The following is a 461,373-nucleotide window of genomic DNA, read 5'->3' on the forward strand; positions in this document are numbered from 1 at the left end:
GCAGCCTGAGCAGGTGGCCCGCCTGTCTGATGTCCGCCGGGAGATCGCGTCGTAACCGCTCTTGATAGAGTCCTGGATATGTGAAGGAGCTGAAGGAGCGGTAGTGGGTGATCAATGATTGCTGCATGAGATAGCCTTTCTTTTCATGACTTCTGGTAGTGGTATCGCACGACTGATCTGCTTTCAACAATAGCATGCGCCTCCTGACATCTCCTGTCAGGATTTACGCTATTGCGGGCGTTTTGCCTGCTGCTAGTGAGCAGCAATACCTTATATACACAGTATTTTCTTGTCGTTTTATGCTCTTTGTATTAGAATGATTATGTTATGTATGATAGTGGTCGGGCGTATTTTTTGAGATTGAGGGTGGGAATGAGCACATGTTGACTTTATTTTATTCTCCTCATGCCAGGAGTGTGGATAATGAGCTCAAGCGCGGATCGGGTTTCGCCGACGTGCCGCTGTCGGTGGCGGGCCGCACGCTGGCGGCCGAGCTGGGGCGCCATTACGCCTCAGAAAAGCTGGACGCGGTATTCTGTTCGGATCTGCAGCGCGCGGCGGTGACCTCGGCCATCGCCTTTGGGCGGCGCGGGCTGCCGATCGTGCTGGATGCGCGACTGCGCGAGTGTGACTATGGCGAGATGACGCAGTATCCGGTTGATCAGATTGACGAGGGGTTCAATCGCTATATCGTCGAGCCTTTTCCGGGCGGCGAGAGCGTGATGATGGTGGTGCAGCGTGTGGGTGCCTTCTTGCGTGAGGTGATGCGCGAGTACGATGGAAAAACGGTGGTGGTGATCGGGCACCGCGCCACCAGATATGGGTTGGCCTACTGGTGTGGCGACATCCCGCTGGAGACGCTGGTGCTGTCTCCCTGGGAGTGGCGCGACGTGCCCATCTGGCGCTACGAGGTGCACGCCCCGCATCTGGAACGCGACGTGGTCGTGCACGCGGTATGACCGGCTGCGGAGGGATGAGCCTCCGTCGAAGACCGAGGGGGAAGCGCCCGCAAGGGGCGCACCTCCGTCGAAGATCGAGGGGGAAGCGCCCGCAAGGGGCGCACCTCCGTCGAAGACCGAGGGGGAAGCGCCCGCAAGGGGCGCACCTACGGTGATGGTGTGGGTTCGTGTGGGGCGAACATCTTTTGTTTGAGGAATGGGAGCGCGTTGCAGCGCCTTTCAAACCCTGGGCCAGGCAGAGACCACCGATCCCGCCACCGATCCCAATGATATGCAACGACGAGGACGACATGACTATGCTCCTCCCCCCTATGTCTGTTAGTAGGTCTAAAAGACATGATATAGCCAGTTATGCCGCCTTTGTCAATGCATGAAAAGTTTTCAGGAGGGGCTGGCACAAAAAGCGCGCGTTCGACGCGCGCTTTTTGTGCCAGCCCCTCCTGAAAATTATCTATCTTGTCAGGAAGCGGGAAACGGTCTAGAATAGGCTCAAAAATAATAGCATAGAGGTAGGTAGTGGTATGACCAAAGTGAGCGGCTTCGTCGAGTGGTTGCCCGAGCAACGTATCGCCGAGCTACAGTGGCTAGACGAGATTCGACGAACCTTTGAGAGTTATGGATTCTGCTCGATCGAGACCCCTTCGGTAGAGGAGCTCGACGCGCTGTTAGCCAAGGGCGAAACAGATAAAGAGATCTATGTCATCAAGCGGCTGCAGGGTGAAGGTGATAAGAGCGAGGCGCGGCTGGGACTGCATTACGACCTGACGGTCCCTCTGGCACGGTACGTGGCTGAGCACTATAACGACCTGGTGTTCCCATTCAAGCGCTACCAGATCCAGCGCGTCTGGCGCGGCGAGCGGCCACAGGAGGGACGCTACCGCGAGTTCTATCAGTGCGATATCGACGTCATCAACAACAATAGCGTCCCGCAGCACTTCGATGCCGAGATGCCGGTGATCGTATACGAGATCTTCAGGCGTCTAGGCGTGCAGAACTTTCAGATGCACATTAATAACCGCAAGGTGCTGCAGGGATACTTCGAGGGCCTGGGCATCGAGGATACCATTCCGGTCCTGCGCATCGTTGATAAGCTGGACAAGATCGGCCACGATGGCGTATTAAAGCAGCTGCAGGAGCAGCTCGACATGCAGCCAGAGCTGGCGGAGCGCTGCCTGGCCATCGGCAAGATCTGCACATCCGATCTCTCCTTCGTCGAGCGCGTGCGGGACCTGGGCGTCAGGTCCGAGTTGTTGGACCAGGGACTGGAAGAGCTGCGCTTCGTGATGAGCGAGCTGAGCCACCTGCCCGAGGGTGTCATGCTGGCCGATCTTTCGATTGCCCGTGGCCTCGACTACTATACCGGCACCGTCTACGAAGGCAAGCTGGTGGACTTCCCTGCCTTCGGAACCGTCTGTTCGGGTGGGCGCTACGACGACCTGACCGGCTCCTTTATCAATCGCAAGCTGCCCGGCGTTGGCATCTCGATTGGCCTGACCCGTCTCTTCGCCAAGCTGCTGGCCGAAAAGAAGATCCAGACCGGGCCCAAGAGTCCCACGCAGGTGCTGGTCATCTTCCCATCCGACGAGCGGCGCGCCGAAGCGGTGCAGGCCGCCAGCGCGCTGCGCGAACGCGGCCTCAACGTCGAGATGTATCCTACGGCGATCAAGCAGGGGCAGCAGTTACGCTACGCCTCGCGCAAGGGTATTCCCTATGTCTGGTTCCTGCCGTATGAAGACAAGGGGCACGAAGTCAAAAACCTGTTGACCGGCGAGCAAGGGGCGGCCGACCTGGCCACATGGCTGCCTTCCGAGCGGGCCAGCGGCAGCGATGCCGAGGTGCGTTAATGTTATAATCTCATCTTATCCTCGTTTTTCTCAAGCATACTGTTTTTCATCAGCTTTGCCGATGCTCTTTTCTATTGCCGTATCAAGTGGTATGCTATAGGGAATAATGGAAACGATCAAGGTGTTTATATAAGTGTATGACATCACAAGAATTGGAGCGCTTCTGTGGGAAATGGTTTCTCAGAGCAACAATGAGTCGAGGATGTCCGCACAGGAGTAAATAAGCATGAGATTATACGTTGGGGGACTCCCCTACCAGACAACCGAGCAGGAACTTGTAGACATTTTTTCGCAGGCCGGACACGTTGTTAGTGCCGCGGTGATCACCGATCGCGAGACCGGACGCAGCAAAGGCTTTGGCTTTGTTGAGATGGCATCCAATGAAGATGGACAGTATGCCATTGAGCGCCTGAACGGAACCATGATGGGAAATCGCACCATCACCGTTAACGAGGCGCGCGAACGACAGTCGTCGGGGAACCGGGGTGGCTATCAGCGCCGAGAGCGCTACTCGGATAACAACTATCGCGGGGGACGCTACTAGGTTTCGTCATGTGAAAGCATGACCATGGCAAATAGTTAGAATCTACATGAAGAGGGTCAGCATCGTGCTGACCCTCTTTTTTTGAGTTGGCTGGTGAGGTGCCACAGGTTAAATGCTTGCGTCTATTTGTACGACCTCGCTCCACTGCCGCAGAGGCTCGATATCGGTAAAATTTGGGATGTCCGAGTAAATTTCGTTGCCATATTGCGCGAGAGCCGCCCCAAATGCTTCGCCCGATCTGACCCAGAAATATGCCACGGCAAGAAAACTCGGGGCTGGCGCGCCGGGGGTAGCCAGGCTTTTATGCACCTCGAATTTCACGCAGTTCTCACCGAGAAAACGCGCGAATAGAGGAACATGTTGCTGTGCGAAGTACTCGAAATCAAACCTTCCTCCTTGCTGGATTGGATAAGCGACTGATGCGCAAAACATAAAAAATCCTTTTATATCATATGTAGTTGCAGATACGGTATTTTTGATTTAGTATACCATGATAAGAGCAAAAAAGCTTCTTCTATCTTGCTCTTTTGAGAAGCAAGTCTTACCCTGGCGAGTTGAGGCGGCAGGGTAAATGCGCCCACCAGCGACAATCCAGCTCCCCAGCCGTAGCGAGCGAACGGTGCTATATTTATGTGGTTATCTTTTGTATAGGAAGCTTGACTAAAAATGTGACCCCTTCCCCTGGTAGAGATTCGACCCTGATGCTGCCTCCATATTGTTCAATATACGCCTTGCTTATCGTCAGGCCCAGTCCCCACCCATCCTGATAGCTTCTTTCGGCGGCAGGGGTTCGGTAGAAGGGTTCAAAGATGCGCTCTTGCTGCTCAACTGGTAGTTCAGCACCCTCATTATGTACATGAATGGAGGCAGTATTATTGTCCTCTGCGTGAACACGAACACAGATTGGTGTAGATAAGAAGGCATACCTATCGGCATTATCAATGATATTAGCGAGAGCGGAATAGAAGCGTTCTTTATTCGCCTGTACTATAACGGGCTCATCTGGAAGCTCCAGCTTGAAGTCCCGGCCTGAGATCTGGTGTCGCTGCATAATAAGTTCTGTACAAATGTTGTTCACATTACAGGGGCTCAATGTGGGTGGATTTATGTCTTCTTGCACGCGATAGAGCTCGATAAGATCTTCAACGAGTGCATGTAGTCCCTGTGCGCGCTGCTCAATATGCTCAAAATGAGCAAGGTATTTAGCGCTCTCGGGAGAAAGTGGCCTGGCTCGCTCCAGGCGGCGTAGCGCCAGTTGTGTTTCGCCCAGGATGGTAGTAAGAGGTGTACGCAACTCATGTGCCGCGCGCGTAAAAAACATGTATTCCTGATGTTGTGTGCGCGTTAGCTCCCTGTTCAAGGTTGATAGATCGCGCAGTGCCGTGCGAAGCTCCTTTGTGAGCGCCACCGTGCGCCGATACTGTCTCGTATTAAAGGCAGCAAGCAACGTAATCACCATTTGGGCGAAGAAGAAGGGGCCCAGTAAGTGGATATCCTTCCAGATATTGTGCGCGAATAGACGCTGGTCTGGGATGATTATGTAATAGAGCGCAAAGAGGGCCAGCGTCATTGTGAGCAGAGCCGGGCCAATTCCCCACAAAAAGCACGACAAGAGGGTCAGGATACAGAACGGAATCCAGATCAGCAATGGTTCGTCTATAAACAACGCGGCCAGGGTCATCAAGCCGACCCACACAGGGCTGAGCAGGTAGCCTACCAGATGAGAACGCCACCAGGGAAGGGAAAGACTTATTGTTTCTGGAGATGATAGATATTCGCTCCGGTCTATCGTACTTATTGAATAACGTTGCACTGCTCGATAGAATTGTCTCATAATCACACTCTTTTCACCGATGAAGCAAGGTGTACTGTATTTTACCTGGGAGGCTGAAATTTCCTGATAACTGGCGAGCCGCCCTCAAGCCATTCAAGCAAGTTTGCTCTGATCGTACTATACCAGCCTCAGCCAAATGAAATACGGCGGCTAAGATATCCTGGTCAGCACTGACTTTACAGGCGAGCCGCAGGCGTACATCGGTGAACTGGTAGTGAGCGAGGCTGGAGAGGGGCGAGGCGCGGGAAAAGCTCTGGTCGAGACCTGCGACCGGTGGGAGATACAAGTTTCGAATGTAGCATGTCGAGTGCCGGGTGCCGATAAGAATAGTATGCAGCAACATGCCAGATTCGAGCATATGTGGGCCGCATTTCTGCTGGCCTGGGTGGCCGCCTTCAGTGACGCGATTGGTTTCCTGGTTCTGCAACAGTTGGGAGCCTCATTTATGAGCGGCAATAGTATGGCGACCGGGGTGGCTCTGGGTCGTCTGAACTGGCATGCCGCGTTGCACAGTGGCCTTCCCATTATTATCTTCTTCATTGGCAATATGCTGGGCTTTCTGGTACGGACGCTGGCTCGACGCTGGCATCTACGCTCCCCCTTCGCCATCATCTTTGCCCTGGAACTGGTCTTGCTGCTGGCTTTCCTCCTGTGGGGTAGCCGCTCTTTTTCCCGTGGCAGCATACGCCCCTTTGAATCAGGGGTCTTTTACGTCTGTACGGTCCTGTTGACGCTGGCAATGGGGTTACAGACGGCAACCGTGCGGCGCGTCCAGGGTGAGTATATCAACACCACATTTATAACAGGAGTATTAAGTAACTGGGCCAGGGTTCTGGCCCAGTATCTGCCCTGGCTGCGCGAGCAGCTGGTGCAGCGGTCGATGTTGCAGGTGGTGCGCACACCCGTGCACCACGCCTCGGTGCGCCATTTCGTCGTGTTGAGCGGACTATGGGTATCGTACCTGCTCGGAGCTATCTGCGGCGGTGTGCTTGAACTGCGCTTCGCCTTGACCGCCCTGGTTTTTCCTATGGTTATACTGGTAGGACTGATCGTAGTTGATCTTGTGTGGCCACTGGAATTGGAACGCTTCTGACGGTGTGAGATCCGCGAAAGGGATGGGACACAAATCCCATCCCTTTCGCGTAACGCATTGGCGCACCTGTGATTGGGAAGACGGCAGCGTTGAGGGTTCATACATTATGTATGTCATTGATACCTATGAGGAGCCAGGCGAGGCCGCTGCCGAGAAGGTAGAGGCCGCCGTTGGATAGTATGAGCCACGTTGCGCTGATATGGGCGAGGGCGATGCTGGCTACGGCCATCCCTGTCACCTGGGCGAGGGACTGCATGGCACTGGAGGTTGCCAGAACGCGGCCGAGGACGCGATTGGGAATACGCTGCTGGAGCAGGGTCAGGACCCGGATTGTGACTCCGGCCGTCATGGCACCAAAGAGCAGGTTCGATAGCAGGACGGGCAGCAGCGCGTGGATGGTGGCGATAAGCATGAGCGCGCATCCCCCACCGGCAAGGCAGACCGAGATAGATCTGGTCACCGCCACGCGTCCGCGCCTGCCGGGCGCTCGTCCCAGCAGGACGCTCATGATCCCTTCACCGATCGCCTGCGCGGTCAGCAGCCAGCCAAAGGCCAGGGGACCCGCTGAGAGTGTCGCGCGTACAAAGACCGGGATGATGATATTGAGCGTACCAGCTGTGTAGGCAATGATTGATCCCAGGATGAACAGGCCGTGCGCAGGGCGCGTAGCAGTGAGGATCGCCTGCATCCTCTGACCCCTCTTCACGACTGCCTCAGTGATCTGAGGTGCGGCTGGCGACTCTTCTGACCTGGGATGATGCGCGGTGGACAGAAGGCAGATGCAACCAACCGAGAGGACGAAGGTGACGGCATTGATCAGCACGATGCCGGCGGGCCCCCAGGTCAGCAGGAAGAGCGTGCTCAGGGAGGGCGCAATGATACGGACCGCGCAATCGCTCACCATGTAGAGCGCGTTCCCGGCCAGCAGCGTGGGCGGCTCGATAATCTGCGGCAGCAGCGCGCCGCGCGCCGACCAGAAAAAGGTGGCGATGGCCGACTGGACAAAGCCAACAACGTAGATCGACCAGAGCGCGTGCGGCTGCGCGATGATGACGCCAAACAGCGCCAGAAAGAGCACGGCGCGAGCACCCTCGGCCACAAGCATGATGGCGCGGCGCGACCAGCGATCCACACAGATGCCCGCCAGGGGAGCGAACAGGATGCCAGGGACCGCCGAGGCGATCAGCACTGCGCCCGTCGCGGCGGCCGAGCCGGTCTGTTCATAGACCCAGAACGTGATGGCGATGAAGAAGACATAGTCACCCAGGATAGAGAAGGTGTGAGCGATCCACAGAAGACCAAAGTTGCGTTGGATAAGCAGGGTAAGCACAGGCTACTCCTTTAGCGAGCCCACCACAATATCAAGAAAACATGGCTTCAGCGCTCAAGGGAGAAAAACGGCGCGTGAATTACCAGGAGGGGGATATGCAAGAGAACTGGTGGGCTATGTAGGAGTAATCTGACTACCTCGTATATTATAGCAGGGCTGGTCAAGGGGAAGATTTCAGGCGCACGAAAATGGATGGGAAGTCTTGACAGAAACCGGTTTCTATGGTACGTTTTTTGTGCAGAAATGGTTTTATGGATGTTTGAACCATTTTTGGCGAGCTGCGTTCGTGATGGGCGCGGATGCCGCGCAGTCATCGATGGGCAGAGAAGCGGCCGCGAGGGCCGCACGTACGGAAATCAAAATTATGTAAAGGTGACCTCGATGGAACGAGGCGAGGAGTGTTTGTGCTATGCCAGGAGCGACGCCGGGAAGGTTGACGATCCAGGATATCGCGCGGCTGGCGGGTGTATCCAAGGCCACCGTATCGCGTGTCCTGAACCGCAATCCGTCCGTTGATCCAGCGCTGGCCGAGCGGGTGACAAAGGTGGTGCAGGAGCACAACTTTGTGCCCAACATTACCGCCACGGTACTGGCCGGTGGTCGTACGCAGCTGATTGGCGTGCTGGCCCCTCCCTTGAACTGGCCGGCGATGCCCGAGATCATGCGCGGCGTAGCCGAATACCTCGAAGGCTCACCCTACGAAATCGTCCTCTACTGCATCGGCAGTCAGCGCAACCATGCCGATGTGCTCAACCGCATCCTGGCCATGCGCATGATCTCTGGCCTGCTGGCGATCTTCCCCGGTGGACTGGCGTCCCAACTGGCCACCCACTTCCAGCAGGGTCTGCCCCTGGTGATGATCGATGACCAGGAGGAGCCCGATGGCATGCCCTGGGTCGGCATCGACAACGTGGGCAGCGCGTACGAGGCGACACGCCACCTGCTGGCGTGCGGGCATACGCGCATCGCGCATATCCAGGGGCCCACTAATTACCACTGCACACTTGAGCGCTACCAGGGCTATTGTCGGGCGCTGCGCGAGGCCGGGATCGAGCCCGATCCCGAACTGCTTTTGCAGGGCAATTTCGAGCAGAGCGGTGGCCGCCACTGCGCCAGCATACTATTCGCGCGCGAGCGCGAGCGCTGGCCGAGCGCCATCTTTATCGGCAACGATGAGATGGCCTATGGCTTCCTGGAAGTCGCGCAGGAACTGGGCGTGAAGATTCCGGAGGACATCGCCGTCGTTGGCTTTGACGATTACGTTATCTCCGCTCACACCACTCCTCCGCTCACCACAGTGCGCCAGCCTTTCTCCGACATCGGTCGCACGGCGATCGAATTGCTCCTGACCATGATTGATCGTATGAACGAGAAGCAGCCGCCAACGGATGGGCGGCAGACCGCAGGAGGTGTTCCGACACAGGATTTTGTCGTTGATCCACCTTGTATTCAGCTTGCGACCACTCTGGTGCAGAGGGCATCGAGCCGTCTCGTGCTTCCTGCTGCGCGCAAGCAGCCTGGCGGCAACCTATAGTATTTTTTTGTGTAGGTCTTGCTCTTCTCGCTTGGGGGGGACGTGGGCGTCCCCGCACGCGCGTCCGCTACGCGGCCGCGTTGAATTTATATGTTGGTGGTGCGGGGGCGCATCCGCGCCCCCGCACCACCAACATATAAATGACATTGAGCGTCGCAGGTTTAGCGTATGGGTGTGGTAGAGACACAAATGCGCACGCGCACCACCAACATATAAATGACATTGAGCGTCGCAGGTTTAGCGTATGGGTGTGGTAGAGACACAAATGCGCACGCGCACCACCAACGTATAAATGACATTGAGCGTCGCAGGTTTAGCGTATGGGTGTGGTAGAGACACAAATGCGCACGCGCACCACCAACATATAAATGACATTGAGCGTCGCAGGTGCAAATGTAGGTTTTTTCCAGGCAAGCGAGCATGTCGGGGGCATGATCAAGTGGCGAGCTCCAGGCCAGGGGCGAGCACAGCACCTATGGGATGAGGTATGCGGGTGTATTTGATATACCAACAGGCTCTCTTGTTGTCCTGAAGTGTTGATAAGAATGGGCGCTACCGAGAAGATGGTAGTTGCCTGAAAGGAGTGATCGATGGGGATCTTTTCACGGCGGGGGCCGTTTAGCGGTTCTCCGCAGCAGCGGCGCAGGGGGCGCATTGCCTTGCTGGCTACCGTATTTGTGGTTGCTATGCTGGGGATGGCGGCCGTGAGCCTGACGCCGTCGAGCGGCATGCCACAGGCCAGGGCCGCCTCCTGGAATCTCACCTGGAGCGATGACTTCAATGGTGCTGCCGGCACCGGCGTCAATACCGCCAACTGGAAATACGATACCGGCACCGGTTGGGGGACGGGCGAGATCGAGACCATGAGCAGCAGTACCAACAATGTGTATCAGGATGGCAATGGACACCTGGTGATCAAGCCGCTGCGCGATGGCAGCGGAAACTGGACCTCCGGGCGCATCGAGACGCAACTCTCCAACTTTGCTGCCCCCGTTGGAGGCGAGGTCGCCTTTGAGTCCTCGATCCAACTGCCCAACGTCACGGGCGCGGCGGCTCAGGGCTACTGGCCGGCCTTCTGGTCGCTGGGGGCGCCCTTCCGCACTGGCGGCACCTGGCCGAGCGTTGGTGAGGTTGACTTCATGGAGAGCATCAATGGCACCAACATGGAGTACGGCACGCTGCACTGCGGCGTCGATCCCGGCGGTCCCTGTAACGAGACTACTGGACGCGGTGGCAGCACACCGTGTACGCCCACGACCTGCCAGGCCGCCTTCCACACGTATCGCACCGAGATCGATCGCCGCAGCTCGCCCGAGCAGGTACGCTGGTACCTGGACGGAGTAGAGTTCTGGCACGTCAACTCCAATGATCCGGGCATGGACCCCACCACCTGGGCCAACGCCATCGATCACGGCTTCTTCATCATCTACGACGTCGCCATGGGTGGCGGCTGGCCTGGCAATCCCACGGCCTCCACGCAGTCCGGCGTCCCCATGGTAGTTGACTACACGCGTGTCTACACGCTCAGCGGCGGCACGCCGACGCCAACGCCGACGGCGACCGCCACACCTACCTCGGGCTGCACCTCCGGCGTCTTCGCACAGGGGGTCGTCAACAGCGGGTCTAGCTCGGCGCGGCCCTGGTTCCAGCCCTGCGGCTGGACGGCTGGCTATGTCATCCTGCACTACATCGTCCCCGGCCAGGTGCAGCAGAACGTCCAGATGTCGTATAACAGCAGCGCCGGACGCTGGGAGTATACCGTCAACGGTCTGAACTCGGGCCAGACGCTGCAATACTCGTTCACCTACCAGAAGGCGGGTCTGCAATACGACACCAGCTGGTATACGTGGACGCACCCATAGCGTAGCGATTCCAGCGGCGGACAAGAAATCGGACGTGAGGTCCGAACATATGGAAGCGGCGGGGGACCACATGCTCCCTCGCCGTTGTGTTATCTATGCGTAGGGGGATGTTGCTGTGGAGCGATATGTTGCCCGGCACAGACCGAGCGTAAGACAGCGCAAGGGGAGGGAAGCTATTGCTTCATTCACGTAATCTCTGATATTATCCTCGAGGATCTAATTCAAACATTGATTGCTGACCTGGTGATCGTGGATGAGTGCTATCAAAAGAAGAGGTGTCGTTAATGGAGACGCCAACGCAAACCGCTCTGGCGCTGGCCGCTCAGGCGGGCGATCAGAAGGCATTCGAGACTCTGGTGGGCGCGTATCAGCGTGAGCTGCTCGTGCATTGTTATCGCATGCTTGGCTCCTTCCATGACGCCGAAGACCTCGTACAAGAAACCCTGCTGCGCGCCTGGGAGAAACACACGACTCTCTCCAATCCGCAAGCATACCGAAGCTGGCTGTATCGTATCGCTACCAATCTCTGCCTGGATAGACTCAGGAGCGCCTCTCGACGATCCTTGCCACCAGACACCCATCCAATGAGCAACCCTGGTGATCCTGTACCGCCACGGCTGCGAGAGCCCATCTGGCTGGAGCCATTCCCCGATGATGTGCTCGCGGATCAGCGTAGCGATCCGCAAGACTGTGCGGAGCGCCACGAACAGACCACCCTGGCTTTCCTGATTGCGCTGCAGCACTTAACGCCGACGCAGAGGGCTGTGCTGCTCTTGCGCGAGGTGCTCTCCTGGGAAGCCCGCGAAGTAGCCGAATGGCTCGACATCTCGGTTCCTGCCGTCAATTCAGCCTTGCAAAGGGCCCGACGCGCCATGCGGCAAGGCGACGTAGCAAGCCAGGCCCCGATGGCTCCGCCGAGTCTTCGCGTGCAGGAACTCCTTGAGCGCTATGTCGCGCTGTGGGAGCAAGCGGATATCCCTGGCTTCGTGGCACTGCTGCGAGAGGACGCCTGGTTCACTATGCCGCCGCGTCCCGCCTGGTTCCAGGGACGAACTGCCATCGCCAGCGTGCTCGCCACCTCCATTTTCACACCTGGCAGGCAACGACGCCTGCTACCTACGCACGCCAATGGGTGTCCAGCTTTCGCGTACTACCAGCGGGAGGCCGGGGAGCAGACCTTTAAACTGATTGGGCTCGTGGTTCTGGAGGTGGATGGCGAACAGATTGTCAGCCTCGTCGCGTTTCTGGATGTTTCTAGCCTCGCGCCATTTGCGCTTCCGCCCTTCCTCACTGAATGAGGACATAGAACGGAGGAGCACTCCCTACGTTGTCAGTGTAGGGAGTGCTCCTGCTGGAGAAAAGGTTGCCAGGCGCGAACCGGCATCCCATCAGGACCGAGGTTCATAAGTGATCTTCACAATGCCATTTGAGAAGCTCTTTGCCGCAACGAACCTCAGTGCGGTGTTTTCGCCCTCGCGGAAGAACGGCCTCCCCTGCCCCGCCACGAACGGATAGATTGAAAGATCGAGTACGTCGACTAAGTGATGCTTGAGCAACGTCTCTGCGAGAAGACCATGACCATAGAGGAGAAGATCCCGCCCTTCCTGCTGCTTGAGCCTGGTCACTTCAGCCACCACATCGCCTCGCACGATGGTTGTATTGTTCCATGCGGCTTGTTCCAGCGTTGACGAGAACACATACTTGGGCATAGCATTGATCCTCTCGGCCCACGGGTCGGTACGCCTTGTCCAAATTTTAGCGAAGTCCTCGTAGGTGGTTCGGCCCATTAACAGTATGTCGCACGCCAGGGCCTGGCTCAATCCATCCTGCATATACGCATCATCGCGATATTCAGCGAAGCCCGCCGTGGCTGCTCCCGCGAAAACGCCGTCTACTGAGACCAGGGTATATTCAATAATTTTTCGCATGATATGGTATCCTTTCCCATTCACCTTGATATGCAAGAGAAACGATTTCCTTTGCGCTCATAAGACGGCAAATTGCGCCCAAACTCATCGCAAACGAACAAGATCAGAATGAAAAAAGCATCATGAGTCCCTTTCGAGGAGCGGTGGGCCACCCCGGCTGTAGGTTGTGGCATCGAGGACGGCCAGCCAGTCAAACTCGGCGAGGCTGTCAGAAGTGAGTGTGAAGTAGCCGGGGTGCTTCGTGCTGCCGGAGCGGGTGGGGAGCGCGGCTATCTCCGAGGCTGGCAGTCCCTGACCACGATGCGTTGGGATCAGGCGCGCCGGTCCCGGTGCGGCTGTCAGTAGGCTTTCAAGCGTGCCGGTTTCGGGCTGGCCGATGCCGGTGGCTTCAGAGACACCCACTGCTGAACCAATAACGACATAGCGCGGGCCGAACATCGCGTTGAGCTGCGCCCCTGCCGGCCACCACTCATAGAGGTCCGCGCCGAATTGCATCCGGGCCTTGCCACGTCCCAGGTGCGCGTTCTGTGCGAAGGCCAGCACTTTTCCCCGCTCACGCTCCTGGGCCACGATGTAGGCAAGGTTATCCGCCATCATCGCGTCACGGATGCCGAGCAGCCTGGCGATCCGTTCGTCTGACGTGCGCGCCAGTTCAGCATGGTAGTTCAGCAATTGCCGCGCCTCCGAGGTAAACTGCAAGGCTTCTCGGTAGCGGTCAGGACCACTCCGCGCCCCCAGTTCCGGACGGCGGATGAGCAGTTCTGAAATGAGGTCCTCCGTCTCGATGCGCAGCGCCGCTGCCTCTGGCGACAGACCAATCGACTGAGCAGGGTCTATCAGGGCGTAGGGATTCTGCCAGGCGGCGTCCTGGCCGAGCAGCGGCTCGATGCGGCTTCGATACCGCTGCCCGCTGGCCTTGTCGATCGAGGAGAGGTAGTCGAGTGCGACGCGCAGCACCTGTCGCGGACTATCGGCACCGTCTATGTTATCGGTTGGACTATCGAAGCCGTAGAAGCGGAGTTTGACAGCGTGTGCTGGATCGGCATTGTACTGGCGCATCCACTCTACCAGCTCCTGGTTCTCCTCAAGTTTGCCAAAGTTGTGGCTAAAACCGCGCTGCTGTACCTCCTCATAGGAAGCGGGGCCGCGACCGGAGATGTATTCGTTGACGAGGCATCCCTGGGGAAAGCTGCTCTCAAGAGCGATGGAGCTGTAGCCATGGGCCTGCACCAGGTACTGGAAGAGCCGGTTGCGTAAGGTGAGAAAACCAGCGCCGCCGTGAAATGCTTCTCCCAGGCCAAGCAGCTCTACCTGCTCACCAGGTGAAGCCATCATCTGATCAATGGCGGTGGCAAAAGATTGCGGATCATCGAGAGAGAACGCACAGGTCTCGCGGGCAATCCAGTCGTCGAGTGTTGCATAGGTTGGGATGGCATGAGTCATGGTTCGACCTCCATTCTATTCGTGTGCGCATGGATAGGCATCCACTTCTGCGCTCTCCAGCTTCTTGCTGGAGCATACCTCTACTCTAGAACACAGATGCAAGAGTGGAGCGTTGAGATGGGTTCTCGCTCAATACTGGTGTGCCATCTGTAGATGGGATGAGCCAGTTTATGCATGATAGAGGATGCGAGGGGAAAGCTTCGAGGTCTTCACTCTCGTGTAGAGGGTTTTACATGACTCTTTGTCTTTTATATCTGTTTTTTTAAGATGGGTCTTTTTAGGGTGGGTCTTATTTTTGTTACTGTGGGGGAAGGTGGGCGCCCCCACACGCGCGTCCGCTGCGCGGCCGCGTTGTTTTTTTTAATTGGTACATCGGGGGCGCATCCGCGCCCCCGATGTACCAATTAAATGGAGTGGTGAGTCAGCGATGTACCAATTAAATGGGGTGGTGAGCCAGCGATGTACCAATTTACTGGAGTGGTGAGTCAGCGATGTCCCAGTTTACTGGAGTGGTGAGCCAGCGATGTCCCAGTTTACTGGGGTGGTGAGCTAGCGATGTCCCAGTTTAAAGCGGAGCTGGGTTACCAGATGTAGGGGATGAGGCGATAGCGGACGTGGGTCTTGTAGTCGGCGTAGCCCTGGAGTTCTTGCTGCAAGGTGCGCTCCTCGAAGATGGCGCGGATGGCGATGGCGACGATGAGGAGCAGGGCGGCCAGCAGGCCGAACCAGGAGCCGAGCAGCAGGGCGCTGCCGAGCAACATGCAGAGGGCAGCCGCGTACATAGGATGGCGCACGTAGTGGTAGGGTCCGGTCGAGATTACGGTCTGGCCGCGCTCGCTCTGGATGCGCACCATGGGCGAGAGGAAGGAGTTCTCACGGAAGGTGGCGAAGAAGAGCCAGAAGGACCAGAGCATGAGGAGGGCACCCACGATCTGCAGCCAGAGTGACATGTGCGACCAGTGGAAGCGCACCGCGTCCAGCGGCATCAGTACCAGCCAGGCCAGGAAGAGAACGAACATACCACTCATGCCAATACGGTCCCAGGACTTCTGGCCGGGATTTTTTGTTGCCATGCGCTCGCGCAGCAGATCGGGATTGTGGCGGTAGAGCCAGGCGGTGAGCGCGAAGGTGAAGGCAAAGAAGAGCACGAGAAAGGTCCAGCCAGCCGGCCAGGCCAGGGTACCCGCCGCCAGGAATAGCGGCACGCTAAAGAGCAGGACGAGAAAGACCAGTTGGGCGGACAGCAATTTGAGATTGACCATGATTGATACCACCTTTCCCTCTTTGCGACAGACTACTAGCTGGAATGCTGGCCGGCATTGGTTGGTGCTGAGACAAACCATGCTTTCAGTGTTTCTGTGTCAGTCAACGTGAACGAATTAGGCGACATGCCCAGGACGCGCTCCAGGGCGTTGGTATAGGCTGCGATGGTGGCCTCGACGCGCGCCATATCGCCGCGCTCAGCATCGAAGGCCAGCAGCAATTCCCCTAGCGTATCACTCAGGCTAGCCGCCAGCGAGAGCACTACCTCGCTCATCTGCTCGGAATACGGCGTGGACATAATGCCCTCTTCGATGCCCTGGCGAATGAGTGCTGAGAAGAGCGGCGCCATGCGCCGGATACCGATCGCGCGCGACTTGTGGCGCACGATAATGTTGTCGTCGGCGTACCAGACGCGCACGATTTCGAGTAGCAGAGTTTTCTGATCGGTCTTATAGCGGTTGATGGCATCGAAGAAGCGCTGGAACTTGACCAGAATCGGCAACGCGGGGTCCTGCACAATCGGTATCAGCAGACGTTCCGCTTCATCTATCATGCGCTCAAGCAGCGCCTCCAGCACATCCTGCTTTGACGCGAAGTAGTGGTAGAAGGCTCCCTTAGAGATCTTGAGCTCATCTACCACATCCTGGATCGTCATCTGCTCATAGCCCTGGCGATAGATCAACTGCTGAACCATATCCAGGATGGCGCTGCGCCTCTGTGTGTATTCCTGTTCTTTGACCGTACGAACCATCAAGGCTCCATTCTATTTAAAAACCGACCGAAGGTTTATCTTTGTTGTTATCAATGATAGCTCAGGAAACGATGATTGTCAATCCCGTGCTGAGTTTTTTCCGTTTTGGCTGAGGTCGAGAAGAATAGATATGTATGTAGGTAATATAGAGCAACATTGAGAGAGGAATCTTTGCATGACAACCAGTTCGCAGCAGCCGGAGGGCAAGTATGCGGCCGTTAACGGGATCAACCTGTATTACGAGGTGCATGGCACGGGGGAGCCGCTGGTCATGCTGCACGGTGGTTTTGGGACCTTCGCCACCATGTACTCGGCGCTCGCGCCCGCGCTGATGGAGACGCGCCAGGTAATCGGGGTAGATCTGTATGGGCATGGAGGCACGGTCCTGACCGAGCGTCCCATGAGCTTTGAAAGCATGGCCGACGACATCGCCGGCTTGATCGAATACCTTGGATTCGAGCAGGCCGACGTCTTTGGCTTCTCGCTGGGAGGAGCCGTAGCGCTGCAGACCGCCATCCGGCACCCCGAGCGCGTCAGCCGGCTGATACTGATCTCCACGCCATGCAAGCGCGCCGGCTGGCATCCCGAGATGCAGGAGGGCATGACGTCCAACTCCGCCACGTTCTTCCGCAATACACCCATCTATGGTGCCTATGTCAGCGTAGCGCCGAAGCCGGACGACTTTGATCGCCTCGTATCCGAGATGAACCACACGCTGGGCGACGACTACGACTGGAGCGCGCAGGTAGCCGCCTTGAAGATGCCCGTGCTAATCATCTCGGGTGACTCCGATGGGCTGCCGCCTATGCATGCCGTCGAGTTCTTCAATCTGCTGGGCGGTGGTCTCAGGGACGCGGGCTGGGACGGCGCCAACATGGTTCCCTCGCAGTTAGCTATCCTGCCGGGGGGGACCCATTATAATATCAATTTCCGCGTTGATTTGTTGCTGCCGGTGCTCACGCCGTTTCTGGCGGGTGGCAAGGCGTAAATCCTTTCAAGGGGAAGGTTGATATTTGGGTATGTGTGTGCGACGTTGGCGTGGGGGTACCACGTGGGGCGAGGTGTTACCAACGGGAAGCCGAACCGGCCGGGGACGTGGGCTGCCGTCGCTGGCGCTGGCAGCCCGGTCGACCGTTGAAGGTCGACCCTACGATGACGTTTCTTTTTTAAGGGGACGTTTCGGGTATGGGGGCGTTTCTCTTTGCAAAAATGTGAACGGCATCCCGTATCATCTGTGTATTACCTAAGGATCGGCTTTATGTGTTATACTTGCCGATGTATCGCTGCTTTAGGTAATATACAGTTTTTTTGGGCGCAAGGAGTTTCCATGCCGCGACGTGCTTCCTATCTCTTGCTCTGGTCGGTTCAGGAACGGCGCTATATGCTCACCACCACTGGCGCCGGGCGGGATCTGCGCGAGGATGTTGTGCCGGGTGAGACGAGCTGGTTTGCCTGGCTGGAAGGTATCACGTCGTTTGCTTTTCATGGTCAATCCGCTGCCCATTGTACTGTGCGCAAGGAAGCTGTGCAGGGCAATGGCTTCTACTGGTATGCCTATCGCTCTCTGCAGCGACGGACCGTGAAGCGTTACCTGGGCCGGACGCGTGAGCTATCGCTGGCGCACCTGGAACAGGTGGCGGAGAGCTTTAACGCCCCCGCGCAGCAAGCTACCGTCGCGCCAGCCCCGATAGATCAAGGGTTGCAGACGCTCCCAACTTCGAGCACTCCTGTGTCACCACTGCTGCAATCCAAATTACAGCCGCCACGTCTTTCCCAGCTGCTGATTGAGCGTCCCCGATTGCAAGAACGGCTGGATGGCTGGCGGGACTATAAACTTACCCAGATCGTAGCACCGGCCGGAACTGGCAAGACAACGCTGGTGAAGTCCTGGCTCGATCAGCGCACCCTCTCACCACAGATCTCCTGGGTTTCGCTGGACGCTGGCGACAATGATCCAATCCGCTTCTGGCGTTACATCCTTACCGCCTGCCTGCCCTGGTCTGATGCCTCAAGCGGTCAGCAGGCCCTCCCGCTGCTGATGACCACCATTCAGCCCTCTTTACAGCCGGTCGCCTTAGAAAAGGTGCTGACGCTTTTTCTTAATCACATTGATCAACAGGAACAGCACTATCTGTTGATTTTAGAGGATTACCATGTGCTGAATACGCCACACATCCATGAGAGCCTGGCCTTTTTGCTGGCCCACCTGCCGCAGAGGCTACATGTGCTGCTGATATCGCGCCAGGAGCCGCCCATTGGGCTGTCCCGGTTGCGCGCCAATGGTGAGCTCAATGAACTGCAGGCCGGCGAGCTGCGTTTTACCGATGATGAGATGGAGGCTTTTTTGCACCGCGCGCTGCCGGTTCCGCTTGCGCCAGCGGTTCTGGAGCGGCTGGCGGCTCAACTGGACGGCTGGGCGGCGGGACTACGCCTGCTTTCACTATCCTTACAGGGCAAGAAAACCATTGAGCAGATCGAGCCGGTGCTGGCGAACTTCCGTGGCAGCCAGCCGTCGATCCACCAGTATTTTGTGGGTGAGGTATGGCAGGACCAGTCGGACGTGGTGCAGGATTTTCTGCTGCGTACCAGCGTGCTGACCCGGCTCAGTCCCTCGCTGTGTGAGGCGGTGACTGGCCGTAGCGATAGCGCGGCCTTGCTGACGACCATCGAGCAGGCCAATCTCTTCCTGGAAGCGCTCGATGGCGAGTGGTATCGCTACCATGGACTCTTCGCCGAGGCTATGCAGCATGAGGCACGGCGCCGCCTGGATGCCGCCACCATGCAAGAACTTTACCTGGCGGCCGCTCACTGGTTTATGGAACATGGCCTGCTGGACGAGGCTGTTGAGGCGATGCTTCAGACCGCTGATAGCGAGCAGGTCGCACTGCTGCTTGAGCGCCACCTGGAAACTCTGCGCTTCATAGAGCCGCCCGAACTGCATACCTGGCGCAGCTGGTTTGAACGTTTGCCACAGCCGGTGCTCAAACGCCATCCCTTTCTCTGCTTTAGCTACGCGGTCGCTTTGATTTTTGATCAGGATCGTCAACAACAGCCCTCGCCACCATCCGCACAGGTTGAGCTGTTCCTGCAGCTAGCCGAGCAGGAGTGGCAACGACAGCAGAATCAGGCGGGTCTAGGAAGGGTGCTGGCTATCCGCGCCCTGTGGTCGGGCAAGCGTTCGATTGCTCGTGCACAGGCCCTGCAGGCTTTGGAATGGCTGACGGACGAAGACGCACTCTGGCGCAACCTCTGCTTCACGGTCCTAGGCATGGACGCAATCCAGATGGGTCAGGTCAAAGAGGCGGTGCATGCCATTGTGCAGGCACGCGCCTATTGGGATAGAAGCAACAATACTGATGCCCGCGATGGTATGGCGATGATGTTGGGACTGCTCTACAATGAGATGGGTGACTTAAAGCAAGCCGCTTTTTACTATCGTCAACTGATCGCTGATGCATCCCACTCAGATCAGCATCCAGTTGCGATTTTTGCCCATCTCGGGCTGGCTTTTCTCTATTATGAATGGAATATGCCGGATGAAGCTGGACGACAGATACGAGCCGGCTCAAGTCAGCCTGAGCCAGCGGATGATATGCTGCAAGATATTCACGCGAGTGTGCTTGAACTGCTTCAGGCTTTGCTGCAATACGGACGAGGAGAGACGCGGGCGGCCCTGCAGCGTTTGACAGACCACCTGCTTGAGCATAGATCGACCATGGCCACCAGTTCTAATCCATTCTACACCCATGTTTATCAGGAGCTCATCGGCTGGATTGTGCGCCTCTCGCTTCTGCTGGGCGACTATGCTACGGCGCAGACGTGGTTGGATGACCTGACGCAGCATTATCAGCATACCCTGGCCGGTAGCGACATGCTTCTGCTCGAAGCGCCGTCAGAAGCGGCCATCGTGGATTCCGCCGCAAGCCGCATCGACGAGCAGCCATGGCATCAAGACAGGCAGCCCCTCCTGATCTTGCAGGAGAACAAAGCCATGCTGGAAGCGCGCCTCTATCTGGCCCAGGGTCAGACTGAGGTGGCACTCCACATACTCAGCTCACTGCTCCCCACGGCCCATGAAGCGGGACGTGGACGGCATACGCTCCAGATCAGATTACTGATGGCACAGATCTATATGGCGCGTAAGCAGAGCGTTGAAGCGCGAGAGATGCTGTTGAACGCGCTCAAGCAGGGCTATGCCGGCGGCTATCAACGCCTGATCCTCGACGAAGGAGATCAGCTCTTCCTGCTCGTGCGCGACCTCTTACCCCAGGTACCCGGAGAGCCATTGCGCAGCTATGCGCAATCCTTGCTGCGCGCCTTTGCCCGCAGCCGCCAGCAGGTCACCGTTACACTCTCCACTATCTTTGAACCCCTTTCCAAACAGGAACAAAAGGTCCTGCGGCTCCTCATCTCCGGTCGCTCGAATCCTGAAATCGCGCGTGAATTGATCGTCTCAGTCAATACTGTACGCACCCAGATCCAGAGTATTTATCGCAAGCTCCAGGTCAACAATCGCCAGGCCGCCAGCGCAGTCGCCCGCGAACTCAATCTGCTCTAGTACCTGCCTTCCATCTTTATCATCCAGGGACCACGTCCAAAATTCACCCATTGTCTCACGCATATGGATGATGTTGCTAAACCCGTTCGGAGGCTACACTATCGCTATCAACAACGGCAGAGCTGTATACATGTATATGCATATTGGAAGGGTTTAAATTTATATGGTAAAAAATAATGTGGTTGTGCCAGAGATAAAAAATGAAGGAACGGCTACAACCATGCCGATTATTACAGTGGACCAGCTGGTGAAGCGCTATAAAAAAGCGGAACAGAACGCGGTTGATGGCATCTCCTTCGATGTGCCGTCTGGAAGCCTCTTTGCCTTGCTGGGTCCCAATGGAGCGGGTAAGACAACGGCGATCTCGATCTTGACCACCACGCTGGCCGCTACGTCTGGAACGGTACGCATCGCGGGCTATGATCTGGCCACGCAGCCCCACCTGGTACGGCGTCAGATCGGCATCATCTTCCAGCGTCCCAGCCTGGATCTCAATCTGACGGCCGAGGAGAATATCCGCCTGCATGCAACCCTGTACGGGCTTTATCCCTATCGACCATTTTTCCGCTGGATGTCCCCTGCTTATCGCACCCGGGTGCAGGAACTGGCCCAACTGCTTGAGATCCAGGACAGCCTGTTTAAGCCGGTCAAGACCTTTTCGGGCGGCATGAAGCGCAAGCTAGAGATTGTGCGCAGCCTGCTGCATCGACCGGCTGTGCTATTCCTGGATGAACCAACCACCGGACTTGATCCCATCAGCCGCCGTGGTCTATGGGATTACCTGCGCCAGGTGCGCGCTGAGAGTGGTACCACGGTCTTCCTGACCACGCATTACCTGGAGGAGGCCGAAGGCGCGGACCAGGTCTGCATCATGAATCATGGTCGCATCATCAGCAACGGCACTCCAGAGCAGCTCAAAGCCGAGCTGGCTCCCTCCACCCTGACCATCGACGCCGAGAACCGCGACCAGCTACGCAGCGAGCTGCAACATCTGGGACAGCTCTGCAAAGAAAAAGAAGATGCACCGTTTACCCTGACTAGCGCCGATGAGCAGGTCCACCAGGTACTACGCCAGATCCAGACGCCGCTCACGCTGGTCAAAACGCAATCTCTCACCCTTGAGGACGCCTACCTGCGCATCATTCAACAAGAAATGTAAGCCGCGCAACGGTTACTCGACCGTTGCGGGACAGATAAGAAAACGGGAGTTATGTTTAGCATGCAAAATATAGTGCAACAGACAGCGCGCGAGCGTGGGGGACGCATCAACATTACCTGGAACGCCATCTTAACTATTGCTGGACGCGACGTAACGCGCTTTGTGCGCGAGCCTATGCGTCTGATCTTTACCTTTCTGCTGCCCCTGATCCTGGTTGGAGGTCTGTCGGGACCGCTGCAGAGCAATTTTGGCAAGGCAGCCGGTTATAATCTGATGACCTTTAGCATGACCGGCCTGCTGGCGATGTCGCTCTTTCAGACCGTCATGAGCGGACTCACCTCCCTGATCGAAGACCGCACCAGTGACTTCAGCCAGGAGATGTTTATCGCCCCCATCTCGCGCTACGCCATCGTCTTTGGCAAGATTATGGGCGAATCGCTGGTCGCCCTGATCCAGGCTGTGGCCCTGGTCGCGCTGGGAGCCCTGGTCTTCGGCGTTCCCATCTCCCTCTTCACCCTGCTCATGATCCTGCCAGTCTCACTGATCATCTGCTTATTAGGAGGATCCTTTGGTGTTCTGCTTACCTCGCTCTTCAGCAAGCAGAGCACCGCCAACATGGTCATCCCATTCTTCATGTTCCCTCAATTCTTCCTGGCTGGAGTCTTCCTCCCCGTACGCAACCTGCCCTGGTACCTGGATATCCTCTCCAGGATCCTGCCTTTACGCTACGCCGTTGATCTTGCCCGTAGCATCTTCTACGCCGGCCGCCCCGAATACAACCAGATCGTCCTGATCAACCCAATCATCAACCTGATCGTCATCGCCATCCTCTTTACCATCTTTCTGGTGATCGGCACCATCCTCTTCGTTCGTAGTGAACACAACCGCTAACGCAAGTGATGGTGCAGACGTAGCGATCGTCGGTGGTCGTGGTATGACCACCACGACCGCCGACGAAGCGAGTCAGGGCGAGCGCGACACCTACGCGATGAGGGAGACCGAGAAGTTGAGGGTGGTGCCGGTGACGCGATAGGAGGCGACGCCGCCGCTGCCGCGTGAATAGTGCACGTAGCGGTCACCGGAGTTCGAGGTGCCGAGAATGGCGTTGACGTGAGGACGCACCAGTGATCCATCGGGAATGCCGAGGGTATCGAGATCAATGGTGCGCTCCTGACCAACAGGATAGTTGTCGGTGCCACCGGCGCTGCCGGTCTCACCGGTATCGGGATTCAAATACTCGACGGAGAAGTTCATCACAAAGGCTGCACTATTGTACGTGGAGATCTTCTGGACCGTCTGGGCATGGGCCGCCAGCTCACGCAGGGTCTGCAGGCGCTGGCTTGACATGCGTCCATGAGCACCCACCGTCCCGCTTAAGAGAACCATGCAGGCAAAGCCACATAGCAGAGCGCACAGCAACTTATAAGCTCCGTGAAAACGCATCTTTTTCTCCTTTTTCTGTTTATAAATGTAGAGATGGTAGATCATCTCTACATTTATTATAAAAAGAGATGCTAATTGTTTTATTTATGTATACGCACAAAACAGTTTAAAGTATGCTATTGCGGCAGATTATGCTTCCGATGGTCGGGATGGCTGATCGCCACGGCGTATCAGCCAGGCTTGCAGTGAGGGCATGTGATCCTCATAATGCTTGTAGGAGCAGCCGGCGAAGATCTGCCAGGGGACCCAGTCGGCGGGCATATGCTGGAAGCGCCGGGGATCGTGGAAATCCTCCTCGTCGAGGTCCTGGACTGCCTGGAGGAACTGCGCGTAGATTTTTTGCTCATCCGCCAGCACCTCCTGCAGCGAGCGCGCCTCGTTCTGCTGGTAGACGACCTCGTTGCGCTCGTCCTCCGACACCTGCCATAATTGGGAGCCCGAAAAGATATGTGAGCGCATGACGGGCACCATCTCGTGCTCGCTCCAGGCCACGTGCGCCACCACATCCTTGATCGACCACGTGCCGGCCGCGCCCGACAGCAGCATCTCCTCCACATCGAAGCGTGCCAGCAGCGCCTCCCACTCCGCGCGCTGCTCCAGCAATGTCGCCACAAATGTCGCTTTATCCATGTCGTGGTTTGTCCTTTCATGTGTGCCAACTAACAAATGACGCCTTCGATATATCTATGCTTACGTTATCACCAAAAGCGGAAATTTTGCGCCCCAATTATTCGGTTGGGCTGGCGGGGATAACAGGAGGAGCCGAACAGACCGGGAACGGGGCCGCTTCGCGGCTGGCGACCGCGAGGGTCGCCGCTACGATTACGTTCCTTTTTTAAGGAGGCGCTGCATTGGGGGGCGTTACGTTGTGGATTGGGCGTTGCGTCTGGGGAAAGGGCGCGAAAAGCGCGAAAAGCTGGTTGATTTGCGTTTTTTGTGGTGTATAAGCTTTGCAATAAATGGGATGGAAAGGATTTCTGATCATTATGCGCCACTTGAAGGTTTTATTTTCCAGCTCTGGCCGCGTTCGGGTTATTTTTTTGCTGGTGCTGGTGGTCTGTGTGGCTTCGGTGTTGCTGGGGGCGAGCAGCACGTCTGAGGCCGCGCCGGCGCGTTCGTCGACGGCCAGCCGGGGGAGGCCGCACGCCAGTACCGTGGGTCCGCGGCATGCTCAGGCGAAGGAGAAGCAACAGACTCTGGCGCCGCGTGCCACGTATCGCGGTACCAGCGTGGTATTTGTGCATGGTTTGAATGGGGGTGAGGGCCTGCTGGGGTCAGCGCCCAACGGCAGCGGGACGATGCCGGAGTGTGATATTTATTGGAGCGATGCCGCCAGCTTTCTGGCCAGCCGCTGGCAAGGTGATCTTCGGCAGATCAGCTATTATAACAGGGAGGTAAAGCCGGACGGCTCCCAGTGCGCCAGCAACGGCAACGAGGAGGGGTCCGCCGGCCACTACACGGCTGACCTGCACAATCCGCTGTACCGCGTTCACTGTGTCGGCATGGGCAACACCAATGACGGCACCAACAACGAGAGCCTCGACCACATCAGTTGTCTGTTTGGCTGGTACCTCTACTACAATTTCGGGCAGCGCAACTGGTCGGAGGTCCTGGTCGGCCATAGCATGGGGGGGCTGATCATCCGGCACACGATGGAACTGGCCGAGCGGCACATATCCTGGATGCCTCCTACCATCGGGACCGTCACCGATGCCATTACCTTTGATACGCCTCACAACGGTATCCTGGGGGCGTCGCTGGCCTGCGGCAACTGCACGCAGGGGCAGGAGATGAACTGGAACAGCGCATTTATGCGTGACCTGGGCGCCAATGCCCGGCATCCCAACAGCGGCGGCACTACCGACTGGACCATTGTTGGCAGCCACTGCGATACCCTGGTCGGCAACAGCGCGCTCATGATGAACGCCAACCACAAAGTGTGGTATGAAAGTTCTTCCACCGGCTCCTGCTACAACCATGGAGGCGCCCTGCATGATCCCTCGACCGTGCTGAACGCCCTGGTCAGCTACTGCGATACCAGCGATGTTTCCGGCAACGCCTGCGCCTTCGACGATGGGCACGGCCAGGGACCGGGCTGGTTCTACGAGGGTGCTTATCCGCACGGGCTGTTGGAGATGTACAACGCTATCGCCAGTTATTCCTGGTAGCCGCGCAGCATATGAGGGTGGAGCGTCCCGCGGGATGCCCCAGCCTCATATATGAGTTCCAGGGAATCCCTCAGCAGCCTCCTTTTTTCTCAGCTATACGATAAATGACCGAACGTTCGGTCATTTATCGAGGTGAAGATGGGAGCGAAAGGGAAAAACTCAATCAACATACCACGCTGGCGTCCCTTTGAGAGGGGGGATGGTCATGTTGGTGGAATGTGCACGTCGGGGCACGGGCGCTGCGCGGCAATCGGCCGCAAGGGCCGAACCTACGAACGCGTGTCCGCTTTTCTTGTTACCTTTCTCCTTGCAAAAAATGAATGACCCCCGGAAACATTTTCGTGGTTGATTTGTAGAGGTGATTCTGTTATACTCGGCGTGTTGGATGTTGTTTTTTGTAGTTGAAAGGAGGATATATATGGATAAGGGATTTGATGAAAAGAGGGTGGGCATCCTTTCAGCAATAGATTGGTGGGTGGTGGCTCGCGCATCACTCCGTAACTTCGTATAGTCTTAACTCTTTGATTGCGCGCTTCTTCAAATAGCGATTGCTATCCGCCTGTATCGTTCTGCTGATGGATAGACGGCGTGTGTGCTGTTATCCGCTTCTGTGTATGCCTTCCCCTCGCATGATAAAACCACAAAATAAGATTGTGAAGATGGATGTTTTTTTGCGCGCTTAAAAAAGCAGAAATGAGAAGGATTAATGCAAGAACAGACACGTACATTGGCCCCTTTCTATGATGGGTGGGATAACTATCAGCGGCTGCTGATACAGGCGCTGGCGCCGTTGACGGTGGAGCAGCTTGATTTGAAGGCGGCCCCGCATCTGCGTTCGGCTGGTGTGATTGCCAGGCATATTATTGGTGCGCGTGCCCGCTGGCTCTATCTTGTGATGAAAGAGGAGAGCGCGGACCTGCTGGAACTGGGCAAGTGGGATGACAAGGATCAGCCTGCCAGGTCGGGTGAGGAACTGGCGCGTGGCCTCCAGGGCACGTGGCAGGTGCTGCATGATGGCCTGCGGCGCTGGACGATCGCCGACATGGATGAGATCCTGCACGACTTTGATGAGGAGACAGGGATTGACGAGACGCATACGCGTCAGTGGGTCATCTGGCATCTCATCGAGCACGACCTGCATCATGGTGGCGAGATCTCGTTCGCCCTCGGCATGCATGGTTTGCCGGCCATCGATTTATAGGTAGCCAGCAACGAGCGGTTTCCGCAGCCAATTCAGCCGGGATATCTATCCCGGCTGAATTGATTCTGCGGTACTAGTCGTAGTAGGCGGGGGCGGTCTTGAGGGTTTTCCACTGCGCACCGTCATGGCCGAAGATGACGAGGGAAGCGTGTTCCTGTTCGGCTACGTGCAGAAGCTTGCGCGTACTGGCGCGCACCTGCTCCTCGTTCTCATCCATGGGCCAGGCCGGACGATCGGGCGTGAAGGCAGACTGCATCAGGACCGCATCGATGGTCAGCAGGACGGGACCTGTGTGGGGCAGGCGCAGCAGGACCGATTGGTGGCCGGTGGTATGGCCGCTCGTCTCCAGTAGCGTCAGGCCAGGGGCCAGCTCGGTATCACCATCGACCAGGCGGTAGCGCAGGTCCGGGTGATCCCAGTGGGCGCGCGCGGGCGCGAAGCGAGGATAGCCTCCCCGCGCCAGCTCATAGTGGGAGCGCTGCACGATCAGTTCCGCCCGCGTAAAAGCATCGTGGTAGCCAGCGTGATCGACATCGAAGTGGGTACAGATCAGCACATTGATGTCATTGGGAGAGAGGCCCAGATCGGCCAGGTGGGCCAGCACATTCTTCTCCTGCTGCGGCACGGGCGCGCCCGAGGGTCGGGTAAAGTCGGCCGGCAAGCCACTATCGATCAGGACGTAGGTTCCATCGCTCATCTCGATGAGGTAGCAGCCCATCACCATCTCCAACGTGCGCCCGGCGGCCGGGACGCTGGAATATGAGAGGGGGAAGAGATAGAGCCTGCGTGGCGTGGCGGTAGATATTGTCATACGGCGAGTGAACCTTTCTGTGATTGGCATCGACGGATGCCGAGATGGCTTTAAATAGGTATCCATAGTGTCCATAAGAGAGTATAGGCGGATGTGGGTGTGGAAACTGTAAAGATGATTACAGACAAAAAACGCGATTTGTGCTATGGTTGTGGTACGGTTATGTTTGTGGGAACATGTGCGAAGGGGTACGGGGTCGCGTGCCGACGACAAAAGCCGGGGCAAGCCCGGCACCTACGGCCACGGGGCAAGGTGATCATCTTTCATGAAGGGGACGGTGTTGTAGCGGTTGAGCTGGGAGGCCGCGTGAACATCGTCGGCGAAGCCTTTGGCGCGTAGCTCGCGGCCGCTGCCGCAGTTCCAGATCAGGCTGGCGATGCGGTTCTGCGTATGGATGAAGGCGCCCGCGCATACCTCGGCCTCCGGTGATTTTTCGTGGGCGAGATACGACAGGATGGCGCCAGCGCCCAGGTAGTCCTCAATGGCGACGCGCAGCTCTCCATCCTCCGATGGCGTCTGCCAGCGCTCACCGCAGGCGATGACGGTCACGTTGAGATCGTGCTGCTCAAGGAGTGAGGAGATGGCGTTGGCGCTGGCCTGCGCATTGACGAGACAGCCCACGAAGAGATAGGGAACCTGGCGCGCATAGCGGCTGCAGGTCGCTCCGTTGGGCGAGGGCAGCACCACCCGCGTGCCCGGCTCGATCTGTTGCAAGGTCGAAGGGGAGAGGGAGAAGCGACCCCTGCTTGGAACCTCGTGACGGTTGACGGCGACCTCGGCACCGATGCTGCGCGCGAATAGGGCCGGATCATCCTCATGGATGGGATAGGGGTAGATGATCCCGCCATGCTGGACGGCGGTCACCGCAGCCGTCGCAAAGCTCAACGTATCCACAATTACCAGGATATCGCCGCGCGCGGCGGCCATATGGGTGCCGCGGCGTCCCCAATCAAAACGGCAACGATAGGGCTGTTGGGTATACATGATTAAGGGTCCTTTCATCAGCATGCAGTGGAACATGTATATATAGAAGCGCCCGCCAGTATAACATATGGCTGTGTTTTTGAATAGTTGCTTCAGATGCTGCTCGTGCTGAATATATACTTGACAAAGGCAACTAAATCGTTGATACTGGCAAGTAGATAGTTGCTTTTGTCAAGTAAAGAGGTGAAGGATGGTACCTGAGGATATTGACGAACGAATCGGTATTGTGCGGCATTTTAATCGATCGTTTACGCGGCAGATAGGGGTATTGCGCGAGGGATTATTGCATAGTCCCTATACTTTGACGGAGGCGCGTATTTTGTTTGAGCTGGCGCATCGTGAGCGGACCACGGCCTCGCAGTTGGGACGCGAGCTGGGGCTTGATCCCGGCTATCTCAGCCGCACGCTGGCGCAGCTGGAGCAGCGTGGTCTGACCGAGAAGAGGCGATCTGATAGCGATGGGCGGCAGTTCTTGCTAGCGCTGACGGAGAATGGGCGTGAGGCCGCGCTGTTGCTAGATCAGCGGTCGCGTGACGAGGTTGCGGAGATGCTGCATGGTTTGAGCGAGGGAGAGCAGCAGCGCTTGCTGAGAGCCATGCAGGAGATCGAAGGCATCCTCACGAAGGGCTTCAAGTTTTCCGAGCCGTTTGTGCTGCGCTCGCATCAGCCGGGTGATATGGGCTGGGTCACGCACCGGCATGGCGTGCTCTATGCACAGGAGTATGGCTGGGATGAGCGTTTTGAGGCGCTGGTGGCCCGGATCGTCGCCGACTTCGTCAACAACTATGATCCCAACTATGAGCACTGCTGGATCGCCGAGATGCAGAGGGAGATCGTCGGCTCCGTCTTTCTGGTCCGGGGTGGTGAGGGTGAGGGCAAGCTCAGATTGCTGCTGGTCGAGCCGAGCGCGCGCGGGCTGGGCCTGGGCAGCCACCTGGTCGAGGCCTGTATCCGCTTCGCGCGCCAGCACGGCTACCACAAGATCCAACTGTGGACCAACAGCGTCTTGCTGGCGGCGCGGCACATCTACCAGAAGGCCGGCTTTAAGCTGATCGCCGAGGAGCCCCACCACAGCTTCGGTCAGGACCTGGTCGGCGAGACATGGGAATTGATCTTATAACGGTGAGGTAGGCGGTGGCTACAGGGCGCGCTGGCGGGCGACGCCTTCGAGGAGCTTGAGCTCTTTGCGCAGCATGGGCGTCATCACCAGGGAGTTGATGACGCGTTCGAGTGCACCTTTGAGGCCGGGGCTGGCGTTTTCGGTGTGGCGGATCTCTACATGCGATTGGTGGGATTGTTCAATAGGGATGACGGTAAAGGTGGTGGTGGCGTTGTGGGTGGGATCGATGTCCTGCTCGATTAATACGCGGCCAGGGATTGGCTCACTTACACGCTGATAGAAGACGCGCTCAACACCGAGGGCGCGTGCCTTGAAGCGGATAATGGTCCCATCACCATAGCCTCCTTGTTCGACCTGCAGGTCATACAGGCTGCCCGCTGGCAGGATGCGTGGGTGTGCATGGCGATAGTCGGCGATAGTTGCATAGATATCTTCAGCTGGTGCGTCGAGTACGGCGGCGGCTTTGATATTGATCTGTTCCATAGCTATGTTCTCCTTTGACGTTCTGCTGCCTGAGTGGAGGCAATAGTCAGTGCAATATATTATTAGAAATCATATGACTTCAAGTAATATATCTGTATGTAATATAACTCGAAGAAGCCTGTAAAGGCAAGGATATATTGTGAGAGGGGATATCGAGCCAGCCTTGCCAGGGCTAGCTCGATAGGTGGTGGTCTCTTGCCAGGACCGGAGGATTAAGGGATGGAAAAAAAGCCGGCGTTTGCCCGGCACCTATGATGATGTGGTAGTTTGGGTCGCGGGAGGAGAGGAACGCAATTTTTGTATGAACGCGCGCTCGCGGGCGAGGCGGCGGCGGTAGTGCCAGCGGAGCAAGGCTACCAGGATGATGATGAGGGCGATGAACGCAATGATGCCCAGGATGATATAGTTCGCGTTATCGTAGAGGGTACCGAAGAAGGAGGCCTGGCTGGAGAGCATCCGTGAGGGATGGCTTCGCTGGAAGTGGATGATGATATCGAAGGCCTGCCGGGGCGTGTAGATCTCATCTTTGCCTGTACCAGGATACATCCCGACGGTGCGGAAGGCCTGTCCCGCATCAAGCCAGTCGGCGACCGCTCCCTGCCTGGGAGCCTGACGCAGGTCGAGCATGTAGCGTGGTAGGTTGACGCTGGCAAGGGTGCCATTGAGGCTGTACGGATTGGGAGTGTCGATGGTATAGGACGTGGGAGAGAAAGAGAAGTTGGCATTGAAGCTGCCGCTGGAGAAGGTCATGCCCAGCGGGAGGTAGCGTGCTCCCAGCCAGCGCTGCAGGTAGAATCCCATGTTGCCCTCGATGGTGACCCCATTGATGTGATAGAGAGCAGCGTTGCGGGCGATATGGTCATCATGGGCCCAGAGCACCATGCGTCCCACATTGTGTTGCTGCAGCCAGTTGACATTTTCGGCCATATAGACATCGCGCTGCAAAAACCAGTAATACGACGAGGGATCGGTGGCTTGCGGCAGGTGATCAGCGCTAAACAGAGCATAGTCCTGCTGGATCCGATCAGGCACAACCGTGGCGTACTGCACCACGACGCGCGCATCCTGCAGCGCTTCGGCGAAGGCTTGAGGCGATGAATGCTGGATATACGCTGCCTGATGGGTGTGTAACACATCGTAGATCTGCTTCGCGGCGCTGACATAGCGCTGCTTGCCGGCCTGGTCCAGATTCTTGTACTGACTCCAGCCGCCGACATTTTGATTATCACCGATGAACTTCTGATAGATGGTGTGGGCTGTCTCTACCTGTGAAGGATCGACCTTGCGCAGGTAGTTGAGCACGCCATCGACGGTGGGTCGTTCCAGCGACTGTATATCGATGCCATAGAAATGGACCTTGTGAGGATGGGCGGGGTCGGCATTATAGGTGCGCAGCCACTCCAGCAGGCTCTTCACCTCCTGGGTACGCCAGGTAATAAAGAGATCATTGAGCATCACGCTCCAGATATCCTGGGAGCCGCCATTGATATAGTTATCGACCCCCTGGCTCATGCCCCAGTCATCCTCCATTGCGAAGGCTGTCACGCCCATGTGCTGCACCATATATTCGATGATACGCGCCTTCATGGCGAAGAACTCGTGGGTACCGTGCGTCTCCTCGCCCAGTCCTAGCACCTGAGCCGAGCCGATCATCTGCGCAAGGGGACGCAGATCGGCATCCGAACTACCGGGTTCAGCGGTCGTGAAAGGGACCGCGTGCTGGCGCAGCCACGACGTTACCTCATCACCCGTATCATGAGACGAAGAGGGCGCGGCCTGCGCGGGCGTGAGCATAGTCATACATAAAAGACAGAGTAATAGAACTGCCAGACCTCCATGCATCAACCGGCCAGTAGAGCAATTCACGTTCATCATGCACTCCTTGCGATGGATTTATAGCCATTAGTTATAATCAATAAAGCTATTTGTTATAATATTGAGTAATATATAACATGCGTGAAGATAGATTGTCAAGTGAGAGATGATGGATCTAATTCTTTATTAGCGCTATGGAACTTTCAAGGAGAATGGGTTTTACTCATGTCATCGTGGGGGCAGGTGAGCGCCCCCACACGCGCGGCCGCGCTGTTTTTTTTGTGTTGGTGCATCAAATGCTCGAATGCGCATTTGATGCACCAACACAAAACGGATAGAAAGAGGCGCTCCGGAGATTTCCGGAGCGCCTCTCGTGTTTTTTTACGCTGAACGTTGGTTGGGGCGGTATTAGCAGCCTTTGGCGACGCCAGCGAAGTTGTTCAGGTAGGTATAGTAGCCCTGCGCGGCGCGCGATGGTGACTCGCGGGCGAACCAGGAATAATGTACCTCGTCCTCTGGATGGTAGTCCAGACCGTTGGACATATGGACTGTGAAGCCGAAGCCAACGACGGGGTCGCCGGTCTCAAGGTCGGAGGTGCAGCCATACTGTGGTGCGGTCGGGGTCAGCCAGGGGTTGATCGTGTTGTTGACGAACGGATCGTCATACCACTCCTGAACCTCGTGGCTCAGACCGTGAATGTCCTGGATGTAGGACGTGGTATCGCCAGGGTTGGTGCGGAAGATGCCAGGTGAGCTGTAGGAAGCAAACATGTAAGTCTGCACCTGCTGCTGACCATTGCCATTCAGTGACGAGAAGGCGCCGTGGTAGCCGAGTATACAGCAGTTGGCGGTATTGTTGCCCTCATACAGGAAGGTGTTGTCCACCAGCAAGATAGGCAGCTCGTTAGGGGTGATATGCAGGTTATTGATCGTCTCATGCAGGCGGCTGGAGAACCAGTTATAGTCCATCAGGCCAATGCGAGCATGCGAGCGCGAGCCAAGGACGATCTGGCCCTGGTTAGCAGGAACGCTGTAGGAAACGGTTGGCATAATGGTTGGCTGTCCCAGCACCACGTGGTAGCTCGAACCGCTCTTGCCCCACTGCGCGCGATAGATGGCATCGCCCACCTGGGTTACATCGCTGGGCTCCTGAACCGGACGCGCATTGGCCGGGGCGACTCCAGGCTGGCTGGGGGGAGCGCTGGCTGTCGCATCAGCGGCGGCACCGATATCAGCTTTCTGGAAGACAGGTGAAGCTACGGTCGCTGCTACTCTATCTGTACCATCGAGTACATTATTGGGATCGGCAGATTGAACAAAAGTGAAGCGGACCGGGATGATCACTGTAGGAATAGTTGTGGTACTATTCGTGTTAGGGTTGGCGCCAACCATGGTATAGGGATAGGTTGTGCTATTGGTTGGATCGGTGAAGGACGACTGCCAGTAAGGGATGGTATTGGCGCGTGAAGAGAAGTTGGACACGCCACCATCGGTGGTGTACTTTGGCGTTCCAAGGCCGTCGTCCGCCTGGGCGGCATGGGCGTCATTGCCATGAAAATAGAAAGTACCGAAGCCGGCGCCTACCGCCGCCAGAAGTGCGATAGCGATAGCCACAAAGCGTAGAGAATGCAGATGTTTCCTCATGAAAAGAGCTCCTCATACGTGAACCACAAATACAGTTCAATTCATTTGAATGTAGTAAAACTCGTACGACGCAGGCACCCGCGTGTACATCCTGTATACGGTAATTTTCTTGTTCTTTTTGAAGCCTTCTTTCTACCTCAGGTCTTTGAAGTGTATAACTGATATCGACATATAGATATTTGCAAATTTTACACGACCGTTCCTAATAATGCAATAGTTAATTAAAAAAATAGGACTAAAGAAAACCATTTTCGGTATAAAACGAAATGCAGCATCTTTGAATCGAGCTATACTTAAAGAATCATGTTGAAATCTCTTCTATTCATGATGCAAAGAGTTAGGGGGTGTCAGACACACTTTTTACAGGGGAGCGTGAGCGCCTCCGCACGGGCGGCCGCGTGCGCGGCCGCAGTACTTTATGGGGGGAATGGTGATCGATGATAGGGATGCGTATTTGCGCCTCCGATGCTCCCATAGAGAATGGGAGGGAATGGTGATCTATGATACGGGTTCGAGAATGACCTGGAGGCCATTTTTGGGACGCAGAGTGATTAAGGGGTCGGTCTGCATTTTGAAGCCAGGGGCGATGCGGAACTTAAAGCGTTGCAGCATGGTCGCCAGGAGGATGCGCATCTCTAATTGCGCGAAGGGCATGCCGATGCACATGCGCGGTCCAGCCCCAAAGGGGATATAGGACCAGGGAACGATGTTTTTGGCGTTTTCGGGTCGCCAGCGCTCGGGTCGGAACTCATTGGCAGCCTCCCATAGGTCAGGTCGGCGATGGAGCACCCATTTACTGATCAGTACAAACGTTCCGGCGGACAAGGTATATTCGCCGAGTGTGAACTCCTCGCGCGCTCGGCGGCCGATCAAGTAGGCAGGTGGATAGAGGCGCAGGGTTTCATTGATGGTCCACTCCGTATAAGGGATTTTGGAAAGATCGCCCAGTGAAGGGGCCTGCCCACGCAACTGTGATGTGAGCTCCTGGTAGAGTGTGGCATATTTACTCTCATTTTGGGCCAGTCCCAGCAGGTAGAAAGTCCAGGCCAGCGTATTGCTGGATGTCTCGTGCCCGGCGGCCACAAAGGTCATAATATGGTCGCGTATCTGGGTATCCGACAGGCCGTGGCCATCTTCGGTAGTAGCTAACAGCATTGAGAGGAAGTCGCCCTCGTCACCCCCCTCCTGGCGGCGCTGGGCAATCAATTGATAGATCACTTTATCAATAATGCGCTTGCCGCGCTGGCGCTTGCCATAATCAGTGAAGGGCAGATCGATGCGCAGTTTCAAGATGGTTTCCAATAGTCGCGGCTGATTTTCCAGGATATCTGTGAAGGCTTGACCCAGGTTGCTGTTGCGCAGGCCGAGATCAACATTGAACAGGCACTTGGCCACGATGCGCATCGTCAACTGCTGAAGTTCCTGGTCCAGGGCAAGTTGATCGCCAACTTTCCAGCTATCGAGCATCTCCAGCGTATACTGGCGCATAGTATCGGCGTAGCTATCGACCCGCTTACGATGGAAGGCCGGCTGTACCAGACGGCGCTGCTGGCGATGTGTATCGCCATCCAGGTTGAAAAGGCCATGACCGGTAAACTCCTGTAGCCCCTGAGCGAACTCCGCGCTCGTAAAATTGCGAGGATTCTCGGCCAGCACATAATGGATATGTTCAGGCTCGAACAGGACCACTGAAGGGGTATCGGTCATATAAATAGTGGCCATGGGTCCATAGGTTTGGTGGAGGGTTTGCAAGAAATTGAGCGGATCTTTGACGAAACTATGGTTATTTCCCAGTACGGGTAACGGTTTGGGGCCGGGCGGTAGCGTCGGTTTAGGTCTGGTTGCGTCCATACGCATTTTCCTTTGTTAAGAAGATACAGTATACATAAAAAAAGGAAACGTGTCGAAATTATCTTAAATATTCCTCTATAGATAATAGCTGATCTGGAGCCTATTTTCAACACTCCTTTATGTGATAATGGAGAAAACGCGTGTAAGTGATCTGCTCGTGAGACTATTTGTATGATATTATAGTATCTGTGGTTTGTAGCGCGGGAAAGAAGGAAGGAAGCGGACGCGAGGTCCGAACGTCTGGGGGGAGATGATCGTGCGGGGAGAGGAAATCGGACGCGAGGTCCGAACTTATGAGAGAGGGTCATAGCTTTATGTATCAGCCAGGGGTAGGCGATGCGCTGGATGCGCTGGACACGCCGGCAATGATTGTGGATCTGACATTGATGGATGATAATATCGGTCGTTTGATGGAGCGATTCCGAGTACGCAATGTACGGGTGCGGCCGCATCTCAAGACGGTGAAGAGTCCTGAACTGGCGCTGCGGTTGCTGGCGGCGGGGGCCGTTGGCGGCTGCGTGGCCAAGGTGAGCGAGGCCGAGGTAATGGCTGAGGGCGGGATCGAGGATCTGCTGATCACGACGGAGATCGTGGGCAGACCCAAGCTGGCGCGGCTGGTGGATCTGTTGCGGAAGCACTCGCTGATCAAGGTGGTGGTGGATAGCGTGGAGGGAGCGCGGGCGCTCGACGCGGCGGTGGGGGCGGCGAATCTGGAGGCGAAGGTGCTGCTGGATCTGAATGTGGGGCAGGACCGCTGCGGGGTCACGCCGGGTGAAGAGGCGCTGGAACTGGCGCGGCAGATCGGCGAGATGGAGCACCTGCAGCTGATCGGCGTGCAGGGATACGAAGGGCATCTGCAGCATATCCACGATCCACAGGAGAGGCAGCGGCGCTGCCAGCAGGCCATGCAGACGCTGACCGGGACCGCCGAACAACTGCGTACAGCCGGTTTCCCGATCCAGATCGTAACCACCGGCGGAACGGGGACCGCCGAGTTCTGCGCCGACTTCGATGGCATCACCGAGGTGCAGCCCGGCTCATTTGTATTTATGGACACCGATTATCGCAACGCCCTGGGAGGGGTCTACTCCAACGCCCTGACGGTGTTAGCGACCGTCATCAGTCGTCCCACTCCCAATCGAGCGATTATCGATGCAGGCCTCAAATCACTCTCGATCGATAGCGGCATGGCCGAGCCAAAGGGATGGGAGCAACTGGCCTATCAGCCGAAAGGAGACGAACATGGAGCGCTGGTCTGGCGCGACGAGGCTGACGCGGACCAGGAGCTGCCGCTGCGGATCGGCGACCGCGTCGAGATGATCCCCAGCCATATCGACACCACCATCAACCTGCACGATACCTATTATGCCTATCGCGACGGACGCATCGAAGCCATCTGGCCGATCTCAGCACGGGGAAAGGTTCAATAGGACAGTGCCGGGTCCAGGTTGGCGCGCCACATCTCCGTAAGCGTCTTCAGGTCGTCCAGAAAGGACTCCGAGCTCTGCTTGGCCTGTCGCTTGAGCTCTTCGAGCACAGTGAAGGTAAAGGCCTGGGGGCCCAGCGCCTGCCAGTCCCGCTGCAGCCGGGGATGCACCGTAGAGCCGGTACTGACGGCGAACTGGAAGTGGTTGCGCGCCCCCTGCAGGTTAGCGGTATGGTCGAGCAGATACCGGCCGGTCCGGCTATTCTTTATGATGTAGATGCCGCCGATGATTTCGCGTTCTTTATATGCCTGCGCAAGCTCTTTTCTGCGATTCATAACTGATCCTTCTTCTCTTCTCTCCGTATTTATCCTATATCCGGCAGGCTACGCTGATCGCGTAGCCGTTCGACCTGTGGTCGCAGCACACGCTTATTCTGCTGAGGATTGGCCACCGAGGGGTCCGGGAACGATTCCAGGAAGCCGTTATCGATCGCGCGCACGACGCGCATGCGATTGGCCTGTGTATTAGAGCCGAAGGCCAGCGCGGCCGCGTTGCTGATCGTAATTAGCTCATCCGATGAGATCCACCAGCGCACGCGTGAAAGCAGGACACCGATATCGCTGCGCCAGAAGTGGTCCGGGAGCAGCGTCCGGCTGTGGAGGGCATTGCCTAGCAGCAGATTCTGCACGCGTGCCAGAGCCTGCTCCGCCTGCTGTACCGTCTGCTCGTCGGAGCGCCTGAACTCGCCGTTGGCGATGCCGATCAACAGCCACAGATCGCGCCGCAGCGGACTCGCCTCGTCGCCCAGCCGGGGACGGCTTGAGATCCCCAGCGCGTCTTCCAGCGTACGGTGGCGCTGTGTGATGAGCGTGGTAATCTCCTCTATTAATGTGTCGTCAAAGAGTGCCATGGTGGGATTCCTTTTGCTTTTGTCTGTACATTATAACGCAAGTAACGTTAGTTAGCAAGAGAAGGATCGGGCACGCAGTCCGGACATGTGGGGATGTGATTGCCAGGAGAGAAAGAAGTCGGACGCGAGATTCGAACTTATACTTGCATTTTGGGTGGGGGTAGTGTATAATCGTACCGTAAGGTACGATACGGAGGTTGGTAAAGATGAATAAGAAAGTGAGTAGTCGGGGGGTGAGGACGCGGGAGCAGATTCGGGCGGCGGCGCAGCGGTTGTTTCTGGTGTCGGGTTTCGCGGGGACGAGTACGGATGCGATTATGGCGGAGGCCGGGGTGGCCTCCAAGGAGACGCTCTATCGTCACTATGCGAGCAAGGAGGAGCTGTTTGTGGATGTGCTGGAGCATATGACGCTAGAGCAGAAGCGTCCGGCGGCGGCCCTGGCGGATCTGCCTGTGCCGCGCGATATGGAGGCATTGCGGAGGGCGCTGACGATCGTGGCGCGCGCGATCCTGTCGGTGATGGCGCAGCCCGATTACCTGGCGCTACTGCGCATAATTATGGCGGAGAGCGGACGCTTTCCGCACCTGGGACAGCTGTTTAAGCAGGCGGTGCCCGAGCGAGGGCGCATGGTTATCATGGGTGTGCTGCAGCAGGCGCGGGAGTACAACGTGGTGGACGAGGTGGATATGGACGCGATCGCCCATGCCATGGTGGGTGGTCTATTGACGTATGTCTTGCTTGATGTGTTTTTCACAGAAGGTGGATCGGTAGCGCTGGAGCGGGCCGATGCGGTGGTGGAGGTGATGATGCGGGCGTTGAGGGTTTGAGGGGCGTGATCGTGCGTAGAGAGATAATCGGACGCGAGGTCCGAACATATGGAGAAAGGAGAAGAAGACCATGGATACGGATGTGTTGATTGTGGGGGCGGGTCCGTGCGGGCTGACGCTGGCTCATGAGCTGTTGCGGCGCGGACTGCGGCCACGATTGATCGATAAGAATGTGATGGCGGCCGAGAATACGAAGGCGCTGGGGATAATGTCGCGTACGTTGGAGCTGTTGACACCGTCGGGGATGGCGGAGGAGATGGTGGGACAGGGGGTGAGGGTGCCGGCCTTTAGCATCTATAGCGAGGGGCGGCAGCTGGCGCGCTTTGACTTTGCCCGCCACGTTGAGAGCGCCTATCCCTATGTGCTGATGCTTCCACAACCCGCGACTGAGGCTGTGCTGACCAAGCATGTGGAGGCGCTGGGTGGTCAGATCGAGCGCGGCAGCGAGCTGGTCGGGTTGGAGCAGAATGCGGAGGGTGTTGAGGCGCTGCTGCGGCACGTGGATGGCAGCGAGGAGCATGTACGGGCCCGCTGGCTGATCGGGTGCGATGGGGCCCATAGCAAGGTACGGCACCTGATCGGAGCCACCTTTGTGGGCAAGACGTTTGAGCAGAGCTTCGCTACCGGCAATGTACACATGCAGTGGGATGTGCCGAACAACCAGTCCTTCGCGCGTCTCAATCGCGGCAACTTCATCGCCTACTTTCCGATGCCGAATGGGCAGCACCGCTTCATCATCGCCTACAAGCCGGAGGAGGCACCCACGGGCGAGATCACCCTGGACGAGATCCAGCGCGCCATCGACGCCTGTGGTCCCGAGGGGGCGCGCGCGAGCAATCCCACCTGGCTAGCGCGCTACCAGATCAACCAGCGCAAGGTTGACCGTTACCTGTGGCGGCACGTGGTTCTGGTTGGTGATGCCGCGCACATTCATTCGCCCATCGCGGCGCAGGGCATGAACACGGGTATCCAGGATGCGTTTAATCTGGGCTGGAAGCTGGCGCTGGTCGCACAGGGGAAGGCTCATGAGCGGCTGCTGGAGAGCTATGCCAGCGAACGGGCGGAGGTTGGCCGTCAGTTGTTGCTCAACACCGGCCGTCTGACGGACCTCGCTCTGATGCACCAGCCGGTGGCGACAACCACGCGTGATGTGCTCGCGCCTCACCTGACGCGATTGGAGAAGGTGCAGCAGCTTTTCACGACCAACGCCTCTGAGTTAAGCATCGCTTATGCGCGCAGTCCATTGACGATCGAAGATGGTAGTGAGAAGGTCCGGTCTGATCACGGCTCGATCAAGGCGGGCGGTCGTGCTCCCGATGGGCAGATATGCAAAGGGCACGAGGACATGCCCGGCAGGCTGTATGACCTTTTGAACGGAGAGCGCCATGTCCTGCTGATCTTTGGACGACGCAATGGGGAGGTTGATGGCGAGCTGCGGAGCGCGCTCGGCGGCTGGCGGGACTGGCTGGACGTCTATCATATCCTGCGTGGTCAGCCAGATGGCACAGGGGAGGAGGGGGTATATTATAACCCGGATGATACCCTGTTTGAGCGCTACGGTATTGAAGACGAAGGTGTGGTCCTGATACGGCCCGATGGCTATATCGCGGTGCGCGGTCGGCCTGTTGAGAGCGATCCGTTGCGGCGTTATGTGGCGTGGGCTGGCGTGGAATGACAGGGGGAGCGGTATCGTGGGGGCGAGGATGTTGGGGACATCCTCAACCGGAGGCAGCAAGTCGGGGCAAGCCCCAATACCTTCAATTTAAGATCATGTAAAACGAGAAATGACCACAGTACGTGCGGGCGAGCATGCTCGCCCGCACGTACTGTGGTCATTTCTCGTTTTACATGATCTTCTTGTGGGATGGGGCGTTTCGGGGTTTGGGTACGTTCGGGGTTTTGGGAAGCATTCCCCCTTGTTGGAATGCTTCTTTTTTTGATGTTGAGGTTGGTGAGATGTGTTGATAGAAGGAGGGCGTTGGTGGGATGCGTTGGCGCGAGGATAAAAAAGGTGATAGACTACTTAACATAATGTCCAGCATTTATAGGGATTTTTTGGTGCCGGGCACGGTATTATTGTTGTTTATGTGCAGGTCTACACTGCCATTCGTACGAGTAGAAGACGAATAGATGTGGAGTTTTCTCTATGCGAGATTGGCGAGATGTTATTCAGCGTTGGGTGGCTCGGGAGAGCCGCATTGCATCCCTGACCAGGCAAAAAGTGGAGTTTTGTGCCTGGACTATCTCTCCTCCTTCCTCTGATCAATGGCCTTCTTATCTACCCGGTTGCGAGGCGCTACAGGACTTCTATCGGTTCTGTGATGGGGGATATTTTAACTGGTTCAACTGGCCCTCGCTGTCTCAGCTTGTCGAGATGAATCGCAAGTGGTTTGAGCTGCTGCGCGATTGGGATAAGCGCGGCGACGTGTTACTGGCAGGGCAACACGTGGTAATCGCCGAGGATGGTGGCGGCTGTCCCGTGGTCTGGCATGTAACGACCGACCGGGTGCGGGCGTTCCAGTTTGATGGTGGTGATTGGGAGGCCCCGCTGGGCTTCTCGGTGGATGAATTTTTGACGACCATATTTAATCCCGAGGAAAGGCCAGAGCCCGACTGGTGGTCTCTCTTTTTGCAGTGGCTCGATGGTCAGCTAGCAGAGTAAAGCAGAGATGGGTTGCCTGCCGTCATGACGGCAGGCAACCCATCTCTGCTTTACTCTGCTGAGCGTGTCAGACTCCCGTCACTCTGGGGGCACATGAGTGCCCCCGCACGCGCGGCCGCTGCGCAGCCGCGCTGGTTTTATATGTTAGTGTGTGGGGTGCGCTGATGCGCACCCCACACACTAACATATAAAGGAATTCTGAGCACCTCTAGTGCTCACAAGTCTATAGGGTATTGGTGCAGCAGGGGTGCGCTGATGCGCACCCCATACACTAACATATAAAGGAATTCTGAGCACCTCTGGTGCTCACAAGTCTATAGGGTATTGGTGCAGCAGGGGTGCGCTGATGCGCACCCCATACACTAACATATAAAGGAATTCTGAGTACCTCTGGTGCTCACAAGTCTATAGAGTGTTGGTGCAGCAGGGGTGCGCTGATGCGCACCCCACACACTAACATATAAAGGAATCCTGAGCATCTCTGGTGCTCACAAGTCTATAGGGTATTGGTGCAGCAGGGGTGCGCTGATGCGTACCCCATACACTAACATATAAAGGAATTCTGAGTACCTCTGGTGCTCACAAGTCTATAGAGTGTTGGTGCAGCAGGGGCGCTCTCGCGCCCCTGCTGCACCAACACCCAAAACCGGTGCGGCCGCGCAGCGGCCGCGCGTGCGGGGGCGCGCAAGTGCCCCCAACATGACGGAAGTCAAATACCCTCTTAGGAGGGGCATATCCATTCATGCTATAGGAGAGAAAATAAGCTTGCGGTAACTCTTCCTCTTTATGTATACTTTTGTTGGACATCAAGGTAAATTATGTCAATATATTCCATTTTATGGATTAAGAGGATATTGTGCTCTGAGGAGATGGAGATGCCGTCTTTTTTGTCTGTTTGTAGCGCTTGTGGTTTTGAGAATCCCAGGGGGCAGACGCGGTGTTTGAAGTGCGGTCGCTCGCTTTTGGATGAGCAAAGCAGTATTGTGCCCTTTTCACCTCCTCAGGCGGTGCTCGCGTCTAAAGGAATGCTCAAACAGCGCTACCGTGTGCTGTTCACGATCGGGCAGGGGGGGATGGGAACGGTATATCTTGGCCGGGACATGCAGCTGGGGAGCCGGCTGGTGGCGATCAAGGAGATGAGCCAGTCGTTTCTATCGTCCGAGGAAAGGGTGCAGGCGGCGCAGAATTTCAAGCGCGAGGCGCATATTCTGGCCGGGCTGCAGCATCCGCATCTGCCAAGCATCTATGATCACTTTGAGGAGAATCAGCGCTGGTACCTGGTGATGAGCTATATCAAGGGGCAGACGCTGGAGGAGTACCTGAGCAGTCAGGGAGGAAAATTGCCGCTGGGAGAGGTGATCGAGATCGGGATTGCGCTGTGCAATGTATTGCATTATTTGCATACCCATCATCCGCCGATCATTTTTCGGGATCTCAAGCCCTCCAATATTATGCGCGCCAGCGATGGGCATATCTACCTGATCGACTTTGGGATCGCGCGCTTCTTTAAGCGCGGCCAATCAAAGGATACCACCGATCAAGGTTCGCCTGGTTACGCGGCCCCCGAGCAATATGGTGAGAGGCAGACCAGGCCCAGCGCCGATATTTACAGTCTGGGCGTCATCCTATACCAGTTGATCTCGGGCTTTGATATCACGCTGCCAACGTTTCACTTTCCGGCCCTGGATACCCTGGTGCCAGGGGTACCGCTGGCGCTCAAGGCGCTGATTATGCAGATGATGGATCTAGACGAAAAGAAACGCCCCCAGAGCATGGAAGAGGTGAAGTTCAGGCTGCAGAGTATCCTGGGCAAGCTGAACACGCCTATCTCGCTCTCCTCATCTCCAGGGCAGCAAGGGATCATGCCAATGGTGGTGCCGGCGGTCCACAAAAAAACGAAGCGAGGACTGCTGGCAACCGCTGTAGCGATCGGGATCGCTCTGATGCTCCTGCTGGTCTACGTTTTGCTTCTTAATGTGAATGCGTTCAATTCTAGCACACGCGTCGCGAGTCCGCGAATTAACGCCAGCACTGCGACCACGATTGTCGTGAACGCGAACACGCCATTGGGGGTGGTCACGCTTTTTTGTCGGGCCATGAACTCAACGGCGCCCGATTTTCAAACCGCGTACGACCAGCTCTCCCGCGGGTATCAGAGCAAGCATCCGTTCACAGATTTTCAAAAATATTTTCAAGGGACGAGCCGCTGCGCCGTTGCCAGTGTTCCCGATGCCAGGCACCAGGCGGGATTAAACCTGACCCTGACCTGTCCCCATTTTGATGGACCACCGCCGGATGGAGATCATAATCAGCCGCCCCCGTTTCCACCTCCTGGAGGGCATCCGCCGGATGAGCCGCAGAATAAGCCGGCCAACGTGACCCTGATTAGTGAGGGAGGGAATGGTTGGAAGATCGACACTATTTATGTTGTCGATTATAATTGTCTGCCGCCTCCGCCGTGGACGCCACCTGCCCGCTGATCACGACCGCATTTTTGAGATATGATGTGGTCACTGTTCACAATGTGAGGGCGGCGTTACGGTAGAGAGGAGAGACGTTACTGTGGGAGAGCAATTGGGAATAGGGGAGGAGATGTTGCGGGCCTGTTTGGATGAATATTATGGGCTGGCGGTCATGGAAATGGCCTGTGTGCCGGGGGGACTTGATTATGACGCGGCCGTGTATCGCGTCGTCAGCGAGCGAGGCGAGGTATATTTGCTCAAGGTCTCGGGCAGAGAGCTGTACGAGGCCAGCTATCTTGTGCCAGCTTTTCTCAGGGAGCGGGGGGTAGAGGCCGTGGTGGCGCCCATTCCGACCCTGGAAGGCGAATTGTGGACCCGGCTCGGAGAGCGAACCGTGGCCTTGTATCCCTTTATCGAGGGGGACGTAAGCTGGAATGGCATGACGGAACAGAACTGGAGGGATGTCGGGTCTATCTTCAGGCGCATCCACCAGGTCGTGCCGCCGAGGGAGGTCCGAGGAGTGTTGCGCCGTGAGACCTTTGACGTGGGCGGCTATCTCAGCCGGATGCGCGCTTTTGAGGATAGGTATATATGTCAGAATGATGGAGGCCACAACGTCCCCGAACAGGTCCTGCTCGCCAGCTGGCAGGAGCAGCGAGCCACGATTCACCGCGTCATAGAAAGGTTGGAGGTATTGGGTGGGATGCTCCAGCGGCAGGCGGGTCCCCTGGTCATTTGCCACGCTGACCTGCATCCCGCCAACCTGATCCGAGCTCGCTCCGGACACGTATGGATCATCGACTGGGACGAAGTGATGCTGGCCCCCAAAGAGCGCGACTTCCTCTTCGTCGGAGAGCCGGGAACCAGTCCAGACAGCTCTAACCGATCTCCCTTTTTTCAAGGGTATGGTGAAGCGAGGATCGACTGGACCGCGCTCACCTACTACCGCTACGAGCGCGTCGCGCAGGACCTGATCGCGTGCGCGCAGAACGTCTTCTTCAAAGATCATCTCTCAGAGGAGAGCAAGGAGGCGGAAGCCAGTCTGTTCCAGAGCGTGCTGGCTCCTGGCGGAGAGATCGAGGCCGCCTATGCCGCCGAGGCCCATCTGTAACGTGCGCGGAGCAGGAAAAATCGGACGCGAGATCCGAATGTATGGGTGCGCGCGACGCTCAGGATGATGTACCTATGAATGAGCATGCTCGCGAAAACTACGACGCGAACCGCGACTTTGATAATAACCGCTAGCACCGCGTTTCCAGCATAACAACCTGTACGGTTAAGACAAGAAAAGGGCTCCGCTTATTAATGCGGAGCCCTTTTCTTGTCGTTTTTGGACCTTTTTCTCGCGCACGCTCATGTGTTGGGTGAAACGTGGATGTCCGGGGAGGGAAAAAAGCCGGGGCAAGCCCGGCACCTACGATGACGTGGATGACGATAACGGGGGAATTGGTGGGCGTGTATCGCATGATGGGGTGGTTGCCGTGTGCGGTACATGCAATCTGGTCTGTCTCTCATTATTGGGGGAGTACGTGTAAAAGCTATGTGGTCGCGAAAGACTTTCTGTGGAGAGATACATACAGGTAGTGGATACAACTATCTCTTTTGCATTGAAAGGCGACCGTAGCGCTAAAAAATGGTTTCTTCCATAGAGAAAGAAAGAGAGACAGAGCATGGCTATCAATTCTGGTCCAGTCGTGGTAGGAGTTTTTCGGGAACATTCGTTGGCGGAACAGGCGTACAATGAGCTTTCGTCGGCCGGTTGGCAGCGGGAGCAGGTGACCGTGCTGCGTCGACATCACGAAGGGCTCCTTGCCCCGCTCAAGCAGGCATTTGGCGAGAATCATGAGAACATCGATGAACTGCACAAGCTGGATATTCCAGATGATCAGCAGCAGGTGTACCAGCGCGAGTTCGATGCGGGAGCCACCCTGATGGCGGTGCAGTCCCAGGGTCATCCTCTGGAGTGCCGCGATATTCTCCACCGCTACGGAGCATATAGCGTTTTTATGTCGGTTGAACCGGGGCAGGAGCACGTGATCCCGCTGCGTAAAGAGGAGGTGCATGTTCGCAAGCAATGGGTGACCACGGGCGAGATTCGCGTCCACAAGCGGGTGATTACCGAGCAGAGGACGTTTACCATCCCGGTGACACGTGAAGAGGTGTTCATTGAACGCCTGTCAGGGAACGCGGACCCGGCGACATCACCCCGTTCAACTGAACAGGAGGAGGGTGATAGGGTTGTGCGTGAAGATGGGGAAACGCAGGAGCGGGCCGCCATTCACAGTGAAGAGGAGACCGAGGATGCATTGCCGGAAGGCGGAACGATCAGAATTCTGGTGCATGAAGATGAAGTTGTCTTTGACAGGCGACCCGTCGTCGTAGAAGAGATCGTCATTCGCAAAAAGGTGCAGAGCAACACCGTCCAGATGGTCGAGCCTGTGAAGCACGAAGAGTTCTCGATCTCGCAGAGCGGAAACGCACGCATCGTGCAGCAGGATGCCGAGGATACTCAGCGGCTCGAACAGCGCTAGCCGATGAGCCAGGACGGCGCTATCAATGCTGGCAATCCGCGAAAGATTAGCGTTTTTTGTACGGTCAAGCTCATAATAGATAAGAAAGTCGATCCGTCGATTAAAATCAGTTAAGGAAAGGTTACATTTTTTTCAGTAAATGCGATATGAGCCACTTCTGACTGTATTGTCTCGATGCGCTTGAGTCAGCACAATCTCATGCGACTGGTTGCGAAAAAAAGCGCCGTTTTTTTACCCTGTAAGCTCTGCTGATTCTTAGAATTGTCATGCATCGCTGCGCGTGAAAGGATCGTATAAATTTATGTAAATGTGATCTACTATAGAACGTCTCACGGATCACGAAATATGAGAAAGATGGGAAGCGGATAGAACTGGAATATTGATGTAGGTAGTATTGTGTGAGTGATGAATGTAAAAGGAGTCTTCAAAATGGCAATGACAAGACCAAATCTGATGTGCGTATTCGATGAGCCGGCTCAGGCTGATGACGCGATCAATGCGCTGGAGAACGCTGGTTTTGGAGCAGACCAGATTTATTATTCGAGTCGACCCAATACCGATAATGGTTTTTTTGCCAGTCTTAGAAACCTGTTTACCGATAACGGAGACACCAATGTTTCCCGCGATTTAAAGGATCTTGGTCTGACGAATGACGAGGCTGATTATTATCAGCAGCAGCATCGCGCGGGCCATGGTATTGTGGCCGTACAGGCCAATGGACGCGAGCAGGAAGTATTAAGCATTCTGCGCAGCTATGGTGGCCAGATTTATGGCACCCAGAATGCCTCAGGTCAGGCCGGGACATCCAATACAACCACGACGCGCACCGATAGTGACTATGACACTACCGGTGGCACGAGGGCTGGCACCTACCAGAGCGATCGGGCGTACAGCAACGCCGACGCTGGCACGAGCACCTACCAGGATCAGCAGGCGTATAACAACGCTGGCACCGGGGCAGGTACCTATCAGAATAATTCGGATTATAACAATACCAATACCTATCAGAATGATCAGAACTACGCTACTACTGATAGAGGAGCTAATATGTATCAGAATGATCGAGATGCCAACACATACGGAAATGATCGAGTTGAGAACGATGTGAATGATGAGGAGCAGCGCCGCCTGCGTCTGCGCGAGGAGCGCTTGAATGTAGGCAAGGAGCGAGTCCAGTCTGGTGAAGTCGGGCTGCACAAGGATGTTGTCTCCGAAGAGAAGAACATCGATGTTCCGGTCTCGCATGAAGAGGTCTATGTAGAGCGCCGTCCTGTGGCCGATGGCGAGGTTGATAACGACACGCCGCTTGGCACCGATGAAAATATCCGCGTGCCGGTAAGCGAAGAGCAGGTCAACACCTCGAAGGATACCGTCACCACCGGTGAGGTTGGCATTGGCAAGCGTAACGTTCAGGAGAATCGGCGCGTCCATGACACCGTACGCCGTGAAGAGGCGCGCGTGGACACCGATGGCGATGTGCCCGTAGAAGATCGCACCCGCGACCAGAATCTGTAGTAGATGCGCCCCTTGCGGGCGCTTACCCCTTGCGGGCGCTTACCGCAATGCGGTGGCGTCACAAAGGCAACAAAAAGCAGGGTTTCCGTGGCTGCCCAGCCACGGAAACCCTGCTTTAGTTTTTGGCGATCCTACCGGACGGGGATGTAGGGGCGCATCATCTCGTTGTCTTCGTGGTCGAGGATGTGGCAGTGCCAGACATAGCCGGGTCCGGCGGTAGGGTCGAAGACATAGTGATTTTCGCCGGGGTAGACGGCCGACACCGCCAGGGCGGTCGGTGCCCAGCGCAGGGCGAGGCGTCCCACCTGCCCTGGATAGATCTTGATCGTATCCTTCCAGCCGGCCTCATTGGCGTCTGGAGGGATGACTGATCCCTGCAGGTAGGGTTTGACATCCGGGTTGCCCCCCAGGGCGCCGCCGCTGTTGGGGGTGGTGTAGGTCTGCGGAGGTCCGTAGCCGGGGATATAGACGCCGGGTGGGTAGGTGACAGGTCCCAGGGAGCCGTCCGGCAGAACGCCCGTGTAGGTGCCGCCGGGGAAGAGCGAGCTATAGGTGGCGAAGTACGCATCTTTATCGAACTGCTGGCGGTTGATCAGTTGAAATTGAACCAGGTGGATGTGGATGGGGTGGGCATCCTCGGTGAGATTGATGATCTCCCACACCTCCGTTGACCCGGTACGCGGGAGCTCGGTCAGATATTCCGGGTTGCGCAGCGCGATAGGTTGCGAGCCCGGAATGGGAGTCTGGGTCCCTTCGCGCAGGCCGGTCCATTTCGTGTTGTTAACGAGGACCTCCAGCGGGCCGCCGGGACCCTCATTCTCGATCAAGATGAGTTGACGGGTCAGCGAAGGGGTAACTCCACTGGCCAGGCTGCCCTGCTGGGCATTGGCCAGGCGTACAAGCGCCGGTGGCTGGTAGCGGTTAGATCCGCGTAAGCGGGCGCCACTGGCCGGATTGTAGCTATTGTCGGGCGAGGAGAGCGAGCTACCGACGCGGAACTGCATGATGCGGCCGGTCGTCGCCGGATCGGGATTATCCCCATCGGGGAATGGCGCTGGAGCGTCGTTGGTGAGCGTAAAGTTGTGACCATTGAGGCCCGAGAAATCGATGATGAGATCCGCGCGCTCAGCCGGGGCGAGCAGCAATGCGTTAGAAGACAGGGGATCGCTGCTCAGCTGTACCGGGGCATCGAGCAGACTGCCATCGGTGCCGATCTGCCAGAGTGATGGGCCGGGGGTCCCCTGCGTGCTATCGACCAGGTGCAGGCGATAGAAGCGAGCGTTGGAACCATTGAGCAGGCGGAAGCGATAGCGACGCGGCTCCACATTCAGATAAGGCCAGGTCTTCCCATTGACCACGATAGCATCGCCAAAGAACTCGGGGATCCAGTATGGATGCGCCTGAGGATTAGGAGGCGGGCCATTGAGTCCGCTGGGATTGCCGGTTGGGGTCCCATCGGGAAAGAGCAACTGGCCTTGCGTATCAAACTGCCGATCCTGGATCATCAGCTCGATCTCCTGAGCGCCAGCTGGGAGGCCCAGCGGATTGTTAGGCTGGCCGCTATCGTACTGATCGCGCAACAGATAGAAGGCGGCCAGCCCACTGACCACATTGAGGCGGGTCATTCCCATCGTGTGATCGTGCATCCAGAGCGTCGTCGCCTCCTGGGTGTTAGGGTACCAGTAGACGGCGGAATTGGGCGCGGTCGAAGCATACGTCGCGTACGCCTGTCCACGCAGACCGTTGCGCGTAAACCACTGCTCGGGCCCACCATCGAAGGCCGAAGGGACCTCCGCGCCGTGGAGATGGGTTACCGTTGGATAGTAGCCCTGGTAGGGAGTGGTCATCATCATACTCATCTGGTTCAATGGATCAGCCCAGTGGATGGTCTGATCGACCGTCAGCCGTGCCGCCACCTGAGAATTGGCGAACGAGGGAAGATTATTGATGTAGAGAATGGTCGTAGGATAGCCACGGCCCGCCTCGATCGTGCATCCCGGATATGATGGGGGACAATTCCCGATCGCGTAGCCCCACAGAAACGTTCCTCCGTTGAAGGGAGCCGGCAACGAAGCATACAACTGGGCAGGGAGCACCTTCTGCTGAAACTCCTGTATTGACGCTGTAAGAGACTGGCTACTCTGACGCAGGCCGACAAAGGTTGGCAAAGGATCTACAAACTGAGGAATACCCGACGAGGAGAGTGGGGTCTGGGCGCTCTGAACGCTGGCTTCCGCGTCGGGTACGTTCAAAAGTGTTTCCCCACCACGTGTCATAATAAGCCCTGCACCGATAGCTGCTCCTAGCTTGATAAACTGTCTGCGGCTTGTCATCTTGACAATCCCTCCTTCAATGAAAGAAGCCAGTGAGCTTCTTCCTTCCTTCCGCTACCACATCGAAAACATGATCCTGGATAGTCACAGGTTTTTTGCATCCATGATCATCGATGTAATAATAGACTCGGCAATCCCTCTTTTCTTTAAGCTTTTTCGGGCCAAAAGGGCCGATTTCGCAGTAGGAATCGATTTCTCTACTTGCGGTGAAGAAATTAAAACCGAGATATTCAATTCAGGATACGTTTGAGGTGGGAAGTGGTGTCGTGGGGAGAGATGGGAAGCTCCATGGTGTGTTGGTGGAACCGTATGGGAGCGGTCCCCCCACGTGATCATGTCCCCCGTAGGCGGCATAGGATTGCGGCCTCTTTGATACTGTATTTCTTCCGAAAAGCAGCAATCCGGCCTTGTGCATGCCGCTCTGTTGACGTACGACATGGTGGCTTATGCATGGTTACGCGACCGCTTTTCTCGCTTTTTAGGAGCGATATCGTACGTGAACGGGTGCGGCATGCACAAGGCCGGATTGCTGCCTGGTCGGCAAGCCAGCGTATCGAGAAAGCCGCAATCCTATGCCGCCTACGGGGGCATGATCGCGTGGATCGAATAATGGGGGCAAATCTATTCTTTTTTGGCGAAGGATTTGCGGAAAGAATTTGATGGATGAAAAGGAAAAATAATTAGAAATATTGATTTTTATGGGTTTAGATGCGTTTATGTTGACAATTACGGGATTTAGATGTATAGTCTGTAGCGTAGTAGCTGGCCTGTACTACTGGTGGCGTGAGGCCGCCCGGGCTTCTGGCGCCGATGTCCTCTCTCGTTTTTTTCTTCGCAAGGCGACAGGCACTTGCTTATTCGACCTCGAAGATTGGTACGGTATATGACAGATCTGCGTATCAATCTTCTTGTCCCCTGATGAAGGAGCATTGAAATATGCAGAATAGTAGTTCTCAGCGCCGGGCGCGCGCGTGTGATTTTTGTGGTGAGGGTGTGGCCCCTTTGTATCCAGTCGTGACGGCTGAGGTGGCGACTGGAGAGGAGCAGAAGCGGCTGGTGTGCCATACCTGCCGCAGTCTGGGCCACGGGCGACCAATCGTGGCGAGCGCACGGCAGCAAGAGCAGCGGACGCCGAATGCTGTAGATGATACTGAGGATGGGAAGCAGTCGCAGGCATTGACGGCGGCGAAGGCTCATGGGAAGCAGTCGAAGGCGCGCTAAGGCGTGGATCGGTGGAGAGGTGGTGATGGCGTTATGGGGAGACGCAACAAGAGCCGGCGGCAGCGAGTCGCCGAGCAGATCGATCCAGCAGGGATCGCGACAGGGCTGACACAGGAGGACCTGACCTGGGGTCGCAACGTTGTAGGTGGGGAGGAAGACTACTACTGGCGGCGATTGAGCGATGACTTCGCGCTCAAGGATATCGTGCCCGCCACATACCTGGAACTGCACAACCAGTGCTACGAGGCCTGGAACGCCAATCCACTGGCCTCGGCAATCATCGAGATGACCACCAGTTTCGTGCTGGGCAAAGGGGTCAGCATCGAGGCCAACCACAAGAAGGTGCAGCGCCTGCTGCAGCGCTTCTGGCACGATCCCGCCAATCGTATGGACGAGCGCATCTACGATCTATGCCAGGAACTGGCGCTCTATGGAGAGATCTTCATACGCTTCTTCGTCAATCCCTACGATGGCAGCGTGCGGCTGCGCCTGATCGACCCCTCGCTGATCGACCTGATCGAGACCGATCCAGAGGATGTCGAGACACCACTGCGCTTCCACCGGCGTCCCCTGGGGCAGAACGTCTCCCAGGTGGGGATCGCGGGGCAGCCAATGCTGAGGGACGAGGCCATTAATGAGGAGGGAGAGTGGTTTGAGGCGGGCCGCGAGGTGGTGCAGTTCGCCATCAACAAGGTCTCCAACGCCAAGCGCGGGCGCTCGGACCTGGCGACGCTGCTGCCGTGGCTGAGACGCTACAAGGACTGGCTGACCGACAGAGTCAGGATCAACAAATATAAAGGCGCCTTTCTATGGGACGTGCAGCTCAGCGGGGCCGACAAAAAGACGATCGATAGAAAGCGCATGGAGTACAGCTATCCACCCGAGCCGGGCAGCGTACTGCTGCACAACGAGGCCGAGAAGTGGACGGCGGTGCAGCCAGCCATCAATGCCAGCGACGCCAAAGAGGACGGGCGCGCGCTCAAACTGATGATCGCGGTCGGTGCCGGCCTGCCGGAGCACTATCTGAGCGACGCCTCGCAGGGCAACCGGGCCACCGCCGCCGAGATGGGGCTGCCCGCCCTGCTCAGATTCCAGCGGCGGCAGAAGATCCTCAAATACATCGTGCGCACCATTCTGGATCGCGTCATCGAGGAGGCGCAGCGCGTCGGCGCCCTTGGACGGTCCGTGGACACCAGCTACGACGTGATCTTCCCCGAGATCGACTGCGCCGACCACCTGACGCTGGCCAGCGCCATGCAGAGCCTGGTCAACGCGCTCACTGTGGCCCGTGAGCAGGGCTGGGTCAGCGACGAGACCGCCATGCGCATGCTCTTCCAACTGGTCGGGGTCGAGGTGGATGTACACGAAGAGCAGGCGAAGATAGAGGCGGCCCATGCCGCTCGATAAGCGCAAGCAGGCGCACATCCAGGCCCTGCAGGCGCGGGCCCAGAGCGGACGACAGAAGACGGTCGTCTTCGTCTACCAGAGCGGCGGCAGCTACAGCTATCAGCTAGTCAACGTGATCTTTCGGCCACAGGCCAGCATCGAGCGCCAGATACCGGCCAGAGATGGACAGGTGCCGCGTCTCGTCTACGACACCCTGCTGCTGGCTCCGCTCAACACCTCATTCGTTGGACTCGTCATGGTCGCCGACACCACCGTCTCCAGCGCCGCCGGCGTGCAGGTCGCCCGCAAATATCAGGTGGTTGAAGCGATCCCCATGGGAATTGTGCCCGGCGGCACCCGCGTGTACGCCTACCTGCGCCGCATCATGTGATGGGTGACGTCGCGCGCCCCCGTACGTCCCCGCCCGCCGTATGGAAACATCCCCATATGTTCGGGCCTCGCGCCCGATTTCCCCTCCCCGCACGAAAATGCCGGTTGTATGGGGGAGTGTCGTACGTGAAGAGGTAATCGGACGCGAGGTCCGAACATATGGGACGCGAGGTCCGAACATATGGGGGCGTGGTCGAAAGGGAAAGGAGAAATCGGACGCGAGGTCCGAACATATGGGGGCGTGGTCGAAAGGGAAAGGAGAAATCGGACGCGAGGTCCGAACATATGGAGAGAAGTGTAGTAGTGTCTCCGAGGGAGGAGCAGATTCGGATTGATGGGCAGATTGTGGAGCAGGTCTCCACGGTCGGCTCAGGGGAGGGTCACGCGGTACGGGTGACCATTATTCAAGGGGGGCGGTCGAAGAATGGCTATGTGTATGATGAGACGGCGCTGCGCCAGATCGCGCAATTGATCGAGGGGGCGCAGGCCTACGCCGATCATGCGCGCTCCGGAGAGGAGCAGGTGAATCGCTCGGTGCGCGACGTGGTGGGTTTCTATCAGGATGCCGCCTATGTGGCGCAGGGCGATGGCGGGCGCGTCGACGCCACGCTGCACATCTTCGAGGCTGCCGACTGGCTGTGGTCGATGATCAAAGAGGCCTGCGACCTGGGCCGGCCCGAGCTGATCGGGCTCTCCATCGACATCTTCGGCCAGTGGCAGCTCAACGAGGCCAGCAAGGCCAAAGAGATCACCAGCGTCGTGCAGCTGAACTCGTGCGACGTCGTCACGCGGCCCAGCGCCGGAGGCAGCTTTCGCCGCATCCTCCATCACGATGATACCGATAATCACGATAATGAAATTTGTTACATGACATTACAAGGAGAGTATGAGCATATGACCATCACACCAGAGAAGATTGAAGAAGCCACGCAGAGCGAGGCAAGCGGAGAGGCAATCCAGACTCAGGCACAGGCCCAGCAGCAGATCGAGCAGCAGCGCCGCGAGGTCGAGCGCCTGCTCAATGAGGTGCATCTGCAGAAGGCCAACCTGCTATTGGAGCGGCGCCTGCAGGAGAGCATTCTGCCCGAGGCCGCGCGCTCACAGGTGCGCCAGCGTCTGCAGGGACGCCTGTTTGAGGAGCAGGAGCTGGAGAGCGAGATCAGCTCGGCGCAGACCCTGCTGGCGCAGCTGAGCCGCGACGGGCTGATCCGGGGGCACGGCCACGAAAAGGCGACGATCAGCGGCATGGTCACCGAGGCTGAGAAGGTGCAGGCCGCCTTTGACGCCATGTTTGGCCTGGACATCGACACCGGCAAGCTGGGCAATGTGCGCGGCTTCATCAGCATCCACGAGGCGTACAGCCGCGTCACCGGTGACTCCTCGCTGCGTGCCGGCATCAGCAGCGGCAGCCACCTGGGACCGATCCAGGTCGCCGAGAGCGCGCCCATCGGACGCGTCAGTGAGGCCGACACCACCACCGCCAGCTTCTCCTACTTGCTCGGCACCAGCATGAACAAGCGCCTGCTCAAGGACTACGAAGCCTGGCCCGCCGAGTGGCAGAAATTCGCCAGCGTCATCCCCATTAAGGACTTCAAGCAGCAGACGCGCGTGCGCCTGGGCGCCTTCGGCAGCCTGCCGATTGTGGCCGAAGACACGCCGTACAGCGCCGTCACCCTGAGCGACTCGGCGGCAACCTATGTCCCGCAGAAGCGCGGCAATCTGGTGACCATCTCGCGCGAGACCATCCTCAATGACGACCTGCAGGCCATCCGGCAGATCCCGAGCAAGCTGGCGGTGGCCGCCGCCTATACACTGGCCGAGTTCGTCTACTCGTTTCTGTCCACCAACCCGGTCATCTACGACACGGCCAACCTGTTCACCACCGGTGCCCCGCACAACAACCTGGGGGCGGCCGCGCTCTCGACCACGGCCATGCAGAACGGCATCACCGCCATGCGCGAGCAGAGCAACTACGCCGGCAAGCGTCTCGGGCTACGCCCCCGCTACCTGGTTGTGCCGCCCGAGCTGGAATGGACCAGCATGGTCGTCACCAAATCCGCCGGTGTCCCCGGATCACCCAACAACGATATCAACCCGATGCTTGGCTATGTCACACCGATTGTCGCGCCGCAGCTCAGCAGCAGCACGCAATGGTTCCTGCTCGGCGATCCACGCGAGGTCGACACCATCGAGATCGGATTTGTTGGCGGGCAGGTGAACCCCTCGCTCTTCATCCAGGATCAGCCGATGGTGGGCCTCAACTTCACGCAGGACGCCATCAACTATAAGATCCGCCACGAGTATGGCGGCGCCGTCGTCGATTATCGCGGCATATATCGCGGGATTTAAGCAATCCCTTATGTATTCCCGCCTACGGCGGGAAGGGGAGAAGAGGAAGGAAGTTTGGGGACACCCCAAACCCCGGTAGGAGGGGCTGGCCGCCCCTCCTGCACCTCCCCACTTAAAAGGAGCACAAAATTGACGAATTTTATGAATGCGGATGGGTCGGGATTGGTGGGTGGATTGAATCCGGCGGGCAATGGGCAGGCGCTGCAGGTGGACGGCGGCGGCAATCTGAAGACGGTGCCGGCGGGGAGCGCGCTGCTGGATGGTGGTGTGGGGCAGGCCTTCGCGCCGGGGGTGGCGTACCTGTTCAACAATGGCGCGCCCGGCAACAACAACTTTGATCGCAAGCGCGAGCTGCAGGGCAAGGGCATCATCTTCAACAATGTCAGTGCGGGGGCGGGCGTAGGCTCGACCAGCCTCACGCTCTCGTCGGTGGCCGGGCTGATCGCCGGGGCGCCCATCCTGCTGGTGGGTGGGGGATATACCGAGGTGGTGTATGTGGCCAGCAGCTATGTGCCCGGCAGCAATCCGGTCAGTCTGCAGTCGGGGATCGTTTACGCCAACCACACCGGGGCGTTCTGGGATGGCTACGCGCCGCAGGGTCCGCAGCTCAACGGCCTGCTGGCCACCGGCATCGATCCTGTGGCCAGCGTGATTATCGATCCCAACGCCGGCAACTACTACCTGACGCGCGCCGCCTCGCAGGATGGCTGTTCCGGTTCCAACATCCCGCTGAGCAGCCCCGCCATATTCAACGGCACGAGCCTCGATCGTGCCGTCGGCATCAACGGCGTCCCCAGCGTACAGAACTGGGTGCGGCAGCTGACCCTGCAGGGTCATGCTTACTGCGCGCATACGGGTCTGCAGAGCGCGGGGTCCGGCACCAATGACTATCCGCTCAGCCTGTTCAACCCGGCCGCCAGCGGTAAGAACATCCTGGTCTACTCGCTGCGCGTGGCCGCCAGCGCTGGTGGCATCAACGCCCGCGTCAAGATGACCGGCAGCGATCCCGCCTATGGCAGCGCGGCCACCGTCAGCAATCAGAAGGCAGGAGGCAGCGCCAGCGCGATCGCCGCCAGCTGTACCTATAGCACCAGCTCGACCGCCCCCACGGGACCCTTCGCGCTGGCCGACATCGGTAGCGGTGCCCTGGAACTGCTGCAGAACGAGCAGTGTCTTCTCCTGCCTGCCGGCAGCTCCAATGGTCTGACGCTGACCCTGGAGACCAGCGCCGCCGGCAGCTATGTCAGCAGCATCAAGTACGTCGAATATTAATCCCGAGCAAGAAAGGATATGCCCATTATGTTAGATCAGCTTGAATTCGCCTTTGGCCGCTACAACGGCGGCCAGACCGCACCCATCGGCAGCTACCTCAATCCGCGCACGCTGGCCATCCAGCAGTTGAGCAGTGACGGCGTGCTGCCGCTGGACGGCACCTGGGTGCGCGTCGATCCCTCGGCCAGCCAGACGCTGGCCAACATTGCCAGCAGCGTCAACGCCGTCCTCGGCACAGGCTACAGCGCCGCCAGCTTCCACACGCAGGCGGCCGGCGACCTGAGCGGCAATCCCGGCCAGGCCAGCAACGACGCCTGAGTCTGAGAGAGAAGAGAGAGGAGGTGCCCGATGGCCCAGGTCATCAAGCGCGCCCTGCTGACCGCCTTTAATCCCGCCAGTTATACCGCCTCGGTCCTGTTGTTGGAGGCCACCTCGACCGAGCTCACCGATGTCCCGATCGCCTTTCAGGCCGATGGGAGCAGCACGCCGCTCAACGGCTCGCTGTGTGCCGTCCTCTTCTTCGATGAGCATAACGCCAGCGACGCCGTTGTGCTGGCGGTCTACAGCACTGGCTCGGTGGTCCCCACGCCCGCACCGGGGCGCGTCACCTTTGTTCCGGGCTATCGACAGATCAACGGAGACGTCCTGAGCGCCGGCAGCGTGTCCACCTACACGCTGAGCGGCGGCAGCTCGGGGATTCCCAGCCGCGCGTTGGGAGTGCTCTACAAGGCCTACTACAGCAGCAGCACCCTCAACAGCTATGTGCAGCTCGCCCCGCACGGTGCCAGTGATCTCAGCGCTTACGCCACGCTCGGCAATACCGTCAGCGCCGGCGCCGCCATCAACGGTGCTGGACTGCTGGCCCTGGATGCCCAGGGGCGCATCGATGTGAAGGCGCAGGTCGGCAGTTGTACCCTCACCCTCTACACCTATGGATATGTGATATGAAGCAACAGCAAGATACTTATCCCCAGACCAACGGGGCAGAGCAGCGCATCGAGCACTGGATCGGACAGCTCGAAGAGCAGACACGCGACCTGCTGGCCGGGCTCGCCCTCGACGAACTGAGCCAGAAGGAGCGGCTCGGCTTCGCGCTCAAGATGCTCAGCCAGATCCAGCACTTTTTGACTATCAGGCAGAAGCTGGAGACGCCACCCGCCGGCTCCGGCAACGTACAGATCTGGCTGCAGAACCTGACGCGGCAGATGCGCGGCGAGGGTCCAGACGGCGTCCGCATCGTGGACGAGACGGAAAGCGGGTCGCGCTAAGATGGTCAGAGCGATCAGTGATACCCTCGCCGCCGCCATGCGTGCCAGCACGCGCGTCCCCGCCATCGGCGTCAGCATCGAGGACCATATCCAGCACTATCAGGCCTATCAGAGTCCCGGTACCCCCGATGGCTGGCACGATGCCTGCGTGGCCGGTGACGGCAGCATCGTACGCGTCCGCCTCACGCGAGGCAGTGGCGCTTACTCGCAATCCCTGCAGTGGCAGCGCATCACCAATCCCGACAGCGCCAGCCAGTGGAGCAGCTGGAGCACGCTGGGCGGGGCCAGCGCCACCTGCTTTGAGGATAGCGGCTGCGCCATCTCCAACAACGGCGGCATCCTGCGCACCTTCGCGCAGCAGGGGAGCGGCGGCGCGCTGTGGACCTGGAGCAGCAGCGATAACGGCCAGAGCTGGAGCGCCAGTCCGACCAGCGTGCTCACGCCGCCCGGCGGCACCTCCATCCTGGGCATCGGCAGCGCCGGCAACAACGACGTCTTCTTTCTCTATCAGATCAGCGGGGGCGTCGTGATCGGCTGCTCTCTCTACAGCGGTGGTAGCTGGAGCAGTCTGCGCAGCAGTACCCTCTCGGCCATCCCCTATGGCGCTGGCCTGACCGCCTGCTGGGATGGCAGTCTCTACTGGCTCATCTTCAGTGATGGCAACACCTTGTACGAGAGCACGTATGATCCCGGCGGCAACAGCTGGCAGGGATTGCCGGCCGTCGCGCCCGCCACCGGCAACGCCATCACGCGCCGCGCGCCCCGCCTGCAGTACGATCCCAGCAGTGAACTCTACACGCTGGCCTGCATTGAGGCCGACAGCGGCCAGCTGACCGGGGCCGTCTACAGCTACCCGCGCCTGCGCCAGAGCGCCGACCTGCAGCACTGGTCCCAGGGCAGCATTGTGCACAGCATGTCGGCCCAGTACGGAGCCTGCCCGCTCGGCGCCTCCAACGCCAACCTGCTCATCAGCATGTCCAGCGTCCTGAAAGCTAACGCATACAGGCAGGACAGCCAGCACTACCTCGACTGCGGTAGCCGCGTAATTTCCTATAGCCTTAAGGAACACCTGAACAAGCCGGCAGAAGTGGAGATGGTGCTGGACGGCGGTCAGGGGGTGGTGCTCAGTCAGCCGGGGGCGACGGGGCCGATTGGCCCCAACTGTTCGCTGGTGTTGCGGGCCGGCTATCGCAGCGGGACGGCGCCGGGCGTGTCTGAGCTGGTAAAGGTAGGGACGTACCGCATCCAGTCGATGCAGCTGGAACGGTCGGCGGGCGTGGAGCGCCTGCGCCTATTGTGTGGTGACCTGACACAGCAGCTGGATCAGGTTAACCGCTTCCAAATGACCTATACGGCGCAGCCGCTGAGCTGGCTGCTGCGTGAGGTCTGCGCCCGCGCCGGACTATTCGCGCTGGCGCTGCCCGCCAGCAGTCAGCTGAGTCAGAGCGTACCGCAGTTCGTGCTGCCAGCCGGCGGCAGCTATCGCCACGCCCTCGACGAGCTCTGCCACATCTACGACCTGCAGTACTTCCTGGACCAGGACGAGGTGCTGCAGTTTCAGGATCTCAACGCCGGCGTCAGTGCCAGCTGGTCCTACCAGGCCGAGATTGAGCGACTCAGCTGGGGACAGCGCGTGCAGGGTGGCAACCATATCATCGTCACCGGCAAGCCGCCCGCCGGAGGGAGCAGCATGGCGCTCACCACCGCCGAGGTCTACGACGACCAGCAGATGCAGTGGAGCGGCCGGGAGGGTCTGATCCAGCACGTCGACCAGAAACTGCTGACCGTGGCCCAGTGCGCCAGCAAGGCCTCTTTCCTGCTCGCGCAGCAGCAGCGCGCCCGGCAGCAGCACCAGGTCCAGGTTCCGTTCAACCCGGTCCACCAGTTGCTGGATGTGATCAGCATCAGCGATGCCAGCGGAACTATCGGCGGCAACGCGCGCATCGTGAGCAGCAGCTCGAACTATGAGCCACAGCAGGCCATTTACAGTACCACACTAGAACTTGAAGGAGTATAGAAGCTATGGAATTAAGCAACTTTCCCATGAAATCGCAGCGCAGCGAAGATCCCACGCAGGCCAATCGCGAATACGACTGCGTCGCCACCAGTATCGCCGCCTGCATCCAGTTTTTAACCGGGCAGCCCACCACGGGTAGCCAGCTGAAGAACAGCATCTATGGCGCCAGCTACATTGGCGCTACCTATGTCAGCGATTACGTGGCCGAGGTCGCCCGGCACGGCGTTGATCTCCACACCGTCGACGGCGAGATGTCCACCCTGCTCTCACGCATCCGCTCCGAGCTGGCCCAGGGGCATCCCGTGGTGGCCGCCGAGCTCGATCCCTATGTCAGCGCCTCCCTGGACTGGACGCACATGATCGCATTTTATGGCTGTAGCGCCACTACCCTGACGGCGATGGACCCCTATATCGCCCAGCCTGTGACGAAGAGCGACGCCGACTGGCTCAAGGTGCTCAAATATAACGAGATCTGGCCCCTCAGCAAGCAGCCGTCCGCGCTGGTCAAGCACGTCCCGGCCGGCTGGAAGGACGACGGCACCACGCTGACCGCGCCCAACGGCAAGGTGGTCGTCAAAGGTTTTCGCGACTACATCCTCACCCACGGCTGGGACAGCGACGATCTGCCGCTGGAGAACGAGCAGGGAGTCGCGCAGCTCGAAGTTGGCAATCCTGGCCTGGGAGGCGGCAGTCGCCAGCGCTTCCGCCGCACCACTCTGGAATGGAGCCCGACTCATCCAGTGTTTGAGGCGTGGACCGGCCAGGAGTTGATGGCCCTCGAACAGATGGGTCGTCAGCTCACGAAGGAGCGCGACACCCTCAAAGCCCAGCTCACCTCCACCCACGCATAGGTTCGGACCTCGCGTCCGATTGGTCGTCACCCATCCATAGGTTCGGACCGTGCGTCCGATTTAATGTTACGCGAATGCAAAAAGGAGAAAATGTTTATGCCCCAAAGCGAATTGTTGACCGGTGTTGTGTTGAATGCGTTTCCGTTTTTGTGCGTGGTGGCGGTGTGGTGCTTGAAGTTTTTTGAGCATCGGTTGCCGAGCAAGCAGCAGGAGATGCTGGAGAAGTGCGTGCGGATGGCTGTCTCGATGGCCGAGCAGGCTTACGACGATTATGGTCCATTGGAGAAGAAGCAGGTAGCGCTGCGGGCGGCTATCGAGCTGTTTAATGCCTTCCATCTGCCGGTGCCGCAGCCGGGCGCGCTCAATACGGCGCTGGAGGCCGCCGTCTTCGCGGTGCGGCAGAGTCAGGGGCCGCGCAGTCCCTATCAGGATGCGCCCACGCGCGTCACCCCGGCGGTCGTGCCAGCTGCCGCCGCTGCTCCTACGGTTGCGACTGCGGCCCTATCGGCTCCGGCGCAGGGTTAGGGTAGGATGGCAGGAGAAGTATACCAATGTTGTTAGCGGACCTCGAAAACATGGTGCGGCTGGATCTGTTTGATCCAGCTGGTCCCAATCAGCGCTGGAGCCAGGCCGATATCGATCGCGCGCTCGACCGGGCCGTCGAGCGCTACTCCGCCTACTATCCCAACATCGCGTATGCCGACATGCCCACGCAGGCCGGGCAGCGCAGCTATCCCTATCCAACCAGCTGGAATCCCGCCTATCCCGTGCTGTGGATCGAGCGCATCCTCTATCCGCTGTTCAATAGCGCGGGGATTATGTGCTGGCCGCCGATTGAGCGTGCCTTCAGTGAGTTCTCCGCCATGTTTGACGCGGCGGGCGCTATCGGCGATCAGCAGCCGGGCTTTACGCTGCACCTGGGCAGCGGAGAGCTGCCGCAGGATAGCAGCCAGCTGATGCGTGTCTTCTACGCCACAAAGCACCAGCTGGATAGCAGCGGCTCGACCATTCCCGAGCCGCACCGCGACCTGGTCGTTGCCGGGGCCTGCGCCTACGCCATGCAGGCCTACCAGGTCCCGACCAACGATAACTTCGACTTCCAGGATGGCGCCCTGCACGACCGTCTCGACGACACAAAAATTCCGGGCGCGTGGCTGGCCGCCGCCGGGCAGCGTCTGGAGCAGTTCGAGGGCCGCCTGCAGGAGATCAAACGACAGCGGGATTTCGCCAGCGCGGCCCGCCTCCATTGGGGCGACGTCCCGCGCTATTGGAACCGGTTGTGATGGGGAAATAAAAATGTTGGTGTAACACGAAAATGTACCCAAATGTGAACGTATCCGTAACACGAAAATGTACCCAAATGTGAACGTATCCGTAACACGAAAATGTTCCCGTAGGCGGCATAGGATTGCGGCCTTCTAAACACGTTAAATGTATGTAATGCAGCAATCCGTCCTTGTGCATGCCGCCTGCTCGCCCTCCACGATGTTCCCGAAGCACGATAATGTGGGCGATGGTAAGCGTGCATTGCGTACGTGAACGGGGCGATGATAAGCGTGCATTGTGTACGTGAACGGGGCGATGATAAGCGTGCATTGCGTACGTGAACGGGGCGATGGTAAGCGTGCATTGCGTACGTGAACGGGGCGATGGTAAGCGTGCATTGCGTACGTGAACGGGGCGGCATGCACAAGGCCGGATTGCTGCGGATCGTGAGGGGGAGGTGTTGAAAGGCCCGCAATCCTATGCCGCCTACGGGTACATTTTCGTGTTATGGGGAGATTCGTGAAAATGGGATGCATTTTTGTGTTATGGGAAATTCGCGAGGGCGAACATAGAAATCGGATGCGGGGTCCGAACTTATGGGGGCGTGGTCGTAAGGGAAAGGAGAAATCGGACGCGGGGTCCGAACATATGATGGATGTTTTGAATGTGGTGAATCTGGTGTTGACGGTCGGGGGGATCGTCGGGGGGCTGCTGGCGTATCGCGGGGGGATGGCGCGGACGGCCAATGAGATTCAGGAGCGGGTGATCGCGGCCCTGGAGAGTGAGCTGACGGGGATGCGGGCGCGGCTGGAGGATATGAAGGCCGAGAATACGCGGCTGAGCCTGATCATCGATACGATCTGCGTGGCGCTGCGGCGGCGCGGCATCGCGGTCTCGATCGATGGCGATATGGTGTCGATCAGCGATGATCATGGGGCGAGCACGACGACGCGTATCCAGGAAGAGCAGGTGCTGTGATGGCGACGATCGGGGTGGATTGCGAGGTGATCCTGGATGGTACGGGCTACTTTGTGCGGCCGGGGAGCTATGAGGTGCGGCAGCCACGCGTGCGCAAGACGAGCGTGCGCGCTGACGGCTCGCTGTCCTATGTCGATCTGGGGCCGGGCAAGCGCAGCTGGCAGATGGTCGTGCTCTGCCTGAATGATCTGCTGCGCTACGATGGTCAGCCGACCGGCGTCAGCGGACAGGCCTACCGCGACGCTCTGCGCGCCAGCTATGGTGGCAGTCTCGGCGCGACCCTGACCTTTGTCGATCCCATCAACGGCAGCGTGAGCGTGCACTTCGACGGCTACAGCGAGCGTATCATCGACCTGCACAGCCAGGTCAGCGCGCTGGCCGCCGGCGGGAGTCTGGCCGCCTCCTACGAGGTCACGATCGAGCTGCTGGAGGCGTAGGGGATGGAGATGGACGCAGTAGCAGAGAAGGGATTTCAGCCCGGCATCGGCTGGTTCGCGCGCCACATCCTGGGCAAGCCGCTCTACCCCTATCAGGAGCAGGTCGGCGACGCCATCCTGGCCGCCATCCGCGCCGGTCGCGGGGATACTTTTAGCGTGATGTTCGCGCGCCAGATGGGCAAGAACCAGCTTAGCGCCGTGCTGGAAGCCTATCTGCTCTTCGCCTATCCGCATGGCTCAATCGTCAAGGCCGCCCCGACCTACAAGCCGCAAATCGTCAACTCGCGCATGCGCCTGCTCAACATGCTGGAGGCCCCCATGCTGCGCGGGCGCGTCTGGAAATCCTTCGGCTACATCATCGGGCTCGCCCCCGAGCCGGAGCTGGTCGACGAGCAGGGTGGTCCACGCATCCTCTTCTTCTCGGCCGGACCCGAATCCTCGATCGTCGGGGCTACCGCCAGCCTGCTGCTGGAGATCGACGAGGCCCAGGACGTGCAGATCGAGAAGTACGATGTCGAGCTCAAACCGATGGCCGCCACCAACAACGCCGTCACCGTGATGTATGGGACCGCATGGAGTGACGACACGCTGCTGGCGCGCATGAGGGCACACAACCTGGAGCGGCAGCAGCAGGACGGCATTCAGCGCCACTTCGAGTTCGACTGGCGCACGCTGGGGGCGATCAACGCGCGCTACCGCAGCTTCGTCGAGGGCGAGATGCTGCGCCTCGGCGAAGAGCACGTCTCGATCCGCACCCAGTACCGCCTGCTGCCCATCAGCGGTGCCGGCTTCCTATTCAACGAGCTGCAGCGCCACCTGCTGCGCGGCGCTCATCCCTGGCTGGCCGAGCCCGATGAGGATTATTATGTCGCCGGGCTCGATGTTGGCGGCGAGGAGCGTCCCCGACCGGGCCAGGAGCAGCAGACGAACAACAAGCGCGACAGCACCATCCTGACCATCGGCCGCGTCAGCTACAACGAGCTGGAGCTGCCCCGCATCGAGATCGTGCATCAGCAGTGGTGGACCGGCCTGCGCCACGGCGACCAGTACGCCCGCGTTAGCGCCCTGCTGCAGCAGTGGAACATTCGTCGCCTGCTGGTGGATAGCAGCGGACTCGGCGAGGCCCTGGCCAGCCTGCTGTGCGACCGCTTTGGTGCCGAGCGCGTCGTCGGCTACAAGTTCAGCTGTGCCAGCAAGAGCCGCCTGGCCTACCAGCTACTCAGCCTCGTCAACTCGGCCCGCCTCAAGCTCTATCGATCTGAGGAAGCGCCGGTGGACGTCTACGAAGAATGCTGGAAGCAGCTGCGTCTGGCCCGCTACCGCGTCCCGGCTGAAAATTGCCTCGACATGTACGTCGATCCCGCCGAAGGCCACGACGACTTCCTGATGAGCCTGGCCCTGTGCGCCGAGGCTATCCGAGAGCTACAGCCCCCGCCCATTGAGGGCGCCATCGTGCGCCCCAGGCAGATGTATATGGGAGATGGGAGATTTTGAAATCGGACGCGAGGTCCGAACTTATGGGACGCGAGGTCCAACTAGGAAAGGGCTTTCTGGACGATACGTTCAATTACCCTCATGGAAAGTATCCAGGCAAGAGTCAGAAGCAGGGATGCCACGCAGGTACCCATCATGGTGTTCATATCCGTATAGTTGGCGTTGAGATTTGTGTTAATGGCAATGAATGTGAATGCCAGGATGATGGATGCGACTATCATAATGAACATACTCAACGACCTATTTACACCCTTCCTTAATTCATAGCTTCGGCCAGCCAGGAAGGTAGCGAGCATGACCGGGATAAGGAATAGGAAGTTAACCAGACTTATATCGCTCCAGAAGTGCGGATTCAGTAGATGGGTGAGCTGAATGCTGGCGTAGATCGAGAGGCATGAGATGAGTGTGCCGCGCCATTTGCCAAAGAACAGCGCACAGAGGAGGGTGGAGGCTGGTGCCAGCACAATGGTCAAAAACATCGTCTGAAACACCTGCGCGAGTTCCAATATGACATTCGGAGGGAACGGGAGCGGTGTACTCACGGTGAACAGGCAACTGGTGAGAGCGATGATCAGCAGGACACTGTAGAACAGCATGACCGGGATGTGTATTTGTGCTGGCAGCCTGGGAAGCACGGGAAAGGCAAGGGCTTGACCTGCTGGTTGGCTGGAGTTGGCTGGCTGGCTTCCCCGAGCAGACCGTGCCGGGGTGATCTGAGCCTGGCTGGCACTGGCCTGATAGAAATACTTCTTACCCGGAGTCGTGGGGGGACGATTGGTTTGCTCTGGCATACAATTGTTCCTTCAACAGATACAATGATTTATATAGTAAAAAATGATATAGATATATATTTATATTTTTATTTCCTATATCTATTGTAAGGTCATAAGACAAGGTTACATTGCGAAGTGAGGTAAAAACCTTGCTATACATTGGGCGTTTCTTTGGGAACGGTCACGTGTTTAAGGAAACGTGGGTGTCCGGGCACGAGGCCGCTGCGCGGCAAGCTGGGGCAAGCGCAGCACCTACGACGATGAATCGGGAATGGCGGTCGGGATGGGTGGACTGCCGTTTTCAATGCCCGGCTGGTGGGCTGATGACTGTGGTCGCCGTTTGATCAGCAGGACCAGCAGGGCAGCCAGGGCGGCCAGCAATCCACATAGTGGCCAGAACAGAGCGGCATTCCAGGAATAGATGATGGTGCCCAGTAGCGGTGCCAGGATCAGGCCGATGCTCCAGGTCATGCCCCAGGCCCCCTGATAGCGCCCCCGCAGGTGAGCGGGCGACAGATCGGCCACATAGGCGGACGATATGGGTCCCTGAACCATCTCGCCGAACGTCCAGAGGACGACGGTGAGCGCAAGCAGAGGGACGGTGGAGGCGAGGCCGGTCAGGCCAAAGCCGAGCGCGATCAGCAGGAAGCCGAGCGCGACCATGCGTTGTTTAGAGAAGCGCTGCGTGAAGGCACTGATCGGCAACTCCAGAAACACCACAATCAGCCCGTTGAGGGAGCCCAGCAACCCATAGATCGCGCTTGAGAATCCCAGAGCCTTGACCTGCAGGGCCAGCGTCGAAAGTTGCTGCATATAGACGAAGGCGATGGCGGTTCCGGCCAGCAGGAAGAGCAGGAAGCTGTAGTCCGACCACAGCGATCCGCGATGAATGTGTTCCTGTTGCTGCTGACTGGCGTGTCGTGAGACGTGCGCGGGCAGCGCGAACAGGACGAGCAGGCCAAAGATGGCCGATGTCGCGGCATCGCCGACGAAGAGCAGCAGGAACGAGCGGCTGGCGATAAAGCCGGCCACGGCCGAGCCTGCGGTTACCCCCAGGTTGATGGCCAGTCGGTAGGCCGCGAAGGCGCTGACGCGCTGCTGTGGTTCAACCAGATCGGCGATCAGCGCTCCGGAGGCTGGTCGATACAGTTCCGTGGTCAGGCCGGCCAGGGTGACCAGCGCCACGATCAGCGGCAGCGTCGTCGCCTGCGAAAGCAACAGCATCGTCGCCGCCGACGAAAACGTCGAGAGCATAAGCGTATAGCGTCGTCCCAGCCGATCGGCCAGGTAGCCACCCAGTGCAGCGGCCCCGATACTCCCGATGCCATAGGCACTGGCCGCTATCCCTGCCTGGACCGCCGTGTAGCCTTTGGAGAGCATGTAGAACACCAGAAATACGCTTACGACGCTGCCAAAACGATTGATGAACGTACCCGCGAAGATAATCCACAGCGCACGTGGAAAATTGAATGCCTTCTGCATCTTGAATTGGAATCCCTATCTTTATCTCTGTGTAGCAGCGAGCAAAAGAATAAGGTTGCTATCTGCAGATACCATCATACATGCAAATCCAGCATAATGCCAGGGCTTTTCAGATGTGACCATTGTGGATATTTTGTGAGAATGTGTCTTATTCCCACCACTTTGGGGGCACGTGAGCGCCCCCGCACTCGCGTCCGTTACGCGGCCGCATTGTTTTTGTGTGTTGGTGCAGTAGGGGCGCGAAAGCGCCCCTACTGCACCAACACACCATGGACTTGTGAGCACCAGAGGTGCGAAAGCTCAGGCAGCCTGCAGGCCATCATCGTGAGAATCAGACACTGTCTGAGAATGTGTCTGAATTCCGTCATGTTGGGGGTGCATGCGTGCCCCCTGCACGAACACACAACGGAATTCTGAGCACCAGAAGTGCGAAAACCCATGCAGGCTGCAAGCCATCATCATGGGAGTCAGGCACTCTCTGAGGGCGATGCGTGGTGGTCGCGCGCAGGTTGGTATTGCTACTAGTTGGTGTGCAGGTCACTACGGATATACAGGTAAATGTGATAAGAGCTCGTATACGGAATTATAATTATGTATAATGTATTCACATATCTGATTTATTGATCATGCACAGAGCATTTCTGCTTTTAGTGTTCTATTGATCGATTCATGCTCGTACTATGGGTGATTTGTGTGTAACGTGTTTTGGTGATCGCATCTCGTCAATGCTTTTTGAAAGGGTCAGCATTATGAGTGATACGCTCGCGTTCACGTCCGGTTCGCGACTGGCTGAATGGACTCACGGCGTGCAACCAAGTGTTTTACATCAGGCCGGACTGGCGGCCCAACGATCTGATAGCATCTCTTTTGCACTGGGGATGCCTGCCCCTGAATTATTTCCGGCCGAGGCCTATACGCAGGCGCTAACGCGTGTTCTGGGCGTGCGCCAGGTCACGGAATATGGCCTTCCCAGTAGTGCTTTGACGGCGCAGATTGCGCGTATGATGCAGGCGCGTGGCTGTCCCTGTGGGGAAGAGCGTATCTTTGTGACGGCCGGTGCTCAGCAGGGACTGAGCCTGATCGCCTCGCTATTTCTGGAGCGCGGGCGGCAGATTATGGTAGAGGAATACAGCTATGGGGGCATCCTCCAGGTTGCCGCTCCCTGGCAGCCCGACGTCCTCACGGTCCCGATTGACGCGGAGAGCGGTCTTGATGTAGAGGCGCTGGAGCAGCAACTGCAGGCGGGGGCGCGACCAGCGTTTATCTACACGATCCCGCTGGGGCATAATCCTGTCGGGGTGAGCTTGAGTCTGGAGAAGCGCCACCGGCTGGTTGAGCTGGCGCGTACCTATCAGGTGCCCATCATCGAGGACGACGCGTATGGCTTCTTATCCTATACAGATGAGCATCTGCCGCCCTTGCATAGCCTGGATGATGAATGGGTATTTTACGTGGGCTCCTTTTCCAAAATTCTGGCTCCCGGACTGCGCGTCGGCTGGGTCGTGATGCCGGCCCGCTTTCAGCATCTGCTGGGCGCGGCCAAAAACGCCCAGGATCTGCAGACGTCAAACATCACCCAGTATGCCCTCGCCTCTTATCTTGAGCACACCTCCTTTGATGACTACCTCACGCGGTTGCGCACGACCTATCGTGAGCGCCGTGATAGCATGCTTGCGTCCCTGCGTGACCACTTTCCGGCCGGGGCACGCTGGCATCCACCCACGACTGGTATCTTTGTCTGGATCGAGCTTCCTGCCGAGTACAACATTACAGAGCTGGCGCGGCGCGCGCCGCTGGAAGAGGGTGTGGCATTGATACCGGGACAGGCATTTATCGTGACACAGCCCCAGGTGTACCAGGAGCGGCATATCCGGCTCAATTTCTCGCATCCCAATAGCGCGAAAATCCGCGAGGGTATTCAACGTCTTGGGAACTTGATCCAGCGGATGTAATGTCAGCCAAAAGCGCTCTTGTATTTCTTATATTCTTTGACGAGAAAGGATATCCATGGGGATCCATCCTGAATTTATCCGGAAAATGCGCTCCGCGTTGCCGGCGGAGGTGCTTTCTGTCACTGGCGAAGAGCTGCAGGCGAGCGCGCGCGACTTCTGGTCGCAGCAGAGTCTGCCGGGCGCGCTGGTGCGGCCCACGCGGATCGAGCATGTGATCCAGACCATGCGCTGCGCATCGGCCTATGGCGTGCCGGTTATCCCACGGGCGGCGGGCACCAATATCTGTGAGGGCTTCCACTCCTCTCCCGACGCGCTCATCCTGGACATGCGGCAATTCAAACGCATCAAGCAGATCGATGCTGAGGGCTTGTGGGCCGTGGTTGAGCCTGGAGTGATCAACGGCGCTTTGCAGGCGCAGGTCAGGCCACATGGTCTCTTTTTTCCGCCTGATCCGGCCTCGGCGCAGATCTCGACCATCGGGGGCAACATCGCCACCAACGCTGGCGGCCCTCAGTGCTTAAAATACGGCGTGACGACGCATCATGTGCAGGAGCTCACCGCTGTTCTGGCCGATGGATCGGTGGCGCACCTGAAGGCCAGCGCGACCGGGCCTGATCTGCGTGGCCTGCTGATAGGCTCGGAGGGCACCCTGGCCGTGATTACCGAGGCTGTCGTCGACCTGGCACCTTTACCCGAGATCACGCATACTGTGCTGGCAATTTTCGACCGGGCCGAAACGGCCACGCACGCCGTCTCGGCCATCATTCGCGCCGGCATCACCCCGACGGCGCTGGAGTTCTTTGATCATCGGGCCGCCCGGCTGTTTGAAAGCGTTCGCCCTTCAGGGTATCCGCTGGACGCCGAGGCTCTCCTGCTGATTGACGTCGCGGGCAATGGCGCTGAGGTCGAGGCTGAGCGAGCGCAGATCGAGAAGTTGCTGCGTGGCGAGGCGCGCGAACTGCGCCTCGCCAGGAGTCCTCAGGAGCGCTCCCTGCTCTGGCAGGGACGCATCTTTGGCGCCCAGGCGCTGCTCACCACCGGGCGCGCTTTCTACATCGCGGATACGACCGTGCCTCGTCAGCGCATTCACGACATGCTATATGCCGCCCAGGAGATTGCCCGGACTCATCAGCTCGACCTGATGACCACGGGTCACGCCGGCGATGGCAATATCCACCCCGTCTTTCAGTATGATCGGCATGATCCCCGCCAGGTCGAGACCGTACGCAAGGCGTGCGACGAACTGGTCCTGGCGGCCCTGGAACTGGGTGGCACCCTGACTGGCGAGCACGGGATTGGCGCTGAGAAGCGCAAGCATATGCATCTGCGCTTCACCCAGGCTGAACTGGCCGCCCAGCGCGCCCTGAAGGACGCCTTTGATCCCGACCAGATCCTGAATCCGGGCATCCTCCTTCCCGAACCTGTTGTTGCCGAGCCACCCCTCCCGATCTTGCGTCAGCGTCTACGCGACTGTGTCGCGGCCTGCCGCAGTGGAGAAGATGCATCCTCCGCGCGCGCGTATGCGTATGATCCACCTGGCGCCCAAAAACAGGGTGGGGCGAGTATGCAGATCAACGCTGATAACCTGACCTGTACGGCCTCCGCGCACGTGCAACTGCCCCTGTTGCAGGCACGCCTGGCCGAACAGGGGCTCCACGCCGATCTGACCGTGGCTACGCACCACGAGCAGACGCTGAGTCAGCTATTGCAGGACGACACAGCTCGGCCGGGCGTGCTCGGGCATCTGCTGGCCCTCAAGGCAACGCTGCCCGATGGTGCCAGCGTGCGTTTTGGCAGCGAAAACGTCAAGGATGTGGCGGGCTACGACATGAAGCATCTCTTTATCGGGAGCGGCGACCACTTTGGTCGCGTAGAGGAAATAACTCTGCAGGTTGCTCCACTTCCCCATGAATAACATAACAGGAGCTCCTGGCCGAGGACCAGGCCATGGTTCAGGAGCTCATCGGCGCGCTTATTCGCTCAGGGACGCCTGCTCCATGTGTTTGCGCAGGCTGAGGGGGCGCATATCCACCCAGACCTGCTGGATATAGGCGAGGCACTCGGCTTTCGGGCCGCTCTTGCCGGCGTCCCTCCATCCAGCGGGATTCTCGCGGTCGAGGGGCCAGATGGAATATTGCTCTTCGTGGTTGACGACCACCTTGTAAAGGGTGGTATCTTCTTTCTCATCCTGGGACATGGGCTCGCTCCTTTTCCTTCAAAGTATAAAGAAAACTAGGCATCCGGCAGTTGCTGGATGGTGCGGGTAAGATCCTGAGTCAGCCGTTGCAGGAGTTGAGGGCGGGCAGACTGCAGGAAGAAGTGGTCGCCCGGAAAGACCTGCGCGGCAAAGGTGCCGCTGGTCATCTCTGACCACCCGGCCAGTTCAGCTGGTAGCACGGCGGGATCATCGGCACCGCTAAAGGCGGCGATCGGACAGCTCAGGGGCGCCGCCGGCGTATACGTATACGTCTCGCAGACCGCGAAGTCGGCGCGCAAGAGCGGCAGCACCAGGCGCATGACGTCTGGATTTTGCAACACCTCCTCGCGGGTCCCGTTGCGCTGACGCAACTCGGCCGCGAAGTCGGCGTCGGGCAACATGTGGGCCGGGGTGAAGCGGTCGGGCAACTGGGGCGCGCGATGACCACTCACAAAGAGTATGGCCGGCTCGATATTGTGCAGTGAGCGTAACTGCCGACTGAGCTCGAAGGCCATCAACGCACCCAGGCAGTGACCAAAGAAGGCGAACGGCCGGTCGAGATAGGGCAGCAGGGCCTCTCTGGCCGCAGCAACGAGCGGGACGAGATCGGTATATGGGTCCTCGCGCAGCCGGCGCTCACGGCCCGGCAACTGGACAGGGCGCAGATCAACCTCGGAGGGAAGCTCGCGCGACCAGCTGCGAAAGACGGAGGCACCCCCGCCCGCGTAGGGAAAACAAAACAGGCGTAGCTTTGCTTGCGGATATGTGCCTGGCCAGGGGAGCCAGGGATTGGCCCTGGTGCTATCAATCATGTCCTATCCTTGCTGTATCAGTAAATGTCGATGGAACCGAGAAGCCTTTTATCTCACACGCACAGACCACATTTGCGCAATCGTACGTATTTTACTGCCAGGTATGCAACGCACCAATCAACGGAGATGGCGATGACAACTCTATGGCCAGATGCGGTGTGTCTATCTTGAAACAACTGTAACTATGATTTCAGTGATTCATTAACCTATTGACAGCTATATTATTCTTCAATATAATACTGCATTATGTCAAGCTATTAGCAAGTCTGGTTGCTTCTCTTGTGCGGTATTGTATTTGTGTAAATAGCACAGGAGGCTGCTAGAAAGGATACACATGAGGTTACATCATGTAGGTATCGTTGTAGATAGCATCGACGAGAAAGCGCCCCTCTATCGTCGCGTGGTGCCAATTGGTTTCCCTTCTGAAATCATTCACGACGAGGTACAGCGGGTGCGCGTTGCTTTCGCAGATGCCGGAAACAACGTAGCGTTGGAATTTATTGAGCCCGATGACGAGGATTCGCCGGTTGCTCGTGCCTTACGCCAGGGGGCCAGCCTCCATCATTTATGTTATGAGGTAGAGGATCTTGAGCAGGCGGTTGCTCAGGCGCGGTCCGCGGGTGCGCTCGTCGTCTGCGAACCGGTTCCGGCTCGCGCCTTCCAGGGAAGGCGCATCGCATTTATTTATTCGCCTGTAGGCGGTCTCACCGAGTTCGTTGAGGCTCGTTAATTTTGCGCGGGGAGCATACATGACGATGCAGATCGCTTTGCTCAGTTCCTTTAACGCTGATCTTTTTCCTCCCTGGCTGTCCAGGTTTCTACGCGAGGAAAATCAGTTCCAGGCGACCTTTTATGTCAGTGGCTTCGGTCAATATCAGCAGGACATCCTTGATCCCTCCTCAAATCTGTATCAGGCGCACCCGGATATCGTTATCTTATTGCTTGATAGTCAGGATCTATTTGCCGATCTCCTGCAGAAGCCATTCTACTATCCTCCTGAGGCTCGGCGGATGCTTGTGGAGCGCGAGCTCGCGCATCTGCGCCACATGATTGAATTGATCGACGCCAATCTCCCCGCCAGTATTCTCCTGCTCAACACGCTTGTTGCTCCACCGACCACCGCGCTCGGTCTGCTCGAACACAATTCCCCCTACTCCATTCGCGCCGCCATCTCCCAGTACAATGCCGGGCTGATTGAGCTTGTTCAGCGGGGTGAACGCATGTACGTGGTGGACTGCGAGGCGCTGGCGCTGGAGCTAGGCTGGCAGGTATGGAACGATGAACGGATGTGGCTGCTGGGACGCATGCGGCTGAGCCGGCGCGCGCTGGAGCATGTGGCGCGCCGCTATGGCGCGACGATCAAGGCCATCTATGGCGCCCCCAAAAAAGTGCTGGCCCTGGACGCTGATCAGACGCTGTGGGGGGGCTCGATCGGGACCGATGGCCTCTCTGGCATCCAGATCGGGCACGAGGGCGTCGGCCTGGCCTATCGCCAGTTCCAGCAAGAACTGCTGACCCTCCACCGGCGCGGCATCCTGCTGGCGCTGGTCAGCAAGAACAATCCTGAAGATGTGGCCGAGGTGCTCGACACGCATCCAGGGATGCTGCTGAGGCGTGAGCACTTCGCGGCCCTGCGCGTCAATTGGGAGGACAAGGCCAGCAACCTGCGCCAGATCGCCCAGGAGCTGCAGCTGGGCCTGGAGAGCTTCGTCTTTATGGATGATAGTCCCGTTGAGTGTGCATGGGTTCAGGACCAGCTGCCCGATGTACAGGTTATCAGGATGCCAAATGAGCCTGCCGAAGCGGTACGGGTACTGCGCGAATCGAACGCCTTCGCGACCCTGACGCTGACCGATGAGGATCTGGAGCGCGGGCACTACTATCACCAGCAGCGGCAGCGGCGCGAGCAGCAGCACGCGGCCAGCTCGCTGGAAGAGTTCTATGCCTCGCTGGAGATGCGGGCGCTGATAGAGCCCGTGACGTCCGCCACGCTGGCCCGCGCCGCGCAGCTCACGCAGAAGACCAACCAGTTTAATCTGACGACGCGCCGCTATAGCGAGTCCGCGGTACGGGCCTTCGCCGAAGGGAGCGCGAGCGACGTCTATACCCTGACCCTGCGCGATCGCTACGGCGACAACGGCCTGGTTGGCGTCGCCATCATGTGCTGGGAAGGTGAGAACGCGCGCATCGAGACCCTGCTGCTGAGCTGTCGGGTGATGGGCCGCACCGTTGAAACGGCCCTGCTGGCCTTTCTGGCCACCGCCGCGCGCGAACATGGCGCGCGCTATCTCGTTGGCGAGTTCCTGCCAACACCCAAAAACGCACCGGTGCGCGACCTCTATCCACGCCACGGCTTCCTGCCGCTGGAAGGAGAAGAGGCCGGACGCTGGTGGCGTCATGACCTGCACGCGGCCCAGACTCCATTGGTCGCGCCCCCTTATATCACCCTTGAAGTTTCCACGGAGGTAGAGCATGTCACAAACGCAACTGATTAAGATTGCCGCCCAGGTTTTTCAGGTTCCCGAAGCGAGCCTGAGCATGGAGACCGGCATGGGAGATATCGATGCCTGGGATTCGTTGGGCCATCTGCGCCTGATGATGGAGATCGAGCAGGAGTATGGTGTGCGCTTCTCTACCGAACAACTGCGCCTGCTTACCAGCCTATCTGAGATCCAGCAAGCCCTTCTGATTGAGGAGCGCCACTGAGCGCCTTCCTCGATCATTGATAGATACTATTTTTTGCTCTTTGATTGTTTGATGGAGAGAGGTATCGACAGTTATGGGTCAAGCTATAACAGGCGCCACACGCTATCCACGCGCATTACAGTCCCGTCCCTTCGCTCTGCTCTGGCTGGGACAGGCCATATCCGCGCTGGGCGATGGAACGTTCTACATCGCCTTATCCTGGCAGGTGCTGGTGCTGACCGGTTCGGGCACCGCCATCGCCGGCGTGCTCGTCGCCGGCACGATCCCGCGCATCCTGTTCTTCCTGATTGGCGGAGTGGCGGCCGATCGCCTGCCGCGCCGGCTGGTGTTGCTGTATTCTGATACTGTGCGCGCCGTCATTGTCCTGGTCATCGCCCTGCTCGGCTGGGCGCACCTGCTGCAGATGTGGCACCTGGTCGCCCTGGCACTCTTATTTGGCGTGGTCGACGGCTTCTTCAATCCCGCCTACCAGGCGATTATCCCGCAGCTGGTGGAGAAGGACGCGCTCGCATCGGCCAACTCGCTGACCGGCATCAGTCAGAAGGTCGGACTCATCCTTGGCTCCGCGCTGGCCGCCGGTAGCATCACCTTATTTTCCAATCCCGCCAGCGCCTTCGCCTTCAACGGCGCCACCTTTGTTTTTTCCGCGCTCTGTATCATCCTGCTGCGGCTGCCCGAGCGGGCCAATCGCGCGATGGTGGAGCAGCCACACGTCGCTGTGCCGACCGAGCTTGAAAACGTGGCGGGCGAGCAGGAAGGCATGGCCGTGCCGACCGCGCAGGAGAGCGCCGCCCCGGCGGCCCCCACGGGTATGATGGGGCATATGCGTAGCCTCTTTAAAGACGCGGGCGAGGGATTTCGCTATGTGCTGCAATCGCCCTGGTTACGCATCATCATCCCCATCTCGGCATTATGCAATATCGTCGTCTCAGGGCCCAGCCAGGTCGCGAGCCCCAAACTGGTCCATGACTCATACGCGGCGGGCGCCTGGCTGCTGGGCACGCTGGTGATGGCCAACTCGATCGGCGCCACGGTCGCCATGCTGCTGGTGGGGCAGATGCCGCCGAAGCGGCAGCGCGGCATAGCCCTCTTTATCGGCCTGATCGGCCTTAGCGTCGCCATGGTCGTGTTTGGACTGCCGCTACCCCATAGCTGGGAGCCGATAGTGGCGACGCTGGCCGCCCTGCTCGGTGGCGGCTGCCTCGGTTTCTTCTCGATCATCTGGATCACCCTCCTGCAGGAGAAGGTTCCCGGTGATAAGCTGGGGCGTGTCAGCAGTATCGATATGCTTGGCTCGTTCGCCCTGCTGCCGGTCGGCTACGCCCTCGTCGGCGTGCTGACCGATCTGCTTGGAGCGTCAATGGTCTTCTTCGCCGGGGGCGTCCTGTGCTTCGTGCTCTGCCTGATCGCCCTCAGCTCCAAATCCGTGCGCGAATTACAATAGGTGCCGCTCCCGTAGGTGCCGGGCTTGCCCCGGCTTTGGGCTTGCTCCGCAATAAAGCCGGGGCAAGCCCGGCACCTACTTTCGTTTATGGGATAAGAGAAAGAGAATAACAATCTGTGCGTGAACAGCATTCGATCCTTCTGGCGGGTATTGGTGGCGACTCGCACTCGGTTGGCCTGACGATCCTGCGGCAGTCGCTGTCGCTGAACGGCTTCAACGTCGTGTACCGGGGTATTCAAAGTCAGCTAGAGGACCTGTTCAGTCTCGCTGGCCTCTTTAATGTGGTGATGCTCTCCAATATGGATGGGCATGCCGCCTATTATCTGCAGCGCTTTCCCGAGCTGAAGCGGCGCTACCCCTGCGAGGGGACGCGCTGGTATCTCGGTGGCAACCTGCACATCGGCGATTCGAGCGACAATGAGCGCCTCAAGTACAGGTTTAGCGAGATGGGCTTCGACCGCGTGTTCGTCCGCTTTGTGGAGATTGAGCATGTGCTGGCCACGCTTGAGGCCGACCTGGCTGGTCATGAACCCAGGTCGACCGCCTGTCTGGAACAGGATGCCGGCCTCCACTATTTTGGGAGCCAGCTCTTAAACGTCTCGGACGAAAAGCTTGAGCCTACGGACTGGCAGCGAGCGCGCCGCGCTGTGCTGGAGCGCTGGAAGAACGGGCAGCAGGCCCGCGACCTGGCCGCCAACGCCGAGTTCCTGGCGCGCCAGCCCTCCTTCGCCGACGCGCAGGCGCGGATTCAGGCGCGCCGGCTGTCACCGCTGATGCAGCCGCGCTGCGGCGTGGCCCGCGTGGAGCGGCAGATCGAGCTGTTCAGCGCCTTTAAGCGCGCCGGCGTGCAGGTCCTTTCCTACCAGGTGGATTCCCTGACCAGGAACGAGGCCTACGGCAAGATCGAGGAGTCCCTGCGCTACCTGGCGCGCCACCGGGAAGAGGACGGCAGCTTGAACGGCTTCCCGGTGGTCAACCACGGGGTCCCGGTTCTGCGCCAGGTCAGCGCGCGGCTCAAGGTGCCCCTGCAGACGCGGCACAGCACCCGCGATCCACGCCTGCTGGCCGAGATCTCGTACGCCGGTGGCGTCACCTCATTTGAAGGGGGGTGCATCTGCTACAACATCCCCTACTACAAGGACTACCCGCTGCAGGAATCGATCAGGAACTGGCAATATGTTGACTATCTGACCGGACTCTATTACAGCGAATTTGGGATCAAGCTGGATCGCGAGTTCTTTGGGGTCCTGACCGGCACGCTGATCCCGCCCTGCCTGGCGATCCTCACCAATGTGCTGGAGTCCCTGCTGGCGGCGGCTCAGGGCGTCAAATGTCTCAGCCTGGGCTACGCGGAGCAGGGCAATCGCGCGCAGGATATAGCCGCCGTGCGCGTGTTGGGCCGGGTCGCCCGCCAGGTGCTCGACCACGCCGGCCACAGCGATGTCCAGGTGAATACGGTCTTTAGCCAGTACATGGCGGCCTTCCCGCAGGATGTCCAGCGCGCCCAGGAGCTTATCTACCAGTCCGCCATCACCGCGACCCTGGCGCGTGCGACCCGCATCATCATCAAAACGCCCGTCGAGGCATACAAGATACCCGCGCTGACAGATAATCTGCTGGGTATCGGATTGGTGGCTCAGGGGATAAGCAGCGCCGTGTCCGTGGCGATCGATGAGGAGCGTGTGCGGCAGGAAGAGGAGCTCATCACGCGCGAGTTCCAGGCCCTCTTTGAGAGCGTCATGTTCTGCGGGCATGGCTCGCTGACGAAGGGGATTGTAGAAGCCTTTCATCGTGGCTACATCGATATTCCGTTCGCGCCCAGCCTCTACAACAAAGGAAAAGTGATGACCGCGCGCGACGCCACAGGGGCGATTCGCTTCCTCTCCTGCGGCGAGCTGGCGCTGGACAAGGAGATCCAGGACTTTCATCGCGAGAAGATGCGGGAGCGGCGCGCCGCCGAGGGCGTGCTGGATGAGCGCCAGGGGTATCTTCTCGTGGAACGTGATGTCTTGCGCATTACCCGGAACCAGTTTGCCTCCTGGCCGCTGGACGGCGCGCCCATGGAGGCCAGCGGACTGCTGGTAGATAGATAAGATTGTGAGAGAGACCATGCAGAGCATAGAGCCTGATGCAACGATATGTGATGATGCCCGGGCGGTGGCCGCGTACAGGGTGATGCGGGAGGATAGCCGCTTCAAGGACGCGTGTCTCGCGCAGCTCTTTGAGGCCCAGGCCGCGCGCAGCCCGGACGCCAGCGCGCTCTGGTGCGACGGCATAGACGTAAGCTACCAGGAGTTGAACGAGCGCGCCAACCAGCTCGCGCACGCCCTGCGCGAGCTTGGCGTGGGTCCCGCTGTGCGCGTGGGCATCTGCCTGGAGCGCTCGGTAGAGATGGCGGTTGGCTTGCTGGGCGTGCTCAAGTCAGGTGGAACGTATGTCCCGCTGGACCCGCAGTATCCAGCTGATCGACTCCACTTCATGCTGGAGGACGCGCGGCCGCTGGCGCTGGTGACGATGGAGCGCCTGCGCGACCGGCTCGGTGCGCAGGAGATCGCCAGTATCTACCTGGACGCCGACCGATCCTCCCTCGCACAGAAGAGCAATGCCAATCCGCGCGCCCTGGCGACCCCGGTCGATATCGCCTACATCATGTACACCTCTGGATCGACGGGACGGCCCAAGGGCGTCATGATCTCGCAGCGCGCCATCGCCAATCGCATCCTCTGGGCGCAGTGCGAGATCCCGCTCATGCCGGGTGATAGCGTCTTTCAACTGACCTCGTTTAGCTTTGATGCCTCAGCCTGGGAGTTTTTCTCTCCCTGGCTGGCTGGCGCGCGGGTCGTACTGGTCGATCCGGCTCGCCAGCTGGACAGCGAGTATCTTGTGCGCCTGATGATTGAGCAGCGCATTACGGTCTCTCACTTTATCGCTTCGCTGCTGCAGGTATTGGTGGAGACGCCGGGATTGGAGCAATGCACCAGCCTGCGCGTCGTGCTCTCGGGTGGCGAGGCCGTCCCCCGCGCCCTGCCGCCGCGCCTGCTGGCTCGCGTCGCGGTTGACTTCTATCAGTTCTATGGTCCGACCGAGGCCGCGGTCAGCGTCACCTCGTGGAAGTACAAGGCCGACAGTGGCCTGCAGAACCTGCCCATCGGCAAGGCGATGCCGGGCATGGAGACGTACGTGCTCGACGACGAGATGCGGCGGGTCCCGGTTGGCGTCGCGGGCGAGCTGTATCTAGGAGGGGTGGAGGGGCTGGCCTATGGATATTTCGAGCGCCCGCAGTTGACGGCCGAGCGCTTTGTGCCGCATCCCTACAGCACGCACCCCGGCGCCCGGCTGTACCGGACCGGCGACCTGGCGCGCTACCTGCCCGATGGCAACCTGGAGTTCCTGGGACGTGTCGACCACCAGGTCAAGGTGCGCGGTATCCGCATCGAGACCGAGGAGATCGAGGCCGCGCTCGATCGCCTGCCGGAGGTCGGAGGCGCGGTGGTACTGGTACGCGAGGATCGGCCGGGCGATAAGCGGCTGGTGGCCTACCTGATTGCTTCGGCCACCTTACGTGGAAGCGAACCTTTGACGGCACGGCAGCTGCGCCAGGCTCTGCAGACCGAGCTGCCGCAGACCATGATCCCGGCGGCTTTCGTCTGGCTGGATGCCTTCCCGCTCACCCCGAACAGCAAGATCGATCGTCGCGCTCTGCCCGCGCCGCGCTGGGAGTTGCTGGATGATCTAAATGAGCAGCAACAGCCCGCGACACCAACCGAGCGGGCCCTGGCTGAAGCCTGGTGTGAGGCCTTTGGCCTCCCCCAGGTGAGCCGGGAGGCGAACTTCTTTGAGCTCGGCGGCCACTCGCTGCTGGCCACGCAGCTGATCTCGCGCGTGCGCCACCACCTCAAGGTCAACCTGCCGGTGCGCGCGCTCTTTGAAGAGCCGACCCTGGCGGCGCTGGCGGCGCGCATCGAGGCGCTGGCGCAGGAAGAGCAGCGCAGCCGTCGTCCAGCGCTGCGCGCGCAGGGGCAGAAGGGCGAGGCCCCGCTGGCTTATGAGCAGGAACAGCTCTGGTTCCTGGCCCAGTTTGATCCGCTCAGCCCCGCCTACAATACGACGCTGCTGCTACAGCTGGAGGGTCCACTGCAGCTGGAGGCGCTGCGTGACAGCCTGAATGATCTGCTGGCGCGGCATGAGAGTTTGCGCACCAGCTTCCACGAACGCGATGGTCAACCCTTTCAGGTTGTCGAGCCCGCGCTGACGCTGGAGCTGCCGCTGCTCGATCTCTCCGAGCGCGACGAGCAAGCGCGACGCCTCGGCTATGAGCAGGCTTGCCAGCAGGAGGCCAACACCCCCTTTGATCTGCGGCAGGCGCCACTGCTGCGCGTACGCCTGGTCCGTATGGCTCCTGAGCGGCACACGCTGCTGCTGACCACCCATCACCTGATCTTTGATGGTCTGTCGCAGGAGATCTTTTTCCGCGAGCTGCGCGCGCTCTACCTGGCCAGAACGACCGGCGCCGGGGAGCCACTGGCGCCGCTGTCGGTGCAGTACAGCGATTACGCTCGCTGGCAGCGTGGCTGGCTGCAGGGCGAGGCTCTGGCCGAGGAACTGGCCTTCTGGCGACAGGAGGTGGCTGGCGCCGCCACCTTCCTCGATCTACCAACCAGCGTCCCACGCGCGACCGCCGCCGGGACCAGTGGCGTGACGCGCCTGTTCTCACTGGCGCCGGAGCTGACGGAGCAGCTGAAGAGCTTCGCGCGCCAGGAGGGCTGCACCCTCTACATGCTGCTGCTGGCGGGACTGGAGGTGCTGCTGAGCCGCTATAGCCGCCAGGAGGACTTCTTGCTGGGCATGCCGGTGCATACGCGCCAGCAGGAAGAAGCCGAAGGGCTGATCGGCATGCTGGTTAACACGCTGGTGGTGCGCGCCGACGTGCAGGGGGAGCCCTCGGGTCGTCAGCTGCTGCACCGCGTGCGTGAGCGCCTGCTGAGCGCGCAGAGCCATGGCGATCTGCCGCTGGAGAAGCTGGTGGAGGCCGTGCGGCCCGAACGCTCCGGTGGGGCGACGCCACTGATCCAGGTGGCCTTTGCCTGGGAGGAGCCGCCGCCAGCTGGTTGGGAGTTCGGACCCGGCCTGAGTCTGCGCGTCGAGCCCTGGGCCAGCCACAGCGCCAAATTCGAGCTGACCTTCTTCGCCTGGGAGACGCCCGATGGCATCCAGGGCATGCTGGAATACAACTCGGTCCTGCACGATGACCAGAGCATGCGGCAGTTGATTGAACACTGGCGGCAGCTCCTGCACGGCCTGGTCAGCCAGCCCGATTGCTCGGTACAGCGGCTGGACCTGCTCACACCGCAGGAGCGCCAGCGGCAGATCGTCGACTGGAATCAGACGCGGCGAGATTTCCCTGTCGATGCCTGCGTCCATGACCTGGTGGAAGAGCAGGCACGGGCACATCCGCAGGCGCCGGCGGTCAGCGACGCGCATCAGACGCTGAGCTACCAGGAGCTCAACGAGCGCGCCAACCGGCTGGCCCACTATCTGCGGGAGCAGGGGGTGGGACCCGAGGTGCGCGTGGGCGTCTGCCTGCCGCGCTCGGTGGAGCTGGTGGTGAGCCTGCTGGCGATCTGGAAGGCGGGGGGGGCCTATGTGCCGCTGGACCCCGGCTATCCACGCGAGCGCCTGACCTACATGCTCAGTGAGGCGCAGGCCTGGCTGGTCATCTCAACGGCAGAGCAGCAGGCCGATCTGCCCGCGACCGGTGTACGCGTGCTTAACCTGTCCACACTGAGTACGGATCTCACGCGGTATCCAGACTCGAATCCCGCTGCGGCGGCAAGTGCCACCAATCTGGCCTATGTGATCTACACTTCGGGCTCAACCGGCGCGCCCAAAGGCGTGCAGGTCACGCAACGCAACATCGTGCAGCTGGTCTACGATCCTGTTTATACCGCGATAACGCCGCAGGACCGCATCGCCTGTGCCTCGAACGTGGCCTTTGACGCGCTGACCTTCGAGGTCTGGGCTCCCCTGACCCGCGGTACCCACCTGGTCTGCCTGAATCAGGACACGATCCTGCAGCCGCGCGCACTCGCGCGAGCGCTGCGCGAGCATGAGATCAGCATCCTCTTCCTGACCACCGCCCTGGGTATCCAGGTGGCGCAGCAAGAGCCGGACGCCTTCAATTCGCTGCGATTCCTCATGCTGGGAGGTGAGGCCATCGATGCGCGCGCGGTCAGGACTGCGCTGCAGGATGGAGCCGCCCGTCGTCTGCTGAACATGTATGGCCCGACCGAATGTACCACCTTTGCGCTCTTCTATCATGTTGATGATGTCGCTGAGGGAGATGTGACGATCCCAATCGGCCGACCCATTGGCAATACGCGAGCCTATGTGCTCGACGCACACCAGCAATTGGTGCCGCCGGGTGTGGTGGGCGAGCTCTATCTGGGCGGTGAAGGTCTCGCGCGCGGTTACCTTAACCAGCCCGCGTTGACCGCCGAACGTTTCGTGCCCGATCCCTGGAGCGGCCAGGATGGCGCGCGCCTCTATCGCACCGGTGACCTGGCGCGGGCGCGTGAGGACGGCGCGCTGATCTTTGTGGGACGTGAGGATGGGCAGGTCAAGCTGCGCGGCTACCGCATCGAGATCGGCGAGATCGAGAGTCGCCTGCTGCGACACCCGGCCGTGCGCGCGGCGACCGTGCTCCTGCGTGAAGATCAGCCGGGCGAGAAGCAGCTGGTGGCTTACCTGGTTGCTCAAGGCGAGGAGAGGCCAGCGCTGGCGACGCTGCGGGCGCATGTGCGCGAGCAGCTGCCGGAATACATGCTGCCCTCGCATTTTGTCTGGCTGGAGCAGCTGCCCTTGACCCCCAACGGCAAGGTGGATAAGCGAGCCCTGCCGGCCCCTTCACGCCAGTTGGGGGAGACCGTGGGTGAGGAGCAGCGGCCGCGCACTGAGCTGGAGGAGGCGCTGGCCATCATCTGGTCGGAGGCCCTGGGGGGCCAGCGCATCGGTCGCGAGGAGAGCTTCTTCGATCTCGGCGGCCACTCGCTGCTGGCCATTCAGCTGATCTCGCGCGTACGCAGTCGCCTGCGCATCGATGTGCCGGTGCGCGCGCTGTTTGAATATCCCACCCTGGCCGGATTCGCGGCCGCCTTGCCCGCATATGAGGCGACGCCCGGACTGGCCAACGCCAGTGCGCGCCTGTATCTGCGCATCCATAAGATGTCACCCGCGGAACTAGAAGCACAGCTTAAAGCAAAGAAGAAGAAGAGTTAAATGACCATGGAGCCAAACGATTACAATCAGGAGCAAGCTTTTTCGGAGCAGCAGAGCGAGCTGTTAGCCCTGCTGCTGGCCGAAGAGGGGTTCAGCCTCTCTACCCGACCGCCACTCACGCGCGGCAGCTACGACGCTGGAGAGCCGATAGCACTGGCCTACGAGCAGGAGCCGCTCTGGTTTCTGGCACAGCTGGAGCCCGGCAATCCCTTCTACAACGTGCCGGTCATGCTGCGCCTGGACGGCCCTTTGCAACAGGAGGCGCTGCGGGCCAGTCTCAACGCCCTGTTGGCGCGTCACGAGAGCCTGCGTACCAGCTTCCACGAGCGAGCCGGCCAGCCCTTCCAGGCTGTCGAACCCGAGCTGACGCTGGACTTGCCGTTGCTCGACCTGTCGACACGCGGCGGTGAGGCGAGGCGGGAAGCCCTGCGGCTGGCGGTGCGACGTGAGGCGGATACCCCCTTCGATCTGCGGCGGGCGCCGCTGGTGAGGGCGCGACTGGTGCGCTGCGGACCAGAGGAACACTATCTGCTCTTCACGGCTCACCATCTTGTCTTCGATGGCTGGTCGCTCGGGGTCTTCTTCCGCGAGCTGAAAGCGCTCTACGGAGCGCTCGTCGCCGGTGAACCGCCCGCCCTGCCTCCGCTACCGATTCAATACGCCGATTATGCGCGCTGGCAGCGCGGCTGGCTGCAGGGCGAGGCCCTGGCTGAAGAGCTGGCCTTCTGGCGGCAGGAGGTGGATGGCGCCGCCACCTTCCTCGATCTGCCAACCACGTATCCACGTACGGGCGCGCCCGGCTTTCAGGGGGCCAGCCAGGAGTTCGCCTTTTCATCAGAGCTGACGGAGCAGCTGAAGGCCCTGGCGCGTCAGGAGGACTGTACCCTCTATATGCTGCTGCTGGCGGGACTGGAGGTGCTGCTGAGCCGCTATAGCTGCCAGGAGGACTTCTTGCTGGGCACGCCGATGCATACGCGGCGCCAGGAGGAGACCGAGGGGCTGATCGGCATGCTGGTCAATACGCTGGTGGTGCGCGCCGACGTGCGGGGGGAGCCTTCGGGTCGCCAGCTGCTGCGCCGCGTGCGTGAGCGCCTGCTGGGCGTGCAGAGCCATGCCGACCTGCCGCTGGAAGAGCTGGTCAAGGCCCTCAATCCCGAGCGTGCGGGCAGCGCCACGCCGCTAGTCCAGGTCGTCTTTGCCTGGGAAGATTTGCCACCGGAACAGCAGGAGCTAGGACCCGGACTGAGCCTGCACATCGAGCCCTGGGTCAGTCACAGCGCCAAATTTGAGCTGACCGTTCTGGCCTGGGAGACGCCCGACGGCATCCGGGGCCAGCTGGAATATAATACGGCCCTGCATGATGGGGCCAGCATGATCCGACTGATTGAGCACTGGCGGCAGCTCTTGCATGGCCTGGTCAGCCAGCCCGAGCGCCCGGTGCAGCGGCTGGACCTGCTCACACCGCAGGAGCGCCAGCGACAGATCGTCGATTGGAATCAGACGCGACAGGAGTTCCCCGCTGAGCGTACGGTCTGCGGTTTGATTGAAGAGCAGGCGCGGACACATGCGCAGGCGCCGGCGGTCAGCGACGCGCAGGAGGCGCTGAGCTACCAGGAGCTCAACGAGCGCGCCAACCGGCTGGCCCACTATCTGCGGGAGCAGGGGGTGGGACCCGAGGTGCGCGTGGGCGCCTGCCTGCCGCGCTCGGTGAAGCTGGTGGTGAGCCTGCTGGCGATCTGGAAGGCGGGCGGGGCCTATGTGCCGCTAGACCCCGGCTATCCACGCGAGCGCCTGACCTATATGCTCAGTGACGCGGGCGCACAGCTGGTGCTGACAGGATCACAGTCACAGGAGAACCTGAGGGAGAGCGACGTCCACGTGCTGTATCTGGATCAGATGGAGTCAGAACTGGCGCTATATCCGACCCTGGATGTAGAGGAAAGCGGGGAAGCGAGCAACCTGGCGTATATCGTCTATACCTCGGGCTCGACTGGCGCGCCCAAAGGCGTGCAGGTCACACAGCGCAACATCATGCAGCTGGCCTACCATCCCTTCTATACCCCGGTCGCGCCCGGTGATCGCGTTGGCTGTGCCTCAAGCGTGGCCTTTGATGCGCTGACCTTCGAGGTCTGGGCCACCCTGGCCCACGGCGCCCACCTGATCTGCCTGGACCAGGACACGATTCTGCAGCCGGGCGCGCTGGCACGAGCGCTGCGCGAGCAGCAGGTCAGCAATCTCTTCCTGACCACAGCGCTGGTAAACCAGGTGGCGCAGCAGGAACCGGGCGCCTTCAGTCTGTTGCGTTCGCTCTCGTTTGGCGGCGAGGCCGTTGAGCCGCGCTGGATTCGAGCCATCCTGCGCGCCGGTGCCCCACAGCGGCTGGTGCACATGTATGGTCCGGCTGAATGCACCACCTATGCGCTCTTCTATCATGTTGATGATGTCGCTGAGGGAGATGTGACGATCCCGATTGGCCGGCCCATCGGCAATACGCGGGCCTATGTGCTCGACGCGTATCAGCAGCTGGTGCCGCCGGGCGTGGTGGGCGAGCTCTATCTGGGCGGTGAAGGCGTGACGCGTGGCTATCTCAACCAGCCCGCCCTGACCACCGAACGCTTCGTGCCCGACCCCTGGAGCGACCGGCCGGGCGCGCGCCTCTATCGCACCGGTGACCTGGTGCGGGCGCGTGAGGATGGCGCGCTGATCTTTGTGGGACGTGAGGACGGGCAGGTCAAGCTGCGCGGCAACCGCATCGAGGTCGGTGAGATCGAGAGTCGCCTGCTGCGACACCCGGCCGTGCGCGCGGCGACCGTGCTCCTGCGCGAGGATCGACCGGGGGAGAAGCGCCTCGTCGCCTATCTGGTGGGCCAGGACGAGCAGCGGCCCACACCGGCCGAGATCCGCGCCTATGCGCGTGAGCAGTTGCCGGAATACATGCTGCCCTCGGCCGTTGTCTGGCTGGAGCAGCTGCCCTTGACCCCCAATGGCAAGGTCGATAAGCGGGCGCTACCCGCGCCCGGACGCGAGTCTGAGGAGGCCGTGAGCGAGGAGCAGCTGCCGCGCCCCGGCCGTGAGATGGAGCTGGCCGCCATCTGGTCGCAGGTTCTGGGTGTTGAGCAGATTGGTCGCGAGGCCAACTTCTTTGATCTCGGCGGCCACTCGCTGCTGGCCACACAGCTGATCTCACGCGTGCGCGACGCGTTCAATATCGAGCTACCCCTGCGCACGCTGTTTGAAGCGCCGACGCTGGCGGCCTTCGCCGCCCAGCTCGGGACGTCAGTGGCCGGAGATGAGTCGCAGCGATCGCTAATCCCCAGGGTCGCGCGCGAGGGTCAGCTGCGCCCCTCCTTTTCGCAGGAGCGCTTCTGGTTCCTCAACCAGCTCGATCCGCAGAGCACCGCCTATAACATGCCGGTCGCCTACCGCTTGAGCGGACAGCTGCGGCTGGATGTGCTGCGGCGCAGCCTGGCCGAGATCATCCGGCGTCACGAGTCCCTGCGCACCACCTTTGTAGAGGAGGATGGCGTACTGCTGCAGCGCATCTCGCCACAGCTCGAACTGGCCCTGCCAGAGATCGATCTGACCGGTCTGCCCGCGGATGAGTGGGAGGCCGAGGTGCAGCGGCGCCTGACCGGCGAGGCCCGCCAGCCATTTGATCTTCAGCATGGACCCCTCTTGCGCGCCACGCTGCTGCGACTGGACACCGAGGAGCATGTGCTCTTTTTGAACATGCACCATATCATCTCGGATGGCTGGTCGCTGAGCGTCTTTAGCAGGGAGTTCACGGAGCTCTATCGCGCCTACGCGCAGGATCGCCCCTCGCCGCTGGCCGAGCTTAGCGTGCAGTATGCCGACTATGCCAGCTGGCAGCGTGATCTCCTGCGGGGACAGGCCCTGGATGAGCAGCTGTCGTACTGGAAAGAGCAGCTGGCCGACCGCCCACCCGCGCTGGAGCTACCCATCGACTATCCTCGCGGTGCTACCCAGAACTTCGAGGGCGCCGGTCGCGAACTGCTCCTCCCACCCGAACTGGCCGACAGGCTCAAGGCGTTGAGCCAGCGCCAGGACGGCACGCTGTTCATGACGCTGCTGGCCGCCTTCGCCATCCTGCTGGGACGCTACAGCGGGCAGGATGACCTGCTGGTGGGCGTGCCCATCGCCGGGCGCACGCGCCCCGAGTTCGAAGAGCTGGTCGGCCTGTTCCTGAACACGCTGGTCTTGCGCGTCAGGCTGGAGGACGCGCCTACGTTCACCGAGCTGCTGGCCCGCGTACGCGAGGCAACGCTGGGAGCGTACGCGCACCAGGACCTGCCCTTTGAGTACCTGGTAGAGGTCTTGCAGCCCGAGCGCCATCTGAACCGCAACCCGCTCTACGAGGTGATGCTGAACCTGGTCAACCTGCCCCAGAGCGATCTGAGCCTGCCGGAGCTGCGGGTGAGCAGCGTGGAGCTCAGCGAGCCCGAGGCCAAGCTGCCCATCACCCTGTATATCTATGAGCGCCAGGATGGGCTGCTGGTGCAGCTGGTCTACCAGCGCGCCCTATTCTCGGACCAGCGCATGCGCCTGCTGCTGAACCAGTTCCAGGTTCTGCTGGAACAGATCGCCGACGAGCCCGGGCGCGTGGTGGACAGCTACTCGCTGCTGACTCCTGCATCACGCCACCTTATCCCGGACCCGACCGTGGTGCTGCCCGAGCCATACTGCGAGCCGATCACCAACCTGATCAAGGTCTGGGCCAGCGATCCGCGCGACCTGGTTGCCGTCTGGCAGGCGGGTCGCCAGTGGAGCTATCGCGAACTGATCGAGCGGGCGGACGTCATCGCGCGCACGCTGGTGAAGCTTGGTATCAGACGTGGCGATGCCGTGGCCATCCAGGGGACGCGCAGCTTCGGACTGTACGCCACGCTGGTGGGGACCCTCATGAGTGGTGGCGTGTTGCTGACGCTGGAGCGCTCGCTGCCCCTGCGTCGTCAGGAGATCATGGCCCACGAGGCGGACGCCCGCTACCTGGTCCGCATCGATGCGCACGCGGATGAAGACCTGGGAGAACTGGGGACCCTCGGCTCGTTCGTCGTTGATAGCCTGAGCGGCATGATCGTGGGCGAGTCTGAGGAGGACCTGCGGGCGATTGAGCTGCCCGAGATCATGCAGGATGATGCGGCCTACCTGGTCTTCACCTCGGGAACGACGGGCGTGCCCAAGGGCGTGCTGGGACGGCACAAGAGCCTGAGCCACTTTCTGAGCTGGCAGCGCAGCACCTTTGAGATGGGACCCGGCGACCGCTGCGCGCAGATGGCCTTGATCTCGTTCGACATGTTCTGGCGCGATGTCTTCATGCCCCTGGTGAGCGGGGCCACGCTCTACCTGCCCGAGGAGTACGCCGAGCTGATGCCTGAGCGCATCCTGCCCTGGCTGGCGCGCGAAGGGATTACATCCCTGCATATCGTGCCGACGATGGCGCAGAGCTGGCTGAACGACGAACGCTTCGGCATGCCTCTGCCGGCCATGCGTCGCGTCTTCTTCGCCGGCGAACCCCTGCCGGATCGGCTGGTCCAGCGCTGGCGCGCGGTGTTTGGGCGCGAGGGCACGATCCTCAACCTCTATGGTCCGGCCGAGACGACGCTGGCCAAGTCCTGCTACTGGGTCCCCGAGGATGATATGCTGCCGGGCATCCAGCCAGCCGGCTGGCCGCTGCCCGAGGCGCAGATGCTGGTGATGGGCCGTGGCGGCCAGCTCTGCGGCATTGGCGAGCCGGGCGAGATCGTGATCCGCACGCCATTCCGCAGCCTGGGCTACGTCAACGTCTCCGAGGAGAATCGCCGTCGCTTTCTCAAGAATCCCTTCCGTGACGATGAGCGCGACGTGCTCTACCGCAGCGGTGATCGCGGACGCTATGCCCTGGATGGGAAGCTCGAGATCCTTGGCCGCGTCGATGAGCAGGTGAAGATTCGCGGCGTGCGCGTGGAGCCGCCCGAGATCGAGATGGCGCTGCAGCAGCATCCGGCCATCAAGACGGCGGTGGTGCGCGCCTATACGGAGCCGGGTGAGTCCGAGAAGCGGCTAGCCGTCTATATGGTGCCGCTCGGCGAGCGAGAGAGTACGCCAACGGAGCCCGAACTGCGGCGTTTCCTGCGCGCGACCCTGCCGGAATATATGGTCCCCTCCGCCTTTATCTGGCTTGAGGAACTGCCCTTGACGCGCAACGGCAAGCTGGACTGGCGTGCCCTGCCGGTCCCCGAGGCGACCGTGGCGGCGAGCGAGCACTATAGCGCGCCGCGCACCCTGATCGAGGAGCAGGTGGTCGGCATCTGGGCGCAGGTCCTCAAGCGCCCGCTGGTCGGCATCCACGACAACTTCTTTGAGCTCGGCGGCCACTCGCTGCTGGGAGTACAGATCATCTCACGCCTGCGCGAGGCCTGCCAGGTCGAGGTGCCGCTGCGCGCCCTCTTCGAGGCGCAGACCGTCGCGGCCCTGGCCGAGCGCATCGAGCAGCTCAGGGCACATGAGCAGAGCGCGCAGGCTCGCGCCATCACCCGTGTCGATCGCCGTGGTGAGCTCCCGCTCTCCTTCCCACAGCAGCGCCTCTGGTTCCTTGACCAGTGGGAGCCCAACAACCCGTTCTTCAACGTCTCGCGGCTGGTGGAGATCCAGGGACCCCTGGATGTCGATCTGCTCAAGCGCTGCCTGAACGAGATCGTGCGCCGCCACGAGGCACTGCGTACGATCATCGTGGCGCGCCAGGGCCGGCCATCCCAGGTTATCCTGCCCGAGCTGCACCTGGAGGTAGAGGTGGTGGACCTGGAGGGACTGCCAGAAGGCGAGCGCGCGGCGGAGAAGCAGCGCCAGGCGCAGCAGGAGGCGCGGCGCCCCTTCGATCTGAGCCGTGGACCGCTGATCCGCGCGCGTCTATTGCGTCTGGGTGAGGTGGAGCACGTGCTCTCTCTGACCGTCCACCATATCGTCTCTGATGCCTGGTCGCTCAGCGTCCTGCTGCGCGAGCTGGGCATCCTTTATGATGCCTGGAGCGAGGACGAGCGGAGCCAGCCACTGGCGGAACTGCCGGTGCAGTACGTCGACTTCACCCTGTGGCAGAGTGAACGCCTGCGCGACGTACTGGACGGCGCGACCCTGATGGAGCGGCAGCTGGCGTACTGGCGCGAGCATCTACGGGGCGCGCCGCCTATGCTGTCCCTGCCGAGTGATCGTCCGCGCCCACCGCTGCAGACCTTCCGTGGCGCGCAATATCCATTCACGGTGCCGGATGGCCTCACCGCTGAGATCAAGGAGCTGGCCCGGCGCGAGGGTGTTACGCTCTCAATGACCATGCTGGCCGCGTTCCAGACGCTGCTCTATCGCTATACGGGGCAGGCTGATCTGGTGATCGGCTCGACCAACGCCAATCGTACGCACGTCGAGATCGAGAACCTGATCGGCTGCTTCTTCGACATTCAGGCCCTGCGCACCAGCCTGGCCGGTGATCCGACCTTCCGCGAACTGCTGGGGCGTGTGCGCGAGGTCGCCCTGGGTGCCTACACCAATCAGGATCTCCCCTTCGGCAAGATCGTCGAAGAGCTGCAGCCCGAGCGCAGCCTGAGCTATCCCCCCTATTTCCAGGTCGCGTTCTCCCTGCAGCACATGCCGGTGATGACGCTGGACCTGGCACGCATCCGCCTGCGGCTGCTTGACATCGATACGGGCTCGGCGCGCCTGGACCTGATGATCTTCCTGTGGGAACATGAGCAGCAGATGGTTGGCACCATCGAGTACAACACCGACCTGTTCGACGCCAGTACCATCGGACGCTTTATCGCGCACTACCGGCGCCTGCTGGAAGGCATCGTCGAGCAGCCCGAGCAGTGCATCGGGTCTCTGCCGCTTCTCCCCGAAGAGGAGCTCTCCCACCTGCTTGGTGACTGGAGTTGCGACGGCGGCGCTGCTCTTTCGGACCAGATGCGGCAGCGGGCGTGCCAGGCGCTTCAGCTCTCGGAGGAGGGTGAGCTGCATGCCTACGTGCTTGATGAACGGATGCAGCTCGCGCCGATCGGCGTGCCAGGAATGTTGTTTGTTGGTCGGCAGCTGGCAGAGGGAGCTCTGTATGGGAGCGGCGAGCTGGCGCGCTATACCGCCGAGGGGATACTGGAGCGGCTGGGGCCGCTGGAGCGCCAGGTTGAGCTGCGCGGCCATCGCATCCGGCTGGGCGAGATCGAAGCGGCGCTGCAATCGCATCCTGGCGTGCGTGAGTGCGCCGTGGTCGTGCGCGAGGACGAGCCGGGCGAGCGCGAGCTGGTCGCCTACGTGGCGCCTCATCAAGATCTGTCGCGTCCAACCAGCGGCGAGCTGGAGCAGTATCTGGCGCAGCGCCTGCCCGACTACCTGCTGCCGTCCCGGTTCGTCCGGGTTGCTACTTTCCAGCTGGACGAGTCCGGAACGATCGACTATCAGGCCCTGCCGCGTCCCGAGGTGGAGCCCGAGGATACGACTGTGCAGTCCGAGGGCGCGACCCGCGGCGCCATTGAGGAGCAGCTTATCGCCATCTGGACCGAGCTGCTTGACCCCGAAGAGGTCGCGCTGGGAACGTTTGGCGATCCGGCGGACGGCATCGGTATCCACGACGACTTCTTCGCGCTCGGCGGCCACTCGCTACTGGTGACGCAGGTGATGTCTCGCGTGCAGGAAACCTTTGGCGTCGATCTGCCGCTGGCCGACTTCTTTGAGTCCTCAACCATCGCCGAACTGGCCGCGCAGATCGAGGCGGCGCAACTGCTGGCGGCTGGACAGCGCCAGGCCCCGCCGCTGCTGCCGGTCGCCCGTACTGGTCCGCTGGCGCTCTCGTTCGCGCAGGAGCGACTCTGGTTTCTGCAGCAGCTGGAGGAGGATAGCGCGGCCTATGTCATCATGGGTCCCCGGCGCATCAGTGGTCAGCTGAACATCGCCGCGCTTGAACGTAGCCTGGGACTGCTGGTCGAGCGGCACGAGTCCCTGCGCACCGTCATCGTGGTGGACGAAGATGGTCATCCCGGTCAGTTCGTGCTGCCACAGGTGCGCATCGAGCTGCCGCTGGATGATCTGAGTGGTCTGCCCGAGGATGAGCAGCAGCGGCGCGTGCAGCGCGTCGCCGACGAGGAGATGAACACGCCGTTCGACCTGGCGCGCGGTCCGCTGCTGCGGGCTCGCCTGCTGCGCCTGGGTGAGCTGAGCTTTGTGCTGCTGATTACCGTGCACCACATCGCCTCGGATGGCTGGTCGCAGGGCATCCTGTATCGAGAGCTGGCGGCCTTCTATACGGCGGTGTGCGCCGGGCAGCAGGCACAGCTGCCCGCGCTGCCCATCCAATACGCCGACTACGCGGTCTGGCAGCGCGACTGGCTGCGTGGAGAAGTTATGGAGGCCGAGGTCGCCTACTGGCGCGAGCAGCTGGCGGGCGCGCCCCCGGTGCTGGAGCTGCCAACTGACCGGCCACGACCCCCGGCGCAGAGCTTCGCCGGCGCCATCTATAGCTTTAGCCTGTCGCCCGAGCTGGCCGCCGGCGTGCGCGCCCTCAGTCAGCGCGAGGACGCGACGCTGTTCATGACGCTGCTGGCCGCCTTCCAGGTGCTGCTGCGCTACTATAGCGGCCAGGAAGATATCGTGGTTGGCACCCCCATCGCCAACCGCACGCACATCGAGACCGAGGGGCTGATCGGCTTCTTCGTCAACACGCTGGCGCTGCGCGCCGATCTGTCCGGAGATCCGACTTTCCGCGAGCTGCTAGGACGCGTGCGCCAGGTAGCCCTGGGCGCCTACACCCACCAGGAGCTCCCCTTCGAGAAGCTTGTCGAGGCCCTGCAGCCCGAGCGCAGCCTGAGCCATAACCCGCTCTTCCAGGTCCTCTTCGCGCTGCAGAACATGGCGGTGGACGCCCTGACCCTGCCCGGCGCGGTGGTCGAGGCCCAGCTGCTCGCCGTGGCGGTCTCCAAGTTCGATCTCAGCCTCTACCTCTCCGAGAATGTGGACGGCACCATGCAGGGGATGGTCGAGTATAGTACGGACCTGTTCGAGCAGGCGAGCATCGAGCGCATGGTGCGCCACTACCAGGCTTTGCTTGAGCAGCTGGTGCAGGAGCCAGGGATGCGCCTTAGCCAGGCGCGGCTCCTGGACGCGCGTGAGCGTGAGCAGATCGTTGCCTGGAACAGCACCGAGGTATCCTTCGCGAACGAGGAGACGCACCTGGCGCGTCTATTTGAGGAGCAGGCGGCGCGCACTCCCGAGGCGAGCGCCCTCATCTACGGCGACCAGCGGATGAGCTACCGCGAGCTGGACCGGCGCGCCAACCAGCTGGCTCACGCCCTGCGCGCGCGTGGGGTGGGGCCCGAGACGCGCGTTGGTCTGTGCCTGGAACCAACGCCGGAGCTGTACGTGGGCCTGCTCGGCATCCTCAAAGCCGGAGGGGTCTATGTCCCCCTCGATCCCGATTATCCGACTGAGCGGCTGGCCCTGATGGTCGCGGACTCAGGGGCGCCGCTGGTCGTGACGCTGTCGCAGCTGCGTGGACGCCTCCTGGAAGGCGCCGCCAGCTTCCTCTGCCTGGATGCCGACCGGGAGGAGATCATGAGCATGGCGCAGGAGCCGCCGCGCGTCTCTATTCATCCGGAGAGCCTGGCCTATGTGATCTACACCTCGGGCTCGACTGGCAGACCAAAGGGCGTGCTGGCGACGCAGCGCGCCACGCTCAACCGTCTGCACTGGATGTGGCGCAGCTATCCCTTCGCCGCCGATGAGATCTGCTGCCAGAAGACCTCGCTGAGCTTTGTGGACGCGGTCTGGGAGATCTTTGGTCCCCTGCTGCAGGGGGTGCCGACGGTGCTGATCTCCAGGGAGCAGTTGCGCGAGCCACGCGACCTCGTGGAGACGCTGTCCGGTCAGCGCGTATCGCGTTTGGTGCTGGTCCCCTCGCTGCTGCAGGGACTGCTCGACCTGGATGAGCGACTGGGCGAGCGCCTGCCCGCTCTCAAGCTGTTGAGCTGTAGTGGCGAAGTCCTGACGTTGCCGCTGCTACGGCGTTTCCAGCAGGCGTTCCCTGGCTGTACAATGCTGAACCTGTATGGCTCCTCTGAGGTGGCGGCCGATGCCACCTGCTATGAGGTGCCCGCCGGCTCCGCGCCCGCCACCCATGTCTCAATCGGGCGCCCGATCGCCAATCTGCGCGTCTATATCCTGGATCAGCAGATGGTGCTGCTGCCGGTGGGCGTGGCGGGCGAGCTCTACATCGGGGGCGCCGGAGTCGCCAGGGGCTACCAGGGCCGCGCCGACCTGACGGCCGAGCGCTTCCTGCCCGATCCCTTCAGCTCAGAGCCCGGTGGACGGCTCTACCGGACCGGTGATCGCGCGCGCTACCTGCCCGACGGCAGCATCGAATACCTCGGGCGCAGCGATCAGCAGATCAAGCTGCATGGCTTCCGCATCGAGCTGGAGGAGGTCGCGGCGGCGCTCAGGCGTGATGGACGCCTGCGCGAGGTCGCGCTCCAGCTGTGGCACGACCCGGCGGGCGAGCCACGTCTCGTCGCCTATCTCGTCGCTGGCGCGGAGCCGCCACCGACCGTTCAGGAGCTGCGCGCCGGACTGCAGCGGCAGCTGCCAGCCTACATGCTGCCCGCGCTGTTCGTCTTCCTGGACCAGCTGCCGCTGCTGCCCAATGGCAAACTGAACCGGCAGGCGCTGCCGGCGCCCCATCCCGAGCGGCAGGACCCCAACGACGACGATCAGCAGCCACAGTCCCCAGTTGAGGAGGCGCTGGCCGCCATCTGGTGTGAGGTCCTGCACCTGAAACATGTTGGCCGGCGGCAGAGCTTCTTCGAGCTCGGCGGCGATTCCATCCTGACCATCCAGGTTGTCACGCGCGCCCTGCGCCAGGGTCTGCAGCTAAGCGCCAGGCAGATATTCCAGCACCAGAGCATCGCCGAGCTCGCCGCCGTCGTCGAGCACAGCGACGAGTTCGATGAACAGGAGGAGGCCGAGGAAGCGCAGGGCGAGTTTCCATTGGCGGATCTCAATCCCGGAGAGCTTGGCACGCTGGCAAGCCTGCTTGGAAAAATGAGCAATACAGAGGAGCCATCCAGATGAGCTTTGATAACGTTGAGGACATCTATGTCCTCTCGCCGATGCAGCAGGGAATGCTGTTTCACACCCTGTACACCCCCAACGCGGGCGCGTACATCCTGCAGTCCGGCTGGGAGCTGCGGGGCGAGCTGAACGAGGGAGCGTTCAGGGCCGCCTGGCAGTATGTGATCGAGCGCCGCTCGATCCTGCGCACCGGCTTTGTCTGGGAGGGACTGGAGAAGCCGCTACAGGTCGTGTTGCGCAGCGCCGAGGTTCCCTGGCGGCAACATGATTGGCGTGGGCGCGCGCCTGATGAGCAGGAGGCCAGCTGGGAACGGCTGCTGGAGGAGGATCGCGGCAACCCGTTCGCGCTCGACAAGGCGCCCCTGATGAGGTTCCAACTCGTACGCCTGGATGAGCGCCTGTATCGCTTCGCCTGGAGCTATCATCACATGCTGCTGGATGGCTGGAGCTCGCCCCTGGTACTCAAGGATGTCTTCTCAGCCTACAAGGCCCTGGACGCTGGACGCGCCCCCACATTGGAGAAGCGCCGCCCCTATCGCGATTACATCGCCTGGCTGCAGAAGCAGGACCTGAAGGCCTCCGAAACCTTCTGGCGCCAGAACCTGCGCGGCTTTAGCGAGGCCATCCAGCCGATCGATCTGTCCGTGAGGCAGACTCCGAAGCGGCGCCAGCCCTCAGCGGGAGAAACGCAAGCAAGCCGGTTTGGGGAGCAGACGCTGGTCATCTCAGAGCAGGCTACCTCTGCCCTGCAGTCCTTCGCCCGCGCGCATCAACTGACCCTCAACACGCTGCTGCAGGGGGCCTGGGCCCTGCTGCTGGGCCGCTATAGCGGAGCCGAAGACATCGTCTACGGCACCGTCGTCGCTGGCCGACCGGCGACCGTGCCCGGCGTCGAGTCGATGATCGGCCTCTTCGTGAATACGCTGCCTTTTCGTATTGCCTTGAAGCATCACCCATCCCTGGCGGACAGTATCGACCTGATCACCTGGCTGAAGGATCTGCAGGATCGGCAGGCTGAACTGCGCCAGTACGAGTACAGCCCACTGATGCAGATTCAGGCCTGGAGCGAGGTGCCGCGCGGTCAGCCCCTCTTCGAGAGCATCCTGGCCTTCGAGAACTACCCGCAGGTCGAGCTGGACAGCGCCGCTGAGACGCGGCTGCGCGTCGCGCCGCTCTCGGCCAGCGCGCGCACGCACTATCCCCTGGAGCTGGTCGTAGTGCCCCGGCAGACGCTGGGGCTGCGGCTCAGCTACGATCGTGAGCGTTTCGCGCCCGAGACGATTGAGCGCATGCTGGCTCACCTGCGCTTCCTGCTGCATTCGCTGCCGTCGGACGGCGCGCTGGCTCCGCAGCTGGTGATGCTGAACGCCAACGAGCGCGACCAGCTGCAGCCACCATCCGAGCCGCCTGCGGAACTGATGGAGATGGATGTCGATGACGCGCGCCTGCGCTGCCTCCATCAACTCTTTGAGGAGCAGGTGGAGCGCCGGCCCGCCGCGCCCGCCGTCATCTTCGGAGCGGAGTCACTGACCTACGGTGAGCTCAATCGGCGCGCCAACCGGCTCGCGCGCTACCTGCGACAGCGCGGGGTAGGACCGGAGGTATGCGTCGCCGTCTTCATGAAGCGCTCGCTTGAGCTGATCGTCAGCCTGCTGGCGATCGTCAAGGCCGGTGGCTGCTATGTTCCCCTGGATCCGGCCTATCCAGGCGAGCGCCTGACCTATATCCTTGACGAGGTACGGGCGCCGCTTGTGCTCACCTCGCGCGCGCTGAGCGAGCACCTGCCGCAGACCGACAGCGGCGTGCTGGCGGTGGATGATCTGGACGAGCAGCTGGCGCGCCAGGACGACACCAATCTGGAGAGCCGTGGGCATAGCGCCCGGCTCGCCAATATTATGTATACCTCTGGTTCGACCGGGCGGCCCAAAGGAACCATGATCGCGCACCGCTCGATCGTGAACCTGGTTTATCGTCCGACGTACGTGCGCATCGATGAGGAGGACTCGCTGCTGCTCTTCTCCTCCATCGCCTTTGATGTCGCTACCTTTGAGATCTGGGGCAGCCTGCTCAATGGGGCGCGGCTGGTGGTGGCGCCGGCTGACCTCTCTTCGCTGGATGAGCTGGCCGAGACCATTCGGGGGCAGCGGGTCAGCGTCCTCTGGCTGACGAGCGGCATCTTCAACCAGATGGTGGAGACGCATCTCGATGGGCTGCGCGGCGTCAAGCGGCTGATGACGGGCGGCGAAGCGCTCTCCGCCTCCCACGTGCGCCGCGCGCTGGATGAGCTGACCGGCTGCCAGATCATCAACGGCTACGGGCCGACCGAGAACACCACCTACGCCTGCACCTACGCCGTGCCTGCCGATGACACCCTTGAGCCGTCGGTGCCCATCGGGCGACCGCTGACCAACATCAGTGCCTATGTACTGGATGAGCACATGCAGCGGGTCTTGCCGGGGGCTATCGGCGAGCTCTACCTGGGAGGTGAAGGCGTGGCGCGCGGCTACTTCAAGCAACCAGCGCTGACCGCTGAACGCTTTGTGCCCGATCCCTTCAGCCCGCAACCGGGCGCGCGGCTGTATAAAACCGGCGACCAGGCGCGCCAGCTGGAAGATGGGACGCTGCTCTTCGAGGGTCGCGCCGATAAGCAGGTCAAGCTGCGCGGCTACCGCATCGAGTGCGGTGAGATCGAGGCGCGGCTGCTTGAGCATCCCGCCGTTCGCTCGGCGGCGGTACTCTTACGCGAGGATCGTCCGGCGGAGAAGCAGCTGGTGGCCTACCTCGTTCCCACGGGGCCGAGCGAGCGACCAGCTGCCGGCGAGCTGCGCGCCTATCTGCAGACATGGTTGCCAGCCTACATGCTGCCCGGCGCCTATGTGTGGCTGGAGCGTCTGCCGCTAACCCCCAATGGCAAGCTAGACCAGCGGGCGCTGCCACCGCCTGAGCGCCAGGGAGGTGAATCGACCTATCTCGCGCCGCGTACGCCGGTGGAAGAGCAGCTGGCCGCCCTGTGGGCCGCCCTATTCAAGCTGGAGCGCGTCGGCATCACCGACAACTTCTTTGAGCTTGGCGGCCACTCTATCCTGGCCATTCGCCTGATCGGGCAGGTCCAGGCCGCCTTCGGGGTGCAGGTCCCGCTGAGCGTTCTCTTCGAGCAGCCAACGGTGATGGGCATGGCGCTCGCCATCGTCCAACAGCAGATGGAGCAGAACGACGATGATGAGCTTGAGCGCTTGCTGGCCGAAGTCGAAGGTCTCGCGGCGCAAACCGACAATCAGGTATCGTAGGGTGTCATTCATTTTGTTGCAAGAAGAGAAGAGAACCTACTGCTTTGTCAAACTTCGTTTGATGGATTGTTCGCCCGCTACGCGGGCGAGAGGGGGAGGAGTTGCCGGGGGCACAGCCCCCGCGCCCCCAGTCAAGGGGCTAGCCGCCCCTTGCATCCCCGCTCCCCCATCAAATGAACTTTGACAGAGCAATACGGGGGCGTTTCGTGTTTTCCGGTATCGTAATTATAATCCAGGGGGTGCAGTGTGACAGATTTAGCCAGGCGACTCGCCAGCCTCTCGCCGGAGCAGCGGGCTATGCTGGAGCAGAGGCTCCAGCAGAAGCAGCGCGCCGCGCAGCCCGAGCCGACCATTGCCGCGCGCGGACAGGACAGCGGGCCGCTCCCGCTCTCATTTGAGCAGCAGCGGCTCTGGTTTACCGACCAGCTCGCGCCGGGCAACGCGGCCTATAACTCGCCGCTGGCGCTGCGGCTGCTCGGCGAGCTTGACAGTGCGGCTCTTCACCGCGCGCTCAAAGAGATCGTGCGCCGGCACGAGGTCCTCAGAACCTCCTTCGGCGTCCATGAGGATGGGCAGCCGGTGCAGCTTATTAACCCGGATGTGGAGCTGCCGCTGCCGATCAATGATCTGCGTGACCTCCCTGAGGCAGAACGCACGGCCGAGGCCTATCGGCTGGCCTGCGAGGAGGCGCAGCGCCCCTTTGATATCGTGCGCGGGCCCATCGTGCGCGCGCGCCTGCTGGCTCTGGGCGAGCGCGAGCATGTCCTGGTGCTGGCCTTCCATCATATAGCTGTGGATGCCTGGTCGATTGTAATCTTCTTCCGCGAGCTGGCGGCCCTTTACGATGCCTATCGGCAGCAGCGCCAGTTGGAGCTACCGCCGCTGGCGCTGCAGTACGCCGACTACGCGCTCTGGCAGCGTCAGACCCTGCGTGGTCCCCGCCTGGAGGAACTGCTCGGCTACTGGCGCGAGCACCTGTCTAACCTGCCCACCCTGCGCCTGCCGACCGACCGCCCGCGCCAACCGGGTCCCTCATCAGAGGGCGTGAAGCGTACCATACTACTGCCCGCCAGCCTCAAAGAGCGGCTACGCGCGATCGGCCAGCGGAATCAGGCTACCCTGTTCATGGTGCTGCTGACCGGTTTCCAGATCCTGCTCACGCGCTACAGCGGCCAGGAAGAGATCGTGATCGGTACCTCGGTCGCGGGCCGCTCGCGGCGCGAGCTAGAAGACCTGATCGGCTTCTTTATCAATATGCTCGTCCTGCGCACCGAGCTGCCAGCATCGCTGACATTCAACGAGGCCCTGCAGAGGGTGCGCGCCGAGTGCCTGCGGGCCTATGCCCACCAGGATCTGCCCTTTGAACGGCTGGTGCAGGAGCTGCATCCTGAGCGCGATCCGGGACGCATGCCGCTGTTCCAGGTATTGTTCCAGAGTGTCGAGAGCGTAGGCGATGGGGGTGGCAGCTTTCCGGGCCTCGACCTGGAGCCCTTCGCCCTGCAGACCGGAACCTCAAAGTTCGATCTCCTGGTCAGCGTCCGTGAGCCGGGCGACGAGATCAGCATCGAGTTCGAATACAACACCGCGCTCTTCAATGTCGGAACCATTGAGCGCATGCTCAACCACTATCAGACGCTGCTCGTACGGCTGGCATCCCGGCCCGAACAGCGCATCCAGAACGTGCCGCTATTGACCGAAGAGGAGCGGCGCGTGGCCGTCGAGGACTGGAACCAGACGCAGACGGCGTATCCCACCGACCGCTGCCTGCACCAGTTGTTCGAGGAGCAGGCGCGGCGACAGCCACGGGCCGTAGCCGTGAGCTATGAAGAGCAAGAGCTGAGCTATGCCAGTCTCGATGCCCGGGCGAACCAGCTGGCCCACTATCTGCAACGGTTGGGGGTGGGTCCTGATGTTATCGTAGGCCTGTGCGTCGAGCGCTCCATCGAGATGGTCGTCGGCATCCTGGGTATCCTCAAGGCCGGTGGCGCCTACGCGCCGCTTGATCCCAATTATCCCCGCGAGCGGCTGGCCTTTATGCTCGGCGAGACCCGCGCCCCCGTTGTGCTGACACAGCAGAGGCTGCTGACCAATCTACCTGAGCAAAGCGGGCTGGTCGTCTGCCTGGACGCCGACTGGAAGCGGATCGAGGCTGAACCCCAGACACCTCCGGTATCGGGTGTCGGCCCGAGGCACCTGGCCTACGTGATCTCTACCTCCGGGTCAACCGGGACGCCCAAAGGTATCGCCATCCAGCACCAGGGCGTTGTCAACAATATCACCGACCTCAATCGCCGCTTCAACGTTGGGCCCGACGATAGCGTGCTGGGCCTGTCGTCGCTGAGTTTTGACATGTGTGTCTACGAGGTGTTGGGACTGCTCGCCGCTGGCGGCACGCTGGTCTTGCCGCCGCTGGCCGCCGCCAAAGATCCCGCCTGCTGGGCCGATATGCTCGTACGCAAGCGCGTCACGCTCTGGAACTCCGCCCCCTCGCTGCTGGTGCTGCTGGCCAACCACTGCGAACAGCTGGGGATCGCGCCCCTACCTCTGCGGCTGGCCCTGCTGGGAGGCGACTGGGTGCCTGTGAGCCTGCCGGAACGGCTCAAAGCGCTGGCGCCGGGAATCGAGTTCATCACCATGGGTGGAGCGACCGAAGCCTCGATCCACTCGATCATCTACCCGGTAGAGGAGACCGATCCAGGCTGGAAGAGCATCCCCTATGGGCGTCCGATGGCCAATCAGGAGGCATACATCCTCGATGCCAACGCGCAACTGGTCCCGATCGGAGTGGCGGGTGAGCTGCATCTTGGCGGCGCCGGACTGGCGCGCGGCTACCTCAATCAGCCCGCCTTGACAGCCGAGAAGTTTGTGCCGCACCCCTTCAGTCGGCAGCCGGGCCAGCGGCTCTACAAGACCGGCGACCTGGCGCGCTACCGTGAGGACGGCGTGATCGAGCTGCTGGGGCGCATGGATTTCCTGGTCAAGATCCGTGGCCTGCGCATCGAGCTCGGCGAGATTGAGGCCACGCTGAAGCAGCATGCCGCCGTGCGCGAGGCGGTCGTCGTTGTGCGCGAGGACCATGCCGGCGACAGACAGCTGGTCGCCTATATCGTCGTCCCCGAGGGAGAGGCGCAGCCGCAGCCGGTGGAACTGCGCGCCCTGGTAAAGGGCCGCCTACCCGAATATATGCAGCCGGCGGCCTATGTCTTTCTGGCGCGGCTGCCGCTCTCGCCGAACGGCAAGGTTGACCGCAAGGCCCTGCCGGCGCCCGATCAGGCGCAGCGCCAGCCGCGTCAGGATATCGTGCCGCCCGCCGACGAGCTTGAGCGCCGGCTCACCCGCATCTGGTCGGACGTGCTGGGCATCGAACAGATCAGCGTGACCGACAACTTTTTCGAGCTGGGCGGAGACTCCTTCAAGGCCATTCGCGCCGCCCGGGCGTGCAGCGAGACCCTGCCCCTGATCGACTTTTTCACCCACGCCACGATTCGTGAGCTGGCTGCTCACCTGCGCCGGTCAACTACCGCCGCCTCGACGCATCTGCTCTACGAGCTCATGGGACGGCAGGACGAGGCCCAACTCTCACTGGTCTGTGTGCCGTATGGAGGGGGCAACGTCGTGGCCTATCAAACGCTGGCCAACAGTCTGCCACCGGGATATCGCCTCTACTCGGTCGCCCTGCCGGGACACGACTTCGCGCGGCGCGAGGAGCCTCTGCTGCCGTTAGAAGAGGTCGCGCATGCCTGTGTCGAGGAGATCGTCCAGACCGTCGGCAAGCGACCGCTGGCGCTCTACGGCCAGTGCGCGGGCGTCGCCCTGACGATTGAGATCGCCCGCCTGCTGGAAGAGCGAGGCCACGAGCTCGCGGCCGTCTACCTGGGCGCGGCCCTGCCGGATCGCCAGCCCACGCGTTCCATCGAAATGGGCCGCGAGGTCCCCGACGACGAGCTGCTGGAGTGGCTGCAGTACCTGGGAGGATTTGAAGATCTCTTCGAGAGCGACGATACGCGCTTTATTCTCAACGCCGTACGCCACGACCTGCTCAACGCCGCCGAATATTACAGGCGCGCCTACGAGGCGCCCGCTGCCCGGCTGCGGGCGCCCGTAACGTGCATCGTTGGCAGCGAGGATGCCGCGACCCGTGAATACAGCCAGCGCTACCGCGAATGGGAATATTTTGGTGCGGCGGTCAACCTGCAGGTGATCGAGGGGGCCCGGCACTACTTTGTCAAACACAATGCTAGCGAGCTAGCGGAAATTATCTATCGCGCCACCCCGATTGGGGGAGCGGACCAGCACACCGATGGAGGCCAGCATGACTGAACGAATATTAGAGGACTTCTTACAGAAGGGTGTTGAGGTCCTGAGGGAGGAAGATCCCCTGCTTGAGGGGCTGCTGGCGCGTGAGCACCAGCGCCAGCTGAACACCCTGACCCTGGTGGCAGCCTCAAGCATCGCCGATCCATCGATCTTTGCCTGCCTGGGATCGGCCATCGGGAACCTCACCACCGAAGGCTATCCATCCAGGCGCTTCCACGGCGGCTGCTCAATCGCTGACGAGATCGAGTGCCTGGCCATCGAGCGCGCCAAAATCGCCTTTGGCGCGCGCTACGCCAACGTACAGCCGCACTCCGGAACGAGCGCGAACCAGATCGTAATCGGCAGCCTGCTCAGTCCTGGCGCGCGCATCATGGGGCTGGGGCTCAACTCCGGTGGGCACCTCTCGCACGGCTCGCCGGCCTCGCTGACCGGGCAGTGGTTTGAGGCCATTGAATATCACGTCGGCCAGGACAACTGGCTCGATTACGACGAGGTGCGCCGCCTGGCCCTGCGGACGCGCCCCGACCTGATCGTCGCGGGCGCGAGCGCGTATCCACGCAGCATCGACTTCGCCCGTTTTCGCGCCATCGCTGACGAGGTGGGCGCCTACCTGCTGGCCGACATCTCGCACATCTCCGGTCTCGTGGCCGCCGGCGAGCACCAGAGTCCCATCGACCACGCCCACTTCACCACCACCAGCACCTACAAGCAGCTCTACGGTCCGCGTGGCGGCCTGATCCTGATGGGGAAGGACCACGAGCAGCTTTCGTCCGATGGGCGCACCACGCTGTCCCAGCGGCTGCAGAAGGCCACCTTCCCCTTCTTTCAGGGCACACCCAGCCTCAACACGATTGCCGCCAAGGCGCGCGCCCTGGGCATGGTCGCCACGCCACCCTTCAAACTGCTGGCGCGCCGCGTGGTCGAGAACGCGCGGGCGCTGGCGCGTGAGCTCAAAGCGCGTGGCTATGATGTGCTTACCGGAGGGACCGACAACCACATGGTCCTCTTGAACATCGCCAGCAGTGGCCTGACCGGTATCGTCGCCGAGCGCGCCCTGGAAGAGTGCGGCATCGTCGTCAACAAGAACCGCATCCCCGGCGACACCCGGTCCGCCCTCGTCACCAGTGGTCTGCGTCTGGGCAGCAACGGCGTCGCCGCGCGCGGCATGTACATAGAAGAGATGAGCATCTGCGCCGAGCTGATCGACCGCGTCCTCTCATCCGTTCAGCAGCTCGACGAGCGCCACTACACCCTGGACGAGCACATCAGGGCCGAGGTCAGCGCGCATGTGCAAGAACTCTGCACGCAGTTCCCCATCTCTGGCTACGCGGGATGAGCGCATCCAAAAATCGGCCGCGAGGCCCGAACGTATGGCTGCGGTCAGGCCCACGCGAGCTATGCTCGCGCGGGCGCTGGCTGGACGTGGGGGTGGGGATGGCTGGTGAGGAGGTTGGTTTGGGAGAGCAGGCTGTTGAGGAGGACGGCTGAGAGCGCACTGGCTCCGGTGAGCAGCAGGGCGGATGGCGAGAGGGCGACGAGGCTGAGCAGGCGGCGCAGCGGTGGGATGGTGAAGGCGGCCAGCAGGACGCCGAGCGAGCCGCCGACGGCTCCCAGCACGGGACGCGTCAGGTGGCCTTCGGAGCGGCCGGCCATCAGGGTCTGGGCCAGCTGGGTGGTGACGATGCTGGCGAAGGCGACCGAGCGGGCCGCGGGGAGCGAGTTGAGGCCGCGCGTGAGCAGGTAGGCGGCCAGGGAAGGGACGGTCGTGGCCAGCCCCCGGCGCAGGATCTCATTGCGCAGGGGGGCGTCCAGGGCGGCCGCGCCCTCGCGGCGCAGCTGCGTCAGGTTCCGGTGTTCGGGTTGCTGCAGGATCACGGCCAGCGCGGGCAGCACATCGGTGATCGCGTTGACGGCCAGGATCTGGGCCACCGTGAGCGGCATGCCGGTGCCCAGCAGGCTGGCGCCCACCACCAGTCCCAGTTCACCCAGGTTGCCGCCCAGCAGCAGTCCCAGCGAGCGACGCATGTTGCGCCAGAAGCTGCGGCCCTCGACGCAGGCCTGGACCAGCGTCGAGAAATCGTCGTCGGTAATCACCACATCCGCCGTCTGCCGCGCCACCTCGGTGCCGCTCTTGCCCATGGCGATGCCGATGTCCGCCAGCCGCAGGGCGGGCGCATCATTGACGCCATCGCCGGTCATCGCTACCGTATGGCCCTGGCGATGCAGGCTTTCGATGATGCGCAGCTTGTCGAGCGGCGTCGCCCGCGCGATGACGGAGGCGTTTTGCAGCAGCCGATCCAGTTCGCCATTCTGCAGATCCGCGATGGTGGCCGCGTTGAGCACCTCATCATATTCCCCGAGCAAGCCAGCCTCGCGCGCGATGGCGCGGGCCGTCACCGGATGGTCCCCGGTAATCATCACCACGCGTACGCCGGCCTGCTGGCAATGGAGGACCGCTTCCGCCACGGTTGGGCGTAGTGGATCGCTGATGCCTACGAAGCCCAGGGCGGTAAGGTGCTGCGGATCATCGATCCGCGTATCCACCGGACCCTCGGCGACCATCAGTACACGTAGCCCTTTTTCCGCCAGTGCCAGCGAGCGGCTCAGGAGCATGGCCCGACCCGCCTTGTTGAGCTCTTGCTGTCCATCCTCTTGCCAGAAGGCGCAGCGCCCCAGAATCGTTTCCGGCGCGCCCTTGATATAGAGCCTGTTCTGAATCCTGGCAACCGAGAACGAGCGCACTGGATCGAAGGAGAGGTCGACGTCGTGTTTAAGGCTGATCTGCTCCCCCAGGCCGGCCGCGATAGCCCCCTGGACGACGGCGACGTCGGTTGGATGGGCCCGGGCGCCCTGTTCATCGGGATGGGGGCTGGCCAGGGCCGCCGCCAGCACCACGCGTGTCAATTCGGGCGATAGGTGTGGCGACAGCGTGGCCTCCTGGTGCGCATCGGCCACCGTGGTCAGCTGCAGGTGTCCCCGCGTCATCGTGCCCGTCTTGTCGGTGCAGACCACGTCCACGCGACCGAGCGCCTCGACCGAGGAGAGGCGCCGCACCACCGCCCGATGGTTGGCCAGCCGGTGGGCCACGCCGGTCTCCCCCACGCGCGAGAGCAATGGCAATCCTTCCGGCACGCCGGCCAGGGCTACCGTAGCCCCGATGGCCAGGATGCCAGGGAACGACTGCTTCCAGAGCAGTCCCGACGCGATCACCAGGGCGCCCCCGAGCGCCGAAACCGGCAGAAAGACCTTTAGCATCCGGCTCAGGCGCGTGCCCAGCGGATTGAGTTGCTGGCTCTCTTCCATCAGCGCCAGCCTGGTTGCCCCCATGCGTGTCTTGCCGCCCACCGCCACTACCACCGCGTGCGCTGTACCGGAGAGCACGTTGCTGCCATCCAGCACGATGCGGTCGCTGTCGCTGCCTCCCGTCACCACTTTTCTGACCGGGAACGACTCGCCGGTGAGCGCGGCCTCATCCACCTCCAGGTTCAGTGACTCGATGATGCGGGCGTCGGCCGCGATGCGATCTCCCGAGGCCAGCAACAGGATATCGCCGGGCACAACCTCATCGGCAGGGATGGTCTTCTCCTGATTGTCGCGCAGCACGCGGGCCTGCGACACGCCGATCTGGCGCAGGGCCTCCGCCACCTGATTGGCCTTGCGCTCCTGCCAGACGCTGATCACGGTGTTGGCGACAATAGTGGTGCTGATGAGGACGACGTCACCGATCGAGCCAAAGACGAGGGAGAGCGCGGCCCCCGCCGCCAGGATACCGGTCAGCGGGGAACGCAGCTGTTCCATGATCGCCGCGCCCAGCGCGTTCTTCTGTTTGAGGGACGGCGCGGCGCGCCGGCGCTCATTGGCCTGCCTCTTTGTTAGTCCCCTGCGGCTACTATGCAGCGCCTCCAGCACCTCGTCAACGTCCTGTCGTCCCCAGCGCTCTGGCTGTGGATCGACCAGCCTCGTAATGGTCGCCTGCGTACGCCGGCCGCCGCGTAGCCGCAGCCAGCCATCGGCCAGGGCCGCCAGGGAGGTCGCGTAGACGACGCGCGAGGCGGTCCTGACCGCCGGCATGCCGCGCACGCCCCAGGCCATGCCAACGATGGAAGAGAGAACCGAGAGGACCACCGAGTCGCGCACGGTAGCGTCGCGCCTGGCTCCCGCCTCGACGATCGCCGCCACCGCCGCCAGGTCCGGGGCCAGCAGATCCGCCCGCGCCTGAAAGCGGCTGCGATCATCGCTCAGCCCGATCGCCAGGTCGCAGGCGGCGAAGCCCGCCATCGCCGACACGTTATCCGAGACGAACGCGACTATCTCCCCCCGCCGCTGCCGTTCCGCGATGACGTCGAGGGCGGAACCAGTTTCGATCAGGTCGATATGCGCCCGGCGGGCCAGCGCGCGCAGCACCAGCTCATCCCCCTGGGACAGCAAGGCCAGCCCGACCCCGGCGCGCTGGCAGGCCTCCACCAGCGTCGTGACCTCCGGAGAGAGGCATGGCCGCAGCGCGAAGAGTGCCAGTGGCCGCTGCTCGCGCTCGCGCCGCAGGACCAGGACATAGTTGCCGCGCTGGCGCAGCGAGGCGGCCTCCGGCAGAGACTGCCAATCCTCTATTGGTCCCAGGGTGTAGGTGATATCCTCGATGGTGGCGCGCGCGCTCCTGCTATCGAAGCTCCCCCCGGTGGCCGAGATCATGCGGGCTGCGCGGAAGATAGTTCCCCATGGTGAACCGGAGGCCGCGCTGATGCCAGCCGCCATCATCAATGCCTCTGCCGCCTCCAGGTCTTCGCTCAGCGACAGCGCGTTGGTAAGCTCAAGCCGCTCGCTGAGTAGGCGCGCGTTATCCAACAGCAGCAGGTGGGGACGACGGATGCTCCTGCCGGGTCGCGTGCCCACCACCGTCACACCGGCGCGCAACACATACGCATTGGCATGCAGTTCCGAGCTATCGATCCCGATAGTGGCTGTGCGCGGATTGACGAGCAAGAGGGCCGTGAATGCCTGTCCCAGCGAGCCTGTGAGCAGGCCAGTCAGAGCGGCGTAGGCCAGCGAGACGGGAGCCTGGATGCGCTGATAGTGATCGTAGAGCGTTGGGGAGGGTGGTTCGCCGCGTCGCTGCGGTGTAAAGCGCTTAAATGATTTCTCGCCGCTGAGCTGTACCACAAATGGACCTCCATAGAGACGCGCTCCGGGCGGCACCGACGAGCCTGGATAGGCGGGCAGCGGCATCCCATCGAGTCCAATCGCCGTCCCCATGCCTTCGAGCACCTGCGCCTTCAGGGGCACACACTCGTCGCTCTCCATGCGCAGGCGCGCGTTGGCCCGCGCCGAAGGAGCCTGGGCCACGCGCTTCTCATGAGCCCGCCAGGCCGCGCGCCGCGCTTGCACCTCCGTAAAGAGACGCAGCGACTCGCCCCCGGCGACCGCCAGACCCAGTGGACTGCTCGACAGCGTCAGCAGGATGATATTGGGGATAGAGAAGAGCAGATCGGCCACAGAGCGCCCAAACGCGCGACGCATCCCGTGGCGCACAGGTGGGAAGCCCTGCAGCAGACCGATGACGCCCGCGGCATACGCGGCCGTCCCCGCGCCAGGTAGCGGCTCCTGCTGGCCAATGAAGCGCCGGACGGCCAGAAAGCCCAGACCCAGGCCCGTACCCAGCATGCGTGTCACACTCTGGATCAGAGGAGTGGGATCGAGCGGATAGGCCGGCCGATCCTCACCGACCAGCTCGGGCAGCTCCATGTCGGCCACCTCCGAGATCAGGTCTTCCAACTGCTCCTCGTGCTCCGTAAACTCTACCAGCACGCGACCGGTCAGGGGATTGGCGCGCGCGCGCACCCCCGGACGCCTCTCCAACTGCTCCACTACCCGGCTCGCCAGCTCTGGATCGCGGTCCAGCCCGCGCACCGCAATGCGCGCCCGCACCGTTTTCCCCTCCTTCTCGTGGACGACTGGAGGCGGCTCGGGCTCGGCTGGCCGCGCATTAATCTGCTCCAGATCAAGCGCCTGGACGGCCTGCAGGATGGACTGCTCGCTCTGAACAGTGGGATCAAAGAGCACCAGTATATTGCCGGTGACCGGATTGGCCTGAACCCGCTCGACACCTGGCAACTGCTGCAGCTGCATCTCAACGTGGCGCCTCCCCTGTCCCGACCAGTCCGGCACATGGACGCGCACCCGGCCCGTTATAGTATGCAGCACATCAATCGTTCCCGCTACGCTCATGGCAATCACCCCACCCTTCTCGAGTACATCGATCAGCCGCTCTCTGTTGCGTTTCAAGAGCATGATAGATTGGCTCAGACAAACGACAGCATCAGTAAACAAGCGAACACTATTATACTATGGCAATTTTACAATTTTTTCCACCGCGCCCGCATATCCTGAGCTTCCATATACATATCTTCGGTATCTTCCCACAGGCGAGCCAGTGTCTTTTGCGTCTGCACCCCGGCCTCCTGGGACCACTGTCCCAGCCGTTCCACCAGCACTTCCGCCCTCTCCATCGTCGGAGGCAACTGACCGCCGGCGGATGCCTGCTTCGTCGTCTCTGAGGTGACGGATGCACCCATCTGGCTGGCTCCATCGCGTAGCGTCTGTGTCGCCTGCAGCAAGCGCCGCGTCGCCAGTCCAACCCAGGTGCCGAGTTGGCCGCCCGCCACGGACGCGATCAGCTCGGCCCGCGCCGCTGCCCCTGGCATCGCTTCATGTTCCCGCGTCTGTGTCATGCGGATTTCCCTCCCGTCGACTTCTTTTTGGTGGTCTTGCGCTGTGGCTCGGCCGCCTCGGGCTCAACCGCCTTTATCTCAGCTTTTTTGGAAGGCTGAGCCGCCTCCTCTTTAACCGCGGTGGCCGCCGCTTTGCCATTGCCTGTTTGCTCGACCCCCTGACGCATACTGCGCGCGAAGGATGTAACGACATCGCCAGCGGTAAGAACGCCGGCTATGCCATACACCAGACCCTTACGCATAGCCTTACGCGCGCCGGGGGAACAGATAGCCGCCGTGATCGCCGCGGTCACCGCAATTTCAGGTTCCACAAAATCCGCAGGTTCCATATTCTTTCTTCCTCTTTTCTTTCTTATAGCTGATAGCCAGGAAATATGTATGATAGGAATAGTCTACAGAAAAGGACAAATACCCATTCCTACCCTGGGGTGGCGTCTTACTGCCAGGAGATTCGCCCAGGCCTTCACACCTGTCGTATTCAAGGGGTTATTTTGTATAGTGATGCGGCGGGCGTGCATCCGCCCGCCGCATCACCAGGTACAACCAGTTACAATTATCTTGCCTGTATTTATAATCGCTAAATTAACATATATTTAACTTAGCCTTAACAATAGGAGAGTAAAATGGCGAGTGAATGAAGAGACTATATATTGTGGGTTACACACCATAATTAAATGATAAATGATATTAAATCGCTTATCACTAGAAAAGGAGCTACTGTATGATCTGGGGTATCATTTTCGAGTTTCTGATGAAACTCCTCATTGATCTGCTGACGGACCTGGTTATGAAGCTGGCGATGGCAGCGTTTTCCGCTATTCTCAATGCCATGATCTCCCAACCCCGCTCCTCGCAGATAAGTCTTGCTTAGTAGCTAGAATGCAAACGCGAGCAAGCGTTTCTGTCACTGCGCGCTTTTTCCCTCTGTGTGAAGAGGCTCTTTCACCTTTTTTGGGCCTTCGGCCCCTCCCCTCATGATGAATTTTGTGGGTCTCTCCCTCTTTCAGCGGTGTATCTTTTTTGGTCACGAATGCGTGTGGGCAGTATCTGTTTTTAATCACGCGTGGCAGAGCATCATGTGTAGCCAGAGCTCTCCTTGGAGGGGAGGGACGGTGATGCTCGTCTTTCGGCTAAAATATCTGGACCGATTGATTATCCGATGAAAGGAGTGGCAGACTATGGAGCCCGAAGATTTTGTGGAGCCTGAAATTGCCGTGACCGCCGCCGTGGTCGCCGTCATCTTCTCTCCGCGTGCGCGCAAACTTATTCGCCAGGGTCTGGTATATGGAACGGCCGGAGTGCTGATGGCGGGCGATGCCATTAACTCCTTCGCTCGTAGTGTCGGTCGCAGTTTTGAACAGACTCAGCGAGGTGCCGGCGCCCATCCGGCGACGGCTGCTAAGGGGTCAGGAGGGTAGCGCTGATGGGTCGTGTACCAGAAGTAGAACGGGCCGAGCAGATACTCGACCGGGTAGGGGAGCGTATCGGGGCTCTGGCCGCCCGCTCCACCCGGCGTGTGCAGCAGTTTGGCACGCAGCTGCGTGCCAGGGGTGGTCCCGAGACGAAGAAGAAGAAGCCCTCCGCGCGCAAGCGGCCTGCCGGCCAGCAGCAGATGAAAAGGGCTGAGGCCGCGCTGGATACCCTGCAAGAGCGGCTCTCGTTTGTAGCGGGCGTGACCGAGCTGCAGTTCCGGCGCACCGCCTCTCGTGTTCGTGAAGGGACGGAGGATATTATGGCCGAGGCCCAGAATATCCGTCACCATCCGCCGTCCCCCAAACCGTAGGTGCGCCCCTTGCGGGCGCTTCCCGCCGTCCCCCAAACCGCGTAGGTGCGCCCCTTGCGGGCGCTTCCCGCCTCGCCTCATGATTAAAGCCGGGCAAGGGCGCGGGTGATGAACCAGTGGTGGCCGGCCTGGAGCCTGCGTTCTTTGTCGGGATCGGCGATCCAGGTGGAGAGCTGACCGGCCGGCCGCAGGGCGGCGCAGAGGTCCCAGACAGGGAGATTGCTGTAGTCGATGGTTCGCAGCACCTGGTAGCACCGCGTAAACTCCTCCATCGCCTCGCGGCCGAAGGCCCACAGGATCTCCAGGCGGCTATTGCCCAGATCGGCCAGCGGATCGCCCAGGGCGGCGTCCTCCCAGTCGACAACGGCGGCGAGTTGTCCATCTTGCCACAGCATGTTGCCGGGCCAGAAGTCACCATGGAGTAATGCAGGTGGATTGTGTTGCAGTGGAGGCCATATGGCGTTCAGTGCATCCCGGATGCGTCCCTCGCTGAGCGTGACATCGAGCGCAGCGGGTGGGGTCTGCAGCCGCTCACTCCAGATCTGCTGCATATCCGGCAGAAAGGAGAGGTTCAGCCGCGCGGCGTCGAGCGCGTGGATACTGGCCAGGTGGGCGGCCATCTGTGGGATAGGCGCGGGAGCCTGCGCGGGCGCCAAGATCGTTTCGCCCTCGACGTACTCGATGACCACGTAAGGCGTCGCGAAGATCTCGCCCGATTGATCGAGGTAGTATGGCTCCGGCACCGCCAGACCGGCGTTGTGCAGCGCGCGCAGCAGCCTGAACTCATCGGCCGCGATCTGTGGGTTGCGCCGCAGATCATTCGCCCCATGCCGGCGCACGATCATCTTTTTCATCTCTCCAGCAGCCAGCCGCGCCTCCAGCACCGTCACCTGTGCCGATACGCCACCCTTGAGTTCTCGACTATCCAGCAACGTGCCCACAGGATCGATCTTCTTCACTACGCGGGCAAATAAATTGTTGTCCAGAGGGGTGGTCATATTTTCTTTTTTCCTCGTTACATTGTAGGTAATTGAATTGTGCACAATTCAATTGCGCGCTTTACAGCGCACATTTTTTATCGTATCACCTACCTGCATCTGCTGTGTTTTTTCTTGTTGCGTTGTGTCCAATTCGATTGCGCGCAATCGAATTGGACACTGCCTATGTGTGTTTTTTTATGGCTATCCCTCCCTACCCTGGCATATATCTTCTCGTTTCCTGGCCCGCAGATCTGTCATGTCGTACCGCCATCGGGCATCTACCGTGGCAGGGACGGGTACTGGCGGATCAGCGTTTCCAGCGCCCAGATGATCGGGGTGACGGCGCTATAGAGGAAGACGTAGAAGGCGAGCAGGAAGACGGTGAAGAGGACCGAGAACAGCAGCAGGCTGCGCGCCTTCTGCCGGTCTTTGAACACGCTTAGGACGTGGCGCGCCAGCCCCAGCGGGTTGATCAGGACATCCCAGCTATTGAAGCGCAGGAAGCGACCGATGTAGATGCCGACGTTGGAGAGGAAGAGATAGACGATGAAGATCAGCCAGGAGAAGGCCGGAGGCAGATAGAGGTCCAGCATGCGATGAACCAGGAGCAGCGAGAAGCTCCCCAGCAGTACTCCACACAGGGCCAGCGACAGGATCACGATGGTATCAAACCAGAAGGGGACCGTGTTGACCTCTTCTTTCAGGTGGTGGAACTCGGTGACCAGGTAGGTGGAATTGGGGAAGAAGACAAACCAGATACAGAGCAGCAGAATGACCAGCCACAACTGGGAGGAGCCAGCGCTTAGAAAGAAGAACAGCGCCAGGCTGACGCAGACGATGGGGATCCAGGCCAGAAAAAGGTTGAGCAGCATCGGCTTATAGAGCGGGTAGGGATAGATTCTGGCGCGCGCGAATAGCAGACTGATAGTGAGCAGGGAAAAGAGCACGACACTTCCCAGCATCGGCACCAGTAGCCCTGTCGTGATAATCAGTTCAAAATGTTGGTTCATGCCACGATTTCCTATATTTGCTATAGCAGAGACAAATCAAGTGTATGCATTATAACATGCACACACTTGAATGGTACAGCTAATGCAGGCGGCCTGATCCCTTTTGTGCTGCCTGCATTAGCCTGGCGCCGCATTGATTTGCTTATAGCCGTGGTGTGTGCCTTAAGGCTTGCGGCTGCTCACGATCAGGATGCTGGGGACATCGCTCCAGACAGCTCTGTTGGTGTTGGATGGGGATAGTTGGGGTTCGCTCAGGCGTACAAGCTGCAGGCCGGCAGCGGTGAGTGTGTTGAGATAGGTTGAGAGCGTGCGGTGATATGAGCCGACGCGACCGGGAGGTCCCGGGCGTGTATCGGAGCGCCAGTGTCCCTCCTCAAAGTAGCGTCCGATGGTGCGCACAGTTCCCTCGGCCGTCTCCATTTCTCCTGAGCGAGAGGTATGGTAGCAGGGATGGAGGATAGAGAAGACAAACCAGCCGCCGGGCCGCAGGATGCGCGTGACGCCGTGGAACGTGGGGGCCAGATCCTGGATGTCCATCAGCGCCATAAAGCAGAGCACGCCATCGAACGTGCCGGCCAGTGGTTCATCGAGCTGACGGGCGTCGGCCTGTACATATTCGATGCCGCGTGGATCGGCCTCTTCATGGCGGCGCGCGATGGCCAGCAACTTCGCGGAGAGATCGACACCGACGACGCGGGCACCAGATTGGGCCAGGTAGCGCGCCACGCGGCCCTGGCCGCAGGCAAGATCGCAGATACGCCGTCCGCTGACGTCGCCCATCAGCGCCGCCACCTCGGCAAAGATGGGATCATCCCCCATCGCGGAGGTGCCGATCCATTGATCGTACCACTCGGCGATATCATCATAGGTCTTCATCGCGTAGCCGCCCTTCGTAGATGCATGATAAAACGGTGAGAAGGTAATATGGAATGTTATTTTTATAAGGTATAATAACCATGATAACGAACAGCATAAGTAATTGTCAATATATACGGATAAATCATCCATCGTCGGGGCCAGGCTTGTCCTGGCTTTGGAGCGCCGCGACCCCGCACCAGGGCGTACGACACCTATGATGGGAGATTATGGTGCGATGGTATAAAATGCGGGCGAATCATTGAATCTGTAACAATTCTGCCATATCTTCGTAACACGTTATGGATATGCTTCATTTGTACATATTAATGATAGGCTGTATGTTTAAGGTGTGTATTGTTCAATAAGTTTGCTGCATCAATATAGAGTGAAGCGAAAGGGAATTTCTTATGGCCAGAACTCTGGATGGGAAGACCGTCGTTGGCCGTACTTTATCTCAGGGGCATCTGTTGCGCATGGTGGGAACGATGCGCCTGGTGCTCGGGTTGGTGGCGCTGCTGGGCGCGATCGTTTTTCTAGAGGGGACCAGCTGGGATATTCAGTGGCATACGTTTCTGGGGCGCGACCGCACGTTGATTCCACCGCATATATTGATGCTGAGCGGGGTGGCCATCAGCGGTGTCTCGGGACTGGTAGCGGTTGTATTGGAGAGCGTATGGGCGCGCCGCGACGCGCAGGTGGCTCGTGCCAGTACCTCGTTCGCCAGCGTCTTTTCGGGCTCGCTGGGCGCCTACGTGGTTGGTTTCGCGGCCCTGGACGCGGCGGTGGCTTTCCCACTGGACGCTTACTGGCACGCCCTGTATGGCATCGACGTGGCGATCTGGGCCCCCTTCCACGTGATGTTTGTGGTGGGGATGGGCGTGGTCGCGCTCGGGTCCGCCTATATGTTGGCCTCAGCCGCCAACCTGGCGGCGGGGATCCGTTCCAGGCGTGCCGCGCGCATCGGTGTGATGATCGCGCTGGCCACCGTGCTGGCCATCTTTACCCTGCTGCTGTTTGATTCGCTCACGGTGCAGCGCTCGCTCAACCTTGGCTTTGCCTACTTCAACTTCTTCCCGCTGCTGGCGGGGTTGTTGACCGCCTTTGTGCTGGTGGCGGCGGCCTACGCGCTGCCCTGGCGCTGGTCGGCCACGGCGGTGGCGGGTGTCTACCTGCTGCTGGGTGCCGTCATGGCCGTGTATGTGCAGCCCGCCACGGACTGGCTGGTTGGCGTGGAGCGGTTGACCTATCGCCGGGCGCACCCCCTCACCTCCGCCGTGGCGCTGGAATGGTTTATGGGCCCGCTGCTGACAGCCATCCTGATCGACCTGGTGATGCGGCGCGCCACGCGTAAGCAGTGGTCCAGCGGCAAGCAGGCCCTCTTCCTGACCCTGGCCTGTGCGATCAGTATGTTCCCCATCATGACGCTGCGACCCGCCTTCTTTGTTCTGGTACTGGCGGTTTTAGGTGTGACGGGTTCGTTGATCTCGTTTGTGCCGGGCCTGCTAGTAACCTATATCGGGACGCGACTGGGGCGTAACATTGGCGAATCGATATCCAATCTGGAAAGGTAGCTAGAACGATGCCCAAACCACTACAATTCGCGCTGCTCGGCGTAGGGGTGCTGGCCCTGCTGGCCGTACTGGGAGAACTCGCCTACTCCATTGTCGCCACCACGCATGGCAGCACCCCGGTCAAGGTTGTCAAGGTCAACGCCGGTCCCTATCCCCTGACGGTCAACCTGTATACCTACCCGGCTCATGCCAGCTACGCGCTCCCCTTCTCGATCGAGCCGCAGCGGCCCATCAACGGCACGCTCACCTATGATGTCTCGTCGGTACCGATGCCGGGGGACGTGCCGGCCACCCCGGTGCGCGCCGGACTGAGTTCCGACTCGCGGGTACGCAACGGCATCCAGGGGACCGCCGAGATCACCGTTCAAGGTCTGTGGGAGTTGGACATTACCGTCAATGGTCCGCAGGGCCAGGGTCAGGCCAGCGTGCCGATCGAGGCTACCGCGCCACCCGCGCTACCCACATGGGTCGGCTGGCTGATCGGACTGATCCCTCTCTATGGTTTGACCATCTTCCTGCTCATGCAGCGCGGCCGCCGCAATAAACCCGAACCGCCCACGCCAACCACCACCGAAACCACTGTTTCCTCCACCTCGTCATCGTAGGCGTAAGGCGCGTGACCGGGCACGGAGTCGCTGCGCGACCAGGCCGCGGCAAGCCCGGCACCTACGATGACGATATTAAATATGAATGTATAGATGGGAACCGGTTTATCGGCTGCAAACGTGTTTTCCAAAAAGGGATTATTTGTGTGTCCGTTTTCTGGTGGGGTAGGGTGCGCGGAAGCGCCCCACTCCATGCACCACCAGCAAAAAACAGCGCGGGCTGCGCAGCGAACGCGCGTGTGGAAGCGTTCACATGCCTCCAGGTAATGGGTGTAAGTCCTATTCTTGGCCTCCATTTTGCAAAAAGGGCATTTGTAGGTAGAATAATAGAAGGATGGGCTTGTCGGGTGCGAGCCGCAACTCGTATGCATGACTTTTAACGTGTCTTTCCTCGCTCAGTTATCGCGTGAGCCTGTTGGTGCAAGAGGGCAGGCTTGGTGGCGGATAGGTTGAAGAGGATGTTTTTAAATGCTAAATGCGAAGGCTGAAAGGTTGATCGATGCAACAACAGAATAAACAGGCACAGCCTGCGAGGGCAGTCGGGACTCCTTTTGATGAGATTGGGCAGGGATTTGGCTGGTTCGAGTATATGCGGGCCAATTACCCGGTGTCCCGCGATGAAAATGGCGGCTGGAATATATTCCGCTACGATGATGTGTACCAGGTGATTAATGATCCGGTGACGTTCTCTTCAGAAGACGTGCCAAACTTTTCTCATAACGCCTTTCTGCGCGAGACGATTGTGGCCCTGGACCCACCGGTTCATCGCCGGCTGCGCTACCTGGCCAATCAGGGCTTTACAAAGGCCGCCATAACCCGTATCGCCAACAATGCAATCCCGCTGGCGCAGACATTGTTTGACCAGATGCGTGAGAAGAAGGAGGTTGAGATCGTCTCCGAGTTCACCTTCCCCTTAACGACGCGTGCGATCGCCGTCATGCTTGAGGTGCCGGAGCAGGACTGGCCCCTCGTTGTCCATTGGGTCCGGGGGACGGATAAGGATACTCCTCCAAGGTCGCGTGAGGAGGCCTCGATTGAGCAGAATCGCATGGGGCAACAGGTCTATGATTACTTCAAGGATAAGCTGACCGAACTGCGTCGCCAGCCACATGAAGGGCTTCTCTCCGATTTAATCGCCGCCGATGTCAACGGTGATCGTCTGACCGACGACGAGATCCTGAAGTTCTGCGTCCTGCTCGTGGTAGCGGGTCAGGAGACGGTGCAGAACCTGCTGAACAACGCCCTCTACTGCTTTACCCGTTTTCCCGCTACGCTGGACCACCTGATGCGGCACCATGAAGCGATTCCATCCGCGCTGGAAGAGGTCCTGCGCTACCTGCCGCCGTTCTGGATCAGCGTGCGCCGCACAACCGTCGATACCGTGGTGCGCGGCCAGCACATTCCGGCCAAAGCGATCGTTCAGGCCTGGAACGCGTCCGCCAACCGCGATCCCGAATACTTCCCCGATCCAAATCGTTTCGATATCCTGCGTGAGCCCAACCGCCATCTCACCTTTGGTTACGGCATTCACTTTTGCGTGGGCGCCCCCGTGGCACGGCTGGAATCACGCATGATCTGCCAGATGCTGTTCCAGCAATTCAAAAGTATCGAGCGGGTCTCCAACGATCCCATTCCTATGGGGCCGGGGCCGCTGTACCATGTTGAGTCTATGCGCCTCAGATTTGAGCCGCGCGGCTAATAGGACCTGCTGTAATGTCGTTCAGGGGAGCCTGAGAGCCCCCGCACGGGCGTCCGCCTACGCGGACGCCCTGTGTTTTTGCATGGTGGTGTCAGGCGTGCGCTGGCCGCACGCCTGACACCACCATGCAAAAACATAAAAATCTTATGCGCGCAGCAGGATAAGAGTAGTAAATTCATGTTTTTCGGTTGAAGATGTATTTATACTGATGGTAGGGACTGGTTGGCAAATGTGGAGATGGAATAGAAGAAGGAGAAAGATGTGATTCAAGACGAAAATGTTTTTGATTCCCATGAAGAAATCTGGGATAGACATAATCAGCAGTTGTCGCGCGGCCGTTTTTTAAAGCTGGCGGCCGCCGGTGCCCTTGGTGCCGCCGGGCTGGCACTGGGAATGCCACAGGGCTCACACGCGGCCGGCAATGATCCCGTGCCACCGCCCCCCCATCCGATGCCCCCCAGGCCTACTCCCATTGGCCCTCCCATCCACTACCGTGTCATGCCGGGTCTGTATGTGATCCAGAGCTACCTCAACGGCTATGTGCTCGATGTCAAGGGTGCCAGCACCACTCCTGGTACTCTGATAATCAACTATCCCGCGAACAGTCCTCTGACCTTAAATCAGGTCTGGTATATTAGCGCCGACGGTTACATTACTTCGATGCTCAATGGTTATGTGCTGGATGTACGAGGTGCTAGCACCTCGCCGGGAGCCTCGGTCATCTCTTATCCGCGCAACGTTCCTGCCAGCAGCAATCAGCGCTGGAACTTTACGCGTGACGGTTACATCAGCAGCCAGCTCAATGGCTATGTACTGGATGTACAGGGGAGCAATACGGCTCCTGGTACTCCTGTCATTACCTATCCGAGAAATTATCCTTCGAGCGCTAACCAGAGATGGCACCTGCGCGCGCTTACCTGGTCATCATAGTGCAGGTAGATGCGATCCGAACTATAGGAGTGCAGAAGATAGAACTGGTTCCAATGCCTCGATCGGCCTGAAGTTTCAGGCTGCAGGGGGCGCGGGATGTGCGCGGTTGCGTATGTGTCGCGCTCCCATCTTTTTTGGCAGCAGCGCGAGCGCGACGTGACTTGACGCCGGGCACCGCGATGTGCCTAAGCGATGCGTTCTCTGATACCTGCCGCTCGAATCCTAAGCAAGGTGGTTCGCGACCCTAACTGTGTTTGGGAGCGCCCGGCGTCACGCTCAGAGCGGTATCGTAGATGCGGCTATAGCGAGAGGTCCTGGCGCGTCCGATCAGCCCGCCCAGAGCGCCGATCAGCAGGCCAAGGATCATCGAGAGGGCGAAGCCACCCAGGCCAGAGATCGTCAGAGCGCCCAGCAGAAACTGATCGGCCGTCGACGGCATCGGCTGGTTGAGGCGCCTGGCCGCGTCCTCCACCACCGCCCGGCCTATCTGGCGCATCGTATTGATGTTGACCGTCGCCAGCGAGTAGGCCGCGATCAGGCTCAGCAGCGCACTGATGACCGCCGTCCACAGGCCCGCGAAGGCGCCGGTCCCCACGCGACCGGTACTCTGTGTCGCCTTCACCCCCGCCAGGAAATAGAAGAAGAACGCGAAGAGGACCCCCAGCATACTCAGTGGGAGCGTCAATGCTGGTTGATGGAGATTGGTGATCAGGAGTCCCACCACGATCTGGATAACCCCCTGTATAAGTCCGAACAGGAAGCCGTACCCCAGGGCCGGGCTACCTTTACTCTTGACCAGTGTACCTTCGACCATCATGGCGCCTCCTTTTCGTGTGAAGGAATTGCTCACTACTTATCGCATGGAGCTACCCGCATCAACCAACACGGTATAGGAAGGACGGTAGTTTCACATCGGTGGAATAGTACCTTTGATGGGTAGCAATGATTCTATACCCCTCGCTTGTTATAGCTGGTAATAGCATCGATATTTCTTATATCCATAAAGGTCGCAGGCCACTGCGCAGACGCGCCGCTCGCTGGTATGGTTGGCGACGAGAGATGGAATTGCACTTATTGTTGATATTGGAAGTTTTGCTAAATTGACATGCTGAGTAAATTCTCGTTACAATCGATGTTAAGGCAATAGGTCATTATAAGGATGTGCTTAATTCGCCCGGCAGGAGCAAGGCAGGCAACAGTGAGAGGAGCAATAGAGCAGATGGGTGAGACAAGAGGAAGACCTCCTGGTAGAAAAATTTATTGGCACACCTACGCGTTAAGTCATCAATCGGCATGGAGGCATCCTCTTGTTGGCTACGTGGTCGGTTTTTTACTGGCGGTTTCGGGCCTGCTGTCGGGCCTGACGCACTGGCATGATGGTATGCCGGCCTTCATCCCGAGCACCTTATTAAATCTCTATATGATATGCGTGGCCTTTACCTGGGGGTTTGGGCCGGCGATCTTTACGCTTGGCGCGGGCCTGCTGGTCATCGATCTGCTCTATGTCGAGCCATATGCGGTGTTTTTCCGGCGTGGCGATTTTTCCGGCGTCGTCTTCTTTATCTTCTTCGCGCTGGCCGGCATCATCATCGCCGCCATGGTGCAGCAGCGTGAGGCGGCCCGCGTGCATGCGCAGCGGATGGCCGAGGAGGCCAGGGAGGCGCAGCACCGGCTTGAGAACTTTATTGGCCTGGTCAGTCACGAGCTGAAGACGCCCCTGGCGGCGACCCAGGGCACGGTCCAGCTGGCGATGCGCAAATTGCGGCGCTACGAGGCCGATCCCTCGGGACCTGAGCAGCAGGAGCGCAATGATCAGATTATCCGCTCGGTGCAGCAGGCGTTGGGTAATGCCTACAGCCAGACCACGGTGCAGACGCGACTGGTCAACGATCTACTGGACGCCTCGCGCATCCAGGGGCAGAAGCTGCGCCTGATCCAGAAGCCGTGCGAGCTCAATCAGATTGTACACCAGGCGGTCGAGAGTCAGCGCGCCATCGCCACCAATCGCCGCATCGAACTGGAGGAGGACGAAGAGACGCGGCTGATCGTCTGCGCCGACGCCGACCGTATCGGGCAGGTCATCGCCAACTATCTCTCCAACGCCCTCAAGTACTCGCCGGCCGACCGGCCTGTCTCCGTGCGCCTGCGGCAGGACGGCGCGCGCGTCAGGGTCCTGGTGAGCGACGAGGGTCCAGGCCTGCCGCCCCAGGAGCAGGAGCGCATCTGGACCCGCTTCTACCGCGTCTCGGGCATCCATAGTCAGCACAACTCGGGCGTCCCCCACGTCGGCCTGGGTGTTGGCCTGCACATCTGCAAAGGCATCATCGAGCAGCACCACGGCGAGGTCGGCGTCGACAGCGTGCCCGGCCAGGGCTCTACCTTCTGGTTCACCCTGCCGCTGCAGGAATGCGTGCAGCCCGTTCTCGAAACCGTCCTCTCCCTGTAATCGCCGCCATGGGTAATGGAAGAATTTGATACGACAGAACCGGTGGGTGCATTTGCACCCGCCGGTTCTGTCGTATCAAATTCTTTTTTGCTTTTGTTGAAATTGGGCCCCACTGGCGTGATACTATATTTATATGGCTGATGCAGATTTAGAGAGAAATGAAGGCATAGACGATAAATGAACGGAAGGTCTAGATGACGGAGGAGTGTCTTTTTTGTGCGATAGTGGCTGAGAAGGAGCCTGCCAGTGTGGTGTATCAAGATGAGGTCGTGACGGCCTTTCTGACGATCGGCCCCGTTAATCCAGGCCATTTGCTGGTGATCCCCAATCAGCACGCGGCCTACCTGGCCGATATGGATGAGGAGACCGGGGCTCACCTCTTTACCATCAGTACGCGACTGGCGCGAGCACTGCGCCAGTCGCGTCTGCGTTGTGAGGGCGTCAACCTTTTCCTGGCTGATGGGGAGGCTGCCTTCCAGGAGATCTTTCACGTCCACATGCACGTCTTCCCACGCTTCAAAGGCGACTCGTTTACGCTTGACGCCGATTGGAGCGTCAGGCCCTCGCGCGAAGAACTGGACCGTATCGCGCTCCAGATCCGTCGCGGGTGAGATACAATAAAGCTGGGAGGTGCAGGAGGGCGGCGAGCCCTGCACCCGGTTTTGGGAACTTTTTCAAAAGTTTGGGATGACTCATAGCTGCACCAACACACAACGGACTCGTGAGCACCGGAGGTGCGAAAGCTCAGGAGTGCCGCAGGCGATGATCATGGGTGTAAGACACGTTCTTAAAAAAGTAAAAGACCATGCGGCGGAGCGAGGGAGAAAAGGATGAAAGGTAGGTAGCCTTATGTGCGGAATTACAGGCTGGATCGATTGGGAGGAAGATGTCACCCGGCAGGGCGCAATCCTTGAAACGATGGCCGCGACGATGCGCTATCGAGGACCCGACGCCAAAGGGATCTGGCTCACGCCGCGCGTGGCCTTTGCCCATCGGCGTTTGATGGTCATCGATCCCGCCGGAGGCGCGCAGCCGATGGCGTATACCTCGGGCTCGCATACATACGCGATTACGTATAATGGAGAGATATATAACTTTCGTGAGCTGCGCGGCGAACTGGAGACGCGCGGCCATACCTTTAGCACGAAATCGGATACCGAGGTGATCCTGCATGCTTATGTGGAGTGGGGCGAGGACTTCACGCGCCGCCTGAACGGCATCTTCGCCTTCGCCCTATGGGACGAGCAGCGGCAGCGCCTGCTGCTGGCCCGCGATCACCTGGGTGTGAAGCCGCTGTTCTACGCGCAGCGCGGCAGCGCGGTCATCTTTGGCTCCGAGCTCAAGGCTCTGCTGGCCCATCCGCGTGTGCAGCCGGAGGTCGATCGCGACGGAATGGCCGACATCCTGGGCGCCAGCATCATTCGCACGCCAGGTTTCGGCTACTTCCACGATGTCCACGAGGTGCGGCCGGGCTATCAACTGATCTTTGAACGCGAGCGTACCCGCGTCAACCAGTACTGGTCGCTGCGCAGCGCGCCCCATCCCGATGACGTCGAGACCACCACACAGCGCATCCGGGACCTGCTCAAGGATACCGTGAAGCGGCAGCTGATCGCCGACGTTCCCGTGGTTTCGATGCTCTCGGGCGGCCTGGATTCCAGCGGGCTGACCGCGCTGGCGGCCGAGGAGTTCAGGCGCGAGGGCCGGCAGCTTGAGACCTACTCGATCGATTTTGTCGAGAGCGACGAGTATTTCACCGGCAACGATATGCGCCCCAGCCTGGATGCGCCCTGGGTGACGCGCGTGGCCGAGCACGCTATGACCCGCCACCACACGGTCACCGTTGACACCCCTGAACTGCTGGAGAACCTGCTGGTCCCGCTCTACGCCCACGACGTGCCCGCCATGGGGCAGATCGAGACCTCGCTCTACCTGATCTTCAAAGCCATGAAGGAGCAGGCGACGGTGGCCCTCTCCGGTGAATCGGCCGACGAGGTCTTCGGTGGTTACCCCTGGTACCACTACGAAGAGATCCTCAACATCAACACCTTTCCCTGGCTCGCTATGATGAGACGCAGGAGGAGCTTGAGCTCGCCGCCCCGACTGCTCTCGGAAGAGGTCATGCAGAAGGTCAGCCCGTTTGAGTATATCGCGCGCCGCTACCAGGAGGCCCTGGCCGAGGTGCCGCGCCTGGAGGGGGAGGATGCCGAGGAGGCCAGGCGGCGCGAGATCATGTACATGGGCCTGACGCGCTGGCTGCCCCTCCTGCTGGATCGCAAGGACCGCATGAGCATGGCCGTCGGCTTCGAGGTACGCGTCCCCTTCTGCGATTACCGGCTGGTCGAATACGTCTGGAACATCCCCTGGCAGATGAAGACCGTCGACAACATCGAGAAGGGAATTCTGCGGCGCGCCCTGCAGGGTATCTTGCCTGATGATGCCCGCATGCGTCGCAAGAGCGCCTATCCCTCGTCCCAGCATCCCAGTTATATCAAGGGTGTCTGCGACTGGGCGCTGCAGATCCTCAACGATCCCAACGCCGCCGTGCGCCCCTACATCAACGTCGACACCTATCGGGCCTTCGCCAACAAGGATAATCCGGTGTTGGGGCAGGATTTTGGCATCGGGCCGCTCGAACGCCTCATCCAGCTGGAGACCTGGCTCAAAGAGTACCACATCCGTTTCGTCTAATGCGTATTGTTCAGGAATCAGGCAACACAACAGGGAGGTGCATTCGCACCTCCCTGTTGTGTTGCCTGACTCCTGAACAATACTAAAATTACATTTCGAGGGGGAGGGCGAACCAGAAGGTGGAGCCCTGACCGAGGATGCTATTGACGCCCAGGTCTCCCCCGTGGCGCTTGATCAGTGTGTGGCAGATGTGCAGTCCCAGTCCCAGGCCAGCTCCCGAGCCGCTGCGCACCTGGACGCCTTTGGCCTGATAGAAGCGATCCCAGATGCGCTTCTGAGCCTCTTCATTCAGGCCAGGACCATGGTCTTCAACCCAGACGCGCACCCGGTTGGATTTGAGCTCGATGCCGACCGTGACAGGCTCTTTGGGATCAGAATACTTGATGGCGTTGGTTAGATAGTTTGAGATAACCTGCCCGATGCGATCGGGATCGGCCAGCACCAGTATGGATTCCTGATCGGGGAGCCGCAGGTGGATCGCGCGCATGGCCGCTGTTGCACGTACATCCTCTACACTGGCTATGGTCAACTGCTTCAGGTCACAGAGCTGCGGTGCCAGCTCCAGTTTATTGGCGGCGATGCGCGAGACGTCCAGCAGATCGTTGATCAGGCGGTTCTGCATCTCGATCTGGTGGAGCGCACGCTCGATGCGTTCTTCAGCCGTGGCAATGATCTTGTTGGCCTTGTCGGGCGAGAGGTGCTGGTTATTGGTGATCGAGCGCAGCTGGCGCCGGACCAGCTGAATATTGCCTTTGATGGCCGTCAGCGGCGTACGCAGCTCATGGCTTACCACTCCGATGAAGGCATCTTTCTGCTGTTCCAGCTCTTTCTGCGCCGTCAGGTCCACTATATAGGATATGTACTCATCTTTGTGATTGTCCAGCATGACGCCGGCGATCAGGACCGTTACCAGCTTGCCAGAGCGTGTCAGGTACCTTTTCTCAAACGGCTTATAGCTGCCGGCCCGCTTCAAATCCTCGATAGCCTGCAGGCTGGACTGGAGCTCGTTCGGCGGGGTGAAGGTTCGCCAATTCAGGGTCCCACTGGCGACATCATTCTGTGTATAGCCGATGAGGGACAGGAAGGCCTGATTGGCCTCCAGGATAGTGCCGTCCAGGCGCACATGCACGATACCGATCAGATTGCTTTCAATCAGACTCCGGAAATTGGTCTCGGTTGCCTGCAGCGCCTCCTCAACCTGTTTCTGCTCCGTGATATTGTTGCTGTATACCGAGATGCCGCCTGCGTTATCAGGATAGACCCGCGTCTCGTACCAGCGCTGGCCGGACGGGTAGTACGCCTTAAACACGACCGGCTGCCGGGTCTCCATGGCCTTGCGATACTGTACGACAAAATCCTGCTGGGCCGATTCCGGGTAGAGATCGAACATAGTGCGTCCCAGGATCTGCTCACGCGGCTTCCCGATCAGCTTCTCCACCGCGTTATTGACATATGTGTACGTCCAATTCCTGTCCAGGTGTACAAATGGATCTGGCAGGGTCTCGATCAACTGGCTGGCCTGGTAGAGCGTGGCCTCGTTCTGCTCCTGGGCGTGCTTCTGGTCTGTAATGTCATAGATGACCCCGATGAAGCGCAGCGGTTTCCCCTCCATATCATAGAGCCCCCGGCCCCGGCTCGTCATCCAATGCACGCTGCCATCGCGCGGCCAGATGGTGCGAAAGACCATATTGAACTCGGTCTGCTGCTCCAGGGTCTGCATCACTGCCTGGTTGACCGTATCGCGGTCAGCGGGATGGAGCAATTGCAGCATAAAGGGGTAGCTCACCTGGGTCGAAGGAGCGAGTCCGAACAGTGCCTTGCACTCGGCCGACCAGACCAATTGATTGCGTACCAGGTCCCAGTCCCACAGGCCCATACCGCCGCTTTCCATCGCTAGCCGGTAGTGTTCGGCGCCAAAGACCCGATGTTGCTGCACCTGAGACAGATCGACGCCACAGACCAGCCAGGACGTAACGGAGGAGCGATCCTCCGCTATCTGGGGGAATAGCTGCAGCCGCACCAGGCGATGGGCGGCATGTGCTTTTTGCAGGCGGCACTCTATCTCATCGCGCACCCCATAGCGGAGCGCGGTCCGCAACCAGATCTCAAAGGGCGCGCGATCATCGGGGTGGAGCGCGTTCAGCCAGCCGAAGGTCGCTGCCTCTGCCTCCGACTGCCCCGTAAAGGCGGACCAATGGCCCGCCTCCTGCATCCGGCCATCGGGTGATAGGAGCCACAATATATCCCAGACTGACTGAGCCAGGGAAGACAACGGTTTTCCCTGGTCACCCGTCGCTTCCTCATCGTGGCTCCTGATTGAAGACGATGATTCATTATCCATACGGTTTTTTCCATTAATACTATAATAAAAATCCCGCCGACCGAGGGATGCTTCCTTGCAAACTCTATGTTCAATCAGACGGGAAAAGAAAAACTGGCAAGGGTCCAGCTTAATAACGTATACAGAAAGATGTGGTGAGCATGTAGTTATATCTTACTTACTATATACGCCTGCTTTAACGGTCGCGTTTCACATCGCTGAGAATATACCCGTATGGCTATATATAATAGATGCAGGTGGCGTCGATCTGCGACGCTACCTGCATCTATTATGTATAACCTTTTGATCACTGTAGGCGAGGGTGCCTCGCCCACGGATCTCAAACACCCTGTTTGAGATCCGTCCGATACTCTTTGAGCAGCTTGTTCACTTTGGGGTCGATGACCAGGCGGCAGTAGCCCTGATTGCGGTTGCGATCATAGTACTCGTCGTGATAGGACTCGGCCGGGTAGAAGTTGGTGAAGGGCAGGATCTCGGTCACGATCGGATGTTTGTAGGTACCAGCCGCCTCCAGCGCCTGCCTGGAGGCTTCCGCCACGCGCTTCTGCTCCTCATCGTGATAGTAGATACCTGAGCGGTACTGGGTGCCGATGTCGTTGCCCTGGCGATTGAGGGTCGTTGGATCGTGCATGTGCCAGAAGATGTCCAGGATCTTATCAAAAGGGATGACATCTGGATCATAGGTGAGCTGCACGGCTTCAGCCGCGCCCGTGCGCCCGGTACAGACCGCCTCATAGGAAGGATTGGGTACCTTCGAGGCCGCGTACCCCGACTTTACCGTTTCGATGCCCCGCAAGCGCTTAAAGACCGCCTCTGTACACCAGAAGCAACCGCCCGCCAGTGTTGCCGTTTCAAGCTGTGCCATCTATCGTTCTCCGTTTCTTATAGTATTAAAGAAGTCTTGAGACTTTTTATGAGCTTATCTTGTCTTTCACTAAATGAAACACCGTGCGCGGGCCGAATGTTCCCGTGCTGTAAGAGGGGTGGAAAGTCTGTTTGCCAATCCTCATGATAACGCACTGGCCAGTTGAGGCTTCAAAGAGCGCGATTCAGGCAGAACAGAAAAGTTTGGAGGCGAAACGATTTCTTGACAACATTTCCTTTCTTTTCTATACTTAACCTATAGGTTAAGTATAGAAAAGAAAGGAATAACGATGCCATCAATTATCAAGGAACTCACTATTGCGGCAGACGTGCACAACGTTTTCGGTGCCCTGACGGAGCCTGAGGAAATAGCTCGCTGGTGGACCACCGATCTGAACGCCAGGGCAGAGGTAGGCACACTTGCTGAATTTCGCTTTCGCCAGGGGGCGTTTGTCATCCAACTTGAGGTTGCTGAACTGGATCAGGACGAGAAAGTATACTGGATTCTTCGGCAAGGTGCCCCCCACTGGGCGGGGACCAGTTTCACGTGGCAACTCGAGCCTGTCCACAACAGGGCAAAGATTGTTTTCTCCCATGATGGGTTCGCTCAAGCTGATGAGCCATATGAAGCAACGCGCAGAACCTGGGAATACTTCTTGCAGAGTCTGAAATCCTATCTGGAGACGGGAAAAGGTACTCCTGGCTTTCCGGCAACAGTTTAATGGAACGAGAAACTTCAACCAGGCAAGCCCTGGAAATGGTACACGTCCCCGGGGCTTGCCTGGTTGAAGTCACCCTGGTCCGGTTAACAAAGGCGCTTTCCGCTGTAGAAGATATATGAGGCTAGCATTGGTATATATCGATGGTATCGGGTCGTGGGTGCTTGTCGCGCAGGGTGCGCAGGTAGAGGAAGAGGGACGGGATGAGGATGAGCCCGGATGTGACGAGGGCGGCGCGCGTATTGATCTGCGTGGCGATCAGCCCCAGCAGTGGCCCCCCGCCGATCTGGGCGAGGGCGTTCACCTGTTCGCGGATGGAGAGCAGGGTCGCCCGCACACCGCTATCGAGGTGCTGGTTCATCCAGAGCTGTCCCAGGGACAGGCCGGGGGCGCTGGCGGTGGTGAAGAGGAAGAACAGCAGCAGCGCCAGAGCGAACTGCTGCGCCAGCGCGAATCCGACGATGCTGACGACCGAGAAGCTATCGATGATCAGCAGGCCGATCACCACGGCGCGTGGACTGTTCGTGTCAAGAAAGCGGTTGACCAGCGCCAGCCCACAATAGTTGGTCAGCACGATGCCGACCTCAATCACGCTGAACCAGGTGACCGGTGTGAGGCCTCCCAACGCCGGGAAGGCAAACGAGTGGATCAGGTAGTAGTTCCAGAGCTGATTGAAGCCCGCGCTGAACACGCCAGCGAACACGGTAACGCCCAGCACGGTCAGCAGCACCGGTCGCAGGCGCAGCAGGCCCAGTCCGGTGAGCAGGGTATGCCGCGCCTGCTGCACCGTCGTACGCTCCTGGCGGGGCACGGGCTTAAAGCGGCGCTCGGGCATCACGAAGGCCAGCACGATGCCCAGCGCGATGATAAGACCGCCACTGACCACCAGCGGCAGATTGAGGCGTACATTGACCAGCAGGGCGCTCAGCGCGATGCCCGGCAGCGAAACGAGCGAGCCGATCCTGGCCGCGCGCAGGTAGATGGGTCCCACGTGTTCCGCGCCGATCTCGTCGGTAATCCAGGCGGTATCGGCGCCATTCATCAGCGTCGTGCCCAGCGCCACGAACACCTGGGCGGAGAAGATAACGGCCAGTATGGGGAATAGCCCTTCCAGCAGGTAGCCCGCCCCGATCATAAGGATGCCGATCACCACTGTAGCGCGGCGGCTATACATGTCCGACAGGATGCCAGTCGGCATCTGAAACACAAAATTCATCGACTGGCGCAGCGTCCCCACCAGCACCAGCTGCAGCGGATCGAAGCCCGCGCCCTTGATCAGATAGACCAGCTCGACCGGGAGGAACAGAGCATAGAAGAGTGACAGCGCACCGCGCAGCAGAATATAAATAGAAGAGGCGTCTCGATTGCGCATAATCTCCCCGCAACCCATCGTCGTGTGCATCCCATTGTTTGTATGAAGCATATCGTATGTGGATAGGAAAAACAAGGCGTTGTCGTGTGGAAAGGGGAATCTTGACGGGGAAAGGTTGTGTTTGCTACAATAATAACTGACCGGTCAGTTATTATTGTAGCAGCAGAAGGGAGAAGGATCATGGCTCTTGAGATACCCTCGAAGCCGAGGGGGCTGTTATACCTGGGTTTTATGGTGCCGCGCTATCTGTATTGCTGGCATCTGGGATGGCTGTTTGGACATCGTATGTTGATGATTACGCATATCGGACGCAAGAGCGGGCTGTGGCGGCAGAATGTGCTGGAGGTAGTGCGCTACGATCCGCTGACACGGGAATGTATTGTTATGGCGGGGTATGGGGTGAAGAGCGATTGGTACCGTAACATTCAGGCCCGGCCGGCCGTGGAGGTGCAGGTTGGATGGCAGCGCTATGTGCCGCAGCAGCGCATGCTCTCATGCGAGGAGACCTTGCGGCTGCTAGAGGAGTACCGGCGGCACCATCCCCGACTGCTGCGTGCTTTGATGCGTGTTATAGGATATAGTTACGATGGCAGTCCCGAAGGGCTGCGCGCCCTCAGCCGGAGTCTGCGCGGGGTGGCGTTTCGTCCGCAATAGTGAACTATGGGCTAGAATGTTGAGGTATAAGGTATGTCTCCCCGTCCCGATGTGAGTGAGGAGCGCAAGCAGCAGATCCTGCAGGCAGCGATCGCGGTGTTTGCCCGGCTGGGTTTCGCTGAGAGTCGCATGGATGATATCGCCGCCCAGGCCGGGCTCTCTAAGGGGACCCTGTACCTGTACTACAAAAACAAGGACGCGCTGATCGCTGCTCTCCTGAAGTATTTCTTTACGCAGGAGATGGAGCATCTGCGCGCCTTCGTTGAGCTTGAGCGCGAGGAGCCGGTGTCCGAGCAGCTGCTGTTGCTCACACGTCAGCTTTCCGCCGCCATGCAGTCGATGGTCGAGCTGATGCCGATCTCCTTTGAGTTCTACTCGCTCGCCGGGCGCGACAGCGAGATCCGCCAGTTCTTGCAGGACTACTTCAGGCAGTATCGGCACGAGCTGGCGCGCCTGATCGAACGCGGCAGCGCGCGCGGCGAGTTTCGCCCGGTCGACGCGCAATCCACGGCGGTCACCATCACGGCGCTGTTTGAAGGACTGGCCCTGCTGCACTTTGTCGATACGCAGGCATTCTCATGGGGCTTGCAGGCCGAAACCTCAATCCAACTCCTGCTGGACGGCCTGCGACCGGCATCTTTTTCCGGATAGGCTTCTGCTTACTACCTCGATACAGTAACACGGGATAAGATGGATGGGAATAAATCATGCTCACCGCATGTTTATATGGATGACGTTTAGCGATAAACCCGGACCGGGCATCAGAATGATGCCGAGGGATGGAGATGTTGCTCAGCAAATATTTGTATGCCTGTGCTATTGTAGTGCGACGTCAATGTGCGTTTTCGAAAGGAAGTACTGCATGTCATCTATCGTTGGAGCTATTGGCCGCAAACCCGCTCCTGCCGCCCATCCTATTCATGAATTGATCAGCGAGCGTTGGAGTCCACGCGCTTTCGCCGATCGTCCTGTTGAAGCCGAAAAGCTGCACAGTCTGTTTGAGGCTGCACGCTGGGCCGCCTCGACCTCCAACCTGCAGCCCTGGAACTTTATCTTCGCCACCAGGGAGCATCCAGAAGAGTATGCTCGCATCCTGGAGACGCTGAACGAAAACAACGCCAAATGGGCGCAGGCCGCGCCGGTCCTGGTGGTGCCCGTAGCTAAGCTGTACGACTTTGCCGGTCGGGAGCAAAACAGTCTCTACGACCTGGGTATGGCTGTTGGCAACCTGGTGATCCAGGCCGTCTCTCTTGGCCTGGTCACGCACCAGATGGGTGGTTTCGATACCAACAAGGCGCACGAACTGTTGAACATCCCTGAAGGATACGTCCCGGTCTCTGTGATCGCACTCGGCTACCCTGGTTCTCCCGATAGCCTGCATCCTGTTCTACGCGAGCGTGAGTTGGCTCCTCGTAGCCGCAAGAGCCTGGATGAATTCGTCTTCGAGGGCCAGTGGCGGCAGGCCGCGCCCGACGCCAACGTCTGAGCTTGAATTTGATGAGGGCCGGCGTTATCCAGCGGCATAGATGGCGCGGGTCATGGCGGCGATGGCGATCAGCCCCAGCACCAGACCGATGGTGGCCCAGAGCTGCATGCGGCGGGCCTCCTTGCTATCGGGCTCTTTGAGACGGCGCAGGGCCGGGCGCAGCGCGCTATCTCCGACACCCAGCAGGGTGACCGCCACTACCGTTCCCACGATGACTAGCGCGCCCCATTCTCCGCGCAGGATCGCCCCGTAGCCACGGGTCAGCGCGATCAGAATGGCGCCCGCCACCAGCGCCACGGTCCCCGTATAGCTCATGGTACGCAGCAGCCGCATGGTCATGCGGATCAGATGTTCGTCGGGCCACCTGCGCAGGTACGGCATGATCACCAGCACGATCATCGCGTAGCCGCCGATCCAGGCAACCGCGCACGTCACGTGCACAAAGCGCACCAGCCACGTTAAAAGAAGCATCATTGACTTTCCATCCTTTTATATCAAAGCAGATGTTACTCTCCTCTTACTGAGGACACGTGCGCGCCCCCGTTCGGGCGTCCGCATGCGCGGCCGATGTATCACTATATAAATAACCCTTGAGCGCCGCAGATGCGAAAGGTTGTGCGGACGCCCGAATGGGGGCGCTCAACCCTCATTTTGAGGTGCGAGCGCGAGTTCCCCACTACCAGAATTATAGTGCTCTGGTGCTTGAAAGCATAAAAGCACACCATTTGGGTGAGTCATGAACCAGGATGCGTTATTTTTTTGAACGGCATCTCGTTTTATATATTGATGAGATACCGAAAAGGTTTGTAAACGGGATGTACCCGAAGGAAGATTTTCCTCTATCTATCTATTCATCCAGGACGCGAGTTGGAACGTGTAAATATGAATGGGTTGGCAAGGAGGGGACGTTTTCCTCGCACGGAATATGCGTTCTCGACAGTAATATATTGCCGGACTACATATTTATTTCCTGTTTGTGATGCCCTCGTTACCTGGAATGTGTGTATTTCTATGGACTGTTGGTGTAAAATGGGACATTACACGAAGCTTGTCCGATGTATACAGCACATAGGAATTAAAGGACGACGTCAATGAGAGAACAACTGGTTAAATTAGAAGATGTCAATGCTGATCTTCTTGAGCTTGTGCGTACGTCAGTGGAGATGAGCCTGGCCTCAATCGAGGGAGATGAGGATTTAATACCCGTCCTGAACATTAAGACGACGATGATCGTGTTGCAGGCCGATAGCCTGGACGAGGCACGCCAGGCCGTGCAGAACGTGTTAGATTCGAGCTCCGTTGAGCATGGGGTGCTGCTATACAATGACTACGCGACCATCGAGGGGGGCCTGCGCGCGCGGGCTCTGCTGGCGGAGGCGTATGAGCGCGACAAAGATATGTGCCTGCGTTTCGCGCAGTATTATCGTCCCTCGAAGCGAGCCGGGTTTCTCAATCGCGCTCAGCCTCTGGAGCGCATTGGAGAATTGATATTTATGCCCGCTTGCTCAAATGATTGCGCCTGAAGACAGCTAAACAGAGCAGCAAAAAAACAGGTGCTGGGCACCTGTTTTTTGCTGCTCTGTATTTTACTCCTCGAAGCGTAGGGTAAAGCGGAAGCGGGCATCTTCTTCATACCACATAGGGAAGTTGGTGCCCCAGATGTTGTTGTAGAGATTGAAGTGGACGCCTTGCTCCATGAGGGGTTTGCGATTGGTGAAGTTGAGGAGCGAGGGCTGGCCGGGGGCCAGCAGGGGCGCATCCAGCGTCTCTAATCTGAGATAGCCTCGTTCGTCGTTGTAGCGCACCCCCAGCTCGTCGACGGCGTGCAGCGTGCGATTTCCGTTGGATACGACCTCTAGCGGCGAGATCCAGTCCCCCAGCTTGTGCAGGTGCCAGATACCCTCGGGATAGACGCGGGGCTGGAACGAGAACCAGAGCGCCTCGGGCAGGCGATTGGCCTGTTTGTCAAACCACTGCAGCGTCATCTCGATGATCGGCTCGGCATCGGGCAGGCGCAGTTCGAGCGAGAGGGTGCGCGGCGCCCCGTATACCTGCCAGCTCCCAGCGGGCATCTCCAGTTCCAGCAGCACATGGCTGGCGTCCCCTGCGCGACGCGTGGAGAGTTTGGACAGCCTTGGGAGCCAACATTGATGTCGATCAATGGAATGCTCAATCCCCGGCTTGGTAAAATCCTTGAATGACCAGTCAAACGTCTCTTCTTTGTTGACCACGTACTGCTGCCAGAAGCGCTCGTAGTCATGCTGTGAGAATAACTCATACCAGAAACAGGCCAGCGTCTGCGGCCAGGCCGCCCAGACGCGATCGTTCGAGCGCTGGCGCAGATAGGCGATGGACCCGTACTCATCGAAGCCCAGCTCGAAGTGGCGCGTCTGCAGGAGCGCGGTGGGATCGTCCACGCGCTGAAAGCCGGTGGGATCGGGATGGTTTGCCCGCAGACGAGCCAGCTCCAGACGCGCCTCGCGTCCCTCCTTAGAGTCACCCAGGGCCTGGACCGCCGCCTGGATATAACTGCGCTGCTCGCGCCACGACGACTCGAATAGCTGCCAGCGCGCCTCCTGCCGCAGTGCGCGCACATCGGCCGGCAGGTAATGGTCGTAGTCATCCAGGTAGGTCTTCTCGTCCAGGCCCCACGTGTGCTCGGGAATCTGCAGCAGCGCGTTGCTCATCCGCTGATAGGACGCATCCGTCTCGCGCAGGCGTCCCTCGCGCATCCAGCGCCGACGCAGCCGGCTCAAGGCGCGGAACTGGGCCACCTTCAACGGATCGCTGCCCACGCCATGAATCCAGGTATCACCCAGCTCGCAGCTCAGCGTTGGAAACTGAGATCTGAAGGGAAGGAGCTCCAGCGCGAAGGCATCCAGCGTGGATGCGAAGATCTCGGCCTGCGGAAAGCGCTCACGCAGCTGGGCGAAGATAGCCAATACCTGCTCGACCGTCTGCGGTCCCATATTGTCTTGCGTATGGGCGAAGGCCAGCGCCAGCCGCGTACCCGGTACCAGCGTCAGATCGCCATAGGAGCCGGGTTGATACATCACCAGCAGCTCGTGTCCGCTGCGCGCGTGCCAGTTGAAGATGGTGGGCACGTCGGGCGGCGTAGAGGCCGCGTTGACGCCAATGTGCAGGAACTGGATGCCCGCCTCTGCCAGCAAAGGAACGATCGCGCGCGTATGTCCCGGCACATCGCTCATCTTGCTCGCCACCGTCGTCTTGCCGAAGCGCCGATCCAGCTCCTGTGAGATGCTCAGGCCATACTCGAACAGCGAAGTATCCAGCAGCTCGCTATGCAGCGTAAAGGGGAGACCATGCCAGGCCAGGTCTCCCATGGCGATGGCCTCCTCGATGCCTGTACGCTCCGACGCCATCGCCTGTGCCAGATACTCGGAGAGAATCCAGGAGCCGGTCGTCCAGATAAAGCCTTCCGGCCCCCCACGCTCACGCAGCTGGCGCGCGGTCTCCAGCGCCTGGGGAAAGAACGACGTAAAGTAGCGCTGTCTGACAGCTTCAGCCAGCTCGGTAAAGCCCGCATCCAGGTGGGTCTTGAAGACCACGTGGATGCGCAGTGGGCCCGCAGGTTGCATAGGGATGCATCTCTTTTCTAGGGCATTACTAATGTATCTGACTCTCGTCAGCGTGGGGCTCGTGAGTGCCCCCGCCCGCGCGTCCGCTACGCGGCCGCATCGGTTTTTTATGTTGGTGCATGAGGCGCGCATGCGCCCCATGCACCAACATAAACTTATCTGGGGTAATAATACAATAAAAAAAGATAAAAGTATTAATCAAAAATAAAAAAAAAACATCGGTAGTTGAACCACTGCGGGATTCAGCTACCGATGGTGCATGTGATGATGCCCAACGATGGTATGGATTTTCAGGTGTGGGAGGTGAACAGGCGAAGCAGGTGCTGGATGGTGAAGTGGATATCGTCGGGCGCGGGCAGTTCCAGCACCCTGGTCAGCTCGATCCACTGCCCCTCAAACTCGGCCCCATGCTGGCGCTCGCCCTCGGGGTGGCAGAGATAGATGAAGTCGTGGTGGTAGTGGGTATCGATATCCTCTAGCAGGACCTGGTAGGGAACGGGGAGCAGCTCGGCCTCGCCCAGCCGTGTGCCCACACCCTCGGGCTGGTGGATGAAGCGCACGCGATAGCCGGTCTCCTCAAACACCTCGCGTGCCACCGCCTCATGCGGAAACTCGCCCTCATCGATATGCCCCCCCGGCGGGAACCAGCGACCATCCCCTTTCAGGATCATCAGTACCTTCTTATAGTCTTCACTCAGCACATAGGCAGTGGCTGTGTAGTCGAAGCTGTGGCGTGGGCGGCCGCTGCTCTGGGCGTTGATGACGCGGCGGCGACTCTGCTCGGCCAGGATGATGCCCTGCACCTGCCGGAAGAGATCTCCGGCATCCAGCACATAATCGACGTAATTGCTTATAGTCATGTTGTCCTGAAGCAGTGCGAGGTGCCGTACATTGTCGGGATAGTTCTTGCGCCAGCGGGCGGCCGTGCGCGCGTCGCAGAGGGCCAGCGTATCCTGTCCCGCCAGCATGACCTGCTCGGCGCTGGCTATGTCCAGGGTCGCCGGCTTCAGGGATGGGAGCGCCTGTAGCCAGCGCGCCTGCATCTCCCGCGGCTGCGCGTCCGCCGGGGACACGAGAAAGAGGAGGCCGCGCCTCTTGCCTTCAAACATAAAAAATCCTTTATTGCATGATCAAAAAGATGGAAAGTGGGTTCTTGCTCAGTGTAGCGCAACCCGCTGATCATGGCAACCTTATGACGTGTTCTCGCCAAAAAAGCGGCACATCGTAACGCTATGTGGGATCGCTTCAGACCTGAAATGACCAGAGCGACAAGGCCGACCTCATCCCACACGGCATTACGATGTGCCGCTTATAGCGAAATCCGCAGTCAACAAACCAGTGAGGAAGCCGACTTGCGGATGTACTTGCTCTAGGGCACAAACCGTTTCCACTGGCCCTCGGAGATGACGTTGACGACGCCATCAACCACCTGTATGGCGGTCTGATCGTCGATCAAGTAAGACGGCATCGGCATGCCCGCGGCCCATTCTTCAGCGTTGGCCATGCAATTGTCCGGCAGATCGGGATTATCCAGGTGCGGAAATATCGCGAAATCAACCAGTCCCAGCGTGCTATCGCCACCGGTGGGTGGCCTCCAACGGACGAAGTCCTCCCCGATGCTGGGGGCCATCACCATGCTTCCTGCGCTCAGTCCCACATAAACCATCTCGCGCGGAAGCTCCGGCAGGAGGTCGGCCAGCCCGGATTGCCGCATCCAATAGCACAGATACAGGGGATCGCCGCCTTCCACCAGCAGGGCGTCCGTCTCCCGGACCCGCTGGTGCCAGCGCTCTTTATCGATATTGGACAGCGCGGCGAGCTCCAACACGCCCCACGACTTCCATCCCATATGGCACATGGAGACGTATCCCTCGGAGAATGGAGGGGTTTTGGTATCTCCGCTGATCAGCCGGGCGATCATGGTCGGACCATTGGTGTTGGCGTGCAGCGCGGTGGGAATGTACAGGGCGCTGCACTCGGAAATAGGTTTGCCCAGCAGATCAACCAGGGCGTTGCGAATGCTGTCGTTGCTGATGCCACCCGAGGTAAGCAGAAATTTCATGATGGTTTCCTTTCCAATTCTGATCATATGCAAGACATTCTATCTTCTTAGCGGACAAAAAACTTCTCCCATCTTGCTCTTATGGCCATGCAGCATTACTACCGCGCGCAGGCTTTAGAGAGTATTTGACTTCCGTCATGTTAGGGGCACTTGCGCGCCACCGCCCGTGCGTCCGCTATGCGGCCGCACTGCACCAATACACAATGGACTCATAAGCGCTGCGGGTAGCTTTATCGTTTTGGGTGCGCAATAAAAAGAGCTGATCGCAGCGTCTTTATAGAGTGGGATCTCTAAATAAGTGCCTGTAATGCCGATCATGATGGTCTGGCAGGGAAGGAAGCGAGCAGATGCAATTCTCAATTAGAAGACGTTCTTATCGGCGGGGGAATCCGCTGCTGGCTGGCATAATCTTCTTTTTTGTAGGACTGATCTTTACTATCGTCGGTGCCGCGTTCTGGTTTAGCAACCAGAGTTTTATGGTTGGCACCGTTTCAACCACCGGACAGATCGTGTCGTGTCACTATTCGAGTAGTAGCTCGGACGCGATCGCCTCGTCTGGCAGCACCTGCAAGCCGACCATTACCTTTACCACGCAGGCGGGCCAGAAAATCACCTTTACCTCTTCAATCTCGTCCAGCTCGTATAATCCAGGTGACAACGTCACGGTGAGCTACCATCCCGCGACCCCGGCCGATGCGCGCGTCAGCGATTTCGTGAGCCTCTGGCTCCTCCCGCTGATCTTCGGGGGCCTGGGGATAATCTTCTTGATCCTTGGCCTCGGCCTGGCAGTGGTCCCTCTGCTGCTCAAGCTGCTGCTGATCCGGGGAACGACCAACAATACTGCCAGCTATGCGGGGGCGGGACCATATAACAATAGCTACACCGGGGTCGAGTATAATAATAGCTATCCAGGAGCCGGACAGTATAATACTAGTTCTACCGGAGCTGAACAGTATAATAGCTACACCGGCAATCAGCCGTATAGTGGATTTGCTGAGGGGGAACGGTATAATAACGCTCCCAAGGATGAGACGGCAGATAGCTATTCAGAGGAGAAAAATAGCTATCCCAGGGATGAACAATTCTAGATAAGGATGTGTATATGTCTGATTTGAGCGCCGAGCAGGTAGTCGATATCGCCAGACCGGGAGGGATCGAGCTTTCCGCTGATGGGAGCCGGGTCGCGTATGTCGTGAGTACAGGTGGCAAGAAGGATGAGCACGGCGTCAGCGCGCTGTGGGTCGCCCCCATCGATGGTTCCGCGCCGCCCCGGCAGTTTACCAGTGGCGAGAGCAAGGAGAGCAGTCCACGCTGGTCGCCCGATGGACGCCAGCTGGCCTTCCTCTCGGATCGCGCCGAGCGGGGCACTGCCGCATTGTACCTCCTGCCGATTGATGGTGGCGAGGCGCGGCGGTTGGGCGATAAGGAGAGCAAGCGAGAGGTGAAGCAGTTTGCCTGGTCGCCGGGTGGCGGGCAGATCGCCTTCAGCAGCGCCGACGAGCCGGACGAGGAGGAGGAGCGGCGCGAGAAAGAGCGCGACGACGCCAATGTCTATGGCGAGCGGCTGCAGTACGCGCGGCTGCGCCTGCTCTCGCTGGCCTCCAACGAGGTCACCACGCTGGTCAGTCAGGAGCGGCACGTGGCCGACTTCGTCTGGCATCCCCGGGGGACCGAGCTGGCGTACGTCACCTGGCAGACCCCTGAGCTGGAATCGATGGCTCACGAGCACGTCATTGAGCGCATTCCAGTGGCCGGAGGAGAGCCGCAGGTCGTCTGCCGCTGGTCCGGTATGGTCAACAACCTCACCTGGTCCGAGGACGGCAAGGTGCTCTTCTTCATCGGCTCCGCCACGCGCAAAGCGCAGTCCTCCATGGTGGTCTACTGCGTCGATGCCGAGGGAGGCGAACCACGGCGGCTGGCCGGTGGCGAGACCAACTGTATCTATTATCTGTACCCGCTGCACCATCAGCAGCAGGTCGCCATCGCCGCCGTCGAGGGCCTCTCCCTCAACCTGTATCGGCTGGATGGACAGAGCGGCGAGCTGAGCCGCATCTTTCCCAGCGAGGAAGAGTCACGGCGCGAGGATTCGGCCTTTGACGCGGCGGACGTGCGCCAGCTGGAGGATGGTCGTGTTGCTGTGGCCATGGCGCGCGGCAGCAGCGTCCAGCCGCCTGAGGTCTGGGCAGGCATTGGTGGCGCCGGAGAACCCTTGAAAGAGCTGCGGCAGCTATCCACGCACAACGCGGGGCTGGCGGGCATCTCCTTTGTGCAGCAGGAAGCTTTTTACTGGACCGCCTCCGATGGTCTGAAGCTGGACGGCCTCTTGCTGAGGCCGCCAACCGCCGTCGAGGGGGAGCGACTCCCCACGGTGGTTCTGGTGCATGGCGGACCATATGGATGCTGGATGGCAGGCTTCAACCTCTCCTGGGGCAAGTGGGCGCAGTGGCTGGCCCTGGCGGGCTACGCCGTCCTGATGCCCAATCCCCGTGGTGGGTCCGGACACGGCGAGGAGTTCGCTGCCGCCGCACTGGGGGATGTGGGAGGGGCCGACTACGGCGACGTCATGGCGGCCGTCGACGCCGCCATCGAGCGCGGCATCGCCGATCCCGAGCGCCTGGGCATCGGAGGCTGGAGCCAGGGAGGATTCATGTCGGCCTGGGCCGTTACCCAGAGCGACCGCTTCAAGGCCGCCATAATGGGGGCCGGCGTCTCCGACTGGGGCCTGATGGTGCAGACCAGCGACCTGCCCGACTTCGAGCAAGAACTGGGCCGCACCGCTCCCTGGGATGGATTGGAGGCGCAGCGCCACCGTGAGTTGAGCCCGATCACCTTCGCCAGCCGCGTCAAGACTCCTGTTCTGATCCTGCATGGCGAAAACGACGCCCGCGTACCCGTCAGCCAGGCCATCGGCTTCCACCGCGCCCTGCGCCACTACCAGGTCCCGACCGAGATGGTCCTCTATCCACGTGAGCCACACGGCATCGGCGAGCGCGCCCACCAGCTCGACCTGCTCCGGCGCGTCCGCCGCTGGTACGACCGCTGGCTCCGCGCGTGATGGGAGGGTTCGCAAGCAGCCAGGCAACCTCATGAGGTTTCACAAAATTAAGAAGGGGTAAAAATCGTTTGCCAGAACACGAATATATCCCGTAGGCGGCATAGGATTGCGATCTTTTCGAGATGCTGGTTTGCTAACCCGGAAGCAATCCGGCCTTGTGCATGCCGCGTGCTCGCCGTCGTCACGTCCCTCCGAAGTGATCACGTGGAAGATCGCGACGTGCAAGCCAGCATGCCGTACGTGAACGGGGGCGGCATGCACAAGGCCGGATTGCTGCATTTCGTGTGCCCTGCGTGTCGTTCAATGCGCAATCCTATGCCGCCTACGGGGATATGTGTTCGTGTTCGCGGAACATACTCCATTATGAATCATTCTTGTTTTTGAAATATGAGGATTCCCCCAATGGTGTGCAAGGCGGTCAGGCGCGCTGGCCTCTTCTGCGTTGCCATCCCCAATCCCTTAACGCGGCACCTCGCGTTTGAGCAGGCCGATCTGCGACTGCCCTCGCTGGCACATTTCTCGCTAGCGGATTATTGCGATGGGAGATAGCCCTGGGCGAGCAGGTGTTGGAGCGGCAGGAATCGCGGGGTGGGCAGGTCGTTCCAGGTGAACCAGCCGACCTCGGACATCTCGCGGGCAGAGTTGACGCGCGCCTCTCCCGACACATATGTCGCCTCCATCCAGATGGTCACATAGTGCTTGCCCTCTTGCTCGAAGATATCGTTGGTGATGGTGCGGAAGATTGGATTGGCGATCAGCACGCCCACCTCTTCCTGCGCTTCGCGGATGGCGCACTCCTGCGGCGACTCCCCGTACTCCAGGTGACCACCGGGCATCGACCACGTCCCATCTCCATGCGAATTGCGGCGCTTCATGAGCAGAACGCGGTCACCGTTTTGGATGATCACCCCTACGCCGACAGCGGGTCGGTTTAACATAACTTTTTCCCTCCAATGCTCCTGTTTTTTTACCATAAGTATTATAAGGGGAGTGATGTCCTCTTGCCAGTAGCAGCCGGGGCGAAGTGCGCAATTTTTTCCATGGCTGGAGTATTTTTGGTGTTTTGGAAGAAACAATTTTTCCAGGGTAACACAATGGAACCTTTTTTAGGCATTGCCGTGAGAGCGCATATGTGGATAAGGCCATATATAAGGGCATAGCAGATAAAAAAGCATTTTGTGAAGTATTTCACATACATGCGCCTGTAGGTAATGTTATCATTAACCAGTAGGCACTATATTCTTTTGTTTGCATCAGGAGACGCAGTGGAAAGGAGAATGTTTCTCGCCGTGATCCTTTAATCCACGCAGACGTTTTTGGATGCCCATATCTCCTCTGTGTCTATTGAAAACCTCTCTTTTAAAACTTATGTACAAACTCAGGAGAAAAACACTATGCGTTTGAAAACCCTCTTTGTTAGCCTGGGTCTCGCTCTGATGCTGGTTGGAATGCTGGCGGTCTGCGAGTCCACTCCCTCGATGGCCAGCACCTATACAGCGGTCTCGGCGTCCCATGTATTGACGAATGGCAATGTAGCACGAAAATCCTCGTCTTCAGTTGTGGTCTCGGTGGGCGAGGTTCCATCCCACCAGGCTGTAGGGAGCACAATTACCGTGCTGACCACGATCAAGGGCATGACGTTGTATCTCCATGAGTGGCAGGGGGCAAGCGGCTTTAGTTGTGATGGCACCTGCGCCAAAACCTGGCATCCTCTGCTCTATAAAGGCACAGGCACTCCGACCTCTACTACGCCACTTCCCGGCAAACTGAGTGTAGGTACCGACTACCTCGGGCGCCAGATGGTTTTCTACCAGGGCTATCCTCTCTACACCTATGCTGGTGATAAGAAACCTGGTGAGGACAATGCTCCGCTGGCTGATAATTCGCCCTGGCAGCTCGCCATCCCCAGCATCCCCACCGGTCTGTAGAAAATAGTTCTTCGCATCAAGCGGGAGCACAGTTTCCCCCTGGCGTAATATCACGCCAGGGGAAACTGGGCCGTAGGCTCTCCAGGTAGTGACTTTGATCAGCTGGCTCCCCCAGGCGAGGCGCTTCCCAATAAGGTAAAGATTGGCATATGCAACATTCCTCATGAAATTGAGATATGTGTATTTTTATTCTTGAATTGCTTTTTATATGGAGAATGTATAATGATCATTCGGCATGATCGCTCTGACCGGGAGAGCCTGGTCGATGCCGCGCAGTGGCCGGGGATCACCAGCTTTTTTCGTGGCCACAGTGCCGCCTCGCTGATCGCCCCCACATGGCTGCTGACGGCGGCCCATGTGGCTGTCTCTATCCCGACCGATCACCCTTTGAGTGTTGAACTGGGTGGGGCGCGCTATCGGCTGGGCAGGGTTGTGATACACCCCGACTTCCGGCACGAATGGACGACCGAGTCGGAGTTGGCGGGGGGGACCGTTGATCTGGCGCTGGTCGGATTGGCGGCGCCTGTAGAGGGGATTGACCCCTTCGCGCTCTACGAGCATGATGATGAACTTGGACAAGAGGTGCTGATGCTGGGGTCGGGCGAATGTGGCAATGGCAGGCGTGGAGCAATGGGCTCAGACCGGCATCTCCGCCGCGCTACCAATCGAGTCGATGAGGTCGATGAATACTGTCTGAAAATGGGCTTCGAGGCTCCGCCGCTGGGAACGGAGCTGGAGGGAGTGTGTGGGCGCGGCGACAGTGGCGGTCCCGCCTTCATCCGGCGCGACTCTCGTCTATACCTGGCCGGTGTCAGTTCCTGGCAGCGACTGGATGGCCGCCCGCTTGGGACGTATAGCTGCGTCGAGCATTTTGCCCGCGTATCCCGTTATATCAACTGGATAACCACGATGATCAATGGCGGATGAGTAGCCGGAGTCAGGTCATGGAGCAGATCATGCGGCACCTACGTTGAACATATCGGGTCTTGATCGTCATTCTTCGCATGTGTATGTTTGAAGGGGCATAACTGTCGTTACGCCCCTTCCCGCGCCAGGGGATGGTGTGTTTTACCAGGCCACGGGTAAATTGGAGGGTCCAAACGTCAGGGTTTCATCCGCGCGCCAGGGGACTCTCTCGGGAGGCACCGCCAGGCGGATCGTCGGCAGCCGCGTGAGCAGGGTTTCCCACAGCACCTGCAGCTCCATGCGGGCGATCTGTTGTCCCAGGCAGGCATGGATGCCGCGTCCGAAGCTCAGGATAGGTTTGATCTCGCGATCAAAGCGAATCTCATCGGGATCGGCAAAGACGGCCGGATCATAGTTAGCGGCGACCGCCGACAGGAAGACCACCTCCCCGGCGGGAACGGTCGTCTCGCCAAACTGGACGGGCTCGCGCGTGATGCGCGGTCTGCCATGTCCGATCGGGGTGACGCGCAGCAGTTCTTCGATCGCGCTTCCCCACTGCTCGGGCTCCCTGATCTGTGTGCGTAAGCGTGCGAGCAGTTCGGGATCTTGCAGCACGATGAAGGCCGAATTGGTGAAGGTGGTGCTCACCGTCTCAAAGCCAGCGATGATCATCCCCATGGCAAAGGAATACATCTCGGACTCCTTCATCACGTGATCCCCCTGCTGTTGCGCGCGCACGAGCAGGCCCAGCACGTTATCTGCAGGCTCCTCTTGTGCCTGTGTGATGATCGGCGTCAGATACTGCCTCAGCTTCATGGCCTGCGCATAGCGCTCCTGAGGACTGGCCACCGTTGACAGGGCGATGCGCGCCGACTCGCGCAGGAATCTTTCCTCCCGCTGCGGGATGCCCAGCATCTCGCAGAGGACCGTCATCGGGGTCTGGATGGCATAGTCCTCGAACAGGTCGGCGGGCGGCCCCGAACGCTCCATGGCATCCACCAGCGCGTGCGTCACCTCGACAACGCGCGGACGCAGCTTATTGGCGGCCTGCACCGTAAAGGCCTGCGTAACCACGCGCCGCAGCTTATTGTGCCGGGCATCGGAGACCGAAAAGAGTGAATCGTTGCTGGCGCTTGTCCCCGTAACGTCGCCTGCTTCCATGCGCGGAACATCGCCATCCGAACGCAGGATTGGAGCGCATTTGGGATCGCCGAAGGCTTTGGCGATATCCTGGTAACGTGTAGGCAGAAATGCATCGCCGCCATAGGGCATATGCACCCTGGCCACCGGGCACTCATTGCGCAGGCGCTCATACTCCGCAGGGATGCTCAGACTATGGGGAGCAAACGGAAATGGGTAGTTCGGGATATCTTGCTGTTCAGTTTCAACGTTTGGTGTGATAGGTTCTTGACTCATATATCCTTTCCAATCCATCGGGTCACCAGCACATGGCTGGATGGCTGTCGGTCGCCCTTTACCACTCTGATTCAATTGATATCAAAAGCCCGCGAGAACTTTTACTCCTCTACCTCCCGATCATCGGCGGTCACTGTCAGTTCCGAGGTATTCTCCTCATCCTCAATGACAAAGACCTCGGCCGGGCACGCTTCGGCCGCGTACCTGACCTTCTGCAACAATTCCAGGGGTGGATGTTCCTGCAGGATCTCAACCGTGCCATCACTCTCGCTCTGGGTAAAGACCTGGCCGCAGGCCAGTACGCAAGATCCACTGGCGATGCACTTTTGGGTCAGGGCAATGACGCGCATCTTCTCAGTCCTTCCTTTCACCGTGTCATGTACCTGTACGGGTACATTCTTCATTGCTTTACTTAACTTATTAGAAGGGATCGACGGGTTCGATAGCTCTTCGTAGATGTAACATTCACCTCTATAGATTATATGCTACAGCAACGTTGTTTTGCTCGCGCATGCCGTTCCAACGGGTCGACGCATGGGGTGGATATCTTTTCTTTTTTTGCACGTTATACTGTGCTCAATTAAATTGTGCACAATTTAATTGAGGGCCACCTATGCCGCCAAAAAGAGAAACAGGTCGGGTGGGTGTGGCGCGCTGATGCTGGTGTGGGCACATGGGATGGAACGGTGAAAATTTGGAGCGCAAGAAGCGGATAGGTATCTGATGGCTGATGCATTATGCTTGCTGCATGAAATACGGCGCTTCCGCGCTGATCGGGTGATGAAGAGTGAGGATAGGGGGTGGATGTGCCGTGAGCAGATATATGAATGGGAGCATGAAGATGCATAGGGTGATTGAACCGCATATCCTCTATTTTGGTACGCCGGTGGTCTTGATCAGTACGCGCAACGTGGATGGCTCACCGAACCTGGCTCCGATGTCGTCGGCCTGGTGGCTAAACCAATCGTGTATGCTGGGGATGAGTGGCAGATCGATGACGGTGGAGAATCTGCTGCGCGAGCGGCAGGGCGTCCTCAACCTGCCTTCGGCGGACCTGGTGGCGGCCGTCGATCGACTGGCTTTGACCACGGGGCGCGATCCGGTGCCGGAGAGCAAGCAGCACATCGGTTATCGCTATGAGCCTGATAAATTTGGCGTGGCTGGACTGACGCCGCAGCCGGCGGACCTGGTGAACGCGCCGCTGGTGGCCGAGTGCCCGGTGCAGTTGGAGGCGCTGGTTGAGCGGGCGTACGGCTTTGACGAGCAGAACGGGAGTATCCAGGCGATTGAGATGCGCATCGTGCGCGTTCATATCGACGAGCAGCTACTGATCCCCGGCACCGATCACTACATCGATCCCGAGAAATGGAATCCCTTGATTATGAGCTTCTGCGAATTTTTCGGGCTGAGCGGAAAGCTGCATCCCTCGCGGCTCGAATCCGCGTTCTATGGCGCCAGCACGGCGCGTGAGCTGGCCGGTAAATAGTGTCCGCCCGCCTGCATCCATTCATACACCTGGATGCAGACAGGCGGGGATATTATTCGGTTGGATTCGTGTTTTGTCCAGCGGTCATAACGGCGGCCAGCACGGCGTCGAAGGGGGCTTCCAGCGGCGTGTCGCGTGTGGGTAGTTGCTGCCCATCGCTGAGCACCAGGGCGCGCAGGGCATCGAGAAAGTCGGCGATGGGTCTGAGAGGCTCGTGTTTGCGCAGATCGATGGTCATCAGCCGGTAGCGCAGGGCCAGGTTGGCCAGGCGTGTGGGACGGTTCTCATCGTAGTGGCGCAGGGCGCGCACCGCCTTCTGGGACATCTGCTCGACCAGAAAGTCGAGTGGCGAGGACTCGGGATGGAACCAGATGGGGGTCTGTGCCATCTCGGCGGTCTGGCTGATGAGCGAGACGTAGGTAGGGGCGACCAGGGCCTCGGCCTCCGCGACGCTGGCCCCGCGCGTCAGGGCGGCGAAGCCCCGGACGATGGTGGCCGGTTCGAGCGCCTGCTCGGGGATATCCGGTTGCTGCTGGCGCAACTGCTGGATGTGTTGCTCGATCTCGCGCGCGCTTTCATCCATCGAGCGCGCCCACTGCTCGCGCTCGACCGGCTCGACCTGGTCCGAGAAGCGCAGGATCAGGGCGGTCATGCTGCCGTTGTGGTTGAGCCAGGAATAAAAGTTGTCCTGTGAGCCCCCATTTTCTGGCTCCGGCTCGACCACTGGCTGGCCCGCGATCTCCGCCCGCAGGCAGCGAATGATCCACTGCCAGCGCTCGGGCGGCATATCTTTGAGCAGGGGGGTGAGCCAGGAAGGAGGACCCGCCTCGCTGGCGCTCAGGGCCGCCTCCACCGCGCCATCGGGCAGGCGTTCGTTCAGATTACTCAGGACCCCCAGCGCGTCCTGCCGCTCTTCCTGGGACAGCTTCAGCAGGCGCTCAAGGGCCGCGCTGAAGATCAGGTAATCGATGCCGGCGCGCATCTGTTCGTGATTGCCATACCAGCGGCCGATGCGAGACAGGGTGACGCAGGTATCGCTGAAGTGATGCCGTTCGATATGGGCGCGCAAGAGCTCCTCCATGGCCGTCAGCTCGTTGCGGTCAACCTGCTCGGCCGTCAGCGCCTCCTGTCCCTCGCTCTCAGGTGGCAGGGGTTCGCGCCCAAATGAGGCCAGGCGCTCAGCGAGGTCCTGCGACGTTGGGGGAAGCTGTCCGACGGCGCGGGCCGCGACCGCCAGCGCCGACTCTGGCTGTGTCAGAGCGTGCGTGCGGGCCAGCTCGGCCGCGTAGAGGGCGGTATCGGCGGCATCGCGGTAGCGCCCCAGCTCAAGATAGAAGCTGGCGGCTCGCGTCAGGAAGTCCAGCGCCTCCTCTTTCTGCTCGGCCGCCGCCGCGATAAAGCGTCCTTCGACCTCCAGCTGGCGCGCGAGCAGGTAGGTGCCCCCATACGACTTGAGCAGCTGGCGCCCCTCGTTGAGTGCTTCGGAGGCCCGTGGGTAATTCTTCTGCTCGACATAGACCTGAACCAGGCTCAGCGTGGCGCTGAGATAGCTGTCCGCCTGCTTGTGGCTGCTGGCCAGATTGCGGGCCTCAAGATAATGCATCTCGGCCTCATCCCACTTGCCGATCAGGGCATATTTATCGCCGAAGCCTTCTACCAGGCTGGCGTGCCGCCGTTCCGACAGCGACGCCCGGGTCTGGTTGAGCCAGTGCTCGGCCTCCTCGGTGCGTCCGGAGGCCGCAGCGGTGCGGGCCAGGTTGGAGCGCGCGCAGGTCGCGCAGGGATGGCGCCGGGGGAGCTGCGCCAGCACGTCCTGTGAGTTCTCCACGATCTCCTGATAGTAGCCAGCGGCGTCCATCGAGACATAGCACTCGACGATATCGTGGTAGGCGCAGATGCGCTGTGGCACATCGCGCACCTGCGGGTCCGTGGCCAGGGAAAGCAGATCCACCGCCTCGGGCAGGGCGCGCTTCACCTGTTGCTGACTCAGCCAGAGCTGCAGACGCCAGTGGCGCAGGTGCAGCTCCCATTTCAGTTCCCTGGTCTCCCGGGCCGCCTCCAGCGCCTGGTTGATCGCCAGCTCGGCCCCGATATGATCGCTGTGATAGTTGCGCCAGAAATCATAGTAGCCTTCCAGGATTGCCTGCCAGCGGCCCCCTTTCTTCTCCAGCCGCTTCTCATCACTTTCTATCCAGGCCCAGATATTGGTTGGATCGCCGCTATTGAGCATCGTTATTTTCCTCCTCATGTGCCCGCGTCGCGCGCGTATTTCTGGCATCCGTCAACGAGAGTATCGATCCCGTCTGTGTGGCCGGTTGGCGCCGCAATTCCTCGCAGATCGTCGCCAGCAGGAGTGGTGAGATGCGCAGTCGCTCGGCCACCTGCTGAACGTTGGCGGCCAGCAGCCCCTCCACCGTCTCATATTCCGCGCTCAGGCGTCCCGCCGCCTCGGGATGCAGGCCGAGGGAGGTCAGCATCACGCTCGTCAACGCGTGCTGTCCGTCCGGGACGCCACCGTCCAGGCCGGCCAGGCTGGACAGGGCGGTATTGATCTGCTCAAAGCAAGCGATCGCATCCTGCGCCGACAGATTCTGGCCCGCGAACATGCGCGCGTTGGCCACCAGGATGCTGAGCAGGGCCGTAAAGCCAGGATGCGCGGGTCCCAGGTCGCGGATGCGCCGCAGCAGGGGATTGCGCGCGTTCAGGTGCAGCACACCCTTCATCACCGCTTCGTCGACCTGTTGCCGCTCCAGGAAGCCACGCACCAGCGAGCGAATGGGGCCGACGAAGCGCCCCTCTTCCATATTATGCTGCGCGCGGCGTATCTTTTGTGCTCCTGCCGGATAGAGCAGGATCATCGGCAGGTGCTCAGGCTCATAGGCCAGCAGGCGCACCGGAAAGCCCTCGGCGCGGCAGGCCTCGACCAGGGCCTGCCAGCGCTGCTCGGGATCCTCAACCGGCGCGAATAAATAGCTGGCCGACGGCGTCAGCTCTTCAACCGGGACCCCGTAGATCTGCCCATAGGCCTTGAGGAAGGCGGTATCGGCGAACCAGCGGGCATCGATCACCGCCAGCCGGCGCGCCTCAAACAGGGCCAGGGCTTGCGTTACCCCATCTTCATTATCGTAGTAGAAGATGCGACCGGGATTCTCGCGCAGATACTCCGGCAGCGTCAGCTCTCCCCGGCTGGTCTTGAAGCTCACCAGGTCGGCCACGCGTGTAAATAGCTCGGGTGCGCGTACCGACCAGCCCTTGATCAGGTCGTTATGCGCCTGCACGATGGCCTGCCAGTCCAGTGGAGCGTGGTCCGCTAAGTGCTCAAAATGGGCGAAGAGTGCCTTCTCCAGGGCCGCCTGTACCGCCGCGAACAGCTCATCATGGCGCAGCGTCTCGCGGCTGGCCGTGGGATTGAGGGAAGGGCAATCGATGATCCCGCTTACGAAGCGTGCCCAGGCCGGCAGCAGATCGCGCTCGCGCTCGGTAATCAGCATGTGACGTACATAGACCGTGACATCTCCATACTCCTGAATCGACACGATCGAGCGCGGCGGCACAAACAGGACCCCGCGCAACGGGATGAGCGTCCCATCCTCGGCTCGCACATCGCTTAGCGGCAGCACCGTCAGCGGGCGCACCGAAGTACGCTCCTCGATCCAGGCCATGTAGCGGGCCGTGCGGGCAACGCGCGGCTCTTCATCATCGTCATCGCTGTCCACCAGCCATGGAGCGGGCGCGTTATTGACCGGGGTCGCGTCCTCGCCTACATAGATCGGGATCGGCAGGAAGGCCGCGTACGACTTGAGCACCGGGCGTAGGATGCTGGCATCCAGCAGGAAGCGGGCATCCTCGCGCAGATCCAGCAGTACCGTCGTCCCGACCGCCGCGCGCGTCGCCTGGCGCAAGGCGTAGCTCTGCCCGCCCTCCGAGATCCAGCGCCATGCCTCGGTCGGCGCCTGATAGCTACATGTCGTAATTTCGATGCGTGAGGCGATCATAAAGGATGAGAGCAGGCCCAGGCCGAACATCCCGATCAGGTCCAGTGCCTCCTCGCGCCGCGCGTTGCCGAGCCGCTCGCGCAGCTCGCGTGTATAGCCGCGTCCCACCGTCGCCAGGAAGACCGTAATCTCGTCACGGGTCAGGCCTGATCCATTATCTTCGATCAATAGCTGCTGATTGGCGCTGTCGATGGAGACCGTGATTTTCGGCGTATACTCGCGTGCCACGTGCGTGTCCTCCTGTCGACGTCGCACGCAGGAATCGTGGGCATTTTGAATTAATTCGCGCACCGCTACGCGCGGATCAGAATACAGGTGTTCGCCCAATACCTTGAGCAGGCCAGGTAGATGGATGTCAACCGGGAGGATCTCAATTTCTTCAGGCATGTAGTTGTACCCTAAAACAGTAATTTTACGATAGTTCAAAGAAAAGCATAGTAATGTGCTAACTATACCATAGTTGAGGTAATACGGCAAAGCCGTTTTTTTAATCTCTGGTGGGGACTTGAGCGCCCCCACACGGGCGTCCGCTGCGCGGACGCACTGGTTTTTTATGTTGGTGCATCGCGTGCGCATTCGCGCACGCGATGCACCAACATAAAACGGACGTGTGAGTGCCGCAGGCGATGATTCTGAGAGTTAGACAAGCTCATGATCATCGCCTGCGGCACGCCTGAGCTTTCGCTCTCTGGTGCTCACACGTCCATGGTGTATTGGTGCAGCAGGGGCGCATTCGCGCACGCGATGCACCAACATAAAACGGACGTGTGAGTGCCGCAGGCGATGATTCTGAGAGTTAGACAAGCTCATGATCATCGCCTGCGGCACGCCTGAGCTTTCGCTCCTCTGGTGCTCACACGTCCATGGTGTATTGGTGCAGCAGGGGCGCGAAAGCGCCCCTGCTGCACCAATACACAAAACCCAGTGCGACCGCGCAGCGGACGCCCGTGCGAGGGCGCTCACGTGCCCTCAACATGACGGAAGTCAAACACATTCCATGAGTACACCAGGGGCGCATGTATGCGCCCCTGGTGTTGCAGTCACTCATAAAAAAATTGCGCGCCGAAGGCGCGCAACGTTCGCGGCCCGAGCCCCCCCTTTTTCAGGGTAAAAGCAGCTGCTTCATGCCTGTCTACTCCCACGATTGCTGCAGGCGGACAAATTTTTGGATCGCGTCCGGACTGGCGTTGGAGCTGACCCAGCAGTTCATGCCTTCTTCACGCCAGTTGGCCAGGTGAGTGCTCTGGATGGTGTTCATCTTAATGGGGGCCGATCCCTGGGTGGTGGGCCAGAGGAAGAAATTAATGATATGCCCCTGATACTGGTAGACGATGGCGGCCACGTTTTTTCTGTCCAGGTAATCCAGGCGACCTCCGACCAACGTATAGCCATCGGAGCTGATATCGTAGATGTACGGTGTGTAGTTGAGTTTGCCCTGAAACCATGACTTGATGGTATTGGGATCGGAGGAACGTATATCCACCAGGTGATTGGCTGTGAGCGAGCGCATATGGTTATCAAACACCTGTTGCGACAGAGCGCTTCCCCCACCTCCGGGTGGAGTAGTAGGGCCGCCACGCCATAGGCCAGTGAGAAGGACCGCCAGGGCCGCCACGATCAGGCATGCCGCCGCTACGCTGAGGCCGCGCCACAAGGTAGCCCGGGTTATGAAGGTTGCGCGATCGCGCAGATGGAGCGATGACGACACGCGCTGGCGTAACTGTGGAGGCGCGGTAAAATACAGAGGGCCCCCCTTGATGGCAGCGCGTAGCGCCTGATACCCATCATAACTTTCCCGGCATGCCGCGCACGTTGCCAGGTGGCGTTCGATCTCGACGCTATAGGCGATATCTAGCTCGTTATCCAGGTAGGCATGCAAAAAGCGCTGCGCTTCTGTACAATTCATCGTATTCCTTCTTCGTCCATCCGCTGCGCGAGATAACGCTGCAGCTGCTTACGCGCCCGCGCCAGGCGTGACATTACCGTTCCCAGCGGGATATGCACGATCATGCTGATATCCCGGTACGACATCTCCTCCAGTTCGCGTAAGACCATGACCTCACGAAACTCGAACGGCAGGGCCGCCAGCGCAGCACCGAGCTTCTGCTGATCGACGCGGCGCAGATGCAGCACTTCCGGATTCAGCACATCACTTTCTCTATCGTGTAGCGCTTCATCAAATGGTACCGTCTGCTCATCTAAGCGCCGCTGTTGCAGCCAGGTATAACAGGTATTGCGTACAATGGTCAGCAACCAGACGCGGCTATCTCCACCCCGAAACCCCTGCAAAAATCTGAAGGCTCGTAAGCATGCTTCCTGCACCATATCTTGCGCATCCTGGTCATTATGGGTGAGCCAGCGCGCCAGGTTGTATGCTGCGTCCAGGTGCGGTAAGATGAGCTGCTCAAAACGTAAGCGTTGGTCATGCGGTTGCACTTACGCACCTTTTTACCTTCCACTGAAAGGGACTGACTTTTTTGACTTTTATTCCTTGTAAAAGAGACTGGCTCTAAGCAGATTTTATTCCTGGTGGGACATATGATAGCCCCACACGCGCGTCCGCTACGCGGCCGCAGCGTTTTTTTGTACTGGTGCATGCGGTGCGCGGATGCGCACCGCATGCACCAGTACAAAATTGACTCTGTGCTTAATCCCTGGTTGACTCCCGTATCAGCATACACCATTTTTATATCTATTTCTACTTTTACTGTAGCGATTTAATTTTTGATGTCCCAATCTGCAATGGATAGGGGAATAAATTTTGCAAATATCGGTCTGGAGAGGTGAAGGAAAAAGAGAACCGGGTAGATGCTAGCGTCACCATATGCGTTGTTGTACCGTTGGATGGAGTTTAATGGCTGGGGGCGGGTACGGATTGTCTGGTTTGAAGGAGAAGATTTGAATGGATAAGCCACTCTCGATAGATAGGATCGAATATAGCCAGGATGCCTCTTCGGCGCAACGGCTGGCGCGAGGATACGGTTTCGTGAACGCGGGCGCCCATACCTTGATAGGGATTACTATGCTAACCCTGCTCTTTTTGACCAACGGCAGCGTGCTCATCAAGGGGATCGAGGTTGTGCTGAGCCTATCGATGCTGGTGGCCAGTTTGCTGATGTGGAGTGAGCTGATGCTCAAAGAGCAGCAGACAGCCGGAGGGGTCCTGCTGGCGGGTGATCTCGCCCTGGCGGTGTCCTTTCTCTACCTGGGTGTGGCGATACCGGCATTTCATCAAGGCTACACGACCCCCACGTTCGCCCTGGCCCAGTTTATTACCGTACTGGCCGGACTGATCGCCGGTAGTGGTGCACTGGTCCTGGCCAGATCCCTCAGCGCCGCGCGGCGGCGTGGTGTGATCAGGTTTTCCGACATGGTGCGCGATGGGGTGCAGCTAATTACCGGCACCATCTTATTCGGGATCGCGCTGTCGCAGCTGGTGTTGGCCGATCTCAAGGCCCCGCAGTGGAGCTGGATTAGCTTCCTGGGCATCACCATTCCGGGCATGCTGATCCTGGTAGGTCGTGAAGGGCTGAAAGAACGCTGTGAGGGCGTTCGAGGATGGCGCCGGGTCCCGTCACAACTACTGATAGAGCTCCTGCTGATCGTGGGACTCTCGATCATGCTGTATGGCAGCTATGTCAATTTGACGCTGGGTGCGAACGGCTACCTGGTGGGAATCAAAGGGAACGCGGCCGGGTTCAGGCTGTGGCTGATCGCGGCGCTGCTGCTGGTGGGTGTGCGCGGAGGCTTCAAGCTGGCCTTTGGACGGAGAAGCGATCAACTGTGGTATCGCGTGCTGAACAACCTGCTGTATGTTCTGCTGCTGGTCCCTTTCATTTATGGCGCGCGCTCCGTCTTCGCGGGTCAGCCTCCCCTGGTGCGGATCGGCGCGGCCTGGCCGGACGTGGTACCGATCCTGATCGCGGCCATCTTGCTACTTGTAGTAGGGAGGTCCGTGGGTCAAAAGGGATGCGCGTGATGTACATACGCATTTAGCAATAGTGAAGTGAGAGAGTTGGTAGAAAGAAGGTGCGTTATGGAGTGGGGAAACGAATCTCACCAGATATATTCACTGATCAATGCTTATGGCGTCGTCGGTGATAGCCATGCGACCGTATTGATCGCGCCGGATGGCTCGATCGACTGGGCCTGTCTGCCGGATTTTGATAGCCCGGCCATCCTGTCTCGATTATTGGATGAGCGGCATGGGGGATACTTTCAGATCGCGCCGACGGATGGACCGCAGCGTGGCCTGCAGCGCTATCTCCACCGCACCAGCGCGCTGCAAACAAGCTTTGTGCGCGCGGCAGGCGCGGTAGAACTGACTGATTTTATACCTATGGGGACCCTGCAGGCATGGCCGCGCAAAGTCATTACCATAAATCGGGTTAACGTGTGCAGACCCCATCGATGTCTGATACGTATGATCGAATGCACGTATGGTAGTATGTCAGTTACCATGGACCTTAAAGCGACGCCGCACAACGCCACCGTCCCGGCAGAGGTCGTGCTCTGCCCTGATAGCATGGGCGCGTTCATTTCCGGAGGCCTGCAGCATGTGGTGCTGGTGCTATCCGACGTGCGCATGCGGGCGCCGTTCTCAATTGAGATCGTGCAGGATGCCGAGGAATGGCATCCTACCCTGCGGGCCCGCTTCGCGCTATGCGAGGGTGAAAGCCTGACACTGGCTCTGGCCGTGGAAGATAGCATCCAGTCGGCGCATCAACTGTTCTGGGATGAATTGTTGCAGCGCGACTTCAACACGGAGCTGATCCACAGCTTCGGCCTCGCGGGGACCGCCTGAGTGTGGGCACCTCACCAGCACTGGCGCCGGTGAGGTGCCCATGCGGGGCGCGTCTAGACCGTTCTCTGTTTGTTTGTGCGTATGAGCAGTGGGATCAAGGAGACCAGCACCAGCAAGCTGACGCCCAGGCCGGGTCCGGTGACGGCGAGTCCTTGATCCCCTAGCAGACCAACAGACGGGTGCCATTCATTTTTTCGCCGTCTCTCTGCGCAAAAAAATGATGTGCACCCTCTGTGAACACCCAGGGCTTTTTGATATTCGTCTGAAGATCACGGGCAAGCGATACAATGTACATTTTTTTGCATCTGGTGGCACACAATCTGGTTGTGCACAATTTAATTGTGCTAAAGCAATCCGGGTTAAAAAAAGAAAAGATGCCGGGTGTATGGATTGGTTGTTGTTGAGGAGCCAGGGAGCTGTTGCATAAGCTAGACGGTTGAGTTATACTGGTCGCGTATAGTAAGAACAGAAAGAAAGGAGGTGCGCAGTGATGTTGACTAATACTTCGAGGATGAGACGGAACTGTGCACCTTGCACGCCAGTGAATTAAGTTCTGCCTCTTGAAATCCTCAATAAACCCATCTATTCCCCGTCGTGAGGGGCTGTATTGTTGCAGTCCGCCATACTCTGCTGCCTTTTTGTGTCGTGGCAGAACAGCATATCAAGGAGATTATTGTGACAGAACTCAATTCACAGACAGGTTTTTTACAGGCCCAGGGGGCCCCACTGTATTATGAGGTCGCCGGAGAGGGTGAGCCGTTGCTACTGATCCATGCTGGGATCGCCGATAGCCGCATGTGGGACGAGCAGTTCGCCGTCTTCGCGCGGCACTATCGCGTCATCCGCTACGATCAGCGTGGCTATGGTCAGTCTCAATACCCTGCCGGCCCTTTTGCCTACCACGAGGATCCCGTCGAGCTGCTCACTTCTCTCGGTATTGAGAGCGCGCACGTCGTCGGCATCTCGTTCGGTGGACTGGTCGCGCTTGATTTCGTGCTCTCGCATCCACAGATGGTGCGCTCGCTGGTGCTGGTCGCGCCCAGTGTGAGCGGCACGCAGCCTTCGGAGGCGGTAAAGCGCTTCCAGGAGGAAGAGGAGGCGTACCTGGAGCGTGACGACCTCGACGCGGCCTCCGACCTCAATGTGCGCGTATGGGTGGATGGTCCCCGGCGCACGCCCGAGCAGGTAGATGCGAGCGTGCGCGAGCGAGTCCGCGCCATGCAGCGCCACGCCTTCACCGTTCCGGTCCCCGATGGAGCCGAACTTGTAAAGCTGCAGCCGCCGGCCATCGAGCGGCTGGCCGAGGTACGTGTGCCTACCCTGATTGTGGTCGGCGACTATGATCTCCCCGACAAACTGGAGCTGAGCCAGCTGCTTGCCAGCCGTATCAACGGAGCGCAACTGCTGGTGATCGAGGGGGTCGCGCACATGGTCAGCATGGAGCGGCCCGAGCAGTTCAACCAGGCCGTCCTCTCCTTTTTATCCAGGGTCAGCGGTGCCGACGTTTAGTGGGTCGGCGATCCTTGATTGCCTCCTTTTTGCGTGGTTTTCCGACGTTTCGTCGGCATTTTGAGAAATAATTGACTTATCGTCCGCTATATCCTATCGTGAGCGACAGAATGTTTGTGCTGATCGATGAAACGAGGGATACAGAATGGATGCGATTGATCGGAAGATTGTTTCTCTGTTGCGGGACAATGGGCGGCTGAGCCAGGAGACGCTGGCCCAGCGCGTCCACCTGTCGCGGCCGGCGGTGCATGAGCGCGTCAAGCGGCTGGAGGAGCAAGGGATTCTGCGCGGCTACCAGGCGCTGGTCGATTGGGAAGCACTTGGTTTGCCGATTACGGCCTTTATCTGGGTGCGCACCTCAGGGACGCAGTGCCACGAGGTTGGCCAGCTCTTGATGCGCCTGGGGAATCAGGAGAGCATAGTGGAGGAGTGTCATCGCGTGACCGGTGAGTGGTGCATGCTGCTCAAGGTCAGGGTGGCCCTGCCGCTGGCGCTGCAGGCGTTGATCGACCGCATCCGGGCCGTGCCCGATGTGCAGGCGACCATGACGACGCTGGCCCTCTCCACCCTGAACGCACGTGTGTCAGGGGATGAGGAGGTGCTGGGATGAAGCAAAGCGTTGTACGCAGTATCCGCCTGCCACAGGCGATTGCCCTGTACGTGGCCGCCGTCATCGGCGCCGGTGTCCTGCTCCTGCCCGGACTGGCCGCGAGCATGGCTGGTCCCGCCTCGATCCTCTCCTGGATCTTTGACTGCTTGTTGGGTATCCCACTGGCCCTGACCTTTGCGGCCCTGGCCAGCCGCTATCCCGACGCTGGAGGTGTGGCCACCTTTACCGCGCGTGCCTTCGGCTCGACGACCGGGGCCGTGACTGGCTGGTTCTACTTTATCGCTTCGATTGTCGGGCAGATGATCGTGCCGCTAACGGGGGCCTACTATATCGCTGACACCCTGCGCCTGGGGCGGGACGCGACCTTTCTGATCGCCGCGTTCATCCTGATCATCGCTATCATCCCGAACCTCTACGGTCTGCGTGTCAGTGGAAGACTGGCCTTGCTGCTGAGCGCCTGTGTCGCCCTGATGTTATTGATCGCCACGCTGATCTCTCTTCCGCGCATGAGGGCCGCCCACTGGACTCCTTTCGCGCCGCACGGACTCCCAGCGATCGGCCAGGCGGGCGTGTTGATCTTCTTTGCCTTCTTTGGCTGGGAGGCCATCGCCCAGCTCTCCGCTGAATTTAGCGATCCCGAGCGTGATGTGCCGCGCAGCACGCTGTGGAGCGTGGCCCTGGTGACGATACTCTACCTGGGCGTGGCCATCGCCACCATCGGGACCGGCACCTACGGTACGCTGGCCCTTGATCGTGTCTCGGTGGCCCGGCTGCTGAGCGACGCGCTGGGCCTGGGCGCGGGCACTGTCGCCGCCGTGATGGCGCTGGTGATCTCGCTGGGGACCGTCAATGCCTATGTGGCGGCCAGCTCGCGTCTGGGCTATGCGCTGGCACGCGACGGCGCCTTGCCCATCTGGTTGGAGCGGCTCGACCGGCAGGAGGTGCCCAGACGCTCGCTGCTGGCGATCGGCGTAGTGGCGCTGCTCGGGCTGGGCGCGACCTATCTACTGGACTGGAGTGCCGGCTCTCTGCTGAGCATCCCCAACTCGCTGGGCATCGCGACCTATGTGGTCGGAACCGCCGCCGGCGCGCGTCTGCTTGCGGGGCTTGCTCGCTGGCTGGCGGCCGCTAGCTGCCTGTTGTGCCTGGCCATCTTCTTCTTCGCTGGCGCCTCCATCGCCATTCCTCTGATCACCGCCGCGCTCGCCCTGCTCTATCTCCGGTGGTGTCGACGTCTGCCTGACCATAATGCGCCGGACGATGTGGTAGAATCATAGAAGAGCTTTTGGAAAAGATGAAAGGTCTCTAGAGCAATAGGTGCAGTGGGCGCTCGATATTGAGCGCCCATCTAGAAAAGGTGGCATGATGCCTGAAGAGAGTAGCCCCCGTATCGCCCAATTGAAGCGTGAGCTAGAGTCTGGCAGTGCTGACGCGCTGTCATCGTTCTGGAGAGAGCTTGAGGAGCGGCAAGCGCCGCTGGTCGAGCCGATCCCCGATCACCCCACTGAGCGCCTGGTGACGTTTGTATGGCGTGGCATGCCGCAGACGCGCAACGTTGTGTTGTTCGCGCGCTATGCGGCGGACGATGACATTGAGAAGCATCTGTTGAAGCGGCTGGGCGAGAGCGATCTCTGGTATAAAACCTATCGATTACGTTCAGATCTACGCTCGGTCTACCAGTTTTCACCCAACGACTCGCTGGTACCTTTTAAGGACGTGACCGATTACCGGGCGCGCATCCGTGGCTTCCAGGCCGATCCGCTCAACGCGCGGCGTTTTGAGTTCCCCAAAGATGAAGAGGACCCGGACGATTTCCTGCAGGTCCTCTCTCTGCTCGAACTGCCGGACGCGCCGGCCCAGCCCTGGATTACACCACATGGTGATGTGCCGGCCGGTAAGGTAGAGATGCAGCGCTTGAAGAGCTCTATTCTGGAGAATGAGCGCCGCGTCTGGATCTATACGCCGCCTGGATACAGTGCTGAGAGTGTCGAGCCTTACGGATTGCTGGTCTGCTTTGATGGCATCGCCTATATTGACGTGGTGCCGACGCCAACGATCATCGAGAACCTGCTGCATGCCGGCAAGATCCCGCCGCTGGTCGTGGTAGTGCCTGATAGCCTGAATCAGCAGACGCGCAATCGCGAACTGCCCTGTTATCAACCGCACGTCGATTTTCTGACGCGCGAGCTGTTGCCATGGGTCAGGGAACGCTATCACGTCACCAGCGATCCCGCGCGGACCATTGTCGCCGGCGCCAGCTATGGTGGATTGGCCGCCGCCTATGCCGCCATGCAGGCGCCCGAGGTCTTCGGCAACGTGCTCTCGCAGTCTGGCTCTTACTGGTGGGGGAAGGCCCATCCAGAAGATCACACTCCCGAATGGCTGGTACAGCAGTTTGATCAGCGCGAACGTCTGCCGCTACGCTTCTATCTGGAGGTTGGTCTGTTTGAGCCATATGAAGCCATGGTCCTCTCCAACCGCCACCTGCGCAGCGTGCTGCAGGACAAAGGATACGACCTGTGTTATCGCGAGTTTGCTGGTGGTCATGACTACGCCTGCTGGCGCGGCTCGCTGGCCGACGGCCTGCAGTTTCTGCTGCCTGCTGGCTCCCCTACATCGCGTCGTCATCCCCAGCAGTCAGAATAGATTTGTATAGAGTGGTAGGATCCTACCACTCTATACAGTAACACGTTGGGCGCGTCAGCGTCATCGCGTTGAATACAGAGAGAGGCAAGTTATGGTTATTTTAGAGCCCATGAGCGAAGTGGATTTTCAGAGCTATCTGGATTTCGCGGTGGCCGATTACGCGCAGGAGCACGTGAAGAGCGGACGCTGGTCCCAGGAGGAGGCGCTGGAGCAGTCCAGAAAACAGTACGCCGAGCTGCTGCCGAACGGGGTTGCCTCGCCCGACCAATACCTGTTCACCATCGTCGACCCGGACCACCAGCGCAAGGTGGGCATACTCTGGTTTGCGCGAGAGGCACGCGCGGGCCAGCATGCCGCCTTTGTCTATGATGTCCGCATTGATGAGGAGTATCGCCACCAGGGTTACGGCTCACAGGCCTTCCTCGAAATGGAGAAGAAGGTGCGTGACCTCGGCCTCAGCAGGATAGGTCTGCACGTCTTCGGTCACAACCAGCCCGCCCTGGCGATGTACCAGAAACTTGGCTACGTGGCCACCAACATCGTCATGGCCAAAGACCTTGATTAGGAGCCTGTATCGATGTCTGTAGATGATATGGGGCGGCAGCCGCAGGGTGCATCGCCACGTGGTGTTCGGCTGCTACGCGTCTTTCAGGGGCGGGAAAACTTTGTAGTCACCATTGCCTGGTCGCCGGATGGGACGCGCCTGGCTACCGGTTCCGCCGATGAAGCGAGACTACACATCTGGAACACGCACAGCGGCGAGCTGCTGTATGTCTCCCCAATCTATCCATCCTCCATCAAAGCACTGGCCTGGTCACCCGACGCGCGACGACTGGCTTTCGGCTTCAGTACCGAGGCCTGGATATGGGACAGCGGAAGTGGTGAACTACTGACATGCCGGGAAGGGCATCACGCCGGGCTGTGGCGACTATCGTGGTCGTCCGATGGGACGCGCCTGGCTGGTTGGTCTGTGGGTTGGGAGGTGCGTGTATGGGATGGCGGCAATGGGAATGTGCTTTATGAGGTGCCTGGGCACAACGAAGGTCTAAAGTCGCCGATGGCGTGGTCGCCTGACGGGAGGATGCTGGCCACGGGTCAGACGGACGGGATTGTGCGTATGTGGGATGGATATACTGGGCAGCTTTTGCATAAGCTGGAAGGGGACCAGGACAAGGTCTGGTCGCTGGGGTGGTCGCCGGATGGGACGCGCCTGGCCGCCAGCACGACCGGCAATGTCGCGCGCATCTGGGATGGCAGCAATGGGCAACTCCACCATGTGCTGCGCGGACATGAAGGCTGGGTCAGAGCTGTGGAGTGGTCGCCGGATGGGTGGCAACTGGCCACCGGCTCCACGGATACGACGATTCGGCTGTGGGATAGGGATAGTGGGAAACTTCGGCAGACGTTGCAGGGGCTGCCAGCCCCGTTTCTTCACGCCCTGGCGTGGTCGAATGATGGCATGTATCTGGCTGCTAGTGTTTACAAAGGCCGCCCCGGTCAGGTCTTAATCTGGCATACTCCTGATTGGACCTGGCGGGCAACAGTGCCATTGCCTGGCCTGATCCATGGCAATGGATTTATCTGGCATCCCTATCGGCCTCTGCTGGTGGCCGTAGGGCCAACGCGTGCCGAGGTTAGCCTCTGGCAACTGGAGGCAGGAAGTGATTTCGCTTCCTGATACGCCTGGCTGAAACGGCCTGTGTGGGCCTCGGCAAACATGGTTGTGCGGGGAGAGGAAGAAATCGGACGCGAGGTCCGAACATATGGAGGAGTAAGGTATGGAGACAGTGGAACTGCCAGCTTTAGAGGTTTTGCAGGCGCTGGGTGTCGATGGGACGCCCGTCGCCACGCCTTTGCTTGGCGGATTCGATATGGCGATGTGGCGGGTGGAGCACGAGGGGCAGACATACGCGCTGCGCGTGTTTCGTCCGGGGGCATACGAAGAGTGCGAGCGCGAGCAGGTGGTGATGGAGGCCGCTCACGCAGCGGGTCTGCCGGTGCCCCGCGTGCATAGGATGGGAACCTGGCAGGATCGTCCGGCGCTGTTGATAAGCTGGATAGCCGGACGAACGCTGGCGGATGAATTGCGGGCGCGGCCATGGCACCTGTGGCCGTTGGGCATCGCCTTTGGGCGTACGCAGGCCGCCATTAACGCGGTGGAGGCCCCCGCGCTGTTAAAGCAACTGCCAGAGTCATGGATTAGCTGGCGCTGCGAGGGTGAAGAGGCTCTGCAGGATCGCCTGCGTGCGCTCTCTCAGGGCAAGCAGGCGCTATTGCACCTGGATTATCATCTACTCAACGTCCTGACAGATGGCAGGCGCATCACCGGCGTGGTTGATTGGGCCAACGCGCGCGCCGGTGATCCACGGGCCGATGCCGCCCGCACCATCTCCATTCTGCGCCTCGATCCCCTGGTACGCCGCCCTCTCATCCAATGGCTGGCCCTGGGACTCTTCTCCCTGGCCTGGCGCGTCGGCTATCAGCGCGCTGGCGGCCGCCTCAACGATATAGCCGCCTTCTATGCCTGGTCCGGCACAGTGCTCCAGCGCGACCGGGCGCCACGCTATCAGCAACAACCGCACGCCCTCGCCCCCGCCCGCCGCTGGACCAACAAATGGAAGTCGCGCGCCAACCTCTAGTGATTTCTTATAGACGTAGAGCCCCGCTCTGCATCACCTAAAAAGAGCAAGATAGAAGAAGTTTTGTCCCGCTTGAGGTGATACGCTAATAATAACTCTTTGAGCACTGGTTACTCTCATGTGCTGATGTCACCGGGGCGCGCATGCGCGCCCCGGTGACACCACCCAAAATCAGGGCGTCCGCGCCAGCGGACGCCCGTGCGGGGGCGCTCAAGCGCACCAGTAAGATGAGCATGCAACACTCTTAAAGCCCAACACATAGTCATATACGAAGGAAGGGAAGCACCGGCGATGGCCGATACAAAGCAACGCATCACCACCTTTTTGATGTTCGAAGGCCAGGCCGAAGAGGCCATGAATTACTACATCTCTATCTTTGAGCAGGCGGAGATCCTGAGCATCCGGCGCTATGGTCCCGGTGAGGCGGGCGACGAGGGAAGCGTCATGCTCGCGACCTTTTCACTGTACGGACAGGTATTCATGTGCATCGATAGCAACGTCAAGCACCAGTTTACCTTTACCCCGGCCATCTCTTTGTATGTCACCTGTATGACCGACGAGGAGATCGAGCGCCACTTTGCCCGGCTCTCTCAGGACGGTCAGGTGCTTATGCCACTCGGGGAGTATCCTGGTATCGGCAAGTTTGGCTGGGTGGCCGACAGGTACGGCGTTTCCTGGCAATTGAACCTGGAGCAAAACGCTTAAGGAAAGGGAGGCCGCAGCATGTCTGATACGCAGGTTCTGCTGAGCGGGCTGGCATTCGGCGAATCGCCGCGCTGGCACCAGGGCCGTTTGTGGTTCTCCCATTGGGGAACTGATGAGATTATTGCCATTGACCCGCAGGGCAAGAGCAAGGTTGTCGCCCGCGTGCCGACCGCGCTCCCCTTCTGCATCGATTGGCTGCATGATGGCCGCCTGCTCGTGGTCTCGGGACGCGAAGGGCTGCTGCTGCGCCAGGAATCCGGTGGAGAACTGGTGACGCACGCCACGCTCTCTCACCTTGCTCCCATCTGGAACGAGATTGTGGTGGATGGGCGCGGCAACATCTACGTCAACGGTGGCGGCTTCGACGCTCCCGGTGTGATCGCGGTGATCACGCCGGATGGAACGGTGCGCCAGGTGGCCGAGGGGCTCGCCTTCCCCAATGGCATGGCTGTGACGCCCGACAACAAAACGCTGATCGTAGCCGAGTCCCATGCCACCTGCCTTACTGCCTTCGACATCAACGCCGACGGCAATCTATCGCGACGGCGCGTCTGGGCTGATCTCGCAGGACTCGCTCCCGACGGCATCTGTCTCGACTCCGAAGGCGCCGTCTGGTACGCCACCGTTCCCGGCATGTGCTGCGTACGCGTCAAAAAGGGCGGTGAAGTTCTGCAGCGCATCCAGCTTGACCGGGGCTGCTTTGCCTGCATGCTTGGCGGCCAGGATAAACGGACGCTATTTATGTTGGCCGCCGAGTGGCACGGCTTTGAGCACATGATGGACCAGGAGCGCACCGGAAAGATTCTTATAGCCAATGTTTCGGTGCCCGGAGTTGGCTGGCCATCATAATGGGCGCGAGACCCAATACATTCAACTGTCCCTTGAACGCCAGGACAAGGGAAATGAATGTGAGATGCATATTCATGCGACGAGGAGAACTCGGCCGCGAGGGCCGAACCTACGGGAGGGTGCGCAGGAAGTCGAGCACGATCTGGTTGAATGCGGTGGGTTTCTCCATGTTGGGCATGTGATGGGTGTCGGGGATCTCGACGCGCCGGGCGCCGGGAATGTCCTGGACCAGCTTGTCGGCGCTCTTATGAAGCTGGAAGTGGTCGTCGGCCCCCACGATGATCAGGGTGGGGATGTGGACCTCGCCCAGCCGTCCGTAGGCCGGGGGGTCCAGGTCCTGGCGTGGAGCTGGATCCAGTATCCAGGCGAACGAATATTCAGAGAGATATTGTCGCACCCGCTGCCGTGCTTCTGGATAGGCGCGGGATGGTACCAGCGTGGGATGAGCCATCAGGCACTCGACCATCCTGGGACGGTTGCGATCCTGGATCGCCTGCTCGAATGGCATCCATTGCTGGATTACGGTCTGCAGCTGTTCCTGGGTGAACATTACCTCGTGTGGATAGCCCGAGACGGGCGAGCCGACCAGGATCAGCGCATCCACCATCGTGGGATGCTCAAGCGTAAAATCCAGGGCGATCTCGCCCCCCAGGGAGAGGCCGAGCAAGTAGGTGCGCTGAATGCCGAGAAAGTTGAGCAGAGCGTAGAGGTCGTCCCGGTCGGCATAGGGGTGCTGGGGCAGATCCGATTTGCCGAAGCCGCGAATATCATAGCGGATCACATGGTAGCGTTGGGCCAGCACATAAAATTGATCATCCCACATGCGTCGATCCATATAACCACCGTGCAGCAGCACCAGCGGATGTCCCTGGCCCAGCATCTCGTAATAGATCCAGGTGCCATTGCTCTCGACGAAGCCTGTCTGTACCTGTTGCGCGTTATTCATGTCTCCACCTCAAATGACCTCTTGAAGCGCACGTGTGCCAGGCACGCGCCTGCATGCTTGTATGTATATGCGCCTATTCCACATGAAAACTGGTAAAATCTTTTTTTATTGGATACACCTGACTTCCATAGCCGTTGTTTGCAGCCCTCCAGCGCTTTCACCTCCGCAGACAGGCTCTGGCGTTTTCAACATGGCTGGATCAGTATGGGGTCGGGTCAGGAAGCGCTGGATGATCGGGATAACGGTGCGGGCACGGATGAAGAAGGAGGCATGGTTGCCTTTGTTGAGCGCGACCAGCGTGACGCGCGGAATTAAGCGCGCCATCAGTCGGGCGTCCTCGAAGGGCACATCCTCATCATCGGTGCCGTGGACGATCAGGGTGGGGACCTTAATCCGCGCGAGCGGATACTGCTCGATGGCCGCGAAGTGATGCTGATCATTGTGATAGCCCGCCTCGCGCAGGTGATAGATGGTCCCAGAACAGAGCATGCCGGCCATCACGTGCCCCATCGGCAGCAGGCGGATGAAGGGCAGGATGCAGTAGAGGAAGAGGTCGGAGACCAGCAGATGCTCGACCCGCTGCAGCAGATAGCGTTTCCATGGGGGCAGCAACAGCAGGCTCTCGGCGGGACAGTAGCGCTGCACGATGGCCCCGATCATCACCAGGCTGCGGCAGCGCTCGGGATGGCGCAGGGCGAACTGGATCGCTGAAGGTCCCCCGCCTGAGAATCCGATCACGCTCGCCTGCTCGATACCGAGTTCGTCGAGCAGGGCCGCGTACATATCCGCCTGCTGTTCCGGTGAGGCGCCCGAGCTCTGCGGCGTGCCCAGGTAGCCTGGTCGCGAAGGAGAGATCAGCATGCACTGCTCGGGATCGAAAAACTGCGCGAAGGCCAGTCCCTGATCGTAGCCGCCGGGCGTCCCGTGGGCGTAGATAACCGCCGCTCCCTGACCGCTGACCTGGTACTCGACGGGTCCGGCGCTGGTGTGCGCCACCAGGCCATTGCTGCGGATGCGACGCAGCTCCTGTCGGCGCCACGAACGATACGACTGCAGCGTCCCCACCAGCGCGGTCGCCAACAACGTCAGCAGACCGACCAGGAAGAAGCTATTGATGCCAGACCGCAGGAGCCCACGCGCTTTTATCACCAACGTTCCCGGCCCGGCGATTCCAGATAGAGCCCGCGCGGCGACCAGCAGAGAAAAGATACGCCCGATCACCATATCCCCCTTCCAGGTTCTAGGTAGAGATAATATCGTTAGCAACGCTGTGCAAAAATAATGAAACGCTGCCATTGTTTGAGCCAAGAAAGACTGTACCAGATCCTCCGCACGCTGGCAACAAATCGGACCGTAAATAGCAGAAGTGGGTGATAGAAGTTGATGGCTTGCACATGTCCAGCCTTACTTTTCATTTCCTGCCTTGACACCGTATAAGTTTAGTGCTAAACTTAGGGCAGTAATGAAAGGGGATGAGATGAGATGCTTCGATCGGCGGTATTTGCCTGGCTGCGATTGTCGCGCGTCTTCCAGAAGATTGGGCGCGCGTCGGATGTGCACCTGCGGGCGTGGGGATTGAGTACGGCCCAGTTCGATATCCTGGCCCAGGTGGGCGCGGCCAAAGGGATCACGCAGCAGGAGCTGGCGGATAAGCTGCTGGTCACCAAGGGGAACGTCTCTCAGCTGCTGAGCCGCATGGAGAAGCAGGGACTGCTGACGCGCAGCCAGGAGCGGCGCAGCAACTGCTTGAGCCTGACCGCCAAAGGGCAGGAGCTCTATGAGCGCGTCGTGCCCGCGCAGGAAGATCTGGTAGCGCGCCAGTTCCAGGGTCTCACGCCCGCCGAGGTTAACCAGCTGCTGACGCTTCTGCGCAAGCTAGATCACTCGCTGGATTAATCCTCTTCTTTTTTTTGTTTGTAAGTTTAGAGCTAAACCGATAAGGGGTAGTCAGTCAGTCACAGGTATTCGCAAGGGATAATGATTATGCAATTAGGTGGACTCCATCACATCAGCGCCATCACTGGCAACGTTTCGCAGAATGTCGCTTTTTACACCCAGGTGCTGGGTATGCGCCTCGTCAAGAAGACCGTCAACCAGGACGACGTATCGGCCTATCACCTGTTCTACGGCGACGAGATCGGGCATGCTGGTACCGAATTGACCTTCTTTGATTGGCCGCAGTCGGGCCCCAATCGTCCCGGCGTAGGTACCATTTCGGCGATCATGCTGGGCGTGACCGGGCGCGAGGCGCTCGCGTGGTGGGTCAAGCGCCTTGATGAATTTGGCGTGTCACACGATGGCATTCAGGAGCGCGGCGAGGCGAAGAAAGCCTACCTGGCCTTCCGCGATCCCGAGGGGCAGCGCCTGGAGCTGGTCGACGATGAGGGTCGCATGGACGGCAAGCCCTGGGCCAAGAGCCCCGTTCCGACCGAGATGGGCATCCATGGACTGTACGGCGTGCGCCTGCTGGTGCGCGACGCGGCCCCAACCATCAGGCTGCTGACCGGGACCATGGGCTTCCGCCCAGCATACAGCTACCAGTCCGAGGAGCAGAGCACCGTTGAGGTCTTTGAGGTTGGCCCTGGTGGACCCGGTGCCGAGGTGCATCTGGACGTGCGTCCCGCTCTGCGTCGGGGTAGTCCCGGCATCGGTGGCGTGCACCATGTCGCCTTCCGCACCCCCAACAATGAAGAGCACGAACAGTGGCGCGCCCGCATCGCCGAAGTCGTTCGCAACGTCACCCCGGTCATCGAGCGCTACTACTTCCACGCCATCTACTTCCGTGAGCCCAACGGCGTCCTGTTCGAGGTCTCGACCGACGGACCCGGCTTCACCGGAGACGAAGATCCCGAGCACCTGGGCGAGCTGCTGGCGCTGCCGCCCTTCCTGGAGCCGTATCGCAAGGAGATCGAGGCGAACCTCAAACCCATCCGCCCCGTGACCTTCTCTCCATCCGCATAATGGCCGCAAGCGGCCAGGCGAATAAATAAAACGGGGATATATTGTCGCCATCTAACGAGCCATTGTAGAGTATGTTGGGCGAACACGAAAACGCATCCCCGTAGGCGGCATAGGATTGCGCCCTGACTGACACGCAGGCCGCATGAAACGCAGCAATCCGGCCTCGTGCATGCCGCGTCCGTTCACGTACGAATTCGTCTCAAAGAACGATGACCGTGCATAAGCCAACGTGTCGTACGCCAACAGGGCGGCATGCACGAGGCCGGATTGCTGCCTGGTTGGCCAGCCAGCGTCTCGAAAAGACCGCAATCCTATGCCGCCTACGGGATACGTTTTCGTATTCTGGCAAACGATTTTTTATCCCTTCTTATTTTATTAAATATCATGGGGTTGCCGTTATATATGCATTTCATTTGCGATATTTGCCTGAGATGTTCGTTACATACTTGACATGGGCGCACCATATAGGTACAGTTTAGAACATATGTATTGATCACTTTAGAGCTGTTTAGAAATGGGTGTGTTGATGGTCTATCGATTGTATCTGGAGTCGGGGCCGCAGAAGAAGAAGACGATGGTGCATGTGGTTGATTTGCCGGGCTGCGTGGTGACGGGTCCGACGACCGATGAGGCGCTGCGGCGCACGCCTGCGGTGATTCGGCATTATAGAGAACTGCTCAAGAAACATGGGGTAGTGGTTGAGTGTTTGGAGGATGAGATACAGATCGAGGTGGCGCAGCATATCATGGAGGGATCGTGGTTGGGCAACGGCGATCCCGCTCTGCTGGTTCCGACGGATCTGGAGCCGCTGACGGCCGAGAAGCGCGAGCGCTCTATCCAGTGCGCTGAATGTATGCGCGCGGAACTGCTGGAGCTGGTGAACGGGCTGAGTGACGAGCAGTGGATGGCGCAGCCTGAGAAGGGACGCAGCATTCGCTCGATCCTGCAGCATATCTTCGGGGCCGAGTACCAGTACATCCGGGGCTACTTTGGCAAGCTGGACGGGGTGAAGGGACCCGGCCCGGTGGAGACGATGGGGCGCGGCGAGCTGCTGGCCTGGATGGCGTTCGTGCGGGTGCGTGAACTGGAGGCGATCCGCGCCTGGCCGGTGGAGGAGCAGGCGCGGCAGTCAACGCATGGCCAGCAGATTAAGACTGCCAGCAAGGTGATGCGGCGTATGTTGGAACACCAGTGGGAGCATCTGCTGGAGATCAATGATCGTGTCGGTGTAGAGATCTAACGAATTTGTGATTGAGAGATAGATAGCGATGGACCAAGGAGGGGTGATGGCAATTCTATTCTTGCGCGAGATGCCGGGTAGCGTGCGGCTTGAGCCGGGAAGTGATATGGAGCTGACAGACAACGTGCGGCTGTCCCGGAGCTGGCAGGGAGATGTCTGCCAGCCGACGCTGACCAATCTCAATGCCAGCCCTGTGCGCGTGCGCGAGGTGGTCTTATTTCATGGGGACTTCGATCTGGCCTTTGATTGCCCGTGGTATGCCGAGGGCTACCAGATGTTGTCGCAGACCAGTGGTAGCCTGAGGATGCCGGAATCCATCGGCAGCTATAACGACCACGAGCACTACAAACTTGAGCAGCGGTCGCCATTCTTCACCGTCTATAATCTGCTGACCCTACAACTGGTGTCGACCCACTACCTGCTGCTGGCCTTCACATCCTGTCGCCGCTTCAGTGGTCTCTTCCGCATCAATCCCGATTCTTTTGAGGTGGTGCTGGACACCGAGAGTCTCACGTTGCAACCCGGAGAGAGCTGGACCCTGGAGGAGTTGATGTTCGCCCAGGATGAGAATTGTGATGCGCTGCTGGAACGGCTGGCGGAGCGCATCCAGCACAACCATCCACGCCTGACCTGGCCGGAGATCCCCACCGGCTGGTGCTCCTGGTATGGCTATGGGCCCGCGGTCAGCGAGCAGAACATCCAGGCGGCGATGGGTACGATCGGGAAAGCGTTGCCCGAGCTGAAGTACATTCAAATTGACGATGGCTATCAACGCTATCTGGGCGATTGGCTGACGCCGGGCACGCGCTTTCCACGCGGCATCCAGACGCTGTGCCACGAGATTCGCGACCAGGGATTCGAGCCCGCCATCTGGGTCGCCCCCTTTATCGCCGAGCAGGATTCGCAGCTGCTCAAGGAGCATCCCGACTGGTTTATCCAGGATGATAAGGACCAGCCCCTCTCGTCCGCCGCCATCTCGTTTGGTGGTTGGCGTAATCCTCCCTGGTATATGCTGGACGGTACCCATCCCGGCGTGCAGGACTACCTGGAGCACGTCTTTCGTACCATGCGCGAGGAATGGGGCTGCCACTACTTCAAGCTTGACGCCCTCACCTGGGGCGCCTTGCCGGGAGGACGACGTCACGATCAGATGGCCACGCGTGTCGAGGCCTACCGGCAGGGGATGGCAGCGGTTCTGCGGGGCGCGGGCGATGACAGCCTGCTGCTGGGTTGCAACGCGCCGCTGTGGCCCTCGCTCGGCACGGTCCACGCCATGCGCGTCTCGGGGGATATTGCCCGCCGCTGGTCGACCGTGGCCACCGTCGCGCGCGAAACCTTCTGGCGCAACTGGCAGCACGATCGCCTGTGGATCAATGATCCCGATTGCCTCGTGCTGACCAATCAGAAAGGCAGCAAGCTGACGCCCGACGAGATCCAGTTTCACGCTACCGCCATCGCGGCCTCCGGCGGCATGCTGCTCTCTGGAGATCGCGTCGAGAATCTGTCGGACGAGCAGTGGAGCGTGTTGAGGCAGCTGCTGCCTCTCATAGGCCAGGCCGCCAGTTTCGACGATCTGAGCCAGCGTGTCGGGCGCGTCCAGGTGGATGGTGGCCAGAGGCTCTACCTCTTCAACCGGGATGATCGGCCGCGCGACCTGGTTGTTCCCCTGGATGGCAGATGGCGCCTGAGCGATCTATGGAGCGGCGAAGAGCTTGGCCAGTATGAGGGCACGGTCACGTTCACAGAGATGCCGCCGCACGCGGCCCGCCTGCTGATGGCCACGCGTCTGGCGGATTAGAAAGATGGGGGCGCATGAGGAGCGCGCTGCTGCGCAACCGTAATTATGCCCTGCTGTGGTTGGGGCAGCTCGTTTCCAGTACCGGGGACTGGGCTTTCTGGCTCACGCGGCCCTATTATAGGTCATGAATGACACCCGACACCCATTTGCCACTGTACTCGCTCGTTCCGCTCTTCTATACTTATGAGGAATAGGTTTTTTAGAAGGAAATCCATGGATCTTGAACAACAGATTGCAAATCAGTTTGGTCTGAGCGCTGTCACCTGTGAAGCGCTCAACACGCCGACTAACGATGTGATCGCGCTCACCACGCGCACGGGTCGCTTCGCCCTCAAGATATATCATCTGCAGCGGACGCCGGCTGAAGTTCAATGGGAGGTGGATCTTGTTACCCATCTCATGCGCAATGGGGCTCCGATCGCCAGTCCTGTACGCGGCAGGCATGGCTACGTGGAGGAATTGCGCGTCGATGGACGAGATCGCGTGGCGGTCCTTTTTGAATGGGCAGCGGGTGAAAAGCCAGCACGCGCAGAAGACACCTATGCCCTGCTGGGGAAAGCGGCCGCTCACATTCATCGAGTGGCTGATTCGTTTACCTCCGCGTTGGCGCGTGAGAGCTACGATGCGCATACCCTGATCGACGAACAACTGCAGCGGATGAACCGGCATCTAAAGGAGGCGCAGCGGTGGGAGCAGGCGACTGCGCTGGGCGAACGCCTGAAAAGGGTGATCGCCAATCCAGCCCTGGATCGCGGCGTCTGCCACATGGATCTCACGCTCGACAATGTGCATCGCCACGGCGAGGAGATAACCGTCTTCGACTTCGATAGCGCGGGCACATGCTGGCGTGCCGTCGAACCGCATGCCATCTTACGCTCTTCGCGGACATTCTTTGAAGCATGGCTGGACGGTTACCGCTCGCTTCGGCCTTTCGACCGGCTTAACGAGCAGGTGGTAGCGGTATTCTGCATTATCGGGAATCTGCGCGGTGTCGCCTGGGATCTCGGCGTTGCCATCTCATCGCGCGGAGAGCCACGGCTGGGGAGCGCGGATCTCCCGGGCATTGTCGATGCGTGGCTGGATTGGGAGCGGAAGCATCTCTGCGTTTAATCCTCTTCGTCCGGGTGAGATGGCTTCCAGGCGTACATGCGGGCTGGACAAATGTTCGCTGGTGGTGTAAAACCAGTGGGTAAGGAATATGAATGTCAAGAACCCAAACACCACGCCTGTGTCCTGCACAGCGATACAGCGAGATAGCAAGGAAGAGGAAGAGAAGAATGTCACTCAACATTGAACTGCTGAAAAAGATCGCCGAGACCCCTGGTATTTCGGGACGTGAAGACCAGGTGCGCGCCCTGATCCTGGAGGAATTGCGCGCCCTGACCGACGAGGTCAGCGTTGACCGGTTGGGCAATATCATCGCTGTCAAGCGAGGCAGCAGCGAGCGCCGCGTCATGCTGGCCGCGCATATGGATGAAATTGGCTTCATCGTCAAGCATATTGATAACAAAGGCTTCATCCGCATTCAGCCGGTGGGCGGCTTTGATGCCCGCGTGCTCGTCGCGCAGCGCGTCCTGGTCCACGGCTTCGCGGGCCAGACTCTGCGGGGCGTGCTGATGCCATCGAGCAAGCCTATCCATCTGCTGGGCGCCGAGCAAGCGGCGGCACTGAAGCTCGATGACCTCTTCATCGATCTCGGTCTATCAAACGAGCAGGTGCGCGCGAACGTAGAGGTGGGCGATATGATCACCATGGATCGCACGCTGGAGGTCGTTGGCGACATGGTCGTCAGCAAGTCACTGGATGATCGTGCCAGCCTGTTTGTGATGCTCGAAGCCCTGCGCGCCCTGCGGCACCACGAGGTCACTATTTTCGCCGTCGCCACAGTTCAGGAAGAGGTGGGTCTACGTGGAGCCGGTACCGCCACCTACCAGGTGCAGCCGGACGTGAGCGTGGCGCTGGATATCACGCTGGCCAATGACATCCCCGGAGGCGCCGATCAGGACGCCGTCACCCGACTGGGCGATGGCACCGCCATCAAGGTCTTCGACTCGTCGCACATCTCCAACCACAAGCTGGTGCGGCACTTCCGCGACGTGGCGGAGCAGCACAACATCCGCTATCAACTCGAAGTGCTGCCACGCGGCGGGACCGATGCGGGCGCGATGCAGCGCGTACGCGAAGGCTCCCCCACCATCACGCTCTCGACGCCCACCCGCTACGTCCATACCGTCAACGAAATGATCCAGCAATCCGACCTGGAAGCCAGCATCAACCTGCTGGCCCGCTACCTGGAAGACGCCCACAACGGCGACTATACTTTCTAGAGCGCTGGTCAAGACATTCAGGAATGAATAGATAAGCTCTAGCATTCTGGGAAAGAGACGGGGGAATTGGAAAACACTTCTTCTATCTCTAGTATACATCGTTGTGTCTACAAATAAACCGTGCGAAAGGCCAATGTGCGCGTCAGTCCTTTCTGCTATACTCATCTGCGTTCTATCCTCAGAAGCGCTTCTAGCGTCTCTGGGGATTGTACGCTCTTCAATGGATTAGGTTGTTGTTGACAATCACGCAGAGGAAAAGAGGAACGGATGATCAGCACTAAGATTGACGCGCTTCTCCATGCCCAGATTGGTTCACAGGAGCCAGGAGTCGCGATAGCTCTTCTCAAAGAGGACCACATTGTTCACTGTCAGGGTTACGGGATGGCCAATCTGGAATGGGGACAACCTGTGACGCCCCGCACTGTCTTTGGCCTTGGATCGCTTACCAAGCCCTTTACAGCAACAGCAATCATGCTGCTAGAGAAGCAAGGAAAACTCCGTCTTGACGATCCGATTCAGCACTACCTCCCTGCTTACCCGATCTCCCAACATACGGTAACGCTCAGGCATCTTCTGACACATACCTCTGGTATTCCTAACTTTGTCACACAGCCGAAGTTTTGGGACAAGCATGCACACGCCGTAAACTCTGCTGATGAGGTCATCGCACTCTTCAAAGAGCTTCCTTCCGACTTTTTACCGGGCACAAAGTATAGCTACAGCAATTCAGGCTACGTTCTGCTTGGTCGCATACTGGAGAGACTCTTAGACATGAGCTATGCGGAGGTGATGCAACGACTCATCTTTGCCCCCTTGGGCATGACGCATTCGTACTATCTGAGTCCTGAACCTATTATTCCCTCTCGTGCGAGTGGCTATACACACACGGAACAGGGATATCACCACGCCCGCTTCATTACAGCAGCAGCGAAGTACGCAGCAGGAGGATTAGGATCGACCCTGGAAGACCTGCTCCTTTGGGATACCGCGCTCCGCGAGGAGCGTTTGCTTGATCGTATGACACAGGACCGTATGTATGCACCGGTCCAACTGGCTACTGGAGATACAGAGAACTATGGTCTTGGATGGGGAATTGGCCAATATCGTCGCCATCCTTTTATGTGCCATGCAGGGGGCGTACCCGGCTTCTCAAGCTTTTTTGGACGCTTTCCTGAAGACGGCGTCACAATAGTTATTCTCTCCAATCGAGATGGCTTTGATGCAAGTGGACTTGCTCGTCAGTTGAGTCACCTTGTGCTTGACCTTCCAGCGCCTCGTCGTACACCAGTTTCATGCAGTCCAGAGACAAAGAGAAACGTGATCGGAAGCTACAGCGGTGTGTTTGGAACAGTGGAGGTGAAAGAGGAAGAACAGACACTCTATCTTGATGGATGGTCCAAATACGCGCTTGTGCCTCTGAGTGAAACGAGCTTCTACCGGGCCGATGATAGGGATACGGAGGTCCATTTTGAGAAGCCAGATGAGCAAGGAAACGCGACACGTCTGCGAGTAATCCAGCCTTTCTTCTGGTTCACGGCCGAGAGAAGCGCAGACTAGAGCATGCACACCCATAGATGTATCAATTCAAGCTGATTTCCTCTTGACAAATAAATTGTTTTTAATAAGAATGATTTGTATTAGGAGGACATGTACTATGGAAAGAGGTCACAATGAGGAGCCGTTAGGTTTTGCGCTGGGAGCGGCGGCACGCAAGCTGGCGAAATTCTACACCCAGGCGCTGGCGGATCATGCTCTGACGCCTTCGCAGTTCTTTCTCCTGCGCCAGCTGTGGTTCGAGGATGGGTTGCCCTCACGCGATCTCGGGATACGCGCCCAGCTTGATGCCACCTCAACCACCTGGCTCGTCGATCAATTGGAGAAAGCCGGCCTCGTAGAGCGCAAGCGCAACGATTCTGATCGGCGCGTTGTGCGCGTCTGGCTGACCGAGAAGGGGCGCAGGTCTCAGGACGAACTGGTCCCGGTGCTGGCTCGCTGGGAAGGCGCGCTGCATCAGGAGCTTGTGTCCCATCATTCCTCTGACGAGGTTGCCTCCTTTTATCGTGTGCTGACCACACTGATCAACACGCTGCCGGAAGGGGACGATCTCTGGAAACAGTTCTCAACCTCCTGGGATACCCGACTTGATCTGCTGCGTTCCCTGGCTGAAGAAGAGACTGATGAGAAAGGATAACACACGATCATGGAGCAAATACATCCGGGCGGCCGTATACTTGAAAAAGAGTTGTTTATTAAAGCTTCGCCTGAACGCGTCTTCCGGGCCTTGACAACCAGAGAAGATCTTGAGCGCTGGTTTCTGGTCAAGGCCGAGCTTGATCTGCGCCCCGGCGGCACGATCAGATTCTCGTGGCAGCCGGGCTCGTTCGAGGTCGGCAAGATTCTGGTGCTTGAGCCACCCCATCGCCTCAGCTACACCTGGGAGACCTTCGGGCCTGCCCCCACCACGATCGCTTTTGAACTGACCGGGGAAGACGGTGGTACCCGCCTCCACCTCACCCACACGGATATCGGCACGGGTGAGGACTGGGATCGCTACTATACCAGCGTGAACAAGGGCTGGAGCGCCCATCTCGCTGATCTTACCAGCTGGCTTGAAACCGGCACCTGCCCACCTCCGGGTCCGAGAGGCTAGGTCCGGCAGGTTTTCCATTACCCTTAGGGATCAACAGGCTCTGGTGGCATAGCTGGCGTTCTCCTCTGCATTTAGGAGGCGCGCCAGCAGCACCTTGTTTGGGGAGCGCCTCAGGGATGCTGCCCGACGATGGCATAGAAGTTGACTCTGGTATGCATCTGCTCATACTCACGCTGTGAATGCGCGATCGCTTCGTCGTAATCCTGCGGGCTGATATGGGCGAGCTGAGTAATGAATGAGCGCATGGCGCCTGCGATGGCGTTCATATCGGTCAGATTCATCTGTCCCAGGCGCCCTCCCCATTTCCCGACCGGGATGTCGATCACTCGTCCCTGGCAGTAGCGCGCGCCCGCGTGGGTCAGGAGCCCGACCAGGTTGCGTGAAATCGTGGGATCGATGCCGCGTTGCTTGCAGGCTAGCAATGCCCATTGATACAGCTGCGCCATGGCCGGGCCGGCGGGCAGCATCTCAAGGTCGACCTCCACCAGTTCGATCCAGCCGCCGGGTTTCGTCACGCGCACCAGCTCGTGCAGCAGCAGCGGCCACTGCGCGGCCGGCAAGGCCACGGTCAGCAGGCGCTGATGGACATAATCAAAGCTGGCTGTGGGAAAGGGCAGGCCCTCCATGACGTTGCCCTGCACAAACGAGCAGTTAGCGGGAAAGGCGACCTTGTGTCCCGTGTCCTGACCCGGCACTTGCAGGTCCAGCCCGCAGACCTGGGCCTGTGGAAATTCGGCGGCCATCTCCTGCGCCCAGCGTCCCGTGCCGCAGGCCACATCCAGGATGCTCTTCGGCTGCTGCAGCGGCGCGAGATGGTTGCTCCGCATCGCGTAGCGCAGCATATAGTGTTGAAAGTCTAATCGATTGACCTCGCCCAGGTCCTTGGGCAATAAATAAGGGACATTGGCGATAATGCGCCGACCGTCAACGATCTGCTCATCCAGGTCTAATGACCGGGGAGAGATCTGGTGGGGATTGTCTTGCACAACGATACCTTCTTTTTTGTATATTGATCACCTTTTACCTTTTTATTGTAGTCACTCATCTTTGTTAGGTCAATGATATATGTAACTCCTTGCAGTATATGTCACAAATTTTACGCCATTTTCATATCTCGCTGAGAATGTGTCTGACTCTCGTCACTCTGGGGGCACATGAGTGCTCCCGCACGCGCGTCCGCTGCGCAGCCGCATTGGTTTGGTATGGTGGTGCAGCAGGGGCGCTTTCGCGCCCCTGCTGCACCACCATACTATGGACTCGTGAGCACCGCCGGTGCGGAAACTCAGCCGGGCTGCAGGCGATGATCATGAGAATCAGGCACTCTCTGAGCTCGACTTTGTACAAAAGTAGCAAAATAAGCTCCCAGAATACGATGATCCAGATTCTTCCTTAGCCCAAAGAATGAAAAATGTACAAAGTCGAGCTGAGAATGTGTCTGACTCTCGTCACCATAGGGGCACATGAGTGCCCCCGCACGCGCGTCCGCATTGGTTTGGTATGTTGGTGCATCGGGTGCGCATCCGCGCACCCGATGCACCAACATACAATGGAATCCTGAGCACCAGCGGTGCTCAACAGTCCATGGTGTGTTGGTGCAGTGCGTGCGCATCCGCGCACGCACTGCACCAACACAAAAACAAGCGCGGCCGCGCAGCGGACGCGCGTGCGGGGGTTTTCACGTGCCCTCAGGGTGAGAGGAGGTAAGACACATTCTGAAAATAGGAACAGGTTCGGAGGAATTATATTGAAAGCACAGGATAGCAAAACATATAATGATCAATGGATTTGGTGGCCTTAGCTGGCCAGAAGAAAGGATTTTTCTTCATGGATATTGCTGAAGTTTCTTTTGCGTCCCCGTATTTTCAGCTTGAGCAGGTGGCGGAGGGGGTATATGCCGCGATTGTGCGCGGCGGCACGGGTGCGTGGGGCAACGCGGGCATCGTCGATCTGGGCGACGAGACGCTGGTATTCGATACCTTTTTCACGCCTCCGGCGGCACAGAGCCTGCGCGAGGCCGCCGAGACCCTGACCGGTCGATCTCCCGCCTATGTGATCAACAGCCACTTTCATGCCGATCATGTCTTCGGCAACCAGGTCTTTGATGACGCTATCATCGTGTCCACCACCAGAACGTACGAGCTCATGAGCGAGCAACTCCCCGCCATGCTCGAAGAGGTCCGCGTGCATCCACCTTCCCAGGAAGAAGTGGTCGGGGATAGGCAGGACCCGCGCCTGCGGCGCGATCGGGCCATGCTGGCCGCTGACTACCGGGCCATGGAGGTCGCGCTGCCAACGCTTCGACTACGGTTGCCGGATCTCACCTTTGAGCGGCGCCTGGTCTTTCATGGTGCCCGCTATACGGCGGAACTGCTCACCTTTGGCGGCGGACATACCCCGAGCGATGCCATTCTGTACCTGCCATCGATCGCCACCGCCTTCACCGCTGATATCGTGCAGGTCGATTTTCATCCCTCCACCAATATCGCCAATCCCGACGAATGGCTCACCATCCTTGAGCAAGTGGACAAACTCGGGCTGCAACACGTGATTCCTGGACATGGTCCGGTGGGGAGGGGCGAGCATGTCAGGATCATGCGGCAGTATCTGGTTGATCTGCGCCAGCTAGTCACGCAGGCCCGGCTGGATAGCCCGACAACTGATTATCTCAGTACCATCCAGGAGCCAGAAAAGTACCGTACCTGGTCCGCTGCGCCCTTCTTTCCGCAGAATCTTTCCAACATGGATCGATGGTATGCTCACAGGCAAGAGCGGGGTAAGGCTGAATAATCGACCTTACCCCGCTCAGAGCGCTACACCTTCTTCAGCGCAGCCTGCTCTACTGAACAGGATTTGATGCCGTTAATGTGTTCGGTGTTGCCCGGGCGGTTATCGTGTGCAAGCGTATGAGCAGAATGGCTTCAGTGATGATCAGGAGCAGGATCACCGCCACATGAGGGGCGCGCAAGAAGTAGAGGACCAGAGCCAGCAGCAGGGCTCCCAGCACATTGCTGATATAGCCGAGCGCGAAGAAGCTGCCGCGCGGCGTACTAGTAACGACCAGGTAGTTGATACATGCGAGCAGGATAAGGGAGAAGCCACCGCTGGCGAACCATAGAGCATTGAGGGTCAAGGCACCATAGATCAGTGGGGGTCAGCGCCATATGGATGATGCCCGCGAGTAACACAATGGCAGCGATGATAAGGATGGCTTTCTTCATGATGCACCTTTCTTCATGGCTTTCCTGACTTAAAACATACGATTGCGTATGTTTTAAAACTAAAAAAAATGTGTTTATTCACCAGCTACATTCAATGCCAACAAGAGCCGCTGGATCTCGGCAAAGGTGGCGGGTACATTCTCATTTCTCTGGCTCCAATCGATCCAACCGAGATAGACAAAGTAGCACAGGCGGGCAATCTGGCTGGCCTGCGTAAAGGGTTTGCCTATATCACAGAGGAGCCTGGTGATGTAGGCCATACGCACCTGCTCGACGGCGGCAACACGGCGGGCCACCGCCACATCGATGTTGGCCCAATGATGGATGGCCGCTTCCAGGCTCTTATCGGCCGAGAAGCTCACCTCGAATAGACGCTGGAAGCGCTCATGTGGAGAAGCGATCTTCTCCAGCGCATCGATGGCGTTGTGTGTGGTGCCGACCTCCCAGGCTAGCAGCAACGCGTCGAGGAACTGCGCTCGATTGGGCCAGTAATGATAGAAGCTGCCCTTGCTGATATGCAGCTCTTTCGCCAGTGCCTCAATTTTTACGCTGTCGATGCCCGCAGTCGCCAGGACGCGCAGGCCCGCCTGTATCCAATCATCCCTCGTCAGTTGCATAAATGTATTCCTTCATCAAACATACGTATGCGTATGTTTTCATATAGAATCTACCGTTTCAAACTCTTTTTGTCAAGGGCTGTTCTGCTGTCAACCAGGACTTCACGAAAGTGAATGCAACCAGGTAATTGTCGCACCAGCATGTAGTATCGTCCCGCTTAGATGGATTTGTGACCGGCTGTAATAAAGTAGGTCATGGCATGGAAGAAGCGTCCTGTGCGCATAGACTCTTCCATGTAGGTGATCCACTTGCTAGCCTCTTCCTCGCTGACCACTTCGTGCTGCCGGGCCAGGCGCATACCTTCGATGAAGCGCGCCAGCGGCTGGATGGTCTGGTAGTCGGTCGTGATCCAGGTCAGCGGTTCGACCACGATATCGCGCAGGCCGTGCTGTTGGAAGAGCGCGTACTGGCGATGGGCGATATCTGGCTGACGGATGCCGGAGCTACGAAAGTGGAAGAAGCGGCGCGTGACCTCTGGATACGGCGTGTCGAGCACATGGGTCTCGTGATCGGGATCCACAATGACCAGACGGCCGCCGGGCCGGATAACGCGAATCAGCTCGGAGAGTGCGAGTTCTGGCTGTGGTAGATGCTGGAAGGTTTTATCGGAATAGCAGCGATCGAAGGTGTTGTCGGCAAAGGGGAGTTGGTGGAGATCCCCTTGCATGAAGTTGATGGGCAGGGATAATTCTCCTGTTCGGAGTTTCGCGTTGTCGAGCATGGTCTGGCTAAAGTCGAGGCCAGTCACCTGACCGCCAGGGCCGGTGAGCCGGGCCAGCGCGCGCGTATCCTCACCAGTCCCGCAGCCAGCATCCAGAATCCGCTGTCCGGGCGTAATCTCCAACAACTGGCGTGCGCGCTGCTTGTATGCTTTGACGAAGGGTGCTTCGTGCTGGAAGTCCATGCAGCGCACGTACTCCTGCGGGGCCTCGGCCCGATCTACATTGGTAAACTCGCTTTGTGGACGCTGCTCATCCATCTCTTTTCCTTTTGTCCTTGCTCTTGTATGGCCCGCACCTCATTGCTGACCGACGATATTGTTATATGTAGCCTCTTTATTTTGATATACCATCTAACCGAGAAAAGAACAAGTATGCTCCTCTCCCAAGGACCTTGACAAAATTAGGGTTATTAACCTAAAATTAGAGCAGTAATTAGGGTAAATAACCTAATATGTGGCGGTGATGGTACGTAGGGTCAACATTATTGAGGGAAAGGAATATGCATCATGAATTCTATACATCTAACAAAGCCGGCTGGCGATCCTGATTGGCGGCTGGAGGAGGCGCCGACGCGGCCCGCGTGTATGCCGGAGGAGGGCGAGCTGACCGTTTATGAGACGGAGAATGGCGTTCGCTTTGTGCGCACGCTCGAGGAGCGCTTCACCGATCTACCAGACTTTCCGTTCGAGCCTCGCTATGCCATGGTTGAGGGTCTGCGCATGCACTATGTCGATGAGGGGCCGAGGGACGCCGAGGTCATACTGCTGCTGCACGGGCAGCCCAGCTGGTCGTATCTCTATCGCAAGATGATCCCGCCTATCGTGGCCGCCAGCTATCGCGTGATCGCCGTCGATCACATCGGGATGGGGCGCTCGGATAAGCCGTTGGACCTCAGCTTCCATACCTTTGAGAAGCATGTACAACGACTCAAGACCTTTATCGCCCTGCTCGACCTGGAGGAGATCACGCTGTTCTGCCAGGACTGGGGTAGCCTGATCGGTCTGCGTGTGGCCGGCGATCAGCCGGAATGCTTTGCCCGCATTATTGTAGCCAATGGAACCTTGCCTGTGATCCCACAGGGGATGAATCCCTTTGGCGTGCCCAATCCGGTGCAGGTCAACTGTGATCTGGGCGACTTCTCGCGGCCAGCCGATCTCTCACCCGCCAGCTGGCAGACCTTCTTCCAGCGCTGGATCATTTATGCGCTGACCGCTCCCAACTTCACGCCGAGCCAGGTCATCTCCTCCATGGCGCAGCATACGCTGAGCGACGCGGAGAAGGCCGCCTATGACGCGCCCTATCCGAGTATCAGCTACAAGGCGGCGGTGCGCACCTTCCCCTCGATGGTGGCGGCGATCGAGGAACAGAACGTCCCCGCCTGGCAGGCGCTGGGAGAGTACCGGAAGCCGTTCCTGTTCCTGGCCGGTGAGCACGACCACAATATGGGCTCGACCATGAATCAGCAGCGCATGACCAGTCATATTCCCGGAGCCCAGGGCCAGCCGCACGAGCGCTTCGAGGCGGGCGGCCACTTCATCCAGGAGGACATCGGTCCCGTGCTGGCCGACCGCGTGGTGAACTTTATGCGCGCCAATCCTCTGCCGCAGCAGGCCGAGGAGTCCGCTGAGCCGCAGCTGAAGATGCATGGGCAGATGCACGGCGCGCGCTACGGCGAGGTTCTGCTGGTCAGCCCCCACCTGAGCCACGTGGAGGCCACGGTCTACAACACGCTGGGTCTCAACGACTGTCCCGACGAACTGTGGCGGCAACTGGATCCCGAGGCGATCAAAAAGGAGCACAAAGCCCGCTTTGTCATCCTCAATGGTCCGCGCTACTTCTTGATGGACCAGATCGGCAGCGCCGACGTCAGCCAGGAGCACACCACCTTTGGCGGCCTGCAGATGCGGCGCATGGCCATCGTACGCATCCCGCTCGCCAGTGCCGTGCGGGGAGGACTCAAGCAGAAGCCGTACACCGAGAACACTGTCGCGCGCACCACTGACTATGTGTACAACAGAGGTCGCGAGGTCTATGAACTGGTAACTCCCGATGGCACAACCTACATCATGCAAAGCTACTCCCTCAAAGTCGATCCCACTTTGAAGGAAGAGGATCTCAAAACGCTGGGAGACCGACTAAAGCTGCCCGCTGGCTGGCAGTATCGCGTGCGTCGGCTCGACCACGAATACATCCTGCCCATCCGCGGCCAGGCCTACGTCATCCAGGACGACCTGCAAAACTCCTACCAGCGTGTCTCATCATAACGGCTGTTTGATGGCGTAGATGATGATGTAGCCGGGGACGGATGCGTAGCGCTCGGCGTGGTGGCGCTCGGCGACCGCTTGATCTAGCCGGGGTTCGATGATGCGCTGGAGGGCGCAGCCAGCATTGATGACGCTGTTGAGATAGGTGCTGAGCGGGCGATGGATGAAGTAGCCTCCATGGGTCTGTGGGACGGCTCGCTGGCGGAAGTAGTCGCGCACCTCGACGTAGCTCTTCTCCTTCCATGCCACTCCCGGTTCTTCAAAGCAGGGATGCAGGAGGGAGAAGATCAGTCCACCCCCATCACGCAGGGCTGCCACGCAGTTTTTGAGCGCGGACTCGTAGTCGGGGATGTCCATCAGGACCATGTTGGCGATCACAAAGTCGAAGCTGTGCGTGGGGATCCAGGTGGAGAGGTCGGCCTGGATGTAGTGGATGCCAAGCTGCTCGCTCTGTTCGCGGCGCCGGGCGTAGGTGTAGAACTTCTCCACCGGTTCAACGCCTGTCACGCTGGCGCCAGCCCTGGCGAGAAGTCGGCAGAGATAGCCCTGGCCACAGCCGGCGTCCAGGATGGTCCTGCCCCGCACATCGCCCAGCAGCTCGAAGATGGCTGGATTCAAAAGGTGCTGGCGCGTCAGGTCTCCCTCGTCGCCGAAGCCTTCGATCAGTTCTTGTGGATAGCTTGCGTAGGCATCGATGATGTCGGTGTTGGTCAACTCATCCATGAATCTCTCCTAAGTCATTAATGTCCTCAATTTTGCCGCGGAGTCTTCCTGGGGCAGAGGCGTATAGACGACCATCTGTAGTTCGGGCTGTTCAGGCATGGGAAACACCGTGGAGTGCAGGGCCATGCGACCAACCAGGGGATGATTGATCTCGTTGAGGCCGCTGCAATCCAGCATAATGTCGTGCTCGGACCACCAGGCACGAAACTCGGAGCTGTCGCGCAGCAACTCGGCGATCAGCTCGTTGAGCCATGGATCATCGGGATAGCGATCGTATGTCGCGTGCAGAGAGGCCAGGCAGGCTCTTGTATCATGTTCCCAGTGGATGCGAAAGGTGCGCGAGGAGGGATGCATGAAATGAAACCAGAGAGCATTGCGCTCTCTCTCGCTGCGGGTAGCATAATCGCCAAAGACGCGCCGGGCGCTTTCATTCCATCCCACCACATTTACGTATTTATCGAAGAGCAGTGCCGGATAAACAAAGCCATCCAGAATAGTTTGCGCGGTTGTGGTCGGCATATGCTGTTCGTGGACTGGTTCATCGCGTGCTGGAAGTGGATCATGGGCCAGGCGAAACAGGTGGCGGCGTTCCTGAGCGTTGAGCTGCAGGATGGATGCCAGGCGCTCCAGCACCTGGTCGGAGACCTGTATATCGCGGCCCTGCTCCAGCCAGGTGTACCAGGAGACGCCCACGCCCACCAATTGGGCAAGCTCCTCTCTTCTGAGGCCAGGCGTGCGCCGTCGTTGAAAGGTCGGGAGGCTAAACTGCTCTGGCTGTAGACGAGCGCGCCGATGCTGTAAGAAATCGGCCAGCCCCGCGCGGCGTTTAACTCTTTCTCTCATCTCTTTTCCCTTTATTCCGGCGAGGGCAGGCTCGCGAGGAAGCTATCACTGTTCAGACATATGATACAACACACTCCTGGTTAAAGCACAGGCGTTACAGCATACTATCCCTATACCGGTTTCCGGTATGCGAGTGAATTGTTGATAAACTGTATGGCAGTGATCTGCCGGGAGAATATGATGCAGCAGAGAGATGAAGTGAACCAGCCATTGCACGTTCCCGCAGCGCGTGCGCGTACGCTGCGGGAACGTGTGGGAGTATACATTCAGGCGGGAGATAGCGTTGAGGCGATTAGCAGGATACGTGAGGCTGAGCAGGCGGGCGTAAGGCAGGCCTGGATGGCTATGGGAGGGGCGGGCTTCGCTGATGTATTGACTGTGCTGGCGGCAGCCGCCGTCCAGACCGAAGAGATTATGCTGGGAACCGCGATTGTGCCTGCTCCTACGCGCCATCCACTGGTGATGGCGCAGCAGGCGCTGGCCATGCATGATCTCGCCCCCGGGCGCCTGCGCTTAGGAATTGGCCCTGGCAATCCACTGTACCTTGAGGGCCACTATGGTTTGCGACAGAGTGCGCCCCTGAGCTATCTCAAGGAGTACCTGGAGGTGCTGCGCGGCGTATTGTGGGAGGGAAGGATCAACTACCAGGGGGAATTTTTCCAGGTGACCGATACCTTGCCGCGCACCGCTCCGCTGCCCCTGGTGATCTCGGCGCTGGGCCTGAAAGCGTTTCGACTGGCGGGTGAGGGTGCGGATGGGGCTCTCGCCTCGCTGTGTCCCGTTCCCTATCTGCTGGAGCAGGCATTGCCGGCCTTGCGCGCCGGAGCCGAAGAGAGGTCGCGTCCGTCTCCTCCCATTATCGCCTGCTTACCGGTCGCCCTCAGTACGAATGAAGAGGCGGTCAATAGCGCGGTGCGGCGGTTGATACAGCAGCTGGCGCAGGCGGGCGCGCACGCTCGTATGTTTGCTCAGGCTGGTTGGGCTACTGCTGTGCAGGGCAATGAGGCCGCGTTGCAGGCCCTGGCGCGGGAACTTGTGATCAGCGGCGACGAGGTGACGGTGCGCGATCGTCTGCACGAGCTGCTGGCGCATGGTGTGGATGAACTGCAGCTTTTACCCATACCCATCGCCGATGAGCCCATGGAGCGACGACAATTGCTCCGTGTGATCGGCTCCTTATAACATCAAACGTGGGTGTTGACACAGTAAAGGAAGTAAGAAGAAAAGAGAATGTATCAGCGCAAACGAGGACGTCGTGAGCAGCATCAATGCCCCAAACACGAAACGCCCGTGTAGCGGCGACCTTCAATGGTCGCCTGGACCGCGAGCGCCAGCGATTGCGGTCCCCCGTTCCCGGCCGGTTCGGTCCCTCATGAATAACATCTTGCCCAACGTGGTGCCCATAAGTAACGTTCGCTTTTGGGTTCGCGTGTGGAAAGTTCGCGCGCGGGTACCACGTTTGCCGGCGTAGGCGCCACGAGAAGCGGTATCGTGCGGGTACGGGGCCGCAATCGCTGGCGCTCGCGGCCGGGCGACCATTGAAGGTCGCCGTTACAGTAACATTCCTGGTTTATTGGCCGGGCTTGATGTTCTGGTTGACATGGAACAGATTGCTCGGATCGTATGTGGCTTTGATCTGCGTCAGCCGGGCGTAGTTGTCGCGGTAGGCTGATTGTACGGTATCGGTGCCTTCGTCCATCATCATGTTGATGTAGCCTCCGCCAGCCGAGTAGGGGTGCAGGGCCATCCAGTAGTCTCTGGCCCACTGGATCATGCGCTGATTGTTGCTGGGATCGGGATCGACGCCGACGATGACTTCGGCGAAGCTGGCGTCGCGGTAGCTGAAGGCGGTATCATTCGGGTCCGGGCGATGGGCCGCTCCGTTGATCGGGTAGAGGTGCATGGTCGAGTGCATCGTGGGCAGTTGCGCGCCGTACTTTACGTGCAGATCGATGGCTTTAGCGGGCAGGTTGTTGAAGAAGTCAGTCTTCCAGTACCATTGCAGACCTTTGGGATAGAGCGCGTCGAAATGGGTCTGCAGCTGCGGCCAGGGAATGGGTCCGGCGAAATCTACCGCCGGTGGGATGGCGGTGCGAATTGGCTGCAGGGCCGCTTCGGCCTCCTCCAGTGCTCCGCTGAAGCACCAGACGATGGCGCACATCTTCTGCAGGTGAAGATGTTCCGGGAATGGGGGCGCCGGCGGCACGGTGATAAAGGCGAACCAGCCGTTGATATCCTCGGGCGCATCGGCGATGAAGTCGCACCAGAACTTCATGACCTCGCTCGCCTGCTCAAAGGGCCACAGCATTGGTCCACCATAGACTGTGCTGATGGGGTGTAGCTGGAACAGAAACGAGGTGACGACGCCGAAATTGCCGCCGCCGCCCCGGATAGCCCAGAACAGGTCGGGATGCTCGTCGGCGTTGGCCGTGACGAAGCTGCCATCGGCGAGTACCATATCGACGCCGAGCAGGTTGTCGATCGTCAGACCGTATGTGCGCGAGAGGTAGCCGATACCGCCGCCCAGGGTCAGCCCACCGACGCCAGTGCTTGAGATAAAGCCGCTGGGCGTCGCCAGTCCGAAGGGATGGGTAGCATGATCCACATCGCCCCAGGTGCAGCCGCCCTCGACGCGAACCGTACGCCCCACGGGATCGACGCGGGTCCCCTTCATAAGTGAGAGATCGATAACCAGGCCATCATCGCAGGTGCCGAGGCCGGGTCCGTTGTGGCCGCCACCGCGCACGGCCAGTGTCAACTGCTGGTCGCGCGCAAAGTTGACGGCGGCCATCACGTCCGCGACATCCATGCAGCGCGCGATCAGCGCGGGATGTTTGTCGATCATACCATTGTAGACATGGCGGGCCTGCTCGTAGCCGTCATCACCGGGACGCAGCAATGGGCCACGCAGTTGAGCTACCAGTTTTTGAACCTCCGCCTCCTCCAGGGTGACGGTTGTGTTATATTGTTGCATCGTCTTTTTCTCCTTGCCTGCCTGTACCGTTTCAAACAAAGCGGAACAAGCCCCAATACGTTCAACATACCATGCTGGCCCACCTTTGAGAGGGGAAGATGGTCTCGTTGGTGGAACGTGCGCGCCCGGGCACAGGGCCGCTTCGCAGCCAAGCCGGGGCAAGCCCGGCACCTACGACGATCTTCATTTGCGATGTTGCTGGAGCGGACCGGGTGTCAACTCTTGATACAACCAGCATAGCATCGTGGGTGTTATGACACCGTTTGGTAGCAGGAGGGAAAAAGTTGTTTTCTCTATGAAGGATAATGCCGGCTCGTTAGCAAAGCGTTAATCTGGAGGCCCTGTGTGTTATAGACTGGCTATAACCGTGTGAGGAGTAGCCTGGCCGCCTGGAGATCCGGCGTATCGAACCCTTCGCTGAACCAGTTGTAGATGTTCTGAAGCTGGTGCTTTGCCTCGTCTGATCGCTGCCGATCGCTCCACAGACGCGCCAGGCTCATCGTCGCGCGCAGCTCCAGTGAGCGGGCCTGCTGTGACCGCGCGATATCGATTGAGTGCAGGAAGGCCGCCTCGACTTCGCTATCATCGGCGTGCTGGGTGCGCAGCAGTTCGCCGCGCAGCCGCTGGATTTCGGCGTCCCACCAGCGCTCGTTGTGGGCGTGCGCCTCCGCCAGCGCCTCATCGATGGTTGCCAGTCCCTCTTCCACGCGCCCGGCTTTGCCATAGACCTGCGCGAGCAGCGAGAGGTAGTAGGGCAGACGCAGGCGAGCGCCCGGCGCTTTGAAGGCGTTAATCGAATCACGCAGGTGTCTGATATGCCCCTCATCGGGCTGTTCGCTGGCCAGTGCATGGTTGACCAGGATGCTGGCCCAGCTACGATAGTAGGTAGCCTGGTATTGTGTGGCGAGCGCCAGCGCCTGCCTGGCCTGTTCTCCGGTGATCGCGCTGCTGGCGCGCAACTGCTGCAGCAGGGCCAGATAGGCCGCCACCAGCGCCTGGTTGAACGGCTGATCCAGATCCTGCACCAGCTTGACGGCGTCGAGTCCACAGTTGAGCGCCTGCTGAGGATAGCCCAGGCACCACAGCGCATGCGATTGCCAGGCCCGTGCGTGCGCCGCATAATTTGATCCCTGCGATTCTTGAATATGGCGGATTTGATCGGGATCATCGGTGGCGATGATCCTGGCAAGCTGCTCGCTGGCCTCACTGATGCTGCCCATGTGCATGCGTACCCCGGCCAGCATCATGTCGGCGAACAGCGGCGGCGCGGCGCCAAGCGAGCGCCGATACAGGGTATGCAACTCATCAGAGGTTTCCAGCACTTTTCCCAGCCGGGCCTGTACGACATAGACCGATTGTAAGCCATACAGCGCCTGCGCCCGTTGCGTGTCGGCGCCGATGATATCACACAGCGCCAGAGCGCGATCGAGAACACCTTCCAGTTCCGGCGCGGTCCAGCCCCTGGTCACTCGATACAGTGGTGCCAGGGCCAGCTGCAGACTCAGTTCCTGCTGATGGCGCTTCGCGCCGGAGGGCAGGAGGGCGAGCAATTCCAGACTGTGCACGAGCAGGCTGATGGCATCCTCATTCGCGTACACACGCTGCGCCACGGCCGCCGCGCGCTGGTAACAAGGAAGCGCCTGCTCAATCATACCCGCACGCTCATAATGCCACGCGATCTGACCGCTAAGCGCATCGGAGTCTGAAGCCGAGATGGTCTCCAACGCCTGCACGATGCGGTGATGGAGCAGGCGGCGCTGAGGCGCGCTGATCTCGGCGTATGCTACCTCGCGCAGCTTATCATGGGTAAAATCATATGTGTTCGTGCCATGCTCGCGCACGATGCGCTTGTGCCAGAGCTCATCCAGTGCACACACAGTGTCCTCGCTATCCGTGTTGCCTGCTGCTAACAAGAGGTCGAGCGTGAATGCGCGCCCAATGGCTGCGGCCAGTTCAACCAGCCGGCGAGCTGAAGGTGAGAGCTGCCAGAGGCGTCCGACGAGTACCGCGTGCACGCGAGGAGGAAGCGTTTGTGTACCCTCAAGCGGCGATTGCCTATCAGGGTGAGGCGCCTCAACTGGATCAGCCGGTACGTTTCCCTGATTGGCCCGTACCGTTTCGACCACGAACAGCGGGTAGCCCTCCGTCTCATGGAATAAGCGTAACCCCTCCTCCACGTTCAGCTCACGTTTTGCTACCTGTGAGGCCAGCTTCGCCGTCTCCGCCGCGTCCAGCGGCTCAAGTGGGATCTCTGTCACAGGCATGCTCGCGCGCAGATGCAGCAAGAAGGCATGCAGGGGATGGCCTGGCGGCAGTTCTTCCTCGCGGGCGCAGCCAACGATGAGCAGGCGTGTTCTGGGATCGAAGCGCAGCAGAAAATGCAGCCATGCCAGCGTCTCTTGATCGCACCACTGCAGATCATCCAGCAGCAGCACGATTGGCTGCCGTGCGCGGAGTACGGCGCGAGCCAGCGCCTCGAAGAAGCGCAGGCGCTGCCCATACTCGGTCACTGGCTCATAGCGCGGCAGTCCCGGCTGTTCCTCTAGCAGTTCGGGCAGGAGCCGTACCAGCTCGGTCAGCCAGACCCGATCGAGTTGCCTGAGCGGCGCGCGCAGCCCCTCGCTCCTGAGCCATTCCGTAACCGGCGCCAGCGAGAGCTGTCCCTCCGCGGCATAGGAACGCGCCTTCGCGGTGACCACGTCCTGCTGGCCCGCCCACAGCAGGAACTCCTCGGCTAACCGTGATTTGCCCACGCCCGCCTCGCCGGTCACCAGCACGAAGTGAGGACCTTCAGCGGTGACGCGACGCCAGGTATCGTGCAGCTGTTGCCACTCGCGCGTGCGCCCAATCAGCAGCGGAGGAGCGGTGGATAATGCTTGCTGGACGCTGATCTGCCTCGTGGGTGTCTGTTGCCGCAGGAGTTGCTCATAGGCAGCGCGCGTCGCCGGATCGGGATCGATCCCCAGCTCTTGCTGTAAGGTGGTGACGCAGGTGTGGTAGACGCGCAGCGCGCTGGCGCGATCGTTATTGAGCGCGAACAGCTGCATCAGGCGCCGATAGAGGCTTTCGGAGAGCGGATCGAGTCCGAGTAAGCGCTGAGCGTAGTGGATGGCGGCGCTTATGTCCCCCTGATCTTCATGAAATTGGAGCAGCTGTTCGAGCGCCTGCTGATGGCGCAGGCGCAGCCGCTCGCGCTCAGGCACGATCCATTCATCATAGCAGCCGGGCAGTAACTCGCCGCGATACAGGGCATCGGCCTGCTTAAGGGCGGTCTGGAGTGCCTGCTGGTCATCGTGCCGCGCGTCCGCGAGCACGAGTGCGTGTTCGAACTCCGCCACATCGAGATAGAAGGGCGTCGCGGGATGCCAGTGCAGCATATGCATATCGGTGGAGAGGAAGTGATCGACCGGCGGAAAGGCCTGGCGCAGCTGGTGCAGCAGCTGCCGCAGGTTATTGCGCGCCTGGGACTCGGTAGCATCGGGCCAGAAAAGGAATGCCAGATGCTGGCGCTGCTGTGGAATATCGTGGTGCAGCACCAGGTAAGCCAGCAAAGATTGCAGGCGCAGGGTGGTGAGGCTGGTTACCTGCTGATCGTTGTAGATCAGATTAAAATCGCCGAGCAATCGAATGTGAAGAGCTGGCTCCATGATGATCTCCGGCACTGACCACTGTTATTCGAGAGGGATCCTTCCAGATGAACCAGTGTGCGGGTACGTATTGACAACGAAGGTATTGCTGCTGGTATTGATATTCCAGATACCGAACATGAGCATACAAGACGAATCTCCATGCAAAGCATACACTATTTGGTGACTGCTGACAATTCGTTGCCCGTCGTTCTGTGGCATCGTTTTAAATGGTAGGTGTCGGGCAGCCTGGCAGGAGCGTTAGTGTGAGTCCCATTTCTGCAGCCACCAATCCTGGTGGGGCATGGTGGAGTTCTGGCAGGCTGCTAATATCGCTGGCAGGTCCAGCGGGATGCGGCGCAGGTCGATGCTCAGGCGACCCTGTTCAACGATCAGCACGCCGTATTCGGCCCAGCGCACATGCTGGTTGTCCGGTAGCTCTGGACTACCCGCATTGACCCCGGGCAGGCCGATGCTGCCGACATTGACGAGGTGAGCGTCGCGATAGCGGCGCATCATCTGGATGTGGGTATGCCCGCCCACCATCACTGCCGCCGAGTGACCTGCCAGCATCTTCTCCACCGTCGCTTCGGGGGTGACGGCGGCGATCACATCGTCAAACGAGCGCGGCGAGCCATGATAGCAGAGGAGGGTGCGGCCCTCATCGAGAGGGAGCGCGAGCCAGGGTACAAATGAGCGCAGGTAGTCGCGATCCTCATGTGTCAACTGTTCTATGCACCAGCGCGTGATAGCGCGCAGCGTCTTTGTATCCGACGCACTATCTCCCATCAGCCAGGCGTCCGTGTTACCGAGCACGACCGGGCAGCCGAGCTGGCGCAGCCGCACGATAACCTCGTGCGGCTGCGGTCCCAGCGCCGCCACATCTCCCAGGCAGATGATGTGATGAATGGATTCTCGGGCCAACTCTCGCAACACTGTTTCAAGAGCGACCAGGTTCCCATGAATATCCGCGATCAATGCAATGCGCATCCGCGATCCTTTCGTTCAAGCTATAGCAAGAGTGTTGATTTCTCTTCCTGGTCGTTCAAGCGTTTGGTTGTTTCATCGTGTACTGGCCACTCATACTTGATGCCGATCTGCTCGCAGCACCATCGTCCCCATGCATACATCTGGCGCAGCATCGGCTCTGAGCGTCGTCCTGGCTCCGAAAGTTGATACACTTTCCGGGGAGAGCCCGGCATGGCCTGATGGTGAAGCACCCCCATATGCTCTAGCTCGCGCAATTGGAGCGCGAGTACCTGCCGGCTCGCCTGTGGAAGGAGCCGCTGCACGTCACTGAAGCGTTTGGGTCCGCTAAGCAGATGATACCAGATCCAGAGCTTCCATCTGCCTCCCAGGCTCACAAGCCAATCGTACTGTGGGCTGATCTGCTTACTGTACCACTTCCCCCATGTCTCCATCTGGCACAGCAGGGGCTTCAAGCTCCATCCCAGTTCCGTGAGTGCATACTCCACTCTGGGGGGCGCCTGGTCATAGACCCGGCGTTGAATGAGGCCGATCTGCTCTAACTCACGCAGCTGGATCGTAAGCATCTGCCGACTGACCTCGGGCAGCAGCCGCTGCAAGGCGCCGAAACGCCTGGTGCCGCCGAGCAAATGATACAATATCCAGAATTTCCATTTGCCTCCAAATCCATCCCCGCCAAGTGGACATACGATAGTCTTCTTCTGCCGAGACATAGGATCTGCTCCCTTGCAAAATACGTCAAATAAAATTGCGTACTTGTATACATTCCTCTTCATCTATAGACTCATTGTAACAAACAAGACAGGCCAGCTACAAGGAACAACACATTTATATCCTGTTCAACCGGTTATGTAAGAACAAGAACATTTAAAGAGGGTGAGGAATAAGATGAGCATCAGAAAAGAAATTCTGCCTGGTATGTACATAGAACCCCGCGTCGTCTCGACAAAGCAAGGTCCGGTCGAGTTCGACCTGATTGGAGCGCAGGGTCCTGTGATCCTGTCCATTCATGGAGGCCTGGGAGGTGTTGACCAGGCTCGCTTGATGACCAACTGGTTGGATCGCGACATGGGCAGGATTCTCTGTCCATCGAGACCAGGCTATCTGCGCACCCCGCTGAAAAGCGGAGAGACATTTGAGCAGCAGGCCGATCTGTTCGCCGCTTTGTTGGATCATCTGCAAATAGACAGGGTCGCCGTTGTCTGCCTCTCGGCGGGAGGACCACCTGCGTATCAGTTCGCGATACGGCATCCGGACAGGGTCTGGGCGCTGGTGGCGATAGACAGTGTCAGTGGATCTTACCGCCCTCCAGAAGCGGTTGGACCGCTCGCCGAAGCCATTTTTATGAGCACTCCCGGACAGAAGTTTGTCAAGTTCATCATGGAGAAACAGCCCCGGCTCATGCTGGCGGAAGCCTTCCGGGGTATTGGCTACTTCACTAAAGAGCAGAGGAAGAGGCAGATCGACCACGTCCTGAACGAGCCTGAGGCGCTTGCTTTTATGGAGGCGTTGCTCGACACGATGAATCCCTATTCAGAGAGGAAAAAGGGGAACGAGAACGACATGCAGCAGTTTGTCAAGCTCACCCATCTGCCGCTGGAGTTGGTCCAGTGTTCGAGCCTGATCATCCATGGCACCCATGATGCCGACGTGAAATTCTCTGATGGGGTGTACGCCTACGAACATATTCCTGGCGCCGAGCGCTACTGGATAGAAGAGGGTGATCATCTTGGTTTCTGGCTCAGCCCGCATGCGCCGCGAGTCCAGGAGTGCGCGCGTGCTTTCCTGCGCAAGCACGCACCCTCTGCATCTGTTGCCAGATAGAGCAAGATGAGGGAAGATTTTTCTTTTTGGCATGATACGATAGGATAGGCGATTAGAGGGCTTTGATGGAGGCGTTCGTTTCTTTGAACGCGAGAAGGATACCCATGTTGTGAAAGGATACGCTCATGACAGATGCAAAGCAACCACAACGCGCCAGTACGCGCAACACGAAATATATCAAGGCTCCCCAGGATGTGCTGTATCGAGCCTTTACCGATCCAGCCGCCCTGACGACGTGGCAGGTGCCCGGAGATATGACCGGGGAGGTGCATAGCTTCGACGGGCGGGTCGGTGGGAGCTTTCAGATGTCGCTGTACTATCCGGAATCCGAAGGGAGTGACCGTGGTAAGACGGCGGGGCGCGAAGATCGCTATACGGCGCGCTTCGTGGAACTGACGCCGTCGAGCAGGATCGTGGAGGCGATCACCTTTGACACCAGCGACCCCGCTCTGGCGGGGGAGATGATCATGGAGGTCATGCTTGAGCCTGAAGGCGAAGGTACAGATGTGACTATCGTCTTCAGGGAGATCCCACCGGGCATTCGGGCCGAGGATAATGAACTTGGCACGCAGCTCTCGTTAGAGAAACTGGCGCGCTACGTCGAGTAGTGGTGCTTGTGGGTTCGTGTGTGGAGCGTTGGCGTGCAGGTACCACGTTTGCTGGCGTGGAAGACAGGGGAAGCGGTGTTTTGGGGGGACGTGGGCCGCAATCGCTGGCGCTCGCGGCCCGGACGACCGCGAGGGTCGTCCCTACATGGACGTTCCTTTTTAAGGGGGATTTTCGGGTTCTGGGGACAATTCGTGTTTCGGAGGCGTGTGTTTGGGAATGTTTTGTGTTCGGGGGGTGTTTTGAGTTGCGTTCCTTCTTTGCGAACATTTGAATGGTGTTGAGGGGGTGTGGGTGTTAAATATGACAGGAGATGTCATAAAGGCGGTGCTACAGTGCGAGGAATTGCATGTAGATCGTGTTGAAATGTTTATGCATCGGAGGAAGCATGAAGTTTGGATTGGATGTCCCGACGACGGGCGAGTATGGGGATGCGCGGGTGCTGGCGCAGCTGGCGAGGGAGGCCGAAGAGTCCGGCTGGGACGGCTTTTTTGTGTGGGATGTGCTGCCGAAAGGCCAGCCTGTTATCGATCCCTGGATCGCGCTGACCGCGATCGCTTTGCAGACCTCGCGCATCAAGATTGGTCTGCTGGTGGCGCCGCTGGCTCGTCATCGGCCCTATCTCGTTGCCCAGCGGCTCGCCAATCTGGATCAGCTCTCTGGTGGTCGCGTGATCTGTACCGTGGGGCTGGGCGATGGCAACGAAGTGTTCGCGGCTTTTGGTGAGGAGGGGGATATGGCGGTGCGCGCCCGGCAACTGGATGAGGGTCTGGCGATCCTACAGGGATTATGGACTGAAGATCGATTTTCTTATAGTGGTGAGCACTATCACCTGTGCGAGGTGAGCCTGCGGCCCAGGCCGGTCCAGGTGCCACGCATCCCCTTATGGGTTGCTGGTGGCTGGCCGTATCGCGCCCCGTTTCGCCGCGCCGCTCGCTGGGATGGTGTCAGCTTTAAATCCATCAACGCCAGGGAGCAGCGCTGGCTCTCGCTGGATGAGTTTCGCAGCGGCGTGGCCTATGTGCGCTCTCGGTGCACGCAAGCGGGTCCGTTTGAGATCGTGATGAGTGGCGAGACGCCCCGAGATCGCCAGCAGGGCAGTGATATTGTCACGCCCTTCCGGGAGGCGGGCGCCACCTGGTGGATCGAAGAAGGTCTGGGTTGGTCCCTGAAGGAATACCGGGAGCGCATCCAGTATGGGCCGCCGCTGTAGATAAAGGACGATCAGCAAGCAGTCATGCGATGGTTGTGCCGATGAAGGGTTCGCCGTTGAGGGCCTTGGCGAGGGTGTCCAGGTGCGTTCCGTTCAGGTAGCAGACCTTGAGGTTGAGGTCGGAGGCCAGTCTGGCCGCGATGGGATCAAAGGGGGCGTGTGAGCCGGGGCTCCATGTTTCTTCGATCATCGAACGGTACTCGTGCCAGGAGAGGTGCTGGAAGGGGCGGGCGTCCTGGTGGATGCGCGGATCCTTGTCGTAGACGTAGTCGGTGTTGCTGAGCTTGAAGATGGACTGCACATGGTAGTCTTGCGCCAGGATGACCGCCGGGTAGTCGGTCGACCAGCCAGGCTTCCAGCCGGCGGCGATCACCACGGGCTTCTCCGGTTTCTGGATGATGCTGTAGTCCTTAATGATCACGGGGTGGGCCAGGTCGCGGAATACGGTACGCATCAGGTGGGCATTCAAACGGGTGGCGTGGATGCCGAGCCAGTCCAGGTCATCGTCGGTGAGCTCATGGCCCACGATAGCCTGACCAGCATCGCGATACTGCCGCGCCACCTGTCCGCCACCGATAAAGATGAAGAAGCGCCGCTGATGCTCGGTGACCTGCTGGCGGATGAACTGCTGGAACCGTTGCAAGTATGAGGTGGCGATCCCGCCCGGCGGAACAATGAGCGATCCGCCCAGCTTGATGATATAGGTCTCTTTATAGCTGCGATTGACCATGGAACTCCCCTCCTGAGCAGATATGGTGCTGATGGGAGTTTACCTGATTTTCAGCCATGAAGCAATCTTTTGCCCTGCCAGCGTATCATGCAAAAATTCACAAGCAGGAACGCAAGAAGGTGAGACAATGCACCTCCGAAGGCGAGAATGCCGGGAGCATCGTCAACGTCCCCAAAACACGAAGATGCCCGTGTGTTGGGGCTGTTTCGTGTTGGGGGGAGGGGCATGAATTGGGGGCCGTGTTTTTCGGTTTATGGGACAAAGGGGGCGCTTAGCTGAACCTGTTCACCTTCTATTTGTCATACTTATTCTTCCTGAAAGAAGAAAATAGTAATGCTATAATAAAAAGATGTACAGTGATTAGTAGGAGTTTTTGGTTTGCAAGAGGCTAATAGTTATCAAGGATGAGGTAGGTGCTGGAGCGTACTATTCATCTGTAGCCATGTTTTTTGCGTGTGACACAGCAAAGGAAAGGATACTTTGGCCATGACCACAGTAAGCAGTGTTGAACCGATCCTGAGCGATGATGAGGTAGCTCAATTTCATGAGCTTGGCTATGTGCTCGTGAAAGGTGTGCTTTCACGGGATGAGGCCGCGTACTATCACGGTCAGATTTTAAATCTGGTGCCGCGTGATCTGACGCTTCCGGCTCACTGGGGTACCCATAATGGCAGGCTCAAGCCAATGAATGAAGATGGCAGCCAGACCATTGATACGCCGGAACTGTTGCCGCTGATGATCAATGAGAAGCTGTACCGGGTGGCGGTTCAATTGCTGGGCTCGACGCGCCTGCGCTCGATGGATGGGTCGATCGGCATTACGTTGCGTAATGCGGGTGAAAAAAATATCCTGAGCCAGCGCCTTCACCTTGATGCCTCGGTACCCAATACCGTGGATAACTTCCTGTTTACACAGCAGGAACTGCAGATCGGGGGCTGCTACTATTTCAATGATGTTGAACCGCAGGGTGGTGGCATCCATGTTGTTCCAGGCGGACATCGACTCGTCGAGGAGAAAGCGCGGGGACAGGCAGGAGGACGCCAGCTGTATGAAAATTGGAAAAATATTACCGATTTTCCAGAAACGGTCGAGGTGACCGGGGAGGCGGGCGATTTCGCCCTGCTGCATCATCTGATGCCACACGCGGAATCACACAATCGCCGGCCCCGACCGCGCATCGCGCAATTTACGCGTTTCATCCGCGAGGATCATCCACATTATCCAGCCAAACCTGCCGCGCCTGATCAATATAATCAAGGGCAACTGCGCGTGATGACCCCGCTGGGTCGTAAGCTGCTGGGCGTTGATCCCTGGTAGGAAGATATCCCAAAAAAGCGTGCGCCAATGCATAATATGCTCATGCATTGGCGCACACTTTTTTGGGATGTATCTGGTGGGATGGAGCATAGGCGCCCGGGTACGGGCCGCTGCGCGACAAGCCAGGGCCAGCCTGGCACCTACGGTCCTCATTTTTGTACAATCCTCGTTTTTGCGGCGCAATGAATGGCCCCCGCATGGAAAATCCCTTGACAGGATCGGTTTTGTGATGGTATATTTTTGACATAGAAACGGTACGGTTTAGTTTACTTGTTGGAGATGGAATATGGATATGACGGTGGAGGAGGGAGAGCGGGCGCGGGCCAAGCGGGAGCAGATTCTGGAGGGGGCGCGGCGTGTCTTTCTACGCGAGGGATTCGCGGCGGCGAGCACGGATGAGCTGGCGAAGGAGGCGGGGGTATCCAAGCGTACGCTGTATGCTTATTATCCGGGCAAGGAGGAGCTGTTTGTCGATGTGGTACGCAGCCTGACGATCGAGAATCCGCAGACGCGGGTGCTGGACTTTATGCGGAGCCTGCAGCCGCGCAACGCGGAGGAGTTGCGCGAGGCGCTGTTGGCGCTGGCGCAGAAGGTGCTGGGGACTCTGATGCGGGCCGAGGACCAGGCGCTGATGCGTGCCATCATCGCCGATTCCCATCGCTTTCCCCAGCTAACCGAGACCCTGCGCATGACCGTACCAGAGCGGGCCGCGGTGGAGATTACCCGCATGCTGGAGCGGGCGAGGGCCAGCGGAGTGGCGATCCGGCAGGGAGATACGGCGATCATGACGCGGCTGTTCATGGGTTCGTTGCTGAGCTACGCCCTTTTTGATGGTCTGCTGCGGCCGGCCAGCCAGCTACAGATTCCTTCTAAAGAGACGCTTGAGGAGATCGTGAACCTATTTATGCAGGCGATTATAGAACATGAGCAAAGAAGCTGAGCCTGAAAGGAATGAACCATGGCGGAGACGACCGATGTACTCGTGGTGGGCGCGGGACCCACGGGGCTGACGATGGCCAACCTGTTGCAGCGTGGCGGAGTGCGCGTCAGGATCGTAGATAAGAAGGATGGGCCTACCGTAGAGTCCCGAGCGCTGGTGGTGCACGCGCGGACGCTGGAGCTGCTAGACAGGTTGGGTCTGGCCGGGAAAGCTGTAGCGGACGGCGAACCGCTGACGAACGCCTACGCCCTTAGCCAGGGCAAGCGTTTTGGCAGGCTGGCGTTCGTCAGCGATGAGAGCGTGAAGAGCACGCCCTATCCCTTCGGCCTGATCTATGGGCAGGACCAGATGGAGCACTTGCTGATCCAGAGTCTGGCCGAGGCCGGGGGGCGCGTCGAGTGGAATACGGAGTTGTTGGGTCTGGAGCAGACGCTGGATGGTGTGCGGGTATGCGTGCGCGCGGGTGACGGCAACGAGGAGACCATTGAAGCGCGCTGGATTATTGGCGCTGACGGTGCGCATAGCCCCGTCAGGCATGCCCTCTCGTTGGGCTTCGCGGGCCGAACGTATACGATGACCCTGTTTATAGCGGACCTGGAGATGGAGTGGGATCTGGGACCACACCAGGGCGGGATGGATCTGGAGCACAGTGGCTTCTTTTTCTTCGTGCCGATGCACGGCACGGGGCGCTTCCGCCTGTTCGGGACCCTGCCACCGGACCTGGCCGCTCGCGAGACCCTGAGCGTTGATGACGTGCGGCGCGTGCTGGATACCCGGACCCATCTGCAAGTTAATATCCTCAAGGCCAACTGGATCTCGGTCTACCGTACGCACCAGCGCATAGCCAGGCACTTCCGTGTCGGGCGCGTCTTTCTGGTTGGGGATGCCGCCCACATCCACAGTCCCGCCGGTGGCCAGGGGATGAATACAGGGATCGGCGATGCCTATAACCTGGCCTGGAAGCTGGCGCTGGTCGTCAAGGGACAGTCCAGCGAGGCGCTGCTCGACTCCTACGATGCCGAGCGCATCCCCTTCGCCCGGGCGATTCTGCGCGGCTCTGATTGGGCTTTTCAGCTGATGACCGCGACCAACCCGATCTTGCGGGCGATCAAGCTGTACGTGCTGCCGAAAGCCTTCCGAGCCGTTTCGTGGACGCCGCTGTTCAAGCGGCGCGTCTTCTGGCTCCTCTCGCAGCTGTGGACCAGCTATCGCGGGAGTCCGGCGGTCGCGCAGTTGGAGGCAAGCAAGCATGGGCCGCAGGCCGGTGATCGCGCGCCCTATGGTTTCTTCGAGGATGGGCCCGAGGCCGGAAAGAGCATCTTTGCGCTGTTCAAAAACATGGATCACCACCTGTTCCTTTTCGCAGGTAGCAGGTCAGAGGATATTCCTGGCGAGATAGAGGAGCAGTTGCAGACCCTGCTGGCCACGTATAAGGTACCAATCCACCTGCATCGCGTATCGGCCGCCAACCGCAGCCTGCATCAGTTGTATGGAGTGGATGAGCCCACACTGGTCCTGGTCCGGCCGGACGGCCACATCGCCTATCGCGGCCGGGCGCAGGATCTGGATGGCTTCAGGACATATCTTGATCAATGGTTCAAGCGGCGTGAAAGCCAGGCTCCGGCTAGGGAGCAGACCGAGGCACCTGTTCCGAGTAGAACTCACTGACATAGCTGTGGAAGGCGGAGATAGAGGCGAGGCGAGCCCAGCTGATCTTTGCCAGTTCGGCACGTCTCTTCTCCACGGCCGCGATAGCTCGCTCGGTGCGGCCGGCCGTCAACTCGTTCAGAGCCGTATGGATAGCGGTGAAATTGTAGCCGGCATCTCTGAGCAGGACCACCACGCGCAGGCGACGCATCTGCTGCTCATCATAGAGGCGATACTTGCTGCTTTTATCGCGGATAGGGTGCAGTAGCCCCTGCTGCTCCCAGAAATGGAGCGCTGAGACGCGCACGCCCACCTGCTTGGCCGCATCTCCCACCCGCAGCTGTTGTGGAAGGCGCGTACTGGACAGAGAAGGGGATTGCGCGGCCAGCGTACTCAGGGCCGCCAGCGTCTGATCGAGCTGAAGGCGCTTATTCGCGAGGTCGGCATGGTACTCATCGATTAGAGCCAGCGCCAGCGTGAGTTTGTCCTGGTGGACCGCCTGCATAATCGCCCGCGTCTGCTGCCAGGTGTAGCCGTTAACCATACTGCGTGCCGTCTGTAGAGCGACCAGGTGCTTCTGGGTGTAGAGGCGGTAGCCGCTTGGGCTACGCTCAACGGGCGGGATAAAGCCGCTGGCTTCATAGTTGCGCACCTGTTGAACGCTGATCTGGCCTGCCTGTGCCAGATCGATGGTGCGCAGATAGTTATGAACTATCATCATATGGTGGAGTCCTCGGGTATTTAGTGAAACGTATCCGAATTGATCATAACCTATGACCTATGAGCTTATTTATAGCACGTCAATATCTCCTCGCGCTAGCGATAGCACCTCGCTATGCCCATTTGCCTATGAGATGGTAAAGGATTTCTATGATGCGCTAAAAATCAGCGCTCCAGCTTATCCAATGTCCGGTTATAGAGCTTGAAATAGACCGCGATGACGATCAAGATGATGACGGCTTTGACCAGACCCAGGGAGTCCGGGATCATGTAGATGAAGGCCAGCACAAGCAGCGTTATGCAGACCTCTGCCAGCACGACGTTGCGTTGTAGTTGACGATTGATGATGCGCGCGTCTTTGAAAATGACCAGGTACACGCCGATCAGACCCATAATAGCATAGAGTACCAGCAAACCAGTATTGAATGCAGGAATAGTTGAGCCATGGCCGAATGTCGTGTAGCCCCAGAGCGCGCCAAAGAAGAAAATATACGCGTTTCGTGATCGAAGCTTGAGGTTTTCCACTTCTTGACTCATCATGATAGATAGCTCCGCATATGAATAAAAAAGAACAACTGATAGTAATACTTGGATCGCCGCATGGTGGATTCTATTTTTGCAAATACGTGATTCGTTGGGAGGGAGGCGCTTTTGGGGGGGAACATGGTCGCGCGGGTAGCGGGAAAGCCGGGGCGAGCCCGGCACCTACGGTGGCTTGATCTTTTTTGGGGGCTATGCGCTGCTTTGGGTAAATGTTCTATATGTGAAAATGCGTTATAATAGATAGGCTAGCGGGAAAGAAAGATATAAAATTGATTATATGCAAGGATGTATAATGTATAAAAAGAGAGATTATTGGCCAACAGAGGATTGGCGCACCTCTACTCCTCAAGAACAGGGCATGGATGCTGGCTGGCAACCACAACTGATGGCGTATATCGGTCAGACACGTCCCTATCTTAATGCAGTGCTGGTTATTCGTCATGGCTACCTGGTATTTGAATACTATAAAGAGAATTACAGTCGCGAGAGCTATCAGATCCTCAATTCGGCGACCAAAAGCTTTACCGCTACGCTGATCGGCCTGGCGTTGCGTGATGGATTCCTAACCGAACTGGACCAGTGTCTGGAAGAGTTTCTACCTGATGCCTTCAGGCATCTTGAGGTTCATCCCTATAAGCGGCAGATAACGATGCGCCAGCTGCTCAAAATGACGAGTGGTCTCTATCCGGATGCGCTGCTGCAATACGATGATGCCGAAGACTGGGTGCGCTTTGCCCTGGAATCGCCGACGCTCTGCCCGCCCGATCAGCTATTCCTGTATAGCTCCATCTCCTCGCATCTGCTCTCGGTAATTCTGAGTCACGCCACCGGCATGAGCACATTGGCATATGCCAGGAAGGTGCTGTTCGAGCCGCTGGGCATCCGGACCGATGAGCGGGCTGGCTTCATCTGGGGCCAGGACCCGCAGGGCTACTATAGAGGGGCGGGTGGACTTCATTTGAGAGCACGTGATGTAGCGAAGCTGGGCTATCTATATCTGAACGAGGGACTCTGGGAGGATACGCGGCTACTTCCATCCACCTATGTTCAAGAAGCGACGCGCAAGCAGACCAGCGGCGGCAGCCCTGAAGCCGCTGGCTATGGCTATCAGTGGTGGATTGCAGAACTGGCCGGGCAGCGCTACTTTTTCGCCTCTGGTTTTGGGGGTCAGTATCTACAGGTATTTCCCGACCTCGACTTGATACTGGTGCTTCACGCCCCCGATGAGCCGTTTACCGGCGCCTACCACAGGCAGTTTATTCCACTGGCCTTTTTGCTGCCCGCTATGAACACGTAATCGGGCGACCCCCGTGTCCGGTTCTCGCGTTTCGCCGAAGGTGTTTTCTTTCCCAAACGGTTACGTGTTTGGGGGAACGTGAACGTGCGGGTACGGGGTCGCTACGCTCCAAGCTGGGGCAAGCCCAGCACCTACGAGGGCGTGGTCTCGTTTTGGGAAACGTGGTCGTTCGGGTATGGGGTGTTTTTATGGCGGGTGCGTATGGATGGGAACCGATTCGGGTGTGGGGAGCGTTGCATAGAGGGGATGATACCTTTGATGGCTGCATGCGCATTTTCCTATGAGTTTTTGGACGCGGGCAAAGAATGGATATGGTCGTGTTTTATGGCTGTGGGTGAGGCTAAAAATTGTATTGACGGGTTTAAAATGATATATACTCTAGCTATACCGGTTTGACTGTCATGAGATCTACACACTATGGGGATGGGGTAAAGGTGTCAGGGGGTTTCTCCGCTGCTGGCTCGCGATGGTCGTGCTAGATTACGAAGTGTGACGATGTTCGACATGGATATCTCTTTCGTATGCTTCTTTCCATTTTTTTTGCGGCAGGCGGAACTCGTAGCATGTACAGATGAAAAATACCGGTCAGACGGATGTAAGGTTGTAGGGTCTGTTCGCTGCCACGAGGAGAGCATTGATGTCAAGAACACATACCACACCCATACAACACCTGGCGCGCTTCTTGCTGTGTTCTGCCATTATCGTTGTTGAACTGTTTGGAATCCATTTCCCCATTGTCAATCACGTTGGAATCCATCTTCCAGTGCCCGCCGCCGTCGCCGCCACACGCGCCGCCCACAGGGTTCACGACACGGATGGGGGGATCTACTGGCCGCAGGGGCAGGCGCTGCCCAGATTTGCCTCGCCTGAGGAACTGGACGTGGCGCGCGTCACCGATCAGCCGGGCGACCTATGCCTGCTGCTGGCGACGTTGCAGGGACTGGTCAATCGCAACCGGCCTCAGATCTATCTGGAGGAAGGTCAGCCAGCGGAAGGTGTTGATACCTGGCTGCAGAGCCTTGGCATTCCTTATATCATGCATGCCGATCCCTGGGAGGTGATCTATAAATACATCGCCACGGCGCGCGGCGTCATCGTCTACGATCCCAACATCATCGATACGGTCAACGTCGCCACCACCATGGCCGGGCTGTATGATGGCGTCGTGGTCAGTCCCCAATTGTTGAAGAGATTGACGGGCACCACCTATAACATGCCCATCCTGGCGGACCTGCGCGGCAAGTTCAGCAGCAACCTGCAGGCCGACATCTGGCAGGTAAAGAACCTCTGGCCGCTTGCCTCGCACCGTCTGCTGATCGGGCTGCTGCCCACCACGCCCAGCCGCCTGCTTGGACGCGTCACCACCTATGGCTATCTGCGCGACTACGCCGTGGCCAATCGCGCCATGGTCTTCTGGTTCTCACTGCAGAGCCCGACCCAGGCCGCCCTGTTTCGGCAGGTGCTCGCGGGAGTGAAGCCGGGTACGCCCTATCTGGGCTGGTATGACAAGGAGTTCCGTGGCGTGCGCCTGACCTCCAGCTATGGCGTCTACACCATCGCCGCCGACTACTTCTCCAACCTGACGGTTTTTTCGGGTGTGCGCGCGCCCTCATTGATCCAGAGGATCGTTCCGACGCCGCCGCTGCGCAACAAGATCTATCTTACCTTCACCATGAGCGAGGGGGATAATTTTCAGTATGTCCAGCACACCATGCGTCATCTGTGGGATGATCCTGAGCGCGGGCAGGTGCCCCTGAACTGGTCGATCAACCCGCTGCTCTACGATGCCGCGCCTACTATCCTCAACCATTACCAGCTCACCGCCTCCGCCAATGACTACCTGGTTGCCGGTCCCTCCGGTGGTGGCTATGTCTATCCCTCGAACTGGCTGTTCAGCAACCTCAACAGCTTCATGCGGCAGTCCAGCACCTACATGCGCAAGACCGGTCTGCACGTCGTATTCATCCTCGACGATCGGCTGGCCATTCCCTCCTACGTCTCCAAAGCCTATAGCGACTATGCCCACACTAGCGGCATCCTCTACAACTGGTGGAACCCCACCAGCTACACCACCATCGCGACGGGAAACATGCCCGTTTCCACGCAGGTCACCGCCACCAGTCGGCAGGAGATGCTCAACGCGATCCGCCTGAGCGCCAGTCGCTGGAATAGACGCTCGCCCCTGTTCCTGTCGGCTCTGGCCATCTCCTGGAGCCTTAGCCCGACCGACATTAAATACGTGGCCGACCACCTGGGTCCCAACTACGTGGTTGTGCGGGGAGATCAATACTTCAAACTGTTCCGCCAGGCGCGTGGGCTGCCCGCCGCCCAATACTGAGCACGGTAGTACGGCCGGGAAGCAAGTGGGTGTGGTAGCGTGTTATAGCGAGGAGATAGAGGTGTGGCTTATAGGTTGTCAACATAGTGGCGTGGAGGCGTATTGTCATGATACGTCTCTACGTATAGAAATGAGATGAAGAATGTCTATGCAGAATGACGGTGAAGTACAGTCATCTGAATCACGCTTTGCGGCGCAGCCGACGCGGGAGCGCGTTGGACTGGTGGTTGATGGCGCGAACGCGGCGCAGGCGGTACAGATGATCGTAGATCATGAGAAGGCCGGCGTGCGGCAGATCTGGATGACACAGAGTCCCATGAATCCTGATACCCTGTCAACGCTGGCTGCCGCGGCCATCCCGACCACCAGTATCCGGCTGGGGACCGCGATTATCCCCACCTACCCACGCCATCCATTGACGATGGCGTTGCAGGCTCTGGCCATTAACGATCTGGCGCCCGGACGGTTGCGCCTGGGGATCGGTCCCAGCCACCGACCGACCATTGAAGGCATGTATGGCATCCCGGTGGAGAAGCCGCTGGAGCACCTGCGCGAGTACGTCGAGATTGTACGCGCCGGCCTGTGGCGGGGCAAGATCGAGCACCAGGGAACCTTCTTCCACGTCAACGCCAGCCTGCCGCGCACAGCCGAGATCCCCATTCTGATCTCAACCCTGCGCGTGGGAGCCTTCCAGCTGGCCGGCGAGATCGCCGATGGCGCGCTCCCCTGGCTCTGTCCGATCCCCTATCTGCTCAAGACGGCCGTGCCGGCGCTGCGGCAGTCGGCGGCCAGACATGGACGCAGCGTCCCGCCCGTCGTGGCCCACGTCCTGGTCGCCACCAGCGATGACCGGCAGGCGGTGCTGGCGGCGACGCGCAAGCAGATCGAGCGCTACGGCAAGCTTCCGTTCTACGCCAACATGTTCGCGGACGCCGGCTTCCCCGTTGGACCCGACGGACGTATGTCGGACGAACTGGTTGACAGCCTGGTCGTCTCCGGCACGGACGAGGCCATTGCCGCCCGCTTTAATGAACTGCTCTCCAGCGGCCTCGACGAGCTTCTGGTCCTGCAGGTCCCCGTTCAAGATGTAAACAGTGAGCGTGCCCAGCTGGCTCGCCTGATCGGCCAGCTGTAAGCCAAAGAAATAGCGCGGCCCGCCTTTTCTGATAAAGGCGGGCCTGTTTTCTGCCATTTAAGCGGGGGCAAGCCCCGCACGTACTCTCGTCTCTTTTCTTGTTGCTTGCTCTAAAGTTGAATGCCTTGGGGGCAAACCTGATACCTACGAGGGGGATTATTTTTTATCGGGTTATGTGCCGGCGACGATGCTCTTGAGCTGGTTGAGGGACGCGCGGAAAAGGTGTGACAGATCTTGCTCATCAGGGTCGCTGACCCAGCGGTCAAACGCTATTTTGAATGCGATGGCCCCGACTTCGGCGGCGATACTCGCTGAAAGGCCGGGCACGCCACGGCTGCGCAGTGCGTCGGCTATGGTGGAGGTGAGTAATGTGCCCTTGAGCAGTTCGCGTTCCTGCAGCCCCGGGTTGGCGGCGATCACCGCCTGACGCTGACGGACGATTTTATGACGCCCCTGGAATCCGGGAATGGTGGCCTCAAGGGCTACCACGACTGCATCGAGCGGAGTGGCGGAGGCAGGTGCGTTGGCGATAGCACTCGTGTAGATCTCCTGCAACTTTGCCTGGCCCCCGAAAATCACCTCACGCTTATCGGCGAAGTAGCGAAAGAAGGTCCGTTCGGTGAGGCCAGCCCGCTCAGCGATCTCCGCGACCGTTGTCTGCTCAAATCCCCGTTCCTGGTACAGGTCCAGAGCGGCCTGCGCCAGCCGGCCCCTGGCGCCGGGTTCCCATCGGCTCATACGTTTAGCAATCTCCTTCATGACAGTCATTGACATCACTTACATTATACTGTACTATAGTGATGTCAGCAACTGACATCACGTTTCGCTTTACCTGGAGGGATCTGTAGTGGAGCGGAGCAGAAAAGGATAGTGAGTGCGTGATCTACCGCACGACAAGGAAACAAAAGCTCTATGTACTGGAGTAAGAAGCGATATAAGGAGTGTATGATATGAGCCGAGCGATTATATATACGTCATTTGGCGGACCCGAGGTTTTAGAACTGCAAGACATCGCGGAACCACATGCTGGTTCAGATGAGGTACGGGTACGGGTGGCTGCCGCAGGCTTGAACCCGATGGATTGGAAGCTATCTTCTATGCCCGAGATGGCTGCGATGTTTGGCGTTACGCTGCCATCGGGCTTCGGTACTGATTTCGCGGGCACCATTGATGAGGTTGGCTCCAATGTCAAGGATTTTCAGATTGGAGACCGTGTCTTTAGCGGAGCGATTGGCCGCGCCGTCGCTGACTATATTGTAGTGAACGCTTCATCACCAATGGAGCCATTGCACCATACTCCCAGCGACATTTCAGACGTCATCGCCAGCGCCCTTCCGATTGCCGGACTGACCGCTGACGCGGCACTGAGCGCTATCGGTGTAACGTCAGGTGAGACCGTGCTGATAGGCGGTGCCGCGGGTGGCGTGGGCACATTCGCCGTACAGCTCGCAAAGCTGGCTGGCGCAACCGTCATCGGTACCGGATCAGAGGACTCATTCGACTATCTACGTCAGCTGGGTGCTATTCCAGTCACCTATGGACCGGGATTGGCAGAGCGGGTCCGTCAGCTCGCCCCACAGGGCGTCGACGCGGCCACAGTGCTCGTGGGGACAGAGACTATCGACGCAGCCCTTGCGCTAGGCATCTCACCTGATCGCATCTCTACCATCGCGGCAGGGCCGAATCCTCCAGCTGGGGTACGCGCAACGGGCGGGGCACAAGCCAGTCCTGGTGCACTCGATAGAATTACCGCTGCCATAAGGAGTGGTGAACTTGTCGTCCCCATAGCCGCAACGTTTCCAATAGAACGTACCCGCGAGGCTGTCATTCTGCAGCGCGGAGGGCATGTTCACGGCAAAGTTGTGATTACACTTTCCGAAAAGGACAGCTAAACCTCGGCGAGGGTCACCATATCAGCAAGCCGCTGCAGCGGCTTGCTGATGGGTCTGGAACGGTTATCCAGTGTTCTCCACAATAGCTCGGCCCTGTGGATTGTCCGCGCCCCATTCGGTGGCGATCAGGCGGCGGCCGGTGAGATCCTGTGAGGCGTCCGAGGCGAGAAACACAGCCGGGGCCTGCATGATTTCTGGCTGGAGCAGGCGCGCCTGTACTTCCGCCGAGACGTCAGCGGGGACCATGCCGGTATTGGTCGCGCCACCCGGCAGCAGGAGATTGACACGGATACGCGCCTCGCTCAGCTCCTGTGCCCAGATGGCCGAGGCGGACTCAAGCGCCGCCTTCGATGGTCCGTAGGGAGAGAAGCCGCGCCGCTTCATCGTTTCGCTATTCACGCTGATGTTGATGATGCTCCCCTCGCGCCGCTGCTCTAGCAGACGCGTAACCACAGCACGCGTCATATAGAAGAGCCCATTGACATTTGTGTCTATGATCATGCGCCAGACTGCCGGATCTATCTCCCAGAAGCGTGTGGGCTCGGTCATAAAGGAAGGGCTGACATACTTCATGCCGCGAGCGGCGTTATTGACCAGGATATCGACGTGCCCAAACTTCTGGATGGTCTGCTCCATCACCTGCTCACATGCCGCTGGATCTGTCACATCGGCGAGCAATGGCAGCACATGTGCGGACTGATGTTGCCGCGCCAGTTGATCGAGTTCGCTCTGCTCGCGCCCCGCCGTGATCGTTACTGAGGCCCCTTCTCGCAGGTATGCCTCCGCGATGGCACGCCCTATCCCTCGTCCTGCCCCGGTGATAATCGCCACCTTGCCATCGAGCTTTCCCATGCTAGTATCTCCTTGTCTATCTCTCCAATGGATCACACTCTATTTATTGTCGGTTGAGGTAGGTACGTTGTCGTCGGCGGCCAGCGTTTCAGCGAGCTGGCGTACGAGGCGTCCCCAGCCGCCGCTCATGATGCGGTACGAGAGCTGGTGCAGTGGATGTGCGGGATCGAAGCCGCTATGCTCAAGGAACAGGTGCGTGCCCTGCCCCTCTGGCTCCAGACGCCAGGTGACGGTTGAGCGCAGGTCATTTTCCCCCGAGTGGTCCATCCAGCTGTAGCTGAGTGTGCGCTCGATCTCAAAGTTGAGGACCTCGCATTGGACAATGCCGCTAAAGTTTACCTGGGGCATAGGTGTGCCCTTGAAGGTGAAGCGATGACCCACCTTGAGCTGAAAATCGTTGGGCATCAGCCAGCGAGCCAGCAGGCCGGGATCGGTTAACGCGCGCCAGACATGCGCTGGTGGATAGGGAAAGAACTGATCGATGGCGATGGTAGGTGAACTAGTCATGATGTTGCTCAAATTCCTCTGCAAGTATTGTTTCCAGGTTGGTCAGGCGGTCCTGCCAGAACCGTTCATAGGGTGTCAACCACTGATGGAGCGCCTGCAATGGTGCCCCCCGCAGGCGATAGTAGCGCTGTCGTCCCTGCCTGTGCTCGCTGACCAGGCCGACCTCGCGCAGCACTTTCAGATGCTCCGAAATGCTGGGCCGCTGCATCGCGAAATGGTCCGCCAGGTGTTGGACCGGTTGCTCCCCTTCATCACGAAGCAACCGCAGCAGCTCGCGCCGCGTCGGGTTGGCCAGGGCAGCAAAGACAGTGTCGATCGAATCAAGCATCCAGCCGCTCCTTCTTCTGTCTTACAGATCCGTAGGAAATTTCCTACGGATGAATCCTGTGCGTATTATACGTAGGATTCTGCCTACCTGTCAAGGCGGGAATCGGTAGAGGGTGCCATTCAAATTTTTGCGACAAAACAAAGAAACGTACACGTAGCGCATCGCCAAGCTTCATTTCGCCGGTTTTTGGCCATCTGGACAAGCCTCTGAAGCGATGTTGCATACGCAAAATGAAGCCTGACGAAGCAATAGTGCTTTGTCAAAGTTCATTTTTCTTGTTGCCTTTCTTTCTCTTTGCAAAAATATGAACGACACCCAGCGGTAGATTGCCTGATATTCATTTGTGCATTGACATATTATTATCTCGGTTATAGAAGAAAGTATTGAAAGCTCTTGACCTCAAGCGCTTGAGGTTTTCTATACTGGGGATATGAATACGATGACATCGCTTCAACAGCAAGAAACATACACCATTCATGAAGTGGCTCAGAGAAGTGGATTGAGCATTCCGACTCTCAGATACTACGAAGAGATCGGGCTTGTGCCCGCTGTCCAGCGTGATGCAAGCAGTGGTCACCGACGCTATAGCGCTGACACGCTACAGATCATAGAATCGCTGGCGAACCTGCGCGCCGTTGGCATGAGTATTGAGGAGATGCGCGCCTATCTGGCGCTTCGTGAGCGGGGCGACGAGACGGCGGTCGAAAAGCGTGAACTTTTTCGGGCACATGCCGAAGAAGTGGAGAAGCAGATCGCGCGGCTGCGCATACGTCAGCGCTACCTTACATTTAAAGTCACCTACTGGGATGCCCGGGCCCGTGGTGATATTGATGAGGCTGAGCGCATCGCCCAGGAGTATGAGAGTATCGTGAAGGATTTAAGATAACCTATAAAGGCAGCAAGCAAATGACTGAATTGATTACAACGCCTTTCGGGGCGACCACAACCGCGATGGAGGTCATTGAAGGGGTAGATTTACATGGGAAGCGAGCTATTGTCACGGGTGGTGCGAGCGGTATCGGGGTGGAGACTGTTCGCGCCCTGGCGCAAGCTGGCGCCGAAGTGATGCTCGCCGTCCGTAGTACCGCTGCGGGCGGGCGGATTGCCGAAGATATCAAGAGGGCGACAGGCAATCAATATATCCGCGTTGGGGAACTCGACCTGTCAGATCTGCGCTCAGTACGAGCGTTTGTAAGGAGGTGGGAGGGTTCACTTGATATCCTCGTCAACAATGCCGGTGTCATGGCCATTCCGCAGCGGGAGCTTAGTGAGCAGGGACACGAGATGCAGTTCGCCACGAACCATCTCGGTCACTTCGCGCTGGCGCTTGGTTTGCACGACGCGCTGGCCGCGACCGGTCACGCTCGTATCGTATCGGTCAGTTCGGTGGGCCATATCAACGGCGATGTTGATTGTGATGACATCGACTTTCAGCATCGGCCCTATGACGCATGGGTCGCCTATGGACAGTCCAAGACGGCCAACATCCTGTTCGCGGTAGAGGCTGCCAGGCGTTGGTCCGGTGACGGTATTGTCGCTAACGCGCTCAATCCTGGGCGCATCGCCGGCACTAATCTTGGACGCTATGTGAACGATGCACCGGCCAATCCTGCTCTATCAGGTCCAGCAAGCAGGGGGGTATCGATTAAGAACAGCGAGCAAGGCGCGGCGACCTCTGTTTTGCTGGCCGCCTCACCGCTCGTCGAGGGTGTAAGTGGCCGCTACTTTGAAGATTGTAACGAAGCCGGACCGCATCAGCCTGGTATTCGCCGAGGCGTTGCCGCGTTTGCAATCGATCCTGATCGCGCCGCAAGATTATGGGAGATATGCTTGAATATGCTCAACGAAGCGTGATGAGGCTTCGTTGGGGGATGGTGATCGCCCGGGCACGGGGCCGCCTTCGGCTCCAAGCCGGGGCGAGCCCGGCACCTACGACCGATGAGAGGACGGAGTCAGGTGAACGGCTCACGCTATCGAGCCCTTGGGGCGCATCAGACGGATCGCCAGCAGAGCGACCCAACTCCCTCCGACAATGATGCCAATGCGTGCAATGAGCCCTATTGGACCCCCGCCCAATAATTTGAAGGTGAGGACAAAGACGACATCAGAGGTGATGACCAGCAGACCTGTGGCAAGTGAATACCGGGTCCAGCCACGCGAGGCCGGATCGGCGGCATCGCGCCGTGCCAGAACGAAGCAAGCAGCAGCCAGCGAGATAAACTGAAGCTGACCAAAGAGATTATGAAGGGTTCCGGCAACGGTTGGCGCGCTCGACTCTCCAAGGGGGTAACCCAGCACCGGGTCGGTCACGAAGATCCCAATTCCAATGAAGCTGAGGCCAAAGAGGCCGAGCAGAATGGGTCCCCAGGTGGACCCATGTCCGGTACGCAGGGCACGCCTGAGCCCGATGGCAAAACTGAGCAGGAGCACTCCACAGACGATGTAGTTGGTGATTTGTATCCACCCACCCTCTCCTCGTTCTAGCGAGCTATCGGGAATGAGCCAGGCGTTGTAGCCAGGACGTATGGCCCCAAGAATGAGAATGACAACAATGTTGAGCAGCGAACCGATGGCTCCGCAAGCCAATTGCAGTTTTGTCGCCACCAGCGGCTCTCCAGCGTTTTGTGCTGAGGTTTCCATGTAATTTCCCCTTTGCCGTAAGATCATATGACCATGCTTTGAAAAGAGTCATACATACTTTGTCCCTGCTTGAGGAACAGTATGTTTGCTACCGAATATGGTATTCTCTAAAGAGATTACAAAGATGAGATTACAAGAGAGGGTTTTCCTGGTCAAGTACGCACCAGGGAAACCGTTCTCTACCGAACACCTGGCCCTGATTGTTTGCCAAAGAAGGAGGTAGCATCTGTGAAACAACAGAAAGCAGATCGTCGTTCCCAACGTACCTATCGCCTGGTGAATTCCGCCTTTGCGGAACTCCTGGTAGAAAAACCCTACGAGGAGATTTTAGTGCAGGATATTTTGGATCGGGCAGATATTGGTCGTACCACCTTCTATGCCCATTATTTCGACAAAGAGGATGTCCTCAACAGTATTGTAGAGCAAGAGCTGGAGATGTTGACGCGCCAGATTGCCCATTCAACCGCAAGACAACGGGTCGTGCCCAGTCTGGAACTGTTTGAGCATGTGTACCACTCTCATAATCAGCAGTTTCTGGCGCTGATGCGAAGCCGTGCGGGCGAGCCCTTATGGGAAGCCTTGCAGACGGCCCTCTGCCAGGCGATTGAACCAGCTCTCTCTACCCTTTGCGCAGAAAGACGTTCTCCACCGATTCCTCTGCCGGTGGTCTCCCAGTACCTGGCCGGGACCTTTCTCACCTTGCTCAAATGGTGGGTCGCTGCTGACATGCCCTACCCACCAGAACAGATGGAAAACATCTTCCAGCAACTGGCATTACCCGGAGTGTGGGCCATGCTCAAGGAAAAGTAAGGCCGGTAGGCGTTGTGTGTTCATGTTCTGTTCATACAATGAAGGTATGTTTAAGCTATCAAGGTGTATCCTGAAGGAAGGGAACTGACGCATGAGCAAGCCAGCCACTATTCTCATCATTGAAGACGATCCTGCTATTGGTGAGCTGATCGCATTCTATGCCGAAAAAATCGGCTACCAGGTACATATTGCACTCAATGGAAAGGCTGGATTAGATCAGTTTTATGAGCACTTGCCTGATCTGGTTATTCTGGATATTCTACTGCCAGAGATGGATGGATGGGACGTATGCAGAGAGATCAGGCGTTTTGGAAAAACACCTATCATCATGTTAACTGGCAAAGGAGAAAGTCGCGAAAAATTGAAAGGGTTCGATCTCGGGACGGATGATTACCTGGCCAAACCGTTTGATCCAAACGAATTGATGGCGAGAATCAAGGCGCTTTTGCGACGAGCCAATCCGTTGTTCGATGACGCTGCAATCGTAACGTTGCCTTTGTTGACCATCGATTTGCAACACTACACCGTCACCTGCAATACTCAAGAGATGGTGTTTCCTCCCAAAGAGATGGAACTATTGTATTTCCTCGCCTCTCATGCTAATCATGTTTTCACCCGCCAGCAGGTGTTGGATCAACTCTGGGGTTTCGATTTTACAGGAGATCCGCGCACCGTCGATGTCCATATTAAGCGGATTCGTGAAAAAATCGGAGATTCGAGCCCAAATTGGCGGATCAAAACAATCCGAGGCGTCGGCTATAAATTCGAGGTGGAGCGAACGTAGATGCGCATCAACACGCTTTTTGCCAGGCTGTTTCTTACCTGTCTCGCTGCATTAGTGTTCTCGCATGTCGTTCTTGCAGTAACGTTTGCTGCGCTGTTTCAGCACAGCCAGGCAAGTCTCCATCTCAATGCAGCAGCCCTCAATCAGATGAAGCAATTGTTTTCGATCGCCTCATGTCTCTCTCTTGTTCCGACGAGCATCATGCTCCTTTTCCTCTCGCACCGAATCACCGCACCCCTACGGGAGATGCAGCGGGTAGCATGCCAGATCGCACAAGGAGAATTTGCTCAGCGCGTGAAGATCAAGAGGCATGATGAAGTGGGAACATTGGGCGAAGCGTTCAACGCGATGGCAGCAGCACTCGCAGACCTGGATCAGATGCGCAAGGATTTTGTTGCCAATGTCTCTCACGATCTGCGCTCTCCTCTGACCTCTATTCATGGGTTTGTACGAGCCTTTTTGGACGATGCAATCCCTGACGATCGTAAATGCCATGCCTTGCAGGTGATGGAGGAGCAGACCACACGCATGATCAAACTGGTCAATGATCTGCTCGATCTGACCCGTATAGAGGCCGGGCAACTGGAGATTCACCCGGTTGCCTTTAATCTCTCGGAACTGGTCCGTCAGGTGGTGGCGCGTATGGAACCGGAGTGGGCAAAAAAACAGGTGATAGTAGAGATTCTCACTGAAGAAGCATACGACATCTATGCTATGGCTGATCGAGACCGGATTGATCAAGTCCTCGTCAACCTTATCCACAATGCGCTCCAGTTTTCCCCGCCTGCCTGCTCTGTTGCAGTGTGCCTGCGAAAAGAAGCTCAAGCAATGATTGCGGTGCAGGATGAAGGGCCGGGTATCAAGCCAGAGGACCGAGAACGCATTTGGGAACGCTTTTACAAAGTTGATCAAGCCCGCACGAAACAGACAGGGACAGGGATTGGCCTCTCCATTGTGAAACATTTGTTAGATCTGCATCACAGCCCCATTTCTGTGGCCAGTGAGGTGGGAAAAGGCTCGACTTTCACATTTACTCTCCCGCTTGCTCCGAATCCCTCTCTCCTTTTGGAGGCTGAGCGCCCAGAACGGTGAGTGATGCGTGCGTTCACATCCTGTTCACACCCCCCTGCTACACTGGCTCACATACAAAAGAGCGGATGTGTATACAGAGTACTGCTACTCTAGAGCTATCCTCTAGATGGCATACCAGTTCACTCTGGCCCGATCCCGCACTTTGACATCCTGTTTACAGAGGGGAGAACTTGTAACATGAAAAAATCAGTCGTTCGGAAAACAATAACAGAGCGTGCGCCTGTGACCGGCTCGCTTTCCAGGAGCACCACGCCGGTGAGGCCCGACCACAAAGCGCCACCCCCGCTACCACGTTGGGTCAAGATCCTCGTGATCGTTGCCATCGCCTTGATCGTGCTGGCGCTGATCCTGCGTGTGACGCTCATGCCATACCTGGAGAGTCTTTTTGGTGGCCACACAGGCCTGGATGGCCAGGCCCCATTTGTCGGCCTGCTCATTCATGGAGGGCCATTCGTATGATAATGACGCCTCGTCTCCGCAAATGCGCGCTGACCATCCATGTCATCCTCTCAGTTGGGTGGATCGGTGCCGTGGTTAGTTTTCTGGCGCTCGTCATCGCCGAAATGACAAGCCGGGATGTCGCGGCAGCGCGCACTGCAACTCTCGCGATTGAGTTGACCGTCTGGTGGGTCATCGTTCCGTTCTCTTTCACTGCGCTTGGGAGTGGGCTGATCTCCTCACTCTTTACCCCGTGGGGTTTGTTCCGCTACTATTGGGTACTGGTGAAGTTTGTAATCAATGTGTTTGCCTGTTTTGAATTGCTGGGGTATGTACGATCGCTAAGCACCATGGCTGGCATTTCAGGCTATGATGTGCTCCGTGGCAGTGCCGCGATCCTTGTCCTGATCGTCGCCACGGTTCTTTCGGTGTACAAACCACGAGGCATGACCCGGTATGGCTGGAGGAAGCAGCACGAAGAGCGTAAGAGCTCTGCAGCCAGGGGCCTGGCACAAGAGGGTGAGCGCGACAAGCCAGAGCAAGCCTGGCACCTACGGTGACGATGGCGGGTTGCGTAGGGGACGCAGGCGTTTGGAGAGCCGGGTCGGGTCGCCGCCGGTGGAGAGCCAGGCACCGAGGATGATGAGCAGGAAGCCGGCGATGGTGGCGGCGTTGATTTGTTCGGAGAGCAGGGCGGTGCCGAGGATGACCGAGACGACCGGGTTGATGTAGGTGAAGACCGTGCCGCGACTGGCGCCAACCTCGGAGATGAGGGCGAAGAGCGTCAGGTAGGCGAGGGCAGTGCAGATGAGGCCGAGAATGAGCAAGCTGGCCAGTACTCCCGGTGAGGGCATGTGAGCGGGCAGGTGGGTTGTGGCCAGAGGGAGCGTCAGGATGGTGGCGCCAACGCACTCGAAGGTGACGACGCCCAGTCCTGGAAGTGAGGCGATGCCCGGCCGCTTCATCAGCAGGGCGCTGGCCGCGTAGCAGGTTGTGGCCAGCAGCACAAAAATGATCCCCAGCAGCCGCTGCTCATCGCCTGTAGCATTAAAACCCAGCAGCAGAGCCACACCCAACAGCCCGATCAGCAGTCCTACCAGGCGCAGGCCGCCCACGCGTTCGCTGGCGTCAAAGATCAGCGCCAGCAGCGCCACCAGCAGCGGTTCCGCCGCGATAATCAGGCTGGTCAGTGAAGAAGCGATATGCTGTTCGCCATAGCTGATTAAAAGGAATGGGGCCACGATCTGCATACAGGTGAGCAGCAAAAGGATGGGCCAGCGCTGGCGCAGCGGTCCCAGCACGCCCCGATGGATAGCGAGCGGCAGCAGCACGAGAGACGCGATGCCCACGCGAGCAAAAACCACAAAGGCCGGATCGATCTCCAGCACGGCGATCTTGATGAAGAAATAGGGGATGCCCCAGAAGATGGAGATGGCGATAAAGAGCAGCCAGCCGCGACGTGTCATGAGGGTCCTTTCTATCGATGGGTTACTATGCTTTGATATAAGCATAACATACAGGTGCGACTCCCCGTGCGGCGCATGCTATTTCAGGGACTGGAGAGCTGCCATAATCTCCGGATCATCGAGCGGGACCTGCTGCTGGACCCAGCTGATGAAGCGGACCTGTTCAGGATTGGTGGAACGGAGCTGCTTGAGCAGGCACGGCTTATAGCGTGTCAGGAAATGCTGCTCGAAGCCCAGCGTGCGTTGACAGATCGAGCGCAGGTGGGTCCGCTCCTCGGGCGCCTCGGGGATGAGATACTGCCACCGATCGCGGCAAAAAGTGGCGATCTCTTCCAGCAGCGAGGTCCACTCGTCCCCGATGTGCTCGCGATAGAGCCGCAGGCCATCGCGCTTGCGGCCCACATACTGGCCAGCCTGAAAGGCCAGCAGCGCCGTCGCCGCCCATCCGGTGGTACGCACCAGATTGCGCGTGCAGGGGACCTCGCGGCCATCGGCCAGCGTCACGGTTCTATTCGTATAGCCATAGAATTCGTCCGCTGGATTGGGAAAGGGCAGGGGGAGGCGAACCGGGATGGGGCGCTGGTAGACGTTGATCGTCAGCCAGTAGGCGGCGTTCATGCGCTCGCGCGCCCATTCCTCGATGGGGATGATGGGATAGAGGCTGAGCACGTCTTCTCCATAGAGGAGTCGGCCGCCCAGTTTCGCGCTGGGGTATACCCCTTCCTTGCGCAGCGTATCCTCGTCGATGACGCTGATATCGACCTCGTGCGTCCCCGCCTCATTGCCGTTCCATGCCTGTTCCGCTGCCTGGCGCGCGGCATCATCCGCGAAGCGACCGCGAAAAACGATCAACAGATCGAGATCGCTGGTGGGCAGCGAGGTCTGGTCTGCGTAGCTGCCCTCGACATAGCAGGCGGCGATCTGACCGGGAAAGGTATTTTCGTATAGCCTAATAACCTCGCGTACGACGGCGCCAATGCGAGGATCGGTGAGCGCGTGCTCAGGCTGTCTCTGTTCTGGCAAGTTTGCATTCCTGCTTTCTTTGAGATTCGGTGGAATCAATGTAGAGAACGAGATTGGGGCCACCAGGTAACCCCGTTGGATGGTGGTCTAACTTTTCCTGGTGAACCTGCTGGTTGAGTTCAACAATCGCATCTGTTTATCTCCCTCTTGACAGCTACCAATTGATGGGGTACTATCATTTTATGAAACTGAAATCACTTTCATAAATGGAAAGAACATGGATCAGGAAAGTCAACAAGTGAAGCAGCCCAGAGGGGCAAAAAGACGGGCACGTACCCGTGCCAACCTTCTTATGGCGGCTCGCAAGGTGTTTGCGACTCGTGGCTATCATGACGCCACTATTACTGAAATTACCGAAACTGCTGCGGTTGGACTCGGTACCTTTTACCTGCATTTTTGCGATAAAGAGGAGATCTTCAATACGGTTCTGACAGAAGGGCGCGAAGCCATACGCCAGCAGGTGGGGGAGGAGATAGCCCATGAGGGCATTTTTTCGCTGCCTGTGGTCGTACGTGCCATTTTTCATCAAGTTTACGCGCAACGCGATATTCTTCGTATTGAGAGGACGGGTGAAGGGATCGCGGCACGATCTGGTGGGCCAGGAATGCTTATGGAGATGTTCACACGTTTCCTTGAGCAGGTTACCGACCTTTCTCCGTTCTCGGAAGAGGAGATTCCCTTGCTCGCTGCACTGCTAGAAGGCCTGATGGATCGGGCCTTCCACTGCTGGTGGGATGAACAGGACGAACCAGGTTCAGACCTCATAGCGGATCGCGTACTGTACGTCATGAGGCATGGCTTCCCTGCCTCCTTGTTTGAGGACCCACAGCAACATTCTTCGTTACCTTAGCTCTTTGAGTAAAAAAGGATCGAACATGTCATCACAAGTTGAACAAACGCCTTCTCACAGCGAGAATGAGGCACCTCAGACCATCAATACCTTGTTGAAAGCACCGGGGGGGACGCGTGTCTTCTTCGTTGACAACCTGCGTGTGTCGCTTACTGTCCTGGTCATTGTGCATCATCTGGCGATCACCTATGGTGCTCTAGGGGCATGGTATTACCAGGATCCGAACCGGGATATGCTCACAACAGTCGTCCTGAGTATCCTGATCGCCATCGATCAAGCGTTTTTCATGGGTCTCTTCTTTCTGCTCTCCGGATACTTTACCCCTGGATCGTACGATCGCAAAGGAGGGCGTGCTTTTCTGTGGGAGAGATTCTTACGTCTGGGCATCCCGTTGTTGGTTTATGACCTGGTGCTTGATCCTCTTGTCCTCTTTATGGCCGGTGGCGTACACCAATCCTATTGGAGTTTTTACAGTGCCTTCTTACTCAAGGGGAAAATGATCGGTGATGGGCCTTCCTGGTTTATATTAGCACTGCTCTATTTCGCTGTGCTGTATGCTTCAGGGCGCTGGCTCACCAGGCGGCCGGACAGCCGGCCCAGGACCGAGCGCCATCCGCCGACCTTCCGAAGTATTCTCCTGTTTGTTCTGGCCTTGACTGCTACTACCTTTGTAGTGCGGTTGTGGTGGCCACTCAATTCCTACGTGATATTCGGCTTCCAATTGGCTGAATTTGCGCAATATATCAGCCTGTTTGTCATCGGCCTCATTGCCTATCGTCACAACTGGTTCCTGCGTCTTCCCGATGCGCTGGGAAGAATCTGGTTGAGGATAGCCATTGGAGCGATACTCTCATTCCCCATCATGATCCTTATGCTGGGAGCAGTAGGTCACGCGAACCTCCTTGAAGGGGGATGGCATTGGCAGGCATTGCTCTACGCGTTGTGGGAATCGGTGGTCTGTGTAGGGTTGTGCATAGGGCTGTTAACGTCGTTTCGCAGACATTTGAATACTCAGGGAAAAGTGCGCAAGGAGTTGTCGGCCAGTGCCTACACGGTCTACCTGATTCATCCTCTGATCATTGTTCCACTTACATATGCTGCTCGCACCATCGCGTTGTATCCCTTGCTCAAATTTGCGCTGGTAGCTCTTATCGCTGTACCATTATGCTTCTTCGCAGGTTACGTGCTGCACAAAATTCCCTTGTTGCGTAAAATATTATAAAAAGTGCTATGAGTGCGCGGGGCCGCCAGCCGGAGTGAGCCCGGGTTGAGGATGCCGGAGGCATCCTCGTCTACGATATCTTAACGATGGTGGTGAGAAATGCCGAGGTCGTCGGAGCGGCCGGCGGCCAGGCGGGACCATTGGGCTGTGGGGCGGCCGTCTGTGCGGAACTGTCCGCCGTTGTTTTCCCAGTGTTGCGGCCAGCCCGCCGGAGAGTCTTCCCAGGTCTCCTGGCGGCCGTACACGGTCATATCCAGCAGGCCGTAGCTGGGGGCCATCACCTCCGCGCTACGGCCGGTGTTCCAGTAGGTCTCGAACACGCGATCGCCGTGCCGCAGGTAACATATCAGCGTGCCGAAGCCACGTCCGTTGAGCAGGGCGTCGGCGGAGTCTTGCGCCGAGTACCAGGGGACGTCCCATCCCATAAAGTCGCGGTAGCGGACGCTTTCCTCGTAGGGTCCTTCACAGAACGTGGCGTAGGTGACGTTGCGGGAGTGCAGGTAGGACAACTCGCGCACCTGCCCGTTGAAGAAGGTGCATCCTTCGCACTGGTTGGCGGCAGGTTGACCGGGGTGCCACATATGGAAGTAGACGATCAGCTGTCGGCGGCCCTCAAAGACCTCCAGTAGCGTGACTGGCCCATGCGGGCCGATCAGCGTGGTGGTAGGGTCCACCTCCACCATCGGCAGCCGCCGACGAGCCGCCGCGATCGCATCCCCGGCGCGGGTGTGCGCCTTTTCTCGGATCAACAATTTGTCCAGCTGCGCCTGCCAGCTGTCGCGGTCGACTACCACCGGCAACCCTGCGTTTGCGTGATCGTTCCCATCCATCACGTCCCGCTGATTGTCGTTTTGCTCACCCGGTTGACGATTTTTACCCATAGTTTTTCTTTCCTCTCCTGATACTTGAGATGATTCAAGACGAGAATACGTTCGCTTGCAATTTGCAACAGACCTATTCTACTGGTAGGGAAGGAAAAAAACTTCTCCCATCTTGCTCAAAGGCGCGCTGGTCTCTTATCAGGGAAAGATCAGCAGGGAATCAGGTTTTCTGGTAGGCGATCTGCCGCATGCCCCAGTTGATCTCGTTGCTGGCGGTACTGGAGGTTAGCGCGCTCAGCTCATCTTCCATCTGCTCGATCTGGTCTGAGGGGTAATGTTGTTGGACGAAAGGATGGTTTTTCCAGGCAGCTACGTTCAGGTAGAACATGGTGGCGGCATGGGCGCTGGTAACGGGGAGCTGGTAGACGCGGCTCAGCAGGCGCTGAACGTCGTTGTTGGCTGGCTGGTAAGTGTCGAGCTGCTCGCCGATGTAGAGCTGGTTGCGCTGCTGTTCGAGCATGGCGGACACAATTGCCAGGTAGTCGCGAAAGATCGGTCTATCGGTGTGGATCCAGTTCACCTCCTCGATCAGCAGCAGGCCGCCGGGTTTGAGCTGTGTCAGCCAGCGCTCGATGGTCGCCCGGGCATCTTTCAGGTGAGTCAGCAGCATGCGGCAGAAGAGCAGATCGGCCTGCCCGCTGGGGAACGGCGTCTGCGTGACATCGTGCTGGAGGAACGAGATCCGCTCGCTGGCGCTCCCACTGGCCAGCTCGATGAAGTGTCGGGAGCTATCGAGCCCGATGGTGCGCGCGCTCCCCGTGGTCTCGGCCAGCAGGTGCGTGGTATAGCCGGGACCGCAGCCCAGGTCGAGGGCCAATTGGGGTCGCGTATGAACAACATCATGTAGAAAGGCCTCGCTGGACGGCTTGTATACCTCGGCCAGCACCTGCAGGCGCCGGGCCGCTCTATCGGTATCTCTAAACAGGTAGGACATGAACAGTTATCCTCTCTTTGCTTAAAAAAGGTCGGATTGATTCCCTGATCAGATTGTACAGCGATACAATACGTCATAGCTACGGTTTTTCTACGAGAGTATATCCAATCTCGCTCCGCATCAGGTTGCCGCATTCGTTTGTTTGTTGTAGGATTTGCCTGCGATACATAATTTTTTATCTATGGTTCACTTGTGAAAAAAAAGACCTATATGCGAGGGGCCAGGGAATAACGCTATGGAGCTACCGACAAAGGCAGAGAAGAGCAGCGTCATACAGCTTATCTGGACACATGATGGAAGTGCTCTGGCGCCAGAGAGCCGATCACTCTGGGCGAGCTTTACAGGTCAGGCTGAGGAAATGGAGCCGTCCTGGGGATGGCTGATGGCTGTACATCCTGATGATCATGAACGGGTAAAACATGCGTGGAGGGAGGCGGTATGTAGCATCAGGATGTTTACCGTCAGCTACCGATTACGAACCGTGGAGAAGCAAGAGCAGGTCGTCACGCTGCTAGGCGTTCCTCTGCTCAATGACGCGGACCTGCTGGATGGTTGGGTAAGCTGGGTAAGTAGTGAACGAGAACCGGCATTCCCGGCGGAATCCTCGATCGCGCCAGAGCTACTCTTATCCAATGGGGCAGCCACGCAAGCTCCGCTGGGCATGGTCTGTCTCTCACTGGATCGGCACATCATCGAGGCCAACGAACGGTACTGCCAGATCGCGGGCTACCAGCGCAGCGAACTTCTTGGACGCAGGCTCCACTATGTATTACCCGCCAATCTGCGAGCGATGATCAATCTAAGCCTATGTCAGATGCTGATGGGTAACATGCAGCATCTGGTGTATGAAGTTGCCCATCCACATCCCAACGGACAGTCTCTGTGGCTCAAAGTGACCGCCACGCTGGTGTGGCATTCCCAGGGTTTCCCGCTGTACTTCTTCGCCTGGGTGGAGGATCGTACCCTCCAGCGCCAACTCGAGCAGGAGCGCGTGACGCTGCTGGCACGCGAACAGGCCGCGCAGGCAGCCTTGCAGCAGGCGCAGCAGGAGACCCTGGCGCTTGGCAGCATGCTGCATACCGTGTTTGATGCCGCCATGGATGGCATTATCATTTATAACGCTGATGGGACGGTGTTGCGGCTCAATGACGCGGCCTGTGCCTTGCTGGAGTTTGAGGCGAAAGAACAGTGCGTGGGCAAAGCTTTCGCCGAACTTTTCCATGGTTACCAGATCTACCAGGTTGATGAGGATACTGTACAGCCGGTTACCCCCGAGCAACTTCCCACACCGCGTATGCTGAGGGGAGAAATAGTATCAAAGACGTACAGGATCAATAATCTGCTGCGTTTCCCTTCCGGGCGAGAGCGCTACCTCGACCTGACACTGACGCCTTTGCATGATCACGAAAAAGGCCTCACAGGAGTAGTCGTGATCCTACGGGACGTGACCGCGCGCCACAACCAGGAGCGCCGCATCCGGCAGGCATTCCACACCTTATCCTATATGATGGAGACGATGGTTTCGCTATCTCTGCAAGCGGAGCAGGCCACGACAGAGGAAGGCTTCGCCGCGGTCTCGCTCCCAGCGGTGGGCCAGCACCTCACCGACGCGCTCTGGCAGATGCTCAATTGTAAGATAGTAGGCCTGGTCGCGCTGGAAGGTCCCGATGCGCGTATGCAGATGGTTGGGATCAGTGGGTTCCCGCGCGAGATCGCTGGCCTGGTCCAACAAGATATGAACAGTTCCATCCTTTCCGATTATCTTGAGGAGGGATGCATCGCCCGCCTGCAGGCCAATCAGACGGTGATCTGTGATTTTGGCAAGCGCTCATTTGCGCGTCCCACCTATGGTATACGCAATTTTCTGCTCGCCCCGATGCTACTGGAAGGGCAATTGATCGGCGTCTTCGGCATTGACCGCGACCAGGAGCAGGGATATAGCAATGAAGAGATCGAACTGGTGAAGGCACTGGCCAACATGGCGGCGCTGGTGCTCGAACGCGTGCGCCTGCTGCACGCCTGGGCGCAGACGCGGGCCAGCGCGATGGCGCTGCACGAGTCCAATAGCCGCTTCGATGCGTTCTTGAGCCTGGCCAGCCATGAACTGAGGACGCCCCTGACCGGGATTCGCGGCTGTGTCCAGCTGGTGCTACGTCGTATGGAGACGCTGAGCAGGCAGCAGGAGGACTCGCAGATGACAGAGGCAACGCTGCAGCGCCTGCGCCAGCCCCTGGAGGAAGCCGTCCAACGAGCGGTCGCCCAGGACCGCATGATCTCCGATCTGCTGGACGTCTCGCGGATCCGCGCCAACCGGCTGGAGATGATCATGCGGCCCGTGAATATGAGCAAGATTGTCCATAGCGCTCTGCAGGATATCCGCTACCTGGCTCCAGAGCGCACCATTGAGCTATATACGGCAGATGAAGAGGAGATCGCGATCAGCGCGGACGCTGACCGTATCGGGCAGGTGGTGAGCAATTATCTGGGCAATGCCTTGAAATACTCCGCTCCAGATCAGCCGGTGGAGCTCTGGGTGAGGAGGGAAAAGATGTTGGTGTACGTGGCGGTGAAGGATCACGGTCCAGGGCTCACCCCGCAGGAGCAGCAGGATGTGTGGGAGCGCTTCCACCGTGTCAAGGGTATCGAGGTTCAGTGCGGTGCCGGCGGCGGGTTGGGTCTGGGCCTGTACCTCTGCCGCACGATTATTGAATGGCATGGAGGTCAGGTAGGGGTCCACAGCGTCAAAGGGGAGGGGTCCACCTTCTGGTTTACCCTTCCCCTGGCCTCTGAGGACCGATGAGAAGCCTTTTCGTGGATGATTAATATTTGGGAGCGAAACAGGTCAGGTGCGCCTCAGCGCACCTGACCTGTTTCGCTCCCAAATATTAATCATAGGTGGCTATGGTGAAAAGTGAGAACTACCCGCTCTTTGATATATGCCACGTCGGTGATTATGATAGAAAAGAAAAACTTTTATATCATCTCCTTCGTAAACAAAAGAGTAGTTACTAGTAGGTAGAAAGGTTCTATCCATGCAACAGCAAGGCCAGCGGAGAGGGGGATTCTCCCCGTTCCAGGTGCTTCCGATTGAACAGACGCTACAGAGCTTTCAATGGTTTGATGCGATGAGGCGCAACCAGCCGGTCTTTCATGAGGAGCAGTCGCATACGTGGCATATTTTCCGCTATGATGATATCCGGCAGGTGCTCACCGATACGGCCCACTTCTCGTCTGAGAACGTGCCGGGTTTCTCCGAGGGAACGTTTTTAAATGGGACCGTGGTGGCGAAGGACCCGCCGTACCACCGCAAGCTGCGCAACCTGGTCAATCAGGCCTTTACGCCTCGTGCCGTCAACCATCTCTCGGGCCGCGTGAGCGAGATTGCGCAGGACCTGCTCGACAACGTGAGCGGCAACGGCAAGATGGACGTGGTCAGGGATATCGCCTTCCCATTTCCGGCCAAGGTGATCGCGGAACTGCTCGGCGTGCCCGCCAACGACTGGGACATCTTCCGTCGCTGGGCTGGAGCCGGTGATGAAGATATGCAGCAGTACACCCCTGAGCAGGCCATGAAGGGCCGTCAGACGATGGAAAATCAGATGTATGACTACTTTTCGCGTCTGCTGGCCGAACGGAGCCGCTCGCCGCGCGAGGATCTGATCAGCAGTCTGAGCGTGGCCGAGATCGACGGCGAGCGTCTAAGCGAAAAAGAACTGGTTAGCTTCTGCATCCTGCTGCTGGCCGCCGGGCAGGAGACCACCAAGAACCTGATCGCCAACGCCCTGTACTGCTTCACCGAGGATCTGGCGCTGCAGCAGCGCCTGCGGCAAGAGCCGGCCATGATGCAAAGCACCATCGAAGAGGTGCTGCGCTACCTGCCCCCGGTCTGGTTCACCTTCCGCCGCACGGCCAGCGATGTCGAATTCGGCGGCAAGACCATCCCCGCCAACTCCATCGTCCTGGTCTGGAACGCCTCCGGCAACCGCGATCCCGAGCAGTTTCCCGAGCCGGACCGCTTTGATCCCATGCGCGAGCCCAACCGCCATCTCACCTTCGGTCACGGCATCCACTTCTGCATCGGAGCCCCACTGGCCCGACTGGAGGCGCGCATCCTGTTGCCCATGATGCTCGAACAGCTGAAGGACATCAGGCGCGTCCCCGACGTGCCCATCACGGTGCGCGCCGGCATCGTCTACGTCATCCAATCGCTGCCCATCACCTTCACCGCATCGTAGGTGCCGGGAAATTCCGTATTCGAAGAGGAAATCGGGCGCGAGGCTCCATACTTTCAATGTAATGAAATGTAGAAATAGAAAGAGATGCAGTACGTGCGGGCGAGCATGCTGGGAGCATGCTCGCCCGCACGTACTGTGGTTTTTTCTTGTCCTGAACATAACGAGCAAGATAGAAGAAGTTTTGTGCGGGTTCGCATGCTATACTGTGCCCCACAGAACAGGGGATACAGAGCTACCAGGCTGTAGCATTGACAGATTAAAAGGAGTCTGAGGATGAACGAACCCATCACAACACCTGACACCCACACTCAACGCGTAGGGGTTACGCCGTGGGAGCAGACGCGACAGGCGCTGGAAACAGCCGATCTGTTTTGCCTCTCAACAGTGCGAGCCGACGGTCGCCCTCACGTTACGCCGCTTGTGGCCGTGTGGCACGACGAGGCCATCCATTTTACCGCTACCGAAACCGCACAGAAGACTGTCAACCTGCGTGGAAACCCCCACGTCATTCTGACGACCGGCGGCAACCAGAAAGGGGAACTCACCGTGGTGGTTGAGGGCGACGCCGTGCAGGTTACCGATCAGGACACACTTGAACGCTTAGCCTCGGTGTGGGCGACCAAGTGGGATGGGGACTGGCCATACCAGGTGCGCAACGGTTATTTTTACCTTTACGATGAAGAGACACAACGAGTTCTCACCGATTCGAACCTCGTGTTTTCCGTTAAACCCACCAGGGCCTTCGCATTCGTTATAGGCCGCAGTCAGACCCGCTACCAGTTCTGACTGCCGTTATCTTCAAGCGTGCGAAATAACGCAGGGAAGCGAGCCGACCGATCTCAGGCCAGGATATGCCTGGGAATGAGACGAAGTAGAGCGTAGCCAGGGCCTGACCACCCCTGGGCTACGCCTGCCCACGGAAAAAGAACAGCAGAGAGAGCACCACCACCACTATCTGGACGATGAGGATCAATCGCAGCCGTGTGCTGAAGGGTTGTTTGATCGTCTTATGCCTGAAGTAGGCCCGTGCAGCATAGGCGGCCGGCGTTCCACCAATAAAGGCCAGGAACAATAAGACGTTCTCTGGAACTCTGCGCATTCCCATTTTCGCTGCACGCTTATCCCAGCCATAGACGACAAAAGTCAGGATGTTTATTACAAGCAAGTACCCAAGAAATAAATACACGTTTGCCTCGTCTCTTTTGAAACAGACAAGCACAGCTGTGCTTGTCTACCAGGTAGTATATAACATTCTACGTGTTTCAAGACGTTGGGAAATCCTGCTTGTGGTGTTGGGGGACAAGAAGGGGACCACGTCTACGTCTACGTAAACGTGGTCCCTGTGCGGTCAAAGGGTCAAGGGCCGAAGGGGGTCTACATCTCGGTGCCCCAGACCGGGTGACCCTGCGAATAATCGGACGCGAGGTCCGAACTTATGGCTCGGTGCCCCAGATCAGGTGGCCCTGGTAGTAGGCGGTGATCTTCGGAGCCGGCGCATAGCTGAGCTGGCTGCCGTTGTAGGAATAGTCGTTGGCCTGGTTGTAGTTGGACCAGTCGTTCTTGTTAAAGCGATCCTGGATCTCTGGACTGGTCGCGCCCGCGGCCAGGCTGCCCGCGCCGGAGGTGAAGCCGATCTCCACATAGTAGTCGGCATTGGTGCGGCCCGAGACCGGGACGAACTTGCCGCTGATATTGCCGCAGCCGATGCCCGAGTAGTCGCAGTTAAAGGTCTGGCTCTGGTTGCTGTCGATGGTATACCAGTAGCGGATGGTGACATCGCTAAGGTTGATGGCGCTCTGGCCTTTGTTGACGACCTCTACCAGCGGTCGGATACTGTTGTTGGTAACGCTGCCACTATCGCCATCGTGGTAATTGATCTGCAGCGAGACACCGGGAACAGGTGTCGGTGTTGGGGTTGGTGGTGTTGGAGTCGGGGTTGGATTGCCCGGAGTTGGAGTCGGGGTAGGTGGTGTTGGAGTTGGCGTCTGACCCACCGGTGTCGGAGTTGGTGGAGGATTATTCCCGTTCAAAGAGAACTCGATCGGCGTCAGGTAGTTCTGCTTGGCCTGGTTGACTGTCGTCCAATCGTCGTTCAGGATGCCGCCCGTATCACCGGAATCGGGATTCCAGCACCAGAAGGTCCAGTTGATGCCACCGGAACCTTTGCCCAGGTAGCTGGTCAGGGCCGTCAGCCACTGCTGGTCGGACTGCGTCTGTAGCTTGGTGCCAAACTCGCCCAGCCAGACGGGCGCGATATTCTGTTTGGCGATATAGCCCCAGTGCTTATCCCACACAGATGGCAGATTGTTGGGATAGGTGGGATCGCTAAACCAGGGCTGGTTGTAGACGCTGGATGGATAGTCGTGGGCCGAATAGACCACGCGATTGGCAATATTCAGCTGTACCGGCTTGACCGCCACGCCCTCCAGGTTGCCGCCCCACCAGTAGCAATCGCCGCTGGCCGCGCCACCAGTACCATAGCAGTCCACACCCTCCACAAAGATCAGCCAGTTTGGATTGACCGACAGGATGGCGTTGCCCGCGCGTGTCGCGGCGGCCTGCCAATCGTTGCTTGGATCGCCGCATCCCCAGCAGGCCGGTGAATGCGGCTCATTGTGCAGATCGGCGCCGATCACGGTCGGATTGTTCGCATAGCGCTGCGCCAGCATCTTCCAGTCAGAGAGCCAGCGTGACTCAGGATAGGCCGAGGTATACCAGAGGGCTGACTGCGCCCCCGAGTCAGGCCGATGCTGATCCAGAATAATGCGCAGCCCCTTTTGACCTGCATAATCAATGATCTTATCCATAATCTGGATGCCGCTCAGCCCCTGCAGGTCCGGATTTTTACTAAAATCGATCCCGTTCGGTGTACTCCCCGAGTCAAATAGCTGATTAGAATAGGGGAGGCGGATCGTATTGTAGCCCAGGCTACTGATCTGATCGAGCATATCCTTGTAGCTGCGCGACCAGAGCCCATGCACCACATAATTAGAGGTCTCAAACCCGAACCAGTTGATGCCAGCGATTCTTACCGGTTGATTATTGGAATCCAGGATCTGGGCCCCATTGGTATGCCAGTATCCAGTCCCGGCAGCCTTAGCCTGATTGGCCTGAAATTGGAATACACTCACACTGATAAGCATCGCCAATGCTCCAATCATCACCAGAGCGCGACCATGTCGCCGGATGTTCAGTCTATGAACAGATGTGATGAGCATAGCTTCTCCTTTCAAGATGATTCCCCGCCGACCATGGCGAGAAAAAGATACACCTAATACATACAGGGTGGGCCGCATATGGGTCAATTGGGAGCAAACGACTGACTAAAAACTGATGATTGCTTTATCATTTTTTGTTCACTTAACATAGCCATAAAGGTATACAATGTATCTACTGAAAAAGGGTATATGGTATTGTTATAATAAATAGGAGTATTGTGGTATATGTGGATGGGGCGGCAACTGTTGAATATAGATACAGCGACGTATTTAAATGGCACAGAGAGCATGTACTTTTTGTACAGGACGTACAATCGAGGCAACTCATATCTACGGTAGATGTCTCACCATTTCACTGGGGGGAAAAACATGGGTACAAGTCTTTTGCGTACTGCCCGTTGTCTGCGCAACCTGACTATTAAGCAGCTTGCCGACGAAGCTCGTATCGGCTCATCGACTGTCTGGCGCGCCGAGCACAACTACTCGATCAATGCTGAATCGCGTCGCCGCCTATGCCAGTACTTTGGGATGAGCGCCAGAGAGCTTGGACTGGTTGAAGATGAGCCTCAGCAGAGCGGCCAGGAGCCTGTGCCAGAGGCAAGCGCGCCCGCCTCTCCAGCGCATTCGCTGCATCTACCCCTGCTGGTGCAGCAGAAGACGGCGCGCCAGGGGCATGAACTGATGCCACATGAGCCCGAGATCGCCCACGAACAGCGGGCAGGAGCGTGGCTGGCCCTCAACGCCACCGAGCTCTCAACGCTGTTTGAAGCGGGCTGGACTATGGATGAGGTGCTCAATTCGCTGCGCGTCGTCCTGCGCGGCGCCCAGGGCATGCCCCCGAGCGTACGGCAGAAGATCACGCGCATCAGTGATCTTGTTCCGTCATCCGACAAACATATCTCGATGGAAGAGCGCACGCGCCTGTGTACCACGTTACAGGAGAGCGTAGCCGAAGGCTGGCAGCGCTTCCAGACCATGCGTCCGACCGAGGTGCTGGTCTCGGCCCAGGCTCAGCTCTACCTGGTGCAGCAGACGCATGACCTGCTCTTTCCCGAGCTTCGCTACAGCCTGTATGCCGCCCTCTACAACCTGATCGGGGCCGCCGCCTACCTGCAGGGGTCCTACGCCGCCGCGCAGCAGGCCTACACGCGGGCCCACATCGCCGCTCTGGAGGGGGCCGACATCTGGAACATGGCCCAGAACCTGAACTGGCAGGCCATCGTCGCCAACGTACGCGGCCAGTACGAGTCCGCCATCGCCAACATCGAGGCCGCCCTGCGCCTGATCGCCAATGAGCAGAGCGAAGAATACGTGCGCCTGCGCGCCCATCTGCTGGCGGACTGGGCCTACAATGCCTCGCTCCTGCAGGACTCCTACCAGACCGAAGAGAAGCTGGATGCCTCATCCCAACTGTTAGAGAAGCTGGGTCCCCACGAAGAGTTCGACGCCGCGCAGTGGCAGCAGATGTCCGGCAGCAGTATGCTCAATCTCAAGCACTACTCACGCGCCATCAACCACCTGCAGACCGCCCTGCGCCAGCAGCCGGAGGCCTGGATCATTCGCCGCGCCCGCACGCTGGTCCCGCTGGCTGAAGCCTATGCCCGCAAGCGCGAGCTCGAAGCCAGTCTGGGAACTGCCAAAAACCTGGTCCCCCTGCTCGCTGATATAGATTCCAGCATGCTCAACCAGCGCTTCACCGAATACCAGCAGGTGTTGGTCAAGGTTTTTCCCCATGAACCGCGCGCCCAGGCCTTTATTAACAGCGTGCGCCAGCGCCAACTGTTGCCCGGCCGACCGTGACCGATGCACCGAGGACAGCATATATGAAGCAAAACGAACACGAAACGCGATAACGTAGGTTGCGTTTCGTGCGTGGAAGGGAAAACGGCCGCGAGGGGCGGACATATGGTTTTCCACGTTGTAAAATAGAGACTATTTGCTGCTGATCCGCTATAATAGGGCTATATTTTTTTATTCCGTATCGATGCGGAGAATTCCAGAGCAAAGGAATTATTGGCCGATGAAACAGCAGATGCTGCAAGATTTTGAGCAGGCGTATAATCGCGTGCTACGGGCGGCGCAGGATGCGTTCGCGCGTGGGGTGGTCCTTCCAGATGGCTGGGGCGCCTGGGAAGTGGTCGCGCATCTCGCGGCCTGGGAGGTTGAGGGATCGCAGCGCATCCCGGCTTTGCTGGCTGGTGCCGGGAGCAAAGACTATGATACTACCGAGTTTAACGCCGGCGCGCTGGCTCAGGCGCAGGGGCAGACATTTGAGCAGGTTGAGGCATCATTCAGGCAGGCCCACCAGCGTCTGGTAAGCTTGCTGGATGCCCTGGATGCGCGTCATTTTAATGAGGGCGGCCTGGCCCACGAATGGGTGCTGGTCTCGACCAACCACAACAATGAGCACGCTCAGGCCCTGGAGGAGGCCGGAGCCTGACATCATAGGATCACAATCGGCCGCGAGGGCCAATACTTTCAACTTTAGCGAAAAAAGGGAAGCATTTGGGAACCCGAAACGTCATAGGAACGCATGTGAGTGGTCACCGATCACGATCATGTCCCCGTAGTCCCCGTAGGCGGCATAGGATTGCGGCTTTCTCGAGACGTTGGTGTGCCGTTCAGGCAGCAATCCGGCCTTGTGCATGCCGCACCCGTTCACGTACGATATCGTTCCTAAAAATCGAGAAAGCGGTCCTGCTTCGTGCATAAGCCGACATACCGTACGTCAACAGAGCGGCATGCACAAGGCCGGATTGCTGCATTTTCGTGCATCGGGCGTGTCAATCCGGCCTTGTGCATGCCGCCTACAGGGACCTGATCGTGTGAGCCGAAAATGGGGTACCATGGTGAATGGAGGTGGTATGATAGGTGCATGAATTCGCGATATTTGTGTATTGGAGATGTTGATGTCAAACTCCGTTCCACCGCGTACGTACTGGCCGACGATTGAGTGGCAGATGTGCGAGCCACAGGCCGTGGGTTTTCAAGCAGATCCGCTGGTGCGCATGCAGGCATATATTGATGAACACTTGCCGGGATTACATGCGCTGCTGATTGTGCGGCGTGGCAAGCTGGTTTTTGAGCGCTATTACCAGGGATTTCATCAGAAGAGCTTGCATTCGATTAGCTCGGCGACCAAGAGCGTTGTTGGGGCTCTGATTGGCGTGGCGCTGGCACAGGGAAAGATCGAGAGCCTGGATCAGCATATGCTGGACTTTTTCCCGGAGATTGGCGCGCAAGAGCAGGATCCACGCAAGCAGGCTATTACTCTGCGCCACCTGTTAAGCCTGCAGACCGGCTTTAGCGAGGAATATCCTCATGAGTTCTGGCGTGAGATCCTACGCTCCGCGCTTCAGCGGCCAATGGCGGAGCCTCCTGGTCAGCGCTTCTTCTACGACAATCTCAGCGTTGATATTCTGGCCGGTGTTATAGAGCGGGTAACAGGGATGAGTCCGGCGGCTTTTGCTGATCAGACGCTGTTTCAAACGCTGGGGATCTGGCGCGATAAAGATACGCGCTTCGCCTGGAAGCAGGAGGGGGCGGGACCACATACCTGGCATGGCGATGCACTATGGGATGAGAAAGACGGCTATCCCTGGAAGATCAACGGTCAGGGCAATAGTACCGGGAGCTTTGGGGCGCATTTTACGGCGCGCGAGATGGCGAAACTGGGCTTCCTCTACCTCAATGGTGGAAAATGGGATGGAGAGCAGATCATCCCGGAGGGGTACGTGGCGGAATCCACGCGTGAGCAGAGTAGCGGTGGCCCTCCGGTCAACGCGCGCTATGGCTATCTGTGGTGGATAGAGCAGGTGCGCGGTCTGCATGCCTTCTTCGCCTCCGGCTATGGTGGCAAATATATCTATGTTGTTCCCGCGCTCGATCTGATTGTCGTTACCGTCGCATCGGTCGAGCAGGCACAGAAGGACAAAGAGCAGCACAACAGGATTCGAGCCTTGATCCCGGATTTTATCGTGCCTGCGTTGTCTGGTGAGGGATGATTTTGGGGGTAAGGGAATCGTAGGGGGACGGGGGTGACCGCGAGGATCGCCGCTACGGGGGCGTGTCGTGTTTGTGTCGATGAGCAGGGGCCATATCCTTGAGGATGGATGGATATGGCCCTCTTTTAGATATGGCAAAGAGAGGGATCGCATGGAGAGCAAGACGAAAAACAGGAAGACGCGGGCGCAGGTGGCGCGGATGGCCGAGAAGGCATTTGGCGGAATCACACTGGCGGCCGGTGAAGACGCCGTGCGAGAGCTAAAGGAAGGCTGGTTTAACGCGGCCTATGACGTCCGGTTGTCCGATGGCAGGGAGGTGATCTTAAAGATCGCGCCGCTCAGGGACGCTGAAGTGCTGGCGTATGAGAAGAATATTATGGAGACCGAGGTGGCCTCTATGCGCCTGGTGCGTGAGAACCCGGCCATCCCGGTGCCGGAGATCTATTTTTTTGACACGGACCTGGACGTGTGTGACTCTGATTACTATTTCATGGAGAAGCTAAGCGGGGACAATTACGAGCATGTGAAGGCGTCTCTGGCACCGGAGATGCAGGCGCGGCTCGATCAGCAGATCGGCGTAATCATCCGCGAGATCAACGGTTTTACGGGTACGTATTTTGGCTATGATGGCAACAGCGACCTGCGCGGCGCTACCTGGAAAGAGGCGTTCATCAAGATCATGGACGCGGTGCTGGAAGACGGCGCCAGGAAAGATGCGGATTTTGGCTATCCCATTGACGAGATCCGCGCGGCCATCCTGAAGCACGCCCCCTCAATGGAGGCTGTCACCACGCCGCGCCTGGTCCACTGGGACGCCTGGGACCTGAATTTCTTTGCCAAAGACGGCAAGATCAGCGGCATCCTCGATTTTGAGCGGGCGCTGTGGGCCGATCCCTTGATGGAGGCGCAATTCCGGGCGTTAGCTTTGTTTGGAGGCGTCTCCGAAAGCATGCGCGGCTATGGCAAAACCACCTTCACGCACGAAGAGGATGAAAGATGCCAGCTATACACACTGCATCTCGGCCTGGTGATGAAGACGGAATGTTACTACCGAAATTATGATTCCAACTTTGCCAGCGACATGGCGAAGCAGCTGATGGTGTTTGCCATGGACTGGCTAAAGGAGAACTGATCTCCGATGGATAGTTCCGCAAGGGTTGAACGCCTGGGCATGGAGAAGATTGGAAAACTGCTGTGGGAGATGTCGTCTCAGACCACGCTTTCGCTGCTGGTCTATGCCATCTACAGCGTCACGGACACTTACTTCCTCTCGGTTGGCATCAACTCGCTGGCCGCCGCCGGGGCGTCGATCATCTCTCCAGTATTGATCGCCCTTGGAGGTGTGGCCACGACCGTCGGGGCTGGTGGTGCATCGGTGGTTTCGCGGGCGCTCGGCGAGGCGCAAACCGAGCGGGCGTCCAGAACCGTCGCCAACACCTTCCTGATCTTCTGGACCGTGGCGATAGTGATCACCGTATTTGGAGCGCTGTTCATCGGGCCGATCGTCTCTATGCTGGGCGCGACGGACAGCATCGCGCCCTATGCCATCACGTACGGCCGGATCATCTTCCTCGGCGCCATCACCAGCACCGGCTACTCCACAATCGTCCGGGCAGATGGCAATATCCGCTACTCGACAGCCATGTGGATGATCCCTGTCAGCGCCAATGTCGTCTTCTGCTGGCTATTCATCATCGTCTTGCACACTGGCGTTGCCGGGGCTGCCCTGGCAACGGTCATAGGACAGGCGATCTCAGCCAGCATGAGCGTCTATTTCTTCTTCTTCAAAAAGAACCGCTCATACCGGATCAAGGCCGCGTATTTCAAGCCGGACTGGTCGATCATGGCCGAGGTCATTATCATCGGATTTCCGTCGTTCTTCAAAAGCATCAGCGCCAGCCTGGTTGTGATCGTCACCAACAACCTGCTGAAGGTGATCGGTGGAGACAGCGCGCTGGGCGTTTTCGCCATCGTCAACAGGCTCTATGCCGGGCTGAACACGCCGCAGACGGGCATCATGCAGGGGATGCAGCCGATCCTGGGCTATAACTTTGGGCAGAAGCGCTTTGGCCGGGTGCGCAAAACCATCGGCTATTCGCTCGGCACTGCGATCGTATACGGGTTGATCGTCTGCGGCCTGTGCCTGCTGATCCCGGCCACGCTGATCGCCCTGCTCTCGAAGGAGACCAGGATTATCACCGAAGGGCAGGTGGCCCTGCGCTTGATGTCGCTGGCCTGTCCGCTGAGCGGTGTTTCGCTGATGGTTGCCGCCTATTTTCAAGCGGTCGGCAGGGCAAAGGAAGCTCTGCTGCTTACGCTCGGGGGCATCATCCTCATCAAACTGCCGGTGCTCTTGCTGGCATCCAGCCTTTTCTCTCTGACGGGGATCTGGTCGGCCGAGGCCGCCTCCGAAGGCCTGCTCTGCATTATCTCCTTATTGATGTTGAGGAGGTACCAGGTCAAGATGACCGCTGAATATAGGCAACAAGAAAAGCGAATCCCGTAGGTTCGACCCGTGTGGTCGATTTCTCCTCGCCGCATGAACATGTATCTCACATGCGTTTCCGTGGTCCTCGTTTGGTGGGCGTTAACGTGCGTGAAGGGGAAATCGGCCGCGAGGGCCGAACCTACGGGGGACATGTCGTACGTGAAGGGGAAATCGACCGCGAGGGTCGAACCTACGGGGGACATGTCGTACGTGAAGGGGAAATCGACCGCGAGGGTCGAACCTACGGGATTCGCTTTCCGAGGGGGGCAAGCCTTGCGTGCACCCCCTCGCGTTGGTTCAGGAGCCGTTGTGGGGGGCGAGGAGGATGTCGATGTCGTCGGTGTTGGTGGGCAGGTGATCGGTGCCGAACGGGAGCTGGATGTCGACGCTCTCGACGCCGGGCTGGGTCGCCAGGTAGGTTTTGGCGACGCTGGCGGTGGCCCCTTTGATAGGTTGACGTAGCTTCTGGATCTGATCGTCATTGAAGGTGTAGGTCCAGGTGCCGCGTGCCTTAAGGGTAAGGTAGATTACACCACCCTTGCCCGCCTCGGTACTGTCGGGTCCTGAGACGGTGACCTGGCCCTGGAGCTGGTAGCCCTTGCCGAGCTTTTTTTGCGCGTAGTTATTGAGCAGGGAGAGGGCCGCATCCTGCGCGGTACTCTTCTGGTAGGCCGCCGCCTGTCCCTGGGCCTTGATGGTAATCTGCACCTTGTCGGCGGTCGCGTTCACCGGAACGTTGGTGGTCACATCGACGATCTTGTAGTCGGTCGCCCCTCCCATAACCTCGCCCGGCTTGAGTTGCTTCTGCAGATCGCTTTTGAGCTGCTGCTGCAGCTTGGCGAACAGGGTGCCTTTGGTCCCATCCAGGTCGGCCTGCGAGAAGAAGTGGGTGGTGGTATCGTCCACGCCTCCTGTAAAGGGTGCCGGATTGCTGGTATAGAGGGTGGGCTGGCAGCAGGTGCCGCTGATCGCATTGGCGGCGATATTGCCCGCCTGACCCGTCTGCACGGCGACCGCCGGCAGGAGAAGGCGACCGGGCTGATTCGCCTTCTTTGGTGGAACGACGGCATCCTGCGTCAACTGAACCTGGACCCCATTGCCCGCGTTGAGGATGAGCGTTTTGGCGACCGGGATCGGGTTGGGTGATGTATTCACGAACAGGACGTTGCCACGTGCCTGCTGACCCTGGGTCTTGTTGATGCCAGTGGTCGTAATGATGGTCTCGCTGCTATCCGAGGTGGTAAGCACGCGATCAGGGATGGTGCGCGCGTTCAGATCGGTCCCCTTCACCTGCGGCGAGGCGGTCAGCAAGAACGCGTTCTCCAGGTCGCTGGATTTAGGGGTGATGCGTATGGTGGCGGTCGTGGGTGCGCCGATCAGGGGTATGTTGGCGGGAATGATGCTGGCGCCCAGCACACGTGAGATCAGGAGCATAACCAGCAGCAGCACGGCGACCGCCGCCAGCAGCAGCAGGAAGCGCCTGCGTTGCCTGGGGGCATGCGTACTACGTACGGGTTCCTCTGTGATGCGCACCCGTTGACGACCGCGTTCAGTCACATAGGGACGTTCGGTCCTGTCTGTGCGCTCGCCGGTGATGCGTTCTTCGGCCCGACTAACCGCGACCGGCGCGGGACTATCGGTGCCTCGGTGTCGCTGATGCATAATAATGGGCTGGGGCGGATCAGCCGGTGGACGGCGTAGGTGGCCCCCCTGCTTATGGGGACGCGGTTCCACGGGCGCCGCCGGGGCCGCATAGGGCGGCATCTCCTCAGGCTCCAGCTGGATGGTTGACCTGAGCGCCGCGCGCGTGGGCTTGACATCTTCCGTAATGGGTTGGGGCAGCGGCTGACCCTGGACCGCGGCCAGAAAAGCCTCACGCAGGGCCGCGATGGTTGGATAGCGATCCTCCGGTTGTTTGGCCATCGCCGTCTTCACCACCGTATCCAGCTCGGCCGGAATCGAGGCATCGTGCTCGCAGGGGGATGGAATAGGATCGTGCATCTGCATCTCAATGACGCGCACCTCATCGGGATCATTGTAAGGCAGATTGCCGGTCAGCATCTGAAATAGCAGCACGCCCAGGGCATAAATATCGGTCAGATGTGTCACGATCCCCATCGTCTGCTCGGGTGCCATATAGTGTGGCGTCCCCGGCACCTGCTCAAGGGGGATCGGCTTGCCGACCTGGCTGGCATCGCCCGGCCGCATCGCCCGCACCAGGCCAAAGTCGGCCAGATAGGCATAGGGAGGCATATTGCGCCGCAGCTCAAGCAGCACATTTGAGGACTTGATATCCCGGTGAATTAAATTATGGTCATGGGCGCACTCGACCGCGTCCAACAGCTGCTGATAGATCGTCGACACCTCACCCAGGTCGGGGAGATGGTGGCGTAAATAACTGGTGAGCGTCCCCCCCTCGATAAAAGGCATCACAAGATACAGGATGCCCTGCGCGTCCCCAAACTCGATCAGCGGCAAGATATGTGGATGCTGGAGACGAGCGACCGTCCTGGCCTCACGGGCGAAGCGCCGCCGCATGTCTGGATCGGCGGCATAATCGCCCAGGATCACCTTAATCGCGACACGGCGATCGAAGGCCGTACGCTGCCGTCCTTCATAGACGGCCCCCATCCCACCGACGCGAATTCGGCGGATGATATCGTAGTTGCCGAGCTGCTTGCCCTCAAGAGACAGCATTACGCACGTTTATCCTTTCAATGAAGCAGACGAAATCAAGCCACGCGCTGCCGAAGGGGTCGGCGTAGCATCTGGCCCACTGACCGGGGGAGTGCCCCCCGGTGTACCCTTAGAGCCAGGGATTGCGACCACATCAATGGTGATCTGATTCGGATCGGTCGGCATGGTCTTGCTATCATTGCTCAACTTGATTGTCGTGCTCTTAAAGCCCTTCTGCCCATTCAAGAACGCCTGCGCATCCGCCAGCTTCTTGCCCGCCAGATTGTGGGCCAACTGAGACTTCTGCGCGTCCCCAATCTGGTAGACCCAGGTCCCCTGCGCGCTGACCAGCAAGAAGATATTCCCCTGCCTGCGCGTCACCTGGTCTACATGGGACGTAATGTTGCCCACCAGGGCGTAGCCGGAACCGGGATCGCTGGCCGCCTTGGTCTGCAGCCGCGACTGCGCCACCTGTTGCGCGCCCTTCTGATCGTAGGCCATACCGGTACAGGTCGCCGAAACCGTGACCGTCGTCGAAGTGATATTGTGACCCTGATCGCCGATCTCCCCTTTGTTGGTCGCCACCGATTTCGAACAGACGGGATCCCCGACCAGCTGCTCATTGGCGGCCAGCTGCTTGTTGAAATCCGACTGTGCCTGCTTTGAGAGCGACGTCACCAGCGGATTGACCACCGCGTCGACATCCCCCTGCTGCACAAAAGTATAATCCTGCGGATCCTGTCCGCCGGTGAAGGTATTATTACTCACAAAGATGAAGTTATTGGCATTGCAACAATTCCCATTGAGCGTTCCCGCGCCAAGGTTTCCAATCGTGCCACCTGTAACGGCATGGGCTTTAATTGTTACCGAGCCAAAGAGACCACTGCTTGGTTGCGCGGCTGGGATTGGTGCCACTTGATCTGTAATGATGCTTACTCCGGCTCTGGTCGGAATGACTGTGCCCGCACCGACTGTAAAAGGCTGGGTTGATCCATTTTTGAAGGTCAGCGTACCGTGGGCTTTAGCCGCTGGTGTCTGGGTATGACCGGTGCCGGTGACCTGGCGCATCTGCGGGTCGGGCGTGGCCGTTAGGTTGCGCAGTTTGATCTGGAGCTGCTGGGCGTTGGGATTATTGGTCACGGCCTGCATGACATAGTTATCCGTCACCACGCGGCTATCCGGGGTGATGGTCACGGTCGCCGTCGTGCCCTGGACTCCCTTTGGAAGCAGGCTCGACACCGGCCGAACGACCATACTTTGGAAGCCATTAGGATCTATATAGCCGTAGGAAATCCCAAACAGCAACAGCAAGAGGAGGAGCAGGGCTATGAGGAGCAGCAGCCGGCTACCACGCCGGCGTGGACGCTGCTGACCTGGTCGCTGCGCTGGAGGGGGACCTCCCGCGGGTGGCCGCTGCGCGGGGATGGCGCTGGTACTGCCGGCGGCCGCCGCGCTCTGCGGATGCTGACTGGCGGCCGCCGCTCCGGCCAGCCCGGCGGCGCCTACAGCGGCCGCGCCCATGGCTCCGGAACGACGGCGGCCGGCACCATGGGTAGGAGGCGGTGGCACATCCGCATCATCCAGTTCGGTCGGCACAACGACCGGTGGCTCATTGGAGCGGCCCGGCGTGCGCGTCGGGGTACGATTGACGCCACCGGGTGTGCGCTGGTTGACGGGTTGCAGATCGATAATGCCAGGACTGGCACCGGCTGCTGCTGCGCCTGCCTGCTGGGTCGCGTTAGGGTCTGGTCGCAGGCTCTTGGAGTTGCGGGCCGGCTTATCGGCGGGTGCGCCAGTCTCCAGTTCATCATCATCCAGATCGTGTGGAGGTGGGCTTAAACGGGCGGAGCGGCGCATGCGATCGGCGGCCAGGCCAGCGCCAGCCCCCATAGCGGCGGCGCCGGGACCGGTGGCTGGACCCAGATCGTCATCATCATCGAGCGTGCCGCGATGAGGCGTCTCCGGCATGCGTGGTGTCGAAGGAACCTGCGGCGAAGGCGTATTGGCGACGGGCGCGCCCGTCTGTGGATCGGCGCCTGCTTCATTAAATTTCATGGTTGATTGTGGATCGCGGGGCGCCAGGCGACTGGCGGCGGCGCCGGCGGCCGCGCCCGCGATGGCCCCGGTAGTCGCCGCCTTGCCCCGACCACCAAAGAAACGGTTTTTCTTCTCAGGGGCTGGCGCTGGTACGGCCTCCGGAGATTCAGGCACATTGCCCTCGCGTAATGCCTGAGTATACGCCTCCAGGCTATCATAGACGGGGAAGTTCCGCTGGCGTGCGAATTCCGCCGGTCCTGGTCCGCTGGGAGAGACAAAAATCATCTCACGCTGTATCCGACGCCGGACGCTCTTTAAGTCGTCGAAATCCTGCGGGCGCTGAAAAGCTTTATTTGGATTGGGAAGAACTATAACAATTTGCTGGCGATTTAATTTATCCTGCGTCAGGATAGCTCCAAGCACACTTTTGCGATCGTCGGTGGGAGCAACATAGATGACACCAATAGTTGCACTTCGAGGGTCATTCATTCCCAGCAGGTCCGTGCCGTTACCCTGTCTCATAATCCATCATCCCTCTATGCCATAAATTTGCGTTCCTCGCCTATGGCGTTCATTTTACACTATACCGATCATTTCGGAAAGAGAAGAATAAGTTTGCCTGTGCAAAATTACAGTATTCTCACAAATATAAAAAGTTTTAAGGCTGTGCATATATTTTTCTGCCTGCGGCGGGCCTGGTGGGGGAGTCTCTGGACCCCTCTCGCGCCGCCTGCGGCGGCGAGGAGGGGTAGTGAGAGAAGCAGGGGGACACCCCCTGACCCCCGCCAGGGGCCTGGCCGGCCCCCTGGGCCCCCGCTGTGTGCTTATTGCAAGCCTATATATTGTTGCCCGAGTTATTAAGGTTTATACGATTAGCTGGTGCGTGTCGTATATTAATTGGTTTTTATGGGCCGAATGGGGATGCAAGTGAGCATGCTAGGGGCTGTGCCCCAACGTTTCTCACTTCCCCCGCCTCCCGCAGGGCGGCAATTAATGGATAGATATTCCTCTTTCCGGTATCAGGTTTTTTTGCATAAAAGCTTTGCTATCTTATTTATCTCAAGAATAGAGCCGGTTCGTCAAGCATACAGTATCAACGGTTTATCTTCTGGCGGTTGCCGGGGTCTGAATGTCCTGAATCTGTATGTTTATGCCGGCCGGATTGGTTGGTAAGGCGGTGGAGTTCCCCTCCTTTAAATGAATAAACACGTTGGCGATGCCAATTTGCTGTTTTAGGAATTGTTGGGCGGCGCTGATCGATTTACCGGCGACGGCCTGGAGCAACTGCTGCTTGCGCTGAGGGCTGAACTGGTAGGCCCAGGTCCCCTGTGCGCTGACCAGTAATGCGATATTTTGTCCCCGGCGGTTGATATTGATAACCCTGGATGTGACGTTACCCACCAGGGCATAGCCGGAGCCGGGATTGCTGGCCGCCTTCTGTCGCAGCCGGCTGCTGGCGATCTGCTGCGCGCCCTTCTGATCGTAGGCCATACCGGTACAGGTCGCCGACACCGTCACGGTCGTTGAGGTAACGTTATGGCCCTGATCGCCGATCTCCCCCTTGTTGCTCTGTACAGATTTCGTGCAGGTTGGAGCTCCGACCAGTTGCTCAGTGGCGGCCAGCTGTTTGTTGAAATCCGACTGTGCCTGCTGTGAGAGCGACGTCACCAGTGGGTTGACTACCGCGTCGACATCCCCCTGCTGCACAAAGGTATAATCGGCCGCGTCCTGCCCGCCTGTGAACGGAGATAAATTGCTAACAAAAATAGTATTATTTGAAGCACAGCAAGTTTGATTTATATCCCTGATTTTTATATTGCTATTGTTGCCCACATTTATTGTATGTGCAGCGGCGGCCACATTGCTTGTATGTGCGGTTGCCGCATCCGCTGGGGGGATAGTTGTTGTATTGTTAATTGTTACTTGTACCCCATCTTGCCCTGTAAGGATAGTACCTGCCTGGATGGTCTGAGAAATAAAAGCACCATTGAAAAAAGTCAACGTCCCTTTAGCGACGGTTCCGTTGGTTTTGTTGTGTCCGGTGCCGGTGATCTGGCGCATCTGTGGGTCGGGCGTGGACTTTACGTTGCGCAGGCTGATCTGGAGTTGTTGGGGATCGGGATTGGCAGGGACGCCTTGTATGATGTAGGTGTCAGTGATGGTTTTGCTGGTGGGGACGATGGTGATGGTGGGTGTGGTCGGGCCGCCTGCGCCTCCGAAGAGGGGAGGGATGCCGGTGAGGGCGTGGAGTCCCGGGAAGATGGGGGTGAGCAGGACCAGGAGCAGCGCGGTGATGAGCGCGGCGCTGCAGAGCAGGCCGATTGTAGTGAGCTTGCGACCACGGCGACGATGTTGTCCCGGTGGCATGGATTGGTTTATAGCTGTCGCGGGCCCAGCTGGTCGCCTGGCGGGTGGCAGCGGGCTTGCAGGCGAGGCGGCGGCTCCGCTGCTACGTGTGCGCGTGGGTGCTACCAGGGGACGCTCCGCCGAGGTGTCGGGTCCGCGTGATGTGCGACGCGGGATACGCCCGGCACGGCTGGAATTCTTGTAGTCATTATTGGGCTGCTGCCGTGCCGGGGTGTGGGTTGCTGGATCGGCTTGCGAGCGTGGTGAGGTGTCTGGCTGGCTGTTCAGGAGCAGGTCGTAGCCGGAGGCGCCATCGAGGGAGACGAGGGCGTCCGGAGCGGCTCCGCTGTGTTCGCCGAGGTCGTGACCCCAGACGCTGTGCGCGGATGGTAGCGAGGGCCGGGAGGGTTGTGGTGGATAGCGAAGCGTCTGCTGGCGAGAAATGGCCTCTACGGTGCTGGCCGAGACCACTTCGTGTACCGCGCCCCAGAAGTCTAGCGCGTCGGCGTAGCGCTGACGCGGATCTTCCGCCAGGGATTGCAGGATGACGTCATCCAGGTCCGGGGGCAGTAGCTCGAATAACTGGCTGGGCGGGATGGGTGGTTGCATGGGCGCGCGGCTGCGCAGGTCCACCAGTGAGCGCTTGAACGGTAGCCGGCCCGTACAGAGCTGATAGAGGATCACGCCCAGCGCGAAGATATCGCTGGCCGGCTGGGCGCGTCCCTGAAGTTGTTCCGGTGCCATGTAGGGAAGCGTCCCGCCGGCCGCGAAGGTAAAGTGGGTCGCGTCCTTCTCTACGGCCAGGCCGAAATCGCTCAGCAACGCCTGTTCGCTGCCATCGGGGAGCGCGCGAAACAGAATGTTCAGCGGTTTCAGATCGCGGTGGATCACCCCCTGTGAATGGGCGAACGAGACTGCCTGGCACACCTGCTCGAATACCGACAACGTCTGCGCGAACGGAAACGGAATCCCCTTGCGCAAACGCTTATGCAGGTCTCCGTTCTGCGCGTACTCCATCACGATATAGGGCACGAAGATGCCCTGCGAGCGATCCAATAGCTCCATGCGCGCATTGCCATAGATGCGCACCACATGAGGATGGCGCCAGCGAGCCACCTGGGACGCCTCCTTCAAAAAGCGATCCACCGTACGTTGATCCAGCTCCTGCGACTTGATAACTTTGACCGCCACCTCACGCTGCTCACGTTCATCCCAGGCCAGGCACACATCGGCCATCCCCCCGCTTCCCAGCACCCCATCCAGACGATAGCGCTGTCCCAGGCGTTCCACAGCGATCCCATAGCGCAACAATTTCATCGCAAGCACCTCAAATCAACAAACAGACAGACCGGCGGGCAAGGTAGATACCATAAATGGTAAGAGCGTACATGGAATAACTATATATGATATAAGCAATTATTTCATTGTGATAGGAGAAAAGCAAGGAAGAGCGCATCCCTTCGTGCAAACGACACCCCAATTTTCAACGACCTTTGTTCAGGGAAATTACATTCTTTTTCCGCTTTTATCAATGTGCGCAGTATTGTTCTTTATGTAGGCGAGAATATGAATAAAAATGTTTGATATTCTTGAGAGCACAAATGAAGGGAGAAATAATGGGAAGGGACAACAATAATAAGATGGAAGTGCAGCGGACGAAGAAGATACGCATGGTTAACTATGATTATCGCCAACCTGGAGCTTATGCGATTACTATCTGCACCAAAAAGCGGCGCTGGCTATTTCAGCATTCGGCCTTGCGTGCTATTGCATATGGCGAATGGTACAATCTCACGCAGCATTATGCCGGCATTATTCCCGGCACCATCATGGTTATGCACAACCATATCTATTGCATCTTGATTATTGAGAAGGATCAGCCAGACGTAAAAAGTGTCATCGAGATTATCAGCGGTTACAAATCTCTCGTCTCAAATGCGTGGTATGCCTATCTCAAAGAAAGCAATAGCTGTTATCCAATGAAAATATGGCAGAAGCGTTTCTATGATCATATCATCCGCGATCAACGCGACTTCGATGCCCAAACGGCATACATCCTGAACAATCCGGTTGCTTTTAAGGCCAAACAAAAGAAGAAAAACCACAAGTCGAAATAAATTTGAGAACGTATACCCGTTTCATGAGACGAGGCATCAAGAAACGCGAAATCGTATCGGGATCATGAAGACGGGGGCAACAAGAAGCACGAAAATGTATCCCGTAGGCGGCATAGGATTGCGGACTCTTTCATACACGTTGATTACACGAAAACGCCGCAATCCGGCCTTGTGCATGCCGCCCCGTTGACGTACGTTATTTTCCTAAAAAAAGTATATGCTCGTACGCCAAAGAGGCGGTATATATAAGCCGGCATTTGGTATGGCAAGGGGTTGATGTATAAACCGGCATTTGGTACGTCAACGGAGGTGATATATAAGCCGGCATTTGGTATGGCAAGGGGTTGATGTATAAGCTGGCATTTCGTACGTCAACGGAGGTGGCATGCACAAGGCCGGATTGCGGTATTTTTGTAAGGGGAGATGGTTGATGGCGTCCGCAATCCTATGCCGCCTACGGGATACATTTTCGTGTTGGGCGAGCATGCGTGTATGGGGACGTTATTGGGGTCAGGTGATGATGTTTTGTTGGTGGAGGTAGGCGAGGGCCTGGTCGGTTTCTTCGATGGTTTTGTTGAGGATGGTGGCGATGTCTTTGGGGGTGCGGTATCCATCGATGAGCATGTAGACGGTGCGGTAGCGATGGGGGAGCTGACGGAGTTGGTCTGGTGAGAGCTGTATTTTCTGGCGCGGAATGGCCTGGTAGCGGTGTTGGGCCTCCTGGGCACGCGCCTGGGCCTGCTGCTGTTGGGTGACCTGGTTGACCTGCAGCAGCTGGGCGTGGTATTCGTTGCGAGCCGCGATATTTGAGGTTTCGGGGGCGATGAGCTTCCAGTAGAGGCGTCCGAGTGGGGCGAGCATGGTTTCCCAGCTTTCACCACGTCGGGGAGCTGGAACAGAGAGAATATCAAAGCTCTGCCCATCCTGAATAAGCACCTCAACGAATCCCGGTTGTCCGTTAATCATGATGTCCGCGTGAAAGATGCCAGAGTATTGATAGGATACGGCCAGCCGCAAGAGTTCCTCGTAGCTAATATGTAACATATGGTTTAACCACCATTTTTTTCTTTTTTTTAACTTATGCAAGAGTGATGCATTTGATGAGTAAATGCCACAATTGCTTGATGGATATACCATATCATATTGCCAATAGCTGTGAAACCGGCGTTCCTTTATGAAACAATGATATTATGTTTCAGAAAATTTCTATTTGTATCTTGATATTTCATGCTGTCTTAAAACTTTCATGGACTCTTAATAAAATTGATATACTTGATATAAGTTGTCTTACTTTTGTATGATGTTACTGTGAGTGGCCTGGCCCGGGAAGAACATCGAGCTCGATAGAGGCCTGGGCGTTATGGTGAAAGGAGCAGGCGGATGACGCAATCGCCGTGTGTGATGGTAGCTGACAGATATGAAATACCCAGGAGGTCGGACGCCGTTGTGCGGGATTGCTATTGGGATGATGGGGGAACTGTCCGGCTGGTCGTGTGATAGCGGCATTTCATGCATAGGTGGCGCCGCGTTGATGACTCCAGTATGAGCTTGACGGGGGCAGCTATATATATGATAAGAGAGTTTTATTCGTTTGAAGGAGTGTGTGTGGCATGGCATACATTGAAGATGAGTTTCATCAGGTTACCAAGCAGGGAAACGGCAAGCATTTCAGTGCGTACATTCTACAGCTTGACGATGGCCATGCGGCTATCCTGCCCCGAGGTATTCAGTATCCGAGAGAAATGGAGCATGAAGATGGGTATGTACCACGATGCGACGCCACGCTAGCCAATGCCATAAGGGACGGACGCCTTGAAGAGACCGAGGACGAGGAGCCTCTCTATCCTGGTTACGAGCCACTTCCACCTGAGCCGCCCGATTTTGTTCCACCTCGCGATGCCATTGTGTCGACGCTCTACTTTGGGGGCAGCCTGATCTCAATACAATGGACGCGCGCCAGGGTCCAGGTCGCGAAAAAGAGGAAGCGTCATAATTTTTAGAGAGTGCTTACTCTTGTTATAGTGGGGCACGTGAGCGCCCCGCACGGGCGGCCGCTGGCGCGGCCGCACTGTTTTTTTATGGTGATGTAACCGGGGGGCGCATGCGCCCCCCGGTTACATCACCATAAATATGGTTGTGGCGCCCCGGTTGCATCACCATACAATGGGCTCATGAGTATTGCAGGTGCCGACCCTCTGCTGTAGGTATATAATAGGGGGCAGTAGAGGGAGGAGGATCCGTGTTTTTATGTTTGTAGACGAGCGTACGAAAAGAGTTTTGTTATTGATGTCGCCGGCGACCTACCGGGCCGGCGCTTTTGTAAAGGCGGCGCAGCAACTGGGGTTGGAGGCGGTGATCGGGCTGGATCTGCCGCAGACGCTGGCGGAGCTGTGGCATGTGCCGCTGGGCCTGGACTTCGCGGATATCACGACTTCGTTACAGACGATTGTGGAGCAGGCGCGTGAGGAGGCGTTCGCGGCCATCCTATCGGTGGACGATAGCGCGACCGAGCTGGCGGCATACGCGAATCTGGCGCTGGGACTGGCCAACAACTCGCCGCAGGCCAGCGAGGCGGCGCGCGACAAGCTGCTGATGCGCCAGCTGATGTCCGCCGGTGGCGCGCCGTGTCCCATTTTCCGCAGCTTCTGGCTGCATGAGGATCCGGAGTGGATCGCCGGTCAGGTCAGCTATCCCTGCGTGCTCAAGCCCCGCCGGCTCTCGGGGAGTCGTGGTGTGATACGGGCTGACAATCCCGTTGAATTTTTGGCCGCTTTTGAGCGCCTCAAGCGCTTGCTGCTCTCTGACGGAGCCTCCGAGCACGACACCTCCATCCTGGTGGAAGACTTCATTCCCGGCTTCGAGGTCGCCCTCGAAGGACTGCTTACCGACGGTCAGCTCAAGGTGCTGACCTTGTTCGACAAGCCAGATCCGCTGGATGGTCCTTTTTTTGAGGAGACGATCTATGTGACGCCATCCAGGCTACCCGAGGTGGTGCAGCAGTCTATTGCCGAATGTGTCTCGACGGCCGCCGCCGCGCTAGGTCTACGCACCGGACCCATCCACGCTGAGCTGCGCGTCAACGAGCAGGGACCCTGGATGCTGGAGATGGCCGGCCGCTCAATTGGCGGACTCTGCTCGACGATTCTGGAGTTCGGCTCAGGTATGTGCCTGGAAGAGCTGATCCTGCGCCACGCCATCGGCGAAGAGGTCGCCACGCTGGAGCGTGAGGAACAGGCGGCCGGCGTCATGATGATCCCCATTCCGGGGGCAGGTATTCTCAAGGGGGTGCACGGCATTGAAGAGGCGCTGGCCGTTCCGCTGATCACCGGAGTTGAGATTACCGCGAAGCTCAACAATCAGCTCGTTCCCCTGCCTGAGGGGGCCAGCTATTTAGGCTTCATCTTCGCGCGCGGCGCCACCCCGGTCGAGGTCGAGGCGGCTATCCGGCAATCCCACCAGCGTCTACGCTTCGAGATCCGGCGCAGCATCCCTCTATTGAATACAGGTGGCATCCGATAGAGAGCGATCACCACAGTTCGTTTTCGCCAAGCTCCAGATAGACATCCGCTCCCAGAAAGTCAGAGCGGTGTCGCCGGGCTTTGATCGAGAAGAAGCGGATCATGGTAGCCAGTCCCAGCGTATCGCTGCGGAACGGCTGCGTGCGCGTGCCGCCGACGAGGTTGGTGTGGATAGCATGCTCCCAGCCGGCCTGGAGATAGAACGATACCAGCGGTGGTTGACAGGTAAAGATGCTCATGTCGGCGCCACTCTGCTCAATAAAGTCGGTCGCCTCGCTGACCAGGCGCAAGCCGAGCCCCTGGTGGCGATAGGAGGGGTGGGTTACTACCTCGCTGAGGCCGAAGACCTGGTAGCTCTCGCCCGCGTGCTCGATGGTCTTCCAGGGAACCGCCACGTGGCAGACAACGGTGCTATCAGCCAGCAGCACGAACGAGGTGGGCTGCGTCTCTGGATTATCGGGCCACGCGACCTCCTCGTCGCTCTTCCCCGCCAACGCCTGTGGCCACTCACGCCGCAGCAGGGCGAGTATCTGTATGCGCACGGTTGGTGGGCAATCTTCCTGCAGAAATTGCAGCAGGCGAAGTATCACAGGCGTTCACCTTCTACCAGGGATGCTGGTTGATACATTGCTCATTCTTTTATATATAGATGCATATGTGCCATTACATCAGTTCAAATAGCTTGCTCAGTATACCCGAGGCAACCGACGCTGGCAAGAGAGGACATCCCCATAAATTCGGGCCTCGCGCCCGATTTCTCGTCTCCATGCAGCCATGCATCACGAAAAGAGAAAATCGGGCGCGAGGCCCAAACCTACAGGGTGGGGTTGGATGTGATGGCGTGGGCGTAGACGGTAGGGTCGACGTTGCCTCCGCTGACGATGCAGCAGACGCGTTTGCCTTTGAAGCGTTCTGGATTGGTGAGCAGGGCACCAAGGGTCAGCGCGCCGGTCGGCTCGACCTTGAGATTGGCGTAGAGGAAGCAGTGCTTAAGGGCCGCCAGCGTCTGGGCGTCGGGCACCTCGATGATCTCAGCCAGACCATGCTGCAGGATCTCCCAGTTGATCTGTCCCAGGCTGATGGTGCGGGCGCCATCGGCGATGGTGTGGGGCTCGGCCTCATTTTTGATCAGGCGGCCGGCCTGCAGCGAGCGGGACGCGTCATTGCCAGGTTGGGGCTCGGCGCCCACGATCTCGGTCGTCGCCTGCAGATGGTCACGGGCCACTACGATGCCCGAGCTCAATCCACCCCCTCCCACGGGCGCCACAATCGTATCAAAATGGCTGTAGGCCAGGATCTCTTTACCCAGCGTCGAATTGCCAGCTACTACGCGATAATCATCATAGGCCTGGGCCCCGAAGGCATCGGGCGACTGCTCCAGCAGCTGCGCCATGCGTCCCGCCCGGCTGATCTCGCGCACCTCGATCAGATCGGCGACGCCGCCATAGGACTGGACCGCCGCGATTTTCACCTGAGCCGACGTCGACGGCATCACTACCGTACACGTTTTGCCTAGTAACTGGCAGGCGTAGGCGACTGCCTGGCCGAAGTTGCCCGAAGAGGCCGCCACAATATTCTTCTGCGGCACACTGGCCAGCAGGTTATAGGCCGCCCGAAATTTAAAGCTCCCCGTATATTGCAGCGACTCACTGGCAATCGTGATCTCGCAGCCCAGTTCAGCCGATAGGCGCGTCGCCGGCACAAACAGCGTCGGACGCACAAAAGCTGGCAACGACTGCCAGACCTGCTCAACATAAGCATCAGTCAGCTCAGGAGCCGAAGGATAAGAAGCAAGCATCATAAATACCTCATCGTCTCAATGTACATACAGCCTCACGCGCATGAAGTGTGAGGCAGAGATAGCAGGAACTTTCCCCTGACATCCCCGTTTTACAATTTTTTGATCTTTTTAGACTATAATAAGCAGAGCGTGGATATCTATGTATGGTAACCGATGGGAGCCCGATGCGCAAGCGGCCGCGCCACAAAGAATTGTTCAGGTTTTTGTGATGAATAGAGATTTTTGTGCGTATTTTCTTAAAAAGTATTTAGGCGAGAGGAGCAAGGACGTGAAGCACTTATTGACGAGGGAAAAGGTGAGGGATAGCTTGTGTGTGCTCCGACCCGACATGTGACGGCCAGGTATATCGCTTTTCGCTATGGTGCATTGTTTGGGCTGGGGATCGGCTGCGGGGTGCTCCTGCTGGTGGCCTGCGTGCCGTGGCCAGATCTGCTGGTCTGGATGATGCTGATGGTTGTATTGTGGATGGTGGGGGTGTTTGGGATAGGTATGTTGAGCACCAATGCCACGGCCGAGGCGACAACCGGCGTGGCAGCGGGCTTCTGGGTAGGTGCGGTTGACGCCGTCATGAGCATTATGGTGATTGTCTACCTCCTCTATCGCTATCATGAACCACTTTTTAACGCGCGCCAGACCTCGATCAAGGCCTGGGGCCTTGAGTTTACCATGCTCTATGGATTGCCGCTGCTCTGGTTATTTTTGACGGTGCTTGGCTCCTTGCTCGGCGCGCTCGGCGGCCATAGCGCGTTGCGCGGCATGCGCTTGCCAAAGGAGCAGGCGCCGGTTGCCGTGCCTCCTCTAAAGGGTATGAGTGTCATGAGTCTGCTCACCGGCATTATCGGTGCGATCGCCCTCGTTCTCTCCCTCTTTGTGACGAGCATCAACATCTGGCTGGTCTGTGCCAGCCTGCTGATCGCGTTTGCTGGCAGTGTCATCGTCATCGTCATCGAGCAACAGCACAGCTGGAAAGGCTGGGCCTATGCCGGGCTATATTTATCCCTGCTGGTCGCTCTGCTGGCCCTGTTGCGCCTGGTCGCCTGGCTCCTCATATTTATGCACGTCTTGTTGGGTTTTTAATTGGACTCGAGGTCCGAACCTATGTGTGCGCGTGTATGTGGGGGAGGGGGAAATCGGGTGCGTGGGAGGGCCGAACCCATGATATGGATTGACTTCTATATTATGATGCCGTTATATGCACGATCACCTATTCTCATTTGCCATAATCGCCTTCAACACATAAGGAGAAAAAAGCATGTTTGCTCTTGACAATGTCTCTCTGCGCCCCCTGGAGATAGACGACCTGGATACATTTTACGGCTGGGAGTACGACATTGAAATTTCGCTGCTGGCAGGTTGGGTGCCGTTGCTGTCCAAAACCGCCTTCAGGCAGAAATTCGAGCAGCGCATCAGCGAGCCGCGCGATGACATGAAATATTTCGCCATTGACTATAAGGGTCGATTTGTCGGCTTTCTCCAACTGGCCCGTATCGACATCGATGAGAGGCGTGCCACCATCGGCATCGTCATCGGCTCTAGAGAGCATTGGGGACGTGGCATCGGGAGCACGGCCCTGCGTCTTGTACTGGATTACGCCTTCACGGTAAACAATCTGGAGCGCGTCTACGCAGAGGTATGGGGCATCAATCCGCGCTCCCAGCGGCTGATGGAGCGCGTTGGTTTCCAGAAAGAAGGCATCCTGCGCCAGCATGAAATCCACAACGGCGTTCGCCAGGATGTCCACTTCTATGGCATCCTCAAGCCCGAGTTTTACCAGCGCTATGAAACCATCTTCAAGCTCGCCGATTAAGAATGGGTCTTACTTTCGTTACCCTACAGCACGTGAGCGCTCCCCAGGCGCGTCCGCACTGGCTTTTTGTCTGGTGGTGCCTCGGGGCGTGCATGCGCCCCGAGGCACCAACTCAAAACGGACTCGTGGGTACTGTAGGCGCGGCATATCGGTGTTGCCCAGAAGTTAGCTTTATGGTGGTGCATGGGGACGCATGCGCGCCCATGCACCACCAGACAAAAAGCCAGCGCGGCCGCGCAGCGGACGCGCCTGGAGGGATAAATTGACTATATCTGGCGTTGCGCGGCATGAATTCTTCGGGGGGAATATAGATATAGAGCTATATTTACGGGCCATATTTTGATGTGTTATACTAGCGGTACGTGCGGTTTCTTTACAGCGAAACAAGGGGAGTTCTGTGGAGCAGAAGCAACAACATGTACACTATGACGAATTTTCCGAACAGTTCGTTTCCATTTTAGTTGAACAGTGGCCCGATGTGCTTTTCATTATTAATCGTCAATCGCCTCGATTGGCCGGACTGCTTCGGACGGGGCTACCGACCAATCTCAAGCGCCTGAATGGTGCCTGGCGTATTCAAGTCATGACGAAGCGACTCTCACAGCGAGCAGGCCTGCAGTCGCCACGCGATAACGAGATCGTCGCCCAGGCGATCCGGCTCTGGGCTCATACCGCCGCGCAACTGCGCCTGCCACGTATCAGTGTTGAATTTACTGTCTAACCGTATCCCGCGTCGCCAGAAACTGTCTCAGCACACCGACGACCAACTCGTGATCCTCCTGTTGTGGCAATCCTGACACCGTCACCGTACCGACGACGCCCACGCCACGAATGATGAGCGGAAAAGCACCGCCATGGGCCGCGTATTCCTGCGAGGAGATCAGATACTTTTCCTCCATTGTTCTGCCCGCCTGCTTAAGCGAGCGGCCCACATAGAAGGAACTATGGCCGAAACGCTGCACCACGTTATTCTTGCGACGAATCCACTCGCCATTATCGATGGCGGTTCCCTCCATGGCGAAGTGGAAGAGCTGCAGCCCATGGCGGCTAATATCGATGGCCACCGGCTTACTGCGCGTACGCGCCTCCTTGAGCAGGGCCAGGCCGAGCTCCAGCGCCATTTCATTGGAGAAACGTATAAATTGTAGCTCCTCTTCCTGTTCCAGCAATTCTTTTAATAACGTATCATCATCACTCATGGTTATGTTATCCTTATCTTTAGTAGAATTGTGATCGGCTTGAGTATAGCATATATCGTCCCCCGCGAAAAAAGGGCAGAGGTTTGCAACATAGAAGAGGCTAGAGCGTAGATTATATAGGGTCAGAAGCGAGTCTTTGAATTCATATAGCCATAAAGAGGGGTTGTTTAAGCGAGGCTTTACCAACATTTAACACAGCTATGATAGTGGTGGGCAGTATTGCGTGCTATACTGGATTTGTTATTGGCAATATCATTCGCGAGCGGTAAAAGTCTGTTAGAAGTGCCGCTTGATCCTGGTGACCGGTGATGCTGAGTTCCCTCAATCCTTTGTTATGATGGTTATGGGGAAAGCTTTTTGTCCCCTGGCGGGCCGGGCATACGAATTTTAGTGCTATCAGTAGTCAGAAATGCATTTTATTATGAAAAGTAGGAACACCAAGATGAATGGATCGGGTAATCATCGAGACAAGACGGCGACCGAGCGCTATAATGCTCTGCGCCAGAAGGGGGCCGTTACAGATGATGAGAGGTTGCTTAGCCGGCCGACGCAGCCGCTGGTCAGCCCCAATCAGCCCGTTCCACATGAGCGTATCAAAGAGGAGGAGCATGCCTTTGAGCGTGCGCTGAACTTTGATTATACGATGACAGATCCCTGGCGAGTGTTCCGTATTATGAGCGAGTTCGTCAATGGTTTTGACGTGCTGGCCCATATTCCTCCCTCAATCGCCATTTTTGGTTCCGCGCGTACCAAACCCGATGATCCGTCTTATGCCGCCGCCACCGAGACCGCGCGCCTGCTGGCCCAGGCTGGCTTTGGCATCATCACGGGCGGGGGACCTGGCATCATGGAGGCGGCTAACAAGGGGGCACAGGAGGGTGGAAACCTGTCAATTGGCTGTAATATTGAGCTGCCTTTTGAGCAATCATCCAACCCCTACCTGGACATCTCACTCGACTTCCGCTACTTTTTTGTACGTAAGACGCTGTTTATGAAATATTCCAGCGCCTTTGTCATTTTCCCTGGCGGCTTCGGCACTATGGATGAGCTGTTTGAAGCGCTCACGCTGATACAGACCAAAAAGGTCAGCAATTTTCCGGTCATCCTCTATGGGTCCGCGTACTGGGGTGGTCTGATGAACTGGCTGCGTGAAACCATGCTTGGTGTCGAGAACATCTCGCCCAAGGACCTGGACTTGCTGCTGATCTCCGATGATCCAGCCGAGATCTGCACCCTGGTCTGCGAGGCCTATCAGCACAACAGCCAGCTTGAAAAAGTTGATCGCACGCGCGAGACTTCGATTCGCTAGCGCGGTGCTCTCCGCGCAGGCGGCCGCATGCGCGGCCGCCATTTTTTATTAATATGGAGGTGTGACCGGCGCGCATTCGCGCGCCGGTCACACCTCCATATTAATAAACTACTATAAAGCGGGGAGGTGCAGGAGGGGCGGCGAGCCCTCCTGCCGGGGTTTGGGCGAGCATGCTCCCAGCATGCTCAAGTCCCCAAGTCCCCAGGTCCTTCTTCTTTCCCCTTCCCCGCCCGCGGCGGGGATACAAAAATGGCTACTATTTCAACCATTTCCGCAGGTCATCCGTACACCTAAATAGAAGGTTTTGTGCGCATAAGCAAGAAAGCACACTCTTTTAAGCCGGCAGGGCCACGATCCAGTAAAAGGGTATCAGGATCGAGCTGCTTGCCGTATATTATTGATAAAGCTAAAAAGGTTTTCTTTCATGCTACTATATAACCCGGAAAACAAGGGCCGAATATTAACAATCGAGCATCCGACGGAGAGCATACCCGCCTTGATGGTGTTTTCGGGCAATGCCGGCCAGCTGTTGCGGGGCGACATTCCGACCGTCAATATTTTAAAGGCCATGCGCCAGCGCGCGCAGCGCAACGGCGTGCCGTTCACCATGCATCTACAGGAAGCGGGGGCCATGAACAGTCGCAGTGTCGGCATGACGCGGCTGCTGGAGGATGTCTTTGGCGACGAGATCGTCATCTTTCGCTACGGTACCGAAGAGACAAACGGCCAGGTTCGCGATGGGATGGACCAGTACATCGTGTCCTCGCGCAACCTGGTGATCCGCTCGCGCAGTGCCATCCATCTGACAATGGTTGAGCGCAAGTTTATGCGCCGCAACCAGCGCGTAGCTCTGAATACAAGCTATGATTTGATGCTGCCGAATGGCGAGAAGATATACCTGGAGACGACCGGCTTCCACTATGATCTGGGTTTGACGCCGACCAGCACGCAGATCAGTCGTCGGCAGGCCGTCGAGACCCGGCATGGCGTCGAGAAGCTCATTCAAAAAGATCTGGGCCACCAGGACGGCAAGGCGCAGATCGGTCTGAAGGGCCTGGTTACCTTCAGCGGTGACGGCAATACGCGTGGTTTCATTGGAACTCGCTGGCAGACAGATCGTGTCGAATATCTGAAGCAGGGTCTGGGCGAGGGGGTCAAGGAGGCCACCGCCGAGATCAACGTGACCGCCAATCTGCCGCACAGCATCCAGCAGGAGTTTCTGGAGCAGAAGAACTCATTCACCCGGCTGGCTGGACACGTCGTCAACTCGGCCATCGATGCCATCGATGTCACCACTGGCAGCAAGTGGGGTGAGCGCAAGTTGGATCACCAGTTCTATCGCGACTTCGTCATCAACTCTGATGGTTTGCTGGTTCCCCTACACCGCTTCGATGTCATCGAGAACAACGTCTTCTACAACTTCGCCAACGCCGACCACTACTTTATCAGCACCCTCTTTGGCTATCACGCAGCCGAAGACGAACAGATGGCCGCCGATTGAGCCAGTCCCTGGTCAAACCGAGGGACTGGCGATTGGCCGTTGTTGGGGGAAGATGTCAATGCCAGAGGAGGAGGGAAGGTACGCGATCGGGGTGGGCGATGCGCAGAAGCTCATATCCAATGCCGGCCATGCCCTGGAAAAGTTCCACCTTATACACTTGAGGTGGGAATTGCATACTAAACATGAATGCCCCGTTTTGCTGCGCTCTTGTAAGTACTTGCCCGGTCAGGCTTCTCGCGATTGCGGCAAGATCGGGGCGAGAGAGTAGCGTCGATAGTGTGAGCAGGATGTCCACATGGCCAATGTTGCCACAACAGAGATGATCCCAATCCAGCAGGTTACATTGTTGTGTCTTTTGTAAGGCGCAATCGATATCCTTACGAATTTGGGGAGTATCCAGCACACTTAGCCCGCCAGCACGCGCCAGGCCAATTCCTGGCGCGCCATGGCACCAGGTGTAGACATCTAACGATGGAGGATCAGTGCGCAAATCAGGCCAGTTTTCCTCTGCGGTCGAGAAGAGGCTGTCCTCATAGGCAATGCCTTCTTTTGCAGCCTGCAAGAAGGAGGGGTTCTGTGTGACAGAGTAAAGACGCAGCAGTGCATAGGCGATGCCCGCCGCCCCGTGAGAAAATCCCGTAAGGCACTTGCCGTTAAAATTGGGCCACGCTCTATACCCTCTCTCGCTGATCGTAGATGCACGCAAGAGATACTGGCCACAGAGTAGAGCCTGGTCTAAGATGCTCTGCTCAGGAGAGGCATCGTAGAGCGCCATGAGCCCCAGAATCGCGCCTGCCGCTCCCGCGAGGACATCCAGTTCATGGTCGCTTTCGATATCTGTAGCCGTCATTGCTCTGGCGGCTTGTCTCGCGTCATCTAACAATCCTGGTTCGTCCAAAAACAGACTTATGCGCGTCAGCGCATAGATGATCGAACCGAGACCAGTACCAGCGCCAATGCCTGTCGCCCCGACCATATGCACCGGGTCCCTGCGTAGCGCCTGCACCACAGGTTGCACTGCCGTCAGGATCATTTGACGATAGCCTGCTCCGCCCGTGATGTTTTCCAGGGCCGCCAGGAATAGAGCGACACCGAAGGTTCCTGAATAGAGGTGATACTCCATAGGTTGCAGTTGATACTGTTCGGCGGATGGGAGATACTGTGGCGTGAGCCAGGTAATCCTTCCATCTGCTAGCGATACCATGCGTGTGGCAATTTGCTCGGCGATAGCGAGCGCTTGTGTTATCAGTTCCTCATTTGTTGGCACATAAGCGCAGTCCTCTATAAGTCGTGATGCTCTGCCTGCCCGAACTGGTACACACAGGGTGGCCTGGATCAGTTTGCTCTGCCGTGACAGGTGCTCATCACTCAGCCTCCGCAGCCGGTCTATCACAAGGGTGAATCCCGCTGTCTGAAAACACCGCTCTATTTTCTGACCAGACTCAAGGATCAAGTCAACACTATTCGCGCGCATGGTAAAACGCGGAGTGTCGTGCGTGATCAATGCCTGCTGTTCCGCTTTGTAGAGCGGCCACCAACGTTTTTTCTCGGCTTCGCTTCTCTGTTGAATGATGGACGATCCTAGCAATTCCATTGCTATGCTTTGAACCACCCCATCACGCGAAAAAGCTGGAGTACATAATTTCTCCTTCATTGCCGAATACATCCAATCAGGCCGGAAGAAAAAACGTATGTACTGCTGCTCAAGAAGATACAAAGGACTGGTCTCCGCGAGAAGATCTTCACGGTGGCTTAAGAGAAAATGATACAGGATTTGAAAACCCTGCACGACATCTTCAACATAATCCTCCAGCCTTTGTGGGCAGCCGTTGAGCAGTGGTATGTTCATGCCCTTAAGAACCTCACTTGCAGCTTCACTGGTGCGAACAGATTTCTGTTGAGCAAGCAAAGAAGCCATACCTGGCGTGCCCAGTCCACTGGTATCACGAATGCTCTCTTTGTCCCTGGACAATTGCCAGGTAGCAAGAAGTCCAGTATGCAGCACTGTATACATGAGATGCTCATCACTCTGATCAGGCGGCGTAGAGGATGTGTTGTCCGGGTGATGAGGAGAGGAATAGGGCTGCATAAGGATGCTGGGATCTACCAAAACGGGATGTTCACCATACGCGATAATATGGCTGGCGAGGCAATTCCTGCCACCGAGCAGGTAGATGAGACACAGCAACATACCGGCTCTCTGGCAATACATATGTATTTCTGGCTGATTCCTGCATGGCCGGTGTTCTATATATTCCACCCATCCATGATCCCTGCGATTGAGACATGCCAGGATCTTGAAGAGGTGAGCGACGGCCTGCTGATTACACCAGGCCAGCAGCTGATAATACGCGTCCTCCAGACCAATGTTTCCAGGTTTATACACTACTTTTCCGCCCGATGCGAAAGTCAGGGCCATCACGCGGCGTCCTCCATGATAGCTCTTTGAAAGCGCCGGCTGGATTCCCGCGACCTGGTCAGGTTGGTTGGCGCCAAGCATGTTCTGGATGTCTGGCCAATCAGTTGCGAGATGTTGAAAAAACGCGGCCGTAGCCGCAACCCACTGCTCGGTAAGTGTTGCCAGCAGGCGCGCCAGGGCGCTGTACTGGCGAAAAAACGCCGCTAACCGGGCTGAGCGCATCTGTTCGATAAAGCGCTGATAGCAGGCATCTTCAGCCTCCTGAGTCCGCGCGCGTTCCCTGGCGAACTCGGCGTATAAGGTATCCACCGCGCAAGCAACCAGTTCCTGGAGGAGTTGATCCCGCAGAGTTGCATGTGCCTGCTCCGCAAGCAGATGAAAAGCTCCACTGGACTGGCTCATCAGCTGTTGATGCGCGATGGCAACAAACGGGGCGAGAATTTCTCCAAAGGGAACCGGTTGCTTTGTCGCCAGAGCATGGACAAGTTGTGTCATGTGCTGGTTATATGTTGCCTCATCTTCTGGTGCTTTATCGGTAAAGAGCAAAACCTCCCGCAGAAGATGAGCCCAGGAAGGAAGAATATGCTGTTTATCCACATGCATTGAGCCAAGGACCGCTTGTACCATACGCAGATCAAAACCATCCCTGGCCAGGCGTTCACGAAACAGTTCCCGGTTTCCTCCTGCGCTACTTTGGCACCATGCCGCCAGGCGGGCCTGTACGACCTCATGATTGGTATGAGCATCATCAGGAACCAGTGCTCCACTCAGGCGTTCAGTGATTGTACTGGCCCCTGCAACGATGGCGAGCACATCCTGGCTGAAACAGTCCGACGTTATCGGCATTTAATGTTCCTTTCTGATAACAGGTGGCTGGAGTAAAAGCACAGATGGAATCTGTTCAGGTGCTGCCAACCTGAGTAATTGATAGCCTGTGCCCGCCAGACCTGTCATCAAGCCAGGCGTCTCTATCCCTGTAGGCACGCCCGTAACCCAACGCTGTGTTGTAAGACTGTCGAGCAGTGAAGCGACGATGCGCCTGGTCTGTCCGCAGGACCAATGGTCACGCAGGGTGCGGGCAGCGACGAGCAAGAGCTCAAGATTGCCAAAGTCGCCGTGGCAGAGTGCATGGTTCCATCCAAAGCCAGCCGCCAGGGTAACGTTAAGCGTGCGGTCTATTTCTCTGCGATTCTGTTCATCAGGTAATTCTTCCAGGCAATCCAGGCGAGCCAGCCCGATCCCTGGCGCTCCCTGGCACCAACTCTGTCTGCCAACACCACGCTCACATGGGCGGGCATCCTGCTGCTCTCCTGTAACAGACAGCGCGCTTTGCTCGTGCTGTAAAGTTTGCATGGCCACGTAGCGGAAACGCTCTTCACCACTTGCGCGGGCCAGTTTAAGAAGGCTCCAGACAATGCCGGTAGTACCGCTCAAAAAGCCGGGAGGCAGCGGTTCCTGAGAACGGGATAGCCAACGCTGCCCTCTTTTGTCCGGTTGAGCGCGGGCCAGTAGATGATCACCGCATTGCAAGGCAACCGTAAGCGTCTTTGCCGATGGCCAGACCGCATAGAGAGAGAGAAGGCTGGCAATGCATCCCGCCGAACCGGCCATGATATCCAGGCTCTCATCCTTCTCTACAAGGTCAGGCAGCAGCGCGACCAGCTCCTCAGCCTCCTTGAATAAGGAATGATCGTGCCAGAGCATCCCAAGGTGGGATAGGAGGTACACCACAGAACCCCAACCATCAAAAACCCCCACTCTTGCTTGCTCAGGGCGTGTTCTGGCCTTCTGCATATCAGCTCGTAATTTAGCCACAGCTGCTCTGGCTAGTTCTGTAAAACGGACATCACCTGTCAGGCTTCCCAGATAACTCAAGAACAACGCGATACCCGCTACGCCGTTGTATAAGCTGATGTCGCTGACCTGAAGAGACCACTCGCGATCTCTATAGAGCCCGATATCGAGCCATCCGGCGGCACCGCCCTTGCGCAAAGCTTGCCTGTTGAGTTGCTCACCGATAGCACGAGCGGCCTGTACACACTGTGTATGGTTCACGTCGCTACATACTGGTCGCAGATGTACTCCTGCCGATGGCGGATTGTGGATATCTAGCGACATGCAAGCGAAAGATGCTTTGATAATCCAGCACTGCCGGGCAAGATCCTCCTCTCCAAGCTGTTCGATACACATTCTGGCGCGTTCCAGACTTGTCTCCTCAAAGACGCCTTGAATAACCTCCCCCTGACTGGTAATCAGGTCGTGGCTGTCAGGATAGGTAGTAAACAGCGGAATATCACCATTGAGCAGGTCGGCCCGTTCCGCGGCAATCAGCCGGGATAAGTAAGGAATATCTTTGACGGCCAGCCATAAATAATCAAAGAAACGCTCGCGTTTTAAGGCATCGCGCAACTTGTTGGGATGGAAGCTCTCGGTCAGGAGTAGAGCATAATCGCTTGTCCCGCGGGCAATGAAACGAATTTCATCATGGGAAAAGCGAGGCAGAAGGTGGGTCAGGAACTCAGCGCGACGAGTGCTAATCTCATGGTAAATGGTGCTAAAACCTTTGATGAGAGCACCGCAATAATCGGAAGTTTGCACTGGCTGACCATTGAGCTGTGGGCGATTCTGATCGCCAGGCGTTTTCATATCCTCCAGTACTATGTGCATTTCGTCTGTCTGCTCGCCTTCCCACCTGCGAGCAGGACGAGGAAATAGTTGCCCTTCCTGACCGCCAAGCCCGCTGAGATCGACTCCTATGGCATCCTCCTCGGACCAGGCGCGCTGAGGAAGCAGATCTGTGTGCAGGACAGAATGCAGCAAGGCTGGATGTGTCAGAAGAGAAGCCTCCTCGCGGCGCTGCTGAGGATGCAGCAGCGCTTCCAGATCGACCAGCATAGGATGCTCGCCAGCAGCTATGATATTCTCTGCGTGAAAGTCAACTGCTTGCAGAATATAGAGCAAAGCCAGGTATCCCCCCTGTCTCTCATAAAAACGTTCGACCTCTTTTTCAGAGGTACATTCGCGAGCAGGAATAAACTCGGACCAGCCATATGAGCCCTTATTCAGTAGCCTGGTTGTTTTGAAGCCAGGGTGATCGCCATGTTCGTTCAGCCAGGTAAGCAATTCCTGAAAATGGACATCGATCGCTAATGATTTTGGTTTGTACACCAGTTGCCAGCCGGAAGCAAACTGGAGCAGCATCACACTGCGTCCCCCCCGATGGGTATCACCGGCTCCACCGTCAATCGTAGCGAGTAATCCCGGATCTTCTACGGGTGCCAGGTGGGTACAAATCTCTGGCCAGTCTGCGCTGAGGTGCTGTAAAAACTCCAGGCTGAATGTAACCCAAAAATCAAGTGTAATCACGAGCTGGCGAGCCAGCACAGAGTATTCTTCGAGCAGGGACGCGATTACATCTTTATTGCTCAAGAATTGTATATAGCTCTGAAAACGTTCCTCAGACGTTTCACCCTCTAATTGTCCTCGCAAACGCGCGATATTCAGCTCGAGCACAAATGTGCGGTGTAGTTGAGGTTGCAATTGTTGGGCAAGATTGGGCAAGAACAAAGATGCGACGTTTTGCGGATCAAAAGGAAGCATATCATACCGCTGAGAAAGCCTATCTATGCCCTCCTGAAGGCGCTGGATGCCTCTCTGTAACAGGGGAAGCAGAGGTCGTAAAAAAGCAAAGTCCTCACCTCCTTCTTGCTCAGGGAAGCGAAGATCAGTAGCAGTGGGTGCATCCGCTCCCGTAAAAGCCCTCGCCAGTTCTTCCAGCCAGTGTGGCGGTCCTGACTGGATCAGGCGGTCGCGGACACGTTCGATGGGTTCCACCAGGAGCGCAAGAAGATCCTGTTCAGTTATCGCATCCAGCGCCAGGCGATCAGCAAAGAGAGAACTTATATGGAAAGGAGCTTGCTGCTTCCACTGTTGGAACGCTTCTTCCGCTTCCCGCCTGTTGCCAGGTTCAATGGTAAGCGGATTATGGGAGCCCTGGAGTGACTGAAGGCGTTCTTTCAGGGTTGCCGCGTGATACCAGCCAGCGGATTGCCATGAGGATTCTATACTGTTCACTTTCTGCTCCTTGTAGAGAGCAATACGATACAAATGTCTGCTCTTACATTCATCTCGTTACATCCTCGCGGTCCCGAACATTTTCAGAAAACATCCAGAACTACAAAGTGACAGGTTACATTTCTATGATTTCTTGTGTTTCTTGCAGCCCCCCTCGCGAACGGTGTAAGGTACAGGAGTATTAGGCATAGCCATCCAATTCCGGGTGTTCTCTCCACCAACTGCATCTGCCAGTTCCTGATCAGACAATTCATCGCCGATCGGGTTTTCAGGCAGATGCTGATCCAGGTCCACCGACGTTCCTGTTTTCCACGCACGGATAATCTCTTCGATGGTCATTATCGGCTCCTCTTGTGACATCCTTGCGGTCCCGAACATTTTTAAAAAACATCCGGGACTGCAAAGTGACGAGTCAAATTTTAACGTTTTCTGGGTGTTCTGCACTAACAGTCCCACTTCGTAGGGTGGAAAGATTCAATGTTTTTTTGGTTTACACCAACATTCATACTTCGTAGGGCGTCGAGTTTCAGTGTTGGGCATAGCCATCCAATCCTGCCCTTGATGACTACCAATTGCCTCTGCCAGTTCCTGATCAGACAACTCATTGCCGATCGGGTTCTCAGGCAGATGCTGATCTAGATCTTCCGACGTTCCGGCCTTCCACGCACGGATAATCTCTTCGATGCTCATTATCAGCTCCTCTTGTCTGCCTTCAAGAAAGGCGCTACTTACATATTCGAACCATTCAGTTACTTACTACGACTTGCAGAGTTGCCCGGAAGAACCTTTTCCCCGCTCTATCTCCCGTGTAATTGCGGCCCCGGCTATTTCCTAAAAAATATCCGGGGCCGCAAAGTGGCAGGCTAAATCTTTATGGTTTCTTGTGTTTCTTGCAGTCTCCACACTCTTTCGTACGGTGTGACCCGTTAGGCATAGCAATCCAATCCTGGGCGTTCTTGCCGCCGAATGCTTCTGCCAGTTCGTTATCAGACAATTCATCGCCGATCGGGTTCCCAGGCAGATGCTGATTCGGGTCTTCCGACGTTCCTGTTTTCCATGCACGGATAATCTCTTCGATGGTCATTATCGGCTCCTCTTGTCTTCAAGAAAGGCGCTACTTGCACTGTTCGAACCATTCAGTACCTACCTACGATTTACCGCACAATCCGAGTATGTACAGAGCCCCAAAGCAGTAATCAACGAATCCTTTGCTCTTCCCACCATGGAATTGAAGTTTCGTGCAGCGTTCGCCGAATCTATCGCGATGAATATGAATAATACTTATACTGATGTACACCCCTATCTCTGCTTTTTTTTCAAAAGAACATTGTGCCCTTGTTAACAACAACACGCTTACTAACAAGAGAGTGTTACTCTGCCAGGGGTAGATTCAGCGGGTGAGCCTGTAGATGCTAAAGAACGGTTATATATGCCGATCGGCAAAGGGGAAGATCCCCGGGAGGAATGGTTGTTTCCTCGCAGGGATCGTGTGATTCAGTGGGTGCCAGGATAGGTTATTGTAATTGGGTGATTAGCAATCGCCGGCCGGGGTCGTAAAGGTGCCGAGATAACAAGCCCCGTGTGATAGGGATGCTACAGTTAATGCACTATATCATGGAGAATGCCAACCTTCCAAATTCTAATGCAGCATGTCCTCTATTCACGCGTGAATAGAGGACATGCTTATTCCAGTCTAGAAAGTGTTGATCCACGACCGATCGCTATTCTGATGTCGACAGGCCCATCAGGTAGTGTGCGACGGTCGAGCCGACCAGGTAGAGGTTGTCGAACGCGAGGTCGTTGGTGCGAGGACTCCTGGTGATGAAATCCTCGAGTGTCTCTCCCGGGGGTGGAGTATAGAAGGCGCTGGCACCCCGTAGATCCAGGTAGTGATTCAGGTAGCCAAAGCGCTTGAGGGAGGTGGCCGTTGCTGCATCTTCCTGGTTATAGGTGCAGTTGTGGCCCTGGTTATCAGTCAACAGGTCCATAATATGTTGAGCGAGTTGAGAGAAGAAGAGTCCTTTCCAGAGATTATCGCCCGAGTCTGTATCGCACTGGGCGACAAAGGGTTTTTTGCCTACCTGGCTAGGATACTTATTACGTTCCGCAATGGCTTCAGGACTATCCTTCAATGCGAGGTTAGCGGTCAGATGATAGGCCAGCGATACCAGGCTCGAATTGAGCTGATAGACGGAGGTGCTATCCGGGAAGGTAGTTTTGGGAGGAATATAGCCAAAGGGATCCGAGATCTGTCCGGGTAGTTGATGGAAGCCCTGATCCCAGTCAACGACCCAGTCGGCCCAGGCGGTAAAGCCCAGGGTCCCAGCTTCTTGACGCGGGAAGGTTGAACGTGGCGGGGTGCTGGCCGTGCCAGCGGTAATAAAGTAGGTATTCTGGAAATCGAAGCGCGTATCGGCCAGGATCGCTGACATACTGGCGGCCGCGTTGGACTTATCGACCCCGGTGATGGTCAGGCAGAGTCTCTGAACATTACATTGGACTGGGTTATCGGCGCCCGGCACATTAAAGACCAATGTAAAATGTTCATGATCCTGCCATCGCGTCGCTTCACCTGAGAACATAGTGATAATGAATACCTTGACTGCGAAGGGGTGTTGCGGCTTATGCTTGCCTGGACTCGCTTGAGCCTGTACCAGCCCCGAAGTGAACGTGCCAAGAAGGCAGAGGCTGAGACAGACTGCGAGCATGCCCTGCCGCAGGAACTTTGTACGCATGTATACAGTAACCTTTCTACAAATATGTGCTACGTTGTTGTTATGCTTGAAGAGCCCCACATCTGATGATCGAGGGCATGCTTCATTTATGCTCTACTTTTAGTATATGGAGCGCGTGTTTTGGGATATGTGTATGTATGGGGGATGTATTGAGAGAAGGGAGAAATCGGCCAATGGTCAATATGTTGAGCGTGATATTTGGCGCGTCATTGAGAGGGGAGATGGTGTGTTTGGGGAAATGTGGGCGTCCGGGGACGGGAGGCCTCGGTTCACCGATGTACCCCATCGTCCATGGGGTACATCGGTGAACCGAGGTCAGGAAGGGTCCCCCGATGGGTGGTCGGAGGAGGTAGGGACCTGTTCCTCTAATGGTTCGGGTTCGCTGCCGATGGTGCCGGGTCGGCGCTTGAGGATGATGGTTGCCAGAGGGGGCAGCGTCAGGACGATCGAGCGTGATCCAGACTGCCAGGGGATGGGCTCGCTCGTCATATCTTCGGAGTTGAGCAGGTGGCTGCCACCGTAGCGGGCGTCGTCGCTGTTGAGGATCTCGTAGTAGATGCCCGAGGCTGGTACCCCCAGGCGGTAGCCCTGGCGCGGTACCGGCGTAAAGTTGCTGATGAAGAGCAGGGTATCTTCATCGTCCTTGCTGCGGCGCAGGAACGAGATCACACTATTATCGCTATCGTGGGGATCGATCCAGGAGAAGCCAGCGGGATCGCAGTCCAGGGCGCTCAGGGCGGGCTCGTCCTGATAGACCTGGTTGAGCCGGGAGATGAAGTCGAGCAGCTGGGCGTGATGCGGATCGCTAGGCGGCGCCAGCAGGTGCCAGTCCAGGCTCTCCTTGTAGTTCCACTCGGCCCACTGACCGAACTCGCCGCCCATAAAGAGCAGCTTCTTGCCGGGGTGACCCCACATATAGCCGTAGAAGGCGCGCAGATTGGCGAACTTCTGCCACAGATCGCCCGGCATCTTGTTGATCATTGAGCCCTTGATATGCACCACCTCGTCGTGTGAGAGGGGCAGCACGTAGTTTTCCGAATAGGCATACATCAGCGAGAAGGTAATGTTGTTGTGGTAGTTGCGACGGTAGATAGGGTCCAGCTTCATATATTCAAGCATGTCGTGCATCCAGCCCATGTTCCACTTGTGGGTGAAGCCCAGGCCTCCAACATAGGTAGGACGCGTCACCAGCGGCCATGCGCTCGACTCCTCGGCGATGGTGACCGCGCCGGGTACCTCGGCGTAGACCGCCTCGTTGAGCTGCTGCAGGAAGGTGACCGCCTCCAGATGTTCACGGCCACCATGCTCATTGGGGATCCACTCGCCCGCCGGCCGTAGATAGTCCAGGTAGAGCATTGAGGCCACCGCGTCCACGCGCAGACCGTCGATATGGTACTCGCGCAGCCAGAAGAGCGCGCTGGCGACCAGGAAGTTGCGCACCTCGCTGCGTCCATAGTCAAAGACGTAGGTCCCCCACTCTTTATGCTCGCCCTTGCGCGGATCGGGATGTTCATACAGGTGCGTGCCATCGAAGTAGGCCAGGGCATGACCATCCTTGGGGAAGTGCGAAGGGACCCAGTCCAGGATCACGCCGATGCCCGCCTGGTGGACATAATCGATAAAATACTGAAAATCCTCGGGTGTGCCAAAGCGGGACGTGGGCGCGTAGTAGCCGGTACACTGATAGCCCCAGGAGCCATCGAACGGATACTCGGTGATGGGCAGCAACTCGATATGGGTAAAGCCGTGAGCCTTCACATAGTCGGTCAGCGCCGGGGCTAGCTCGCGATAGGTCATAAAGCGATCCTCTTCGGCCGCTCCCGGCACATGACGCTCGGGCACGTGGCGCCAGGATCCCAGGTGCACCTCATAGATCGACAGCGGAGCGTTCAGATCCTGGCGCTGTGCCCGCTGCTCCAGCCAGGCCGCGTCCTGCCACTGGTGATGTCTGATATCCTGCACGATACTGGCCGTATTGGGGCGCAGCTCACTGGCGAAGGCATAGGGATCGATCTTATCGGCCGTGTAGTTGTTATTGCGTGAATAGATGGCGTACTTGTAGAGCGCGCCCTCGCGCAGTCCCGGTATAAACGTCTCCCAGACGCCCAGTTCCTGGTGGCGCAGTTCCATCAGATTGGTGCTGCGATTCCAGCCGTTGAAATCGCCGATCACCGAGATCGCGCGCGCATTGGGGGCCCAGACCGCGAAGTTGACGCCCTCCACTCCATCGACGACGCGGGGGTGCGCCCCCATCTTCTCATACAGATAAAAGTGTTTCCCCTGCCCAAAGAGGTAGAGATCAAACTCACTAAAGATCGACGGGATCTCCCCGGTCTGCGACTGATTATTGGTACCGCTGTCTGGTTGCTGCGGAAGATGTGGTGCTGACATAAAAAACGTCCTTTGTTTTCGTTATTTGTGCCAATTTGCTTTTAGCATAGCACATTCAGCCAACCATCAGGACGTGTAAGAATGTATCTGACTCCCGTCCCCCTGAGGGCACATGCGCGCCCCCGCACGCGCGTCCGCTACGCGGCCGCATTGTTATGGTCTGTTGGTGCAACAGGGGCGCGAAAGCGCCCCTGCTGCACCAACAGACCATGGAGCCGTGAGCACCGCCGGTGCGAAAACTCAGCCGGGCTGCAGGCGATGATCATGAGAATCAGACACGCTCTAATTTTGAAGGCAGAAACAAGGCAGCACGTGCGGACGAGTATGCTCCCGGCATGCTTGCCCGCACGTGCTGTGGTCTTTTTCCTTTATGCATGCTCTAAAGTTGCATATATCGAGGCTTGCGGCCCCAAACGTATACGTTAAGATGGTTTGACGGGGATGGGTGATTCGGTGAGGGCGGATGGTTCGGCGGGTGTTGGGATGCTGACCAGGCTCATCGCCGGTATTTTGATAAACGGGAGCGCGCTGAGGGCGAAGATGGCGCCGGAGATGTCGAGCAGCACGGCGGTGCCGAGCAGGCCGGCGCCGACGCTGGAGATGCCCATTCCGATCAATACCATCAGGGACAGCACCGTGTTGTAGGAGCCAAAGACGCGGCCGCGATAGCTGTCGCTGGTCGCCTTCTGCATCAGCGTCTGGGCGGTCACCATGGCCCAGACAAGGAGGGCGCCGATGATGGCCATCAGGACCAGGTCGATGGCAAAGATGGGGGTATTGATGATGATGATCAGGAACATGCCCATGATCCCAAATGAGAGCATGATCAGGTAACGGGGCTGCAGGCGACGGATGACCTGTTGACTGACGACGGAGGCCAGCAGGGCGCCCATTCCCTGTGCCGCCATAATCCAGCCAAGGGTGCTGGCATTGCCGTGGAGAATATCACGGGTAAAGGCCACCAGCAGCACATCCAGAATTCCTTCTCCCACCATCATCACACCCATGCCGGTAAAGATGGCGCGCAACACCGGCTCCGTGCGTACCACCTGCAGTCCGTCGACCAGCTCATGCCAGAGCTTGAGCCAGAGCGCCTTTGGCGTGGCCTGCGCTCCTGCACTGGCCGGCGCAGCCGGTTGCGGTCGAATCTGGGGTCGGAAGGTGATCAGCAGGAGGCACAGGGCCGCGACCAGGTAGGAGGAGCTATCGATGGCCACGATACTGATAATGCCAAAGAAGGCGTAGAGCGCGCCGCCGAGGGATGGTCCCAGCAGGCGCGTCACCGCCTCGCTGAATGAATCCAGCGAGTTGGCGGCCACCAATTCCTGCGAGGAAACGATCTGCGGGATCAACGCGCTTTTGGCCGGCATGAAAAACTGCGAGATCGCCGACTCCAGCAGGGTTACTGCATAGATCAGCCAGAGCAGGGAGGGGGAGTGAGCCAGCAGCAGAAGGAGCAGGATCGCGGCGCGTAGCAGATTGGTCGCGATCATCACGAGGCGGCGATCCCAGCGATCGGCGAAGACGCCACCCAGCGAGCCGAGCAACAGGCGCGGCACCGACATCGCGATGAACGTTCCACCGGTCGCCAGAACTGAATTGGTGAGATCGAATATATAGAACGGGAGGGCCAGCACCATCAGCCAGTCCCCAAGAATGGAGATCAGCTCACCACTCCATAGCAGGGCAAAGTTGCGGTTGCGCAGAACAGAAAACATTGTTGATCGCTCCTTCTAACTGCAAAAAAATCATATTAAAATGGCAATTTGTATTATCCGTTTGATTTTTATTGTCAATCAATAACAAAATATTACAATGATGTGGTGTATTTTGTCAATAAGATGGCGATTTAAATTATTGGCATGGCAAAAATCTGCATATGTATGATCTGTGTTTATCGAGTTGAATACAATAAATCGAGTTGGATACAATAAAGAGAGGGGATATTGTGAGCTGGTATGCATGAGACCAATTAGCTGTGAGCAACGTGTAGTAAAGAGATAACAACGGGTTTTCAAACTACGCTTCAGCCGCGTACCCGGGCGTAGAGAGCCAGCTTGCATGGCTGTGTTGGGAGAGAGTCCCGGGGGCATGAAGCGCCACAGATAGATAAGAAAGGAAGATGCAGAGCCATGGCTATTGATATAGCAAAGATGAAGAAGCGTTTGGAGGAGCAACGCCATGAGCTAGAGGAGAATCTCAAGGAGCCTACAGCGGGGCCACCACCTCAGGGTGATGGCGATCCAGCCGCGATCGATTACCAGGATATGGAAGACGATGCCACCGATGAGCAGGAGATGCAGCAAGAACAGGGCATCCGCTTCACCCTGCAGACGCAACTGGACGAGGTGAATACTGCCCTCAAGCGCATCGAAGATGGCACCTATGGGCGTTGTGTTGATTGTGGCAAAGAGATCCCTCCTAAACGCCTGGAGGCTATTCCCTGGGCGCAGCGCTGTATCGAGGACGAAGAAAAACACGATCAGTTGCTGGCCGAAGAAGACGCCGTCCGCGGCAACGAGCCTACTGAGGGCACCCATTTCTACTAGAGATTATTTTCTAGCATGGTTGCCCCCCTGAATTGCGTAGAAATACGTAGGTATACAGAAAGATACATCTATTTACGCCCATTGATATAATTATTCCTTTGGGCACGAATAGGTGTATCTTTTTAATTCAGGGATAAAATACCTGATATTAAGGAATCTCGATATACTCCAAAATCATCTTGACGTGTCCCATCATGTCCACTACAATGGATACCTATCGATTCGTGAATCTTTTAGTGCATGTAGGGAAGAGTAACTTGATGGGGTATGAGATGCTGCCTTCGTTTTTGAGGCGCAGGGTGTTGGTGGCGGTAGCTCCAGATGACATGCAGGCGATCGAACTGGTCAAAGCCATGCGTGCGCTGGGTTTAACGGTAATCATTGCGGCGACTATTGGTCTGGCGTCGCAGGCGGATGACGTAGCGGTCTGTGTGGTTGTGCTGCATCCCGACAGGTGGCGTAGCGCCCCTTCGATCATTACCGCGATGCGCAGGAATCCACGCTTTATGATTCCTGTGCTACAGGCTCCTATGGAGCTGCCCAGGGTCGCGTGGGCGACCGAGCCATTTTATCTAACGGAAGAGACGCTGGCCCAGACGGCGAAGGCCCTGGTGGGCATGATTCGTGGCCACCTGCAGACGGTATCGGAGCACGAGATCAACGCGCTCATACAGCAGCGCGCGGTCTTGCATCCCTGGTTTCGTGAGCCTGAGATGCTGGGAAGCGTTCCCGCTCCCATGCATAAAAAGATGCCCCGTAGCAAGCTGGCCCATTATCTTCAGCTCAGCTGGCCGCTGGCATTTATCCTCTGTATCAGCTTTTTGACCTACTATTTTTTCCAGCTTTCCGTCACCACCAATACCGAAGCCATCACGCCGATGGCTACCACCTCAACCTGGCGCAACCATGCCTACTCCGCACTCGTTCCTGGCCAGGAATGTGATCCTGGTGGTGCCGACTGGGAGATACCGGGATATTATAAAGATGTCGCCGCGCCTAACCCGGCCACGGCCACGCCTTCCACTCGCAAAAGCGTCCCGACGCCCCACCTGATCAATGATAACTCGGTGGTTCCTACCTGTCGGCAAGATGGTGTGATGCTGACCCATACCAATCATTACGCGGCCTTTGCCTCAATGATCTTTACCAGCCGAGGGCTGCCCTTGCCGCCGCACTATAGCACCAGTATCACGGCCAGTTCTGTCAATACCAGTAAATCCGCCATCTTTCAGCTGGGGGTACGTGACCAGAGTGGGTCCGACATGAGTGGCGTCGACTTTGGCTACGGCAACGATGCGCTACGGATCGGGACCAATGGTGCCTGGGAGGTTGTACGCTATGACAACACGACCGGCGCGATCGAGGTGCGCTACGCCCGTGGCTTCGTTCCCGCAGCCTCCCACTATACGCTGGCGGCCGACATCAACGGGCCGGCCATGACCTTTACGATTAACCGGCAGACCGTAGCCACCATTATTGATACCACGTATCCCGATAGCTACGGCATCTCCTTTGGCCTGAGCGATGGTGGTATCCAGCGGCCGCCCAGCGCCCTCTTTTCCCATTTCAGCTATACTCCCCTGCCGGATCATCTGCCAAAGAACGAGGCCGAGGTGCGCAGTACCGCCGACGCGCAGGTCAATGCCGCCGCCGATCAACTGCGGCAGCAAAGCTATCAGACGGCCACGCCCGGATTCGGCTGTGATCACGGCCAGGGACAATGGCAACCGACCGCGCTGACCGGGGGAGCGGCGACCACCCACTGCCTGGCACGGGGACTGAGCGTCGAGCAGAGCGCGCGCGTCAAGGACATGGGGCGTGTCTCGTTCTATGGTCTTGATGGCTTTATCTACGGTAACTATCGCGTCGGCGTCGATGTCGCTCTGAAAAGGGACAGCGACAACTGGGCCGGGCTGGGGACGCGCGTCGATCCACTGGGGTCCAGCTATACCTTCCTGGTGCGCAGCGATGGGAGCTGGAAGATACTGCGCTACGACAGCGATGGGGTCCCACATCAACTGGCGGCAGGTCGCGTCGCCCGGCGCGACACCTACAGCCTGCAGGCCCAGAGCAGCGGAGCAAGCCACAGCCTGCGCATCAACGGCGTCCCGGTCGCCACGGTCTTCGATCCCTTCTTGAGCACCACCGACCACATCGAGCTCAATACCCTCCCTGATGACAAGGGGGCGGCAGCCGCCACCACCTTCTCAAACTTCACCTTCACGCCGCTCTCATGATAAAGCGCGAACGGCGGCGTCTTTTGGGAAGATAATATTTGGAGCTGAGGTCTCTGTGTGATATGCTGAAGCAAGCCCAGCAACTACGGAGGGGATTGTTTTATGTTATTTCATACGCTTGCAAAAACTGTTGGGGCCTATTCAGATAAAACTGCCATTGTTCTGGGAAGCAGGAGTCTCACTTATGATGAACTCCTCATGCAGATAGAGCATTTCATAGACAGATTGCGTTCGCTGAATGTGGGTGAGGGAGATTGCGTTGCGCTTGTTCTACCTAATTCGATTGAATTTGTGGTGAGCTTTTATGCTCTGGCGAGTTTAAGGGCCAGGGCACTTCCTCTCAATCCAATTTTGAAGGCCGATGAGCTAAGATTTTACCTTAGCGATAACGAGATCAAGGCTATTATAACCGATACTGAACGGGCCGTATTGTGCAGGCAGACCATCGGTCAATTGGCTAAGGATGATATCGCATTAGTCATCGCCAATGAAGCAGAGGATGCACATGATACTCCTTCTCAACACGCTTCCAATCGTACTTTCTATACTGCTCAAGAGCCATTTGATGGACCAGTGATTTATCAATACTCATCCGGGTCTACCGGGCAGGCGAAAAAGGTGTGTAGAACGCAGAAGAACCTGGTGTCTGAGACCGAGGCATATGTCAATGGGTCCGGCATGACCGCGGCAGATAATGTGCTTTGTCTCGTACCGCTATTTCACACGCATGGCTTTTGTAAATGCATGCTGGCTTCCATGGCGACCGGGGCGACGCTGGTTATGTTAGAGCCAGTCGTGCGGGACGGTGTGACTGTGGAGGTGCCCTTTGTATTCCGTGCCCAACGCGTACTCGAACTTTTAGAACAGAAGCACATTTCTATGCTGCCGGCCACCCCTTACATCTTTGGTACGCTGGCAGAAACTACTGAAGATGTGCAGGTTGATGTCTCTTCTTTACGGGTGTGCCTGACCGGGGGGAATTTTTTGCCTGAAGCGACCTTTAAGCGATTTAAGCAGAGATTTGGTCTTCTTCTGCGCCCGGCTTATGGAAGTACGGAGACTGGATTTGTCACTTTGAATATGGAGCCGGATGATGAAGTGCGTTACGACTCGGTCGGTAGGCCCGGAAAGAATATAGAGGTGCGGATTACGAATGGGACGCTGGAGGAGTTGCCTGTGGGGAGTGTAGGAGAGATTGCGGTAAAGAGTCCGGCTATGGCTAAGGGTTATCTTAATGTAGCAGAGTTGAATCACGAGGCATTTAGAGACGACTTCTTTTTTACGGGTGATCTAGGAAAAAAAGATGGGCAGGGGCGTCTCTATATTACGGGTCGCAAAAAAATCTTTATTGATAGCGGCGGCGAGAAAGTTGATCCGCTAGAGCTCGAGCATGTGCTCACCACACATCCTGCTGTGAGTGAGGCGGCTGTAGTTGGTATCGCAGGGCCATATGGAGGGCAGGCGATCAAGGCGGTTATTGTGCCTGCAGGAGAACTGACAGAACTGGAAATCCTGCTCTATTGCCGGGAGCGACTGAGTGATTACAAGGTCCCGCGGTTCGTTGAGTTTCGGAATGCGCTGCCGAAAAGCCCGCTTGGAAAAATCCTGCGTAAAGACTTGATCGGCAGTTCAGGTAGCAGTGTTGCTGATACAGCTTCTTCATCAGGAGGGGATAGCACGATACGCACCAGGATTTTAGCCTTAAAACATGACGGAATGCAAGCAGAACACTTCCTGGAATTGCGCATTCGTGAACGAATAGCCACCTTGTTACTGTTGGATGTAGCAGAGGTAGATGCACAGCGTCCGCTGGGTGAGTTAGGGCTGGGCTCGCTCAAGGCGGTAGAACTGCGGAACTGGTTGGAAGTAAGTCTTGAGCTGACACTTCCAGTAACGATCCTCTGGAGCTATCCTACCGCGGCATCTCTCGCTGCGCACATAGTTTCTACGTTACGGCGGTCTATAGCCGCTGAAGAGCGTGTTGCTGCTGAGGCGCTGGATTTGTCCAATGCACATGGAGAGAAGGGTATAGCGCTTCAGGGTATGGCTGAAATTGAACGGCTCTCCGAAGCTGAGGTCCAGCAGCAGGTTGATGTCATGACAAAAGAGATCTGGAAAAACGATGCAACGGGTGCTGCCGATAATGGAGACCTGTCCTCGTATCTCTCTCAGATTGAGCAAATGTCGGATGCCGAGGTCCAGCAACTGCTCTCTCACGAGAATCGCAACAATCCATAGAAAGTTGAAAATAGTTTGATGAACGACCCTCAGCAGCGCCTTGAAAATTTGTCTCCCGAAAGGCGCGCCTTACTTACGATCAAGCGTCTCCAGCTTGAGTTAGAGGCCTTAAAAAAGGAGAGAACAGAGCCGATTGCCATTATCGGCATGAGTTGCCGGTTTCCAGGAGGAGCAAATAGCCCGGAGGCGTTCTGGCAGTTACTGGTTGAAGGGCGTGATGCTATCACAGAGGTCCCGCCAGATAGGTATGATATTAATGAGTTTTACGACCCGGATGTAGATGCGCCGGGGAAGACCGTTTCACGTTGGGGAGGTTTTCTCGACGCGATAGACCAGTTTGATCCGATGTTCTTTGGCATCTCCCCCCGTGAGGCGACCTACCTCGATCCGCAGCAGCGGCTATTGTTGGAAGTAACCTGGGAGGCAATGGAGCGTGCCGGATTGCTACCGGAAAAACTGTCTGGTAGCCAGACGGGGGTCTTCATCGGGCTTTTCAACCGTGACTATTTTGACATGCAGCTGGAGCAGATGATTTATGACAACGCCAGCAGCGCTAATCCTTACACCGGTATTGGCAATGGTCCCAGTTTTGCCGCCGGCAGAATCTCCTATTTACTTGGCTTACAGGGACCGAGCATGGTAATTGATACCGTCTGCTCATCCTCTCTCGTCGCGATCCATCAGGCATGTCAAAGTCTGCGCAACAATGAATGTACCACAGCTTTTGCCGGAGCGACAAACCTCATCTTTTATCCCCTATCTACCATCGTCACGTCAAAAATGCGAGCACTATCCCCACAGGGACGTTCTAAGACGTTTGATGCCAGCGCGGATGGATTCGTGCGTGGGGAAGGCTGCGGTGTGGTCATACTCAAGCGGCTATCTCAGGCCCTCTCTGATGGAGATCCAATTCTCGCCCTGATTCGAGGATCAGCGGTCAATCAGGATGGCCGTTCCAGCGGACTTACCGCTCCTAATGGACTGGCTCAGCAGGCGGTTATGCGCGAGGCACTACGCAATGCGGGATTGTCTCCCGAACACATTTCGTATGTCGAGACACATGGAACGGGAACAGTGCTTGGGGATCCAATTGAGTTCGATGCCTTAAGAGCAGTGATAGGAGACCGGCCACGACCAGATGGATCACAGTGTATGCTGGGCTCAGTAAAAACAAATATCGGGCATCTTGAGTCATGTGCGGGGATGGCCGGGCTGATCAAGACCGTGCTCTGTATGCAGCACGGCATGATTCCACCGGTGCTTCATCTAAAAAATCTCAATCCACACATCTCGCTTGAGAATACGCCATTTGTGATTCCTACCAGCCTGCAGACATGGCCAGAAGGGGTTGAACGGAAGTATGCCGGGGTCAGTGGCGCGGGTTTGAGCGGAACCAATGCTCACGTAGTGCTGGAGGAGGCGCCCGAACCCGCCAGCATGCATAGTGGCGTGGCACGGACGGAGATGAAGCATATTCCTTTTCTCTTGCCTCTCTCAGCACGTGACCCCGAGGCGTTACGGCAACTCGCACATCTCTACCAGCGCGAACTCAGTACGTCTGGAAGCGCGATTGGCAGTGCCTCGCTGCAGGATATATGCTATACCGCCAGCATGCGGCGCACGCACCATCCTTATCGCATGGCAGTGGTAGGTCAGAGCCACGAAGAACTTGCTTTTCAACTAGAAGAGTTTGCCGAGGGGAGGCTGGTCTCTGAAACGGCGGGTGAGACGAAGCAGGACCCCGTCTTTGTCTTCGCGGGACAGGGGACACAATGGCCGCGTATGGGCTGGCGGTTGTTTGAGCAAGAGCCGGTTTTCCGGGCGGTGATTGAAGAATGCAACGCTCTGCTCGAAAAGCATGTGCAATGGTCACTGTTGGAAGCATTGCAGGCTGATGAGCGGCATTCTCGCTTGAATGAGACTGAAGTCGCGCAGGTGGCTTTATTTGCCACACAGGTGGCGCTTGCGGCCCTGTGGCGATCGTGGGGCATTGTGCCGGGAGCGGTCGTTGGGCACAGCGTTGGCGAAATAGCCGCCGCCCATGTCGCAGGGGTGCTCAGCCTGGATGATGCAGTGCAGGTCGTGGTCCAGCGGGGACGATTGATGCAGCAAGCGCATGGCCTGGGGAAGATGGCTGCCGTCAGAATTTCAGAGGCAGAGGCAAAGCGCTTACTGGTAGATTACCCCACCCGTCTATCTATTGCCGCCGTAAATAGCCAGATGGGTGTTGTGCTTTCAGGAGAGGCGCAGGCGCTGGAGGAAGTGTTGCGCTCAATAGAGCTTGAAGGCGGTTCATTCCGCAGATTGCAGGTAGATTATGCCTTCCATAGTCCACAGATGGAGAGGTTCCGCGCGCCATTAGTGACGCAACTGCAGCGGCTGAAGCCAGGCAGAGCCTCTATTCCGCTTGTTTCGACGGTGACCGGACAGCAAAGCTCAGGTGAAGAATATGACGCGGATTATTGGGGCCGCAACATGTGCCAGGAAGTGCGTTTTGGTCCCGCGCTAGAGGAACTGATCAGGATGGGATATCAGACATTCCTGGAGATAAGCCCGCAGCCCGCGCTGATGCAACCAATCAAACAGACGCTAGAACAGCATGGAAAATCTGGACTTGTGCTGCCCTCACTGAGGCAAGGGTTGGCTGAGCGCCTGGTAATGCTCACATCCCTGGGAGCGCTCTATGCGCAGGGGTACGCGGTGCATTGGGACCAGTTGTACTCGACAGCGGCGGGGCCGTATACGGTCGTAGCATTGCCGACCTATCAATGGCAACGCAAACGCTACTGGTTCACAGAGAAGAAACCCGGTTTCCGCCGCTATATGGGGTCTTATGGCAAGCTCGTACGACATCCCCTGCTTGGGCAACGCCTGCGTTCCGCTGCCAAAGAGATCGTGTTCGAAAAAACGCTTGACACGCACACAATTTCCTGGCTCAACGATCACCAGGTCTATGGTACAGTCGTGCTTCCAGCTTCAGCGTATGTCGAAATGATGCTGGCAAGTGCGAGGGAAACACTGAAAGAAGCTATTGTGCAACTGGATGAACTCTTCATCCACCAGGCTCTCGTACTTTCTCCTGATAGCAGCCGCCTGGTGCAGTTGATTGTGAATCCTTCCACGGACAAAACACACGCAGCCGTACAGGTCTTCAGTCGTCCAGAAGATGGAGAGGATGACGAAGATACCTGGATACTGCATGCAGATGGAAACGTACGAGTTGAACGCAGCCGGAGCTCTTCAGTGGCAGAACCGCTGCAACTTGCTGAGATCCAGTCGCGCTGCGCTGAAACTGTGGAGGGTACGCGGCACTACCAGCAAATGCGCGATATCGGCCTGCAGTATGGCGTGGGTTTTCAAGGCGTAGGCCTGACCTGGCGACGCGATGGGGAAGCCTTAGCCTCGGTTGTTCTGCCATGGCAGTTGAACGAAGAAGCAGAACACTATTACATGCATCCAGCCCTGCTCGATGCCTGTTTCCAGGTGGTCGAAGCAAGTCTGGTAAAGGGGCCCGCTGAAAGCCCTGCGAACGTCTATCTCCCTATAAGTATGGATCGAATTCGTTTTTATGCTCGACCCGGGAAGAACGTATGGTGCCACGTGCAGGCGCATCCTGAGAGCGCGGAAACAGAGACCATGCGGGTCGTGGATGTAGAGATCCTGGACGAAAACGGGCAAGTAATAGCTGAGGTAAATGGGCTGCATTTACGGCGCGCTCCTCGTGAAGCGCTTATCCCGCGGCCTCGCCAGCAGGTACGAGACTGGTTCTATGAGATGGGCTGGGAGCGGCAGGCGAGGGAAGCAACGCCAGTTGATCTGGCCTCTTCCTCTGTGAAAGATGGGAACTGGCTGATTTTGTGCGATAGGAGAGGGACAGGTACCAGGCTGGCTCAACGGCTGCGAGAAAAGGGAGAGCAGTGTGTGCTGGTCTTCGCGGGTCAGGATGATGAGATAGAGGAATCTGGATGCCATTGTATTGATCCGACTAATGCGGCTGAGCTCCACAGGTTGTTGGTTGAGCATTTCTCGGATGGACGCTCCTGCAGAGGGATTATTCATCTGTGGGGTCTGGATGCCGTAGAGACAGAGCAGGCGACAGTTGCCAGCCTGGAGGCGAGCCAGAGCATGATCTGTGGTAGCGTGCTACATATAATTCAGGCGGTTGTAGATGAAAAGTGGTCGTACTCTCCACAACTATGGATCATTACGCGAGGCAGCCAGGCGGTAATTGAAGGGGAGAACGATCTGTCCGTCGCACAGGCGCCCGTGTGGGGCCTGGGTCGTGTAGTTGCTATGGAGCAGCCAGACTTTCAGTGCAAGCGCATAGATCTTGATCGCGCCGCCGATGTCGTTGAGGAAACAGAAGAGCTGCTACAAGAGATTCAGCAAGCTGATAGAGAAGACCAGGTTGCTTTCCGTTCTCATGAGCGCTATGTGGCCAGATTGTCGAGGAGCGCTCGTCAGTTGAGCAGACAGCAGCAAAGTTTTCCCCACACGTTCCGTGCCGATAGTACATACCTTATTACTGGTGGCCTGGGAGGTCTGGGACTTGCTACGGCTCGTTGGATGGTTGAGCATCGTGGAGTGAAACACCTGGTACTGGTGGGCCGCAGTGGTGCCTCGGATGCTGTACGCGTAGCGGTTGACGAACTTGAGCGGTCGGCAGCGCAGGTGTTGGTGATGCGTGCTGATATCGCGCAGGAGGACCAGGTTGCACAACTGCTAGCAACCGTGCAGAGCACCATGCCTCCCCTGCGTGGTATTATCCATGCCGCCGGCGTGCTGGATGATGGTGTGCTCTTGCAGCAGAATTGGGAACGTTTTAGCCGCGTAATGGCCCCCAAGGTAAAGGGAACCTGGAACCTGCATACGCTCACCCGCGATCTGCCCCTGGATTTCTTTGTCTTGTTCTCATCAGGCGCATCGCTGATGGGATCGGCGGGACAGGGAAATTACGCGGCGGCCAATGCCTTCATGGACGCGCTCGCGCACTATCGGTGTTCGCGAGGGTTACCGGCAACCAGTATCAACTGGGGGGCGTGGGCCGATACCGGTATGGTAACAACTTCAGCTGGCATAGAACGGCGGCTAGCGAAAGATGGCATGCAAGCGATTGATCAGGCGCAAGGATTGACGGTACTGGACCAGCTGCTTCAACAGGGGCCGGTGCAGATAGGCGTCCTGCCGATTGACTGGGAAACATTGGCGAAACACGTTGCGGGCGGTGAAAGGCCACCTTTCCTGAAGAAGTTATTGGACGAGGTGCAATTGCGTGTAGCAGACAGCAGAACCTCCTCGCTACAGGGTCAGCGGGATGATCTGCTGCGAAAGCTGGAGGCGGTCCCAGAAAGTGAAAAGCTAGATGTTTTGCAGCAGTACGTGTATTGGCAGGTCAGGCAGGTGCTGGGACTTGATCCAGGTTTCAAGCTTGAGCCTGCACAGAATTTATTCGAGATCGGTATGGACTCTTTAATGGCGGTAGAACTGCGCAATCGCTTCCACTCGATGCTAGAAAAGGCCATTCCGGCGAATTTAGTTTTTGATCATCCAGGTGTAGGAGCGATTACCGCCTACCTCGCTCCTCTGGTGCTCGCATTAGCGGAGTCATGAGGATGGTCGTTGTCTTTATTAGGAGCACTCGCGATGGTAGATCAGGACATGATAGTGCCGCCAACAGCTAGTACATGGTTTTTTCAACCGAAGGTGCAACCGCGACCACGTTTGCGCCTGTTTTGTTTTCCATATGCAGGGGGTGGGGCATCGACGTTCTTAAGCTGGTCAAATTATCTACCAGCGGATGTGGAGGTCTGGCCGGTACAGCTTCCAGGCCGACAGAACCGATTGGCGGAACCTGCATTTACACAAATTCCTGCTCTGGTACACGCACTCACACCAGCGCTGCAAGAATGCCTGGATATTCCCTTTGCTTTTTTCGGCCATTGTATGGGAGCGCATCTTGCTTTTGAGGTTGCTCGTCAACTACGCGATCAGGGTGCGCCACAGCCCAGGCATCTATTTGTTGCCGCACGTCGGGCACCTCAACTACCTGATCCCAATCCTCATTGTTATCAATTGAGCGAGCCTCTCTTCTTGAAGGCCGTGAGCAATCTGAATGGTCTGCCCGGGGAATTTATAGCAAACAAAGAGCTCGTTCGCCTGATGCTCCCTACGTTGCGAGCGGATTTTGAGGCGACGGAAACATATACTTATACAGATAGGGAACCGCTAGATTGTGCGATTAGCGCCTTTGGAGGGAGCGAAGATGATTCGGTGACGTCCGATGAGTTAGCAGCCTGGCATCATCAAACAACCGGTCCATTTCGCTTCCATCTCTTTTCGGGGGGACATTTTTTCATCAATAGCCATCAAGTTCCTCTTTTAAAGCTCATTTCTCGTGAAATAGAGCAGATTATCGAGCACAGTCAGCGGCGCTAAACATTCTTTTCTTCGGTGGGGATGGGCCCGTTGAAGGAGAAGACGGCCAGGGCGTCGAGGACGAAGGAGCCGTTGATGACGACGACCTTGAGGGTATGGGGGCCGGATGGCAGGTTGGTGTGGCTAAAGACGATGGTCTGGGTGTATTTTTCGACCGAGAAGCGGGCGGTGTTAGTGGTGTGGATGCAGGAGTCGTCGATAGAGATCTTGATCTCACCGGTATGGATCGTGGTATCGGAGATAATCTCGATGCCCACGCCAGTAAACTGGCACTGGAACGAGGCGCCGGGTGTCTCGGTGAAGTGGGCATCGTTGTTGAAGTCACCGGCGTGCTGGCGCGTGCTCCAATGTCCCTCTTCATGGTAGATAATGCGGGGGTCGTTGTCGTTGATGACATCGCGCGTCAGGGCGTGATCCGCGTCATAGGGGCCGATGCGCTGCCACCACTGGTCTGCTTCATGCGCGCGCCCGGTTTTCCGCAATAGATGGGCGTAGCGTTTGAGCAGCGAGACATCGACGCCGGTCGCCCCGCCGATCTTCTCCTGCAGGCTGATCGACTGGCGATAGAGCTGTTCGGCGCGCTCAAGCCGCAGCTGATCCTCATAGACCTGGGCCAGGTTCCCCAGGTCCCTGGCGACAGAGATATGATCGTCGCCATAGAGCTGGCGATCGATGTCGAGGGCGCGCTGGTACAGCTGTTGCGCCAGCCGATACTGGGTGCGCTCCCTCAGATAGTGGCCGGCCTTGCTCATGAGCTGCGAGACCTCGCTGCTGGCCAGCTGGTAGCGATCGATGAGTCTAAGGCAGACCTCAACCTGCGCGTAGTAACGCTGGCAGCGCGACCAGGTCTCATGCCAGCGGGCGACGGTCACCAGGGGGAAGGCATGGTTCACCGCCTGGACCGTGCGCTGCGCATAGGCGCGTCGCGTCTCCTCATCCATCGAATCCTGGATCACGGCCTGCACCAGGCGGTGGATCGAGAGGGCGCCGCTATCGGGCTGCGTGCGGATCAGAGAATACCTGCGCAGCTCGCCGATGGCGCGATGCAGCAGCAGAGGATTCTCCTCCAGCGCGACCAGTTCCGGATTGAAGTGCGCGATGCCCTGCTGCACAAATTCCTCGTAGATACGATCGGGACTGAGGAAGGCGCACAGATAGAGGATCTGCGAAGAGGCCGGCTGCGCCTGCTGGATGCGCTCGAACGAGAGCTTCCAGGTGGTCGCCACCGAGAATTGATAATGGCTGGCCACCGAATCATGCTCGCGCAGCACCTCGGCCCGGTGTTCACGAAACAGCTTCAGGTAGCTGGCCAGCCCACAGCCCGTCTCCTCAAGGTAGGACGCGGCCTGGGTGAGGGCCAGCGGCAGGTACGCCAGTTCCCTGGCGACCTCATAGGCCAGCGTCAGCATCGCATCGGGGATACGCGCCAGAGCGGTCGTCGGCGCGATCATCTGCGCGCGCCTCAACAGGAGCTGGACGCTCTCATCGGGCGACATCTCAAGCAGCTCAAATGATTGTCCCAGCGGACCAATCACCTGGTGGCGCGTCGTAATCAGGGTATAGCTATTGTCCGGGGGAAGCAGGAAAGAGTGCAGGTCGGCGGGATTATCGACATTATCCAGGATCAGCAGGCAGCGTGGATGCTCTTTGAACCACTGGTGGAGCGCCTGTACCGTGTCCTGGTGATCCCTGGCACCGTACTCGGGCAGATCCAGGTGCGCGGCCAGCTCCACACAGCTCTGCAGCAGCGCCTCGGGCGAATCGCCATTCAACCACAGCACCGCCTGGTAATGCTGGCGATAGCGATAGGCATACTCAATGGCGATCTGTGTCTTGCCGATACCGCCCAGACCGGTAATGGCCAGCAGGCGCGATCCCGGCCCACCCGTCTGCAGGCGCTCATGCACCTCCTGCAACAAGGCGTCGCGACCGGTAAAGAAGGCATTGCGCGGATAGGGCACAAACCAGGAGGCGACCTCGCGCCTGGCGGCGGGACCATGCAGCAGTTGGAGCAGGCCCTCCAGCTCTGGCTGCCCGATCAGCAGGATCTCCGCGTAGCGCCGTAGCAGATCCTCGGTAACGCGGATATTGCCATTCTCGATGCCCGACAGGTAGCCCTTGGAATACCCCAGGCGAGTGGCCATCTCGGTCAGCGAAACGCCCTTCTGCTGACGAGCCAGGCGCAGGCGCATCGAGAGCGGTAGCTCCTCCACATGTATATCCGCGATTTGTTTATCCTTACGCCCCATGGTTGTTCCCGTCTAAGTGCTCTACGTTCAATGATTGTGAACAATGTATAGTATAGGTGATCATGCTGCAGAATACAATAAATCCGCACGGAAAATTGTGAAAAAATACCGTAGATAGCGTCTTGTATTTTATAGAGGGTAATGTATAATTTGTAATGGTCGTTCATTGTTTACTAAACAATGAATCACTCTTAAACAAACCTGCTTTGAGCCAATCCCAATAACGCCGCCGGCAGCCTTAAAGGTGCCTCCGAGAGGTGATGATGAACTACCTGATTTTATATATGCTGCTCTTCTGCATGTGCCTGTTGGTGAGCATGATGGTCCTGCTTAGAATGTTCTCGCATCGCTACACGCTGCAGGATCAATATATTCGCTACAAGAGTAGATTAGATTATCTAAATAAGCTATCGATTGTGGTGCTCATCATCACTGGCGTCACCTTCTTGATGATGTATCTGATCCTCAAGCAGCAATTGTTCGCGCACATCAGATTGTTTTGACGTGATCTTGTCTATATAGCGTTGGGGATTGTCGGGACAGGGCGCACGATAAGAAATATCGGGCTTAACGGGAGAAAGTGGACATATGGATAGACACGATCTGGCGGTTATCAGGCAGATTGAGGAGGGAGTGGTTGGTGAACGATGCGAAATCGAGATTGCCGGCGATCGCGTCGTTGGCCTGGCCGTTCGCTATGGGGAGTTGGAGGTGTTGCCGGAGAGCCTGGGCGAGCTGGCTGAGCTACGCCACCTGGATGTGCGCGGCAACCGGCTGGAGGTGCTCCCGAACTCGCTGGGACGGCTGCGCCACTTGCGCACCCTGATCGTTGATCGCAACCGCTTGACCGCGTTTCCTGAGAGCCTGGGTGAGCTGGAGCGATTGGAGGTGCTACACGCGGACGGCAACCGTCTGCGTGAATTTCCACGTCAGCTCTGCAGCCTGCCAGATCTGGAATCGCTGCAGCTCTATGGCAATCAGATCTCCGTGTTGCCGCAGGAGATCAGCTGGATGACGCGGCTCACGAATCTCAGTGTGGGCAAGAATAGGCTGAGCGAGCTGCCCGAGGCGCTGTGGCGACTGGAACGGCTGCAGGTGCTCAACGTCGCCGAAAATCAGCTCTCTGAGGTCTCGGAACAGATCGGCCAGCTCGGCCAACTGCACACCCTCGACCTGGGTCACAACGCGCTGAACGAACTGCCCGAGGCCCTGGGCCAGCTCACAAAGCTCGAACACTATCTCTACCTCAGCAACAACCGGCTGACGACGGTGCGTCCCTCCCTTTTCGAGCGCCTGGACAGGCTTGGCTATCTCAATCTGACCGACAATCAACTGCGGGAACTGCCCGACAGCATCGGACAGCTGAGCGGCCTGCGCGAGCTGCGCATCTACAACAACCGCCTGAAGTACCTTCCCACATCCCTTGGAAAGCTGGAACAGCTTCAGGAGCTGCACGCCATGAACAACCAGCTGGTCGCCTTACCGGGCTCCCTGGCGGGACTGAAGCGCCTGCGCATTTTAGACCTCAGAAATAATCAGCTGATGGCGCTACCAGCCGCGATCGGCCAGCTAGAGAGCCTGGTCCAACTGGACCTGCGCGCCAACCGGCTGGTCGCTCTGCCGGAGCAGATCGCCGAGCTACCTCATCTCGAAAAATTAGATCTGCGCTGGCTCAAGCTGGCAACTGAGCCAGGCTGGCTTGAGCGCCTGCGGCAGCAAGGGTGCCAGGTACTGAGATAGGCAAAGTGCGAACTATGCTGAAAGACGGCTCTGTATCACACCCCCATCAGGGTTAATGTGGATGTACAACAACGCGATAGCGACTCATGGATGTTATGTTCGGTTCACAACCAGGGAACACCGATCCCGGCTGATCTGATCGCGCACCTCTTCCAACCCTTCGTCTCCGGGCGCCGTTCTCAAGGACTGGGCATCGGGCTCTACCTGGCCAGAAGTATTGTGGAGGCACACAATGGCGAACTAACGGTCTCATCGGAGGGGAGCACTGGAACGAAGTTCACCCTGGCTATACCGATGCACAATGAATGAGGCGCCGGGCCGTTTTGACGAATGTTTGTCTGAAGGTGGGGAATGCGCCCACGAGGGGCGCATTGCATTAACGCGTACAAAGGAAAATGGTCAGGCGGTCGGCTCAGGATGGATCTCGCCGCTCTCGATCAGGGCATACATCGGATGGTCCGAGATGGTGAGTGGGAGATCGACGCGGCCGCGACGGCGGCTGCTTTCATAGATGCCAAAGATGATCTCGGTAGCGTTCAGCGCGTTGCGCGCGCACAGCTCCGACGTCTGATCGTTAACGATGGCCTCCACGATATTGGCGATGGCGCGCTCCACATAATGGGGACCGTGCAGGTTATCTTCCCCGGTATCGATATACTCCCAATCGTGGCGACCCTGGCTCGTCACGCGCAGGTGGCGATTGTCCGGCCAGTTGCCGATCTCGATGCTGCCGCTGCTGCCGAGCAGGCGAATATCGGCGCCGATCAACTCCGTACCCGGACCCGTACTGATCAGACCGAAGACGCCATTGCGGTAGCGCCAGGTGGCGATGGCCTGGTTCTCGACGTGGGCCCCGAAGACGCGCGACTCCTTGCGATAGTCGATCTGGCCGATCACCCATTCGGCAGCCTGCTCGCCGCAATAGAGTCCGGCCATATCCAGGTAATGCGTTCCCCAATCATAGATATTGCCGCACGCAATCTCAATGCGCCGCAGCTCACCGATCGAGCCCCCCTGCAAGAGATCATGAGCCTTACGGAACGGCTGGCCAAAGCGACGCTGATGATTAAAGGTCAGGCGCACCCCGTGACGCGAACACTCCTGTTCCATCAGGCGAGCCATGCCCCAGTTATCGCTCATTGGCTTCTCGCAATGGATCGCCTTCACACCGGCCAGCGCGCAATCCAGCACCATCTGAGCATGCAGGTGTGGCCACGTACAGATGCTCACCACATCCGGCTTCGCCTCCGCCAGCATCTTCTTATAGTCTGTGTAGATGCCTTCTTCAGGAATGCCATTGGTGTTCGCGAAGGCGGACGCGTAATCATAGACCAGGTCGGCGCAGGCGACCAGCTCGCACTGTTCTGGCAGGGCCCGGTAGCCGTCGGCATGTTCATAGGCCATGGCATAGCCAAAGGCATCCCGGCGCTCTTTGCGCCTGCCGGTACCGATAAAGCCAACACGTAAACGAGTCATAGTTTCTCTTCCTTCATCCTTGATCTACAGTACAAAACGATATAGGGAGAATCTTACTCTTACAGTGTAATAGTAACATAATTTTATTGAAGGGAGGCGTAGATGTGTCTGACTCCTGTCATTGTGAGGGTACGTGAGCGCCCTCGCACTCGCGTCCGCTGCGCGGCCGCATTGTTATTGAATGTTGGTGCGAGGGGCGCGCATCCGCGCGCCCCTCGCACCAACATTCAATAATAGATTCGTGAGACTGGATAATTATTTCCCATTTGTTAGAAGGTTACGGGGAGGCTGGTGAGGCCGCGCAGGATGGGGGTGCGGTTCCAGTGGAGCTGCTGGGGGTCGCCGGCCAGGTGGAGGTTGGGGAGGCGGCGCAGCAGGGTGGAGAAGGCGACCTGACCCTCCAGGCGTGCCAGTGGGGCACCCAGGCAGACGTGAATCCCTCGGCCAAAGGCGAGGTGTTTGTTGACCTGGCGCGCGACGTCCAGCTCCTGTGGATGGCTGAAGTGCTGGGGATCGATGTTGGCCGCCACCAGCGAGATCATGACCATCTCTCCCTTGTGGATGATCTGGTCGTACATGGGAACGTCTTCGAGGGCCCAGCGCGGCGTGGTCAGGGTCACGGGGGTCGTGTAGCGCAGCAGCTCCTCGACCGCTGTGGGGATGAGTGAGGGGTCCTGCTGGAGCAGGCACAACTGCTCGGGATGCTCCAGCAGCGCCAGCGTCCCATTGCCAATCAGGTTAGCGGTCGTCTCATGTCCGGCTACGATCAGCAGGAAGATAGTCGAGAGCAGCTCGGTCTCGCTGAGCGTTTCCCCGTTCTCTTCTACGCGAACCATACCACTGATCAGGTCCTGGTCCGGGTGGGTGCGCTTGCTGGCCACCAGGGTTTTGATATAGGTGATAAACTTCTCCATCGACTCCATGGCCGGCAGGCCCCGGTGGTTGTCCTCCGACATGTTGAGCATGGCCTGCGTCCAGAGGCGGAACTGTGGACGATCCTGTACGGGAATGCCCAGCATCTCGCAGATGACGGTGATGGGGAGCGGGAAGGCGAATTCAGCGATGAGATCCATCTCGCCGCGCTCCTGTACGGTGTCCAGCAGCTCATCGGTAATCTGCTGGATGCGTGGGCGCAGCTGCTCGATCATGCGTGGCGTAAACACCTTCGACACCAGTCCACGCAGCCGTGTGTGGTCAGGTGGGTCTACAGACAGCATATCGCGCCGCCAGGTAATAAAGCGAGTGACTTCCTCTTTCTCGGTATCTGGTAGCTGTTTATTGTACGTCGGCACAATCTTCTGGGCATCCCTGGTAAAGCGCGTGTCCTTCAGGATAGACAGCGCATCGTCGTAGCTGGTCACAATCCAGGCCCCCTGTGTGCCGAGCAGGCTCTCAACGTAGATAAGTGGTGCCTGGGCGCGCAGACGCGCATAGAATGCCTGGGAATCGCGCTTCGTCTCCTGTGCCAGCAGATCATGCATGCTGATATGGGTGGTCATAGCTCTCTTCCTTTCATGTTGTTTGATCGTCGTGGGTTTACTGCAACAATTGATCTCTTTCTTCTGCTGGAGATGATTGACAACCGGGCTTATATAATACATGATAGGTGATATGTGACAATCTGTCTCACTCAAAGTGTAGTCTCTGATGTGGCGGGGTACAAGGGACAATATTGGAACGATGTCAGATATGTGACAGGGGGTGAAAAATGTCTCAGAACTCAGAGGATCTGCGCGTCCGGCGCACCCGTAAACTGCTGCGCGACGCGTTGATCGAGCTGGCTGAGGAGCGTGGTTTCGACTCTTTGACCGTGGGCGAGATCGCCCGGCGCGCCATGGTCAGCCGGGCCGCCTTCTACCGCTATTATCAGGACAAGTATGACCTGGTAGAGAAGATCTTTGAGGATGCCATTGAGACTCTGACTCATGACATTGATCCGCTGCGCCGCGATATTTTTACCAATCTGGATGTGGTGCGACCACCAATGTCATGGGATGACTTCTACCGCATCGCGGTGGATGCGCAAGGACAGATACCGGTACCATGGGTGAAGCTGTTTGAACACTTCGAAGAGTACGAGCGTCTCTACCGCGTCCTGCTGGGCAAGAAGGGGAGTTCGTGGTTTGTCAACAAGATGCGCGAGCATCTGGAAGAGAGAGCTAACGAGCGCCTGGGTGAGTTTATCGGGCGCACTGGCGGGACACAACGCGCGCTGGCGAAGGGACTGGTGCCCAGAATGATCGCCACGCAGGTTGTTGATACCGTCACCTGGTGGCTGGAGCAGGGCAAGCCATACTCCACCAGCCAGATTGCCACCTACTGTTTCCACCTGGTCTACGCCACCCTCAAGGAAGCGAGCAGCTGGAAATAAAATGGGGATCTATATCGTGATGGCACGAGGCCGCTTCGCGGCAAGCGGGGGCAAGCCTCGCACCTACGACAAGGGGTTAGACAAGGGGTTAAAGCAGCTCGCCTCGCGAGATGGTTATGGCCTGTCCACCCAGGCGCACGCGATCGCCGTCGAGCAGCACGCGCACGGTGCCGCCACGCCGTGAGGCCTGGTAGCCCGTGAGCTGTCCCCGACCCAGGCGCTTGCTCCAGAAGGGACTGAGCACGCAATGGGCCGAGCCGGTCACGGGGTCCTCATTAATGCCGACGCTGGGGCAGAAGAAGCGCGAGACAAAATCGTAGTCCTGCTTGCCGGAGGCCGCAGCTGTCACGATCACGCCGCGCGCCGGCAGGGTGGCCAGTCGCGCGAAGTCGGGCTGCAGGCCGCGCACCACCTCTTCAGACTCAAGCTCAACCAGGTAGTCCAGCTGGCTCTTGCCCACGTAGCGCGGTGTGACGCCCAGGCTCGCGGACATGGCCGGTAGCGGCTCCACATCCTGTTCGGGCTTGGCCGGGAAGTTCAACTCAATCCACTCCCCGCGCCTCCGCGCCGTCAAAAAGCCGCCCCGCGAATAGAAGCGACCCTCCGTCTCAGGGGACAGGTAGCCCTGCTCCCACAGCGTATGGGCGCTGGCCAGGGTACCATGGCCGCACAGCTCAAGCTCAACATGGGCCGAAAACCAGCGCAGGCGATAGCCGTCCCCCTCGGGATGCAGAAAGGCGGTGGCCGCCTGATTCATCTCGCTGGCCACCTGCTGCAGCCAGCGATCCTCGCGCGGCTCATCCAGTATGCAAACCACCGCCGCATTGCCAGCGAATGGCGTATGGGTAAAAGCATCAACTTGAAAGAAGCGTAGACTCATCGTATATCCTTCTTTTAAATGTGCCTGAAAGCCAGACGTTTCGCGCCTCCGGCCCCTGACGATACGCGCTTACAGCGCTCAAAAGTTCTTTTCTATAAGATTGCATGGCGTGCTCATCAGCGCACGCCATGCAATCTTATAGAAAAACGGGCGCGACGTGCAGTGGACGCGTGTGTGTGGGCGCTTACGAGCCCCCAGAGTGACAAGAATAAGACACATTCTTATCATTTATTGTAGGATAAATGATTTTTGCCCTCAACAGCCATTTACGCTGCCATGAGAGAGCCAATGTGCATACGAGGGGGTGTTTATTACTAAATTTTCATGTTATATGTTTTGAGATGAACATTCTGTCATTCGTCCTAACTAAAAGTGTAGATATCAGGGAATTTGAACGGGGAAATAAACTATGCCTGAGGGATAAGAGGCAGGCAATGTCTGGCTGATACTATGTGATTGATGATGCGTGTACATTTCAAGAGAGAGCGTAAAGTGAAAAGGAAAGATCTTATGGGGACGCAGCCATTAGCCAGGCTGATGTGTAATATCGAGATCGCTCCTGACAATGAGTACGACGCTGATGTGATGGTGGTGCACGAGGTTGGGAGAGAGTTGATCAGCGCGTTGCAGCAGGATGGTTACGCGGTCGCATCGGTCTACAAAGGGAATCCCAGGGGGATCGGTCTGTTTTATCAGGTGGCATCGGGAAATGTACCGCTTGAGGGCTGGCCGGACGAGGAGACGGATATGCTTGAGGGGCTGAAATATCTGTTACAGACGGTCAGCCCCATCGCGCGCACGCTCTGGATGGCGGGCAGAAGGGCACTACAGGCGCCGGCCAGTCTGAGTGTTGCACTGGCGTTGGAAGATATCGAGCTGAACCTGGACCCGAGGGATATGGATGATGAAGAAGGGATCTCGCTCCTGGCCCAGACCATTCTTCAGCGCTATTCCGGTCAGCATCTGCCCTCCTCCCAGCACATCACGCTCAACGGCAAGATCGCGCGAGCCAGGTCGGGACGCCGCGGTCTGTAGGGGCAAGGTCGGATTGCCTGTTGGAGAGGGAAGCAGGAGGTTTGAGCAGATCGCAAGTGCGGGTAGAGGCCAGCGGGTGGACTGTGATACAATAGGCGTGCTCGGATGGACCCTACCATTGTGCGCCTGACTGCCTGGCAGGCTGTGACGGTCGCGATTCTGACTGCTGGTCGACCGAGACACCGATTTGGATGGAAAGAAGGAAATTGTGCCGTTGAAACGTGCCCGTCTGTATGACGTTCTGGCTCTCTGCACGGCGATCACCGCCATTGTGCTCGACCAATGGAGCAAGGCGCAGGTCGTCCAGAATATGACCGTGGGAAGCGAAATACCGTTTCCGATCCTGGGACACTACCTGGTTTTCAATTATATACATAATTCAGGCGCAGCCTTTGGCATGCTGTCCGGTGGCAAAGGATCAATCGTGCTGGCCGTCCTGATCGCGATCGCCGTACTGGTTGTCTGTTATCTCTACTCGCGCATGCTCAACACCGGTTCCCTGGCCTATAAACTTGTATTTGGATTGATTCTGGGCGGCGCCTTTGGCAACCTGATCGATCGTCTCGTGCACAGCGGGTACGTCGTCGACTTTGTCTCCTTCCGCATCCCTGAGATCAACTACTATTTCGCGATCTTCAACGTTGCCGACGCCTGTATCTCAGTAGGTGTCGTCCTGCTGTTCCTCATGGTCCTGTTTGGTGGATTCAGGCAACGCCACCGGTACGAGGATGGCGGCGCGGGCGAGATCGTGACTACAGAGCCTGTGACGAAAGAAAGGGCGGCGCTAAACAACACCACGCTGCGTAGCACTAAGAACGATGAATAAAGACACAACTACACCACCACAGACAAGCTGGACGATCACGGAAGAGCACGTTGGCACGCGCCTGGACCGCTTCTTAACCACGCAGATCGACACGCTGTCCCGAGCCTCTATTCAGCAACTGGTAAGCGACGGGGCCATCCTCATCAACGGCAAAGCGGCCAGCAAGTCCGGCTACGCCCTGCGGCTCAACGACCGCGTGCAGGTCCAGACCCTGATCCCCTCCTCCGCCGTCAAGAACGTCGTGGCGCAGGTCATGCCCCTTGACATTGTATACGAGGACGCCGACCTGATTGTCATCAATAAAGCGGCGGGCATGGTCGTCCATCCCGCCCCCGGCCACTACGAAGACACCCTGGTCAACGCCCTGCTGGCCCGCTATCCCGAGCTCAAGAGCCAGCAGGAGGATCTGCGGCCGGGCATCGTGCATCGGCTGGATCGCGACACCTCGGGACTGCTGCTTGTCGCCCGCAACCTGCAGACGCAGGCTGCCCTGATCGAGCAGATGAAGGCGCACCAGATCGAGAAGCGCTATCTGGCCCTGGTCGAGGGCGTCGTCTCGCTTGATCGCGGCAGCATCGACGCCCCCATCGGGCGCGATCCACGCAACCGCCAGCAGATGACGATTACCTCCATCGACAGCAAAGAGGCCGTCACCCACTTCAAGGTACAGGAACGCTATCAGCACCACACACTGCTCCTGCTGCAGCTAGAGACCGGACGCACCCACCAGATTCGCGTCCACCTCAAAGCGATCGGCCACCCGGTCGTGGGCGATCCTACCTACGGCACCGGCCGGCTCAGATACGGTATTACCCTGCACCGCCAGTTCCTGCACGCCTATCAGCTCCGCTTCACACATCCTACCACCGGTGCTACCGTTGAACTGGAAGCACCTCTGCCAGAGGACCTGCAGAGCATCCTGGACCAGCCCGAGTTCCTTTAGCCACATGTATAGCAGGTAGGTAGCAGACGCACCCCGTGCGCGGGAAGGTGGAAAATAGCGCAGGTGCGCAAGACGCCTCAAAATTGGGAGAAACCCGCCAATCGATTCGGCGAAATGTCGCGGGCGTGTCCACAAAAACGAAGAACAGAGGCCTGGAGCGGGCTGGCGCGATATATATGCTTTGACCATGCGATCAGCCAGCGTGCCCGGCGTGAAAAAGCTGGTGTCTGGACCTGTTCGCCGCGCCTGTAGAATAAAAGGATAAATTCGTTAGAACATAGAGTATAAATCAACTCGCCCGTCTGCTAATTTCAACAAAAAAACGATAGTATCTATTAAATAATTGACTTCAGGGGCTTGACTAGCAATCGTTTTTAGGGTACTACTATCGTGTCGGTAGGTTTCAAGTCGTGTAGCGCGTACTGGCTTATGTTGACCTTTTGCTGAAAGGTTAGGTTTATCCTCATGCTGATGAAGAAAGCTACCCATTATGAAGAGGCCGGGGCCATCTTCGCGGCTATCGTAGAACTAGCTGACGAAGACCTGGCGAACGTTGTTGCTGGCGCCGGCTATGCCGCAGACCTGTTTGATGAAGACGACCTGGCTTCTGGTGGGGTCTCTTATGGGCAGATTTCTGGTGGAGTTGCCTATGGGCACATGCACATGCACATGCATATGTACAGGCGTTATCGCCGGGCCGCCATCCGCCGCCTCGTGAGCCGCTATCGTCAGAGCCGCATGTCGACGACGACGGTCTCCCCTTAACCACCAGGGCATTTATCAGATTTATTACTCCTTATCAGGATTTCTCACTAAAGAAGTTGGTTTCTCGTTCATCTCTTTCTGGAGGACCAGAGGAGGCGTCGAGGGGCCGACTTCTTTGTGCCGTTTGGGACCGCATCTGCCGTATCGGACTCTGGGTGTCCTTGTTGCTCGTACAAGAATATGGTAAAACTGCAGCATTGATGAATATACTTCTATACGTATGTAGAATAATGCTTTAAGCGGCCAGTGTGATGATAAACGATCAGGTAGAGGGGATTTGTTGCCGAGCTGGAGGGGAATATGCTGGAAACCAGAAATGAAGATATAAATATGCGTGTACTTTATGCGGTCGAAGACGCCTTCTGGCTGAATGTGCTCAATGGGTCACTCAAAGAACTGCAGCAGCGTGGGATGATTGCGGGTTGGGAGTGTTATGATCTCTCTGCCAGATCATCCAGGTCGGCCGAGGATCGCAATGATGGATGGTATCGAGAAGGAGACGCGCTGGTCTGCGTGCTGATCAGCCAGCATTTTTTCGCCAGTGAGTTCAGCGATGGATTGGAGATGGAGCAGTTGCTAGAGTGCCACGAAGATGGAGAGCTTGTGCTGGTCCCCGTATTGCTTCATGACATCGATTGGCGGCGGACCTCTTTCTCCTTGCTGCGCCTGCTAGGGGAGCAGGCTCCTTATGTTGTACGCTGGTCGAGCGCTCTGCATGATTTTGTGGCCCTGCCAGAGGCTATGCAGCGCGCCATCAAGCTCTATCGCGCCCATACGCCACCAGCAGCCACGACCACGCCAGATTTCGCCACTGGCCAGCAGATGGTACGCAAACTGCTGCTAGCCAACTGCCAGCAAGAGATGGCTGAGAAAGAAAGAGAACGGCAAGATATCATCCAGTTGAGCGCGCAATCGTCCACCGCCATGAAATGAATCCCGGCAAGCCCGAAAAGCCGGGGCAAGCCCGGCACCTACGGTGTGTGCACCTGCGCACGTTTATGGCCCGCATTGCATGTATCACATGTATAGAAGCGAGTGGGACATATGGGTAATATTGCTTGAAATCCTCATCAGTTGCAGGTAAAATATGCGTATCTGTTGATGTTGTCTTGTGGATATGTGGGAAGTTGAACTCCATTCATTGTGTGCTTTGTGCGCGCGCCAGATGCTGATAGGCTTTTTTTCTCCGTATGGTCCAGATAGATTGACAGGAACAGGTTTGTTCAATTAAAATAGAACAAAGGTTCTGATTTGGTCGTTTGTTCTATCCTGTGGAGTAAGAAGCGCCCCGAGGGAAGCGATGTGGTTCGATAGGATAAGCGGGATGTGTGTTTTTGATATTGAGAGGAGTACGCGCGATGCCGACTCTGGAGTCTACTGAGAGGATTGCCCCCAAAAGTATCTTACGTCATCGACCGATAGAGGGTGGGAGCGGGAAGAAGCAAGCATCCGATTCCGTGGCTGGTATTGTAACTCCTGTGCCACGTGCCTCACGTCCGAGTGGAGAAGTTGTTGTGGCTGCGGAGCAGCAAGAGAGGGGAGCGATGCCCAAAGAGTCATCGCAGGAGGGTTGGCGTATGCAGGAGACAACGGCCGGTCAGGGACATCATGGCAAGGACACGGCGACGCGGCACATGGTGTATATGGATCTGTCGCCAACGCGCGTCACGCGGGTCGAGGGGGCTCTGCGCCGGTCGGTGCGGTACCGGCCGCGTCAGCTCGTCAAGGTACACACGGCGCCCGCGCGCCCCTTCTGGTTTTATCTTCTCATCGGCATGACGGGCACCCTCTTACTATGGATGGTATTGAGTACCGCCGCGGGCTGGTTCTCGACCTGGATGGATGATCTGCACTATGGGCGTCCGCGCACCTTTCAGACCGACGCGCGCGTGGGCCACAACGAGCAAAGGGGCCTGCCCAGCCATTTTATCGCCCTCAACCTCCATCGGCGCATCGAGATCATCGAGTTCGCCGGTGGTGATCCCGCGCAGGCCCGCATATTCATGGGACCCGAGCTCTATCACGCCAACGACGAACTGGTACCGGTTGAGCTCAAGTTCGCCGACCTCAATAACGATGGCAAGCCAGACATGGTTGTTCTCTACCAGGGGCAGCACCTGGTCTATATCAACGACGGCAAGAGCTTCCGACTTTCTACTCAGGCTGAGCAGGATGGGATTGAGCAGGCGCTGCAGCATCTGGGCTGGTAGTCCGCACAAAGTGGCCGACCTGCGTAAAGACCTCCTCCCGCTCGGGTCCCACCACGATTAAATGGTCGGACTTATGAAGCCAGCGCAGAAATCTGGGCGTGGCCGCGCGCGCCCGGCGATAGAGGTCATCGGCGTTGCGAGGTTTAACTGTATGATCATTGCGGCTCTGTATGATCAGCAGGGGGGTGCGTAACTTGTGAAGGCGGCGACGACAGTAGGCGGTCAGCGCGAACAGCTCGGCCAGAGCCGGGATGGGCAGGCGCACCATCTGCTTGATGGCAGCGACCGTATGCTGATCAGAAAAATCAATCTGTGCCTGTGGATCGCGCAGGCGCGCCTGTCGCAGTGTCTCAGCCTGTACTTTGGGATCGTTGAAATTAAGGCGGGCCAGTGGATAATACCATTTGATAAAATAGCGCAAGAGGGGGACCGCGCGTGAGGGCCAGTTATCGTAGAAGTTGGTAGGAGTTGAGAGTGCCACCACGCCCGCGACGCGCCTGGGATGTTTAATACCCAGCAGCAGGGCCAGAACGCCTCCCATAGAAAAGCCGATCACAAAGATCCGTGGGTAGCGAGCCAGTAGATCCAGGCCAGCCTCGGCTGACTTTAGCCAGTGCTTGCGTCCATAGCGCAGCAGTTCTTCTGGATCGCCACTGTGGCCCGCCAGCGCCACCCCATAGACGCGAATGCCCCGGCTCGCCAGCGCCTCTCCCAGGCCGATCATCTCTCGCGGCGAGCCGCTAAAACCGTGGATCAGGAGACACGCGCTGGAAGCATCTTCCGGGCCAAGCAAAAAAGGAACGTTCTCTTGAGGCATGACAAAGACCTCCTATCATACTGCCGCACAGGAACTATTGCACTGTCAGCATAGCATGCCAGGAGGTCACGTATCAAACGAGGAAGGAGGCTAGCGGGTACCGCTGCGCTGCTGCTCAGATTTCTTGCCGCGCCCTGCGGAAGCATCCATAGCCGCCTGTGAAAGGACCGCACCGACTGAGAAGCCAACACGTTTGCGGGCCGGGATTGTAATCTGGGCGCCACCGCGGATAGATTTCACGCGGCGGGGGGCGACATCACGCAGGTTCCAGGTGCCAAAGCCCATCAAACGGACCTCGTAGCCCTTGGCGACGCCTTCACGAACAACCTCGGTAAAAGCATCGATAACCTTGTTCGTCTCTTTCAGATTCATTCCAGCTTTGGCCGCGATCTGATGGATCAGCTCGTCTTTGCCAACTACAACGTGTTCTCTATCTGTCGAACTTGTTCTCATAAAAATTGTAACTCCTCACAAATGGTTTTGCAGAGAGAAATAGTGCCTCTGCTCATAACGTCAATGCTCTATCGCATTGTCAATGTTATCTGGCAGACTTGCTGCATAAAACAGAACAGTAACCCTGCGCATTGGCAGTCCTGTAATCAGCAATCAGGTGAGCCGCTGATGCGACTAGTTGCTGTACAGCTTTTCCGATTGAATAGCGTAGTGTTGTCTACCACTTTCACTATACAGAGTGCCACCAAATAGTTTAGGTCATTACCGTAAAGGTTCATTCTTGCTACCTGATTCGCGCCATGCTCGATTGTGCATGCATGTCCGCGCCCCGCGTCTGCGAGCGTAGAAGAAAATCGGACGCGCTCCCCACAAATATGGCGAAAGCGGCATTAAATATGTTAACCTTAACGATGGCAACAGATTTAGTCGCCCGAAGGCATTGCCCTCAACAGTGCCGATCCCGGCTGGATCTCACAGCAGGCGCCCTTTGCGTCCGTGCAAGGTGCCTGGATGACAGCCGGAAATCTTTAGCAGGATTACCTGATTGTACCCTGGTAGGTATCTATGAGGGAAGGATTGTGGCTGCTTCATTGCAGGGTCGCGCCATGTTGTGTTGTTGTCAGATAGACTGGTATAACAGACAAGCGTAGCGCGTTTTGTCGTCACCACGACAAACGCGCATCGCCTCAACAAGAGAGAAGAAGATCGCTATGAAAGTTGCCTATATCTTTAGCACATCCGGACACACCGTCAGCTACAAGCTTGGAAAGATGATCCTGCCTCAGCTTGAGGAGCATCGTCACGGGGCCGAGGTGGTCGGCATGTTCTTTTTCGACGACAACACCTTCGCCTTGCGCAAGGGGAATCCGCTGGGAGAGCGCCTGGCTGCCGTTGCCCGCGAGAACGGCATGCTGCTCATGCTCTGTGACCAGTGTGCCAGTGAGCGCAACCTTGCCGTCCTCCGAGAGGATGGCAAGTATGATCCTGTCGACACCGTCGAAGGGGTGCAGGTTGGCTGCTTCCCCGATCTCTACGCCGCCCTGGAGGGCAACCCTCCCGATCAAGTTATTACGCTCTAAAGAGCCAGGGCAGGAGTGCTCGCCAGCGTGGGGGCGCTGACGCCCCCAATCTTTTTCTTATGAAAGATGGTCAAAGATGCAACAGCCGTGCGCCGAGCGCACGGCTGTTGCATCTTTGACCATCTTTAAAACTCCTGAGGGTTCACACTGCCTTGCTCAACTGCCTATTATATATTGGTGCATCGGGTGCGCATTCGCGCACCCGATGCACCAATATATAAAACCAATGCGGCCGCGTAGCGGACGCGCGTGCGGGAGCGCTTACCTGCCCCCAGGGTGATGGGGGTCTGACACACTCTGAGGGCTGCAGAGCGGCAGCGTGAAAAAGAAAGTTGACCCCTCCTCTTCGGTGGAGTCGAACCAGATATGGCCGCCGTGGTTCTCTATCAGTTCGCGGCACAGGTAGAGGCCGAGGCCGGTTCCACTGATATGCATCGCTTTGGCGTTGTCGGCGCGCATGAAGCGTCCAAAGATGCGCGATTGCTGGTGGGCCGGGATGCCCAGCCCGTGATCCTGCACCGCGATTAAAGCCTCGTTGGCTCCGGTCTTATCAGCGATAGTGACATCAACGGGACCGCCCTGGGGGCTGTACTTGATGGCGTTGGAGAGCAGGTTAGTCAGGACCTGTTCGATGCGGTCGGCGTCGACGAAGGCGCACAACGTGTCCAGGGAGGTATGCAGGTTGATCTGGTGAAGCTGCGTGGTCAGTTGAAGTCGACCGATAACCTGGCGAGCCAGCAAGATGAGATCGACTGACTTGCGCTCAAGCTTGAGGTGGCCCGCCTGCATGCGCGTCGTGTCCACCAGATCCTCCGTAATCTTGCTCAGTTGCCGGGTCGCCTGACGCATATCCTGAATGATTTTTTCCTGCCGCGTATCTAGAGGTTGCCCCCGGCCGCGCGCCGCACGTGTTAGCAGCATATCGGCGCCCATGGCTACGATGGTGACCGGAGTGCGCAGTTCGTGCGTCGCCAGGTTGATAAATTCATCTTTTAGTTTTTCCGATTCTTTCAGCGTGGTCACATCCTGATGGACGACGAGGACGATCTGCTCATCGAGTGGGCTATCGCTAGCAAGGTGGTGAGAAATACGACGCAGATCCTTATGTTCTTTGAGGGGGATCGCGCAGACCAGGATAGGAATGGTGGTACCGTCGGGTCGTCGCACCACTTCCTGGAACTGGTAGATGCTCTCACCGGTGGTAGTAGCCCGGTAGACTGCCAACTGCTGTAAAGAGAGTGCCTGCCCACCAGGGCCCAGCAATTGAATGTTATTCTCCTTCATAAACTCTGCCAGGGGTTGCCCCGGTTTCATCTCGACGCCCCAGACATTGGCGGCCGCCCGATTAGAGAGCACGAAGCGGGCATCGGGACCCTGAACGAGATAAATACTGACGGGTAGCTCATCAACGATGAGCTGCAGAAAGTCAAGCTTTGCCTGCTGCTCGGCCTGGAGCTTTTGTTCGATCTTCTCCAGGCGACGGCGTTCCGTCACATCGCGGTTAATCTCCAGGATCGCTATCGGTTTCGCGTTTGCATCGCGTTCAAGTACATGCCTGCTCTCAACGATGATCTGCTCACCAGTACGGCCGATGTGGATGAGGTCGCCCTCCCAATAGCCTTTGGTCTCCAGAATATGTTGAATATCAGCCAGGGGGATCGGAAAGCGCGTCTGGAGCAGGGTATGGGTTATCTGGCCCATCGCCTCCTCGGCCGTCCACCCATACAGTTGTTGAGCCCCCTGGTTCCAGAACACAATGGCGCTTTGTGGATCGCGTACGATAATGGCATCATGGGCCAGTTCAAGCAGGCGTCCTTGCAAGTCGAGTCGATTTTTGTGTGACAGCAGGTATGATTTGGGATATTTCAGCGTCTCGTGATGCATGCTTCCCCCTGGTTGAAGAGCTTGTATGGTCGCACTTGCTAGCTCGCTGGATAAAATATTGGGACATATCTATCATATGACAAGCGTACAGTAATTGCCAGCCAGTTGGAAGTGTATGATTGTCTTTGATGGCTGATACACAGGTGGGGAGTTTTTGTGTGTTTAGAGACCAAACTCATCTGCTTGAAGCGGTTGAGGACCCGGCTGAGGTGTTTTGCTAACGATATACGAACAGCTGATCAATGCCTCTGCTGCAAGCGATCAAAAGGCGCGGAATAGGACTTATCCTATTTAGAGGACAGGAGAAAAATGCACAAAATTTGTCTGGTTTTGTCGGAGCTTTGCCCTTGATTTGCTCCCCCTGGTGATCATGGCAGGAGTGATATCAGGGTTGCCTGGCTCCCATCCTGCCAGGCGGCCTGGAAGCGGGCGGGATCGAGCTGAGCGCGCGCCAGGGACAGGGCCAGGCGGTAGGAGGTCCGGTAGACGGGAGGCATGGGAGCCACGATGGTCGAGCGGATGCTGGCGGCCAGTCCCCAGCATTGGATGGCCCGTTCGGGCGCTTGCTGGACGACCAGGACACTGCCATAACCCTCCAGACCGGCCGCGATCATCTCTTTTGCCTCCAACTGTTTAAGGATGGCCAGGCTCTCCTCGTAGCTGGCGCGCGCCTGTTGCCAGTCGTTGCGTGAGGAGGCCAGGCGGCCCTGAGAGATCAAGACCTCCGCGCGGCCCATAGGATCGGCGATCGCTTTGAACAGCTGACTGCTCTCATCGAGCAGCTGCGCGGCCTGCCTGTCTTTGCGGCCCATCAGGATATTGGCCTGCAGATCGAGCGCGTGCGCGACCAGACGACGATTGCCGACCGCCCGGAAGAGGTTCAGGCTATCCTCGACCAGCTCCTGTGCCTTCGCTATATTCTGGTCGGACAGGAAGAGCGTACGCGCCATGTAGTAGAGGGGATAGGCGGTACTGTCCTGCTCGCCCAGAGAGGCGTACTCGGCCAGGTTCTCTTCCAGCAGGGCATAGGCTTTACTGTAGCTACCCTGGGCGATGGCGATCTGCGCCAGGGCGATGCGCGTGGAGGCGGCCCGCCGCGTATTACCGCCCTCGCGATCGATGGTCAGGGCCTCCTCAAGCAGGCGACGCGCCACTTTATAAGAATTTTTTGTCAGGGCCAGATTACCCTGCAGGCGCAGGATAGCGGCCATCGCACTTTTATCGCCGCTCTCACGGAACAGCAACTGGCTCTCGCGCAAAAACGCCTCCGCCTGAGGCACCTGGCTTAGCATCAATGCCAGAAAGCCTGCGCTGTGCAAAGCCTGAGCCCTGATCGTTGCCGGGACCTCCTGCGGGCTGGCCAGCGCCTGTGTCAGCAAGCTGGCCCCCTCTTCAAAGTAGCCTCGGATCTCCCAGTAGCGCATCAGAGCCACCCCGAGGCGCTGCGCCTGCTCACTGCGTGTCTGATCGGGATTGTGCTCATTGAGCAGCCAGGCAGCGGCCTCGCGGATATTCTCATAGTCCTGGTCGAGCTGGTCGAGCCAGAATACCTGTTCGGCTCCTGCCAGCCGAGGCGCGATCTCCTCACACCTGGACACGCTATAGCTGCCCAGGGCGCTCAGGGTCGTCTCCGTCTCGGCGGCCTCCGCCAGTCGAGTCGAACCATAGGTGCGTAGCGTGCGCAACTGCCAGAAGCGCGCCTCGCCATTGCCACCACGACGCTGCAGCATACTCTTATCGACCAGGTTCTCAAGCAGTTCAACGATAGGTTTATCGAGCGGTCCCGCCGCCGTACAGATCTGTTCCGCCGCCTCCCGCGTAATGGCCGCCGGGCAGACTGAGAGCCGACGGAACACGCGCTGTTCTGCTGGCTCAAGCAGATCATAGCTCCAATCGATAGCCTGCTGCAGCGTTCGCTGGCGTGCTGGAATGTCCTGGACCTTGCCCTGCAACTGCATGCTCTCCTGCTGCAGGCGCTCCAGCAGTTGCGCGGTCGTAAAATAGCGGCTCTGAGCCGCCGCCAGTTCGATGGCCAGTGGAATCCCATCCAGCCGGCCGCAGATGCGCAGGATATCGGGAGCGTTCTCTGCGGTGAGCTCGAAGTCCGGCTGCAGCGCCTGCGCCCGTTGCACAAAGAGCGCGATCGCCGCCGAACGAGAAAGGGAGACAAGGTCCATGGCCTGTTCACTGTTCGGGAGGGGGAATGGCTGCACCTCGAACAGATGCTCGGCCTGCAGGTGCAGCATCGTCCGACTGGTCACCAGCATCTTCAGTCCTGGACAGCTGGTGAGCAGCTCGGCGACCGCCAGGCGGGCGGAGAGGACATGTTCAAAGTTATCGAGCACCAGCAGCAGCGGCTGATCGGCCAGGGCTGTTTTGATCTGCCCAAGCAGCGGGGTTCCCTGTTCCTCCTGTATTCCGAGCGCGCGCGCCAGTGTGGACAGCACCTCATCGCTGCTGTGGGCCTCCTCCAGCGCCACAAAGCATATCTCGCTAGCCAACCGTTCCGCCAGTGTGCTGGCCACCTGCAGGGCCAGGCGAGTCTTGCCCACGCCGCCGATACCGATCAGGGTCAGCAGCCGCACCCCCGGACGCAGGAGCTGCTGGCAGAGGATCTCCACCTCCTGTTCACGTCCCACAAAGGACGCGGATGGCTGTGGAAGGGGACGGAGCGAGCGGCGTGAGCCAGCGGTCGCGGGAGGTGGGAAGGTCTCGGGCAGGCCGGGGATGACCAGTTGAAACAGCCGGCTCTGGCCCGGAATATCCTTGAGGCGATATGAGCCAAGATCTTGTATGCCAACCTCATCGGGCAGGTCGTTAGCCACCAGGTCATGGGTCGCCTGCGACAGCAGTACCTGTCCGCCGTGGGCCGCGCCCATGATGCGCGCCGCGTGATGAACATCCAGTCCGACATAGCCCTCCTCGACCGCCTGCGGTTCGCCCGTGTGGACGCCCATGCGTACGCGCACCGTGACATCCTCGGGCCAGTGGGCCTCGGCCAGGGAATGCTGCGCGATCACGGCGGCCATAATGGCATCGCTGGCGCGCTCAAAAACCACAAAGAAGGCATCGCCCTGCGTATCCACCTCGAAGCCATGGCTGTGGGCGAAGGCGGCGCGCATCAGACGGCGACATTCGCGCAGCATATCCGCGTACTGCCGTCCCAACTGGCGCAGCAGGCGCGTCGAGCCCTCGATATCGGTGAACAGCAGCGTCAACGTTCCAACAGGGAATTGTCGCATCATTTCTACCCGCTCCGTCTACTGGAATGATTGCTTTCGATCCTTTGCGCCAATAATATCACATCTATGCGGCGAGATAAATCCATCATGAAGGTACAGTGCCGAGCCACCGTAGATGCCGGTAGAAGTTGACGAAGCGGTGGTCCCCTCTTTGCTCCTTGACATTATCTGTACCATGCACTATTATATCCGTGTGAGATGTATCCGCGACGGATATATAGAGTGAAAGGAATAAGGCATGGCTATTCGAGCGGTCGTGTTTGATATTGGTGGCGTGTTAGAGATCACGCCTGCTAATCCCGAGAGGACGATACAATGGGAGGCGCGGCTAGGGCTGCAACCAGGAGAACTGAATCAGCGCATGGAGCAGGTGTGGCATGATGGCTCTCTGGGCAGATGTTCTGAAGAACAGGTGCTGGAGAGTCTGAAAGAGCGCGTTGGGATGAGCCAGAAGCAGATAGCTGTTTTCTGGCAGGAATTATGGGATGAATATCTGGGCCAGCCTAATGTTGAGCTGATGGAATACTTCAAGGGCTTGCGTCCCGCGTATCGCACCGCTATGCTGAGTAACAGCTTCGTGGGAGCTCGTGCCAGGGAGCAAGATCGCTACCACTTTGATCAATTGGCTGAGATGATCATCTACTCGCACGAAGTCGGTGTGGCCAAACCGGAGCGACGCATCTATGAGCTAACCTGCGAGTTGCTTGAACTACAACCCGCCGAGGTCCTTCTCCTGGATGACGCGGAAGCCAACGTGCTGGGGGCTCGCCAGTGCGGTATGCATGCTATCCCCTTTCAAGGGAACGGGCAGGCCATCGCAGACATCAACGCCTTCCTGCGAGCCGCTTCCGCTTGAAAAAAGAGCCCGGTCCACGCGGCACCTTGAGAGGATATGGCGCGAGCTCGCGCCATATCTCTACACCTGTCAATTTCTCACTCATCGAGATCAATTGTGGCAAGTACTTTAATCATGGCGGCCTGAAGAGCCGGGTGGGTGGTAGCCAGGAAGCGCGTCATCCCGGGGTCATAAGCTGTGCCTGTGAAATCAGTTACCAGCACACCTGCTTCTCGCGCGATACATGTGCCTGCTAACTGATCCTCGCGCTCTGAGTCCAGACTGACTAACCCGGCAATACGCCCCTCGGCCAGTAAGCACCAATCAAGTGATGGAGCCCAATTTGCTACTACTCGTTTCGCATGATCAGATAGTGCATTTTGAATAACTTTCGCGCTCGCTTTTTTGGCTGCATAGCCTTGAATGTAGGCAATGGTCGCGCGCTGGATATCCTCACTTTGGCGCACAGAAAACGGCATAGCATTGCGTTGAGCGCCATTACCATCCATGGCGCTCCAGAGTGTATCCGTCATGGGTTGGTAGACAACGCCCAGGACTGTCTTGTGATAGTGGACGAGTGCTATAGAGACACCAAATTGCGGAATGCCGGTTACAAAATTATGGGTTCCATCCAGTGGATCAACAAACCAGGTATACTCGGAACCTTTGTCGGTAAGTCCCTGTTCTTCTGAGAAGATATTGAAAGCGGGGCATGCAGTCTGCAGGATGGCCCGTATAGTTGCTTCTGATGCCAGATCCGCCTCTGTAACAATGTCGGAACCTGCCTTTTCTCTGAAGGGCAGCTCCTGGCCAAAATATCCACGCAAGAGCGCGCCGCCTGCTATTGAAGCCTGAGAAGCAATTTTTAGTAAGTCTTGCATACAGAGATCCTTCTTCATCACCAATTATAATTTGTTACTGTATAATTTTTATGTACATACAAGCCTGCTGTCAATGTTTTTTGTAACTTGCCCACAGAATAGGACGTATGAATTGATGAGAAGTTATATTGTGACGTGAAAGGAACGGATGATGAAATTCCATCACCGTAGATTGCCTGATTTCCCGGCTCTGCTGGCGGGTCCGACGCCGCCGGATAATTTCGCCTTTCTCTCAGATCGGCTGCAGGTGAGCTATTTTAATACTATGGAGGGCTGGGCGGATCTACAAGCGCACGCCCATCGTGAGAGCGACGAATTTTTCCTGGTGCTGCGGGGAGCGGTAATTGTTGAAGTGGAGGGGGAGCGCGTCAGTATCGGGCCGCGTGAGTTTTGTGGTTTTCCACACGGCACCTTTCACCAGGTGGTTGAGGTGAGCACTCCCGTTGAGTGCCTGGTGATCCGTAATTCGGCTGGCTATGACAAGGTCTATCGTTTGCCTGATGGCACGACTACGACCGAGAGAACCTATCATCAAGACCTCTTTGGCATGCTCAATACTGGCAAGGACCATTCTACCGAACAATAATTTCCAGACACGGTGTTTTCTCCGCGAACACGTTCGTTTCAAAGGGAACGGTAGTGTTCGGTGAGGGGTAATCGGAGGCGAGCTCCGAACCTATGGGGGCCGGGGACGGCCCTACGTGAATATGGATCGTGCTCGTCAAATGCAAGGTATGTATATTATTGTCGATGTGCTCTTTATATCTGGCGACTTGTTGATCGAGAGAAACAATAGGAATGCTTACGTATTAGCCTGCAGCATGTACTCCAGCGGTGTCAGAGCAATCGTGGTTGTGCCACAAGATCCTCTGTTTTCCGGATTCGCGGTGGGATGCTGAAGCCATCAAGGCTCCAGCCGATGGTGATGTTTCTGGTTTGCGGATGGTGGCGAAGATGGTCGTAGAGCTGGCGGGCATGGCGCGTCTCGGACCAGTCGGGGACAGCCTGGGCATAGGGGCTGTGGGAGGTACGGTAGCCGGCCGTGCCGTCACCATCGACCATGGTGTCAACGATGATGCGCCGGGCGCTGCTCTCGATCAGCCACTGTCCAAACTGCTCGGCAGAAGTGTAGGGCAGGCAGGGGCTGACCGCGATCTGGGTCGGGACGTCCTGCTGGCTGGCGGCGCGCACCGCCTGCCAGCGCTTCTCCAGCGGGGGTCCACCTCGCAGGTTCTTGAGATAGGATTGGTCGTTGGTCTCGATGGTCATCGACAGCCAGGCGTAGGGAATCTGCTTGATCAGCGCCAGGTCGCGTTCCACCAGCGGCGAGCGCGTCTGGATGAGCAGCAGATCGAGATCGGGATAGCGCGCGAAGACTTCCAGGCACTGGCGCGTAAGCTGATATTTGTTTTCGAGGGGTTGATAGGGATCAGTCGAGCTGCTCATAAAGATACGCAGCTTCTGGCGCGTGGCGGGCCGCATCTTCGCCAGCGTCTCATCGAGCAGCTGTGGCGCGTTCGCCTTGATGTGAACCGCGCTACCCCAGGTCGCGCTTCCCCCTACGAAGGACCAGTTGGGGAGGAACTGCGCGTAGCAGTACATGCCGCAGGTGGTCGATCCGAAGCCGCAGCCCACATAGCACGACAGGGTATGGGTATATGGATAGGTCCCGCTCGCCAGAAAGCCGCCGCGCTGGGGACCAAGGATGCTCTTTGCCTCTCTAAGATGAATCTCCATGCTAATTTTCTCTGTCTGCGTATCTATTAGGACATATGTTCATTAATGATTGCCTGTAGAGTATACCATACCGGTCAACTCGCCCTTCAAGACGAAGGGGGAGCTTTGATCGCGTCTTTTAAATATTAAGTATTTACTGTTATATATGTATCTTTTTAGCACATCCAATGAGTATATACATCAGTAGAGCTAAATAGTATTCATGATCCTCAGTTTCGTCAAGCTTTTTCTCACTGGATACCATCGTAATCCCTGATTGATGTCATCTGATTTTGTTGAATCTGGAGCAAGTAGAATGATACGTAAAAATGATCCTATGCGTCGCTACTACATATATTTCTTTATCTGCGAAGGGCTTGCTGTCAGCGGCCTGCTTTGCCAGTTTGTATCATCCCTGACGGCAGGTCGTCCCAACTACTTTAATCTGGGCATGTCTGTGTTTTTGCTACTACTGCTAACGTTTGCTTTCTTTGCTTTCAGACGGCGCCATCAGCGCACGGAGCGGCGGCGGCAACTGGCATTTTCCGGTGATGAGACCTTGTTGGCCCGGCCGCAACCACAGCCAGATGCTGATGCGCTGGCATTGCCCGCGAAAATTGTTCTACGTATGGATATTGGCAAATTAGCGATCTTGATGCTGATCTTTGTGGTACTATTGACGATTGTCGTGGTGCCTTTTGCTCTCATCATGTTTGCTTCTTCTCGTGATATAAGGATTATTGTTATTCTATTGGGAATCTTTTTCGCTATATATCTTTTTGTCTTTTTGATTACATTTGTTCTCGTTGCCCTTCTAATGCGTCGATTTATGTATCAAGAAGTCATTGTGGATGATTATGGTATCGGCAGCAGCATGTTTGGTAAGAAGATATATATCCCGTGGCCGGAGATACAGAGCTTCGCCATGTGGGGGAACGCCAAACGCTTCGCCACCATTGCCTTTGAAGTGACTGGTAATGATGGGTCTGTCGTACGCTGGAACCAGCTAGGGCCAAAGGGCACCTTCATCACCAGCATCTCGGCGCTCAAGCCGGAGGGAATGTCATTTGATGAGTACCGTGACCGCTCGCTCAGGTTGCAGCAGGTAGTGGTGGCACGTTCTGGCAAGCCACTCTATGACCTGCGCGACGAAAAAATAACCTGGTGGTAGTTGTCTCAGCGTATGCGGTATGATTGTCCTTGTGGATTTTTCATAAGCTGATAGAAGCATATAAGAGGTGGAATGCTCATGAAGTATTGGTAAGCAGCACTTGTTTCTATGCTATACTTTGAGCTACAGGGAGCGAACAATTTATAGATAGGTTACAGGTATATGGTGGACATATCAGGGCAGACCATTGATAGCTATCTGCTTCTTCGCCGTCTTGGTGGGGGGACTTTTGGCGATGTCTATCTGTCCGAGCATATACATCGCAAAGAGCTATTCGCGATAAAGATTTTACGATTTCATTTGAGCCAGGAGAACCTTCAGCTTTTTTTAAATGAGGCTCGTGTCTTTCGCCTGGCCCATCCCAATATCATACGTGTGCGAGATTTTGGGATGGAAGGTGATGTTCCGTTTATCGTGATGGAGTATCTGCCTGGTGGCACATTGCGCCAGATGCATCCACGTGGTCAGCCCTTGCCGCTTACATCGATTGTCACCTATGTCAGACAATTGAGTGCCGCGCTACAATATGCCCACGATGAAGGCCTGGTGCACCGTGATGTGAAGCCTGAAAATATGCTCATCGGGATGAATGGTGAAATTGTATTGAGCGATTTCGGGATTGTCACAACCTCGTATACCTGGGGTGAAAATCCGCAAGCAGGGGCTGCTGGCACGGCGCTCTATATGGCGCCAGAGCAGAGCCAGGCGCGCGCCGTGCGTGCCAGTGACCAGTACGCGCTGGCGGCGTTGACATATGAGTGGCTGATAGGGGTTCCACCATTTCTGGGCACGCTTCCAGAACTGACTGCCAAACACCTTTTTACGCCGCCCCCCTCATTGCGCAGGCGTGATGCGACCATCTCAGCTGAGATCGAGCAGGTCGTCTTAAAAGCGCTGGCGAAAGATCCCGCGCACCGTTTTGCCAGTGTGAGCGAGTTCGCGGCCGCGCTGGAGGAGGCCGCGAGGGTCCCTGTTGGCACCACGTTACAGGCTATTGCACCACAGGATAAACAACTCCTCTCTCTGGCATGGTCGCCGGAGGGGACACGCCTGGCTGTAGCCAGCAGTGATGCGGTCAGTGTGTGGAAGGTTGGAGCGGGGGAGGCTCTTTTCCGCGTCAACTGGCATCGGCAGCAAGTAACCGCTGTGGCCTGGTCACCCGATGGTTCCAGGCTGGCGACTTCCGGCAGTGACTGCACGGTGCAGATTGGGAACGCCGACAATGGTCAGGGATTAGTAACGTGCGCCGGCCATCACGAGGAGGTCTTAACGGTGGTGTGGTCGCCCGATAGCGCCAGATTGGTCTCGGGTGGGGCGGACCGCGTGCTGCGAATCTGGGATGCCACGACTGGCAAGACAGAGGCTGTTATTGTGGGGCATGGTGATGATATTTTATCGGTGGCGTGGTCACCTGATGGGGCCAGACTGGCATCCACCGGCTATGATGGAACGATACAGGTGCATGACTCCCAGAGTCACAAACAGACCTGGATGTCCAGCGGTGCTGTTCCTATCTATATGCTGGCCTGGTCGCCTGACGGTACACGCCTGGCGGCTGCTCGTTATGACGCAACCGTTCAGGTATATGAAGCCATGACTGGTCGTTTGCAGCAGACGTATCGAGGGCACTCAGATGGCGTTTTTGCTCTCGCCTGGTCTCCTGACAGTGTATTCATCGCCTCTGGAGGCGATGACACTACGATACAGATCTGGCGACCTGATACGGGCCTGCTGGTACATACCTATCGAGGTCACAAGCGAGGGATACGCGCGATTGCCTGGTCTCCTCGCAAAGGCAAGGAGACGCAGATTGCCTCGAATGACCTGGAACAGGTGGTGCTCGTCTGGCAGGCGCCATACGTATAGCGTTGCGGGCCAGGAGGCCGGGTCAGGATGGCTTTTTGCCCTTCTTGCGACCAAAAAACTGCTTTTTGGCGTGCTTAATATTCGTATGCGCTTGCGGCGTGCTGCTCGGAGCCGGCACGGGTTCCGGTGATGATGTTGATGGTGGTTGTGCTGTTATCTGCTGCAGGCCACGCTGTGCCAGAGCGTCTGCTGGCGCCTGGTGCAGGACATACTCCCACTGCCGCCTGGCTTCCAACAAATCGTGCATGGCCAGACAGGCCATAGCCAGAGCGTTGCGGGCCTCCAGGTCTCTGGGACACCAATAGACGACCGCTGCGAACAGATCGCGCGCCTGCTCGAACTCGCCGTGGCGCGCTTTGACCAATCCCTCATTGAAGAGCCGGGCGGGATAATTGAGCAGCTGGATGTAGTTTTGTAACGGCGTGCCGCAGCGAATACATGCGCTGGCGGACACGTCATTCTCCATGCTGCAGCTAGTTTCAGGACATACTATCTTCATCGTCTCTTTCGTTCTCTCGTTATCGCCTTTACGCTGTATGATCATCCACTAGCTTACCTTTGCCGGAATCATCGGATGATCCACGCAGCATATTTTTGATCTGCTGCAGGCGTGTCAGGACCTGCCTCAATCGGCTCTGCACCAGTTGTGGATTACTCTGGACATCACGGGCAGAAGCCTGTGCCTGGCTCTTGAGGAGCACCAGCTCACTTGATAGATCGGACCGCTGGCGCCCAATAATAAGCTGTTCGATATGCTCGATCTCTTCCAGCGTCCCCTTCACCATGCTCTCGGCAATCTCGGTTTCGCTACGTGAATCCTGGTCGCTCATCACATTATAGTAGAGCATACTTAGATGGTCACGGATCGCATCCAGAGCGACCAGCGTATTGCCATAGGTAGCCTGATCACCGCTGGCAAAGGCGCGTTTACCCTCAACAAAGTGCGAGTTGATGGCCTTATTAAGCTCCTCCGCGTTATGTTTCTGCCCAACTATGGTGTGCTGGTCCTGCAGGGAGTCAATATAATGATTGAGTTGAAGGCACGCGCTGACGATATTCTCCAGGACTTCAAGTGGTGGCTCTAGCCTGGTAGGGGCGGGTTGTTCGATGCGGGCGGCAAGTTCCTCCAGTTCCTCGAAATCGTGAATGGCTTGCTCAATATCACCGCGCTGCCGGGCGGCCTCATAGCTTGCCCTGGCTTTTTTCCGCTGCTCCTCAATATAGCGCTGTTTATCAGTTGGAAGTTGTTGGAGAGCCTGGCGGAACGTCTCCTCTAATTGTTGCACTTCAGCCGGAGTTGGCGCTGTACGCTGAGGTGGAGGCTCTATGTTTGATTCAAAAGTTGTCGTTCCTACATTGCCTTTGACGGTGATGCCAGCCAGTTCATCGACCGCGATGGTAAAGTTAACCGGCGTTCCTCTGGTCAAGGCAGGGAGTTGATCGATGACGATCTCCTTGATCATTTTTTTCTGTTGATACAGTGGCAGGCGCAGGCGCGTGGTATCGCCAGGATGGTAGAACACGTCATCCTTGCTTGCTGGAAGCGTGGTCAAGGCGGCGATCAGCTCTTTGCGATGTGCTTTTCCTTCGCGGCTTACTTCCAGGTAGAGTGCTTTAGAGAGCGAAGCAGTTCCACTGGAGCCGCCGGTTGGACGTAAGGCATCCTGGCTCTGAAAGAGGGAGCGTGTAACCGTAGCCAGGTGCTTGCTATTGCCGCTAAAGATGTCAAAGGTCAACACATTCTCGGAGCCACTTTGTAACGGGACGCGTGTAAAGCCAAAGGAGCCACCCGACTTCAAATTTTGCTCATCCTCATAGCCCAGTTCATTGATTCTGAGCCGTATATAACCGTCGGTCAGATCCACCTGTGGATTGAGCGCCTCTACCCGTCCGCCAATAGTTGCCTGACGAGCCGCCGTCGAGCCGATGCCACGAAACGAAACTTTGATCGATCGCTCGGCATTGTAGATTACCAGTCCGCTAATTGCTGCCGCACGGATCGCGGCTCCCAGCGCGACGATGGTATCAACCTTTTTATAGACAGGCTGGGAACAGTGGGCACGTGGCTCCGTAATCGCGGGATCAGAGCAGAAGGCCTGGCGTACCATCTCACGCACCAGAGGAATATGTGTTGAGCCACCGGCCAGGATAATTGCATCCACATCGGCCAGAGTCACGCCCGCCTTCTGATGTGCCAGTTCCAGTGCATGGTGACAATAGGGAAGGGTGCGCTCCACGATAGGGCGTATCAGATCCTCGATCTCACCGCGCTCAAAAGGCATATCGATGGTAACCGGCATCCCACTCTTATCTTGCAGATAGGATTGGCTGCGCAGGATAAACTCATCCTCGGTCGAGAGCGCTTTTTTAACGCCTTCGGCCAGCAGCTTGAGTTTGTCGAAGCGATAGCGGTCTTCACTATCATGGAGGGGATCAAGCTCCATCTCGTAGCCCTCGCTGGCCAACCTCTGGCGCAGCCCCTCGGCCAGAGCCGTATCGATATCATCCCCGCCCAGCCGGTTGTTGCCGCTAATGCCCAGCACCTCGAAGGCCCCCTCGATACAGCGCAGGATCGAAACATCGAAGGTGCCCCCACCGAAGTCATAGACCAGGAAGACGCCATTGCGCACCTGATTCTGCCAGCAGTAGTAGCTGGCGGCGGCTGTCGGTTCATGAAGCAGTTCAAGTACCTGCAGCCCGGCCAGTTCCGCCGCCTTGCGCGTGGCTTCGATTTGAGGCTGATCAAAATAGGCTGGAACCGTAACGATGGCGCGCTCGACGACCCATGTGCTGGTCTCGGTGGTGAAGCGTGCCACATCTTCCTCGATCTGGCGCTTCATCTCCCGCAGGATTAACGCGGATACCTCTTCTGGCGTAACCGACTCATCGCCCAGTTGAACCGTTATCTGTTTCCCCATCGAGCGTTTAATCGAGCGGATCGGTTCGGGAATGGTGCCGATGCGCTGAAAAGCTTTAGGACCCACGATCTTCTGCTGGCTACGCGGATCTTTCCAGACGCAGCTCGGTGTTGTTTCTCTTCGGGTGCGTGCATCGCTATGAATGACAAGTTCGGCATCTGATAGCGCCATCACGGCGACCGCGCTGTTGGTGGTGCCCAGATCTATCCCCACAGCCTTACTGATGATCTGCTTGTGCATGGTTCCGGTTATCCTTTCTTTCACCCTGGCTGGCCTGTCCCGATGCTGGCTGCTCCTCCGACGCGGTATAAGATTGCTGTGAGAGCGGGGCCCCCATAATGACCCGGCCGGCACGCAGCAATGCCCCTTTGCGAATCACTGGTTCTATAACATCAATTACCATTTCTTCAGTGATATCCTCTTGATGTCGCCAGTGTTCAATCTCTACATAGTCGGCTACTTCTGCATACGTTTTGTGCAAGGGAATCTCGATCTCTACCCCCGCTTTCTTCAACGTATCCAGCATTTGTTTTTGAATGACCTGTAACTGTTTATAAATTGGATACAGTGGATTTTTTACCTTGTTCTCAGTGAAGGTCAGGAATGCTGCTGAACTGCTTTCCAGGAGCCGGCCTAGTTGAACGATCAGTACCGCCTGCTGCGCCAGTTCAGAGAAGTTATCCTGTTCGCTACGTTGCAAGGTCTGCCGGGTCTCAGCCAGTTGTGCACGGGTAAGGCGTAGTGCCATCGCTATCTCTGATGCTGGTGACAGCAGTTCGCCAGGCAGGGAGAGGGTCTCGCGCTCCTGAAAGACGCTCCAATCGGGCAGCTTATCCACAGATAACCTCTTCCTCTAGTAACGGCAAGCTATATTTAGGGACTACTGGAGATCCATTGATGGCCTGCTCCAGATCAGGTTTCTCATACGCCAGCAGTTCACCTAGCAGCAGGTCCAGCAGGGCCAGGGGATCAATGTCAGCTACTGTTGGCGTGACCAAAAACTGGTCTGGTAGATGGGTATCTTTGCGCCTGTATGGGCGAGCGAAGGTTTCCCACTCCTCGTCCTGGTAGCGTGTATCAGGTAGCTCGAACAGTTCATATTCCAGGCGTGTACGCTGATTGGTACGCAATTGTTCGGCGGCCCAACGCACCAGCATCTCATCTTCGCGGGACCGGGCCAGCAGGTGAAGATCCTCAGCCTGACTGACGATCTCGGCCAATGTGGCGCTGGTTGCCAGTTGGAGCACCTGAAATGGGTTCGGTTTATCAGTTGCGATCATTTTTTCTTCTCCTTGCTCTTCTCTTCAAGCAGAGAGTTGACTTCGGCAAGAGTCTGCTTTGCGATAGCGTTGCGTGGGTCGTAATTAAGTGCCTCTTCGGCCGTATCACGGGCAAAAACGAGTCTGGCATGCTGTGTTTTGGGATTAAGGCCATTGGGAATGGTGGCCTGCTTTGCGTCACGAGCGGCCCTGCGAGCCAGCAACTGAGCTAACTCCTCCCTGCTTTTAGCGGGGCTGATTTCGTGTTGGCCTGACTCAAGCATATGTCGTAATCTTTCCTCTCTTTCTGCTATCTTTTTCTCGTCCAGTGTCTCGTCTTCATCTTGCCCGGCTCTTTTGGGTTCGGCTTTTGGTGATGGATACAATTGATTGAGTAAATCCTGGGCCTGCTTGAAGAAGCGAGAGCTAGCCGGGATGCTGGCGAGCCGCTGACGTAGGCGGACCTTATCTTGTTTTTCTGGCTCGTGCTCTGCGTCATGAATAGTCTGTGCATAGCCCTCCTCGGGGATCAGTTCTTCCATCTCAGAGATGAACCTTTGTATGTCTTTATTGGTCGGATCCAGGGCGAGAGCCTGCCTGCCCCGGCTGAAGGCCTCAGTGTATTTTCGCTCGGTCTTCAGTTCGCGTGCATGATGATAGCTTATTCTCATGCGCAGTTTACGCAGCTCATCGTGATCATTAATCAAATGTTCGGCCTGTTCGATAGCCTGGTAGGCTTCCTCAAACTGGTGCTGGTTAGCATGTCTATCTGTGATCTCTTTAAGGTATTGCAGGCGTGCGCTGCTCAATTGGTCATCGAGATAGGGAAGAGTTGAGCCCCAATCCCTGGCCTCTTCGTAAAAGTGGATGGCCTGCCCTGGTTCTGGTTTATGCAAGGAGAGGCCGCGATAGTACAGGTGCAGCGCGATCGCTTGATTCTCGGCGGCATAGGTATTCCGCTTGTTGCACAGCTTTTGCAATTGCTCACAGATCGCGCTTGCCTGCTGCGCGGTATGCCTGAACTGGACGCTTGTACCATTGAGATTGAGGTCTCTGCACCAGTCGTTATACCAATCGAGGCAGGCGAGCAGGATGCGCGTGACCGGGACATCCAGTTGGATAAAAGGTTCCAGGATAGCGATGCCTCCCTGGTAGTTCTTGCGAATGCCGTTGGGCAACCGCGCGATACTGCGGGCATCATCCACACTTCTCTCGGCATCCTTCAGCAGCGATTGGCTCCAGTCATTGAGGAGCTTCTGGGCCTGATTTTTGATCTGTTCTAGCCGGGCTGGCTCACTTACCAGCGAAAAAGGGAGGCCTGCGTGTTCCAAATGTGCGATTAGAGATTGTGAACTTTGCCGTCCGAGCGCAAGGCAGTGAGCATGGATGCGAGCCTGGCTGATAGCGCCGGCGGCAAGACTTTTTCTAGCGCTTGTGCTATGGAACACCAGGATAGTATCCAGCGCATCTTGCCACAAATCCTCTTGCTGGCGAGGGGTTAGTGTGCGTGATTCATCGTGCTCATCTCCTCCGCGCTCCTGCGCAAAGTAATGCCAGAACGTTTCAGAGCTAAGTAAGAGGAGCCAGAGCGCTGTACTGGTAATCCAATCCGCTTCAGTATCTCTATGTCGAGCCTGTTTAGAGAAAGCATATTCCCAGGAGAGCACACTGAGCGTATGCAGCAGGCGCATATCATTGGATTGTGCTTGTAGCGTTTGCTGCCATTGCTGCTGGATCCGCTCACGATCCTGAGCCATCAGTGCCTCGATCAATGCTGGATTGTGGGCCAGCGTGAGCTCCAGGACATGGTAACGTCCGAGCGGTGTATCTCCGCTCTCAAAGTCGGGAAACAGGTACGCCAACAGGCGTGTTAGTGCAGCGCGTGATTCGAGGGTATTGGCGATGAGCAGGAGGCGGGCCTCGCTCAATTGCAGTCCGAACTCGCTCCTGGTCCAGCGCGCGGCCATGCGCAGCTTATTAGCGGCCTCTAGCGTCTGACCAGTTGCCTGTTCGCTGACCGCCTGACGGCATAGGAAGCGCACAAAGTCTTCGCGCCACGCTATCTGTCTCTCATCATTGGCGCTAGCATGCAGAGCTTCTTCCCAGGCCTGACAGCCATCATCTGTGTATCCGAGCATACACATACAGCGTGCTACCAGGATCAGATCGGCGCTGGCATGTGTTCTCAAACGCCAGGTACGGAGCACATAGATCCAGAACATGGGAGGGTCAATAGCATTCTGCAGCATGTAGAGGCACATGGGCGGCAAGATGCGTTCCATGCGCCAGATTTCTAAAATCCTGCTTGCCTGCGGACTCAGAAGGAGAGTGTAGACTTCCTGTATGTGACCAGAGGTAATTGTCTGGATCAGATCCAGTGCCTTCTGACTGAGGGCCGTCAACTGTACCTCGGCTGACGGCGTGGAACGCTCCGTAAGAGTATTGGTGAGGAGCCGCAGAAGTGTGTCCACAATATAGGCCTGGGTGAGATCGTCTGGCGTGGTGCTTTGTAGCAATGCAATGGCCTCTGCGCCTAGATTGTGACTAAGGGTGATATATGTGAGATAAAGCATGAACAGACCGTTGCCAGGATCCTGCGCCAGGTGGCGACGCAGTCTCTCCTCTATCTGTGTACGCTGCGGCCTCTCTGCGGCCGGATACCATGCGCGCAGACCCGCAACGATCGCAATTGATAGGATAGGTTTGTGAATGGATCGTCCATCCTCCTGCGCCAGCTGCTCCAGGAATTGGAAGAATTGATCCGTGGCTGTTTCCGCCCGCAATCTGAGCACAAAACTGGCACATGCACCCGCCAGGGTCACTGCCGTTGCATCGTCTACGCGCCTCACCATGTCAGCAACGTGCAGCATGGTAGGATGTATGCTGCTGAACTCGTGCAGGGTACCATACCAGAGCACGGCCAGGGCCACATGCCACTCCAGCCAGGGCTGATGCATGGCGGGATTGAGAGTCTGAAAGCACTGAATAAGTGTCCGGGCGTTGCTCTCGCGTTGTTGAGGATAGGCGATAAAGGAAGCGCAGGCCGCTAACGGCGCCAGGTCTTCCGACAGCGGTGTATGTTCAGATGCGAGCAGCCTTTGCCAGGCCAGTGCCGCCTGCTGGCGCGCTGACTGGGCTTGATGGGACGCTGCATCCTCATTTGCTTTATAGAGATAGAGTGTACCCAGCAGATAGTATGCTCTGTCTATGCCGCGTATGGCTAATTGTTTTACCTGTTCGATTGCCTCGTCACGCGGCAAATCGCGTCCATTGATATAGGCTTGAATAAGTTGTGAGACGGGATCTGTGCGCTTCCCAACTGCCTGTTCTACATATTGATACGCCAGGTTCCATTGACCTTGACGAAGGTAGCGCACCAGCAGAAAGCGCGCGGCCTGTTGATGCTGACCCTTTTTAGCCGCCTGTTCCAGCAAGGACAGGCTTCTGCTCTGATCGCGTTCAGCCAGTCCACGCCAGAATGTCTGGTCGGCCAACGGAAGACGAGCAAACCAGGATAGCGTCATCAGGTGTGCTGCTTGATCCACATATTTAAATGCAAGAGACTGAGCCAGAGAGGTACGCAGTGCCTCCAGAGCTTCTTCCTGACTATAGCCAGCTTCTATCCAGGCGTTTCCCTTAAAGACGAGGGTGTTAGTCGATATAGTTGTGGCCGCGTCAATACTCAGAGGAAGGGGCATCAGACGAGCCTGTATTATGGGAGCCAGCGGCGTTTCTGTCGTGGCCATCTGTTTGAGCAGCTTGAGCGCGCCGGACCGCTCCGCCAGATCCGGGTCCTGATGGAGTAGTATACAGGCAATGGTCCAGCGTCCCGACCAGCGGGCGCAGCGTTCAAAGCACTCTACAATCCGATCATTGAGGCCGCAAAGCGCATAGGTCCATGCAGCGTAATATCCCTGCCTGGACAATTGCGAATCTGCTTCCATTAGCATATCAAATTGTGCGCGCGCTTGCTGTGCTTGCCCTTTGAACAGATAGGCACGCCCGAGTGTTGCCAGTGCTACCTCCCCTACATAGCGATGCAGGCGGCATTGTGTAAGAAGTTGTATTGTGTCGGCATCAAAGGGAAAAGGTGTGGATGGCTCTGGCTGATCGAGCCACTGCATCAATAGATGCAGGTCAAGCAGCGTTGCGATATCGGAATCGCGAAGCAGGGATTGAAATGCTTCCCCTTGCTTCAGACGGGTGACCGCGGTCATGTTTCCCAGGCGAAGTTCACAGGCTAACAGTCCCAGGTATGCAATGCGGTCTGTATTATCCTGACCGCACGCTTGCTCAAAGTATTCCCTGGCCTCTTCGGGCGCCCTATTGATGAGTAGCGCGTGGATGCCTCTGGCGTTAAATAGATGAGGAACCAGAACTGGCAGGGTAGGAATATGCAAGGGGAGCAGTGAGCGCATAATATGGTTGGCCTGTAGCAGGCGAGTGTCTGAAGCTTGAAAGTCCAGATCGAGGAGCGTATCCAGGAGCTGGAAGAGCTCTGTTTCCTCTTGAGGATTTGCAAGCATGTCCAGGTAGGATATGTAGATATCTATGTGCTGGTTTTCGGTTGCTCTCTGGCGCACCAGTTCATGCACGCAATACGTGCGGATCGCCTGATCGCTAGTTGTATCTTTATAAAGCTTTTCGGCAAGCTGCCGAACATAAGTGTGCGCTCCTCGAGCAATATACGCTTCGAACAGTGGCTGCCAGATCATCGAGGCGGAAGACATATCATCGGTGGGTGCGGTCTGCTGCTGGAGGAACTGTGCCATGGTTTCAACATCAGTCAGGTCTTCATCACTCAGGTGCTGCCGGCGCTCTGGGGAGAGAAAGGCCGTAAGAAAAGGGGACCAGAGGTGGAAGTAGAACGGAGGTTCAGAGAGCTTTTTGCGGACAAAGCGCAGCAGATCAAGGCTTTTTTGAGAGTCCCTCTCGCTGTGCGCCTCGATTAAAGCTTTTTTGATCCGACCTTCACGCGAGAACTTATCCCAGAATGATACAGTTGGTTGCATGCTTCGAGATCCTCAGGGAAGTATTTTAGGTAAGGATAGCTAAGCGCAAAAGGCGCGCTGTAATGAATAGGTGCTCTTTTTCCCAAAAACCTTTATAAGAGCGTTATTACAGACATATTGTACAAGGCTCGTCAAGAGTTTTCTGAAGAATTCGGCCTGTTGTTCCCGCAATGGCTGTTTCCCATCGGGCCAATGAGAAACAGCCATTGCGGGAAGAGGTTATGCTGTGAGGCTGGCGCGGCGTCGCATCATGGCTTTGAGGGCCTCTATCTCGCCCATGTGGCCGCAGGTGCCGAGGAAGACGGTCTGGAGCAGCTGTTGTTTGGTGTATGGAGCACCTGGATAGAGCGGCTCTTGCAGCGGCTCGGATGAGGATAGGGAGCGCAGGAAGGTCGAGAGCGCATTACTGGTCTGACGCAGGTACAGGAGTAGATCCTGAGCGCTCAGAAGAGGGATGGCTGCGACCTCCTGTTGCGTATAGCCAGTTACGGTGCCCAGTCCTTGCTCTCCGATGCCTTGCGGATTGTAGCCGGTGCGTTCGGCCCAGCCGCGTGTAAGCCAGAGCTCCTGCGTGGCTGGTTGCCCTTGCAGCAGGCGTGCGGTCACATCCAGCCAGCGGCCGACATGCCAGACCGTCACCCCGATTGAATTTCCCTCCGCGTCTGGCTGCCAGGCCAGTTCCTGTTCTGTGAGATTCTTCACCTCACGATGCGCCCATTTCGACAATTGTGTAATGAGGTCGGCGTATAGTTCAACATCTTGCATTATGATCTCCCTTCATTCAGCCTTATAAGTGTGCTAAGCGTGTCTACAATCGATGTTTTCTAGTGAGGTATCTTCTTCATGAAGACCTACCAAGCATAGAGTCGGCTGTGTTATAGTGTCAATATAAACTTTTTGAATGTTTCTTTCATTTCCACTGAATGGAGGAGAGGCGTGGAACTACGGTACCTGGCGACCTTTCAGACGATTGTACGCGAGGGGAGCTTTATTCGGGCGGCGGAGAGCCTCTCCTATGCACCCTCCACGATTACGCTCCACGTGCAGCACCTGGAGGCGGAACTGGGCTTCAAGCTCTTTGTGCGGCAGGGCAAGCAGATCCAGCTATCGACCGCCGGGCAGGCGCTCTATGAACAGGCGGACGCCCTGCTGCAACATGCGCGTACGCTTGAGCAGACCATGAAGGAGATCGTCGCCGGCGAGGCCGGGAGCCTGCGCATCGGGGTAATTGAGCCCGCGGCCAGCGTCTATCTGATGCCGCTGCTGGCCGCACTCTGCCAACGCCATCCACAGGTGCACGTAACGTTGGAGGTAACGGGGACGCGTTTCATCTGCCAGCGCGTAGCGGCGGGCCAGCTTGAGATTGGCCTCTGCTCTCCTCCTCCAGCCGAACTGGGTCTGACATTTGAGCCGCTCTTTTTTGAGCCCATCGCCTTACTGCTCCCGGAGTCCCATCCGTTGGCCCAACAGGCTCAGATAACGCCAGCCGACCTGCAGGGGCAGCGTCTGCTCCTCACCGGTCAGTACTGCGCCTACAGGGAGACGATTGAGCACTTTTTCAGTCCGCGTGGCCTGAGTGTTCAACCGTGCATGGAGATCAGCAGCTTTGAAGCGCTCAAGTCGGGGGTAAAGTCCGGCATTGGGATAGCCATCATCCCCGCCAGGGCCGCCACCTATCCTCTGGAGGGGACTGTCCTGAGGCCGCTGGTGGACTGTGAACAGCTGGCCTTGCCTGTCGGCCTTGTGCGCTCACCCCAGCACTATGTTTCCCGGCCCCTGCTGGAACAGCTTATCTCCGATCTGCGTCGATTACTGGTACATTGAGGCTCAAGTCATTCTGCAATTAAGAGCGTAGAGACAGCATTTTCTCATCAGCAAAGCTGCCCCTACACCGAGTGACAAGAAACGAGATCCACAAGAGCAATGCTTCAAACAACACAAGATGCTTCACTCTTCCAACGAGTTGTAACCATACTCGAAGTGCTCTTCTTCATTGGTGTAGGACTGCCTGCACGTCACCACCTCACCTGGTTGCAAGCGTGGTCCTTCCAGTGCGGGGATATCTATCGCAGCCCAATCAATCTCCACTCGAACAGCTGACTCCTGCCCAGAACTCGCTGGTTCTGTCGGCCAAAGGATGTCGATGAGCTCGTCACGAGAGATCTGCCGCTGTGAATTCTGACGCGTTTGGTCTGAGGGGAGAAGGTCTACGTTGCTCACGTCGAGGATATAACCATCAGCAGTACCTTGCAGGGGAGGATAACCAGGAAGGTGGAAGGTGATGTAAGGATGCAAGTCCTTTTTCCAGACCATCTTCCCCTCAGAATAGACAAACAAATTGATGACCTCTCCATACCAGAGAACCAAATAGGGTCCTAGCCTTTGCTGACTCAAATCGTCTGCCAATGCTTGTTTGATCTCTTCAACACCGGAGAAGAGATAGTAGTCGGCCTTGCGAGCACCACCCGGATCGACCCAGAGTTCTAGCAAATAAAAACTGCGCATCAAAGGAGATGGATTCCTTTCTATAGAAGCATTTTACTCCAGCTGTGTTTTCGTCCATGAATGTTATTTGTTGATGGATGAAGCTGTCAAGGCCTTGCCTTTTTCTTGTTGCCTTCCTCTCTGCAAACATATGATGCACATTTACGGCGGACAATCGTTCTGCTGCTGCGGTTGTTGCAGATCTATCTGTTCACATTTTTTCCAGCCGTAGATAATGCAGATGAGCGATAAGCTGAAGCACGTGGCGCTTAGCCAGAAGAAGATCCATTTAAACTGGGAGAGCGGGAAGCTCATGGCGCTGAGGGCAGCGATTCCCAGTACGAGGTAGAGGAAGAGCTGAATGCAATCACTGATATGTTGCTGATGGCTGACTTTTTCAGTGTAGAGATGATGCCAGGTGGAATATAAGTTGGGGTTGGCCCGCTCAAGCAGTATTTTTTGATGTAAGCGCAGCGTGCTCATCATGACACCTTGATGGGCACTGAGGGCGGCCGTCACCAGGGCTAGAAAGCCGACGCCGACGTCGAGGTAGTTAAAGTCTGGTTGCGTGAGGGACGCGGCGATTACGGTGCTGGATACCGTGACAAAGGCCAGCAGGATATGGTTTTGCAATTGAAGCCTGGCCGTGATTTCGCGCCCAATATCCCTGTACAGATCATTGCTGGTGACCTCTGGCCTGCTTTGTTGCTCAGCCGCCATGACTTTCATACCCCCTCACTTGTGCGGGAAAGCTGCCATCCCTCCTGCATATTGCCCCTCTTAGCAAGCCCACTCTCATTTAGTATAGCCTGAAGTACCAACGACCTGCTTTCTGAACAGGTTCTGGCCCTTTGTATAGGGAATTGCTCTTCTTCTGGACAGTAAGATGGTTTTGTTTTAATAGACGATGTCTTGCCAATGAACAGCCCGGCGGCTATTCTGCGAAAGAATAGCCGCCGGGCTGCTGGTTGTTGTTCGGGCGCGTCGGGATTAGAGTTTCATATCGACCCAGGTGGCGCCCTTCTGGGAGCTTTCGACGGCTTTGGTGATGAAGAGCATGCCGCGCAGACCGTCGTAGACGGTGGGGTAGCCACCGAGGGGTTTCTCACCGGATTCGACGCGCCGGATGTCGGCGATGGCCATGCGGTAGATGTTGGCGAAGGCCTCGTAGAAGCCCTCGGGATGTCCGCCGGGCGTGCGTGCGGCCGCGCGGGCCTCTTCGCTGGTGTAGGGCGCATTGGTGCGATAGATCTGCGTCGGCTGTCCCGGCTGCTTGAAGAGGAGCGTATTTGGCTCCATCTGATGCCATTCGAGTCCGGCGCGCGTGCCGTAGACGCGGATATTGAGGTTATTCTCCTCGCCAGCCGCGATCTGCGAGCAGGTCAGCAGTCCCTTGGCGCCGTTCTCCAGGCGCAGCAGCATGTTGGCGTCGTCGTCGAGCTGGCGTCCCGGCACGAAGGTGCTCAGGTCGGCGCTCAGCGAGGCGATCTTCTGGCCGGTGATGAACTCCAGCAGGTTCTCGCCGTGGGTGCCGATGTCGCCCACGCAGCCGGCGATGCCGGACTTTGTGGGATCGGTACGCCATGCGGCCTGCTTATTGCCGGACTGCTCCTGCGGCTCCATCAGCCAGTCCTGGATATATTCGACGATTACCTTGCGGATCTCGCCCAGGGCGCCGCTGCGCACCAGGTCGCGCGCCTGGCGTACCATAGGATAGCCGGTATAGTTGTGGGTCAGGGCGAAGATCAGGTTCTTGCTCTCGACCAGCGCCACCTCTTCCTGCGCCTGCTCCAGGCTGAAGGACATAGGCTTATCGGAGACCACGTGGATGCCGTGCTGCAGGAAGGCTTTGGCCACCGGGTAGTGCATATGGTTGGGGGTAGCCACAATTACAAAGTCGATACCATCGGGTCGGCTGGCCTCTTTCTCGGCCATCTCCTCGAAGCTGGCGTAGGAGCGATCCAGGAACCAGGCTTTGGCGGACTCTTCGGCACGCTGCGGATCGGTCGACATGGCGCCCGCCACTACCTGCGCCTGCCCATCCAATTCAGCTGCGACGCGATGGACCGCGCCGATAAAAGAACCTTTGCCGCCGCCCACGATGCCGGCTCGTAATCGTCGATTCGCTACGTCTCTGCCCATTGCAGTGTTCTCCTATCTGTCACTATGGTACAGCGGTTATGTGTGGATATGCGTGCGTGGTGAGGCGTGACTGCTGTACCTTTGCCATTGAGAGATATATATGAAGGATACCACGCGTAGATGATATATGAGAATAGCTGCAGGCCGGGAATGGCTGACATTCCCGGCGCTACGTTGGGTTTGCGCCCGTATAGATTAGCGATCTTCGCTCCAGTCGTGTTGGCCTGGATTGAGAGGGGCCGGGCGCTCGCACATGCTGGTCAGCTCGATGTGCTTGTTCTGGTCGGAGGCGTCATGGAAGGCCTCCATGATGTCGAGCACGTGGTAGGCCAGGTCGCCGTTGGCGCGATGGACGCGACCAGAATTGATGGCGTGGGCCATGTCGGCCAGGCCGATGCCACGGCTATTCTCGGCGTAGGCATGCGTCAGCGCCACCTCGCGCCACTCTTTTTCCTGTGCCGTACGCACGTAGACGGGGCCGCCGAAGGTATTGGGATCGGGCACGACCAGGGTCCCCTCGGTGCCATAGATCTCGATGCGCGGCAGCTGGTGTGACCAGACGTCGAAGCTCATGATGATCGAGCCGACGGCGCCGCTGGCGAAATCCATCACGCCCGCGATATGCGTCGGCGTATTGACCTGGATCTTCGTACCATAGCGCGGCTGGCTGGTAATCAGGCGCTCCGGGAACGTAATGCGGGCCGAGCCGGTCACGCGGCGCACGGGTCCCAGCATAGCGATCAAGGCAGTCAGGTAGTAGGGTCCCATATCGAACATCGGGCCGGCACCAGGCTGGTAGAAGAAGTTCGGATCGGCGTGCCAGCTCTCGGGACCGTGGCCGAGCATGAAGGCGGTTGCGCCGATCGGCTCACCGATCGCCCCATCGTTGATCAGCTTGATGCAGGTCTGGATGCCACCACCCAGGAAGGTATCGGGGGCGCAGCCCACACGCCGGTTCTGGCCCTTGCCCAACTCAAGCAGGGTGCGTCCCTGCTGGCGATTGATGGCCAGCGGCTTCTCGCTATAGGTGGCTTTGCCGGCCTCAATGGCGGCCATGCCGATCTCGGCATGGACCTTCGGGATGGTCAGATTGAGAACGATGTCGATCTCGGGATCGGCCAGTAGTTCCTCAGGGGTGCAGGCTTTGGGAACATTGTAGCGCTGGGCCTGGGCGCGGGCGCGATCCATATCGATATCTGCGCATGCGGTGAAATTCAAAATGTCAAACTTGCTCGGGGCTTCCAGGTAGATAGAACTGATTTGTCCACAGCCAATCACACCTACGTTGGTTTTCTTTGTCATTGTAGAAATAGACTCCTCTTCCTGTTAGGGCACGATGATGCCAGAGTTTATTGTAAACATCATACCATGGCAAGAAAAGGTTTTCCAAGAAAATGCAGGGGGAATTTATTTTTCATGCGCGGCGCATACGTTCCGTGACCCACTGCGTACTTCTCTGCTGTTGTTTGACAGCGACATCGTGCTGATAATGTGCGACAAGATCGGCAATCGTTTGCTCGCGCAACGCATCGCGCCAGGCTTTTTCTGCCTGTGCCATTACCACATGGATTCCGCAAGGGCGCCGATATGCTTGAGGTTCCTGGGCGAGTGGACCTTGCTGGCGAATCTCTGTGCAGCGAAAGAGTGGCTCACGTCCGTCTATAGCTTCCACCACTTCTAGTACCGTAATCTCTTCAGGCGAACGTTGCAGGCGGTAGCCTCCTTTGGGACCGGGCAATGATTCGATGATGCGTGCGTTGGTAAGTGCCTGAAGATGCTTGGCCAGGTAGGTCTCTGAAAGGCCGTGATATTGGGCCAGTGCTTTCGTTGGTAATGTAGCCCCCGGCGGCAGCTCCGCCAGCACGCTCACACAATGTAATCCCCACTCAACTCCTTCGCTTAGTTTCATCGCTGCTTTTCTCCTGATGCTGATCGAATCTATGATCTGATACCACCATCGACAATGGCTATCCTGGATAGTATTGGCCTGAATTACTGCGCATCCTGGACAGATAATATCCTTGATAAAAATTGTCCATGAATATATAATATGGATATAATTTGTCCAGGATAGTATACGTGTTTTGTGTTAGAAATTCAACCAGTGAATAAGGAGAAACGATATGGATGCTCGTCTTCGTTATGCCCTGGCCGCGCCGGAAGCGCGAAAGGCCATGTTTCAGCTCCAGGAGTATGTAAATACCTGTGGTCTGGAGAGCTCACTGATACATCTTGTTGACATGCGAGCCTCACAGATCAATGGATGTGCATTCTGCCTGGATATGCATGCCAAAGATGCTCGTGCTGAAGGTGAGAGTGAGCAACGTCTCTATCTGCTGTCCGCCTGGAGAGAGGCGCCGTTCTACAGTGAGCGAGAACGCGCGGCCCTGGAATGGACCGAGGCCGTCACCCTGGTGGCCGAAGATCATATACCCGATGAGGTCTATGAGCGTGTCCGTCCGCATTTCACTGATAAGGAACTGGCGAATCTTACGCTGGTGATCTGTACCATCAATGCGTGGAATCGTCTGAATGTGGCTTTTCGCACTCCGGCGGGCAGCTATCGCCCCAGCCAGGCGGCTCATTCAGCAGATTAGCAATTTAAATGAGTTGGTAAGATGACGCGGGGATGCAAGAAGCGGCCAGACCCAGGCAAGGGTCTGGCCGCTTCTTGCATCCCCGCTTTTATTGGGTGGGGAGGGGAAACCTCGCCAAGACCTTCTTGACACATACCTGATCTATCCGTTGGACTAAAATCCTTGTCAGGACAACATAAACCGGGTAAGATGTTTACAGGGGAATATCCACGTTTTGCATCGAAATACGGTATGTTGTCCTGGAAGGGGAAGCTATGCCCAAACGGAGATACGAGCGTCGAGAACCTACCCATGAGTGGTCGCAGATCCGCCCACAGCTCAAGGATGCTGCTCAGATCAAATATGAGTTGATTAGACCCGTGATTTTATTTGGCGTGAGCGCGAAGGAACGAGCCGCTGAAACCGGGGAGCCACGCAGTACCATCTACTACCAGGCAAACCTCTTTGATGTGTCAGGCATGGCAAGTTTTCTTCCGCCAGAGCCACTACCGGCAATTTCTAAGCTCGATAAACGTATTCTCCCTCCCCCCATGCGCCAGGCCATTGTAGACTTGCACGCGGAGTATCCAGAGCATCATGTTGATGAGATTGCCCGCATTCTGTATATCCAATTTGGTCGGAGGCCCTCAGCTCAAACCATTAAGCTCACTCTTGCTGATGGCCCCAAACCATCCCGTACCACGCGCCGTTTTCCACTGTTCGAAGACGTGACCGATCCTCGGGAGCGACGACTGGCTATCATTCGACTGCACGCCGAGGGTTGGACTCCGACTTCGATAGCGGGCTATTTGGGTACGTCGCGCCAGACCATCTATGCCACACTCAAGCGATGGGTTGAGGAACAGTTCGCTGGGCTGGTTGACAAGTCGAGCCGCCCTAATCAACCCGCGACCAAGGTGACACTCCAAGCTATGCAGGAGGTCAAGAAAATGCAGATCAACCCGGAACTGGGAGAGTATCGGGTCAGCGCCGCGTTAGAACAGATGGGAATCAAGCTTTCCCCTCGCACCTGCGGTCGTATTCTTGCACTTAATCGGGAACTTTACCATATCAAAATGCCGGTCCATAGCGGTCGTCCAAAGAAAGAAATGCCTTTTCGAGCCAATCGGAGGCATCAATTTTGGTCAGTGGATATTCGCTATATCGACATGCACCATATTGAGGATGAAGACAAAATTTACTGTATTAGCATATTGGAGAACTATTCACGGGCGATCTTGGCCTCAGCGATCAGTCGTCGCCAAGACGCTGCTGCGTATCTTTCTGTCCTCTATGCTGCTATCCGTAAGCACGGCTGTCCCAATACTATTGTGAGCGATCATGGCGGTGTTTTTCTCTCGCACGAAGCAAGGCAGATTTACAATGCTTTCAGCATTCGCAAAGAAGAGATAGAATTACGGCAAGCATGGCAAAATTATATAGAAACAGCATTTAATACTCAAAGACGTATGGCCGATTGGTATTTTGAGGAAGCAAAAACCTGGGATGACCTGCTAGCTACGCACGAAAAATGGGTTCGTAACTACAACTACCAAAAGCACTTCGCTCATGAGCAACGAGAAGACGGCCGTCGCTCACCCGCAGAAGTGCTTGGATGGGTGACAGGAAAGCAGTTCGAGCCGGATTACATGTACCGCGCTTTTTCCGCTATTGGTGAAACGCGCACGCTCACCAAAGCAGGCTATGCGCGTTTTCGCGATTTTCTGCTTTACGGCGAGCGCGGCCTAGCAGGAAAAAAAGTGCTGATCAATATCTTTCAGGATACGCTCGCTCTCGAATATGGAGAACACCCTCTAGCGAAATATTCTGTCGAGTGGCAACCAGATGATACCCATCTCCGGCGAATTGGCAACCCACGCCTCTATGACCACCCTTATCAGAACCCTCAGCTAGAACTCTGGCCATCTTCGGAAGTGGAGTGGTTCGTGATCATTCATGCTCATTCCTATGGATCACGCTCACGGCGTAAGCGCGTGACTCGAATCTTGGCGATACAGCCTCCGCTGCTGGCTGATGGGACACAACCCTCATGAAGAAGAGAAGGAAAAGAATGGAAAAGACAAAAAACTTTTTGGATGAAAATCATGATGTTGAGCCTGATGCAGGGCAGGTTGCGTTGTTCCCAGAGATCTCGCACACACTTGCGCAGATCGATGAGCTTGTGGCCGCACGTTTTGCCTTGGATTCCGCTGGAGGTCTGACGGTTGGGATTGTTGCAAAACAGGGTCTTTTGTGGGCAAAAAGCTATGGTTATGCTAACCAGGAGCAAAGCCGCCAAGCGAGTAGCCAGACAGTCTATCGTATTGGATCAATTACCAAAATGTTCACGGCACTCTTTTTGACCCAGCTTGTTGAAAAAGGCGTGGTTCGCCTCTCTGATCCAGTGGAAATGTATCTTCCTGAAATGAAGGAGATACAAGGAGCGAAGGACAACAGATTTTCTCCTGTGACATTTGGTCAACTTGCAACACACACTGCCGGGTTGGATCGTGAACCGGCCCTCCTTCCCCAGTTTTTCACCGGCGCTGTTGCCGAGTGGGAGCAAACGCTTTTGATGGCGCTGCCGCACACGAAATTCGTGTACGAACCGGGAACATGCTGTTTCTATTCAAATATCGGCTATGCCATCCTTGGTGTAGCCTTAAGCCGTGCGTGCAAGCAACCCTATGTAGAGTATGTGCAACACCATATTCTTTCGCCATTAGGGATGCGCCACACCGCATTTCACCTCACGAGTGAAATCATGCCCTATCTCGCGAAAGGATACTTCCTCAAACAGGGAACAATTGATACGGAAACTGCTGAGAAAGAGCATCAAGGACGTGGCTATAAAGTACCGAATGGAGCACTCTATACGTCGATGAACGATTTATCTCGTTTTGCTCAGTTTTTGCTGGGTGGACAACCGGGGCTTCTTCTTTCGCCACACACCATTCAAGAACACTTCGAGCATCCAGCTATCCAGATGAATAGCGCGCTCTCAGAAGGATATGGACGAGGTTTCCAGGTTTTCCGGCGTGGCGACATGGTGGCAGTTGGTCACGGAGGGGCCGTGCTTGGATATGAAGCAAGTCTTTTCGCCAATCGACGTTCTGAGGTCGCTGTGATGATCCTCTCGAATGTATTTGGCAGGACATGGAGTATGAAAGACCTCTGTTTGCACATCCTGTCCAGGATGAGTGATTTCCCTCCCCACAAGGAAGAAGTCTTGCCCATGTAACAAGCATTGTTGAAAGAAGCAACCAATTTCAAAACCGATTGACGAGATATCGATGGAAGGCAACGAGATGGGAAGCGGCGTTGCTTGGAAGAAAAGCCGCTGCTTCCCAAGATTCACATTCAATTCCTGCCCTCAGTGCTTAAAATCATACCGCCCTTGAGTTCATTTATCACAGGCTTTTCTTTATCTTCGCAAGGATTTTAGTCCAATGGATAGATCAGGTATGTGTCAAGAAGGTCTTGGCGAGGTTTCGGGAGGAGGATGGTGGTGAGGGTTTGGATGGTACCGGCGCGGGCGATGGTGAGGGTGACGGATTGGCCGGGCGCTTTGCTGGCGAGGTGCTGGCGGATGGTGTGGACCCCGGCGATGGGCTGACCTTCGAGTTCGAGCAGCAGGTCGCCGAGCAAGATGGATTGCTGGTCGGTGGGGCGTTCGATGAGGCTGACGACGAGCAGGGCGTTGTCGCCGTGGCCGCTGGAGAGCTGCTGTTTGATGGCGGCTGGCAATTCGATCTGCTGCAGACCGACGCCGAGGATGGCCTGGGATTTCGGAAGATCCTTGAGCCATGCGCTGACGACGTTGCTGGGGATGGAGACCGAGAGATCGCCGCCGAAGATCATAGCGTTGATGCCTACGACCTCTCCATCGGCGTTGAGCAGGGGTCCGCCGGAGTTGCCGGGGGCGAGGCGCACGTCCGATTTGATGTAGGGGATGCTCACCTCGGGCTCGACCTGGCGTGTGCTCATCGTACTGACGACACCCGCCGTGACCGTCCAGCGCTGTCCCCAGGGGTGCCCGATGGCGAAGACCCATTCGCCGACGCGCAGGCTGGCGGAGTCGCCGGCGGGCAGCGTAGGTAGTGGTTCTGTGCTGTCGACCTTGAGCAGAGCCAGGTCGAACTGAGGCTGGCGATGGAGGACGCGGGCCGGTAGCGTGCGTCCGTCGGTAAAGTGGATCTGGATGTCGGCGCCATCGCGGGGGACGACGTGGTTGTTGGTAATGATCTGGCCGTCCGCCTGCCAGACGATGCCGGTGCCGCCGCCGTGGCGCTCGTTGCGCACCTGCACGATGGCCGGTCGTACGTGGTTAAAGAGTCCGCTGAGCGTGGATGAAAAGGCATCAGGTAGCGGGGACGAAGACTGTATTGAAGGTGTTGATTGTGTCATGTTGAAAACCGATCCGTTCTCTATGCTGTCCAAATACTGTATGTTTATACCTAAAGTGTCCAGGGAAGAAGCGTGGAACCGGTTCTTCTTCCGCCTACCAGATGATATGGACCGTGCCTGGTGATGGTTTATTGGCGCTGGCCGGGTGTGACCGTGAGGGTCTGCACAGCATTACCACGGATCACTTCAACCGGCAGGGCTGTGCCGACGCGGTCACCTGTGAGCAGCAACTGCAGATCCTCGGTATCGGTGATGGTATGGCCATCGAGGCTGACCAGGATATCACCGACGAGCAAGCCCGCCTGCTGGGCCGGACTCTTCTCCTCCACGTTGACGATCAGCAGGCCGTGATCCTGTGCGCGACCGGCGCGCTGAGCCTCGGGCAGATGTACGAGCTGGCTGCTCAGACCCAGGAAGCCGCGCTTGATGTATCCTTGCTGCGTCAGGTCGTCGGCGATAGCCTTTGCCTGCGCCATCGGGATCGCCAGGGGTACGCCATTGGCGATGCCTGTGGTCAGGATGCCCAGAACCTGTCCTTGTGTGTCGAGCAGGGGACCGCCGGAGAAGCCGGGATAGGGTGTGGCGTCGGTGCGGATGTAGCGCTCAAGGATCGTTCCCTGTCCGGTGCGCAGGGGTCCGCCCAGCGCGCTGACGATGCCAGAACTGGCCATCACTCCGTCTTCGGATGGACGCCCCAGCGCCAGCACCAGTTGTCCCACGCGCGCGGCCTCCGTGGCAGTTGCGGCAGGTGGTAGTTTGAGTCCCGGCACGCGCAACACGGCCAGATCGCTCGTGCGATCGCGACCAGCTAACGTCGCCGAAAATTCTGTTTGCTCATGTGATTGGATTTTGATGTCATTTTCACGTTCAAGTATATGACTCGCTGTAATCACCAGCTCGGACGCGATGACGACGCCACTACCGGCCTGGCGGGCGCGGCCCATCACGGTCACCAGCGATGGCGTGGCCCGGGCAACCGCGTCAGCCATCTGGTTGGAGAGTGCGCGTAACAATGCGGTGTCGTAAGTCGTATTTTCCATGTATGTATCCTTTGATTCGAAGTCGGGGCAAGCCCGACACCTACGAGTCGGGGTAAGCCCGACACCGGGAAAGTCGGGCAAGCCCGACACCTACAATATATGCCATGTTTGAGCTGGAGGCATCGGTATTTCTTCCAGTTGTGTACCTGGAAAAAATGACAGGTGGGGGAAGAAATCGGACGCGAGATCCGACCATATGATGGGTTGTCTGAAGAAGAGGTTGAGAAGAAAGGCTAAGGAATGTTGTTGACGGGCGTATGGCCATGGATATGGTTTAACTTGTTTGTGCTGGTGTTGCTGGCACTGGATCTGGGGATATTTCATCGCAAGTCGCACGCGGTTTCGACGAAGGAGGCGCTGATCTGGAGCGCGGTATGGATCTCGCTGGCGCTGGCGTTTAACGCGGGATTGTACTTTGTGAGCGGTAGCGAGGTGGCGCTGCAGTTTTTGACGGGCTACCTGATCGAGAAGTCCCTGAGTGTCGATAACATCTTCATTTTTGTGCTGCTGTTTGGCTACTTTAGTGTGCCGGCCGCCTATCAACATCGTGTGCTCTTCTGGGGTATCATGGGCGCTCTCGTCATGCGCGGTATCCTGATCGCGGTGGGGTCCGTGCTGATCGAGCAGTTCCACTGGATCATCTACATCTTTGGTGCCTTCTTAATCTTTACAGGCATACGCATGGGCGTACAGAAGGATGAGAATGTCAATCCAGAGCATAATCCGCTGGTGAAGTTCGTGCGTCGCTTCGTGCCGGTCAGCGATGATTTTGTGAAGGATCTTTTTGTGGTGAGGCGCGAGGGCACACTGATGATCACGCCTCTGCTGCTGGTTCTGCTGGTGATCGAGACGAGCGATTTGTTGTTCGCCGTCGACTCCATTCCGGCCATCTTCTCGGTGACGACCGATCCGTTTATCGTCTATACCTCGAATGTGTTTGCCATCCTGGGTCTGCGTTCGCTGTACTTTGTGTTTGCCAACATCATTCATAAGTTCCACTATCTGCAGGCTGGCCTGGCCGTCATTCTGTGTTTTGTGGGCCTGAAGATGGTAGTCTCAGGTTTTTATCATGTGCCGACCTGGCTCTCGCTGCTGTTTATCGCACTGGTGCTGGGAGTCGCTATTGTCGCGTCGATCATGCGGGCGCGGCGCCGTGCCGCGGAGCAGGTGTCAGCCAAAGTCGAGGCGGCGGTGACAAGTCGGGGAAAGCCATAAGTCGGGGCAAGCCCGGCGAGGGGCCGCTGCGCGTCAAAAGCCGGGGCAAGCCCGGCACGTACGATGTGGGAGGGCGAAGTATTATGATGAACGAACCGTTTGAACCGCTTGAGCCATTGCTTGAGGCGCGTCCTGAAGCGGATGGTCAGTCGGACCATCCGCCGAGGCAGGGCCGTTCCAGACACTGGGGTGTGGGGCCGTTGATCATGGGTGCTCTCCTGCTGGCTGTCATCTTCGGGGGAGGAATGCTGGCGGGCTGGCAACTTACATTGCGTGGGGCGGGTGACAGTCTGCAGACCGGACCCGAGGCCGCGCAGACCGTTAATGCTCCTAATGAAGATAGCCGGGAGGCGTTGCGCGAAAAGGTGGTGGCGAACATCAAGCCAACCGTTGTTCAGCTGAATGTCAAGACCTATAGCGGCAACCGGGTTGGTTCGGGGGTTGTCATTGACCGGCGTGGTTATATCATCACCAACAACCATGTGGTGCGCAACGGCGAGACCATCCAGGTGGTCTTCTTGAACGGGAAGACGGCCTCCGCCCGTCTGACCGGCGTGTCGGCGGCGGACGACCTGGCGGTGGTGCACGTCGATCCAACCCATCTCCAACTCTCGGTGGCGACCCTTGGCGACTCCTCCCGGTTGCAGGTGGGCCAGGATGTGATCGCCATCGGAAATCCGCTGGGCATCTCCCAGACTGTGACCAGCGGCATCATCAGCGCCCTGGGACGCAACATCTCCACCGGCTACAACGGCCAGATTCTGCCGGGCACCATCCAGACCGATGCCCCCATCAATCCCGGCAGTAGCGGGGGCGCACTGGTGGACATGCATGGCAACCTGATCGGTATCCCTACGCTGGCCGCGCTCAACCCCGAGTTTAAGACGCCTGCCAGTGGGGTTGGTTTCGCCATTCCATCGAATCGTGTGCAATTTATTGGGCCACAACTGATCGCTTCTGGCAAAGTTACACACAGTGGGCGGGCCGCTCTGGAGATGCAGGCCATGGACCTGGACCCGGCGGTTGCTCATAAGAACGATCTGCCGATCACGCAGGGGGCGATGGTCATCAGTGTCGTGCCAGGTGGGGCCGCCAGTAACGCGGGCATCAAACCCAACGACATCATCGTCCAGATCGATGGCAGCCAGATCACCAATGTGCTCTCGCTCAGCGACGCCATCATCAATAAGAATCCCGGTGACAGTGTGGCGGTCAAGCTCTATCGAGGCCGGCAGCAGAGGAGCGTGGATGTCAGGCTGGGTGAGCTGTCGCCCTCCCAGCCATAAGAAGGAGATAATACGATTGATTATTCCGTTGGGCGAATGGCTGGAATATCTGCGCATGGCATACGACGAATTTGGATATGTCATTGTCTTTTTGAGTGCACTGGCCGAGAATACAGCGATTCTGGGCATCTTTTTGCCCGGGAACTCTTTTGTGTTGCTGGGCGCCTTTTACGCGCGGCAGGGGACGCTTAACCTGGGTCTGGTGATCGTGCTGGCCTCGCTGGGAACGATTATCGGCTACCACCTGGATCTGCTGCTGGGGCGCTTTGTGATCGGGAAGATGGCGGCGAGTTGGAGCGGCACCCGGTTAGGACGGCGCATGCGGCTGGCAGGTCGCATGCGCCTGGGACGCGCGTTTCTGGCGAAGTATGGGGCGCTGGCCATCTTGCTCTCGCATCTGATCGGCCATATCCGCTCATTCGTGGCCATCGCCGCTGGCATGACACATATGCGCTATCGCACCTTTTTGATCGCGGAGGTCATCGCGGCCACCCTCTGGAATACCGCCTACGCCTTGATCGGCTACTGGCTTGGTACGCAGGCCGATCAGCTCGGTCGTTTTATGCAGCGCTTCGGCCTGATCTCGGCGGCTATCGTGGTTTTGTTGATTGTGGGCTGGATCTGGGGGCAGAAGCGTTTGCAGCGCCGTCTGTTGCTGGCGCGCTATGGGCGTAAGAAGGATGTGCGCGCCAGGGCGGCAGAGGTACAGCGGGGCGATGAGAGGACGCCATCGTCCTCATAGGGAGGAACGTTCGCTTTTGGGTTCGTGTGTGGTACGTTGCGTTCGGGTACGACGGGGGCCGCCGTCGCTGGCGCTGGCGGCCCGGTCGATCGTTGAAGGTCGACCCTACGTGGCGTTTCTTTTTTAAGGGGCGTTTCGTGTTCCTTGTTGCCATGTCTTCTGGCAAAGACATGAATTTATACCTCGGGTTGGGAAAACCTTGCGAAAAGCGGGAAAGATGGGTATGCTTGGAGTGGTTGCACATTTCTCACATGCAACAAATATTTTGTGAAAAGAGATGTTATGCCCGATCATCGCTAATGCCTGTCAGGGGATATGACAAGAGAGCACTACAGCACAGCCGCTGGCCTGTGCCAGAGGTTTGCTTTTTTGTCCCTTACAGCGAGATGAGCGAGCAGCATAAGCCCCTTCTTTTCCAGAGACCGCAACGCTTATTGCAATACCGATTTTTATGTCTCTTTCCTGGTCTCAATCTGCCTTTCTCCTGTGAGTGACGATGCCCGGTGTTCTTTTGTTCGGTTCCTGACAGGTTTCCTTTTCAGAAGAGAACATTATGCTTCAAAAGAAAGGATACCGCATGCTCAAAATTCAGATATTGGGTGGCCCAGGTAGCGGAAAAACGACGCTGGGGGCAGAGATAGGCGCCAGGTTTGATCTTCCCTTTTATGAAACCGATGTTATTGGCATGAAGAATGGGATGCAGCATAGCGCCTGGATTCGGGATGCCTTCGAGATTAGCCCGCTGCCGGGCTGGTCTATAGAAGGTGGAGGGCTTATCTGGAATGAGCCTATTCTCGCTCAGGCCGACTATATTGTCTTGCTTGAGGTTCCCTGGCGTACGGCCGCCTATCGCATTGTGCGTCGTCACATCAGCAAAAGCCTGCGCGGTGTCAATCCCTATCCAGGGATCAGGTCACTCATCCTGTTTTTGAGGGATAGTCGCCGCTACTATTTGAATCAGTGTTGGCCCGAGCTGATAGAAGCTATGGATAGGTGCCTGGCAGAGCAGATTCCAGCGTCGCTCGATTCTGAGCAACTGCTTACGCGTTGTGAAACGTATGGGGTAAAGATTATTCAGACGCCTACCGCAGCGTTTATGCGCCAGTATCTCGAAAAATACAGGCAGAAGCTCATTATTGTGAGAAACAACGCTGAGCGAGCACGCCTGCTTGATTTCCTGGCGCAGCAGCGTTGCCCCAGCCCTGTAGGCATATATGTATTCTTAACAATCATTAAGATGCTGTACAAATAAATACAGTAATTATTTATATTTTCCATTTATGAAGGCGAGTAATATAAGTAGTAGAGAAAACATGTTTTCTCTATGGATCAAATAATAGCAATAAGTAAAAAAGGAAGGGGAACAATTTTATGGCAGGTAAGAGATCATTATCTAATGTCATGCGTATGAGCAAGGTGGGCATGCTGGTTGTGTTGCTTGCTCTGGGGATGCTCATGCATGCGGCCCTGTTTTGCAGCGCGGCATCGGCGCATTCTATGGACGGCCACACGATGAAGATGGGCCGGTCTATGACCTGGGGGCAGATGCATCGCTGGGGTCCTGGGCCTGGGGGTGGTCACTATGGACCACCGTTCTTTCATAAAGACCCCAGGGCGTTTGATAAGGTGAGGAAAGATGCGTTCACATTTACCTCAAGTGAAACGCAGCAGATTGTGCGGCTGTTTGTGCCTGCAGGAGAAAGCTATATCGTTACCGCTACTGGTTCCGCGAGGCGCATAGACAGTCCGGGGACAAATAGCTCACCAAAATTGTTGTGTTTCATTTCAAAGGGTGATGGGATGGCCGTTGGCGCTTTGGATACCGTAACGATTGATTCCGCACCCAGTTCTGACACGACTGAAAACCATGAGACACTGGCCGTCACTGATTCTGTTACCGTGGATGGGGGAGGCCAGTATAGGTGGGGCGAGATTGATTTTGACTGTACGTGGCAGAATCCTGATCGCCGGGTTGCGACGCCACGGATAGATCCTGGAGCCTCGATTACCGCGATTAAGGTTGACCTGCACGAAGAGTACTAATGCTGTTTTGAAGTATGAGAGAGACGACCCGGTTGCTCTATTTTAGAGCAGCCGGATCGCTTTTATTGTAATTACTTAGAGTATGGCATGGGTGGGTTTATTCGTAGGACCAGTCCATGGAGTTCAACATGGTTTGCAGGGCCTGGGAGGCGCTGCGGAAGAGGTCGGGTCCGCTGAAGCCCTGGAACTGTCCGGCGGCGGCCAGGTGGGGTTCGAGGGCGATGAAGCCGTCGTAGCCGTCCTGGCGCAGGCGTTGCAGGATGGCCGACCAGTTCGAGTCGCCCTGGCCCGCCACGACCAGCGTACCATCGGGGCTCACGTCTTTGACGTGGACGTATTCGAGCCAGGGTCTGGTGGCCTCGTAGGCATCCGGATAGGGCACCTGGTCGCACTGCAGGTAGTTGGCCGGGTCGAGTACCGAGCGGAAGTGCGGATCGTTGATGGTCTGCAGCAGATCGACGTTGCGCTCGATGATATCGCCATAGATGGCCTTTTCGTTCTCGTGCACGAGCACGACATCGGCGCTGCGCGCCCGGCGCGTCATCTCCTGCAGATGACTGATGACCTCGTCGCGGTAGGCGGCCGGATTGCTGGAGCCAGCCTCCTCTTTGACGGGTGGGTAGAACGAGAAGATGCGGATATACTTTGTATCGAGGGCTTTAGCGACCTCGATCGAGCGGTCGAAGCGCGCCAGATGCTCCTCGAAGGAGCTATCGATGGGCACCTTGCCGATGGGAGAGCCGATCGCCGCCACGCCGATCCCACCGGCGGTCAGCGTCTGTTTGATCTCCTGAATCTGCTGGTTGGACAGGTCAAGCACGTTAACTTTCCAGACCGAGCGCAGGTCGATGTAGTGGATGTTCTCGCTCTGCAGGACGGCGATCTGCTCATCAAGATCGGGCGAGATCTCATCCGCGAAGGCGGATAGACGGATCATGATAGGGTAACCTCCTTACCGGTGCTGGCGGCTTCATAGATGCCGAGGATGATCTCGACCGGGTGGCGACCGGAATGGCCATCCACCAGCGGCGTACCATCCTCCTGGATGGCGCGGATCATATCGGCGATCTGCTGGGCGTGGGTTGAGGCCTGCAGGGCGGCGGGATCGCTGGCCGTCGACTTTGCTGCGGCCGCGGCCGCGTCTGATTTCTTGCGTCCTCCACCGTAGGGTCCGACCTCTTCCGAATCCTGACTGGCCAGGTGCAGGTAGCCCAGGCGATCATCCTCAATGATGGCCGAGCCCTTATCGCCAAAGACCTCGATCCGTGTCGTCGCGCCAGGATAGGCGCCCGTAGTGGCTGAGATTGTTCCTAGCGCCCCGCTCTCGAAGCGCAGCACCGCCACCGCCACATCCTCGGTCTCCATCTTATGGACCAGCGTATCAGTGTAGGCACGGATCGTCTTGACGCGTCCCATCAGCCACTGCAGGATGTCGATCGAGTGGATTGACTGGTTCATCAGGATGCCGCCGCCGTCGAGCGCCCAGGTGCCGCGCCAGGCGCCGCTATCGTAGTACTTCTGCGAACGCCACCAGGGGATGGCCGCATTGCCCAATACCATGCGTCCCAGTGCCTGCTCCTGGATCAACTGGTGCACCTGCTGCGAAGCCTCATCGAAGCGATGCTGGCTGATTACCGCTACCTTCTTGCCGGTTTCGCGCTGAACCTGCAGGATCTCCTCGATACGGTCCTTGCGAATCTCCATCGGCTTCTCGATGATGACGTGGCGGCCGGAGCGCATAATCTGGCAGGCGTGCTCGCCGTGCATGCCGCTGGGGGTGCAGACATCGACCACATCCAGCTGCTCACGATCCAGCATCTCCTGCAGATCGGTGTAGGCGGTGGCGTGAAACTTATCGGCCAGCTTCTGGGCCTTTTCGGGAATGACATCGGCGACCGCCACCAGTTCAGCCTGCGGCAGGCTCTGCAACGCCTCCGCATGGGTGGGTCCAATCACACCGCACCCGACGATACCAAAACGCAATTTTTCCATCAGAAATGCAACTCCTTATGCATCAGCGGGAAGGTCTCCGCAGAGGCGTTCTCCGCTCATGTGCAACTATGCGACTGACATGGATAAAATAAAACCGCCCTCTTTATGGGAGGGCAGCGATGGCATTACACGGTCTGTCTGCTGCTCTCCTCCCACTGGGTGCGCAATTGCGCCAGCGCGGGGACCGCCTCGCTGGAGAAGTCGCTCCAATTGCACTCAATGGAGATGCGCTGATCGTAGCCAGCGCGATGGAGGGCCGAGAAGTAGGGGCGGAAATCCTCCCCATGGTGTCCGGGGGCCGCGCGATCCTGCTTCTCCGCCACGTGCACGTGCGCCAGCAGCGAGCGATAGGGCAGGATCGACTCGGGATCCTCGCCGTTGCAGGCCATATGGTAGACATCGGCCAGCAGGCGGGCGCCAGAGCCCGCGATGGTCGAGACCAGCGCGCCACCTTCGGCCACCGTATTCAGGATATTTGTCTCTTCGTAGCGCAGGGGCTCAAGCACGATCTGCACGCCATGCTCGCGCGCCCAGCCGCTCCAGGTCGCCATATGCTCCGCTAACTGTTGGGCCGCAGCCTCCTTCTCGATATCGGCCGGATAGTTTCTGGCCCCGCCACTGCCGAAGACAAAGATACGGATGCCGGCCTGCTCCGCCCGCCGCAACGCGGTACGCATATACGATTCCAGGCGTGGCCGGTCTACATGCTGGGAAGGTGACTCGATGAGCCGGAGATCGGCCGGCAACAGCGAATTGGCCGCCTCAACCGGAAAAGGCAGCTGCCGTACCGCGTGGAGCAGCTCCTCGAACTCCACCTGGGGCCGTTCGGGGATCAGAAAGCGCTGGACGTTTTCCTCTAGATAGTCAAGAGCGATCTCATTGAGCTGGGAGATAGTGCGAAAAGATGTGCAGATACCAAACTTCATCGTAGGTTCCTCTTCTTCTACTAACAACGAACGGCCAGATCAATCAGGCAGGTGTCCGACCTGTCGCATAGAAGGCACCGCCAGTGCCCATTCACCGCGCGCTACAAAAACAGCGGACGGTGCCGTGGGGCGCATACTGTTCTTTAACGACAAAAATAGCATATCACACGTGCCGGACCGGTCGAGTCTGCAGAGCCACCCGCAGACATAGCTCTGCCCTGATTCTTATAATCGGCACCTCGTCACCGTCCGGGCATTATCCGATCCTGAATTCCCCAGGCAACAGGCAGTCAGACAGCCTGCCATGCGGATGCAGTGGCTATGAAGAGGAAAATGTGACAGAGAATAATGAGGCTCTAAATCGGGGTGAAGTGGATGAAAGGTACATAAAAAATGTAGATTGGATGGACATTTCATCCATAATTACTAAAAAGTAATCGTTTACTGTATTACCCTTGAAAGGTAGCTCGACAATGCTGTATCTACCCGCCGAATCGCGTGCCCTGTCCGGTGCATGTCGAATATTTTGAAACTGCTCAAAATACGTGGCGTAAACACTTGATTTATTTAAATTTATCAGTTATCATTGCTATGAACGATAAGTACTTGACAAATAGCATTGAATTTAAGAACTGTTAATAAGATAAATGGAGGTGTGCAAAATGACGCAGATGGCAACAACTCCCATTCACATCCGCATTGGCGGGCGCAGTGAAGAGATTCCACTGGCTCAGCTGGGTGTGATGAATGCCGCGGACGACCTCCAGCTAAAAAATGCCGTGGCGCGCCACCTTGATCTCCCGGCGCAGTCTCTAAACAACCACGTGATCGTGCGTACGACGCAGGCCATCATCATCCGTCCCGAGGCGTTGTACGGCTAGGGCCGGACAGGAAGAAAAAGAGTGAGTGAGGCGTGTCCGGGGCGTACTCCAACTGGAAGGGCTTACATACGACTTTGGATCGTTTTTTTGTGCCCTTGCGACATGTACGTCCCGGGCTTGCTGCCCGCCCCTGATGCAAGCATTTGCGAGAGACGAGGCAGGAAGCGCCCGCAAGGGGCGCACCTACGGATAAATCCTGCTCTTGGGCAAAAGCATATATACGGCCCTGTACCCTGATAGATTGAACCTACAAACTGGTAATTCCCGCCCTTGCGGGAAGGGTTGGTTCGATCCCAACAACCTCCACCACCAATCGGGGGTTTTGAGCCCTTCGGGGCTGTGTTCAATAAACTTGTACAGGGCCGGCCAGATCTTTTCTTTACAAGCTTTTCTTTTGCCGATGATATCTTAGCCGAGGTGCGCTCCGACGGTGTGAGCTTACAAACTGTGGATTTTTAATCCAGCTGTCGCAGGTTCGAGTCCTGCCGGGATCGTTTGAACCCGTAGCTCAGTGGGAGAGCGCTTGTTTTCATGCTCGTGCGACTCGCGCACCTCGGCCTGGATATCGATCTATGAGATGGTGTTGTTGGCGAAACGTGCGCGGCCGGGTACGGGCCGCTTCGCAGCCAAGCCGGGGCAAGTCCGGCACCTACGGTCCTGTGCTCCAATCTGAAGAGCGTACATACGGTTACCTTTCTCTTTTACCTCTGGATTGGATGCGGGTCGAGTCCTGAACTCTGAACTGGTTGTAGTCATCCGCTGGATGATGCCATCAGAGCCCGCTCTTGTTAACTCGCATAGGACAGGCTTTTTATGTAGATACCGCGTTGACACCGACTGGTACCGGGCGCACTCCGACTGATAGAGCTTTCAAACATTTGAGCAATCTTCGTGGGTTCGAATCCCACCAGCTGTAAAGCTGTAGCCAAGTGGCCAAAGGCGGATGTCTTTCTTATAGCTCTATTGACTCGTGCGCCCGGTCCTGGTTGTATCGATAAAAGAATATTGTTTGCAGACATTTGCATATAGGTAGGAAGCGCCCGCAAGGGGTGTGCCTGCTGTGTGCCTGATGGTGATGTGATGACACAAAATCCCCCTGTTGAGCTGGATGTGCGTGTTGCGATTCTTAACTCGTTTTTGACCACACCACATCGTAAAATTGAGGAGCTGGCGCCGCTGCATGCGAGCGCGCTGGCCAATGATCCGCTTTTCTACAGTCGTCTGGCGCTGTGGTACTTCGCTAAAGGCGAGGTGCGCGATCATAAGCTGCTGTTCGTGGCGCATCTGGCGACCAGCGAGTATCCGGAGTTCCGCGAGGCGGCCTGGGTGCTGCTGCAGAAACTGGCGCCGTACGAGGTATCGCGCGCGCTCGACCACACCAAGAAGGTGATCGGCAAGACGCCACGTTCATTCAAGGGGGCGGTCGCGCATTACCTGCAGACGCGCGAGAATAATCCACGGCAGTTTGACGGTGCCGCCATGCGCGCGCGCAACGATCTCAAGCATCTCTACGCCAGTCTGCGCATCAAGCCGGGTCCGCGCGCGCAGGCGATTCTGTTCGACGAGCAGCCGCCGACCGACAGCCCGCTGTACTCGCTCAAGCAACTGGCCAAGGCCGACAGTGCCGAGGAGCAGGCGCGCATCATTATTGAGCACAAGATCCCGTACACCACGGCGGTCGGCGCGCTCAAGAACGTGACGCCGGTGGTGCTGGTGGCCTTGATCGAAGCGATGTCGCCGCAGGAGGTCATCAACAACATGGCCGCTCTCAAGAAGCGCGGCGCACTGGACAATCCCGAGGTCAAGGCGCTGGTCGATCAGAAGCTGGAGGCGGCTAAGACCGACAAGCGCGTCTCGACCCTGAAGGCGAAGAAGGCCATGACGGCCACAATGCTGGATGCCGAGACCGAGAAGGTGCTGACCGAGGTCATGGACCAGCGCGTCGCCAGCAAGGTCGAGATCAAGCGGCCCACGGCCCTGTTCGTAGACAAGAGCAGCTCGATGTCACAGTCGATCGAGGTTTCGAAGCAGCTGGCCGGTTTGATCAGCGCCGTTACGACGGCTGACTTTTATGTCTACGCCTTTGACTCGGCGGCCTTTGAGATTACCGTCAAGGTGCCTGAGGGCAAGCGTCCGATGCTGAGTGACTGGGAGAAGTCCTTCCAGTTCATCAAGGCCAACGGGAGCACCTCGATCGGGGTAGCTCTGGCGCAGATGACCAGGAAGCGGCAGTACGTAGAGCAGATTCTGATCGTAACCGACGAGGGCGAAAACTCCTCGCCGCTGCTGGCTGATGCCTGGATCGCCTACAGAGAGGCCATGAAGGCGGCGCCCTCAGTAGTGGTGGTGCAGGTTGGCGGTTATTACGACCGCTTCGCCCAGGGTCTGATGGATCGTGGTGTTGAGCTGACACGCTATCGCTTCGATGGCGACTACTACTCGCTGCCGAACGTGCTGGAACTGCTGGCTCAGCCCTCACGGGCCGAACTGGTCGAGGTCATTATGGGCTACGAGCTGCCGCGTCGCCCTGATCGCGTTCTCCAGGGCGTGTAGGCTGATAGTGTAAGTAGCGGGCATAGCAGATGGGAGCCAATCCATCTGCTATGCTCATGTTATATATCGGGTGTGTAAAGAAGTGCAGGGTGGTCATATGTATGAGGATATTAACCAGGTAGACCTCGCTTTTGTGATGGATACCACGGGGAGTATGGGACCATTAATCAAGGCCGCTCGTGAGCAGATGATTGAGATGTTGTGCCGGGTCGCGGCGGCAGCAGATATTCAGCTCCAGCTGGGCATCGTCGAATATCGAGACCACGAGCCGCAGGCGAAGCTGCTGACCAGGGTCTATCCGTTGACGGATGATCTGGAACAGGCGCAGCAGGTGCTGATGTCGCTGCGTGCTGACGAGGGTGGCGACGCTCCAGAGGCGGTGCTGGATGGTATTGTAGCCGCCTGCCACGAGCTATGCTGGCGCAGGCATGCCCTGCGTCTGCTGGTCCTGGTGGGTGACGCACCACCGCACGGAGTCGGTGTTGGCGGTGATTCCTTTGCCGGTGGATGTCCCTGTGGAGAGACTATTGCCAGTGTGACGCGCCAGGCGGAAGAGGCGTCTGTTACCATTCATGCGCTGGGCCTTACAAGCAGCGTGGATGCATCATTTAGCGAGATCAGCGCCCTGGCTGGTGGACAGTTTTTCGCCGCCGGGCAGGCGGATAAGGCTATCGTGCATATAGAGGAACTGCTCCAAAAGCAGTTTGCTGAACTGGAACTGGATCGCCAGATCCTGGCGCTGTATCGAGCGCAGCCCGAACTGGATAGCGAAACGCTGGCCCAACGCCTGGATGTACCCAGGCATGTCGCAGCGAACGCGTTGGTGCGCCTGCTTTCACGAGACCTGATCGAGGTCCCGGCCCGCCAGGCTTGAAGTGCTGAGAGAGATGGAAAGGTCATATGCCGGATAAGCGCAAGTCGCCAGTCACGAGAGGCAAGGTGGATGCCCGCGAGCTGATCGCCCGTCTGGGTCAGCAGGGTCGCGATCTACAGGAGTGTGAGCTGATCGCGCCACTGTTGGTTGGCGGGCGGATCCGCACGCGGCTGAACGGGCTGGTGTACGAGTTCCGGGTGCGCCAGCGCTTTGTGGGCTGGGGACGTTTTCGGCCCACCGGTGAGTCCGAGGCGCATCTGATCGAGGAGGCTCTACCGTGGGAGCGCGGGTCTTATCTTGAGCTGTTTCCCGCCTTGAGGATGCTGCTGCTCTGGCCCGATAGCGGTGGACGCTTTCCCGGCACCTGGTGGGCGCTTCCCTACAATGAGGATGACGCGCGCCGGCGCTTTGGTCTATCGATGGAGCCGGTGCCGGTCTTTCTGTGCGATCCCATGGAGGGCGCGGAACGCTTCGAGCGCGTCACCGTGCGCGTGGATGGCGGCATGCGTTGGTTCGAGGGGCCAGACCTGCGGGCCGATCCCCGCCACGCCGAGTGGCTGCGCGACGCGGCCGCTGTGGAGTCAGACAAGCCACTGGAAAAGCTTTTGTCGGGACTGGCGTCCTCTGAGCGGCTGGCTCTGCTACTGTGGCGCATCCATCAGCTGGAACTGACGAGAGGCGTGGCGGACGGAGGGATGCGGCCGCCACAGCGACGGCGGGAACAGCGCGACTGGCTGGCCGGGCAGACGCGGCAGCGCGCGTTGGAGCAGCAGTTGCGCCACGCCTTGAGCAAGGCCGACGCCACACTGCACAGCTATAGCGAGGTCGCCGCCAGCGATGGCTCACCGCACCACATGGTCGTCGAGTGGAGCGAACACGGACAGACGCGCCGCTACCGATCACTGGTCGATCCAGGACTCAACGTCGTCTCCAGCGGCATCTGCCTCAGCGGACAGGATCGCGACTTCGATCTGACCAGCCTGGTGAACGTGATGGCGGCCTCCCCTTCCTGGGCCGGCTACGATGACGAGGAGGATATATAAGCATGACACAGCAGCAGCCCTTGAATTCCCAGAGCCCCTTCTTTCATGAGGAGCGGCACGCGAGTCTGCAGCCGTTCGCCGGGCGTTTGATTACCATCTGTGGCGCCGGAACGCTGGGGGCCAACGTGGCCGAGACGCTGGCGCGCATGGGTTTCACGCAACTGCGCGTGATCGACAGGGATCGCATCGAGATGCGCAACCTGTCGGGCCAGCCGTATAGCCGGGCCGAGGTGGGCGCGCCTAAAGCGCGCGCCCTGTCCAATCTGCTCTATCGGGCCGTGCAGGCCCGCGTTGATCCAAAGGTGGTTGAGTTGACGGCCGAGAATGTGGTAGGTTTGTTGCAGGGGAGCGCGCTGGTGGTGGATGCCTTTGATAATGTAGAAGGACGCGAGGCGGTCAGCCGGGCCGCGCGCGACGCGGATCTGCCCTGTCTGCATATAGGGTTCAGCGGCGACGGAGTGTATGGCAGCGGTATCTGGGAACCGCGCTACCAGGTTCCGCGCGAGGTGCCTGGCGACCCCTGCGACTATCCGCTGACGCGTCCGCTGGCCTTGATGCTGAGCGCCCTGGCAGCGCGGGCTATCACTGACTTTTTCCGCCTGGAGCAGCGGCACGACTTCGAATTGACGTGGAACGATATAAAGGTGCATTATGGGTGAGATTGTTAAGTACCTCCTATTCTCCTGTTTGGTGATACAATGAGTCATCGTCTCCTACAGACGTATTTTCCTGACTTGCTCTGGTGGGCAGTGTCAAGACCGAAGATGTATGCATCGAGAAGGATAATATCAATGATGATGAATAAAGAGCAGACTCAGGTTCAAGAATTTGATGTAGCCACCATCATGGGGGGCTTGTATGGAGATGGAATTATCGGGTATAAAGGTGGCTTTTCTCGCGAGTGGATTCAACAACTGGGAGAAGATATCGACGTTCTTTTCCAGGAAGCGTTAAAACGGCCTGGTGGCGCGGTGGGACGCGGACCCAAACGATACTACGTGGAGATCCACCCGGAGGACATCCGTGGTTTTGTCGATCTCGCCACCCATCCCTGGGTAGTAGCTGTGTGCGAGGCGATCCTGGGTCCACCGTATAAGATTGTCGAGATCGGTTTCGACGTGCCGTTGCCCGGTGCGCAAAACCAGCCCTGGCACCGTGACTTTCCGGCTCCAAAGGAGACCCTCACTGGTCGTTATCTGACTTCGCTGGCATTTAATCTCACGACCGTCGATGTCTTTGAGGATATGGGCCCGTTTGAGGTTGCGCCCGGAACACAGTGGGACCGGCCCGTGGAGTTCCAGCACGAGATGTTTCCGCCCAAGACGTTGTACCCGCGCTATGAAGAGCGTGCGCAGAGGAAGATGCCGAAAATGGGGGACATTTCCGTTCGCTCGGCGCTGACCATCCACCGAGGTACAGCCAACCACTCGAACAAATCGAGACCGGTGCTTGTCCTCGGTGTCGATGCACCGACCGCCCACAATGCGGATCACCATGATCTGCAGATCACCCATCGCTTCTTTGAGACGCTGCCCCCGCAGGTGCGCGATCACCTGACCTATCGGCTGGTTGACACGCTGGAGCCGATCCATCAACTGCACCAGATTGAAACGTTGATGATGGGCGAAGCCTGATTCCGGTGGGGAAGGTACTCGTGGGTCGAGAGTTTTAATCGGACGCGAGGTCCGAACATATGGGAGGTTTTCACTATGGGCAGCTTTGAGGGTGTAGTGGTGGCGGTGAGCTGTGATGGGGTGCATGCGTTCAGCAAGCCGAATCGGGAGCGAATTCGGCTGTTGCAGGGGCTGGGGGTCGATGGGGACGCGCATATGGGGGTGACGGTGCAGCATCGGTCGCGAGTAGCGGCCGATCCGTCGCAACCGAATCTGCGGCAGGTACATCTCGTTCATAGCGAGCTGCACGAGGAGTTGCGGGCGGCTGGTTTCGATGTGTCGGCGGGACAGATGGGTGAGAATATAACGACGCGCGGCATCGATCTGCTGGGTCTGCCCAGGGGGACACGTCTGCACCTGGGTGAGAAGGCGGTGGTTGAGGTCACGGGCCTGCGCAATCCCTGCGGGCAGTTGAACGGCCTGCAGGCTGGATTGCTGCCGGCGGTGCTGGACCGCGATGAGCAGGGGAACCTGGTGCGCAAGGCGGGCGTCATGGGTGTGGTACTGGTGGGAGGCGAGGTGCGGCCCGGCGATGTCATCCGTGTTGAATTGCCAGCCGAGCCGCACCAGCGTCTGGAGCGCGTGTGAGCGATTGAGATGTTTACGCGCGTCGAGAGGTTTAATCGGACGCGAGGTCCGAACGTATGGATTACGAGGATGCGTGGTTTTCGGGTTCGTCGGGGTGGGCGGTGAGGGTCATGAGGTCGTTGTCCATGTCGCCCATCATCGACATGGGGGCCTGCTGGCGTCTTGGACGCGGTGCGGGTGGCTGATTGGCGGCGCAGGGCGTGCCGAACTTTGGTTGGGCATAGGGCAGGTGGGTGGTGCCGCGCCCCAGGATGTGCAGGTAGTTGGCTGAGTCGCCCTCGTAGGGTGCGCCGGAGTTCCAGGGCACGAATGAGCGCGCATTGCAGTAGTGGCCGACGAAGGCGCGGCGCGAGCGATCCTTCGTGTGATTGGCGTGTGAGCGATGCAGGATGTGGCCGCCGAAGAAGACCACATCTCCGGGATCGACCTCGGCCTTGACCTCTCTGCCGGGATATTTGCGGGCCACGCGGGTCAGGCCGTTGGCGTTCTCATCGGTATGGCTGGCGTTATAGATCGGCTCGATATCGCTCAGGTCGCGCTGTCCATTTTCCGACTGACCATCGGAATCCGGATAGACCGGCTCATGCTGCGAACCGACCGTCATCCACAGGCAACCATTCTCCTCATCGGCGCGATCGAGGGCCAGCCAGGCGCCGCACAGCGTATCCGGGAAGGTCGGGATATAGTAGGAATCCTGGTGGTAGCCCTGTCCCTGTTGTCCCGGCTGTTTGAAGAAGAGCATCGACTGCAGTGCCAGCACATCGGGACCGATCAACACCTCCAGCACATCGAGGATGCGTGGGTGAAGCAGGAAGCGCTCATGGATGGGTAGCACGCGATGCAGCATATGGACGCGCAGATAATAGGAGATCTTCTTATCGGGGTCCCAGTCGGCGGGCGGAGGTGTCACGCCCGGGAAATGCTCCTCCCCGGCCAGAATGCGATCCATGTGCGCGTTCATCTCCTGCACATCCTCCTGCGGCACCAGATTGCGCACAATCAGGAAGCCTTGCTCACGAAACTTCACATAATCTTGCACCCTGATGGGATAATGTTCATAGTGCCTGACCGGTTGGTTCGGGCTGGTCTGCGAAATGGTCGTCATCTGAAAGCTCCTTTGCTACGATAGTATGCTTCAGTCTTACTCCAACCTGCATAGATAGCTGGCTCAAGTGATAGATATAGCATAAAAGGAAAGAGCTGGAAGGTCGATAGCTGAAATGCATAAGAATGTGTCTGAGATTAACCTGATATGGATAAACGCATCATCACACAGGACAAGAGGAAAAGGCTGGCCGAGCTGCAGCAGCGCGAGCAGGATACATCGTACTGGTCTAACGAGATAGTGCTGGGTGAGGTGGTCTACCCGCCTGGCAGCACGCTGGGTCCGCGCATCCAGCCCACACTACAGTTTGTCTTTGTGCACGCCGGGCGCATCACCATTCGCATCGATGAGCGCACGCACGCGATACCTGCCAATAGCGCCTTTGTGCTCTATGCGGGTCATCGTGAATATTTTGCTTTTGCGGAGGACAGCGAAACCATTCACAGCTGGATTCACATCGCTCCGGCGCTGGTCGATGCGGAGATAATCAACCGACTCGAAAAGCAGCCGTGGCCGCTGCCGCTCTCGCCGGCCATGCAGCAGCTGATGCAAGACGCCCTGGCGCTGCAGGCCAGCACTTTTCCCACCATCAAAGAAATGCTGCGTGCGCTGGCGCTACAGATATGCTGGCGCTACATCGGTGAGGGAGAGCAGCTAAGCCAGGGTCACGAGGCGGTGCGGGCGCACAGCGCCGTGGGGCAGGCCCAGCAATTTATTTATGAGCACCTGGGCGAGCCATTGACGCTGGCGATCATAGCCGAGGCTGCCGCCATCAGTCCCGCCCACCTGATCCGCTTATTTCAGCAGCACCTGCACACCACGCCGATGGCCTATGTCTGGGAGCAGCGCATCGCCATGGGCATCAAGCTGCTGGAGCAGACCGGCCTCTCGGTGGGTCGCATCGCCGAACAGTGCGGTTTTCAATCGCGCTACCACTTCTCGCGCCGCATTCGCCAGGCCATCGGCTACACTCCCCTGGAGGTGCGCCACCGCTCCTGGCAGCTTGATTCCTCGGCGCAGACAGAATAGAAATCGGACGGCGAGGGTCGAACCTACGAGGGTGTGATCGTGCGTGAAGGGGAAATCGACCGCGAGGGTCGAACCTACGGGGGCGTGATCGTGCGTGGAGGGGCCATGTTTTTTTCTAACAAGCCGCCGAGTGCTCCGATGCTGGTTCCCATGCCGAAATGTAGCAGGAGGAACATGACAATAAAGTGCAGTCGAACACTAAAAAGATAGCCGCTGTCTCTGCCTGCCAGTAGAGACAGTACAGCGATCACGCTAATTCCTGTCACTACACCAGCCAGGGTGTAGCAGAGGCTAGCCCAGATACAGGCGATAACGGAGGCGGTAACCTGTCGCGCGCGCCTGGCGACGAAGAAGCCGGCCAGAAAATAGATGATCCAGTCAAGCAAGACCGTTGTTATCTGGAGGTTGCGTGGGCTGATCATGATAAAGCTAAGGTGGTAGGTTGCTATGAATTGGGGCGAAGCTTGGCTGAATGCTACGATGACAGCGTTGCCGATGAGGTAGCGGAGGACGAGGATGGCACCAAATACGAGCCCATATTTGAGGGCAATCTTTTTTGTGGATAGTGGTCGTAGTGGCAGGGAGGTACAGGTTGAATGAGATGAGAATGCTGGCTCTTGTGGCGGGAGCTGCTGCATAGTGATACCTATTCTTCTTATAATTATACATTCATGTGTATAATTATAAGGCATCTGGTCAGGAAAGATTATGAACAAGCTTACTATATTTGATGGGTAGAGAAGAGAATGGTGTAATTGGTACATGATACTGTTAGAGACCAGGATGTGATGTGGACACGCCACAAAGAAGAAGGAGCAGATGTAATTATGGTGCAAGATCTGGCTGCGTTTCCAGAACGTTTCCATGCTGCTGTCCAGGCTATTGAACGCCTGCAATTCCAGGACCGCTACCTGGGCGCATTTATTTTTGGCTCACTGGCACGCCAGGAAGCAACCGATCAGAGCGATTGTGATGTGCAGGTAATCGTCGATGAAGATAATCCATGTGCCAACATCAATCATCCTGTTATCGGGGGCGTCAAGTTGGATCTAACATTTCTCTCGCTCGCGCAATTGAAGGCCAGAACGCAGCAGGAGATGGAGAGGCGTGAACGGATTCCCATGATCGCCGAATCGCTGACTGTGTTTGACAAAACGGGCCAGCTTAGCGCCCTGCGAGAGCAGGCAATGCAGGTGCAGCCCTGGAAAGCGCGCCCGGAAGAACTGCAATTGCTCCAGTTTATGTTCTTCCATGGCAATAACAAAGTGGAGAGGAACCTGGATGCTGATCCGGTTACGGCCCTGCTCGCGATGCACGTTGGTCTCGACGATTTTCTCCACTATCACTATCAAATCCAGGGACGATGGTGGGTCAGCAGCAAAAGGCTGCTGGCTGACTTGCGTGGCTGGGATCCTCCCCTGTCTCAGCTTGTAGAGCAATTCGTAACAACGGGAGAGCTCCATGCGAAATTTGGCTACTGGTCAGCCATCATCGACCATATTATGAAGCCGATAGGGGGCCGCCAGCCAATCGAGGAAAACAACTGTGAGTGCGCGGTATGCCGGCATGATCTTGGCGTATTGTTTTCCCAGACCGGGGACGCGCGTTCCAATTAAGACAAGAAGAACGTATGGCTCGCAAGGATATATTTACTGTGATGAGGAGGAGGGGGAGAGGAGGGCGCGAACGGCGGTGAGGAACTGGTCGAGGGTAGTGGGGGGATGTCCGAGGAGGGTCTGGAGGGTGTAGCCGTGGCTAAGGCTGAGGATGAGCGTGACCAGGGTCTGGGGAGTGACGCCGGGGAAGCGGGTCGGTTCGGCCTCGATCAGATCGCAGGCGATGGGGAGGAACATCTGGCGCCAGCGCTCAAGGCCGGTCAGCATGCGCTGCCGAATGGCGGGCACGCGGCTACCCAGGGTCCAGTAATCGTAGAGCAATTCCAGACGTGCCAGCGATTTTTGATTCTGGGTGATGGTGGCATCGCGCATCTCCTGCTCAACCAGTTCGAGCAAGCGTTCATGGGGAGGGAGGGCCGCCGAAACCTGCCAGGTGGCGAACAGGTCGTCCAGCAGCCAGTCGAGGAGCGCGACCAGCAGGGTGTCCCTGCTGTGAAAGTAGCGAGAGACCTGGCTGATGCTCAGGTCGGCCTCGCCCGCCACCTGGCGCATCGTCAGCCGCGCCAGACGTTCGCGTAGCGCGACCTTAAAGGCGGCCTGTAAAATCTGTTCGCGCCGCTGCATGGCACCCTCTTCTTTGTCGGGCATATGCCTCTCCTTCCTCCTCTTGCGCGCTGCTTGTCCTGATGGTTTGACATGGCTATACTTCAACCATAACAGACATGAGAAATGGCATCATCTCTGATGGAAGGTAATTCTACAGCGCGATGCCGGAAGGGGAGACAATGACTACTGAACAAAGAGAAGCCACGAATGAGGAGAGACGACGGTGTCAGTGGGCGCAGTCGAATGAGTTGTTCTATGTGTATCATGACGAGGAGTGGGGTGTCCCCGTACACGATGATCGGCTGCTGTTTGAGATGCTCAATCTGGAGGGGGCCCAGGCCGGCCTGAGCTGGCTCACCATCCTCAAGAAGCGCGAGAACTATCGGGCGGCCTTCGATAATTTTGACGCTCACAAAATCGCGCAGTACGACGCGTCCAAAAAGGAGTCTCTGCTGGGGGATGAAGGCATCGTGCGCAATCGCTTGAAGATCAACGCGGTGGTGGAGAACGCGAAGGCGATGCTGGAGGTGCAGTGTGAGTTCGGCAGCTTTGATCGCTACATATGGCGGTTTGTGAATGGTCAGCCTTTGGAGGCCGACGACAGGCAGCGGGCGGTGGCCATCAGTGAGCATATGAGCAAGGATCTGAAGAAGCGCGGCTTTCGCTTTGTCGGCGCTACCATCTGCTACGCTTTCATGCAGGCGGTCGGTATGGTGAATGACCATACCGATGATTGTTTCCGCGCCGGTATGCAGGCGTGATGGTGTAGAGGAACAGAACGGATCGATGCGTGACAAGCCGAGACAAGCCAGGCATTTACGGGATTTAACAAGGATTTTGCTTGCGGTTTATATATTGTTAAATTTGCGCGAATAAAATGAATCGAGCAGATATTCATGAGATAGTTGGTAGATGAATATAGACTGGTTATGGTAAAATAGCCCGGTAAATGGGTCAGTATGCTCAACAGCGGGGTAGCGTTTAAAAGTTGCTCCGCGCTGGTACGCAGTTAGCAAGCTCGATGTGTACCAGAGGTTGGTAGAAACGCGCATTCTTCAGGATCACGCCAAAGGTCGGAGAGAGTGCGTCATACACCCATGTTATGGCAGCCGATCGTCTTATGATCGGGTATGCTGCTATGTCACAATAGCTCGTCGAGATAATCTTTTCAAACGAATACAGGATAGTAATGATCCAGACAAAGACAGTTAAACACTCGAAGTTCTGGCATATAAGGCACTGGTTTGCCACCGGACAGGCATATTTGTATCTGTTACCCGCATTTATCGTCCTGGCGCTCTTCTCGTACGGTCCGGCGGCCTTCGTCTTTTATATGAGCCTCTTTAAGTGGAGTTTTCTCAACCAGGGGACGCAGCCATTTATCGGCCTGGGCAACTTTGACTATCTATTTCACAGCGCCACCTTCTGGCACGCGCTGCAGACCACCATCCTCTACGTCGTGATTTCGGTGCCACTGCAGATGGTGCTGGCCTTATTTCTGGCCCTGTGCCTGATGTCTGGTATCCGGGCCAAAGCCTTCTGGCGCCTGATCATCTTCTCGCCCTTTATCACGCCCATGGTAGCCACCACTGCTATCTGGTACTGGATGTTTGATCCTTATCATGGTCTCTTTGACGGCATCCTGCGGCTGCTGCACCTGCATCCCATCGACTGGCTGGGGGACCCCCACTGAACCCTGTTCAGCATTATCCTTTACACGACCTGGAAGTCGGCCGGATTCAGCGTGGTGCTCTTCATGGCGGGGCTGGGGAACATCCCGCCGGACCTGCGCGAGGCGGCGCGTGTCGACGGGGCCAACTCCTGGCAGGTCTTGCGCCAGATCACCTGGCCGCTACTCAAGCCGATCACCCTGGTGGTGCTGTTGCTGGGAACGATCGAGGCCTTCAAGATGTTCCAGCCTGCCTTCCTGCTGGTCGGACCCGTAGGTGGCGCGGGCAACGCAGCCAACACGCTGGGGCTCTATCTCTTTTCCGAAGGCTTCTCTACCGATCCCCATGATGGGCGTGGCGCCGCCATCTCCGTCGTCCTGTTTGCCCTGGTGTTCATTATCTCGATTGTGCAGTTGAGGATATCACGCAGGGGGGTAGAGACAGTTGATTAACATGAGCAGGAGGGCCTGGTAATGGCTACTCGACCGGTCGCCCCGAGGCGCAAGGTAAATTATCGGAGCATACAGTTATGCTGGCAGTATCTGGTCATTGTGGTGGCCGCGCTGATCGCGTTCTTTCCCATCTACTGGATTCTGATCTCATCGCTGCTGAACGCGCGTAGCGCCGCCGATGTCGTGCCGCACTTCTGGCCCGACTGGCAATGGTCGAACTACACGCGGGCCTGGCAGCTTGAGCCCTGGATACAATTCTTTCTCAACAGTATTTTTATCGCCACCTGCACGGCGGTCCTGGCGGTGCTGACCTCGCTGCTGGCCGGCTACGCCTTTGGCACCATGAAGTTTCCCGGTCGCAACCTGCTCTTCCTGCTGGTGCTGGGACTGATCATGATTCCGGGCGAGGCCACCCTGATCCCCAGCTATCTCATCGTATCCACGCTGGGATGGATCGACACCTACCAGGCGCAGATTATTCCCTATGCCGTCAGCATCTCAGGCATCTTTCTAATCAGGCAATTCTTTCTCTCGCTACCGCCCTCATTATGGGAGGCGGCCCAGCTTGACGGCTGCTCACGCTTTGGCTTTCTCTGGCGTGTCGCGGCCCCGCTGGCGCGTCCGGCCATCGCCGTCGTCGCGTTACAGGTCTTTATCGGTAGTTGGAACGCATTTCTCTGGCCCTACCTGGTCACCAGTTCCGATGCGCACCGACCGATCGAAGTAGGCTTGCAGGCATTTATGAGTGGAGAGGGAGGGACCGATCCAACCGGTCTGGCGGCGGCCGCCGCCTTCACCACGCTGCCTGTCCTGCTGGTCTTTTTGTTAGCCCAGCGTCAGTTTATCGAAGGCATCTCAGCTGGTAGCACCAAAGGGTAGGGGGCGCGTGAGCGCCTCCGCACGTGCGTCCGCTGCGCGGCCGCATTGAATTTTTATCTGCTGATGCATGGGGGCGCACTTGCGCCCCCATGCATCAGCAGATGGATATCTGTTTGACGCGCAAGCGCGGAGATCCCTATGGGAAGAACTCGTTTATTTTTTATTTTTTATTGCAAGCATAGGAAAGGATTAGGAAATTCTATGCGGTTAAAATGGTCACATATGACCTTTGTGTTGTTGATTCTGGCAATGCTGGCCCTGGCGGCCTGCGGTGATAGTGGAGCGACCTCGGGCAACAAGAGCCAGGGGCAGTCGAACGGCAACGGCGATCCGACCAGTTTTGATGCTTCAAAGCAGTATACGATTAATTTCTGGGAGGCGTTCGCCACCGGAGCCAACAAGAAGGTGCTGGAGAGCCTGACCAAACAGTACACCGACAAGCATCCTAACGTCAAGATCAACCTGCAGGCCTATGATTCGTACACTACCTTGCAGACCAAGCTGAACGCGTCCATCGCCGCCAAGAATCCTCCGGCTATCGCGCAGGTCTACGAGAACTGGGCCATGCAGTACAAGCAGAACGACAACATCGTCTCGCTGCAGCCCTACATCTCGGGCAAGAACGGGCTCAGCTCAAGCGAGATGTCTGACTTCTATCCTTCTCTGCTCAAGGATGGTCAGATCGATGGGCAGCAGTACATGATGCCGTTCAACAAGAGCGACGAGGTCCTGTATTACAACGCCGACCTCCTGAAGAAGATGGGCATCGAGCCACCAAAGAGCATGAGTGAGCTGATCGTGGACCTGGCCAAGGTTACCAAAAGCGACGGCTCGCAGTGGGGACTCTCCCTGACCCCCAGTGTCGACGAGTGGTCTATTCTGTACAAAGCTCTGGGTGGCAAAGATTTTGTCTCCAGCGATGGTCAGAAGTCAGCCTTCGCGCAGGGTGGTAATAAGGCCTTCGCCAAAAGCGCCCTGGAGACGCTGGCCCCGCTGGTCAAAGCCGGCGCCGTCCACGTGACCAAGCAGTACGCGTGGCAGAACGATTTTGCCTCCCAGAAATCGGTTTTCGCCCTGGCGACCGTGGCCAGCTATAGCTTCCTGCAGGCTTCGATCAAGGGCGCCTTTGCCTTCAACGAGGCTGCCATCCCGGCTGGTCCCGCCGGACAGTACACGGTCCTCTACGGCACCAACCTCTCGCTGTTTAAAGGCGTCAGTGACGACACCCGTGCTGTGGCCTGGGATTACCTCAAGTTCCTGATCAGCAAAGATGCGAATACCACCTTTGTACAGAAGACCGGCTACCTGCCGATTCGCCAGTCGGTGTTCAACAGCGATGCCATGAACAGCTACTACAGCAAGTTCCCGGCGCGCAAGGTCGGCTCGGAGCAGATCAACAACGCCTTCGTGGCCTCGTTCCAGCCCGGCTGGCAGAAGTGCCGCGACGAGATTACCAACGACTACACCAGCGTCCTCAGTGGTCAGAGCAGCGCGGATGCGGCCCTGAGCAAGATGGAGCAGCAGTGTAACGACGCGCTGGCGCAGTAGATTGTGCGCGAGAGCGCATTAAACATATAAGGGTGTGTTTAATTTTTGTTACCCTGGGGGCAGGTGAGCGCCTCCGCACTCGCGGCCGCTGCGCGGCCGCACCGGTTATAATTATTGGTGCTGCAGGGGCGCGAATGCGCCCCTGCAGCACCAATAATTATAAGGATTGGCTGTGCCAATAATTATAAGGATTGGCTGTGCCAATAATTATAAGGATTGGCTGTGCCAATAATTATAAGGATTGGCTGTGCCAATAATTATAAGGATTGGCTGTGCCAATAATTATAAGGATTGGCTGTGCCAATAATTATAAGGATTGGCTGTGCCAATAATTATATGGTCCTTTTCGTGACAAAGCCGGGGCGAGGCCCAATACATTCAACATAATACGCTGGTGCCCCTTTGAGAGGGGGGATGGATCGTTGGTGGAACGTGCGCGCCCGGGTACGGGGCCGCTGCGCGGCCAAGCTGGGGCAAGCCCAGTTGAGGATGCCCCCAGCATCCTCGCCTACGACGATCTTCATTTGCGATGGTGCTACATTGAATGTATTGGGACGAGCCCGGCACCTACGAGGTGGGGGAGATGGTTTTTGGCAGGGTGTCTCGTACGGACTGGCTGGATAGGCCGTCAGGAGAGGGGACGGCGCAGAGCGTCATGTGAGATACTGTTGGCATAACGTCGTCTTTACATAAATAGACATACGTATAAAGGGGGTATGATGGCACGTATTCAGTTTGGGCTGGCATTACCCAGTGGTCCTCGTGACGGGATGGCCCGTGAAGTATTTATGGAGCAACTCAAGAAGAACCTGGACGTGGTCGACGGGACATTTGACTCGATCTGGTTTATTGATCATGTGCAGTTCAAGGGGAGTCCTTTGCTGGAAGGCTGGACGGCCCTGGCCTATATGGCGGCGCTCTACCCATCGTTTGACTTTGGGCACGTGGTGCTGTGCCAGTCGTTCCGCAATCCGGCCCTGCTGGCCAAGATGGCGGCGACCGCGCAGTTTATGAGCGGAGGGCGTTTCGTGCTCGGCATCGGGGCTGGCTGGCACGAGGAGGAGTATAACGCCTATGGCTATGACTTCCCCGGAGCAGGCACCCGTGTTGAGGAGCTCGATGAGACCTTGAAGATCGTCAAAGCGCTGTGGACGCAGCCCCAGGCTACTTTTAAGGGCAAGCACTACCAGGTATCCGAGGCTTTTTGCGAACCGAAGCCAGATCCTGTCCCACCGATTATGGTTGGCGGAGGCCAGCCACGCATGTTACGGCTCACCGCCCGTCACGCCGATTGGTGGAACGTCTCGCAGGTCGACATCAAGCGTTATCGCGAGCAGGTCAGGATGAGTGAAGAGGCCTGCGCGGCCGTCGGACGTGATCCATCCACCCTGCGCCGCACCTGGTTCGGCGGCTGCTACTGCGTTCCCGAAGGGACCGCCGAGGCCGACATCGACACCTCGCTGGTGCGCTCGCCCAATCCCTTTGTTGGCACGCCAAAGCAGGTTATCGAGCAGATGAAGCCATTCATCGATCTCGGCGTCGACTACTTTATGTTGAAGCCCGAGAGCTTCCCCAATACCACCTCGCTGCGTCTGCTGGTCGAGGAGGTCTTCCCCAGGCTTTGAGGGATGTCAAACACACTTTTTACCGAGGTGCGTGTGCGCCCCCGCTCAGGTCGCCGCATGCGCGGTGGCACTGGTTTTTATATGGGTACATCGGGGACGCTGCTGCGCCCTTGATGTACCCATATAAAATTCTTATAGCCTTGAGGTTACGAGGTAGCCAGGCGGGCCACGAGGTCGCGTTCGGCGGGGCCGAACCAGGGAGGACTACCGGCGGCCGCATTCTCGATGACGCGCTGGGTCTTTGTGGTAGCCGGAATGGCCACGTGGCAGCGCTCATCGCTGAGTATCCACTTGAGCAAGGCCTGTCCCCAGGTTTTGACGCCGAAGGGGGCCAGCGGCTCCAGAGCCTGGGCCGAGGGTGGCTGACGCATCAGGCTCCCCTCGCCAAATGGGCGCATCACGATCACGCCCAGCCCCAGATCGGCGGCCAGTGGCAGGATATCTTTTTCCACGTCGCGCTGCAGCGGGTTATAGGGGACCTGGATGAGTGAGATGCGGCCAGTCTTCATGATTTTGCGCAGTTCTTTAAAAGCGGAGGGACTATAATGAGTCGCCCCGATGGCCCCGATGCGTCTCTGCTCTTGCAGACTCTCCAGCAGGGCCAGGTGCTCCAGCCAGTTCTCCAGATTGTGGATCTGATAGACATCGATGAATCCATTGAAAAAGTTCAATGCGCGCTTCACCTGCGTCTGCCCCTCCTCACGCGTGCGCGCCCACACCTTGGTGGCGATGATAGCCTGCTCGCGTCGGCCGCGCAGAGCCTCGCCGAGGGCCTGCTCGGCCGATCCATACATGGGGGACGAATCAAAGAACGACACCTCTTGCGAGAGTGCCGTATCGACCAGCATGCGAGCATTCTTCATAGCTGACTGCTCACCGCGTGTATCAAAGGTACGCCAGGTGCCCATGCCAATTGTGGGCACACGGATCTGACTGGAACCCAGTATACGATAGTCCATACAACAACGCCTTTCCAGGGCAGCTTGACCGACCGATCACTGGGCGCTCATCATCGCTGCCGCTAAATAGAACAACTCTGTTTCAAAACGTCTGACCGGGAAGCGCAAAAAAGACCCTCCCACCAATAGCACGTCTGGCGTAGTGGTTTTGGGTTACCTATAGAAAGCAAGTACCGTTGGATGGGTCAAAGAATGGAATATAATAAGGTATCTCGTATAAGAAATAAGAATAGTTTCATAAAAGCCCGACGGCAATGGAGGGAGGAAGCGCCGACACGCTATGATTAGCTTGCCTGAAATGTTATTACGACTCATCGTATCGATGCTGCTGGGAGGGATCATTGGGTGGGAGCGGGAGTATAGTGAGCACCATGCGGGGGTGCGCACCAGTGCCCTGGTGGCGCTTGGAACAACGCTGTTCACCATCATCTCCGTCTATGGCTTCTATGATCTGTTGAATCTGCCGCATATCCAGCTCGATCCATCGCGTGTCGCCTCTTATATTGTAGCGGGCATCGGTTTCCTGGGAGGAGGAGCCATCTACTTCCGGCAGGATCTGCAGAAAGTCAGGGGACTGACCTCGGCCGCCTCGGTCTGGGTGGTGGCTGCCATCGCCATGGCCTGTGGCGTTGGCTTCTTGATCGAGGCCGCCATCACCACCCTGCTGGTCTTATTTATCCTGATCGGCATGCGTTACGTGGAAGCCAGGTTTCTGCCATTCAGGAGCCAGCACCTGCAGGAATTGTTTATCCGCTTCGTGGATGCCGAAGAAGGCGCCCTGCTTGGGAAGATCTATGATACCCTGAGTGCTCTGCACATAGAGATCGTGCGGATCGACATCTACACCCAGAAGACCGAGCAAGGCACCGAGCACAAACTGGATATCGATTGCCATGTCAGGGACGCGCACGCGATGATGCAGGCCATCGACCAGTTGCGCGCCATCAAAGGGATTCAGGATATCAAATTCTCAACCAGAAAAGGCCTCAGCGTTGATTAGCCCATCAGTTCACGCCTGGTCAGGTCAATGAGGGCAGGATCTTCTCCATGATAATGACATCGACCCAGCGATCATCGATCCGTCCCTGTTCATGGTAGACGCCGACGCGCTGAAAACCATGCTTTTCGTATAGCCTTAAGCCTGCTTTATTATGCGGGAAGGCGGCCAGGACCAGTTTATGGTAGCCGAGGGCCGCAGCTTGTATCTCAAGCGCGCTCAGCAACGCGTCGCCGATACCTCGGCCGCGTTGCTGGCGATCGACATAGATGGAGAAGTCCGCCACGTAGTCGTAGGCGGGGCGCGGATTGAAGGAGTTGAGTGAGCCCCAGCCCACGACCGTGCCCTCTGTATCGACGGCAACGATGACGGGGTGGCGCGGACCACGCGCCGCCAACCACTCGGCCCGCTCCTCGGGTGTGCGCAGTTGTGTCTCCAGAGTCGCCGAGCGATCTTCAATCCCCTGATTATAGATCGACGCGATCAACGTCGTATCCTCAAGTATGGCAGCGCGAATTTCCAAGATTATATGGTTTCCCTTCTATGAATGTGTCTTACTCTCGTCACTCTGGGGGCACATGAACGCCCCCGCACGCGCGGCCGCTGCGCAGCCGCGCTGATTTTATCTGTTGGTGCATGGAGGGCGCATTCGCGCCCTCCATGCACCAACAGATGGAAAGATGGTGAGTATGCTCTTTCTCTCCATGCACCAACAGATGGAAAGATGGTGAGTAGCTCTTTCTCTCCATGCACCAACAGATGGAAAGATGGTGAGTAGCTCTTTCTCTCCATGCACCAACAGATGGAAAGATGGTGAGGTATGCTCTTTCTCTTATAGTGGAGTTTGCTCTCATTTATCATAATCAATAATACCCTTCGTGTCTATGCCAGAACCTTGATTTTTAGCCACAAAGTTGATTATGCTTGTTAAGTGCGGATATTCTGTTTTCCCAGGAGTGGGTGTGCCGCCATTCCTGATGCAGCGCGACTCCATTTTTTATGTCCTGCACGTGCCCTGGCGAGGCATACATAATACAAAGGTACACGGATGTACCATTGTCTATTTGTATAGAGAAAGAGAGCAAGGAAATGCGAAAACCTCTATCCCTCTTGTGGCGTGTTTCTCCTCTATTTGTTGCAGCCATCCTGATGGCGCTATTTGGCGTTGTGCAAACGACGCACGCGGCGCGAAGCTGGCCAACCTATCAGTCTGGCGCGAGCGGAGAGAATGTGCGCTCCATTCAATATATGCTTGCACAGCGTGGATATAGCCTGACGGTCGATGGGCAGTTTGGCCCGGCTACGGCCTCTGTCGTAAAGAGCTTCCAGAGCAACAGTGGCTTATCGGTGGATGGCATTGTGGGTTCACAAACCTGGGAAAAGCTGATTGTGACGACCCAGAATGGGAGTAATGGAGATGCCGTCACAGCCCTGCAGCGCCAGTTAAACGCACACGGCGCTAGTCTGACGGTCGATGGCTCTTTTGGTCCGGCAACCGAAGCGGCGGTGAAGAGCTTTCAGAGCAGCAATGGCTTGAGCGCCGATGGCATCGCGGGACTGGACACCTGGAGTCGGCTGGTTGGTGGCAGTGGAAGTGGTGGCAGCGAGGGAGACAAGCTGACGCAGAGCCAGGCCGCGAGCATGTTGAGCAATGCGGGCATCAGCGTCACATCCTCGGGTGGTTGTACTGACCGCTATAACTCATCCTGTACCTCGCTTGACCAGATCCGACGAGGTACCATTGATGGGGTTATCGCGTTCAAGAACGCCAGCGGATGCGCGATCACCATCACGGGCGGCACTGAAACAGGACACGCCAGTGGCACCTACTCCCACTGGAACGGTTACAAAGTGGATGTTGCACATACGACCTGTGTGACGGACTATATCCACACCCACTTCACTTACAAAGGGCTGCGTGGCGATGGAGCACCGATGTATGACGACGCCTCAGGAAACCGTTACGCCGATGAAGGTTCTCACTGGGACATCACCTACTACTAAACCGCCGTTGCCTGGCGCTTAAAAGGGAGGTGTTGTGCAAGGGTGAGGATGTGCGGTTGGCGCGACTGTGCCGATAGTGCACGGTTCGCGCCAACCGCTAGGCGTTGATGTCCCCTGGTGGTTGGATGACGGGCTACTCAGCCTTGCGCAGGTTGCGGTAGCGGCTGATGAGGGTGTTGGTGGAGCTATCGTGTTTGAGATCCGGCTGCTGCTCGCTCTCCAGTTCAGGGATGATGCGGTTGGCCAGTACCTTGCCGAGCTCAACGCCCCACTGGTCGAACGAGTTGATGTTCCAGACGGTGCCCTGGACGAAGACCTTGTGCTCGTAGAGCGCGACCAGCTTGCCCAGCATGCTCGGGGTGAGGCGATCGGCCAGGATGGTGTTGGTGGGGTGGTTGCCCTCGAAGGTGCGGTGTGGAACCTGGAAGTCGGCCACGCCGTCGGCCTTCACTTCCTCTGCGGTCTTGCCAAAGGCCAGCGCCTCGGTCTGGGCGAAGAAGTTGGCCATCAGCAGATCGTGGTGGGGCTTCACCGGATTGGGCGTCTGGCAGAAGCCGATGAAGTCGCAGGGGATCAGCTTGGTGCCCTGGTGGATCAGCTGGTAGAAGGCGTGCTGACCGTTGGTGCCGGGCTGTCCCCAGATGATCGGGCCGGTCTGGTAGTTGACGGTGTTCCCCTCAAGGTCGACGTGCTTGCCGTCGCTCTCCATATCCAGCTGCTGCAGGTAGGCGCTAAAGCGATCAAGGTACTGATCGTAGGGCAGGATAGCCACCGTCTCGGCGCCGAAGAAGTTATTGTACCAGATGCCGATCAGGCCCAGCAGGACCGGCAGATTCTTCTCGAACGGCGTGGTGCGGAAGTGCTCGTCCATGGCATGGAAGCCGGCCAGCATATCATAGAAATTCTCGGGTCCGATGGCGATCATCAGCGAGAGACCGATGGCCGAATCGTAAGAATAGCGGCCGCCGACCCAGTCCCAGAAGCCAAACATATTCTCGGTATCGATGCCGAACTTCGCCACCTCTTTCTCATTGGTCGAAACGGCCACAAAGTGTTTGGCGATGGCTTTCTCATCGCGCAGCTTCGCCAGCGTCCAATCGCGGGCGCTGCGCGCGTTGGTCAGGGTCTCAAGGGTGGTAAAGGTTTTGGAGGACACGATGAACAGCGTCTCCTCGGGATCCAGGTCGTGCACCGCCTCGGCGAAGTCTGTGCCGTCTACGTTAGAGACAAAGCGGCAGGTCAGATTGCGATCGCTATAGTGGCGCAGGGCGTCGTAGGCCATATGCGGGCCCAGGTCTGAGCCGCCGATGCCGATGTTGATGATATTGCGGATTCGCTTGCCGGTGAAGCCCTTCCACTCGCCACTGCGCACGCGGTTCGAGAAGTTAGACATCTTCTCCAGCACCTGGTGCACCTCGGGAACCACATTCTGGCCGTCAACGAGGATCGATGCGTCTTTGGGGGCGCGCAGGGCCACGTGCAGCACGGCGCGCTGCTCCGTAACATTGATCTTCTCACCACTAAACATGGCGTCGATGCGCTGGCGCAGATTCACCTCGTCCGCCAGCTTCAGCAGCAACTGGATCGTCTCGTCGGTGACGCGATTTTTTGAATAATCAAAATAGATGTTCTCCGCCTCGGCCGAAAAGCGCTCGCCGCGCCGGGGATCATCGGCGAAGAGTGAGCGCAGGTGAAGGTCGCGAACCTTTTGAAAATGTGCTTCTAAGGCCCTCCATGAGGGTAGTTGTGTCAATGTGGTTGACATCTATCAATCTCCTCTATAAAACAAAGTTTCTGGTCTCATTGATTGCTTCTGCATACTGCATAAGTGACCCCTGTGAGTATATCACTGTTTAACACGAAGCTGCGCGCGCCAGGGCTACAATCCCATGGGAAACAGGTGGACTGTAGACTCTTGTTGCATTTGAAAGCCTGCTATTTTTAGCATGTGTTACAAATAAAATGTGTTACAATAGGCTCAGCGAGAAAGACGTGGTCTTTTTTCCTCCCGCCTTCGGTGGGGAGGGAGAGGGAGGGAAGGGTGGGGGACACCCCCAGGCCCCCGGCAGGAGGGCCCTGGCGACCCTCCTGCACCTCCCGCCTGAGGGAAGGGGAAAAGGGGATGGAGAAAAATGTGGCTAAGAGCGTGTCTGACTTCCGTCATGTTGGGGGCGCATGAGCGCTCCCGCACGGGCGTCCGCTACGCGGCCGCACTGTTTTTGTATGTTCGTGCATGGGACGCGCATCAGCGCGCCCCATGCACGAACATACAACGGGATGCTGAGCACCGAAGGTGCGAAAACCCATGCAGGCCGCAGGCCATCATCATGAGAGTCAGACACGCTGTAAGATCTCGTGATGTATAGAGTTGAGAAGGAGTTGTAAGCGCATGGAATGGGCGATTGCCGTAGCCGCTTTTCTGGCATCGGCGGTAGAGTTTGTAGAAGCATTTACGATTGTGCTGGTGGTCGGTGTGACGATCAACTGGCGCAGCGCCTTGATCGGGACCCTGGCGGCGGCGGCCAGCCTGGCCGTGATTGTGGCAATCTTTGGGACCGCGCTGGTGAGATACGTCCCGATCGATGTATTGCGCCTGGTGGTTGGTATTATTCTGGTCTTATTTGGGTTGAAGTGGTTGAAGAAGGCTATCCTCCGCTATAGTGGTCTGAAGGCCCTGCACGACGAAGAGGCCATCTTTGAAGAGAACATGGCCGAACTGCGCGCGCGCGGCGAGGTCACCACGAAGCTGCAGCCTTACGCGGTCCTGCTGGCCTTCAAATCGGTTCTGCTGGAGGGGCTGGAGGTCGCGTTCATCGTGATCACCTTTGGCAGTAACGCTGCCTCGCGGACCTGCGTCACCCAATGTGGGCTGGGAGGCATCGGCTCGGCCACCATCGGCGCTATCGTCGCGGGTCTGCTGGTCATCCTCGTAGGAGCGCTGGCACGTGCACCGCTCAAGCAGGTTCCTGAGAACACCCTCAAGTTCATCGTCGGCATCATGCTCACCACCTTTGGCACCTTCTGGGCCGTCGAAGGTTTCCATGTTGAGTGGCCGTTCTCCGACGCCTTCATCCTGATCCTGGCCGCCATCTACCTGCTGGCGTCGTTCGCCCTGATCAACTGGCTCAAGGGTCAGAAGCGAGCCATCAGCGCCCAGGCCGGCGCGCAGAAAGTAGCATAGAGGGAAAGAGGTAGAGAGATGAACATCATCAAAGCCATCTATAATTTTATCGTCGGCGACATGGTTATTCTCATCGGCATCATCGTCACCGTGCTGATCCTGGTGCTGCTCAACACTGTCAGTGGATTGAGCGCGTTGCGGGGTGCCAGCGGCATCATCATGATCCTGGGGACGCTGACCGTATTGACGCTGACCCTCACGCGTGAGGTACGCGGACACCGCGCGCGCTAGAACGGCCGCGCGTGTCCGCCACGGCGCTCCGAGCGTCGTGGATGGAGGCGCTTACGCGCATCCTCGGCGGATGGGTCCTGCGACTCATCCTCCTCCTGCTGGAGGAAGACCTTCTCCTCAAACTCCTCCAGCAGTTTCTCGCAGCGCTCGATGCTGCGCAGCGCGTCATCGCGGCGGGCCGCCCCGAACAGATCGCGCTCCACCACCCGGTCGTACCAGCGGCGAATCTTATCCAGATCCTGGCGAATCTCCTCGGCCTCCGCGTACGTAAAGTTCTGGCGATAGGTCTCGAACTCGATCTCTTTACTGAAATTAACCTCGCAATCCTCAATGATCTCATCATATTGCAAGTTGCTCTGCGTAATAAAGCCATTGACGATCTTGGAATCCTCCGCCTCCGGCAGCTCATGCAGGGGGAGCAGATGGTAGGTTCCGCCGAGCTCGGTGATGCGCTCGGTGATCTTCTGCAGGGCCGCCACCAGGGTATCGGTGGCCGGAAGGATGCAGACACTCTGCTGCAAATAGAGGGCCCCGATCTTCTTCAGTTCGCGCCAGACGCTTACCCGTGCCGCCGAAGGCTGGCTCGGCACCTGGTAGATCAAGAGCATATATTGATGCTGGTCCATGTTAGCACTCATTTTTCTTTATAGGATGCCGCATATAGGTCGACTCGCTCCCATACAACCTCCACTATCTCGACCGATCTCATTGTATCATAGCCGGACCTGTAATTTATGAATCTCAGCTATCGCGTCATGTTCGCCAATGGAGCCTGGACGAGAGAGCAGGTGGATGCGTATGTGAACAACGCGCAGTCATAAGCGTCAATGTGTAAAGGCGTGGTTTGTGAGGCCGCCAGGGGCAATACATTCAACAGGTATCGTTGGTGGAAGGTGCGCGCCCGGGCACGGGGCCGCTGCGCCCGCAAGGGGCGCACCTACGGCGGTCCTTGCGGGCGTTTGCCCCTATATCATGGCGGAGACGTTTTGAAGCGGGTGTTTTTCCTCTGTTGAGAAAGGTTTTCCTACATGCCACTCATGGGGGATGGCCCGCATCAGGAGGGCGCAATCGAGCTCGGCTGTACCTGCTGGGAAGCGTGCCGGATCGTCAAAGAAACTGGATTGGGCTTCTATGATCTGCAGAGGCTCAACCTTCCAATACTTACAGTGTAATGCCAGGTTATCGAGGGTTCCCGGCTTATTGGTGACCGAATAGCCGTGCTGACCGTGCTCAAAAAACGCAGAAGCCTCCTCCAGGGAGACAAAAAGAGAGTTGTCAGGCAAGCGTGACGCGCTCTGTGCCTGAACCGCCACCCTGGTCTCTCCATCGTCGCTCAGCATACGAACGGAGAAATTTTCATCATCTTCCTCCACTTGAAATGTGGCATGATAGTGGATACCAGGGAACAGTCTGCCGCCAACCAGAGTGACGACCTGAGATGCCGTATCTCTTCTGGGGATATAGACGCCTTCCCGATAATTCCCATCTTCTTCCCACTCGACGGCGATGCGGTGTGCTGCATTCTCCGATGTTAAACCAATCTGGGATGGCAGTCCACGTGGGCGGAGCTGCTTAAGGCGGATGAGACAGATACCCGCTATCCCCATGCCATGGAGAAGTTTGGGTCGAAACGGCGAAGGCAACAGCTTCTGGAGATACGCTGGATCGACGCGATAATTGATAAGGAGGCGTCGATCAATGGTCCCTTCAAGAGTTGGTATTTGCATGTGATCCCTCACTCTCACCTGTAGAAACGCGATAAAGGTTTTTTCTTTTTCTGTATCATATTATAGCGGCTATAGAGACAAGAAAGCCAATCGATAGAAATGAGGCTGATGAGGCATGTCAAGGCATTGGGCGTTGATCTACCTCATGCTGCCAGGTGGGATTGGACTTGATCGCGGTCGCACTCTGATGGGCGTAACGCTTTGCGTCTGTACGTACATGTATGTTGTATGATTCCCAGTCGTCGAGGTGGCCGATGAGCAGGTGGTGGGTGCGGCCCCTGATCTCGCAAAGGGTGATCAGGTTACGTGGATCAAGCTCGAGCTCGGGATAGAGATGGAACGGTTTAATGTGGTGCACCTGCAATCCTTGCCCCCGGTGACCACAGACCACGCAGGCAGGCTCGCGGCTAAGATGCTCCTGAGCGACTCTGGGCCATTCAGGACTGCGGGCCATGCCATACTTATTAGCGACCCTGGCGCCAGCGTCCTTTTGCCAGGACGGGATATGTCCATTTCCCTTTGGGATGCTTTTCTTTTTCTTGTCGGCGGGTGGATGTTTGCGCCTGGGGGCGTAGCCGCGCCGTGAGCGATGTCTCTGGGTGCGCCGAGGGCGTGTTCTAAGCTGTCTGAGAGTAAGTATTAAAACGAGCAGCACAACGGCTACGAACGCCGCTGCAACCATTGGATCACCTATATAAATGTGTATAAGTGGGTTATTTAAATGGAAATTCATACTTCTTTTTCTCCGCTATGGGCAAAAATAATGAAAGCAGGCATATTGCAGGAGAGCATTGGTCAAGTCACAGTGACAGCAGGTGACAGGCCAGCAATCACAACAACCAGAACATACTGAGCCATCGCGTCTTTCGTGATGGTCCGGTCTCCCCGGCTCCACTGTATTGCGGGACCGAAGATGGCCCAGCTGATGACCTGCGCCGTAGTTTCTACTTTTTCCTGACAGATGGGAACCGAAGATGGGACCCGGTTCAGCCAGTTTAAGAGAACCTCCTGGAGTTCTTGCTGCAAAGCGATCTCAAAGAACGGCACAAACTGCCTATCGGCTGGCTTGAGGTGGTACTGCCAGAGGGCAAGAAAATCGAACACGGCGAGAATAAGCAGGCGCAAGGTGTTTATCTGCAAGGTGGATGTGGCGGGAAGCTGGCTCTTCAACGCATGGTGAAACTTCTCGCGCATCCAGATCTCTAAGAGGGCATACTTGTCTTCAAAGTGCGCATAAAAAGTGGCCCGATTGACCGTTGCGCGTTCTGTGATGTCCTGCACTGAAATAGAGTGAATATTTTGCCGTTCTTCAAGCAATGAGATGAATGCTTGCAGCAACAACTGACGGGTCCGCTTAACCCGTGGATCGTTCTTATTAGCCAGTATGGTCATGTTCCCTCCTTACCCCGGGTAATATCCTCCTCACATCTCCCGCTGAAAACCAACAGTTGCCTTCTTGTGTTGTCTAAACAACAATCCAGTCTGTTTGCTGATTGTTTCCAGTTCAGAGCCCATGTACTATTCCTGCTGTGTAGTATACACGAAAGTGTTGCATAGGCAACAGTGTTGCCATTTTTTCCTGGAGGTAGTTTTCATGATCGTCATTACAACACCAACTGGCCTGATCGGCCATCAAGTTCTTAACAACCTGCTCGATAGCGACGAGCCGATCCGCGTGATCATGCGCGATCCCTCTCGCCTGTCCCCACGCGCACGCGAGCGTGTCGAAGTCGTGCAGGGATCGCATGGGGACCTCGATGTGGTCACCAGAGCGTTCGCGGGCGCGGACAGCGTGTTCTGGCTTGTACCCCCGGACCCCCGTGCCGAGAGCGTCGAGGACGCGTATGTGGGTTTCAGCCGACCGGCGTGCGAGGCCTTTAAGACTCAGGGGGTCAAGCGCGTGGTTGGCGTCTCGGCCTTTGGTCGCGGGGCTGCAGTGTCCAGCAATGCTGGCAATGTCACGGCATCGCTGGCGATGGACGACCTGATCGCCAGCACGGGGGTCAGCTATCGTGCTCTGGCCCTGGCTCCTTTCATGGATAACCTGCTGCGTCAGGTCGGGTCGATCAAGAACCAGGGCGTGTTCTTCGACATCATATCCGGTGATCTCAGGCAGCCAACCTGCTCTACGCGCGACATCGCCACCGTTGCCACCAGGTTGCTGCTCGATCACACCTGGAGCGGAGTCGGAAGTTGCCCGGTGCTCGGTCCCGAGGACCTCTCCTACAACGACATGGCGCAGATCATGTCTGAGGTATTGGGCAGGCCTGTACGCTACCAGCAGATCCCTGCTGAGTCCTTGAAAGCCACGCTGACCAATTATGGGAGGTCCGAGGCTATGGCGCAGGCCCTGGTCGATATGATGGCGGCCTATGATCAGGGGCTCGCCACCGCTGAGCCGCGCACCCCCGAGTCCAGCACGCCCACCAGCTTCCGCCAGTGGTGTGAAGAGGTACTCAAACCAGCGGCGCTGGCATGAGTATCCCCGAAGACGAAAGGATTATCAGATGACTGAAGTACCGACAAATGAAGCGCCTCGCCTCTCTGATGATCAGATCATGGGCGTATTGCAGCAAATCGCCGATAGGTTCAGCCAGCCGCAGCGGTCGCCGGTCTTGCACACACCCGCGGAGCAGAACCTCGACTACGAGGATGTCACCTTTCCGTCCCTTGATGGAGTTCCATTGGAGGGATGGTTCATCCCGGCAGCCGGGTCCAACAAGCTCATAATCGCTAATCACCCGATGGGGTTCAGCCGATCCGGGATACCCACGCAGTTCGAGCCGTGGCACTCAGGGTGGGTGTCCAGCGGGAACGGCTTCGAGGTCAACTTCATCCCGGACTACAAGATCCTCCATGACGCCGGGTACAATGTCCTGACCTATGACCTGCGCAACCATGGTCTCAGTGGCGCGGCCAATGGCGGTATCGTGTCCAGCGGCATTTTTGAGGCGCGTGATGTTGTAGGCTCGTTGCAGTACGTGCGCAACCGTGACGAGACGCGGGACATGACAATTGGCCTCTTCAGCCGCTGCCTGGGCTGCAACTCCACCTTCTTTGCGATGACGCGGTTCCCTGAGGTGTTCAACGAGGTGCGCTGCCTGGTCGCACCTCAGCCCGTGACCACACAGACCATCCTCGCGCATCGCCTGGCTCGGGCGGGAGTTCCCGCCAATCGCATCGAGGATCTGGAACAGCGCATCGTGTTAGGCACAGGCATCAGGTTCGCACAAACAGACCCGAAGGAGTGGGCGAAGCATGTCCGCATCCCTACGTTCCTCTATCAGGTCCACGACGACGTGCTGACGCAGCCGAGCGATGTACAGACCATGTTCGACAACATTCCCATCGCCGAGAAGCAGCTACAGTGGATCTATGGCACCACGGCCCGCTTCGACGGCTACCTCGAGTTCCAGCGCCGCCCACAACCGATGTTAGAGTGGTTCGAGAAGTACATGGCCTGATCAAGCCTCTTCTGCGGCCCGCTTCCTTCAGATAAGTGTGCACCAGGTGTGCCCTGCGTAGTCTGGCGATCCCCGAAACAGCGTGCGCGCACGCTGTTTCGGGGATCGCCAGACTGTATGTGCAGGTGAATGCGTTGCGTGAAATGTTTTTGCTGAATAGATTGACCGTACCACAAATTAGATGGTATACTTAATGAGATACAACGTTGTAAATTGTATGCCTCCCCTCTATACTTAGAAAACCGGATGCAGGATGGGCGGGGCAATGCTGGTAGCGCGTGCAAATAGTTTTTTTCTTCTGACTCTGGTGACATGATGTCAGGTCAACAGTAACACCATGCGTAACATCAAGGAGGAACGGTCAATGAAGAGATTCGCGCGTATATCTATGTTTATTTTTCTTATAGCCTTAGTGGCAGGAACTGTACTGATGGGAGTGGGGCGGGTGCAGCGGGCGCAGGCGGCAGGGACGAGTCTGACGAATCCGCTGTTGACGGGGCCAGTTGATCCATATGTGATCTATGTGAACGGCTACTATTACTATACGGGGACGACGGCGGTCAACATTCAGATCTGGCGTTCGGCGACGATCGCGGGTCTGGCCTCGGCGACGCCGGTGACGGTATGGACGCCTACGTCGGGGGCGCCTAACTGTTGTGATGTGTGGGCACCTGAGCTGCACTACATCAACAACACCTGGTATATCTACTATGCGGCTGATGGAGGTTCGGATAGCAGTCATCGCATGTTTGTGCTGCAAGCCAACAGCAATGATCCGCTGGGGAGCTATAGCGAGGCCAATACCGGGAACCCGCACGGGCAGCTGTCCGAGTCGAGTGGTCTCTGGGCGATCGATCCCGACGTGTTCCAGGATGCTAGCGGGAAGCTCTACGCGGTCTGGTCGGGCTGGCCCACGGCGAGTGGAGGGGTGCAGAATATCTACATCGCTTCCATGAGCGATCCGCTGCACATCAGCAGTAATCGCGTGCAGATCTCCGCTCCCACGCAATCCTGGGAGACGCATGGCTTTGGCGTCAACGAGGGTCCGGTCGGCTTCACCCACGGTGGCAAGACCTTCATTACCTATTCGGCCAGCTTCTGCGGCACCCCCAACTATGCCGTTGGCTTGTTGACGGATAACAGCACCGATGGCAACAGCTATCTCAGCGCGGGCAACTGGAGCAAGACCGGTCCCATCCTGGAGCAGCACGACAGCATCAAGGGTCCCGCCTCGTTTGTGCCGGTGCAATCGGAAGACGGAACGGAGACCTGGTTCCTATATCACACCACGCCAGGAGCATGCGACGGCACACGCACGGTCCAGGCTCAGAAGATGTCCTGGGACTCTGATGGCTCGCCGCTGCTCGGCTATCCGGTTGACGCCAATGTGCCGCTGACGCCACCCTCGGGCGAGAACGGTGTGTTTGGCTGGGGTCCATCGGCCTCGGGTGACGCGGTGGTGGGCTCATGGTCGAACAACAGCGTGACGAGCGCGGACAGCACCTCGCTGGGGACAGGCTGGCACCAGATCTTCCGTGGCGATCCAATGCTGTTCGACTACACGGTGCAGGTGGACGCGCAGGGCGTAGCCACTGGCAGTTCCGCGTATCCCAAATATGGGATGTACGCCGCCTACCAGGATAGCAATAACTACGTACAGGGCTGGCTCGATACGAAATACAACGTATTCGCCACCTACGCTATGGTTGGTGGGGTCGCCCAGAGCTGGCAGAACGCCAACCTGCCCGCCGGCTTTGATCCCACGCAATACCACACCATCAAGGTCAGCAAGGCCGACAACACCTTCACCTTCTACCTGGATGGCGTCCAGATGCAGCAGCGCAGCTTCAACATTCGGCGCGGGCAGGTCGGCCTGGTCACTGAAGACCGGACAGCCAACTACCGCAATTTCCTGGTGACCGACAACAGCCAGGGATGGCGTGACGCTTTCGGTGATAGCGCGGAGGGGGATACGACCGACGGGCTCAAGACCGGCAACTGGTCGATCCAGGGTCCTGGCGCGGCCAACGGCAGCAGTCTGGGCGCCGGCTGGCAGCAGATCTTCCGTGGCAATCCCAACTACGAGAACTACACCGTGCAAGCGGACGCGCAATGGGTGCAGACCGGTACCACCTCGTCCTATCCCAAGTACGGCATCTACGCCGCCTATGTAGATCACAACAACTATGTGGTCGCCTTCCTCGATCGCCAGTATGGGGTCTACGCCACCTATGCCGTCGTAGGCGGCAGCGCTCAGGGCTGGCAGAACGCCAACCTGCCCTCGGGGTTTGATCCGACGCAGTTCCATACCATCAAGGTCAGCAAAGCCGGCAACACCTTTACCTTCTACCTGGACGGTGCGCAGATGCAGCAGCGCTCCTTCTCGCTGCTCGATGGTCAGCCGGGCCTCGTCACCGAGGATACGGCCGCTAATTACCGCAACTTCTCGGTTACGGGGGTCAATTGAGGTGAGGTGATCGTGCGCCGAGAGGTTTAATCGGACGCGAGGTCCGAACATATGGGCGCAGTGGACTGGCGGATGATGAGCCGGGGAGGGATTTCTGTGAGGATGGGTGGGCGGTCGCGCTGGGCCAGGCGTTCAATAGTTAGCCGGGCCGCTTCTTCGCCGATCAGGCGCGCGTTGTAGTCGACGGTGGTCAGGGCAGGGATGGTATAGGAGGCCTGGGGGATATTGTCGAAGCTGATCACGCTCATCTGCTGGGGAACGCGAATATGGCTATGGGCGAGGGCGGCCAGCACCCCCATGGCGAGCAGGTCATTGACGACGACCAGTGCCGTAGGGCGCTGGTCGTCTGTTTCTGGCAGGGATTGCAGCAGGGATTGGGTGGCCCGATAGCCATCGTCGATGGTAGGGCCGCAGCGATAGATCCACTCCTCATGTATCGGCAGGCCGAGCTGCTGCTGGATGCGCAGGCAGGCGTCAAGGCGGTCTCGCAGCAGTTCGTGGTTGGCGACGCCATAGATGTAGCCGATGCGCTGATGGCCCAGTTCGGCCAGGTGGCGCAACACCAGCTGCTCACCCAGATCGGCCTGGGGGACCACGCTATCGATGTCGGCATCGAACATGGTATCGCTGCGGAAGCTCAGGTTGGTGATCAGGTTGCCGCGCTCGTGCAGGGAACGCACATCGCCGAGCAGCGCGCGTCCGGTACCTGACAGCAGGATCAAAGCATCGCTGCGCTTCTGCTGCAGCCAGGTAAAGCAGAGGCGTTCACGCTCCTCGCTGAAGTTGGTGATAAAGACCGATGTGCTATAGCCCTGGCTCTGCGCATAGGTATCGATGCCACTCACGATCTGCATATAGTGGGGATTATGGGCATCGGGAATGGCCACGCCAAGTGTTTGAGATGCCTGGGTACGCAGGTTGCGTGCCGCCTCCAGTGGCTGGTAATTCAACTGAACGACGGCATTGTGGATGCGGCTGCGCGTCTCGGGCGAAATGTTGGCGGAACTCACGTTGTTCAGTACCAGCGAAACCGTGGTGCGAGAAACCCCGGCCAACTGCGCCACATCCTTGATTGTCGGTCTTTTCGCGTGTATTTTTTCCATTGACTATCGGCACCCTGCTTCTTTGTTTATGGTAAGGATTCTTCAGTAAACCGAATCAATAAATCGATTTACCTCTACTAGAGTATAACGAAAGGATTGATTCTTTGTCAATATGAAGGGCGCATTTCCCCAACGATGATTGGGAACGGTTCCATGTTGGGGAAATGAGTGCCTGGGCACAGGCCGCTGCGCGGCAAGCCGGGGCAAGCCCGGCACCTACGGGGGATCGTGTGCGCTCGGGTACGAGCCGCTGTGCGGCAAGCCGGGGCAAGCCCGGCACCTACGGGGGATCGTGTGCGCTCGGGTACGAGCCGCTGCGCGGCAAGCCGGGGCAAGCCCGGCACCTACGGGGGGGGATTTTGGGAGAGTCCGTTGTGTGTTGGTGCGTGGGGCGCGCATGCGCACCCATGCACCAACACACAAAATTTGCGGCCGCGCAGCGGACGCGCGTGTGGAGGCGTGCACGCGTCCCCATGATGAGGAGGGATGGTGGTGGATGAAAAGGAAAATAAATGAAATTATTCGAAAGCTATTGACATATGGATGGGTTGTTGCTTATACTTCGTGTAGGTAAACTGATTTACTAAATCGAATTATCGATTGTTCTATGCACGTTGCGAACTTCTGTGGGTGGGAATGGCTCATCCATTCATGCATATAAAATAAACACAATGGTGTCTGGCGCAGTGATGCTCCGGGCATGGCGCTTATTTGGTTCTCTGTTGAAGGAGCATTTGCATGCAGACTATTTCTCGTCCTGAAAGGGTTGATGTGCATGAAGGTGGTCCGGCACGCAATGGCAGGTGGGTTGGGCGGCTGGTTCGTGTTGGCAGACTGTGGAAGTTTTATGTGCCGCTGCTGCCTCTCTTCGCGGTGCTGGGTCTCTTCAGCTACTATCCGGCGCTAAGCGGTCTCTATCACGCTTTTTTTGATTGGCGACCGGGGTTCGACTCGCCATTTGTGGGGATGAAGAACTTCGCGGCACTGTTGTCGGATGGCGTATTTGTGCATTCGTTTACCAATATCATTCAATTTTTTATTTTCGGCGTCACGCTGGCCTGGGTGGTGCCGTTGTTCGCGGCCGAGTTGGTGCTGGCGCATTCAAGCAAGCGCTGGCAGTTCATCTTTCGCACCCTGCTGATCATCCCGATTGCGTTCCCGATGGTAGTGGTCTTCTACCTGTGGGGATTTATGTATGAGCCCAACATCGGCATGATCAACACCATGCTGCACGGGCTGGGATGGAGCTCACTGGAGCGCAACTGGCTGGGAGATCCCAACATCGCCCTCTACTCGTTAATGTTTCTGGGATTTCCCTGGATCGCCAGCACGCCGTTTCTGCTCTTTCTGGCTGGTCTGCAGAGCATTCCGGGCGAGGTATTTGATGCCGCCTCCATCGACGGTGCATCCTGGCTGACGCGCATCATACGGATCGATATCCCGCTGATTTCAGGCCAATTCCGGCTGCTATTTGTACTGGCCATCATCAACTATGTGCAGTTCGCCATCCCCATGGCCCTGCTGACAAACGGGGGGCCGGCCTACTCTACCATGACGCCGGCGCTCTATATGGTCAACCAGGCCTTCTACGATGGCAACTGGGGCTATGCCGCCGCCCTATCCTCGGTACTCTTTATCATCACCGCACTCTTTAGCGTTGTATCGCTGCGCACAAGGAAGCAGGCCGTCACGGCAGCCTGAGGCAGCGAGCACTGGTATGTAAGATCAAGATCGACGAGAGAATGAAAGGATGGCCGAGCATGGCAACACGCCAGGAACGTCGTGACCTTCTGATTGGCAGTATCTTGATGATACTGGTCATACTGACCCTGTTCCCCTTTGTCTTTATGGTCATAACATCGCTCAAGGACAACAATCAGTTTCATACATCGTATTGGAGTCCCTCGCTGCCGTTCCACTGGGAGAACTACACGGTGGCCTGGAACCAGATCAGCGTTTACATCATGAACTCGCTGGTTATTGCTGTTAGCTCCATGGTTGGAGTACTGGTACTCAGCTCGATCGCGGCTTTTGTGTTTGCCCGCTACCGTTTTCCGGGTCGCAACTTTCTCTTCACGATGATCGCCGTTCTGCTAATGGTACCATCGATCTCCAGCCTGGTACCACTCTTTATCCTGGTGCGCGACATGGGGCTGATCAATACGCGCCTGGCCCTGATTCTGCCCTATATCGCCAGCGGATCTATTTTTGCCACCTTCTTAATGCGTACCTTCTTTCAGCAGGTGCCCAATGAACTATTTGAAGCCGCCCACATCGACGGGGCGGCGGGATGGCAGGCCTACTTCTACGTCATGCTGCCGCTCTCGGGGCCGATCATCGGCACCATTATTCTGCTCACCCTGACCACGGTCTGGAACGACTATTTCTGGCCGCTCCTCACGCTCAACGACGACAGCCTGCGAACGGTCACCACTGGACTGGCCTTTCTGCAGGGGCAGAACGTCACCCTGTGGGGACCTCTCTTCGCCGGCTATGTGCTGGCCAGTCTGCCGCTGGTCGTTGTCTACTTTATGGCTTCGCGCTACTTTATCGCCGGTGTTGGTGGTGTCGTTGGAGGTGGGGACATGTTGAAATAGGTGTGATCGGCCGGGGACGGGGCCGCTACGCGGCAAAGCGGGGGCAAGCCCGGCACCTACGGCGGGGGTGTGATCGTGCGGGGAGGGTGAAACCGGACGCGAGGTCCGGACATATGGTGGGTGTGATCGTGCGGGGAGGGTGAAATCGGACGCGAGGTCCGGACATATGGTGGGTGTGATCGTGCGGGGAGAGGGAAATCGGACGCGAGGTCCGAACTTATGGGGGCGATTTGTATATTTTTACGGGAAAGGATTCATTTTATGTCTATGAACAAGACGATGTCTGTCTGGCGTTCAGGTCATGTGTTTGGTCTGCTCTTTTTGTTGGGAGCGTTGCTGCTCACCGCGTGCGGAAATGGGTCGCAGGCGCAGGGGAGCAGTGGTGGCCCCATCACCATTACACTGGCCGGACCGAACCAGTGGAACAGTAGTGGAAAAAGCTTTGGTCCCGCCTGGGATACTGCTGTGCAGCAATTTGAGAAGCTTAATCCCAATGTAAAAGTCAAGATTACCGTGCTGCCGCTCTCCAATTTCTCGCAGATTGAGGCGACTCAGCTGGCCTCGGGGAGCGCGCCCGACCTGATCTTCAACCAGACCAGCTACAAGCCATACCAGGTGACGCCGCTGGATAGCTATCTGCAGCAGCCCAATCCTTACGCGCCTGAAAAGCCACATTGGATGGACTGGTTTGACTCACGTGCATACAACCAGACGACCTCATCAGCGGCGGATGGTCACCTGTACTGGGTGCCGCTCAACCTGGTGAGCGTAGGTTTGTTCGTGAACCAGGACCTGTTCAAGAAGGCTGGTGTGGATTTCCCCATCAAGACCTATAGTGACTGGGAGACGGCGCTGAAGAAGTTCAAGGCCGCCGGCATTACGCCGATGGCGATGGACAACTCGCAGATCGGCATTGCCTGGCCGGTTGGCTCGATCCTCAACCAGATGATGAACAAATACTATAATGACTTCAACTGGTATGATGCATCTGGCAAGCCCGGCAGCTACTCGACGCTGACCAACAAAGACCTGGTGCGCGCCATCAAGACTGGCAAGCTCAACGCCAGTCTGCCCGAGGTGGTTGAGACGTTAAAGCTGGCCAAAGACATGTACTCCACGGGTGCCACGCCCAACTGGTCCGGTATCAAGGGTCTCTCTGGTGCAGGCGTCAACCTGGACGATTTCCTGGCCGGGCGCGCCGCCATGGCCTGGGGTGTTAACTTCGGCGCCGCCGAGGTTTCCAAGGCCACCTTCAAGGTTGGCAGCATGGGCTTCCCGACCATCACCAGTGATACCACACCGCTCTCCACCGGCGCTCCGGCGCAGTTCGGCGTCACAGCTGGTGGTACCAGCTATATGATCCCCTCAACCGTCAAGGGCGATCACCTGAAGTATGCAGTGCGCTTCCTGCAGTTTATGACCGCGCCCAAATACGCACAGGACTGGATTACCGCCACCACCGGCGTCCCCTCGGTAAGTGGGGTCACGGCGCCATCGGTGATTAGCGGCTTCTCAGAAGGCGCATGGGGAGAATCGCCAAAGTCCAACGGCTACTCCTTGCAGGGGCTCTCGCCACAGCAGGGTCAGGACTACACCCAGATCATGCAGGGCTATCTGCTCGGCACCACCAGTCTCTCTGCCACACAGAGCAAGCTGGACGCCTCCTGGAAGTCCGCTGCCGACTACCAGATACAGCAGAATCCCAGCTGGGGGAACGAGAGCTGGGCCAAATAGCCATCCTGATACAGACCTGTTATATCGGGGTGCCACGGTGCGACGGCGTAGCGTGGTATCCCGATTGAAAGGTAGAGCATGAAAATCACCGCCATTCGCTGCCAACGTTTACGTTTAAAACAAGAGGTCGCCTCACAGCCGTCCTGGCTGTCGGAGAGCGTGATCGCCAATCCGATGTCTATCTATCCCCGCTATGCCGCCCGGCGTTCATCCTGGACCGCACCGTTCGGGGGATTAGCTGTTATCATTGAGACCGACGAAGGGATTGAGGGGCTGGCCACCGCCGATGGAGGGGAGGCCGTTCAGATCATCATCGAGCAGCACTTCGCGCGCCTGCTGGTGGGGGAAGATCCGACCGACATCGAGCGCCTGTGGGACCAGATGTTCCGCGCCTCTACTCCCTATGGCCGCAAGGGGCTGAGCATGTTCGCCATCAGCGCCGTCGACTGCGCCCTGTGGGACATCTTCGGCAAGGCGCTCAAGCAGCCGGTCTATCGGCTGCTGGGTGGGGCCACCAAAGAGGACATGCCGGTCTACGAAACAACCAACGACCGCGTCGACTGGGACAACCACGAGTTCTTTGGCGTCAAGTTGGCCATGCCGTATGGTCCCGCCGACGGGCGCGAGGGACTGCTCAAGAACCGCGACCTGGTCAAAGAGTGTCGCCAGCTCATCGGCGACAAGCGAGACATCATGCTCGACTGCTACATGGCCTGGGATGTCGAGTACACCATTCGCATGATCGACCTGGTCGAGCCCTACGCGGTTCGCTGGATCGAAGAGGCGCTGCCGCCCGACAACATTCAGGGTTACGAAAAGCTGGCGCGCTACACAGGTCCCGTAGCCCTGGCGACCGGCGAGCACGAATACTCGCGCTGGGGACATCGCGACCTGCTGGCGACCGGCGCCATCTCGGTCTTCCAGCCCGACATCAACTGGGTTGGCGGCATCAGCGAGACACGCAAGATCTGCGCCATGGCCTCCGCCTGGGGCCTGATCGTTGTTCCCCACGCCGGAGGGCTGCAGGCGGCCGGACTCCACCTGATGAAGAGCCAGGTCAACTGTCCCTTCGCCGAATGGGTACGCACCTGGAATCGAGACGCGGGACGACCGGCGGCAGCCATCCTCGGCGTGCCCGATCCAGAGCACGGCCGCATCCGACCGAGCGAGGAGGCGGGCCTGGGCATCAGCTTAAATCAAGACGTGCTGGACCTGACATAGGGGGGTAGAATGCATAAACTAGATGGCCGGGTGGCGATCGTCACCGGTGGCGCGCGCGGCATCGGCGCCAGCATCGCCCGTACCCTGGCGGCCTACGGCGCCGACATCGCCATCCTGGATTGGATGCTCGACGAGGAGGCGGCCGCCCTGGTCAGTGAGATCGAGTTGCAGGGACGGCGCGTGCAGACGATCGAGGTCGACGTCTCTGTCTCCGAGCAGGTTAACGCCGCCGTACAGGAGGTCCTGAAGAGCTATGGCCGCATCGACATCCTGGTCAACAACGCCGGCATCTGCCCCTTTCGCGACCTGCTCTCGATCAGCGACGAGATCTGGCAGAAGACGCTCAACGTCAATCTGAGCGGCATGTTCTACCTGGCCCGCGCCGTCGCGCCCACCATGATGGAGCAGCAGAGCGGCGTCATCATCAATATCTCAACGGTCTCCACCCAGATCTGTAGTCCCCACCAGGTCCACTACATCGCCTCCAAAGGTGGGGTTGACGCCCTCACGCGAGCGCTGGCCGTGGCGCTCTCACCCTACAACGTACGCGTCAACGCCGTTGCCCCCCTCGGCGCGGCCACCGCCATCAACGCCAACGCCGAGGAGCAGCGCCAGGCCTGGGAAAAGAGCGGGATGCCGCGCATCCAGCGCCATAGCCTGGTCAGGAGACCAGGGGAGACGCAGGACTACGCCAACGGAGTTCTGTATCTTGTCTCGGACGAAGCCTCGTTTATCACCGGAATCGTTCTGCCCATAGAAGGAGGAGCCCTCATCTTTTAATATCCCTAATATCAAAGGAGAAAAAGGATAATGCCAATAAGGAAGTTGGGATCTTTGCTCGGTAGCGTCTCAGTGATTATCATCCTGTTATGTTCGCTCAACCTGGTTACGGTTCAAGTCGCGCGGGCGAATAGTACCACATATTACGTCAACAACCAGAGCGGCTCCAACTGCAGCGACGCCGGATCTGGAACATCACAGGGAGCGCCCTGGTGTGATTTCACGCCCATCAACGGGCAAACCTTTGGCCCTGGCGACCAGATCCTGCTGGCGCGCGGAGCCAGCTGGAACCAGCAGATGACTATCAACGGCTCCGGCTCGGCCGCCAGCTACGCCAGGATCGACGCCTACGGTTCGGGGGCACGCCCAAAGATCATCAGGAACGGCAACGAAGCCGACCGCGCCATTCGCATGAACGACCCATCCTACTGGAGCGTCAACAACCTGGAGATCGGCTCAGCCGGCACCGGCATCCTGGTCTACTACGACACGCTATCGCACCAGGGCCTGCAATTCTCCAACATCTACGTCCACGACATCCGGGGCATCCACCAGGGAGACACGACCAGTGGACAGAACGACCGCATCTGGAACTCGGCCGGCATCGAGATCACGGGCAGTGTCTCCTTCACCTCAAGCCAGTACGCGCTGCAGAACGTCACGGTCAGCGGCATTGAAGGGACCCACAACCAGGACAGCATCTCCTTCGACTGGTTCAACGGGGTGCAATCCAGCGATGGCGGTGATGGTCACAACCTGGTACAGAACGTCACCCTCAGCGACCTCTATCTGCACGACGACAATGGCCCGGCGGCCGGCTGCGACGAGGGGATGAGGCTGGTCAACATACAGAACGTCACCGTCTTCAACTCGCGCCTCAACGACGAAGCCGCCTGCCACAGCAACACCGGGACGGCCGGCATCATCTTTGGTCGTCTGCAGAACGTCTCATTCGTCAACAGCATCATGACCAACGTCCCCAATACTGGATCCCCCGACCAGACTGGCTTTGACTATGAGTGCTGCAATGACCAGGTGCGCATTCGCGACAGCTATATCGCGGGTAACGCCGGGCCGGGCATCGAGTTTCTGGCCGTCCATGGCAGCGGAGACCACAGCACGAACAGCGAGGTATCCGGCAACGTCTTCGTCAACGATGGCTATGGTGGCATTGAACGCGGTGGCGCGGACATCACGCCGACCGGAATTATTCGTGATAACCTCTACTCCGAGCCAGCCGGCCTGACCACGACGGCGGGCGGCGGCGACTTTAGCGGCTTCACGCTGAGCAACAATCTACAGGCAACCACGGCCAGCGCGCTCTACAACGCCGGCAACGACTATAGCGGCACACAGGGACAGCAGCAGTGGTCGTATCAATACAGCAATGACGGCACGAACTGGAGCAACCTGCCCTACGACAGCAGCACTGGCATCTGGAAGCCCACTTCATCCAGCGTCCCCCAGATTACCCGCTTCGGCATGCATCCCGACAGCTGCTCACAATGTTGGGTCGGCAGGGCCTGGACCTCGCCCAGCAGCGGCACGATCAGCGTACGCGGCCGCGTACTGAAGGGGGATATTGGCGGCGGCAACGGCATCGTGGCCCGCATCACCAAAAACGGCAGCGTCATCTGGGGTCCCCAGACGGTCGCCTATAACGACCAGGTCGGCATCGAAGCCAATGTGGATAACATCGCCGTCAACGCCAACGACGTGGTACGTTTCGAGGTCGCCAATAATGGGGATAACTCCTATGACACCACCAGCTGGGACCCCTCGGTCGGCTATACAGCGCTGGGAACGCCCGCGCTGAACCGCTACTACAATGGGTCGACCGATCATTGGATTACCAGCGGCAGCGTCACGAGCGGCTATCATCTAGAATCGACGCTGGGTTACGTTTTTAGCAGCAGTCAGAGCGGAACGGTGCCCATCTATGGTTGTCTCAATGGTGGCAGCGACCACTTTATCTCACTGACATCCAATTGTGAGGGGACCAGTGTCCTGCGGACCGAAGGCTGGATCTATAGCAGCCCAGCGGCGGGGACGACACAGATCTACCGTTGCTATACTGGTAGTGACCACTTTGTGTCGATTGATCCCGGCTGCGAAGGGCAGACCTATGAAGAATCGCTGGGGTACGTGCTGAACGCGCCCCAGTGATAGAGAGGATGGGAGGCGCGGCCATGCACGATTGTGTATGGTCGCGCTTTTTTTGTCATACGTAGCTTGAGGAGCGATACAAACAGTGTTGCGGTGCTTTAAAGTGCTAAAGTAGTCAGGTGCTTGCGATCTCCACGACAGAACTGCTATACTTTCATAAACAAATTTATATAAGGAAGCTTATATATGAATCATAATATAAATGCAGAATGCAGCGGAGGGAGAGGCTATGGGGGCCACACTTGAGAATCTGGCGCTGGCCATTAAGGGGATGCAGTATCGGCATCATCGCACGCTTGATGCGAAGCTGATGCCGCTGGGGATTACGCTTGTGCAGTGGGATGCGTTGCGTGCGATCAGCCGTAATCCAGATGCGTCGTCGCACCGGCTGGCGCAGCTGACATTTCAGACCGACCAATCCTTTGGCGCCCTGGCGGGCCGGCTGCTGGCGCACGGATGGATTGAGCGTATCAGTGGACCCGGCCGGGCGATCCGCCATCGCATTACGCCTGCCGGAGAGGCGATCCTGCACGAAGGGTTTGGCATCTACAATGAGGTGATCGCGCAGTCATTCGCGCCACTTTCGCCGGCGGAACGCGATACTTTGTACGACCTGCTGACGCGTTTGTTGGAAGGAGCTGGCGAATAGAGAGGGAGATGGTATCGCTGGTGGAAGGTGCGTAACGGGGGAGGGGCCGCTGCGCGGCCAAGCCGGGGCAAGCCCGGCACCTACGGAAGGTTGTCGTAGGAGGGGAACGTTTTCATGTGGGATGATGTGGTCAGGCATGATTTCTTTATCGGTGGGGGGATTTCCGTTATGGAGACATTGGTGGAAGTGCAATCACAGAACGGCGTTGACAAGGTGGGATGGGAGAAATAGAATGCGTATGCAATGGGATGTATTCGGTATCTTAAGGCGTGAGAGAATACGAGCTAGAAAAGGTGATGGGATAGTATGCAGGTTATTTTTGCTGGCGGTGCTGCCGGGGTGGGGGCGAGCTGCGTGGCGATCGAGATCGCGGGGCAGTGGATTGTGGTTGATGCCGGGGTGCGGGTGGATCGGTCGGCGGATCCGTTGCCGGACCTGGCGCTGCTGGAGGGGAAGGATGTGCGGGCGATCTTCGTGACGCACGCGCACGCGGACCACATTGGGGCGCTGCCGTTGCTGCACCGGGCATTTCCGAGCGCGCCTATTTATACGTCGCGGGCCACGCATCTGCTGATGGAGATCATGCTGGCCGACGCGCTGAAGATCATGAACAAGCGCGCGGTTGAAGAGATGGAGATCCCGCTCTATCCAGCGGTCCTGGTAGGGAGCATGCTGAGCCGGGTGAGGCCGATTCCGGTAGGCGAGAACTGCACGGTGGCGCAGCTGCCGGGGGTCACCATTCACACCAGCCGGGCGGGGCATATCGCGGGCGCTATGAGCCTGGGCTTCAGCAGCCAGCAGGAGAGCATCGTGGTGTCAGGAGACCTGAGTCTGACTCCGCAACGGACCGTGCTGGGAGCGGTGCCGCCGGAGATCGAGCGGCCCGACTTACTAATCCTGGAATCAACCTATGGCGCCCGGCTGCATCCCAATCGACAGGCGGAAGAGCAGCGCATGGCCGAGGCGGTGGCCGAAGGGCTGAAGAGCGGACACGTATTGTTGCCCTGCTTTGGTCTGGGACGTGGACAGGAGATCCTGCTGCTGCTGCAGGCGATGCAGGAGCAAGGGGTAGTGCCGATCTTCCCCATCTACGTCGATGGGCTGGTGCGGCGCGTCTGCACGGCCTATCAGCTGATGCCCGAAGCCCTGACGCCACGACTGGGGAGGCAGATTCGCAAGGGCTTCCTGCCCTTTCAAGGCGACAATGTCAGTTTTGTGCGCGACGCCAGGGAGCGGCAGACGATCCTGGATGGTCCCCCCGCCTGTATCATCGCCAGCTCAGGCATGCTGACCGGTGGTCCCAGCGCCTGGTACGCCGCCCGGCTGGCCAGCAATCCCAACGCCTCCATCCTGATCACTGGCTACCAGGACGAAGAATCGCCGGGCAAGCGGCTGCTGGACCTGGCCGAAAACAAGAAAGAGACGCTGGAACTTGAGGACCAGCAGATCGCGGTCCAGTGTACGGTGGCCAAGTACAGCCTGTCAGCGCACGCCGATGGAGGGGAGCTGGCCTCGTACGCGGCGCATCTCAAGCCAAAACGCGTGGCGCTGGTGCACGGTGATGACGACGCCCGGCGCGCCCTGCAGACCCTGTTGGAGCAGAGCGAGGTTCTCTTGCCGCGCAATGGCGAGACCCTGGATCTGAGCGCGCGGCAGAAGAAGAAACTGGCGGTTGAGCCTGCGCCAGTGGTTGAGATGGTCATCGAGCCCGAAAGCCTGCCGTATGGGATTGGCGAGCCGGATGGCATCTTCAACGCCTCCAACCTGGAACAGCTCTGGCGTGCCCTGGAGCACGTCCCCTCGTACCAGGTGGTGACGGTGCGCGACCTTGTCAACGTCTGGTATGGTGAGCGCGCCATCCCCGAGCACGCCATGTGGCTTTACGACGTCCTGGAAGAAGAGCAGCCCTACGACGAGCCATATTTTATCCCCGCCGGCGAGATCGCTGAAGCCTACTATGTGAGGCATACGGAGGAGGACGAGCAGGAAGACCGCCTGCGCCAGCTGGTCGGACGCATCATCCTGCTGCGCACCAATCCATCCGCCTCCAAGCCGGTGCTATGCCGGGCCATCGCTGCCCGCGAGACCCTGCGTGTCCTCTTCCCACGCGGCGAAGCGAATGATCGCACGCGCTTCCCCCTGAGATCTTTGATCGAGGTGGTTGGACGCCTGCCCTATGAGGAAGGGTTAAGCGAGAAGGAGACGCTGACCAGCTGCGTGCGCAACGCGCGCAGGATACGCCGGGGGCTCTCGGCCCATGAACTGGCCCGCAGCTGCCAGCCAGACGAAAGCTATACCCTGACTGATCTGTGTGAGCTAGCCGGGGTCTCACAGCACAAGATAGAGGAACGACTGGCGATCGCCAAGCTGGTGCAGCAGCATCCCCGCCTCTTCGAGCAGCTCGACGACCTGGTAGAGGGGTCTGGCCCGGTCCACTACGGGCTGGCGCCGACGTGGAGTGAGGCCCTGACCGAACCCGAACAGCGCGAACGGCCCGACCAGAACTGGATCCTCACCACCATCGAGCGTTATATAGGAACGCCATCCGACATGGTGCGGCGCAGCGTCGATGGCGAGAGCGGAGACGTCACCCTGACCTTCATCTATCCCGAGGGAGCCTGGGAGCGCTATCACGAACGGCTGGAGGCCGCCGCCGAAGAGACCAGTGTCAACATCATCATCTCCCCGCACACGCCATTGGGAGAGTTGAGCAAGCTCGTCCTGCAGATGCTGCCCGAGGGCCTCAGCGCCCAGGGCAATCCCTCCATCTTTGTGGAGCAGCGCGTGATTCGCTTCACCTGTTCGGGGCAGGCGAGCGAGGAAGAGCTGGAAGCGGCCCAGCAGCGTGTCCTGAAAGAGACCGGCTGGCAGCTGGAGGTGGCTGGCCTCAAGGTCGGTGGAGAGCGATCCATGAAATCCCCAGAGAGCGTTCCAACCAGTAGCGCACCGGTTGGGCCAGTGAGAAGCGGCGGCGCGCCCGTACAGGAGCAACAGGCGATCAGCTATGCGCGCACGCTATTGAGTGGACTGGCTGGCTTTCTCAAGGTTGGGATGGACAAGGCCAACTATGTGCTGCGGGCACGCTTCGAATTTCCCGAGGTCGCGCAGCAGCGCTATGGAGCCATCTTCCAGCAGATCGAAGAGAGCACCGGCTGGACCGTCCAGATCTATCCGCTGACGCCGAGCCAGGAGGCGCTGGTCGCCATGGCGCACAGCATGCTACCGGATGGACTGGAAGCCCTCGGGCGTCCCTCCATCTACTGGGACCGCAACACCGTAGGCGTGCTCTGCAAAGGGAGCGCCGAGGTCGAAGCGGTCTACGAGGCGCAGCGACAGTTCGCGGCCGAGACGGCCTGGACGCTCGAAATGCAGGGCATGACCCTGCAGAGCGGCCCCATCTCCAAGGACGGTCGTCAGCTGGAGCCAGAGCTGTCCCCTAATCAGGAGCAGACGGTAGAAGAGCAGACGCAGGAAGCGAGCCCAATGCTGGTTGAGGAGGATCCCGGTGCTCGCGTCTCCCAGGTGCAGGCGATGGCCAAAGCCAGCGAGCTACTCAGCGACGCCGAAGACCTGTACCAGATCGGCGTGGATGCCAGGCGCGGTTGCCTATGGCTGCACTTCTACTTTCCACAGGGGGCCCGTGTACGCTACGCGCAGCGCTTCCTGCAGATCAAAGAACAGACCGGCTGGGGCGTTGAGCTCCACGAGCGCGTCCACGTGAAGGCCCTCATCAACACCGCCCGCCGACTGATCCCGATCGACGCCAGGATCATTGGCACGCCCCAGATCGATCATGGGCGGCAGCGCATCATCTTCACCGGCAACGGCGTCATGAGCCAGCAGGCCAAAGATGACGCGCGCAGCACTTTCGAGGCCGCCACCGGATGGGAGCTTGTGCTGCGGGTGGGCGCGCCCGAAGAGAGCGGCAACGCGTTATAAGCGCCCGCGAGGGGCCGCATCGCAAAGCTCGCGACCCAAGCCGGGGCAAGCCCGGCACCTCCGGTGGGAAGTGGGTGGCCGGGGACGGGGTCGCCTTCGGCTCCAAGCCGGGGCAAGCCCGGCACCTACAGGGAGAGAACGCGGATGGGGCCGATGTTGAGGATGGCTTTGCCGCAGACGAGGCGGATGGGCCCCTGGGACAGGCTGTTGGTTTTGGCGCTACTGGCGCGGCTGACGCCGTGACCATCGATATAGAAGAGGGCGCGTTCTCCTCGGATATCGACGCGATAGGTGTGCCACTGGTTGCCCGGCACGTAGTCGAGAACCTGGGGGCTAGCGTCATCCATCTCATGTTCAAATGGTTCGATGACGATTTCAGAGAGCGGATGGGTGGCGTAGCCATGCTGGGTTGGCGTGAGGAGGTTGAGGATGTGGGCCTGGTAGCCATCTCTGCCCGTTGCCGGATCGGCATTGAGCATAAAGTAGCCTCCATCTTTGGGCACGCTCACAATCTGGACGCGGTACTCGACCGAATAGTTGGAAGTGGTCGGGGTATAGGGAATCTGGAGCGAACGATTCTCACCTAGATCGGTCTGAAGCGTATTGCCTTTAATCTTCCACCCGGCCGAAGCATGCCAGTCTTTGAGTCCCCGCGACCAGTCAGATTGATAGAGTACCACGCCTGCCGCCTGTTTCGTCGGGGTGGGTGTGGCATTGGTGTTTGTCGGGGTAGCGGTGCTGGCGGATGGGGTTGAAGCGCAGCCATAAGACAGGATACAGAGCAGGAGAAGTGGCACCAGAGAGCCTCTGATGCGCCTTAGAACCGTGGACTGATGGTTTGGATAAGGGGTAGCAAACATAGTGGAAATCCTTTTCTACTTGCATGACAAGGGCCATATTTCGATCATTATGGTACTCATTGTTGTTTGTGTATCTATATATATACGGTTTTTATGTTCCTGTCTTCACGCCCTGGAATAATGTTACTAGAGTCAGGTGAAGAAGGTTGCAGCCCAAAAGTCATCTTATCTGCTAAAAGACCAGAGAGACATGTTATAATTTTTGTGTATTACCAATAACCATAAAATATATTACAAAAAGATGATGGAAGATTGACAGCCAGGAGTAGAAAATATGAGTGTTATTATAGGCGCCACCGGCCAGGCATCTGATACCTCAAATACCACTTATGATGTTACTGTACTGGGCGCTGGCCCCTATGGACTCTCGGCGGCGGCTCACCTGAAGCAGCAGGGATTAAAGGTTGCCACCTTTGGCAAGCCACTGGTGTTGTGGAGGGAGCACATGCCGAAAGGGATGTTGTTGCGTTCATACTGGTGGGCCTCCAACCTCTCTGATCCCGCGCAAAAATATTGCTTTAAAAACTACCTGATTGAGCAGGGGATGGAGCCATCCCCCGATCTTGATCCCCTTCCCATCCAGACGTTTATCGACTACGCGATGTGGTTCCAGCGGAACGCGGTTCCCGATCTGGATGAAACCTACATCTCCTCGATTGCACGCAACGGCCAATCCTACATGGTCAAACTGGTTGATGGGCGCACTATCTCCAGTAAAACGATCGTGATGGCTCCGGGCCTCCATTACTATCGTTACATCCCTGAAGAGTACCAGGGGCTGCCATTGTCGCTGGTCTCGCATTCGACCGATCACCAGGACTTCACGTCCCTGGCCGGCAAGGATGTCGCCATCATTGGACGTGGGCAGGCGGCACTGGAGACGGCGGCGCTGGCGTCGGAGGCGGGGGCCAATATTCAGATCATCAGTCGCAGCCCGCTACGCTGGGTCAAGATCGCCAGCGGCAAGCTTCCCCCCTGGCTGCAACAGCTACGTGCCCCCAGGGCTGGCATGGGGAGCGGCTGGATGAATCTCCTGCTCGAAACCTATCCCTATATGCTGCAGCGGCTGCCACAGGAGCGCAGGGACAACCTGGTAGACACCACGCACGGACCAGCGGGCTCTCACTGGCTCAAGCCCCGCCTGCTCGGCAAGGTCCAGATCCTGGAAGAGACCTCAGTCTTAAAGGTCGAAGAGGTTGGCGGACGCATCCGACTCACCCTCTCGGGTGGCAAAGAGACCGAAGTAGATCATGTCATTCTGGGGACAGGCTTCAAGGCGGACCTCAAGCGCCTGCCCATGCTTGATCAAGAGATCATCGACTCTGTCCGGACCTACCAGGGATCGCCCGTTTTGAACACCTGGTTCCAGTCCAGCATTCCCAGCCTCTACTTCATCGGCTACTCATCGGTACGCAGCTTCAGTCCGCTCTATCGCTTCGTCATCGGAGCGGATGCGGCGGCCAAACGCGTCTCCTCATCCATCAAGCGCGAAGCGCGTCAGCTCGCGCGGGTATAAAAGAATACATGAGACATCCCAAATTTTAGGGATGAACTTGTGAAAGAAGCGAGCAGTTCTCCATTTTTGAAGGAGAACTGCTCGCTTCTCTTCTCTTGCAGAACAACGTGCTTTCCCCGTTTGGCTCGCTGAAAAGCACCACTGTGCCAAAAAACGGAAAAAGAGAAAGGAGCTGGTCAACCGACTTTCCACTCCCAAAGCATCCCAGCGGCTTCCACAGGGCCTAGGGGTATGCTCTTTTTGCACGCATTCGCATCCTCTGTTGGCAAGACGCGTTGTACCCGATGAACACCGGACACACGCCCACATGGTCAGCCGATGCCGACCAGAGCGTCTCTCGTCACGTGGGGAACCTCCACACCACCTCAGAGCATGATGATCTGGACGCGAGGCTGGGGCCGGGGCCGGCCAGCTACCTCCTCCCAGCGCGCAGGGATCCGTTGCCACAACCGACTCAAGGCCAGGCGCAGCCGTGCAAACGGCTGGTGTGCTTGCCGGGCATGACGGCCTGTGCGATGACAGTAGTGCCGCAACAGCCAGCGGCGTAAGAGTTCGTAAAACGGCGCCAGCAGGCTCAGCAGAAAGGCGTAGGCCAGCGCCGCCAACAGCAGCAGTTTTTCTCGCGTCTCCCACTCCCAGAGCCGCGGGCTTTGGAAGCCCAATTCGCTCTTGTTTTCTTTCCAGGTCAGTTCGATCTGCCAGCGGCGCGCATAGGCAAACATGATCCGCCAGGCATCTTCCGCGGTGGTGATGGACTCGGCGGTGAGCAGATACCAGGGCAAGCCACCTTTGCGCCGAGCTACGACCAACCACAAGGGCTGCTCAGGATGGTCGGGGTGCGTCACCGGAAAGGCAAGAATGCTGCCCATGACCCACTGGTGACGACGGCAATCCCACACCCAGCGTTCTTGCCATCCTCGTTTGCCGCGGGTGATTTTCCAGGCTGCACGTCGCTGACCCTGGGCATCCACGAGCTGATAGTCTTTGTTCCAGCGCAGCACAAAGCGGAGCGAGAACGCCAGCAACAGACCCAGCCAGAAACTGCTGGCGAAGCCTTGATCAAAGACATGCATCACCTCGCGTCCCCAGAGCAGAACGCCTTGCAGCAACAGTTTGGCTTGCTCATCGCGTTTGAAGGAGGCGCGCGCCCCACGGCTGGTCCACCACCGCATGCTGGCTAGTTCAGGCGGGTCGTCTTGCTGCTCGCTACCGACCAGGACCACGGCCAGCCAATGGAGGCCCGGCACAAAAATGGGGCCACGCGGTGGGGTGTAGTAGCCCTTTTTGATATGGGTGAGTCGCGCCGCTTTACTTGAGCGCACCGGGGCAAGATCATCGGAGGCGATACTTTCTGGTTTCTCCCAGGCGCTCTCATCCCACAGCGCCAGCACATCCCTTCCCATCTGTTTCCACCTTGTGAGGCGCTGGCTGGCTCGATGCCACAGATACGAGCGGATCAGCTCAGCGGACCATTTGCGACAATGCAGCAGCCGAGACAGCCGCTTGGTGCCTGCCGGGGCTTTGTCAGGCGTTTCGAGATAGCCGCCCATTTCCGAGAGGAGCAAGCCATTGACGCGATCACGAAAGGTCAAGATCACTGCGACCGTGTGCAACATCGTGCGCACCAGTCGTTTGTCCATGCGGGTATCAGCTTCCATGAGCAACGGAGCTAGAAACCGAGCGAGAGCGGTGTACAATCCCTGAGCCATCTCGGCAGGGGGATATGGTGGAACTTGTGGCTCCTCAAGCCGTGTGAGATACTGGGATGACATGAACAACACCTCCTGGATTGACTGAATGATGGTTGGTTGCTTTCTTCAGTCTCGCTCAGGAGGTGTCTTTTTACAAGCCCGACCTTAAAATTCGGGATGTCTCATGTATATAATTGAGAACCGGCAGGGCGGGGTTGGTATTTATGGGGTGACGACGTTAAAGGTTGGTTCAAAGGTGTCCATGAGGGAGAGGAGCTCAAGGACCTTGTTTTTGTCGCCCTGAATCTGGATGGCGTTGAAGGCGATCTCGTTCTCAAAGGTGGTGGCGCCCAGGTTGATAGCGTCCAGGATGGCCCTGCTCAGGGTCAGGGTGGCATCGGGTCGGGCAAACTGCTTATCGGGGGTATAGGTGAGGGCGCTATTTTCCAGCTGTATGGCGTAGCGCTGATTGGTATCGCTGAAGGAGAGGTTCAACGCGATAGATTTGCCATTGGCTTTGGGTCCATTGAGGCGAATGCCCAGGTAGTCAAGGAGCATATCGATGGTCATGGCTTTAATGACATCCGGACTATCGGTTTTGGTGCTGGAGGTAATGGCATGTCCCTGGCGGAGTTCCAGGGCACCCATCAGGTATTCATTACGCCAGGTAGGATTCTCGCACTGATAGGCGAGCTGTTCGAAGGTCGCGGCCAGCAGTTCGCGCGCGGGCTGTAGCGTGGGATCGGCGAAAACCACATGATGCATGACCTGGGCCACCCAGCGATACTCACCCGCGTCGAACGACCGCCGTGCCTTCTGCATGATCTGCTCGGGGCCGCCCATATATTCAACATACTTGCGCGCCGCTTCCTCGGGAGGGAGGGGATGCAGGTCGGCCGGGTTGGAGCTATAGAAGCCCAGGTATTTCTGATAGATGCCCTTCACATTATGATTGACGCTGCCATAATATCCCCGGTTATACCAGCACTGAGCCAGTTCCGCGGGGAGCTGTATCTTTTCCGCCACCTCCAGCATGGTATAGCCATGATTAATCAGACGCAACGTCTGATCGTGGAGATACTTATACAGGTCGCGCTGCTTCTTGAGGAAGGTCAGGATCTGTGCTTGTCCCCAGGTGGGCCAATGATGTTGCGCAAAGACCACCTCGGTACGGCTGCCAAAGCGCTCGATGGTCTCATTAATGGTTTTCCACCACGAAACGGGATCGCGCACCTCGGCGCCACGCAGGGTATAGAGGTTATGCAGGGTATGGGTCATATCCTCAGCGGCACAGAGCGCCTGGAATTGTGGGAAGAAGATCAGCATCTCGGAAGGCGCCTCCGTATTCATCGCCATCAGGAACTCCATCTCGACCCCATCGATGGTGCGCCACTCTCCGCTCTGGCGGATCGTATCGGTGGGAGGGATCAGCGTAATCGTCCCCAGTGGAATCGTTTTGCCGAGGCCCGCGTCAACCTGTCCCAGCTCACTTTTCGGAAGCAAGGCTCCGTACATGTACATGGCACGCCGACTCATGGCATTGCCCGCGAAGACATTCTCGCTCACCGCATGTGCCATAAAGTCTGCCGGGGCCAGGATCTGTACTTTGCCCGCTTCAACATCATCCTCAGAGACCACTCCTTTCACGCCCCCATAATGGTCGGTATGGCTATGGGTATAGATGACGGCGCGCACAGGTCTGGGCGCAAAATGCGCGTAGTAGAGCTGAAGGCTCGCATGGGCTGTCTCCAGCGACGTCAGCGGATCGATGATGATCAGGCCGGTATCACCTTCGATGATGGTCATATTGGAGAGATCCAGACCCCGCACCTGGTAGATACGATCGGTCACCTTGAACAAGCCATGGATATAGTTTAGCCGGGCCTGGCGCCACAGGCTGGGATGCACGGTAGGAGGGGCTGATTGGGTAGAAAGGAAATCGTATGGAGCCAGGTCCCAGACCACCTGTCCCTGCGCGTTAACGATGGCCTGATCGGCAATGGTGCCGACAAAGCCACGCGTGGCCTGATCAAAATCATCCTGTTGCTCAAAAGGCAACTGTGTCAGGACACTGGCGTTGGCGGCCAGAGTGGTTGAAGAGGGTGTAGCGTGCAAAGAAATGTTTTGGCGGGTATCGGGATTATAATGTGTCATCTTGCAATCCTTTCTGAACCGCTGCGATCAAGCAAGCGGCAACGATCACAATATTTCTTATAAAGCAAAGCGAAGGAAAGGACATCAGCCGATCGATGGAGATTTCTGCTTTGTATTCCAATTATTAATGATGACAACGTCTATGTGTATGTGCCATAAGTTTATTTGGATGAATGATAGGTAATAATGGAATGAAATAGGCCATTAATGCAAGAGGTTGAATTCATCAAAGGAGATGGAAAGGCATAAAATGCTGCTAGCGGTGTATCCATTTACGATCGAAGCCAGGTTTGTGCTGGAGCATGCTCGCCTATCAGCCACGAATCGGGAGCAGCCGGTTGGGCCGGAAGATCTGCTGGCAGCATTGGCGTATCTGGGTGCAGGTAAGGGCACACGCATGAACGAGATCCTGACAGGCACGCGTGTGCAGTTGGGCAATGTGCAGAAGGTGCTCAAGGACAGGCAAGGGCAGCAAAGAAAAGTGGCCGCGCCCATTCTGGTGTACAGCGCCCTGGGGCGGGCCTGCATACTGCTCGCGGCAGACGAAGCGGAGCGCAGGGATGGTCCGGGGAGTCCAATCAAGAGCGAGCACCTGCTGCCTGGCCTGTTGCGCGAAGAGAAGGGCATCATCGCGGACCTGCTGACCGAGCTTGGAACCAGCGTGGAGGCCTTGCGGGCCAGAGCGGAAGCGATTGCTACGACTGGCCCAACCTCCACTTGATCTTTTGGGAAACATAGGAGACAGGTGTGTTTGAGCGGCACGCACGGGGGAGCCTATGGCACCTGCAGGACAAACTGTCGGGAGGCCAGGATGCGCATAGATTGTCCCAGCATAAAATGAATATCGCGCACTTGATCTTTTGTCAATGGTTGTGGTGTAAAAAAAGCCACAACCAGCGTCAATGCAGTAGGTACATAGGTGATCGACGATGGTTTCTGTGGTACGGGAAGGTAAGCTGGATAGCGCAAGAAATAGTCCGATAGAAAATGGATGTTGTACTGCCTGAACATCTTCACCAGGATAGGTTGAAAGGCCTGCTCGATCGGGAGCGACAGGGCGCTGCGCTCCTCCTGCAAGAAACGCTGCACAACGGCCTCTATCTGTTTATTGGCATATACAGGGTGCGAGGGAGAAAATAAGTAATTGGCTTCGGCGCGCAGCAGGAGATGGGAGTTACCCTGCGTATCGAGCTGAGGTGCCCAGCATTGAATCGCGGATACACCCAGATACCGCCCCATGGCACGGCACAGCCACAGAAGCGATTCATCCACATGTCGCGAATTGGTGACCTGGCTCAATAGTTGAGAAATAAGCACAACAGGCTTTTGTCGTTCCTCCTGTTGAGAAGGCTGAGGCGAAAATTTGCTATCTTCCATACAAGCCTCTCGTTTTGTTACACAAACAAAACATGTTATACGCAACGACACGATATATACAGAAGCAGGGATGTATTAAAGGTGGTCAAAACCCTACAGCAAGCCAGGGCAGAGCGCATAAAAAGGATGACCGGTGCAGGTCACGGGAGGGCCTGATGATCATCCATTTTTCCGTTAAGGAACATTGTGCAAGCGGCGATGCTACAAATGTAACCTGTTTGATAGAGTAGTACTTGAATTTGTTTTTGTATTGTAACATACTGCACAGGTTAATAGTAACATAAATTTTCCCGTTCTCATAGTGAAAAGCGGCGAGTATATGCATTTTGGATGATTGTGATCCATCTGTGATGGCGGGATATAGATTTGTAGAGCAGGATGTGGTTTGATAGAGAAATAGGTGCATTAATACCTGTTCTGTTTTGTCCAGGTAGCATGCAGAACGGGCCACACCTGTTAGTTACCCGATGTATTGGTTGGCGTTCTCTTCTAAGGAAGAGGACCTCACTGTTTATTCTCAGCCAGCGGTGAGCAGTTTTGAATGGATAGCTGATCGGAGAAAAAGCTTGACGACGCCAGTACGGTATCTTATTATAGTTGAGCTAAATGAGTGTAGTAACTCGTTAATATATTTCGTCTGCAACTCATTTTTGAGTACTCCACGTGATACTATCTATGCAATCACCACGTATTGATGAATATATGTGAAGCGACCGGGACAAAATAATGGCAACGAATACTTATGAACACAATGAAGCATTCTTTCAAGCACTGATAGAACATAGCACGAATGCGCTCGTCCTCTTGCAGCCTGATGGATGTATTACCTATGCCAGTCCCGCAACGGAAGGCTACACCGGTTACACCTGCAAGGAATTGGTGGAGCGGAATAGCTTTACCCTTATTCATCCTCTCGATCTGGCCATGGTACAGTCAGCACTGGCAACGGTGCTGGCTATCCCTGATCGCACAGAAACCATTGAATATCGGTTTCTGTGTAAAGATGGTGATCACGGCTGGTTTAGAGGGACCTTTACCAATATGCTGACTCGCCCCCCGGTATGCGCGATCTTAAGTACTCTATATGATATCAGTGAGCAAAAGCGAACTGAAGAGCGTTTGAGGAGGAACAAGGAGAGTTCTCAAACGCTGCTCGCCCGTGAGCAGGCGGTACTCAGGCAGGAAGAGGTAGCCAGGCGGCATCTAAACGACCTGTTCATGCAGGCACCAGCCATGGTCTGTGTATTGCGGGGTCCTGAACACCGACTTGAACTGGTCAATGATGCCTTTCGCCAGCTTTACCCAAGGCGAGAATTTGTGCTTGAGAAGACCGTACGCGAGAACTGGCCGGACCTGGAGGATCAAGACTTCTTCGAAGAGCTTGACAGGGTATATCAATCTGGTAGAGCGTATGCCGCCAATGAGAAGCTGGCCCTGATTGATCGGGAGGATAGCGGTATACGGGATGAGGGCTACTTTAATATTGTATATCAGCCCATCTTTGACGAGCGGGGCAGTGTTGAGAGCATCATTGTATACATCATGGAGGTAACGGAACAGGTGCTGGCGCGCCAGCGCATCCAGGAGAGCGAGGCGCGGCTGCGTCGTCTCATTGATGCCAACATTGTCGGGGTAACGTTTTGCACCCTGGAGGGTCGTATCAACGAAGCCAATGACGTATTTTTGCGGATGATAGGCTACACGCGAGAGGACCTGCGGGCGGGCAGAATCGACTGGGCCAGGATGACGCCACCGGAATATGAAGAGATTGATGCCCAGGCGATCAGTGACTTACGGGCGCGAGGCGCCATCCCGCACCCATATGAAAAAGCATATCGGCGCAAGGATGGGACCCTGCTCCCAGTGGTCGTCACGGCTGCCGCCCTGGATGAGGCCAATCCCAACGAATGTATCGCCTTTATTCTGGATAACAGCATGCAGAAAGAGCTCGACCAGCGTAAAGACGACTTCATCAGTATGACCAGCCATGAGCTCAAGACCCCGGTCACCAGCATCAAGGGTCTCACCCAGGTGTTGCTTAAGCGCTTCGAGCAACGCGACGAGCCTGATATCAAACGCATGCTCCTGATTATGGATGTGCAGCTCAACAAGCTCACCAAGCTGATTGGCGACTTGCTCGACATCTCGAAGGCGCAGGGTGGCCAGTTGATCATGGAGCAGAAGCCGTTTGACCTGGACACATTGGTGTGCGAGACGATTGAGCATATGCAGACGACCATGGCCACGCAACATATCAAGCTGGTAGGAAAGGCGAACGCGACCATTATGGGAGATCGCGACCGGATTGGTCAGGTGATCGTCAACCTGTTGAGCAATGCCATCAAGTATTCGTCCCGCAACTCTCCCATCGTTGTAAAGGTTTTTCGAGAAGGCCAGCAGGCGGTAACGCAGATACAAGATTTTGGCATCGGTATCGATGCGGGCTACCAGGACAAGCTCTTCAACCAGTTCTATCGTGTAACGGACCCGCGCGAGCCTTATCCGGGTCTAGGGATTGGCCTCTATCTTTCGCGTCAGATCATTGAGCGCCACAGCGGGAGGATCTGGCTGCAAAGCAGAAAAGGGGAGGGGTCAATTTTTGCTTTTTCTCTTCCTGTTGTGTGAGAATAGGGGGAGCATTCCCGTGCAGGGGGAAGTGCGCGGCCGCGCACGCGCGGGTGCTTTGCACCCGCACTTTATTTAGAGAGAGGTGCTGCGGGTCGCACAGCGACCCGCAGCACCTCTCTCTAAATAAAGTGCGGGTGGAGCACTTCTCTATGTGGAGCACTTCTCTATTAAGAATGCGTCTTACTTTTATGATTATCGCTGGCAGCCTGGATGCATTTTCGCACCTGAGGTGTTTAATAGTTTATGGTGTGTTGGTGCAGCAGGGGCGCAATCGCGCCCCTGCTGCACCAACACACCATAAACAGGGCGGACGCGCGTACGGGGGCGCGCAAGTGCCCTCAACATGGCGGAAGTAAGACACATTCTAAATAAAGCGCGGGATCAGTATCATTATATATAAATGTAGAAGGATAAGGTTAGGGATATGATGGAGCAATTTGAAGGCGGGGCGAGGTCAAACCGGATTGTGTTACCGGCTGGTGAATTTCATTATTTGAGCTGGGGGGCCGAGCGGAGTGAGCTGCCGGCGTGCGTTTTGCTGCATGGGATTACCAGTTCGGTGCTGAGTTGGGTGCGTGTGGGGCCGGCATTGGCCGGGCGGTATCGGGTGTTCGCGCTGGATATGCGCGGTCATGGTGATAGTGTCAAGCCGACCGCAGGGGTGTACAGCCTGCGTGAGACGGCGGCCGATGCCGAGGCCTTTATTCAGAGTCTTGATCTGAGGAATCCTGTGCTGGTAGGTCATTCGTGGGGAGGGGCGACGGCGCTGGTGCTGGCCAGTGGCAACGGGGCGGCGCGACCGAGTATTGAGTTCTCGCAGGTTATTCTGGAGGATCCGGCGCATAATTTCGGGCATGGTAATCCCGAGAAGCGCGCGGCGCAATTTACCGCCGATATCGGGGTTGCTCCTGATATATTACGGGCTAGATTGATGGAAAGCAATCCAGAATGGACGGAAGAGGATATTGAGGGGAAGCTCGATGCCAACAGCAAGGTCAGCAAGGAGGCGGTGGTGAGCGTGTTCGCGGACACGGAAAAAGAGGGTGAGCTCTTGCCGCTGCTGAGCCAGTTAGAGGCTCCAACGCTGGTTGTGCGTGCCGATCGGAATCTGGGTTCGACACTGGACGATAGAGCCTGGGCCGCTGTACGGGAGCAGTTGTCCGCGCCCAGTATGGCTGTTGAGATCCCTGGCGCTTCGCATAATATTCATCGCAGCAAGTTCGCTGAATTCATGCAGAGTGTGGATGCGTTCCTACAAGCGAGCGCTTGAGGTGATAGAACGATGTGTATGCCGGCAAAAGCGGCATACGCACAGAGTGAGTGGAGAGTCCGGTTGTTAAGGGGAATATACCCACAAAAAATATATTAGAACAAGGTTATACAAAAGGTTTTCTCTATGCTTATCCATATACTCGATATACTTGGTACGGCGGTGTTTGCTATCAGTGGGGTGCTGGCGGCTGGTCGGAAGAAGATGGATATCTCTGGTGTGGTGGTGATCGCCGCGGTTACCGCCATTGGTGGGGGAACGTTGCGCGATGTGCTGCTGGGACGTCATCCGATCTTCTGGTTTCATGATCCTACCTATCTCTATGTCATACTGGCTGCCGCGGTAGCGACGATGCTCTATACGCGTTTCTTTCGACCTCCTCATCGCCTGCTCCTGCTGGCGGATGCTGTCGGGCTGGCGACCTTTGTGGTACTGGGCGCGAATGCCGCCTCTGTGGCGGCGCTTCCTATGGTGATTGTCGTCCTGCTGGCGGTGATGACCGGGGTGGTTGGCGGCGTGATCCGCGATGTGCTCTGCGCAGAGATTCCGCTCGTATTGCAAAAAGACATCTATATGCTGGCCGCCCTGGCCGGTGCCAGTATCTATGTAATCTTAAAGATGGCGGCAGGCTGGGATAATACGCTGGTGACGCTGCTGGCGATGGGGTGTGTGATTGTGCTGCGCCTGGCCGCGATCTTCTGGCATCTGCACCTACCGCTGTACCAGGTGCGCGAGACGCCGCTCAAGGGGTGAGGGGGTCCGATTTGAACGCGAGCGCCTGATTGCGTGTACAATAAGGGAACTATTTAACCGGATTATTGTGACGCGAGAGGAGCGATGCGATGAGTGATCTTCCGTGGCTGGCAAGCCTGCTGAAATCGAGAAACACCATTGATGCTAAGATTGCCACGCTGATCGGGTGCGCGGCCCAGGTTGGGAATGTGGGGGAATATATTGCCGCGGCTGTTTTTCATATAGCGCTTGATGAAGAGAGGAAGCGGCAGGGCTACGATGGACGTTTTACCACGGGCCCGCTGGCGGGACAGACGGTCGATGTCCAATGGCGTCCCAGGCGTGATGGGCAGATGAACATCAAAGTAGACGCGCGGCCCGACTACTATCTGGTGTTTACGGGTCCAGCGGAGGCCGCCACACCGAGCTTCGCCAATCCCTGGCTGATCGACGCGGTCTTCCTCTTTCATGCTGGCGAACTGCTTAATGCGCTGCGCGAGCGCGGCGTTCAGTTGGGGAGCAGCACCAGCGTGACCGGCCCATTGTGGGAGCGAGCCCAGATCTTCCCGGTCCCATTGAATGCACGCCTGCGGCTCTCTGACGACGAACTGAAGCAACTGATGCTTTTTCGTTGATGCTGTTCCGCTGGATGGTTGCCAGCAATTGAGGATGGAGAACGCATACAGGTCGGATCAGACGATCTCGATAGCATCGCGGCCCCCGTAGACATCCCACCATCCGGTGGCGCTGGCGACCACCACGCGATTGATGGTCTGAATATTGCGCGCGCCATGCTCGGCGAGCCAGTCTGTTAGCGCCTCCTGTCCCTGTTGGGCGTAGATGGGGATGCCACCCTGCCAGGTCGCGCGTCCGCAGAGCACGCCCGCAAAGCGAGCTCCCGCTTCAGCGGCCAGTTCCAGCATCTCGCAGAAGGCCGCGTCGGAGACCCCGGCGCTTAAATAGATCAAGGGGAGTGTGGCAGCCAGCGTGGCCTCACGCAGATATGTGAGTGCCTGCCGGCGTGTATATGCAGCTGTATCACCGGTGAAGGCGCGCGTCCCGGCTACAAAGGCGGGATTGATGGGCAGCTCGACCTTGAGCACATCGACGCCGTAGCGCGGCTGGCCAAATTCCGCAATCACCTCTGTCACATAGGCTGGCTTCTGGCGGGCGAAGGCTAATCCCTGACTACCACCCACCGTATGGTCATAGACCAGTGGCTCCAGGAAGAAAGGGATATCCAGGGCCGCGCACTCGGCTCCGACGCGTTCAATGTATGCCTGCTTGCGCGCATTGACGTCCGCGTGATCGCGGGGATTATAGTACAGCAGGATCTTGATCGCGCGCGCACCGGCCTCGACGAGGCGGCGTACGCTCCAGGCTGGTAGCAGGTCGGGCAAACGATCGCCCGCTTCGCCCGTATAACCGGACTTCTCATAGGCCAGCATCACCGCGGTGCTGGGCGCGCAACTGGTGATCGCCTCCAGACCATATTCGGGATCGAGCAGCAGGGCGCTGGCATAGGGCGAGAGTACCCTGGTCACCGTGGCCTTGAACGTCTGCAGATCTTGAACCGTTGCCCTGGCTCCGCGTGCCTCGGCGATGGCCTGCAAGAGATTCAAGCGGTGGTCGACCGCCAGTGCGGCGATCACGCCTTGCTCGTTGGAGCAGGCGTTTAACGCCGTGAATTTGCCATGGCTCATTTTGACTGCCATTGTTGGTCTCTCCTATGTTTCCTCGCCTACGGCGGGGAAGGGAAAAAGGGAAATATTGGGGACACCCCAAACCCCGGCAGGAGGGGCTAAACGCCCCTCCTGTACCTCCCGCTTTATTAAAAATCTTCGTTCAGGCGCACGGGTCGCTGCTCGTCCAGCGAGCGGCGTGCGGCTATGGCCAACAGCACCGGTGCGCGTCCGTCCTGTCCGTTGACGGGTACGGGTTGGTCGTGCTGGACCGCCTCTACAAAGGCGGTGAGCTCGCGGACAAAGCTTTCGGTGTAGCGTTCCAGGAAAAAGTGCAGTGGCAGGTCGCGATGCACGCTCTGGCCATCACTGATGATAGCCGTGTTGGGATAGTTGTTGTCGGTGCGGATTGCTCCGGCGCTGCCCAGCAGTTCTACACGCTGGTCGTAGCCGTAGGCGGCACGGCGACTGTTGTCGATCGTCGCGATGACGCCGCTGGCGAAGCGCAGCATCACCACCGCCGTATCTACATCTCCCGCCTCGCCTATGTCGGGATCGCTCATCACTCCGGCCAGGGTAAAGACCTCCTCAACTTCATCTCCGATCAGGAAGCGGGCCATATCGAAGTCATGGATCATCATGTCGAGGAAGATGCCTCCGGAGACGCGAATGTACTCGATGGGTGGTGGGGCAGGGTCACGGCTGGTAATATGCAGCAGATGCGGGCGACCAATCTCCGCCTGCTCGACCGCCTGGCGCACGCGGCGATAGTTGGCGTCGAAGCGCCGATTGAAGCCGATCTGCAGCTTTATCTTGCCCCCTGCCTGATCGACCGCCGCGAGTGCGCGGTCGATTGAGCGCAGATCGAGGGCGATCGGCTTCTCGCAGAAGATATGCTTGCCCATTCGCGCCGCCTCTTCAATGATCTGCGCATGCGTATTGGTTGATGTGCAGATGACGACCGCCTGGATATCGGGATGCCGCAGGATATTCATATAGTCTTGAGTGCAATGGGGGACGGCGTAGCGCTCCGCGCAGGAGCGCGCCGCCTCCTCATTGGAGTCGGCTATCATCAGCAATTGGGTGGCGGGGATGCGGGTCGCGAGATGTTCGGCATGTAGTGAGCCGATGCGACCCGCTCCGATCAGGCCAATCTTTAAAGGGTGTGCTGGCACAGGGCTTCTCCTCTCCCTTCGCCTAGAGCCCGATCGTCTGCAGATAGTCCCGGTTGCGCTGCGCGCTCTCTCTGGGGCTACCCATGCCAGGCAGGACGTCCTGTTCCACGACGATCCAGCCACTGTAGTGCTGTTCGTATAGCCACGATTTGATGGTCGCGAAAGGAACGCTGCCCTGGCCCAGTTCGCAAAAGACCCCATCATGTACGGCGGCGAAATAATCCTGGCCGGTAGAGCGGGCCCGCTCGGCTATGCGGGGATGGCAGTCTTTGAAGTGCACATGCCAGATGCGTTCGCGAAAGCGCTGCAGGCCATCCAGGACGCTCTGGCCATCGGTACCACCGGTTCCGTAGAGATAATGACCGGTATCGAAGACCAGTCCCAGCAGCAACGGATCGGTCAGTTCGAGCAGGCGGGTGATCTCCTGCGGGGTCTCGACATAGCCGGCGCAGTGATGGTGGAAGGCGGTACGCAGGCCCGTCTCGTTGTGAACGGCGCGCGCGATCTGTTCGGCGCCACGCGCAAAGGTTGTCCACCGCTGCGAGTTCAGGCCCTGATCGGGTTTGATGCGACCAGCGTTCTGGGTGCGTTCCGGTACGGTTCCGTTGGCGTCGGCGAGAATGAGGAAGGGGGCTTGATCGCCTGGATTGGCCACAGCGGCCAGCAGGCGAGCGACCTTGAGAGCCTCGGCCTCACCGGAGTTGTGAGCCTCTGGCTGAGCCAGCGCCACCGGCACGAACGCACCCACCATGGTGAGCTCACGCTGTACTAACTCTGAGCGTAGTTGCGCGGGATCAGTGGGCATAAAGCCCCAATCTCCTAGCTCGGTGCCGACGTAGCCGGTAGCGCGCAGCTCATCGAGCATCTGCTGGTAGCCGATGCTCTCGCCGGCCAGCCCTTCAAATTCGAGCGCGCCCCATGAGCAGGGAGCGTTCGCAACACGGATCGTCATCTTGTTGATCTCCTTGTCGTGAATACTTATAAGAAGTAGCGTTCGCGCTGGCGCTTCTCGGCCCAGTCTGTGCGAGCGTCCTGCACCGTAGACAACTCACTAACCTCCGCCACCGGCACATCCCACCAGCTTTCATAGTCCGGTACGCCGAGATAGCGGTCGTTCTGGATATAGATGACCGTGGTACGATCGTTTTTTGGCGCCTCCTCAAGCGCGGCCACAAAATCGGCGCGGGTCTGGCACGCGATCACGTGTGCGCCCAGGCTGCGCGCGTTGGTGGCCAGATCGACTGGCAGGGTATGGATCTCCGAGTCCGGCGCATCACCTGGAAGGATACCGTTGTCGCGATAGGCGTAGCGCGTCCCAAAGCCCTGCTGGCCCAGTGAGCGGCTGAGGCCACCGATGCTCTTGAAGCCATGGTTGTCGAGCAGGACGATGATCAATTTGTAATTTTCCTGGATCGAGGTGACGATCTCGCTATTCATCATCAAGTAGGAGCCGTCGCCGACCATGACGTAGACGTCGCGCTCGGGAGCGGCCATCTTGATGCCCAGTCCGCCGGCGATCTCATAGCCCATGCAGCTATAGCCATATTCGAGGTGATAATTCTTGACGTGGCGGGCGCGCCACAGCTTGTGCAGATCGCCCGGCAAGCTACCGGCGGCGCAGACCATGATCGCCTCCGGCGAGCTCAGTTCGTTGACCGCCCCGATCAGCTCGCTCTGGCTTGGTAGAGGCTCGTTGCGGATGGCGTACTGGCGCTCGACCTCGGTGTCCCATTCGGTATGCAGTTGCGTGGCCAGGGAGCGGTAGTCTGCAGCGACCGTATAGCTATCCAACAGTTCCGATAGCTCCGCCAGCGTTTCGCGTGCATCTCCGATCAGTGGGCAGGCCGCGTGCTTGAACGCATCGAACTCGGCCACGTTGAGGTTGATGAAGCGCACATCGGGATGCTGAAAGGCGGTCTTGGAGGCGGTGGTGAAATCGCTGTAGCGCGTGCCGATGCCGATCACCAGGTCGGCCTCGCGGGCGACGCGGTTGGCGGCGAACGTGCCGGTAACGCCGATCGCGCCCAGGTTCAGCGGATCATCGTAGCACAGGCTGCCCTTGCCGGCCATGGTTTCGCCTACCGGGATGCCCGTCTGCTCGACGAAGCGGCGCAGCAGCTCGCTGGCCTCCGAATAGATCACGCCGCCGCCGGCGACGATGAGTGGACGCTGGCTGGCGCGAATCCACTCGGAGGCCATGCGCAGGGCCTGACGATCGGCTCGTGGGCGCGCGATGCGCCAGGTGCGCGGTTGGAAAAAGTCCGCCGGGTACGCGAAGGCCTCGGTCTGCACATCTTGCGGGAGGGCGAGCGTGACCGCGCCAGTCTCAGATGGGCTGGTCAGCACGCGCATGGCCTCCGGCAGCGAGGTCAGAATCTGCTCCGGGCGGTTGATGCGGTCCCAATAGCGGCTGACCGGTTTAAAGCTATCGTTGACCGAGATGTCCTGCGAGTGTGGTGATTCAAGCTGCTGCAGCACGGGTGCCACATTGCGGCGCGCGAAGATATCCCCCGGAAGCAGGAGAACTGGCAGGCGATTGATCGTCGCCAGCGCTGCCCCCGTGAGCATGTTGGTCGCGCCGGGACCGATTGAGGAGGTGCAGGCAAAGGCTTGCAGCCGATTTTTGGTCTTCGCGAAGGCCACTGCGCTATGCACCATCGCTTGCTCGTTGCGCGACTGGTAGTAGCGGAACTCTGGCATCTGCTGCAGCGCCTGGCCGATGCCGGAGACGTTGCCGTGTCCGAAGATGCCGAAGCATCCGGCAAAGAAGGGGTGGGAGACGCCGTCGCGTTCCATATATTGGTTCTTGAGAAAGGAGATGATGGCCTGCGCCATCGTCAGCGTTGACGGTTTGCTCATGCGTTATTCCTGTGTTTTTATTCCCCGCCTTCGGCGGGGAGAGAGAAAAAGAAAGAGTATTGGGGGACACCCCCAAACCCCCGGCAGGAGGGGCTATCCGCCCCTCCTGCACCTCCCCGCCACAAAGAGGGAGAGAAAGAGTATTGGGGGACTTGATCATGCCCCCAGCATGCTCGCCCCAAACCCCTGGCAGGAGGGCTCGCCGCCCTCCTGCACCTCCCGGCCACGAAGGGGGGAGAAAAGGTGTTGGGAGACACCCCCACACCCCTGGTAGGAAGGTTGGTGGCCTTCTTGCACCTCTCGGGTTAAAATCCGCCGTGGTTTTGGATGAAGGTCATGACCTCGTCGTGGGTGGGCATGAAGTTGGCGCAGCCGTGCTGGGTGACGAGGATGGCGCCGCAGGCGTTGGCGAGGCGCACCGTTTTATACCAGTCCCAGCCGTTGACGAAGCCGTAGAGCACGCCGGAGGCGAAGCCATCGCCGGCGCCGAGGATGTTTTTGACCTCGACGGGGAAGCCGGGCACCTCCAGCGGCTCGGCGATGACGCCATCGGAGATGGTGTGGATCAGCGAGCTGCCGGCGCCACGTTTCTGGATGACCAGGTCGGGCCCGAGTTTGAGCATGGCCTGGATGGCGGCCAGGCTGTCGCCGCTGACGCGCGCATCCGAGACCTGGGAGTGGGTCAGATTGACCTGGCTGGCCTCCGTCAGCATGACGGCGTTGATCTCGTCTTCGGTGCCGATGACTACGTCGACCAGGCGCAGAGCCGAGCGCAGGGTGATGCCGAATGCGCGCGCATCGTGCCACTGGTCGGGCCGAAAATCGATATCGAGCATGACGGTGACACCGGCCTGCCGCGCCAGTTCCGCTGCCAGCAGGGTGGAGCTGCGGCTGGGCTCCTTGCACAGGCCGGTGCCGCTGATCAGCAGGGCACGAGCCTCGGTGATCGGTGTGGCCAGGACATCATCGATGGTAAGGGCGATATCGGCGCAATTCTCGCGGTAATAGGTCAGGGGGAAGCGATCCGGCGGCTCGATGCCGAGTACGACCGCGCTTGAGCGCAGTCCCGGCTTGCGCGAGATAAACTGTGTATCGACCCCCTCGCGTTTAAGAAAATGCAGGATAAAGTCACCGACCTGGTCGTCTCCAACCGCCGTCAGCAGCGCCACGTTCAAGCCCAGGCGGCGCGTGCCCACGCTGATATTGGTAGGGCAGCCGCCGACGTAGGCGGCAAAGCTACTGATATCGACGAAGGGAGCTCCGATGTCGTTGGAATACAGATCAATGGAAGAGCGGCCCATCGTAATCACATCGAATTTCTGCTGCGTTTCCATGCTTGCACCTCTCCTCTAGGCCTTGTGCCCGATATCGTAGATCGGCACGCGCGCATCCTGTCCCTGGTAGCCTGTTTTGACCCAGACGTAACGTGGATCTTCACTGTTAGCCAGCGACTGGGCGCTGCCGGCCAGGGCATTGAGGTAATAGGTGGTATAGCCGGGAGGTGAGGCGACGGGATGGTAGCCCTCGGGCACCATCACAGCATCGTTCTCGCGGGCCAGCAGGACTGCGTCGATGGGCTTGCCAGCGCGGTGCAGAGGAGACTCGGGATCGGTATAGATGCGCTGGAAAGCGTAGCCCTCGGGGCGGTCGATTTTATAGAAATAGATCTCCTCCAGATCGGCCTCAAGAATGCCGCCGGCGCTATCCGTCTTATGGATATCGTGTTTGTGTGGTGGATAGCTTGACCAGTTGCCGCCGGGCGTATAGACCTCGACGACGACCAGGCGATGGCAGGGGAAGCCGGGCGGGATGATGCTATTGATCTGGCGAGTCGCGTTATCGCCGCCCCGGATCTCGATCGAGACATCGGCAGGCGTCACCAGGCGCGGCTCATGATCCTGATCGGTGCGTACCCAGACCGCCACGTATTCGCAGGCGGTCTCGGCATGGACACTGAATGAGGTGCGGCGCGGCAGATAGAGCGCGTGCGGCAGACCGCTAAAGACGCTATCACGCTCGCCGATACGCGACCACTGCCCGCGATTCGACTCGACGCGGACGCGGCCGCTCAGGAGCACCAGCGCCATCTCATGCTCATCGGTGGTAGAGGTCCAGGAGCCATGTTCTGGCAGGCGGCGGGCTTGAAAATGGAGATAATCCCATCCGGCCAGTTCTGGCGTGACCTCGGTAATCACAGCGGTATCGCTGACACTATCAGGATGAACAATCAAATTGTCGGAAGTATACTGACGCATGGATTATTTCCTTTCCAGATAACTATGTCGACAAGGGAGCGGTGCTGGCGCGCACTACGAGCGTGGGGCAGAGGGTATGGTTGGCTCCCGGACGTTCTTGCAGCAAGTCCAGCATGACCTGCGTTGCCAGGCGCCCCAGTTCTACGCGCGGCTGATGAATGGTGGTCAAAGGTGGTGTGAAGCAGCTGGCGATCGTAATATCATCAAAGCCGATGACGCTCAGATCCTGCGGCACGCGAACACCTTTGGCATGGCAGGAAGTCAGCATACCGATCGCCGTCATATCGTTATAGCAGAAGACCGCAGTAACGCCGGCGGCAAGGAAGCGCGAGAGCGCCTGCTGTCCCGCGCTGATGTCCTCCTCCTGAGAAGCCTCATTGCCCGGAGGTATCACCACCCAGGATGGCGACGGCTCCACGCCAGTGGCGCGCAGAGCGTCGAGGTACCCTTGATAGCGCTGAGAGCTTGATGCGGGACGGCTATGGCTCCCCAGGTAGCCGATCGCGCGATGTCCCAGTTGCTGCAGGTGTTCAACGGCCATCTGAGCGCCCCGGCGATCATCAACCGAGATCCAATGGAGCAGATTGGTTTGTCCCTCAACCTGACTGTTAATGAGCACGGTCGGGATGTGGGTATGGTGAAGACGACGGCTGTAATTGTCGGAGATGCGCGAAGAAGCGACCAGGATGCCATCGACGCGGCGGCGATGGAAGGTCTCGATGATATCCAGCGTCTGCTCGGGATCGTTGTAGGACGCGCTGAGCAACACGCTAAAGTCAGAGGCGCGCGCCACCTCCTCCACTCCCTTGACGATATCGCCGAAGAATGGGTCCGCGATCGAGGTCACGACCAGGCCCACCGTGCTGGACTGCTTCGTTTGCAGGCTGCGCGCGATCGCGTTGGGAGTATAGCCCAGTTCTCCCGCCAGGCGCTGGATGCGCTCACGCGTCTTGGTGCTGATGAGTGGGCTCTCGCGCAGCGCGCGCGAAACGGTGGTATGAGAGACACCGGCGATGCGGGCGATATCAGAGATAGAGACCTCAGATTGGCGCAAACGTTTGCTCCCTCCACCGGCATTGATGCCAGCTCACACTATCAATGCACACGTGTGCAAAGCGCTGCAAAAAATCCCGATACGCGATAAACGCAAAATAAAAAAGGAAATGTTATATTTGCAAGTATAGATTTTATGTTTTCCGTTGTCAAGGAATAAGTGGCGAAGGAGCTTTTGGGTACGTGTGCGGTACGGTGGCGTGCGGGTACCACGTGGGCCGGCGTGGGTGCCACGAGAAGCCGAATCGGCCGGGTATGGGGGCCGCAATCGCTGGCGCTCGCGGCCCGGTCGACCGTTGAAGGTCGACCTTACGATTACGTTTCATATGGAATTGGGCGTTGCATTTTTTTTGGGGGGGAGGCTTACAGGTATAGGTTTTTTGGAGCGGGGTCCAGGGGCCGCGGCCCCTGGCGGGGTTTCAGGGGTGTCCCCTGATTTCCTCTCTCCTTGTGCCGCCGTCAGGCGGCACAAGCGGGTTCAAGGGGCAAGGCCCCTGAAAACCTATACTTGCAAAGGGGGGAGGGGGCGCTTGCGGACAATGTATGCTGTCATGGAGATGGATATATGTCGTATGATGCATATATGGTATTGAAAGCTGGGTCAGGCTTGGTATCTATGATGTATGTTTATGGTGTAGAAAGAAAGGCCGGGCGAGTCCGGCACGTAAGCCGGAGTGAGCCTGGCACCTACGACGACGTATTTTTGGGGAGAAAAAGTGATGGATCATGCTACCTCATTGCAGCGCAGCACGGCGGAGGCTCAGGGAATTTCGTCTGCTGCCATTCAATCGTTCATTGATGCCGTTGAGGAGAGGAGGCTTGGTGTTCAGAGTTTGATCCTTATGCGTAACGGGCGGATCGTAGCGGAGGGTTGGTGGAGGCCGTATGCGGAGCAACTTCCGCATAGTATGTACTCGGTGAGTAAGAGCTTTACGGCGACCGCGATAGGGCTGGCGGTATCTGAAGGCCGCTTATCGGTCAACGACGCGGTGCTCTCGTTTTTTCCGGCGTATGTAACTCCTGAGATCAAAGAGAATATGGAAGCCCTGCAGGTCCGTCATCTGCTGGCTATGAGTACGGGTCACGAAAAGGATACTTTTCCTCTTTTAGCGCGTGAGCCGGAAGGGAACTGGGTACAGATCTTCCTATCGACCCCTATCACCTATGAGCCGGGTACGCATTTTCTTTACAACACCGGGGCCAGTTTTATGCTCTCGGCCATTCTGCAATCTTTGACCGGCCAGACGGTGTTGGAGTATCTGCGCCCACGTCTCTTCCAGCCGCTGGGTATTGAGAATCCGACATGGGAGTCCAATCGGGATGGCATCAATTTAGGCGGCACCGGCTTGAGCATAAAGACGCTTGACCTGGCAAAGTTTGGTCAGCTCTTTCTGCAGCGTGGTGTATGGAATGGAAAGAGGGTCGTCCCTGAAGACTGGATTGAAGAGGCAAGCTCGATTCACACTCCGAACGGGGACGATCCAAACGATGACTGGCAGCAGGGGTATGGATACCAGATGTGGCGTTGTCGGCATAACGCGTACCGCGCGGATGGGGCCTTTGGGCAGTTCAGCGTGATCATGCCTGAGCAAAATGCTGTTCTTGCTCTTACCAGCGGAACAAGCGACATGCATGCCATCTTAGATGAGGTCTGGAGGCATATCTTGCCAGGCATGCACGCGGAGCCATTGCCGGACAACACGGAGGCGACGCAGAAGTTGAGGAAAGCGCCTGGCCGATCTGGTATTGCCTCTGCCGGAAGTGTTGTCCGTGGCGCCAGCAACGGCTGCGAGGATAGAGAAGCGGACCATTCGTCTGGAAGCGAATAAGTTGCATGTTGAGGAAGTGTCGTTTGAGTTTGGGCAAGACGAATGTGTCTTTACGGCCCTTGATAACAAGGGCGCTCGGCATACCATTCGCTGCGGACGCACCGACTGGATCGCCGGGACGTCGGCGCTGGGGTATCGCCGGGAGTTATCGACAGAAATGCCTGTCGCGGCCCATGGTGGTTGGGTGAATGAGCATACATTTGTGATGACGTGGCAGTATATCGAAACGCCATTCTCTCATGTTCTTACCTTTGATTTTGGCTCTGACGAGGTCGATGTATCCATTAAGATTGTGCCATTCTGGCAAGATAATGACGAGCACATTAAGGGACGGTTGGTATAAGGGGGTGGTGCGTGGTGCCCAAAGGGAAGGTTTCATTTGGGCGCCACGTGGGGCCGCAATCGGCCTGGCGAACCGTTGAAGGTCGTCGTTACAGGGGCATTCCGGTCGTGGTACCTGCATTGACAGGTTGTTGGCTGAATAATTACAATATTTCATATATGAATATAGTCATTTGTAGGTGAAATTTAGCCATTCTATTATTTTTGAGAGCGGCAGAGGCAAAAAGGCATGGATAAGAAGTTAGACGATATTGATACGAGCTCGTCGCAGCCGGCGTATCATGTTCCGGCGCTGGAGAAGGGGTTGGATATTCTGGAGTGCCTGGCGGCGCATACGGTGCCGCTGACTCAGGCGCAGCTGGCACGTTTGCTGGGGCGCGGCGCGAGTGAGCTCTTCCGTATGCTTACCTGTCTGGAACGGCGGCGCTATATCCAGCGCGATCCGGTGTCGGGCGCCTACAGTCTGACGTTGCGCCTGTTTGAGCTGGGTCATACTCACTCTCCTTACCAGGGATTGCTGCGGGCGGCGGCGCGTCCCATGCGCGAGCTGGTCGATGAGATCAACGAGTCCTGTCATCTGAGCGTGGTGCATCAGGGCAGACTGGTGGTGCTGGCGCAGGAGGAGAATCATGCTCGCCTGCGACTCTCGGTTGAGGTGGGGGGGACCTTTCCGCTCCTGCATACCGCCTCTGGTCGTCTGCTGCTGGCACACATGAGCCCGGTCGCGGCCGAGGAAGCCTACCAGCTGGATGAGGAGTACGCGAGCTTATCCGCGCAGGAGCGCGAGGAGCTGGCGGCGCGTCTCGACGAGATCCGTGCTCGTGGCTACGAATATGTGGTGGGCGAGTCGAACGATGGCGTGCAGGATCTGGTGCTGCTGGTTGGCTCGCAGACCTCGCACTTGCAGGCTGCGCTGGCGATCTGCTCGCTCTCGCGCAGACATGTTTCATTCCTCGATACGATGCTGCCCCCATTGCGCCACTGTGCCGACGCCATCGCGAGTGCCGCAGGCATCGTGGTGTAATTTCTCCCTTCTTTCTTTTTCCTCTTCGGGTCAGATGTATAGCGATCAAATAGATGTCGTCGGCGTTCTACGCCTGGCAAGGAGGAGGTGTTCGCAGACCAGCACCAGTTCATCGTGCTGATTGAAGACCTCACACTTTTCTACGACGACGCCGTGATCGGTGCGTTTGGCGTGCTCCCGCTTGTCGCTGATGGTGACGCGCACATGGATGGTGTCGTTGATGAAGACGGGCTTGATGAAGCGCAGCCGGTCATAGCCATAGGAGAAGGCAAGCTGATTGATGGCACCGGCGGTCATACCGATGGCGACGCTGAAGATCAGGGTGCCGTGGGCGATGCGCTGGCCGAAATCCTGTGTCTTGCACCATTCGCGATCCATGTGATGCGGATAGAAATCGCCGGTCTGTCCAGCGTGGATCACGATGTCGGTTTCGGTAATGGTGCGTCCCATAGTCTGACGCTGCTCACCGATCTGATAATCTTCGAAATAGCGGTCCTGGAACATCGTTATCTCCCCCTTCGCTTATAGATCAAACAGGTCAAATTCCTGGGCGATGAGCGCGTTGTGCTCGCCGATGGTTGGCGCTCCGACCGGCGAGGTTAGCAGGGTGCCATCGATGCGGATGGGGCAGCGCGTGGTGGTCAGAGCGGCACCGTTGGCGCGGCTCACACGCTGGACCATATCGAGGGCCTTGAAGCCGTCGTGCGCCAGCAGTTGATGCCAGTTGAGGACTTCGGCGCACCACATGCCCGCCGGCTCCAGGATGCGCAACCAGTACGCGGTCGTCTCACCCAGGAGATGTTGGGCCAGCCGGGCTTTGATGGTATCGCGTTCACTAAACCAGGTTTTGGGGTTGGTGTAGAGCAGAAGTTCAGGGCAGTTCAAGAGCTGACCGAGGCGGGGGATGTCGTTCATGGCCAGCGCCAGGTAGCCATCGCTGGTCGCGTAGATACCATAGGGGGCACTCAGATAGGCGTTGGCATTGTTGACCTGGCTGCGCAGCGGCAGCTTTCCGCCATCATTGAGGTGCGTCGTGAGCAGCTCGAACTGGCAATCGAGGATGGATTCGAGCAGGCTGACCTCAACGAGGCCGCCCTGACCACTGATGCCACGACGGACCAGGCAGGCCAGGATGCCCTGGGCCAGGTAGGTACCGGTCAGCATATCCGCGATGGAGAGTCCGAAGGGGACCGGACCCTGCGTCGCGTCGCCGCTCAGCCAGGTCACTCCCGATAGGGCCTGCGCGAGCAGGTCCTGTCCCGGCAGATCGCGCCAGGGGCCCTCTTTCCCATAGCCACTCACCGAGGCGTAGACGAGGCGTGGATACTCCGCGCGCAGCTGATCATAGCCGAGCCCCAGCCGCTCGATGACGCCCGGGCGGAAATTCTGGATCAACACATCGGCGCGTGATATCAGCTTCTTCACCTGCCGCAGCTCAGCCGGATTCTTGAGATCGACGGCGAAGCCCTGCTTGTTACGGTTGATCGAATGAAATAACGTACTGTCACCGTCCAGATCAAGGTTGGAGATGTAGAGCTGGCGGCAGAGGTCACCGCCCTGGGGGCGCTCGATCTTGATGACGCGCGCGCCCATATCGGCCAGGCGCAGCGAACAAAATGGCCCGGCCAGGAATTGACTGAAATCGAGGACGAGGAGTCCGCTCAACGGCTTTGTACTGTCGTAATGCTGGCTCATGCTTGCCTGCTTTCCCGCTTTCAGAATTTTAAACTTATCAATTTCATAAACATTACTGAAACGTAAGAAGATAGAGCTATGCGAGCGAATGGGCGTAGAGGTTGTCGATCTCGCGCAGCACCGCGCGAGGATCTCCTCCCTCGCTCAGGTAGCGATGTACCAGCGGACCCGCGTGATCCTGGAAAGGGATCGCGCCGGAGTGGCGGGGGCGCAGATAGGCCTGATCCAACGTGGGGAGGGTACGGGCGAAGAAGTGGTCGCAGGCCTGGTTGACGGTATGATCCAGCCATGCCTGACGATGGCCGGGCTGACCACCGCTGACGAAATACAGCCCACGCTGATTGACCGGGTCGGCGACAAAGCGCGCGTAGGCGAGCGCAGCCTCCCGCTGGTCGCTGCGCGCCGAGAGGGCCAGCCCGGTTCCACCCAGCGTCGAGCGCAGTTGCATAGAGTTGAGGCTGACCAGTTCGCCGAAGCGTAGCGGCGACCGCGCGTACTCGGGTCGCGCATAGTTGACGTAGCCATAGGCGGCGGGACAGTAGGCGATCTGATCGCTGGAGATCATGGCCTCGTAGGTGGCGATGGGATTGCGCCGCAGACACGCCGGATCGCACAGACCGACCAGTTCGCGCAGGGAGTTGAGCGCGGCCACACCCACCTCCGTACTGACCACGTTGCGTCCATTGGCGAACGGCTCCTCCCCGAGTCCACAGCAGAGCATGTAGAAATGCATCAGGCTATCGATGGGAATGGCGGGCAGCGCTACCAGGCCGCGACGCGCCAGCGCCAGCACCTCATCCCAGGTGCGCGGAAGCTCGATCCGCCAGCGGGCCAGCAGGTCGGCGCGCCAGGAACTGACCGGCGTGGCCGCGTCGACGGCCAGCGCCCACTGATGATCTCCAAATGTGTAGCTCTCGTGCGAACGACCAACACTATGGCTGGCCTGATCGGCCAGAAACTCCGCTGGAAGATGCTCATCGAGCGGCAGCAGGACGGGATGGCTGGCCGCGTAACCGACAAAGGGATGATCAATGATCAGCAGGTCGAATTTATCCGCCAGCTGGTCAACGGGGAAATCGGCAAACTCCTGCAGCGAGCGCTTATGCCAGTGGACCTCGATGCCAGGGTTCAACTCGCTAAAGCGCTGGGCGCTGGCCACCAGCGGTAGATAGCCGCGCGTGTGATTCCAGGTGATGCCGTTGAGAGTGATGACAGCGGACATATATTTCCTCTGCAAATAGGCTTTGTCGAAATATGTTTTCGTATATGAATATTGTAATCACAGGTGAAAAATTGTCAAGCTGGTTTAAGTTGCGAGCATTGGAGATATTGTCCTTGCACCGCAGGCAGGGGGTGGTAGGAAGACAATGTCCGGTATGGACGGTGAAGGGAATCGGTACGAGGAAAAGGTATTTTGACTCCCTTGACAAACTTTCACCTGTGATTACAATATTCATATACGAACATATGAAAGCCGAGGGTGGGCATGTGCTTTCCGGGGACGTGGCCGCTTTGCGGCAAGCGCCCGCAAGGGGCGCACGTACGGGTGGACGTGTGCGCCCGGGGAAAAGGGGATATGCCGTTATGAGCAATGATGCAATACAGGGGCCCCCACGTGGTGATTGGCAGGTTTCGTCGGAGATTCCGCTGCCGAGGCGCCGCGATTATCCCATCGCGATTGTTGGCGCGGGCAGCATCGTCAATGACGCGCATCTGCCGGCGTATCGGAAGGCTGGCTTCAACGTCATTGGTATCTATGATCAGCAGACCGATAAGGCGCGGGCGACCGCCGCGCGCTACGGCATTGATACCGTCTATGCCAGTCTGGACGATGTGCTTGCCAGTCCAGCGGCTATCGTCGATGTCGCGGTCCCGGCGCGCGAGAATTATGCTATCGCCACTCGCGTCGCGCAGGCGGGCAAGGCTCTTTTATTGCAGAAGCCGATGGCGGAGGACCTTGCCACAGCCGGGTCGATCGTCGCAGCCGTTGAAGAGGCGGGCATCGTAGCAGCGGTGAACCAGCAGGCGCGCTGGATGCCAGCGGCGCTGGCGATGCGAGACCTCATCAGGCGCGGCCTGCTGGGAGAAATCTACCAGGTCACGTTTCTGATCAACGTGCTGACCCCCTGGGATACCTGGCCCTGGATCGTCGCGGGCGAGCACGTCGAAGTCATGTATCACTCGATCCATTATCTCGATACTATTCGCGCCCTGCTGGGACGTGAGCCGCGCCTGGTCTTCGCCGATGGCAGCACTGTGCCCGGCTTCGCGACCGGAGGCGAGACACGCACGACGATCCAACTCATCTTCGATGGACAATTGCGCGCCACGGTCGTCGATACCCATCACAATAGCGGCGGACTGGTTGACCAGTTCGCAACCTTTCGCGTTGAGGGGACCGAGGGGAGCGCGGTAGCGGAGCTGGGTCTGCTCAAGAACTATCCCACCGGCGTCCCCGATAGCTTCCGTTACATGAGCCATAATCTGCAATCTGGTACCTGGATCAGCCCTGATCTTGCCGGCAGCTGGTTTCCTGATGCCTTTATCGGCACGATGGCCAGCGTCATGCGTGGTCTGGAGGGCGCTCCTGGCGCTCCCGAGACATCGCTGCGTGACAATCTGGGCACGCTGCGCATCGTCATGGCCGCCTATCGTTCTATGACCAGCCACTGCGCCGTTGATCCACAATCACTATAATGCGGTTAACTATTCAAGCGACCACTCCCATCCAAATGCATGACCTATCCATCAGGAATGGTGTCAGAGAAAAGTCTGATGAACGTCAATTGATTTTATGTCAGAGACGGAAATGGAGGCACAAAGCGTATGGTCACTGGAGACAAAACGGTACTACGCCTGGTGGGGCGCAGCTTTGTCGGCTTCGAGCAGGCACTGGCCGAGCAGGCGGCGGCCTTTGAGCAGGCCTATCCTGGCGTCAAGGTGGAGCTGACCTTTCGCGAACCACAGGCACTCTACGAGAGTACGATTGCCCGAGCCGAACTGGCGAGTGGCGACATTGACGTAACGCTGACCCTGACAGACTGGCTGCCCGAAGCAATGCAGCGTGGCCTGCTGGTGGCGCTCGACCCTTTGCTGGAGCAGGCACCACCCGAAGGATGGCCGGATGGCTGGTCGCCCAGCCTGCGGAGCTTGCAGCGTGACGCAGGCGGCCGGACCTATGCCCTGCCGTATCATGATGGTCCCATGATGTTTATCTATCGGCGCGACCTGTTTGAGGATCCGCGTGAGCAGTCCGACTTCCAGGCACGCTACGGACAGGCGCTACGACCTCCTGAGACCTGGTCCGAGTATTTAAAGATCGCGCAATTTTTTACACGGCCCGAGCAGGATCTGTATGGCGTGGTGGCCGCTGGCCTGAACGACGCGCACAACAACGTCTACGACTTCATGATTCACACCTGGAGCCGTGGTGGTCGCCTGCTTGATGACCAGGGGCTACCGATCTTTCACGACCCGATCGCCATTGAGGCCCTACAATTTCACGTCGACCTGTTTAACCGCTACAAGGTTGTGCCACCGGAGGCGAAAGAGCTCGATTCGGTAGCTTCTGGGGCCTGTTACGCAAGTGGGCGCGCCGCCATGATGGTTAACTGGTGCGGCTTCGCCACGATGGCCGAGGTGCCAGAGCAGTCGCGTGTAGTGGGCAAGAACGGTCTGGGCCTGATACCGCGTGGTGATAGCGCCCATGGTGCGCATACATCGATCAACGTCTACTGGGTACTGGCGGTCGCGGCGGGTAGCGCGCAGAAAGAGCTGGCCTATGCGTTTCTGCGCTCAACGGCATCGCCTGCCCTTGATAAGGTCACGGCGCTTAATGGCTGCATCGCCACGCGATACACGACGTGGCGCGATCCCGAGATTCTGCGCCAGTTTCCTGTCTACTCCACCATTGAAGCCGTGCATAAGAGTGTGGACAGTCCACCCCCCATTCCCCAGTGGCCGGCGATCACCGAGATTTTGAACGTCGCGATAGACGATGCTTTGCACCAGCGCAAGAGCGTCGAAGAGGCGTTGACCTGGGCCAGCGCTCAGGCGCGGCAACTCATGGAGGCAAGATGACCACTGGCAGATAAAGTCCGGGTAAGGATGTATAGAACTTATTTTTTCTGAGCAGGAGGTAATAAATAATATACTTTTCTTTCATGTACGAAAACCCATATTTGTGCTACTATGCATGCTTTATCCACCACAAGCACATGTATTGCCTCTTGACAAGAAGCAAATACTGTTTTATATAACCTCTAACCAGTAATTGATATTCTTTGATTTAAAGGGAGGAATGAAAAAGAAAAGATAGAAGATGGTGATCTTTGCTAAAATGTGTCATACTCATTTTAGCAGGTGATGGCTTTTATTTTTAAGCGGTGTAGAGAAAGCGCTTTCCCACTTAGAATGTGTCTGACTTTTGTTACCATGGGGGCACGTGAGCGCCTCCGCACGCGCGTCCGCTATGCGGCCGCACCGGTTTTGGTTGTTGGTGCACCAGGGGCGCATCCGCGCCCCTGGTGCACCAACAACCAGAGGACTCTTAAGCACCTTATGCAGGCCGCTGGCCGTAATCATGAGGGTCCAGAAGTGTCTGACTGCCGTTACCATAGGGGCACGTGAGCGCCCCCGCACGCGCGTCCGCTGCGCAGCCGAGCTGGTTTGGTGAGCTGGTGCATGGTATGAGCGGCTGAGCTGGTTTGGTGTGTTGGTGCATGGTATGAGCGGCTGAGCTGGTTTGGTGTGTTGGTGCATAGGGTGCGCAGCCGCGCACCCTATGCACCAACACACAACGGACTCGTTGAGCACCGTAGTGCTCTGTCAAAGTTCATTTGATGGGGGAGCGGGGATGCAAGCGAGCATGCCGGGGGCATGATCAAGCGGCTAGCCCCAAGCTGGGGCTAGCCCAGCACCTACGGGGGTTCGGGGGCTGTGCCCCCGGCAACTCCTTCCCCTCTCGCCCGCGTAGCGGGCGAACAATCCATCAAACGAAGTTTGACAAAGCAGTAGGTGCGAAAGATCAGGAGTGCCGCAGGCGAAAGATCATGGGTGTAAGACACGTTCTTAAGAAGATAGTTGTACAGCGTTGGTACGTATCTTATCGAACAAGTGATGATCCTGTCATGGATGTGCTATGAATGGACTAGCGGGCATCGTGACGGGTCAGAGCCAGGTCCAATCCAAGGGAGGATTAGATAATGGAATATTCTAATCGGGACGGCATCACACCTGAACTCGAACGTGAACTTTTGAAGCGCGGTTACAGTAGGAGAGAAATTCTCAAGTTAGCAGGGATAGTCGGGGTGAGTGGACTGCTTGCCGCCTGTGGAAGTGTAAAGCCGCAGACCTCGCAAGGCAAGGCTGCCGCCGGTACACCGACCCCGGTCACGAAATCAATCTACTCAATTAGCGACGCCAATGGCCTGCAATGGCCCAAAACGGTCCTGCCCGAACCGACCTCGAAGGTTCAGCTTAGTATCTCTCACTCCTGGGATGCTACGTTCTGGACGCGCCAGGTGCAGTTTGACACGCTATTCATGAAACGCCATCCCAACATCAGCATCAGCGCCGAGAATACACCGTTTAACAATTATCTGCAGAAATACATCGCGCAGGCGGCTGGCGGGACCTTGCCTGATGTGATGTATTGTCAGTTTGCCTGGGCGCAGCAATTTATTTCACAGGGAGCAATCGCGCCGCTCGACGACTATATCAGCAAGCAGACCGACTTCAACCTCAGCGACTTCACCAAGCCATCGATGGGTTTCTATCAGCGCGGAGGAAAAACATACGGCATAGCTTACGACTGCGGCCCTGGTCTGCTCTACTACAATAAGGATCTATTTGATAAAGCTGGCGTGAAGTATCCCACCAACGATTGGACGCTTGATGATCTCAAGCAGAACGCTATCAAGCTGGCCAGCGGCCAGGGGCGTGACAGGATTTTTGGCATCAGTGCGACTCCCAATCCCTCCGATGGTGGTATCGGGCCCAACTATCTCTTCCCCTTTGGGGGCCAGTACACCAACGAGCCTCAGGAGACGCAGTGCTATCTCGACCAGCCGGCGGCCGTCCAGGCCATGCAATGGTGGCTGGAGATACGGCTCAAGCACAACGCCGTCCCCTCGCCAGCCGAGGCGCAGGGCTTCCAGATTCAGCAGCTCGATCCCTTCACGCTGGGAAGGTCGGCCATGATGCTGGCAGGCTCCTGGTCGACACCCGCCCTCAGCCAGAATGCCCGTTTCAAGTGGGACTTCGCCCTCTGGCCCAAGGGGCCCAAAGGGCGCTCGACATTTGCTGAAGGGAGCGCGTACATGATTCCCAAAAATGGTCAGAACAAAGATGCCGCCTGGATCTATCTGAACGAGTACCTCTCCTCAGCGGGTCAGCAATTTATGTGGGGGATGACCGGGCGTGGCAGTCCAGCTCGTTCGTCGGCCTGGGATTCCTATTTCAAATCAAAATACGCTCCGCCAAGCGCGAAGCTGGTACTGGAGTCGCTGGAGAAGTATGGCTCGAACGCGGTGCTCCACCAGCCCACGACGCCGAAGGTATCCAACACAGTTACACCAATCTGGGACCGCGTTGAAGCGGGTCAGCTGGCTGTAGCGGATGCCCTGAAGCAGGTTGCTCAGCAGGTAGGCCCGATACTGGCGCAGAATGCCAACTCCGGCAGCTGATTAGCTACACGCGGCACATCCTGTCATGCAGACGCAGCATATATGCCGTGTTTGCATGACAGGATGTGTACGATGCTGTGAAAGGAGTCGTTTAGCATGCAACTGACGAGCGAAAAAGTGAGTCCGCAGCAGAAAGCCGTAAAAAAGGCTACTTCCCGGCGGGCGCGGCGCGAGGAGCGCGAGTTTTACCTGTTTATCTTACCCTGGCTGATAGGATTCATCTTCTTTGGTGGGGGACCGATCATCGCTTCGGCCTTCCTCAGCTTCTCCAACTGGTCGCTGCTCTCCAGCCCGCAATGGATCGGGCTGCAAAACTATCAGCGTCTCTTTCAGGATCCCCTTTTCTATGTTGCCCTCAAGAACACGCTGTATTATGGCATCGGCAGCGTTCTGCTGAGTGTGGTGGTCTCGTTTCTGCTGGCGCTACTGCTTAACCAGAAGGTACACGGCATCGCCTTCTTTCGCACTATCTTCTACCTGCCATCGGTTGTCTCGGGCATCGCGACCGCGCTGCTCTGGATCAACATCTTCCATCCAGATTTTGGCATGGTCAACTTCCTGCTCGGGCTGGTTGGTATCCAGGGACCAGGCTGGCTGGCATCGGAGCAGTGGGTGATTCCCGCGCTCATCATCATGAGCGCCTGGAGTGCCGGAAGCACGATGATCATCTACCTGGCGGGCCTGCAGGGCATACCCGCGCACCTGTACGAGGCGGCGTCGATCGATGGAGCGGGCAACTGGTCCAAGTTCTGGCACGTCACCGTCCCAATGATCTCACCGGTCATCTTCTTCAACCTGATTACAGGCTTCATCGCCTCGCTGCAAGCCTTTGTGCTGATCCTGGTCATGACCAATGGGGGTCCCGCCAATGGCTCGCTGGTCTATGGGCTCTATATCTATCGCGAGGCCTTCCAGTATTTCGACATGGGTTATGCATCCGCGCTGGCATGGGTACTCTTCATCCTGATCATGCTAATCACGATGATCCAGCTTGGTCTGGCCCGGCGCTGGGTCCACTATGAAGGCGCAATACAAAGGAGATAGGTTATGAAAGTAAGCGCAACCACCGATTCGCCTGTAGTAGAGACGTTGAAGCCAGCGCAACAGAGCAGGAGGACTGCTATAAAGCCCGGAAGAATCATGATCTATGTCTTGCTCGTGCTGGGGGCGATCGTTTTCATCTTGCCATTTATGTGGATGGTCACGACATCGCTCAAGCCATCGCAGCAGGTCTTTACCTTCCCGCCACAGTTTTTCCCCAGCACCTTTCAATGGCAGAACTACATAGATGGCTGGACAACGCTTCCCTTCACCCACTTTTTGATCAATACAATCATTGTCACGGTCGCCAACGTATTCGGAAACCTGATCTCATGCGCGCTCCCGGCGTACGGCTTCGCGCGCCTGCGCGCGCGCGGCAGCAATGTTATGTTTGTTCTCATGCTGGCAACCATGATGATCCCGGCCGAGGTAACGCTGGTGCCCACGTTTATCCTCTTCAGTAAAGTAGGCCTGGTCAACACGCTCTGGCCGCTGATCCTGCCGGCCTGGTTTGGCTATCCCTTCTCGATTTTTCTATTGCGACAATTCTTTATGAGCATTCCCAATGAGCTGGATGATGCCGCGCGCATTGAGGGCGCCTCGAATCTACGCATCCTGACCAGTATCATCCTGCCGCTCTCCAAGCCAGCCCTGGCAACCGTGGCGATTTTCGCCTTTGTCGGCAACTGGAACAACCTGCTATCGGCATTGATCTACCTACGCTCCACCAATCAGTTCACGCTGGCGATTGGCCTCAACCTGTTCTATGGTCAGTCCGTCACCGCGTATAATCAGCTGATGGCGGTATCTATTCTGACCATTCTACCGATCATCGTAACCTTCTTCTTCTCGCAGAAGTACTTTATTCGTGGGGTTGTCCTGAGTATGGGAGAACGCTAATGTAGCAAGCGCTGAAAGTCATGACTTGATGGCGCTGGTCACACCTGGAGGTGTTGCCAGCGAGCGCCGTTGACTACAGCGGATGCCACAAAACAGAAAACAGAGAAAAATCTATGAAGATAGAGTCGCGAGGCGATCATCGGGCAAGAGGGCATGGACGCCAAGGACGCCATTGGCGATCTGCGTGATGCGCAGATCAACGACCAGACTGGCAAGCGCGAGGGCCTGGTTTCGCGGCAGATGGTAGTGATCGGTCATGATGTCGATCATAGCATCTAACGCGATCAACGAGGCCTCGTGGAGGTCCTCGTGAAATCCCAGCGTGATCCAGGCGTTGTCGACCCTGGCTTGAGGTGTCTTCAAAGAGAGATCGTCGCGCAGATGAAAGGTGAGATCGACGCGCTCCATGGGGCATTCGATGGCGACCCCGCTCACCTCGCCATCGCCCTGGACGCCGTGCCCATCCCCAACCGAAAAGAGCGCGCCGGGCACGGAAATAGGGAGATAGAGGGTTGTGCCAGCGACCAGTTCTTTGCAATCGATATTGCCGCCACAATAGCGCGGTGGGGAGGTGGGATGGATGCCCGGCTCATCGGGAGGCATCCCCATCACGCCCATGAAGGGTCGTAGGGTGATGGCATGGCCATACTGATCACGCGCGATCATCTGATCGATGTTCAGCGACCAGCGCAGCCGCAACTTCTCTTCGAGCAGACCGAGCTTCTTATTGACGGCGCTCTCCCAGCCACCGGCGACGGTCCAGCCCCAGGGGCCGGGGCGTATCTCATTGATATGGACTTCAAGCACCATGCCGGGCTGCGCGCCACGGATAGCGACGGGTCCGCAGAGGGCGTGACCACGGTCACGTGTTTCATCGCGCGGTTGAAATTTGTGGTCTGGCTCGCCATCCTCACCTAAGGAAAGGTTCCAGCCCGCATCCAGGGTGCGGAATTGTACGGTGTCCCCTGACTCGATGGTGAGCACCGGGGGATATTCCCGCGAGAAGGTGCCGTGAAGCGTTTGTGAGTCGGGTCCGATGGTATAGGTTGTCATGTTTGTTGCCCTGCATTCTTTCAGTGAAACTGTATCTAGATATTCTACCATGTAAGTATATAGATGGAGGCCGTTTGAATTTCAAGCAACCCATTGTGTACGCCGTTCAGAGCGGGTTGTTGATATGGGAAGTTGTGGATATAATTTGTTGTCGTTTTTGGCAGGATAGTGGGTAGCAGTATTCACTCAGCCTTGCAAAAAGCCTATCCCTCTGTTATAATGAGTGTGTACTCAGTCATTATTCGATTGGTGAGAGTGTATGGCAAGACCAAAAAGTCCAGAGAAACGCGAGGCTATCCTTGCGGCAGCAGTTCAGGTGATCGCCGAGCAAGGTTTGAGCGTCTCTACCTCCAAAATCGCCAGAGTAGCTGGAGTCTCAGAAGGGTCGCTATTCACCTACTTTGAGACCAAGGAGACGCTGCTCAATGAATTGTATGTGGAATTGAAGGCTGAAGTGCGAGCAAACATGCTCGACACGTATCCCGCCCATGCAAACTTAGAGGTCCGTGCTCGCTACATTTGGGACATGTATGTCAGGTTCGGCCTTGCCCATCCTGACAAATACAAAGTCATAACCCAATTGAGCGTTTCAGATTCCATCTGGGAACAGACTAAACGTCTGAGTATGGAAGGATACGAAGCTCTTCATGCGATGGTTCAAGAGCTGTTTACTTATGGTGCCCTCAAGGACCAGCCCTATGAGTTTGGCACAGCCTTACTCCTCTCTCTCATGAATATGACGATTGAGTTCATTGCACACCATCCTACAGAGGTAGAGCGTTTTTGGGATGCTGGCTTTACCGCATTCTGGAATGCGGTGACAGGACCTTAAAAATTTTTTGCCATTAAATGAGTATGTAAGCACTCATTTAAAAAAAAACACATAACTGCCAGACTTTCTGGTTTCCTTTGTCACATGTAGATTAGATCGTGCCAGAGCAAAGGGAGCGTGGGTGTCATCAATCACAGCTCTCCACACTTCTGGTACAATCGCACACATTCAAATTTCTTTAAGAAGGTTTTCATGCAAGCATCTAACTCACTTATCACAACCCGATTCAACGCCACAAGCACCGCTGAGGACGTCGTGGCTGGTCTTGACCTCTCCGGTGTCCGCGCCATTATCACCGGAGCTTCGTCTGGCATCGGCCTTGAGACCGCTCGCGTCCTCGCCGGTGCTGGCGCGGAAGTTACCCTCGCCGTCCGCAATACCGCCGCGGGCGCGAAGGCTGCGGAGTACATTGTGAAGTCAACCAGAAATGAGCGTGTGATTGTCACCGCTCTGGACCTCGCTAATCAAGCCTCAATAGCCAACTTTGTCCAGAACTGGAATGGTCCGCTGCATCTACTGATCAACAATGCAGGGGCCATTCCGAGCACGCTGTCCCGAACCGCGGAAGGCTGGGAACTGCAGTTCGCCACCAATTACCTTGGACACTTCACCCTAAGTCTTGGATTGCATGACGCCCTCGCCGCTGGCGCCCGCGAACGGGGCGAGGCCCGCATCGTCTCAGTCAGCTCCACGGCACATATGAGATCACCGGTCGTATTCGACGACATCCACTTTGAACGACGCGAGTACGACCCGCAGGCCGCCTACGCGCAGTCCAAGACGGCCGACTCGTTATTCGCGGTCGAAGCCACGCGCCGCTGGGCTGCTGACGGCATCGTCGCCAACGTTGTCAGTCCCGGCGGCGTCGCCACCGGACTGCAAAGAGACTTCACGCAGAAACAAAAAGATTACCTGGCCGAGGCCGAGGCGGCAGGAGTCTTCGTCTACAAGACTGTGGGGCAAGGCGCCGCTACTACTCTCGTCGCGGCGGTTGCCCCTGAATTCGCCCACACCGGCGGGCACTATCTTACCGACTGCCAGGAGGCCCACACGGTGCCCAACGACGCCGACCTATTCAACAATGGTGACGGCGTCAAGCAATGGGCGCTTGACCCGGCCACCGCCCAGAAACTGTGGAAGATCTCGCTCGAACTCATCGGCCAACCCGCCGCGTAAGGCGATATGCTGCGGACCTTCCCGATGGAGAGAAATGGACTAAAGCTCCTTTTTATCAAGAGCAGCGCGGCAAATTCGGGACAAGCCCGACACTTACGAGGGCGTTGCGGGTTTCTTGAGTGCAACAAAAATCACCTCATTGCTGGCAATAAGGTGATGTATATATATGGAGGTTAGCCGGTGATAAGGGAAGAGGCGCCATCGATCCAGATCTCGGTGCCGGTGATGTGGGAGGCGGCATCCGACGACAGGAATTGAACCGCCTGCGCGACCTGTGCGGCGGTAGCGGGCTTTCCTTCACCCAGGGGGATGCGGCCCTTCGGATATTCGACCGGGAACTTAATTTTATCCACGTCCTGTTGCCGGGTATTATCGCTGATCTCGGTATCGGTCGCGCCGGGGCAGATCACATTGACGCGAACGTTGTGGGGAGCCAGTTCCACGGCCAGCATCTTTGTAATCGCCACCTGGCCGGCTTTACTGGCGGAGTAGGCCGTCGCGCCGGTATTGCTGAACACACGGGTACCGTTCACCGAAGCGATCACCGTAATCGCGCCCCCCTGCTTTTTCAGGTGGGGAGTGGCATACTTAATCGTCAGGAAGGTACCGGTCAGGTTGGTCGTAATCGTATTGGACCAATCCTGCAGAGACAGTTCCTCGATGGGGGCCCAGACGCCATTGATGCCGGCGTTCGCCAGCACGATATCCAGGCGGCCCCACTTATCGATGACCTGCTGGATCCCCTGCCGAAGCTGGTTCTCCTGAGAGACATCGGCCACGATAGCCAGGGCCTCATGGCCAGCGCGCGTAATCTCGTCTACCGTCTCCTGCACCTCATCAGCGGTATGACTGACGGCCGCGACCTTGATGCCCTGTTGCGCTAACAGAGTTGCCGTAGCCTTACCGATACCCGAACCAGCCCCTGTAACCAATGCCACTTTTTCTGTAGACGCCATAAATATTATTCCTTTATCTTTTCATTCTATCTCAGCATAAGAGTGTATTCCCGAATATGAATCAGCGCACAGATGATGGGTCCTGAGTACAATGATTCATTACGGGCACACTATAGTAGATACGGGCAAAGCACAGGAATCGCGTCTCATCCATAGGGCTTTAGCGCAAGAATTTTTCGATCAGATCCAATAAATCATCGATATCGAACGGCTTGGCCAGGAATGCATCGGCGCCGGCACCGATCGCGGTCTGTTCGGCATCGGTATGGGCAGAAAGGAGGATAATAGGGATATGCCGCGTCGCTGGCTGATCTTTTAAGTAGCGACAGATAGCTCGACCATCCATCCCTGAAAGCAGGATATCAAGCAGGACCAGATCGGGGAATGGCGCCTGCATATTTTTTACAGGCTGTCCCTGAGCATAGGTATCGACGGTGAAACCGGCGTCTTCCAACATAATCTGCAGCACATCTACGATGGCGGCATCATCATCTGCGACCATGATTTTCTTTTTCAATGAGGAAGCCTCTCTTTTTTCCTGCCGGGGGCCAGAAAGAGACAATAGAGCCAGCGGAAGGGTAACGTTATTTCCTTATCGCCCCATTGTAGCAATCGCCAGGCTGACCAGTCAATAGTAAAAAAGGGGTCATCAACAACAGATATATTGCTGGAGGAATGCGAGAAGTGGTTTGGGTGACGGCTCACAAAGACTTTTTTGAGGATACAAATCTCATGTTCCTCGTTGGTTAACATCTTATGAGCCGCCTGAGCATATTGTACTTAAGAGGTTGATTGATGTCAACCTGAAGTATTCTGAATGAATTATCGATTGCGGGCGATATTACGCGTTGGGTATGCGTAACTAGTGCCGTAATTTGTGACTTTGCACTGCAAAGTCACAAATTACGATAAATCCAGGAAATTCATCACTCGCTATGAAAAACGAGCGACGAGATTTCTTACGATGAAATGACGATTGTTTCTATCTGGCTACAAGCTTACACACAACCTAGTGAGTGGAATGGATGCCGAGGCGATTCCCTTCAGTATCGATGAACAGCGCGAAGAATCCGCTATCACCACCGATCTCGGTCTTGGGGACGATCACCGTTCCTCCCGCCTGCTCAACACGAGCGAGCATCGGCGTTAAATCGTCACCACCATTGAAATAGACAATAGGACCGCTATCACCGGGTGCATATCCTTCACCGCTCACCAGTGCGCCGCTCACTCCTCCATCAGACGGCAGAAAACTATATTGCATGCCGCCGAATTCTCCTGGCTCAATGGTTGCGCTAAGCACTGTATTATAAAACTTCAATGCCCGGTTATAATCAGTGGCTGGAATCTCAACCCAGTTAAATGTATCTGCCATATGCCTTTTACTCCTCCATAGTCTGATACTAAGTTTTTAGCGGTTTCCTCTGCAAATTGTCTTGCCACTCACAATATAGCATATATACATGTAAATGACTTCTTCTATCTTGCTATATTTGAAAGTGCCTTTGAATTTAATGATCACTAATAATATTAAAGATCACATTTTTTACAGCCAATCCTTCCTGAGCTTGACGTAATCTGTTACGCCATAAGGAAATTATTTCCTATTGCAGAACTTTTTCTTCTACTTTTCACTGGCAGGTTCATTTCCTCGCGAGCAGAGTGAAGATACAGCAATATAGAAGAAGCAATTCTCTTTAGAAACTCTCTATACTTCTCCTGTGGTTATAGCCCGCTGGCATGTCTCGTCAGCTCAGGGCGAGTATTGCAATTTTGCTCTGGCGAGAGGCCGTTGTGGGATGGGTGAACGCACACGTTCGAGCGTACTGATCCTTAGAGGAGCAAGCGATGAAAGTAGAAGAACTGGTAGCAAAAATTATGCAGGTGCCGCTCTCCACTCTTCAGGATTCTTCAGGCCCGGCTACCCTGAAAGCATGGAGTAGTCTGAAACACATTCAGCTGGTTGCGGCTCTCGAAGAAGCCTATGGGGTAAAGTTGAATGCCTATGAGATGCAGCGATTGACATCACTGGCAAAGGTGCGCCGAATTTTGCAGGAAAGAGGCATAGAAGTATAGATCCTATAAAAGATACCAGATATTTTCACTTGTTTAGAAGATAGCTGAAGAGAAATGGGAATATCTGCGGGTAATAAGGATGCTAGCGGCGAAATGAATACACTTATATATTCCGAATTGCAAGATAGTGATCTCTTCTCGTTACTCCTCATCAGGCACTTTGAGCGTTTGTTGCTCACGCTGTTCGGTGAGGGAAAACTCCATGGAACGACCCATACCTGCCTTGGCCAGGAATACATCCCTGTCTCTCTGAGTACCCTGTTTACCGAGTATGATTTCCTTTTCAGTCATCACCGGGGACATGGCCATTATCTGGCTCGTTTTCGCGATCCGGCCAGTCTTCTTGCGGAAATCATGGGAAGGACGGGGGCGCTCTGTAATGGAATAGGAGGCAGCCAGCATCTCTTTCGAGATCACTATCTTTCGACAGGCGTGCAAGGAGAGAATCTCCCGGTCGCCGTAGGAGTTGCTCTGCATGCGAAACGCGAAGAGAGGGGTGGAATAGCCGTGGTCTATCTTGGTGATGGCACATGGGGGGAAGGAACAACATACGAAGCATTGAACATCGCTCAATTATGGCAGGTTCCCCTGCTGGTGGTTGTTGAGAATAATGGCATCGCGCAATCAACTCCAACTTCCATACAGATGGCAGGCACGATTGAAGAACGGGTGCGTGCGTTCCACATCGATTATGTGAAGGTCACCTCGCTAGACATTCCTACTATCCGAACTGAAGTCGCTCCCCGGATACATCATGTACGTACATTGTGTGCTCCTCTGGTCATTGAGTTTGTGACGCATCGGCTTGGCCCGCACAGTAAAGGAGACGATACCAGAGATCAAGAAACGCTACGCGCAATTCAGGAGAACGACTGGTATGGGTTGTATCAACGTCGTTTTCCAGATCAGTTGGAACGTATCGAGCAGGATGTCAGACACGAACTGGCTGATGTAATTGCACAGGTAGAGCAACGACCTCTCGTACAATGGAGTTGTACAGATGAATAAGAATGAGCGGGTGGTTGAAAATCTCAACCGAGCCCTGCATGAGCTGTTTGCCAGTGATCCGCGGGTCTTTCTCTTAGGTGAAGATATTCTTGATCCCTATGGTGGAGCATTTAAAGTGAGTCGTGGTCTCTCTTCACGTTTTGCAGGTAGGGTTCTCGCAACCCCTTTGAGTGAAGCAACCTTTCTGGGCATAGGAGGAGGGCTGGCTCTCTGTGGAGAAAAAGTAATTGTAGAGATCATGTTTGGAGATTTTCTCGCCCTGGGATATGACATAATTCTCAACTTTGTGAGCAAAGCAACCGCTATGTATGGTCGTCCGCTGGCTATCAATCTGGTTGTACGCTGCCCGGTAGGAGGGAACAGGGCCTACGGTCCCACACACAGTCAGAGTATGCAAAAATATTTTCTTGGTATTCCTCATTTAAGTCTGTTTGAGCTATCCCCATTCCACGATAATACACTGTTACTCAACAAACTGATCAATCTTGGACAGCCCTGCATCCTCTTTGAGGATAAGGTTCTCTATACCCAGCGTATGGCGGTCGATGGGGTGATCGATGACTACTTTGCCTGGGAAGCGCTTGATCACAAGGGGAATTTCATCCGGGTTTTTCTGGATGGTGATGGCGCGGTTGTTCCCGACTGTCTGCTTATTGCCCCGGGCGGCATGGTTGCGCGCTGCCTGCATGCAATGAAAGATCTTCTGCTCAATGATGAGATAAGCACGCAACTCATTGTACCTTCGCAGCTCTATCCGTTTGACGTGAACACTCTCGTGACGGCTTTGCCGTCTATCAAACATATTGCTATTGTCGAAGAGAGCACAGCAGGTGGAACATGGGGGAGTGAGGTTGCTCAGCAACTCTATCCCCAACTGTGGGGGAAACTAAAGCAGCCAATTCAGCTTATCCATTCGCGTGCATGTGTTATTCCAACTGCTTCCCATCTTGAGAAGCAGGTACTGGTACAGGCAGAAGACATTTCTTGCGCGATACGGAGGGCCATCTATGTTACCGATTAACATGCCGAGAACGAATAGCAATGACAACATGTGCACCCTCGTGCAATGGCTATATACCAGCGGACAGCGGGTTCGGGAAGGGGAGGTGTTGGCTTACCTCGAAACCTCAAAGGCGACGGAAGACTTGCTGAGTCCGGGAACAGGCATCTTGCATGAGTTGGCACCACCAGGGGAAGAATACGAACCTGGTTATTGTATCGGGTATCTGCTGATGGATGAGGACTCTGCCAGTTCTGGTCCAGTAGCTTCTTCTCACGCCAGCAAGCCAGTTTCATTTGTCCTGACACGCAATGCGCAAGAACTGGTGAAGAGATACAATATAGCAGACGAACAGCTTGCCTCTCTTGGCAAGAAGGTGCTGAAAAAAGACGATGTGCAGGCGCTGATTACTCCCCCTCAATCCATGAGGAAGCAGGCCACATCAGAACACCGCTCTCACAATCAGGCCATCGTCGCGCGGCAGGTAACTCTTGCTCATCAGAGCATACCAGCGGCATTCTCTATGATCAAGATCTATTGCGATGCAGCCCTACAAGCGATGGCGGAATACATTGAGCGCGAAGATGTGATCATTGGATGGCCAGAAGTGCTTATTCACGAATTAGGAAAAATGCAGCAGGATTATTTTGCCTTTTATCAGCATCTGGCGTCGGGAGAGGCAGTCGCGCCCCAACAAAAGAATAATCCGAATATTGGCGTCACTATCGATGTAGGGACAGGCTTGTATATTCCTGTGATCAAAGGTGTCGCGACAAAATCACTGGCTGAAATTGCCAATGAACTGATGGAGTTACGGCTCAAGGCTTTGCGCAAAACGCTGAGAGAAGAGGAGTTGAGCGACGGACACCTGACTATTTCGCTTCATACCGACAAGGATATTCTCATGGCGATCCCCCTCATTTTTCCGACTCAGACATGTATGCTTTCCCTGTGCTCAGAGCAGGAGGAACTCTATCTGAATAAGGATAAAAGCATAGGTATACGTCACTATCTGACACTCGGTGTGGCGTATGATCATCGCAGCATTAATGGAGCTGATGCAGTGCGCTTCCTCCAGGAAATCAAGCGCAGGCTCGAAAATCTCAAGGATGGTGGGTTATAGATAGATAAAGAGACAAGGAGATAAAAGACTGCCGGGTTGAGGCACGTTCTCTATCTCCTTGTTCTTGTCGCTGGTAGCGGGCGCGATTTTTTTCCTATGAGTAGCATGGGGTTAGCGACGAACAGCAACGACTTCCAGATATTCAGCCGGGACAACTACAGTGCCATCGGTAGCTTTATTTGATTGCTCAAACATTTCCCGCATCTCGCGAATGAGCTGTTCACGGGCGTCTGGAGCAAGCATCTGTAGCATTGTTATGGTTGGGCCGAAATCGTTGCAGGTCACGTCTGTTGCATGTTGAAGTGAGCGATAGCGATGGTAAAAATAGCGTTTCCTGGCTTGTAGAGAAACGACCTCATCACCCAGGAGTTCACGTACATACTCTTCGTTTCCCCACAGGCCTGGTGGTTTTACACCAAGGGGAGCTGGTGCATAGTTTTGCATGACACTATTCAACTTGCGGAAAAAGCCGTCGGGCGTCCAGTTGACGAGGCCAATTTTTCCGCCGGATCGGCAGACGCGAAGTAATTCGCTGGCGGCTTTTTCCTGATCGGGAGTAAACATTACTCCAAACGCTGATAGCACCACATCGAAAGAGGCGGAAGGAAATGGCAGGTTCTCTGCATCAGCCTCAATAAAGTCAATTGACAAGCGCTCAACGGCGGCGCGTTCTCGTGCCACCTCAAGAAAGGAGGCCGTATAGTCGATCCCTGTAACTTCGCAATAACGGCGCGCGGCACCAAGAGCGACATTGCCCGTGCAGGTAGCCACGTCAAGCACCTTTTGACAGGGGTGCAATTCAACAGCTTCACAGAGATTTTCCGCCACTCCAACAAGGGGTCTGGCAATGATAGGAATATCCCCTACCGTCCATGATTGTTGTTGGTGGGCCTTGATAGCCGACAGATCTACGGCCTTTGCTGGCTGGTTAACCATAACTATCCCTCCCTTTTTATGCATGTTTTTGACACGACACTTGGATCTTGACTATAGAAAGGTAATCATGAATGCATGGGCGCTCTCTCCACCTTTTGCAAACAGGTGAAACATATTAATGCTGTAGAAAGTATAGAGCACTTGTTAGTAATATCTCTTCTTCTATTTTGCGCATTATATTTATATTCGTTATTGATATGGTATGCAGTACATAATAGCAAAATGAAATAATATGTAAAAAAGAAGAACAGCATGACGATCTCCATTAGAGGATAGTTATAAGAAAGTACTAATATAATACTATTTGTGGTAATAACATACCAAGCAAGATGGAAGAAGCGATATTATCAACAAGTGCTCTATACTTTCTACAACGTCGAAGGTTGGTGTTTGCCAGTATCCTCCCGGATATCAACCAGGCTGATATATTCTCGACGATAGTAGACCAAGCAAAGGAGAGAGCGCGATGAGAAAATCCAAGCAGGACAGACGGCATGTCTGGCTCATTCAAAAAGGGGTCTGGGATATGCCTAAGGAGTCCATGCCGCTGGCTATTGGGTATATAAAGGCGACCGCTCTGGCCAACGAGACGATTCATGACCAGATGGATATAGAGATTTTTAATTTTGATGGTGGTGATGGTCAGATTGCTATGGCCAACAGGCTGTTTACCCTTGATAGCCTCCCCGATATAATGGCTTTTTCTGTCCTGGGCTGGAACTATCGCATGTTTGGAGCGATAGCTGAAACCTTCAAGCAGCTCAATCCTTCTGGCTGGGTCGTCTTTGGCGGCAACCATGTTGCCTATCAGGCTGAGAAGGTATTTCGGGAATTTCCTTGTGTTGATATTGTGGTCAATGGCGAGGGTGAATTTGTCTTTCGGGATCTGTTGCTGGCCTACCTTGACGACCGATCGCGTCATGATCTCTCCAACATTCAGGGTCTCTCCTTCAAAGATGAGATGGGTGTCCTGGTAACTACCCCTGAACGTCCACGCATTGCTCACCTTGAAGAGGTTCCATCGCCCATCCTTTCTGGTGCTGTTCCCCTGGTTGACCACCACGGAGATTTTCGCTATGACGTGGCTCTCATGGAAACGAACCGTGGCTGCCCCTATAGTTGCGCCTTTTGCTACTGGGGTGGGGCGGTTGGTCAAAAAGTGCGAGCTTTTCCTCAGGACCGTTTGCGTGAAGAATTGGAGATGCTGGCATTCTATAAGGCTCCCAGCGTAGCTTTGTGCGATTCCAACTTTGGTATGCTGAAAGCTGACATGCAATTTGTCGAAGATTTGATTCACATACGTGAGAAATATGGTTACCCGCGATCATTCATTACCAGCTGGGCTAAAAATAAATCAACGACCTTCTACGATATTGTGCAGCGTTTGAAGGAGAATGATATGCATAGTTCATTCACACTCGCGCTGCAGACCCTCAATGATGACGCTCTTACACTGATGCGACGACGCAATATGCGGGTCAATGATTGGGAGGGATTGGTAGAATGGCTTGATTCCCAGGAGCTAGAATGCTATGCAGAAATGATCTGGGGAGCGCCAGGCGAGACTCCGAAGACGTTTCTTGCGGGTTATGATCGCCTGGCCCGCTATGTTCCTCGTATTGCCACATATCCGCTAATTTTGATTCCCAACACGGCCTATACTAAAAATCGCGATGAACATGGGTTTGTGACGGTGAGGGGGGAGCACGATGACTTTGAATATGTAGTCGCCAATAAAGATATCAGTATTGAAGAAAACATGAGCATGCAGCGCTTCCTGCTATGGGCACGCGGCATCCCAGAGCATCATGTCCTGCGAGAGATCTGGGCTCCTCTACGAGAGTTGACGGATATTACCCAGTCACAGGTATTGTTGAGCATGGCAAATTGGTTTAGCTCCTGCACTGATCCGGCCGCTGAAGGGCTCAACCTCAGGCAGGAACTGCTGCTGAGGCCGAGTATGGTACCTGCATTTCTTCACAACCTGTATAGCGAACCCGGCTGTAACCGGCTTTTTGCTCAATGGTGGAAAGAGGAGATGGAGCCGCGTCTGCCTGCCGAGGTCAGCGAATTCCTGGGGGAGGTATTCAGATATGACTGGATGACCAAGCCAATCTATGATCCCGAGGGCAGGGATGTGCTAGCATTGGACCAGGTTGAAGTTGTACATGAAAATGGAGAGACCTACTATGTTAGAAGAGGCCAGCAGTTTGCATACGATATGCCCACACTCGTGAGCGCATTCAAACGTCGGTCTCCAGATTACAAGCTTGAAAAGAAGTGTGTCACACTGGACATCTGGTACAAAGCAGGATTTGGTGATTATATCGATAACCATGAAACAGCGGGTCTTTTTGTTGGCCAACCACGAACGCATTCGGTTGTCCTCTCAAACATTGAGGCCGTGACAGTTATAGAAACCGTCAGCTAAAGAATCCCCTGGTGCCGCCAAAGTGCGGCACCACCAAAGAGAAAGCCGGGTTCACCGGGGCAGTCGCCCCGGTGAACCCGGCTTTCTCTTTGGTGATGATTACCCCTGGCGCACAATATCTCCTCCGGGGAGAATATTTTTACGCAGCTTTAGATCTTCGATAGCATCCGCCGCCTTTTTTGCTCCGCCGGCCGCCTGTAAACTCTTCCCAATGCGTTTACTTACCTGGGCATAAGCAGGTTGAGAAAGTACTTCCTCAGCCAGGGAACGCAGGCGTGAAGCTGTGATGCGAGAGGGGAGGCATACTTTCCCGGCCCCTAATTTTTCAATATGCTGCGCAATCCAGAACTGATCTCCCCATGCAGGGACAAGTAGTAGAGGCACGCCATACCACATCGCTTCCATCGCACTATTCATGCCTCCATGGCTGATAAATAGGGCTGCGCGAGACAAAACTTGTAGTTGTGGAACATATTGACCAGCGAGAAAATTCTCTGGTAGTGGGCCCAGATCCTCCGGCTGCACCCAGCGTCCAGTTGAGAGCACGACTTGATATTTTGTATTGGCAAAGGCTTCCAGGCACATACGATAAAAATCGGGGTGATTGTTAAATATGGTACCTAGCGAAATATAAATAAGCGGTCGATCTCCCAATTGCTCTAGAGGAAAATCAATCTGTTCGCCTCGATCTTCGACGGTGGGACCAACAAAAATGAAGTTCTCTTCGAAGAGATGCTCCATCGGCTGGAAAGCGCGAGATGTGTAGGCAAGAGTAATATCTCCATCATAATGGATCGCTTCGAGACCAGTCTTGGGCTTAAGCTGGTATTTCTGGGCGACTGTTTTCAATACAGCATCGATTGCACGTGCCTCTTTTCTTGCCTCTATGAAAAAGCTCATCATACGAAAAGCCTGGGAGGGATTGAATAATAGCATCTTACTCTTGATCAGCAGTACCGCCTGCGAACCTACGGCAGGTACCTGGAGCAACTCGGCGATCATCGCCCCCCAGGGGATGGCAGCATCATGGATGATATAGTCAGGTTGGATCTCGCGCGCTTCGGGCAGACATTTCTCCATCAAATCTGGCAAAGGCTTAAGATAGAGGTCCATGACTTTGAGTGGATTACCCACCATCGAGGCTTCTGCCAGATCGTACTGGCCGTAGCTACGAAAGTGCGCCCCTGTATACTCAACCTTGCCTCGGAACTCTTCGCTGGCATAAACAAAGATTCGCTCACCGCGTTGCACTAATTCACGAATAACTGGTAATGCTGGATTAATGTGACCGGTAAAAGGTAAGCTAAAGAAAATGGCAGTAGACATTCATGCATCCTTTCTTTTGTCCTGACACACTGCCCTCCCACAGTTGGAGAAAAGTATACTTTCTTCTCATAGAATATGCTTCTTCCTATTTGCCTTTTTCTCGCGCCACCGACGGCGGCGCGGAGGGAAAAGGGAGGGCGGGGTCTGGGGTGTCCCGACTTTCTCAAAGTGTAGTTGGAATATAGCAATTTGAAAGAAGCGTAATAAGAGGAAACCTTCTATACTTTTTATAGATGGTAGCAAGCTAGAGCATCCTCGTATCTAGCCGGGTTAGGTGGTAAGGATGAAGGTCAGAGTAAATTTCTTTATGTTCCCCTGGTAGCATGAGGATCTACACGTGTTGGTGGCAGACCCGTTTTTGCCTCTGCAGGATTCAACAAAGATCAATGTACTGCATTGATCTGTAACGGCAGAAGGTTGTTGTCTAGAATCTATTATGAATAACTTCCCGGGCTTTTTCCATGCTGAAAGGAGCATAGCATGCTAGAAAACAAAGAAGGGACCCCTCGCGAATGGGCCGTTTCAACTGAAGAGGTATTTATTTCGTCAGATGGATTGCTCCGCTTCCCACGTCCCCCAAAAAACGAAGAAGCGTATTTAGTCTGTTTTCCACCCGCTGGTGCCGAGGCATTCATGTATGATGGCTGGGTACGACTATTGCCGGAATCTATCAATCTCTGTGCTGTGCAGTTGCCCGAGCAAGAGCACGATGTCTCGGCTGTCATCTCCCAGGTATCCGAGTCACTTCTTCAAAACATTCGTCCGGGGAAGAAGCTCTTTTTCATGGGAATCTGCCTGGGCGCGATCTGGGCTTATGAAGTGGCTCGCTATTTACGTGATCGTGCCGGAGTACAGCTGGATCACATGATTGTAGTGACCTTCCCCGCGCCAGACCAGCGGGAATCGGCCGTAGCGTTTATGCGTACCGAAAAATTTATCCAGATCATGACCAGTTACTTCCCACCTGACTCGCTCGAATATCAGTATGTGCTCTCGCGTGTGCCAGCTATGATGCATACCGCGGACCTGGCGGATCAATCTTTGCCTCCATTGGATACGCCTCTTGCATGCCCGCTGACAGCTTTTGCCTCATTGCACGACCAGGTGGTCGACCCTAAATTGCTGCAAACATGGCAACCATATACATCAGGACCCTTTCACGTCCATATGTGTGATGGGGACCATTTCTACGGCGACCATCACCTGGAGGAGTTTTTACAGTCAGTTGTAGGATACCTCCAGGGAGCATAGCTCGTGACGACTCAACCATCACTCGCTCTCTCTGCAATCCTATAAATTCCTGCCGGGTGCTTCCTTTATGAAGTTTCCCGGCAATGCCATGCATTTGGATGGGTGAAGCCGCCTGGGTAGCAGCTAATGGTGCTGAGAAAAGACTCTTTTCAATTATTGAGTTGTGGCGGTAGAGCTAGCCGCGCGTGAGCGGTATTTTCAAATGCTTTTACAGCATGCTATAATATGAGAAGCATAAAATACATGAGGAGAAATCAATATGTCTTTGAATACTGGAGAAGAGCAGATACAGTCAACTGTATCCGATGCACTGACACCAGTTTCCTCACGCTGGTTGGGGTTGACGGTCGTCCTAATTGCTACCTTTATGGCAATGCTAGATGGTTTTATCGTCAACGTAGCAGTTCCCTCCATCCAGAGTAGCCTCCATGCGAATCCGATCGAAATTGAACTCATAGGCGCGGCTTATTCGCTTCCTTACGCGCTCCTGGTGATTACTGGAGGACGCCTGGGAGATCTCTTTGGTGTGCGACGGCTGTTTCTGCTCGGTATGGCGATTTTTACCATATTCTCGGCTCTTTGTGCGTTGGCCCCTAATCCAATTCTGCTGCTTGCTGCTCGTGTTGGTCAGGCCCTTGGCGGGGCTTTGTTGTATCCCCAGGTGCTGAGTTTTATTCAACTGAGCTTCCAGGAGCAAGAGCGGCCACGTGCTCTTTCCATGTGGGGAGCGGTCAACGGCCTGGCATCTATATTTGGCCAGCTGATTGGGGGAAGTCTCATTACCGCCAACGTCTTTGGACTTGGTTGGCGTTCCATCTTTCTTGTCAATGTTCCTCTAGGGGTCATCGTCTTGCTTGGTGCCTGGGCCTTTGTCTTTGAGCGTCGCGCTCCACGAAGGGTGCGCCTGGATCTGACAGGAACGCTGCTGGTAGCTGTCGGCATATTACTGTTCCTCTATCCTATCGTTATGGGAAGCAATGCAGGCTGGCCGTGGTGGATGGTGCTTTGTCTGCCACTCGCCCTGCTTGTCTTCGTTGGCTTTGGCTGGTTTGAACGCCGCGCAACGATACGGGGAGCTACCCCACTTATTAATCCTGCACTCTTTCGTTTACCAAGCTTTGTCTGGGGAGGGCTCCTCGCGCTGGTCTGGTGTGCGAGTACCGCGGCATTCTTTTTTATCCTCGCGCTCTACCTGCAAAGAGGGATAGGATTTTCGGCTCTGGTGGCGGGATTGACGTTTACTCCAATCGGCGTCATCTTCATTATGGCGGCTGCCCTTGCTTCCAAGTTGATTATACGCCTGGGTAGCTGGACGTTTGCGGTTGCTCTTGGGCTGACTGCTGCCGGCACTTTTGGTCTATTGCTGGTAGCGAATGCCAGCGGTAAGACTCCGCCTGCATGGGGCCTGCTCCTGTTCACACTGTTACTGATTGGCTTTGGCCTGGGATTAGGTGTGCCGTCTTTGATGACGCTCTCGCTGCGCGATATTCCTACCCAGGAAGCTGGTTCCGCTTCAGGCGTCATGGAGACTGTGATCCAGCTTGGCTTCGCTCTTGGCACTCCACTGATCGGGCTGGTCTTCTTCAGCGTTATCGGGAGCAGCAATGACATGACACCGGTCAGAGCACAGGACGTTGTCCAGGCATTTACGCAGAGTTTGCTGGTGCTTGGCATCTGCCTGACAATCTTATTGGTGCTGGTCCCACTTATGGTACGCGTCGTTGGACGAACGATGGCATCAAAAAGCGAATAGCTTTTTGTGGCGCGCGCCGCACGCCACAAAAAAAGAGGTTGGGAGAGTTTCACAGGGGCTCGTCGCCCCTGTGAAACTCTCCCAACCTCCTGTTCTTAGATATCGTCGGGGCGTTTGCTGCATTCGATGATGGCGATGCCAGACTGGGTTGGGAGGATGGGTCCGGTTGGGATGACGCGTTCGAATACCAGGCCGGCCTCCTCTACGAGACGCTGGAACTCATCCGCAGTTCTCTCCTGACCGCCGATGACCGCGAGCAGGAAGAGATCCATGAATTTGCCAATGTCAGGTACATTGCCGGGCAGAAGGACGAGCTCTATTAAGAGCAATTTGGCTCCTGGTTTCATGGCGGAGCGGCAATTGCGTAAGAGGGTCAGTGCATGGGCGTCGTCCCAGTCGTGGATGACCGTTTTCGTCATGTACAGATCGCCTCCCGTGGGCACCGACTTGAACATATCGCCACCCACAACCTGGCAGCGCTCCCCGATTTCGGTCGCCTGAATTTGCGCAGCCGCTTTTTCTGCTACAAATGGTAAATCGAAAAGAATACCATGCGTTGTAGGATGTGCTTGTAGAATCAGCGTGAGCAGTTTTCCCCAACCGCCTGCAACATCAACGATATTGTGATACGGCGAAAAGTCATAGGCATTAAATATCGCCTCGACCTCTCCGACAGAGAGACCAGAAAGCGCTTCATAGCAAAGCTTTTGTTCGTCAGGATGTGTATCCAGGTAGGCCCAATATTGCTGCTTATAGAGATGTTGAAATGAATTTTCTCCTGTTCTGACACTGTTGGTAAAATCTCCCCAGGCATTCCAGTGAGCAGAAGTATGGCAGAGCAAGATCAGTGGGCGTAACGATTGAGGAACATCTGAACGCAGCATCTGCGAGGCATCGGTCAAACGGAAACGTTGCTGATCGTCTTCCAAGAATAGACCAAGGCTCGCAAGCGCCCGTAACAGGCGATACAAAGTTTGTGCATGCGTCCCACTCTGTTGCGCTAACTCTTCCGCGCTTTTGGGCCCGTCAATTAATAGGTCTGGGATGTTCAACTGTACCGCGGCATGGACGGCTTGCGCAATTTGTCCACCGGTGATCATACGCCAGAGGGTTAATTGAGGGATATTCTGGGTCTCGCTCTGCTCAGAGGTCTGCACAAGGTTACTCATTGAACTTTCTCCTTATTTGTTGTAATAACAGTAATGGTGTCGCCGATAAGGGCAACTAGAATGTCACCGGAAGATGGTTCACTCCGAGAACGGTAGAGCCTGTCCGCCAGACCAGGGCTTCCGGCTCAATATCCAGTTGCATTGCAGGCAGGCGGCGCAAGAGGGTGTTAATCGCAATCTGCCCCTCCAAACGTGCTAGAGGAGCACCAAGGCAATAGTGGACCCCTTTCCCGAAGGCGATATGCGGGTTCTCCTGACGCGTAATATCTAATGTGTCAGGATGGTCGAATTTGTTTTCGTCACGGTTCGTCGCGGCTAATGAGACGAGTACTGCGTCACCATGCCGTATCAGCTTCCCTCTCATCTCAACATCTTCACGCGCCCAGCGGTGTGTAGTGATCGTAAACGGGGCTAGATAGCGTAGAAACTCTTCAATCGCAGGCTTGATCAGTTCGGGCTGTGCTTGCAGGAGCTGTTTTTGTTCTGGATGGGTCAACAAGGCCAGGATGCCATTGCCAATCAGATTCGTGGTCGTCTCATGTCCGGCAAGGATCAGCAGGAAGATCATGGCAACCAGCTCTCGTTCGGTTAACTGGTCTCCTTCGACGCTGGCATGCATCAATTTGCAGACCAGGTCATCCGTGGATGCCTGGCGTTTTTTCTCAACCAATGCCAGCAGATAGGTATAGAAAGCTTGCAGGTCTGAGGCTACTTGCTCAAACGCCGCGGGATCATCGAGGGCATCCGCGATCCGCTTCGTCCACAAGTGCAGCTGCATACTATCTTCAGCAGGCACGCCCAGCATCTCTGAAATAATCCTGATTGGCAGTACAGAGGCGAAGTCTTCGATGAGATCCATTCGCTTCTGGCTTTCAACCTTATCAATCAGTTCGTCACTGATTCTTTGCACACTTTCTCGCCACTGTTCCGTGGCGCGAGGCGTGAAAAAAAGATTGACAACCTTGCGCAAACGTGTATGGTCTGGTGGATCAAATTTGAGCATACCCAGATCGAAGAGATCACTTACCGATGGAGCAGGGCCGGCCGATGGAGCACGCTCTTCTGGAGGTAAGGTTGACTGCTTGTCCTTGACAAAGCGTTCGTCGCGCAACACAATTTCCGCATCCTCATAGCGCGTGATGAGCCAGGTGCTTTGTCCATCGGGAGAAGAGGTATATTGATAGACCGGATCGTGCGTACGTAAGCGCGCGAGAATTGGATAGGGATTCGACTTAAACGCTACCGTTGTGAGATCGAATTCTGCCGTTTGAGATGATGTGAGATCAAAGTCTGTTGACTGGCTCATCTTCTTCTCCTTCTCCTGGAATGCATTGTGCCCAATATTTTTTTGCTCTGTAAATGCTCATGCTCTTTTCTGTCGCCAGCTACGCAGTACCTGAGCCAGGCGATCGATCTCCTGTTCTGTGTTATAAAAGCCCGTCGAGATGCGGATGGCATTGTATTCATGCACCATACGCACATAGATATCGTGTTCTTTCTGGAGCCGTTGGGCGGCTACCTCTGCATCGTAGCCATCAAGCACAAAAGTGAGCAATCCACTGGTTCCGGGCTGTGGTGTGATAACCGTCAGGCCTTCAATCTCTCTGAGAGCGTTATAGGCATAGCTACTCAAAGAGCAGGTGCGTTCAAAGATCCGGTTATATGTAATAGTTTCTTCCAACCAGCGGAAACTGGCGATCTGGCCCGCAACGGCGGCTGTCTGTCGTGCTCCCAGTTCAAAACGCTGTGCGGAGTCATGGAAGGACCATTTCCATTCGGGCTCGAATTTCAGTAAGCACCAGCCAACATAGGTTGGATGCAGCCGTTCAAGCGATTCGCGGCGTACATACAACGCGCCCGTACCGTCCGGCCCACATAACCATTTCTGCATAGGAAACGCATAGAAATCGATGCCAAGCTTTTTCACATCTACAGGGATCGCGCCCGCCGACTGCGCTCCATCGACCAGCACACAGATGTCTGATTGGTGGGCTAGCTGCGCGACCGCCTGCACATCCAGGATGGCTCCATTTGTAAAGGTCACGTGAGAAAGAACGATCAACCGCGTGCGAGGAGTGATCAGCTCACCAATAGTCTCCTTAGCTGGTCGCTCTCCGAGTCCCAGATCCGCGACGCGCAGGTTCACCTGGTAACGATCACGGATATGATGCAGCAAAGAGAGAACGCTGATATGCTCATGATTGGTCAGAATCACCTCATCCCCTGGCTGCCAATTGAAGCCATTGCAGACGATATTGAGCCCCTCGCCTGTGTTCTCTGTCAGCGCGATTTCGTTCGTATCGGCGTGCAGAAGCTGTGCACAATGGCTGCGCGCTTCCGCGTATAGCCCGGCCATTGTGGCGTATGTCTCCATGCCTAAACGCCCATTCGCGCACTCTTTCTGTAGCCATTCCTGCATCGCCTGGGACACGCAGCGAGGCAAAGGCCCAAAGGTGGCCGCATTGAGATAGATGTGGTCTGTAATGCCAGGCAATTCCTGACGAATAGATTGTATGTCTATGATGGAATCAAGCATCAAATCCTCCTCTGGAGCGACCTGCTAACGGATAGTGCCTACGATCAGCCTTATTCTTCACCTTTTCTGAGTATAGTGTGCTTCCTTTGAGAATGCTTCTTCGAGATTGCTGCATTCTGGTCGCCTGTATTGATCGTTTGGACTCTATGCCGCCTGCAGGCATGGATGATGAATGGCTAGTGTGAGTGGGAATGTTATTCATTATGGCGGCAAAAGGGCAATAGAGGAGGCCTGGCACCTATGCGAGCCTGGTCTTGTCGCTTTCTGACGATACATGAATGACCTGTAAGATCGCGCCTAGCATTGAAAATTACATTAATTTCTGCTATTATCATTTGCAGGTATCAATACAATTAACCGACAGCAATAACAGTATATGTATTTGTTGTCTTGAGCCAAATTGTTATAGGGGGAATGTGCTTTTATGGCGGATCAACGTGTAGAGCTCTTTGAGCATATGATGACGGCAATTCTAACCACATCGGGTGATACCTCCTCCTCTTTACGTACTTCTCTTGCACGGCAGGCCGCGCGACTGTATAACGATCCCACCTCTGAAGATGGAGACCTCCCATCAGAGTTAGCGGTGCTGGTCAAAAAAGTGGCGTGTCATGCCTACCGCGTTACCGATCAAGATGTTGAGCAGGTACGCGCCCATGGTTATAGCGACCATGCTATCCTCGAAATCACGTTAAGCGTTGCCTCAGGCGTCAGTCAGAGTTGCCTGACGCGGGGGTTAAAAGCACTGGAGGAAGCCAGCAATGAGATTAGGTCACATTGAGGAAATTGACAGAGATCAACCTGTTTCAGACATCCGGCGGATCATTCGCTATAGCTACGATCTGTTTGGCAAGCACTTCTCAATCTGCTTACAGCGCTTCCTGAGAGGCGACTCTGATTGGAGTGTTGGAGAGCGTGAGCTATTTGCCTCTTTTACCGCATCGCGGCTACAATGTGTTTATTGAACGGGCGCTCATGGAGCAGTTGCATCCAAAACTCTTAATGACGATCTGGTTCAGGCTGTTCTCAGCGATTGGAGAACGGCGCCTATTCATGAACAGCTTCGCGCGACCCTGGGATTACTGGAGAAGGTTACCTGCTCGCCATCATCTGTCACATCGTCTGATGTGCTACCGCTCTTACAAATAGGAATCAGTGAGCGCGCCATAGAAGATGCTCTCTTGATTTGTGCCTGCTTTTCTATCATTGCCCGTGTCGCCGACACCCTCGATGTCGCTATCCCCTCCGCCGAAGGTTTCTCTCGCTCAGCAGATATGCTGCTGGCCTATGGTTATGTATAAGAGGATGCATGGGGAACGCAGGCGTCCCCATGCACTACTAGAAAACGATGATCTGACCATCTTTACAGACTAGCTCGCCGTCGATGCGTACTTCGGCGCCCACACGCAGGTCATACACCATGTCCCAGTGGATGACAGAGCGGTTGACTCCACCGGTGAGGGGAAAACTTGCGCCCAGGGCAAAGTGAATCGTGCCGCTCATTTTCTCGTCGAAGAGAGGATTGTTAATGCTGCGGTTGATATGAGGATTATTCCCAAAGGCGAATTCACCCAGACGATTGGCGCCGGCGTCCGCGCTGAGCATCTTTTCCAGATATGCCTGCCCTTGCTTTGCTTGTGCTTCCACGACGGTGCCATGCTCAAACCGTAAACGCACATCTTCTACTGAGCGGCCTCCATAGGAGGTAGGAATGTTGTAATGGATATATCCATTGACCGAATCCTCAACGGGCGCGGTGAAAAATTCACCACCAGGAAAATTGTAGCGCCCATCATCGTTCAAAAAAATACGTCCGGCAATCGAAAATGTGAGATCAGTATCCGGGCCCTGTATATGCACATTGCGTTTCCCTTGCATCCATGCCACAAGCTGATCTTGTTGCCTGGAGAGCTCTTGCCAGCGTGCGATAGGGTCTTCATCGTCAAGAAAGCAAGCATGATATACAAAATCTTCGAATTCGCGCTGAGACATCCCTGCATCCTGCGCATAGGCATTTGTCGGGTATAGCGTAATAGAGCGGCGCAGTGAACCATCCTCGCAGCGGGCACGCAAGGTTTGAAAGGTATCCTTCTGGCTCTGACTCAAGAGCGCGAGGCGTGCTGGATCAACGTTGTTCATATCACTGGTATTTGTACGCGAGAGGATGTCGATCGCTGTTTCATACTCTTCGGCAATCAAACGAAACGAATCAGGTATATACGCTACCTGTGTGTCTGAGCCATGCTTGAGAAGCATCTCTTTTACGCCTGGAACCTCGATGAATATTTCTGGAAATGCTCCTATACGGATTGCCTCATCCGCAATTTCCTGGAGCAAGGGAAGCGTTACCGGCTCTGCTCGGACGCCCAGTCGTTCTCCTTGTTTCACCTCTAAAGAATAGTGTAGTAGCACCTGCGCCATACGGCGTAATCGTGGATCACCCATAACTACTCCTTGGATCTAGATTCGGCACGGCCATCTTTAACGTTCGTCTAAAGTATAGTGCTTTTCCACCAGTATCTCTTCTCACATCTTGCGTGATGCTTTTTCGCACAGACCACTATAGCTATAAACTATGTATTGGAGCGCTCCTAACCTCATACATGCTTCAGGCACGCCATAGTTCGCAATCCATAAGAAGATAAATGTTTAGCGATTCATCTATACTACCTGATGATTGGCATATTCTTGATTTGCGCATGTTCGGTACTCAATAAGGAGCTCTAAAATGGCTACGTCTCAAGGGATCAAGGCGACGAATAGGCCCTTCATCGTTCAGAAGACGCAGGAACACGCATCCGTTTTTCAAGTCGGCTATCGGTTCTTGGAAATCATCGCGTATGTGTGTGTGCATGGTATCCGTCTGGCGCTCCGCTTATTTTTCAACACCTTCAGGCGCCAGAAGCGCTCGCGTCAGAGTCTCATCGGCCAGGCGATAGCCGAGCTCTGTGACGCCCTCGGAGCAACCTTCATCAAAATCGGTCAGATTCTCAGCACACGCTGTGATCTCTTCACCCAGGATATGATGGCGCCGTTAAGCAGGCTACAGGATTGCATCAAACCATTTCCTTTTCACCACGTTCCAATCATTATCCAGCAGCAACTGGGGCGCCCTTTAGAGGAGATCTTTTGTGAGTTTGAGCCGCAACCTATCTCCAGCGCCAGTATTGGCAGCGTCTATCGTGCTCGGCTCCACACAGGGCAAGAGGTAGCCGTCAAAATACGCCGTCCGGGCATCGTGCCGAAGGTGAATAACGATTTTTATCTGTTACGCTCGATGGCCTCTATTATGGCTCGCTTCCCGGCTATGCGCCTGATTCCTATGGTTGAGATGATAGATGAACTGGGACAATGCATTAAGCAGCAGCTGGATCTGCGTATTGAGGCGGCGAACACGCGCCATTTTCGGGAACAGCTTGCGCATGACTCTCTGGTTCATATACCAGAACTGGTCGATGAATACTGCACCGAAGCTGTTATGGTCATGGAATTTTTCGACAATCTCGTCCGGCTTGATGAACTGGATTGGACCGAGGAAGAGTATCGGGCATCGCTCCTGACGGCATTGAGAGCCTTATACTATATGATCTTTCTTGATGGCTTTATCCATTGTGATCTGCATCCAGGAAATATGTATTTGCGCAAAGGCGGGCAGGTGGTCATTCTGGATGCAGGATTTGTCGCGCAACTCAAACGTGAGGATCGCCATCAGTTTGTTGAATTTTTCCTGGGCATCTCTATGAACGCAGGTAAGCGCTGCGCTCGCATCCTCTATGAAACCGCGTCTTACAAATCCGCGACCTTTGACCAGGAGCAGTTCCAGCAAGAGGTGAGAGAGCTTATTCGCAAAAGCTCTGGCGCGAACGCGGCAAACTTTCAGGTTGCCACCTTCGCCTACCAGATTTTTGCGATCCAGAAGCGTTTTGGACTACGGGGCTCCACCGATTTTACCATGGCTATTCTGTCATTACTCGTTTTTGAAGGAATTGCCAAGCAGCTCTATCCTCAATTAGATTTTCAGACCGAGGCCAGGCCTTTCTTATTTAAAGCCATGGTAAGGAAGCGCGATGAGAATGCCGCGCAAGCTGGAAAGTCTGGTTTATGATTGGATTTTCATTTTGAGCAAACGAAAAGTAGAACACGCAGAAAGTGGCAATGTAAGAGAAGACCATAACCTGGGTGGGGCATTATATTAGAAGCAAGAACAGCAAGGACAGTGAATCGTCTGATAGCGGATTGAGCTCTTGCTAAATGATAGCTTATCTGGCATCACATATACGGCTATTGAGAGAACGAATCCTATCAGAGAGATGTACACCAGCTTGCGTTTTCCTGGCAAAGCCTACGCGGAAAGAGACAATTGGATAGCAGCGGTTGATGCCTATCGCAATACTCCTACTATTGTGGCTTTGCCAACGATTGGCGTATGTATCGTCTGTGCAGTAGTTACCCCAAGCAAGTGGAGGAAACAATGATCAACGAAAAGACCCAGCAGACAACCAAGACCTTAGTTCCCAGCCCAAAAAGCCTTGACGAACTCCAGCTCTTTACGATGCCAGAGGGCGGAATGGATCAGTTGAACTTCATAACCTGGGACACCATCGAATTGATTGGCCAGGGTGAGGAAGTTGTCGAGTTCCATGGCTACTATATGATTGACCGTGCGAACCCAACATCGGCAGATTGGGCTGAAGCTTCTGTTGATATCCGCATGCACGAACTCAACGTTGATGGCGTCAGCAAGAGCTTTGGTCGCATCCATGCCAGCGTCAACCCTGATCTGGGCAAGATCTCCGGCGGCCAGGTACGTCCTGGGACCACCTATACAGCTCCTGATTCGCCAAAACTGTGCCAGATGTATGGTTACATGCAGTTTGACCTGCAGGATGTTGGCATCACGGTTTTCAACAAAGAGCCAATCGTTCTTGAGCACAACATCACCCATATCCCGCCAGTGGGACAGGGCGGTGGCACCAAAGAGCGCGTTGACATCCCCCTGTATCGCAAAGACGATCCAGACGGCGATCCTGTCGCTATCCTGCATCGTGTGAAAACCCACATCGGTAGCTGGCTGAAAAAGTAAGTTCGCGTGACTTTCTTCTAAGCTAGAGGCGACGTACGTCCAGGAAGTACATACAGGTGGCATTGTCCATTTATATGTATAAATGGATGTGCGTCGCTTCTCGGCATTGTTCGGACAGATTACAATGAGCGGAGCGGCTTTGTAGCGAAGAAAAAGAATGCGGACCGGCAGTCCACCTTACGATATTCCATAGGAGAGCATGATGGAAAAAGTTTCATTAGAGACACGACAACACTTCATCGCTACAGATCTGTTCTCTCTGGCGGATCAGCTCTTGCCATTTCTCCAGAGCTGCCATCCGCAGGCGTGGGAGCAGCGTGGCAAGCACGTCAGGAAAAGCGAATGGACGTTACGCCAGACCGTCGCGCACCTTGTCTCTGCGTGCGAATATTATTTGTTAACCTTGCAGTGTGCGCTGCAGCATGAGACACTGACCATCCAGGGTTTTAGCCAGAGGAAGGATCTGGCTCCACTTAATGCGCAAGAAATTCTGCGCCGCCAACACCTGCAACCGGCCGAGCTTATTGCCGCTTTACACCAGGCGCTTGTCAATACAGCTACCCTTGCCCAACAGGCAACCGAAGACCAGCTTTGCTGCTCTGTGGTGGTGCCCGTCTTCAATCGATCTGTTAGTGTAATCGAGCTCCTTGAAATGCAACTTGTGCACCCTGGCATTGTGCATGCATCCCAGGTGGCCGTGCCGGCCAATAAAGAGCCACTCTGGAAATGTTATGAACAAGATTATATGCACCGCATGCTGGATCGCTTCTTTCGCTTGATGACGCTCATCTATTGGCCTGAACGGGGCGGAGCCATTCATACCACTATACAATTTCTTGTCGCCGGACCCGCTGGCGGTCAGTGGTATCTCTCCATTACTCCGTCTGGCTGTGATTTCAGTGCGGGTAAAGTTCCTGGGCCGCAGGTCACACTCTGGGCCGCGAACGCGGATACCCTCTGCCAGTTTTTTACCGGTCAGCTGGCACTGCCGCAGGCGATTCTGGGCAGAAAGCTTTTGCTCTGGGGTAATCTCATATTTGCTAGAAAAATGAGCAATTTATTTTCTCCCATATAAGTTGTGTAATTCTTTATAAATTTTTAATTTTATTAAGCTTATACAGCTGTGCTTTCAGCGTAGGTGGTGTTTGGATGATGAAGGCGAAGCTGTAAACTCATCGTGCCCTCCCCCATAACGAATCAATCCTCATCTATGCGGCGGCTAATGCGGCTCCACAAGGGAATTTAGCCATTATTTTGTTATGCAGGATATCATTGGCTATGCGGATAATGCAAGTAAAGATGTATTAAAACGAAGCGAGCGACAGACATTTATAGTATATAATGCGATTACTGTAGGTAATAGAATGAGCAAACTTGAAGAAGCGAACATTTTAACGGATACGTTATACTGGGTGTGTGTAGCGGGTGGGTGAGGTGAGAGAAACTTGACAGTATTTGTAGTGAATCTATTGTTATTTGTCACTGTAACAGTCCGTTGTATGTATGCTTTTATAAGGATTGTTAAGGAGAAATACTGTGAGTTTTACCAGTGGAGGCTTACTAAGTACTCTTCTGAGGATAGGGCCTGCAGAGACAGATTTTGACAGGCATGGTTTTCATTCCGGCACGGCTGCTACGCGTGAACAGTTAGAACAGTGTGCCCTCTCTTTTGTTCATGGCTATAATACAACCCTCAGCAGCGAAACAAATGCGATTCTTATCAACCGGCTCAATCAGGTTGAACAGCAATATAGAGGTTTTGCCTATGAAGGCGCGGGTATGGCTCTCGCTATTCTTGATTTTATCTTCCCCTGGCAGAAGCGTTTCATGCCGTTGACCCTCAATGAGGGAAATGACTATATTTATCTATTGTATGTGGGGTGGGGTTGGAGCATGGGAAGACTTCCTCGTAAACGCATCAGGCCTGAGAAGCGGGCTCCTTATGATCCTCTTTTGTCCTGGCTTTCATATGATGGTTACGGCTTTCACGAGGGGTTTTTTTCGTGGAAAAAGAGCTATCTACAGCAGCGCTATCCAATCAGCCTCCCTCGCGGTTATGCTCGTCAAGCTTTTGATCAGGGCCTGGGTCGAGGTTTGTGGTTCGTTGGCTGCGGCGATATTTTCTATATTTCTGACATTATCAGCGCTTTTCCACCTTTACGGCAGGCGGAACTCTGGAGTGGAATTGGTCTTGCTGCCACTTATGCTGGAGGAGTCTCGTCTGAGACTCTGCAACAACTGCGACAGGCTACCACCAAATATTATCCATATATGGCACAAGGAGCAGCATTTGCGATTAAAGCCCGGCAACGAGCCCACAATATCATTCCACATACCCATCTTGCCAGTGATATTCTCTGCGGACTTCCAGTTGATGATGTCATACAAATTGTCGATATATCGCTTGAAAACCTTCCTCTTCACCAGACCGAGCCAGCGTTTGAACTCTGGCGCCACCGTATTCGGGATTCATTACATCTTCCGACACATACCATCTAGTATTATCGGCGGACAATCCAAAGCATGGGAGTGTACACTTCCGTGCTCATGGTGGACCGTGTGTGTTAGTTACCTGACAGTCTGATAAGAAGATTAATACCGTGGCACACGGTTATATGGCTGAGTGTCAGAGGAATAGTTGTTGTCAAAAACTCCATAGCAATAAGCATACTATGCGACGAGAGAGAGAATGCCTATGCAAACCATAGCTATTGTAGGAATGGCATGTCGTTATCCCGATACACGCTCACCGCAAGAACTCTGGGAAAATGCTCTTGCTCAGCGTAGGGCTTTTCGCACCATTCCCCAGCAACGCCTGAATCTCAATGACTATTATCATTCCAATCGGAATATGCCCGATCGTACGTATTCCTCGCAAGGCGCTTTTCTGACGGATTACGCATTTGATCGTGAGCATTTTCGTATTTCAGGGAAAACGTATCGCTCGACCGATTTAACGCACTGGCTGGCTCTCCAAACCGCTGAGCAGGCGTTGGCTGATGCGGGTTTCGCTAAAGATCATGGGCTGCCCAATCTTTCTACGGGCGTCATCGTTGGGAATACGCTCACGGGCGAGTTCTCGCGTGCGCAGATGATGAGACTGCGCTGGCCTTATGTTGCACGCGTTGTCACACAAGAGCTCCTGCAGGAGAACTGGCAGCCTGAGGCCATCAAAAAATTTCTCACTCGTCTCGAACAAGAGTATAAAAAACCTTTCGCGCCCGTCAACGAGGAAAGCCTTGCCGGTGGCCTTTCCAACACCATCGCGGGAAGAATATGCAATTATTTCGATTTAAAGGGAGGTGGTTATACTGTTGATGGCGCATGCTCCTCCTCCTTACTGGCCCTGACCCATGCATGTCGCGCCCTGGAGTCATTCGATGTTGATCTGGCGCTGGCTGGTGGCGTCGATCTCAGTATTGATCCATTTGAGATTATCGGCTTTGCCAAGACGTCCGCCCTGGCAGCTGAAGAAATGCGCGTCTATGATCTCCATTCCCGCGGTTTCCTGCCAGGTGAAGGGTGTGGCTTCGTCGTTTTGATGCGCTATGAGGATGCACTGGCCGAGAACCGGCATATCTATGCATGTATTCGTGGTTGGGGCATATCATCAGATGGCAGTGGAGGCATCACTCGTCCGGAAGCAGAGGGGCAGCATATCGCTTTGATGCGCGCCTATCGGCGCAGCGGACTCAGCGCTGATACGGTTCCCTATATCGAAGGTCATGGTACTGGAACGGAGGTAGGTGACGCCACAGAGCTCAAGGCCATCACCCTGACCTGGGACAAAATGCAGCACTTCGCGCCAGAGAAGCAGACCTATATCAGTACGATCAAGGCCAATATCGGTCATACAAAAGCGGCCGCTGGCATCGCAGGGGTCATCAAAGCGACCATGGCGCTCTCAAACCAGATTATTCCACCAACGACCGGGATGATTGAGCCGCATGCGGAAATGATGCGTCCCGATGCCAGGGTGAAGGGCCTACGGCAAGGAAGGCTCTGGCCCGCTGAGGCTCCCCTGGTCGCGGGTGTGAGCTCCATGGGATTTGGAGGCATCAATACCCATATCGTGCTGGAGGGGATGCCTGGAGAACGGCGCGACCACCTGAGCGATCTAGAGCAAAAGCTGCTGACAACACATCAGGATGCAGAGATTTTCCTGCTCAGCGCGCTCAATGCAGAGGATTTGCAGGAGCAGATCGTGCGACTCCTGTCAATGGCCCCACGCCTCTCCTATGCTGAACTGACGGACCTGGCGGCCTATCTCGCCGGCAATCTTCAGCCAGGCTCAATGCGTGCCGCAGTTATCGCGTCCAGGCCACATGAACTTGAGCGTAACCTGCAACAGCTGCAGGAGATTCTCGCAGCTGGAGCCTCCACGCATATTGATACAAAATTGCATATCTACCTGGGCAGTGGCACGACTGTTCCGCGGATCGCCTTTCTCTTTCCGGGCCAGGGTTCTCCCGCTTATCTGAGCGGTGGCATTTTGCGCACCAACTTCTCTGAGATCGAGCAGCTCTACCGCGAGATGAATCTTCCGGAGGATGCTGATGGGAAGCAGACAGAAATCGCTCAACCCGCGATTACGCTGGCTTCGTTAGCTGGACTGCACATGATGGAGAGGCTTGGCGTGCATGCTCAGACAGCCATCGGCCATAGCCTGGGAGAGCTCAGCGCGCTCCACTGGGCTGGTGTGATGGATAGTGCTACCCTTCTCCGCGTTGCCAGGGCAAGAGGCGAGGCAATGGCGCAGGTGAAAGATCAGGATGGCGCCATGCTGAGCATCAAGGCCAGTGCGGAAGTCGTCACTGACCTGATTGGCGACGAGCCCGTGGTCATCTCCGGGTTTAATTCACCTCGCCAGACGGTCATTGCCGGGGGCATGCTTGCTGTATATAAGATCTCCGCGCGCGCTCATGCCATGGGTATTCCCTGTGTGCCATTAGCCGTCTCGCATGCCTTTCATTCACCGCTTGTTGCGCCATCAGCTGATATTCTAGCGAGCCATCTGGCGCAGGAGCATTTCACCTCACCACGTCGCCCGATCGTATCAACAGTGACCGGTAAGGTAGTGAAGGATGATGACATTACCGAGCTCTTATTCAAACAGGTAACTGCTCCGGTGCTCTTCTTCAAAGCCGTAGAGCGTATCCACGAGGATATCGATCTCTTTATCGAAGTGGGGCCAGGGCATTCCTTACAAAGACTCTTGTCTGATATCACCCCCAGGCCAGCCGTCGCAACCGACGCCGGTAGTTCATCAATGCGGGGTATCCTTTCGGCCACGGCGGCGGCATTTGTGCTAGGGGCACCAGTAAACGCAGCGGCACTTTTTTCCCATCGCTTTACACGACCCATCGATCTGGATTGGAATCCCTCGTTCCTGGTGAATCCCTGTGAGCAGGCTCCTCAGTCAGAGATAGAGCGTAATGAAGAGGTGTCTGACAGCCTCGACAGCCTGCTCGCGCTCAGCTATGCTGCTGGGCAGACGACCTTTGAACTGGTACAAAAAATCATCGCGGCCCGTACCGAGATGCCGCTGGATCTCCTTGTCCCTGAATGCCGGATGCTGAGTGACCTGCACCTCAATTCTATCAGCGTCGGGGAAATTTTTGCCGAAGCTTGCCGCGCGCTTGAAATTACCCATGCTGGCCCTCTCTTGAAATACGCAGATGCCAGCCTGAGCGAGATTGCCCAGACGCTTGAAGATCTTCAGCAGCAAGGGAACTCGTCAGCTATCAGCGAGCAGGCACGCGAACCGGAGGGTCTGGCCCCGTGGATACGGTGCTTCTCTACGATCGAGCAAGAATATCCCCTGGCGGGCGACTTTTCCAGTCCTGAAGCGGGCGACTGGCAGATGTTTGCACCACCGGATTATAGCCTTACCAACGATCTCCAGCGTACCTTCGCTATGGTCAAGGGTACCGGCTGTATCGTTTGCCTGCCCCAGGATCGAGACTCCTGCTATGTTAGGTTGCTTTTCCAGGCCGCGCGAGCCGTGCTGGCAAAAAAGGAGATGACGCACGTCGTGGTTGTCCAGCATGGAGCGGTTGGCGCAGCCTTTGCTCGTAGCCTGTATCTCGAATATCCACAGTTGACGGTGTGCGTGGTGCATCTGCCGGATCAGCAGGCCGCCCTCGTTGAGCACATTGCGATTGAAGTGAGGGCCGCCCAGGGCTTCGTTGAGGTCAGTTATGATGCGGCAGGAAAGCGAACGCTATCGGAGTTTGTTCCATACGAGCCTGTCAGGAGGGGGGAAGCGGTAGCGCTGCAGCAAAGCGATGTGGTTCTGGTAACTGGAGGTGGCAAAGGTATTGCAGCCGAATGCGCGCTGGCGCTCGCCCAGGATACCGGCGTTACGCTCGCGTTATTGGGAAGAGCCCGGCCACAGCAGGATACCGTCTTGCGGGACTCTCTCTCAAGATTCGACGTAGCCGGGGTGAGTTACCGCTATTTTTCGGTTGATGTACAGAATGCGACCGCCATAGCAGAGGTCGTTCGTGAAATCGAAAGCAGCCTGGGAACGGTAACGGCCATCATTCATGGCGCGGGCATGAATCAGCCGACCCTCTTGAGCATGCTAGACGAGGAGCTGATCAACAGAACTATCGCGCCCAAAGTACAGGGCCTGCAAAATGTCCTGGCCGCCATATCTCCAACGAAGATAAAGTCTCTGATTACCTTTGGCTCTGTGATTGCACGTACAGGGATGCAGGGTGAGGCGCATTACGCGCTCGCCAATGAATGGCTCGCACATATCACCGCCGCATTTCAGCAGCAGCATCCGACCGCCAGCTGTCTGTGTATCGAATGGTCGGTCTGGTCTGACGTTGGTATGGGTGAGCGGCTGGGACGCGTTGAGGCGTTGCGCGCGGAAGGGATTACCCCCATTCCCGTTGAACAGGGGCTTGCCCTCTTCCGCCAGCTGCAGACGCACCGTCAATCCAGCACCAGGATTGTAGTCTCGGGACGTGTTGGCTCGGCTCCCACCATCCGGTTTGCGTCCACGCCACTGCCGTTCCTGCGCTTCCTGGAGAAGGCACGCGTCTTCTATCCCGGCATTGAATTGATTGCTGAGGCCGAATTATCCAGAACAACCGACATATATGTTGATGAACATCAGCTGCAGGGTGAACGGTTAGTGCCAGCCGTTATGGGGCTGGAAGCTATGGCGCAGGTCGCGCGGGCGGTCACGGGAAAGTATGAGCGCCCCTGCTTCAACGACGTCCAATTTCTCCGTCCCCTGATCGTTGCAGAACGGGGTTCCGTCACCTTGCGTATGCTGGCCCTGGCCCATCCCGATGGCATGGTAGAGGTTGCCATCCGCTGCTCTGAAACAGGCTATCAGGTCAATCACTTCCAGGCCGTTTGTTTCTTTGAGGAGCAGCCTGAGACGCTTACAACGATGCTGTCGGGGCCGGTAGCGCAGGAGCCAGCAGCGCGGCTGCCTCAGCCAGGCGAGCTCTATGGTGGTATCTTCTTCCACCGTGGCCGTTTCCGCAGGCTGAAGGAGTATACCCTCCTGCATGCCAGGGAGTGCGTCGCCGAGATCTCACCATACACAGAGGGAGCATGGTTTGCACGCTACCTGCCTCAGGAGCTTGTGCTGGGAGATCCTGCCAGTAGAGATGCATATATTCATGTTATTCAATCTTGCATCCCCCAGGCGACCTTATTGCCTGTACATGTCGAGTCTATCTCGGTTATAAACCAGCCCTTTTCCTCGGTTTTAGCACCGGGAGAGCATATACAGGTCCATGCACGTGAGCGTGCTCGCCAGGGCAATACCTTTATCTATGATCTGGAAGCCTGCAATAGCCATGGACAGATTCTAGAGCAGTGGCGTGGACTGTATCTGCATATGGTTGGTGAAACTGTGTCCCATGAGCAATGGACAGAGGCGCTTTTCGGACCATATGCCGAGCGACGTATAGCTGAACTGGCTCCATGGATGCAGCCACTACTTTTAAGTGTGCATGGTGCTACAGATGATGGTTCGCTCAGCGTGCAGCCCACAGGCCTTGATCAGAAGCTGTGCAATCTTCAGATTGCCAGGCCACGTTCGGATGAGCTCTGGAGATCGCTGTTATGCGCGCAAGAGTATGCGTTCGCGCAACAGCTCGCGGCGCAAAACGGCGAAGCGTTTGACATCGCTGCGTCTCGCGTGCTGGCGGTAAGTGAGGTGCTGAAATCAGCTGCCCTGCCACGCGATCTGCCATGGATGCAGATGCAGGTCGAACAGGATGGGTGGCAACTGTTGACGATAGGGTCGCATCACATGCTCACCGCCGTCATCTCGGTGCGCACACAGCCTCATCCATACGCATTCGCATTCTATTGTCCCCCGACTACCGATATTGAGAAAACCGCATCTGTACCTGGAGTAGAGAAAGGATTACGACGGTGAAACGCGCCTATGAATATCACTACACGGTTTCCTTTGAAGATACCAATCTGGTTGGCAATGTCTATTATGCGAATCATATTCGCTGGCAGGGACGCTGCCGGGAGATGTTTCTATTAGACAATGCGCCTTCCATTGTCAGGCAATTTCAAGAGGGGCTGGCGATTGTAACCACTCGCTGTTCTTGTGAATACTTCTCTGAACTCTATGCCTTTGATCGACTGGTCATTCGCATGAGGCTAGAAGATCTCACGCAGAGCCGCATTTCTTTATCCTTCGAGTACTGGCGGAAAGGGCGGGCCGGGGAAGAACTGATCGCGCGTGGAGAGCAACAGGTCGCCTGCATGATGAGAAAAGGAGAGCACATGGAACCGGTTCCTGTTCCTCAAGACCTACGAACTGCCTTAAAGCAGTATGAATACGATAGAAAGGATTCGTAGTATGCAAAAGGCCCATCAACTATCGACGCGTCGTAATTTTCTTAAGCAGATAGCACAGGCGAGTGTTGGCGTAGGGACGGCAGGGGCACTACTGGTTGCCTACCAGACCGGTGCCACCAACGCTCTTGGGAACTTTATACAGCCGACAGTTCCCAAAAAGACTTATCCGATGTTTCAACTGCGCGACATCGCCAAAGCAGCCGGTGTGCAGGCCACGCACCATAAGGTGCAGCTTGACCCCAAACTGAATAATATCATGCCGTGGATGGCCTCGGTTGGTGCCGCGGTTGCCGCGGCTGACTTCAATAATGACGGCTTGATTGATGTTTTTGTCTCTTCCTCCGGTCGCAATACGCCATGCCATCTGTATCGCAACAATGGAGATGGCACCTTCACCGATGTCGCGGAAGCGGCAGGGGTGGCCAATTTGAATGAGGAGGGTGGGGTTATGGATGCGGTATGGGGAGACTTCGACAATGATGGTTGGCCCGACCTCTACGTCGTCAAGTGGAGCGCGCCCAATCGTCTGTTCCGCAATAACCGCAATGGGACCTTTACAGATATTACCGTCTCCTCAGGAACTGGCGATGTCTCCAATGGCAATGCCGCCATCTGGTTTGACTACAACGGCGATGGCCTGCTTGATCTCTATGTTGGCAATTATTTCCGCCCTGAGAACGATCTCTGGCATCTTAAGACGACAGTGATCATGCATGACGATTTTGAGATGGCGCGTAACGCCGGACCCAACGTACTCTATCGCAATAATGGAGATGGCACCTTCACCAACGTCGCCCATGAATTAGGCGTTGCTGATACAGGCTGGACGCTTGATGTAGGGGCCTGCGATCTTTTTAACACCGGACACATGGACCTCTACCTGGCCAACGATTTTGGGCAGGATGTTATTTTCAAGAATAATGGCAACGGTACCTTCACGAATGTAACCAAGTCTGCCCTTCCAATTGATACCAGGAAGGGGATGAACGTCGATTTCGCGGACCTGGATGGTGATGGATATCCAGATATCTATGTCTCTAATGTAACCCAACAGGGGTACCTGGTTGAGGGCAATTTCCTCTGGAAAAACAATCGCGATGGCACCTTTACCAATAAAGCGGTCGACCTTGGGGTCTGGGATGGTGGCTGGAGCTGGGGGGCGAAGTTTGTAGACCTTGATAACGACGGTGAGATGGAAATTGTGGTGATGAATGGCTTTGTCTCGGCTGGTAAAGGAGATTACTGGTACTATCTCGGCACGATGGCAACAACCCCCGGCCTGATAGTCTCAGATGCCAGCCACTGGCCTCCGATTGGCGACATGAGTATTTCAGGGTATCAGCCATCACGTCTTTTTGTCAAAGAGGGCGATCACTATAACGAAATCGCTCTGGATGCGGGCATGACCGATCGTTACGATGGTCGTGGCGTGTGTTGTGCTGATTTCGACAATGATGGGTTACCCGAACTGTTTGTCGCCAGCCAGGGTGCTCCTCTGGTCCTCTATAAAAATTATCCCGCGCAGAAGAATCACTGGCTAGGGCTAAAGCTAGTTGGCAAAGGGAAGAGCAATCACGATGCCATTGGTGCTCGCGTAACGGTGACTGCTGGCAAGCGCACATATGTGAAATGGGTCGATCCCGGTAGCGGTTTTGCCTCCCAGTCGGATCGCCGGCTCATCTTTGGTCTGGGGTCACAGACGAAAGTCGATGCAATTGAAGTTCGCTGGCCCGATGGGCGCGTAGAGCACCTGGCACCACTGGTTACTGATCGGTATCACACTATCACCCAAGGAGCATAGATATGAGCAGCAATACATCCATCACAGACGCAGGGACTACTTCGGTTCCTCAGCAGAAAGAAGGTGTACGACCCCGTAAAAAGCTGAAAGGCTGGATGATAGGCTCTATTATCGGGATTGTTATTCTGCTTGGTGCTGCTATCGCTTATTTCCTGTTGCAGACACAGGTGACCCCGCTGTCATTGCCTAAAATTCCAGCGAATGTGACGGCGAGCCAACTAGGTTTAGATCAATGGCAGGTCTATCAACAGCCGTTGCCTGCGCATCCACTGGACGATCCTTCCTTGCCTGCGACCCCCCAGGTCGATGCAAGCAAGGCTTTACTGCAGGATGCCGCCGGTCAGGCTTTGATACAGAAAGGCGACCTGACGCGCGGACTCGCTTACATGAAGGCTGCCGTCCAGGCCGACCCCGCGAATCTACGCTATAGTAATGATTATCGCGTGGAGCTCCGCAACCATCAACGCTATCAGGAAGAGCTGGCATTCTTTTCCTCTTTGTCCAAACAGAATGCGGCGACAAATGTCACTATTGAGCATGCCTTGTCCTATGTCGATATGATGCGCTCGTGTCCCAAGCCGCCAGATGGGCTGGTTTGCCAGGCGCAAGATTCATATAACTCTATCAGCATTCTGGACAAAGTGTTGCAGGACAACCCATACAATATCATCGCCCGTTATGCGCGCGGGTTGAATCATCTCTACTGGCCAACGCTAATGGGACACCTTCCCAAGTCGCAGACCGACCTTCAGTATGCAGTCGCGTTAAGCCAGGCCCAATCCAAAATCAGTCCCGCGTTTACCGCGCAGGGATATGTGGCCCTTGGCGATGTCTTTGGAAAATCCGGAAACCCCAAAGAAGCGCGCAACGTCTGGCTAAACGGTTTAAATGCTACCCATGATCAAACATTGTTAAAGCAACGCCTGGCTATTCCACAGGATCAGATTCGCTCGCAAGAAGACAATCAACTGAGAGGCCTGGGTGTCTATGTTGATACCGATATTACTATATTCTGGAGGAAAGGGTAACATTTATGAAGACATGGAATTTCTATGGCATGACAATTGTTGGGGTGAAGCTAAAAGATCCACGTGTCTTTATGAGCTGTGTACTCATCGTCTATACCATCGTCGGGCAAACGATCTTAACCTTTGATCACGGCTGGACACAAATTTTGCTGTCGCTCTTTGTGGCCTGTTTCGTGGATGTAGTGATGAACCTGTGGAAAACACGTCAGATTGTGTTGCCGATCAGTGGTGTGATTACAGGGTTAGGCCTGGGATTATTGATTGAGTCGGCATCACCGACGCTGCTGTGGCCATATGTTGTCGCTCCCATTATTGCGATCGCATCCAAATCTGTGGTGCGCATAAATGGTCGCCACATTTTCAATCCATCCAACTTTGGCCTCGTTGTGCTCCTGTTACTCTTTCCGACCCTCATTACCACCACGGCAACGCAATGGACCGGCTCGCTGCTGATGGTTGGGATCATCTTTGTCGTCGGCTCTTTCTCTTCCTTCCGTGTCTCTCGTATCGACCTGGTTCTCTCGTTTATTGGCGGCTTTTGTGTGATGGCGCTCGTTGAAGAGCTGATCAAGCACAATGGCTACTCGGTCGCCTTTGGTCCATTGTTTGGCGCGGGACTGCAGCTCTTTATTCTCAGTATGATTACTGATCCGAAGACGACGCCTGGTACACGCGGGATGCGCATCGCCTTTGGGCTCGCGATCGCGTTGATCGATGGCCTTTTACGCCTGGTCAATAATCAGTATTCGCCGTTTATTGCCCTGTTTGTCGTCTCGGCATGTTTCTCGCTATACCAGGCACTGATCACCATGAACTGGAATCGGCAGCCAGCTGCCAGTGAATCCAACAATGAAGCAGTACAACTGGAGGCTATCGCCCAGGAAAGCGCGCATGACCATAGCGGTGAAAGTATACCGGTGGCATCTCTTGCTCAAGCAAGCACAAATGGTCACAGCAGTGAAAGTGTACCGGTAGAAGCGCTCGCTCAGGAAAGCGCGAATGGTCACAGCAGTGAAAGTGTACCAGTGGAAGCGCTTGCTCAGGAAAGCGCGAATGATCACGACAGAGAACGTGTGCAGCCGGATATTGCCGCACCTGTTGGAGGACATGTCTCCGCTATCTCACATAACCAACTTTCCTCTTAGTAAGATTGGAGACTGCTCCTTGATTTGTAAATTAAATCTGCCACGGCATTAGTAGAGAAAGAGAGAGCGTACCTTGTTTGAGACAAAGGCACTTCCTATTTCTGCACCTGCTTCAGAAATAATTCCTCATCTCTTCCATAGTGGAAGCCGAAAAGTAGAGACGGAACAATCACGTCATCAGGCAGTAAAGCAGGCTATTGCCATGATGCGAAACAATTATCATACACCTCTGACCTTACAGACCATCGCTGACTATGTTCAGCTGAGCCCATTTCATTTTAATCGTATCTTTCGCAGCATAACCGGAGTGCCACCAAGCGTTTATCTGGCGGCTCTGCGTATTGATCAAGCAAAAAAAATGCTGTTACGAACCGACTATAGCGTGACCAGTATCTGTTTCGATATTGGTTATAACAGCCTGGGAACGTTTACAACTCGTTTCACACAACTGGTTGGCGTGACGC

The 461,373-nt window shown here is 57.3% G+C and carries 371 protein-coding genes (2 of these 371 running past the window's edge); 224 read left to right on the top strand and 147 right to left on the bottom strand.

The window, feature by feature from the left end; genetic code table 11:
* Positions 1 to 127, bottom strand: the 5' portion of a protein-coding gene (locus tag KTT_RS22590; protein ID WP_126598476.1) for a transglutaminase domain-containing protein. Its footprint begins 752 nt before the window's first position; the window shows 127 of its 879 coding nt (coding positions 1-127); it begins with the start codon at positions 125 to 127; its stop codon lies off the left edge, out of view.
* Between the two features lie 253 nt (positions 128 to 380).
* Here KTT_RS22590 and KTT_RS22595 point away from each other — a divergent pair, with 253 nt between their 5' ends.
* The 3 genes from KTT_RS22595 (at position 381) to rbp (ending at position 3,347) form a co-directional block, all read left to right on the top strand.
* Positions 381 to 959 carry a histidine phosphatase family protein gene (locus KTT_RS22595; protein ID WP_126598478.1) on the top strand — a complete coding sequence of 193 codons (579 nt, stop codon included), beginning with the start codon at positions 381 to 383 and terminating at the stop codon, positions 957 to 959.
* A 521-nt stretch (positions 960 to 1,480) separates the two neighbouring features.
* On the top strand, positions 1,481 to 2,803 hold the full coding sequence (gene hisS / locus KTT_RS22600) for a histidine--tRNA ligase (protein WP_126598480.1): 1,323 nt from the start codon (positions 1,481 to 1,483) through the stop codon (positions 2,801 to 2,803).
* Between the two features lie 226 nt (positions 2,804 to 3,029).
* Entirely contained in the window at positions 3,030 to 3,347 is a 318-nt protein-coding gene (rbp, locus tag KTT_RS22605) for an RNA-binding regulator (RefSeq protein ID WP_174844796.1), read from the top strand.
* Between the two features lie 108 nt (positions 3,348 to 3,455).
* Here rbp and KTT_RS22610 read toward each other — a convergent pair whose 3' ends face one another.
* Together KTT_RS22610 and KTT_RS22615 are read right to left on the bottom strand one after the other, a co-directional pair.
* Positions 3,456 to 3,779: an EthD family reductase gene (locus KTT_RS22610; RefSeq protein ID WP_126598484.1), complete on the bottom strand. Its 324-nt coding sequence runs from the start codon at positions 3,777 to 3,779 to the stop codon at positions 3,456 to 3,458.
* Between the two features lie 196 nt (positions 3,780 to 3,975).
* Positions 3,976 to 5,181 (bottom strand): sensor histidine kinase, encoded by a 1,206-nt coding sequence (locus KTT_RS22615; RefSeq protein WP_126598486.1) that lies wholly within the window; start codon positions 5,179 to 5,181, stop codon positions 3,976 to 3,978.
* A 331-nt stretch (positions 5,182 to 5,512) separates the two neighbouring features.
* Here KTT_RS22615 and KTT_RS22620 point away from each other — a divergent pair, with 331 nt between their 5' ends.
* A complete protein-coding gene (locus tag KTT_RS22620) occupies positions 5,513 to 6,274 on the top strand; it encodes a YoaK family protein (RefSeq protein WP_126598488.1) in 762 nt (253 codons plus the stop codon).
* 97 nt (positions 6,275 to 6,371) lie between these two features.
* Here the strand turns inward: KTT_RS22620 and KTT_RS22625 are convergent, their stop codons facing one another.
* Positions 6,372 to 7,604 (bottom strand): MFS transporter, encoded by a 1,233-nt coding sequence (locus KTT_RS22625; protein WP_126598490.1) that lies wholly within the window; start codon positions 7,602 to 7,604, stop codon positions 6,372 to 6,374.
* A 409-nt stretch (positions 7,605 to 8,013) separates the two neighbouring features.
* On the opposite strand from KTT_RS22625, the gene KTT_RS22630 reads away from it, so the two are divergent.
* The 3 genes from KTT_RS22630 to KTT_RS22640 all read left to right on the top strand — a co-directional run bounded on the left by KTT_RS22630 (position 8,014) and on the right by KTT_RS22640 (position 12,298).
* Positions 8,014 to 9,138, top strand: coding sequence for a LacI family DNA-binding transcriptional regulator (locus KTT_RS22630; protein WP_126598492.1), 1,125 nt, complete (start codon positions 8,014 to 8,016; stop codon positions 9,136 to 9,138).
* Positions 9,139 to 9,728: 590 nt separating this feature from the next.
* Positions 9,729 to 11,000: a glycoside hydrolase family 16 protein gene (locus KTT_RS22635; protein WP_126598494.1), complete on the top strand. Its 1,272-nt coding sequence runs from the start codon at positions 9,729 to 9,731 to the stop codon at positions 10,998 to 11,000.
* A 284-nt stretch (positions 11,001 to 11,284) separates the two neighbouring features.
* Positions 11,285 to 12,298, top strand: coding sequence for an RNA polymerase subunit sigma-70 (locus tag KTT_RS22640; RefSeq protein ID WP_126598496.1), 1,014 nt, complete (start codon positions 11,285 to 11,287; stop codon positions 12,296 to 12,298).
* 90 nt (positions 12,299 to 12,388) lie between these two features.
* On the opposite strand, the gene KTT_RS22645 is transcribed toward KTT_RS22640, so the two are convergent.
* The 4 genes from KTT_RS22645 to KTT_RS22660 all read right to left on the bottom strand — a co-directional run bounded on the left by KTT_RS22645 (position 12,389) and on the right by KTT_RS22660 (position 16,385).
* The gene (locus KTT_RS22645; RefSeq protein ID WP_126598498.1) at positions 12,389 to 12,928 is read right to left on the bottom strand and encodes a dihydrofolate reductase family protein; all 540 of its coding nucleotides are present in this window, start codon (positions 12,926 to 12,928) and stop codon (positions 12,389 to 12,391) included.
* A 120-nt stretch (positions 12,929 to 13,048) separates the two neighbouring features.
* The gene (locus KTT_RS22650; protein WP_126598500.1) at positions 13,049 to 14,371 is read right to left on the bottom strand and encodes an erythromycin esterase family protein; all 1,323 of its coding nucleotides are present in this window, start codon (positions 14,369 to 14,371) and stop codon (positions 13,049 to 13,051) included.
* Between the two features lie 581 nt (positions 14,372 to 14,952).
* Positions 14,953 to 15,633: a methyltransferase family protein gene (locus tag KTT_RS22655; RefSeq protein WP_126598502.1), complete on the bottom strand. Its 681-nt coding sequence runs from the start codon at positions 15,631 to 15,633 to the stop codon at positions 14,953 to 14,955.
* Between the two features lie 35 nt (positions 15,634 to 15,668).
* Positions 15,669 to 16,385 (bottom strand): TetR/AcrR family transcriptional regulator, encoded by a 717-nt coding sequence (locus KTT_RS22660; protein WP_126598504.1) that lies wholly within the window; start codon positions 16,383 to 16,385, stop codon positions 15,669 to 15,671.
* Between the two features lie 175 nt (positions 16,386 to 16,560).
* Here KTT_RS22660 and KTT_RS22665 point away from each other — a divergent pair, with 175 nt between their 5' ends.
* From KTT_RS22665 to KTT_RS22680, 4 genes are all read left to right on the top strand, one after another.
* On the top strand, positions 16,561 to 17,373 hold the full coding sequence (locus KTT_RS22665) for an alpha/beta fold hydrolase (RefSeq protein WP_126598506.1): 813 nt from the start codon (positions 16,561 to 16,563) through the stop codon (positions 17,371 to 17,373).
* 339 nt (positions 17,374 to 17,712) lie between these two features.
* Complete coding sequence (locus KTT_RS22670; RefSeq protein ID WP_160146055.1) at positions 17,713 to 20,943, top strand: winged helix-turn-helix domain-containing protein; 3,231 nt, start codon at positions 17,713 to 17,715, stop codon at positions 20,941 to 20,943.
* Between the two features lie 163 nt (positions 20,944 to 21,106).
* Positions 21,107 to 22,102, top strand: a complete 996-nt coding sequence (locus tag KTT_RS22675; protein ID WP_218030964.1) for an ABC transporter ATP-binding protein — start codon at positions 21,107 to 21,109, stop codon at positions 22,100 to 22,102.
* A 60-nt stretch (positions 22,103 to 22,162) separates the two neighbouring features.
* Complete coding sequence (locus KTT_RS22680; protein ID WP_160146056.1) at positions 22,163 to 22,993, top strand: ABC transporter permease; 831 nt, start codon at positions 22,163 to 22,165, stop codon at positions 22,991 to 22,993.
* 90 nt (positions 22,994 to 23,083) lie between these two features.
* On the opposite strand, the gene KTT_RS22685 is transcribed toward KTT_RS22680, so the two are convergent.
* Positions 23,084 to 23,545, bottom strand: a complete 462-nt coding sequence (locus KTT_RS22685) for a hypothetical protein (protein ID WP_126598512.1) — start codon at positions 23,543 to 23,545, stop codon at positions 23,084 to 23,086.
* A gap of 129 nt (positions 23,546 to 23,674) precedes the next feature.
* Positions 23,675 to 24,175, bottom strand: coding sequence for a DinB family protein (locus tag KTT_RS22690; protein WP_126598514.1), 501 nt, complete (start codon positions 24,173 to 24,175; stop codon positions 23,675 to 23,677).
* A gap of 356 nt (positions 24,176 to 24,531) precedes the next feature.
* Here KTT_RS22690 and KTT_RS22695 point away from each other — a divergent pair, with 356 nt between their 5' ends.
* A complete protein-coding gene (locus tag KTT_RS22695) occupies positions 24,532 to 25,713 on the top strand; it encodes an alpha/beta hydrolase family protein (RefSeq protein ID WP_126598516.1) in 1,182 nt (393 codons plus the stop codon).
* A gap of 706 nt (positions 25,714 to 26,419) precedes the next feature.
* Positions 26,420 to 26,914: a DinB family protein gene (locus KTT_RS22700; protein WP_126598517.1), complete on the top strand. Its 495-nt coding sequence runs from the start codon at positions 26,420 to 26,422 to the stop codon at positions 26,912 to 26,914.
* 73 nt (positions 26,915 to 26,987) lie between these two features.
* On the opposite strand, the gene KTT_RS22705 is transcribed toward KTT_RS22700, so the two are convergent.
* Positions 26,988 to 27,725, bottom strand: coding sequence for an N-acyl homoserine lactonase family protein (locus tag KTT_RS22705; protein ID WP_126598519.1), 738 nt, complete (start codon positions 27,723 to 27,725; stop codon positions 26,988 to 26,990).
* A 234-nt stretch (positions 27,726 to 27,959) separates the two neighbouring features.
* Positions 27,960 to 28,709 (bottom strand): 2-phosphosulfolactate phosphatase, encoded by a 750-nt coding sequence (locus tag KTT_RS22710; protein WP_126598521.1) that lies wholly within the window; start codon positions 28,707 to 28,709, stop codon positions 27,960 to 27,962.
* 190 nt (positions 28,710 to 28,899) lie between these two features.
* On the opposite strand from KTT_RS22710, the gene KTT_RS22715 reads away from it, so the two are divergent.
* On the top strand, positions 28,900 to 29,829 hold the full coding sequence (locus KTT_RS22715) for a bifunctional helix-turn-helix transcriptional regulator/GNAT family N-acetyltransferase (RefSeq protein ID WP_126598523.1): 930 nt from the start codon (positions 28,900 to 28,902) through the stop codon (positions 29,827 to 29,829).
* 18 nt (positions 29,830 to 29,847) lie between these two features.
* Here KTT_RS22715 and KTT_RS22720 read toward each other — a convergent pair whose 3' ends face one another.
* The 4 genes from KTT_RS22720 to KTT_RS22735 all read right to left on the bottom strand — a co-directional run bounded on the left by KTT_RS22720 (position 29,848) and on the right by KTT_RS22735 (position 35,622).
* Positions 29,848 to 30,312: an SRPBCC family protein gene (locus KTT_RS22720; protein ID WP_126598525.1), complete on the bottom strand. Its 465-nt coding sequence runs from the start codon at positions 30,310 to 30,312 to the stop codon at positions 29,848 to 29,850.
* A 249-nt stretch (positions 30,313 to 30,561) separates the two neighbouring features.
* Entirely contained in the window at positions 30,562 to 32,187 is a 1,626-nt protein-coding gene (locus KTT_RS22725) for an erythromycin esterase family protein (protein ID WP_126598527.1), read from the bottom strand.
* A gap of 348 nt (positions 32,188 to 32,535) precedes the next feature.
* Positions 32,536 to 33,771, bottom strand: a complete 1,236-nt coding sequence (locus KTT_RS22730) for a hypothetical protein (protein WP_126598529.1) — start codon at positions 33,769 to 33,771, stop codon at positions 32,536 to 32,538.
* 498 nt (positions 33,772 to 34,269) lie between these two features.
* The gene (locus KTT_RS22735; RefSeq protein WP_160146057.1) at positions 34,270 to 35,622 is read right to left on the bottom strand and encodes a cytochrome P450; all 1,353 of its coding nucleotides are present in this window, start codon (positions 35,620 to 35,622) and stop codon (positions 34,270 to 34,272) included.
* A 293-nt stretch (positions 35,623 to 35,915) separates the two neighbouring features.
* Between KTT_RS22735 and KTT_RS22740 the strand changes: the two genes are divergently transcribed.
* A complete protein-coding gene (locus KTT_RS22740; protein ID WP_126598533.1) occupies positions 35,916 to 37,052 on the top strand; it encodes a DSD1 family PLP-dependent enzyme in 1,137 nt (378 codons plus the stop codon).
* Here KTT_RS22740 and KTT_RS22745 read toward each other — a convergent pair.
* Together KTT_RS22745 and KTT_RS22750 are read right to left on the bottom strand one after the other, a co-directional pair.
* The gene (locus tag KTT_RS22745; protein ID WP_126598535.1) at positions 37,046 to 37,384 is read right to left on the bottom strand and encodes a GIY-YIG nuclease family protein; all 339 of its coding nucleotides are present in this window, start codon (positions 37,382 to 37,384) and stop codon (positions 37,046 to 37,048) included. The two genes, KTT_RS22740 and KTT_RS22745, sit on opposite strands and share 7 nt — an antisense overlap.
* A 29-nt stretch (positions 37,385 to 37,413) precedes the next feature.
* Positions 37,414 to 37,959, bottom strand: coding sequence for a hypothetical protein (locus KTT_RS22750; protein WP_126598537.1), 546 nt, complete (start codon positions 37,957 to 37,959; stop codon positions 37,414 to 37,416).
* A gap of 206 nt (positions 37,960 to 38,165) precedes the next feature.
* Here KTT_RS22750 and KTT_RS22755 point away from each other — a divergent pair, with 206 nt between their 5' ends.
* From KTT_RS22755 to KTT_RS22785, 7 genes are all read left to right on the top strand, one after another.
* Positions 38,166 to 38,786 carry a TetR/AcrR family transcriptional regulator gene (locus tag KTT_RS22755; RefSeq protein ID WP_126598539.1) on the top strand — a complete coding sequence of 207 codons (621 nt, stop codon included), beginning with the start codon at positions 38,166 to 38,168 and terminating at the stop codon, positions 38,784 to 38,786.
* Between the two features lie 70 nt (positions 38,787 to 38,856).
* Complete coding sequence (locus KTT_RS22760; RefSeq protein WP_126598541.1) at positions 38,857 to 40,461, top strand: FAD-dependent monooxygenase; 1,605 nt, start codon at positions 38,857 to 38,859, stop codon at positions 40,459 to 40,461.
* Positions 40,462 to 40,932: 471 nt separating this feature from the next.
* On the top strand, positions 40,933 to 41,448 hold the full coding sequence (locus tag KTT_RS22765; RefSeq protein ID WP_126598543.1) for an SMI1/KNR4 family protein: 516 nt from the start codon (positions 40,933 to 40,935) through the stop codon (positions 41,446 to 41,448).
* Between the two features lie 875 nt (positions 41,449 to 42,323).
* Complete coding sequence (locus KTT_RS22770; RefSeq protein ID WP_160146058.1) at positions 42,324 to 43,928, top strand: serine/threonine protein kinase; 1,605 nt, start codon at positions 42,324 to 42,326, stop codon at positions 43,926 to 43,928.
* Between the two features lie 82 nt (positions 43,929 to 44,010).
* On the top strand, positions 44,011 to 45,021 hold the full coding sequence (locus KTT_RS22775; protein ID WP_235845804.1) for a phosphotransferase enzyme family protein: 1,011 nt from the start codon (positions 44,011 to 44,013) through the stop codon (positions 45,019 to 45,021).
* 559 nt (positions 45,022 to 45,580) lie between these two features.
* Positions 45,581 to 46,441 (top strand): YsnF/AvaK domain-containing protein, encoded by an 861-nt coding sequence (locus KTT_RS22780; protein ID WP_126598547.1) that lies wholly within the window; start codon positions 45,581 to 45,583, stop codon positions 46,439 to 46,441.
* Between the two features lie 429 nt (positions 46,442 to 46,870).
* A complete protein-coding gene (locus KTT_RS22785; RefSeq protein WP_218030965.1) occupies positions 46,871 to 47,956 on the top strand; it encodes a YsnF/AvaK domain-containing protein in 1,086 nt (361 codons plus the stop codon).
* Between the two features lie 131 nt (positions 47,957 to 48,087).
* On the opposite strand, the gene KTT_RS22790 is transcribed toward KTT_RS22785, so the two are convergent.
* Entirely contained in the window at positions 48,088 to 50,289 is a 2,202-nt protein-coding gene (locus KTT_RS22790; RefSeq protein ID WP_218030966.1) for a multicopper oxidase family protein, read from the bottom strand.
* A 936-nt stretch (positions 50,290 to 51,225) separates the two neighbouring features.
* Here KTT_RS22790 and KTT_RS22795 point away from each other — a divergent pair.
* The 15 genes from KTT_RS22795 (at position 51,226) to KTT_RS22865 (ending at position 65,218) form a co-directional block, all read left to right on the top strand.
* A complete protein-coding gene (locus tag KTT_RS22795; RefSeq protein WP_126598551.1) occupies positions 51,226 to 51,510 on the top strand; it encodes a DUF8528 domain-containing protein in 285 nt (94 codons plus the stop codon).
* Between the two features lie 3 nt (positions 51,511 to 51,513).
* Positions 51,514 to 52,917: a hypothetical protein gene (locus KTT_RS22800; RefSeq protein ID WP_126598553.1), complete on the top strand. Its 1,404-nt coding sequence runs from the start codon at positions 51,514 to 51,516 to the stop codon at positions 52,915 to 52,917.
* A complete protein-coding gene (locus KTT_RS22805; RefSeq protein ID WP_126598555.1) occupies positions 52,904 to 53,287 on the top strand; it encodes a hypothetical protein in 384 nt (127 codons plus the stop codon). Before KTT_RS22800 ends, KTT_RS22805 begins: the two co-directional genes overlap by 14 nt.
* 284 nt (positions 53,288 to 53,571) lie before the next feature.
* Positions 53,572 to 55,635 (top strand): phage major capsid protein, encoded by a 2,064-nt coding sequence (locus tag KTT_RS22810; protein WP_137296028.1) that lies wholly within the window; start codon positions 53,572 to 53,574, stop codon positions 55,633 to 55,635.
* 129 nt (positions 55,636 to 55,764) lie between these two features.
* Positions 55,765 to 56,907, top strand: a complete 1,143-nt coding sequence (locus KTT_RS22815) for a hypothetical protein (protein ID WP_126598559.1) — start codon at positions 55,765 to 55,767, stop codon at positions 56,905 to 56,907.
* A gap of 18 nt (positions 56,908 to 56,925) precedes the next feature.
* Complete coding sequence (locus tag KTT_RS22820) at positions 56,926 to 57,225, top strand: hypothetical protein (RefSeq protein ID WP_126598561.1); 300 nt, start codon at positions 56,926 to 56,928, stop codon at positions 57,223 to 57,225.
* 30 nt (positions 57,226 to 57,255) lie between these two features.
* Entirely contained in the window at positions 57,256 to 57,855 is a 600-nt protein-coding gene (locus KTT_RS22825) for a hypothetical protein (protein ID WP_126598563.1), read from the top strand.
* Positions 57,852 to 58,175 carry a hypothetical protein gene (locus KTT_RS22830; protein WP_126598565.1) on the top strand — a complete coding sequence of 108 codons (324 nt, stop codon included), beginning with the start codon at positions 57,852 to 57,854 and terminating at the stop codon, positions 58,173 to 58,175. Before KTT_RS22825 ends, KTT_RS22830 begins: the two co-directional genes overlap by 4 nt.
* A 1-nt stretch (position 58,176) precedes the next feature.
* The gene (locus KTT_RS22835; RefSeq protein WP_126598567.1) at positions 58,177 to 60,192 is read left to right on the top strand and encodes a PLL family lectin; all 2,016 of its coding nucleotides are present in this window, start codon (positions 58,177 to 58,179) and stop codon (positions 60,190 to 60,192) included.
* 5 nt (positions 60,193 to 60,197) lie between these two features.
* On the top strand, positions 60,198 to 61,043 hold the full coding sequence (locus tag KTT_RS22840; protein ID WP_126598569.1) for a C39 family peptidase: 846 nt from the start codon (positions 60,198 to 60,200) through the stop codon (positions 61,041 to 61,043).
* Between the two features lie 96 nt (positions 61,044 to 61,139).
* Positions 61,140 to 61,568 (top strand): phage holin, LLH family, encoded by a 429-nt coding sequence (locus KTT_RS22845; protein WP_160146059.1) that lies wholly within the window; start codon positions 61,140 to 61,142, stop codon positions 61,566 to 61,568.
* Positions 61,569 to 61,594: 26 nt separating this feature from the next.
* Positions 61,595 to 62,326 carry a hypothetical protein gene (locus KTT_RS22850; RefSeq protein ID WP_126598574.1) on the top strand — a complete coding sequence of 244 codons (732 nt, stop codon included), beginning with the start codon at positions 61,595 to 61,597 and terminating at the stop codon, positions 62,324 to 62,326.
* 631 nt (positions 62,327 to 62,957) lie between these two features.
* Positions 62,958 to 63,287 carry a hypothetical protein gene (locus tag KTT_RS22855; protein WP_126598576.1) on the top strand — a complete coding sequence of 110 codons (330 nt, stop codon included), beginning with the start codon at positions 62,958 to 62,960 and terminating at the stop codon, positions 63,285 to 63,287.
* Entirely contained in the window at positions 63,284 to 63,724 is a 441-nt protein-coding gene (locus tag KTT_RS22860) for a hypothetical protein (protein ID WP_160146060.1), read from the top strand. The genes KTT_RS22855 and KTT_RS22860 overlap by 4 nt, the downstream gene beginning before the upstream one ends.
* 3 nt (positions 63,725 to 63,727) lie before the next feature.
* Complete coding sequence (locus KTT_RS22865; RefSeq protein WP_126598580.1) at positions 63,728 to 65,218, top strand: hypothetical protein; 1,491 nt, start codon at positions 63,728 to 63,730, stop codon at positions 65,216 to 65,218.
* Between the two features lie 41 nt (positions 65,219 to 65,259).
* Here KTT_RS22865 and KTT_RS22870 read toward each other — a convergent pair whose 3' ends face one another.
* Both KTT_RS22870 and KTT_RS22875 read right to left on the bottom strand, forming a co-directional pair.
* On the bottom strand, positions 65,260 to 66,009 hold the full coding sequence (locus tag KTT_RS22870; RefSeq protein ID WP_126598582.1) for a hypothetical protein: 750 nt from the start codon (positions 66,007 to 66,009) through the stop codon (positions 65,260 to 65,262).
* A gap of 234 nt (positions 66,010 to 66,243) precedes the next feature.
* Positions 66,244 to 67,473, bottom strand: coding sequence for an MDR family MFS transporter (locus tag KTT_RS22875; RefSeq protein ID WP_126598584.1), 1,230 nt, complete (start codon positions 67,471 to 67,473; stop codon positions 66,244 to 66,246).
* 749 nt (positions 67,474 to 68,222) lie between these two features.
* On the opposite strand from KTT_RS22875, the gene KTT_RS22880 reads away from it, so the two are divergent.
* Together KTT_RS22880 and KTT_RS22885 are read left to right on the top strand one after the other, a co-directional pair.
* Complete coding sequence (locus KTT_RS22880; RefSeq protein ID WP_160146061.1) at positions 68,223 to 69,425, top strand: aminotransferase-like domain-containing protein; 1,203 nt, start codon at positions 68,223 to 68,225, stop codon at positions 69,423 to 69,425.
* Between the two features lie 55 nt (positions 69,426 to 69,480).
* Positions 69,481 to 71,340: an FAD-binding oxidoreductase gene (locus KTT_RS22885; protein WP_126598588.1), complete on the top strand. Its 1,860-nt coding sequence runs from the start codon at positions 69,481 to 69,483 to the stop codon at positions 71,338 to 71,340.
* Positions 71,341 to 71,397: 57 nt separating this feature from the next.
* On the opposite strand, the gene KTT_RS22890 is transcribed toward KTT_RS22885, so the two are convergent.
* Both KTT_RS22890 and KTT_RS22895 read right to left on the bottom strand, forming a co-directional pair.
* Complete coding sequence (locus KTT_RS22890) at positions 71,398 to 71,622, bottom strand: MbtH family protein (protein WP_126598590.1); 225 nt, start codon at positions 71,620 to 71,622, stop codon at positions 71,398 to 71,400.
* A gap of 35 nt (positions 71,623 to 71,657) precedes the next feature.
* Positions 71,658 to 72,434 (bottom strand): thioesterase II family protein, encoded by a 777-nt coding sequence (locus KTT_RS22895; RefSeq protein ID WP_126598593.1) that lies wholly within the window; start codon positions 72,432 to 72,434, stop codon positions 71,658 to 71,660.
* Between the two features lie 334 nt (positions 72,435 to 72,768).
* Between KTT_RS22895 and KTT_RS22900 the strand changes: the two genes are divergently transcribed.
* The 10 genes from KTT_RS22900 to glyA all read left to right on the top strand — a co-directional run bounded on the left by KTT_RS22900 (position 72,769) and on the right by glyA (position 104,898).
* Complete coding sequence (locus tag KTT_RS22900) at positions 72,769 to 73,164, top strand: VOC family protein (RefSeq protein ID WP_126598595.1); 396 nt, start codon at positions 72,769 to 72,771, stop codon at positions 73,162 to 73,164.
* Positions 73,165 to 73,183: 19 nt separating this feature from the next.
* Positions 73,184 to 74,929, top strand: coding sequence for an HAD-IIIC family phosphatase (locus KTT_RS22905; protein WP_126598597.1), 1,746 nt, complete (start codon positions 73,184 to 73,186; stop codon positions 74,927 to 74,929).
* Positions 74,907 to 75,140 (top strand): acyl carrier protein, encoded by a 234-nt coding sequence (locus KTT_RS22910; RefSeq protein WP_126598599.1) that lies wholly within the window; start codon positions 74,907 to 74,909, stop codon positions 75,138 to 75,140. Before KTT_RS22905 ends, KTT_RS22910 begins: the two co-directional genes overlap by 23 nt.
* A gap of 73 nt (positions 75,141 to 75,213) precedes the next feature.
* Positions 75,214 to 76,584 carry an MFS transporter gene (locus tag KTT_RS22915; protein WP_126598601.1) on the top strand — a complete coding sequence of 457 codons (1,371 nt, stop codon included), beginning with the start codon at positions 75,214 to 75,216 and terminating at the stop codon, positions 76,582 to 76,584.
* 116 nt (positions 76,585 to 76,700) lie between these two features.
* Positions 76,701 to 78,677, top strand: coding sequence for a methylaspartate mutase subunit E (locus tag KTT_RS22920; RefSeq protein ID WP_126598603.1), 1,977 nt, complete (start codon positions 76,701 to 76,703; stop codon positions 78,675 to 78,677).
* 16 nt (positions 78,678 to 78,693) lie between these two features.
* Positions 78,694 to 83,859, top strand: a complete 5,166-nt coding sequence (locus KTT_RS22925) for a non-ribosomal peptide synthetase (protein WP_126598605.1) — start codon at positions 78,694 to 78,696, stop codon at positions 83,857 to 83,859.
* The gene (locus KTT_RS22930) at positions 83,860 to 95,958 is read left to right on the top strand and encodes a non-ribosomal peptide synthetase (RefSeq protein WP_126598607.1); all 12,099 of its coding nucleotides are present in this window, start codon (positions 83,860 to 83,862) and stop codon (positions 95,956 to 95,958) included.
* The gene (locus KTT_RS22935) at positions 95,955 to 99,245 is read left to right on the top strand and encodes a non-ribosomal peptide synthetase (RefSeq protein ID WP_126598609.1); all 3,291 of its coding nucleotides are present in this window, start codon (positions 95,955 to 95,957) and stop codon (positions 99,243 to 99,245) included. Before KTT_RS22930 ends, KTT_RS22935 begins: the two co-directional genes overlap by 4 nt.
* 246 nt (positions 99,246 to 99,491) lie before the next feature.
* Positions 99,492 to 103,565, top strand: coding sequence for a non-ribosomal peptide synthetase (locus KTT_RS22940; RefSeq protein WP_126598611.1), 4,074 nt, complete (start codon positions 99,492 to 99,494; stop codon positions 103,563 to 103,565).
* Entirely contained in the window at positions 103,558 to 104,898 is a 1,341-nt protein-coding gene (gene glyA, locus KTT_RS22945; protein WP_126598613.1) for a serine hydroxymethyltransferase, read from the top strand. Before KTT_RS22940 ends, glyA begins: the two co-directional genes overlap by 8 nt.
* 59 nt (positions 104,899 to 104,957) lie before the next feature.
* Here the strand turns inward: glyA and KTT_RS22950 are convergent, their stop codons facing one another.
* The 3 genes from KTT_RS22950 to KTT_RS22960 are packed head-to-tail and all read right to left on the bottom strand — an operon-like array spanning position 104,958 to position 110,616.
* Entirely contained in the window at positions 104,958 to 109,886 is a 4,929-nt protein-coding gene (locus tag KTT_RS22950) for an HAD-IC family P-type ATPase (protein ID WP_235845805.1), read from the bottom strand.
* A 26-nt stretch (positions 109,887 to 109,912) separates the two neighbouring features.
* The gene (locus KTT_RS22955; protein ID WP_126598615.1) at positions 109,913 to 110,287 is read right to left on the bottom strand and encodes a hypothetical protein; all 375 of its coding nucleotides are present in this window, start codon (positions 110,285 to 110,287) and stop codon (positions 109,913 to 109,915) included.
* The gene (locus tag KTT_RS22960) at positions 110,284 to 110,616 is read right to left on the bottom strand and encodes a hypothetical protein (protein ID WP_126598617.1); all 333 of its coding nucleotides are present in this window, start codon (positions 110,614 to 110,616) and stop codon (positions 110,284 to 110,286) included. Before KTT_RS22960 ends, KTT_RS22955 begins: the two co-directional genes overlap by 4 nt.
* A 392-nt stretch (positions 110,617 to 111,008) precedes the next feature.
* On the opposite strand from KTT_RS22960, the gene KTT_RS36245 reads away from it, so the two are divergent.
* The 3 genes from KTT_RS36245 (at position 111,009) to KTT_RS22970 (ending at position 112,070) form a co-directional block, all read left to right on the top strand.
* Positions 111,009 to 111,158 (top strand): hypothetical protein, encoded by a 150-nt coding sequence (locus KTT_RS36245; protein ID WP_160146062.1) that lies wholly within the window; start codon positions 111,009 to 111,011, stop codon positions 111,156 to 111,158.
* Between the two features lie 307 nt (positions 111,159 to 111,465).
* Positions 111,466 to 111,705: a hypothetical protein gene (locus KTT_RS22965; protein ID WP_126598619.1), complete on the top strand. Its 240-nt coding sequence runs from the start codon at positions 111,466 to 111,468 to the stop codon at positions 111,703 to 111,705.
* Positions 111,706 to 111,710: 5 nt separating this feature from the next.
* Positions 111,711 to 112,070 (top strand): hypothetical protein, encoded by a 360-nt coding sequence (locus KTT_RS22970; protein ID WP_126598621.1) that lies wholly within the window; start codon positions 111,711 to 111,713, stop codon positions 112,068 to 112,070.
* Positions 112,071 to 112,153: 83 nt separating this feature from the next.
* On the opposite strand, the gene KTT_RS22975 is transcribed toward KTT_RS22970, so the two are convergent.
* The 3 genes from KTT_RS22975 to KTT_RS22985 form a co-directional block, all read right to left on the bottom strand.
* Positions 112,154 to 113,113, bottom strand: coding sequence for a phosphotransferase family protein (locus tag KTT_RS22975; RefSeq protein ID WP_218030967.1), 960 nt, complete (start codon positions 113,111 to 113,113; stop codon positions 112,154 to 112,156).
* A 215-nt stretch (positions 113,114 to 113,328) separates the two neighbouring features.
* Positions 113,329 to 114,060: a DUF1361 domain-containing protein gene (locus KTT_RS22980; protein WP_126598623.1), complete on the bottom strand. Its 732-nt coding sequence runs from the start codon at positions 114,058 to 114,060 to the stop codon at positions 113,329 to 113,331.
* A gap of 162 nt (positions 114,061 to 114,222) precedes the next feature.
* Complete coding sequence (locus tag KTT_RS22985) at positions 114,223 to 114,936, bottom strand: class I SAM-dependent methyltransferase (RefSeq protein WP_160146063.1); 714 nt, start codon at positions 114,934 to 114,936, stop codon at positions 114,223 to 114,225.
* Positions 114,937 to 115,325: 389 nt separating this feature from the next.
* Here KTT_RS22985 and KTT_RS22990 point away from each other — a divergent pair, with 389 nt between their 5' ends.
* From KTT_RS22990 to KTT_RS23005, 4 genes are all read left to right on the top strand, one after another.
* Positions 115,326 to 116,489: a hypothetical protein gene (locus tag KTT_RS22990; RefSeq protein WP_126598627.1), complete on the top strand. Its 1,164-nt coding sequence runs from the start codon at positions 115,326 to 115,328 to the stop codon at positions 116,487 to 116,489.
* A gap of 8 nt (positions 116,490 to 116,497) precedes the next feature.
* On the top strand, positions 116,498 to 117,094 hold the full coding sequence (locus KTT_RS22995; protein WP_126598629.1) for a hypothetical protein: 597 nt from the start codon (positions 116,498 to 116,500) through the stop codon (positions 117,092 to 117,094).
* A gap of 499 nt (positions 117,095 to 117,593) precedes the next feature.
* Positions 117,594 to 118,793, top strand: a complete 1,200-nt coding sequence (locus tag KTT_RS23000; protein WP_126598631.1) for a cytochrome P450 — start codon at positions 117,594 to 117,596, stop codon at positions 118,791 to 118,793.
* 261 nt (positions 118,794 to 119,054) lie between these two features.
* Positions 119,055 to 119,723: an RICIN domain-containing protein gene (locus tag KTT_RS23005; protein WP_126598633.1), complete on the top strand. Its 669-nt coding sequence runs from the start codon at positions 119,055 to 119,057 to the stop codon at positions 119,721 to 119,723.
* A 244-nt stretch (positions 119,724 to 119,967) separates the two neighbouring features.
* On the opposite strand, the gene KTT_RS23010 is transcribed toward KTT_RS23005, so the two are convergent.
* Positions 119,968 to 120,540: a hypothetical protein gene (locus KTT_RS23010; RefSeq protein ID WP_126598635.1), complete on the bottom strand. Its 573-nt coding sequence runs from the start codon at positions 120,538 to 120,540 to the stop codon at positions 119,968 to 119,970.
* A gap of 402 nt (positions 120,541 to 120,942) precedes the next feature.
* On the opposite strand from KTT_RS23010, the gene KTT_RS23015 reads away from it, so the two are divergent.
* From KTT_RS23015 to asnB, 3 genes are all read left to right on the top strand, one after another.
* Positions 120,943 to 122,169, top strand: a complete 1,227-nt coding sequence (locus tag KTT_RS23015) for a sensor histidine kinase (protein ID WP_160146064.1) — start codon at positions 120,943 to 120,945, stop codon at positions 122,167 to 122,169.
* 194 nt (positions 122,170 to 122,363) lie between these two features.
* Positions 122,364 to 122,780, top strand: a complete 417-nt coding sequence (locus KTT_RS23020) for an HIT family protein (RefSeq protein WP_126598640.1) — start codon at positions 122,364 to 122,366, stop codon at positions 122,778 to 122,780.
* Positions 122,781 to 123,018: 238 nt separating this feature from the next.
* Positions 123,019 to 124,860 (top strand): asparagine synthase (glutamine-hydrolyzing), encoded by a 1,842-nt coding sequence (gene asnB / locus KTT_RS23025; protein WP_126598642.1) that lies wholly within the window; start codon positions 123,019 to 123,021, stop codon positions 124,858 to 124,860.
* Between the two features lie 88 nt (positions 124,861 to 124,948).
* Here the strand turns inward: asnB and KTT_RS23030 are convergent, their stop codons facing one another.
* Positions 124,949 to 127,201 (bottom strand): PAS domain S-box protein, encoded by a 2,253-nt coding sequence (locus KTT_RS23030; RefSeq protein WP_126598644.1) that lies wholly within the window; start codon positions 127,199 to 127,201, stop codon positions 124,949 to 124,951.
* Positions 127,202 to 127,520: 319 nt separating this feature from the next.
* Positions 127,521 to 128,066, bottom strand: a complete 546-nt coding sequence (gene msrA / locus KTT_RS23035; protein WP_126598646.1) for a peptide-methionine (S)-S-oxide reductase MsrA — start codon at positions 128,064 to 128,066, stop codon at positions 127,521 to 127,523.
* Positions 128,067 to 128,355: 289 nt separating this feature from the next.
* Between msrA and KTT_RS23040 the strand changes: the two genes are divergently transcribed.
* The gene (locus KTT_RS23040) at positions 128,356 to 128,787 is read left to right on the top strand and encodes an SRPBCC family protein (RefSeq protein WP_126598648.1); all 432 of its coding nucleotides are present in this window, start codon (positions 128,356 to 128,358) and stop codon (positions 128,785 to 128,787) included.
* A 121-nt stretch (positions 128,788 to 128,908) separates the two neighbouring features.
* Here KTT_RS23040 and KTT_RS23045 read toward each other — a convergent pair whose 3' ends face one another.
* Positions 128,909 to 130,156, bottom strand: coding sequence for an MFS transporter (locus tag KTT_RS23045; RefSeq protein WP_160146065.1), 1,248 nt, complete (start codon positions 130,154 to 130,156; stop codon positions 128,909 to 128,911).
* 180 nt (positions 130,157 to 130,336) lie between these two features.
* Here KTT_RS23045 and KTT_RS23050 point away from each other — a divergent pair, with 180 nt between their 5' ends.
* The 3 genes from KTT_RS23050 to KTT_RS23060 all read left to right on the top strand — a co-directional run bounded on the left by KTT_RS23050 (position 130,337) and on the right by KTT_RS23060 (position 132,296).
* Entirely contained in the window at positions 130,337 to 130,810 is a 474-nt protein-coding gene (locus KTT_RS23050) for a nitroreductase family deazaflavin-dependent oxidoreductase (RefSeq protein WP_126598652.1), read from the top strand.
* Between the two features lie 33 nt (positions 130,811 to 130,843).
* Positions 130,844 to 131,461, top strand: coding sequence for a TetR/AcrR family transcriptional regulator (locus tag KTT_RS23055; protein WP_126598654.1), 618 nt, complete (start codon positions 130,844 to 130,846; stop codon positions 131,459 to 131,461).
* Positions 131,462 to 131,672: 211 nt separating this feature from the next.
* Positions 131,673 to 132,296 (top strand): nitroreductase family protein, encoded by a 624-nt coding sequence (locus tag KTT_RS23060; RefSeq protein WP_126598656.1) that lies wholly within the window; start codon positions 131,673 to 131,675, stop codon positions 132,294 to 132,296.
* Positions 132,297 to 132,320: 24 nt separating this feature from the next.
* On the opposite strand, the gene KTT_RS23065 is transcribed toward KTT_RS23060, so the two are convergent.
* Complete coding sequence (locus KTT_RS23065) at positions 132,321 to 132,770, bottom strand: hypothetical protein (protein ID WP_126598658.1); 450 nt, start codon at positions 132,768 to 132,770, stop codon at positions 132,321 to 132,323.
* Between the two features lie 617 nt (positions 132,771 to 133,387).
* Between KTT_RS23065 and KTT_RS23070 the strand changes: the two genes are divergently transcribed.
* Positions 133,388 to 133,819, top strand: coding sequence for a hypothetical protein (locus KTT_RS23070; RefSeq protein WP_126598660.1), 432 nt, complete (start codon positions 133,388 to 133,390; stop codon positions 133,817 to 133,819).
* Positions 133,820 to 133,882: 63 nt separating this feature from the next.
* Here KTT_RS23070 and KTT_RS23075 read toward each other — a convergent pair whose 3' ends face one another.
* From KTT_RS23075 to KTT_RS23085, 3 genes are all read right to left on the bottom strand, one after another.
* Positions 133,883 to 135,895 carry a DUF5054 domain-containing protein gene (locus tag KTT_RS23075; protein ID WP_160146066.1) on the bottom strand — a complete coding sequence of 671 codons (2,013 nt, stop codon included), beginning with the start codon at positions 135,893 to 135,895 and terminating at the stop codon, positions 133,883 to 133,885.
* Positions 135,896 to 136,185: 290 nt separating this feature from the next.
* A complete protein-coding gene (locus KTT_RS23080) occupies positions 136,186 to 137,004 on the bottom strand; it encodes an NUDIX hydrolase (RefSeq protein WP_126598664.1) in 819 nt (272 codons plus the stop codon).
* A gap of 260 nt (positions 137,005 to 137,264) precedes the next feature.
* Entirely contained in the window at positions 137,265 to 137,957 is a 693-nt protein-coding gene (locus KTT_RS23085; protein WP_126598666.1) for a Type 1 glutamine amidotransferase-like domain-containing protein, read from the bottom strand.
* Positions 137,958 to 138,304: 347 nt separating this feature from the next.
* On the opposite strand from KTT_RS23085, the gene KTT_RS23090 reads away from it, so the two are divergent.
* The 3 genes from KTT_RS23090 to KTT_RS36250 all read left to right on the top strand — a co-directional run bounded on the left by KTT_RS23090 (position 138,305) and on the right by KTT_RS36250 (position 141,561).
* Positions 138,305 to 139,045 (top strand): DUF3592 domain-containing protein, encoded by a 741-nt coding sequence (locus KTT_RS23090; protein ID WP_126598668.1) that lies wholly within the window; start codon positions 138,305 to 138,307, stop codon positions 139,043 to 139,045.
* Between the two features lie 14 nt (positions 139,046 to 139,059).
* Positions 139,060 to 141,012 carry a S9 family peptidase gene (locus KTT_RS23095; protein ID WP_126598670.1) on the top strand — a complete coding sequence of 651 codons (1,953 nt, stop codon included), beginning with the start codon at positions 139,060 to 139,062 and terminating at the stop codon, positions 141,010 to 141,012.
* A 402-nt stretch (positions 141,013 to 141,414) separates the two neighbouring features.
* Positions 141,415 to 141,561, top strand: coding sequence for an HAD family hydrolase (locus KTT_RS36250; protein WP_160146067.1), 147 nt, complete (start codon positions 141,415 to 141,417; stop codon positions 141,559 to 141,561).
* On the opposite strand, the gene KTT_RS23100 is transcribed toward KTT_RS36250, so the two are convergent.
* Positions 141,543 to 141,950, bottom strand: a complete 408-nt coding sequence (locus KTT_RS23100; RefSeq protein WP_126598672.1) for a nucleotide triphosphate diphosphatase NUDT15 — start codon at positions 141,948 to 141,950, stop codon at positions 141,543 to 141,545. The two genes, KTT_RS36250 and KTT_RS23100, sit on opposite strands and share 19 nt — an antisense overlap.
* Before the next feature lie 456 nt (positions 141,951 to 142,406).
* Here KTT_RS23100 and KTT_RS23105 point away from each other — a divergent pair, with 456 nt between their 5' ends.
* Both KTT_RS23105 and KTT_RS23110 read left to right on the top strand, forming a co-directional pair.
* Positions 142,407 to 142,940: a COG4315 family predicted lipoprotein gene (locus KTT_RS23105; protein WP_126598674.1), complete on the top strand. Its 534-nt coding sequence runs from the start codon at positions 142,407 to 142,409 to the stop codon at positions 142,938 to 142,940.
* A gap of 222 nt (positions 142,941 to 143,162) precedes the next feature.
* A complete protein-coding gene (locus KTT_RS23110; RefSeq protein ID WP_126598676.1) occupies positions 143,163 to 143,867 on the top strand; it encodes a trypsin-like serine protease in 705 nt (234 codons plus the stop codon).
* Between the two features lie 141 nt (positions 143,868 to 144,008).
* Here KTT_RS23110 and KTT_RS23115 read toward each other — a convergent pair whose 3' ends face one another.
* Together KTT_RS23115 and KTT_RS23120 are read right to left on the bottom strand one after the other, a co-directional pair.
* The gene (locus KTT_RS23115; RefSeq protein WP_235845807.1) at positions 144,009 to 145,262 is read right to left on the bottom strand and encodes a cytochrome P450; all 1,254 of its coding nucleotides are present in this window, start codon (positions 145,260 to 145,262) and stop codon (positions 144,009 to 144,011) included.
* A gap of 101 nt (positions 145,263 to 145,363) precedes the next feature.
* Positions 145,364 to 145,612 carry a ferredoxin gene (locus tag KTT_RS23120; protein WP_126598680.1) on the bottom strand — a complete coding sequence of 83 codons (249 nt, stop codon included), beginning with the start codon at positions 145,610 to 145,612 and terminating at the stop codon, positions 145,364 to 145,366.
* Positions 145,613 to 146,103: 491 nt separating this feature from the next.
* Here KTT_RS23120 and KTT_RS23125 point away from each other — a divergent pair, with 491 nt between their 5' ends.
* Complete coding sequence (locus KTT_RS23125) at positions 146,104 to 146,748, top strand: flavin reductase family protein (protein WP_126598682.1); 645 nt, start codon at positions 146,104 to 146,106, stop codon at positions 146,746 to 146,748.
* Positions 146,749 to 146,800: 52 nt separating this feature from the next.
* On the opposite strand, the gene KTT_RS23130 is transcribed toward KTT_RS23125, so the two are convergent.
* The 4 genes from KTT_RS23130 to KTT_RS23145 all read right to left on the bottom strand — a co-directional run bounded on the left by KTT_RS23130 (position 146,801) and on the right by KTT_RS23145 (position 153,179).
* On the bottom strand, positions 146,801 to 148,978 hold the full coding sequence (locus KTT_RS23130) for an ATP-binding protein (RefSeq protein ID WP_126598684.1): 2,178 nt from the start codon (positions 148,976 to 148,978) through the stop codon (positions 146,801 to 146,803).
* Positions 148,968 to 151,130 carry an ATP-binding protein gene (locus KTT_RS23135; protein ID WP_160146068.1) on the bottom strand — a complete coding sequence of 721 codons (2,163 nt, stop codon included), beginning with the start codon at positions 151,128 to 151,130 and terminating at the stop codon, positions 148,968 to 148,970. Before KTT_RS23135 ends, KTT_RS23130 begins: the two co-directional genes overlap by 11 nt.
* Positions 151,131 to 151,875: 745 nt before the next feature.
* A complete protein-coding gene (locus KTT_RS23140) occupies positions 151,876 to 152,649 on the bottom strand; it encodes an anti-sigma factor family protein (protein ID WP_126598688.1) in 774 nt (257 codons plus the stop codon).
* Positions 152,646 to 153,179: a sigma-70 family RNA polymerase sigma factor gene (locus tag KTT_RS23145; RefSeq protein WP_126598690.1), complete on the bottom strand. Its 534-nt coding sequence runs from the start codon at positions 153,177 to 153,179 to the stop codon at positions 152,646 to 152,648. The genes KTT_RS23140 and KTT_RS23145 overlap by 4 nt, the downstream gene beginning before the upstream one ends.
* A 466-nt stretch (positions 153,180 to 153,645) precedes the next feature.
* Between KTT_RS23145 and KTT_RS23150 the strand changes: the two genes are divergently transcribed.
* The 9 genes from KTT_RS23150 to KTT_RS23190 all read left to right on the top strand — a co-directional run bounded on the left by KTT_RS23150 (position 153,646) and on the right by KTT_RS23190 (position 162,951).
* Complete coding sequence (locus tag KTT_RS23150; protein WP_126598692.1) at positions 153,646 to 154,722, top strand: hypothetical protein; 1,077 nt, start codon at positions 153,646 to 153,648, stop codon at positions 154,720 to 154,722.
* Between the two features lie 57 nt (positions 154,723 to 154,779).
* The gene (locus KTT_RS23155; protein WP_126598694.1) at positions 154,780 to 155,547 is read left to right on the top strand and encodes a trehalase-like domain-containing protein; all 768 of its coding nucleotides are present in this window, start codon (positions 154,780 to 154,782) and stop codon (positions 155,545 to 155,547) included.
* A gap of 675 nt (positions 155,548 to 156,222) precedes the next feature.
* Positions 156,223 to 157,056, top strand: a complete 834-nt coding sequence (locus KTT_RS23160) for an alpha/beta fold hydrolase (RefSeq protein ID WP_126598696.1) — start codon at positions 156,223 to 156,225, stop codon at positions 157,054 to 157,056.
* Positions 157,057 to 157,201: 145 nt separating this feature from the next.
* The gene (locus KTT_RS23165) at positions 157,202 to 157,666 is read left to right on the top strand and encodes an Lrp/AsnC family transcriptional regulator (protein ID WP_126598698.1); all 465 of its coding nucleotides are present in this window, start codon (positions 157,202 to 157,204) and stop codon (positions 157,664 to 157,666) included.
* Positions 157,663 to 158,943 (top strand): APC family permease, encoded by a 1,281-nt coding sequence (locus tag KTT_RS23170; RefSeq protein WP_218030968.1) that lies wholly within the window; start codon positions 157,663 to 157,665, stop codon positions 158,941 to 158,943. The genes KTT_RS23165 and KTT_RS23170 overlap by 4 nt, the downstream gene beginning before the upstream one ends.
* Before the next feature lie 85 nt (positions 158,944 to 159,028).
* The gene (gene fes / locus KTT_RS23175; protein ID WP_126598700.1) at positions 159,029 to 160,312 is read left to right on the top strand and encodes an enterochelin esterase; all 1,284 of its coding nucleotides are present in this window, start codon (positions 159,029 to 159,031) and stop codon (positions 160,310 to 160,312) included.
* A gap of 91 nt (positions 160,313 to 160,403) precedes the next feature.
* The gene (locus KTT_RS23180; RefSeq protein ID WP_126598702.1) at positions 160,404 to 160,877 is read left to right on the top strand and encodes a GNAT family N-acetyltransferase; all 474 of its coding nucleotides are present in this window, start codon (positions 160,404 to 160,406) and stop codon (positions 160,875 to 160,877) included.
* A 12-nt stretch (positions 160,878 to 160,889) separates the two neighbouring features.
* On the top strand, positions 160,890 to 161,990 hold the full coding sequence (locus KTT_RS23185) for a WD40 repeat domain-containing protein (RefSeq protein ID WP_126598704.1): 1,101 nt from the start codon (positions 160,890 to 160,892) through the stop codon (positions 161,988 to 161,990).
* Positions 161,991 to 162,090: 100 nt separating this feature from the next.
* Entirely contained in the window at positions 162,091 to 162,951 is an 861-nt protein-coding gene (locus tag KTT_RS23190) for a phosphotransferase family protein (protein WP_126598706.1), read from the top strand.
* Between the two features lie 85 nt (positions 162,952 to 163,036).
* On the opposite strand, the gene KTT_RS36255 is transcribed toward KTT_RS23190, so the two are convergent.
* Entirely contained in the window at positions 163,037 to 163,186 is a 150-nt protein-coding gene (locus KTT_RS36255) for a hypothetical protein (RefSeq protein ID WP_160146069.1), read from the bottom strand.
* Positions 163,187 to 163,242: 56 nt separating this feature from the next.
* Between KTT_RS36255 and KTT_RS23195 the strand changes: the two genes are divergently transcribed.
* A complete protein-coding gene (locus KTT_RS23195) occupies positions 163,243 to 163,656 on the top strand; it encodes a VOC family protein (RefSeq protein WP_126598708.1) in 414 nt (137 codons plus the stop codon).
* An 18-nt stretch (positions 163,657 to 163,674) separates the two neighbouring features.
* The gene (locus tag KTT_RS23200) at positions 163,675 to 164,505 is read left to right on the top strand and encodes an SMP-30/gluconolactonase/LRE family protein (RefSeq protein ID WP_126598710.1); all 831 of its coding nucleotides are present in this window, start codon (positions 163,675 to 163,677) and stop codon (positions 164,503 to 164,505) included.
* 109 nt (positions 164,506 to 164,614) lie between these two features.
* Here the strand turns inward: KTT_RS23200 and KTT_RS23205 are convergent, their stop codons facing one another.
* Positions 164,615 to 165,451 (bottom strand): alpha/beta fold hydrolase, encoded by an 837-nt coding sequence (locus tag KTT_RS23205; RefSeq protein WP_126598712.1) that lies wholly within the window; start codon positions 165,449 to 165,451, stop codon positions 164,615 to 164,617.
* Positions 165,452 to 165,556: 105 nt separating this feature from the next.
* Positions 165,557 to 166,675, bottom strand: coding sequence for an alpha/beta fold hydrolase (locus KTT_RS23210; protein WP_160146070.1), 1,119 nt, complete (start codon positions 166,673 to 166,675; stop codon positions 165,557 to 165,559).
* Positions 166,676 to 166,933: 258 nt separating this feature from the next.
* Between KTT_RS23210 and KTT_RS23215 the strand changes: the two genes are divergently transcribed.
* The 9 genes from KTT_RS23215 (at position 166,934) to KTT_RS23255 (ending at position 176,427) form a co-directional block, all read left to right on the top strand.
* Positions 166,934 to 167,347 (top strand): MarR family winged helix-turn-helix transcriptional regulator, encoded by a 414-nt coding sequence (locus tag KTT_RS23215; RefSeq protein WP_126598716.1) that lies wholly within the window; start codon positions 166,934 to 166,936, stop codon positions 167,345 to 167,347.
* Between the two features lie 87 nt (positions 167,348 to 167,434).
* Entirely contained in the window at positions 167,435 to 168,412 is a 978-nt protein-coding gene (locus tag KTT_RS23220) for a ring-cleaving dioxygenase (RefSeq protein ID WP_126598718.1), read from the top strand.
* A gap of 526 nt (positions 168,413 to 168,938) precedes the next feature.
* Complete coding sequence (locus KTT_RS23225; RefSeq protein WP_160146071.1) at positions 168,939 to 169,652, top strand: DinB family protein; 714 nt, start codon at positions 168,939 to 168,941, stop codon at positions 169,650 to 169,652.
* Between the two features lie 46 nt (positions 169,653 to 169,698).
* A complete protein-coding gene (locus KTT_RS23230) occupies positions 169,699 to 171,450 on the top strand; it encodes a glycoside hydrolase family 36 protein (protein WP_160146072.1) in 1,752 nt (583 codons plus the stop codon).
* A gap of 213 nt (positions 171,451 to 171,663) precedes the next feature.
* The gene (locus KTT_RS23235) at positions 171,664 to 172,560 is read left to right on the top strand and encodes a phosphotransferase enzyme family protein (protein WP_160146073.1); all 897 of its coding nucleotides are present in this window, start codon (positions 171,664 to 171,666) and stop codon (positions 172,558 to 172,560) included.
* Positions 172,561 to 172,727: 167 nt separating this feature from the next.
* Positions 172,728 to 173,777 (top strand): M42 family metallopeptidase, encoded by a 1,050-nt coding sequence (locus tag KTT_RS23240; RefSeq protein WP_126598726.1) that lies wholly within the window; start codon positions 172,728 to 172,730, stop codon positions 173,775 to 173,777.
* Between the two features lie 267 nt (positions 173,778 to 174,044).
* On the top strand, positions 174,045 to 175,334 hold the full coding sequence (locus KTT_RS23245) for a serine hydrolase domain-containing protein (protein WP_126598727.1): 1,290 nt from the start codon (positions 174,045 to 174,047) through the stop codon (positions 175,332 to 175,334).
* Positions 175,335 to 175,431: 97 nt separating this feature from the next.
* Positions 175,432 to 175,968, top strand: a complete 537-nt coding sequence (locus tag KTT_RS23250) for a MarR family winged helix-turn-helix transcriptional regulator (RefSeq protein WP_160146074.1) — start codon at positions 175,432 to 175,434, stop codon at positions 175,966 to 175,968.
* 9 nt (positions 175,969 to 175,977) lie between these two features.
* Positions 175,978 to 176,427, top strand: a complete 450-nt coding sequence (locus tag KTT_RS23255) for an SRPBCC family protein (protein ID WP_126598731.1) — start codon at positions 175,978 to 175,980, stop codon at positions 176,425 to 176,427.
* Positions 176,428 to 176,537: 110 nt separating this feature from the next.
* Here the strand turns inward: KTT_RS23255 and KTT_RS23260 are convergent, their stop codons facing one another.
* On the bottom strand, positions 176,538 to 177,413 hold the full coding sequence (locus KTT_RS23260; RefSeq protein WP_235845808.1) for a class I SAM-dependent methyltransferase: 876 nt from the start codon (positions 177,411 to 177,413) through the stop codon (positions 176,538 to 176,540).
* Positions 177,414 to 178,251: 838 nt separating this feature from the next.
* Between KTT_RS23260 and KTT_RS23265 the strand changes: the two genes are divergently transcribed.
* Entirely contained in the window at positions 178,252 to 179,214 is a 963-nt protein-coding gene (locus KTT_RS23265; RefSeq protein ID WP_160146075.1) for an MBL fold metallo-hydrolase, read from the top strand.
* A gap of 49 nt (positions 179,215 to 179,263) precedes the next feature.
* On the opposite strand, the gene KTT_RS23270 is transcribed toward KTT_RS23265, so the two are convergent.
* From KTT_RS23270 to KTT_RS23280, 3 genes are all read right to left on the bottom strand, one after another.
* Positions 179,264 to 179,557, bottom strand: a complete 294-nt coding sequence (locus KTT_RS23270) for a hypothetical protein (protein WP_126598735.1) — start codon at positions 179,555 to 179,557, stop codon at positions 179,264 to 179,266.
* A 162-nt stretch (positions 179,558 to 179,719) separates the two neighbouring features.
* Entirely contained in the window at positions 179,720 to 180,262 is a 543-nt protein-coding gene (locus KTT_RS23275; RefSeq protein WP_126598736.1) for a TetR/AcrR family transcriptional regulator, read from the bottom strand.
* Between the two features lie 158 nt (positions 180,263 to 180,420).
* Positions 180,421 to 181,242 (bottom strand): methyltransferase domain-containing protein, encoded by an 822-nt coding sequence (locus KTT_RS23280; protein ID WP_126598738.1) that lies wholly within the window; start codon positions 181,240 to 181,242, stop codon positions 180,421 to 180,423.
* Positions 181,243 to 181,491: 249 nt separating this feature from the next.
* Between KTT_RS23280 and KTT_RS23285 the strand changes: the two genes are divergently transcribed.
* A complete protein-coding gene (locus KTT_RS23285) occupies positions 181,492 to 183,249 on the top strand; it encodes a haloalkane dehalogenase (protein WP_218030969.1) in 1,758 nt (585 codons plus the stop codon).
* Here KTT_RS23285 and KTT_RS23290 read toward each other — a convergent pair.
* Positions 183,244 to 183,972 carry a class I SAM-dependent methyltransferase gene (locus KTT_RS23290; protein ID WP_126598740.1) on the bottom strand — a complete coding sequence of 243 codons (729 nt, stop codon included), beginning with the start codon at positions 183,970 to 183,972 and terminating at the stop codon, positions 183,244 to 183,246. The genes KTT_RS23285 and KTT_RS23290 overlap by 6 nt on opposite strands.
* Positions 183,973 to 183,981: 9 nt before the next feature.
* A complete protein-coding gene (locus tag KTT_RS23295) occupies positions 183,982 to 184,815 on the bottom strand; it encodes a helix-turn-helix transcriptional regulator (RefSeq protein WP_126598742.1) in 834 nt (277 codons plus the stop codon).
* 177 nt (positions 184,816 to 184,992) lie between these two features.
* Here KTT_RS23295 and KTT_RS23300 point away from each other — a divergent pair, with 177 nt between their 5' ends.
* Complete coding sequence (locus tag KTT_RS23300; RefSeq protein ID WP_235845809.1) at positions 184,993 to 185,997, top strand: LLM class flavin-dependent oxidoreductase; 1,005 nt, start codon at positions 184,993 to 184,995, stop codon at positions 185,995 to 185,997.
* A gap of 388 nt (positions 185,998 to 186,385) precedes the next feature.
* On the opposite strand, the gene KTT_RS23305 is transcribed toward KTT_RS23300, so the two are convergent.
* From KTT_RS23305 to KTT_RS23320, 4 genes are all read right to left on the bottom strand, one after another.
* On the bottom strand, positions 186,386 to 187,789 hold the full coding sequence (locus KTT_RS23305) for an FAD-binding oxidoreductase (protein ID WP_126598744.1): 1,404 nt from the start codon (positions 187,787 to 187,789) through the stop codon (positions 186,386 to 186,388).
* 359 nt (positions 187,790 to 188,148) lie between these two features.
* Positions 188,149 to 191,436 (bottom strand): ATP-binding protein, encoded by a 3,288-nt coding sequence (locus KTT_RS23310; protein WP_126598746.1) that lies wholly within the window; start codon positions 191,434 to 191,436, stop codon positions 188,149 to 188,151.
* A 240-nt stretch (positions 191,437 to 191,676) separates the two neighbouring features.
* Complete coding sequence (locus KTT_RS23315) at positions 191,677 to 192,405, bottom strand: metallophosphoesterase family protein (RefSeq protein WP_126598748.1); 729 nt, start codon at positions 192,403 to 192,405, stop codon at positions 191,677 to 191,679.
* A gap of 20 nt (positions 192,406 to 192,425) precedes the next feature.
* The gene (locus KTT_RS23320; RefSeq protein ID WP_126598750.1) at positions 192,426 to 193,115 is read right to left on the bottom strand and encodes a winged helix-turn-helix transcriptional regulator; all 690 of its coding nucleotides are present in this window, start codon (positions 193,113 to 193,115) and stop codon (positions 192,426 to 192,428) included.
* A gap of 205 nt (positions 193,116 to 193,320) precedes the next feature.
* Here KTT_RS23320 and KTT_RS23325 point away from each other — a divergent pair, with 205 nt between their 5' ends.
* The 3 genes from KTT_RS23325 to KTT_RS23335 all read left to right on the top strand — a co-directional run bounded on the left by KTT_RS23325 (position 193,321) and on the right by KTT_RS23335 (position 196,045).
* A complete protein-coding gene (locus KTT_RS23325; protein WP_235845810.1) occupies positions 193,321 to 194,226 on the top strand; it encodes an alpha/beta fold hydrolase in 906 nt (301 codons plus the stop codon).
* A gap of 125 nt (positions 194,227 to 194,351) precedes the next feature.
* Entirely contained in the window at positions 194,352 to 194,834 is a 483-nt protein-coding gene (locus tag KTT_RS23330; protein ID WP_126598754.1) for an SRPBCC family protein, read from the top strand.
* A gap of 386 nt (positions 194,835 to 195,220) precedes the next feature.
* Positions 195,221 to 196,045 carry an LLM class flavin-dependent oxidoreductase gene (locus KTT_RS23335; protein WP_126598756.1) on the top strand — a complete coding sequence of 275 codons (825 nt, stop codon included), beginning with the start codon at positions 195,221 to 195,223 and terminating at the stop codon, positions 196,043 to 196,045.
* Between the two features lie 22 nt (positions 196,046 to 196,067).
* Here the strand turns inward: KTT_RS23335 and KTT_RS23340 are convergent, their stop codons facing one another.
* The gene (locus tag KTT_RS23340; RefSeq protein WP_126598758.1) at positions 196,068 to 196,775 is read right to left on the bottom strand and encodes an amino acid kinase family protein; all 708 of its coding nucleotides are present in this window, start codon (positions 196,773 to 196,775) and stop codon (positions 196,068 to 196,070) included.
* Between the two features lie 486 nt (positions 196,776 to 197,261).
* Between KTT_RS23340 and KTT_RS23345 the strand changes: the two genes are divergently transcribed.
* From KTT_RS23345 to KTT_RS23355, 3 genes are all read left to right on the top strand, one after another.
* Positions 197,262 to 198,092, top strand: a complete 831-nt coding sequence (locus tag KTT_RS23345; RefSeq protein ID WP_126598760.1) for a phytanoyl-CoA dioxygenase family protein — start codon at positions 197,262 to 197,264, stop codon at positions 198,090 to 198,092.
* Between the two features lie 292 nt (positions 198,093 to 198,384).
* Positions 198,385 to 199,032, top strand: coding sequence for a TetR/AcrR family transcriptional regulator (locus tag KTT_RS23350; protein ID WP_160146076.1), 648 nt, complete (start codon positions 198,385 to 198,387; stop codon positions 199,030 to 199,032).
* Positions 199,033 to 199,050: 18 nt separating this feature from the next.
* Positions 199,051 to 200,700, top strand: coding sequence for an FAD-dependent monooxygenase (locus KTT_RS23355; RefSeq protein WP_126598764.1), 1,650 nt, complete (start codon positions 199,051 to 199,053; stop codon positions 200,698 to 200,700).
* On the opposite strand, the gene KTT_RS23360 is transcribed toward KTT_RS23355, so the two are convergent.
* Both KTT_RS23360 and KTT_RS23365 read right to left on the bottom strand, forming a co-directional pair.
* Positions 200,657 to 201,400 (bottom strand): MerR family transcriptional regulator, encoded by a 744-nt coding sequence (locus KTT_RS23360; protein ID WP_126598766.1) that lies wholly within the window; start codon positions 201,398 to 201,400, stop codon positions 200,657 to 200,659. The genes KTT_RS23355 and KTT_RS23360 overlap by 44 nt on opposite strands.
* A 164-nt stretch (positions 201,401 to 201,564) precedes the next feature.
* On the bottom strand, positions 201,565 to 201,939 hold the full coding sequence (locus KTT_RS23365; RefSeq protein ID WP_126598768.1) for a hypothetical protein: 375 nt from the start codon (positions 201,937 to 201,939) through the stop codon (positions 201,565 to 201,567).
* A gap of 295 nt (positions 201,940 to 202,234) precedes the next feature.
* Here KTT_RS23365 and KTT_RS23370 point away from each other — a divergent pair, with 295 nt between their 5' ends.
* From KTT_RS23370 to KTT_RS23380, 3 genes are all read left to right on the top strand, one after another.
* The gene (locus tag KTT_RS23370) at positions 202,235 to 203,239 is read left to right on the top strand and encodes a serine hydrolase domain-containing protein (protein WP_160146077.1); all 1,005 of its coding nucleotides are present in this window, start codon (positions 202,235 to 202,237) and stop codon (positions 203,237 to 203,239) included.
* Positions 203,240 to 203,876: 637 nt separating this feature from the next.
* Entirely contained in the window at positions 203,877 to 205,577 is a 1,701-nt protein-coding gene (locus KTT_RS23375; RefSeq protein ID WP_126598772.1) for a GxGYxYP domain-containing protein, read from the top strand.
* Between the two features lie 142 nt (positions 205,578 to 205,719).
* Positions 205,720 to 206,712: an LLM class flavin-dependent oxidoreductase gene (locus tag KTT_RS23380; RefSeq protein ID WP_235845811.1), complete on the top strand. Its 993-nt coding sequence runs from the start codon at positions 205,720 to 205,722 to the stop codon at positions 206,710 to 206,712.
* A gap of 171 nt (positions 206,713 to 206,883) precedes the next feature.
* Here the strand turns inward: KTT_RS23380 and KTT_RS23385 are convergent, their stop codons facing one another.
* Positions 206,884 to 207,450, bottom strand: coding sequence for a TetR family transcriptional regulator (locus KTT_RS23385; RefSeq protein WP_126598774.1), 567 nt, complete (start codon positions 207,448 to 207,450; stop codon positions 206,884 to 206,886).
* Positions 207,451 to 207,662: 212 nt separating this feature from the next.
* Between KTT_RS23385 and KTT_RS23390 the strand changes: the two genes are divergently transcribed.
* The gene (locus KTT_RS23390; protein WP_126598776.1) at positions 207,663 to 208,604 is read left to right on the top strand and encodes an NADP-dependent oxidoreductase; all 942 of its coding nucleotides are present in this window, start codon (positions 207,663 to 207,665) and stop codon (positions 208,602 to 208,604) included.
* Positions 208,605 to 208,667: 63 nt separating this feature from the next.
* Here KTT_RS23390 and KTT_RS23395 read toward each other — a convergent pair whose 3' ends face one another.
* From KTT_RS23395 to KTT_RS23405, 3 genes are read right to left on the bottom strand one after another with little or no spacing between them, the layout of a single operon-like run.
* Positions 208,668 to 209,456: an SDR family NAD(P)-dependent oxidoreductase gene (locus KTT_RS23395; RefSeq protein ID WP_126598778.1), complete on the bottom strand. Its 789-nt coding sequence runs from the start codon at positions 209,454 to 209,456 to the stop codon at positions 208,668 to 208,670.
* A 39-nt stretch (positions 209,457 to 209,495) separates the two neighbouring features.
* Entirely contained in the window at positions 209,496 to 209,963 is a 468-nt protein-coding gene (locus KTT_RS23400) for an SRPBCC family protein (protein WP_126598780.1), read from the bottom strand.
* Positions 209,956 to 210,291 (bottom strand): ArsR/SmtB family transcription factor, encoded by a 336-nt coding sequence (locus tag KTT_RS23405; protein WP_126598782.1) that lies wholly within the window; start codon positions 210,289 to 210,291, stop codon positions 209,956 to 209,958. Before KTT_RS23405 ends, KTT_RS23400 begins: the two co-directional genes overlap by 8 nt.
* A gap of 439 nt (positions 210,292 to 210,730) precedes the next feature.
* On the opposite strand from KTT_RS23405, the gene KTT_RS23410 reads away from it, so the two are divergent.
* Entirely contained in the window at positions 210,731 to 211,177 is a 447-nt protein-coding gene (locus KTT_RS23410; protein WP_235845812.1) for a MerR family transcriptional regulator, read from the top strand.
* A 20-nt stretch (positions 211,178 to 211,197) separates the two neighbouring features.
* Positions 211,198 to 212,145 (top strand): SDR family NAD(P)-dependent oxidoreductase, encoded by a 948-nt coding sequence (locus KTT_RS23415; RefSeq protein WP_126598786.1) that lies wholly within the window; start codon positions 211,198 to 211,200, stop codon positions 212,143 to 212,145.
* A gap of 111 nt (positions 212,146 to 212,256) precedes the next feature.
* On the opposite strand, the gene KTT_RS23420 is transcribed toward KTT_RS23415, so the two are convergent.
* A complete protein-coding gene (locus KTT_RS23420; RefSeq protein ID WP_160146078.1) occupies positions 212,257 to 212,931 on the bottom strand; it encodes a DUF998 domain-containing protein in 675 nt (224 codons plus the stop codon).
* Positions 212,932 to 213,159: 228 nt separating this feature from the next.
* Here KTT_RS23420 and KTT_RS23425 point away from each other — a divergent pair, with 228 nt between their 5' ends.
* The 5 genes from KTT_RS23425 to KTT_RS23445 all read left to right on the top strand — a co-directional run bounded on the left by KTT_RS23425 (position 213,160) and on the right by KTT_RS23445 (position 216,615).
* Positions 213,160 to 213,741, top strand: a complete 582-nt coding sequence (locus KTT_RS23425) for a TetR/AcrR family transcriptional regulator (RefSeq protein ID WP_160146079.1) — start codon at positions 213,160 to 213,162, stop codon at positions 213,739 to 213,741.
* Positions 213,742 to 213,832: 91 nt separating this feature from the next.
* Positions 213,833 to 214,525: a response regulator transcription factor gene (locus KTT_RS23430; RefSeq protein ID WP_126598792.1), complete on the top strand. Its 693-nt coding sequence runs from the start codon at positions 213,833 to 213,835 to the stop codon at positions 214,523 to 214,525.
* Complete coding sequence (locus KTT_RS23435; RefSeq protein WP_126598794.1) at positions 214,526 to 215,617, top strand: HAMP domain-containing sensor histidine kinase; 1,092 nt, start codon at positions 214,526 to 214,528, stop codon at positions 215,615 to 215,617.
* A 177-nt stretch (positions 215,618 to 215,794) separates the two neighbouring features.
* The gene (locus tag KTT_RS23440) at positions 215,795 to 216,076 is read left to right on the top strand and encodes a hypothetical protein (protein WP_126598796.1); all 282 of its coding nucleotides are present in this window, start codon (positions 215,795 to 215,797) and stop codon (positions 216,074 to 216,076) included.
* The gene (locus tag KTT_RS23445) at positions 216,073 to 216,615 is read left to right on the top strand and encodes a DUF2269 domain-containing protein (protein ID WP_174844797.1); all 543 of its coding nucleotides are present in this window, start codon (positions 216,073 to 216,075) and stop codon (positions 216,613 to 216,615) included. The genes KTT_RS23440 and KTT_RS23445 overlap by 4 nt, the downstream gene beginning before the upstream one ends.
* Here the strand turns inward: KTT_RS23445 and KTT_RS23450 are convergent.
* Complete coding sequence (locus KTT_RS23450) at positions 216,607 to 217,521, bottom strand: DMT family transporter (RefSeq protein ID WP_235845813.1); 915 nt, start codon at positions 217,519 to 217,521, stop codon at positions 216,607 to 216,609. The genes KTT_RS23445 and KTT_RS23450 overlap by 9 nt on opposite strands.
* Before the next feature lie 78 nt (positions 217,522 to 217,599).
* Positions 217,600 to 218,544 (bottom strand): nucleotidyltransferase domain-containing protein, encoded by a 945-nt coding sequence (locus KTT_RS23455; RefSeq protein WP_160146080.1) that lies wholly within the window; start codon positions 218,542 to 218,544, stop codon positions 217,600 to 217,602.
* 217 nt (positions 218,545 to 218,761) lie between these two features.
* Between KTT_RS23455 and KTT_RS23460 the strand changes: the two genes are divergently transcribed.
* Positions 218,762 to 219,394: a TetR/AcrR family transcriptional regulator gene (locus KTT_RS23460; protein WP_126598802.1), complete on the top strand. Its 633-nt coding sequence runs from the start codon at positions 218,762 to 218,764 to the stop codon at positions 219,392 to 219,394.
* Between the two features lie 25 nt (positions 219,395 to 219,419).
* Positions 219,420 to 220,616, top strand: coding sequence for an acyltransferase family protein (locus KTT_RS23465; protein ID WP_160146081.1), 1,197 nt, complete (start codon positions 219,420 to 219,422; stop codon positions 220,614 to 220,616).
* A gap of 80 nt (positions 220,617 to 220,696) precedes the next feature.
* Here KTT_RS23465 and KTT_RS23470 read toward each other — a convergent pair whose 3' ends face one another.
* Both KTT_RS23470 and KTT_RS23475 read right to left on the bottom strand, forming a co-directional pair.
* On the bottom strand, positions 220,697 to 221,446 hold the full coding sequence (locus KTT_RS23470; RefSeq protein WP_126599845.1) for a DUF899 family protein: 750 nt from the start codon (positions 221,444 to 221,446) through the stop codon (positions 220,697 to 220,699).
* Positions 221,447 to 221,657: 211 nt separating this feature from the next.
* Positions 221,658 to 222,431 carry a class I SAM-dependent methyltransferase gene (locus KTT_RS23475; RefSeq protein ID WP_126598806.1) on the bottom strand — a complete coding sequence of 258 codons (774 nt, stop codon included), beginning with the start codon at positions 222,429 to 222,431 and terminating at the stop codon, positions 221,658 to 221,660.
* Positions 222,432 to 222,666: 235 nt separating this feature from the next.
* On the opposite strand from KTT_RS23475, the gene KTT_RS23480 reads away from it, so the two are divergent.
* From KTT_RS23480 to KTT_RS23490, 3 genes are all read left to right on the top strand, one after another.
* Positions 222,667 to 225,231 carry an ATP-binding protein gene (locus tag KTT_RS23480; protein WP_126598808.1) on the top strand — a complete coding sequence of 855 codons (2,565 nt, stop codon included), beginning with the start codon at positions 222,667 to 222,669 and terminating at the stop codon, positions 225,229 to 225,231.
* Between the two features lie 232 nt (positions 225,232 to 225,463).
* Positions 225,464 to 226,666, top strand: a complete 1,203-nt coding sequence (locus KTT_RS23485; protein ID WP_126598810.1) for a cytochrome P450 — start codon at positions 225,464 to 225,466, stop codon at positions 226,664 to 226,666.
* A 273-nt stretch (positions 226,667 to 226,939) separates the two neighbouring features.
* Entirely contained in the window at positions 226,940 to 227,452 is a 513-nt protein-coding gene (locus KTT_RS23490) for a pyridoxamine 5'-phosphate oxidase family protein (protein WP_126598812.1), read from the top strand.
* Between the two features lie 118 nt (positions 227,453 to 227,570).
* Here KTT_RS23490 and KTT_RS23495 read toward each other — a convergent pair whose 3' ends face one another.
* Together KTT_RS23495 and KTT_RS23500 are read right to left on the bottom strand one after the other, a co-directional pair.
* The gene (locus KTT_RS23495; RefSeq protein ID WP_126598814.1) at positions 227,571 to 227,852 is read right to left on the bottom strand and encodes a DUF1294 domain-containing protein; all 282 of its coding nucleotides are present in this window, start codon (positions 227,850 to 227,852) and stop codon (positions 227,571 to 227,573) included.
* A 247-nt stretch (positions 227,853 to 228,099) separates the two neighbouring features.
* Positions 228,100 to 229,884, bottom strand: a complete 1,785-nt coding sequence (locus tag KTT_RS23500) for a cellulase family glycosylhydrolase (protein ID WP_218030970.1) — start codon at positions 229,882 to 229,884, stop codon at positions 228,100 to 228,102.
* Positions 229,885 to 230,253: 369 nt separating this feature from the next.
* Between KTT_RS23500 and KTT_RS23505 the strand changes: the two genes are divergently transcribed.
* From KTT_RS23505 to KTT_RS23525, 5 genes are all read left to right on the top strand, one after another.
* Positions 230,254 to 231,684, top strand: a complete 1,431-nt coding sequence (locus KTT_RS23505; RefSeq protein ID WP_126598816.1) for a helix-turn-helix domain-containing protein — start codon at positions 230,254 to 230,256, stop codon at positions 231,682 to 231,684.
* 220 nt (positions 231,685 to 231,904) lie between these two features.
* Positions 231,905 to 232,324, top strand: a complete 420-nt coding sequence (locus KTT_RS23510; protein ID WP_160146082.1) for a DinB family protein — start codon at positions 231,905 to 231,907, stop codon at positions 232,322 to 232,324.
* Between the two features lie 469 nt (positions 232,325 to 232,793).
* On the top strand, positions 232,794 to 233,888 hold the full coding sequence (locus tag KTT_RS23515) for a serine hydrolase domain-containing protein (RefSeq protein ID WP_160146083.1): 1,095 nt from the start codon (positions 232,794 to 232,796) through the stop codon (positions 233,886 to 233,888).
* Between the two features lie 151 nt (positions 233,889 to 234,039).
* Positions 234,040 to 235,020, top strand: coding sequence for a phosphotransferase family protein (locus tag KTT_RS23520; RefSeq protein ID WP_126598822.1), 981 nt, complete (start codon positions 234,040 to 234,042; stop codon positions 235,018 to 235,020).
* 6 nt (positions 235,021 to 235,026) lie between these two features.
* On the top strand, positions 235,027 to 236,394 hold the full coding sequence (locus tag KTT_RS23525; protein WP_126598824.1) for an MATE family efflux transporter: 1,368 nt from the start codon (positions 235,027 to 235,029) through the stop codon (positions 236,392 to 236,394).
* Between the two features lie 279 nt (positions 236,395 to 236,673).
* On the opposite strand, the gene KTT_RS23530 is transcribed toward KTT_RS23525, so the two are convergent.
* From KTT_RS23530 to KTT_RS23540, 3 genes are all read right to left on the bottom strand, one after another.
* Positions 236,674 to 239,073, bottom strand: a complete 2,400-nt coding sequence (locus tag KTT_RS23530) for a serine/threonine protein kinase (protein WP_126598826.1) — start codon at positions 239,071 to 239,073, stop codon at positions 236,674 to 236,676.
* A gap of 9 nt (positions 239,074 to 239,082) precedes the next feature.
* Complete coding sequence (locus KTT_RS23535; protein ID WP_126598828.1) at positions 239,083 to 241,611, bottom strand: hypothetical protein; 2,529 nt, start codon at positions 241,609 to 241,611, stop codon at positions 239,083 to 239,085.
* A 579-nt stretch (positions 241,612 to 242,190) separates the two neighbouring features.
* On the bottom strand, positions 242,191 to 244,752 hold the full coding sequence (locus KTT_RS23540) for a serine/threonine-protein kinase (RefSeq protein ID WP_126598830.1): 2,562 nt from the start codon (positions 244,750 to 244,752) through the stop codon (positions 242,191 to 242,193).
* Positions 244,753 to 245,075: 323 nt separating this feature from the next.
* Between KTT_RS23540 and KTT_RS23545 the strand changes: the two genes are divergently transcribed.
* Positions 245,076 to 245,552, top strand: coding sequence for a transposase (locus tag KTT_RS23545; RefSeq protein WP_160146084.1), 477 nt, complete (start codon positions 245,076 to 245,078; stop codon positions 245,550 to 245,552).
* Between the two features lie 510 nt (positions 245,553 to 246,062).
* On the opposite strand, the gene KTT_RS23550 is transcribed toward KTT_RS23545, so the two are convergent.
* Positions 246,063 to 246,596 (bottom strand): hypothetical protein, encoded by a 534-nt coding sequence (locus KTT_RS23550; RefSeq protein WP_126598834.1) that lies wholly within the window; start codon positions 246,594 to 246,596, stop codon positions 246,063 to 246,065.
* Between the two features lie 566 nt (positions 246,597 to 247,162).
* Here KTT_RS23550 and KTT_RS23555 point away from each other — a divergent pair.
* Both KTT_RS23555 and KTT_RS23560 read left to right on the top strand, forming a co-directional pair.
* Positions 247,163 to 247,552 (top strand): hypothetical protein, encoded by a 390-nt coding sequence (locus KTT_RS23555; RefSeq protein ID WP_126598836.1) that lies wholly within the window; start codon positions 247,163 to 247,165, stop codon positions 247,550 to 247,552.
* Between the two features lie 247 nt (positions 247,553 to 247,799).
* The gene (locus KTT_RS23560; RefSeq protein ID WP_126598838.1) at positions 247,800 to 249,071 is read left to right on the top strand and encodes an ATP-grasp domain-containing protein; all 1,272 of its coding nucleotides are present in this window, start codon (positions 247,800 to 247,802) and stop codon (positions 249,069 to 249,071) included.
* Between the two features lie 7 nt (positions 249,072 to 249,078).
* Here KTT_RS23560 and KTT_RS23565 read toward each other — a convergent pair whose 3' ends face one another.
* Positions 249,079 to 249,660 carry a GNAT family N-acetyltransferase gene (locus KTT_RS23565; protein WP_218030971.1) on the bottom strand — a complete coding sequence of 194 codons (582 nt, stop codon included), beginning with the start codon at positions 249,658 to 249,660 and terminating at the stop codon, positions 249,079 to 249,081.
* Between the two features lie 224 nt (positions 249,661 to 249,884).
* Complete coding sequence (locus KTT_RS23570; protein WP_126598840.1) at positions 249,885 to 250,871, bottom strand: threonine ammonia-lyase; 987 nt, start codon at positions 250,869 to 250,871, stop codon at positions 249,885 to 249,887.
* A gap of 309 nt (positions 250,872 to 251,180) precedes the next feature.
* Here KTT_RS23570 and KTT_RS23575 point away from each other — a divergent pair, with 309 nt between their 5' ends.
* The 3 genes from KTT_RS23575 (at position 251,181) to KTT_RS23585 (ending at position 253,399) form a co-directional block, all read left to right on the top strand.
* Positions 251,181 to 251,948, top strand: coding sequence for a hypothetical protein (locus KTT_RS23575; protein WP_126598842.1), 768 nt, complete (start codon positions 251,181 to 251,183; stop codon positions 251,946 to 251,948).
* A gap of 175 nt (positions 251,949 to 252,123) precedes the next feature.
* Positions 252,124 to 252,678, top strand: coding sequence for a GNAT family N-acetyltransferase (locus KTT_RS23580; RefSeq protein ID WP_126598844.1), 555 nt, complete (start codon positions 252,124 to 252,126; stop codon positions 252,676 to 252,678).
* A gap of 397 nt (positions 252,679 to 253,075) precedes the next feature.
* Positions 253,076 to 253,399 (top strand): hypothetical protein, encoded by a 324-nt coding sequence (locus tag KTT_RS23585; protein WP_126598846.1) that lies wholly within the window; start codon positions 253,076 to 253,078, stop codon positions 253,397 to 253,399.
* On the opposite strand, the gene KTT_RS23590 is transcribed toward KTT_RS23585, so the two are convergent.
* The gene (locus KTT_RS23590; protein WP_126598848.1) at positions 253,389 to 253,877 is read right to left on the bottom strand and encodes a heme-degrading domain-containing protein; all 489 of its coding nucleotides are present in this window, start codon (positions 253,875 to 253,877) and stop codon (positions 253,389 to 253,391) included. The genes KTT_RS23585 and KTT_RS23590 overlap by 11 nt on opposite strands.
* A 442-nt stretch (positions 253,878 to 254,319) precedes the next feature.
* Between KTT_RS23590 and KTT_RS23595 the strand changes: the two genes are divergently transcribed.
* Positions 254,320 to 255,186 carry an LOG family protein gene (locus KTT_RS23595; RefSeq protein ID WP_126598850.1) on the top strand — a complete coding sequence of 289 codons (867 nt, stop codon included), beginning with the start codon at positions 254,320 to 254,322 and terminating at the stop codon, positions 255,184 to 255,186.
* Between the two features lie 424 nt (positions 255,187 to 255,610).
* Positions 255,611 to 256,687: a hypothetical protein gene (locus KTT_RS23600; protein ID WP_126598852.1), complete on the top strand. Its 1,077-nt coding sequence runs from the start codon at positions 255,611 to 255,613 to the stop codon at positions 256,685 to 256,687.
* 55 nt (positions 256,688 to 256,742) lie between these two features.
* Here KTT_RS23600 and KTT_RS23605 read toward each other — a convergent pair whose 3' ends face one another.
* The 8 genes from KTT_RS23605 to KTT_RS23640 all read right to left on the bottom strand — a co-directional run bounded on the left by KTT_RS23605 (position 256,743) and on the right by KTT_RS23640 (position 270,024).
* Entirely contained in the window at positions 256,743 to 259,952 is a 3,210-nt protein-coding gene (locus KTT_RS23605; RefSeq protein ID WP_126598854.1) for a type 2 lanthipeptide synthetase LanM family protein, read from the bottom strand.
* A complete protein-coding gene (locus tag KTT_RS23610) occupies positions 259,953 to 263,180 on the bottom strand; it encodes a type 2 lanthipeptide synthetase LanM family protein (RefSeq protein ID WP_160146085.1) in 3,228 nt (1,075 codons plus the stop codon).
* A gap of 123 nt (positions 263,181 to 263,303) precedes the next feature.
* Positions 263,304 to 263,519, bottom strand: a complete 216-nt coding sequence (locus KTT_RS23615; protein WP_126598859.1) for a hypothetical protein — start codon at positions 263,517 to 263,519, stop codon at positions 263,304 to 263,306.
* Between the two features lie 135 nt (positions 263,520 to 263,654).
* A complete protein-coding gene (locus KTT_RS23620) occupies positions 263,655 to 263,870 on the bottom strand; it encodes a hypothetical protein (protein WP_126598860.1) in 216 nt (71 codons plus the stop codon).
* Positions 263,871 to 264,051: 181 nt separating this feature from the next.
* The gene (locus KTT_RS23625; protein WP_126598862.1) at positions 264,052 to 264,264 is read right to left on the bottom strand and encodes a mersacidin/lichenicidin family type 2 lantibiotic; all 213 of its coding nucleotides are present in this window, start codon (positions 264,262 to 264,264) and stop codon (positions 264,052 to 264,054) included.
* A gap of 637 nt (positions 264,265 to 264,901) precedes the next feature.
* Positions 264,902 to 265,915 (bottom strand): nucleoside phosphorylase-I family protein, encoded by a 1,014-nt coding sequence (locus KTT_RS23630; RefSeq protein ID WP_126598864.1) that lies wholly within the window; start codon positions 265,913 to 265,915, stop codon positions 264,902 to 264,904.
* Between the two features lie 315 nt (positions 265,916 to 266,230).
* Entirely contained in the window at positions 266,231 to 268,306 is a 2,076-nt protein-coding gene (gene glgB / locus KTT_RS23635) for a 1,4-alpha-glucan branching protein GlgB (RefSeq protein ID WP_126598866.1), read from the bottom strand.
* A 422-nt stretch (positions 268,307 to 268,728) separates the two neighbouring features.
* The gene (locus KTT_RS23640; protein WP_126598868.1) at positions 268,729 to 270,024 is read right to left on the bottom strand and encodes an MFS transporter; all 1,296 of its coding nucleotides are present in this window, start codon (positions 270,022 to 270,024) and stop codon (positions 268,729 to 268,731) included.
* Between the two features lie 414 nt (positions 270,025 to 270,438).
* Between KTT_RS23640 and KTT_RS23645 the strand changes: the two genes are divergently transcribed.
* The 5 genes from KTT_RS23645 to KTT_RS23665 all read left to right on the top strand — a co-directional run bounded on the left by KTT_RS23645 (position 270,439) and on the right by KTT_RS23665 (position 281,765).
* Positions 270,439 to 270,855, top strand: coding sequence for a TraR/DksA family transcriptional regulator (locus KTT_RS23645; RefSeq protein WP_126598870.1), 417 nt, complete (start codon positions 270,439 to 270,441; stop codon positions 270,853 to 270,855).
* A gap of 260 nt (positions 270,856 to 271,115) precedes the next feature.
* Positions 271,116 to 273,092, top strand: coding sequence for a hypothetical protein (locus KTT_RS23650; RefSeq protein ID WP_126598872.1), 1,977 nt, complete (start codon positions 271,116 to 271,118; stop codon positions 273,090 to 273,092).
* Between the two features lie 102 nt (positions 273,093 to 273,194).
* Positions 273,195 to 275,330 carry an AMP-binding protein gene (locus KTT_RS23655; RefSeq protein WP_126598874.1) on the top strand — a complete coding sequence of 712 codons (2,136 nt, stop codon included), beginning with the start codon at positions 273,195 to 273,197 and terminating at the stop codon, positions 275,328 to 275,330.
* An 18-nt stretch (positions 275,331 to 275,348) separates the two neighbouring features.
* Positions 275,349 to 280,940, top strand: coding sequence for a type I polyketide synthase (locus KTT_RS23660; protein ID WP_235845854.1), 5,592 nt, complete (start codon positions 275,349 to 275,351; stop codon positions 280,938 to 280,940).
* Positions 280,941 to 280,973: 33 nt separating this feature from the next.
* Positions 280,974 to 281,765, top strand: coding sequence for a thioesterase II family protein (locus KTT_RS23665; protein WP_218030973.1), 792 nt, complete (start codon positions 280,974 to 280,976; stop codon positions 281,763 to 281,765).
* Here the strand turns inward: KTT_RS23665 and KTT_RS23670 are convergent.
* Positions 281,762 to 284,014: a DUF7779 domain-containing protein gene (locus KTT_RS23670; RefSeq protein WP_126598878.1), complete on the bottom strand. Its 2,253-nt coding sequence runs from the start codon at positions 284,012 to 284,014 to the stop codon at positions 281,762 to 281,764. The two genes, KTT_RS23665 and KTT_RS23670, sit on opposite strands and share 4 nt — an antisense overlap.
* Positions 284,015 to 284,271: 257 nt before the next feature.
* On the opposite strand from KTT_RS23670, the gene KTT_RS23675 reads away from it, so the two are divergent.
* The 3 genes from KTT_RS23675 to KTT_RS23685 all read left to right on the top strand — a co-directional run bounded on the left by KTT_RS23675 (position 284,272) and on the right by KTT_RS23685 (position 286,063).
* Complete coding sequence (locus KTT_RS23675; protein ID WP_126598880.1) at positions 284,272 to 284,517, top strand: hypothetical protein; 246 nt, start codon at positions 284,272 to 284,274, stop codon at positions 284,515 to 284,517.
* 85 nt (positions 284,518 to 284,602) lie between these two features.
* Entirely contained in the window at positions 284,603 to 285,754 is a 1,152-nt protein-coding gene (locus tag KTT_RS23680; protein ID WP_126598882.1) for a leucine-rich repeat domain-containing protein, read from the top strand.
* A gap of 45 nt (positions 285,755 to 285,799) precedes the next feature.
* Positions 285,800 to 286,063: a sensor histidine kinase gene (locus KTT_RS23685; protein ID WP_268904538.1), complete on the top strand. Its 264-nt coding sequence runs from the start codon at positions 285,800 to 285,802 to the stop codon at positions 286,061 to 286,063.
* Positions 286,064 to 286,153: 90 nt separating this feature from the next.
* Here KTT_RS23685 and KTT_RS23690 read toward each other — a convergent pair whose 3' ends face one another.
* Together KTT_RS23690 and KTT_RS23695 are read right to left on the bottom strand one after the other, a co-directional pair.
* Positions 286,154 to 287,230 carry a Gfo/Idh/MocA family protein gene (locus KTT_RS23690; RefSeq protein WP_126598885.1) on the bottom strand — a complete coding sequence of 359 codons (1,077 nt, stop codon included), beginning with the start codon at positions 287,228 to 287,230 and terminating at the stop codon, positions 286,154 to 286,156.
* A gap of 269 nt (positions 287,231 to 287,499) precedes the next feature.
* Entirely contained in the window at positions 287,500 to 288,729 is a 1,230-nt protein-coding gene (locus KTT_RS23695; protein ID WP_126598887.1) for a cytochrome P450 family protein, read from the bottom strand.
* Positions 288,730 to 288,938: 209 nt separating this feature from the next.
* On the opposite strand from KTT_RS23695, the gene KTT_RS23700 reads away from it, so the two are divergent.
* Entirely contained in the window at positions 288,939 to 289,601 is a 663-nt protein-coding gene (locus KTT_RS23700; RefSeq protein ID WP_126598889.1) for a TetR/AcrR family transcriptional regulator, read from the top strand.
* An 88-nt stretch (positions 289,602 to 289,689) separates the two neighbouring features.
* On the opposite strand, the gene KTT_RS23705 is transcribed toward KTT_RS23700, so the two are convergent.
* Positions 289,690 to 290,481: a PhzF family phenazine biosynthesis protein gene (locus KTT_RS23705; protein WP_126598891.1), complete on the bottom strand. Its 792-nt coding sequence runs from the start codon at positions 290,479 to 290,481 to the stop codon at positions 289,690 to 289,692.
* Between the two features lie 510 nt (positions 290,482 to 290,991).
* Here KTT_RS23705 and KTT_RS23710 point away from each other — a divergent pair.
* The 6 genes from KTT_RS23710 to KTT_RS23735 all read left to right on the top strand — a co-directional run bounded on the left by KTT_RS23710 (position 290,992) and on the right by KTT_RS23735 (position 296,260).
* A complete protein-coding gene (locus KTT_RS23710) occupies positions 290,992 to 291,516 on the top strand; it encodes a hypothetical protein (RefSeq protein WP_126598893.1) in 525 nt (174 codons plus the stop codon).
* Between the two features lie 208 nt (positions 291,517 to 291,724).
* Positions 291,725 to 292,342 carry a signal peptidase II gene (gene lspA, locus KTT_RS23715; protein WP_160146087.1) on the top strand — a complete coding sequence of 206 codons (618 nt, stop codon included), beginning with the start codon at positions 291,725 to 291,727 and terminating at the stop codon, positions 292,340 to 292,342.
* Entirely contained in the window at positions 292,335 to 293,285 is a 951-nt protein-coding gene (locus tag KTT_RS23720) for an RluA family pseudouridine synthase (protein ID WP_126598897.1), read from the top strand. Before lspA ends, KTT_RS23720 begins: the two co-directional genes overlap by 8 nt.
* A gap of 465 nt (positions 293,286 to 293,750) precedes the next feature.
* Positions 293,751 to 294,050, top strand: a complete 300-nt coding sequence (locus tag KTT_RS23725; RefSeq protein ID WP_126598899.1) for a hypothetical protein — start codon at positions 293,751 to 293,753, stop codon at positions 294,048 to 294,050.
* Positions 294,051 to 294,380: 330 nt separating this feature from the next.
* Positions 294,381 to 294,983, top strand: a complete 603-nt coding sequence (locus KTT_RS23730; protein ID WP_126598901.1) for a hypothetical protein — start codon at positions 294,381 to 294,383, stop codon at positions 294,981 to 294,983.
* Between the two features lie 425 nt (positions 294,984 to 295,408).
* Positions 295,409 to 296,260, top strand: coding sequence for an FG-GAP repeat domain-containing protein (locus tag KTT_RS23735; RefSeq protein WP_126598903.1), 852 nt, complete (start codon positions 295,409 to 295,411; stop codon positions 296,258 to 296,260).
* On the opposite strand, the gene KTT_RS23740 is transcribed toward KTT_RS23735, so the two are convergent.
* Entirely contained in the window at positions 296,205 to 297,077 is an 873-nt protein-coding gene (locus tag KTT_RS23740) for an alpha/beta hydrolase (RefSeq protein WP_126598906.1), read from the bottom strand. The genes KTT_RS23735 and KTT_RS23740 overlap by 56 nt on opposite strands.
* 90 nt (positions 297,078 to 297,167) lie before the next feature.
* Positions 297,168 to 297,530 (bottom strand): HU family DNA-binding protein, encoded by a 363-nt coding sequence (locus KTT_RS23745; RefSeq protein WP_126598908.1) that lies wholly within the window; start codon positions 297,528 to 297,530, stop codon positions 297,168 to 297,170.
* A gap of 710 nt (positions 297,531 to 298,240) precedes the next feature.
* On the opposite strand from KTT_RS23745, the gene KTT_RS23750 reads away from it, so the two are divergent.
* On the top strand, positions 298,241 to 298,609 hold the full coding sequence (locus KTT_RS23750; protein WP_126598910.1) for a SaoD/DsrE family protein: 369 nt from the start codon (positions 298,241 to 298,243) through the stop codon (positions 298,607 to 298,609).
* A gap of 261 nt (positions 298,610 to 298,870) precedes the next feature.
* Here the strand turns inward: KTT_RS23750 and KTT_RS23755 are convergent, their stop codons facing one another.
* Together KTT_RS23755 and KTT_RS23760 are read right to left on the bottom strand one after the other, a co-directional pair.
* The gene (locus tag KTT_RS23755; RefSeq protein WP_126598912.1) at positions 298,871 to 300,493 is read right to left on the bottom strand and encodes a sensor histidine kinase; all 1,623 of its coding nucleotides are present in this window, start codon (positions 300,491 to 300,493) and stop codon (positions 298,871 to 298,873) included.
* A gap of 368 nt (positions 300,494 to 300,861) precedes the next feature.
* Complete coding sequence (locus tag KTT_RS23760) at positions 300,862 to 303,738, bottom strand: ATP-binding protein (RefSeq protein WP_126598914.1); 2,877 nt, start codon at positions 303,736 to 303,738, stop codon at positions 300,862 to 300,864.
* Between the two features lie 235 nt (positions 303,739 to 303,973).
* On the opposite strand from KTT_RS23760, the gene KTT_RS23765 reads away from it, so the two are divergent.
* On the top strand, positions 303,974 to 304,591 hold the full coding sequence (locus KTT_RS23765) for an HAD family hydrolase (RefSeq protein WP_126598916.1): 618 nt from the start codon (positions 303,974 to 303,976) through the stop codon (positions 304,589 to 304,591).
* 77 nt (positions 304,592 to 304,668) lie between these two features.
* On the opposite strand, the gene KTT_RS23770 is transcribed toward KTT_RS23765, so the two are convergent.
* Positions 304,669 to 305,451, bottom strand: a complete 783-nt coding sequence (locus tag KTT_RS23770) for an inositol monophosphatase family protein (protein ID WP_160146088.1) — start codon at positions 305,449 to 305,451, stop codon at positions 304,669 to 304,671.
* Between the two features lie 148 nt (positions 305,452 to 305,599).
* Here KTT_RS23770 and KTT_RS23775 point away from each other — a divergent pair, with 148 nt between their 5' ends.
* On the top strand, positions 305,600 to 306,037 hold the full coding sequence (locus tag KTT_RS23775) for a cupin domain-containing protein (protein ID WP_126598921.1): 438 nt from the start codon (positions 305,600 to 305,602) through the stop codon (positions 306,035 to 306,037).
* 251 nt (positions 306,038 to 306,288) lie between these two features.
* Here KTT_RS23775 and KTT_RS23780 read toward each other — a convergent pair whose 3' ends face one another.
* Positions 306,289 to 307,188 carry an SPL family radical SAM protein gene (locus KTT_RS23780; RefSeq protein ID WP_126598923.1) on the bottom strand — a complete coding sequence of 300 codons (900 nt, stop codon included), beginning with the start codon at positions 307,186 to 307,188 and terminating at the stop codon, positions 306,289 to 306,291.
* Positions 307,189 to 307,483: 295 nt separating this feature from the next.
* Here KTT_RS23780 and KTT_RS23785 point away from each other — a divergent pair, with 295 nt between their 5' ends.
* A complete protein-coding gene (locus KTT_RS23785) occupies positions 307,484 to 308,338 on the top strand; it encodes a hypothetical protein (RefSeq protein WP_126598925.1) in 855 nt (284 codons plus the stop codon).
* A gap of 162 nt (positions 308,339 to 308,500) precedes the next feature.
* Positions 308,501 to 310,204, top strand: a complete 1,704-nt coding sequence (locus KTT_RS23790) for a WD40 repeat domain-containing serine/threonine protein kinase (protein WP_126598927.1) — start codon at positions 308,501 to 308,503, stop codon at positions 310,202 to 310,204.
* 22 nt (positions 310,205 to 310,226) lie between these two features.
* On the opposite strand, the gene KTT_RS23795 is transcribed toward KTT_RS23790, so the two are convergent.
* The 6 genes from KTT_RS23795 to KTT_RS23820 form a co-directional block, all read right to left on the bottom strand.
* Entirely contained in the window at positions 310,227 to 310,658 is a 432-nt protein-coding gene (locus KTT_RS23795) for a hypothetical protein (RefSeq protein ID WP_126598929.1), read from the bottom strand.
* 73 nt (positions 310,659 to 310,731) lie between these two features.
* Positions 310,732 to 313,362, bottom strand: a complete 2,631-nt coding sequence (locus KTT_RS23800) for an Hsp70 family protein (protein WP_126598931.1) — start codon at positions 313,360 to 313,362, stop codon at positions 310,732 to 310,734.
* A complete protein-coding gene (locus KTT_RS23805) occupies positions 313,340 to 313,960 on the bottom strand; it encodes a hypothetical protein (protein WP_126598933.1) in 621 nt (206 codons plus the stop codon). Before KTT_RS23805 ends, KTT_RS23800 begins: the two co-directional genes overlap by 23 nt.
* Entirely contained in the window at positions 313,953 to 314,402 is a 450-nt protein-coding gene (locus KTT_RS23810) for a hypothetical protein (protein ID WP_126598935.1), read from the bottom strand. Before KTT_RS23810 ends, KTT_RS23805 begins: the two co-directional genes overlap by 8 nt.
* Complete coding sequence (locus KTT_RS23815) at positions 314,399 to 319,393, bottom strand: hypothetical protein (protein WP_126598937.1); 4,995 nt, start codon at positions 319,391 to 319,393, stop codon at positions 314,399 to 314,401. The genes KTT_RS23810 and KTT_RS23815 overlap by 4 nt, the downstream gene beginning before the upstream one ends.
* 219 nt (positions 319,394 to 319,612) lie before the next feature.
* A complete protein-coding gene (locus tag KTT_RS23820) occupies positions 319,613 to 320,158 on the bottom strand; it encodes a DinB family protein (protein WP_126598939.1) in 546 nt (181 codons plus the stop codon).
* Between the two features lie 171 nt (positions 320,159 to 320,329).
* On the opposite strand from KTT_RS23820, the gene KTT_RS23825 reads away from it, so the two are divergent.
* Positions 320,330 to 321,217, top strand: a complete 888-nt coding sequence (locus KTT_RS23825; RefSeq protein WP_126598941.1) for a LysR family transcriptional regulator — start codon at positions 320,330 to 320,332, stop codon at positions 321,215 to 321,217.
* Between the two features lie 123 nt (positions 321,218 to 321,340).
* Here KTT_RS23825 and KTT_RS23830 read toward each other — a convergent pair whose 3' ends face one another.
* From KTT_RS23830 to KTT_RS23850, 5 genes are all read right to left on the bottom strand, one after another.
* Complete coding sequence (locus KTT_RS23830; protein WP_126598943.1) at positions 321,341 to 321,901, bottom strand: hypothetical protein; 561 nt, start codon at positions 321,899 to 321,901, stop codon at positions 321,341 to 321,343.
* A 138-nt stretch (positions 321,902 to 322,039) separates the two neighbouring features.
* A complete protein-coding gene (locus KTT_RS23835; RefSeq protein ID WP_126598945.1) occupies positions 322,040 to 322,597 on the bottom strand; it encodes a hypothetical protein in 558 nt (185 codons plus the stop codon).
* A 270-nt stretch (positions 322,598 to 322,867) separates the two neighbouring features.
* Positions 322,868 to 324,019 (bottom strand): Gfo/Idh/MocA family protein, encoded by a 1,152-nt coding sequence (locus tag KTT_RS23840; RefSeq protein WP_126598947.1) that lies wholly within the window; start codon positions 324,017 to 324,019, stop codon positions 322,868 to 322,870.
* 195 nt (positions 324,020 to 324,214) lie between these two features.
* Positions 324,215 to 325,321, bottom strand: a complete 1,107-nt coding sequence (locus KTT_RS23845; protein WP_126598949.1) for a Gfo/Idh/MocA family protein — start codon at positions 325,319 to 325,321, stop codon at positions 324,215 to 324,217.
* A gap of 112 nt (positions 325,322 to 325,433) precedes the next feature.
* A complete protein-coding gene (locus KTT_RS23850; protein WP_126598951.1) occupies positions 325,434 to 325,928 on the bottom strand; it encodes an RrF2 family transcriptional regulator in 495 nt (164 codons plus the stop codon).
* 214 nt (positions 325,929 to 326,142) lie between these two features.
* Here KTT_RS23850 and KTT_RS23855 point away from each other — a divergent pair, with 214 nt between their 5' ends.
* From KTT_RS23855 to KTT_RS23865, 3 genes are all read left to right on the top strand, one after another.
* Positions 326,143 to 326,616, top strand: coding sequence for a carboxymuconolactone decarboxylase family protein (locus KTT_RS23855; RefSeq protein ID WP_126598953.1), 474 nt, complete (start codon positions 326,143 to 326,145; stop codon positions 326,614 to 326,616).
* Between the two features lie 254 nt (positions 326,617 to 326,870).
* On the top strand, positions 326,871 to 328,649 hold the full coding sequence (locus KTT_RS23860) for a helix-turn-helix domain-containing protein (protein WP_126598955.1): 1,779 nt from the start codon (positions 326,871 to 326,873) through the stop codon (positions 328,647 to 328,649).
* Between the two features lie 17 nt (positions 328,650 to 328,666).
* Positions 328,667 to 329,836 (top strand): serine hydrolase domain-containing protein, encoded by a 1,170-nt coding sequence (locus tag KTT_RS23865; protein ID WP_160146089.1) that lies wholly within the window; start codon positions 328,667 to 328,669, stop codon positions 329,834 to 329,836.
* 200 nt (positions 329,837 to 330,036) lie between these two features.
* Here KTT_RS23865 and KTT_RS37735 read toward each other — a convergent pair whose 3' ends face one another.
* Positions 330,037 to 330,864 (bottom strand): S1C family serine protease, encoded by an 828-nt coding sequence (locus KTT_RS37735; RefSeq protein WP_371864903.1) that lies wholly within the window; start codon positions 330,862 to 330,864, stop codon positions 330,037 to 330,039.
* Between KTT_RS37735 and KTT_RS37440 the strand changes: the two genes are divergently transcribed.
* Both KTT_RS37440 and KTT_RS36425 read left to right on the top strand, forming a co-directional pair.
* The gene (locus KTT_RS37440; RefSeq protein ID WP_268904517.1) at positions 330,823 to 330,948 is read left to right on the top strand and encodes a hypothetical protein; all 126 of its coding nucleotides are present in this window, start codon (positions 330,823 to 330,825) and stop codon (positions 330,946 to 330,948) included. The genes KTT_RS37735 and KTT_RS37440 overlap by 42 nt on opposite strands.
* Positions 330,941 to 331,126 (top strand): hypothetical protein, encoded by a 186-nt coding sequence (locus KTT_RS36425; protein ID WP_162511797.1) that lies wholly within the window; start codon positions 330,941 to 330,943, stop codon positions 331,124 to 331,126. Before KTT_RS37440 ends, KTT_RS36425 begins: the two co-directional genes overlap by 8 nt.
* 4 nt (positions 331,127 to 331,130) lie before the next feature.
* Here the strand turns inward: KTT_RS36425 and KTT_RS23875 are convergent, their stop codons facing one another.
* A complete protein-coding gene (locus KTT_RS23875; protein WP_126598962.1) occupies positions 331,131 to 332,042 on the bottom strand; it encodes a S1C family serine protease in 912 nt (303 codons plus the stop codon).
* 243 nt (positions 332,043 to 332,285) lie between these two features.
* Here KTT_RS23875 and KTT_RS23880 point away from each other — a divergent pair, with 243 nt between their 5' ends.
* From KTT_RS23880 to KTT_RS23900, 5 genes are all read left to right on the top strand, one after another.
* Entirely contained in the window at positions 332,286 to 333,257 is a 972-nt protein-coding gene (locus KTT_RS23880; protein ID WP_162511819.1) for a TerC family protein, read from the top strand.
* A gap of 83 nt (positions 333,258 to 333,340) precedes the next feature.
* Entirely contained in the window at positions 333,341 to 334,543 is a 1,203-nt protein-coding gene (locus KTT_RS23885) for a S1C family serine protease (protein ID WP_126598965.1), read from the top strand.
* Positions 334,544 to 334,559: 16 nt separating this feature from the next.
* On the top strand, positions 334,560 to 335,285 hold the full coding sequence (locus KTT_RS23890) for a DedA family protein (protein ID WP_160146090.1): 726 nt from the start codon (positions 334,560 to 334,562) through the stop codon (positions 335,283 to 335,285).
* 553 nt (positions 335,286 to 335,838) lie between these two features.
* The gene (locus KTT_RS23895; RefSeq protein ID WP_126598969.1) at positions 335,839 to 336,537 is read left to right on the top strand and encodes a P-loop NTPase family protein; all 699 of its coding nucleotides are present in this window, start codon (positions 335,839 to 335,841) and stop codon (positions 336,535 to 336,537) included.
* A 119-nt stretch (positions 336,538 to 336,656) separates the two neighbouring features.
* Positions 336,657 to 337,328 carry a hypothetical protein gene (locus KTT_RS23900; protein ID WP_126598971.1) on the top strand — a complete coding sequence of 224 codons (672 nt, stop codon included), beginning with the start codon at positions 336,657 to 336,659 and terminating at the stop codon, positions 337,326 to 337,328.
* A gap of 97 nt (positions 337,329 to 337,425) precedes the next feature.
* On the opposite strand, the gene KTT_RS23905 is transcribed toward KTT_RS23900, so the two are convergent.
* The 3 genes from KTT_RS23905 to KTT_RS23915 all read right to left on the bottom strand — a co-directional run bounded on the left by KTT_RS23905 (position 337,426) and on the right by KTT_RS23915 (position 340,246).
* Complete coding sequence (locus tag KTT_RS23905) at positions 337,426 to 338,265, bottom strand: sugar phosphate isomerase/epimerase family protein (protein ID WP_126598973.1); 840 nt, start codon at positions 338,263 to 338,265, stop codon at positions 337,426 to 337,428.
* On the bottom strand, positions 338,262 to 339,320 hold the full coding sequence (locus tag KTT_RS23910; RefSeq protein ID WP_126598975.1) for a Gfo/Idh/MocA family protein: 1,059 nt from the start codon (positions 339,318 to 339,320) through the stop codon (positions 338,262 to 338,264). The genes KTT_RS23905 and KTT_RS23910 overlap by 4 nt, the downstream gene beginning before the upstream one ends.
* Positions 339,321 to 339,445: 125 nt before the next feature.
* The gene (locus KTT_RS23915) at positions 339,446 to 340,246 is read right to left on the bottom strand and encodes a sugar phosphate isomerase/epimerase family protein (protein ID WP_126598977.1); all 801 of its coding nucleotides are present in this window, start codon (positions 340,244 to 340,246) and stop codon (positions 339,446 to 339,448) included.
* A gap of 662 nt (positions 340,247 to 340,908) precedes the next feature.
* Between KTT_RS23915 and KTT_RS23920 the strand changes: the two genes are divergently transcribed.
* The 7 genes from KTT_RS23920 to KTT_RS23950 all read left to right on the top strand — a co-directional run bounded on the left by KTT_RS23920 (position 340,909) and on the right by KTT_RS23950 (position 347,858).
* A complete protein-coding gene (locus KTT_RS23920) occupies positions 340,909 to 341,127 on the top strand; it encodes a hypothetical protein (RefSeq protein ID WP_126598979.1) in 219 nt (72 codons plus the stop codon).
* A 1,062-nt stretch (positions 341,128 to 342,189) separates the two neighbouring features.
* Positions 342,190 to 343,680 carry a hypothetical protein gene (locus KTT_RS23925; protein WP_218030974.1) on the top strand — a complete coding sequence of 497 codons (1,491 nt, stop codon included), beginning with the start codon at positions 342,190 to 342,192 and terminating at the stop codon, positions 343,678 to 343,680.
* Positions 343,681 to 343,777: 97 nt separating this feature from the next.
* The gene (locus KTT_RS23930) at positions 343,778 to 344,554 is read left to right on the top strand and encodes a VWA domain-containing protein (protein WP_126598981.1); all 777 of its coding nucleotides are present in this window, start codon (positions 343,778 to 343,780) and stop codon (positions 344,552 to 344,554) included.
* Positions 344,555 to 344,580: 26 nt separating this feature from the next.
* On the top strand, positions 344,581 to 345,597 hold the full coding sequence (locus KTT_RS23935; protein ID WP_126598983.1) for a hypothetical protein: 1,017 nt from the start codon (positions 344,581 to 344,583) through the stop codon (positions 345,595 to 345,597).
* Positions 345,598 to 345,599: 2 nt separating this feature from the next.
* Positions 345,600 to 346,256 carry a HesA/MoeB/ThiF family protein gene (locus tag KTT_RS23940; RefSeq protein WP_126598985.1) on the top strand — a complete coding sequence of 219 codons (657 nt, stop codon included), beginning with the start codon at positions 345,600 to 345,602 and terminating at the stop codon, positions 346,254 to 346,256.
* Between the two features lie 135 nt (positions 346,257 to 346,391).
* Positions 346,392 to 347,231 (top strand): phytanoyl-CoA dioxygenase family protein, encoded by an 840-nt coding sequence (locus KTT_RS23945; RefSeq protein WP_371864904.1) that lies wholly within the window; start codon positions 346,392 to 346,394, stop codon positions 347,229 to 347,231.
* Positions 347,232 to 347,306: 75 nt separating this feature from the next.
* Entirely contained in the window at positions 347,307 to 347,858 is a 552-nt protein-coding gene (locus KTT_RS23950) for an MOSC domain-containing protein (protein WP_126598989.1), read from the top strand.
* 61 nt (positions 347,859 to 347,919) lie between these two features.
* On the opposite strand, the gene KTT_RS23955 is transcribed toward KTT_RS23950, so the two are convergent.
* Complete coding sequence (locus KTT_RS23955) at positions 347,920 to 348,963, bottom strand: phytanoyl-CoA dioxygenase family protein (protein WP_126598991.1); 1,044 nt, start codon at positions 348,961 to 348,963, stop codon at positions 347,920 to 347,922.
* Positions 348,964 to 349,110: 147 nt separating this feature from the next.
* On the opposite strand from KTT_RS23955, the gene KTT_RS23960 reads away from it, so the two are divergent.
* Entirely contained in the window at positions 349,111 to 349,992 is an 882-nt protein-coding gene (locus KTT_RS23960) for an AraC family transcriptional regulator (RefSeq protein ID WP_126598993.1), read from the top strand.
* Positions 349,993 to 350,066: 74 nt separating this feature from the next.
* Here the strand turns inward: KTT_RS23960 and KTT_RS23965 are convergent, their stop codons facing one another.
* Complete coding sequence (locus KTT_RS23965) at positions 350,067 to 350,630, bottom strand: hypothetical protein (RefSeq protein ID WP_126598995.1); 564 nt, start codon at positions 350,628 to 350,630, stop codon at positions 350,067 to 350,069.
* Between the two features lie 189 nt (positions 350,631 to 350,819).
* Here KTT_RS23965 and KTT_RS23970 point away from each other — a divergent pair, with 189 nt between their 5' ends.
* On the top strand, positions 350,820 to 351,608 hold the full coding sequence (locus KTT_RS23970; protein ID WP_126598997.1) for a nucleotidyltransferase domain-containing protein: 789 nt from the start codon (positions 350,820 to 350,822) through the stop codon (positions 351,606 to 351,608).
* A gap of 33 nt (positions 351,609 to 351,641) precedes the next feature.
* Here the strand turns inward: KTT_RS23970 and KTT_RS23975 are convergent, their stop codons facing one another.
* Positions 351,642 to 352,256, bottom strand: a complete 615-nt coding sequence (locus KTT_RS23975; protein WP_126598999.1) for a TetR/AcrR family transcriptional regulator — start codon at positions 352,254 to 352,256, stop codon at positions 351,642 to 351,644.
* 137 nt (positions 352,257 to 352,393) lie between these two features.
* Between KTT_RS23975 and KTT_RS23980 the strand changes: the two genes are divergently transcribed.
* The 6 genes from KTT_RS23980 to KTT_RS24005 all read left to right on the top strand — a co-directional run bounded on the left by KTT_RS23980 (position 352,394) and on the right by KTT_RS24005 (position 358,388).
* A complete protein-coding gene (locus KTT_RS23980; RefSeq protein ID WP_126599001.1) occupies positions 352,394 to 352,975 on the top strand; it encodes a DNA-3-methyladenine glycosylase I in 582 nt (193 codons plus the stop codon).
* Positions 352,976 to 353,403: 428 nt separating this feature from the next.
* Positions 353,404 to 353,907, top strand: coding sequence for a carbohydrate ABC transporter permease (locus KTT_RS23985; RefSeq protein ID WP_126599003.1), 504 nt, complete (start codon positions 353,404 to 353,406; stop codon positions 353,905 to 353,907).
* Between the two features lie 15 nt (positions 353,908 to 353,922).
* The gene (locus KTT_RS23990; RefSeq protein WP_268904539.1) at positions 353,923 to 354,336 is read left to right on the top strand and encodes a carbohydrate ABC transporter permease; all 414 of its coding nucleotides are present in this window, start codon (positions 353,923 to 353,925) and stop codon (positions 354,334 to 354,336) included.
* A 21-nt stretch (positions 354,337 to 354,357) separates the two neighbouring features.
* On the top strand, positions 354,358 to 355,215 hold the full coding sequence (locus tag KTT_RS23995) for a carbohydrate ABC transporter permease (protein ID WP_126599007.1): 858 nt from the start codon (positions 354,358 to 354,360) through the stop codon (positions 355,213 to 355,215).
* A gap of 201 nt (positions 355,216 to 355,416) precedes the next feature.
* Positions 355,417 to 356,763, top strand: a complete 1,347-nt coding sequence (locus tag KTT_RS24000) for an ABC transporter substrate-binding protein (RefSeq protein WP_126599009.1) — start codon at positions 355,417 to 355,419, stop codon at positions 356,761 to 356,763.
* Positions 356,764 to 357,479: 716 nt separating this feature from the next.
* Complete coding sequence (locus KTT_RS24005) at positions 357,480 to 358,388, top strand: LLM class flavin-dependent oxidoreductase (protein ID WP_126599011.1); 909 nt, start codon at positions 357,480 to 357,482, stop codon at positions 358,386 to 358,388.
* A gap of 146 nt (positions 358,389 to 358,534) precedes the next feature.
* Here the strand turns inward: KTT_RS24005 and KTT_RS24010 are convergent, their stop codons facing one another.
* On the bottom strand, positions 358,535 to 359,347 hold the full coding sequence (locus tag KTT_RS24010; protein ID WP_126599013.1) for an aldo/keto reductase: 813 nt from the start codon (positions 359,345 to 359,347) through the stop codon (positions 358,535 to 358,537).
* A gap of 280 nt (positions 359,348 to 359,627) precedes the next feature.
* Here KTT_RS24010 and KTT_RS24015 point away from each other — a divergent pair, with 280 nt between their 5' ends.
* Positions 359,628 to 360,347 carry an MgtC/SapB family protein gene (locus tag KTT_RS24015; RefSeq protein ID WP_126599015.1) on the top strand — a complete coding sequence of 240 codons (720 nt, stop codon included), beginning with the start codon at positions 359,628 to 359,630 and terminating at the stop codon, positions 360,345 to 360,347.
* A 19-nt stretch (positions 360,348 to 360,366) separates the two neighbouring features.
* Here KTT_RS24015 and KTT_RS24020 read toward each other — a convergent pair whose 3' ends face one another.
* Entirely contained in the window at positions 360,367 to 360,867 is a 501-nt protein-coding gene (locus tag KTT_RS24020; protein ID WP_218030975.1) for an arsinothricin resistance N-acetyltransferase ArsN1 family A, read from the bottom strand.
* Between the two features lie 566 nt (positions 360,868 to 361,433).
* On the opposite strand from KTT_RS24020, the gene KTT_RS24025 reads away from it, so the two are divergent.
* A complete protein-coding gene (locus KTT_RS24025; RefSeq protein ID WP_235845817.1) occupies positions 361,434 to 362,348 on the top strand; it encodes a peptidoglycan-binding domain-containing protein in 915 nt (304 codons plus the stop codon).
* 133 nt (positions 362,349 to 362,481) lie between these two features.
* Here KTT_RS24025 and pgi read toward each other — a convergent pair whose 3' ends face one another.
* Complete coding sequence (gene pgi / locus KTT_RS24030; protein WP_126599021.1) at positions 362,482 to 364,113, bottom strand: glucose-6-phosphate isomerase; 1,632 nt, start codon at positions 364,111 to 364,113, stop codon at positions 362,482 to 362,484.
* A 624-nt stretch (positions 364,114 to 364,737) separates the two neighbouring features.
* Between pgi and KTT_RS24035 the strand changes: the two genes are divergently transcribed.
* Entirely contained in the window at positions 364,738 to 365,529 is a 792-nt protein-coding gene (locus tag KTT_RS24035; RefSeq protein ID WP_126599023.1) for a COG4280 domain-containing protein, read from the top strand.
* Positions 365,530 to 365,547: 18 nt separating this feature from the next.
* Positions 365,548 to 365,760, top strand: a complete 213-nt coding sequence (locus KTT_RS24040) for a hypothetical protein (RefSeq protein ID WP_126599025.1) — start codon at positions 365,548 to 365,550, stop codon at positions 365,758 to 365,760.
* On the opposite strand, the gene KTT_RS24045 is transcribed toward KTT_RS24040, so the two are convergent.
* The 4 genes from KTT_RS24045 to KTT_RS24060 form a co-directional block, all read right to left on the bottom strand.
* Positions 365,757 to 366,386, bottom strand: a complete 630-nt coding sequence (locus tag KTT_RS24045) for a Chromate resistance protein ChrB (protein WP_126599027.1) — start codon at positions 366,384 to 366,386, stop codon at positions 365,757 to 365,759. The genes KTT_RS24040 and KTT_RS24045 overlap by 4 nt on opposite strands.
* A 339-nt stretch (positions 366,387 to 366,725) precedes the next feature.
* Complete coding sequence (locus KTT_RS24050) at positions 366,726 to 367,487, bottom strand: DUF2071 domain-containing protein (RefSeq protein ID WP_126599029.1); 762 nt, start codon at positions 367,485 to 367,487, stop codon at positions 366,726 to 366,728.
* A gap of 118 nt (positions 367,488 to 367,605) precedes the next feature.
* Positions 367,606 to 368,169 carry an HNH endonuclease gene (locus tag KTT_RS24055; RefSeq protein WP_160146091.1) on the bottom strand — a complete coding sequence of 188 codons (564 nt, stop codon included), beginning with the start codon at positions 368,167 to 368,169 and terminating at the stop codon, positions 367,606 to 367,608.
* 113 nt (positions 368,170 to 368,282) lie between these two features.
* Positions 368,283 to 368,879: a TetR/AcrR family transcriptional regulator gene (locus tag KTT_RS24060; protein WP_126599033.1), complete on the bottom strand. Its 597-nt coding sequence runs from the start codon at positions 368,877 to 368,879 to the stop codon at positions 368,283 to 368,285.
* 202 nt (positions 368,880 to 369,081) lie between these two features.
* Here KTT_RS24060 and KTT_RS24065 point away from each other — a divergent pair, with 202 nt between their 5' ends.
* The 3 genes from KTT_RS24065 to KTT_RS24075 all read left to right on the top strand — a co-directional run bounded on the left by KTT_RS24065 (position 369,082) and on the right by KTT_RS24075 (position 373,418).
* The gene (locus KTT_RS24065; protein ID WP_126599035.1) at positions 369,082 to 369,966 is read left to right on the top strand and encodes an NmrA family NAD(P)-binding protein; all 885 of its coding nucleotides are present in this window, start codon (positions 369,082 to 369,084) and stop codon (positions 369,964 to 369,966) included.
* Positions 369,967 to 369,994: 28 nt separating this feature from the next.
* On the top strand, positions 369,995 to 370,951 hold the full coding sequence (locus KTT_RS36260) for an alpha/beta hydrolase (RefSeq protein WP_160146092.1): 957 nt from the start codon (positions 369,995 to 369,997) through the stop codon (positions 370,949 to 370,951).
* A gap of 430 nt (positions 370,952 to 371,381) precedes the next feature.
* Positions 371,382 to 373,418, top strand: a complete 2,037-nt coding sequence (locus KTT_RS24075; RefSeq protein ID WP_160146093.1) for a glycoside hydrolase family 43 protein — start codon at positions 371,382 to 371,384, stop codon at positions 373,416 to 373,418.
* A gap of 26 nt (positions 373,419 to 373,444) precedes the next feature.
* Here KTT_RS24075 and KTT_RS24080 read toward each other — a convergent pair whose 3' ends face one another.
* Positions 373,445 to 374,521, bottom strand: a complete 1,077-nt coding sequence (locus KTT_RS24080) for a LacI family DNA-binding transcriptional regulator (RefSeq protein WP_126599041.1) — start codon at positions 374,519 to 374,521, stop codon at positions 373,445 to 373,447.
* 738 nt (positions 374,522 to 375,259) lie between these two features.
* Between KTT_RS24080 and KTT_RS24085 the strand changes: the two genes are divergently transcribed.
* The 8 genes from KTT_RS24085 to KTT_RS24120 all read left to right on the top strand — a co-directional run bounded on the left by KTT_RS24085 (position 375,260) and on the right by KTT_RS24120 (position 387,607).
* Positions 375,260 to 376,222 carry a carbohydrate ABC transporter permease gene (locus KTT_RS24085; RefSeq protein WP_126599043.1) on the top strand — a complete coding sequence of 321 codons (963 nt, stop codon included), beginning with the start codon at positions 375,260 to 375,262 and terminating at the stop codon, positions 376,220 to 376,222.
* Positions 376,223 to 376,281: 59 nt separating this feature from the next.
* Positions 376,282 to 377,118, top strand: a complete 837-nt coding sequence (locus tag KTT_RS24090; RefSeq protein ID WP_126599045.1) for a carbohydrate ABC transporter permease — start codon at positions 376,282 to 376,284, stop codon at positions 377,116 to 377,118.
* Positions 377,119 to 377,379: 261 nt separating this feature from the next.
* On the top strand, positions 377,380 to 378,852 hold the full coding sequence (locus tag KTT_RS24095) for an ABC transporter substrate-binding protein (RefSeq protein ID WP_160146094.1): 1,473 nt from the start codon (positions 377,380 to 377,382) through the stop codon (positions 378,850 to 378,852).
* Positions 378,853 to 378,930: 78 nt separating this feature from the next.
* Positions 378,931 to 380,073, top strand: coding sequence for an enolase C-terminal domain-like protein (locus KTT_RS24100; protein WP_126599049.1), 1,143 nt, complete (start codon positions 378,931 to 378,933; stop codon positions 380,071 to 380,073).
* A gap of 9 nt (positions 380,074 to 380,082) precedes the next feature.
* A complete protein-coding gene (locus KTT_RS24105; RefSeq protein WP_126599051.1) occupies positions 380,083 to 380,853 on the top strand; it encodes an SDR family NAD(P)-dependent oxidoreductase in 771 nt (256 codons plus the stop codon).
* Positions 380,854 to 380,883: 30 nt separating this feature from the next.
* Positions 380,884 to 383,019 carry a hypothetical protein gene (locus tag KTT_RS24110; protein ID WP_126599053.1) on the top strand — a complete coding sequence of 712 codons (2,136 nt, stop codon included), beginning with the start codon at positions 380,884 to 380,886 and terminating at the stop codon, positions 383,017 to 383,019.
* A gap of 229 nt (positions 383,020 to 383,248) precedes the next feature.
* Complete coding sequence (locus tag KTT_RS24115; RefSeq protein WP_126599054.1) at positions 383,249 to 383,668, top strand: MarR family winged helix-turn-helix transcriptional regulator; 420 nt, start codon at positions 383,249 to 383,251, stop codon at positions 383,666 to 383,668.
* Positions 383,669 to 383,974: 306 nt separating this feature from the next.
* Positions 383,975 to 387,607, top strand: coding sequence for an MBL fold metallo-hydrolase (locus tag KTT_RS24120; RefSeq protein ID WP_126599056.1), 3,633 nt, complete (start codon positions 383,975 to 383,977; stop codon positions 387,605 to 387,607).
* A gap of 125 nt (positions 387,608 to 387,732) precedes the next feature.
* Here KTT_RS24120 and KTT_RS24125 read toward each other — a convergent pair whose 3' ends face one another.
* Positions 387,733 to 388,467 (bottom strand): 3-keto-alpha-glucoside-1,2-lyase-like domain-containing protein, encoded by a 735-nt coding sequence (locus tag KTT_RS24125; RefSeq protein WP_126599059.1) that lies wholly within the window; start codon positions 388,465 to 388,467, stop codon positions 387,733 to 387,735.
* A 274-nt stretch (positions 388,468 to 388,741) separates the two neighbouring features.
* Here KTT_RS24125 and KTT_RS24130 point away from each other — a divergent pair, with 274 nt between their 5' ends.
* Positions 388,742 to 389,983, top strand: coding sequence for an FAD-dependent oxidoreductase (locus KTT_RS24130; protein ID WP_126599061.1), 1,242 nt, complete (start codon positions 388,742 to 388,744; stop codon positions 389,981 to 389,983).
* A 365-nt stretch (positions 389,984 to 390,348) separates the two neighbouring features.
* Here the strand turns inward: KTT_RS24130 and KTT_RS24135 are convergent, their stop codons facing one another.
* On the bottom strand, positions 390,349 to 391,755 hold the full coding sequence (locus KTT_RS24135) for a transposase (RefSeq protein ID WP_126594614.1): 1,407 nt from the start codon (positions 391,753 to 391,755) through the stop codon (positions 390,349 to 390,351).
* Positions 391,756 to 391,896: 141 nt separating this feature from the next.
* Positions 391,897 to 393,828 carry an alkyl/aryl-sulfatase gene (locus tag KTT_RS24140; RefSeq protein WP_126599063.1) on the bottom strand — a complete coding sequence of 644 codons (1,932 nt, stop codon included), beginning with the start codon at positions 393,826 to 393,828 and terminating at the stop codon, positions 391,897 to 391,899.
* 235 nt (positions 393,829 to 394,063) lie between these two features.
* On the opposite strand from KTT_RS24140, the gene KTT_RS24145 reads away from it, so the two are divergent.
* Positions 394,064 to 394,549, top strand: a complete 486-nt coding sequence (locus tag KTT_RS24145; protein ID WP_126599065.1) for a Clp protease N-terminal domain-containing protein — start codon at positions 394,064 to 394,066, stop codon at positions 394,547 to 394,549.
* A gap of 53 nt (positions 394,550 to 394,602) precedes the next feature.
* Here the strand turns inward: KTT_RS24145 and KTT_RS24150 are convergent, their stop codons facing one another.
* Positions 394,603 to 395,205 carry a hypothetical protein gene (locus KTT_RS24150; protein ID WP_126599067.1) on the bottom strand — a complete coding sequence of 201 codons (603 nt, stop codon included), beginning with the start codon at positions 395,203 to 395,205 and terminating at the stop codon, positions 394,603 to 394,605.
* 726 nt (positions 395,206 to 395,931) lie between these two features.
* On the opposite strand from KTT_RS24150, the gene KTT_RS24155 reads away from it, so the two are divergent.
* The 4 genes from KTT_RS24155 (at position 395,932) to KTT_RS24170 (ending at position 400,470) form a co-directional block, all read left to right on the top strand.
* Positions 395,932 to 397,830 carry a sensor histidine kinase gene (locus tag KTT_RS24155; protein WP_126599069.1) on the top strand — a complete coding sequence of 633 codons (1,899 nt, stop codon included), beginning with the start codon at positions 395,932 to 395,934 and terminating at the stop codon, positions 397,828 to 397,830.
* A gap of 427 nt (positions 397,831 to 398,257) precedes the next feature.
* On the top strand, positions 398,258 to 399,103 hold the full coding sequence (locus KTT_RS24160; RefSeq protein ID WP_126599071.1) for an alpha/beta fold hydrolase: 846 nt from the start codon (positions 398,258 to 398,260) through the stop codon (positions 399,101 to 399,103).
* Between the two features lie 126 nt (positions 399,104 to 399,229).
* Positions 399,230 to 399,856 (top strand): trimeric intracellular cation channel family protein, encoded by a 627-nt coding sequence (locus KTT_RS24165; RefSeq protein WP_126599073.1) that lies wholly within the window; start codon positions 399,230 to 399,232, stop codon positions 399,854 to 399,856.
* 89 nt (positions 399,857 to 399,945) lie between these two features.
* Positions 399,946 to 400,470, top strand: a complete 525-nt coding sequence (locus KTT_RS24170) for a hypothetical protein (RefSeq protein WP_126599075.1) — start codon at positions 399,946 to 399,948, stop codon at positions 400,468 to 400,470.
* Between the two features lie 57 nt (positions 400,471 to 400,527).
* On the opposite strand, the gene KTT_RS24175 is transcribed toward KTT_RS24170, so the two are convergent.
* The 7 genes from KTT_RS24175 to KTT_RS24205 all read right to left on the bottom strand — a co-directional run bounded on the left by KTT_RS24175 (position 400,528) and on the right by KTT_RS24205 (position 408,860).
* The gene (locus KTT_RS24175) at positions 400,528 to 401,550 is read right to left on the bottom strand and encodes a tagatose 1,6-diphosphate aldolase (RefSeq protein ID WP_126599077.1); all 1,023 of its coding nucleotides are present in this window, start codon (positions 401,548 to 401,550) and stop codon (positions 400,528 to 400,530) included.
* Between the two features lie 116 nt (positions 401,551 to 401,666).
* The gene (iolG, locus tag KTT_RS24180; RefSeq protein WP_126599079.1) at positions 401,667 to 402,692 is read right to left on the bottom strand and encodes an inositol 2-dehydrogenase; all 1,026 of its coding nucleotides are present in this window, start codon (positions 402,690 to 402,692) and stop codon (positions 401,667 to 401,669) included.
* Between the two features lie 22 nt (positions 402,693 to 402,714).
* Positions 402,715 to 403,644: a TIM barrel protein gene (locus KTT_RS24185; protein ID WP_126599081.1), complete on the bottom strand. Its 930-nt coding sequence runs from the start codon at positions 403,642 to 403,644 to the stop codon at positions 402,715 to 402,717.
* Positions 403,645 to 403,670: 26 nt separating this feature from the next.
* Positions 403,671 to 405,551, bottom strand: coding sequence for a 3D-(3,5/4)-trihydroxycyclohexane-1,2-dione acylhydrolase (decyclizing) (iolD, locus tag KTT_RS24190; RefSeq protein ID WP_126599083.1), 1,881 nt, complete (start codon positions 405,549 to 405,551; stop codon positions 403,671 to 403,673).
* Between the two features lie 305 nt (positions 405,552 to 405,856).
* On the bottom strand, positions 405,857 to 406,885 hold the full coding sequence (gene iolC / locus KTT_RS24195; RefSeq protein WP_126599085.1) for a 5-dehydro-2-deoxygluconokinase: 1,029 nt from the start codon (positions 406,883 to 406,885) through the stop codon (positions 405,857 to 405,859).
* A gap of 15 nt (positions 406,886 to 406,900) precedes the next feature.
* Positions 406,901 to 407,806 (bottom strand): 5-deoxy-glucuronate isomerase, encoded by a 906-nt coding sequence (iolB, locus tag KTT_RS24200; protein ID WP_126599087.1) that lies wholly within the window; start codon positions 407,804 to 407,806, stop codon positions 406,901 to 406,903.
* Positions 407,807 to 407,828: 22 nt separating this feature from the next.
* Positions 407,829 to 408,860 carry a LacI family DNA-binding transcriptional regulator gene (locus tag KTT_RS24205; RefSeq protein WP_126599089.1) on the bottom strand — a complete coding sequence of 344 codons (1,032 nt, stop codon included), beginning with the start codon at positions 408,858 to 408,860 and terminating at the stop codon, positions 407,829 to 407,831.
* Positions 408,861 to 409,578: 718 nt separating this feature from the next.
* On the opposite strand from KTT_RS24205, the gene KTT_RS24210 reads away from it, so the two are divergent.
* The 3 genes from KTT_RS24210 to KTT_RS24220 all read left to right on the top strand — a co-directional run bounded on the left by KTT_RS24210 (position 409,579) and on the right by KTT_RS24220 (position 412,054).
* Positions 409,579 to 410,688: a serine hydrolase domain-containing protein gene (locus tag KTT_RS24210; RefSeq protein WP_126599091.1), complete on the top strand. Its 1,110-nt coding sequence runs from the start codon at positions 409,579 to 409,581 to the stop codon at positions 410,686 to 410,688.
* A gap of 1 nt (position 410,689) precedes the next feature.
* Complete coding sequence (locus tag KTT_RS24215) at positions 410,690 to 411,031, top strand: hypothetical protein (RefSeq protein WP_126599093.1); 342 nt, start codon at positions 410,690 to 410,692, stop codon at positions 411,029 to 411,031.
* Positions 411,032 to 411,259: 228 nt separating this feature from the next.
* Positions 411,260 to 412,054, top strand: a complete 795-nt coding sequence (locus KTT_RS24220) for an IclR family transcriptional regulator (protein WP_126599095.1) — start codon at positions 411,260 to 411,262, stop codon at positions 412,052 to 412,054.
* Between the two features lie 45 nt (positions 412,055 to 412,099).
* Here the strand turns inward: KTT_RS24220 and KTT_RS24225 are convergent, their stop codons facing one another.
* The 3 genes from KTT_RS24225 to KTT_RS24235 form a co-directional block, all read right to left on the bottom strand.
* Positions 412,100 to 412,558 (bottom strand): MaoC family dehydratase, encoded by a 459-nt coding sequence (locus KTT_RS24225; protein ID WP_126599097.1) that lies wholly within the window; start codon positions 412,556 to 412,558, stop codon positions 412,100 to 412,102.
* 18 nt (positions 412,559 to 412,576) lie between these two features.
* A complete protein-coding gene (locus KTT_RS24230; RefSeq protein WP_126599099.1) occupies positions 412,577 to 413,749 on the bottom strand; it encodes a CaiB/BaiF CoA transferase family protein in 1,173 nt (390 codons plus the stop codon).
* A 76-nt stretch (positions 413,750 to 413,825) separates the two neighbouring features.
* Positions 413,826 to 414,971, bottom strand: a complete 1,146-nt coding sequence (locus tag KTT_RS24235) for an ABC transporter substrate-binding protein (protein ID WP_126599102.1) — start codon at positions 414,969 to 414,971, stop codon at positions 413,826 to 413,828.
* A 362-nt stretch (positions 414,972 to 415,333) separates the two neighbouring features.
* Here KTT_RS24235 and KTT_RS24240 point away from each other — a divergent pair, with 362 nt between their 5' ends.
* The 5 genes from KTT_RS24240 to KTT_RS24260 all read left to right on the top strand — a co-directional run bounded on the left by KTT_RS24240 (position 415,334) and on the right by KTT_RS24260 (position 422,376).
* Positions 415,334 to 416,446 (top strand): Gfo/Idh/MocA family protein, encoded by a 1,113-nt coding sequence (locus KTT_RS24240; RefSeq protein WP_160146095.1) that lies wholly within the window; start codon positions 415,334 to 415,336, stop codon positions 416,444 to 416,446.
* A 129-nt stretch (positions 416,447 to 416,575) separates the two neighbouring features.
* Entirely contained in the window at positions 416,576 to 417,829 is a 1,254-nt protein-coding gene (locus KTT_RS24245) for an extracellular solute-binding protein (protein ID WP_126599106.1), read from the top strand.
* A 1,124-nt stretch (positions 417,830 to 418,953) separates the two neighbouring features.
* Positions 418,954 to 420,435 carry an ABC transporter substrate-binding protein gene (locus tag KTT_RS24250; protein WP_126599108.1) on the top strand — a complete coding sequence of 494 codons (1,482 nt, stop codon included), beginning with the start codon at positions 418,954 to 418,956 and terminating at the stop codon, positions 420,433 to 420,435.
* A gap of 96 nt (positions 420,436 to 420,531) precedes the next feature.
* Complete coding sequence (locus KTT_RS24255) at positions 420,532 to 421,479, top strand: carbohydrate ABC transporter permease (RefSeq protein ID WP_126599110.1); 948 nt, start codon at positions 420,532 to 420,534, stop codon at positions 421,477 to 421,479.
* A 3-nt stretch (positions 421,480 to 421,482) separates the two neighbouring features.
* Complete coding sequence (locus KTT_RS24260) at positions 421,483 to 422,376, top strand: carbohydrate ABC transporter permease (RefSeq protein WP_126599112.1); 894 nt, start codon at positions 421,483 to 421,485, stop codon at positions 422,374 to 422,376.
* 111 nt (positions 422,377 to 422,487) lie between these two features.
* On the opposite strand, the gene KTT_RS24265 is transcribed toward KTT_RS24260, so the two are convergent.
* Entirely contained in the window at positions 422,488 to 423,429 is a 942-nt protein-coding gene (locus KTT_RS24265) for an acetamidase/formamidase family protein (RefSeq protein ID WP_126599114.1), read from the bottom strand.
* A 259-nt stretch (positions 423,430 to 423,688) separates the two neighbouring features.
* Between KTT_RS24265 and KTT_RS24270 the strand changes: the two genes are divergently transcribed.
* Complete coding sequence (locus KTT_RS24270; protein ID WP_126599116.1) at positions 423,689 to 424,261, top strand: TetR/AcrR family transcriptional regulator; 573 nt, start codon at positions 423,689 to 423,691, stop codon at positions 424,259 to 424,261.
* A 192-nt stretch (positions 424,262 to 424,453) separates the two neighbouring features.
* The gene (locus tag KTT_RS24275; RefSeq protein ID WP_126599118.1) at positions 424,454 to 425,437 is read left to right on the top strand and encodes an SDR family NAD(P)-dependent oxidoreductase; all 984 of its coding nucleotides are present in this window, start codon (positions 424,454 to 424,456) and stop codon (positions 425,435 to 425,437) included.
* 173 nt (positions 425,438 to 425,610) lie between these two features.
* On the opposite strand, the gene KTT_RS24280 is transcribed toward KTT_RS24275, so the two are convergent.
* The 3 genes from KTT_RS24280 to KTT_RS24290 all read right to left on the bottom strand — a co-directional run bounded on the left by KTT_RS24280 (position 425,611) and on the right by KTT_RS24290 (position 427,768).
* Positions 425,611 to 426,393, bottom strand: a complete 783-nt coding sequence (locus KTT_RS24280) for an SDR family oxidoreductase (protein ID WP_126599120.1) — start codon at positions 426,391 to 426,393, stop codon at positions 425,611 to 425,613.
* A gap of 160 nt (positions 426,394 to 426,553) precedes the next feature.
* Positions 426,554 to 426,895 carry a response regulator gene (locus KTT_RS24285; protein ID WP_126599122.1) on the bottom strand — a complete coding sequence of 114 codons (342 nt, stop codon included), beginning with the start codon at positions 426,893 to 426,895 and terminating at the stop codon, positions 426,554 to 426,556.
* A 507-nt stretch (positions 426,896 to 427,402) separates the two neighbouring features.
* Positions 427,403 to 427,768 (bottom strand): VOC family protein, encoded by a 366-nt coding sequence (locus KTT_RS24290; RefSeq protein ID WP_126599124.1) that lies wholly within the window; start codon positions 427,766 to 427,768, stop codon positions 427,403 to 427,405.
* Between the two features lie 473 nt (positions 427,769 to 428,241).
* Here KTT_RS24290 and KTT_RS24295 point away from each other — a divergent pair, with 473 nt between their 5' ends.
* The 4 genes from KTT_RS24295 to KTT_RS24310 all read left to right on the top strand — a co-directional run bounded on the left by KTT_RS24295 (position 428,242) and on the right by KTT_RS24310 (position 431,600).
* Entirely contained in the window at positions 428,242 to 428,469 is a 228-nt protein-coding gene (locus KTT_RS24295; RefSeq protein WP_126599126.1) for an acyl carrier protein, read from the top strand.
* 93 nt (positions 428,470 to 428,562) lie between these two features.
* The gene (locus tag KTT_RS24300; RefSeq protein ID WP_126599128.1) at positions 428,563 to 429,477 is read left to right on the top strand and encodes a thiamine pyrophosphate-dependent dehydrogenase E1 component subunit alpha; all 915 of its coding nucleotides are present in this window, start codon (positions 428,563 to 428,565) and stop codon (positions 429,475 to 429,477) included.
* Positions 429,470 to 430,498 (top strand): alpha-ketoacid dehydrogenase subunit beta, encoded by a 1,029-nt coding sequence (locus tag KTT_RS24305; RefSeq protein WP_126599130.1) that lies wholly within the window; start codon positions 429,470 to 429,472, stop codon positions 430,496 to 430,498. The genes KTT_RS24300 and KTT_RS24305 overlap by 8 nt, the downstream gene beginning before the upstream one ends.
* Complete coding sequence (locus tag KTT_RS24310) at positions 430,485 to 431,600, top strand: 2-oxo acid dehydrogenase subunit E2 (protein WP_126599132.1); 1,116 nt, start codon at positions 430,485 to 430,487, stop codon at positions 431,598 to 431,600. The genes KTT_RS24305 and KTT_RS24310 overlap by 14 nt, the downstream gene beginning before the upstream one ends.
* A gap of 111 nt (positions 431,601 to 431,711) precedes the next feature.
* Here KTT_RS24310 and KTT_RS24315 read toward each other — a convergent pair whose 3' ends face one another.
* Positions 431,712 to 432,536, bottom strand: a complete 825-nt coding sequence (locus tag KTT_RS24315) for a class I SAM-dependent methyltransferase (protein WP_126599134.1) — start codon at positions 432,534 to 432,536, stop codon at positions 431,712 to 431,714.
* A gap of 466 nt (positions 432,537 to 433,002) precedes the next feature.
* On the opposite strand from KTT_RS24315, the gene KTT_RS24320 reads away from it, so the two are divergent.
* A complete protein-coding gene (locus KTT_RS24320) occupies positions 433,003 to 434,967 on the top strand; it encodes a KedN5 family methylcobalamin-dependent radical SAM C-methyltransferase (RefSeq protein WP_218030976.1) in 1,965 nt (654 codons plus the stop codon).
* 99 nt (positions 434,968 to 435,066) lie between these two features.
* Here KTT_RS24320 and KTT_RS24325 read toward each other — a convergent pair whose 3' ends face one another.
* Positions 435,067 to 436,293: a macrolide family glycosyltransferase gene (locus KTT_RS24325; RefSeq protein ID WP_126599136.1), complete on the bottom strand. Its 1,227-nt coding sequence runs from the start codon at positions 436,291 to 436,293 to the stop codon at positions 435,067 to 435,069.
* A gap of 480 nt (positions 436,294 to 436,773) precedes the next feature.
* Here KTT_RS24325 and KTT_RS24330 point away from each other — a divergent pair, with 480 nt between their 5' ends.
* Positions 436,774 to 437,544: a thioesterase II family protein gene (locus KTT_RS24330; RefSeq protein ID WP_126599140.1), complete on the top strand. Its 771-nt coding sequence runs from the start codon at positions 436,774 to 436,776 to the stop codon at positions 437,542 to 437,544.
* A gap of 259 nt (positions 437,545 to 437,803) precedes the next feature.
* Complete coding sequence (locus tag KTT_RS24335; RefSeq protein ID WP_126599142.1) at positions 437,804 to 439,297, top strand: MFS transporter; 1,494 nt, start codon at positions 437,804 to 437,806, stop codon at positions 439,295 to 439,297.
* Positions 439,298 to 439,392: 95 nt separating this feature from the next.
* Here the strand turns inward: KTT_RS24335 and KTT_RS24340 are convergent, their stop codons facing one another.
* From KTT_RS24340 to KTT_RS24350, 3 genes are read right to left on the bottom strand one after another with little or no spacing between them, the layout of a single operon-like run.
* On the bottom strand, positions 439,393 to 440,466 hold the full coding sequence (locus tag KTT_RS24340) for a methyltransferase (RefSeq protein ID WP_126599144.1): 1,074 nt from the start codon (positions 440,464 to 440,466) through the stop codon (positions 439,393 to 439,395).
* Positions 440,467 to 440,521: 55 nt separating this feature from the next.
* Positions 440,522 to 441,772 carry a cytochrome P450 family protein gene (locus KTT_RS24345; RefSeq protein WP_126599146.1) on the bottom strand — a complete coding sequence of 417 codons (1,251 nt, stop codon included), beginning with the start codon at positions 441,770 to 441,772 and terminating at the stop codon, positions 440,522 to 440,524.
* Positions 441,773 to 441,829: 57 nt separating this feature from the next.
* Entirely contained in the window at positions 441,830 to 443,002 is a 1,173-nt protein-coding gene (locus KTT_RS24350; RefSeq protein WP_126599148.1) for an aminotransferase class V-fold PLP-dependent enzyme, read from the bottom strand.
* Positions 443,003 to 443,426: 424 nt separating this feature from the next.
* On the opposite strand from KTT_RS24350, the gene KTT_RS24355 reads away from it, so the two are divergent.
* The gene (locus tag KTT_RS24355; protein ID WP_126599150.1) at positions 443,427 to 443,783 is read left to right on the top strand and encodes a carboxymuconolactone decarboxylase family protein; all 357 of its coding nucleotides are present in this window, start codon (positions 443,427 to 443,429) and stop codon (positions 443,781 to 443,783) included.
* Entirely contained in the window at positions 443,764 to 444,303 is a 540-nt protein-coding gene (locus tag KTT_RS37190) for a carboxymuconolactone decarboxylase family protein (RefSeq protein ID WP_126599152.1), read from the top strand. The genes KTT_RS24355 and KTT_RS37190 overlap by 20 nt, the downstream gene beginning before the upstream one ends.
* Before the next feature lie 37 nt (positions 444,304 to 444,340).
* Here the strand turns inward: KTT_RS37190 and KTT_RS24365 are convergent, their stop codons facing one another.
* Positions 444,341 to 445,447 (bottom strand): aminopeptidase, encoded by a 1,107-nt coding sequence (locus KTT_RS24365; RefSeq protein WP_126599154.1) that lies wholly within the window; start codon positions 445,445 to 445,447, stop codon positions 444,341 to 444,343.
* A gap of 283 nt (positions 445,448 to 445,730) precedes the next feature.
* On the opposite strand from KTT_RS24365, the gene KTT_RS24370 reads away from it, so the two are divergent.
* The 10 genes from KTT_RS24370 to KTT_RS24415 all read left to right on the top strand — a co-directional run.
* Positions 445,731 to 447,107, top strand: a complete 1,377-nt coding sequence (locus KTT_RS24370; protein ID WP_126599156.1) for an ABC1 kinase family protein — start codon at positions 445,731 to 445,733, stop codon at positions 447,105 to 447,107.
* A gap of 366 nt (positions 447,108 to 447,473) precedes the next feature.
* Positions 447,474 to 448,085: a DUF6073 family protein gene (locus KTT_RS24375; protein WP_126599158.1), complete on the top strand. Its 612-nt coding sequence runs from the start codon at positions 447,474 to 447,476 to the stop codon at positions 448,083 to 448,085.
* Between the two features lie 199 nt (positions 448,086 to 448,284).
* Positions 448,285 to 449,160 (top strand): SCP2 sterol-binding domain-containing protein, encoded by an 876-nt coding sequence (locus KTT_RS24380; protein ID WP_126599160.1) that lies wholly within the window; start codon positions 448,285 to 448,287, stop codon positions 449,158 to 449,160.
* Positions 449,161 to 449,621: 461 nt separating this feature from the next.
* Complete coding sequence (locus tag KTT_RS24385; RefSeq protein WP_160146096.1) at positions 449,622 to 450,584, top strand: DUF1702 family protein; 963 nt, start codon at positions 449,622 to 449,624, stop codon at positions 450,582 to 450,584.
* A gap of 196 nt (positions 450,585 to 450,780) precedes the next feature.
* Positions 450,781 to 456,498, top strand: coding sequence for a type I polyketide synthase (locus KTT_RS24390; RefSeq protein WP_160146097.1), 5,718 nt, complete (start codon positions 450,781 to 450,783; stop codon positions 456,496 to 456,498).
* Positions 456,495 to 456,935, top strand: coding sequence for an acyl-CoA thioesterase (locus tag KTT_RS24395; RefSeq protein WP_126599166.1), 441 nt, complete (start codon positions 456,495 to 456,497; stop codon positions 456,933 to 456,935). The genes KTT_RS24390 and KTT_RS24395 overlap by 4 nt, the downstream gene beginning before the upstream one ends.
* A 1-nt stretch (position 456,936) precedes the next feature.
* Positions 456,937 to 458,736: a CRTAC1 family protein gene (locus KTT_RS24400; RefSeq protein WP_160146098.1), complete on the top strand. Its 1,800-nt coding sequence runs from the start codon at positions 456,937 to 456,939 to the stop codon at positions 458,734 to 458,736.
* A gap of 2 nt (positions 458,737 to 458,738) precedes the next feature.
* Positions 458,739 to 459,764 carry a tetratricopeptide repeat protein gene (locus tag KTT_RS24405; RefSeq protein WP_126599170.1) on the top strand — a complete coding sequence of 342 codons (1,026 nt, stop codon included), beginning with the start codon at positions 458,739 to 458,741 and terminating at the stop codon, positions 459,762 to 459,764.
* 5 nt (positions 459,765 to 459,769) lie between these two features.
* Entirely contained in the window at positions 459,770 to 460,909 is a 1,140-nt protein-coding gene (locus KTT_RS24410) for an RnfABCDGE type electron transport complex subunit D (RefSeq protein ID WP_126599172.1), read from the top strand.
* Positions 460,910 to 461,111: 202 nt separating this feature from the next.
* Positions 461,112 to 461,373, top strand: the start of a protein-coding gene (locus tag KTT_RS24415; protein ID WP_126599174.1) for a helix-turn-helix domain-containing protein. It continues 518 nt past the right edge of the window; the window shows 262 of its 780 coding nt (coding positions 1-262); its start codon is at positions 461,112 to 461,114; its stop codon lies off the right edge, out of view.

It is taken from the genome of Dictyobacter aurantiacus (assembly GCF_003967515.1).
GTDB classification, from domain to species: domain Bacteria; phylum Chloroflexota; class Ktedonobacteria; order Ktedonobacterales; family Ktedonobacteraceae; genus Dictyobacter; species Dictyobacter aurantiacus.

Bases quoted from the DNA above. Each gene is read 5' to 3' on its own strand.
- KTT_RS24100 (WP_126599049.1), top strand. From the start codon at position 378,931: ATGAAAATCACCGCCATTCGCTGCCAACGTTTACGTTTAAAACAAGAG.
- KTT_RS23380 (WP_235845811.1), top strand. From the start codon at position 205,720: ATGTCTATGCAGAATGACGGTGAAGTACAGTCATCTGAATCACGCTTT.
- KTT_RS24040 (WP_126599025.1), top strand. From the start codon at position 365,548: ATGAACATCATCAAAGCCATCTATAATTTTATCGTCGGCGACATGGTT.
- KTT_RS22700 (WP_126598517.1), top strand. From the start codon at position 26,420: ATGCAAGAACAGACACGTACATTGGCCCCTTTCTATGATGGGTGGGAT.
- KTT_RS23180 (WP_126598702.1), top strand. From the start codon at position 160,404: ATGGTTATTTTAGAGCCCATGAGCGAAGTGGATTTTCAGAGCTATCTG.
- KTT_RS22645 (WP_126598498.1), bottom strand. From the start codon at position 12,928: ATGCGAAAAATTATTGAATATACCCTGGTCTCAGTAGACGGCGTTTTC.
- KTT_RS24050 (WP_126599029.1), bottom strand. From the start codon at position 367,487: ATGCAAATACCAACTCTTGAAGGGACCATTGATCGACGCCTCCTTATC.
- KTT_RS23120 (WP_126598680.1), bottom strand. From the start codon at position 145,612: ATGCGCGTCATTGCCCTGACCCAAAAGTGCATCGCCAGTGGATCTTGC.
- KTT_RS23885 (WP_126598965.1), top strand. From the start codon at position 333,341: ATGATGAACGAACCGTTTGAACCGCTTGAGCCATTGCTTGAGGCGCGT.
- KTT_RS23235 (WP_160146073.1), top strand. From the start codon at position 171,664: ATGGATCTTGAACAACAGATTGCAAATCAGTTTGGTCTGAGCGCTGTC.
- KTT_RS24165 (WP_126599073.1), top strand. From the start codon at position 399,230: ATGCTTATCCATATACTCGATATACTTGGTACGGCGGTGTTTGCTATC.
- KTT_RS22780 (WP_126598547.1), top strand. From the start codon at position 45,581: ATGGCTATCAATTCTGGTCCAGTCGTGGTAGGAGTTTTTCGGGAACAT.
- KTT_RS23770 (WP_160146088.1), bottom strand. From the start codon at position 305,451: ATGCAAGACTTACTAAAAATTGCTTCTCAGGCTTCAATAGCAGGCGGC.
- KTT_RS24010 (WP_126599013.1), bottom strand. From the start codon at position 359,347: ATGGACTATCGTATACTGGGTTCCAGTCAGATCCGTGTGCCCACAATT.
- KTT_RS23300 (WP_235845809.1), top strand. From the start codon at position 184,993: ATGATGCAGCAGAGAGATGAAGTGAACCAGCCATTGCACGTTCCCGCA.
- KTT_RS23645 (WP_126598870.1), top strand. From the start codon at position 270,439: ATGGCTATTGATATAGCAAAGATGAAGAAGCGTTTGGAGGAGCAACGC.
- KTT_RS23275 (WP_126598736.1), bottom strand. From the start codon at position 180,262: ATGCAACTGACGAGGGATGATTGGATACAGGCGGGCCTGCGCGTCCTG.
- KTT_RS24390 (WP_160146097.1), top strand. From the start codon at position 450,781: ATGCAAACCATAGCTATTGTAGGAATGGCATGTCGTTATCCCGATACA.
- KTT_RS23420 (WP_160146078.1), bottom strand. From the start codon at position 212,931: ATGGAAACCTCAGCACAAAACGCTGGAGAGCCGCTGGTGGCGACAAAA.
- KTT_RS24295 (WP_126599126.1), top strand. From the start codon at position 428,242: ATGAAAGTAGAAGAACTGGTAGCAAAAATTATGCAGGTGCCGCTCTCC.
- KTT_RS23705 (WP_126598891.1), bottom strand. From the start codon at position 290,481: ATGAGTCTACGCTTCTTTCAAGTTGATGCTTTTACCCATACGCCATTC.
- KTT_RS23975 (WP_126598999.1), bottom strand. From the start codon at position 352,256: ATGCCCGACAAAGAAGAGGGTGCCATGCAGCGGCGCGAACAGATTTTA.
- KTT_RS23430 (WP_126598792.1), top strand. From the start codon at position 213,833: ATGAGCAAGCCAGCCACTATTCTCATCATTGAAGACGATCCTGCTATT.
- KTT_RS23320 (WP_126598750.1), bottom strand. From the start codon at position 193,115: ATGTCTCGGCAGAAGAAGACTATCGTATGTCCACTTGGCGGGGATGGA.
- KTT_RS23935 (WP_126598983.1), top strand. From the start codon at position 344,581: ATGCCGGATAAGCGCAAGTCGCCAGTCACGAGAGGCAAGGTGGATGCC.
- KTT_RS24035 (WP_126599023.1), top strand. From the start codon at position 364,738: ATGGAATGGGCGATTGCCGTAGCCGCTTTTCTGGCATCGGCGGTAGAG.
- KTT_RS23445 (WP_174844797.1), top strand. From the start codon at position 216,073: ATGATAATGACGCCTCGTCTCCGCAAATGCGCGCTGACCATCCATGTC.
- KTT_RS24110 (WP_126599053.1), top strand. From the start codon at position 380,884: ATGCCAATAAGGAAGTTGGGATCTTTGCTCGGTAGCGTCTCAGTGATT.
- KTT_RS24185 (WP_126599081.1), bottom strand. From the start codon at position 403,644: ATGACGATCCGTGTTGCGAACGCTCCCTGCTCATGGGGCGCGCTCGAA.
- KTT_RS23970 (WP_126598997.1), top strand. From the start codon at position 350,820: ATGGTGCAAGATCTGGCTGCGTTTCCAGAACGTTTCCATGCTGCTGTC.
- KTT_RS23205 (WP_126598712.1), bottom strand. From the start codon at position 165,451: ATGAATAACGCGCAACAGGTACAGACAGGCTTCGTCGAGAGCAATGGC.
- KTT_RS23360 (WP_126598766.1), bottom strand. From the start codon at position 201,400: ATGATGATAGTTCATAACTATCTGCGCACCATCGATCTGGCACAGGCA.
- KTT_RS22745 (WP_126598535.1), bottom strand. From the start codon at position 37,384: ATGAATCGCAGAAAAGAGCTTGCGCAGGCATATAAAGAACGCGAAATC.
- KTT_RS23220 (WP_126598718.1), top strand. From the start codon at position 167,435: ATGCAATTAGGTGGACTCCATCACATCAGCGCCATCACTGGCAACGTT.
- KTT_RS22725 (WP_126598527.1), bottom strand. From the start codon at position 32,187: ATGATGAACGTGAATTGCTCTACTGGCCGGTTGATGCATGGAGGTCTG.
- KTT_RS22965 (WP_126598619.1), top strand. From the start codon at position 111,466: ATGGAGCCCGAAGATTTTGTGGAGCCTGAAATTGCCGTGACCGCCGCC.
- KTT_RS23740 (WP_126598906.1), bottom strand. From the start codon at position 297,077: ATGCCTCAAGAGAACGTTCCTTTTTTGCTTGGCCCGGAAGATGCTTCC.
- KTT_RS24125 (WP_126599059.1), bottom strand. From the start codon at position 388,467: ATGTTTGCTACCCCTTATCCAAACCATCAGTCCACGGTTCTAAGGCGC.
- glgB (WP_126598866.1), bottom strand. From the start codon at position 268,306: ATGTCAGCACCACATCTTCCGCAGCAACCAGACAGCGGTACCAATAAT.
- KTT_RS23750 (WP_126598910.1), top strand. From the start codon at position 298,241: ATGAAAGTTGCCTATATCTTTAGCACATCCGGACACACCGTCAGCTAC.
- KTT_RS23865 (WP_160146089.1), top strand. From the start codon at position 328,667: ATGGAAAAGACAAAAAACTTTTTGGATGAAAATCATGATGTTGAGCCT.
- KTT_RS23465 (WP_160146081.1), top strand. From the start codon at position 219,420: ATGTCATCACAAGTTGAACAAACGCCTTCTCACAGCGAGAATGAGGCA.
- KTT_RS23070 (WP_126598660.1), top strand. From the start codon at position 133,388: ATGAGAGAACAACTGGTTAAATTAGAAGATGTCAATGCTGATCTTCTT.
- KTT_RS24365 (WP_126599154.1), bottom strand. From the start codon at position 445,447: ATGGGTGATCCACGATTACGCCGTATGGCGCAGGTGCTACTACACTAT.
- KTT_RS23875 (WP_126598962.1), bottom strand. From the start codon at position 332,042: ATGGAAAATACGACTTACGACACCGCATTGTTACGCGCACTCTCCAAC.
- KTT_RS23040 (WP_126598648.1), top strand. From the start codon at position 128,356: ATGCCATCAATTATCAAGGAACTCACTATTGCGGCAGACGTGCACAAC.
- KTT_RS23910 (WP_126598975.1), bottom strand. From the start codon at position 339,320: ATGGAAAAATTGCGTTTTGGTATCGTCGGGTGCGGTGTGATTGGACCC.
- KTT_RS23440 (WP_126598796.1), top strand. From the start codon at position 215,795: ATGAAAAAATCAGTCGTTCGGAAAACAATAACAGAGCGTGCGCCTGTG.
- KTT_RS23280 (WP_126598738.1), bottom strand. From the start codon at position 181,242: ATGGATGAGCAGCGTCCACAAAGCGAGTTTACCAATGTAGATCGGGCC.
- KTT_RS22915 (WP_126598601.1), top strand. From the start codon at position 75,214: ATGGGTCAAGCTATAACAGGCGCCACACGCTATCCACGCGCATTACAG.
- KTT_RS23485 (WP_126598810.1), top strand. From the start codon at position 225,464: ATGCAACAGCAAGGCCAGCGGAGAGGGGGATTCTCCCCGTTCCAGGTG.
- KTT_RS22925 (WP_126598605.1), top strand. From the start codon at position 78,694: ATGCAGAGCATAGAGCCTGATGCAACGATATGTGATGATGCCCGGGCG.
- KTT_RS22880 (WP_160146061.1), top strand. From the start codon at position 68,223: ATGAGTGATACGCTCGCGTTCACGTCCGGTTCGCGACTGGCTGAATGG.
- KTT_RS23810 (WP_126598935.1), bottom strand. From the start codon at position 314,402: ATGATCGCAACTGATAAACCGAACCCATTTCAGGTGCTCCAACTGGCA.
- KTT_RS23670 (WP_126598878.1), bottom strand. From the start codon at position 284,014: ATGGGGCGTAAGGATAAACAAATCGCGGATATACATGTGGAGGAGCTA.
- KTT_RS23085 (WP_126598666.1), bottom strand. From the start codon at position 137,957: ATGAAATTTCTGCTTACCTCGGGTGGCATCAGCAACGACAGCATTCGC.
- KTT_RS23680 (WP_126598882.1), top strand. From the start codon at position 284,603: ATGGATAGACACGATCTGGCGGTTATCAGGCAGATTGAGGAGGGAGTG.
- KTT_RS23540 (WP_126598830.1), bottom strand. From the start codon at position 244,752: ATGAAATTGTTGCGCTATGGGATCGCTGTGGAACGCCTGGGACAGCGC.
- iolC (WP_126599085.1), bottom strand. From the start codon at position 406,885: ATGGAAACGCAGCAGAAATTCGATGTGATTACGATGGGCCGCTCTTCC.
- KTT_RS23355 (WP_126598764.1), top strand. From the start codon at position 199,051: ATGGCGGAGACGACCGATGTACTCGTGGTGGGCGCGGGACCCACGGGG.
- KTT_RS24290 (WP_126599124.1), bottom strand. From the start codon at position 427,768: ATGGCAGATACATTTAACTGGGTTGAGATTCCAGCCACTGATTATAAC.
- KTT_RS23765 (WP_126598916.1), top strand. From the start codon at position 303,974: ATGGCTATTCGAGCGGTCGTGTTTGATATTGGTGGCGTGTTAGAGATC.
- KTT_RS22845 (WP_160146059.1), top strand. From the start codon at position 61,140: ATGCCCCAAAGCGAATTGTTGACCGGTGTTGTGTTGAATGCGTTTCCG.
- KTT_RS23615 (WP_126598859.1), bottom strand. From the start codon at position 263,519: ATGACCATCGAAGAGATTATCCGTGCGTGGAAAACAGGAACGTCGGTG.
- KTT_RS24060 (WP_126599033.1), bottom strand. From the start codon at position 368,879: ATGACCATACTGGCTAATAAGAACGATCCACGGGTTAAGCGGACCCGT.
- KTT_RS22705 (WP_126598519.1), bottom strand. From the start codon at position 27,725: ATGACAATATCTACCGCCACGCCACGCAGGCTCTATCTCTTCCCCCTC.
- KTT_RS24310 (WP_126599132.1), top strand. From the start codon at position 430,485: ATGTTACCGATTAACATGCCGAGAACGAATAGCAATGACAACATGTGC.
- KTT_RS23900 (WP_126598971.1), top strand. From the start codon at position 336,657: ATGGCAGGTAAGAGATCATTATCTAATGTCATGCGTATGAGCAAGGTG.
- KTT_RS24135 (WP_126594614.1), bottom strand. From the start codon at position 391,755: ATGTCATCCCAGTATCTCACACGGCTTGAGGAGCCACAAGTTCCACCA.
- KTT_RS23520 (WP_126598822.1), top strand. From the start codon at position 234,040: ATGGAGAGCAAGACGAAAAACAGGAAGACGCGGGCGCAGGTGGCGCGG.
- KTT_RS24250 (WP_126599108.1), top strand. From the start codon at position 418,954: ATGGAATATTCTAATCGGGACGGCATCACACCTGAACTCGAACGTGAA.
- KTT_RS23080 (WP_126598664.1), bottom strand. From the start codon at position 137,004: ATGTTTGAAGGCAAGAGGCGCGGCCTCCTCTTTCTCGTGTCCCCGGCG.
- KTT_RS24085 (WP_126599043.1), top strand. From the start codon at position 375,260: ATGCAGACTATTTCTCGTCCTGAAAGGGTTGATGTGCATGAAGGTGGT.
- KTT_RS23125 (WP_126598682.1), top strand. From the start codon at position 146,104: ATGCATAGGGTGATTGAACCGCATATCCTCTATTTTGGTACGCCGGTG.
- KTT_RS24235 (WP_126599102.1), bottom strand. From the start codon at position 414,971: ATGTCCGCTGTCATCACTCTCAACGGCATCACCTGGAATCACACGCGC.
- KTT_RS24220 (WP_126599095.1), top strand. From the start codon at position 411,260: ATGGATAAGAAGTTAGACGATATTGATACGAGCTCGTCGCAGCCGGCG.
- KTT_RS23135 (WP_160146068.1), bottom strand. From the start codon at position 151,130: ATGCCTGAAGAAATTGAGATCCTCCCGGTTGACATCCATCTACCTGGC.
- KTT_RS24380 (WP_126599160.1), top strand. From the start codon at position 448,285: ATGATGGAAAAAGTTTCATTAGAGACACGACAACACTTCATCGCTACA.
- KTT_RS24410 (WP_126599172.1), top strand. From the start codon at position 459,770: ATGAAGACATGGAATTTCTATGGCATGACAATTGTTGGGGTGAAGCTA.
- KTT_RS24340 (WP_126599144.1), bottom strand. From the start codon at position 440,466: ATGAGTAACCTTGTGCAGACCTCTGAGCAGAGCGAGACCCAGAATATC.
- KTT_RS23475 (WP_126598806.1), bottom strand. From the start codon at position 222,431: ATGTCCTACCTGTTTAGAGATACCGATAGAGCGGCCCGGCGCCTGCAG.
- KTT_RS22640 (WP_126598496.1), top strand. From the start codon at position 11,285: ATGGAGACGCCAACGCAAACCGCTCTGGCGCTGGCCGCTCAGGCGGGC.
- hisS (WP_126598480.1), top strand. From the start codon at position 1,481: ATGACCAAAGTGAGCGGCTTCGTCGAGTGGTTGCCCGAGCAACGTATC.
- KTT_RS23365 (WP_126598768.1), bottom strand. From the start codon at position 201,939: ATGATGAGTCAAGAAGTGGAAAACCTCAAGCTTCGATCACGAAACGCG.
- KTT_RS24065 (WP_126599035.1), top strand. From the start codon at position 369,082: ATGATCGTCATTACAACACCAACTGGCCTGATCGGCCATCAAGTTCTT.
- KTT_RS23110 (WP_126598676.1), top strand. From the start codon at position 143,163: ATGATCATTCGGCATGATCGCTCTGACCGGGAGAGCCTGGTCGATGCC.
- KTT_RS23325 (WP_235845810.1), top strand. From the start codon at position 193,321: ATGTACATAGAACCCCGCGTCGTCTCGACAAAGCAAGGTCCGGTCGAG.
- KTT_RS23055 (WP_126598654.1), top strand. From the start codon at position 130,844: ATGTCTCCCCGTCCCGATGTGAGTGAGGAGCGCAAGCAGCAGATCCTG.
- KTT_RS24000 (WP_126599009.1), top strand. From the start codon at position 355,417: ATGCGGTTAAAATGGTCACATATGACCTTTGTGTTGTTGATTCTGGCA.
- KTT_RS24275 (WP_126599118.1), top strand. From the start codon at position 424,454: ATGCAAGCATCTAACTCACTTATCACAACCCGATTCAACGCCACAAGC.
- KTT_RS23390 (WP_126598776.1), top strand. From the start codon at position 207,663: ATGAGCCGAGCGATTATATATACGTCATTTGGCGGACCCGAGGTTTTA.
- KTT_RS23075 (WP_160146066.1), bottom strand. From the start codon at position 135,895: ATGCAACCTGCGGGCCCACTGCGCATCCACGTGGTCTTCAAGACCCAC.
- KTT_RS24090 (WP_126599045.1), top strand. From the start codon at position 376,282: ATGGCAACACGCCAGGAACGTCGTGACCTTCTGATTGGCAGTATCTTG.
- KTT_RS23150 (WP_126598692.1), top strand. From the start codon at position 153,646: ATGGATAAGCCACTCTCGATAGATAGGATCGAATATAGCCAGGATGCC.
- KTT_RS22995 (WP_126598629.1), top strand. From the start codon at position 116,498: ATGCCCAAACCACTACAATTCGCGCTGCTCGGCGTAGGGGTGCTGGCC.
- KTT_RS23855 (WP_126598953.1), top strand. From the start codon at position 326,143: ATGGATGCTCGTCTTCGTTATGCCCTGGCCGCGCCGGAAGCGCGAAAG.
- KTT_RS23980 (WP_126599001.1), top strand. From the start codon at position 352,394: ATGACTACTGAACAAAGAGAAGCCACGAATGAGGAGAGACGACGGTGT.
- KTT_RS24330 (WP_126599140.1), top strand. From the start codon at position 436,774: ATGCTAGAAAACAAAGAAGGGACCCCTCGCGAATGGGCCGTTTCAACT.
- KTT_RS23790 (WP_126598927.1), top strand. From the start codon at position 308,501: ATGGTGGACATATCAGGGCAGACCATTGATAGCTATCTGCTTCTTCGC.
- KTT_RS23190 (WP_126598706.1), top strand. From the start codon at position 162,091: ATGGAGACAGTGGAACTGCCAGCTTTAGAGGTTTTGCAGGCGCTGGGT.
- KTT_RS23700 (WP_126598889.1), top strand. From the start codon at position 288,939: ATGTCTCAGAACTCAGAGGATCTGCGCGTCCGGCGCACCCGTAAACTG.
- KTT_RS23590 (WP_126598848.1), bottom strand. From the start codon at position 253,877: ATGAGTGATGATGATACGTTATTAAAAGAATTGCTGGAACAGGAAGAG.
- KTT_RS23050 (WP_126598652.1), top strand. From the start codon at position 130,337: ATGGCTCTTGAGATACCCTCGAAGCCGAGGGGGCTGTTATACCTGGGT.
- KTT_RS23165 (WP_126598698.1), top strand. From the start codon at position 157,202: ATGGATGCGATTGATCGGAAGATTGTTTCTCTGTTGCGGGACAATGGG.
- KTT_RS22885 (WP_126598588.1), top strand. From the start codon at position 69,481: ATGGGGATCCATCCTGAATTTATCCGGAAAATGCGCTCCGCGTTGCCG.
- KTT_RS23375 (WP_126598772.1), top strand. From the start codon at position 203,877: ATGTCAAGAACACATACCACACCCATACAACACCTGGCGCGCTTCTTG.
- KTT_RS24320 (WP_218030976.1), top strand. From the start codon at position 433,003: ATGAGAAAATCCAAGCAGGACAGACGGCATGTCTGGCTCATTCAAAAA.
- KTT_RS23435 (WP_126598794.1), top strand. From the start codon at position 214,526: ATGCGCATCAACACGCTTTTTGCCAGGCTGTTTCTTACCTGTCTCGCT.
- KTT_RS22695 (WP_126598516.1), top strand. From the start codon at position 24,532: ATGCGCCACTTGAAGGTTTTATTTTCCAGCTCTGGCCGCGTTCGGGTT.
- KTT_RS23265 (WP_160146075.1), top strand. From the start codon at position 178,252: ATGGATATTGCTGAAGTTTCTTTTGCGTCCCCGTATTTTCAGCTTGAG.
- KTT_RS36255 (WP_160146069.1), bottom strand. From the start codon at position 163,186: ATGCTCATCTTACTGGTGCGCTTGAGCGCCCCCGCACGGGCGTCCGCT.
- KTT_RS24095 (WP_160146094.1), top strand. From the start codon at position 377,380: ATGTCTATGAACAAGACGATGTCTGTCTGGCGTTCAGGTCATGTGTTT.
- KTT_RS24045 (WP_126599027.1), bottom strand. From the start codon at position 366,386: ATGGACCAGCATCAATATATGCTCTTGATCTACCAGGTGCCGAGCCAG.
- KTT_RS23840 (WP_126598947.1), bottom strand. From the start codon at position 324,019: ATGGGCAGAGACGTAGCGAATCGACGATTACGAGCCGGCATCGTGGGC.
- KTT_RS23015 (WP_160146064.1), top strand. From the start codon at position 120,943: ATGGGTGAGACAAGAGGAAGACCTCCTGGTAGAAAAATTTATTGGCAC.
- KTT_RS23930 (WP_126598981.1), top strand. From the start codon at position 343,778: ATGTATGAGGATATTAACCAGGTAGACCTCGCTTTTGTGATGGATACC.
- KTT_RS23450 (WP_235845813.1), bottom strand. From the start codon at position 217,521: ATGACACGTCGCGGCTGGCTGCTCTTTATCGCCATCTCCATCTTCTGG.
- KTT_RS23395 (WP_126598778.1), bottom strand. From the start codon at position 209,456: ATGGGAAAGCTCGATGGCAAGGTGGCGATTATCACCGGGGCAGGACGA.
- KTT_RS24210 (WP_126599091.1), top strand. From the start codon at position 409,579: ATGGATCATGCTACCTCATTGCAGCGCAGCACGGCGGAGGCTCAGGGA.
- KTT_RS22935 (WP_126598609.1), top strand. From the start codon at position 95,955: ATGAGCTTTGATAACGTTGAGGACATCTATGTCCTCTCGCCGATGCAG.
- KTT_RS24315 (WP_126599134.1), bottom strand. From the start codon at position 432,536: ATGGTTAACCAGCCAGCAAAGGCCGTAGATCTGTCGGCTATCAAGGCC.
- KTT_RS22595 (WP_126598478.1), top strand. From the start codon at position 381: ATGTTGACTTTATTTTATTCTCCTCATGCCAGGAGTGTGGATAATGAG.
- KTT_RS23185 (WP_126598704.1), top strand. From the start codon at position 160,890: ATGTCTGTAGATGATATGGGGCGGCAGCCGCAGGGTGCATCGCCACGT.
- KTT_RS22670 (WP_160146055.1), top strand. From the start codon at position 17,713: ATGCCGCGACGTGCTTCCTATCTCTTGCTCTGGTCGGTTCAGGAACGG.
- KTT_RS23010 (WP_126598635.1), bottom strand. From the start codon at position 120,540: ATGATGGTCGAAGGTACACTGGTCAAGAGTAAAGGTAGCCCGGCCCTG.
- KTT_RS23310 (WP_126598746.1), bottom strand. From the start codon at position 191,436: ATGGAGCCAGCTCTTCACATTCGATTGCTCGGCGATTTTAATCTGATC.
- KTT_RS23250 (WP_160146074.1), top strand. From the start codon at position 175,432: ATGGAAAGAGGTCACAATGAGGAGCCGTTAGGTTTTGCGCTGGGAGCG.
- KTT_RS36245 (WP_160146062.1), top strand. From the start codon at position 111,009: ATGATCTGGGGTATCATTTTCGAGTTTCTGATGAAACTCCTCATTGAT.
- asnB (WP_126598642.1), top strand. From the start codon at position 123,019: ATGTGCGGAATTACAGGCTGGATCGATTGGGAGGAAGATGTCACCCGG.
- iolB (WP_126599087.1), bottom strand. From the start codon at position 407,806: ATGCGTCAGTATACTTCCGACAATTTGATTGTTCATCCTGATAGTGTC.
- KTT_RS24345 (WP_126599146.1), bottom strand. From the start codon at position 441,772: ATGAGCCAGTCAACAGACTTTGATCTCACATCATCTCAAACGGCAGAA.
- KTT_RS22865 (WP_126598580.1), top strand. From the start codon at position 63,728: ATGGAGATGGACGCAGTAGCAGAGAAGGGATTTCAGCCCGGCATCGGC.
- KTT_RS24155 (WP_126599069.1), top strand. From the start codon at position 395,932: ATGGCAACGAATACTTATGAACACAATGAAGCATTCTTTCAAGCACTG.
- KTT_RS24255 (WP_126599110.1), top strand. From the start codon at position 420,532: ATGCAACTGACGAGCGAAAAAGTGAGTCCGCAGCAGAAAGCCGTAAAA.
- KTT_RS24245 (WP_126599106.1), top strand. From the start codon at position 416,576: ATGGTCACTGGAGACAAAACGGTACTACGCCTGGTGGGGCGCAGCTTT.
- KTT_RS22900 (WP_126598595.1), top strand. From the start codon at position 72,769: ATGAGGTTACATCATGTAGGTATCGTTGTAGATAGCATCGACGAGAAA.
- KTT_RS23415 (WP_126598786.1), top strand. From the start codon at position 211,198: ATGACTGAATTGATTACAACGCCTTTCGGGGCGACCACAACCGCGATG.
- KTT_RS22730 (WP_126598529.1), bottom strand. From the start codon at position 33,771: ATGAGGAAACATCTGCATTCTCTACGCTTTGTGGCTATCGCTATCGCA.
- KTT_RS24015 (WP_126599015.1), top strand. From the start codon at position 359,628: ATGATTAGCTTGCCTGAAATGTTATTACGACTCATCGTATCGATGCTG.
- KTT_RS23535 (WP_126598828.1), bottom strand. From the start codon at position 241,611: ATGAGACAGGGTAACGGCACGGACCTGCTGGGAATGAATGACCCTCGA.
- KTT_RS24105 (WP_126599051.1), top strand. From the start codon at position 380,083: ATGCATAAACTAGATGGCCGGGTGGCGATCGTCACCGGTGGCGCGCGC.
- KTT_RS24280 (WP_126599120.1), bottom strand. From the start codon at position 426,393: ATGGCGTCTACAGAAAAAGTGGCATTGGTTACAGGGGCTGGTTCGGGT.
- KTT_RS23130 (WP_126598684.1), bottom strand. From the start codon at position 148,978: ATGCTCAATAGCGGCGATCCAACCAATATCTGGGCCTGGATAGAAAGT.
- KTT_RS22770 (WP_160146058.1), top strand. From the start codon at position 42,324: ATGCCGTCTTTTTTGTCTGTTTGTAGCGCTTGTGGTTTTGAGAATCCC.
- KTT_RS23760 (WP_126598914.1), bottom strand. From the start codon at position 303,738: ATGATGCGACAATTCCCTGTTGGAACGTTGACGCTGCTGTTCACCGAT.
- KTT_RS23775 (WP_126598921.1), top strand. From the start codon at position 305,600: ATGATGAAATTCCATCACCGTAGATTGCCTGATTTCCCGGCTCTGCTG.
- KTT_RS24145 (WP_126599065.1), top strand. From the start codon at position 394,064: ATGGAAAGGCATAAAATGCTGCTAGCGGTGTATCCATTTACGATCGAA.
- KTT_RS22750 (WP_126598537.1), bottom strand. From the start codon at position 37,959: ATGGCACTCTTTGACGACACATTAATAGAGGAGATTACCACGCTCATC.
- KTT_RS22655 (WP_126598502.1), bottom strand. From the start codon at position 15,633: ATGGTCAATCTCAAATTGCTGTCCGCCCAACTGGTCTTTCTCGTCCTG.
- KTT_RS23530 (WP_126598826.1), bottom strand. From the start codon at position 239,073: ATGCTGTCTCTTGAGGGCAAGCAGCTCGGCAACTACGATATCATCCGC.
- KTT_RS22840 (WP_126598569.1), top strand. From the start codon at position 60,198: ATGGAATTAAGCAACTTTCCCATGAAATCGCAGCGCAGCGAAGATCCC.
- KTT_RS23020 (WP_126598640.1), top strand. From the start codon at position 122,364: ATGACGGAGGAGTGTCTTTTTTGTGCGATAGTGGCTGAGAAGGAGCCT.
- KTT_RS22755 (WP_126598539.1), top strand. From the start codon at position 38,166: ATGAATAAGAAAGTGAGTAGTCGGGGGGTGAGGACGCGGGAGCAGATT.
- KTT_RS24140 (WP_126599063.1), bottom strand. From the start codon at position 393,828: ATGACACATTATAATCCCGATACCCGCCAAAACATTTCTTTGCACGCT.
- KTT_RS24225 (WP_126599097.1), bottom strand. From the start codon at position 412,558: ATGTTCCAGGACCGCTATTTCGAAGATTATCAGATCGGTGAGCAGCGT.
- KTT_RS23905 (WP_126598973.1), bottom strand. From the start codon at position 338,265: ATGATCCGTCTATCCGCCTTCGCGGATGAGATCTCGCCCGATCTTGAT.
- KTT_RS22785 (WP_218030965.1), top strand. From the start codon at position 46,871: ATGGCAATGACAAGACCAAATCTGATGTGCGTATTCGATGAGCCGGCT.
- KTT_RS22690 (WP_126598514.1), bottom strand. From the start codon at position 24,175: ATGGATAAAGCGACATTTGTGGCGACATTGCTGGAGCAGCGCGCGGAG.
- KTT_RS23860 (WP_126598955.1), top strand. From the start codon at position 326,871: ATGCCCAAACGGAGATACGAGCGTCGAGAACCTACCCATGAGTGGTCG.
- KTT_RS22635 (WP_126598494.1), top strand. From the start codon at position 9,729: ATGGGGATCTTTTCACGGCGGGGGCCGTTTAGCGGTTCTCCGCAGCAG.
- KTT_RS24370 (WP_126599156.1), top strand. From the start codon at position 445,731: ATGGCTACGTCTCAAGGGATCAAGGCGACGAATAGGCCCTTCATCGTT.
- KTT_RS24285 (WP_126599122.1), bottom strand. From the start codon at position 426,895: ATGGTCGCAGATGATGATGCCGCCATCGTAGATGTGCTGCAGATTATG.
- msrA (WP_126598646.1), bottom strand. From the start codon at position 128,066: ATGGCACAGCTTGAAACGGCAACACTGGCGGGCGGTTGCTTCTGGTGT.
- KTT_RS23640 (WP_126598868.1), bottom strand. From the start codon at position 270,024: ATGTTTTCTGTTCTGCGCAACCGCAACTTTGCCCTGCTATGGAGTGGT.
- KTT_RS23600 (WP_126598852.1), top strand. From the start codon at position 255,611: ATGCTACTATATAACCCGGAAAACAAGGGCCGAATATTAACAATCGAG.
- KTT_RS22760 (WP_126598541.1), top strand. From the start codon at position 38,857: ATGGATACGGATGTGTTGATTGTGGGGGCGGGTCCGTGCGGGCTGACG.
- KTT_RS36260 (WP_160146092.1), top strand. From the start codon at position 369,995: ATGACTGAAGTACCGACAAATGAAGCGCCTCGCCTCTCTGATGATCAG.
- KTT_RS24305 (WP_126599130.1), top strand. From the start codon at position 429,470: ATGAATAAGAATGAGCGGGTGGTTGAAAATCTCAACCGAGCCCTGCAT.
- KTT_RS22615 (WP_126598486.1), bottom strand. From the start codon at position 5,181: ATGAGACAATTCTATCGAGCAGTGCAACGTTATTCAATAAGTACGATA.
- KTT_RS23730 (WP_126598901.1), top strand. From the start codon at position 294,381: ATGCGTGTACTTTATGCGGTCGAAGACGCCTTCTGGCTGAATGTGCTC.
- KTT_RS23595 (WP_126598850.1), top strand. From the start codon at position 254,320: ATGAATGGATCGGGTAATCATCGAGACAAGACGGCGACCGAGCGCTAT.
- KTT_RS23490 (WP_126598812.1), top strand. From the start codon at position 226,940: ATGAACGAACCCATCACAACACCTGACACCCACACTCAACGCGTAGGG.
- KTT_RS22740 (WP_126598533.1), top strand. From the start codon at position 35,916: ATGAGAGAGGGTCATAGCTTTATGTATCAGCCAGGGGTAGGCGATGCG.
- KTT_RS22790 (WP_218030966.1), bottom strand. From the start codon at position 50,289: ATGACAAGCCGCAGACAGTTTATCAAGCTAGGAGCAGCTATCGGTGCA.
- KTT_RS22910 (WP_126598599.1), top strand. From the start codon at position 74,907: ATGTCACAAACGCAACTGATTAAGATTGCCGCCCAGGTTTTTCAGGTT.
- KTT_RS22895 (WP_126598593.1), bottom strand. From the start codon at position 72,434: ATGATTGATAGCACCAGGGCCAATCCCTGGCTCCCCTGGCCAGGCACA.
- KTT_RS22630 (WP_126598492.1), top strand. From the start codon at position 8,014: ATGCCAGGAGCGACGCCGGGAAGGTTGACGATCCAGGATATCGCGCGG.
- KTT_RS23030 (WP_126598644.1), bottom strand. From the start codon at position 127,201: ATGGATAATGAATCATCGTCTTCAATCAGGAGCCACGATGAGGAAGCG.
- KTT_RS23835 (WP_126598945.1), bottom strand. From the start codon at position 322,597: ATGGCGGCTGAGCAACAAAGCAGGCCAGAGGTCACCAGCAATGATCTG.
- KTT_RS23480 (WP_126598808.1), top strand. From the start codon at position 222,667: ATGGAGCTACCGACAAAGGCAGAGAAGAGCAGCGTCATACAGCTTATC.
- KTT_RS23945 (WP_371864904.1), top strand. From the start codon at position 346,392: ATGATGAATAAAGAGCAGACTCAGGTTCAAGAATTTGATGTAGCCACC.
- KTT_RS23960 (WP_126598993.1), top strand. From the start codon at position 349,111: ATGGATAAACGCATCATCACACAGGACAAGAGGAAAAGGCTGGCCGAG.
- KTT_RS22795 (WP_126598551.1), top strand. From the start codon at position 51,226: ATGCAGAATAGTAGTTCTCAGCGCCGGGCGCGCGCGTGTGATTTTTGT.
- KTT_RS23800 (WP_126598931.1), bottom strand. From the start codon at position 313,362: ATGCACAAGCAGATCATCAGTAAGGCTGTGGGGATAGATCTGGGCACC.
- KTT_RS23725 (WP_126598899.1), top strand. From the start codon at position 293,751: ATGCTGATGAAGAAAGCTACCCATTATGAAGAGGCCGGGGCCATCTTC.
- KTT_RS24270 (WP_126599116.1), top strand. From the start codon at position 423,689: ATGGCAAGACCAAAAAGTCCAGAGAAACGCGAGGCTATCCTTGCGGCA.
- KTT_RS22970 (WP_126598621.1), top strand. From the start codon at position 111,711: ATGGGTCGTGTACCAGAAGTAGAACGGGCCGAGCAGATACTCGACCGG.
- KTT_RS23385 (WP_126598774.1), bottom strand. From the start codon at position 207,450: ATGAGCCGATGGGAACCCGGCGCCAGGGGCCGGCTGGCGCAGGCCGCT.
- KTT_RS23845 (WP_126598949.1), bottom strand. From the start codon at position 325,321: ATGACAAAGAAAACCAACGTAGGTGTGATTGGCTGTGGACAAATCAGT.
- KTT_RS23950 (WP_126598989.1), top strand. From the start codon at position 347,307: ATGGGCAGCTTTGAGGGTGTAGTGGTGGCGGTGAGCTGTGATGGGGTG.
- KTT_RS24355 (WP_126599150.1), top strand. From the start codon at position 443,427: ATGGCGGATCAACGTGTAGAGCTCTTTGAGCATATGATGACGGCAATT.
- KTT_RS22835 (WP_126598567.1), top strand. From the start codon at position 58,177: ATGGTCAGAGCGATCAGTGATACCCTCGCCGCCGCCATGCGTGCCAGC.
- KTT_RS23995 (WP_126599007.1), top strand. From the start codon at position 354,358: ATGGCTACTCGACCGGTCGCCCCGAGGCGCAAGGTAAATTATCGGAGC.
- KTT_RS23460 (WP_126598802.1), top strand. From the start codon at position 218,762: ATGGATCAGGAAAGTCAACAAGTGAAGCAGCCCAGAGGGGCAAAAAGA.
- KTT_RS23940 (WP_126598985.1), top strand. From the start codon at position 345,600: ATGACACAGCAGCAGCCCTTGAATTCCCAGAGCCCCTTCTTTCATGAG.
- KTT_RS22855 (WP_126598576.1), top strand. From the start codon at position 62,958: ATGATGGATGTTTTGAATGTGGTGAATCTGGTGTTGACGGTCGGGGGG.
- KTT_RS23780 (WP_126598923.1), bottom strand. From the start codon at position 307,188: ATGGAGATTCATCTTAGAGAGGCAAAGAGCATCCTTGGTCCCCAGCGC.
- KTT_RS23315 (WP_126598748.1), bottom strand. From the start codon at position 192,405: ATGCGCATTGCATTGATCGCGGATATTCATGGGAACCTGGTCGCTCTT.
- KTT_RS23985 (WP_126599003.1), top strand. From the start codon at position 353,404: ATGATCCAGACAAAGACAGTTAAACACTCGAAGTTCTGGCATATAAGG.
- KTT_RS24240 (WP_160146095.1), top strand. From the start codon at position 415,334: ATGAGCAATGATGCAATACAGGGGCCCCCACGTGGTGATTGGCAGGTT.
- KTT_RS24160 (WP_126599071.1), top strand. From the start codon at position 398,258: ATGATGGAGCAATTTGAAGGCGGGGCGAGGTCAAACCGGATTGTGTTA.
- KTT_RS23115 (WP_235845807.1), bottom strand. From the start codon at position 145,262: ATGAGTCAAGAACCTATCACACCAAACGTTGAAACTGAACAGCAAGAT.
- KTT_RS24335 (WP_126599142.1), top strand. From the start codon at position 437,804: ATGTCTTTGAATACTGGAGAAGAGCAGATACAGTCAACTGTATCCGAT.
- KTT_RS22735 (WP_160146057.1), bottom strand. From the start codon at position 35,622: ATGGACGCAACCAGACCTAAACCGACGCTACCGCCCGGCCCCAAACCG.
- KTT_RS23580 (WP_126598844.1), top strand. From the start codon at position 252,124: ATGTTTGCTCTTGACAATGTCTCTCTGCGCCCCCTGGAGATAGACGAC.
- KTT_RS23200 (WP_126598710.1), top strand. From the start codon at position 163,675: ATGTCTGATACGCAGGTTCTGCTGAGCGGGCTGGCATTCGGCGAATCG.
- KTT_RS23755 (WP_126598912.1), bottom strand. From the start codon at position 300,493: ATGCATCACGAGACGCTGAAATATCCCAAATCATACCTGCTGTCACAC.
- KTT_RS24175 (WP_126599077.1), bottom strand. From the start codon at position 401,550: ATGGCAGTCAAAATGAGCCATGGCAAATTCACGGCGTTAAACGCCTGC.
- KTT_RS24150 (WP_126599067.1), bottom strand. From the start codon at position 395,205: ATGGAAGATAGCAAATTTTCGCCTCAGCCTTCTCAACAGGAGGAACGA.
- KTT_RS23095 (WP_126598670.1), top strand. From the start codon at position 139,060: ATGTCTGATTTGAGCGCCGAGCAGGTAGTCGATATCGCCAGACCGGGA.
- KTT_RS23305 (WP_126598744.1), bottom strand. From the start codon at position 187,789: ATGCAACAATATAACACAACCGTCACCCTGGAGGAGGCGGAGGTTCAA.
- KTT_RS23655 (WP_126598874.1), top strand. From the start codon at position 273,195: ATGTTATTTCATACGCTTGCAAAAACTGTTGGGGCCTATTCAGATAAA.
- KTT_RS24400 (WP_160146098.1), top strand. From the start codon at position 456,937: ATGCAAAAGGCCCATCAACTATCGACGCGTCGTAATTTTCTTAAGCAG.
- KTT_RS23505 (WP_126598816.1), top strand. From the start codon at position 230,254: ATGGGTACAAGTCTTTTGCGTACTGCCCGTTGTCTGCGCAACCTGACT.
- KTT_RS23785 (WP_126598925.1), top strand. From the start codon at position 307,484: ATGATACGTAAAAATGATCCTATGCGTCGCTACTACATATATTTCTTT.
- KTT_RS22825 (WP_126598563.1), top strand. From the start codon at position 57,256: ATGGCCCAGGTCATCAAGCGCGCCCTGCTGACCGCCTTTAATCCCGCC.
- KTT_RS23625 (WP_126598862.1), bottom strand. From the start codon at position 264,264: ATGACCATCGAAGAGATTATCCGTGCATGGAAAACAGGAACGTCGGAA.
- KTT_RS23545 (WP_160146084.1), top strand. From the start codon at position 245,076: ATGGAAGTGCAGCGGACGAAGAAGATACGCATGGTTAACTATGATTAT.
- KTT_RS22610 (WP_126598484.1), bottom strand. From the start codon at position 3,779: ATGTTTTGCGCATCAGTCGCTTATCCAATCCAGCAAGGAGGAAGGTTT.
- KTT_RS23230 (WP_160146072.1), top strand. From the start codon at position 169,699: ATGGCAATTCTATTCTTGCGCGAGATGCCGGGTAGCGTGCGGCTTGAG.
- fes (WP_126598700.1), top strand. From the start codon at position 159,029: ATGATGCCTGAAGAGAGTAGCCCCCGTATCGCCCAATTGAAGCGTGAG.
- KTT_RS22680 (WP_160146056.1), top strand. From the start codon at position 22,163: ATGCAAAATATAGTGCAACAGACAGCGCGCGAGCGTGGGGGACGCATC.
- KTT_RS24375 (WP_126599158.1), top strand. From the start codon at position 447,474: ATGATCAACGAAAAGACCCAGCAGACAACCAAGACCTTAGTTCCCAGC.
- iolD (WP_126599083.1), bottom strand. From the start codon at position 405,551: ATGAGCAAACCGTCAACGCTGACGATGGCGCAGGCCATCATCTCCTTT.
- KTT_RS22875 (WP_126598584.1), bottom strand. From the start codon at position 67,473: ATGCAGAAGGCATTCAATTTTCCACGTGCGCTGTGGATTATCTTCGCG.
- KTT_RS23090 (WP_126598668.1), top strand. From the start codon at position 138,305: ATGCAATTCTCAATTAGAAGACGTTCTTATCGGCGGGGGAATCCGCTG.
- KTT_RS23400 (WP_126598780.1), bottom strand. From the start codon at position 209,963: ATGACTAGTTCACCTACCATCGCCATCGATCAGTTCTTTCCCTATCCA.
- KTT_RS22805 (WP_126598555.1), top strand. From the start codon at position 52,904: ATGCCGCTCGATAAGCGCAAGCAGGCGCACATCCAGGCCCTGCAGGCG.
- KTT_RS22830 (WP_126598565.1), top strand. From the start codon at position 57,852: ATGAAGCAACAGCAAGATACTTATCCCCAGACCAACGGGGCAGAGCAG.
- KTT_RS24300 (WP_126599128.1), top strand. From the start codon at position 428,563: ATGAATACACTTATATATTCCGAATTGCAAGATAGTGATCTCTTCTCG.
- KTT_RS22985 (WP_160146063.1), bottom strand. From the start codon at position 114,936: ATGAAGACCTATGATGATATCGCCGAGTGGTACGATCAATGGATCGGC.
- KTT_RS23665 (WP_218030973.1), top strand. From the start codon at position 280,974: ATGGTAGATCAGGACATGATAGTGCCGCCAACAGCTAGTACATGGTTT.
- KTT_RS24325 (WP_126599136.1), bottom strand. From the start codon at position 436,293: ATGTCTACTGCCATTTTCTTTAGCTTACCTTTTACCGGTCACATTAAT.
- KTT_RS22660 (WP_126598504.1), bottom strand. From the start codon at position 16,385: ATGGTTCGTACGGTCAAAGAACAGGAATACACACAGAGGCGCAGCGCC.
- KTT_RS23555 (WP_126598836.1), top strand. From the start codon at position 247,163: ATGGCATACATTGAAGATGAGTTTCATCAGGTTACCAAGCAGGGAAAC.
- KTT_RS22685 (WP_126598512.1), bottom strand. From the start codon at position 23,545: ATGCGTTTTCACGGAGCTTATAAGTTGCTGTGCGCTCTGCTATGTGGC.
- KTT_RS23240 (WP_126598726.1), top strand. From the start codon at position 172,728: ATGTCACTCAACATTGAACTGCTGAAAAAGATCGCCGAGACCCCTGGT.
- KTT_RS22620 (WP_126598488.1), top strand. From the start codon at position 5,513: ATGCAGCAACATGCCAGATTCGAGCATATGTGGGCCGCATTTCTGCTG.
- KTT_RS23915 (WP_126598977.1), bottom strand. From the start codon at position 340,246: ATGAAGTTTGGTATCTGCACATCTTTTCGCACTATCTCCCAGCTCAAT.
- KTT_RS23285 (WP_218030969.1), top strand. From the start codon at position 181,492: ATGAATTCTATACATCTAACAAAGCCGGCTGGCGATCCTGATTGGCGG.
- KTT_RS22665 (WP_126598506.1), top strand. From the start codon at position 16,561: ATGACAACCAGTTCGCAGCAGCCGGAGGGCAAGTATGCGGCCGTTAAC.
- KTT_RS23815 (WP_126598937.1), bottom strand. From the start codon at position 319,393: ATGCAACCAACTGTATCATTCTGGGATAAGTTCTCGCGTGAAGGTCGG.
- KTT_RS24265 (WP_126599114.1), bottom strand. From the start codon at position 423,429: ATGACAACCTATACCATCGGACCCGACTCACAAACGCTTCACGGCACC.
- KTT_RS23335 (WP_126598756.1), top strand. From the start codon at position 195,221: ATGAAGTTTGGATTGGATGTCCCGACGACGGGCGAGTATGGGGATGCG.
- KTT_RS22980 (WP_126598623.1), bottom strand. From the start codon at position 114,060: ATGAACCAACATTTTGAACTGATTATCACGACAGGGCTACTGGTGCCG.
- KTT_RS23295 (WP_126598742.1), bottom strand. From the start codon at position 184,815: ATGAGAGAAAGAGTTAAACGCCGCGCGGGGCTGGCCGATTTCTTACAG.
- KTT_RS23405 (WP_126598782.1), bottom strand. From the start codon at position 210,291: ATGCTTGATTCGATCGACACTGTCTTTGCTGCCCTGGCCAACCCGACG.
- KTT_RS23155 (WP_126598694.1), top strand. From the start codon at position 154,780: ATGGAGTGGGGAAACGAATCTCACCAGATATATTCACTGATCAATGCT.
- KTT_RS23195 (WP_126598708.1), top strand. From the start codon at position 163,243: ATGGCCGATACAAAGCAACGCATCACCACCTTTTTGATGTTCGAAGGC.
- KTT_RS22890 (WP_126598590.1), bottom strand. From the start codon at position 71,622: ATGTCCCAGGATGAGAAAGAAGATACCACCCTTTACAAGGTGGTCGTC.
- KTT_RS22650 (WP_126598500.1), bottom strand. From the start codon at position 14,371: ATGACTCATGCCATCCCAACCTATGCAACACTCGACGACTGGATTGCC.
- KTT_RS23570 (WP_126598840.1), bottom strand. From the start codon at position 250,871: ATGATGCTTGCTTCTTATCCTTCGGCTCCTGAGCTGACTGATGCTTAT.
- KTT_RS23660 (WP_235845854.1), top strand. From the start codon at position 275,349: ATGAACGACCCTCAGCAGCGCCTTGAAAATTTGTCTCCCGAAAGGCGC.
- KTT_RS23290 (WP_126598740.1), bottom strand. From the start codon at position 183,972: ATGGATGAGTTGACCAACACCGACATCATCGATGCCTACGCAAGCTAT.
- KTT_RS22905 (WP_126598597.1), top strand. From the start codon at position 73,184: ATGACGATGCAGATCGCTTTGCTCAGTTCCTTTAACGCTGATCTTTTT.
- KTT_RS23525 (WP_126598824.1), top strand. From the start codon at position 235,027: ATGGATAGTTCCGCAAGGGTTGAACGCCTGGGCATGGAGAAGATTGGA.
- KTT_RS23215 (WP_126598716.1), top strand. From the start codon at position 166,934: ATGCTTCGATCGGCGGTATTTGCCTGGCTGCGATTGTCGCGCGTCTTC.
- KTT_RS23410 (WP_235845812.1), top strand. From the start codon at position 210,731: ATGACATCGCTTCAACAGCAAGAAACATACACCATTCATGAAGTGGCT.
- KTT_RS23330 (WP_126598754.1), top strand. From the start codon at position 194,352: ATGACAGATGCAAAGCAACCACAACGCGCCAGTACGCGCAACACGAAA.
- KTT_RS23895 (WP_126598969.1), top strand. From the start codon at position 335,839: ATGCTTCAAAAGAAAGGATACCGCATGCTCAAAATTCAGATATTGGGT.
- KTT_RS23210 (WP_160146070.1), bottom strand. From the start codon at position 166,675: ATGGTGATCGGGCGTATCTTTTCTCTGCTGGTCGCCGCGCGGGCTCTA.
- KTT_RS24170 (WP_126599075.1), top strand. From the start codon at position 399,946: ATGAGTGATCTTCCGTGGCTGGCAAGCCTGCTGAAATCGAGAAACACC.
- KTT_RS23470 (WP_126599845.1), bottom strand. From the start codon at position 221,446: ATGGATGGGAACGATCACGCAAACGCAGGGTTGCCGGTGGTAGTCGAC.
- KTT_RS23620 (WP_126598860.1), bottom strand. From the start codon at position 263,870: ATGAGCATCGAAGAGATTATCCGTGCGTGGAAGGCCGGAACGTCGGAA.
- KTT_RS23000 (WP_126598631.1), top strand. From the start codon at position 117,594: ATGCAACAACAGAATAAACAGGCACAGCCTGCGAGGGCAGTCGGGACT.
- KTT_RS36250 (WP_160146067.1), top strand. From the start codon at position 141,415: ATGGTGTGCAAGGCGGTCAGGCGCGCTGGCCTCTTCTGCGTTGCCATC.
- glyA (WP_126598613.1), top strand. From the start codon at position 103,558: ATGACTGAACGAATATTAGAGGACTTCTTACAGAAGGGTGTTGAGGTC.
- KTT_RS22850 (WP_126598574.1), top strand. From the start codon at position 61,595: ATGTTGTTAGCGGACCTCGAAAACATGGTGCGGCTGGATCTGTTTGAT.
- KTT_RS24230 (WP_126599099.1), bottom strand. From the start codon at position 413,749: ATGAGCCAGCATTACGACAGTACAAAGCCGTTGAGCGGACTCCTCGTC.
- KTT_RS23350 (WP_160146076.1), top strand. From the start codon at position 198,385: ATGACGGTGGAGGAGGGAGAGCGGGCGCGGGCCAAGCGGGAGCAGATT.
- KTT_RS23695 (WP_126598887.1), bottom strand. From the start codon at position 288,729: ATGACCACCCATATCAGCATGCATGATCTGCTGGCACAGGAGACGAAG.
- KTT_RS24115 (WP_126599054.1), top strand. From the start codon at position 383,249: ATGGGGGCCACACTTGAGAATCTGGCGCTGGCCATTAAGGGGATGCAG.
- rbp (WP_174844796.1), top strand. From the start codon at position 3,030: ATGAGATTATACGTTGGGGGACTCCCCTACCAGACAACCGAGCAGGAA.
- KTT_RS23965 (WP_126598995.1), bottom strand. From the start codon at position 350,630: ATGCAGCAGCTCCCGCCACAAGAGCCAGCATTCTCATCTCATTCAACC.
- KTT_RS23605 (WP_126598854.1), bottom strand. From the start codon at position 259,952: ATGCCGATAACGTCGGACTGTTTCAGCCAGGATGTGCTCGCCATCGTT.
- KTT_RS23920 (WP_126598979.1), top strand. From the start codon at position 340,909: ATGACGCAGATGGCAACAACTCCCATTCACATCCGCATTGGCGGGCGC.
- KTT_RS22955 (WP_126598615.1), bottom strand. From the start codon at position 110,287: ATGACACAGACGCGGGAACATGAAGCGATGCCAGGGGCAGCGGCGCGG.
- KTT_RS22870 (WP_126598582.1), bottom strand. From the start codon at position 66,009: ATGCCAGAGCAAACCAATCGTCCCCCCACGACTCCGGGTAAGAAGTAT.
- KTT_RS23515 (WP_160146083.1), top strand. From the start codon at position 232,794: ATGTCAAACTCCGTTCCACCGCGTACGTACTGGCCGACGATTGAGTGG.
- KTT_RS24120 (WP_126599056.1), top strand. From the start codon at position 383,975: ATGCAGGTTATTTTTGCTGGCGGTGCTGCCGGGGTGGGGGCGAGCTGC.
- KTT_RS24055 (WP_160146091.1), bottom strand. From the start codon at position 368,169: ATGGTTGCAGCGGCGTTCGTAGCCGTTGTGCTGCTCGTTTTAATACTT.
- KTT_RS23340 (WP_126598758.1), bottom strand. From the start codon at position 196,775: ATGGTCAATCGCAGCTATAAAGAGACCTATATCATCAAGCTGGGCGGA.
- KTT_RS23690 (WP_126598885.1), bottom strand. From the start codon at position 287,230: ATGACTCGTTTACGTGTTGGCTTTATCGGTACCGGCAGGCGCAAAGAG.
- KTT_RS23045 (WP_160146065.1), bottom strand. From the start codon at position 130,156: ATGCGCAATCGAGACGCCTCTTCTATTTATATTCTGCTGCGCGGTGCG.
- KTT_RS23560 (WP_126598838.1), top strand. From the start codon at position 247,800: ATGTTTGTAGACGAGCGTACGAAAAGAGTTTTGTTATTGATGTCGCCG.
- KTT_RS24005 (WP_126599011.1), top strand. From the start codon at position 357,480: ATGATGGCACGTATTCAGTTTGGGCTGGCATTACCCAGTGGTCCTCGT.
- KTT_RS23105 (WP_126598674.1), top strand. From the start codon at position 142,407: ATGCGTTTGAAAACCCTCTTTGTTAGCCTGGGTCTCGCTCTGATGCTG.
- KTT_RS23065 (WP_126598658.1), bottom strand. From the start codon at position 132,770: ATGATGCTTCTTTTAACGTGGCTGGTGCGCTTTGTGCACGTGACGTGC.
- KTT_RS23720 (WP_126598897.1), top strand. From the start codon at position 292,335: ATGAATAAAGACACAACTACACCACCACAGACAAGCTGGACGATCACG.
- KTT_RS22765 (WP_126598543.1), top strand. From the start codon at position 40,933: ATGCGAGATTGGCGAGATGTTATTCAGCGTTGGGTGGCTCGGGAGAGC.
- KTT_RS24080 (WP_126599041.1), bottom strand. From the start codon at position 374,521: ATGGAAAAAATACACGCGAAAAGACCGACAATCAAGGATGTGGCGCAG.
- KTT_RS23500 (WP_218030970.1), bottom strand. From the start codon at position 229,884: ATGCTCATCACATCTGTTCATAGACTGAACATCCGGCGACATGGTCGC.
- KTT_RS22990 (WP_126598627.1), top strand. From the start codon at position 115,326: ATGGCCAGAACTCTGGATGGGAAGACCGTCGTTGGCCGTACTTTATCT.
- KTT_RS22960 (WP_126598617.1), bottom strand. From the start codon at position 110,616: ATGGAACCTGCGGATTTTGTGGAACCTGAAATTGCGGTGACCGCGGCG.
- KTT_RS22810 (WP_137296028.1), top strand. From the start codon at position 53,572: ATGGAGAGAAGTGTAGTAGTGTCTCCGAGGGAGGAGCAGATTCGGATT.
- KTT_RS23630 (WP_126598864.1), bottom strand. From the start codon at position 265,915: ATGCGTACAAAGTTCCTGCGGCAGGGCATGCTCGCAGTCTGTCTCAGC.
- KTT_RS22675 (WP_218030964.1), top strand. From the start codon at position 21,107: ATGGTAAAAAATAATGTGGTTGTGCCAGAGATAAAAAATGAAGGAACG.
- KTT_RS23650 (WP_126598872.1), top strand. From the start codon at position 271,116: ATGGGGTATGAGATGCTGCCTTCGTTTTTGAGGCGCAGGGTGTTGGTG.
- KTT_RS24130 (WP_126599061.1), top strand. From the start codon at position 388,742: ATGAGTGTTATTATAGGCGCCACCGGCCAGGCATCTGATACCTCAAAT.
- KTT_RS23140 (WP_126598688.1), bottom strand. From the start codon at position 152,649: ATGAATTGTACAGAAGCGCAGCGCTTTTTGCATGCCTACCTGGATAAC.
- KTT_RS22710 (WP_126598521.1), bottom strand. From the start codon at position 28,709: ATGTATACCCAACAGCCCTATCGTTGCCGTTTTGATTGGGGACGCCGC.
- KTT_RS23820 (WP_126598939.1), bottom strand. From the start codon at position 320,158: ATGCAAGATGTTGAACTATACGCCGACCTCATTACACAATTGTCGAAA.
- KTT_RS23245 (WP_126598727.1), top strand. From the start codon at position 174,045: ATGATCAGCACTAAGATTGACGCGCTTCTCCATGCCCAGATTGGTTCA.
- KTT_RS23345 (WP_126598760.1), top strand. From the start codon at position 197,262: ATGACCACAGTAAGCAGTGTTGAACCGATCCTGAGCGATGATGAGGTA.
- KTT_RS23170 (WP_218030968.1), top strand. From the start codon at position 157,663: ATGAAGCAAAGCGTTGTACGCAGTATCCGCCTGCCACAGGCGATTGCC.
- KTT_RS23550 (WP_126598834.1), bottom strand. From the start codon at position 246,596: ATGTTACATATTAGCTACGAGGAACTCTTGCGGCTGGCCGTATCCTAT.
- KTT_RS24025 (WP_235845817.1), top strand. From the start codon at position 361,434: ATGCGAAAACCTCTATCCCTCTTGTGGCGTGTTTCTCCTCTATTTGTT.
- KTT_RS23100 (WP_126598672.1), bottom strand. From the start codon at position 141,950: ATGTTAAACCGACCCGCTGTCGGCGTAGGGGTGATCATCCAAAACGGT.
- KTT_RS23510 (WP_160146082.1), top strand. From the start codon at position 231,905: ATGAAACAGCAGATGCTGCAAGATTTTGAGCAGGCGTATAATCGCGTG.
- KTT_RS23850 (WP_126598951.1), bottom strand. From the start codon at position 325,928: ATGAAACTAAGCGAAGGAGTTGAGTGGGGATTACATTGTGTGAGCGTG.
- KTT_RS23710 (WP_126598893.1), top strand. From the start codon at position 290,992: ATGGGGACGCAGCCATTAGCCAGGCTGATGTGTAATATCGAGATCGCT.
- KTT_RS22720 (WP_126598525.1), bottom strand. From the start codon at position 30,312: ATGGAACAGATCAATATCAAAGCCGCCGCCGTACTCGACGCACCAGCT.
- KTT_RS23745 (WP_126598908.1), bottom strand. From the start codon at position 297,530: ATGAGAACAAGTTCGACAGATAGAGAACACGTTGTAGTTGGCAAAGAC.
- pgi (WP_126599021.1), bottom strand. From the start codon at position 364,113: ATGTCAACCACATTGACACAACTACCCTCATGGAGGGCCTTAGAAGCA.
- KTT_RS22715 (WP_126598523.1), top strand. From the start codon at position 28,900: ATGGTACCTGAGGATATTGACGAACGAATCGGTATTGTGCGGCATTTT.
- KTT_RS23060 (WP_126598656.1), top strand. From the start codon at position 131,673: ATGTCATCTATCGTTGGAGCTATTGGCCGCAAACCCGCTCCTGCCGCC.
- KTT_RS23370 (WP_160146077.1), top strand. From the start codon at position 202,235: ATGTATAAAAAGAGAGATTATTGGCCAACAGAGGATTGGCGCACCTCT.
- KTT_RS23735 (WP_126598903.1), top strand. From the start codon at position 295,409: ATGCCGACTCTGGAGTCTACTGAGAGGATTGCCCCCAAAAGTATCTTA.
- KTT_RS23225 (WP_160146071.1), top strand. From the start codon at position 168,939: ATGGTCTATCGATTGTATCTGGAGTCGGGGCCGCAGAAGAAGAAGACG.
- KTT_RS24405 (WP_126599170.1), top strand. From the start codon at position 458,739: ATGAGCAGCAATACATCCATCACAGACGCAGGGACTACTTCGGTTCCT.
- KTT_RS24260 (WP_126599112.1), top strand. From the start codon at position 421,483: ATGAAAGTAAGCGCAACCACCGATTCGCCTGTAGTAGAGACGTTGAAG.
- KTT_RS24350 (WP_126599148.1), bottom strand. From the start codon at position 443,002: ATGCTTGATTCCATCATAGACATACAATCTATTCGTCAGGAATTGCCT.
- KTT_RS24075 (WP_160146093.1), top strand. From the start codon at position 371,382: ATGGGAGTGGGGCGGGTGCAGCGGGCGCAGGCGGCAGGGACGAGTCTG.
- KTT_RS23255 (WP_126598731.1), top strand. From the start codon at position 175,978: ATGGAGCAAATACATCCGGGCGGCCGTATACTTGAAAAAGAGTTGTTT.
- KTT_RS22820 (WP_126598561.1), top strand. From the start codon at position 56,926: ATGCCCATTATGTTAGATCAGCTTGAATTCGCCTTTGGCCGCTACAAC.
- KTT_RS23955 (WP_126598991.1), bottom strand. From the start codon at position 348,963: ATGACGACCATTTCGCAGACCAGCCCGAACCAACCGGTCAGGCACTAT.
- KTT_RS22930 (WP_126598607.1), top strand. From the start codon at position 83,860: ATGACCATGGAGCCAAACGATTACAATCAGGAGCAAGCTTTTTCGGAG.